The organism is Saccharothrix carnea, from assembly GCF_003014735.1.
Classification (GTDB): domain Bacteria; phylum Actinomycetota; class Actinomycetes; order Mycobacteriales; family Pseudonocardiaceae; genus Actinosynnema; species Actinosynnema carneum.
This window is the reverse complement of sequence record NZ_PYAX01000002.1, coordinates 115,343-576,715: the sequence shown is the minus strand read 5'-3', so window position 1 is coordinate 576,715 and position 461,373 is coordinate 115,343. Positions and strand designations below refer to the sequence as shown.

General features: G+C 71.1%; 402 protein-coding genes, 2 tRNA genes and 8 pseudogenes (2 of these 412 only partly in view). 212 read left to right on the top strand and 200 right to left on the bottom strand.

The window, feature by feature from the left end; all coding sequences use genetic code 11:
* Positions 1-240, bottom strand: the start of a protein-coding gene (locus tag B0I31_RS06845; protein WP_106614440.1) for an acyl-CoA reductase. Its footprint begins 828 nt before the window's first position; 240 of the gene's 1,068 nt are visible here — the first part of the coding sequence; it begins with the start codon at positions 238-240; its stop codon lies beyond the left edge, outside the window.
* Positions 241-605: 365 nt separating this feature from the next.
* Between B0I31_RS06845 and B0I31_RS06840 the strand changes: the two genes are divergently transcribed.
* Together B0I31_RS06840 and B0I31_RS06835 are read left to right on the top strand one after the other, a co-directional pair.
* Positions 606-1,550, top strand: a complete 945-nt coding sequence (locus B0I31_RS06840; RefSeq protein WP_106614439.1) for an ATP-binding cassette domain-containing protein — start codon at positions 606-608, stop codon at positions 1,548-1,550.
* Entirely contained in the window at positions 1,547-2,371 is an 825-nt protein-coding gene (locus tag B0I31_RS06835; protein ID WP_106614438.1) for an ABC transporter permease, read from the top strand. Before B0I31_RS06840 ends, B0I31_RS06835 begins: the two co-directional genes overlap by 4 nt.
* A 151-nt stretch (positions 2,372-2,522) precedes the next feature.
* On the opposite strand, the gene B0I31_RS06830 is transcribed toward B0I31_RS06835, so the two are convergent.
* The 3 genes from B0I31_RS06830 to B0I31_RS06820 form a co-directional block, all read right to left on the bottom strand.
* Positions 2,523-2,879 (bottom strand): ArsR/SmtB family transcription factor, encoded by a 357-nt coding sequence (locus B0I31_RS06830; RefSeq protein WP_106614437.1) that lies wholly within the window; start codon positions 2,877-2,879, stop codon positions 2,523-2,525.
* Positions 2,869-3,300, bottom strand: a complete 432-nt coding sequence (locus B0I31_RS06825) for an SRPBCC domain-containing protein (protein ID WP_106614436.1) — start codon at positions 3,298-3,300, stop codon at positions 2,869-2,871. Before B0I31_RS06825 ends, B0I31_RS06830 begins: the two co-directional genes overlap by 11 nt.
* A gap of 84 nt (positions 3,301-3,384) precedes the next feature.
* Positions 3,385-6,474, bottom strand: coding sequence for an ATP-binding protein (locus B0I31_RS06820; RefSeq protein ID WP_106614435.1), 3,090 nt, complete (start codon positions 6,472-6,474; stop codon positions 3,385-3,387).
* A gap of 372 nt (positions 6,475-6,846) precedes the next feature.
* On the opposite strand from B0I31_RS06820, the gene B0I31_RS41580 reads away from it, so the two are divergent.
* The gene (locus tag B0I31_RS41580) at positions 6,847-8,649 is read left to right on the top strand and encodes a Crp/Fnr family transcriptional regulator (RefSeq protein ID WP_245949726.1); all 1,803 of its coding nucleotides are present in this window, start codon (positions 6,847-6,849) and stop codon (positions 8,647-8,649) included.
* Here B0I31_RS41580 and B0I31_RS06810 read toward each other — a convergent pair whose 3' ends face one another.
* Positions 8,650-9,873 (bottom strand): FAD-binding protein, encoded by a 1,224-nt coding sequence (locus tag B0I31_RS06810; RefSeq protein WP_245949725.1) that lies wholly within the window; start codon positions 9,871-9,873, stop codon positions 8,650-8,652. It lies immediately after the preceding gene.
* Positions 9,874-9,982: 109 nt separating this feature from the next.
* Between B0I31_RS06810 and B0I31_RS06805 the strand changes: the two genes are divergently transcribed.
* Positions 9,983-11,683 (top strand): outer membrane protein assembly factor BamB family protein, encoded by a 1,701-nt coding sequence (locus tag B0I31_RS06805; RefSeq protein ID WP_106614433.1) that lies wholly within the window; start codon positions 9,983-9,985, stop codon positions 11,681-11,683.
* A 50-nt stretch (positions 11,684-11,733) separates the two neighbouring features.
* Here the strand turns inward: B0I31_RS06805 and B0I31_RS06800 are convergent, their stop codons facing one another.
* The 3 genes from B0I31_RS06800 to B0I31_RS06790 are packed head-to-tail and all read right to left on the bottom strand — an operon-like array spanning position 11,734 to position 14,125.
* Positions 11,734-13,113 carry a CoA transferase gene (locus tag B0I31_RS06800; RefSeq protein WP_106614432.1) on the bottom strand — a complete coding sequence of 460 codons (1,380 nt, stop codon included), beginning with the start codon at positions 13,111-13,113 and terminating at the stop codon, positions 11,734-11,736.
* The gene (locus B0I31_RS06795) at positions 13,110-13,883 is read right to left on the bottom strand and encodes a class I SAM-dependent methyltransferase (RefSeq protein WP_106614431.1); all 774 of its coding nucleotides are present in this window, start codon (positions 13,881-13,883) and stop codon (positions 13,110-13,112) included. Before B0I31_RS06795 ends, B0I31_RS06800 begins: the two co-directional genes overlap by 4 nt.
* Positions 13,874-14,125 (bottom strand): hypothetical protein, encoded by a 252-nt coding sequence (locus B0I31_RS06790; protein WP_219910617.1) that lies wholly within the window; start codon positions 14,123-14,125, stop codon positions 13,874-13,876. Before B0I31_RS06790 ends, B0I31_RS06795 begins: the two co-directional genes overlap by 10 nt.
* A 328-nt stretch (positions 14,126-14,453) precedes the next feature.
* On the opposite strand from B0I31_RS06790, the gene B0I31_RS06785 reads away from it, so the two are divergent.
* The 4 genes from B0I31_RS06785 to B0I31_RS06770 all read left to right on the top strand — a co-directional run bounded on the left by B0I31_RS06785 (position 14,454) and on the right by B0I31_RS06770 (position 19,116).
* On the top strand, positions 14,454-15,491 hold the full coding sequence (locus B0I31_RS06785; RefSeq protein ID WP_106614429.1) for a Gfo/Idh/MocA family protein: 1,038 nt from the start codon (positions 14,454-14,456) through the stop codon (positions 15,489-15,491).
* A gap of 4 nt (positions 15,492-15,495) precedes the next feature.
* Positions 15,496-16,317 carry a sugar phosphate isomerase/epimerase family protein gene (locus B0I31_RS06780; protein WP_245949724.1) on the top strand — a complete coding sequence of 274 codons (822 nt, stop codon included), beginning with the start codon at positions 15,496-15,498 and terminating at the stop codon, positions 16,315-16,317.
* Entirely contained in the window at positions 16,314-17,549 is a 1,236-nt protein-coding gene (locus B0I31_RS06775; protein ID WP_106614427.1) for a M20/M25/M40 family metallo-hydrolase, read from the top strand. The genes B0I31_RS06780 and B0I31_RS06775 overlap by 4 nt, the downstream gene beginning before the upstream one ends.
* 166 nt (positions 17,550-17,715) lie before the next feature.
* A complete protein-coding gene (locus tag B0I31_RS06770) occupies positions 17,716-19,116 on the top strand; it encodes a pyridoxal phosphate-dependent decarboxylase family protein (protein ID WP_245949723.1) in 1,401 nt (466 codons plus the stop codon).
* Between the two features lie 4 nt (positions 19,117-19,120).
* Here B0I31_RS06770 and B0I31_RS06765 read toward each other — a convergent pair whose 3' ends face one another.
* The 4 genes from B0I31_RS06765 to B0I31_RS06750 form a co-directional block, all read right to left on the bottom strand.
* A complete protein-coding gene (locus tag B0I31_RS06765; protein WP_106614426.1) occupies positions 19,121-19,996 on the bottom strand; it encodes an LLM class flavin-dependent oxidoreductase in 876 nt (291 codons plus the stop codon).
* A 160-nt stretch (positions 19,997-20,156) separates the two neighbouring features.
* Positions 20,157-21,287, bottom strand: coding sequence for an endonuclease (locus B0I31_RS43070; RefSeq protein ID WP_245949722.1), 1,131 nt, complete (start codon positions 21,285-21,287; stop codon positions 20,157-20,159).
* A 146-nt stretch (positions 21,288-21,433) separates the two neighbouring features.
* The gene (locus B0I31_RS06755) at positions 21,434-21,874 is read right to left on the bottom strand and encodes a hemerythrin domain-containing protein (protein WP_245949721.1); all 441 of its coding nucleotides are present in this window, start codon (positions 21,872-21,874) and stop codon (positions 21,434-21,436) included.
* A gap of 28 nt (positions 21,875-21,902) precedes the next feature.
* Positions 21,903-22,631, bottom strand: coding sequence for a class I SAM-dependent methyltransferase (locus B0I31_RS06750; RefSeq protein ID WP_181320027.1), 729 nt, complete (start codon positions 22,629-22,631; stop codon positions 21,903-21,905).
* A gap of 568 nt (positions 22,632-23,199) precedes the next feature.
* On the opposite strand from B0I31_RS06750, the gene B0I31_RS06745 reads away from it, so the two are divergent.
* The 4 genes from B0I31_RS06745 (at position 23,200) to B0I31_RS06730 (ending at position 27,993) form a co-directional block, all read left to right on the top strand.
* Entirely contained in the window at positions 23,200-24,132 is a 933-nt protein-coding gene (locus tag B0I31_RS06745; RefSeq protein WP_219910615.1) for a serine O-acetyltransferase, read from the top strand.
* An 85-nt stretch (positions 24,133-24,217) separates the two neighbouring features.
* A complete protein-coding gene (locus tag B0I31_RS06740) occupies positions 24,218-25,663 on the top strand; it encodes an EamA family transporter (protein ID WP_106614422.1) in 1,446 nt (481 codons plus the stop codon).
* Between the two features lie 3 nt (positions 25,664-25,666).
* The gene (locus B0I31_RS06735; RefSeq protein ID WP_106614421.1) at positions 25,667-26,647 is read left to right on the top strand and encodes a PLP-dependent cysteine synthase family protein; all 981 of its coding nucleotides are present in this window, start codon (positions 25,667-25,669) and stop codon (positions 26,645-26,647) included.
* Complete coding sequence (locus tag B0I31_RS06730; protein ID WP_245949720.1) at positions 26,644-27,993, top strand: aminotransferase class V-fold PLP-dependent enzyme; 1,350 nt, start codon at positions 26,644-26,646, stop codon at positions 27,991-27,993. The genes B0I31_RS06735 and B0I31_RS06730 overlap by 4 nt, the downstream gene beginning before the upstream one ends.
* A gap of 12 nt (positions 27,994-28,005) precedes the next feature.
* On the opposite strand, the gene B0I31_RS06725 is transcribed toward B0I31_RS06730, so the two are convergent.
* Positions 28,006-28,773 (bottom strand): alpha/beta fold hydrolase, encoded by a 768-nt coding sequence (locus B0I31_RS06725; protein ID WP_181320026.1) that lies wholly within the window; start codon positions 28,771-28,773, stop codon positions 28,006-28,008.
* A 92-nt stretch (positions 28,774-28,865) separates the two neighbouring features.
* Here B0I31_RS06725 and B0I31_RS06720 point away from each other — a divergent pair, with 92 nt between their 5' ends.
* The gene (locus B0I31_RS06720; RefSeq protein ID WP_106614420.1) at positions 28,866-29,513 is read left to right on the top strand and encodes a HemK2/MTQ2 family protein methyltransferase; all 648 of its coding nucleotides are present in this window, start codon (positions 28,866-28,868) and stop codon (positions 29,511-29,513) included.
* On the top strand, positions 29,497-29,694 hold the full coding sequence (locus tag B0I31_RS06715) for a CDGSH iron-sulfur domain-containing protein (RefSeq protein ID WP_106614419.1): 198 nt from the start codon (positions 29,497-29,499) through the stop codon (positions 29,692-29,694). The genes B0I31_RS06720 and B0I31_RS06715 overlap by 17 nt, the downstream gene beginning before the upstream one ends.
* A 10-nt stretch (positions 29,695-29,704) precedes the next feature.
* Here B0I31_RS06715 and B0I31_RS06710 read toward each other — a convergent pair whose 3' ends face one another.
* The 3 genes from B0I31_RS06710 to B0I31_RS06700 are packed head-to-tail and all read right to left on the bottom strand — an operon-like array spanning position 29,705 to position 33,281.
* Positions 29,705-30,703 (bottom strand): iron-containing redox enzyme family protein, encoded by a 999-nt coding sequence (locus B0I31_RS06710; RefSeq protein ID WP_106614418.1) that lies wholly within the window; start codon positions 30,701-30,703, stop codon positions 29,705-29,707.
* Positions 30,700-31,773: a carboxylate-amine ligase gene (locus B0I31_RS06705; RefSeq protein WP_106614417.1), complete on the bottom strand. Its 1,074-nt coding sequence runs from the start codon at positions 31,771-31,773 to the stop codon at positions 30,700-30,702. The genes B0I31_RS06710 and B0I31_RS06705 overlap by 4 nt, the downstream gene beginning before the upstream one ends.
* Positions 31,773-33,281 carry an FAD-dependent oxidoreductase gene (locus B0I31_RS06700; protein ID WP_106614416.1) on the bottom strand — a complete coding sequence of 503 codons (1,509 nt, stop codon included), beginning with the start codon at positions 33,279-33,281 and terminating at the stop codon, positions 31,773-31,775. Before B0I31_RS06700 ends, B0I31_RS06705 begins: the two co-directional genes overlap by 1 nt.
* 61 nt (positions 33,282-33,342) lie before the next feature.
* Here B0I31_RS06700 and B0I31_RS06695 point away from each other — a divergent pair, with 61 nt between their 5' ends.
* Positions 33,343-33,780 carry a DUF6098 family protein gene (locus B0I31_RS06695; protein WP_106614415.1) on the top strand — a complete coding sequence of 146 codons (438 nt, stop codon included), beginning with the start codon at positions 33,343-33,345 and terminating at the stop codon, positions 33,778-33,780.
* Between the two features lie 43 nt (positions 33,781-33,823).
* Here B0I31_RS06695 and B0I31_RS06690 read toward each other — a convergent pair whose 3' ends face one another.
* Positions 33,824-35,830, bottom strand: coding sequence for a neutral/alkaline ceramidase (locus tag B0I31_RS06690; RefSeq protein ID WP_106614710.1), 2,007 nt, complete (start codon positions 35,828-35,830; stop codon positions 33,824-33,826).
* 161 nt (positions 35,831-35,991) lie between these two features.
* Between B0I31_RS06690 and B0I31_RS06685 the strand changes: the two genes are divergently transcribed.
* The gene (locus B0I31_RS06685; protein WP_106614414.1) at positions 35,992-36,954 is read left to right on the top strand and encodes a GlxA family transcriptional regulator; all 963 of its coding nucleotides are present in this window, start codon (positions 35,992-35,994) and stop codon (positions 36,952-36,954) included.
* On the opposite strand, the gene ccsB is transcribed toward B0I31_RS06685, so the two are convergent.
* The 6 genes from ccsB to B0I31_RS06655 form a co-directional block, all read right to left on the bottom strand.
* Complete coding sequence (gene ccsB, locus B0I31_RS06680) at positions 36,936-37,817, bottom strand: c-type cytochrome biogenesis protein CcsB (protein WP_106614413.1); 882 nt, start codon at positions 37,815-37,817, stop codon at positions 36,936-36,938. The genes B0I31_RS06685 and ccsB overlap by 19 nt on opposite strands.
* Positions 37,810-38,190 carry a hypothetical protein gene (locus B0I31_RS06675; protein ID WP_106614412.1) on the bottom strand — a complete coding sequence of 127 codons (381 nt, stop codon included), beginning with the start codon at positions 38,188-38,190 and terminating at the stop codon, positions 37,810-37,812. Before B0I31_RS06675 ends, ccsB begins: the two co-directional genes overlap by 8 nt.
* Positions 38,191-38,270: 80 nt before the next feature.
* Positions 38,271-39,152: a M56 family metallopeptidase gene (locus B0I31_RS06670; protein WP_219910614.1), complete on the bottom strand. Its 882-nt coding sequence runs from the start codon at positions 39,150-39,152 to the stop codon at positions 38,271-38,273.
* Positions 39,149-39,466, bottom strand: coding sequence for a BlaI/MecI/CopY family transcriptional regulator (locus B0I31_RS06665; protein ID WP_245949753.1), 318 nt, complete (start codon positions 39,464-39,466; stop codon positions 39,149-39,151). Before B0I31_RS06665 ends, B0I31_RS06670 begins: the two co-directional genes overlap by 4 nt.
* Before the next feature lie 70 nt (positions 39,467-39,536).
* Positions 39,537-39,944: a VOC family protein gene (locus tag B0I31_RS06660; protein WP_106614411.1), complete on the bottom strand. Its 408-nt coding sequence runs from the start codon at positions 39,942-39,944 to the stop codon at positions 39,537-39,539.
* A 78-nt stretch (positions 39,945-40,022) separates the two neighbouring features.
* Positions 40,023-40,835, bottom strand: a complete 813-nt coding sequence (locus tag B0I31_RS06655) for a GntR family transcriptional regulator (RefSeq protein WP_106614410.1) — start codon at positions 40,833-40,835, stop codon at positions 40,023-40,025.
* Positions 40,836-41,015: 180 nt separating this feature from the next.
* Between B0I31_RS06655 and B0I31_RS06650 the strand changes: the two genes are divergently transcribed.
* The 8 genes from B0I31_RS06650 to B0I31_RS06615 all read left to right on the top strand — a co-directional run bounded on the left by B0I31_RS06650 (position 41,016) and on the right by B0I31_RS06615 (position 50,580).
* On the top strand, positions 41,016-42,260 hold the full coding sequence (locus tag B0I31_RS06650; RefSeq protein ID WP_106614409.1) for an extracellular solute-binding protein: 1,245 nt from the start codon (positions 41,016-41,018) through the stop codon (positions 42,258-42,260).
* A 1-nt stretch (position 42,261) separates the two neighbouring features.
* Positions 42,262-43,215 (top strand): carbohydrate ABC transporter permease, encoded by a 954-nt coding sequence (locus B0I31_RS06645; RefSeq protein WP_106614408.1) that lies wholly within the window; start codon positions 42,262-42,264, stop codon positions 43,213-43,215.
* Positions 43,212-44,033 carry a carbohydrate ABC transporter permease gene (locus B0I31_RS06640; protein ID WP_245949719.1) on the top strand — a complete coding sequence of 274 codons (822 nt, stop codon included), beginning with the start codon at positions 43,212-43,214 and terminating at the stop codon, positions 44,031-44,033. The genes B0I31_RS06645 and B0I31_RS06640 overlap by 4 nt, the downstream gene beginning before the upstream one ends.
* Positions 44,034-44,056: 23 nt before the next feature.
* Positions 44,057-45,535, top strand: coding sequence for a beta-N-acetylhexosaminidase (locus B0I31_RS06635; protein WP_245949718.1), 1,479 nt, complete (start codon positions 44,057-44,059; stop codon positions 45,533-45,535).
* A gap of 17 nt (positions 45,536-45,552) precedes the next feature.
* Positions 45,553-46,935, top strand: a complete 1,383-nt coding sequence (locus B0I31_RS06630) for a cellulose binding domain-containing protein (protein ID WP_219910612.1) — start codon at positions 45,553-45,555, stop codon at positions 46,933-46,935.
* Positions 46,936-47,088: 153 nt separating this feature from the next.
* Entirely contained in the window at positions 47,089-48,351 is a 1,263-nt protein-coding gene (locus tag B0I31_RS06625) for an MFS transporter (protein ID WP_106614407.1), read from the top strand.
* Positions 48,348-49,748 carry a pyridoxal phosphate-dependent decarboxylase family protein gene (locus B0I31_RS06620; protein WP_106614406.1) on the top strand — a complete coding sequence of 467 codons (1,401 nt, stop codon included), beginning with the start codon at positions 48,348-48,350 and terminating at the stop codon, positions 49,746-49,748. Before B0I31_RS06625 ends, B0I31_RS06620 begins: the two co-directional genes overlap by 4 nt.
* 37 nt (positions 49,749-49,785) lie before the next feature.
* Positions 49,786-50,580, top strand: coding sequence for an SDR family NAD(P)-dependent oxidoreductase (locus B0I31_RS06615; RefSeq protein ID WP_106614704.1), 795 nt, complete (start codon positions 49,786-49,788; stop codon positions 50,578-50,580).
* 392 nt (positions 50,581-50,972) lie between these two features.
* Here the strand turns inward: B0I31_RS06615 and B0I31_RS06605 are convergent, their stop codons facing one another.
* Positions 50,973-52,340: a glycoside hydrolase family 43 protein gene (locus B0I31_RS06605; protein WP_106614703.1), complete on the bottom strand. Its 1,368-nt coding sequence runs from the start codon at positions 52,338-52,340 to the stop codon at positions 50,973-50,975.
* Between the two features lie 675 nt (positions 52,341-53,015).
* Between B0I31_RS06605 and B0I31_RS06600 the strand changes: the two genes are divergently transcribed.
* The 3 genes from B0I31_RS06600 (at position 53,016) to B0I31_RS06590 (ending at position 58,053) form a co-directional block, all read left to right on the top strand.
* The gene (locus tag B0I31_RS06600) at positions 53,016-53,894 is read left to right on the top strand and encodes a bile acid:sodium symporter family protein (protein WP_106614702.1); all 879 of its coding nucleotides are present in this window, start codon (positions 53,016-53,018) and stop codon (positions 53,892-53,894) included.
* A 184-nt stretch (positions 53,895-54,078) separates the two neighbouring features.
* Positions 54,079-56,367, top strand: a complete 2,289-nt coding sequence (locus tag B0I31_RS06595; RefSeq protein WP_106614405.1) for a PQQ-dependent sugar dehydrogenase — start codon at positions 54,079-54,081, stop codon at positions 56,365-56,367.
* 117 nt (positions 56,368-56,484) lie between these two features.
* Positions 56,485-58,053 (top strand): hypothetical protein, encoded by a 1,569-nt coding sequence (locus B0I31_RS06590; RefSeq protein ID WP_146173767.1) that lies wholly within the window; start codon positions 56,485-56,487, stop codon positions 58,051-58,053.
* 54 nt (positions 58,054-58,107) lie between these two features.
* Here B0I31_RS06590 and B0I31_RS06585 read toward each other — a convergent pair whose 3' ends face one another.
* From B0I31_RS06585 to B0I31_RS06570, 4 genes are all read right to left on the bottom strand, one after another.
* Positions 58,108-60,378: a catalase gene (locus B0I31_RS06585; protein ID WP_106614403.1), complete on the bottom strand. Its 2,271-nt coding sequence runs from the start codon at positions 60,376-60,378 to the stop codon at positions 58,108-58,110.
* A gap of 74 nt (positions 60,379-60,452) precedes the next feature.
* Positions 60,453-60,845, bottom strand: coding sequence for a GNAT family N-acetyltransferase (locus B0I31_RS06580; protein ID WP_106614402.1), 393 nt, complete (start codon positions 60,843-60,845; stop codon positions 60,453-60,455).
* Positions 60,846-61,188: 343 nt separating this feature from the next.
* Positions 61,189-61,593 (bottom strand): STAS domain-containing protein, encoded by a 405-nt coding sequence (locus B0I31_RS06575; protein WP_181320025.1) that lies wholly within the window; start codon positions 61,591-61,593, stop codon positions 61,189-61,191.
* 108 nt (positions 61,594-61,701) lie between these two features.
* Positions 61,702-62,262 (bottom strand): class I SAM-dependent methyltransferase, encoded by a 561-nt coding sequence (locus B0I31_RS06570; protein WP_219910611.1) that lies wholly within the window; start codon positions 62,260-62,262, stop codon positions 61,702-61,704.
* Between the two features lie 66 nt (positions 62,263-62,328).
* Between B0I31_RS06570 and B0I31_RS06565 the strand changes: the two genes are divergently transcribed.
* Together B0I31_RS06565 and B0I31_RS06560 are read left to right on the top strand one after the other, a co-directional pair.
* Complete coding sequence (locus tag B0I31_RS06565; protein ID WP_106614399.1) at positions 62,329-62,730, top strand: MerR family transcriptional regulator; 402 nt, start codon at positions 62,329-62,331, stop codon at positions 62,728-62,730.
* Positions 62,731-62,752: 22 nt separating this feature from the next.
* Positions 62,753-63,100 (top strand): VOC family protein, encoded by a 348-nt coding sequence (locus B0I31_RS06560; RefSeq protein ID WP_106614398.1) that lies wholly within the window; start codon positions 62,753-62,755, stop codon positions 63,098-63,100.
* Between the two features lie 20 nt (positions 63,101-63,120).
* Here B0I31_RS06560 and B0I31_RS06555 read toward each other — a convergent pair whose 3' ends face one another.
* Genes B0I31_RS06555 through B0I31_RS06540 form a run of 4 tightly spaced genes read right to left on the bottom strand, consistent with a single transcriptional unit; the run spans position 63,121 to position 66,730 of the window.
* Positions 63,121-63,621 carry an SRPBCC family protein gene (locus tag B0I31_RS06555; protein ID WP_106614397.1) on the bottom strand — a complete coding sequence of 167 codons (501 nt, stop codon included), beginning with the start codon at positions 63,619-63,621 and terminating at the stop codon, positions 63,121-63,123.
* Positions 63,618-64,130: a metalloregulator ArsR/SmtB family transcription factor gene (locus tag B0I31_RS06550; protein ID WP_106614396.1), complete on the bottom strand. Its 513-nt coding sequence runs from the start codon at positions 64,128-64,130 to the stop codon at positions 63,618-63,620. The genes B0I31_RS06555 and B0I31_RS06550 overlap by 4 nt, the downstream gene beginning before the upstream one ends.
* A gap of 29 nt (positions 64,131-64,159) precedes the next feature.
* On the bottom strand, positions 64,160-65,245 hold the full coding sequence (locus tag B0I31_RS06545; RefSeq protein ID WP_106614395.1) for a M20 family metallopeptidase: 1,086 nt from the start codon (positions 65,243-65,245) through the stop codon (positions 64,160-64,162).
* A gap of 27 nt (positions 65,246-65,272) precedes the next feature.
* The gene (locus B0I31_RS06540; RefSeq protein ID WP_106614394.1) at positions 65,273-66,730 is read right to left on the bottom strand and encodes an MFS transporter; all 1,458 of its coding nucleotides are present in this window, start codon (positions 66,728-66,730) and stop codon (positions 65,273-65,275) included.
* Between the two features lie 77 nt (positions 66,731-66,807).
* Between B0I31_RS06540 and B0I31_RS06535 the strand changes: the two genes are divergently transcribed.
* Together B0I31_RS06535 and B0I31_RS06530 are read left to right on the top strand one after the other, a co-directional pair.
* Positions 66,808-67,149 carry a hypothetical protein gene (locus tag B0I31_RS06535; protein ID WP_106614393.1) on the top strand — a complete coding sequence of 114 codons (342 nt, stop codon included), beginning with the start codon at positions 66,808-66,810 and terminating at the stop codon, positions 67,147-67,149.
* Entirely contained in the window at positions 67,146-67,382 is a 237-nt protein-coding gene (locus B0I31_RS06530; protein ID WP_146173766.1) for a DUF6343 family protein, read from the top strand. The genes B0I31_RS06535 and B0I31_RS06530 overlap by 4 nt, the downstream gene beginning before the upstream one ends.
* A 22-nt stretch (positions 67,383-67,404) precedes the next feature.
* Here the strand turns inward: B0I31_RS06530 and B0I31_RS06525 are convergent, their stop codons facing one another.
* Entirely contained in the window at positions 67,405-68,274 is an 870-nt protein-coding gene (locus B0I31_RS06525; RefSeq protein ID WP_106614391.1) for an isocitrate lyase/PEP mutase family protein, read from the bottom strand.
* Between the two features lie 60 nt (positions 68,275-68,334).
* Positions 68,335-69,432: a class II histone deacetylase gene (locus B0I31_RS06520; protein WP_106614390.1), complete on the bottom strand. Its 1,098-nt coding sequence runs from the start codon at positions 69,430-69,432 to the stop codon at positions 68,335-68,337.
* 143 nt (positions 69,433-69,575) lie between these two features.
* On the opposite strand from B0I31_RS06520, the gene B0I31_RS06515 reads away from it, so the two are divergent.
* The 12 genes from B0I31_RS06515 to B0I31_RS06460 all read left to right on the top strand — a co-directional run bounded on the left by B0I31_RS06515 (position 69,576) and on the right by B0I31_RS06460 (position 83,788).
* Positions 69,576-71,468, top strand: coding sequence for a primary-amine oxidase (locus B0I31_RS06515; RefSeq protein WP_106614389.1), 1,893 nt, complete (start codon positions 69,576-69,578; stop codon positions 71,466-71,468).
* 190 nt (positions 71,469-71,658) lie between these two features.
* The gene (locus B0I31_RS06510) at positions 71,659-72,372 is read left to right on the top strand and encodes an ABC transporter ATP-binding protein (protein ID WP_106614388.1); all 714 of its coding nucleotides are present in this window, start codon (positions 71,659-71,661) and stop codon (positions 72,370-72,372) included.
* Position 72,373: 1 nt separating this feature from the next.
* Entirely contained in the window at positions 72,374-74,122 is a 1,749-nt protein-coding gene (locus tag B0I31_RS06505; protein ID WP_106614387.1) for a branched-chain amino acid ABC transporter ATP-binding protein/permease, read from the top strand.
* Complete coding sequence (locus tag B0I31_RS06500) at positions 74,122-75,276, top strand: ABC transporter substrate-binding protein (protein ID WP_106614386.1); 1,155 nt, start codon at positions 74,122-74,124, stop codon at positions 75,274-75,276. The genes B0I31_RS06505 and B0I31_RS06500 overlap by 1 nt, the downstream gene beginning before the upstream one ends.
* 10 nt (positions 75,277-75,286) lie before the next feature.
* Positions 75,287-76,153: a branched-chain amino acid ABC transporter permease gene (locus tag B0I31_RS06495; protein ID WP_073892965.1), complete on the top strand. Its 867-nt coding sequence runs from the start codon at positions 75,287-75,289 to the stop codon at positions 76,151-76,153.
* Positions 76,154-76,174: 21 nt separating this feature from the next.
* Positions 76,175-76,933, top strand: coding sequence for a dienelactone hydrolase family protein (locus B0I31_RS06490; protein WP_106614385.1), 759 nt, complete (start codon positions 76,175-76,177; stop codon positions 76,931-76,933).
* Positions 76,918-78,030: a zinc-binding dehydrogenase gene (locus tag B0I31_RS06485; protein ID WP_106614384.1), complete on the top strand. Its 1,113-nt coding sequence runs from the start codon at positions 76,918-76,920 to the stop codon at positions 78,028-78,030. Before B0I31_RS06490 ends, B0I31_RS06485 begins: the two co-directional genes overlap by 16 nt.
* A 10-nt stretch (positions 78,031-78,040) precedes the next feature.
* Positions 78,041-79,006, top strand: coding sequence for a methyltransferase (locus B0I31_RS06480; RefSeq protein WP_106614383.1), 966 nt, complete (start codon positions 78,041-78,043; stop codon positions 79,004-79,006).
* Entirely contained in the window at positions 79,006-79,740 is a 735-nt protein-coding gene (locus B0I31_RS06475; RefSeq protein WP_106614382.1) for an SDR family NAD(P)-dependent oxidoreductase, read from the top strand. Before B0I31_RS06480 ends, B0I31_RS06475 begins: the two co-directional genes overlap by 1 nt.
* A 1-nt stretch (position 79,741) precedes the next feature.
* A complete protein-coding gene (locus tag B0I31_RS06470) occupies positions 79,742-81,901 on the top strand; it encodes a N,N-dimethylformamidase beta subunit family domain-containing protein (protein ID WP_106614381.1) in 2,160 nt (719 codons plus the stop codon).
* Positions 81,885-82,823, top strand: a complete 939-nt coding sequence (locus B0I31_RS06465) for an alpha/beta hydrolase (RefSeq protein WP_106614380.1) — start codon at positions 81,885-81,887, stop codon at positions 82,821-82,823. The genes B0I31_RS06470 and B0I31_RS06465 overlap by 17 nt, the downstream gene beginning before the upstream one ends.
* Positions 82,820-83,788: an aldo/keto reductase gene (locus B0I31_RS06460; protein WP_106614379.1), complete on the top strand. Its 969-nt coding sequence runs from the start codon at positions 82,820-82,822 to the stop codon at positions 83,786-83,788. Before B0I31_RS06465 ends, B0I31_RS06460 begins: the two co-directional genes overlap by 4 nt.
* On the opposite strand, the gene B0I31_RS06455 is transcribed toward B0I31_RS06460, so the two are convergent.
* A complete protein-coding gene (locus B0I31_RS06455; RefSeq protein ID WP_181320024.1) occupies positions 83,785-85,311 on the bottom strand; it encodes a flavin-containing monooxygenase in 1,527 nt (508 codons plus the stop codon). The two genes, B0I31_RS06460 and B0I31_RS06455, sit on opposite strands and share 4 nt — an antisense overlap.
* A 170-nt stretch (positions 85,312-85,481) precedes the next feature.
* Between B0I31_RS06455 and B0I31_RS06450 the strand changes: the two genes are divergently transcribed.
* Positions 85,482-86,501, top strand: a complete 1,020-nt coding sequence (locus B0I31_RS06450) for a helix-turn-helix transcriptional regulator (protein WP_106614377.1) — start codon at positions 85,482-85,484, stop codon at positions 86,499-86,501.
* Between the two features lie 93 nt (positions 86,502-86,594).
* The gene (locus tag B0I31_RS06445) at positions 86,595-87,857 is read left to right on the top strand and encodes a vanadium-dependent haloperoxidase (protein WP_106614376.1); all 1,263 of its coding nucleotides are present in this window, start codon (positions 86,595-86,597) and stop codon (positions 87,855-87,857) included.
* Positions 87,858-87,869: 12 nt separating this feature from the next.
* Here B0I31_RS06445 and B0I31_RS06440 read toward each other — a convergent pair whose 3' ends face one another.
* Entirely contained in the window at positions 87,870-89,294 is a 1,425-nt protein-coding gene (locus tag B0I31_RS06440) for an aldehyde dehydrogenase family protein (protein WP_106614375.1), read from the bottom strand.
* 62 nt (positions 89,295-89,356) lie between these two features.
* Positions 89,357-90,328: an AraC-like ligand-binding domain-containing protein gene (locus B0I31_RS06435; protein ID WP_106614374.1), complete on the bottom strand. Its 972-nt coding sequence runs from the start codon at positions 90,326-90,328 to the stop codon at positions 89,357-89,359.
* Between the two features lie 251 nt (positions 90,329-90,579).
* Here B0I31_RS06435 and hpaD point away from each other — a divergent pair, with 251 nt between their 5' ends.
* The 6 genes from hpaD to B0I31_RS42490 are packed head-to-tail and all read left to right on the top strand — an operon-like array spanning position 90,580 to position 96,057.
* The gene (hpaD, locus tag B0I31_RS06430; RefSeq protein ID WP_106614373.1) at positions 90,580-91,446 is read left to right on the top strand and encodes a 3,4-dihydroxyphenylacetate 2,3-dioxygenase; all 867 of its coding nucleotides are present in this window, start codon (positions 90,580-90,582) and stop codon (positions 91,444-91,446) included.
* Entirely contained in the window at positions 91,443-92,843 is a 1,401-nt protein-coding gene (locus tag B0I31_RS06425; RefSeq protein ID WP_106614372.1) for a fumarylacetoacetate hydrolase family protein, read from the top strand. The genes hpaD and B0I31_RS06425 overlap by 4 nt, the downstream gene beginning before the upstream one ends.
* Positions 92,840-93,511, top strand: a complete 672-nt coding sequence (locus B0I31_RS06420) for a GntR family transcriptional regulator (RefSeq protein WP_106614701.1) — start codon at positions 92,840-92,842, stop codon at positions 93,509-93,511. The genes B0I31_RS06425 and B0I31_RS06420 overlap by 4 nt, the downstream gene beginning before the upstream one ends.
* Complete coding sequence (gene dapA / locus B0I31_RS06415) at positions 93,508-94,440, top strand: 4-hydroxy-tetrahydrodipicolinate synthase (protein WP_106614371.1); 933 nt, start codon at positions 93,508-93,510, stop codon at positions 94,438-94,440. The genes B0I31_RS06420 and dapA overlap by 4 nt, the downstream gene beginning before the upstream one ends.
* Entirely contained in the window at positions 94,437-95,921 is a 1,485-nt protein-coding gene (gene hpaE, locus B0I31_RS06410) for a 5-carboxymethyl-2-hydroxymuconate semialdehyde dehydrogenase (RefSeq protein ID WP_106614370.1), read from the top strand. Before dapA ends, hpaE begins: the two co-directional genes overlap by 4 nt.
* 4 nt (positions 95,922-95,925) lie before the next feature.
* Positions 95,926-96,057 (top strand): hypothetical protein, encoded by a 132-nt coding sequence (locus B0I31_RS42490; protein ID WP_281262277.1) that lies wholly within the window; start codon positions 95,926-95,928, stop codon positions 96,055-96,057.
* 7 nt (positions 96,058-96,064) lie between these two features.
* Here B0I31_RS42490 and B0I31_RS40420 read toward each other — a convergent pair whose 3' ends face one another.
* Positions 96,065-99,337, bottom strand: coding sequence for a hypothetical protein (locus B0I31_RS40420; protein ID WP_181320023.1), 3,273 nt, complete (start codon positions 99,335-99,337; stop codon positions 96,065-96,067).
* Between the two features lie 314 nt (positions 99,338-99,651).
* Here B0I31_RS40420 and B0I31_RS06400 point away from each other — a divergent pair.
* The 4 genes from B0I31_RS06400 (at position 99,652) to B0I31_RS06385 (ending at position 103,063) form a co-directional block, all read left to right on the top strand.
* Positions 99,652-99,725, top strand: a tRNA-Arg gene (locus B0I31_RS06400).
* A 302-nt stretch (positions 99,726-100,027) separates the two neighbouring features.
* Entirely contained in the window at positions 100,028-101,059 is a 1,032-nt protein-coding gene (locus tag B0I31_RS06395; protein WP_106614369.1) for a pectate lyase family protein, read from the top strand.
* 17 nt (positions 101,060-101,076) lie between these two features.
* Entirely contained in the window at positions 101,077-102,066 is a 990-nt protein-coding gene (locus B0I31_RS06390) for a pectate lyase family protein (protein WP_106614368.1), read from the top strand.
* Positions 102,067-102,082: 16 nt separating this feature from the next.
* The gene (locus tag B0I31_RS06385) at positions 102,083-103,063 is read left to right on the top strand and encodes a pectate lyase family protein (RefSeq protein WP_106614367.1); all 981 of its coding nucleotides are present in this window, start codon (positions 102,083-102,085) and stop codon (positions 103,061-103,063) included.
* A gap of 61 nt (positions 103,064-103,124) precedes the next feature.
* Here the strand turns inward: B0I31_RS06385 and B0I31_RS06380 are convergent, their stop codons facing one another.
* Entirely contained in the window at positions 103,125-103,796 is a 672-nt protein-coding gene (locus tag B0I31_RS06380; protein WP_483880259.1) for a lytic polysaccharide monooxygenase auxiliary activity family 9 protein, read from the bottom strand.
* Between the two features lie 513 nt (positions 103,797-104,309).
* Between B0I31_RS06380 and B0I31_RS06375 the strand changes: the two genes are divergently transcribed.
* Entirely contained in the window at positions 104,310-105,476 is a 1,167-nt protein-coding gene (locus tag B0I31_RS06375) for an endo-1,4-beta-xylanase (RefSeq protein ID WP_106614366.1), read from the top strand.
* A 64-nt stretch (positions 105,477-105,540) separates the two neighbouring features.
* On the opposite strand, the gene B0I31_RS06370 is transcribed toward B0I31_RS06375, so the two are convergent.
* From B0I31_RS06370 to B0I31_RS06360, 3 genes are all read right to left on the bottom strand, one after another.
* Positions 105,541-105,957, bottom strand: coding sequence for a DUF3995 domain-containing protein (locus B0I31_RS06370; protein WP_106614365.1), 417 nt, complete (start codon positions 105,955-105,957; stop codon positions 105,541-105,543).
* 231 nt (positions 105,958-106,188) lie between these two features.
* Positions 106,189-106,773, bottom strand: coding sequence for an NAD(P)H oxidoreductase (locus tag B0I31_RS06365; RefSeq protein WP_106614364.1), 585 nt, complete (start codon positions 106,771-106,773; stop codon positions 106,189-106,191).
* The gene (locus tag B0I31_RS06360) at positions 106,770-107,777 is read right to left on the bottom strand and encodes an NADP-dependent oxidoreductase (RefSeq protein ID WP_106614363.1); all 1,008 of its coding nucleotides are present in this window, start codon (positions 107,775-107,777) and stop codon (positions 106,770-106,772) included. The genes B0I31_RS06365 and B0I31_RS06360 overlap by 4 nt, the downstream gene beginning before the upstream one ends.
* Before the next feature lie 102 nt (positions 107,778-107,879).
* Between B0I31_RS06360 and B0I31_RS06355 the strand changes: the two genes are divergently transcribed.
* Positions 107,880-110,957: an AfsR/SARP family transcriptional regulator gene (locus B0I31_RS06355; RefSeq protein WP_106614362.1), complete on the top strand. Its 3,078-nt coding sequence runs from the start codon at positions 107,880-107,882 to the stop codon at positions 110,955-110,957.
* 591 nt (positions 110,958-111,548) lie between these two features.
* On the opposite strand, the gene B0I31_RS06345 is transcribed toward B0I31_RS06355, so the two are convergent.
* A complete protein-coding gene (locus B0I31_RS06345; RefSeq protein ID WP_146173765.1) occupies positions 111,549-111,953 on the bottom strand; it encodes an ATP-binding protein in 405 nt (134 codons plus the stop codon).
* Positions 111,954-112,327: 374 nt separating this feature from the next.
* The gene (locus B0I31_RS06340; protein ID WP_106614359.1) at positions 112,328-112,921 is read right to left on the bottom strand and encodes a DUF4232 domain-containing protein; all 594 of its coding nucleotides are present in this window, start codon (positions 112,919-112,921) and stop codon (positions 112,328-112,330) included.
* Positions 112,922-113,103: 182 nt separating this feature from the next.
* Here B0I31_RS06340 and B0I31_RS06335 point away from each other — a divergent pair, with 182 nt between their 5' ends.
* Complete coding sequence (locus B0I31_RS06335) at positions 113,104-114,321, top strand: cation:proton antiporter (RefSeq protein ID WP_106614699.1); 1,218 nt, start codon at positions 113,104-113,106, stop codon at positions 114,319-114,321.
* Between the two features lie 70 nt (positions 114,322-114,391).
* Here the strand turns inward: B0I31_RS06335 and B0I31_RS06330 are convergent, their stop codons facing one another.
* The 3 genes from B0I31_RS06330 to B0I31_RS06320 form a co-directional block, all read right to left on the bottom strand.
* Complete coding sequence (locus B0I31_RS06330; RefSeq protein ID WP_106614698.1) at positions 114,392-116,515, bottom strand: transglycosylase domain-containing protein; 2,124 nt, start codon at positions 116,513-116,515, stop codon at positions 114,392-114,394.
* An 11-nt stretch (positions 116,516-116,526) separates the two neighbouring features.
* Positions 116,527-116,997, bottom strand: a complete 471-nt coding sequence (locus B0I31_RS06325) for an SPW repeat domain-containing protein (RefSeq protein ID WP_181320022.1) — start codon at positions 116,995-116,997, stop codon at positions 116,527-116,529.
* Between the two features lie 178 nt (positions 116,998-117,175).
* The gene (locus tag B0I31_RS06320; RefSeq protein WP_146173764.1) at positions 117,176-117,979 is read right to left on the bottom strand and encodes a copper chaperone PCu(A)C; all 804 of its coding nucleotides are present in this window, start codon (positions 117,977-117,979) and stop codon (positions 117,176-117,178) included.
* A gap of 211 nt (positions 117,980-118,190) precedes the next feature.
* On the opposite strand from B0I31_RS06320, the gene B0I31_RS40415 reads away from it, so the two are divergent.
* The 3 genes from B0I31_RS40415 (at position 118,191) to B0I31_RS06310 (ending at position 119,365) form a co-directional block, all read left to right on the top strand.
* Positions 118,191-118,346: a hypothetical protein gene (locus tag B0I31_RS40415; protein WP_181320021.1), complete on the top strand. Its 156-nt coding sequence runs from the start codon at positions 118,191-118,193 to the stop codon at positions 118,344-118,346.
* Between the two features lie 299 nt (positions 118,347-118,645).
* A complete protein-coding gene (locus B0I31_RS42485; RefSeq protein WP_219910608.1) occupies positions 118,646-118,837 on the top strand; it encodes an AI-2E family transporter in 192 nt (63 codons plus the stop codon).
* A gap of 9 nt (positions 118,838-118,846) precedes the next feature.
* A complete protein-coding gene (locus B0I31_RS06310; protein ID WP_106614356.1) occupies positions 118,847-119,365 on the top strand; it encodes a DUF421 domain-containing protein in 519 nt (172 codons plus the stop codon).
* A 234-nt stretch (positions 119,366-119,599) separates the two neighbouring features.
* Here B0I31_RS06310 and B0I31_RS06305 read toward each other — a convergent pair whose 3' ends face one another.
* The 3 genes from B0I31_RS06305 to B0I31_RS06295 form a co-directional block, all read right to left on the bottom strand.
* Positions 119,600-120,487, bottom strand: coding sequence for a universal stress protein (locus B0I31_RS06305; RefSeq protein WP_106614355.1), 888 nt, complete (start codon positions 120,485-120,487; stop codon positions 119,600-119,602).
* A gap of 471 nt (positions 120,488-120,958) precedes the next feature.
* Complete coding sequence (locus tag B0I31_RS06300; RefSeq protein WP_146173763.1) at positions 120,959-122,164, bottom strand: WD40/YVTN/BNR-like repeat-containing protein; 1,206 nt, start codon at positions 122,162-122,164, stop codon at positions 120,959-120,961.
* Positions 122,165-122,418: 254 nt separating this feature from the next.
* Entirely contained in the window at positions 122,419-122,745 is a 327-nt protein-coding gene (locus B0I31_RS06295) for a DUF1622 domain-containing protein (RefSeq protein WP_219910607.1), read from the bottom strand.
* Positions 122,746-122,899: 154 nt separating this feature from the next.
* Between B0I31_RS06295 and B0I31_RS06290 the strand changes: the two genes are divergently transcribed.
* Complete coding sequence (locus B0I31_RS06290) at positions 122,900-123,673, top strand: DsbA family protein (RefSeq protein WP_106614353.1); 774 nt, start codon at positions 122,900-122,902, stop codon at positions 123,671-123,673.
* Between the two features lie 44 nt (positions 123,674-123,717).
* On the opposite strand, the gene B0I31_RS40410 is transcribed toward B0I31_RS06290, so the two are convergent.
* Entirely contained in the window at positions 123,718-124,083 is a 366-nt protein-coding gene (locus tag B0I31_RS40410; protein WP_181320020.1) for an SPW repeat domain-containing protein, read from the bottom strand.
* Between the two features lie 437 nt (positions 124,084-124,520).
* Between B0I31_RS40410 and B0I31_RS06280 the strand changes: the two genes are divergently transcribed.
* Positions 124,521-125,978 carry a phosphatase PAP2 family protein gene (locus B0I31_RS06280; RefSeq protein ID WP_219910606.1) on the top strand — a complete coding sequence of 486 codons (1,458 nt, stop codon included), beginning with the start codon at positions 124,521-124,523 and terminating at the stop codon, positions 125,976-125,978.
* Between the two features lie 5 nt (positions 125,979-125,983).
* Here the strand turns inward: B0I31_RS06280 and B0I31_RS06275 are convergent, their stop codons facing one another.
* Positions 125,984-127,201, bottom strand: a complete 1,218-nt coding sequence (locus tag B0I31_RS06275; RefSeq protein ID WP_106614350.1) for a cation:proton antiporter domain-containing protein — start codon at positions 127,199-127,201, stop codon at positions 125,984-125,986.
* Between the two features lie 477 nt (positions 127,202-127,678).
* On the opposite strand from B0I31_RS06275, the gene B0I31_RS06270 reads away from it, so the two are divergent.
* A complete protein-coding gene (locus B0I31_RS06270) occupies positions 127,679-128,437 on the top strand; it encodes an alpha/beta fold hydrolase (protein WP_181320019.1) in 759 nt (252 codons plus the stop codon).
* Between the two features lie 165 nt (positions 128,438-128,602).
* Here the strand turns inward: B0I31_RS06270 and B0I31_RS39935 are convergent, their stop codons facing one another.
* A complete protein-coding gene (locus tag B0I31_RS39935; RefSeq protein WP_146173762.1) occupies positions 128,603-129,103 on the bottom strand; it encodes a hypothetical protein in 501 nt (166 codons plus the stop codon).
* A 250-nt stretch (positions 129,104-129,353) separates the two neighbouring features.
* Here B0I31_RS39935 and B0I31_RS06260 point away from each other — a divergent pair, with 250 nt between their 5' ends.
* Positions 129,354-129,851 carry a hypothetical protein gene (locus B0I31_RS06260; RefSeq protein WP_106614347.1) on the top strand — a complete coding sequence of 166 codons (498 nt, stop codon included), beginning with the start codon at positions 129,354-129,356 and terminating at the stop codon, positions 129,849-129,851.
* On the opposite strand, the gene B0I31_RS06255 is transcribed toward B0I31_RS06260, so the two are convergent.
* The 5 genes from B0I31_RS06255 to B0I31_RS06235 form a co-directional block, all read right to left on the bottom strand.
* On the bottom strand, positions 129,829-130,746 hold the full coding sequence (locus B0I31_RS06255; RefSeq protein WP_181320018.1) for a universal stress protein: 918 nt from the start codon (positions 130,744-130,746) through the stop codon (positions 129,829-129,831). The two genes, B0I31_RS06260 and B0I31_RS06255, sit on opposite strands and share 23 nt — an antisense overlap.
* Before the next feature lie 122 nt (positions 130,747-130,868).
* Positions 130,869-131,177: a DUF3040 domain-containing protein gene (locus B0I31_RS06250; protein WP_106614345.1), complete on the bottom strand. Its 309-nt coding sequence runs from the start codon at positions 131,175-131,177 to the stop codon at positions 130,869-130,871.
* A gap of 44 nt (positions 131,178-131,221) precedes the next feature.
* Entirely contained in the window at positions 131,222-131,680 is a 459-nt protein-coding gene (locus tag B0I31_RS06245; protein ID WP_146173761.1) for a hypothetical protein, read from the bottom strand.
* 432 nt (positions 131,681-132,112) lie between these two features.
* Positions 132,113-133,078, bottom strand: a complete 966-nt coding sequence (locus tag B0I31_RS06240; RefSeq protein WP_245949717.1) for a S1C family serine protease — start codon at positions 133,076-133,078, stop codon at positions 132,113-132,115.
* Positions 133,079-133,118: 40 nt separating this feature from the next.
* The gene (locus B0I31_RS06235; RefSeq protein ID WP_106614342.1) at positions 133,119-133,664 is read right to left on the bottom strand and encodes a copper chaperone PCu(A)C; all 546 of its coding nucleotides are present in this window, start codon (positions 133,662-133,664) and stop codon (positions 133,119-133,121) included.
* A 353-nt stretch (positions 133,665-134,017) separates the two neighbouring features.
* Here B0I31_RS06235 and B0I31_RS06230 point away from each other — a divergent pair, with 353 nt between their 5' ends.
* The 5 genes from B0I31_RS06230 (at position 134,018) to B0I31_RS06210 (ending at position 137,220) form a co-directional block, all read left to right on the top strand.
* The gene (locus B0I31_RS06230) at positions 134,018-134,329 is read left to right on the top strand and encodes a hypothetical protein (RefSeq protein WP_245949716.1); all 312 of its coding nucleotides are present in this window, start codon (positions 134,018-134,020) and stop codon (positions 134,327-134,329) included.
* A 2-nt stretch (positions 134,330-134,331) separates the two neighbouring features.
* Complete coding sequence (locus B0I31_RS39930) at positions 134,332-134,787, top strand: hypothetical protein (protein WP_146173760.1); 456 nt, start codon at positions 134,332-134,334, stop codon at positions 134,785-134,787.
* 10 nt (positions 134,788-134,797) lie between these two features.
* Positions 134,798-135,085, top strand: a complete 288-nt coding sequence (locus tag B0I31_RS06220) for a hypothetical protein (protein WP_106614340.1) — start codon at positions 134,798-134,800, stop codon at positions 135,083-135,085.
* Between the two features lie 102 nt (positions 135,086-135,187).
* A complete protein-coding gene (locus B0I31_RS06215; protein WP_106614339.1) occupies positions 135,188-135,859 on the top strand; it encodes a response regulator transcription factor in 672 nt (223 codons plus the stop codon).
* Complete coding sequence (locus B0I31_RS06210) at positions 135,859-137,220, top strand: sensor histidine kinase (protein ID WP_106614338.1); 1,362 nt, start codon at positions 135,859-135,861, stop codon at positions 137,218-137,220. Before B0I31_RS06215 ends, B0I31_RS06210 begins: the two co-directional genes overlap by 1 nt.
* A 276-nt stretch (positions 137,221-137,496) precedes the next feature.
* Here B0I31_RS06210 and B0I31_RS06200 read toward each other — a convergent pair whose 3' ends face one another.
* The 9 genes and pseudogenes from B0I31_RS06200 to B0I31_RS06165 all read right to left on the bottom strand — a co-directional run bounded on the left by B0I31_RS06200 (position 137,497) and on the right by B0I31_RS06165 (position 143,175).
* Positions 137,497-137,901 carry a four-helix bundle copper-binding protein gene (locus B0I31_RS06200; protein WP_106614336.1) on the bottom strand — a complete coding sequence of 135 codons (405 nt, stop codon included), beginning with the start codon at positions 137,899-137,901 and terminating at the stop codon, positions 137,497-137,499.
* A 528-nt stretch (positions 137,902-138,429) separates the two neighbouring features.
* Positions 138,430-138,795 (bottom strand): hypothetical protein, encoded by a 366-nt coding sequence (locus tag B0I31_RS41570; RefSeq protein WP_245949761.1) that lies wholly within the window; start codon positions 138,793-138,795, stop codon positions 138,430-138,432.
* Between the two features lie 73 nt (positions 138,796-138,868).
* A pseudogene (locus tag B0I31_RS41565) lies at positions 138,869-139,087 on the bottom strand (glycoside hydrolase family 15 protein); the annotation flags it as partial.
* 91 nt (positions 139,088-139,178) lie between these two features.
* Positions 139,179-139,685, bottom strand: coding sequence for a PPC domain-containing DNA-binding protein (locus B0I31_RS06190; RefSeq protein WP_106614335.1), 507 nt, complete (start codon positions 139,683-139,685; stop codon positions 139,179-139,181).
* A 68-nt stretch (positions 139,686-139,753) separates the two neighbouring features.
* Positions 139,754-140,155, bottom strand: a complete 402-nt coding sequence (locus B0I31_RS06185; RefSeq protein WP_106614334.1) for a hypothetical protein — start codon at positions 140,153-140,155, stop codon at positions 139,754-139,756.
* A 124-nt stretch (positions 140,156-140,279) separates the two neighbouring features.
* Positions 140,280-140,699 carry an SPW repeat domain-containing protein gene (locus B0I31_RS06180; RefSeq protein ID WP_106614333.1) on the bottom strand — a complete coding sequence of 140 codons (420 nt, stop codon included), beginning with the start codon at positions 140,697-140,699 and terminating at the stop codon, positions 140,280-140,282.
* On the bottom strand, positions 140,699-141,181 hold the full coding sequence (locus B0I31_RS06175) for an SPW repeat domain-containing protein (RefSeq protein WP_181320017.1): 483 nt from the start codon (positions 141,179-141,181) through the stop codon (positions 140,699-140,701). The genes B0I31_RS06180 and B0I31_RS06175 overlap by 1 nt, the downstream gene beginning before the upstream one ends.
* Positions 141,182-141,389: 208 nt before the next feature.
* A complete protein-coding gene (locus B0I31_RS06170) occupies positions 141,390-142,790 on the bottom strand; it encodes a phosphatase PAP2 family protein (RefSeq protein ID WP_106614331.1) in 1,401 nt (466 codons plus the stop codon).
* 103 nt (positions 142,791-142,893) lie between these two features.
* Positions 142,894-143,175 (bottom strand): STAS domain-containing protein, encoded by a 282-nt coding sequence (locus B0I31_RS06165; protein ID WP_181320015.1) that lies wholly within the window; start codon positions 143,173-143,175, stop codon positions 142,894-142,896.
* A gap of 779 nt (positions 143,176-143,954) precedes the next feature.
* Between B0I31_RS06165 and B0I31_RS06155 the strand changes: the two genes are divergently transcribed.
* The 7 genes from B0I31_RS06155 (at position 143,955) to B0I31_RS06110 (ending at position 150,384) form a co-directional block, all read left to right on the top strand.
* Positions 143,955-144,161, top strand: coding sequence for a hypothetical protein (locus B0I31_RS06155; protein ID WP_106614329.1), 207 nt, complete (start codon positions 143,955-143,957; stop codon positions 144,159-144,161).
* 43 nt (positions 144,162-144,204) lie between these two features.
* Positions 144,205-144,480, top strand: coding sequence for a hypothetical protein (locus B0I31_RS40405; RefSeq protein WP_181320014.1), 276 nt, complete (start codon positions 144,205-144,207; stop codon positions 144,478-144,480).
* A gap of 1,611 nt (positions 144,481-146,091) precedes the next feature.
* Positions 146,092-146,466, top strand: a complete 375-nt coding sequence (locus B0I31_RS06135) for an ATP-binding protein (protein WP_106614326.1) — start codon at positions 146,092-146,094, stop codon at positions 146,464-146,466.
* A gap of 401 nt (positions 146,467-146,867) precedes the next feature.
* On the top strand, positions 146,868-147,383 hold the full coding sequence (locus tag B0I31_RS06130; RefSeq protein ID WP_181320013.1) for an SRPBCC family protein: 516 nt from the start codon (positions 146,868-146,870) through the stop codon (positions 147,381-147,383).
* Positions 147,384-148,034: 651 nt separating this feature from the next.
* Complete coding sequence (locus B0I31_RS06120) at positions 148,035-148,628, top strand: iron transporter (RefSeq protein WP_106614323.1); 594 nt, start codon at positions 148,035-148,037, stop codon at positions 148,626-148,628.
* 533 nt (positions 148,629-149,161) lie between these two features.
* Positions 149,162-149,530: a hypothetical protein gene (locus B0I31_RS06115; RefSeq protein WP_146173758.1), complete on the top strand. Its 369-nt coding sequence runs from the start codon at positions 149,162-149,164 to the stop codon at positions 149,528-149,530.
* A 308-nt stretch (positions 149,531-149,838) separates the two neighbouring features.
* On the top strand, positions 149,839-150,384 hold the full coding sequence (locus B0I31_RS06110) for a hypothetical protein (RefSeq protein WP_146173757.1): 546 nt from the start codon (positions 149,839-149,841) through the stop codon (positions 150,382-150,384).
* 359 nt (positions 150,385-150,743) lie between these two features.
* Here B0I31_RS06110 and B0I31_RS06105 read toward each other — a convergent pair whose 3' ends face one another.
* From B0I31_RS06105 to B0I31_RS06085, 5 genes are all read right to left on the bottom strand, one after another.
* Positions 150,744-151,100 (bottom strand): four-helix bundle copper-binding protein, encoded by a 357-nt coding sequence (locus B0I31_RS06105; protein ID WP_106614695.1) that lies wholly within the window; start codon positions 151,098-151,100, stop codon positions 150,744-150,746.
* A gap of 1,409 nt (positions 151,101-152,509) precedes the next feature.
* Positions 152,510-153,091 (bottom strand): DUF2238 domain-containing protein, encoded by a 582-nt coding sequence (locus B0I31_RS06100; RefSeq protein WP_106614320.1) that lies wholly within the window; start codon positions 153,089-153,091, stop codon positions 152,510-152,512.
* A gap of 363 nt (positions 153,092-153,454) precedes the next feature.
* A complete protein-coding gene (locus B0I31_RS06095) occupies positions 153,455-154,018 on the bottom strand; it encodes a hypothetical protein (RefSeq protein WP_146173756.1) in 564 nt (187 codons plus the stop codon).
* Positions 154,019-154,064: 46 nt separating this feature from the next.
* Positions 154,065-154,604: a copper chaperone PCu(A)C gene (locus tag B0I31_RS06090; RefSeq protein WP_106614318.1), complete on the bottom strand. Its 540-nt coding sequence runs from the start codon at positions 154,602-154,604 to the stop codon at positions 154,065-154,067.
* 164 nt (positions 154,605-154,768) lie between these two features.
* Positions 154,769-155,950, bottom strand: coding sequence for a DUF2254 domain-containing protein (locus B0I31_RS06085; RefSeq protein WP_106614317.1), 1,182 nt, complete (start codon positions 155,948-155,950; stop codon positions 154,769-154,771).
* A 167-nt stretch (positions 155,951-156,117) separates the two neighbouring features.
* Here B0I31_RS06085 and B0I31_RS06080 point away from each other — a divergent pair, with 167 nt between their 5' ends.
* The 3 genes from B0I31_RS06080 to B0I31_RS06070 all read left to right on the top strand — a co-directional run bounded on the left by B0I31_RS06080 (position 156,118) and on the right by B0I31_RS06070 (position 158,298).
* Entirely contained in the window at positions 156,118-157,515 is a 1,398-nt protein-coding gene (locus B0I31_RS06080; protein WP_245949715.1) for a GDSL-type esterase/lipase family protein, read from the top strand.
* 143 nt (positions 157,516-157,658) lie between these two features.
* A complete protein-coding gene (locus tag B0I31_RS06075; RefSeq protein WP_106614316.1) occupies positions 157,659-157,877 on the top strand; it encodes a hypothetical protein in 219 nt (72 codons plus the stop codon).
* 1 nt (position 157,878) lies between these two features.
* A complete protein-coding gene (locus B0I31_RS06070) occupies positions 157,879-158,298 on the top strand; it encodes an SRPBCC family protein (protein WP_106614315.1) in 420 nt (139 codons plus the stop codon).
* A gap of 198 nt (positions 158,299-158,496) precedes the next feature.
* On the opposite strand, the gene B0I31_RS06065 is transcribed toward B0I31_RS06070, so the two are convergent.
* Positions 158,497-158,718, bottom strand: coding sequence for a hypothetical protein (locus B0I31_RS06065; protein WP_106614314.1), 222 nt, complete (start codon positions 158,716-158,718; stop codon positions 158,497-158,499).
* 831 nt (positions 158,719-159,549) lie between these two features.
* Here B0I31_RS06065 and B0I31_RS06060 point away from each other — a divergent pair.
* From B0I31_RS06060 to B0I31_RS06055, 3 genes are all read left to right on the top strand, one after another.
* On the top strand, positions 159,550-160,098 hold the full coding sequence (locus B0I31_RS06060) for a hypothetical protein (protein WP_106614313.1): 549 nt from the start codon (positions 159,550-159,552) through the stop codon (positions 160,096-160,098).
* A 622-nt stretch (positions 160,099-160,720) separates the two neighbouring features.
* Positions 160,721-160,957 carry a tectonin domain-containing protein gene (locus tag B0I31_RS39925; RefSeq protein ID WP_146173755.1) on the top strand — a complete coding sequence of 79 codons (237 nt, stop codon included), beginning with the start codon at positions 160,721-160,723 and terminating at the stop codon, positions 160,955-160,957.
* Between the two features lie 258 nt (positions 160,958-161,215).
* Positions 161,216-168,547 (top strand): LamG domain-containing protein, encoded by a 7,332-nt coding sequence (locus B0I31_RS06055; protein WP_146173754.1) that lies wholly within the window; start codon positions 161,216-161,218, stop codon positions 168,545-168,547.
* A gap of 347 nt (positions 168,548-168,894) precedes the next feature.
* Here B0I31_RS06055 and B0I31_RS06050 read toward each other — a convergent pair whose 3' ends face one another.
* The gene (locus B0I31_RS06050; RefSeq protein WP_146173753.1) at positions 168,895-169,398 is read right to left on the bottom strand and encodes a hypothetical protein; all 504 of its coding nucleotides are present in this window, start codon (positions 169,396-169,398) and stop codon (positions 168,895-168,897) included.
* A 439-nt stretch (positions 169,399-169,837) separates the two neighbouring features.
* On the opposite strand from B0I31_RS06050, the gene B0I31_RS40400 reads away from it, so the two are divergent.
* The 4 genes from B0I31_RS40400 (at position 169,838) to B0I31_RS06030 (ending at position 173,490) form a co-directional block, all read left to right on the top strand.
* A complete protein-coding gene (locus B0I31_RS40400; RefSeq protein ID WP_181320012.1) occupies positions 169,838-170,035 on the top strand; it encodes a hypothetical protein in 198 nt (65 codons plus the stop codon).
* 152 nt (positions 170,036-170,187) lie between these two features.
* The gene (gene nhaA, locus B0I31_RS06040; protein ID WP_106614310.1) at positions 170,188-171,480 is read left to right on the top strand and encodes a Na+/H+ antiporter NhaA; all 1,293 of its coding nucleotides are present in this window, start codon (positions 170,188-170,190) and stop codon (positions 171,478-171,480) included.
* Positions 171,481-171,508: 28 nt separating this feature from the next.
* Positions 171,509-172,903 (top strand): FAD-dependent monooxygenase, encoded by a 1,395-nt coding sequence (locus tag B0I31_RS06035; protein ID WP_106614309.1) that lies wholly within the window; start codon positions 171,509-171,511, stop codon positions 172,901-172,903.
* Entirely contained in the window at positions 172,900-173,490 is a 591-nt protein-coding gene (locus B0I31_RS06030; RefSeq protein WP_106614308.1) for an acyl-CoA-like ligand-binding transcription factor, read from the top strand. The genes B0I31_RS06035 and B0I31_RS06030 overlap by 4 nt, the downstream gene beginning before the upstream one ends.
* Positions 173,491-173,526: 36 nt before the next feature.
* Here B0I31_RS06030 and B0I31_RS40395 read toward each other — a convergent pair whose 3' ends face one another.
* From B0I31_RS40395 to B0I31_RS05975, 13 genes and pseudogenes are all read right to left on the bottom strand, one after another.
* Positions 173,527-173,691, bottom strand: coding sequence for a hypothetical protein (locus tag B0I31_RS40395; RefSeq protein ID WP_181320011.1), 165 nt, complete (start codon positions 173,689-173,691; stop codon positions 173,527-173,529).
* Between the two features lie 446 nt (positions 173,692-174,137).
* Positions 174,138-176,825, bottom strand: coding sequence for a pyruvate, phosphate dikinase (gene ppdK / locus B0I31_RS06020; RefSeq protein ID WP_106614693.1), 2,688 nt, complete (start codon positions 176,823-176,825; stop codon positions 174,138-174,140).
* 318 nt (positions 176,826-177,143) lie between these two features.
* Complete coding sequence (locus B0I31_RS06015; protein WP_245949714.1) at positions 177,144-178,007, bottom strand: MBL fold metallo-hydrolase RNA specificity domain-containing protein; 864 nt, start codon at positions 178,005-178,007, stop codon at positions 177,144-177,146.
* A 41-nt stretch (positions 178,008-178,048) separates the two neighbouring features.
* Entirely contained in the window at positions 178,049-178,252 is a 204-nt protein-coding gene (locus B0I31_RS41555; RefSeq protein WP_245949713.1) for an MBL fold metallo-hydrolase, read from the bottom strand.
* Positions 178,253-178,349: 97 nt separating this feature from the next.
* Positions 178,350-178,577, bottom strand: a complete 228-nt coding sequence (locus tag B0I31_RS06010) for a hypothetical protein (RefSeq protein WP_146173752.1) — start codon at positions 178,575-178,577, stop codon at positions 178,350-178,352.
* On the bottom strand, positions 178,574-178,903 hold the full coding sequence (locus B0I31_RS42890; RefSeq protein ID WP_342751456.1) for a hypothetical protein: 330 nt from the start codon (positions 178,901-178,903) through the stop codon (positions 178,574-178,576). Before B0I31_RS42890 ends, B0I31_RS06010 begins: the two co-directional genes overlap by 4 nt.
* A gap of 118 nt (positions 178,904-179,021) precedes the next feature.
* A pseudogene (locus B0I31_RS42885) lies at positions 179,022-179,069 on the bottom strand (hypothetical protein); the annotation flags it as partial.
* Between the two features lie 126 nt (positions 179,070-179,195).
* Positions 179,196-180,047, bottom strand: coding sequence for a universal stress protein (locus B0I31_RS06000; RefSeq protein WP_106614306.1), 852 nt, complete (start codon positions 180,045-180,047; stop codon positions 179,196-179,198).
* Complete coding sequence (locus B0I31_RS05995; RefSeq protein WP_181320010.1) at positions 180,044-182,584, bottom strand: cation-translocating P-type ATPase; 2,541 nt, start codon at positions 182,582-182,584, stop codon at positions 180,044-180,046. Before B0I31_RS05995 ends, B0I31_RS06000 begins: the two co-directional genes overlap by 4 nt.
* Entirely contained in the window at positions 182,581-183,261 is a 681-nt protein-coding gene (locus tag B0I31_RS05990; RefSeq protein WP_106614305.1) for a CBS domain-containing protein, read from the bottom strand. Before B0I31_RS05990 ends, B0I31_RS05995 begins: the two co-directional genes overlap by 4 nt.
* Positions 183,254-184,627: a DUF4389 domain-containing protein gene (locus B0I31_RS05985; protein ID WP_106614304.1), complete on the bottom strand. Its 1,374-nt coding sequence runs from the start codon at positions 184,625-184,627 to the stop codon at positions 183,254-183,256. Before B0I31_RS05985 ends, B0I31_RS05990 begins: the two co-directional genes overlap by 8 nt.
* Positions 184,624-184,866, bottom strand: coding sequence for a hypothetical protein (locus tag B0I31_RS05980; protein WP_106614303.1), 243 nt, complete (start codon positions 184,864-184,866; stop codon positions 184,624-184,626). Before B0I31_RS05980 ends, B0I31_RS05985 begins: the two co-directional genes overlap by 4 nt.
* A gap of 439 nt (positions 184,867-185,305) precedes the next feature.
* Positions 185,306-185,890 (bottom strand): CBS domain-containing protein, encoded by a 585-nt coding sequence (locus B0I31_RS05975; protein WP_106614302.1) that lies wholly within the window; start codon positions 185,888-185,890, stop codon positions 185,306-185,308.
* Positions 185,891-186,090: 200 nt separating this feature from the next.
* Here B0I31_RS05975 and B0I31_RS05970 point away from each other — a divergent pair, with 200 nt between their 5' ends.
* Positions 186,091-186,582, top strand: a complete 492-nt coding sequence (locus B0I31_RS05970) for a Gmad2 immunoglobulin-like domain-containing protein (protein WP_106614301.1) — start codon at positions 186,091-186,093, stop codon at positions 186,580-186,582.
* 141 nt (positions 186,583-186,723) lie between these two features.
* Here the strand turns inward: B0I31_RS05970 and B0I31_RS43065 are convergent.
* Positions 186,724-187,053: pseudogene (locus tag B0I31_RS43065) on the bottom strand (Hsp20/alpha crystallin family protein); the annotation flags it as partial.
* Positions 187,054-187,165: 112 nt separating this feature from the next.
* Between B0I31_RS43065 and B0I31_RS05960 the strand changes: the two are divergent.
* A complete protein-coding gene (locus B0I31_RS05960; protein ID WP_106614299.1) occupies positions 187,166-187,537 on the top strand; it encodes a hypothetical protein in 372 nt (123 codons plus the stop codon).
* A gap of 240 nt (positions 187,538-187,777) precedes the next feature.
* Here B0I31_RS05960 and B0I31_RS05955 read toward each other — a convergent pair whose 3' ends face one another.
* Positions 187,778-189,226, bottom strand: a complete 1,449-nt coding sequence (locus B0I31_RS05955) for a hypothetical protein (protein ID WP_146173751.1) — start codon at positions 189,224-189,226, stop codon at positions 187,778-187,780.
* Between the two features lie 186 nt (positions 189,227-189,412).
* Positions 189,413-189,994: a CBS domain-containing protein gene (locus tag B0I31_RS05950; protein WP_181320009.1), complete on the bottom strand. Its 582-nt coding sequence runs from the start codon at positions 189,992-189,994 to the stop codon at positions 189,413-189,415.
* Positions 189,995-190,189: 195 nt separating this feature from the next.
* Here B0I31_RS05950 and B0I31_RS05945 point away from each other — a divergent pair, with 195 nt between their 5' ends.
* The 4 genes from B0I31_RS05945 (at position 190,190) to B0I31_RS05935 (ending at position 193,486) form a co-directional block, all read left to right on the top strand.
* The gene (locus B0I31_RS05945) at positions 190,190-191,185 is read left to right on the top strand and encodes an Acg family FMN-binding oxidoreductase (RefSeq protein ID WP_106614296.1); all 996 of its coding nucleotides are present in this window, start codon (positions 190,190-190,192) and stop codon (positions 191,183-191,185) included.
* A 358-nt stretch (positions 191,186-191,543) separates the two neighbouring features.
* Positions 191,544-191,699 (top strand): hypothetical protein, encoded by a 156-nt coding sequence (locus B0I31_RS40390; protein WP_181320008.1) that lies wholly within the window; start codon positions 191,544-191,546, stop codon positions 191,697-191,699.
* Positions 191,700-191,880: 181 nt separating this feature from the next.
* Positions 191,881-192,882: a type I glyceraldehyde-3-phosphate dehydrogenase gene (gene gap / locus B0I31_RS05940; RefSeq protein ID WP_106614295.1), complete on the top strand. Its 1,002-nt coding sequence runs from the start codon at positions 191,881-191,883 to the stop codon at positions 192,880-192,882.
* Positions 192,883-192,994: 112 nt separating this feature from the next.
* Complete coding sequence (locus B0I31_RS05935; protein WP_106614294.1) at positions 192,995-193,486, top strand: universal stress protein; 492 nt, start codon at positions 192,995-192,997, stop codon at positions 193,484-193,486.
* A 107-nt stretch (positions 193,487-193,593) separates the two neighbouring features.
* On the opposite strand, the gene B0I31_RS05930 is transcribed toward B0I31_RS05935, so the two are convergent.
* Entirely contained in the window at positions 193,594-193,965 is a 372-nt protein-coding gene (locus B0I31_RS05930) for a PLD nuclease N-terminal domain-containing protein (protein ID WP_106614293.1), read from the bottom strand.
* Positions 193,966-194,111: 146 nt separating this feature from the next.
* Here B0I31_RS05930 and B0I31_RS05925 point away from each other — a divergent pair, with 146 nt between their 5' ends.
* Complete coding sequence (locus B0I31_RS05925) at positions 194,112-194,333, top strand: SHOCT domain-containing protein (protein ID WP_106614691.1); 222 nt, start codon at positions 194,112-194,114, stop codon at positions 194,331-194,333.
* A 216-nt stretch (positions 194,334-194,549) separates the two neighbouring features.
* Here the strand turns inward: B0I31_RS05925 and B0I31_RS41550 are convergent.
* Positions 194,550-195,026, bottom strand: a pseudogene (locus B0I31_RS41550) (hemerythrin domain-containing protein); the annotation flags it as partial.
* Between B0I31_RS41550 and B0I31_RS43060 the strand changes: the two are divergent.
* From B0I31_RS43060 to B0I31_RS05910, 3 genes are all read left to right on the top strand, one after another.
* Positions 195,025-195,165 (top strand): hypothetical protein, encoded by a 141-nt coding sequence (locus B0I31_RS43060; protein ID WP_245949712.1) that lies wholly within the window; start codon positions 195,025-195,027, stop codon positions 195,163-195,165. The pseudogene B0I31_RS41550 and the gene B0I31_RS43060 sit on opposite strands and share 2 nt — an antisense overlap.
* 596 nt (positions 195,166-195,761) lie before the next feature.
* The gene (locus tag B0I31_RS05915) at positions 195,762-196,352 is read left to right on the top strand and encodes a DoxX family membrane protein (protein ID WP_106614690.1); all 591 of its coding nucleotides are present in this window, start codon (positions 195,762-195,764) and stop codon (positions 196,350-196,352) included.
* Positions 196,353-196,601: 249 nt separating this feature from the next.
* On the top strand, positions 196,602-197,366 hold the full coding sequence (locus tag B0I31_RS05910; RefSeq protein WP_106614292.1) for a DUF6544 family protein: 765 nt from the start codon (positions 196,602-196,604) through the stop codon (positions 197,364-197,366).
* A gap of 268 nt (positions 197,367-197,634) precedes the next feature.
* Here B0I31_RS05910 and B0I31_RS05905 read toward each other — a convergent pair whose 3' ends face one another.
* Positions 197,635-198,147, bottom strand: coding sequence for a flavodoxin family protein (locus B0I31_RS05905; protein ID WP_106614291.1), 513 nt, complete (start codon positions 198,145-198,147; stop codon positions 197,635-197,637).
* Between the two features lie 155 nt (positions 198,148-198,302).
* On the opposite strand from B0I31_RS05905, the gene B0I31_RS05900 reads away from it, so the two are divergent.
* Genes B0I31_RS05900 through pflA form a run of 3 tightly spaced genes read left to right on the top strand, consistent with a single transcriptional unit; the run spans position 198,303 to position 202,308 of the window.
* Entirely contained in the window at positions 198,303-199,340 is a 1,038-nt protein-coding gene (locus tag B0I31_RS05900; RefSeq protein ID WP_106614290.1) for a zinc-dependent alcohol dehydrogenase family protein, read from the top strand.
* Entirely contained in the window at positions 199,337-201,583 is a 2,247-nt protein-coding gene (gene pflB / locus B0I31_RS05895) for a formate C-acetyltransferase (protein ID WP_106614289.1), read from the top strand. Before B0I31_RS05900 ends, pflB begins: the two co-directional genes overlap by 4 nt.
* A complete protein-coding gene (pflA, locus tag B0I31_RS05890) occupies positions 201,583-202,308 on the top strand; it encodes a pyruvate formate-lyase-activating protein (protein WP_106614288.1) in 726 nt (241 codons plus the stop codon). Before pflB ends, pflA begins: the two co-directional genes overlap by 1 nt.
* A gap of 10 nt (positions 202,309-202,318) precedes the next feature.
* On the opposite strand, the gene B0I31_RS05885 is transcribed toward pflA, so the two are convergent.
* From B0I31_RS05885 to B0I31_RS05870, 4 genes are all read right to left on the bottom strand, one after another.
* Positions 202,319-202,531, bottom strand: coding sequence for a hypothetical protein (locus B0I31_RS05885; protein WP_146173750.1), 213 nt, complete (start codon positions 202,529-202,531; stop codon positions 202,319-202,321).
* A 71-nt stretch (positions 202,532-202,602) separates the two neighbouring features.
* On the bottom strand, positions 202,603-202,800 hold the full coding sequence (locus B0I31_RS05880) for a hypothetical protein (RefSeq protein WP_146173749.1): 198 nt from the start codon (positions 202,798-202,800) through the stop codon (positions 202,603-202,605).
* A gap of 308 nt (positions 202,801-203,108) precedes the next feature.
* Positions 203,109-204,182: an acetate/propionate family kinase gene (locus B0I31_RS05875; RefSeq protein ID WP_106614285.1), complete on the bottom strand. Its 1,074-nt coding sequence runs from the start codon at positions 204,180-204,182 to the stop codon at positions 203,109-203,111.
* The gene (locus B0I31_RS05870) at positions 204,182-206,551 is read right to left on the bottom strand and encodes a phosphoketolase family protein (protein WP_106614284.1); all 2,370 of its coding nucleotides are present in this window, start codon (positions 206,549-206,551) and stop codon (positions 204,182-204,184) included. Before B0I31_RS05870 ends, B0I31_RS05875 begins: the two co-directional genes overlap by 1 nt.
* Before the next feature lie 137 nt (positions 206,552-206,688).
* On the opposite strand from B0I31_RS05870, the gene B0I31_RS05865 reads away from it, so the two are divergent.
* Positions 206,689-206,985 carry an HPF/RaiA family ribosome-associated protein gene (locus tag B0I31_RS05865; protein WP_106614283.1) on the top strand — a complete coding sequence of 99 codons (297 nt, stop codon included), beginning with the start codon at positions 206,689-206,691 and terminating at the stop codon, positions 206,983-206,985.
* A gap of 30 nt (positions 206,986-207,015) precedes the next feature.
* A pseudogene (locus B0I31_RS05860) lies at positions 207,016-207,272 on the top strand (DUF1348 family protein); the annotation flags it as partial.
* A 61-nt stretch (positions 207,273-207,333) separates the two neighbouring features.
* Here B0I31_RS05860 and B0I31_RS05855 read toward each other — a convergent pair.
* Genes B0I31_RS05855 through B0I31_RS05830 form a run of 6 tightly spaced genes read right to left on the bottom strand, consistent with a single transcriptional unit; the run spans position 207,334 to position 214,449 of the window.
* Complete coding sequence (locus tag B0I31_RS05855; RefSeq protein ID WP_106614282.1) at positions 207,334-209,859, bottom strand: cation-translocating P-type ATPase; 2,526 nt, start codon at positions 209,857-209,859, stop codon at positions 207,334-207,336.
* On the bottom strand, positions 209,840-210,463 hold the full coding sequence (locus tag B0I31_RS05850) for a CBS domain-containing protein (protein WP_106614281.1): 624 nt from the start codon (positions 210,461-210,463) through the stop codon (positions 209,840-209,842). The genes B0I31_RS05855 and B0I31_RS05850 overlap by 20 nt, the downstream gene beginning before the upstream one ends.
* Positions 210,460-210,933 carry a universal stress protein gene (locus B0I31_RS05845; protein WP_106614280.1) on the bottom strand — a complete coding sequence of 158 codons (474 nt, stop codon included), beginning with the start codon at positions 210,931-210,933 and terminating at the stop codon, positions 210,460-210,462. Before B0I31_RS05845 ends, B0I31_RS05850 begins: the two co-directional genes overlap by 4 nt.
* Positions 210,930-211,352: an OsmC family protein gene (locus B0I31_RS05840; protein WP_106614279.1), complete on the bottom strand. Its 423-nt coding sequence runs from the start codon at positions 211,350-211,352 to the stop codon at positions 210,930-210,932. Before B0I31_RS05840 ends, B0I31_RS05845 begins: the two co-directional genes overlap by 4 nt.
* Positions 211,349-213,976 (bottom strand): bifunctional acetate--CoA ligase family protein/GNAT family N-acetyltransferase, encoded by a 2,628-nt coding sequence (locus tag B0I31_RS05835; protein WP_106614278.1) that lies wholly within the window; start codon positions 213,974-213,976, stop codon positions 211,349-211,351. The genes B0I31_RS05840 and B0I31_RS05835 overlap by 4 nt, the downstream gene beginning before the upstream one ends.
* Entirely contained in the window at positions 213,973-214,449 is a 477-nt protein-coding gene (locus tag B0I31_RS05830) for a universal stress protein (protein ID WP_106614277.1), read from the bottom strand. Before B0I31_RS05830 ends, B0I31_RS05835 begins: the two co-directional genes overlap by 4 nt.
* 208 nt (positions 214,450-214,657) lie before the next feature.
* On the opposite strand from B0I31_RS05830, the gene B0I31_RS05825 reads away from it, so the two are divergent.
* Positions 214,658-215,092 (top strand): universal stress protein, encoded by a 435-nt coding sequence (locus tag B0I31_RS05825; RefSeq protein WP_106614276.1) that lies wholly within the window; start codon positions 214,658-214,660, stop codon positions 215,090-215,092.
* 76 nt (positions 215,093-215,168) lie between these two features.
* On the opposite strand, the gene B0I31_RS05820 is transcribed toward B0I31_RS05825, so the two are convergent.
* Positions 215,169-216,044, bottom strand: a complete 876-nt coding sequence (locus tag B0I31_RS05820; protein ID WP_106614275.1) for a universal stress protein — start codon at positions 216,042-216,044, stop codon at positions 215,169-215,171.
* Positions 216,045-216,228: 184 nt separating this feature from the next.
* On the opposite strand from B0I31_RS05820, the gene B0I31_RS05815 reads away from it, so the two are divergent.
* Positions 216,229-216,936 carry a universal stress protein gene (locus B0I31_RS05815; protein WP_106614274.1) on the top strand — a complete coding sequence of 236 codons (708 nt, stop codon included), beginning with the start codon at positions 216,229-216,231 and terminating at the stop codon, positions 216,934-216,936.
* A 107-nt stretch (positions 216,937-217,043) separates the two neighbouring features.
* Positions 217,044-217,694 carry a response regulator gene (locus B0I31_RS05810; protein WP_106614689.1) on the top strand — a complete coding sequence of 217 codons (651 nt, stop codon included), beginning with the start codon at positions 217,044-217,046 and terminating at the stop codon, positions 217,692-217,694.
* On the opposite strand, the gene B0I31_RS05805 is transcribed toward B0I31_RS05810, so the two are convergent.
* Entirely contained in the window at positions 217,691-219,385 is a 1,695-nt protein-coding gene (locus B0I31_RS05805) for a GAF domain-containing sensor histidine kinase (RefSeq protein ID WP_106614273.1), read from the bottom strand. The genes B0I31_RS05810 and B0I31_RS05805 overlap by 4 nt on opposite strands.
* A 140-nt stretch (positions 219,386-219,525) precedes the next feature.
* On the opposite strand from B0I31_RS05805, the gene B0I31_RS05800 reads away from it, so the two are divergent.
* On the top strand, positions 219,526-220,512 hold the full coding sequence (locus B0I31_RS05800; RefSeq protein WP_106614272.1) for an Acg family FMN-binding oxidoreductase: 987 nt from the start codon (positions 219,526-219,528) through the stop codon (positions 220,510-220,512).
* Positions 220,513-220,852: 340 nt separating this feature from the next.
* Here the strand turns inward: B0I31_RS05800 and B0I31_RS05795 are convergent, their stop codons facing one another.
* From B0I31_RS05795 to B0I31_RS05750, 10 genes are all read right to left on the bottom strand, one after another.
* Complete coding sequence (locus tag B0I31_RS05795) at positions 220,853-221,464, bottom strand: hypothetical protein (protein WP_106614271.1); 612 nt, start codon at positions 221,462-221,464, stop codon at positions 220,853-220,855.
* On the bottom strand, positions 221,461-223,080 hold the full coding sequence (locus tag B0I31_RS05790) for a vWA domain-containing protein (RefSeq protein ID WP_106614270.1): 1,620 nt from the start codon (positions 223,078-223,080) through the stop codon (positions 221,461-221,463). The genes B0I31_RS05795 and B0I31_RS05790 overlap by 4 nt, the downstream gene beginning before the upstream one ends.
* Complete coding sequence (locus B0I31_RS05785; RefSeq protein WP_106614269.1) at positions 223,077-224,228, bottom strand: toxic anion resistance protein; 1,152 nt, start codon at positions 224,226-224,228, stop codon at positions 223,077-223,079. Before B0I31_RS05785 ends, B0I31_RS05790 begins: the two co-directional genes overlap by 4 nt.
* Positions 224,228-225,304: a hypothetical protein gene (locus tag B0I31_RS05780; RefSeq protein WP_106614268.1), complete on the bottom strand. Its 1,077-nt coding sequence runs from the start codon at positions 225,302-225,304 to the stop codon at positions 224,228-224,230. Before B0I31_RS05780 ends, B0I31_RS05785 begins: the two co-directional genes overlap by 1 nt.
* A 72-nt stretch (positions 225,305-225,376) precedes the next feature.
* Positions 225,377-226,096 carry an MFS transporter gene (locus tag B0I31_RS05775; RefSeq protein ID WP_106614267.1) on the bottom strand — a complete coding sequence of 240 codons (720 nt, stop codon included), beginning with the start codon at positions 226,094-226,096 and terminating at the stop codon, positions 225,377-225,379.
* 132 nt (positions 226,097-226,228) lie between these two features.
* A complete protein-coding gene (locus B0I31_RS05770) occupies positions 226,229-226,375 on the bottom strand; it encodes a DUF1059 domain-containing protein (RefSeq protein ID WP_073892909.1) in 147 nt (48 codons plus the stop codon).
* A 187-nt stretch (positions 226,376-226,562) separates the two neighbouring features.
* On the bottom strand, positions 226,563-227,747 hold the full coding sequence (locus B0I31_RS05765; RefSeq protein WP_106614266.1) for an esterase-like activity of phytase family protein: 1,185 nt from the start codon (positions 227,745-227,747) through the stop codon (positions 226,563-226,565).
* Positions 227,748-227,872: 125 nt separating this feature from the next.
* Positions 227,873-230,629, bottom strand: coding sequence for a discoidin domain-containing protein (locus B0I31_RS05760; RefSeq protein ID WP_106614265.1), 2,757 nt, complete (start codon positions 230,627-230,629; stop codon positions 227,873-227,875).
* A gap of 220 nt (positions 230,630-230,849) precedes the next feature.
* Positions 230,850-231,308 carry a pyridoxamine 5'-phosphate oxidase family protein gene (locus B0I31_RS05755; protein WP_106614264.1) on the bottom strand — a complete coding sequence of 153 codons (459 nt, stop codon included), beginning with the start codon at positions 231,306-231,308 and terminating at the stop codon, positions 230,850-230,852.
* A gap of 4 nt (positions 231,309-231,312) precedes the next feature.
* The gene (locus B0I31_RS05750) at positions 231,313-233,370 is read right to left on the bottom strand and encodes a diguanylate cyclase (RefSeq protein WP_106614263.1); all 2,058 of its coding nucleotides are present in this window, start codon (positions 233,368-233,370) and stop codon (positions 231,313-231,315) included.
* A 270-nt stretch (positions 233,371-233,640) separates the two neighbouring features.
* On the opposite strand from B0I31_RS05750, the gene B0I31_RS05745 reads away from it, so the two are divergent.
* Entirely contained in the window at positions 233,641-234,294 is a 654-nt protein-coding gene (locus B0I31_RS05745) for a thiaminase II/PqqC family protein (protein WP_106614262.1), read from the top strand.
* 136 nt (positions 234,295-234,430) lie between these two features.
* Here B0I31_RS05745 and B0I31_RS05740 read toward each other — a convergent pair whose 3' ends face one another.
* Both B0I31_RS05740 and B0I31_RS05735 read right to left on the bottom strand, forming a co-directional pair.
* On the bottom strand, positions 234,431-236,575 hold the full coding sequence (locus B0I31_RS05740) for a putative bifunctional diguanylate cyclase/phosphodiesterase (RefSeq protein ID WP_146173748.1): 2,145 nt from the start codon (positions 236,573-236,575) through the stop codon (positions 234,431-234,433).
* Positions 236,576-236,744: 169 nt separating this feature from the next.
* Entirely contained in the window at positions 236,745-236,939 is a 195-nt protein-coding gene (locus B0I31_RS05735) for a hypothetical protein (protein ID WP_106614260.1), read from the bottom strand.
* A 115-nt stretch (positions 236,940-237,054) separates the two neighbouring features.
* Here B0I31_RS05735 and B0I31_RS05730 point away from each other — a divergent pair, with 115 nt between their 5' ends.
* The 3 genes from B0I31_RS05730 (at position 237,055) to B0I31_RS05720 (ending at position 239,724) form a co-directional block, all read left to right on the top strand.
* Positions 237,055-238,230: a metallophosphoesterase gene (locus B0I31_RS05730; RefSeq protein WP_106614259.1), complete on the top strand. Its 1,176-nt coding sequence runs from the start codon at positions 237,055-237,057 to the stop codon at positions 238,228-238,230.
* A 201-nt stretch (positions 238,231-238,431) separates the two neighbouring features.
* Positions 238,432-238,869 (top strand): tyrosinase family oxidase copper chaperone, encoded by a 438-nt coding sequence (locus tag B0I31_RS05725; RefSeq protein WP_106614258.1) that lies wholly within the window; start codon positions 238,432-238,434, stop codon positions 238,867-238,869.
* Between the two features lie 33 nt (positions 238,870-238,902).
* The gene (locus B0I31_RS05720; RefSeq protein ID WP_106614257.1) at positions 238,903-239,724 is read left to right on the top strand and encodes a tyrosinase family protein; all 822 of its coding nucleotides are present in this window, start codon (positions 238,903-238,905) and stop codon (positions 239,722-239,724) included.
* A gap of 13 nt (positions 239,725-239,737) precedes the next feature.
* Here the strand turns inward: B0I31_RS05720 and B0I31_RS05715 are convergent, their stop codons facing one another.
* Positions 239,738-239,986, bottom strand: coding sequence for a hypothetical protein (locus B0I31_RS05715; protein WP_146173747.1), 249 nt, complete (start codon positions 239,984-239,986; stop codon positions 239,738-239,740).
* 287 nt (positions 239,987-240,273) lie between these two features.
* Here B0I31_RS05715 and B0I31_RS05710 point away from each other — a divergent pair, with 287 nt between their 5' ends.
* The 7 genes from B0I31_RS05710 to argS all read left to right on the top strand — a co-directional run bounded on the left by B0I31_RS05710 (position 240,274) and on the right by argS (position 247,302).
* A complete protein-coding gene (locus B0I31_RS05710) occupies positions 240,274-240,672 on the top strand; it encodes a TOBE domain-containing protein (protein ID WP_106614255.1) in 399 nt (132 codons plus the stop codon).
* Positions 240,672-241,430 carry a molybdate ABC transporter substrate-binding protein gene (modA, locus tag B0I31_RS05705; RefSeq protein WP_106614254.1) on the top strand — a complete coding sequence of 253 codons (759 nt, stop codon included), beginning with the start codon at positions 240,672-240,674 and terminating at the stop codon, positions 241,428-241,430. The genes B0I31_RS05710 and modA overlap by 1 nt, the downstream gene beginning before the upstream one ends.
* The gene (gene modB / locus B0I31_RS05700) at positions 241,427-242,245 is read left to right on the top strand and encodes a molybdate ABC transporter permease subunit (RefSeq protein WP_106614253.1); all 819 of its coding nucleotides are present in this window, start codon (positions 241,427-241,429) and stop codon (positions 242,243-242,245) included. Before modA ends, modB begins: the two co-directional genes overlap by 4 nt.
* A complete protein-coding gene (locus tag B0I31_RS05695) occupies positions 242,242-243,291 on the top strand; it encodes an ABC transporter ATP-binding protein (protein WP_106614252.1) in 1,050 nt (349 codons plus the stop codon). The genes modB and B0I31_RS05695 overlap by 4 nt, the downstream gene beginning before the upstream one ends.
* 106 nt (positions 243,292-243,397) lie before the next feature.
* Positions 243,398-244,435, top strand: coding sequence for a medium chain dehydrogenase/reductase family protein (locus B0I31_RS05690; RefSeq protein WP_106614251.1), 1,038 nt, complete (start codon positions 243,398-243,400; stop codon positions 244,433-244,435).
* Positions 244,436-244,521: 86 nt separating this feature from the next.
* Complete coding sequence (locus B0I31_RS05685) at positions 244,522-245,397, top strand: LLM class F420-dependent oxidoreductase (RefSeq protein WP_106614250.1); 876 nt, start codon at positions 244,522-244,524, stop codon at positions 245,395-245,397.
* Positions 245,398-245,535: 138 nt separating this feature from the next.
* Positions 245,536-247,302, top strand: coding sequence for an arginine--tRNA ligase (gene argS, locus B0I31_RS05680; protein WP_245949711.1), 1,767 nt, complete (start codon positions 245,536-245,538; stop codon positions 247,300-247,302).
* 223 nt (positions 247,303-247,525) lie between these two features.
* Here argS and B0I31_RS05675 read toward each other — a convergent pair whose 3' ends face one another.
* From B0I31_RS05675 to B0I31_RS05655, 5 genes are all read right to left on the bottom strand, one after another.
* Entirely contained in the window at positions 247,526-249,253 is a 1,728-nt protein-coding gene (locus B0I31_RS05675) for a glycoside hydrolase family 13 protein (protein WP_106614249.1), read from the bottom strand.
* 77 nt (positions 249,254-249,330) lie between these two features.
* Positions 249,331-251,484 (bottom strand): MMPL family transporter, encoded by a 2,154-nt coding sequence (locus B0I31_RS05670; protein ID WP_106614248.1) that lies wholly within the window; start codon positions 251,482-251,484, stop codon positions 249,331-249,333.
* A 549-nt stretch (positions 251,485-252,033) separates the two neighbouring features.
* Entirely contained in the window at positions 252,034-252,687 is a 654-nt protein-coding gene (locus tag B0I31_RS05665; RefSeq protein ID WP_106614247.1) for a response regulator, read from the bottom strand.
* A complete protein-coding gene (locus tag B0I31_RS05660) occupies positions 252,639-254,558 on the bottom strand; it encodes a sensor histidine kinase (RefSeq protein ID WP_146173746.1) in 1,920 nt (639 codons plus the stop codon). The genes B0I31_RS05665 and B0I31_RS05660 overlap by 49 nt, the downstream gene beginning before the upstream one ends.
* 7 nt (positions 254,559-254,565) lie before the next feature.
* Positions 254,566-255,264: a GNAT family N-acetyltransferase gene (locus B0I31_RS05655; RefSeq protein ID WP_106614245.1), complete on the bottom strand. Its 699-nt coding sequence runs from the start codon at positions 255,262-255,264 to the stop codon at positions 254,566-254,568.
* A 170-nt stretch (positions 255,265-255,434) separates the two neighbouring features.
* On the opposite strand from B0I31_RS05655, the gene B0I31_RS05650 reads away from it, so the two are divergent.
* Complete coding sequence (locus B0I31_RS05650; RefSeq protein WP_106614244.1) at positions 255,435-256,652, top strand: MFS transporter; 1,218 nt, start codon at positions 255,435-255,437, stop codon at positions 256,650-256,652.
* 88 nt (positions 256,653-256,740) lie between these two features.
* On the opposite strand, the gene B0I31_RS05645 is transcribed toward B0I31_RS05650, so the two are convergent.
* Positions 256,741-257,403 (bottom strand): lytic polysaccharide monooxygenase auxiliary activity family 9 protein, encoded by a 663-nt coding sequence (locus B0I31_RS05645; protein WP_106614243.1) that lies wholly within the window; start codon positions 257,401-257,403, stop codon positions 256,741-256,743.
* Positions 257,404-257,694: 291 nt separating this feature from the next.
* Here B0I31_RS05645 and B0I31_RS05640 point away from each other — a divergent pair, with 291 nt between their 5' ends.
* The 5 genes from B0I31_RS05640 to B0I31_RS05620 all read left to right on the top strand — a co-directional run bounded on the left by B0I31_RS05640 (position 257,695) and on the right by B0I31_RS05620 (position 262,698).
* Positions 257,695-258,702: an adenylate cyclase gene (locus tag B0I31_RS05640; protein WP_106614242.1), complete on the top strand. Its 1,008-nt coding sequence runs from the start codon at positions 257,695-257,697 to the stop codon at positions 258,700-258,702.
* Positions 258,703-258,705: 3 nt separating this feature from the next.
* On the top strand, positions 258,706-259,686 hold the full coding sequence (locus tag B0I31_RS05635; RefSeq protein ID WP_106614241.1) for a hypothetical protein: 981 nt from the start codon (positions 258,706-258,708) through the stop codon (positions 259,684-259,686).
* Entirely contained in the window at positions 259,686-260,921 is a 1,236-nt protein-coding gene (locus B0I31_RS05630) for an adenylosuccinate synthetase (protein ID WP_106614240.1), read from the top strand. Before B0I31_RS05635 ends, B0I31_RS05630 begins: the two co-directional genes overlap by 1 nt.
* 18 nt (positions 260,922-260,939) lie before the next feature.
* Positions 260,940-261,575 (top strand): NUDIX hydrolase, encoded by a 636-nt coding sequence (locus tag B0I31_RS05625; protein WP_106614687.1) that lies wholly within the window; start codon positions 260,940-260,942, stop codon positions 261,573-261,575.
* Positions 261,576-261,723: 148 nt separating this feature from the next.
* Positions 261,724-262,698 carry a heme-binding protein gene (locus B0I31_RS05620; protein WP_106614239.1) on the top strand — a complete coding sequence of 325 codons (975 nt, stop codon included), beginning with the start codon at positions 261,724-261,726 and terminating at the stop codon, positions 262,696-262,698.
* 61 nt (positions 262,699-262,759) lie between these two features.
* Here B0I31_RS05620 and B0I31_RS05615 read toward each other — a convergent pair whose 3' ends face one another.
* The 5 genes from B0I31_RS05615 to B0I31_RS05595 all read right to left on the bottom strand — a co-directional run bounded on the left by B0I31_RS05615 (position 262,760) and on the right by B0I31_RS05595 (position 267,531).
* Entirely contained in the window at positions 262,760-264,043 is a 1,284-nt protein-coding gene (locus B0I31_RS05615; RefSeq protein WP_106614238.1) for a ferritin-like domain-containing protein, read from the bottom strand.
* Positions 264,040-264,846: an HvfC/BufC N-terminal domain-containing protein gene (locus tag B0I31_RS05610; protein ID WP_106614237.1), complete on the bottom strand. Its 807-nt coding sequence runs from the start codon at positions 264,844-264,846 to the stop codon at positions 264,040-264,042. The genes B0I31_RS05615 and B0I31_RS05610 overlap by 4 nt, the downstream gene beginning before the upstream one ends.
* On the bottom strand, positions 264,836-265,672 hold the full coding sequence (bufB, locus tag B0I31_RS05605) for an MNIO family bufferin maturase (RefSeq protein ID WP_106614236.1): 837 nt from the start codon (positions 265,670-265,672) through the stop codon (positions 264,836-264,838). Before bufB ends, B0I31_RS05610 begins: the two co-directional genes overlap by 11 nt.
* Positions 265,672-266,394: a hypothetical protein gene (locus B0I31_RS05600; protein ID WP_146173745.1), complete on the bottom strand. Its 723-nt coding sequence runs from the start codon at positions 266,392-266,394 to the stop codon at positions 265,672-265,674. Before B0I31_RS05600 ends, bufB begins: the two co-directional genes overlap by 1 nt.
* Before the next feature lie 210 nt (positions 266,395-266,604).
* Entirely contained in the window at positions 266,605-267,531 is a 927-nt protein-coding gene (locus tag B0I31_RS05595) for a TIGR03564 family F420-dependent LLM class oxidoreductase (protein ID WP_106614234.1), read from the bottom strand.
* Between the two features lie 104 nt (positions 267,532-267,635).
* Here B0I31_RS05595 and B0I31_RS05590 point away from each other — a divergent pair, with 104 nt between their 5' ends.
* The gene (locus tag B0I31_RS05590; RefSeq protein WP_106614233.1) at positions 267,636-268,259 is read left to right on the top strand and encodes a TetR/AcrR family transcriptional regulator; all 624 of its coding nucleotides are present in this window, start codon (positions 267,636-267,638) and stop codon (positions 268,257-268,259) included.
* 507 nt (positions 268,260-268,766) lie between these two features.
* Here B0I31_RS05590 and B0I31_RS42480 read toward each other — a convergent pair.
* On the bottom strand, positions 268,767-271,073 hold the full coding sequence (locus B0I31_RS42480) for a tetratricopeptide repeat protein (RefSeq protein WP_106614232.1): 2,307 nt from the start codon (positions 271,071-271,073) through the stop codon (positions 268,767-268,769).
* A 252-nt stretch (positions 271,074-271,325) separates the two neighbouring features.
* Between B0I31_RS42480 and B0I31_RS05580 the strand changes: the two genes are divergently transcribed.
* Complete coding sequence (locus tag B0I31_RS05580; protein WP_106614231.1) at positions 271,326-271,769, top strand: hypothetical protein; 444 nt, start codon at positions 271,326-271,328, stop codon at positions 271,767-271,769.
* 76 nt (positions 271,770-271,845) lie between these two features.
* Here B0I31_RS05580 and B0I31_RS05575 read toward each other — a convergent pair whose 3' ends face one another.
* From B0I31_RS05575 to pdxR, 3 genes are all read right to left on the bottom strand, one after another.
* Positions 271,846-272,697 carry an alpha/beta fold hydrolase gene (locus B0I31_RS05575; protein ID WP_106614230.1) on the bottom strand — a complete coding sequence of 284 codons (852 nt, stop codon included), beginning with the start codon at positions 272,695-272,697 and terminating at the stop codon, positions 271,846-271,848.
* 64 nt (positions 272,698-272,761) lie between these two features.
* Positions 272,762-273,496: a hypothetical protein gene (locus B0I31_RS05570; protein WP_106614229.1), complete on the bottom strand. Its 735-nt coding sequence runs from the start codon at positions 273,494-273,496 to the stop codon at positions 272,762-272,764.
* Between the two features lie 67 nt (positions 273,497-273,563).
* Entirely contained in the window at positions 273,564-274,955 is a 1,392-nt protein-coding gene (gene pdxR, locus B0I31_RS05565) for a MocR-like pyridoxine biosynthesis transcription factor PdxR (protein ID WP_245949710.1), read from the bottom strand.
* A gap of 46 nt (positions 274,956-275,001) precedes the next feature.
* Here pdxR and B0I31_RS05560 point away from each other — a divergent pair, with 46 nt between their 5' ends.
* Positions 275,002-275,943 (top strand): aldo/keto reductase, encoded by a 942-nt coding sequence (locus B0I31_RS05560; RefSeq protein WP_106614686.1) that lies wholly within the window; start codon positions 275,002-275,004, stop codon positions 275,941-275,943.
* Positions 275,944-276,095: 152 nt separating this feature from the next.
* On the opposite strand, the gene B0I31_RS05555 is transcribed toward B0I31_RS05560, so the two are convergent.
* The 3 genes from B0I31_RS05555 to B0I31_RS05545 all read right to left on the bottom strand — a co-directional run bounded on the left by B0I31_RS05555 (position 276,096) and on the right by B0I31_RS05545 (position 279,553).
* Complete coding sequence (locus B0I31_RS05555) at positions 276,096-277,130, bottom strand: polyprenyl synthetase family protein (protein WP_106614227.1); 1,035 nt, start codon at positions 277,128-277,130, stop codon at positions 276,096-276,098.
* Positions 277,127-278,053, bottom strand: a complete 927-nt coding sequence (locus tag B0I31_RS39915) for a terpene synthase family protein (protein ID WP_146173744.1) — start codon at positions 278,051-278,053, stop codon at positions 277,127-277,129. Before B0I31_RS39915 ends, B0I31_RS05555 begins: the two co-directional genes overlap by 4 nt.
* Before the next feature lie 111 nt (positions 278,054-278,164).
* Positions 278,165-279,553, bottom strand: coding sequence for a cytochrome P450 (locus B0I31_RS05545; protein ID WP_181320007.1), 1,389 nt, complete (start codon positions 279,551-279,553; stop codon positions 278,165-278,167).
* A 513-nt stretch (positions 279,554-280,066) separates the two neighbouring features.
* On the opposite strand from B0I31_RS05545, the gene B0I31_RS05540 reads away from it, so the two are divergent.
* Positions 280,067-281,074 (top strand): LacI family DNA-binding transcriptional regulator, encoded by a 1,008-nt coding sequence (locus B0I31_RS05540; protein ID WP_106614225.1) that lies wholly within the window; start codon positions 280,067-280,069, stop codon positions 281,072-281,074.
* On the opposite strand, the gene B0I31_RS05535 is transcribed toward B0I31_RS05540, so the two are convergent.
* From B0I31_RS05535 to B0I31_RS05510, 6 genes are read right to left on the bottom strand one after another with little or no spacing between them, the layout of a single operon-like run.
* A complete protein-coding gene (locus B0I31_RS05535; protein ID WP_106614224.1) occupies positions 281,036-283,846 on the bottom strand; it encodes a beta-galactosidase in 2,811 nt (936 codons plus the stop codon). The two genes, B0I31_RS05540 and B0I31_RS05535, sit on opposite strands and share 39 nt — an antisense overlap.
* Entirely contained in the window at positions 283,843-286,140 is a 2,298-nt protein-coding gene (gene yicI / locus B0I31_RS05530) for an alpha-xylosidase (protein WP_106614223.1), read from the bottom strand. Before yicI ends, B0I31_RS05535 begins: the two co-directional genes overlap by 4 nt.
* On the bottom strand, positions 286,137-286,949 hold the full coding sequence (locus B0I31_RS05525; protein ID WP_106614222.1) for a carbohydrate ABC transporter permease: 813 nt from the start codon (positions 286,947-286,949) through the stop codon (positions 286,137-286,139). Before B0I31_RS05525 ends, yicI begins: the two co-directional genes overlap by 4 nt.
* Complete coding sequence (locus B0I31_RS05520) at positions 286,946-287,848, bottom strand: carbohydrate ABC transporter permease (RefSeq protein WP_106614221.1); 903 nt, start codon at positions 287,846-287,848, stop codon at positions 286,946-286,948. The genes B0I31_RS05525 and B0I31_RS05520 overlap by 4 nt, the downstream gene beginning before the upstream one ends.
* Positions 287,845-289,122: an ABC transporter substrate-binding protein gene (locus B0I31_RS05515; protein ID WP_106614220.1), complete on the bottom strand. Its 1,278-nt coding sequence runs from the start codon at positions 289,120-289,122 to the stop codon at positions 287,845-287,847. The genes B0I31_RS05520 and B0I31_RS05515 overlap by 4 nt, the downstream gene beginning before the upstream one ends.
* Positions 289,122-292,037: a glycoside hydrolase family 3 protein gene (locus tag B0I31_RS05510; RefSeq protein WP_106614219.1), complete on the bottom strand. Its 2,916-nt coding sequence runs from the start codon at positions 292,035-292,037 to the stop codon at positions 289,122-289,124. Before B0I31_RS05510 ends, B0I31_RS05515 begins: the two co-directional genes overlap by 1 nt.
* A gap of 272 nt (positions 292,038-292,309) precedes the next feature.
* Here B0I31_RS05510 and B0I31_RS05505 point away from each other — a divergent pair, with 272 nt between their 5' ends.
* The 7 genes from B0I31_RS05505 (at position 292,310) to B0I31_RS05475 (ending at position 297,658) form a co-directional block, all read left to right on the top strand.
* Positions 292,310-292,936: an FMN-dependent NADH-azoreductase gene (locus B0I31_RS05505; RefSeq protein ID WP_106614218.1), complete on the top strand. Its 627-nt coding sequence runs from the start codon at positions 292,310-292,312 to the stop codon at positions 292,934-292,936.
* Positions 292,937-293,105: 169 nt separating this feature from the next.
* Positions 293,106-294,104, top strand: coding sequence for an AvrD family protein (locus B0I31_RS05500; RefSeq protein ID WP_106614217.1), 999 nt, complete (start codon positions 293,106-293,108; stop codon positions 294,102-294,104).
* 60 nt (positions 294,105-294,164) lie between these two features.
* Complete coding sequence (locus B0I31_RS05495; protein WP_106614216.1) at positions 294,165-294,875, top strand: AAA family ATPase; 711 nt, start codon at positions 294,165-294,167, stop codon at positions 294,873-294,875.
* 33 nt (positions 294,876-294,908) lie between these two features.
* Positions 294,909-295,148 (top strand): phosphopantetheine-binding protein, encoded by a 240-nt coding sequence (locus tag B0I31_RS05490; RefSeq protein ID WP_106614215.1) that lies wholly within the window; start codon positions 294,909-294,911, stop codon positions 295,146-295,148.
* Positions 295,145-295,810: an HAD family hydrolase gene (locus B0I31_RS05485; RefSeq protein WP_106614214.1), complete on the top strand. Its 666-nt coding sequence runs from the start codon at positions 295,145-295,147 to the stop codon at positions 295,808-295,810. The genes B0I31_RS05490 and B0I31_RS05485 overlap by 4 nt, the downstream gene beginning before the upstream one ends.
* Before the next feature lie 133 nt (positions 295,811-295,943).
* Entirely contained in the window at positions 295,944-296,969 is a 1,026-nt protein-coding gene (locus B0I31_RS05480; protein ID WP_181320006.1) for a sensor histidine kinase, read from the top strand.
* Positions 296,966-297,658 (top strand): response regulator, encoded by a 693-nt coding sequence (locus B0I31_RS05475; protein WP_219910604.1) that lies wholly within the window; start codon positions 296,966-296,968, stop codon positions 297,656-297,658. Before B0I31_RS05480 ends, B0I31_RS05475 begins: the two co-directional genes overlap by 4 nt.
* On the opposite strand, the gene B0I31_RS05470 is transcribed toward B0I31_RS05475, so the two are convergent.
* The 4 genes from B0I31_RS05470 to B0I31_RS05455 all read right to left on the bottom strand — a co-directional run bounded on the left by B0I31_RS05470 (position 297,603) and on the right by B0I31_RS05455 (position 302,221).
* On the bottom strand, positions 297,603-298,319 hold the full coding sequence (locus tag B0I31_RS05470; protein WP_181320005.1) for a response regulator: 717 nt from the start codon (positions 298,317-298,319) through the stop codon (positions 297,603-297,605). The two genes, B0I31_RS05475 and B0I31_RS05470, sit on opposite strands and share 56 nt — an antisense overlap.
* Positions 298,303-299,454: a sensor histidine kinase gene (locus B0I31_RS05465; RefSeq protein WP_106614212.1), complete on the bottom strand. Its 1,152-nt coding sequence runs from the start codon at positions 299,452-299,454 to the stop codon at positions 298,303-298,305. Before B0I31_RS05465 ends, B0I31_RS05470 begins: the two co-directional genes overlap by 17 nt.
* A gap of 820 nt (positions 299,455-300,274) precedes the next feature.
* A complete protein-coding gene (locus B0I31_RS05460) occupies positions 300,275-301,135 on the bottom strand; it encodes a UbiA family prenyltransferase (protein ID WP_106614211.1) in 861 nt (286 codons plus the stop codon).
* A 42-nt stretch (positions 301,136-301,177) separates the two neighbouring features.
* The gene (locus B0I31_RS05455) at positions 301,178-302,221 is read right to left on the bottom strand and encodes an aldo/keto reductase (protein ID WP_219910603.1); all 1,044 of its coding nucleotides are present in this window, start codon (positions 302,219-302,221) and stop codon (positions 301,178-301,180) included.
* A gap of 274 nt (positions 302,222-302,495) precedes the next feature.
* On the opposite strand from B0I31_RS05455, the gene B0I31_RS05450 reads away from it, so the two are divergent.
* The 6 genes from B0I31_RS05450 to B0I31_RS05425 all read left to right on the top strand — a co-directional run bounded on the left by B0I31_RS05450 (position 302,496) and on the right by B0I31_RS05425 (position 309,942).
* Positions 302,496-303,986: an MFS transporter gene (locus B0I31_RS05450; protein ID WP_425444348.1), complete on the top strand. Its 1,491-nt coding sequence runs from the start codon at positions 302,496-302,498 to the stop codon at positions 303,984-303,986.
* Positions 303,987-304,268: 282 nt separating this feature from the next.
* Positions 304,269-305,270, top strand: coding sequence for a beta-ketoacyl-ACP synthase III (locus B0I31_RS05445; RefSeq protein ID WP_106614210.1), 1,002 nt, complete (start codon positions 304,269-304,271; stop codon positions 305,268-305,270).
* 15 nt (positions 305,271-305,285) lie between these two features.
* Positions 305,286-306,878 (top strand): FAD-dependent monooxygenase, encoded by a 1,593-nt coding sequence (locus B0I31_RS05440; protein ID WP_181320004.1) that lies wholly within the window; start codon positions 305,286-305,288, stop codon positions 306,876-306,878.
* A 232-nt stretch (positions 306,879-307,110) separates the two neighbouring features.
* The gene (locus B0I31_RS05435; RefSeq protein WP_106614208.1) at positions 307,111-308,106 is read left to right on the top strand and encodes a TIGR03571 family LLM class oxidoreductase; all 996 of its coding nucleotides are present in this window, start codon (positions 307,111-307,113) and stop codon (positions 308,104-308,106) included.
* A 127-nt stretch (positions 308,107-308,233) separates the two neighbouring features.
* A complete protein-coding gene (locus B0I31_RS05430; protein WP_245949751.1) occupies positions 308,234-309,757 on the top strand; it encodes an acyl-CoA carboxylase subunit beta in 1,524 nt (507 codons plus the stop codon).
* Complete coding sequence (locus B0I31_RS05425; RefSeq protein ID WP_106614206.1) at positions 309,754-309,942, top strand: acyl-CoA carboxylase epsilon subunit; 189 nt, start codon at positions 309,754-309,756, stop codon at positions 309,940-309,942. The genes B0I31_RS05430 and B0I31_RS05425 overlap by 4 nt, the downstream gene beginning before the upstream one ends.
* A gap of 46 nt (positions 309,943-309,988) precedes the next feature.
* On the opposite strand, the gene B0I31_RS05420 is transcribed toward B0I31_RS05425, so the two are convergent.
* Positions 309,989-311,119 carry a S1 family peptidase gene (locus B0I31_RS05420; protein ID WP_106614205.1) on the bottom strand — a complete coding sequence of 377 codons (1,131 nt, stop codon included), beginning with the start codon at positions 311,117-311,119 and terminating at the stop codon, positions 309,989-309,991.
* Between the two features lie 287 nt (positions 311,120-311,406).
* Here B0I31_RS05420 and B0I31_RS05415 point away from each other — a divergent pair, with 287 nt between their 5' ends.
* A complete protein-coding gene (locus B0I31_RS05415) occupies positions 311,407-312,402 on the top strand; it encodes a hypothetical protein (RefSeq protein ID WP_106614204.1) in 996 nt (331 codons plus the stop codon).
* Between the two features lie 71 nt (positions 312,403-312,473).
* On the opposite strand, the gene B0I31_RS05410 is transcribed toward B0I31_RS05415, so the two are convergent.
* The 3 genes from B0I31_RS05410 to B0I31_RS05400 all read right to left on the bottom strand — a co-directional run bounded on the left by B0I31_RS05410 (position 312,474) and on the right by B0I31_RS05400 (position 317,814).
* Entirely contained in the window at positions 312,474-315,278 is a 2,805-nt protein-coding gene (locus B0I31_RS05410; protein ID WP_106614203.1) for a type 1 periplasmic-binding domain-containing protein, read from the bottom strand.
* A gap of 176 nt (positions 315,279-315,454) precedes the next feature.
* On the bottom strand, positions 315,455-316,777 hold the full coding sequence (locus B0I31_RS05405) for a M20/M25/M40 family metallo-hydrolase (RefSeq protein WP_106614681.1): 1,323 nt from the start codon (positions 316,775-316,777) through the stop codon (positions 315,455-315,457).
* A 44-nt stretch (positions 316,778-316,821) separates the two neighbouring features.
* Positions 316,822-317,814 carry a universal stress protein gene (locus tag B0I31_RS05400; protein WP_106614202.1) on the bottom strand — a complete coding sequence of 331 codons (993 nt, stop codon included), beginning with the start codon at positions 317,812-317,814 and terminating at the stop codon, positions 316,822-316,824.
* A 402-nt stretch (positions 317,815-318,216) separates the two neighbouring features.
* Here B0I31_RS05400 and B0I31_RS05395 point away from each other — a divergent pair, with 402 nt between their 5' ends.
* The 4 genes from B0I31_RS05395 to B0I31_RS05380 are packed head-to-tail and all read left to right on the top strand — an operon-like array spanning position 318,217 to position 322,190.
* Positions 318,217-318,945 carry a helix-turn-helix domain-containing protein gene (locus B0I31_RS05395; protein ID WP_106614201.1) on the top strand — a complete coding sequence of 243 codons (729 nt, stop codon included), beginning with the start codon at positions 318,217-318,219 and terminating at the stop codon, positions 318,943-318,945.
* A gap of 23 nt (positions 318,946-318,968) precedes the next feature.
* A complete protein-coding gene (locus B0I31_RS05390; RefSeq protein WP_106614200.1) occupies positions 318,969-319,523 on the top strand; it encodes a M48 family metalloprotease in 555 nt (184 codons plus the stop codon).
* Complete coding sequence (locus tag B0I31_RS05385) at positions 319,516-320,790, top strand: MAB_1171c family putative transporter (protein ID WP_106614199.1); 1,275 nt, start codon at positions 319,516-319,518, stop codon at positions 320,788-320,790. Before B0I31_RS05390 ends, B0I31_RS05385 begins: the two co-directional genes overlap by 8 nt.
* A 17-nt stretch (positions 320,791-320,807) precedes the next feature.
* Positions 320,808-322,190 carry an FAD-dependent oxidoreductase gene (locus tag B0I31_RS05380; RefSeq protein WP_219910601.1) on the top strand — a complete coding sequence of 461 codons (1,383 nt, stop codon included), beginning with the start codon at positions 320,808-320,810 and terminating at the stop codon, positions 322,188-322,190.
* A 34-nt stretch (positions 322,191-322,224) separates the two neighbouring features.
* Here the strand turns inward: B0I31_RS05380 and B0I31_RS05375 are convergent.
* The 5 genes and pseudogenes from B0I31_RS05375 to B0I31_RS05355 all read right to left on the bottom strand — a co-directional run.
* Positions 322,225-323,547, bottom strand: a pseudogene (locus B0I31_RS05375) (MFS transporter); the annotation flags it as partial.
* 109 nt (positions 323,548-323,656) lie between these two features.
* Positions 323,657-324,925 (bottom strand): glycosyltransferase, encoded by a 1,269-nt coding sequence (locus B0I31_RS05370; protein WP_106614198.1) that lies wholly within the window; start codon positions 324,923-324,925, stop codon positions 323,657-323,659.
* Entirely contained in the window at positions 324,922-327,201 is a 2,280-nt protein-coding gene (locus B0I31_RS05365) for a glycoside hydrolase domain-containing protein (RefSeq protein WP_219910600.1), read from the bottom strand. The genes B0I31_RS05370 and B0I31_RS05365 overlap by 4 nt, the downstream gene beginning before the upstream one ends.
* Positions 327,202-327,250: 49 nt before the next feature.
* A complete protein-coding gene (locus B0I31_RS05360; protein ID WP_106614678.1) occupies positions 327,251-328,234 on the bottom strand; it encodes a glycosyltransferase in 984 nt (327 codons plus the stop codon).
* A 20-nt stretch (positions 328,235-328,254) separates the two neighbouring features.
* Positions 328,255-329,262 carry an Lrp/AsnC family transcriptional regulator gene (locus B0I31_RS05355; RefSeq protein WP_245949708.1) on the bottom strand — a complete coding sequence of 336 codons (1,008 nt, stop codon included), beginning with the start codon at positions 329,260-329,262 and terminating at the stop codon, positions 328,255-328,257.
* A gap of 97 nt (positions 329,263-329,359) precedes the next feature.
* Here B0I31_RS05355 and B0I31_RS05350 point away from each other — a divergent pair, with 97 nt between their 5' ends.
* Positions 329,360-330,529, top strand: a complete 1,170-nt coding sequence (locus B0I31_RS05350; protein ID WP_106614196.1) for a M20 metallopeptidase family protein — start codon at positions 329,360-329,362, stop codon at positions 330,527-330,529.
* 7 nt (positions 330,530-330,536) lie between these two features.
* Here B0I31_RS05350 and B0I31_RS41535 read toward each other — a convergent pair whose 3' ends face one another.
* Positions 330,537-330,893 (bottom strand): hypothetical protein, encoded by a 357-nt coding sequence (locus tag B0I31_RS41535; RefSeq protein WP_181320002.1) that lies wholly within the window; start codon positions 330,891-330,893, stop codon positions 330,537-330,539.
* Here B0I31_RS41535 and B0I31_RS41530 point away from each other — a divergent pair.
* The 5 genes from B0I31_RS41530 (at position 330,892) to B0I31_RS05325 (ending at position 334,410) form a co-directional block, all read left to right on the top strand.
* On the top strand, positions 330,892-331,068 hold the full coding sequence (locus tag B0I31_RS41530) for a DUF418 domain-containing protein (RefSeq protein ID WP_181320001.1): 177 nt from the start codon (positions 330,892-330,894) through the stop codon (positions 331,066-331,068). The two genes, B0I31_RS41535 and B0I31_RS41530, sit on opposite strands and share 2 nt — an antisense overlap.
* 66 nt (positions 331,069-331,134) lie before the next feature.
* Positions 331,135-332,142 (top strand): glycoside hydrolase family 10 protein, encoded by a 1,008-nt coding sequence (locus B0I31_RS05340; RefSeq protein WP_106614195.1) that lies wholly within the window; start codon positions 331,135-331,137, stop codon positions 332,140-332,142.
* A gap of 202 nt (positions 332,143-332,344) precedes the next feature.
* Positions 332,345-333,256, top strand: coding sequence for a hypothetical protein (locus tag B0I31_RS05335; RefSeq protein WP_106614194.1), 912 nt, complete (start codon positions 332,345-332,347; stop codon positions 333,254-333,256).
* A gap of 16 nt (positions 333,257-333,272) precedes the next feature.
* The gene (locus B0I31_RS05330; RefSeq protein ID WP_245949707.1) at positions 333,273-333,737 is read left to right on the top strand and encodes a hypothetical protein; all 465 of its coding nucleotides are present in this window, start codon (positions 333,273-333,275) and stop codon (positions 333,735-333,737) included.
* Positions 333,738-333,861: 124 nt separating this feature from the next.
* Entirely contained in the window at positions 333,862-334,410 is a 549-nt protein-coding gene (locus B0I31_RS05325) for a carboxymuconolactone decarboxylase family protein (protein WP_106614193.1), read from the top strand.
* Between the two features lie 18 nt (positions 334,411-334,428).
* Here B0I31_RS05325 and B0I31_RS05320 read toward each other — a convergent pair whose 3' ends face one another.
* From B0I31_RS05320 to B0I31_RS05305, 4 genes are all read right to left on the bottom strand, one after another.
* Entirely contained in the window at positions 334,429-335,526 is a 1,098-nt protein-coding gene (locus B0I31_RS05320; protein WP_106614192.1) for an NAD(P)/FAD-dependent oxidoreductase, read from the bottom strand.
* 80 nt (positions 335,527-335,606) lie between these two features.
* Positions 335,607-336,056 carry an LIC_13387 family protein gene (locus B0I31_RS05315; RefSeq protein ID WP_106614191.1) on the bottom strand — a complete coding sequence of 150 codons (450 nt, stop codon included), beginning with the start codon at positions 336,054-336,056 and terminating at the stop codon, positions 335,607-335,609.
* A gap of 82 nt (positions 336,057-336,138) precedes the next feature.
* The gene (locus B0I31_RS05310) at positions 336,139-336,714 is read right to left on the bottom strand and encodes a TetR/AcrR family transcriptional regulator (RefSeq protein ID WP_106614190.1); all 576 of its coding nucleotides are present in this window, start codon (positions 336,712-336,714) and stop codon (positions 336,139-336,141) included.
* 10 nt (positions 336,715-336,724) lie between these two features.
* Positions 336,725-337,192 carry a DoxX family protein gene (locus B0I31_RS05305; RefSeq protein ID WP_106614189.1) on the bottom strand — a complete coding sequence of 156 codons (468 nt, stop codon included), beginning with the start codon at positions 337,190-337,192 and terminating at the stop codon, positions 336,725-336,727.
* 91 nt (positions 337,193-337,283) lie between these two features.
* Here B0I31_RS05305 and B0I31_RS05300 point away from each other — a divergent pair, with 91 nt between their 5' ends.
* Positions 337,284-337,835 (top strand): TetR/AcrR family transcriptional regulator, encoded by a 552-nt coding sequence (locus tag B0I31_RS05300; RefSeq protein WP_106614188.1) that lies wholly within the window; start codon positions 337,284-337,286, stop codon positions 337,833-337,835.
* A gap of 202 nt (positions 337,836-338,037) precedes the next feature.
* Here the strand turns inward: B0I31_RS05300 and B0I31_RS05295 are convergent, their stop codons facing one another.
* Positions 338,038-339,366 (bottom strand): esterase/lipase family protein, encoded by a 1,329-nt coding sequence (locus tag B0I31_RS05295; protein WP_106614187.1) that lies wholly within the window; start codon positions 339,364-339,366, stop codon positions 338,038-338,040.
* 561 nt (positions 339,367-339,927) lie between these two features.
* Between B0I31_RS05295 and B0I31_RS05290 the strand changes: the two genes are divergently transcribed.
* The 3 genes from B0I31_RS05290 to B0I31_RS05280 all read left to right on the top strand — a co-directional run bounded on the left by B0I31_RS05290 (position 339,928) and on the right by B0I31_RS05280 (position 343,413).
* Entirely contained in the window at positions 339,928-341,157 is a 1,230-nt protein-coding gene (locus tag B0I31_RS05290) for a hypothetical protein (RefSeq protein WP_106614186.1), read from the top strand.
* A gap of 218 nt (positions 341,158-341,375) precedes the next feature.
* The gene (locus B0I31_RS05285) at positions 341,376-342,572 is read left to right on the top strand and encodes a glycoside hydrolase family 3 N-terminal domain-containing protein (protein WP_245949706.1); all 1,197 of its coding nucleotides are present in this window, start codon (positions 341,376-341,378) and stop codon (positions 342,570-342,572) included.
* 79 nt (positions 342,573-342,651) lie between these two features.
* Positions 342,652-343,413: an SGNH/GDSL hydrolase family protein gene (locus B0I31_RS05280; protein WP_106614184.1), complete on the top strand. Its 762-nt coding sequence runs from the start codon at positions 342,652-342,654 to the stop codon at positions 343,411-343,413.
* A gap of 70 nt (positions 343,414-343,483) precedes the next feature.
* Here B0I31_RS05280 and B0I31_RS05275 read toward each other — a convergent pair whose 3' ends face one another.
* Positions 343,484-343,696 carry a DUF397 domain-containing protein gene (locus B0I31_RS05275; protein ID WP_106614183.1) on the bottom strand — a complete coding sequence of 71 codons (213 nt, stop codon included), beginning with the start codon at positions 343,694-343,696 and terminating at the stop codon, positions 343,484-343,486.
* 24 nt (positions 343,697-343,720) lie between these two features.
* The gene (locus B0I31_RS05270; protein WP_181320000.1) at positions 343,721-344,602 is read right to left on the bottom strand and encodes a helix-turn-helix domain-containing protein; all 882 of its coding nucleotides are present in this window, start codon (positions 344,600-344,602) and stop codon (positions 343,721-343,723) included.
* 345 nt (positions 344,603-344,947) lie between these two features.
* On the opposite strand from B0I31_RS05270, the gene B0I31_RS05265 reads away from it, so the two are divergent.
* Both B0I31_RS05265 and B0I31_RS05260 read left to right on the top strand, forming a co-directional pair.
* On the top strand, positions 344,948-345,241 hold the full coding sequence (locus B0I31_RS05265; RefSeq protein ID WP_106614181.1) for a hypothetical protein: 294 nt from the start codon (positions 344,948-344,950) through the stop codon (positions 345,239-345,241).
* Complete coding sequence (locus B0I31_RS05260; RefSeq protein WP_106614180.1) at positions 345,238-345,735, top strand: hypothetical protein; 498 nt, start codon at positions 345,238-345,240, stop codon at positions 345,733-345,735. The genes B0I31_RS05265 and B0I31_RS05260 overlap by 4 nt, the downstream gene beginning before the upstream one ends.
* Before the next feature lie 99 nt (positions 345,736-345,834).
* On the opposite strand, the gene B0I31_RS05255 is transcribed toward B0I31_RS05260, so the two are convergent.
* From B0I31_RS05255 to B0I31_RS05230, 6 genes are all read right to left on the bottom strand, one after another.
* Positions 345,835-346,506: an AIM24 family protein gene (locus tag B0I31_RS05255; protein WP_106614179.1), complete on the bottom strand. Its 672-nt coding sequence runs from the start codon at positions 346,504-346,506 to the stop codon at positions 345,835-345,837.
* A gap of 44 nt (positions 346,507-346,550) precedes the next feature.
* Positions 346,551-347,522 (bottom strand): S1 family peptidase, encoded by a 972-nt coding sequence (locus B0I31_RS05250; RefSeq protein ID WP_106614178.1) that lies wholly within the window; start codon positions 347,520-347,522, stop codon positions 346,551-346,553.
* Positions 347,519-348,832 carry a hypothetical protein gene (locus B0I31_RS05245; RefSeq protein WP_106614177.1) on the bottom strand — a complete coding sequence of 438 codons (1,314 nt, stop codon included), beginning with the start codon at positions 348,830-348,832 and terminating at the stop codon, positions 347,519-347,521. Before B0I31_RS05245 ends, B0I31_RS05250 begins: the two co-directional genes overlap by 4 nt.
* Positions 348,829-353,931, bottom strand: a complete 5,103-nt coding sequence (locus B0I31_RS05240; protein ID WP_106614176.1) for a peptidoglycan-binding domain-containing protein — start codon at positions 353,929-353,931, stop codon at positions 348,829-348,831. The genes B0I31_RS05245 and B0I31_RS05240 overlap by 4 nt, the downstream gene beginning before the upstream one ends.
* Positions 353,928-355,901 (bottom strand): CHAT domain-containing protein, encoded by a 1,974-nt coding sequence (locus tag B0I31_RS05235; RefSeq protein ID WP_106614175.1) that lies wholly within the window; start codon positions 355,899-355,901, stop codon positions 353,928-353,930. The genes B0I31_RS05240 and B0I31_RS05235 overlap by 4 nt, the downstream gene beginning before the upstream one ends.
* Positions 355,902-356,052: 151 nt before the next feature.
* Complete coding sequence (locus B0I31_RS05230; RefSeq protein WP_106614174.1) at positions 356,053-356,616, bottom strand: hypothetical protein; 564 nt, start codon at positions 356,614-356,616, stop codon at positions 356,053-356,055.
* A gap of 156 nt (positions 356,617-356,772) precedes the next feature.
* Here B0I31_RS05230 and B0I31_RS05225 point away from each other — a divergent pair, with 156 nt between their 5' ends.
* Complete coding sequence (locus B0I31_RS05225; RefSeq protein WP_106614173.1) at positions 356,773-362,016, top strand: NACHT domain-containing protein; 5,244 nt, start codon at positions 356,773-356,775, stop codon at positions 362,014-362,016.
* Positions 362,017-362,019: 3 nt separating this feature from the next.
* Here the strand turns inward: B0I31_RS05225 and B0I31_RS42475 are convergent, their stop codons facing one another.
* Complete coding sequence (locus tag B0I31_RS42475; protein WP_281262276.1) at positions 362,020-362,145, bottom strand: hypothetical protein; 126 nt, start codon at positions 362,143-362,145, stop codon at positions 362,020-362,022.
* A 249-nt stretch (positions 362,146-362,394) separates the two neighbouring features.
* Between B0I31_RS42475 and B0I31_RS05220 the strand changes: the two genes are divergently transcribed.
* From B0I31_RS05220 to B0I31_RS05170, 10 genes are all read left to right on the top strand, one after another.
* Entirely contained in the window at positions 362,395-363,513 is a 1,119-nt protein-coding gene (locus tag B0I31_RS05220; protein ID WP_106614172.1) for a hypothetical protein, read from the top strand.
* A gap of 34 nt (positions 363,514-363,547) precedes the next feature.
* Positions 363,548-364,654: a hypothetical protein gene (locus tag B0I31_RS05215; protein WP_106614171.1), complete on the top strand. Its 1,107-nt coding sequence runs from the start codon at positions 363,548-363,550 to the stop codon at positions 364,652-364,654.
* A gap of 429 nt (positions 364,655-365,083) precedes the next feature.
* Positions 365,084-365,869, top strand: a complete 786-nt coding sequence (locus tag B0I31_RS05210) for a hypothetical protein (protein WP_106614170.1) — start codon at positions 365,084-365,086, stop codon at positions 365,867-365,869.
* A gap of 79 nt (positions 365,870-365,948) precedes the next feature.
* The gene (locus B0I31_RS05205; protein WP_106614169.1) at positions 365,949-366,410 is read left to right on the top strand and encodes an SRPBCC family protein; all 462 of its coding nucleotides are present in this window, start codon (positions 365,949-365,951) and stop codon (positions 366,408-366,410) included.
* 357 nt (positions 366,411-366,767) lie between these two features.
* Positions 366,768-367,601 (top strand): vWA domain-containing protein, encoded by an 834-nt coding sequence (locus B0I31_RS05195; protein ID WP_106614168.1) that lies wholly within the window; start codon positions 366,768-366,770, stop codon positions 367,599-367,601.
* A gap of 3 nt (positions 367,602-367,604) precedes the next feature.
* Positions 367,605-368,384: a protein phosphatase 2C domain-containing protein gene (locus B0I31_RS05190; protein WP_106614167.1), complete on the top strand. Its 780-nt coding sequence runs from the start codon at positions 367,605-367,607 to the stop codon at positions 368,382-368,384.
* Positions 368,347-369,669, top strand: coding sequence for a serine/threonine-protein kinase (locus B0I31_RS05185; RefSeq protein WP_106614166.1), 1,323 nt, complete (start codon positions 368,347-368,349; stop codon positions 369,667-369,669). Before B0I31_RS05190 ends, B0I31_RS05185 begins: the two co-directional genes overlap by 38 nt.
* A gap of 1,003 nt (positions 369,670-370,672) precedes the next feature.
* Positions 370,673-372,331, top strand: coding sequence for a glucuronyl esterase domain-containing protein (locus tag B0I31_RS05180; protein WP_245949705.1), 1,659 nt, complete (start codon positions 370,673-370,675; stop codon positions 372,329-372,331).
* 141 nt (positions 372,332-372,472) lie between these two features.
* Positions 372,473-372,976, top strand: a complete 504-nt coding sequence (gene msrA, locus B0I31_RS05175) for a peptide-methionine (S)-S-oxide reductase MsrA (protein WP_106614165.1) — start codon at positions 372,473-372,475, stop codon at positions 372,974-372,976.
* Positions 372,973-373,170, top strand: coding sequence for a hypothetical protein (locus B0I31_RS05170; protein WP_245949704.1), 198 nt, complete (start codon positions 372,973-372,975; stop codon positions 373,168-373,170). The genes msrA and B0I31_RS05170 overlap by 4 nt, the downstream gene beginning before the upstream one ends.
* Before the next feature lie 169 nt (positions 373,171-373,339).
* Here the strand turns inward: B0I31_RS05170 and B0I31_RS05165 are convergent, their stop codons facing one another.
* Positions 373,340-373,912 (bottom strand): hypothetical protein, encoded by a 573-nt coding sequence (locus B0I31_RS05165; RefSeq protein ID WP_146173743.1) that lies wholly within the window; start codon positions 373,910-373,912, stop codon positions 373,340-373,342.
* An 80-nt stretch (positions 373,913-373,992) separates the two neighbouring features.
* Between B0I31_RS05165 and B0I31_RS05160 the strand changes: the two genes are divergently transcribed.
* From B0I31_RS05160 to B0I31_RS42470, 8 genes are all read left to right on the top strand, one after another.
* Positions 373,993-374,565 carry a TetR/AcrR family transcriptional regulator gene (locus B0I31_RS05160; RefSeq protein ID WP_106614163.1) on the top strand — a complete coding sequence of 191 codons (573 nt, stop codon included), beginning with the start codon at positions 373,993-373,995 and terminating at the stop codon, positions 374,563-374,565.
* Positions 374,566-374,782: 217 nt separating this feature from the next.
* Positions 374,783-376,234 carry a ferritin-like domain-containing protein gene (locus B0I31_RS05155; RefSeq protein ID WP_219910599.1) on the top strand — a complete coding sequence of 484 codons (1,452 nt, stop codon included), beginning with the start codon at positions 374,783-374,785 and terminating at the stop codon, positions 376,232-376,234.
* Positions 376,231-377,619 carry a hypothetical protein gene (locus tag B0I31_RS05150; RefSeq protein ID WP_106614675.1) on the top strand — a complete coding sequence of 463 codons (1,389 nt, stop codon included), beginning with the start codon at positions 376,231-376,233 and terminating at the stop codon, positions 377,617-377,619. Before B0I31_RS05155 ends, B0I31_RS05150 begins: the two co-directional genes overlap by 4 nt.
* Positions 377,616-378,494 carry a hypothetical protein gene (locus B0I31_RS05145; protein WP_106614161.1) on the top strand — a complete coding sequence of 293 codons (879 nt, stop codon included), beginning with the start codon at positions 377,616-377,618 and terminating at the stop codon, positions 378,492-378,494. Before B0I31_RS05150 ends, B0I31_RS05145 begins: the two co-directional genes overlap by 4 nt.
* Positions 378,491-379,822: a radical SAM/SPASM domain-containing protein gene (locus B0I31_RS05140; RefSeq protein ID WP_106614160.1), complete on the top strand. Its 1,332-nt coding sequence runs from the start codon at positions 378,491-378,493 to the stop codon at positions 379,820-379,822. The genes B0I31_RS05145 and B0I31_RS05140 overlap by 4 nt, the downstream gene beginning before the upstream one ends.
* Complete coding sequence (qhpG, locus tag B0I31_RS05135; protein ID WP_106614159.1) at positions 379,819-381,156, top strand: flavin-dependent monooxygenase QhpG; 1,338 nt, start codon at positions 379,819-379,821, stop codon at positions 381,154-381,156. The genes B0I31_RS05140 and qhpG overlap by 4 nt, the downstream gene beginning before the upstream one ends.
* A gap of 103 nt (positions 381,157-381,259) precedes the next feature.
* Positions 381,260-382,669, top strand: coding sequence for a protein kinase domain-containing protein (locus B0I31_RS05130; RefSeq protein ID WP_106614158.1), 1,410 nt, complete (start codon positions 381,260-381,262; stop codon positions 382,667-382,669).
* A 216-nt stretch (positions 382,670-382,885) separates the two neighbouring features.
* Complete coding sequence (locus tag B0I31_RS42470) at positions 382,886-383,017, top strand: hypothetical protein (protein ID WP_281262275.1); 132 nt, start codon at positions 382,886-382,888, stop codon at positions 383,015-383,017.
* Here the strand turns inward: B0I31_RS42470 and B0I31_RS05125 are convergent, their stop codons facing one another.
* On the bottom strand, positions 383,018-383,635 hold the full coding sequence (locus B0I31_RS05125) for a TetR/AcrR family transcriptional regulator (protein WP_106614157.1): 618 nt from the start codon (positions 383,633-383,635) through the stop codon (positions 383,018-383,020).
* Positions 383,636-383,752: 117 nt separating this feature from the next.
* Between B0I31_RS05125 and B0I31_RS05120 the strand changes: the two genes are divergently transcribed.
* Both B0I31_RS05120 and B0I31_RS05115 read left to right on the top strand, forming a co-directional pair.
* A complete protein-coding gene (locus B0I31_RS05120; RefSeq protein WP_106614156.1) occupies positions 383,753-385,486 on the top strand; it encodes an ABC transporter ATP-binding protein in 1,734 nt (577 codons plus the stop codon).
* Entirely contained in the window at positions 385,483-387,342 is a 1,860-nt protein-coding gene (locus B0I31_RS05115) for an ABC transporter ATP-binding protein (RefSeq protein ID WP_106614155.1), read from the top strand. Before B0I31_RS05120 ends, B0I31_RS05115 begins: the two co-directional genes overlap by 4 nt.
* A gap of 40 nt (positions 387,343-387,382) precedes the next feature.
* On the opposite strand, the gene B0I31_RS05110 is transcribed toward B0I31_RS05115, so the two are convergent.
* The 5 genes from B0I31_RS05110 to B0I31_RS05090 form a co-directional block, all read right to left on the bottom strand.
* Positions 387,383-388,237, bottom strand: coding sequence for a TIGR03619 family F420-dependent LLM class oxidoreductase (locus tag B0I31_RS05110; protein WP_106614154.1), 855 nt, complete (start codon positions 388,235-388,237; stop codon positions 387,383-387,385).
* Positions 388,238-388,317: 80 nt separating this feature from the next.
* Positions 388,318-388,677, bottom strand: coding sequence for an STAS domain-containing protein (locus tag B0I31_RS05105; protein ID WP_146173742.1), 360 nt, complete (start codon positions 388,675-388,677; stop codon positions 388,318-388,320).
* A 132-nt stretch (positions 388,678-388,809) separates the two neighbouring features.
* The gene (locus tag B0I31_RS05100; protein WP_106614152.1) at positions 388,810-389,013 is read right to left on the bottom strand and encodes a hypothetical protein; all 204 of its coding nucleotides are present in this window, start codon (positions 389,011-389,013) and stop codon (positions 388,810-388,812) included.
* Between the two features lie 22 nt (positions 389,014-389,035).
* The gene (locus B0I31_RS05095) at positions 389,036-392,260 is read right to left on the bottom strand and encodes a GH92 family glycosyl hydrolase (RefSeq protein ID WP_106614151.1); all 3,225 of its coding nucleotides are present in this window, start codon (positions 392,258-392,260) and stop codon (positions 389,036-389,038) included.
* A 137-nt stretch (positions 392,261-392,397) separates the two neighbouring features.
* On the bottom strand, positions 392,398-393,159 hold the full coding sequence (locus B0I31_RS05090; RefSeq protein WP_106614674.1) for a DUF899 family protein: 762 nt from the start codon (positions 393,157-393,159) through the stop codon (positions 392,398-392,400).
* Positions 393,160-393,486: 327 nt separating this feature from the next.
* Between B0I31_RS05090 and B0I31_RS05085 the strand changes: the two genes are divergently transcribed.
* Positions 393,487-394,374, top strand: a complete 888-nt coding sequence (locus B0I31_RS05085) for a GDSL-type esterase/lipase family protein (protein ID WP_106614150.1) — start codon at positions 393,487-393,489, stop codon at positions 394,372-394,374.
* Here B0I31_RS05085 and B0I31_RS05080 read toward each other — a convergent pair.
* The gene (locus B0I31_RS05080; RefSeq protein ID WP_146173741.1) at positions 394,371-394,565 is read right to left on the bottom strand and encodes a hypothetical protein; all 195 of its coding nucleotides are present in this window, start codon (positions 394,563-394,565) and stop codon (positions 394,371-394,373) included. The two genes, B0I31_RS05085 and B0I31_RS05080, sit on opposite strands and share 4 nt — an antisense overlap.
* A 202-nt stretch (positions 394,566-394,767) precedes the next feature.
* On the opposite strand from B0I31_RS05080, the gene B0I31_RS05075 reads away from it, so the two are divergent.
* The gene (locus B0I31_RS05075; RefSeq protein ID WP_106614673.1) at positions 394,768-395,505 is read left to right on the top strand and encodes a phosphotransferase family protein; all 738 of its coding nucleotides are present in this window, start codon (positions 394,768-394,770) and stop codon (positions 395,503-395,505) included.
* Between the two features lie 179 nt (positions 395,506-395,684).
* Here the strand turns inward: B0I31_RS05075 and B0I31_RS05070 are convergent, their stop codons facing one another.
* Positions 395,685-396,140 carry a carboxymuconolactone decarboxylase family protein gene (locus tag B0I31_RS05070; RefSeq protein ID WP_106614148.1) on the bottom strand — a complete coding sequence of 152 codons (456 nt, stop codon included), beginning with the start codon at positions 396,138-396,140 and terminating at the stop codon, positions 395,685-395,687.
* A gap of 77 nt (positions 396,141-396,217) precedes the next feature.
* On the opposite strand from B0I31_RS05070, the gene B0I31_RS05065 reads away from it, so the two are divergent.
* The 12 genes from B0I31_RS05065 (at position 396,218) to B0I31_RS05010 (ending at position 406,478) form a co-directional block, all read left to right on the top strand.
* Entirely contained in the window at positions 396,218-397,111 is an 894-nt protein-coding gene (locus tag B0I31_RS05065; RefSeq protein WP_106614147.1) for a sigma-70 family RNA polymerase sigma factor, read from the top strand.
* 95 nt (positions 397,112-397,206) lie between these two features.
* Positions 397,207-397,857: a response regulator transcription factor gene (locus B0I31_RS05060; RefSeq protein WP_106614146.1), complete on the top strand. Its 651-nt coding sequence runs from the start codon at positions 397,207-397,209 to the stop codon at positions 397,855-397,857.
* Positions 397,858-397,947: 90 nt separating this feature from the next.
* The gene (locus B0I31_RS05055) at positions 397,948-398,343 is read left to right on the top strand and encodes an ATP-binding protein (protein ID WP_146173740.1); all 396 of its coding nucleotides are present in this window, start codon (positions 397,948-397,950) and stop codon (positions 398,341-398,343) included.
* Between the two features lie 53 nt (positions 398,344-398,396).
* Complete coding sequence (locus tag B0I31_RS05050; protein WP_181319998.1) at positions 398,397-399,869, top strand: PAS domain-containing sensor histidine kinase; 1,473 nt, start codon at positions 398,397-398,399, stop codon at positions 399,867-399,869.
* Entirely contained in the window at positions 399,862-400,248 is a 387-nt protein-coding gene (locus B0I31_RS05045) for a response regulator (protein ID WP_245949702.1), read from the top strand. Before B0I31_RS05050 ends, B0I31_RS05045 begins: the two co-directional genes overlap by 8 nt.
* 72 nt (positions 400,249-400,320) lie before the next feature.
* A complete protein-coding gene (locus tag B0I31_RS05040) occupies positions 400,321-400,704 on the top strand; it encodes an STAS domain-containing protein (protein WP_106614143.1) in 384 nt (127 codons plus the stop codon).
* Between the two features lie 165 nt (positions 400,705-400,869).
* Positions 400,870-402,732 carry a PPC domain-containing protein gene (locus B0I31_RS05035; protein ID WP_146173739.1) on the top strand — a complete coding sequence of 621 codons (1,863 nt, stop codon included), beginning with the start codon at positions 400,870-400,872 and terminating at the stop codon, positions 402,730-402,732.
* A gap of 454 nt (positions 402,733-403,186) precedes the next feature.
* Positions 403,187-403,864: a glycoside hydrolase family 11 protein gene (locus tag B0I31_RS05030; protein WP_106614141.1), complete on the top strand. Its 678-nt coding sequence runs from the start codon at positions 403,187-403,189 to the stop codon at positions 403,862-403,864.
* A 108-nt stretch (positions 403,865-403,972) separates the two neighbouring features.
* The gene (locus B0I31_RS05025) at positions 403,973-404,425 is read left to right on the top strand and encodes a YbaB/EbfC family nucleoid-associated protein (RefSeq protein ID WP_106614140.1); all 453 of its coding nucleotides are present in this window, start codon (positions 403,973-403,975) and stop codon (positions 404,423-404,425) included.
* A gap of 11 nt (positions 404,426-404,436) precedes the next feature.
* The gene (locus B0I31_RS05020) at positions 404,437-404,748 is read left to right on the top strand and encodes a type VII secretion target (RefSeq protein WP_106614139.1); all 312 of its coding nucleotides are present in this window, start codon (positions 404,437-404,439) and stop codon (positions 404,746-404,748) included.
* On the top strand, positions 404,745-405,989 hold the full coding sequence (locus B0I31_RS05015; RefSeq protein WP_106614138.1) for a CdiA C-terminal domain-containing protein: 1,245 nt from the start codon (positions 404,745-404,747) through the stop codon (positions 405,987-405,989). The genes B0I31_RS05020 and B0I31_RS05015 overlap by 4 nt, the downstream gene beginning before the upstream one ends.
* A gap of 9 nt (positions 405,990-405,998) precedes the next feature.
* Positions 405,999-406,478, top strand: a complete 480-nt coding sequence (locus B0I31_RS05010) for a SitI3 family protein (RefSeq protein WP_106614137.1) — start codon at positions 405,999-406,001, stop codon at positions 406,476-406,478.
* On the opposite strand, the gene B0I31_RS05005 is transcribed toward B0I31_RS05010, so the two are convergent.
* The gene (locus tag B0I31_RS05005) at positions 406,442-407,449 is read right to left on the bottom strand and encodes an alpha/beta fold hydrolase (protein WP_106614671.1); all 1,008 of its coding nucleotides are present in this window, start codon (positions 407,447-407,449) and stop codon (positions 406,442-406,444) included. The two genes, B0I31_RS05010 and B0I31_RS05005, sit on opposite strands and share 37 nt — an antisense overlap.
* 6 nt (positions 407,450-407,455) lie before the next feature.
* Between B0I31_RS05005 and B0I31_RS05000 the strand changes: the two genes are divergently transcribed.
* Positions 407,456-409,297: a glycosyltransferase gene (locus B0I31_RS05000; RefSeq protein ID WP_106614136.1), complete on the top strand. Its 1,842-nt coding sequence runs from the start codon at positions 407,456-407,458 to the stop codon at positions 409,295-409,297.
* A gap of 42 nt (positions 409,298-409,339) precedes the next feature.
* On the top strand, positions 409,340-410,785 hold the full coding sequence (locus tag B0I31_RS04995; RefSeq protein WP_106614135.1) for a class I adenylate-forming enzyme family protein: 1,446 nt from the start codon (positions 409,340-409,342) through the stop codon (positions 410,783-410,785).
* Between the two features lie 289 nt (positions 410,786-411,074).
* Here B0I31_RS04995 and B0I31_RS04990 read toward each other — a convergent pair whose 3' ends face one another.
* Positions 411,075-411,359 carry a hypothetical protein gene (locus tag B0I31_RS04990; RefSeq protein WP_106614134.1) on the bottom strand — a complete coding sequence of 95 codons (285 nt, stop codon included), beginning with the start codon at positions 411,357-411,359 and terminating at the stop codon, positions 411,075-411,077.
* 300 nt (positions 411,360-411,659) lie between these two features.
* On the opposite strand from B0I31_RS04990, the gene B0I31_RS04985 reads away from it, so the two are divergent.
* Positions 411,660-411,742: transfer RNA gene (locus tag B0I31_RS04985), tRNA-Leu, on the top strand.
* Here the strand turns inward: B0I31_RS04985 and B0I31_RS04980 are convergent.
* The 6 genes from B0I31_RS04980 to B0I31_RS39910 form a co-directional block, all read right to left on the bottom strand.
* Positions 411,724-413,484: a recombinase family protein gene (locus tag B0I31_RS04980; RefSeq protein ID WP_106614670.1), complete on the bottom strand. Its 1,761-nt coding sequence runs from the start codon at positions 413,482-413,484 to the stop codon at positions 411,724-411,726. The genes B0I31_RS04985 and B0I31_RS04980 overlap by 19 nt on opposite strands.
* Positions 413,485-413,622: 138 nt before the next feature.
* A complete protein-coding gene (locus tag B0I31_RS04975) occupies positions 413,623-415,716 on the bottom strand; it encodes an FtsK/SpoIIIE domain-containing protein (protein WP_106614133.1) in 2,094 nt (697 codons plus the stop codon).
* Positions 415,713-416,324: a hypothetical protein gene (locus B0I31_RS04970; RefSeq protein ID WP_106614132.1), complete on the bottom strand. Its 612-nt coding sequence runs from the start codon at positions 416,322-416,324 to the stop codon at positions 415,713-415,715. The genes B0I31_RS04975 and B0I31_RS04970 overlap by 4 nt, the downstream gene beginning before the upstream one ends.
* Complete coding sequence (locus B0I31_RS04965; RefSeq protein ID WP_106614131.1) at positions 416,321-416,653, bottom strand: hypothetical protein; 333 nt, start codon at positions 416,651-416,653, stop codon at positions 416,321-416,323. Before B0I31_RS04965 ends, B0I31_RS04970 begins: the two co-directional genes overlap by 4 nt.
* Positions 416,650-416,979: a WhiB family transcriptional regulator gene (locus tag B0I31_RS04960; RefSeq protein WP_106614130.1), complete on the bottom strand. Its 330-nt coding sequence runs from the start codon at positions 416,977-416,979 to the stop codon at positions 416,650-416,652. The genes B0I31_RS04965 and B0I31_RS04960 overlap by 4 nt, the downstream gene beginning before the upstream one ends.
* A complete protein-coding gene (locus B0I31_RS39910; RefSeq protein ID WP_146173738.1) occupies positions 416,976-417,170 on the bottom strand; it encodes a MerR family transcriptional regulator in 195 nt (64 codons plus the stop codon). The genes B0I31_RS04960 and B0I31_RS39910 overlap by 4 nt, the downstream gene beginning before the upstream one ends.
* A 166-nt stretch (positions 417,171-417,336) precedes the next feature.
* Here B0I31_RS39910 and B0I31_RS04955 point away from each other — a divergent pair, with 166 nt between their 5' ends.
* From B0I31_RS04955 to B0I31_RS04945, 3 genes are all read left to right on the top strand, one after another.
* Positions 417,337-417,720 (top strand): helix-turn-helix domain-containing protein, encoded by a 384-nt coding sequence (locus B0I31_RS04955; RefSeq protein ID WP_106614129.1) that lies wholly within the window; start codon positions 417,337-417,339, stop codon positions 417,718-417,720.
* A gap of 291 nt (positions 417,721-418,011) precedes the next feature.
* A complete protein-coding gene (locus tag B0I31_RS04950) occupies positions 418,012-419,430 on the top strand; it encodes a transcriptional regulator (RefSeq protein WP_245949700.1) in 1,419 nt (472 codons plus the stop codon).
* Positions 419,427-419,777 carry a hypothetical protein gene (locus tag B0I31_RS04945; RefSeq protein WP_053714951.1) on the top strand — a complete coding sequence of 117 codons (351 nt, stop codon included), beginning with the start codon at positions 419,427-419,429 and terminating at the stop codon, positions 419,775-419,777. The genes B0I31_RS04950 and B0I31_RS04945 overlap by 4 nt, the downstream gene beginning before the upstream one ends.
* Here B0I31_RS04945 and B0I31_RS04940 read toward each other — a convergent pair.
* The 5 genes from B0I31_RS04940 to B0I31_RS04920 form a co-directional block, all read right to left on the bottom strand.
* A complete protein-coding gene (locus B0I31_RS04940) occupies positions 419,766-421,322 on the bottom strand; it encodes a transcriptional regulator (RefSeq protein ID WP_245949698.1) in 1,557 nt (518 codons plus the stop codon). The two genes, B0I31_RS04945 and B0I31_RS04940, sit on opposite strands and share 12 nt — an antisense overlap.
* 327 nt (positions 421,323-421,649) lie before the next feature.
* Positions 421,650-422,153, bottom strand: a complete 504-nt coding sequence (locus B0I31_RS04935) for a hypothetical protein (RefSeq protein WP_146173737.1) — start codon at positions 422,151-422,153, stop codon at positions 421,650-421,652.
* A gap of 46 nt (positions 422,154-422,199) precedes the next feature.
* Complete coding sequence (locus B0I31_RS04930) at positions 422,200-422,520, bottom strand: hypothetical protein (RefSeq protein WP_146173736.1); 321 nt, start codon at positions 422,518-422,520, stop codon at positions 422,200-422,202.
* On the bottom strand, positions 422,513-422,773 hold the full coding sequence (locus B0I31_RS04925; RefSeq protein WP_106614126.1) for a hypothetical protein: 261 nt from the start codon (positions 422,771-422,773) through the stop codon (positions 422,513-422,515). Before B0I31_RS04925 ends, B0I31_RS04930 begins: the two co-directional genes overlap by 8 nt.
* A 178-nt stretch (positions 422,774-422,951) precedes the next feature.
* Positions 422,952-424,700, bottom strand: a complete 1,749-nt coding sequence (locus B0I31_RS04920; RefSeq protein ID WP_106614125.1) for an AIPR family protein — start codon at positions 424,698-424,700, stop codon at positions 422,952-422,954.
* Between the two features lie 472 nt (positions 424,701-425,172).
* Between B0I31_RS04920 and B0I31_RS39905 the strand changes: the two genes are divergently transcribed.
* Entirely contained in the window at positions 425,173-426,630 is a 1,458-nt protein-coding gene (locus tag B0I31_RS39905; RefSeq protein ID WP_146173735.1) for a pentapeptide repeat-containing protein, read from the top strand.
* 219 nt (positions 426,631-426,849) lie between these two features.
* Here B0I31_RS39905 and B0I31_RS04915 read toward each other — a convergent pair whose 3' ends face one another.
* Entirely contained in the window at positions 426,850-428,733 is a 1,884-nt protein-coding gene (locus B0I31_RS04915) for a recombinase family protein (RefSeq protein ID WP_106614124.1), read from the bottom strand.
* 642 nt (positions 428,734-429,375) lie between these two features.
* Between B0I31_RS04915 and B0I31_RS04910 the strand changes: the two genes are divergently transcribed.
* The 3 genes from B0I31_RS04910 (at position 429,376) to B0I31_RS04900 (ending at position 434,422) form a co-directional block, all read left to right on the top strand.
* Positions 429,376-430,230, top strand: a complete 855-nt coding sequence (locus B0I31_RS04910; RefSeq protein WP_181319996.1) for an alpha/beta hydrolase family protein — start codon at positions 429,376-429,378, stop codon at positions 430,228-430,230.
* Between the two features lie 56 nt (positions 430,231-430,286).
* On the top strand, positions 430,287-430,955 hold the full coding sequence (locus tag B0I31_RS04905) for a caspase family protein (protein WP_181319995.1): 669 nt from the start codon (positions 430,287-430,289) through the stop codon (positions 430,953-430,955).
* A gap of 146 nt (positions 430,956-431,101) precedes the next feature.
* Complete coding sequence (locus tag B0I31_RS04900) at positions 431,102-434,422, top strand: AAA family ATPase (RefSeq protein WP_106614122.1); 3,321 nt, start codon at positions 431,102-431,104, stop codon at positions 434,420-434,422.
* A 161-nt stretch (positions 434,423-434,583) separates the two neighbouring features.
* Here the strand turns inward: B0I31_RS04900 and B0I31_RS42465 are convergent.
* Both B0I31_RS42465 and B0I31_RS41520 read right to left on the bottom strand, forming a co-directional pair.
* Positions 434,584-434,865, bottom strand: a pseudogene (locus tag B0I31_RS42465) (integrase core domain-containing protein); the annotation flags it as partial.
* Positions 434,866-435,393: 528 nt separating this feature from the next.
* Positions 435,394-435,558, bottom strand: a complete 165-nt coding sequence (locus B0I31_RS41520; protein ID WP_245949697.1) for a hypothetical protein — start codon at positions 435,556-435,558, stop codon at positions 435,394-435,396.
* 128 nt (positions 435,559-435,686) lie between these two features.
* Between B0I31_RS41520 and B0I31_RS04890 the strand changes: the two genes are divergently transcribed.
* From B0I31_RS04890 to B0I31_RS04880, 3 genes are read left to right on the top strand one after another with little or no spacing between them, the layout of a single operon-like run.
* On the top strand, positions 435,687-440,000 hold the full coding sequence (locus tag B0I31_RS04890; protein WP_146173734.1) for a CHAT domain-containing protein: 4,314 nt from the start codon (positions 435,687-435,689) through the stop codon (positions 439,998-440,000).
* 1 nt (position 440,001) lies between these two features.
* Complete coding sequence (locus B0I31_RS04885; RefSeq protein WP_106614120.1) at positions 440,002-440,559, top strand: CBS domain-containing protein; 558 nt, start codon at positions 440,002-440,004, stop codon at positions 440,557-440,559.
* Complete coding sequence (locus B0I31_RS04880) at positions 440,454-441,998, top strand: hypothetical protein (protein ID WP_181319994.1); 1,545 nt, start codon at positions 440,454-440,456, stop codon at positions 441,996-441,998. The genes B0I31_RS04885 and B0I31_RS04880 overlap by 106 nt, the downstream gene beginning before the upstream one ends.
* A 665-nt stretch (positions 441,999-442,663) precedes the next feature.
* Here the strand turns inward: B0I31_RS04880 and B0I31_RS04870 are convergent.
* A complete protein-coding gene (locus B0I31_RS04870; RefSeq protein ID WP_106614118.1) occupies positions 442,664-445,993 on the bottom strand; it encodes an NACHT domain-containing protein in 3,330 nt (1,109 codons plus the stop codon).
* Between the two features lie 632 nt (positions 445,994-446,625).
* On the opposite strand from B0I31_RS04870, the gene B0I31_RS04865 reads away from it, so the two are divergent.
* Both B0I31_RS04865 and B0I31_RS04860 read left to right on the top strand, forming a co-directional pair.
* Complete coding sequence (locus B0I31_RS04865) at positions 446,626-447,816, top strand: AlbA family DNA-binding domain-containing protein (RefSeq protein ID WP_219910598.1); 1,191 nt, start codon at positions 446,626-446,628, stop codon at positions 447,814-447,816.
* A 137-nt stretch (positions 447,817-447,953) separates the two neighbouring features.
* Positions 447,954-448,049, top strand: a pseudogene (locus tag B0I31_RS04860) (IS5/IS1182 family transposase); the annotation flags it as partial.
* 229 nt (positions 448,050-448,278) lie between these two features.
* Here B0I31_RS04860 and B0I31_RS04855 read toward each other — a convergent pair.
* Complete coding sequence (locus tag B0I31_RS04855; protein ID WP_245949695.1) at positions 448,279-448,521, bottom strand: hypothetical protein; 243 nt, start codon at positions 448,519-448,521, stop codon at positions 448,279-448,281.
* A gap of 15 nt (positions 448,522-448,536) precedes the next feature.
* Positions 448,537-448,860: a DUF6247 family protein gene (locus B0I31_RS04850; RefSeq protein ID WP_281262281.1), complete on the bottom strand. Its 324-nt coding sequence runs from the start codon at positions 448,858-448,860 to the stop codon at positions 448,537-448,539.
* Between the two features lie 385 nt (positions 448,861-449,245).
* On the opposite strand from B0I31_RS04850, the gene B0I31_RS04845 reads away from it, so the two are divergent.
* The 5 genes from B0I31_RS04845 (at position 449,246) to B0I31_RS39895 (ending at position 454,343) form a co-directional block, all read left to right on the top strand.
* Positions 449,246-450,454, top strand: a complete 1,209-nt coding sequence (locus tag B0I31_RS04845; RefSeq protein ID WP_146173731.1) for an ABC-three component system protein — start codon at positions 449,246-449,248, stop codon at positions 450,452-450,454.
* The gene (locus tag B0I31_RS04840) at positions 450,451-450,939 is read left to right on the top strand and encodes a three component ABC system middle component (protein WP_106614115.1); all 489 of its coding nucleotides are present in this window, start codon (positions 450,451-450,453) and stop codon (positions 450,937-450,939) included. The genes B0I31_RS04845 and B0I31_RS04840 overlap by 4 nt, the downstream gene beginning before the upstream one ends.
* Positions 450,936-452,882, top strand: coding sequence for a DUF3732 domain-containing protein (locus B0I31_RS04835; RefSeq protein ID WP_106614114.1), 1,947 nt, complete (start codon positions 450,936-450,938; stop codon positions 452,880-452,882). The genes B0I31_RS04840 and B0I31_RS04835 overlap by 4 nt, the downstream gene beginning before the upstream one ends.
* Positions 452,883-452,961: 79 nt before the next feature.
* Positions 452,962-453,333 (top strand): hypothetical protein, encoded by a 372-nt coding sequence (locus B0I31_RS39900; RefSeq protein WP_146173730.1) that lies wholly within the window; start codon positions 452,962-452,964, stop codon positions 453,331-453,333.
* Positions 453,330-454,343: a hypothetical protein gene (locus B0I31_RS39895; RefSeq protein WP_146173729.1), complete on the top strand. Its 1,014-nt coding sequence runs from the start codon at positions 453,330-453,332 to the stop codon at positions 454,341-454,343. The genes B0I31_RS39900 and B0I31_RS39895 overlap by 4 nt, the downstream gene beginning before the upstream one ends.
* A gap of 535 nt (positions 454,344-454,878) precedes the next feature.
* Here the strand turns inward: B0I31_RS39895 and B0I31_RS04815 are convergent.
* Positions 454,879-460,659 (bottom strand): RHS repeat-associated core domain-containing protein, encoded by a 5,781-nt coding sequence (locus B0I31_RS04815; RefSeq protein WP_106614111.1) that lies wholly within the window; start codon positions 460,657-460,659, stop codon positions 454,879-454,881.
* Positions 460,656-461,373, bottom strand: partial view of a LamG-like jellyroll fold domain-containing protein gene (locus tag B0I31_RS04810; RefSeq protein ID WP_146173728.1) — the 3' end only. Its footprint extends 3,920 nt past the window's final position; 718 of the gene's 4,638 nt are visible here — the last part of the coding sequence; its start codon lies off the right edge, out of view — the gene reads right to left on this strand; it ends in the stop codon at positions 460,656-460,658. Before B0I31_RS04810 ends, B0I31_RS04815 begins: the two co-directional genes overlap by 4 nt.

Sequence of the window (461,373 nt, the reverse complement as noted above, 5' to 3'; positions counted from 1 at the left end):
CACCCGGACCGGTGGCGCGTCCGGGAACAGGTGCGGACCTCCGTCTTTGTAGGCGGTGTCCGGAACGCCGACGCCGACCCCGACCTGCTTCCAGTAGCGGGCGACGTCCGGCGAGTTCACCATCGCCAGCTCGACCAGCTGCTCGTGGAGGTCGAGCGGGTCGCCGAGGCCGTCGCAGACGAGCCGTGCCAGGTGCTCGAACAGCCGCGCGACGTGGGGATCGTCGTGGGCAACGGTCATCGGGCCTTCCTCCTGCGGGTCAAGGTCGAACTCGGGAAAGGTCAGCAGCGGCGGAGGCGGCGGACAAGGTCCGACCCCGGAACGGGGCACCGCTGACCGGGGGTTGTGCGGGCCACAGGATGACTGAGCGACGGGCTGCGCAGAACCGAACGCGCGCGTTCCGCTTCGGTAAGCGGAACGTCGAACGGTCCTGATGGTGCTCACCGGCACACCCGGAACGACCCGGAACGCCCGCGAACGTCTGTGAACGCACCGCCATGTCAGCGGGTTGGTCCTTGACACGCGCCCTGACATGTGGCTGGGAGCCCGATGACACGTCCGTGCCGGAGCGTCGTCCCCGCAACACCAGGGGAAGGGGAACGGACATGGAGTACGCCTTCGAGGCGGAAGGCCTGGTCAAGCGGTACGGCAAGACGACCGCGCTGGCCGGGGTCGACCTCGCCGCCCGACCGGGGACCGTGCTGGGGGTGCTCGGGCCGAACGGTGCGGGCAAGACGACCGCGGTGCGGATCCTGGCCACGCTGCTGCGGCCGGACGCCGGGCGTGCCGCGGTCGGCGGGCTGGACGTGGTGGCGGACGCGGCACGCGTGCGCGGGTTGATCGGGCTGACCGGCCAGTACGCATCGGTGGACGAGGACCTGACCGGCCTGCAGAACCTCGTGCTGATCGGGCAGCTGCTCAACCTGCGCGGCACACAGGCCAAGGCGCGCGCCGCCGAGCTGTTGCGCGACTTCGAGCTCACCGAGGCGGGTGGGCGGCAGGTCAAAACCTACTCGGGCGGCATGCGCCGCCGGCTGGACCTGGCCGCGAGCCTGGTCGGCCGGCCGGACGTGATCTACCTGGACGAGCCCACCACCGGGCTGGACCCGGCCAAGCGGGACGACATCTGGAACGTGGTGCGCGCGCTCGTGGCCGACGGCGCGACCGTGCTGCTGACCACGCAGTACCTGGAGGAGGCGGACGCGTTGGCCGACGAGATCTCGGTCATCGACCACGGGCGGGTGATCGCGCACGGCACGCCCGCGTCGCTCAAGCGGATCGTCGGCGGGCAGACCGTGCTGGTGCGGCCCGCGGACCCGGCCCGGCTGGCGGAGGCCGCCGCGGTGCTCGCCGAGGTGTCCGGGCACCAGCCGGAGTCGACCGGGCGGGGCGTGGTGACCGTGCCGGTGGACGGTGACGCGGCGTTCACGGAGGTGGTGCGGCGGCTGGACCAGCGGCGGATCGCGGTGACCGAGCTGGCGCTGCGGCTGCCGAGCCTGGACGAGGTGTTCTTCACGTTGACCGGCAAGCACACGGAGGTGGCGGCATGACCGGAGGAGTGACGACGTTGACGGCTTCTTCACCGGCGGTGGCCGCGGAGCCGGCTCGGCGGCCGTTCGCGCCGGCCCGGCACAGCCTCGCGCTGGCCCGGCGCAGCTTGATCAAGACCATGCGGTCGCCCGAGCAGCTGCTGGACGTGACGCTGCAGCCGGTGATCTTCGTGGTGCTGTTCGTGTACCTCCTCGGTGGCGCGGTGGCCGGGTCGACGCACGAGTACCTGCAGTTCCTGCTGCCCGCGATCATGGTGCAGACGACCATGTTCGGCGGGATGGCGACCGGCGTGAACCTGAGCACCGACATCGGCAAGGGCGTGTTCGACCGGTTCCGCAGCCTGCCGATCGGCCGGTCCGCGCCGTTGGTCGGGTCGGTGCTCGGTGACCTGATCCGGTACGTCGTGGCGGTGGTGTCGCTGCTGCTGTTCGGCACGCTGATGGGGTTCCGGGTGGAGACCGGCGTGCTGCCCGCGCTGGCGGCGTGCCTGCTGGCGATCCTGTTCGCGTTCAGCCTGAGCTGGGCGTTCGTCTTGGTGGGGATGCTGGCGCGGCAGCCGGGCGCGGTGCAGGGCCTCGGGTTCGTGGTCCTGTTCCCGCTGACGTTCGGCACCAGCATGATCGCGCCGGCGGAGACGTTGCCGGGGTGGCTGCGGACGTGGGTCGGGATCAACCCGGTGACGCACGTGATGGACGCGTCACGCGGCCTGATGGTGGGCGGCCCGGTGGCCGGTCCGGTGGCGTGGACGCTGGCCTGGTCGGCGCTGTTCGTGGCCGTGTTCGCGCCGCTGGCCGTGACCGCCTACCGCCGCCGCGCCTGAGCGTTCAACTCGGGTGTTCCGAACGTAGGACACGACTGACGCGAACGCAGGACACGCGCGTGGTGGACGCGCGTGTCCCGGCTACCGGTCGACAGTCGAGATGGTGGTGAAACCCGTGGTGTAGCCCTCGTCGGTCAGGGTCATGTCGTCCTCACGTTCGTCGGTCCGCAGTGCTGCCACCGCGGTCGAGGTGGTCCTTCAACGCGGAGAGCGGGCTGTCCCAGTCACGCGCCAGCGCGGCCAGGAACCGCTGTGCTACCTGCATCGGCGCGGAGCGCAGCCGGTACCGCACCCGGCGCCGCTCCCCCGGTTCCGCCGTCACCAGGCCGACGTCGGCCAGGAGGGCGAGGTGCTTCGCGATCGCCTGCCGGGTGATGGGCAGGCGATCGGCCAGGTCCGTGGCCGTGGCCGGACCCCCGGACGCCAGCGCGGCCAGGATGGCGCGCCGGGTCGGGTCGGCCAGGGCGGTGAAGACCTGTTCGGCGACGGCTTCGGCGTCAGGCGCCATTGACGTAATCGACCAGCTCACCCAACTCGCTCGCCCAGCCCTCGCGGTGGGCGTCGTACGCCTTGCCGTAGAGGTCCTCGGACAGCTGGGCGAATCCGGTCTCGACCACGGTCAGCCTGGTGCCCGAGCCGACCGGTTCCAGCGTGAACTCGACGTACGAGCGACGGGGGTCGTCCTCGGGCAAGCCGAACATCGGCCAGGTGAAGCCGAACACGGTCGGTTCCTCCACCCGTTCCACCCGCATCTCGACCGTCGGCCCGTCGTTCCAGCTCATCCGCGCGGTGCCGCCCGGACGCAGGTCGATCGCGGCCTCGTCGCCGAACCACGCGCCGAGCCCTTCGGCCGTGGTGATCGCCGCCCACACCGCGTCCGGCGGCTGGGCGATCTCCACGACCCGCTCGATCCGATCGGGGAATCCCATGACAGCCTCCATCAAGTAGCAACCGTTCGGTTGCCACATTATGGCAACCAGGAAGTTGCGTCAACGGTGGGTCGGGTCGGGGTCTCAGACGACGGCACGGACCAGGGCGATGGCGTCGGCGCGGTCGAGTGCCACGCCGGTGGCGTAGGCGAGGTCGTAGGCGGCGTCGCCCACGTCGGCGCGCAGGCGGGCGGCGAGGCGGGTCACCTCCGGGTTGCGCGCGTCGGGGGCACCGCGCAGGTGCTCGGCCACGCCCAGCAGCCTGGCCGCGTCGGTGGGGTTGCCGAAGTGCGCGTGCACGGCCGCCCCGGCGACCGCGACCTTGGCGAGCACGGGCATGTCCTTGACCGACATGGCCTGGTCGCGGGCGGTGCCGATCGCCGTCACGGCCGCCTCGTGATCGCCCCGTTCCACGGCGAAGTGCGCGCACGACGTGAGGATCACCGCGTGGAACTGGGGTATCACCAGCGGCTGGTCCGCGACCGCCGCCCGCGCGGCCTCGTACTGCCGTTCCGCGTCGGCCAGGTCTCCCTGGTACCGGGCTATGTCGCCCAGCACGAGCCGGGCGAACGCGACGCCGCGCGCCGACCACGGCTGCGGCGTCGGCTTGGTCAACGCCAGGCACTGCGCGCGGGCCCGCTCCAGGTCGCCCGACTGCAGGTGGGCGGTGGCCATCAGGATGCGTTCCTGCGCGGCGTCGTCGTCGGGGTCCAGTTCGGCGATCAGCCGGATCGACTCCTCCAGCGACGACAACGCCTGTTCCGGCTCGCCGAAGGCCAGGTGCGCCTCGGCCGCCGCGGTCAGCGCCTGAGCCAGCGCGAACCGGTCACCCACCTCGCGCAGCCCGGTGATCGCGGTGGTCACGTCCTCACGAGCGCCGCGCAGGTCGCCCTGGTGCTCGCGCACCGCGGCACGCACCATCCACAGCACGGCCCGCGTCCACGGGTCCGGCACGTCCAGCCGCATGTCCACCGCCGCCAGGGCCCGCTCGGCGTCGTCGAGGAACAGCCCCAGCATCGGCTCCAGCAGCACCAGCACCGGGTGCTCCCCGGTGGACTCGGCGGCCAACTCGGCGAGCCGCGCGAGGTGCTCCTCCAGGCCGCCGAACACTCCGGTGACCGCGTCGTTGACCAGCAGGAACGCCGACGCGACCTGCCGCGCGGTGGCCGGCGCCTCCCCCGGCACGGCCAGCGCGAGGCGCAGCCACGGCACGGACTCGGCCCGGTTGCCGCGCATGGTCCAGAACATGCTCATCGCCGCGGCCAGCCGCACGGCCGTGTCCGCGTCACCGCTGTCGGCGGCGAAGTGCAGCGCGGCGATCAGGTTGTCCCGTTCGGCCTCCAGCCGGGCGATCCAGGTCAGCTGGTCCTTGCCCCGCAGGTGCGGTTCGGCGGTCTCGGCCAGGTCGCGGAAGTACTCGGCGTGCGCGGCCCGCGCCGCGGCGACCCGACCGCTCCCGGCCAGCTGTTCCAGGCAGTACTCGCGGATCGTCTCCAGCATCCGGTAGCGGGCGCCGTCCACGACCTGCACCAGCGACTTGTCGACCAGCGCGGCGAGCCGGTCGAACGCCTCGTCGCCCGCGAGCCGTTCGGCGGCCTCCAGGTCGAAGCCCGCCGGGAACACGGCCAGCCGCCCGGCGAAGTCCCGTTCTGGCTCCGGCAGCAGGTCCCAGCTCCACGCCACCACCGCGCGCAACGTCCGGTGCCGGGGCAGGGCGGTGCGGCTGCCGCCGGTGAGCAGGCGGAACCGGTCGTCGAGGCGGGCGGCCAGCTGCTCGACCGACAACGACCGCAGCCGGGCCGCGGCCAGTTCGATCGCCAACGGCAGGCCGTCGAGCCGGCGGCACACCTCGGCGACCGCGTCGGCGTTGTCCGGGGTCACGGCGAACCCGGGCCGCACGGCCGCCGCGCGTTCGGCGAGCAGCCGCACGGCCGCGTCACCGTCCAGCGGCGGCACCGGGCTGACCACTTCCCCGTACACGCCGAGCGGTTCGCGGCTGGTCGCCAGCACCCGCAGCCGCGGGCACCGGCCCAGAAGCTCGTCGGTGAACCGGGCCGCCGCGTCGACCAGGTGCTCGCAGTTGTCCAGCACGACCACGGCCTCGGTGCGCGACAGCACGTCCACCAGCCGGGTCATCGTGTCCACGACGGGCGCGGGGCGGTCGACGGCGCGTTGGTCGCGCAGGCCGAGTGCGCCCAGCACGGCGGTGGCCACGTCGTCGGGGTCGGTCACCGGGGCCAGTTCGACCTGCCACGCGCCACCGGGCAGCCGGGCCGCGACCGTGGTGGCCAGGCGGGTCTTGCCCGCGCCGCCCGGCCCGACCAGGGTGACCAGCCGGTGGGCCGCCAGCAGGCCCGCGACCCGTTCGACGTCGGCGGACCGGCCGATCAGGCTGGTCAACGGCAGCCGCAGGTTGCCCGCGCGCGGGGAGCCGGTCGTCGCGACGGGTTCGGCGCGGAGGATCTCCTGGTGGGTCTCGCGCAGCTCGGGGCCGGGGTCGGCGCCCAGCTCGTCGGCGAACCGGCGGCGGATCTCCTCGTAGGCGGCCAGTGCCTCCGCGGGGCGACCGGCTGCGACGAGGGCGCGCAGCAGCAGGGCTTGCAACCGTTCCCGCAGGGGGTGCCGCGCGGCGAGGTCGGTGAGTTCGGCGACCAGGTGGTCCGCCGGACCGCACGCGAGGTCGGCCGCGGCACCGTCCTCCACGACGCCCAGCCGCGTCTCGTCAAGACCGGCGACGTAGCCGACCGCGAACGGCGCGCCCGCCGCGTCGGCCAGCGCCGGTCCGCGCCACAGCGCCAACGCCTCCGCCGCCAGCCGTCGCGCGGTGGCCGGGTCGCCGCCGGTCAGGGCGGTCCTGGCGGCACGGGCGAGCCGGTCGAACCGCAGCGCGTCCACGGCGTCGGCGGGCAGGTCGAGCCGGTAGCCGCCGGGCGCGGACCGCAGCACGTCGGCGGGCAGGGCGCGGCGCAGCCGGGACACCAGCGACCGCACGGCAGCCACCTCGTCGGCCGGCCGGTCGTCCGGCCACAGCGCGTCGGCCAGCTCCTCGGTGGTGACGACCCGACCCGCGGCCACCGCCAACCGGACGAGCAGCGCGCGCACCCTGGCGCCGCCCATCCCGATCGCCGTGCCGTCCGCCGTGACCTCCAGCGGTCCCAACACCCCCACCCGCATGCGATCACTGTGCCACGGTGGGAGGGGAGCGGCTCCGCAGGCCACCGGCCGTTTCGCGCGGCAGGGGCGCCGGGATCCGAGCGATCCTCGCGTGCCGGGGGCCGATCTCGCCCAGCACGCCGTCCAAGATGTTCACTACGACAAAAAACTCACACGGTTTTCCGCAATAGTGCGGATAACGGTCGGACATCCGACCATTCGTACCGTAACAATGTCAGGGATGCGCTAACGAATGCCCGGAGCAACCGATATCGCCGCTATGGACGAGGATTCCACTCCGGCGGCACGAGTCCCCGCGCCCGAACGTCGGAACACGGCGTCCGAACGCAGGAACCGCGCCGTCGCAGACCGAGCAACCACCTGGGGTGCCGGATGAACAGCCGAATGGTCGAACTCGAAGCCGTCCTGTCCCGCTCCGCGCCGGACCGGCAGGCGGCCCGCCGTCTCGCGGTGGACCTGGCGCGCTCGCTGGACGCGCTCAGCGCGCGCCGCGACGTGGACCGCCTGCTGCGCTGCGCCGCGGGGCTGACGCGGATCGGGTCCGCCGACGCCGCGGACGCGCTGCTGATCGCCATGCTGGCGCTGGTCGACCCGACCGGGCCGGAGGCGTCACGGGTACGTGACCAGCAGGCGTTGGCGTCGGTGGCGCGCGGTCGGCGCGAGCCGGGCACGACCGCGCCGCGCCAGGTGCGGCGCAGGCCGCCGAGCGCCGCGTTCGGCCGGGGCACGCCGTTGCGCCAGGTGGTCGGCGACTTCCTGGACCCGCTGCCGGTGGCCGACCCGGTCGCGGTCGGGTCGGTGGCGGTCGCCGTGGAACCGGCGAAACCGACCGAGACGGGTGCGCTGGAGCTGGCGTTACAGCGCAACGCGGCGGTGCTCGGGTCGAACCACCCGCAGACGTGCGTGCTGAGGCTGAACCTGATGTGCGCGCGGTTCCGGATCGCCCGCGACCACGGTGACGCCGAGGAGGTCGCCGAGTCGTTGACCGACCTGCGTGACGCGACCGACCGGGCGTTGAACGCGCTGGGCACCCACCACCCGCGGGCGCTGGTGGCCCAGGCGAACCTGGCGTCGGCGGAGTTCGAGCTGGCCAGGGTGCGTCGTTCGGCGGAACGGGCCCGGCTGGCGCTGCCGAGCCTGCGTTCGGCGGCCGACCGCACCGCGACCCGGTTGGGCGCGGACCACCCGCACGCGGTGATCGCGACGTCGAACCTGGCCTCGGCCGAGTTGGAGCTGGCCCACCTCGACGGCACCCGGGCGCAGGGGCAGCGGCTGCTGGACGTGGTGCGCGACGCGTCGATGCGCGCGGTGGCGGCGCTGGGCCCCGACCACCCGGCCGTGCCGGCGTTGGACGAGCAGCGGCGGGCGTGCGAGGCGTTGCTGTCCGGGGTCGGGCCGGACCCGTCGTTCGAGCGGGGTTACGCGTCGTTCGCCGACGCGGGCCGGTCGCTGGCCACGGCGAAGCCGAGCGCGCCCGCGGTGCGGCAGAACCTGACGATGCCGGAGTGGCCGCCGGGCACGCTGCTGTCGCGGCTGCGGGAGACCAGCCGGCAGGAGCTGATGTCGCTGGGCACCGCGGTCCGCTACGGCGCCGACCGGGAGATCATCGTCCAGGACGCCACCGACACGCATGTGTTCCTGCTGCTCGAAGGCGTGGTGAAGGTGCTGGTCAACGACGCGAGCGGGGACACCGCGGTGCTCACCGTGCGGGTGGCGGGCGACCTGGTCGGCGAGCTGGCCGCGCTGGACCACAAGCCGCGTTCGGCGACCGTGATCACGTGCGGTGACGTCTCGGCGAAGCTGATCACGAGCGCCGAGCTGCACGGGTTCCTGCACCGCCGCAACGACGGTTTCGTCGAGCTGATCGGCGTCATCGACGACCAGCTGCGGTGGGCCAACCGGCGGCGGCGCGACTTCCTGTCCCACACCGCCGCCGAGCGGGTGGCGCGGGTGCTGGCCGAGCTTGTCGGCACGCACGGCAGGCAGGAGGTCGGCGGGTGGGTGCTCGGCATCCCGTTGACGAAGGTGGAGCTCGCCTCGATCGCCGGGATGAAACCGCGCACCGCCGAGAAGGCGTTCGCCGACCTGCGCAAGGCCGGTGTGGTGGTCAGCCACCTGCGGCGCGACGTGGTCGTGCCCGACCTGGAAGGGCTGCGGCGATTCGCGCGGCTGTGACTACCGGCTGAACCAGCCGTCGACCAGGGGGTTGCGGAAGGTGCGGGTCGGGTCGAGCCGGTCGCGCAGCTCGGCGAACCGGCCCCAGTCCGGGTACCGCTCGCCGGGGTCGGCCAGCTCGAACAGCTTGCCCCAGTGCGGGCGGGGCCGCCACGGGCTCAGCGCCACCTCGATCTTGCGGAGCACGGCTCGCACCGCCGCGTCGTCCGGCTGCCACGTGAAGTGGAACGCCACGCTCGGCCGGTCGTGGACGGGGCTGAGCCACTGCGCGTCGGCCGCGATCGTGCGGACCTCGGAGGTCAGCAGCACGGGCGCGACCTCGGCGGCCAGGTCGTCGAGCGCCCGCAGCGCGTCGGCCGCGTGCTCGCGGGCCACGAAGTACTCGGACTGCAGCTCACGGCCGACGCTCGGGGTGAAGTCGGCGCGGAAGTGCGGCAGCCGCTCGTGCCACGGTCCGGGCACGCCGAGCTGGGCCGTGCAGTGCAGGGCGGGCTGGCCGGGCACGGGGTGCACCGGCTCGGCCGCGGGCGTCGCACCCGTCCAGGCCAGGTCGTGCCGGGTGTCGGTGGTGCGGTGCTTGGCGAACACGTGGGCCACGCCCCGCCAGGTGGTGAAGGCGCTGACGCTGTAGGCACTGGCGAACACGGCGTCGAAGTCCTCCACCAGGGCGTCGAACGGCATGTCCTGGTAGACCCGCTGCTCGACCTCGAAGGTCGGCACGACGTCCAGCTCGACGGCGACCACCACGCCCAGCGAGCCGAACGCCACCACGGCGCCGTCGAACCCGGCGTCTCCCCTGGTCAGGGTGATGATTTCGCCGTCGGCGGCGACCAGGTCGAGGGAGCGGACCAGGCTCGCGAGCGACGGGACGTCGTTGCCGGAGCCGTGGGTGGCGGTGGCGCAGGCGCCGATGATCGTGATGTGCGGCAGCGACGGCATCGCGGGCAGCGCGAGACCGGCGGCGTGCAGCCGTTCGGCGAGCCGCGCCAACCGCGTCCCCGCGCTCACCCGCACCGTGCCGTCACCGACCTCGAACACCTCGGGCATCCGGTCGAGGCTGATCAGCGTGCCGCCGGTGTCGGCGATCGTGCTGAACGAGTGGCCCGCGCCGACCACCCGCGCCGACTCGGCGTCCCTGACCGCGGCTCGGACCTCCTCGACCGACGTCGGGTGCGCGGTCCGCGCGGCGGAGAAGGTGAAGGTGCCTGCCCAGTTGGTGCTCACCGGCAGGATTCTGCCTCATCACCACCGGTGTCCGGCCCGCTCCGAACCCCGCTCGCCGAGGTGGGAACGGATCTCCGGCGATTCCCGTCCCACGCGGGGAGGTGCCGAGATGCTGCGCTACATGACCGTGGTGGGTGCGTTGTGCGCCGGGGTGGCGCCGTTCCTGTCGGGCGGGGTGCCCCGGCCGGAGGCGGACCCCGCAGTGATCGGGTCGGCGGTGGGTGTCGTGCTCGCGGCGGCTCTGGCGGTCGGGGGTGGGCGCGCGCGGCGGGTGTTCGCGGCGGTGGCGGGCACCGGCTTGGCCGTGACCGTGTGGTGGCTCCTGGTGTCGGACTTGCTGGTCGGCCTGACCGGCCACGACCTGCCGGTGCTGGCGGTGGGTTCGCTCGCGGTGGCGGTGGGCGCGATCGAGTCGGCCGTGCGGCGGACGTCTGCCGTCCCGGACCGGGCGGCAGGGACTGAGCGGGCGGGCACGGGTGAGGCTCCTGGCGCGGTGCCGGTGGCGTCCGGCGACGAGGTGGCGCGGGCGGGATCCGGTGATCAGCCGGGGCGGGCGGTCGGGTCGGGTGGGTGGCGGGTTCGGCCGGTCGGGGTGGTGGCGGTGCTCGTGGTCGCGGTGGCGGCGGTTTTCGCGCCTGTGGTGGCGGAAGGGGTGATCGTGCGGTCGGAGACGCGGGATGCCCGTGACTTCGCGGCCGAGCCGGTGGTGGAGCGGCCGGGTGGTGGCCAGTGGGCGTGGCAGCCCGCCGCCGATGTGGTGGACGTCGTGCCGGTTCTCCACGGTGTCGCGGTGGCTACCCGGGACGGGGCCGTGGTGGGGTTGAACGGCACCGATGGGCGGGTGGAGTGGCGGTACGCCCGGCCCGGGGCGCCGGTCGGCGAGGTGGTGGCGTCGGTCGACCGGCGGACTGTCCTGGTGTCGTTCCGGTCCTTGCGGGACACGCGGAAGCAGGCGGTGGTCGTGCTGGACGCGGACACCGGGACACCGCGCTTCGAGAAGGTGGTCCGGTCCGTGTCGGTGGAGACCGGTCAGCTGATGCTCGGCACGCGGATGTTGACGATCCGCGACCACGAGGTCATCACCGGGTACGACGTCGTCGACGGCGGGTCGCGGTGGCAGTGGTCACCGCCGGAGGGCTGCACGACGTGGTTCGGGCAGGTGGTGCGCGGCCGCACGACGGTGCTCGTGCCCGTGGTGTGCGCGGACACGTTGGGCGTCACGGCACTGGACGAGGTGACCGGTCGGGAACGGTGGCGGCACGAACTCCGGCGCGGCGACTCCGGCGGTGAGCGGCCGGACGTCCAGCTGCACGGCACGGCGAACAGCTCCATCGCGCTCCTGCAGATCTTCGGCGCGCAGCCCACACCGGACGCCGTGCCGAACGGGCTGCTGGACACCGAGACCGGACGGGTGCTGAGCCGACCGGAGCGGCCGTCGAACGTGCGCACGGATGTCGGCGTCACGCCGTTGCTGGAGGAACACGAAGGCGGCCAGGTCACTGGTTCCCTCGCGCTCGACCCGGCCACCGGCGCGACCACGCGGCTGTCGATCGAGCACTGCCCGCGGCGCACGGCCGACGTCACGACGTCCACCACCTACGTGCGCGCGTGCGCCGACAACGGCCGTGAGCTGACCGTCGTGACGCAGCCGTTGGACGGCTCGGCACCCACGTCCACTCCGGTCCGCCTCGACGGCTCGGGCTCGCGCGCCCGCTCGGACGTCCGCCTCGTCGCCGCACCCGGCGCGATCGTGCTCACCCGGACGGCGTTCGGCGGCACGGCGGCACCGGTGGTCGGCCTCACGGGCTGACCACCTCCAGGTGAGCCCCGCCGCCAGTCCACTCCGGGGTGTTCGCCACGTCATCGGAACTCCCAAACCGGCCCCGGCACCACGCACCCGTCCGACACCAGCGCCCGCGAGAACCGCCGGTCCCGCGCCAACTCCGCCAGGTCCGTGCACACCGGCACGCTCAACGGCGCCGTGCACCGCCGAGTCGCCCGCGCGTTCAGCCGTGCCGCCGCCGACAGCAGAGACGACGACACCGACTGCCCCGTCCCGGACCGGATCCGCGTCGCGAGAGCGTCCACGACACCGCGGGCGCACATCACCCCGCCGAACACGTCCACGATCGTCATCAGCGACGGCGGTACCCCGGCGTGCGCCTGCACCACGAAGTCCGTGCCCAACGGCGGTCGCGGGCCCAACGCCTCACCCCACCCGGACGCCTGCGCGTACACGATCCCGGGCCGCACCCTGGCGACGTCCCGCGCCCGCAACGACCACGCGGCGTCCTTCCCCGGCCCCCAGTCGTGCAGGAGCACGTCCGCGCCCGACGCCAACTCCAGCAGTTCCCGCCGCCCGGCCACGGTGCCGAGGTCGACGTGCACCACCCGCTTGCCCCGGTTCACCGCGTGGAACCGGGCGGACACGTCGCCGGACATCGGCGGCACGACCCGCGACGGGTCACCGCCCGGCGGCTCGACCCGCACCACGGTCGCGCCGAGCTGCCACAGCAGGTGCCCGGCAGGCGGCCCCTGTCGGCACGACTCCAGCACCACGAGCCCCGACAACGGCAACACACCCCCGGCACCGACCGGCCCGGCACCGGGACCCAACGGCCGCAGCACGTACGGCGGCACGTCGTCCAGCGCGCGGTGCGCCACCCGCACCAACGTCATCCCGGTCGACGCGGCGACCCGTTCCAGCCGCACGATCGGCAGCCGCGCGGTCAACCCGGTCAGCTCCGGCGGCAACGGGCACGTCGCGGTGGCGAACCGGTGCCGGAACGGCCGCCACGCCGCCGCCACCGCGCCCTGGTCGGCGTCCAACGCCACCCAGAACCGCCGCCACACCTCGGCGTCCAGCGCCTCGACCTCGAACGCCACCCCGTCTGCGGACAGGAACGGCGGCCCGCCCACGTCCGTCGGCACGAGGTCCGGCTCGTCGGCCGTGGCCGCCGCCAAGTACCGCGACACCGCCAGCAACGCCGCCTGCGCGACCGACGTGGACGCCGCGCGCAGCGGAACACCGCGCAACCGCGCCACGTCCACCGCCGCCGCGCCGATCGCGTCCAGCTCGGCCGCCACGATCGACGCGTAGTCCAGCCCGAGCGCGGTCGGCCGACCGAACCGGCGACCGTGCACGTGCATGAGCCCGCACGCGGCCTGCACGTCCAGCTCACCGCCCAGCGGCAGGTCCACCGGCCCGGACCAGGGCACCGCCGTCAACGTCGAGGTCATGCCGCCCGCCGCCCGTGCACCGAGTAGACGACCGGTGAGGTGGCCAGGAACCGCCGGTCGGCCAGCACCTCGCGCACGGCCGCGAGCTGGGCGGCGGTCATGCCCGCCGCCACCAGCTTGTCCCGCAACATGTGCGTGGTGTGGGAGAGCAGCCGCACGCCCGGTGACCCGGCCCGCCAGGGGTGCACGACCACCCGCGGGTCCACGTCGACCAACCCGGCCTCGACCATCGCACCGGCCGCCTTGCGCCCCCACGCGCCGTCCACGCCGTACGCGTCGAACACGCTCTCCTTGACCGCCAGGAACGTCTCGTACAGCTCGGCGGCCTCCCGGTCCGGCGCGAGCAGCACCGGGCTGTAGGAGTTGTCGAACTCGTCCACCTGCAACCACCCGCCCGGCTTCAGCGCGGTGACGAGCTTGCGCAGCACGGCGTCCCGCTCGGGCAGATGCCGCAGCACGAGCCGCACGTGGACCAGGTCGAACGCGGCGTCGGGCAGCGGGTCGCACACCACGTCGTGCCGCAGCACGGTGAGCCGGGGCGCGGGTGGCACGTGGTCGAGCTGCACGTCCGTGGCCAGCACCACCGCGCCGCGTCCGGCGAGCCAGTGGGCCACGCTGCCACCGCCCGCCCCGACGTCCAGGCACCGCCAGCCGGCCCGGACACCCGTCTGCGCCAGCCGGGCGAAGGTCACCGGGTCGTAGGCGGCGGCGAGGCAGCGGTGCTGTTCGGCGACGTGCGCCCGGTCGAACACGTAGGTCGTCACGTCCACCGCCCGCTGCCGTGGGTCTCGGCGGTGCCGGTCAGCCGGGTGAGCAGGTCGAGCCTGCGCACGCCGCCGGTGGCGGTGCGCGGCACGTCCTCCCACGCCGGCACGTGCGGGTCGGCCATCGGCGGCAGGTCGGCCACCGCGCGCCGCCACGCCGCCGGGTCCAGCGGACCGGACGTCACCTGCACTCCCACGACGTGCGCGGACCCGGTGTACCCGACCGGCGCGCTTTCCGATTCCGCCACTTTCCGCCCGTGCGAGCACTTGCCGTTCCGGATCACTTCGACAATGTGCCGTCGCGCTATCGGCCACAATCCGGGAAATGTCGCCGATTGCGTGAAGAATGGCACGGTCAGCGCACTCACCTCCGCGGTCACCGCTTCCGCGGTCGAGCGTATGGCAGGTCACCGGGCCGGCAGCCGACCGCAGGGCAGTTCACTCTTCCTGGTCAACTCGCCTCCGCGCAGTTGACAGACCTTCGCGATTGGGACAACGTCGGGGCCATCAATTGAGAGCGGACACCGCTCATTCCCGATGCCTTAGAGACCGGACGAGACAAGACGGGGCTCACTAGTGCGCACACTCGTCGTGGGACTGGGCCGAGCCGGTGCGGACCTGCACCTGCCGGTGCTGGCCAGGGCGCGGACCTCGGTCCGACAGCTGTTCGACGACCGACCGATCGTGGCGTGCGACCCGCGGCGGCTGCCCGCGGAACGACCGGGCCTGGCGATGGTGGGCAGCCTCGCCGAGGCCGCCACGCTGCTCGACCCGGGCGACACGGTCGCGCACGTGTGCACGCCGCCGTCCGTGCGCGCCGAGGTGATGGCCGAACTGGCCGAACGCGGGTTCCGCAACGTGATCGCGGAGAAGCCGCTCGCCTCCGACACCGACGACCTGGCCCGGGTGATCCGGCTGCGGCGCAAGCACGGCCTGCGCATCGCGGTGGTCGAGCCGTGGCTGACCAGCTCGCTCACCGTGCGGCTGATGGAGCTGATGCGCGGCGGCACGCTCGGCGAGCCGAAGTCGATCTCGATCGTGCAGAACAAGCCGCGCTTCCGCCGGTCGCTGACCAGGCCGGGCCACCAGACCGCGTTCGACGTGGAGCTGCCGCACGGCGTGGCGCTGGCGTTGCGGCTCGCGGGCAGCGCGCGTGTCACCCACGCGGCCGGGTACGACCTGGCGGTCGGTGACGTGGTCGTGCCGCGGATGGGTGGCGCGCGGATAGGGCTGCGGCACAACAGCGGCGTGCGCACCGAGATCAGCTCGGACCTCACCTCGCCGGTGCGCGAGCGCCGGATCACCGTCGAGTTCGAGAAGGGCAGCGCGGTCGGCCACTACGCGGTCAGCGACGACGACGACCACTCGCAGCTCGGCGTCACGGTCAACGGGCGGCGCGAGCACGAGGTGCTGCGGGACGACTCGCTCACCGAGTGGGTGCTGCGGGCCTACCGCCTGTTCCAGGCCTCCGGCGACCAGCACGCGCGCGGGTTCTCGTTCGCCACGGACGTGGTGCAGCTGCTGTCGGTGGCCAAGAACATCTGCGCCGAACCGGTGATACCCGCCGCCCGCGGTGAGGCGTCGCCCGGCCCGCTGGCCGCGTATGTCCGCTGAGTCGGTGCCGTCCGCTGAGCCGGTGCTGGCGGGGGTCACCGACGAGGCCGCGCCGGACCTGCCCGGCCAGCTCGCGGTGCTCGCCGAGCTGGGCTGGTCGCACGTCGAGCTGCGGACCGTGGACGGGCGTGCGGTCGCGGACCTGGACGACGACGAGTTCGCGGTGGTGGCGAAGGAGCTGGCCGCGCGAGGTGTGCGGGTGGTGTGCCTGGCGTCGCGGATCGGCGGGTGGGCACGGCCGATCAGCACGCCGTTCGTGGACGACCTGGCCGAGCTGGACGTGCTGCTGCGCCGGTGCGCCGCGCTGGGCACCCGGTTCGTCCGGATCATGTCGTACCCGAACGCGGGCCTGTCGCCGCGGCGGTGGCGCGACCGGGTGATCACCCGGGTGTCGATGCTGGCCGAGCTGGCGGAGGCAGCCGGGGTCGTGCTGCTGCACGAGAACTGCTCCGGCTGGGCGGGCACTAGCGCCGAGCGCGCGCTGGACCTGCTCGACGCAGTGGACAACCCGGCGTTGAAGCTGCTGTTCGACACCGGCAACGGCGTCGCGCACGGCTACGACGGGTACGCGTTGCTGCGCGAGGTGGTCGCGCACGTCGAGCACGTGCACGTGAAGGACGCGTCGGGTGACCGGTTCGTGCCGCCCGGATCGGGTGACGCGCGGGTGTCGGACTGCGTGGAGCTGTTGCGCGCCAATGGTTATCGGGGCGCGTGGTCGTTGGAGCCGCAGGTGGCGCCGCGCCCGCACGAGTCGGGTGCGCTCGCCCCGGACGCGGCGCCCGCGTTCGTCGCGGCCGGTCGGGCGATGGCCGGGCTGGTGCGGTGATCGGGGAAGACCGCGACCTGCTGCTGCGCCTGCTCGCGCTGCCGACCGCCGGCCCGCTGGAGACCACCGACGAGGTGTGCCTGTGGGAGGCGGTGCACGCGTACTCGGAGGCGGCCGAGTGCTTCGGGATGCGGACGGTCCACCTGGGACCGGCGCGGGAAGTGGACGTGCTGCGGCACGACGTGCCCGCCGTGGTGCGCGAGGCGATCGCCGAGGACCCGGACTTCCTGCAACGACAGCCGAACCTGGTGCTGCGGGTCGGCCACGCCGAGCCGGTGGTGATGTTCAACGTGCACCTGGACACGGTCGCGCCGTTCGAGCCGGCCGGGTTCGACGGTGTCCGGTTCCACGGCCGGGGCGCGATCGACGCCAAGGGGCCCGCGGTGGCGCTGCTGGCCGGTGTCCGCGCCGCGATGACCGATCCGGCGGTGGGGCGGGATGTCAGCGTGCTGATCCAGGCCGTGTCCGGCGAGGAGGGCGGCGCGATGGGCGTGTTCGGCACCCGTCCGCTGGTCGAAGCCGGGTACCACGGCAGCCTGAACGTGTTCTGCGAGCCGACCGGGCTGCGCTACCTGCCGCGGTCGACGGCCGCGATGACGGCGTGCGTGCAGGTGCGGGGCGACGACGCGATCGACGACCGGCCGCAGGCCGGGCACAACGCGTCGGTGCTGCTCGGGTTCCTCGCCCAGCACCTGGCGGGCGCGTTGGCCGGACGCGTGCCGGACGGCCAGGTGTGCGTCGCCGGGCTGCACACCGGCCGGCTGCACAACCGCGTGTACGGCAGCGGTGACCTGCGGCTGAACCTGTCCTACGGCAGCACGGCGTCCGCGCGGGTGCTGGCCGTCGCACTGGACGCCGCGCTGCGGGAAGGGCTGGCCGAGTTCACCGCCCGCTTCCGCGGCGTGCCGCCGTTCCACCGCACCGCCGTCGACGCCGTCGACATCACCCGGCTGGTGTGGCGCAAGCGCGGGCTGCCCGCGCTGCCGCCGCAGGACGTGCCGCTGCTGGACGCCGTCGTGCCGCGCTGGCCCGCGCACGAGCCCGCGTTCACCTGCGACGCGATCTGGCTGGCCGACGTGCCGGGCGCGCACACCGCCGTCCTCGGCCCCGGATCGCTGGAGGCCAACAACGCGCACGCGCGCGGCGAGCACGCCGACGTAGCCGACCTCGACCGGTTCGCCGACGTGGTCCGCGACATCGTCGTGCGGTTCGCGCGGAACGGCGGAGGGTAGCCCCCTGTCCGGTGTTCCGGGAGCGGCCGGGTGGCACGCCGGAACCGGGCGTCCACCAGAGCCGGAGGTACCGGGCGGGAGGGCCAGTTTCGGTGAAGTGGACCGGGACACCGGCCCGTCGCCGTGCCTAGGGTCGGACGTACCCGCTTCTCCGACTGGAGGTTCCGTGCTGGACGACGTGACCACCGCGACCGACCTGCCCGACCCGGCGGACGCACCCGACGTGCTCGACACCACCTCCCGTTACGCGGCCTCGATCCTGTCCTCCCTGCACGCACGCCCGGTCGTACCCCCTGAGGGCGTGCCGGTCGGGGACGAACCGCTGCCGATGACCGGCGAGGGTTTCGCGGGCGCGCTGGACGCGTTCGCGCGCCGGTGGGCACCCGGGTTCTCCGCCTCGGCCGGTCCCCGGTACCTCGGGTTCGTCACCGGCGGCAGCACGCCGGCCGCCGTCGCGGGCGACTGGCTGGCCGCGGTGTTCGACCAGAACCCGGCCGCGAGCGACGGATCCTCCGCCCCGGACCTCGAACGGCAGACCGTGCGGTGGCTGGCCCGGATGTTCGGGCTCGGCGACGCACACGCGGGCGCCTTCGTCACCGGCGCGACGATGTCGAACTTCGTCGGCCTCGCCCTCGGCCGGGAGTGGCTCGGCGAGCAGCTCGGGGTGTCGGTCGCCGACTCGGGCGTCGGCGCGCTCGGCCCTGTCAGGGTGTACTCGGGCGCACCGCACTCCAGCACCTACAAGGCGCTGTCGATGCTCGGGCTCGGCCGGGACAGCCTGCGCCCGGTGCCCACCCTGCCCGACCGCGAGGCCATCGACGTCACCCGGCTCGCCGCCGAACTCGACGGCACGCCCGCCATCGTCGTCGCGAACGCCGGCACCGTGAACACCGCCGACTTCGACGACCTCCGCGCCCTGGCGGACCTGCGCTCACGAACGCCGTTCTGGCTGCACGTCGACGCCGCGTTCGGCGGGTTCGCCGCCCTCTCCCCCTCCTTCGCCCACCTCGTGGACGGCCTCGCCGAAGCCGACTCCGTCTGCGTCGACCTGCACAAGTGGCTCAACGTGCCCTACGACGCGGCCGTCCAGTTCACCCGCCGCCGCGACCTCCAGGTCCAGGTCTTCCGCAACTCGGCCGCCTACCTCGGCCTGCCGACCGAGAACCCCGACTTCGTCCACCTCACCCCCGAGAACTCACGCCGCCTGCGCGCCCTCGCCACGTGGTTCACCCTCACCGCCTACGGGCAGGACGGCCACCGCAGCATCGTCGAACGCACCGTCGAACTCGCCCGCCGCCTCGGCGACCTGCTCGCCGACACCCCCGGCGTCCGCCTCCTCGCACCGGTCCGGCTCAACGTCGTCTGCTTCACCCTCGCCGACTCACCCACCCCCGAACGCGTCGCCGAAGCCGCCCGCCGCATCGCCGCCACCGGCGAGACCTTCCTCACCCCCACCGTCTACAACGGACAGCCGGCCCTGCGCGCCGCCGTCAGCAACTGGCGCACCGGTCCGCCCGACCTGGTCAGGATCCACGCCGCGATCGCCGACGCCTGCGCCGGCACGTGAGCCGTCACGCCAACGTCGGCAGCACCTCGGCCGCCACCACCTCCAGGATCGCCTCGTCACCCGCGAACGGCCCCTCCGCCCGCGGCCACGGCGCCAGCACGTCGGTGAAGCCCAACTCGTCCGCTCTGCCCAGGAAATCGCGGTAGCACTCCACGCTCGACAACGAGAACACCGGCGCGGCGTCGGTCTGCACGAACCGACGCACCGCGCCCGGATCACGCGACGCGGCGGCCAACGCCTCATCGAACCGGGCCGACAGCTCGGCCAACGACTTCCACCAGGCGTCCAGCGACTCGCGCGCGGTACCCAACGTCACCCACCCCTGGCCGTGCCGCGCGGCCAACGCCAACCCCTTCGGACCGTTCGCGGCCAGCACGAACGGCATGCGCGGCCGTTGTACGCACCCCGGCGCGTTCCGGGCGCCCACCGCCGTGTAGTACTCGCCGGAGTAGTCGACCCGGTCCTTGCTCAGCAAAGCGTCCGACAACTCGACGAACTCCTCGTACCGACGCGCCGGGCTCGCGGCCTTGGTCGTGCCGCCGAACACCTCCACGTCGTAGCCGCCCACCCCGCCCGCGCCGATACCCACCGTGACCCGGCCGTCCGACAGGTCGTCCAACGCCAGCAGGTCCCGCGCGAACGGCACCGGGTGCCGGAAGTTCGGCGACGCGACCATGAAACCCAGCTCGATCCGCGACGTCGCCGACGCCGCCGCGGCCAACGTCGGCACCGAGCCGTACCACGGGCTGTCGACCAGCGGCCCCCACCCGATGTGGTCGAACGTCCAGGCGTGGGCGAACCCGTACGCCTCCGCCGCCAGCCACCGCGGCCTCGCCTCGGCCCAGCGGTACTCCGGCAGGATCGTGATCCCGGCCCTCATGACATCCCCCTTGTCCGAACACGCGATGCGTTCATTCGAACAGAGGGTGCGTGAACGGTCAACACCGGATCGGGTGATCTACTCCCCGAGCAGCAGGAACGCCCGACCCCGCACCCCAGCCGGGGGAAACGAGGACGGGCGTCCGGGTGCCGAGCGCTGCCTAGCCCCAGATCGACGCGGCCCACTCCGGGTGGTCGATGAACGGGTTGCGGTTGCGCTGGTAGCGGTCGTAGATCACCTGGTTGCGGCGCTTCTCGAACGCGTCCGGCGGGTCCTGCGCGTGCCACTGCAGCAGCACGGACAGCCTGCCGTGGTACGGCGCGGTGCCGTTGTTGACGTTGTTGTTCATCTCCAGGTTCGGGTACCCGTCGCCGCCCTCGTACCGCACCGCCATGTAGAACAGCATCCGCGCGACATCGCCCTTGACCGCGTTGCGCGGCTCCCACGAGTCGGCGTCGGTGTAGTTGCCCGGAGCCTCGCCGACCGGCGAACCACCCAGGTCGAAGTCCTTGTTCCCGCGCTCCGCGTTCACCGAGACGTCGGTGGGCCGCAGGTGGTGGATGTCGGTGCCCGGACCGGTCGCGGTGCCGAAGTCGCCGTGGGACTTCGCCCAGACGTGCTCCCGGTTCCAGTCGTCCGGGTCACCGCCGTTGGTGGTCTTGCCCTGCGAGCGCCCGGTGTAGAGCAGGATCACGTTGGCGCTGTTGTTCGGGTCCTGGTCGGTGACCTTCAACGCCTCCCACACCTGGTCGTACGACAGCTTGGTGTTGGTGCGGATGATCCCGTTCAACGCCGTCTTCAACGACGCGCCGCTCTTGCCGAGCGCGTTGCGGTAGTACGTGTCGTCGTAGCCGCCGCCGGGTGTCGTCGTGGACGTCACGGTGGGCGCGGTCGTGGTGGACGTCGGCGTGGTGCCCGCGAGGGCGAACGCAGTCGGCGACGTCAGGCCCGGGTGCGAGAAGTAGGCGGTCAGCGGACCGGTGACGTCGATCCGCGTGCCGAGCAGGCCGGGGTTGGTCCGCAGGCCCCACTGGGCCCGGAACGCCGACGTGATCTGCACGTACAGCATCTGGCTCGTGCTCGCCTGGGTCGGCGAGTCGGCCAGCGCCAGCGCGTAGTCGGAGGGGAAGCCGGACCGCACCACGGTGTCGGTGGCGGTGGGCTGCCCGACGACGTAACCGCGCACGGTGGCGGACGCGCCGTTCTGCTGCCCGAGGGCCTGGGCGACGGTGATCGGCGTGGCACCGGCGGCCGCGGTGGGGATCAGCAGGGCCGCGGCGACGGCCGTCACGGAAACGACAACGGCAAGCGGGTTCAGCAGGGGTCGTAGTCGCACGATGAGGTGTCTCCTCCCGGGTGCGGCGGCGCAGGGTGGCCGCACGCAGGCAGGATCGCACGAAAGATCACACGTCAGAGTGAATGATCAACGAACTTTCGTCACACCGTCGTGGCGCGCGTGATCAGCGCCGCGTCGGCCGCGTCGAGCCGCCCGGTCAACGCCGACAGCACGTCCGCGATCTTGCGCTCCTCATAGGTGAAGTGGGTTTCCAGCAACGCGGCCACGCTGTCGACCTCGCGCCGGAACGCCACCGGATCGGCGTCGACGGACTCGCCCAGCGCCCTCAACGCGTCGGACACGATCCGGTGATCACGGCCCAGCTCGTCCAGCACCGACCGCAGCTCCGGGTGCTCCCGGGCCAGCACCGGGAACACGCCGTCGTCCTCGGCGACGTGGTGCCGCTGCACGGCGGCGCAGAACGACAGGCAGTGCGACCGCAGGTCGGCGACCTCCGCGCCGTCCACGAGCCCGTCCCTCAGCGACTCCAGCCGCTCGCGCAGCGCGATGTGCGCCTGCACGAGCTGGTTGCCGAACGCCACCAGCCGCGACGACGGTTCGATGACCCGCTCACCTCCGACCCCGGACCGCGACCGCGGGCATCGGGATCACCAGCCCGCCGTCCCCGTCCGAGAACCGCGCCGCCGTCTCCCGCACCCGCAGTTCGATCTTCTCACGGTCGCGGTCGCTCTGGCCGTCCAGGAGGGCACCGGTGCGCACGGTCGCCTGCCGGTACGCCGGGAACAGGTCGTCCACGCTCGCCAGGTGCCAGTCGAGGTCCAGCACCTCGGCACCGGTGTCGACGAACCCCGCGGCGGCCAGCGACGCGCGGCAGTTGTCCGGCTCGCTGTAGTGGTAGAAGTCGGGACCCTCGGGCAGCTCCACGGGCTCGCCGAACTCCATGATCGCGTCGGAGAGCAGCGAGAACCCCACCGCCTCCTCCGGCGACGCCCACACCGTGAAGCCGAAGACCCCGCCGGGCACCAGGACCCGGAACGCCTCCCGGATCGCCCGCTCCGGGTCGCCCAGGTGCAGCAGCCCGAAGTTCATCACGACCCGGTCGAACGAGCCGTCGCCGAACGGCAGGTCGAGCGCGTCGCCCTCGCGGAACTCGACCTCCGGGAACAACGCCCGCGCTTTCGCGACCATCGGCGCGGAGAAGTCGACACCGACCGACCGCGCCCCTCTTCGGGAAGCCGCAGCCGCGACATATCCCGGTCCCGTCGCGACGTCCAGCAACCGCGTTCCGGGCTCGACGCCGATCACGTCGAGCAGTCCCGAACCGGCTGAACCGGTCAACTCGCCCCAGGATCGGTGATATCTGTCCACCACGCGTTGCCAGCGCGACAACTCGAAGGCGTGGAAATCCACGGCAGGCTGCGACAAACCCCCGGACAACGTGCCTCCCCAGTACCCGCACGACCATTGCGGCCGCCGGTCGACCGGGCGGCCAAGGGTGCGATGACGGGATGCTAGCGGACCGGGCAAGCCGGAGGACAGGCCGGTTATGCCACGTGACCTGGCCATATAGTTCGCGCATGCAGGTCGTTGGGACATCCGGGTGAAGTATCGCACTACGATGTGTTTCGGATTTATTAATCTACGTTAATCTCGATCTCCGCCACTGGGCCAATGCAGTGAACGTGCCCGATGACGGCGTAACGAAGTGCGACCGATCGGCGCAACAAGCCGCCCGGTCGGCCGAGCCGAGCCGCAAAACTGCGGTCGCCGAAGTGTGGAAACCGAGGTAATGTCGCCGACCGCGACATCATCTGTTGACTAGGGGGAACCGGTGTCTGTCGTTCGAGAGGAGTCCGCCTGTCCCGTTGATCGGGAACCGGACGCCGCTTACCCGGAAATAGTTCGGGTGGCGGAGAACGTGCTCGCACCGCACGCGTCCGATTCGGCCGCACTCGGTCTCGATTCCGCCGCCTTGGTCCGGCGCGCCGCCGACCTGGCAGTCGGCGACCTGCTGGCGCTCGCGCGGCGCGACCCGGCGAGCCTGGGCTCGTGGCAGTACGTGCTGGAGGCGTACGCGTGCTTCGAGGCCGTGCTGGCCTATCGCGTCGCGCACGAGGTGCTGACGACGCCGTGCGGCGACCAGTGGCGGCAACGCGTGCTGGCCCGCAAGATCTCCGAAGCGGCGAAGGTCCGCACGGGCGTGGAGATCCACCCCGGCGCGACCATCGGCCCCCGGTTCATCATCGACCACGGCATCGGCACGGTGATCGGCGAGGACGCCACCATCGGTGCGGACTGCTACATCCTGCAGGGCGTGGTGCTCGGGGCGCTGGGCATCGCGGACAACGCCGCGGGCAGGCGGCACCCCACGCTCGGCGACCGGGTGCAGGTCGGCGGGTTCGCCCGCGTGCTCGGTCCGATCACGGTCGGCGACGACGTCATGATCGGCAGCCACGCCCTGGTGCGCTCGAACGTGCCCGCCGGCGCCCAGGTGGCCGTGCTGCACCAGTACCAGATGGTCGCGGGCCCGCGCCCGATCACCGTCTACGGCGTGGAAGGGCTCGGCGAGTACCGCTTCCGGTTGCACGGCAACGACCTCGACCGCCCGGGCCTCGAGGTGCAGCTGCTCGGGCCCACCCAGCTGCCGCTGGCCGCGGGGGACTGGTCCGTGCTGCAGAACAACGCCAAGTGCCTCACGTTCCAGATCTCGCCGCGGGCGCGCGGGCTGCGCTCGGTGGCGCACATCCGGGTCAGCCACGGCGGGTCCGAGGTGACCGTCGGCATCCCGTTGGCCCGCAAGTCGCGGGTGGCCCCGCTGCCCCGCACCGCGGCCGGCTGAACCGCCACCACCGGTCCGGTCACCCGCGGCCCGCCGTCGCGCCCGACCAGCACACCCATGAATCCAGTCTGGAGATCCCGCTCCGATGTCCGCTCCTGAGATCGAGGCGCCGCGGCCCGCCGCCGCCTCGACGCCCGGTCGTCCCCCGCAGCACAAGGCGTTGATCGCGGTGAGCTTCGTCGCCGTCGTGCTGATCTGGGGCTCGACCTGGATCGCGATCAAGCTCGCGATCACCGACATGCCGCCGCTCACGGCGTCCGGCCTGCGCTTCATCGTCGCCGGGCCGGCGTTCATCGCGGCCTGCCTCGTGCTGCGCAAGCCGCTGCGCTACCCGAGCGGCATGGGCTGGTTCTTCGCCTTCATGGTCGGCTGCTACTTCACCGTGCCGTTCTTCCTGTTCAACTACGGCGAGCTGTACGTGTCGTCCGGCCTGGCGTCGATCTGCGTGTCGTCGGTGTCGATCCTGATGATCGTGTTCAGCGTGCCGATCCTGCGCACGCGCATCACCACGACGCAGGCCGCCGCCGTGCTGGTCGCGTTCGCCGCGCTGGGCACGCTGATCGTGCACTCGCAGGGCGTCGCGGTGACGAACGTGATCGGCGTGGCCGCGCTGCTGGGCGCGGCGGTGATCCACGCGCTGGCCTACATCATGATCAAGAAGCACGGCGGCCGGATGCCCGCGCTGACGTTGAACACGATGCCGATGGCCGTCGGCGGCGTGCTGCTCACGGGCCTGGGCCTGATCGTCGAACGGCCCGGCGCGGAGGCGTTCACCGCCCGCAGCGTCGGCGCGACGATCTACCTGGGCATCGTGGCGTCCGCCATCGGCTTCGCGGTGTACTTCTGGCTGCTCCAGCGGATGGACACGGTCATCGTGTCGTTCGCGTTCGTGCTGTTCCCGATCATCGCGCAGTTCCTGGCCGTGGTGATCGAGGGTGCGTCGTTCGGCTGGGTCGACGTGCTGCTGACGTTGGTGATCCTGGGCGCGTTCGGCGTGACGCAGTGGAACCAGCGCAAGGCGCTGCCACCGCCCGCGAACGCCGCCGTCGTGCCCGCGGTCGACGACGGGCGGCCGACCGACGCGGCGCTCGCCGAGGTCTACCGGCACGTGCTGGCCCGCTACCCGTCCGAGGCGTGCGGGTTCATCCGGGACAGCGGCGTGAAGGACTGCGTCAACGTGATCGAGGACCGGCCCGGGGTCTACGACCGGGAGAGCCGGACCGGGTACGCGTTCGGCGTGGACGACCTGCGCGAGCTGGAGGACTCGTTCGACGGCGACGACCCGGTCCGCGTGATCTACCACTCGCACCCCGACGCGGGCGCGTACTTCAGCGACGAGGACCACCGGTTCGCCGTCTACGAGGGCACGCCGGTCTACCCGGTGCGCCACCTCGTCGTGGACACCTCGCGGGACGAGGTGCTCGGCGCGCGGCTGTTCGACTTCGACGCCGACCTCGGCCGCTACACCGCGATCGCGACCTTCGGCGCGCCGCGCGAGAAAACCGTCCCCCCGCACGCCAAGCAGGAGTGAGACATGGGCAAGGGCATCGCCGACTCGGTGTTGGACGCGATCGGCGACACGCCGATCGTGCGGCTGTCCCGGCTGGCACCGGACCTGGACCGCGAACTGCTGGTGAAGCTGGAGCTGCTCAACCCCGGTGGCAGCCACAAGGTGCGCATCGCGTTGAACATGATCCTGGAGGCGGAGAAGGACGGTGAGCTGGTCCGCGGCAGCGGGCAGACGATCATCGAGTCCACCGGCGGCAACACCGGCATCGGGCTGGCCATGGCGGCGGCGATCCTGGGTTACCGGCTGGTGCTGGTGATCCCGGACAATTACAGCCCGGCCAAGCAGCGGTTGCTGCGGAGCTACGGCGCCGAGGTGCGGCTGTCCGACCACACGCTGGGAAACAACTCGCACGCCGAGATGGCGTTGGGGCTGCTGTTCGACAACCCGGACTGGGTGATGCTCAACCAGCAGGCCAACCCGGCGAACCCGGCGATCCACGAGCGGACCACGGCGGTGGAGATCATGGACGCGCTCGGGGCACGGCTGCCGGACGCGCTGGTCGCCGGTGTCGGCACGGGCGGTCACCTCACCGGTGTCGGCCGGGTGCTGTCCGAGCACAACCCGTCGATGCGGATCGTGGCCGTGCAGCCGGAGGGTTGTTCGTTGCGGGAGAACAGGTTCGTCACGCACCCGATCCAGGGCTTGGCGGTCGGGTTGGTGCCCGCGGTGCTCGACTTGAGTCTGATCACCGACGAGGAGCAGGTGTCGTTCGAGGACGCGCGGCAGATGATGCAGCGCGTGATGCGGACCGAAGGGTTGGCTGTCGGGATCTCGTCCGCGGCCAACCTGGTGGCCGCGTGCCGGGTGGCGCGGACGCTGCCCGCCGGGTCGCGGGTGCTGACCTTCGCCTACGACGGCGTGCACGACTACCTGGACGCGCTGCCCGAGGACGTCGACGCGGATGTCGCCTTCGCCGAGGGCTCACTCGCCGGAGAAGCGCGGTGACCCTGTTCCTCGACCCGGACCGGACGGTCAGGCCGTTCGCCCAGCACCGGCCGACCGAGGGCGCGCGGTCGGTGCTGCCCGCCGTGCTCGGCGCGGACCTCCAGGTGCCGCTGGGCTCCGGCGCGACGGCGTCGTTCGCGAACTTCGACCACGCCGCCACCGCGCCGTGCATGGTCGCCGTCGCCGAGGCCGCGCAGGCGTTCCTGCCGTGGTACGCCAGCGCGCACGAGGGTTCGGGCACGTTGTCGGCGATGTCCACGGCCCGGTTCGAAGAGGCGCGGCGCGTGGTCCGCGCGTTCATCGGCTGCCGGGACGACGACTACCTGGTACTCACCCGCAACACGACCGACGCGGTGAAGCTGCTGGCGATGGCCGTCCCGGACGGCACGACGGTGGTGGTGTTCTCCAGCGAGCACCACGCCCTGCTGCTGCCGTGGCAGGACGTGCACCGGCTGCCGATCCCGTCGTCGGTGGAGGACATGCTGGCGTCGTTGGACGACGCGCTGCGCACGCTCGGCGGGCCCGTGCTGGTGGCGGTCAGCGCGGTGCTCAACGTGACCGGCGAGCTGATGCCGTTGGAGGACATCGTCGCGCTGTGCCGCCGGCACGGCGCGCGGATCGCGGTGGACGCGGCGCAGTTGGCCGCGCACCAGCCGATCGACATCACCGCCCTGGACGTGGACTACGTGGCGTTCAGCGGGCACAAGATGTACGCGCCGTTCGGCATCGGCGTGCTGGCGGGACGGCCGGACTGGCTGGCCGCCGCACGGCCGCACCTGGCGGGCTGCGGCGCCACGGTGCACGTCGGCGACGGCACGGTGACGTGGGCATCGGGTGCGGCCCGGCACGAGGCGGGCGGGGCGAACGTGGTCGGCGCGGTGGCGTTGGCGGCGGCGTGCCAGACGCTGCAGACCGCCTGGAACTCGGTGATGCCGTACGAATCGGTGCTGCTCAACCGGTTGCGCTCGGGGCTGGCCGAGATACCGGAGGTGGTCGAGGTGTCGTTGTTCGGCACCACCAGCGAACGGGTGGCGATGGTCGCGTTCACCGTGGACGGCGTGGACTCGGCGTTGCTCGCGACCGCCCTGTCGGTGGAGTACGGCATCGGCGTCCGGCACGGCGACTTCTGCGCGAGGCCGCTGGCCAGGCACCTGTCGGGCGAGCGCACGGCCGTCCGCGCCAGTCTCGGCCTGGGCATCGGCGTGGACCACGTCGACCGGTTGGTGGACGCGGTGCGCACGATCAGCGAGATCGGGCCGCGGCTGTTCTACGTCGCCGAGGACGGCGCGTGGTGGCCGAGCACCGAGGCCACCGGCTCCCGGCTGCACGTGCCGCCGACGCGGTAGGCCGACGCGGGGTCAGCTCGCCACCGAGACCGCCGGTTCCCGGTTCCGCGCCCACGCGGCCAGTCGTGGCGCCAGGAGCCGGTACACCTCGGGGTCCAGGCCCATGCCGGTGTGCGTGCTGGCCACCTCGACGCAGTCCGCGCACGGGTCGGCGCACAGCTCCCACGGCGCGATGAGGTCGTTGCGGGAGAACACGGCCACGGCGGGCACCCGCAACGGCTCGGCCATGGCGGTCGAGTTGGTGTCGTAGCACGCGCCCGCGAAGCAGTCCTCGTCCAACAGGCCGGGCACGCCCGCCCGTGACAACCTGGCCAGCTTCCGCGCCACCCGCACCACGCTCGGGTGCGCTCCCAGCTGGTCCAGCACCGGGCTGGCGAGCATGACCAGTCCGCGCACGACGTCCGGCCTGCGCACGGCCACCAGCCTGGCCAGACCGCCGCCGCGGCTCTGCCCGAACAGCACGACCCGGCCGCCGGTCGCCTCGGCGTGCGCCTCCGCCCTGCGTTCCAGGCGGTCGACCAGCTCGGACGTGCAGCCGACGTTCATCCCGATCCGCGCCCTGCTGGGCAGGTAACCGCGTTTGCGCAGCCAGGTGCGGGCCAGTTGCAGGCTCCAGTCGCCGAAGCCGAAACCCGGTATCAGCAGCACGCCGAGCCCGCGTCCCTCGTCCGGGTCGGTGACCCGCCAGACCGGGTCGGCCAGCAGGCGGGGGATGTTGCCGAGCATCGCCACCAGCACCTGCTCGCGGGCCACCGCACGGGCCGCTTCGACCACGCCCATCCGACCTCCCTGCCTCCGGGACAAGGGGATTCCCCGTACGGCGCGGTCCATTCCTCCCGTTTGCCGGCCCGACGTCCGGGAACCACAGTCCTATGTGGTTGTGGAGGCCGCCGGGCGTGTACCGGCCCCAGGAAGACACGTGGCTGATGGCCGAGGCGCTGGAAGAGGCCGGGATGCCCCGTGGTGGGCGGGTGCTCGACGTGTGCACCGGCACCGGCGCGTTGGCGGTCGCCTCGGGACTGGCCGGCGCGAGCGAGATCACCGCGGTGGACCTGAGCAGGCGCGCCCTGCTCGCCGCCCGGGTCAACGCCCGGCTGCGCGGGTTGACCGTGCGCGTGCGGCACGGTGACTTCGGTGACCTGGTCGGGCAGGGCGAGTTCGACGTGGTCACGGCGAACCCGCCGTACGTGCCCAGCGTCGACGTGCCGGTGCGGGGGCGCGCACGCGCCTGGGACGCCGGGCCGGACGGGCGCAGCGTGCTCGACCGGCTGTGCGCGGTGCTGCCGCTGTTGTTGGCCGACAAGGGCATGGGCCTGATCGTGCACTCGGCGTTGTGCGATCCGGACGTCACGCTGCGGCAGTTGCGCGGTGGCGGGTTGAAGGCGTCGGTGGTGGCCCGCCGCACGGTCGCGTTCGGACCGGTGATGCGCGGGAGGGCGGCGTGGTTGGCCCGGCGCGGGCTCATCGACAACGGTCAGGAACACGAGGAACTGGTGGTGATCCGTGCCGACGCCGCGTGAGCAGGACGTCCGGGTGGTGACCGTCGTGCCCGGTGGTCCCGTCCTGGTGGAGGGGCCGGTGGAGCTGCGGTCGGACGACGGGACGGTGGTGCGGTCGGACCGGTTCGTCGTCGCGGTGTGCGCGTGCCGCCGCAGCAAGCGTTACCCGCTGTGCGACACGAGCCACCGCAAACGACGTTGACCCCGATTCCCTAGAGGGGCAGGCGGAGCGCCGTCTGCCCCTCTTCCCACGCGCCGAGCAGGTGGTCGCCGAGTCGCTGTTCGAGCAGTTCCGTGGCCTGCACGCCGAACACCACGGACTCGGTCAGCTCCGGCTCACGGGCCAGCAGGTCGCCGATCACGTCCCGCCGCATCACCTGTTCGTGCACCGCGTCGGCTTCGATGTGCTCGGTGAAGAACTCGACGCAGTCGGGGTGCGCGTCCAGCCGCGCCAACGCCTTGGCCATCCGGGCGGCACTGGGCGCGGTGGTGATCTCGGCGGCGGCGAAGTGCCCGACCAGGGATCCGCGCAGCGACCGGTGCAGCCCGCACAGCGACATCAGGTTCACCGTCGCCAGCATCACGGCGGGCGCGTGCTCCAGGTACCGCAGGTAGCCGTGGTCCAGCCCGGCGCCCACGAGCAGGTCGGCGAACAGCCGCGAGTGCATCCGGTCGCCGCGCCCGCCGCCGAACTCGTCGAACTCCACCGCCACCAGGGCAGCCTTCGCCGAACCGCGCAGCCGGGGGATCACCCACGCGTGCGGGTCGGCCTCCTTGAGGTGGTAGATCGAGCGCAACACCAGGTACTCGCGCATGTGCCACCACTCACCCTCGTCCTTGAGGAAGTGGCTCACGCCGACACCGTCGACCGGTTCGACCAGCAGTTCGTCCAGCACGCCGTCGATGTCCGCGCCACCGGGCACGTCGGCGCGCAGCGCGTCGAGGAACACCCGTTCGAGCGCGGCGCGGAACCTCAGCAGCTCAGGATCCCACTCCCAGTCGTCCGACACGCCCGCGAAGCCCTGGTAGTGCAGCTCGTAGCACACGTGCAGGGCCAGTTGCAGGTCTTCGCCGTATGGGTCGGGCGACCCGGGCGACGGCAGGCCGGTCGCCGTCGGGTCGGCGCGCAGGGCGTCCAGCACGGCGGCGGACAGGGGGCCGCGCGGCGCGGGCAGCACGGCGCGGTCGAGAGCAGGGTCCACAGTGGTCATGCCCGTGGACTACCCGTTCCGGTCGGTGCGCACGCGAGCAGATCGACCGCGGCCTCGGGTGATCCCGCGCTCAGCTGCCGCTGTGCGCCCGTGCCGCGGTCGAGCACGTCGCGCACGAGGGCGTGGATCGGCTCGCGGTCGTCGCCGAGCGCGTCGGACACGTGCTCCAGCAAGGACTCCACCAGCTCGACGGCGGGCACCTGCCGCGCGGTGAGCGGGTCGACGCCCGGACCGGTCAGCCCGTAACGGGCCGCCGACCACACGGCCGCCGCCAGCACCTGGTCGTCCAGCTCCGGTGCGGCTCCGGCCGTCCGCGCCGTGTCGACCAGCGCCCTGGTCAGGCCCGCTTGGAGCACGGAGTGGTCGACGGTGGCGGCGGTGTCGGCGACCCTCACCTCCACGGTCGGGTACCTCGGCGACGGCCTGGCCAGCCAGAACGTCTGACTCGCGTCCACCAGCGCGCCGCTGTCCACCAGCCTGGCGACGCGGGCGGCGTGCTCGGCGGCGGTGCGGCAGAACGGCGGCACGCCCGAGCCGGGGAACCGCGCCTGGTCCATCATCCGCCAGCTCGCGTACCCGGTGTCGCGGTCCCGGTCGAACGGCGAGTTGCCGCCCAGCGCGAGCAGCGTCGGCAGCCACCGCCGGAGGTGGTTGACCACGTGCACGGCGGTCTCCGGTTCGGGCACGCCGACGTGCACGTGGCAGCCGCAGCACTGGTAGCCGTCCACCTGGGCGCGGTACACCGCCCCGACCCGCTCGAACCTCTCCCCCGCGCTCAACACCGGTCGTGGGTCGGCCAGCGGCGGTGAGCCCGACGCGACCAGCCACAGCCCTTCGGCACGCGCGGCGTCGGCCAGCGCGCGCCGACCCGCCACGAGCTGGTCGCGCAACTCGCCCAGGTCGTTGCACACACCGCTGGCGAACTCCACCTGCGCGCCGCTGAGCTCGCGGTGCGCCTGGGCGCCCGGCGGCAGGTCTCGCACGCGTGCCAGGACGTCGGCCGCACGGGCCACCGGACGCCGGGTCGCCGGATCCACGAGGAGGAACTCCTCCTCGACACCCACCGTCATCAGGCGGGATCGCGGCGCGGCAGCGGCTTGGTCGCCGGGCCTTCGAGCACCGCGCCGTCCACGTCGAACCGCGACCCGTGGCACGGGCAGTCCCAGCTGCGCTCGGCGGAGTTGAACCGCACCAGGCAGCCCAGGTGCGTGCAGCGCAACGACACGCCGTGCACGCCTCCCGTCTCGTCCCGGTACACCCCGGCCTTGCCGGAGCCGTCGCGCACCACCCGCGCCTCGCCGACCGGCACGTCCGCCACCGAGTCGACCTCGGCCGACTTCAGCCGGTCGCCGACCAGGTCGACGGCCACCTTCGCGTTCAGCTTCGCCAGCTTGGGCGCCGACCCGAGGCTCAGCCGGTGCGGGCTGAACCGGTCGGCCAACGGGTTCTCCCGGCCCACGACGAGGTCGGTCAGCAGCTCGGCGGCCATGGTGCCGTTGCTCAAGCCCCACTTCATGAACCCGGTCGCGCCGTACAACGTGGACGATCCCGGTGTGTAGGGGCCGATCATCGGCAGGTTGTCGTAGGAGGTCGGGTCCTGCGCGGACCAGCGGTGGGTGACCTCGGCGACGTCCCAGTGCTCGGCGGCGAACTTGGTCAGCTCGTCGTACGGCTCACCGGGCGACTCGCCGGTCGGGTGGCCCTGCCCGGCCACGATCAGCAGGTCGCCGGACCGCGCCAGCGACCACGTCGGGCTGCCCGCGCTGATCGCCAGGCCCGTCGGCGGTGTGCCCGACGCGAGCCGGACCGCCACGCAGTACGAGCGCATCGGCTCCAGGCGGGCGAAGTACAGGCCCCGGTCGAGGATCGGGTAGTGCGTGGCGATCACCACTCGTTCGGCGACGACCGTGCCCCGGTCGGTGTGGACGCGGGTCGGCGTGCCGTCCTCGATGCGCAGCACCCGGCTCGCCTCGTAGACCCGCGAGCCGTCGCCGTCCACGACCTCGGCCAGGCCGCGCACGTACTTCACCGGGTGGATCGCCAGCTGGTCGTCCAGCCGCACCGCACCGGCCACCGGGAACGGCACGCCCATCAGCTCGCCGCGATCGCGGGACACCGGCAGCCCCGCCTTGACCGCGGCCTTGGCCTCGTCCTCGATCGTGGGCAGGTCCTGCTCGTCGAACGCGAAGGTGTACGCGGGCAGCCGCCGCAGGTCGCAGTCGAGGCCCAGTTCGGACACCAGCGACGCGACCCTCTCCACGGCGGCCGTGTTGCCGTTGGCGTAGTCCGCCGCGGCCTCGGCGCCGTGCTTGCGCTCGATGGTCGAGTACACAGTGGACTGCAGGGCGGTGACCTTGGCGGTGTTGTTGCCGCTGACACCGCTGCCCACCCGGTCGGCCTCCACCACCACGACCCGCAGGCCCGCGCGCTTGAGCAGCAACGCCGTGGTGATACCGGCGATGCCGCCGCCGACCACCGCGACGTCCACCGCGGTCTCACCGTTGAGCACGGGGAACCGGCCGTGCGGGATAGCTTCCGACCACAGGGAGTGGCGGGCAGTCGTGGTCGCTTCGGTCATGCTTTAGCTGATACCCGGGCCATCCGCGTTCGAACCTCCGCCCACGCGGTAACCCCGGCTCATGCGCACCTTCGCCGACCTCGCCGACCTGGTCGCCCTGGTCGAGGACCGGGCACCCGCGCGTGAGCTGTACGTGCGCTGGTCACAGGGCCCGGAGGCGGACAGCGACCGGTGCAGCCGGGACGGCCTGAGCGGCGTGCGGCTGCCCGGTCTGTCCGCCAACTCGCTGGCGATCGAACCGTGGTGGGGTGACCGACCCTTGCGGCTGTGGGTCGCCCGCCGCCTGCACGACTACCGCCACCTGCGGGAACGCCGTGGTCCGGGCACCCGGCCGTGGATCCTGGAGGGCGACGAGGTCGGCCGCGGCCCGGACAACGAGCCCCTGGTCGAGTGCCGTCACCCGATCGGGTGGATCACCGACGAGGCGCTGGCCGAGTGCGAGCGCCTGGTGGACGAGCACGCCGCCACGAACTGGGGCCCGCTGGACCGCGAGGGCTAGCGCCGGGAGGCGCCCTGGTGGAGGTTCCCGGCCGCCACCGGCGCTAGCCGACGGTGAACGTTCTGGTCGTGCCGCTGAACGGGGTGATCGCGCCGGTCCAGCCGCTCTTCCAGTCGCCGTGGTGCACGATGCGGTACTGCGCCGCCGGGGTGTCGGCCGGGATGGTCCACGTGATCGTGGCGGTGGAGTTCGCCACGCCCTCGCGCTGCCAGCGGTAGCGGGTGGACCAGTCGCCGTCGTCGGCGTGCCGCGTCCACGTGCCGCCGACCAGGCGCTGGACCTCCAGGAACGTGCCGTTGCGGCGCAGGTTGTTCTTCGGGTGGCCGGTGACGAACACCGCCGTGGCGGTCTGGCCGCGGGCGTAGCCGGCGGCGGGTTGGGTCAGCACCTGGCCGAACGAGTGCCACGGCGCCTTGTCGTCGAACACCACGCCGGTCTGGAGGTTGATGCCGGTGAACGGCGGCTTGGTCGGCGTCGCGCCGGGAGCCAGGGGCGTGCCCGCCCGCAGTGACGCGGCGAGCTCGGCGAACTCCTGCTGGTAGGCGGGCAGGGTGTGGCGGCCGAACAGCGTGGAGCCGCCCTCGTACTGCTGGAGGTCGTACTCCTCCGGCGTGGTCACGTACTGGCTGTAGTCGTTGGCGTAGCCCTGCACCAGCACGTTCTCCAGCGGCACGCCCGCCTCGGCGGCCACCGCGCGCCGGATCCGCAGACCGGCCACGATCGTCACCTCGCCCGGCACGGCGACCAGGTGCAGCGGCCCGATCTTCACGATCTGCAGCGGCAGCACGTTCGGCGTGGCCTGCACCAGCCCGGTCGGCACCAGCGACGCCTTCGGGTACTGGCAGTCGCGCAGCCACTGCGGCACCTCGACGTCCAGCGGCTCGAACAGCGCCTTCAGCGGGCTCGTCATGCCCTCGCTGAAGCCGGGGATCGCGGGGCCGTCCTCCACGCTGCCCGCCATGGTGGACGCGCCGACCACGCCAGGGCACGTGGTGCCGGGCCTGCCGTCGGTGGTGTACCGGCCGTCGACCGTGACCGCGGACATGTCCACGAACCGCATCCGGTAGTCCACCGAGCCGGTGACCGGGGTCTGCGGTCCGGCGAACACCTGCTGCGCCTTGCGGTTCTGCCGCTCGCCGATGATCCGGGTGTTCTCGACCTCGTCCTCGGTCGGCCCGGAACCGGGGCGCAGGTCGAGGTTCGGCGACATGTCGCCCGCGTTCGTGTTGGGGAACGCGGCGACGAACCCGGGCCGGTCCTCCAGGTACCGCACACCGCGGTCGTCGTGCTCCCACTGGTAGGACGCGTAACCCTTGTTGTCCGGGCTGATCAGCGTGTTCTTGTTGGTCATCGACGTGTTGTGGGTGGCGAACCAGCTGATCGCGCCGACGTCCGCGCCGTTCTGCCGGAACTTCAGCACCGTCATCGCCGGGTCGATGGCCCGGGGGAAGTGGCCCTTGTCGGGGTTGCGCTCGAACGCGACCCGCGAGCGGTTCACGCTGGCATCGGTCAGCTCGCCGCGTCCCAGCGACAGCTCGCCGGGCTTGAGGTCCTCGTGCGCCGCCACGATCGACTCCGTGATGCCATCGGTGATCGCGGCGAGCGTCTGCGGTTGCAGGCCGAGGATCGAGAGGTTGTAGGCGAGGTTGTGCGAGTAGCCGCCCGGCCCGGCGTGCGTGTGGGTGGCGGACAGCAGCACGTTCTCGCGGGTGTAGAGCGAGCCGTACCGGGCCTGGAGCTTGGCCAGCACCTCTTCCTGCACCGCGCGGAAGATCATCGCCAGGTCCGCGTTGACGTACGCGACGCGCTTGCCGGTGGCCTGGTCGACCACGACGTACGCGCGGGAGCGCTGGCGCTGGTGGATGCCGGTGGTCTTCTGGTCGAACGCCGAGTACCCCATCATCCCGTTCTCGGCGGCGGGACCGGTGACGTCGGCGATGCCCCGGCCGACCAGGTAGGGCTCCGGCGCGGCGTCCGCGACCGGCAGCCCGACCACGACCAGCGCGCCGACCAGCGCCGTTGCCGCCAACGACCGTCGTGAGACCCGCATCCGCACTCCCCGACCAACCCGGTTCGCCATACGCGAAACGTCTTCACTTTTACTCGACGGTAGGTGATCCGGGCCACGCGGGCAAGCCTTCGTCAGTCCTGCGCGGGACGTTCCAGCCGGAGTGACGCCACCGCTCGACGGCGCGGCGCTACGGTCCCCGCATGCACACCGTGGCCGTGCTCGCCCTCGACGGAGTGGTGCCGTTCGACCTGTCCACGCCGATCGAGGTGTTCACCCGCGTCCGACTGCCCGAGGGCGAACCCGCCTACCGCGTCCTGATCTGCGGTGTCACGCCCACGGTCGACGCGGGCGCGTTCACCCTCCAAGCGCCGTACCGCCTGGACGCCGTGGCCGACGCGGACACGGTGATCGTGCCCGGTTGCGCTGACGGCACCGCGCGGGTCCCGGACGAGGTACTGGACGCGCTCCGGCGCGCGCACGCGGGTGGCGCGCGGCTCGCGTCCATCTGCTCGGGCGCGTTCATCCTCGCGGCGACCGGCCTGCTCGACGGGCTGCGCGCCACGACCCACTGGGCGGGTGCCGCCGCGCTCGCCGCACGTCACCCCGGGATCGACGTGGACCCGGACGTCCTCTACGTGGACAACGGCCGGCTGCTCACCTCGGCCGGTGCCGCCGCCGGGCTGGACCTGTGCCTGCACCTGATCCGCCGGGACCACGGCTCCGCGGTCGCCGCCGACGCCGCCCGCCTGTCGGTGATGCCGCTGGAACGCGAGGGCGGTCAGGCCCAGTTCATCGTGCACGAGCAGCCGCCCGCGCCCCGCGGTTCCGCGCTCGAACCCGTGCTGCGGTGGATGGAGGACAACTGCGCGCACGACCTGAGCCTGGACCGGATCGCCGCGCGGGCGGGCATGAGCACCCGCACCCTCAACCGCCGCTTCCGCGAGCAGACCGGCACGACACCGCTGCGGTGGCTGCACCTCACGCGCATCCGCCGGGCGCAGCACCTGCTGGAGGCCACCGACCACCCGGTCGACCGGATCGCCGCACGGGTCGGCTTCGGCTCGCCCACCGCGTTCCGGGACCGGTTCAAGCGGGTCGTCGGCACCAACCCCCACGCCTACCGCTCCGCCTTCCGCCGACCCGCTCAGTCGACCCCCGCGTAGGAGTGCAGGCCGACCGCGACCAGGTTGACGAAGAACAGGTTGAACAGCACCACGACCAGGCCGACGACGTTCAGCCACGCCGAGCGCCGGCCACGCCAGCCCGCCGTGGCACGGGCGTGCAGGTAGGCGGCGTAGCAGACCCACGACACGAACGCGACCGTCTCCTTCGGGTCCCAGCCCCAGAACCGGCCCCACGCCTGCTCGGCCCACACCGCGCCGGTGATGATCGCGAACGTCAGCGTCAGGAACCCGACCGCACCCGTGCGGTAGGCGATCTTGTCCAGCTCCTCGGCGGGCGGCAGCCGGGTCGGGCGCGGCTTGCCCTTGCGCGCGAACTCGCCGCTGCCGACCAGGTGCAGGGCACTGACCACACCGGACAGCAGGAACACGCCGCTGGCCATGATCGCCGCGGCGACGTGGACGACGATCCAGTACGAGCGCAGCGGCGGCACGAGCGGCGCGGCCTCGGCGTAGAGCCGGTTGCCCGCCAGGAACAGCAGCGACGCGATCGGCAGCAGCACGAACACCGACATCCGGCGCAGGTCGTACCGGGACACCACGTACAGCCACGCGACGACGGCGATGAGCCCGACCGCGGACAGGTACTCGTACATGTTGCCCCACGGCACGCGGCCGGTCGCGACACCGCGCAGCGCGACCGAGCCGAGGTGCAGCAGTCCACCCAGGACGGTCAGCGCGACACCGGACCGCCCCAGCCGCACCGCGAACGACGGCGGGGCCGCCGCGTGCCTGGTCAGGGCGTACTCGGCCGAGCACAGCAGGGCGGCGAGCATGTAGACGCCGAACGCGCTGGTGAACAGCCAGTCGCTGAGCAGGGCGGGCGTCGCCAGGCGGTCACCCATGGCCGGCCCACAGCTGGTTGAGCCGCAGGACCATCACCGGCACGCTCAGGCACGTCACGGTCAGCACGCCCGCGCCCCACCGCGACCGTTCGGCGACCGACCACACCGCGCCGAGCGGCAGCACGACGGCCACGCCGACCAGGTAGCCGGCGAACGTCGCCCGGTCCAGCTCGCGGTCCGAGCCGAGCAGCGCCACCACGCCGATCACGGCCTGTACCAGCAGCCCGACCTCCAGCAGCAGGACGACACCGGCCAGCCCGAGCGTCGGCTTGGTGCGCAAGGTGATCGGGTGGTCGAGCACGGCCAGCACCAGCGCCCAGAGCGCGGCGGCCACCGCGACGACCGTCAACGCGGTCGCCAGGACTTGGATCATCGAACAACCCCTCCGAGATGACTACTACAGAACGTAGCACTACACGTTGTAGTAGCCCTCGGAGAGGGTTCGCCCGCAGTTCAACGGACCAGGAAGCTCAACGGCGTCGACACCAGCACCAGCCCCGTGACCAGGGCGGACCACCGCAGCGCGCCGGGCAGCGGCGGCAGGCCGGCCAGGCGGTCCAACCGGGCTTCCACCGCGACGTCGGCCGCGCCCAGCGCACCCTCGGGCGGGCGTGCCGAGCCGAACCTGCGCAGCGCCGCGGCGAGCGGCTGGGCACCGTGCCGCAGGCTCGCGCTCTCGTCGGCCCGCATCTCCACCAGCAACGCCACCGCCCGTGCGACCGACCGGACCAGGCGGACCTTCGGCAGCACCGCGCACAACGCGCTGAACGGCAGCAGCACCAGGTCGTGCCGCTCACGCCCGTGCGCGTGCTCGTGCCCCAGCACGGCGTCCACCTGGTCGCGGGTCAACGCGGTCAGCGCGCCCGAGCTGAGCACGACGGCCGACCGGGCGCCGGGCACGCAGTAGGCGACGACGTGCGGGTGGTCGAGCACGAACGCACCGGGCGCGGCGTCGTCCCGGCGGGCGACCAGGGCCAGCACGTCGCGGTGCCTGCGCCGCACCCGCAGCACCGAGCACCACGTCCACACCAGACCGATCACCAGGTCCAGCGCGGACAGCAGGCCGAGCACGACCAGCACCGCGAACGGCGTCACGTCGCCGCGCACCGCGTCGTCCACCCACCGGGCCAGCGCGACCGGGATGGGTGCGTCGTACGGGGCGAGGCCGAGGGCGAGCAGCAGTCCGACCGCGGACAGCGCCCAGGACAGGCCGAGCATCTGCCACAGCAGGATCCCGGTGCGCGGTGCGCGCCACACCCACCGGGCACGGGCGAGCGGACCCGCCACCGCCACGCACAGCACCAGCGTCGCCGCCAGGTGCAGCGCGGCGTTCACCGCTCGTCCAACGCCTGGCTCAGCGCCTCCGCCTCGGGCGGGGTCATCGACTGCGCGAAGTGCGCCAGCGCGGTCTCCCGGTCGCCGGTCAGCGACAGCGCGTCCAGCATCAACCGGGCCACGTACTGCTCGCGGCTGGCCACCGGCGCGTAGTACCAGGCGCGGCCCTCACCCGCCTCGCGGCGGACGAAACCCTTCTTCGCCAACCGGTTCAGCACCGTCATCACGGTCGTGTAGGCGAGGTCGCGGTCGGCCAACGCGCGCACGACGTCCCGCACCGCGACCGGCTCGCCGCGGTCCCACAGGACGTCCATCGCCGCCCGTTCCAACTCGCCAAGCCGGTTCACCACGTGCCGATGGTACGAGGCCGGGCGGCGGGCGCGCTCAGGTGCCGCTGATGTTGACCATCCAGGAGATGCCGAAGCGGTCCTGGCAGGCGCCGAACTCGTCGCCCCACATCTGCTTCTCCAGCGGCACGCTGACGGTGCCGCCGTCGGACAGCTTGTCCCAGTAGCCGCGCAATTCGTCGGAGTCGTCACCGCTGAGGCTGATGGTGACGTTGTCGCCCGCGGTGAGGGGCATGCCGGGCGGGGTGTCGGCACCCATGATCGTGTAACCGCCGGCCGTCTCCAGCATGCCGTGCATGATCTTCTCCGCCTCGGGCGCGTCGGGGTCGCCGTACTCGCCGAACGTGTTGAGCCGCAGCGTGCCGCCGAAGACCGATTCGTAGAACTCCATCGCCTCGCGCGCGTTGCCGGCGAAGCTGATGTACGGGTTGAGCCGAGAGGTCACCGTGTCCTCCTCGAAGGTCGTCCGGGCGGGCCCATCCTGGCAGCACGGGCGGCCGGTCGCACGGGCAACGACCGAGGGCTACTGGACGTCACCGGTGGTGGCCGAGCGGACCGGGCCGGACGACAGGTCACCGGGCGGGATGCCGGGGTGGTGGCCGGTCCGCGCGCCGGGCGAGGGCGCCGAAGGCGCGAGCGACAGCCGGGAGACGATCCGGTAGCGGTCGCCCCGGTACAGCGAGTGCACGTACTCGACCGGCCGGCCGGTGGTGTCGTTGGTCAGCCGCTCGAACAGCAGCGCGGGCGCGAACACCGGCACGCCCAGCAGCTCCGACTCGGCGTCGTTGGTGACCGTGGGCTCGATGGACTGCACCGCGTCGCTGACGTGCACGCCGTGGTCGGCGAGGCGGTCGTAGAAGTTGCCCGACTCCATGTCCTCGACCGTGAGGCCGGGTGCCACGGCGACCGGCACGTGCAGGTACTCGATCGCCATCGGCGCGCCGTCGACCAGGCGAAGCCGGGCGATGTAGGTGATCTCGGCGGCCGGCGACACGCGCAGCCTGCGGCCGACCCGCGCGCCGGCCGGGACGCGGGCGTGCTCCAGCACCCGGCTCGTCCACGCGCCGCCCGCCTGCGGCACCGTCATCGCGCGGTCGCCCGACACCAGCTCCTGGGTGATCTTGGCGGGCGCGACGAACGTGCCGCGGCCGTGCTGGCGGACCAGCAGGCCGGTGTTGACCAGTTCGTCCACCGCCGAGCGCAGCGTGGGCCTGGACACCGAGAGCTGGCGGCACAGCACGCGCTCGGCCGGGATGGGCGCGCCCGGTGGGTGCGTCTCGATGAGTTCGAGCAGGTAGTCGCGCACCCGTTCGCGCTTGAGGATCGGTTCGGCCATGCCGCCTGCCTTCGTCTTGCCGGTCGCCGACCAGTATGTCAGACCAGTGGTCAGGTCCGTTCATGCGAAGATCGAGAGCGCTCTCACCGCTGTGAACTGGGTGTTGACTGCCACATTGGTCTATGCCATCTTCGACACGCTCCACCTGAGTTTACCAATTGGTCAGCTGAGAGGTGAGACGTGTCGAACCGCCCCGTCGCCTTCGTCCTCGCGTCGTTGGTCGCCCTGTCCGCCTGCGGTGCCGAGCCGGGCGCGTCCGGCGGCCGGCAGGAGATCACCGTCTGGCTGATGAAGGACTCGGCCACCGACGACTTCGTCAGCCGCTTCGAGACCGAGTTCGAGCGCGAGCACCCCGAACTCGACGTGAAGATCCAGGTCCAGGAGTGGAACGGCATCACCCAGAAGGTGACCAGCGCGCTGGCCAGCACCGACCCGCCGGACGTGATCGAGGTCGGCAACACCCAGGTCGCCCAGTACGCGGCCAGCGACGGCGTCACCGACCTGTCGGACAAGGTCGGCGAGCTGGGCGGCGACGACTGGATCCCCGGCCTGGCCGAGCCGGGCGCGGTGGGCGGCAAGCAGTTCGGCATCCCGTTCTACGCGGCGAACCGGGTCGTCATCTACCGCAAGGACCTGTTCGAGGCGGCCGGGGTGACGCCGCCGAAGACTCGGGACGAGTGGCTGGCCACCACCGCCAAGCTGGATCAAGGCGACACCCAGGGCATCTACCTGCCCGGCCAGAACTGGTACGTGCTCGCCGGGTTCGTCTGGGACGAGGGCGGCGACCTCGCCGAGCAGGACGGCGAGAAGTGGGCCGGCTCGCTCAACACGCCGGAAGCGTTGGCGGGCGCGGACTTCTACCAGAAGCTCCAGGCGTTGGGTGACGGGCCGAAGGACTCCGACGAGGCCAAGCCGCAGCAGACCGACGTGGTCGCGGGTGGGAAGGTCGCGCAGTTCATCGCCGTGCCGGGCGCGGCGAAGCTCGTCGCCAAGGCCAACCCCGACCTGGCCGACAAGCTCGGCTTCTTCCCCGTCCCCGGCAAGACCGCGGCCACCCCGGGCGCGGTGTTCACCGGCGGCTCCGACCTGATCATCCCGCTCGCCTCGACCCGCCAGGACGGCGCGTACGCCGTGGTCAAGGCGCTGGCCGGGGAGAAGTGGCAGGTCGAGCTGGCCAAGGCGATGAACTACGTGCCCAACCGGACCTCGCTGGCGAGCGCGGTCGGCGACGACCCCGGCGCGGCGGCGATGGCGGCGGGCGCGGTCAACGGGCACGCCACGCCGAACTCGCCGAACTGGGCGGCCGTCGAGGCGCGCAACCCGATCAAGGAGTTCCTGACCGCGGTGCTGACCGGCGCCGACCCGGCGACCGCCGCGGCCGAGGCGGACCGGGTGATCACCCAGGCGCTCAACTCGGGCGCCTAGCATGACGACGACGCTGACGCGGGCGGTCGAGCGCCGCCCGCCGTCGACCCCTCCCCCGCCACGGCGCCGCCGCACGTCCTGGTGGCCGTACCTGCTGATCGCGCCGACCGTGCTGGCCACCGGGTTCCTGCTGCTGTACCCGCTGGTCCGCAACGTGATCATCTCACTGCAGGAGTTCGGCCTGCCGCAGCTGGTGCGCGGCGACGCGCGGTTCGTCGGCCTGGCCAACTACACGCGGGTGCTGACCGATCCCGAGTTCTGGGCGGTGGTCCGGCGGACGCTGGTGTTCACCGCGGTCAACGTCGTGCTGATCATGGTGCTGTCCACCCTGGTCGCACTCCTGTTGGTGCGGCTGGGCAAGTGGACCCGGCTGCTGGTCATGTCCGGGCTGGTGCTGGTGTGGGCCACGCCGGTGATCGCGGCGACCACGGTGTTCCAATGGCTGTTCCAGTCCCGGCTCGGCGTGGTCAACTGGGCGCTGGTCCGGCTCGGGTTCGAGGGCTACCGCGACTACACGTGGTTCGCCGACGGCCCGGCCACGTTCGCCATCCTGGTGGCGTTGATCGTGTGGCAGTCGGTGCCGTTCGCGGCGCTGTCGCTGTACGCGGCCATGGTGACGATCCCGTCCGAGCTGTACGAGGCCGCGCGGATGGACGGCGCGGGCGCCTGGCGGGTGTTCGCCTCCATCACGTTCCCCGTGCTGCGGGCCATGTTCGGCCTGATCACCTGCCTGGAGGTCATCTGGGTGGTCAAGGCGTTCGTGCAGATCTGGGTCATCTCGCAGGGCGGGCCGGGGCAGGCCACCACGACGTTGCCGGTGTACGCGTTCCAGGTCGCGCAGTCGTTGCAGCGCTACGACCTGGGCGCGGCGGTGTCGATGCTCATGGTGCTGCTGCTCGTGCTCGCGCTGCTGGCGTACTTCCGCCAGATGTACCGGCAGGAGGAGGTCTCGTGACCGGCCGGGTGCTGCGCGCGGTGGCCGCGGTGGTGGTGTTCGTGGTGTCGGTGTTCCCGGTGTACTGGATGGTGCTGACGGCGTTCAAGCCGACCCGGGACATCCAGGCCGCCACACCGACGTTCCTGCCGCTGTCGCTGACCTTCGAGCACTTCGGCACGGCGGTGTCCGCGCAGGGGTTCTGGTCGTTCTGGCGCAACAGCATCCTGGTCGCCGGCGGTGCCGTGCTGCTGTCGCTGGTGGTGGCCCTGCTGGCGGCGTTCGCCGTGGCACGGCTGCGGTGGAAGGGGCGGCGCGGGTTCATCCTCATGGTGTTCGTGGCGCAGATGACGCCGTGGGAGGCACTGCTCATCCCGATCTACGTGATCGCCCGCGACACCGGGATGCTCGACACGCTCTGGATGCTCACGCTGGTCTACTTCATGATCACGCTGCCGTTCACGGTGGTGACGCTGCGCGGGTTCCTCGCCGCCATCCCGGTCGACCTCGAAGAGGCCGCGCTGGTCGACGGGTGCTCACGGGCGCAGGCGTTCCGGCGCGTGGTGTTCCCGCTGCTCGCGCCCGGCCTGCTGGCGACGTCGCTGTTCGGGTTCATCACCGCGTGGAACGAGTTCGCCTTCGCCAACGTGCTGATCATCAAGGACCAGGACGACCGCACGCTGCCGGTGTGGCTGTCGTCGTTCAGCAACACGTTCGGCACGGACTGGGGCGCCACCATGGCCGCCTCGACGCTGTTCATGCTGCCGGTGCTGCTGGTGTTCCTCGTGCTCCAGGGCCGGGTGACCACCGGGATCGTCGGCGGCGCGGTCAAGGGCTGACACCGTTGGGGGGATTCGTGATCGTGCCACGACCGACGCGGCTGATCCGGCGGCACGGCCGGTTCACGCTCGACCGCGACACGGCGATCCGGGCCACGCCCGGCGCCGAGGGCGCGGCCAGGCTGCTGCGCGCGCTGCTGCGACCGTCGACCGGCCTGCCGCTGCCGCTGCACGAGGACGGGCGGGTGGTGTTCGCGCTGGACGACCGGCTGGTCGGGCTCGGCGACGAGGGCTACGCGCTCACCGTGAACGAGCACGCGGTCGTGTTGCGCGCGGCCACGCGGCACGGGCTCGCACACGGCGTGCAGACGATCCGGCAACTGCTGTCCCCCCGGGCGCTGGGCTCGCGGCCGGTGTCCGGAGTGGACTGGACGTTGCCGGGGGTGGACGTGCGCGACGCGCCGAGGCTGCCGTGGCGCGGCGTGCTGCTGGACGTCGCACGGCACTTCCAGCCGGTCGCGGTGCTGCGGCGGTTCGTCGACCTGATGGCCGTGCACAAGCTGAACGTGCTGCACCTGCACCTGACCGACGACCAGGGCTGGCGGATGCCGGTGCCGCGCCACCCGAAGCTGACGTCGGTCGGCGCGTGGCGGGCCGAGAGCATGGGCGACGGCGTGCCGCACGGCGGTTCGTACACCCGCGCGGAGCTGACCGCGCTGGTGTCCTACGCCGACGAACGCGGTGTGCGGATCGTGCCGGAGATCGAGATGCCCGGCCACGCCCGCGCCGCCCTGGCCGCCTACCCGGAACTGGGCAACTTCCCCCGCCGGCGGTTGCCGGTGTGGACGGGGTGGGGCATCAGCGACGCGGTGTTCGGGGTGCACGACGCCGTGCTGGAGTTCTGCCGGGACGTGCTGGACGAGGTGGTGGAGGTGTTCCCCGGCCCGCACGTCCACCTCGGCGGCGACGAATGCCCCACCGTCGAGTGGGAGTCCAGTCCCGGTGCGGCGCGGCGGGTCCGGCGCGAAGGGCTGGCCGGGCCGCACGAGCTGCACGGCTGGTTCCTGCGCGCGATGGCCGACCACGTGGTGGAACGCGGACGGGTGCCGGTGTCGTGGGAACCGATCGGCGACCCGCGCGCGATCGTGATGCCGTGGCGTGACGCGGCCGACGCGCGGACGGCCATGGACCTCGGGCACGACGTGGTGATGACACCGCACCGGTCCACCTACCTGGACTACCCGCAGTCCGCCGACCCCGACGAACCCGCCGGTCAACCCGGCCTGGTCGTGACCTCGCACGACGTCTACCACCTGCCGTTGCCCGCCGGGGTGCTCGGCGCCCAGTGCGCCCTGTGGACGGAGTACGTGCCGACCGCGCGGCACCTGGAACGGCTGGCGTACCCGCGGCTGGCGGCGTTGGCCGACACGCTCTGGGCGCAACGCCCCTCCTGGACCGACTTCACCGAACGGATGCGCGCGCACACCGGCCGCCTGAGCGCGCTGTCCGTGCCCCTGCCCAGGAAGGAGGACGACGCCCGCTCCCCTGTCCCACCCTGCTGACTTGAGGAGAAACCGAAGTGCACGCACGCATGATCGCCGCGATCGGCGCCGCCGCGGTGTCCGTCGCCGCGCTGGTGGCCGCACCGATGGCGTTGGCCGCCGACTCGGTCACCGCCCAGTACCGGACCAGCGCGTCCGGTGCCACGACCGACCAGGTCGAACCGTGGTTCAAGCTGGTCAACACCGGCGGCACGACCGTGCCGCTGAGCGAGGTGAAGGTCCGCTACTACTTCAAGAGCGAGACGCCGGACGTCGGCTACCGCTTCGCGTGCTCGTGGGCGGTGCGCGGTTGCGGCAACGTCACCGGCACGTTCGGCACGCTGACCGGCGGCACCGCCGACCGGTACCTGGAGGTCGGGTTCACCGCGGGCGCCGGCTCGCTCGGCCCCGGCGCCGACACCGGTGACCTGCAACTGCGGTTCTACCGGTCGAACTGGGGTCCGATCACCCAGACCGACGACTACTCGTTCCGCGCCGCCGGCACCTACTCGGCGTGGTCACGGGTGACCGTGCACCGCGGCGCCACCCTGCTGTGGGGCACCGGGCCCGGCGGCACCGGTCCCACCACGACCACCACGTCCTCGACCCCGCCGAACCCGAACGGCCCGGCGCTGTTCGACGACTTCAACTACACCGGTTCCGGTGACTCGCGGATCTCGCAGCGCGGCTGGACGGTCCGCTCGGGCGGCGGCGGTCCGGGCGTGCCCGGCGCGGTGTGGGACCCGGCGCAGGTGACGTTCCCGACCGTGGACGGCCAGAAGTCGATGCGGCTGGAATCGTCCAACAACGGGTCTTCGGCGCGCCAGACCGAACTGTTCCACCAGCGCAAGTTCTTCGAGGGCACGTACGCGGCCCGGGTGAAGTTCTCCGACGCGCCGGTCTACGGCCCCGATGGCGACCACGTGGTGCAGACGTTCTTCACCATCACGCCGCTGAACAGCGACCTCGACCCGAACTACGGCGAGATCGACTTCGAGTACCTGCCCAACGGCGGGTGGGGCGAGCCCGCGAACATCCTGTACGAGACGACCTGGGAGACCTACCGCAACGAGCCCTGGCTCGCCGACAACATCCACACCGAGCAGCGGCAGAGCTACGCCGGGTGGCACGACCTGGTGATCCAGGTGTCCGGTGGCCGGGTGAAGTACTTCGTGGACGGCGCGCAGGTGGCCGACCACGGCGACAAGTACTACCCGGAGACGCCCATGTCGATCAACTTCAACCTGTGGTTCATCTCGGGCGGCCTGGCGGGCGCCCCCGGTGACCGCGCCTACCAGCAGCACGTGGACTACGTGTACTTCGCCAAGGACCAGGTGCTCAGCCCGGCCCAGGTCCAGTCCCGCGTGACGGGCTACCGCTCGTCGGGCGTGGACCACGTGGACACGGTGCCCGCGAGCTAGTGCCGCGACCGGGGCCGGGCGGTTCGTCCGTCCGGCCCCGGAATGCTTCTCTCGGTCTGCACTGAAGCTATCGTTGCGTTCAAGCAACGCCCGTCCGGGCTCCCGAAGTGGCCCTCGCGCCGGTCCTGGGTGAAATGCGAAACTCTTCCGCCTATGCGGCTGATCACTCGCGGTACCAGGGCGGGATATGCGACCGGGTCGTTCGTCACCGGCGCGTTCGGCACCGTGCCCGGGCTGCTGCTGTTGCCGTACCTGACCGACAGCCTGGCCGTGCCCGCCGCCGTCGCCGGCCTGCTGGTGCTCGTGCCGAAGGCGTGGGACGTGCTGTTCAACCCCGTCGCCGGTCGGCTCAGCGACCGGGTCGGCGTGCGGCGGCCGTTCCTGCTGCGGGGCGGTGTCGCGACGGCGGTGTTGTTCGCGCTGCTGTTCGCCGGGCCGTTCACCGGGACGGGCGCGGTGGTGTACGTGGCGGTGGTGTTCCTGGCGTGTGCGACGGCGTACGCGTTCTTCCAGGTGCCGTACGTGGCGATGGCCGCGGAGATCACCGAGGACTACGACGAGCGCACCCGGCTGATGGCGTGGCGGATGGCGATCCTGGCGTTGGCGATCCTGGTCAGCGGTGCGGGTGCGCCGGCGGTGCGTGACGCGGCCGGTTATCGCGTCATGGGTGTCGCGGTCGCGCTGCTGATGGTGGTCGGCGCGGTGGCCACCTATGCGGGCACGCGGGGTGTGCCGGCGTCACGGCGGGTGTCGACGGGTGCCGGTGTGGGCGAGTTGGTGGCGGCGGTGCGCGGGTCGCGGCCGTTCCGGCTGCTGCTGGCCGTGTTCGTGGTGCAGGCCGTAGGGCTGGGCACGATGCTCGCGGGCGTGGACTACTTCGCCCGGCTGGTGCTGGGCGAGCCGGGGTTGCAGACGGCGTTGTTCGCCGGGTTCGTCGGACCGGCGCTGCTGGTGATGCCGCTGTGGCAACGCGTCGGGCGACGGCACGGCAAGCGGGTCGGGCTGGTAGCGGCCTCTGTGCTGTTCGCGGTCGCGGTGGCCGGGCTGACCGCGTCACGGGTGCTGCCCGTGGCGGCGGTGCTCGGGCTGATGGCCGTGATCGGCGTGGGCTACGCGGGCATGCAGGTGTTCCCGCTGGCCATGCTGCCGGACGTGATCACCGCGGAGGAACGGCGGACCGGCGCCACGCGCGCGGGGCTGCTCTCCGGGGTGTGGACGGCCGGTGAGACGTTGGGGCTGGCGCTCGGTCCCGGTGTGTACGGGCTGGTCCTGGCCTTGGGCGGGTACGTCGCGAGCACCGACGGCTCGGCCGTGCAGTCCTCCGGCGCGGTCACCGCCGCGCTGCTCGGTTTCACCGTCATCCCGGCCGTGCTGGCGTTGGCGGCTTTGCCCCTGCTGCGTGAGGAGACCGCGTGACCGACGACGTCCTGGCCGAGCTGCGTGCGTTGCGGGCCGGTGACCTGCCCACCCACGGCGGCCGCACGCTCGCGTACGTGTACGACAGCGCGCTGCCGGGGCTGGACGAGCTGGCAGCGTCCGCCCACGCGTTGGCGTCGTCGGTGAACGGGCTCGACCCGACCGCGTTCCCGAGCCTGCTGCGGCTGGAGAACGACGTGGTGCGGACCGCCGCCCGGCTGCTGGGCGGTGGTGACGGGACGGTCGGCACGGTCACCTCCGGTGGCACCGAGTCGTGCCTGCTCGCGGTGGTCGCGGCCCGGGACGCGCGGCCGGACGTGGCGCGTCCGTCGATGGTGCTGCCGGAGACCGCGCACGCGGCGTTCCACAAGGCCGCGCACTACTTCGGCGTGCGGGCGATCGCGGTGCCGGTCGACCCCGAGACGTTCCGGGCCGACCCGGAGGCGATGGCGGCGGCGATCGACGACTCCACCGTGCTGGTGGTGGCCAGTGCGCCGTCGTACGCGCACGGGGTGGTCGACCCGGTCACCGAGATCGCGGCTGCGGCTCTGGAGCGCGGCGTGCGCTGCCACGTGGACGCGTGCATCGGCGGGTGGGTGCTGCCGCACGCGCCGGACGTGCCGCCGTTCGACTTCTCCGTGCCGGGCGTCACCAGCATCTCGGTGGACCTGCACAAGTACGCGTACTGCCCGAAGGGAACGTCCGTGCTGCTGCACGCGTCGGCCGACCTGCGCCGGTCGCAGTACTTCGCGTCGGCCGCGTGGCCCGGTTACACGATGTTGAACTCGACCACCCAGTCCACCCGATCAGGTGGACCACTGGCCGCCGCGTGGGCGGTGCTGCGGCACATCGGTGACGACGGGTACCGCTCGCTGGCACGTCAGGCGTTGGAGAGCACGCGGGTGTTGCGCGAGGGCATCGCGAAGATCGACGGGTTGCGGGTGCTGGGCACGCCGTCGGCGACGTTGCTGGCGGTCGCGGCCGCCCGGGACGACTTCGACGTGTTCACCGTGGCCGACGAGATGAAGGCGCGGAACTGGTACGTCCAGCCGCAGTTCGCCCACCGCTCCTCCCCCGCCAACCTGCACCTCACCGTCACCGCGGCGAATGCCGGGCACGAGTCGGAACTGCTGGCCGACCTGCGCGCGTCGGTGGAGGCGGCGACCGAGGCCGGACCGGTGCGGGTGGCGCCCGAGGTCCTGGCGTTCGTCGGCGGGCTGGCCCCGGACTCGCTCACCCCCGAGGAGTTCGCCGGGCTGCTCGCGGCGGCCGGGATGGGCGGCGGTGACGGCGTGCTGCCCGAGCGGATGGCCGCGGTGAACGCCCTGCTCGCGGCGGCGAGCCCGGCGTTGCGGGAACGGCTGCTGGTGGAGTTCCTGGGCGCGCTGTACTCGTGACCGGCGGCGGTGCGCCGGTTGGGCCAGCATGGTCGGCATGCACCTGGATCTGAGCGGGAAGACGGCGCTGGTCACCGGGTCGACGCAGGGCATCGGCGAGGCGATCGCGGTGTCGTTGGCGCGGGCCGGTGCGCGGACTGCGGTGAACGGCCGCCGGCCCGACGTGGTGGACGAGGCGGTGGCCCGGCTGCGCGAGGTCGTACCGGGCGCGGACGCGCTCGGCGTGGCGGCGGACGTCTCGACGGCGGAGGGTGCGGCGGCGCTGGTCTCGGCGTTGCCCGAGGTGGACGTGCTGGTGAACAACGTCGGCGTCTTCGGCCCGCGGCCCGCGTTGGAGATCACCGACGACGAGTGGCGACGGTACTTCGAGGTGAACGTGCTGGCGGCCGTCCGGCTGACCCGCGCCTACCTGCCCGGGATGCGCGAGCGCGGGTGGGGCCGGGTCCAGTACATCGCCAGCGACTCGGCCGTGGTGATCCCGGCGGAGATGATCCACTACGGCGTGTCGAAGACGGCGCTGCTGGGCGTGTCGCGCGGCTTCGCCAAGGAGGCCGCGGGCAGCGGGGTCACGGTGAACTGCGTGATCGCGGGTCCGACCCACACCGGCGGCGTGGAGGACTTCGTCTACCAACTGGTCGACCGCACCCTGCCGTGGGAGGAGGCCCAGCGGGAATTCATGCGCGTGCACCGCCCGCAGTCCCTGCTGGGCAGGCTGATCGAGCCGGAGGAGATCGGCAACCTGGTGGTCTACCTGGCCTCCCCGCAAGCCTCGGCGACCACCGGCGCGGCGGTCCGCGTCGACGGCGGCTACGTCGACTCGATCCTGCCGTGACGCCGGTTCAGCGCGGTTCGCGCGGAACGCGCCGCATCGCGTCCCGGATGGTCACCGCCGGGCCCGGGGAGTCCACCCCGAGAACCCGCGAGCGGTCGGCCACCGCGGGGATGCTCGTCGACAGCGTGGCCGCAGCCTCGACCAGGTCCGCGCTACCGCCACTCGCCGACCCCGACCTCGACCCGGCCCGGCCCGGCTGGCCACCTACCTCTCGCTGGTGGCCGGACCGTTGCGCCTGCTGGACGGCGACTTCCCCCACCGCGCCGGCATGGTCGAGATCGTGGAGCAGGACATCGCCCGCGCCCTGGGCCACTGCCGGGATGAAGGGCTCTGTGGGCGCGGCACGCCGCCGAGGTGCCGCGCCCACAGCCTGATCGGCCTTGACCGCTGGGTCAGTGGCCGACCTGGAACGTGGCGTCCGCGCGGTCCGTCGCCGTGCTGATCGGGTCGATGCGCAGGACGTAGCCGGCGTGCCGGAGGTGGCGGTCGGGGAAGTTGTGCGACCGGAACGACGTCCACGCCGGGTCCGCCAGACCGGGGACGCGGTGGAAGGTGGCGTCGGCGGCGAAGGTGGAGCTGCCGTCGTTGGCCGCCAGGGTGAGCGCGTAGTTCACGTGGCGCAGGTAGCGGTCGGGGTAGTTGACCGAGCGGAACGACACGCCGGCTGAGGCGGCGAGGCCGGGGACCAGGCGCCACTGCGAGTCCTGGTAGGGGTCGAACGGGTACGGGTCGATGCGGCCCACGTTGTCGGCGTGCCGGATCAGGTGGTCGGGGAAGTTGTAGGACTTGATCCGGTTCCACGTCGGCGCGCCCCACCGCGAGAGCAGGTTGGCGTGCTCGGTGGCGGTGATGCCGCAGATCGTGGGGTGCTTGGCGTTGAGCGGCTGGGTGTACTGCGCCTTGGTCAGCGGTGACCACGAGTTGGTGTTGATGTCGCCGCTGCGCCACGCGTACAGCTCGCCGTTGACCGGGGAGAACGAGTCGCCCCACAGCCACCACTCGTCGCGGTTGTGCGCCTTGACGACGATCGGCGCCTCGATGCCGCCGCTGACCACACCCGTGGTGTAGGTACCGCGGTCGAAGCTGCGCGGGTTGAGCGTGCCGGAACGCGCGCCGTAGAGGCGTCCGTCGGCGAAGCTCTTGTAGTACAGGTAGTTCGTGCCGTTGCCGACGTGCATCGTGGCGTCCAGCACGTTGAAGCCGGGGTCGAAGAACAACTGCGGCGCGCCGACCGTGACGAAGTCGGTGGTGTAGTTGACGTAGAACGCGTCCCGCCCGCCGCTGTTGGCCGAGTACAGGATCCCGTACTGGCCGCGGGACGCGTCCCAGAACGCCTCCGGCGCCCACGTGTGCGTCGGCATCGAGTGCATCTTCAGCCGCCGGTAGTTGGTGAACGACCTCAGGTCGGCCGAGTCCCAGGCGTGGATGTACTGGTTCTGCCGGGTGAAGTCCGTACCGGTCAGGTCGGTGGCCAGCACCACGAACCCACCGTTCTGCTTGCGCAGGATGAACGGGTCCCGCAGACCACCGGTACCCCCCGTGGGGGTGGCGACGGGGTTGCCCTGGTTGAGCGGAACCCAGTTCAGCCCATCGGTGCTCACCGCCAGGTGCAGCGAGTAGCGGTCGGCGAGGCGGTTCGGCGACTCGGTGAAGTAGCCCATCACGTAGGCGGAGTCACCGGGCGCCGCCGCGGCGATCCCGGTCCGGGCCAGCGCCAGTGAGGCGAGGCCTCCGGCCAGCAGTGTGCGTCGTTGCAGCATCAGCCGTGTGCCTTTCACAGGGAGCCCCGGGAGGGCAGGAGGCACCCGCCCCGGGGGAGTCTCATTCGCCGGAGGGTGTGGTGGGGGTGGTGCCGGAGGGACGGCGGGTCGCGGCTGTGGGTGGGCCAGGATCACCGTCCACCCGGCAGCGCGCCTGTTAACGCTAACAGCAGGATCTGCGACGGTTCAATAGCCGCACGGCTTCCGCTTCAACCCAAACCCGTGGTGTCGAAGAGGTTCGACAGGCTGGGCCGATCGGCTGCGGCACGCCAGTCTGTTAGCGATAACAAATGATCGCGGCCTGGTTGCGGGACCCGTCGGCCGGGACGACCCGGCGATGTCCCGGTGCTGGTGGACGACTCGGTGACCGACCTGGACGAGTTCCTGGCGGCCGACCGGTCTACGGCACGGACGAGATCACCGACTGGCTCACGTCCGCGGGCTTCGGCGCGCCGGTGGCCCACCCCCTGACCACGTCCCCCGGCCAGTCGCCGCTGGTGTCCCGCAAGGAGTGACCACCGGACGCGGACGCTTCCGACCACCGTTCAGGTCACCGGACCGCCGCTTGATCACCGAATGTCATCGAACCGGCCTCGAACCTCCCGATTCGTCCCGTTCTGGGGGAGGATGCGCTCCTCCCGCCCCGGGTTCGACGCAGAAACGCAGGTGATCGCCGTGGATTCCGCACTGACGAGCGTCGGCCTCCCGATCGCGCTGGCCGTGGTGATGTTCGGGCTCGGGTTGTCGCTGACGGTCGCCGACTTCGCCCGGATCGCCCGCCAGCCGCGTGCGGTGGCGGTCGCGTTGGCCACCCAGTTGGTCCTGCTGCCGCTGGTGTGCTTCGGACTGGTGGTGGCGCTGGGCCTGAACCCGGTGCTGGCGGTCGGCATGATGCTGCTCGCCGCGTCACCCGGTGGCACGACGGCGAACCTGTTCAGCCACCTGTTCCGCGGTGACGTCGCGCTCAACATCACGCTGACCGCGGTGAACTCGGTGCTCGCCGTGATCACGCTGCCGCTGGTGGTGAACTTCGCCCTCGACCACTTCGAGCCGGCGGCGGAGGGCGCGGTCGGGTTGGAGTTCGGCAAGGTCGCCCAGGTGTTCGCGATCGTGCTGGTGCCGGTGGTGCTGGGCATGCTGGTGCGCCGCTGGTCGGCGGCGTTCGCGGACCGCGCGGACAAGCCGGTGCGGATCTTCTCGGCGGTGGTGCTGGTGGCCGTGATCGCGGGCACGATCGTCGCCGAGCTGGAGAACATCGGCGGCTACCTGGCCGACATCGGGCTGGTGACCGTGCTGTTCTGCGCGTGCAGCCTCACCGCGGGCTACCTGGTCCCCCGGCTGGCGAAGGTCGGCAAGCGGCAGGCGGTGGCGTCGGCGTTCGAGGTCGGCGTGCACAACAGCACGTTGGCGATCACGGTCGCGCTGACCGTGCTCGGCAGCGAGCAGTTGGCCGTGCCGGCCGCCGTCTACGGCGTGGTGATGTTCCCGCTCGCCGCGGCGGCCGGGTTCCTGTTGACCCGGGGGAAGACCGAGCGCGACGCCGTACTGGGCTGAACGCCGAACGCGCACCCACCGGACGGACGATGCCTGGACCGAATTATCGGGGTCACCGATAGTCCGCTCGAATGAGACCGGACAGTAGCCCGACACCCACCCGACAAAGCAGTGCGTAACCACCAACTCGCATGTCACCCTTCCGTGCTCACCCAAAGGTGTCACGAAGGGAACAAAACGGACCATGCGTTTACCCCGCCGCACCCAGCTCCCACCCCGTTCGAGACGCGTCACCACCGTGGCCACCGCGGCTCTCCTGCTCGCCGCGTCCACGGTGGCGCTCCCCCCAACGGCCACCGCCGCCGTCCCGACCGGTTTCACCGACACCCTCGCGATCGGGGGCCTGGCCGGCCCGACCGCCGTCTCGTTCGCACCTGACGGCCGGGTGTTCATCGCCGAGAAGAGCGGTCTGGTCAAGGTCTTCGACTCGCTCGCCGACACCACCGCCACCGTGTTCGCCGACCTCCGCCCGCAGACCCAGGACTTCTGGGACCGCGGCCTGCTCGGCCTGGCCGTCGACCCGCAGTTCCCGACTCGCCCGTACGTCTACGTCGCCTACACCTACGACGCCGTGCCCGGCGGCACGCACCCGCGCTGGGGCGACCAGTGTCCGACCCCGCCCGGCGCCACCGACCAGGGCTGCGTGGTCACCGGCCGGGTGTCCAAGCTGACCATGGGCTCCGGCGGCACCATGACCGCCGAGCAGCCCCTGGTCACCGACTGGTGCCAGCAGTACCCGAGCCACTCCATCGGCACGGTCGTCTTCGGCCCCGATGGCGGCCTCTACGTCGGCGGCGGTGACGGCGCGAGCTTCAACTTCACCGACTACGGCCAGGTCGGCAACCCGTGCGCCGACCCGCCGTCGCCCGCGGGCACCAACCTCACCGCACCCACCGCCCGCGGCGGCGCCCTGCGCGCGCAGTCGATCCGCCGCCCGTCCGGTGAGCCGGTGAGCCTCGACGGCACGATCGTCCGCATCGACCCCGACACGGGCGCCGGCCTGCCCGGCAACCCGTTCGCGGGCAACGCCGACGCCAACGCCAAGCGCGTCATCGCCCACGGCATGCGCAACCAGTTCCGCTTCGCCTTCCGCCCCGGCACCGAGGAGCTGTGGGCGGGCGACGTCGGCTGGAACACGTGGGAGGAGATCAACCGGATCGCCGACGTGAACGACGCGACGGCGGAGAACTTCGGCTGGCCCTGCTACGAGGGCTCGGCCCGCCAGGGCGGCTACGACGGCGCCAACCTGACCCTGTGCGAGTCGCTCTACACAGGCGCGGGCCAGACCACGCCGTACTACGCCTACAACCACTCGGCGAAGGTCGTGGCCACCGACCCGTGCCCGACCGGCGGCTCCTCGGTGTCCGGCATCGCGTTCGAGGCGGGCAGCAACTACCCGCCCGCCTACGACGGCGCGCTGTTCTTCGCCGACAGCTCGCGCGGCTGCATCTGGGCCATGCAGACCACCGCCGGCCAGCCCGACCCGGCCAAGCTGGTGCCGTTCGTGACCGGGGTGAACGTCCCGGTGCAGATCACCGCGGGACCCGGCGGCGACCTGTTCTACCTCGCGCTGGGCGCGGGCCAGCTGCGCCGCGTCAGCTACCCGACCGGCAACCGGGCACCCACCGCGGTCGCCACCGCCACCCCGCAGTCCGGGGCCGCGCCGCTGGCCGTGCAGTTCAGCGGTACCGGTTCGACCGACCCGGACCCCGGCGACACGCTGAGCTACGCGTGGGACCTCGACGGGGACGGCCAGTACGACGACTCCACCTCCACCACCCCGACCCGCACGTACACGACGCAGGGCGCGGTGACGGTCCGGCTCAGGGTGACCGACCAGGCGGGCGCGTCCGGCACGACCGCGATCACGGTCACGGTCGGCACACCGGTCTCGGAAGACCCCGTGCCGGTGATCGACACGCCGACCGCGCCGCTGAACTGGTCGGTGGGCCAGAACGTGCCGTTCTCCGGGCACGCGACCGACCCGCAGGACGGCGCGCTGCCCGCGTCCGCGTTGAGCTGGAAGCTGAGCATCCAGCACTGCGCGACCAGCGGTTCGTGCCACGAGCACGTGGTGCAGAACTGGTCGGGGGTGGCGTCGGGCTCGTTCATCGCACCGGACCACGAGTACCCGTCGTACCTCGACCTGACGTTGACCGCCACGGACTCGTCGGGCCGCGCGAAGAGCACCACGACGAAGCTCGACCCGCAGACGGTGGCGCTGACGTTCACGTCGAACCCCAGCGGGTTGCAGCTCAGCGTCGGCGGCACGGCGCAGACCACGCCGTTCACCCGCACGGTCATCGTCGGGTCGAACAACTCGATCAGCGCGCCGAGCCCGCAGAGCGGCCCGCTCGGCCTGCGCTACCGGTACGGCAGCTGGTCCGACGGCGGCGCGCAGACGCACAACATCGTCGCACCGGCGAGCGCCACCACGTACCGGGCGAACTACTCGTTGTGCCTGATCTGTTGACGTGACGGGGACCGGCCGCGGTGCTTGCCGCGGCCGGTTCACCGAAGCCGCTTGCGCGCCCGCCTGACCACCCACCAGCATCGGTCCGCACAGGGGTGATCATCAGGGGGTATGCGCGTGCGCGGAAATTCTCGGTCTTGGCGTGCGGTCGCCGCGGCGGCCGTCGTGGTCCTGCTCGGCGCCGGGGTGGCGGCGGCATCGCCCGCACCGGCCGCCGCGCCGAGGTTCACCGACTCCTTCGACGGCGCGGTCGACCTCGACCCGACCTACGGGCTCAACGACGGCCTGGCCCGGCGGCAGGTGGGCGAGCAGCGCGGGGTGACCTACACCCGCACGTCGGGCGTCTGGTACCCGGCCTCGGCGCCGCGGCCGTGGTACTCGCAGGTCAACCACTCCAACCGGCCCGGCACGCTGTCGTTCTGGCTCGGCCACTCGGCGGTGCGGCTGGACGCGCCGGTCGTCGCGGGAGCGGACGGGTCGATCGCCGTGCGGGCCGTGGTCGACCCCGTGGTCGGCGACACCGCGTCGGGGCAGTGGGCCTCGCTGGTGCTGACGGCGGACCGGAACAGCTCCGGCTACGCCACCAACGGCGAGGTCGACCTGGGCGTGCTCGTCCGGTCCACCGGCGTGGTCGACGCCTTCCACGGCGGCGCGGCGGCGGGCCGCGGCCGGGCCCAGCCGGACGGTGGCCGGTTCGCGGTCACGGTGACGGCTCGTCCCGGCGATCACGTCGCGACCGTGGCGGTGAACGACGCGCCCGCGTTCCCCGTCACGCTGTCGCGGCCGTTCCCAGCCTCTCCGACGCTGTTCCTGGGCGCTTACCTGGACGACCCGAACGCCACGTCGACGTTCGACGACCTGGCGGTGTCCGCGGTGGACAACAGCGCCCTCACACCGCCGCCCGACTCGTCCGTGCGGCACTTCGGCCACTTCGCCGCGCGCCTCACCCCGGCCCTGGGCAACCACCTGCCCGAGGTGTCCGGCCGGTCGAACCTCAACCACGTCAACATCAGCGACTACGCCCGGTACGCGCCGGAGGTGCTGGACTCGTGCGGGCCGGCGTCGTGCGCGGTCTACACCGGGTTCGAGTTCTTCACCGGCTGCGACGCCGCCGACAGCCCGGACTGCCGGTTGCACCCCGAGTACGCGCAGCGGTGGGAACGGCTCGCGGCGGCGGTCGAGCCGCGCTACGAGCGGGTCGCCGCGTTCTACCTGCTGGACGAGCCGTTCCACCACGGCGCGCGGTCCGCGGACCTGGCGACCGCGGCCAGGGCGATCAAGGCGAGGTTCCCCGGCGCGAAGGTGATGCTGGTGGAGGCCGGGAAGCACGTCGCCGCGATGGACGTGCCCACCGAGGTCGACTGGGTCGGGTTCGACGAGTACTGCGAGCCCGTCTCGTCCGTGGAGGGCCTGCTGAACTCGCTCGAAGCGAACCTCGAGCCGCACCAGCAGGTCTACCTGTTCCCCCGGGCGGCGCCGCTGCGGGCGTGCGGCACCGCCGCCGGTTTCCAGACCGACGCGGACCTCGCCCGGCTGCAGTGGGAGTACCTGGCCCTGGCCGAGCGGCACCCCCGGGTGGCCGGGCTCATGACGTTCGGCCTGTGGGTCGAGGACACGCCGGTCGCCCGCCTGCCCGCGACGCTCGACGCGCACGAGAGGATCATGGCCCGCCTCATCGCCCGCTGACCGCGGTCCGCCCCGCCGCCGGGTGATCGGCGGCGGGGCGGATGTCGTGAGGGCTCAGGCCACGGTCGCCGGGAACCGGTCCCACACGCGGTGCGTGCCGAGCAGGGTCTGAACCTCGGCGAACACGTCCGCCGGGGTCTGACCGGCGACGATGCCGGGCTCGTCCGGCGCGACACCGGCCTCCACCAGGGCTGCCTCCGCGTTGCCCCAGACGCCGATCGCCTTGGCGTGCCGGTAGCACTCCTGGACCATCAGCACCACGCGCGGGTCGACGGTGACGGCGGGCGCACCGGCCTTCGCGTCACGGACCGGCAGCGCGTCGGGGGCGGGCGGCGGTGCGGCGGCCAGCAGCAACGCGTCGAACTCGACCGAGCGGGCGGTGAGGAACGTCCGCTGCGCCACCAGGCCGTCCTCCAGCTCACCGCCGCGCGCGGCGATGACCAGCGGGACCATGCCGCCCGCGGTGATCGTCTGGCGCAGGGTGTGCAGCCCGTCGAGGCTCGCCGGGTCGTCCGCGTCCACGACGATGCCGATCAGCCGGCCGTCCGCCGGCCACACCTGCCCCAGCTGCGACAACGCGGGGCTGGGCGCGACCTCGGCGGCGGGCTCGGTCGCCTCGGGGGCGGGCAGCCCGAGACCGGCCGCCACCAGGGCGCACAACTCGGCGTCCACGTTGGCCAGCACGCGCAGCTGGCGTTCCCGGATCGCCTGCTCGTAGCACTTGCCCAGCTCGAACGTGAACGCCCGGACCAGGTGCTCCTTCTCCACCGGGCTCAGGCTCCGGTAGAACAGCCGTGGCTGGGTGAAGTGGTCCTCGAACGACGCGGGCGCGCTCCGCTCCTTGACGCCCTCGGCGACCACCTGCGGGACCTCGACGTACGCACCGGTCTCCACGCCGGCCATGAACGGGCAGCCGCCGTCGAGGGTGTTCGGCTTGTACGGGGCCACACCGCTGTGCACGGCGTGCTGGTGGAAGCCGTCCCGCAGCATGTCGTTGACCGGCGCGTGCGGCCGGTTGATCGGGATCTGGTTGAAGTTCGGCCCGCCGAGCCTGCTCAGCTGCGTGTCGATGTAGGAGAACAGGCGCGCGTGCAGCAGCGGGTCGTCGGTCACGTCGATGCCCGGCGGCAGGTGGCCGACGTGGAACGCCACCTGCTCGGTCTCGGCGAAGTAGTTGGTGGTGTTGCGGTTGAGCGTGAGCATGCCGACCGGCTGCACCGGCGCCAGCTCCTCCGGCACGATCTTGGTCGGGTCGAGCAGGTCGATGCCGTCGAAGGTCTGCTCCGGGGTGTCCGGGAACACCTGGATGCCCAGCTCCCACTGCGGGTACGCGCCGGACTCGATCGCGTCGAACAGGTCGCGCCGGTGGAAGTCGGGGTCGACGCCCGCGATCAGCTGCGCCTCCTCCCACAGCAGGGAGTGCACGCCCAGCTTCGGCTTCCAGTGGAACTTCGCCAGCGACGTGCCGCCTTCGGCGTCGACCAGCCGGAACGTGTGGACGCCGAAGCCCTCCATCATCCGGTAGGACCGCGGCACGGCCCGGTCGGACATCTGCCACATGACGTGGTGGGTGGCCTCGGTGTGGCTGGAGACGAAGTCCCAGAACGTGTCGTGCGCGCTCTGCGCCTGCGGGATCTCCCGGTCCGGGTGCGGCTTGGCGGCGTGGATGATGTCCGGGAACTTGATGCCGTCCTGGATGAAGAACACCGGGATGTTGTTGCCCACCAGGTCGAAGGTTCCCTCGGACGTGTAGAACTTCGTGGCGAAACCGCGGGTGTCGCGCACCGTGTCGGCCGAGCCGCGGGAGCCCACGACCGTGGAGAACCGGGTGAACACCGGCGTGGTCACGCCTTCGGCCAGGAATGCGGCCTTGCACACGTTCGTGGCGCTGCCGTAGCCGACGAAGACGCCGTGCACGGCGGCACCTCGCGCGTGAACCACCCGTTCGGGAATGCGTTCGTGGTCGAAGTGGGTGATTTTCTCGCGCAGGTGGTGGTCCTGCAGCAGTGTCGGTCCGCGGGCACCGGCCTTGAGGGAGTGGTCGGTGTCGTAGAGCCGCGCGCCGGTGGACGTGGTCAGGTACTCGCCCCGCTGTTCCCGCGTGTCGGCCGCGGCGCCGGTCTCCGCGCCGGTCGCGGTCCGGGTCTGGGGTGACGCCTGGTCGGGCTTGCGCGGCAGTGGCCCCTGCGGCTCGTCCGGCGGCTCGACCGGGGGCGGCGCGCTGCCCGGCGCGCCGGGGACCGGTGGCGTGACCAGGTCGGCGACCTTCTCCGCGGCCTTGTCCAGGGCTTCTTTCACGGCCTTGGCGGGCTTGAACGCGTCCACGTGCTCCTCCTCGTCGGCAGTCCCACGCCGACTACCCGTGGTGGAGCGACCTACACGCGGTGGCGCCCGGTCGTTCACAGCGCGATGAGCCCCGCGTGGGTCGGCTGGAACCCGCAGCTGTCGAAGTAGAACCGCTTGAGGTGGTCGTCGAAGTCGACGTGCAGCCACTCGCAGCCGGCGGCGCGGGCGCCGGCCACGGCCTCGGCGACGAGTTGCCGTCCGACGCCTTGGCGGCGCTCGGCGGCGGTGACGAGGGTGTCGAGGATGAAGGCGTGGACCGCGCCGTCCCACGCGACGTTGACGAACCCGACCAGGGTGGTGCCACGGCGTGCGGTCACCCAGCCGAGGCTGTGCCGGGTGACCTGGCCCCACCAGTCGTCGTCCAGGGGGTCGTGGTCGAACCCTTCCGCGTGCAGTGCGTCGACCTCCGGGTTGTCGAACCGGCCGCGCCACTCGTAGCTGATCACCGGGGCAGCGTACTGAGGCGAGAGCGGCGAGGGCCGCTGTTCGCCGACCCGGCCGCCACCGGCTGCGGCCTCATCAGACCCCTGGTCCGACCTGAGATCCCGGACCGTGGACCGATTCGCGTCCGGTCCCCCGCCGGCATCGTCACTGCCATGACCTACACCTTCCTCGGCCGCCGGATCTGCGCGGCCACCCTGATCCTCGGCCCGGTCCTGCTGCTCGTGGGTGCACTGCGGCGGTGGCCGGTCTTCTTCCCGCACGCTTTCCGCCGCTCGCGCGCGTCTGCTTCGACTGCGGGGCGTTTCCGTCAAGCGGGTGGTGTCGGGGCTCGCGTCGGCTGCTTGTTCAGGTGGCGGGCAGGGCGAAGCGGCGCAGGCCTCGGGGGGTGTGGACCACCAGGGCTTCGGCCAGGGTCGGGCAGGGGGTGATCTCCCGGTCCAGGCCGCTGATCTCGAAGGGCCGCAGGACGTGGCGGTGGCTGGCGACGACGCGCAGTGGCACGCCGGCGGCCTGCGCTGCCAGGTGGCCGCGGTGGAGTTCGTTCAGGCCGGCGGCGGCGAAGAAGTCGACGTCGCTCAGGTCCACGACGACCGGGGCCGGTGGGGTGGCCAGGGCCAGGCCGACCGCGATCTCGTGTCTCAACTCGCGGACGGTCATCGCGTCGACCTCGCCGGCGACGCGCACGACAACGGCATAACCGTGCACTTGGCGGTCCACCCGGAACGGGTGCCCGAAAGGTTCTGTTCTCACTGCCCGCAGCCTCCTCGGGGTCGAAGAAGGCAGTGGCTGCTGGCTCAACCCGCTGCGTCCACCGACCGTACCCCTACCTGCCGAAATGCGCAGCCAACGCCGTGCGGATCAGTGCTTGGCGGCGGTCACGCCGGCGAACAGGGCCACCGGCCACCACTTCAGGCGCACCGGGACGCGGCGGAGGCGGGCGAAGTCCGAGAAGGCTTCGCGTTCGAAGCGTGCGAAGCGGAAGTCGTACACCAGCAGGAGGCCGCCGGGACGCAGCACCCGCCACAGCTCGGCCACCGCACGACGGTGGTCCGGCCACTCGTGCATGCTCAACGTCGACACGATCAAGTCCACGCTGTCATCCGGCTGCGGCAACGATGTCACGTCGGCGACCTGGAACGTGATGCGTGACGACCAAGCGCCGGCGGCGGCGTCGGCGACGGCCACCATGTCGGCGGAGAGGTCGACACCGCCCAGCACCAGGTCCGCTCGACGGGCGGCGAGTTGGTGCAGCAGCCGTCCCGGGCCGGTGCCGACGTCGAGCACGACCGCGCCGGGAGGAGCGAGCGCCGTGACGTCGGCGGCGACCCGCCGGTACAGGCCGCCGAGGAGGCGGGCGGCCCGGCGGTCGTAGGACGCGCTGCGCTTCCGGTCGAAGTAGGTGGACGCGTGGTCGGACACGGGGGCTCCTCGGCTGCGTGATCGGCGGGGTTGACAACACCACCGACTGTGCAACTTCATGTCGACATGAAGTCAAGCGAGGAGATGTCGATCGGCACGGTGGCCGAGCGGTTCGGGCTGGCCACGCACGTCCTGCGGCACTGGGAGGACACGGGGTTGCTCGCACCGCGCCGCCACGCGAACGGGCGGCGGCGGTACGGGCCGGCGGACGAGGCGCGGATCGCGATGATCCTGCTCGCCAAGGACGCCGGGCTCGGCCTGGACCAGGTGCGGCTGCTGTTCGCCGCCACGGCCGACCGCCCGACCCGACGCGCGCTCTACCGCGAGCACCACGACCGGCTGGCCGAGCGGATCGCCTCCCTGCGGGCGTCGCTGTCGGTGCTGGAGCACGCGATGGACTGCGAGGCCGAGGACATCACCGCGTGCCCCGACTTCCAGGCCAAGGTCGCCGCCCGCATCCCCGGCTGACCGGGTGGCCGACAATGGACCGATGGCACACATCGGAAGCGTGGTCCTGAAGGTCGACGACCCCCGGCGGGCAGCGGAGTTCTGGAGCGGAGCCCTCGGCTACCACCTGGTCAACGGGCCAGTCGGCGACGAGAGCCCCGTCCTGGCCCCGGAAGACGGTACCGGGCCGTCCATCACGCTGGACGAGACCGATCGGACGCACCTCGACCTGCACGTCAGCGGTGAAGCCGAGTTGCGGGCAGAGGTCGAGCGGCTGATCGGGCTCGGCGCCGAGCGCGTCCCGTGGACCTACCCGCCGGGGGCCGATTTCGTCGTCCTGGCCGACCCGGAGGGCAACCTGTTCTGCGTGGTCGACGTCGGGCAGGGCTGAAGCACCCGGCTGAAGCACCCTCAGTCGGCGGTGGTCAGGTCCTCGAAGTAGGCCTTCTGGGAGGGGTAGTAGTCGTCGAAAGCGGGCAGGGGCGTGCCGGCGCGGGAGGCGGCCAGCATGTCGAGGTAGTACTCCCAGCCCGGGCCGACCTCGCCGATGCCCTCCTCGGTCGAGAGGTGGTGCACCAGCCGCAACTCCGTCACACCGTCCACTTCGGACAGCAACAGCTCCATCCGCCACGTGCCCGCCTCGTCCACCATCGACAACGCCAGCCGCCGGGGCGGGTCGCAGGCGTCGATGCGGACCTCCATCCACGGCTCCTGCTCTTCGAACACCATCTGCACCTTCACCGTGCGGCCCGGCGCGGCCTCGCCCTCCCAGGGGCCGAACCAGCGGGCGGTGCGCTCCGGCTCGGTCAGGCTCGCCCACACGTCGTCGGCGAGCGCGCGGAACGTGCGGGTGAGCACCAGGTCACTGCCCTGGTCGGTGCGGAACAGGCGACCGGTGGGGATCGGGCTCATGCGGAGTGCTCCTTGACTTCGTCGGCAGGGGGATCGACGGCGCGGTGGTCGCCAACCCGGTGATCGGCAACACGGCGGTCGTCGGCAGGTGGATCGGTGGCTCGGCGGTCGGTGACGCGGTGGTCCGCGGCGCCCTGGTCGGCCACGCGCTGGTCGGCCGCACCCTGGTCGGCGGCGCGGCGGTCGCGGCGGGTGCGGTAGACCTCGGTTTCCAGTGCGTCGAGGCGGTGTGTCCAAGCGGTGGGTTCGGTGGGTTCGTCGAACGACGCCAGCCACCGGGTCAGTGGCGCGAACCGGGAGGCGTCGAGCACGTAGAACCGCTGCCTGCCCGCCAGTTCGTCGCGCACGAGCCCGCTCTCCCGCAGCACCCGCAGGTGCCGGCTCACCGCGGGACGGCTGATCGCGAACCGCTCGGCGATCTGCCCGGCCGACAACCGCGCGTCCGCGCGCAGCATCTCCAGGATCTCCCGCCGCACGGGGTCGGCGATCGCGCCAGCCACCTCGTCCACACCCAGAAGCGTAACCACTGGGTTACGCGTTACGCAATGCCCTCCAGGAACGAGATCAACGCCCGCCGGTACGGCTCGACCGTGGTCAGGTCGGCGTACTCGTCCGGCCCGTGCTGCCCGTCACCACCCACGCCGAAGATCACCGCGTCGATCCCGCGCTGGAAGTAGAACCGCGAGTCCGCCGCGCCGTGCTTGCGCAGCAGCTCACCCGAGTACCCCTGGGCACGGGCGGCGCGCTGCAACGCCAGCAGGTCGGGACCGGCTGCGGCAGCCCGGTGCGGCGGCTCGACGTGGTCGACCTCGGCCGTGACGCCCGGTGGGCACAGGGCGGTGAAGTGGGCGGCGACCTCCTCCCGCGTGCGGCCGGTGAAGTCGGTGTCCTCGGGCGGGAAGCGGACGTCCAGCCACGCGGTCGCGTCGGCGGGCACCTGGTTGAGCGCCTGGTTCCCGGACGAGATCCGGGCGACGTTGACCGTGGTCCGCCACTCCTCCACCGCCGCCACCGGGTACGCGGTGAGCACCCGGTCGACCGCGCGCATCACCTTCAGCACCGCGTTGTCGCCGAGCCACTGGTACGCGCTGTGCGCGGCACGGCCCACCGCGTGCAGCCGAACGGTGATCAGCCCTTTCGACTCGGCCACCACCCGAAGCGCGCTGTGCTCCCCGATCACCACGAACGACGCCGTCACGCCCTGCTCCAGCTGGTGCAGCGTGCCGTCACGCCCGCCGACCTCCTCGTCGGTCACCAACTGCAACCCGATCGGGTAAGGCAGCCGCGGGGCCAGGTCCCGGAACACCGAAGCCAGCACCAGCGCGGACAGCTTCATGTCCTGCGCGCCCCGGGCGATGAGCCGGTCGCCGTCCCGCCGCGGCCGGAACTGGTCGTCCGTGCCGGGCACCACGTCCAGGTGAGCGTTGAAGATCACCCGGAAGTGCGGACGGCGTTCACCCACGTAGACGAGCGCGCTCGGCTTGCCGCCCGACTCGAACCGCTCCACGGTGAACCCGGGTCCGACCACGTCGAGCACGAGATCCAACGCCCGACGCAGGTCGTCCGGCCGGTCGGCGGTCGAGCGGAGCCCGAGCAGCCGTTCGATCAGCGGTAACAGGTCCATCCCGCCATCGTGCCCGCACCGCACCCCTCACGGCACGTCCGGCACCGCCTGCTCGGCACCGTCCACAGCGGACGGACAACGCGGTCGGGCGCGCAGTTCCACGAGCGCCACCACCAAAGCCAGCGACACGGCCACCGTCGCGCCGCCGACCGCGACCGACACCGCCACCGGGAAATCCCGCCCGGACGAGGTCAGCACCAGGTAGAACACACCGGTCAACGCCGCCGTGCCGATCGCCGCGCCGATGCGCTGCCCCGTCTGCAACGCCCCACCGGCCGCACCCGCCATCGCCACCGGCACGTGCCGCAGCGTCAGCGTGGTGTTCGGCGAGATCACCCACCCGCCGCCGACGCCCGCCACCAGCAACGCGGGCGCGACCACCCACCCGGCCACGTGCGGCGGCGCCAACCGCAGCACCACCGCCGTCACCGCCAGCCCGGCCACCACCAGGGTCAACCCGGTGACGGTCAGCTTGCGGCCCCACTTCTCCACCAGCCGCCCGCCGACCACCGCGGACGCCGCCGACCCGACCGCGAACGGCGTCACGGCCAGCCCCGACTGCAACGGCGTGTAACCGAGCCCGGTCTGGAAGTACAGCGCGAACACCAGCCAGATGCCGGCGAACCCGACGAAGTACACCATCCCGAGCAACGCCCCCGTGCCGTAACCGGGCGTGCCGGTGAACAGGGCGATGTCGAGCATCGGGCTCCCGCCGCGCGCGGCGACCTGCCGCTCCCACCGCACGAACAGCACGAGCAGCGCCGTGCCGAGCCCGAACAGCCACCACAGCCGCGCCAGCCCGCCCGCCTCGGCCAGCACCAGCGGCAGCATCACGGCCAGCACACCGGTGCCGAGCAGAGCCGCGCCGACCAGGTCGAGCTGCCCACGCGGGCCGCCGCGGGCGCGGGGCAGCAGGCGGGCCGCCAGCACCAGCGCGACCAGGCCGATCGGCACGTTCACGTAGAAGATCCACCGCCAGCCCTCGTCCTCGCCCGCCACGGCCAGGATCAGGCCGCCGACCACCGGCCCGACTGCCGTGGAGATGCCGACCGTGGAGCCGAAGAACCCGAACGCCCGGCCGCGTTCGGCGCCGCGGAACAGCTGCTGGATCAGCGCCGAGTTCTGCGGCGCCAGCGCACCCGCCGAAATGCCCTGGGCGAGCCGGGCGACGATCAGCACCTCCGTACTCGGCGCGAGCCCGGCCAAGGCGCTGAACAGCACGAACGCCCCCAACGCGGTGAGGAACATCGTCCGTCGCCCGATCGCGTCACCCAGGCGTCCGGCGGGCACCAGGGCCAGGCCGAACGCCAGCGCGTACCCGGAGACGACCCACTGCACGCCCGCCGGCGTGGTGCCGAGGCCGTGCTGGATCGACGGCAGGGCGACCGACACGATGCTCACGTCGAGCAGGCTCATGAACCCGGCGACGAGGGTGACCGTGAGCGCCTTCCACCGCCGTGGGTTGGGCTCGTACGCGCTGGTCATCACCTATTCCTACCTGCCACCTCGATCACCCGCACGCCGCGACGTGTGGCCGGGGTGGGAGTGGATACCCCAGGGCCATGGACGTGGAGCCGAACCGACTGTCGGATGAGGACCTGCGCCGGTTCGTGCTGGACCGGCTGGCCGAGGACGAGGAGCGGCTGGCCCGCGAGGAGCTGCCGCTGCTGGACGAGGCCGAGCGCCGGGGACGGCTGGCGATCCTGCGGTCCGACGACGACCGCGAGCTGCTGCTCGTGCCCGGCGAGGCGCACACCCAGCAGCAGCACGCGCCCGTGCCGTTCGCCGAGAAGGCGCGGTGGCTGCGCGCGGAGGTCGAGGGCGGCTCCGACCGGTCGGCGCTGTTGCTGCTCGCCGCCGCCTACGAAACGCATCACGGCTGGCAGGAGGAGTGGCGGACGTGACCGGTGCCGGTCACCCGGATGACGACCTGCCGCCTCGGGCGCCGCCGCGCAGCGCGTTGACCCTGCGGCTGTGGCTGGCCGGGTTCGGCGTCGTGTTCAACGGCGTGGCCGCGGTGCTGTGCGTGCGCGCGGGCCTGACGTGGCCGGCGGTGCTGCTGGGCGTGATCGTGGTCGGTCTGGTCGTCGACTTCGCCTGCGTGGTGCACCGCAAGCGGCGCGGCGACCCCGGCTGACCCGGCGGTCAGCGGCTCAGGTTCAGCGGCTCAGGGCGGGCTGGGACGCGCGTGGTGCGGGCACGTCGTGGTGGCGGCTGATGTTGTGCTCCAGCAGGGCCTGCGACTCGGCGACGTCGATCGAGTCGGCCGGCAGCACGCCGTCGCGTTCCTTGAGCCGCACCATCGCGTCCTCGATGGCGGCGTGCGCGGCGAACAGGCACGGCGTGCTGTAGATCGCCACGTCGACGCCCAGCCCGGTCAGCTCGCCCAGCGACAGCTTCGGCGACTTGCCGCCCGCGATCTGGTTGAACAGCAGCGCCTTGTCGCCCACCGCCTGCCGCACCCGGCGGATCACGTCGACCGACGGCATGCCCTCGACCAGGACCACGTCGGCGTCGGTCTCGGCGAACGCGGCGGCCCGGCGCAGCATCTCGTCCTCGTCGGTGGCGTCGGTCCGCGCCACGACGACCAGGTCGGTCCTGGTCGCCAGCACGAGGTCCAGCTTCTCCAGGTACTGCTCCAGCGGCAGCACCCGCTTGCCCTCGACGTGCCCGCACCGGCGCGGCCGCTGCTGGTCCTCCAGCATCACGCCGGACGCGCCGACCTGCTCCAGCGCGCGGACCACCTGGCAGGCAACCTCGGGGTCGGTGTACCCGTCGTCGATGTCCACCAGCAGGTGGTGCCGGGGCAGCGCCAGGCGCATCCGCTGCACGAACCCGACCACGTCGGGCCAGGCGATGAAGCCGACGTCGGGCAGGCCGTAGTGCGAGGCGGAGAAGCCGAAGCCGGAGACGAACAGCCCGTCGTAGTGCCGGGCCGCGATCGACGCCGACAGCATGTCGAACACGCCGATCAGCGGTGTGGTCCCGGGAGCCGCGACGGCCTCGCGCAGAGCCTTGCCGTAAGCCATGCGACGAACCGTAGGCGGCACCGTCGAACGGGGTCGAGATATCGGAAGGATGAGATCCACTCACCCCATCGGCACCTCGGGCAGCAGCGCCTCCGCCGCCACGATGGCCGCCTCCTGGTGCGGTTGCAGCTCCTGCTGACCCTGGTGGTCGAAGTTCGCCTCGAACGGGTCCGGGAACGGCTCGGTCACGCCGGCCAGCACCTCGATCACGGCGTGCGCGCAGAACGGCACGTACACCGGGTCGTAGCCGCCTTCGTGCGCGAACGCGATCCGCCCGCCGCACAGCTCCCCCGCCGCGTCGACCAGCAGCCGGGCGATCTCCCGGTACCCGGACGCGGTGACCATCATCCGGGCCAGCGGGTCGACCGCGTTGGCGTCGAACCCGGCCGCGACCAGCACCAGGTCGGGCCGGAACCGGCGCAGCGCGGGCAGCACGACCCGGCGCACCGCCTCCAGGTAGCCGCCGTTGCCGGTACCCGGTGGCAGCGGCAGGTTGAGCAGGGCGGGGCCGCGTTCGGTGACGTGCCCGGAGTCGGGCGGGAACACCCGGTCCTGGTGCACGGACAGGGTCAGCGTGGCGGGGTCGTCGGCGAACGCGGCCTGCGTGCCGTTGCCGTGGTGCACGTCGATGTCGACCACGGCGATGCGCTCGACACCGTGGCTGAGCCGCACGGCCGCCGCCGCGATGGCGATGTTGCCCAGCAGGCAGAACCCCATGCCGGTGTCGCGCAACGCGTGGTGTCCCGGCGGCCGGACCAGCGCGTACGCGTTGTCCACGCGCCCCTCCACCACCGCCGTGACGGCTTGCACGACCCCGCCCGCGGCCAGCCGCGCGATGTCCAGCCCGCCCGGGCCGAACGGGCTGCCGCCGTCGCCCGCGTCGCCACCGGTGTCGTTCGACGACGTCAGCCGATCGAGGTACGCCCGGCTGTGCACGAGCAGGATCTCGTCGTCGGTGGCCGGCCGTGGCGCGATCCGGACGAGCCGGTCGACCAGGCCGGTGGCCACCACGAGCTCGTGCACCCGGCGCTTGGCCTCGGCGTTCTCGAAGTGCCGGTGCGGCTGCAGGCCGCGGCGCGGGTCGGCGGGCAGCAGGCCGGCGTGCGTGCCGGTGTCGTGCCAGCCGTACAGCTCGTGGTACGCGTAACCCGTCGACATGGTCGGGAGTCTCATCGCGCGGCGCACCGCCGGTCTTGTCCCTCGACGCCCGCGGGTTGGCTGCCCGCGCACGTTCGCTTCCGGTCAACGCCGGTGCGCCGACGACCAAGCGGAGGCGCCGGCCGCGGCCCGATACTGCGGGCATGACCGACGCCCGGCACCCGCTCGACCCGCTCACCGCCGACGAGATCGCCCTGGTCCGCGCCGCGCTCGTGGCGGCGGGCCGGGTCGGCGACACGACCCGGTTCCCGAGCGTGCTGCCGGTGGAACCGGCCAAGGACGCCGTCCGCGCGCACCGGCCCGGCGACCCGGTCACCCGCCGTGCGCGGGCGGTGCTGCTGGACGTCGCCACCGGCGCGACCGGTGAGGCCGTGGTCGACCTCGGCACGGGTGAGGTGACGTGGCGGGACCTCGACCCGGGCGACGGCCGGGCGGCGATCCTGTTCGAGGAGTACGAGCGGGTCGCGGAGCTGGTGCGGGCGGACGTGCGGTGGCAGCAGGCGCTGCTGCGGCGCGGGGTCGAGGACCGGTCGCTGGCGTTCGTCGCGCCACTGTCGCCCGGGTCGTTCGCCGAGGACGAGCCGCGGCGGTTCCTGCGGGCGTTGACGTTCCTGCGCGACCACGTGGACGACAGCCCGTGGGCGCACCCGGTGGAGGGCCTGCTCGCCGAGGTCGACCTGATCAGCGGCGAGGTGCTGCGGGTCCTCGACGACGGCGACGTGCCGGTGCCCCCCGAGCACGGCAACTACACCGGGCTGCCGCCGCGCACCACGCTCAAGCCGATCTCGATCACCCAGCCCGAAGGCGTCAGCTTCACCGTCGACGGCGGTGAGGTGACGTGGGAGGGCTGGACGTTCCGGGTCGGGTTCAACGCCCGTGAAGGCCTGACGCTGCACCGGGTGTCGTTCGACGGGCGTTCGGTGCTGCACCGGGCGTCGGTGGCGGAGATGGTCGTGCCGTACGGCGACCCGGCGCCGTGGCGGAACTGGATCAGCTACTTCGACGCGGGCGAGTACCTGCTGGGCAAGAACGCGAACCCGCTGCGGCTGGGCTGCGACTGCCTGGGCGTCATCCACTACTTCGACGCCGTCGTGGCCGACGACCACGGCCACCCGGTGACCATCCCCCAGGCCATCTGCCTGCACGAGGAGGACGACGGCGTGCTGTGGAAGCACACCAACATCCTCACCGGCGCGTCGGACTCGCGCCGCGCGCGGCGGCTGGTCGTGTCGTCGTTCAGCACGGTCGGCAACTACGACTACGGATTTTTCTGGTACTTCCACCTCGACGGCACGGTGGAACTGGAGGCCAAGGCGACCGGCGTGGTGTTCTGCGGCGCGGGCCCGGAGTCGCCGTACGCGGCACCGGTCGCGCCCGGCCTGGTCGCGCCGGTGCACCAGCACCTGTTCTGCGCCCGGCTCGACGTCGAGGTGGCGGGCGTGGCCAACACGGTCGAGGAGGTCGACTTCGTCGGCCTGCCGACCGGGTCGGACAACCCGCGCGGCAACGCGTTCACCACCCGTGCCACCGTGCTGGAGCGGGAGTCGGTCGCCGCGCGCACCGCCGACGCCGCGCGCGGCCGCACGTGGGTCGTGCGCAGCGCGGAGAGCCGCAACCGGCTGGGCAAGCCGCGCGCCTACCAGCTCGTGCCGTCACCTGGGCCGACGCTGCTGGCGCAGCCGGGGTCGAGCGTGGCGGGACGGGCCGCGTTCGCCACCCGGCACCTGTGGGTGACCCGGTTCGCCGAGGACGAGCGGTTCCCGGCGGGCGACCACCCCAACCAGCACCCCGGCGGTGCCGGGCTGCCCGCGTGGACGGCCCGGGACCGCGACCTGGTGGACACCGACGTGGTGCTGTGGCACGTGTTCGGGCCGACCCACCTGCCCCGGCCGGAGGACTGGCCCGTGATGCCGGTCGACCGCAGCGGTTTCCGGTTGCGGCCGCTGGGTTTCTGCGACCGCAACCCGGCGCTGGACCTGCCCGACCTCGCCGCCTGCGCGCACTGCCCGCCGGGGGCCTGCGCATGCGAGCACTGATCATCTGATAGATCGCTCCCGAGCGCCCGAGGTCGACCGACCTCGGGCGCTCAGTGCTGCCCATTAGCAGGTCAGCGCCTGTTCCGCCGGTCTTCGTCGGGCAATTCGGTATTTCTACGGACCGGCTGACCACCCCTCCCGGACCACGCTGTGCCGACCACCCCGCCAGTGCTGACAGGACGGTGGATCCGTGAGTGTGTTGTCCATTGAGGACGTTTCGGTCGACCGGGCCGGGCTGCCCGTGGTGCGCGGCGTGTCGCTGCGGGTCGACGAGGGCGCGGTGACCGTGTTGCTCGGCGCGAACGGCGCGGGCAAGACGACGCTGCTGGAAGGCGTGTCCGGGGCGATCCCGCTGTCGTCCGGCGAGATCAGGCTCGGCGACGAGCGGATCGACCGGTTGCGGGCGTGGCGGCGGGCGCGGGCCGGGCTCGCGCACGTCGAGCAGGACCGCGCGGTGTTCCGCGAGCTGTCGACGCTGGACAACCTGCGCGCCGCGTGCCGGTCCGGTCGACGTCCCGACCGGGTGCTGGAGCTGTTCCCGGAACTGCGCAAGCAGCTGGATGCGCCCGCCGGCCTGCTGTCGGGCGGTGAGCAGCAGATGCTGGTCGTCGGCCGGGCGCTGCTGGGCGAGCCGAGGTTCCTGCTGGTCGACGAGATGTCGCTGGGCCTGGCCCCGATCGTGGTCGAACGGCTGGCGACGGCCGTGCGGGTGCTGGCCGACGACGGCGTGGGCGTGCTGCTGGTCGAGCAGTTCGCCGCGCTCGCGCTCGGCATCGCCGACCGCGCCTACGTGATGGCCCGCGGCGAGGTCGTGTTCTCCGGCGACGTGGCCGAGCTGCGTGCCGACGAAGACCTGCTCCGGGCGCTGTACCTGGGCGAGACACCCTCCGAGAGCGGAGCCTGACGTGGGAACTGCCGTCCGCAACCCCCTGGTGCTCGGGCTGGTCGCCGCCGCGGCGGTCGCCTTCGGCGTGGCCGGGTTCGCCTCCAGCTACGTGACGTTCCTGCTCACCGGCGCGGCCGTGACCACGGTGTTCATGCAGAGCTACGGCCTGATCACGGGCCGCGCCGGTGTCATCTCGCTGTGCCAGCTCAGCTTCGCCGCGATCGGCGCGTGGGTGGTCGGCTGGGCGAACGTCGCCGACGTGCCCGGCGGGTTCTACGCGTGGCTGCCGCTGGGTGGGCTGGCCGCCGTGGTCGCGGGCCTGGTGATCGGGCTGCCGGCGCTGCGGCTGCGCGGGGTGAACCTGGCGGTGGCCACGTTCGCCTTCGCCACCGCGCTGGACGTCGTGTTCACCGGCATCGCGTTCCCCGGCCAGGACACGTTCGACTTCGTGCGGCGACCGGCCGGGTTCACCGACGACAGCGGGTACTTCGTGTTCACCGTCGCCGTCGTCACCGCGATCTTCGTCGGCCTGTGGTTGCTGGACCGCAGCCGGGCGGGCGGGGCGCTGGTGGAGATCCGGCACTCCGAACGGGCCGCCGCCGCGCACGGCATCAGCGTGGCGCGAGGCAAGCTGACCGCGTTCGCGCTGAGCGCGTTCGTCGCGGGTGTCGGCGGCGGGCTGATGGCCGGGCAGCTCGGGGTGGTCGCGGCGGGCAACTTCGCCACGTTCGCCTCGGTGTCGTTCTTCGCGATCGCCCTGTTCGTCGGCACGAACAACATCGAGGGCGCGATCGCGGGCGGCCTGATCGGCGCGGTCTTCCCGGTGATCATCGATGCTCTGGGCATCCCGCAGGACCTCAGCGCGCTGTTCTTCGGCATCGGCGCCATCCAGGTGCTGCGCCTGGGCGGTAGCCAGACCGACCTGCTGCGCGCCTCCCGCCGCCGCAAGCGCCAGTCGCGTGCCCACCCCCCAACCCGCGAGAGTCCAACGCCCACGACGCGAGAGTCCAACGTCCAGCGCACCCGAATTCAACGCTCAGGCGGCGGCGCGGCCCTCGAAGTGCGCGGCCTGCGGGTGCGGTTCGGTGCGTTGACCGCGGTGGACGGCGTGGACCTGGTCGTGCCGAAGGGGCACGTGGTCGGGCTGGTCGGCCCGAACGGCGCGGGCAAGTCCACCCTCATCAACGCCGTCACCGGCTTCACCACCCGCTACGACGGCACGGTGCTGCTCGACGGCCGCCCGGTCGACGGCCTCGCCGCCCACCACCGGGCCCGCGCCGGGCTGCGCCGCAGCTTCCAGCAGCTCCGCGTGCCCACCGCCCTGTCCGTCGGCATGTTCCTGCAGGTCGCCGCCGGCCGGAAGCTGAGCCGCGACGAGGTGGACGAGCAGCTGGCGCTGTTCGAGTGCCCGACCGCCGACACCCCGATGGACGTCGTGGACGTGGCCACCCGCCGCCTGCTGGAAGTCGCCGGGCTCGCCGCCGGACGCCCACCCGTCCTGCTGCTGGACGAACCCGCCGCGGGCCACTCCAGCACCGAGACCCGCCTGCTCCAACGACGCCTCGCCGAACTGCCCGAGCGCTTCGGCACCGCCGTGCTGCTGGTCGAGCACGACATCGAGCTCGTCCGGTCCACCTGCGACTCGCTCGTGGTCGTGGACTTCGGCCGGGTGATCGCCTCCGGCCCACCCGACGAGGTGCTGGCCGATCCCGCCGTGGTCGCCGCGTACCTCGGCGCACCTGCCCACTCCCCCGAAGGGAACAGCTGATGAGAGACCGACCCAAGGCCGTCACGCTCGCGGTCGCCGCGGCGCTCGCGCTGGCCGGCTGCGGTGACGCGGGCGCCGGCGACACCGTCCGCATCGGCGCGATCGCCGGGCTGACCGGCAACTTCATCACCGCCGAGGTCGTCAAGACCGCGCAACGGGTGTTCGACGACGCGAACGAGGCGGGCGGCGTCAACGGCAAGAAGATCGAGTTCATCGTCAAGGACGACGCGGGCAACCCGCAGCGCACCGCCCAGGTGGCCCGGGAACTGCAGGACGCGGGCGTGGTCGCCATGGCGGGCTCGGCGAGCTTCACCGACTGCGACGTCAACGACGCGTTCTACCGCCAGTCGGGCATCAGCTCGGTGATGGCGGTGGCGGCGAGCCCGAAGTGCTTCCAGAGCCCCAACATCGCGCCGGTCAACGTCGGCCCGTTCACCCTGATGACGGCCGTGCTGCTGCACGCGTCGCAGAAGCTCGGCGCCAAGGCGGTGTGCAACTTCACCGTCGTGCTGCCCGGTTCGGAGGACGCGGTCAAGGGCGCGTTGGAGCGCTGGGAGCAGCTCAGCGGGCAGCGGCTGAAGGTCAACGACATGACCGTGCAGCAGAGCGGCGACCTGACACCGTACCTGCTCAAGGCGAAGCAGGCGGGCTGCGACGCGATCCTGTTCAACCCGGCCGAGCAGCTGGTCGTGCCGTGGCTGCAGGCGGCGAAGACCCAGGGCATGACCGACGTGGACTTCCTGCTGCTCGCGCCCGCCTACACCGACAGCGTGGCCAAGGCGGTCGGCAGCCTCGGCCTGAACGTGTACGCGGGCAGCGAGTTCGAGCCGTTCACGTCCGACAGCCTGGCCAACAAGGGCTGGCGCGACGCGGTGACGCGAGCCGACGCGCAGGCGACCGCGTTCTCCCAGGGCGGCTACCTGGCGGCGAAGTTCATGGTCGAGGTGCTCAAGACCGTCCGGGGCGAGATCAACCGGGACACGGTCAACGCGGCGCTGCGCGACATGACGCCGATCGAGGACCCGATGCTCGGCAGCCCGTTCGTGTTCGGGCCGGGCGAGAGCCACGCGCCCAACCAGGCGTCGAAGATCGTCCGCCTCACCGGCCTGCGCTGGGTGGTCGTGGACGACACGTTCATCACCGTGCCCGACTAGGGGGAACGCCGTGCTGCAACTGTCCGCGGCCATCGCGGGGCTCGCCACCGGCGGCGCCTACGCCCTGATGGGCCTGTCCACCCTGCTCACCTACCGGCTCGTCGCGGTGGTCAACTTCGCGCAGGCCGCCGTGGGCGCGTTCGGCGCGTTCGCCATGGTCGTGCTGCACGAGCAGGGCCTGCCACTGGTGCTCGCGGTGCCGGCGGGCCTGGCGTTCGCCGCCGTGCTGCACATGGGGCTGGGCGTGGTGATGGTGCGCTGGTTCTCCGAGGCCGGCGAAGGGGTGAAGGCCGCGGTCACGATCGCGGTCTACACCGGGCTCGTCGCGGTGGGCCTGCGACTGTTCGGCGCGCAGCACCCGCACCGGTTCCCCAGCCCGTTCGACGCGCCCGCCGCGACCGTGGGCGGTGTGGTCGTCACGTGGACCGCGGTGGTGACCATGGTCCTCGCCGTGCTGTTCGCGGTGCTGCCGACCGTGCTGCTCAAGCACACCCGCATCGGCCTGCTGCTGCGGGCGTTGTCGGAACGGCCCACGACGGCCGAGCTGATCGGCGTGCGGGTGCCGCGGCTGTCGATGGTGGTGTGGGGCGTGGCCGGTGCCGCGGGCGCGTTGGCGATCATGATCGTCGCACCGCAGCTGGCCAGCGACTTCGGCTCGCAGGCCCTGCTCATCACGCCCGCGCTGGCCGCCGCGCTGGTCGGCGGGTTCCGCAGCTTCGCCTGGACGTTCGCCGGCGGTGTCGCGCTCGGTGTGCTCCAAGGCCTGGCCAGCACCGTGACCGCGCTGCAGCAGTACCGCGGCGTCCTGCCGTTCCTGGTGATCCTCGCCGTCCTGCTGTGGACGCGGCGCGGGGACCGCTGGGACTCCGTCGCCTGACACCCTTCGAGAGGAACGTCCATGTGTCACGCCGATGAGTCGCGCCCACCCGCACCACCGGGCCCGTCCGGTGAGGTCGCGTCGGCCGGCGAGGTGCACCTCACCTCCGCCGACGACGCCCGGGTGCTCACCTACCAGGCGCTGCCCGCGCAGCCGACCGGCGCGGGGGTCGTGCTGCTGCCCGACGTGCGGGGCGCGCACGAGTTCTACCGGGACCTGGCGCGCGGGTTCGCCGAGGCCGGGGTGGTCGCCGTGGTGCTCGACTACTACGGCCGGATCGCCGACGACGACGCGCGGGGACCGGGATTCGACGGGTTCGCGCACGCGGCACGGCTCGACCGCGACCTCGTGCTGTCCGACGTGCGTGCCGCGGTCGACCACCTGCTCGCGCTCGGCGTCACGGAGGCGTTCACGGTGGGGTTCTGCCTGGGCGGCGCGATCTCGTGGGGCCAGTCGGCGCTCGAACCCCGCCTGGCCGGCGCGATCGGCTTCTACGGCAGGCCCGCCGAGTGCCGGGAGCTGATCCCGCGGATGCGCGTGCCGCTGCTGGTGCTGGCGGCGGGCGCGGACCAGCTCACGCCGGTCGACGACAACCTCGCCTTCGACCGCGAACTGGCCGAAGCCGGTGTGCCGCACGAGTTCCGCCTGTACGAGGGCGCGCCGCACTCGTTCTTCGACGGCGCGCTGCCCGACCAGGCCGACCACGCCGCGGACGCGTGGCGGCGGGTCCTGGCGTTCATCGCCGAGCACAGCCGGGAGGCGGAATGCACCCCGAGGTGACCCGCGCGGCCGTGCTGCGGGAGTTCGCCGCACCGCTGGAGATCGCGGACGTGCCGCTGCCGGACGACCTGCCGCCCGGTTCGGCGATCGTGCGCGTCACCCGCACCACGTTGTGCGGCACGGACGCGCACCTGTGGCAGGGCGCGATGCCGTTCGTGGGCCTGCCGATCATCCTCGGCCACGAGATGGCGGGCGAGGCGGTCGCGCTCGGCCCGGACGCCGGGCGTGACGCGCTGGGCAAGCCGGTCGAGCTGGGCAGCCGGGTGGTGTGGTCGGAATCGGTGTGCGGGCACTGCCACGCGTGCACGGTGCTGAACGAGCCGGTGCTGTGCGCGCAACGCGGTTACGGCTTCGCCCAGCGGGCCGACCGGTGGCCGTTCGCCATCGGCGGCCTGTCGCGGTACGCGTACGTGCCGCCGGGCGCGCACCGGATCGTGCTCGCCGACGACCTGCCGGACACGTGGGCGGCGTCGGCGGGCTGCGCGGTGAAGACGGTGGTGCGCGCGTTCGCCAACGCGGGCGGCGTCGAGCCCGGCGCCACGGTCGTGGTGCAGGGTGCGGGACCGCTGGGGCTGGTCGCCACCGCGTACGCGAGGGCGTCCGGTGCCGGACAGGTGATCACCCTCGGCGGCCCCGCCAACCGGCTCGCGCTGGCGGCGGGGTTCGGCGCGGACGCCACGATCGACGTCACCGACGTGACCGACCCGGACGAACGCGTCGCGCAGGTCGAGGAGCTGACCGGCGCACGGGGCGCGGACCTGGTGCTGGACTTCGCGGGCGCGCCCACCGCCAACCGCGAAGGCGTGCTGATGTGCGCCCGCCGCGGCACGCACGTCGTGGTCGGGCTGGCCGGCCCGGACCCCGCGCCCGTGCCGATGGACGTGGTGATGGGCCGCGAGCTGACGGTCGTCGGCTCGCTCAACGGCGACGTCGGCGACCTGGCCCGCGCGCTGCGCTTCCTCTCGGCGTTCGCCGACCGCTTCGACTTCGACGCCCTGTTCTCCCCGCCGGTCGGCCTGTCGGGCGCGGAGCGGGCGATCAGGGACATGGCGTCGATGGCCGCGGTCAAGGCCGTCGTCGACCCCGGACTGGACTAGGAGACACCTGATGACCGACCCGACGCCGCTGGTGGCGGTCGCGACCGGATTCATGGCCGCCAAGCAGCTGTTCGCCGCGAGCGAGCTGGGCGTGTTCGCCGCGCTCGACCTCGGTCCGGCGACCGTGCTGGAGCTGGCCGAACGCGCCGAGCTGCCGGAGCGCTCGGCCCGCATCCTGGCCGACGCGATGGTGGGCCTCGGCCTGCTGGAGCACGCGGACGGCCGCTACCGCAACACCTCCGCGACCTCGACCTACCTGGCCGGGCGGCGCGGGCTGGACCTGCGGCCGTTCCTGGCGTTCTGGGACGCGCTCAGCTACCCGCACTGGCAGCACTACACGCAGTCGATGCGCACCGCCGAGCCCGGACCGTTCGAGCTGGACGAGGCACGCACAGGGGTGTTCATGAACGGCGTGCAGACCTACAACTCGCTGCACGCGGTGATGCTCGCCGAGCACTACGACTTCCGGCCGCACCGGCGCGTGCTCGACCTCGGCGGGCTGTCCACCGCGTTCCTGGCCGAGGCCGCGGCCCGGCACCCCAAGCTGACCGGCGCGTTCGTCGGCACGCGCGAGTTCCTGGATTTGCTCGGGGGCTCGGTGCCGCCGGAGCTGGCCGACCGGATCACGGTGCACGAAGCCGACCCGCTGACCGGCCCGGTGCCCGGTCGCTACGACGCGGTGCTGCTGGAGCACGTGATCCACCGGTTCGACCCCGAGCGGAACAAGGCGTTCCTGCGCGCCGCACGGGACGTCGTCGACCCCGGTGGGCGGCTGTTGGTGCTGGACTTCCTGCTCCTGGCCGAGGACGCGCGGCGGCTCGACCCCGTGCTGGCCGGCGAGTACCTGGTCATCGACGGGACGGTGGTCTACCCGGAGGACGAGGTGCACGGGTGGCTGGCCGACACCGGCTGGAAGGTGCTGGAGACCCGTCCCCTGCCGGGCAGCCCGCGCGTCGTGATCGCGGAGGCCGTGTGATGGGCCAGGTCGCGGTGGTGACCGGCGGCGGTGGCGGCATCGGCGGTGCGATCGCTACCGCCCTGGCGGCGCGCGGTGACCGGGTGGTGGTGGCGGACCTGGACTTCGCCGCCGCCGCACGGGTCGCCGACGCGATCGGCGGGCTGGCCGTGGAGATGGACGTGCGCGACCACGACTCGGTGCGCGGCGCGGTCGGCAAAGCGGTCGGCGAGCTGGGGCCGATCGGGGTGCTGGTGCACGCGGCGGGCGTGGTCGGTGGCGCCGGTCCGCTGCTCACGCTCCCGCTGGACGCGTTCGACGCGGTGCTGGCGGTGAACGTGCGCGGCACGTTCCTGGTCACGCAGGCGGTCGGCGAGGTGATGGCGGACGCCGGGCGTGGCGGGTCGATCGTGCACATCAGCTCGGCCGGGTCGTTCCAGCCGACCGTGGGCCTGGGCCACTACGAGGCGAGCAAGGCCGCGCTGAACGCGCTGACCAGGTCGGCCGCGCTGGAACTCGCGCCGCACGGCATCCGGGTCAACGCGGTCGCGCCCGGTCCGGTGGAGACGCCGCTGACCGCGGGTGTGCTGGCCGATCCGGCGGTCCGCGCGCCGTGGGTGGCGCGGATCCCGTTGCGCCGCATCGCCACCACCGACGACCTGGCGCCCCTGGTGCTGCTGCTTGCGTCGGACCAGGCCGCGCACGTCACCGGAACCGTGCTGCCGGTCGACGGCGGCCAACTGCTGGGGAGCTGAGATGGCGCCAGTCGACCACACGCACGCCCCGGTCGTGGGCTACACCGACCGGTTGTCCGCGCGGCCGGGCGAGCGGATCACCGTGCACGCCAGCGCGACGACGCCCGACGCCCGCGTGCGGGTGCTGCGCATCGACCACGACGGCGTGGCGCCCGTCCGCACACCGGTCGACGTCGACGTGCCGGACCGGGTCTCCGTGCCGCACCAGGACTTCGACCGCGGCTCGTACGGCGCCGTGCCGCGCCCGCCCGCGCTGCGGACGGCCGTGACGTTCACCGCGTGGGTGTGGCCGACTGCCCTGCCACCGGACCGCGCGGGCCTGCTCAGCCAGGGTGACGCGGCCTCGGGGCCGCACGCGGAGCTGGCGTTGCTCGCGGACGGCACGGTGGAGTTCGCCGTGCGCACCGGCAACGGCGTGGTGCGCGTGCCGGGTCCGGTGCTGCGCCTGCGCCGCTGGTACCTGCTCGTCGGCGGGTACGGGCCGGACGGCGCGCGGCTGGAGGTGCGGCCCCTGTCCAGGCTCGCCGACGAGGACGCGGCCACGGTGACGACGACCGTGTCGGCCGGTCCGCTGCTCGCCGGTGACGTGCCGCTGCTGTTCGCCGCACGTCGGGTGGACGGCGAGCGGGTCGGGCACTTCGACGGCAAGCTCGACGGGCCGTCCGTGTTCACCGACGTGCCGCCGGACGTGGACGCGCTGGCCGCGTCGTCACCTGCCTGGCAGCTCGGCGCGCGGGCGCACTGGGACCTGTCCCGCGACATCGGCGGCGACCGGTTGCTCGACGTGGTCGACGGTCGGCACGGCACGCTGGTCAACCACCCGCTGCGCGGCGTGACCGGGCACGACTGGTCGGGCGACGTGCTGGACTGGCGGCACGCCGACGCCGGGTACGCGGCGGTGCACTTCCACTCCGACGACCTGGCCGACTGCGGCTGGGACCCGGTGCTGACCGTGCCGCTGCCCGACGACCTGCCCGGCGGCTGCTACGCGGTCGAGCTGGCCACGGCCGAGGGCGTGGACCGGCTGCCGTTCTTCGTGCGGCCGGTCGCGCGCAGCGCGCGGCTGGCGTTCCTCGTGCCGACGTTGAGCTACCTCGCCTACGCGCTGGACCACCTGCACCAGCCGTTCGCGGCGGAGGACCCGGCCGAGGTCGCCGCGCCGTTCGCGCGGGACAACACGCTGCACAGCCTGTACGACCGGCACACCGATGGCAGCGGCGTGGCCATCGCGTCGCTGCGCCGCCCGCTGCTGGGCATGCGGGACGACCACGTGTTCCGGTACACGCGTTCGCCGCACCAGCACAGCGAGGACCTGCACCTGGTCGGCTGGCTGCGGCGGCAGGGGTTCGCGTTCGACGTGCTGACCGACCACGACCTGCACGGCGACGGCGTGGCCGCGATCGAGGGGTACGCGGCCGTCGTCACCGGATCCCACCCGGAGTACTGGACCGGCGCGATGCTGGACGCGGTCGGCGCCTACCTCGACGGTGGCGGCAACCTGGGCTACCTCGGCGGCAACGGCGCGTACTGGGTGACCGGGATCGATCCGCGGCAGCCGCACGTGGCCGAGCTGAGGCGCGGTTACGCGGGCGTGCGGACGTGGGAGAGCGAGCCCGGCGAGCTGGTGCTGGCGGCCACGGGCGAGCCGGGTGGCCTGTGGCAGGAACGCGGTCGCGCGCCGCACCGGCTGTTCGGGATCGGCACGACCGCAGCCGGGATGCGGACCGGCGGGTCGTACCAGCTGGTGGGTGACCACCCGCTGCTGGCGGGCCTGGACCGGGACCGCCCGCTGGGCGCGTTCGGCGCGGTGCTGGGCGGTGCGGCGTCGTTCGAGACGGACGGCGTCGACCCGTTGCTGGGCAGTCCGCCGGGGACCGTGCTGCTGGGCCGGGCGATGCTCGGCGACACGTACGTGTCCGGCGACACCGGTCCCGCGGTACCGCACCCGCTCGGCGACCCGGTGGACCGCCGCCGCGCGGACCTCACCCTGCTGCGCGCACCCGGTGGTGGCGAGGTGTTCGCCACCGGCTCCATCGGCTGGTGCGGCGCGCTCTCGCACGACAAGGACGACAACGACGTCTCCCGCCTCACGGCCGCCGTGCTGCGGCGGTTCGGGGCGGGACCGGACCACGAGGAGAGCACCGATGCCGTTGCACCCTGAGGCCAGGGCGGTGATCGACGCCGTCGACGAGCTGGTCCCGGTCACCCTGTCGGCCGCCGAGATGCGGGCGGCCTTCGCCGAGTCGTGGCGGCCCTCCCCCGATCCCGAACCGGTCGCCGCCGTGGTCGACCGGACGATCCCCGGCCCGGGTGGGCCGCTGCCGGTGCGCGTGTACACGCCGTTCGGCTCCGGGCCGTTCCCGGTGCTGGTGTGGTTCCACGGCGGTGGCTGGGTGATCGGGTCGCTGGACGAGAACGAGGCCACCTGCCGGGCGTTGTGCAACGCGGTCGGCATGGTGGTGGTGTCGGTGGACTACCGGCTCGCGCCGGAGCACCGCTACCCGGCGGCGGCCGAGGACGCGTACGCGGCGGTGCGGTGGGTGGCGTCGTGCGGTGCCGAGATCGGCGCGGACGGCGCGCGGCTGGCCGTGGGCGGTGAGAGCGCGGGCGGCAACCTGGCCGCGGTGGCGTGCCTGATGGCGCGCGACCACGACGGTCCGCCGATCGCGTTGCAGGTGCTCGCCGCGCCCGTGACCGCGCCGCCGAGCGATCGCGGGTCCTATGTGGACTACGGGACCGGGCACTTCCTCAGCCGGGAGAGCATGGAGTGGTTCTTCCGGCAGTACCCGCGCTCGCCCGAGGACCTGACCGACCCGTACCTGGCGCCGCTGGCGGCCGAGCACCTGACCGGCCTGCCGCCCGCGCTGGTGATGACCGCCGAGTACGACCCGTTGCGCGACGAGGGCGAGGAGTACGCGCACCGGCTGCTGGACGACGGCGTGCAGGTCACGCTCGTCCGGTACCCCGGCCAGATCCACGGGTTCTTCGCCCTGCTCGTCGACCGGCTGTCGGTGTCCGCCGACGCCCACGCCCGTGCGGCCGCCGCGTTGCGCGCCGCTTTCACCGTCGTGGAGGCACGATGACCATCCCCCAGCGCCGGATCGGCCGTGACGGGCCATCTGTCGGTGTGCTCGCGCTCGGCTCGTGGCACACCTACGACCGGATGCCGTTCCACGACGCCGTGGCCATGGTGCGGCGGGCCGTGGACGCGGGCGTGACGCTGTTCGACGTCGGCTACTACGGCGGGTTCGGCATCGACGGCAAGCCGGTGCCCGAGTCGTACACCGACGTGCTGTTCGGCCGGATCGCGCAGGCCGCGGGCGTGCGCCGGGACTCCTACCAGCTGTCGGCGAAGCTGTGGGTCAACCACTTCCCCGCGCAGTCGATGGGCGAGCAGCTGGACCGGCTGCTGTTCCGGGTCGGCACGGACCGGGCGGACTACGCGATCCTGGGCGACCTGTTCGGGCTCGAACCCGACCTGGGCCTGCTGACCGCGCAGCTCGGCGAGCTGGTCGCGGCGGGCAGGCTCGGCGGGTGGGGCGTCAACAACTGGTCGGTCGACCACATCCGGGCCGCGCACGCGGCGGCGGTGGCGCAGGGCGTGCCGGGGCCGACCATGGCGCAGCTGAAGTACAGCGTGGTGCGGCGGTCGATCCCGGACGGGGCGCCGTTCCGCGGCCTGGTGGAGGAGCTGGGGCTGACGATCCAGGCGTCCGACGTGCTGGAGGGCGGGATGCTGGCGGGCAACCTGACCCCCGACCGGGTGATCGGCAAGGACCCGGGCGGTATCCGGGCCGGGATCTCGGACGCGGCACGTGAGCTCGCCGCCGTCGCCGCCGGGTTCGACGCCACCCCGGCGCAGGTGGCGATCGCGTTCTGCCTGGCCGACCCCACCGTGACGACCGTGCTGTTCGGCGCGAGCCGGGTGGCGCAGCTGGAGGAGAACCTGGCGGCCGTGCGGCTGGCGGAGGAGCGCGGCCTGGAGCTGCGCAAGGCCGTGGACGGGCTGTGGCTGGACCGGGACCTGGTCGACCCGACCGGGCGCTAGGGCTGTGGCGTGCCGTTCACGGGGGACGGCACGCCCTCCCGGCTCAGGCCCCGGTAGCGGTGGGCGACACCGCCGGGGAGCAGGTACTCGGCCAGCGGGTTGCCGGTGCGCAGCGACGGCAGGCCCATGTCGTGCATGAGCTCGTCCGCGCAGTGGATGTCGTAGGGGCCGAAGTCGTAGCCGCCGGTGCCGGGGAGCACCCGCTCCTGCCAGTCGAGGCGGGCGTCGACGGCCCGGCGCATCCCCTCCTCGTCCGGCTTGACGCGCAGGGTGCCCAGGAAGTGGCGGACCAGCCAGTGCGCGGTCAGCTCCACGCCCATCACGTTGTTGAAGACCTGGCGGAACCCGACGAACCCCAACCGGTCCACGCCCGGCGGCACGATGCCCCGGTACAGCCGCAGCCGGCCGGCCTCGTCGTGCACCGGCAGGTCCAGGAACGGGAAGACCCGGTGGTGGCCGGTGGCGAACACGACGACGTCCGCCGCCACCTCCCGGCCGCTCGCCAGCCGGAGCCCCTTGTCGGTGAACGCCTCGACGGCGCTGACCTCGGCGGCGAGCAGTCCTCGGCGCAGCGCGCTCACGTAACCCCGCGGCATCACGCCCGCGTGTGCCAGGTGGAAGGGCAGCGGCTGGGCGGGTCGCAGCCGCTCGGGCAGCCGGAGGAACCCCGCGGAGAGCAGCATGTCCTGCGTGACGAGCCACCACAGCACCCGCTTGACCCGGTCGTGGAGCCGGTCGATCGGGCGGACGCACGCCGGGTCGTGGTAGCGGGGCAGGAGCGCCTCGCCGAGGCGGGTGAACAGGATCCACCGATAACCGACCGTGCCGAACAGCAGCCGTTCGGGGATCATCCAGTTCACCTTGCGCTGCACGAGCGTGGCCGAGGCGGCTTCGCGCGCGGCGCGGGTGGCCAGGTCCAACGCCGACTTGCCGCCACCCACCACGACCACGCGCCGACCGGTGAACGTCCCGGCACGGACGTCGTTGGAGTGCAGCACGGTCCCGCCGAACGACGCACGTCCGGGCAGGTCGGGTACTCGGGGGTGGTGGTGCGCCCCGCTGGCGACGACGACGTGGTCGAACGTCTCGCGGCGCACCGGCGCGGTCCGGTCGTCGACCGGCCGGGAGTCGACCACCCAGCCCGAAGCGCCCACCCGGCCCGGTCCGTCCACCGGCCGGACGGAGACCACCTCGGTACCCGGTCGGACGCGGTCCAGCACGCCGAAGGTCTCCGCGTAACGCTCCAGGTAGCGCTGGGTGTCCACCGCACTGGCGAAGCGCAGGCGGTTGGGCAGGTCCGCGAACTCGAAGAGGCGCAGCGCCGACTGGTTCGCCAGACCGTCGTAGCAGCCACCGGGCGACCAGATCCCGCCGACCCGCCGGTACTTGTCGACGACCGTGACCTCGAAGCCGTGCTCCAGCAACACCTTGGCGGCGACGATCCCACCGGGACCCGCCCCGATCACGCACACCTTCATCGGCCGCTGCTCCCCCCCGCTGACCGGCGCGTCCGTCCAGTCCATCATCCCGCCCGGCCGGCGCGGTGCCCAGTACCGTCATCCGGATGCCGTCGACAGCCGAGGAACCCTCGTTGACCTGCGGCGCACGGGGTCGGCCGGTGCGGTTGTCCGGACCACTCCGTCCGCGTAGGTTGTCCGCCTACGCCGCTCGACCCGCTCACCAAGGAGGCGCGATGGACACCACCCAGGTGACCTCGGCGCTGCGCATCGGAGCCGCGCTCGGCAGCGCGGCGGACGTCGAGTGGGACGAGGTGTTCGCCGGTCTGCGCCACGCCGTGCCGCTGATGTGCGCGGTGCAGGTGACCGGGTGGGACCCGGTGGCGCGGCGGTTCGTGATCATGGCCGAGCACGGCTACAACAGGGCCATCAGCCAGGAACTGGCGCACGAGCTGCCCAGGACGAAGTGGGGCGGCCAGCTGTTCGACTCCCCCGTGCCGCTGCTGATGGACGACATGCCGCACAACTTCCGCGACTCGCCGCACTACCAGGAGCAGCTGCGGCCCGCGGGGTTCGAGGACGGGCTGTCAGCGACGCTCAAGCTCGGGCCGCGGCAGGTGGTCGGGGTGCTGCACCTGAACGCGCCGGAGCGTTCGGCGTTCGGCGAACAGACCCGCGGGTTCATCGCCGAGGTGGGCACGGCGTTGGCGCGCCGCGTGGACCCGCTGTACCACCCGAAGTTCGACGCCTGGTTCGGTTCCGAGTGGTCGGCGAGCTGGGTCCTGCCCGTCCAGGCGGCGGTGACCGGCCGCTCCCCCGCACCGCTGACGCACGACCCGACGCTGCGCGCGGTGGCGGAGCGGTTCGCCGCGCTGGGCATCCGCACCGTGCCGTTCCTGTGGCCGGGTAAGGACGGCTGGCACCGGGTGCGGCTGCTGCGCGTCGTGGACGGCCCCCGCCGCGGCGTGATCGCGGCCTGCACCGCGTTCGAGAACACCCCGTCCTTGACCGCGCGGGAACTGGACATCGCCACCGGCCTGGTGGCGGGGCTGAGCAACCAGGCGATCGCCGAGGCCCTGGTGGTCAGCCGGCGCACCGTGGAGACCTACGTCGAACGCCTGCTCACCAAGCTCGACTGCCAGTCCCGGGGCGAGGCCGCGGGCGTCGCGGCCAGGGCCGGGTACATCCGCCCCTCCACCACGGGACTGGGCGAACTGGGCCGACTGACCCGCGGCACCGACCCGCACTGGGGCTGAGCGTTCCGGCGCGGGCGGTATTGGACAGGTCGAACACTCAGGGATACGTTCGGTAGCGGTGTCGACACGTTCCGATATCCCCCGGGGTGGACGATGATCAGGACACGCCGCACGGTGGTGCTCGCGGCTCTCGCACTGGCAGCGCCGCTCACGCTCGCGCCACCGGCAGCCACCGCTCCGGCCATGTCACCGAACGCGGTCGTCGTCTGGGACCTCAACGCCCAGACCGCGATCTGGGACATCGCGCAGCAGGCGCCGCCGCAGGTCGCCGGACGCGGTTTCGCGATGGTCAGCGGCGCGGTCTACGACGCGGTGAACGCGATCGAGGGCACGCCGTACCGGCCCTACCTCCTCGCACCGCGGGCCAACGGCCGCGAGTCGACCGACGCCGCCGTGGGCACGGCCGCCTACCGGGTGCTGGACGCCATCTTCCCGGCACAGCGGGAAAGGCTGCGCGCGCAGTACGACCGGTGGCTGGCCGGCGTCCCGGACGGACCGGCGAAGCGCGGCGGGGTCCGGGTCGGCGCCCAGGCCGCCGCCGCGATGATCACGGCACGGCAGGGCGACGGCGCGTTCGACCCCCGGCCCTGGACCGTGGGCACCGGGCCCGGCCAGTACCGGCCCACCCCGCCGGACTTCGCGAACACGGGCGCGTGGGTCGGTTTCCTCAAGCCGTTCGCCATCCCGGACGCGACGATGTTCCGCACCCCCGGGCCGCCCGCGGTCACCAGCCGGGCCTACGCCCGCGATGTCGACGAGGTCGAGCGGCTCGGCTCGGCGACGAGCACCGCCCGCACCGCGGACCAGACCGACGCGGCGCTGTGGTGGCACGACCGGCGTTCGGTCAGCTGGGGGATGAAGCGCGACCTGGCCGTCACCCGGCGGCTCGACGTGCTGGAGACCGCGCGCTTCTACGCGCTGGCGGACTTCACCGGCACGGACGGCGCGATCGCCTGCGCGAACGACAAGGAGTTCTGGCACTTCTGGCGGCCGGTCACCGCCATCCGGGCCGCCGACACCGACGGCAACCCCGCCACCACGGCCGACCCCGACTGGACCCCGCTCGTGGTCACCCCGCCGAACCCCGACTACCCGTCCGGCCACACCTGCCGCACCGCCGCGCAGATGACCGCGTACACGCACTTCTTCGGCCGCGACGACGTGCCCTTCAGCGCGTTCAGCGTCGACAGCGGCTCCACGCGGCACTTCGACAGTTTCTCGCAGGCGACCGCCGAGGTGGTCGAGGCGCGGATCTGGGCGGGCATCCACTTCCGCTCCGCGGACGTCGACGGCACCACGCTCGGCAAGGCGGTCGGCGACCACATCTCCCGGCACCACCTCACCCCGCGCCGCTGACCTGCACGGCGGTCAGCCGTGGTGCATCCAGATGCCCTTGACCTCGGTGTAGGCGTCAATGGCGTACGGGCCCATCTCACGGCCCCAGCCGCTGGCGCGGAAGCCGCCCCAGGGTGCGGCGGGGTCCGGGACGCACGGCATGTTCACGTAGACCGCGCCGGCCCGGATGCCGTCCGCCAGGCGGTGGGCGGTGCGCAGGTCGTCGGTCCACACGGCGGCCGCCAGGCCGTACGGGGAGTCGTTGACGCGGTGCAGGAGTTCGTCCTCGTCGTCGTAGTCGAGGACGGCCAGCACCGGGCCGAAGATCTCCTCATGGGCGATCGCCATGTCGTCGGTGACGTCGGCGAAGACGGTCGGCCGGTGGAAGTGGCCCGGCCCGTCCGGTGACGAGCCGCCGGTCAGCAGGGACGCACCGGCCGCGACGGCGCCGCGCACGTGCGCGGTCACCCGGGCCAGGTGCTCGGCGCTGACCAGCGGGCCCAGGTCGGTGGAACTGGCGTGGCCGGGGCCGAGGCGGAGGGTGGAGACGGCCTTGGCGAGCTTGTCGGCGAACTCGTCCCGGCGGGCCGAGTCGACGTACACGCGGGCGTAGGCGGCGCAGACCTGGCCGCTGTTGAGCAGCCCTCCGGCGACCGTGCCCGCCACGGCGGTGTCGACGTCCGCGTCACGCGCCACCACGGTCGGCGTCTTCCCGCCCAGTTCCAGCGTCACCCGCTTGAGGTCCGCCGCGGCCGCGGCCACGATCGAGCGCCCCACCTCGGTCGACCCGGTGAACGACACCTTGTCCACGCCGGGGTGCCGCACGAGCGCCTGCCCCACGGACGGCCCACCGGTCACCAGGTTCACCACCCCCGGCGGGACACCGGCCTCCGCGCACAGCTCCACCAGCCGCACGGTGGTCAGCGGCGTCTGCTCGGCCGGTTTCAGCACCACCGCGTTGCCGCACGCCAACGCGGGCGCCAGCTTCCACACCATGATCATCAACGGGAAGTTCCACGGTGCGATCAGCGCGCACACGCCCACCGGCACGCGCCGGTCGTACTGCAGCGTTTCCGGGAACGACACCGACCGCACCGCGCCGTCCAGCTTGTCGGCCCACCCGGCGAAGTAGCGCAGGTGCGCCGCCGCGCCGGCCACGCTGACCGACCGCGCCACTCCCAGCGGCTGGCCCTGGTCACGGGTCTCCAGCGACGCCAACTCCTCGGACGCCGCCTCGACCAGGTCGGCCAGCCGCCACAACAGCAGCGCCCGGTTCGCGGCGGGCTCCCGTGCCCAGGACGGCAACGCCCGGCGCGCCGACTCGACGGCCGCGTCAACGTCGGCAGGAGAAGCCGACGCGCAGGCCGCGAGCACGTCGCCGGTCGCCGGGTCGGTGGTGGTGAACGACGCGGCCGGGTCAACCCACTCGCCGCCGATGAACAGCCCCGTGGTGCGCATGCCAAGAGGATGTGCGCCGGGCCGCCGCGCCCTCTTGTCCGCGGGCGTACAGCCGTTGACCGTCAGCGCGCCCGGTGCTCGACGGACCGGCGCCGGTACTCCGAGGGCGACAGGCCGAACTCCGTCTTGAACGCCCGGCTCAGGTAGGACGCGTCCACCAGGCCCCACCGCGCGCCGATCACGCCGATGGACAGCCGGTGCTTCGCCGGGTCGGCCAGGTCCTGCCCGCACCGCTCCAGCCGCCGTCGCCGCAGGTACCCCGACACCGTCGTGCCCGCCTCGCTGAACAGCTTGTGCAGGTACCGGGTGGAGATGTGGTGCGCGGCGGCGATGTCGCCCGGCGACAGCTCCGCGTCCTCCAGGTGTGCCTCCACATAGGACCTGATCTTCACCAGCAGCGCCGCCCGGCTGGACTCGACCGGCACGTCGGCGTAGTCCAGCCGGTCCGCCAGCGCCGTGCCGAGCAGGTCGACCACGTTGCGCGCCAGCCGGACGCTGCCGTGCACGGCCGGGTCGTCGATGTTGCGCGCCAGCTGCACCAGCGTGCCGCTGACGATCCCGCTCACGCCCGTGCCGCCGGCGAACCGCACCGCGGTCAGCGCCGCCACGTGCCCGCTGGGCAGCACCAGCATGTCGCGCGGGAACATCAGCACCAACGTCGAGGAGACGTCCTCGAAGGCCAGCGAGTACGGCCTGGTCGTGTCGTAGAGGGCGAAGTCGCCCGGCCGCAGCGAGGCGTGCCTGCCGTCCTGGCTCAACCGCGCCGTGCCGTGCAGCTGCAGGCTCAGCTTGTAGTACTCGGGCGCGGCGCGGGAGATGGCGCGGGCGGTCCGGCGCACGGTGTGCGCGTCGGCCGACGCCTCGTACACCGCGACGCTGCCGAGGCTCTGCCCGCGCAACCGGCCCCGGAACCCGCGGCCCGCCGTGCCGCCGGCGGACGCCTCCAGCGGCACGAACGCCTGGGACACCGCCGACTGCCACAGGTCGAACTGCTGTGCCTCGGGCACGCCGACCGTGCTCAGCGCGTAGGACATCGTCGCCCTCCTCACCCCGGTGACCCTGGGTGACGAGCACCCTCGCCCCGGCACGCCCCGCGCGTCAAGAGGGGGACGGCGGCGCGACCGGCCGGTGCGCCCCGCGTCAACCGCAGTGCGCGGCGAGTCAAGAGCCGACCCCGACACCCCTGTTAGACCTACGGAGGCGTCGCCGGCACGACCGGCCGCGCACGGATCGTATTCGATCCGCTACACGATCCGAGCACACGATCCGAGACGCGGAGGTGACCATGGGTGAGGTCGTGCTGGCCGCCAAGATCACGCATGTGCCGTCGATCTGGCTGTCGATCAACCCCGGCAAGCACCACGGCATCCGCCGTCCCGCCGAACTGGGCCTGGCCGAGGTCGGCAGGCGGGCCCGGGACCGCGGCGCGGACACCTTCGTGGTGGCCGACTCGCACTGGATGAACAGCATGGGCTTCCACGTCAACGGCAAGTCCCGCCACCGCGGCAGCTACGCGTCGCACGAGCTGCCGCACTTCATCCGCGACCTGGAGTACGACTACCCGGGCGAGCCGGGGCTGGCGACGCTGATCGGCGAGGAGATCGTCGCGGGCGGCCAGAAGGCGATGGTGCACGACGTCAAGGACCTCGGCCTGGAGTACGCGACCTTGGTGCCGATGCACTTCATGAACCGCGACACCGCCGACCCGCTGGCGGTGGTGCCGGTCGGCTGCAACATCCACTCCACGATCGAGGAGAACCGGCACGTCGGCGAGGCGATCGCGCGGGCCGTGCTGCGCAGCGACCGCAAGGTGGCGTTCCTGGCCAGCGGTTCGCTGTCGCACCAGTTCCCGCCCAACGAGGTGTCGTCGCAGTTCCTGGACCGGATCAGCCACCCGATCAACGAGCAGGCCGACCGGCTGGTGCTCGACCAGTGGCGTACCGGCCGCATCCCGGAGTTCCTGGCCGCGCTGCCCGACTACAACGAGCGGTTCACCGGCGAGGCGGCGATGGCGGACACCGCGATGCTGTTCGGGATCCTGGGCTGGGACTCCTACACCGGGCACGGCGAGCAGCTGTGCGACTACTTCCCGAGCAGCGGCACGGGCCAGGTCATCGTGGACTTCCCCATCCCGGACCGGCTGCGCGCATGAGCCACCCGCTGGGCCTGAGCCCGTCGAAGATCATCGCGGTGCACCTGAACTTCCGCGGCCGGGCCGCCGAACGCGGCCGGTACCCCGACGAGCCGTCCTACTTCCTCAAGCCGCCGTCGTCGCTGTCGTGGTCGGGCCGCGACCTGGTCCGGCCGCGCGGCACGGAGTTGTCGGCGTTCGAGGGCGAGGTCGCGGTCGTCATCGGCACGCGGGCGCACCGGGTGTCGCGAGAGGACGCGCACGCACACATTCGCGGCGTCACGGCGGCCAACGACTTCGGCGTGCACGACCTCCGGCACGCCGACCGGGGCTCGAACCTGCGCAGCAAGGGCGCGGACGGCTACACGCCGGTCGGCCCGACGCTGCTGGACCCGCGCGCGGTCGACCTGGCGGACCTGCGCCTGCGCACGTGGGTCAACGGCGAGCTCGTGCAGGACGCCACCACCGCCGACCTGCTGTTCGACTTCGCGTACCTGATCGCGGACCTGAGCCGCAGCGTCACCCTGGAGCCGGGCGACATCATCCTCACCGGCACCCCGACCGGCGCGACCGTCGTCGAGCCCGGTGACGTGGTCGAGGTGGCGCTGGACGACCACGAGCCGCTGCGCAACACCGTCCGCGAAGGTGACGAGCTGCCCGCTCCCGGCGCACGGCCGCGCGTCACGCCGACCGAGCGCGCCGCCGCGGTGGGCGGGTCTCCCCCGGCTGTCAGCCCGGCCACCGGGAAGGCGCTGCGCGAGGTCTCGACGGCCACGCTGTCCGCCCAACTGCGCAAGCGGGGCCTGCACCACACGTTCCTGACCGGTCTGCGGCCGTCCCGCCCGGACCTGCGGATGGTCGGCACCGCGCACACGCTGCGGTTCCTGCCGTTGCGCGAGGACCAGTTCGCCGAACGCGGCGGCGGGATGAACGCGCAGAAGCGCGCGGTCGAGTCGATCGGGCCGGGTCAGGTGCTGGTCATCGACGCGCGGGAGGACCACGGCGCGGGCACGCTCGGCGACATCCTCGCGCTGCGGGCGCTGAGGCGCGGCGCGGCGGGCGTCGTCACGGACGGCTGCCTGCGGGACAGCCCCGCGTTCGCCGAACTGGACCTGCCGTCGTACAGCGCGGGCGCGCACGCGGCGGTCCTCGGTCGTCGGCACGTGCCGTGGGAGGTCGGCGTGGACGTGGCGTGCGCGGGCGTGCTGGTGCGGCCCGGCGACGTGCTGGTGGGCGACGCGGAAGGCGTGCTGCTCATCCCGCCGGACCTGGTCGACGAGGTCGCGGCCGACGCGCTGGAACAGGAGCGCGAGGAGCGGTTCGTGCTGGCCAGGGTGGACGCGGGCGAGTCGGTGGACGGCCTGTACCCGCTGGGTCCGGACCGGCGCGCCGAGTACGAGCGGTGGGCCGGGCGATGAGCGCTCCGACGCGGTCCAAGACCCAGTACGCCTACGACACGTTGCGCGAGCGGATCGTGGCCGGCACGTACGGTCCAGGCGCACGGCTGGTGTTCGACCGGCTGGCCCGGGAGCTGGGCGTGAGCCCGGTGCCGGTGCGCGAGGCCGTGCGGCGGTTGCAGGCCGAGGGCTGGGTGGTGTTCGAGCCCAACGTCGGCGCCCGGGTCGCGGGCATCGACCAGGACGAGTTCCGGCACACCATGGAGGCGCTGGCGCTGCTGGAAGGGCACGCCGTGGCCACCGGCCGGATGACCGCCGACCGGCTGGACCGCGCCGAGCGGCTCAACGACCTGATGGCCGCGTCGCTGGACGGGTTCGACCCGCTCGGCTTCACCCGGCTCAACCGCGAGTTCCACCTGCTGCTGTGCGACGCCACGCCGAACCCGCGGCTGCGGGAGCTGATCGGCAAGGAGTGGGCGCGGCTGGACCACAGCAGGCGCACCACGTTCAGCCTGGTGCCCGGCCGGGCCAGGCAGTCCGTGGCCGAGCACGCCGAGCTGCTGCACCTGCTGCGCGCGGGCGCGCCGGCCGACGTGGTGGAGGCCTTCGCCCGCGAGCACAAGCTCACCACCCTCCGGGCCGTGGACGCCAGGTCCGCGGCCCCGCTCCCAGGGGAGTTGCCGACATGAGGTTCCGTTCCGACCCGGCGGCCATCCGCGGCTCCATCGCGCCCGTCGTCACCCCGTTCACCGCCGGAGGCGAGCTGGACACCGAGAGCCTGCGCGCGCTGGTGCGCCTGCAACTCGCGTCCGGTTCGCACGGCGTGTCCATCGGCGGCTCGACCGGCGAGCCCGGCGCGCAGTCGATCGCCGAACGCGTCACCGCGATGCGGGTGGTGGCCGAGGAGACGGCCGACCGGGTGCCGTTCCTGCCCGGCACCGGCGCGGCGACGCTGGCGCAGACGCTGGAGCTGACCGACCACGCGCGGTCGCTGGGCGCGGACGTCGCCCTGGTGATCACGCCGTACTACAGCAGGCCGACGCAGGAGGGCCTGTTCGCCTGGTACGACCGGATCGCGCGTGAGTTCCCGGACCTGCCGATCGTGGTCTACAACGTGCCGTCGCGCACGGCGGTGGACATCGCGCCGGAGACCGTGGCCCGGTTGCGCCGCGCGCACGACAACGTGGTGGGCATCAAGGAGACCACCAAGGACTTCGAGCACTTCTCGCACGTGCTGCACCGGTGCGGGCGCGACTTCCTGATGTGGTCGGGCATCGAGCTGCTGTGCCTGCCGCTGCTGGCCATCGGCGGCAGCGGGTTCGTCAGCGCGCTGGCCAACCTCGCGCCCGCCGCCGTGGCGCGCATGTACGAGCTGTACGTCGCCGGTGACCACGCGGGGGCGATCGACCTGCACTACCGGCTGCACCCGTTGGTGGAGCTGCTGTTCGTGGAGACGAACCCGGCGCCCGCCAAGCACGTCCTGGCCGACCTGGGCCACCTCGCCAGCGGGCACGTCCGGCCGCCGCTGGTGCCGCCGACACCGGCCGGGCTGGCGCGGATCGCCGCGCTGCGCGCCGAGGCCGCCGACCTGCTCGTCCCTTCAGGAGTCACCGCATGAACATCCCCACCGAGCTGCTGCACCACATCGACGGCAAGGACGTGCCCAGCGCGTCCGGGGCGACGTTCGGCGTGTCCGACCCGGTCACCGACACCGAGTACGGCCGGGTCGCCGCCGGTGACGCCGCCGACGTAGACCTCGCCGTCGCCGCCGCACGGCGGGCGTTCACCGAGGGACCGTGGCCCCGGCTCTCGCTGCGTGAGCGTGCTCGGGTGCTGGTGCGCATCGCGGACGCCATCGAGGCGAGGTCCGACCGGCTGGCGGAGCTGGAGACGTTCGACACCGGGCTGCCGATCACCCAGGCCAAGGGCCAGGCGCACCGCGCGGCGGAGAACTTCCGGTACTTCGCCGACGTGATCGTGGCGGGCCACGAGGACGCGTTCCTGGTCGGCGACCGGCAGGTCAACTACGCGATCCGGCAGCCGGCCGGGGTGGCGGGCCTGATCACGCCGTGGAACACGCCGTTCATGCTGGAGACGTGGAAGCTCGCGCCGAGCCTGGCGGCCGGGTGCGCGGTGGTGCTCAAGCCCGCCGAGTGGTCGCCGCTGTCGGCGAGCCTGCTGCCCGGGATCATGGCCGAGGCGGGCGTGCCGGACGGGGTGTTCAACCTGGTCCACGGCATCGGCGAGGAAGCCGGGGCGGCGCTGGTGGCGCACCCGGACGTGCCGCGGCTGTCGTTCACCGGCGAGAGCGGCACCGGGCAGATCATCATGCGCACGGCCGCGCAGCACCTCAAGGAGGTGTCGATGGAGCTGGGCGGCAAGTCGCCGTGCGTGGTGTTCGCCGACGCCGACTTCGACCGGGCCGTGGACGCGGCGGTGTTCGGGGTGTTCTCGCTCAACGGCGAGCGGTGCACGGCGTCGTCCCGGGTGTTGGTGCAGCGGGAGGTGTACGACGCGTTCGTGTCGGCGTTGGCGGCACGGGCGGCGGCGGTGCGGGTCGGGTTGCCCTCGGACCCGGAGACGGAGGTCGGCGCGTTGATCCACCCCGAGCACCACGCGCGGGTGCTGGAGTACGTGGAGGTCGGCAAGCGGGAGGCACGACTGGTCGCCGGCGGCGGTCGGCCCGCCCACCTGCCGACCGGGAACTTCCTGGCGCCGACGGTGTTCGCGGACGTGCCGGTGGACGCGCGGGTGTTCCAGGAGGAGATCTTCGGGCCGGTGGTGTGCGTGACGCCGTTCGACACCGAGGAGGAGGCGGTGGCGCTGGCCAACGCGACCCGGTACGGGCTGGCGGCGTACGTGTGGACGGCGGACCTGGCGCGCGGGCACCGGGTGGCGCGGGCGGTGCAGTCCGGGATGGTCTGGGTGAACTCGCACAACGTCCGGGACCTGCGCACGCCGTTCGGCGGGATCAAGGCCAGCGGGGTCGGCCGGGAGGGCGGCGCGCACAGCATCGACTTCTACAGCGACCTGCGGGCGGTGCACGTGGCGGTCGGCGACCTGGCGCCACCGCGCTTCGGCGCGGTCGACCGGGCGTGACCACGTGAGCGGGGTGCGGGCGCGGGTCCGGTCGATCACCGCGCGGTGCACGCACGTGTGGCGGGTCGCGAACGGCCTCGTCCACCACTTCGAACAGATCGCCGACACCGCCACGATCGCCGCCGCGCGGACGTGACAGCGGGTCACTCCTGACTGGTGAACACGTCCAGCGCCGCCTCGCGCACGTCCGGGTCGTCGTGGCGGCGCAGTCCGCGCAGCAGCTCGCGCCACGGCGCGGACCACCCGGCGTCACGACCGGCGGTGGTCACGATCGCCAGCGCGAGCGGTGCCGCGTCGTCGGCCAGCGCCGTGACCACGTCGAGCAGCTGTGGCCGGGCAACCCGGGGCAGCACGTGCGGGAGCACTCGTGCCACCTCGTCGGCCGCCTGCCGCGCCACCGCCGGCCCCACCGCGAGGCTTGCCACGGCGCGCAGTCCGTCGAGTTCCGAGCCCTCTCGCTCCCACTCGACGGCGACGACCGCGAGCTTGACGGCCCACGACCGGTACCCGGCCGCCGCGAGGTCACCGACCAGAGCCTTGGCCGCTGCACGCGATGGGTCGGTGTCACGCGCGTCGGCGAGCTCGCGCACGAGCGCCGCGATCCGCTGGCGCGCGGGCAGGTCCCGGTCTTCCTCCGCGTCGAACCCGCCGTCGACGGCGACCAGCGCCGTGACCACCTCGCGCAGGGGCGTCACGTCCTCCGTCGCGGCGGCCAGGCGCACCACGGCGGTCAGCGCGTGCCGCCAGGTCGCCGTGTCGGCGAGGTCGGTCACGCGGCGGACGAGCAGCGCCGTGCCGCCATCGGACCAGCGCGTCCAGGACGGTGACGCGTCCAGTCCGAGCCGGGCCGTGTCCGGGTCGGGCGAGTCCGCGAGCGCGCGCACGAGCGCCGCGTACCGGCCCCGGTGCCGCCGGGGAACGGCGTCGGGCCACTGGACGACCTCGCCCGCCACCGCCCGCTCGTCGGCGACGGCACGGGACAGCAGGTTCCACGCGGCCTTGTCGTCGAGGAACCACCGCGTCGCGGACACCAGCGCACGCCGCACGTCCCGGTGCCCGTTCTCCCACGCCCGGGTCGACACCGCCACCGAACCCGGCACGCGGTGCTGCGCCATCAGCCGCACGGCTTCCTTGCGCGCGGTCACCTTCGGAGCTTCGAGCAGGGGCGTCAACAGCGTGCCGAGCCGCTCGGGCGAGGTGAACCGGGCACAGCGGGCCACCGCGTACACCGCGACCCGCGCGCGGTGGGTGTCGACGTGGGCGAGCAGGTCCGGCAGCACGTCACCGGGTTCGTCGGTCCACGCCAACGCGGCCAGCGCCGCCTCCACCACCGGCAGGTCGTCATCGCCGACGAACTCCCGCACCAGCTCGACCGTGCCCGGCAGCCGTCCGAGCGCGCGCACGGCGGCGGTGCGCTCGTAGGTGTTGGCGCGCGGGGAGGTGCCGAGGTCGGCCAGCTCGGCGGCGAACGCGGCGACCTGGCGCGGCAGCCAGCGGTCGGGGCGCAGCCCGAACACCGGCAGGAAGCGCACACCGCGCTTCTGGAACCGGCCGTGCGTCGACCGGCCGATCACCCGGTCCAGCAGGTCCGTGCGGCGCGACGAGATCGCCCGCCACACGGCGGGCAACGTGACGGTGGACGGGTCGGCGGCGAACACCCGTTCCACCCGTTCGTCGCGGTGTTCCGGTGGTGCCAGCCACAGCTCCACCGCCCGCCGCACCACGCCGTCGTCCTTCGCCGACCGCGCCCGGTCCAGCAACTCCTGCACACCGGCCACGCCCCACGCCCGCCGGTCCAGGCCCGCTGCGAGCCCGAGCAGCACCTCGAACCGGCCGCGCCGGGCGTCGGCGACGAGCCGGGAGCGCAGCGCCTCGTACACCCGGTGCTCGGCGCCGCGCGGCAGCGACCGGTCCAGCCCGTGCAGGTTGATCCACGGCAGGTTGCCGCCCAGGTGCTCGACCCCGGCCAGGCCCGCGTCGACCAGCTCGGGGTGGCGGGATACCGCGCCCTCGCGGATCACCGCTTCCGCCAGCGCGCGCACCGCGTCGCGGGTCTGCCACGAGCAGTCGCGGGCCTGGGTCGCGTCGACCATCAGCTTCGTCAGCGCGTCGGCCTCGGCCGGGCGGAACAGCCACGACGGCACCTTGGCCAGCGCGGCGAGCGCGACCGACCGCACCGGGTCCTGCTCGTTGGTGAGCCTGGTCAGGCCGGCCACCACGCCGCCGACCACCTCGGGGTCGCGGGTGGCGGCGGCTGCGGCCAGGTACAGCGGGTAGGCCTCGGCGCGTTCGCCCGCGGTGGCGCGGCGGGTCGCGGCGACCAGGGTGTCACGGGCGTCCGCCCAGTCCAGGCGGGCGGTGACGGCGAGCCTGCGGGCCGGGTCGTCGGCCACGCGGCGCAGGGACAACAGCCGGCGGGCGACGACCGCCCGTGCGGCGGAGGGCAGTTCGTCCACGGCGGCCAGGGGCACGTCCGGGCGGTCGCCGAACACGCCGGTGAACACCGCCGCCCGCCGCGACGGGGCGATCGCGTGCAGCAACCGGGACACCCGCGGGCCGTCGAGCAGGCGGGCCAGCGCGATCAGGTCCTCGTCGCCGGTCACCGACACGGCACGCCACAGGGACCGCCGCTCGGGCAGCCGCCCGGTGCGGCGCGGGTCGGCCAGCAGGCGCGCCACGCGTCCGGGCGCGTGCCGGGCGAGGCCGCCGATCACGCCGTCGAGCTGCCACGGCAGCGGCGCGTGCGGCAGCACCCGGGCCAGCAGGTCGAGCACCCGGTCCGGCTCGGCGGGCGCCGCCAGGGCCACGACGGCACCGAGGCGGTACCACACCTGCGGCCACCCCACCGGCGGCGTGGCGTCCAGTTCGGCGGTCACGAAGTCGAGCAGCACCGCCGGGTGGCGGCGGCCCAACGAGGCCCAGTTGACCACCGCGTGCTCCAGGTCGGGCAACGCCGCGGCGACCACGTCCGACGAGCACACCGGGAGCAGGCCGACAGCCTCGTGGTCGCCGAACGCCTCGCGCACCACCGGCAGCAGCCGTTCGGCCAACGCGCGGCGCCGGTGGCGGCGCACGGCGGTGTAGAGGGCCTGCCGCAGCGCCGTCGCCAGGTGCGGCAGCCGGGCCAGGAACACCTCGGCGGGCAGGTCCAGCCGGACCGCCACGCCGACCGCCCGCCGGACCACCGAGGTCTGCGTGGCCGACAGGCACCGCACGACGTACTCGCGGTGGCCGGCCGCGTGCGCCAGGTGCAACGCCAGCCGCCGTTCGAACTCGCCCCGACCGTCCAGCTCGCCCAGCAGCTCGGCCAACCCGGCGGAGCCGGTCAGCTCGCGGGCGGTGCGGGCGAGGAGGCGCTGACGCGCGCCGTACGGCAGCGGGTCGAGGGCCTTGAGCAAGCTTCGCGCGGTGGTCACGGCGGGATTGTCGTCACCGGGCGGACCGGCCGCCACCGGTTTCGCGGAATGGTTCCGGAAATGGTTTGACGGTGTCACCGGCCGGTCGGCACGATGTGCGCACACCGAGCCGAGGAGCGGACATGGACACCACACGTCGACGCCGTTCCGGCAGCCCGTGCTCCCCACCGTGACCTGTTGAAAGGTCCGGTCAAGGGAGCCGCCCGTCGGGAAACCGACCAGGGCGGCTTGCTCTTTTCCGGCACACCGGAAAAGAGCGTCGGATGGCCGGGACGCCACCGCACGGCGAAACCGGTGGAATTGCCGCACGACCAGTCCCCATAGCTCAGCAGGACAGAGCGCGCCGCTACGAACGGCGAGGTCCCAGGTTCGACTCCTGGTGGGGGCACCGCTGGAACCCCTGTGCCACCGCGACTCGACGGGACGAGCCCGGCGGGGTGCGGTCGGCGGTTCCAGACCAGCGCCACGGCCGCCGGGAATAGCCGCGCGGAGCATTCCCGGCTAGCCGGAATGGCCGTTCGCCACCACGTATGTGAACCGGTCCGTCGAATAGACCGGCCACATATGTGAACCTCGAACACGAGCCGCCACCGGCCGTTGACACGTCGGAAACATGCGCTACGGTGCGAACAGAGAGCGCTTTCCCGATAACTCCCCGCACTCACCCCTCATACGGGAGAGGAAATCGCCATGCCCACATCTTCCGGGACCCGGCACGCCCTGCTCAAGGTCGCCGTGGCCGCCGCCGCGCTCGCCACCACCGCGGTGGTCCTGCCCGGCGCCGCACCGGCGCTCGCGGCCACCACCGCGGACGGCTTCGCCTCGGTGAACGCGTTGGGACAGAACGGCACGACCGGCGGCGCGGGCGGCGCCGTCGTCACCGCCACCACCACCGCCCAGTTCCTGGACTACATCGCCCGGTCCGAACCGCTGGTCGTGCAGGTCAAGGGCACGATCACGCTCCCCACCGGCACCACGGACGGCATGCACAACGTCGCCTCGGACAAGACGATCATCGGCTTGGGCACCGACGCCCGCCTGGTCGGCGGCGGGCTGAACATCGGCCTGCCGGTGGACGACGACGTCACCTCTCCCCCGGCCAACGCCGTGCACAACATCATCATCCGCAACCTCGCACTGACCGGCGCCACCGACGACCTGATCAACGTGCAGATGTTCAGCCACCACATCTGGATCGACCACAACGACTTCTCCAACGGCGACGACGGCGCGGTCGACATCAAGCGGGGCAGCGATTTCGTCACCGTCTCGTGGAACAGGTTCCACGACCACGACAAGACGCTGCTGCTCGGCCACGACGACGACAACGGCGCGCAGGACATCGGCCGGTTGCGGGTCACCTACCACCACAACTACTTCGACGGCTCCGACCAGCGCAACCCGCGGGTCCGCTTCGGCGAGTCGGTGCACGTCTACAACAACTACTACCGCGACAACAGCTACGGCGTCGCCTCGGCGATGAACGCGGGCGTGGTGATGGAGGGCAACTACTTCTACAGCGTGAACAACCCCGGCCGGGTCGACTTCAGCGGCGACCTGGGCCGCATCGTCGCCCGCGACAACATCCTCGTCGAGTGCAACCACGAGATCGAGCTCCGCGGTTCCGTGGTCGAGCCGCGCACGTACTACGCCTACACCCTCAACCGCGCCGCCGAAGTCCCGACGATCGTGCCCGCCGGTGCGGGCACCGGCCGCATCTGACAGGAGCACCGAGACCGATGAGCGACATCAGCAGGCGCAGCCTCCTGGCCGGCGCCGCCGCGACGGCCCTCACCGCCGTCACCGCCCGTGCCGCGACCGCGAGCCCGGTCACCACGAACCCGGTGTGGGCGGCGCCGTTCCAGACCGCCGACGGTTTCGCCGGCACGAACACCCTCGGCCAGAACGGCACCACCGGCGGCGTCGGCGGCCCGGTGGTCACCGTGCGGGACACCGACACGTTCCTGGACTACTGCGACCGCAACGAGCCGTACGTGATCCAGGTCGACGGGATCATGACGTTCAGCAGCAAGCAGGGCCTGCGCTCCAACAAGACCGTGATCGGCCTGCCGGGCGCCGAGATCCGCGGCGGCGGCCTGGACATGTACCGCAGGCAGAACGTGATCATCCGCAACCTGAAGTTCACCGGCGCGGACGACGACGCGATCAGCATCCAGCAGTCCTCGCACCACATCTGGATCGACCACTGCGACTTCAGCGGAGGCGCGGACGGCCTGATCGACATCGTCCGGGGCGCGGACTTCATCACCGTGTCGTGGAACGACTTCCACGACCACAGCAAGACCGCGCTGCTCGGCCACTCCGACTCCAACGCGGGCCAGGACACCGGCAAGCTCCGCGTCACGTTCCACCACAACTACTTCAACGCCACCGAGCAGCGGCACCCGCGGGTCCGCTTCGGCGAACCGATCCACGTCTACAACAACTACTTCCGCAACAACCGCCTCTACGGCGTCGCCTCGACCGAGAACGCCGGTGTGCTGGTCGAGGCCAACTACTTCGAGAACGTGCCGCACCCGATCTACTCCGGCTACGACGAGAGCGGACCCGGCCGGGTGGTGCAGCGCAACAACATCTTCGTCAACTCCGGCACGCCGCAGACCCTCGGCACGGTCGTCGAGCCGCGCACCTACTACGCCTACACCCCCGACAACCCGTCCACGCTGCCCACGACCGTCCCCGCCGGTGTCGGCGTCGGCCGGATCTGACCCCAGGAGGCCACGCATGAGCCCACTCAACCGCCGCAGGCTGCTCACCGGCACGGCGCTCGCCGCGGTCGTCGCCACCGTGCCACGCCCGGCGTGGGCCGGTGTCGGCGCGCTCAACGTCGCCGACGGGTTCGCCGGCGTCAACGCCCTGGGCCAGAACGGCACCACCGGCGGCGCGGGTGGCCAGGCCGTCACCGTCACCACGGCCGCCGCCCTCGCCGACTACGTGGGCCGCAAGGAGCCCTACGTCATCTCCGTGTCCGGCCGCATCCAGGTCGGCGACGAGATGCTGACCGTCGTGGCGAACAAGACGATCGTCGGCGTCGGCTCCACCGCCGAGATCACCGGCGGCGGGCTGCAACTCGGCTCCACCACCCGCCCCGGCAACAACGTCATCATCCGCAACCTGCGGTTCACCGACGCCGCGGACGACTCGATCAGCGTCACCAACTCCGCGCACCACGTGTGGATCGACCACTGCGACCTGTCGAACGGCTACGACGGCCTGCTCGACGTCAAGCGCAACTCCGACTACGTCACCGTGTCGTGGAACCACTTCCACCACCACAGCAAGGCCGCCCTGCTCGGGCACTCCGACACCTACACCACCGACCGCGGCAAGCTGCGCGTCACCTACCACCACAACTTCTTCGACGGCACCGACCAACGCCACCCGCGCGTCCGCTTCGGCGAGCCGGTGCACGTCTACAACAACTACTACCGCGGCAACTCGCTCTACGGCGTCGCGTCCACCATGGACGCGGGCGTCGTGGTCGAGGGGAACTACTTCGAGAACGTCGCCCACCCGATCCTGTCCGGCTACGACAAGAGCGGACCGGGACGAGTGGTCGAGCGCAACAACATCTACGCCGGGTCCGGTGCCCCGGAGACGCTCGGCACCGTGGTCGAACCGCGCACCTACTACAGCTACACCGTGGACGACCCCGCGTCCGTGCCGCGCCTGGTCACCGCCGGCGCCGGTGTCGGCCGGGTGTGACGAGCGCGAGATCCGGGCCCTCGCCGGTGTGGCGGGGGCCCGGATCCGCGTCAGGCAGGACTCACTGGAAGATGACGTCGCTGCAGAAGTAGTACGACTGGTCCGAGTGACTGGCCTGCCAGATCACGTAGACCACGTGCCGACCGGTGCGGCTGCCCGCGTTCACCGCGACCTTGTAGTGGTCGGACGGCGCGTAACGGCCCGTCGTCGCGACCAGGTCGAGGTGGTTCCAGCCCAACGCCGTCGTCGTCGCGTTGAAGCCCTGCTTGGTCACGTACACCCGGAGGTAGTCCGCGCCGTGCCGGGCCTGGTCCCAGATGTCGAGGGTGAACTGCCGCGGCTTGGTCACCGCCTTCCACTGACCCGGGTTGTCCAGCGCCGCGTACCGCATGCCGCCGGTACGGCCGCCGCTGCACAGCTGGCCGTTGGGGATGGCACCCTGGTGGTTGCCCGCCACGCCTTCGCGGTACAGGCCGTTCCAGTTCCACATCGCGGTGGTGTCGGCCTGCCAGGCCTGCCAGCACATCGGGTCCTGCTGTGCCATCGTCGGGTTCTGGAAATCGCTGCCCCAGCGCTGCCAGCAGCCGTAGTTCCGCGACGGCGGGTCGACGGTCGACCCGTGTGCCTGGGCGACACCGGTCAGCACGCTCGCCATGAGTCCGCCGACGACCACGAGCGTCGCGAAGGCCCTGCCGAGCAGGCCCTTGTTCGCCGGTATTGATCTGAGCGCCACTCTCTCCTCCTCGTTGAGGATGACCACGTTCCGGTATTGACCATGGGTTGGGAGCGCTCCCAAATCGCACTGTAACGAGCCGTGCACGGAGATGGGAAGTGTTGTCGGACAACAGGTTCGCATTCGACGCGCATTCGACCGCAATTCGACAAAACACCGCCCCCGCGACCACGGGAAGGGCGTTTCGGCGGAACTCCCGGCTCGACCGACTCGCGGGCAGCGGTTACTACAGTCCACAATGGACGTCGCCTCGCGGTGATCCTCACACCCCGGCCGGACCGCGTAGTCGCCGAAACCCGGGACGGGCCGGCGCGATCGGGAGATCGAGGGGCGGCGCGGCGATTGCTCCACCCGGACCACCACCGGTACCCCCACCAGCGCGGACACCGTCTCATTTGGGTCTTGACGATCGCCCGGCGGCCGTCTTAAGGTCCGGCATCTCGAAAATTGCCGGATCAATGACGAAACTTTCGAACGCCGCCGTCGTAGTCGTCCGAGAAAGCGAAGACCGCCATGAAGTCGATCCGCCTCGTCACCGCCGCGCTCGCCGCGATGGCGTTGACCTCGCCCCTGGCCCTGGTCGCCGCGGCCTCACCCGACACGGGTGACCTCGCACCGGGCCACGCGAAGAAGGACACCCTCCGCTGGGTGGCGCCCAAGGGGTTCTACATCGGCACCGCCGCAGCCGGTGGCGGCCACCACGAGAGCCAGCCCTACCCCGACCCGTTCACCAAGGACCTCGAGTACCGCTCCGTGCTGGCCAAGGAGTTCAGCTCGGTGTCCGCCGAGAACCAGATGAAGTGGGAGTACATCCACCCGGAGCGCGACCGCTACAACTTCGGCATGGCCGACGCCATCGTGAAGTTCGCGCAGAAGAACCGGCAGGTCGTCCGCGGGCACACGCTGTTGTGGCACAGCCAGAACCCGGCGTGGCTGGAGCAGGGCGACTTCACCGCCGAGGAGCTGCGCGAGATCCTGCGCGAGCACATCACCACGGTGGTCGGCCGGTACAAGGGCAAGATCCAGCAGTGGGACGTGGCCAACGAGATCTTCAACGAGTCGGGCGCGCTGCGCACCACCGACAACATCTGGATCCGCGAGCTGGGCCCCGGCATCATCGCGGACGCGTTCCGCTGGGCGCACGAGGCCGACCCCAAGGCCGAGCTGTACTTCAACGACTACAACGTGGAGAGCGTCAACGCCAAGAGCAACGCCTACTACGCGTTGATCAAGGACCTGTTGGCGCAGGGCGTGCCGGTGCACGGCTTCTCCGCCCAGTCGCACCTCAGCACCCGGTACGGCTTCCCCGGTGACCTGGAGACGAACCTCAAGCGGTTCGCCGACCTCGGTCTCGGCACCGCCATCACCGAGCTGGACGTGCGGATGGACCTGCCCGCGGACGGCGTGCCGACCGCGGAGATGCTGGCCAAGCAGGCCGACTACTACAACCGCACGCTGGTCGCGTGCCTCAACGTCGAAGGCTGTGACTCCTTCACGATCTGGGGCTTCACCGACAAGTACTCCTGGGTGCCGGTGTTCTTCCAGGGCGAGGGCGCCGCGACGGTCATGTGGGACGACTTCACCCGCAAGCCGGCCTACGACGTCATGCAGTGCACGCTCGCCAAGGAGTCCGTCGAGCGCGGCGAGCGCCACCCGCACCTGCCGGGCTGCGCCAAGTAGTCACACCACGCAAGCCGTCGGCCCCCGTTCGGACCTCGGAGTCCGGGCGGGGGCCGATTCCACGTCACGCGCCGAACGCGACCACCGCGCAGGACGTCGCCAGCGCCAGGCACAGCGGCGAGTAGACGCGCCGGTCGAGCCGGGCGAACTCGGTCGACTTGCGCGACGACACGACGAGCCCGCTCGCACCGCGCAGCAGCAAGACCGCCGCCACGCCCGCCGTACCGACGAACGGCACCCACGACGGGCCCGGCAGGCCGACCAACCCCGCCCGGCCCACCACCAGGGAGGCCGCCAGCCCGAGCGCCAGGGCCACGGCCAGCGTCAGGCCGGGCGACGGCAGCTTCTCCGGTGGCACGTCCACCACCCGCCGCGCGAACTCCTCGCGTGACCGCAGGGGCCACGGCGAGAAGATCCACAGCACGTGCAGCGCACCCACCAGCACCAGAACACCTGCCGTGAACAGGGCCAACACCGCCATCCGACACCTCCGTACGCCTGCGTATGGTCGCTGGCCGTACGGTAGCGTACGGAAACTGAGAGTCCGTGACACACGCCACGGCCGGCCGGGAACACCAGCCGCCCGCGAACCGTTGGAACACTCGGTCGGTGCGGTCCGTGTCCCCGGGCCTCACCTAGCGCCTTCGCGGAATACCGTTCGGCTGGAGCCGCGTCGAGCCACTCGCCGAGAGGCGACCGCCGCGCCGACCCCTCAACTCCCGACGCGACCGCCGACGTCGACCAGGTCGGTGACGCCCGCCAGCAGCGCCCGGACGTGGTCCTCGCCGGCCAGCGTGCCGTGCAGCAGGGTCACCGACGCGTCGGTGATGCCGCAGTAGTTCGATACGCCCACCCGGAGCTGCCGGTCCAGCACCTCGGCCATGCCGTGCTCGGCGAACGTCTCCGCCGACTCCCCCGCCAGTCCGATCCACCACATCCGCTTGCCCGCCAGGCGCGGTTGGCTACGCCCGTAGGCGAAGCCGTGGTTCCAGACCCGGTCGATCCAGCCCTTGAGGACTGCGGGCGGCGCGAACCACCAGACCGGGAACACCACCACCAGCAGGTCCGCCGCGGAGATCCGGTCCATGTGCGCCCGCACCTGCGCCGAGTAGACCTTGTCGCGGTCGGCCCAGTCCGGCTCGTCCTCCGGTGTCATGCGCGGGTCGAAGCCCTCGGCGTGCAGGTCCAGCACGTCGACCTCGACGCCGTGCGCGGTCAGGTGCTCCCCCAGCCGGGCCGCCACCCGCGCGGTGAGCGAGTCGGTGCGCGGGTGGGCCACCACCAGCAGCGCCTTCACCGGGCGTCCAGCCGGACGAGCATCTTGCCGGTGTTGGCACCGCTCAGCACACCGAGGAACGCCTCCGGCGCCCGCTCCAGCCCGTCGAACACCGTCTCCTCGGTCCGCAGCACGCCCTCCGCCAGCCACCCGGCGGCACGCCCGACGTACTCGGGGAACCGGTCCAGGTACGAGCTGACGACCATGCCGCGCAGGCTGAGCTGCTTGACCGCGGCCGGGTAGAGGTTCGGCCCCGGCACCGGCCCGGTCGCGTTGTACTGGCTGATCGCGCCCACCAGCGCGACCCGACCGCCGGGCCGCAGCGCGCCGATGGCGGCCTCCAGGTGGTCACCGCCGACGTGGTCGAGGTAGACGTCGATGCCCACGGGCGCGGCCGACGCCAGCTGCTCGCCGATCGGCCCGGACCGGTAGTCCAGCGCCGCGTCGAAGCCGAAGTCCGCCAGCTTCTCCGCCTTCACCGGGCCGCCCGCCGAACCGATCACCCGGGACGCGCCCAACTGCTTGGCGATCTGCCCGGCGACGCTGCCGACCGCGCCCGCGGCGGCCGACACGAACACCACGTCACCGGGTCGCACGGGCGCGATCTCGGTCAGGCTCACGTACGCGGTGAGCCCCGGCGTGCCCAGGACGCCCAGGTACGCCTGCGGCGGCGCGAGCGCGGTGTCCACCACGGTCACCGCCGAGGCGTCCACCACGGCGTGCTCGCGCCAGCCGAGGAAGTGGGACACGGTCGCGCCGACCGGCACCGCCTCCGCCCGGGACGCGACGACCTCGCCGATCGCGCCGCCGTCCAGCGCCGCGCCGACCCGGAACGGCGGGATGTACGACTCGCCCTCGTCCATCCGGCCGCGCATGTACGGGTCGACCGACATCCACGTGTTGCGCACGAGCACCTGCCCGTCGTTCAGCTCCGGCAGGTCGACGGTGGCCAGGGTGAAGTTCTCCGGACCGGGCTCGCCGACCGGGCGTGCGGCGAGGCGGATCTCGCGGGTGGTGTTCGACATGGTGTTCCTCCGTGCGGGTTGTGCTTCGAGGACCACGGTGCCGGTGGGGTGTTCGGGTTCTGCTCCGATCTTGTTCGGGTCGCCTCGACTACGGTGGTGACCATGCGTTTCGGGGTGCTGGGTCCGCTGGACGTCCGGACCGGGGACGGCACGCCGGTGCGGGTGCCCGAGCGCAAGGTGCGCGTGCTGCTCGCCGACCTGCTGGCCCACCGCGGCCGTCCGGTGTCGGCGGACCGGCTGGTCGCCGACCTGTGGGGCGACGACGGGCCCGCCAACCCGCTGCGCGCGCTGCACGCGAAGGTGTCGCAGCTGCGCCGTGCGCTGGAGGAGGCCGAGCCCGGTGGCCGGGACCTGGTCGAGTCCCGTTCGCCCGGCTACCTCCTGCACGCCGGCGACGTGGACGCCGACCGGTTCGCCGAGCTGACCGCGCGGGCCCACGAGGTGGTCGACCCGGCGGCACGGGCGGCGGTGCTGGCCGACGCGCTGGACCTGTGGCGCGGATCGGCGTTCGCGGACTTCGCCGATCACGACTTCACCCGGTCGGCGGTCACCCGGCTCGACGAGCAGCGGCTGGTCGCCGTGGAGGACCTGGCGCAGGCCCGGCTGGAGCTGGGCGAGCACGCGGCGGTGGTGGCCGAGCTGGCGGACGTCGTCTCCGAGCACCCGTTGCGGGAACGCCTGCGCGCGATCCACCTGCGTGCCCTCTACCGGTCGGGGCGGCAGCACGAGGCGTTGGCGGGCTACGACGACCTGCGCCGGCGGCTGGCCGACGAGCTGGGCGTGGACCCGAGCCCCGAGCTGGCCGCGCTGCACCGGGCGATGCTGGACCAGGACGCCGACCTCGCGCCGCCGGTGCGTCCGGCCGCGAACCTGCCGAACCCGCTCACCCCGCTCGTCGGCCGGGAGCACGACGTGGCCGAGGTGCGGCGGCTGCTGGGCGAGCACCGGCTGGTGACGTTGACCGGTCCGGGCGGGGTCGGCAAGACCAGGCTCGCGGTGGAGGCCGCCCGGCGGCTGGTGGACGGGTTCGCCGACGGTGTGCGGATCGTCGAGGTGTCCGCGCCGTGCTCGCTGCCCGACGTGGTCGCGGCGGTGCTGGGCATCCGCGACGACGGCACGTGGGGCGGCGAGCACGTCGACACGGTCGACCGGCTGGGGATGGCGTTGCGGGACAAGCGGATGCTGCTCGTGCTGGACAACTGCGAGCCGATGATCCCCGAGGTGGCCGCGTTGACCGCGCACGTGCTGCGGACCGCGCCGCACCTGCGCGTGCTGGCGACCAGCCAGGAGCCGCTGGCCGTCGCGGGCGAGGTGCGCCACCCCGTGACGCCGCTGGCCGTCGCGGACGCGGTGGAGCTGTTCGTCGCCCGCGCCACCGCCGCGGCGCCCGGATCCGCCCTGGACGCCGACGCGGTGGTGGCGATCTGCCGCCGGTTGGACGGCCTGCCGCTGGCGCTGGAGCTGGCCGCGACGAAGGTGCGGGCGCTGGGCGTGACCGGCGTGCTGTCCCGGCTGGACGACCGGTTCCGCGTGCTGGCGGGCGGGTACCGGGACGCGCCGCCGCGCCAGCGGACCCTGCGCGCGATGATCGACTGGAGCTGGGAGCTGCTGGATGACGCGGCGCGGGTGGTGCTGCGCCGGCTGGCCGTGCACCACGAGGGCTGCACGTTCGAGGCGGCCGAGGCGGTGTGCGGCGGCGGCGACGTGCTGGAGGTGCTGACCGGGTTGGTGGACCGGTCGCTGGTGGTCGCGGTGGAGGGCGCGGGCGGCCACCGGTACCGGCTGCTGGAGTCGGTCGCGGCGTACTGCGTGGAACGGTTGGCCGAGGCGGGCGAGCTGGAGGACGTGCGGGCGCGGCACGTCGAGTACTACACCGACCTCGCCGAGCGGGCCCGGTTGCGCGGGCCGGAGCAGCACGAGTGGTTGCGGCGGCTGGACGCGGACTCGGCGAACCTGCGCGTGGCGCTGGACCACGCCGTGCGGCTGGGGTTGACCGCGCAGGCGTTGCGCCTGGTGGACGCCCTGGCGTGGTACTGGGTGCTGCGCGGCAGGTTGGGTGAGGCACGGCGTGCGTTCGAGACCGTCCACGCGGTGGGCCGGACCGGCGCCACCACGGCCTGGCACGCCGGCATCGGCATCCTGACCGGTCAGGGCGCGGACCGGGACGCGCGGATCGAGGCCGCGCTGCGGTCGTGCCCGGAACCGCACGCGTTCTGGTTCCTCGGCCACGCCCTGTGCGAGATCGGCGACGTCACCTCGGCGGAAGACCTGACCGAGCGGGCGCTGACCGCCTTCACCGCGACCGGCGACCGGTGGGGCACGGCCGCGGCACTCAGCGACCGCGCGCTCCAGGGACTCCTGCGCGGCGACCTGGAGGCGGCGGCACGGGACGGTGAGCGCAGCGTCGCGCTGTTCCACGACCTCGGTGACACGTGGGGCAGGCTGCGCGGCACCCGGCCGCTCGCCGCGGTGGCCGAGGTGTTCGGCGACTACGACGAGGCGGCGGAGCGGCTGCGCGCCGGCCTGCGGTTGGCCGAACAGCTCGGGCTGTGGCCGGAGGTGTCCGACCTGACCGCCGGCCTGGGACGCATCGCCCTGCTCGCCGGTGATCACGAGCGGGCGCGCGAGCACCACGAACGTGCGCTGAACCTGGCCGCGGAGCACGGTTTCCGAGCCGGTGAGGTCAACGCTCGACTCGGCCTGGCGCTGGGCGCACGCCGCGCGGGCGACCTGGACACCGCGGAGCAACTGCTGCACACCGTGCTGGCCTGGCACGACGAGGTCGGCCTGTCCGGCGCGAACGCGTTGGTGCTGGCCGAACTGGGCTTCATCGCCGAACTGCGCGCCGACCCGACAACCGCCGCCGCCCGCCACCGGGAGAGCTACGCGGCCGCCCTCGGCACGGGCGACCCGCGTGCGCTGGCGTTGGCTCTGGAGGGCCTGGCCGGCGCCACGTGCGACCCGGCCGCCGCCGCGACCTTGCTGGGCGCGGCGGATGCGGCCCGACGATCCCGCAACGCCCCCCTGCCTGCCGGCGAACGCGCCGACGTCGACCGGATCACTGCCCGTGTCATGGAGGTCTTGGGTCCGGTGGCGTTCGGTGAGCACTTCGCGCACGGCGCCACGCTGTCGCCGGATCAGGCTCTGGTGTACTCGGAGTCAGGGCTCGAAAAGATTTGAAGCGTCCTCAGCGAACGCTCCCAGCGACGCTGCAGCCCGTCGGGCATCGCGTCCACCATGACCTGCGTCACATGCGAGTAGATGCCCCGAACCCCCGCCATCCGGTGTCCGAGGCGCTTGCACTGGAGGATCTCCGGCACGCCGTCTTCAATGAGCCACCTCTTGTGTATGACGTAGGTCATGGAAGTGCAGACCAGGATGGATCGGCGCCCATCCCCGGCTCGGATCGCCGTTGACGAGGGGCAGCCAGACCCGCCGCCGGAAGTTCGACCGGCGTAGCAGTCCTCCGTCCAGACCGGTGAACACGTGCTCCTGCATCCGGCGACGAAACGGCGTTCGAGGCAGGACCGGCCGTGCAACCGGCGAGCAGCACCAGCGAGACCGGCACCGTCCAGTTCCGTGGCTCCCGCACGAACAGCCGATCCCACGAACGACTCTCCTCCCATGAACATCGGTGACCGACCACGGACGCCCACCATGTTCCCGATGAACGATTCGGGCAGGACAGTGCGCCGCCGCCCGTCACCGGCACGACGAACCACGTGATCGGGGCCGGGAGTGACGCGTGCCGAGCCGTACCCGGGACCGCCGTCACACCGCGGCGAACCGCATTTTCGCCCACACAGTCGTGGAGTTCCCCATCGCCACGACGCCCCACTGCTCGCTCAGCGCCTCGACTATGGCCAACCCGGCTGCCCGAGGCCAACCGGCGCCGCTGCGCGGGGCGCGGTTGCGAACCCTGATCGTGAGGATCTCGGCATGCCGGTCCAGCACGAGCTCCACCACGTAACGCGGGAGACCGTAGCGCTGCGCGTTGTCCAGCAGTTCGGCGACGACCAGTTCGACCCGCAGCACGTCGTGGACCGGCCAGCCGTGCATGCGTTCGCGCAGCCACAGCCAGGTCGTCTTCCGCCACAGGATCCCGTCGTCCCGGACCACCAGCACAGCCGTGTCATAACCGGCGTCAAAGGCGGCGCCGTCGTGACCGGCACTCATCGTCGGCCCCCATCCGCCCCAGGGTGGCCGGGGCACGCGGCGGCAGGATCTCGAACCACGGTCCGAGTCTGCCACCGGCACGGTCCACGGAACCTGACGATCACCTTGCACGGTTCCTCCCCGTTCGGATTCTCCGATCCCACCGTCACCGGGGTGCGCTGCGCCGCGCCGGTGAGCAGGCCACCGCACCTGCGGACGTGCACCACCTCGGATCAGTCGGAACAGGGAGCCACGCCTCGCCCCCGTTGTCGACCACCACAAGCACCCCCACCGACTGTGCGCCTCCGCACGGCACGCGTCCCGTTGGGCACCGACGGCACGGCCGACCGTGCGGTCGGCCTCGATGCGGCCCACGCCGGACGTGTGGTCCGGTGTCAGGTCCCGGTGCTGTCGGCTCCCGGTCGGACCGGGCCGACCTCCAGGAACGGGCCGTCGAGCGGCGGTGCGCATGCGGTGGCACCCTGCTCGACGAACACCGGTTCCGTGTTGTTCGGCGGGTAGACCCGCAGCCCACCGACCTGGACCTGCTCGCAGTCGGGAGTCTTCCGCGGCGCGCTGGACAGCAGCAGAGGCGCGGACGCGGTCTCGTCGGGTGCCAGGGTCACCACTGGGCCGTCGGTGTCGCGCTCGGCCGGCAGGCCGACCTGCTCCCCGCCCTCGCCGGTGACGTAGGAGACCCCCGGCGCGCCCTGGAGGGTGCACGGCTGTGAGGCGGTGTTGGTGAACCGCAGGGGCAGGTGGGCACCCTGCATGTCATTGTTGCCGGGACCGAGGTGGACGCGCAGCCCGGCGGTCAGGCACTGCTCGGCGTCCCCGAGGCTGCGCGGTGGGTCCGCCCCCAGGGCGTTCGACGTCGGCGGCACGGTGGCCGGTTCGTCGGCCGTGCCGGAACCGCAGCCGCCCAGCACTGTCAAGGCCAGGCACGACGCAGCGGCCAGGACACACGTTCGAGTGGTCTTGTGGAACATCGACGGCTCCTGTTCTCGAGGTCGGGTGCACAGCCTGGCTACCCGCGCTGTCGCCCTGGGTGCGGCTCGTCGGGCAATCGCAAGGTTGTCCGGCCGGTTGGCCGACCACCTGGCGGGTACCGGGGGTTCGTGCCCCGTTCAGCGCGATCCCCGGCCGGGTGCCGGGAGGACTGGAGCCCGTGGTGACCTTGGTCCTGGCCTTCGGTGTGGTGATGCTGGTCAGCGTGGCGCTGTCGGGTCTGGCGGCGCGCACGGTGCTGTCGACGGCGCTGATGGTGCTGCTCGCGGGCGCGCTGCTCGGGCAGGGCGGGTTCGGTCTGGTCGAGATCCCCTCCGAAAGCGGGTTCGTCTCGGCGCTGGCCGACCTGGCGCTGTTCACCGTGTTGTTCACCGACGGCCAGCGGGCCGGGCTGCCCGCGTTGCGCCAGGGATGGCGCAGTTCGGGCAAGGCCCTGGGCATCGGCATGCCCCTGGCCATGATCGGCATCGCCCTGCCCGCCCACTACCTGGCCGGCCTGGACTGGGCCACCGCGTTCCTGCTGGGCGCGATCCTGTCCCCCACCGACCCGGTGTTCGCCTCCGCCATTGTGGGCCGCGAGGACGTGCCGCTGCGGCTGCGGCGCCTGCTCAACGTCGAGTCCGGTCTCAACGACGGCCTGGCCCTGCCGTTCGTGCTGCTCTTCCTGGCCGCTGCCTCCCACGAGACCGCCCACCCCGGCGAGATCGCCCTCGAACTCGTCCTCGGCCTGGTCCTCGGCGTCGCGGTGCCCGGCCTGGTGGCGCTGGCGCTGCGGCTGCCGGTCCTGGGCGCCGAACCCCGCCTGCAAGCCCTCGGACCGCTGTCGGTGGGCATCGTGGTCTACGCCGCGGCCGACCTGACCCACGCCAACCCCTACCTGGCCGCCTTCGCCGCCGGTTCCACCATCGCCACCCTCACCCCCAGTGCCGCCGAGCGGTTCGAACACTTCGGCGACCTGCTGTCCGAGACCACCAAGTTCGCCGCGCTGCTCGTCTTCGGCGCCTTGATCACCCCCGAACGGTTGTCCCATCTGAGCCTCGGTGACTGGCTGGTGCCCGTGCTGGCCATCCTGCTCGTCCGTCCGCTGTCCATGGCCGTCTCGCTGCTGCGCAGCAGGCTGACCCGGCGGGAACGCGCCGCAGCGGCCTGGTTCGGGCCCAAGGGCTTCGCCTCGGTCGTCTACGGCCTGCTGGTCCTGCAATCCGGCCTGCCCGAAGCAGCACACCTGTTCGACCTGGTCGCGGTCACCATCGCCCTGTCGATCGTCCTGCACTCCTCCTCCGACGTGCCGGTCGCCAAGGCCCTGCGCATCGAACCGCCTGACAACCTGCCCACCGGCGGGCCGGACCAGCCCGACACCGGCCGTAACCCGTCCGGTTGAGATCCCCGGGTCGTCCCACGAGTCACCTCTGGTGGAGCATGTCCGCCTCCACGGGACCGCGAGTCGCGGCTCATCCGTCACCGGTGCTCGCTTGCTGGGTGCGCGGGAGCGGTGGGAGGGGTGTCGCGGGCAGGTTGGCGTGGATCTGCGTCATGGCGTCGAACCAGGTGTGGGCAGGGACGGTGCCGCCGTAGAGGTTGCCGCTCGCGCACAGCCTCGGCGCACCCGTCCCGACACAGACGGGACGGGGGTCGGGGCTGTCGTTGAACGTCTGCACCGCTCCTGCGTGGTCCATCGTCGCGCCGAGGAACGCCGCGGACTTGTACTCCTCGGTGGTGCCGGTCTTGCCGATCATCGGCCGGCTCCACCCGTGCCGCCGGGCCGCCTGGGCGGCGGTGCCGCGGTCCTCGTCGTCGCTCAGCGCCGTGGCCAGGGCGTCGGCCACCGCTTCGGGCACGGCCTGCTCGCACGGTGAGGCCGGGAGGTCCACGACCTGCCCGTGCCGGTCGACCACCTCGACGAGCGGTGTCGGTTCGCACCAGGTGCCACCGCTGACGATCGTGGCGGCGACGTTGGCCAGTTCCAGGGTGCTCGACGGGGCCGGGCCGAGGGTGAAGGAGGCGTTCTGCCGGCCGGTGAAGAACTCCGCCTGGTCGACCCGCAGCTCAGGTCGCGGCGAGTTCGGGTCCGGCGCGTCACCGGCGATATTGCTTGCCAGGGTACGGCGCATGCCCAGCCTTCGGGCCACGTCGACCACCGCGTCCAGGCCGACCCGTTCCTCCAGGATCACGAAGGCGGTGTTGGGTGAGGTGGCCAGGGCCTGGCGCAGCGTCATGCGCGGCGGGTAGTCGTCGTTGTGATTGCGCAGGCAGTACCAGCGCGTGTCCGGCTCACCCGTGGACGGACAACCCTGCGCACCGCCCTTGAACACCCGGGATGTGTAGGAGGTGGGCGAGTCGACGACCGAGTCGGGGCCATAGCCGTGCTCCAGGGCAGCGGCGGCGGTGAAGACCTTGAAGACCGAACCCGCGCCGAACGTGTTGGACACCCCGGACGGCAGGTCGAGCATGGTCTGGAACTGCGCGGCGTCTGGGCCGTGGTCGCGGTTGGCCACCAGCGCGGTGACCTCGTGCCGCTCCCGGCCGGGCTCGACCACGGCCATCGTGTTGGCGACACCGGAGGTGTCGCGAGGGACCTGCACCCGCACCGCCCGTTCAACGGCGGCGCTGACCTCCCGGTCCAGGGTGGTGCGGACGGTGTAGCCGCCGGTCTTCAACCGCTCCGGGTCGAGCCCCTTGGCGAGCAGGTGGTCGATCACGTAGGAGCAGAAGAAGCCGAGTCCCGGGTCGGCGCCCACGCACCCGTTGGGCAGGGGCCGCACCGGGGTTCGCACGCCCAGCGGTTCCCGCTTGGCTTGCTCCGCCACCTCCGGAACCAGCATGCGGTACCGCGCCATGAGGTCGATGACGACGTTGCGGCGTTGCAGGGCCGCCTCGGGGTGGTGCTCGGGGTTCAGCGCCGCCGGGCTGTTGACCAAGGCGGCCAGCAGTGCGGCCTGCGGCACGGTCAGGCGGTCCGGTGTGGTGCCGAAGTAGGTCCGGGCCGCCGCCGCGACGCCGTAGGTCCCGGCCCCGAACGGCACCGTGTTGAGGTAACGGGTCAGGATCTCGTCCTTGGACAGGCGCCTCTCCAAGGCCACGGCCGTGCGGATCTCCCGCAACTTGCGCTCGGGTGTGCGCATCCGGGCCCGCGCTTGGCGCAGGGGGTCGTGCCGCGCCTCCACGTGGATCAAGTGGTTCTTGACGTACTGCTGGGTCAGCGTCGACGCACCCTGCACCACGCCACCCGAGGCGTAGTTGCGCAGCGCGGCCCGCACGGTCGCCACCCAGTCCACACCGTGGTGCTCGTAGAACCGGTGGTCCTCCACGGCCACGACGGCGTCCTTCATCGCCGGGGAGATTTCGTCAGAGGCCACCAACACGCGGTACTGGTCGTAGAGGTGGGCGAACGGCTCGCCGTCGGCGTCGACCAAGGTCGTCACCGTCGGCGGTTCGACGTCGGCGGGCAACGCGACCGGGCCCGTGATGTGATCACCAGTCCGAGCGAGCAGCACCCCCGCCCCACCCACGACCGGGAACAGCACCCCGGCCAACAGCACACCCGCCACCAAGCACAGACCCACAAGACGCGTCATCGTTCCCCTCTTCACCGACGCACCCGGCGGGGCCGCGCACGACGCCGCTCCCACCGGGACGGCCTCGCCCGCATCGGGCTGCGCGAGCACGACCGCTCCACCGACACCGCCACACCGGCCAGCGACAGCACGACCACAACCAGGCCGACCACGACCTGGTTGGCCACCACCGAGCTGCCGGAGCCGTGGCCGAGCACGAACGGCGAAGCCACCTCCCACACGCCGAGCAGCGCGGTCGTCCCGCTCGACCACGACGCGGCCCGGGGCACCGCCGCGCCGGTGATCGCGACGATCGCAACCACGGCGCCGACCACACCGTCGTTGATCACCGCACCGCCGTCCGGGTACTCCAGGACCGAGGGCGCGAGCACCAGCCACACCCCTGCGGCCGCCACCACCGCACCTGGTCCCGGTGCGCCCCGGCGGGCGGTCAACCGCGCGGCGCGCTGGTAGTCCGGTTCACCGCTCGGGTATCGGCCCATGACGTCACCCGACCGCATCCGCCGCCGGCCGCACGGCCGCCGCAGGGCTTCCGCATATCGCCATCGGACCCGCCTCCTGCACCGCGCTGTCACTGCTCGTCATGGTCAGCCGGGTTCCCGGGCCACCGGGCAGGAACCTTGCGGCCACCTTGCGGCTGCCGGAACCGCCGGTCATGCCTCATCGGGTCGGCGCGGTTCGCGCTTCGTCGACGGCGAACGGCGTTCCCTGCTGGCAGGTCGTGGCCTGGCCGGGGCGGACCGTACCTTCCACGACGACCTCCGCACCCGCCCGGAGGACCTCCTCGTCGCCACCGAGCAACAGGAACTGGCCGCGGTCGGTGGACAGCACCAGGCACCCGGGCTCCACGCCGTCCACCACCCGGCCACGCAGCACCGTCGCGGGCCGGGTCGATGACGTCGCCGGTGTGGTACCGGTTGTCGGGGACGGGCCGGGGGTGCAGGTGGCCGGTGGCGACACGTCACCGTCCCCGCCCGTCTTCACCGGCACGTCCAACGTCGTCTGCCCAGCCTCGGCGAAGGTGAAGGTCAGCGGGACAGTGGTGCCCGCAGGCACCTCGCGGGTGAAGTCGACGATCCGCAGGTGGTGGGCCGTGTCGACGCCGCCAGGCTCGGGTGCCGCAGCACCTCCGGCGGGCAGGCGGATGTGGTCGACCCGTTCGCTCGTGCCGTCGCAGTCGCGGTCGGCCATCAACTCGACCCGGGCCGCGCTGTCGGTGCGCACGCCGAGCAGCCAGTCCGGCCGGTCGGCCCCGGTGAGCAGCGTCAGCCTCACCACGGCGTCGTCACCGGGCCACCACGAGCCGTCCGCCGGCGCTTCGACCACCGCGTTGTGCAGCACCACCTCGCCCACTCGCCCGTCGGTGCCCGTCGTACCGCTCCCCGACTCCTCCCGGGGTTGCGCACAGCCCACCACTACGACCAGGACCGCTCCCAACAACGCCGGTGTTCGCAAACCGTCCATGTCCGGCGGCTACCCGGTGACCACCCCGACCGGAACGCCGTGCGCCCGCCGTCAGCCGATCGCAAGGTCCTTGCCCGTCCGGCGGTGCGCGGTGCCGGTAGCCGGCACTCCCCCACCGTTCCTGCCGACGACGTTCCCTCGACAGCGGAGCGGAACCTTGCGCTGAGGTTGCGAACGCGCCGCTCCCCCCGGTCCGGGCCAACCGTGGACGGTGACGAGCGACGACCCGAACACGCCCGACTCCCGCCGCATAGCGCGCAGGCTCAGATCGGCCGGCCTGACCGGGGCCTCGGTACTGGTGCTGCTGGTGCTGCTGGTACTGGGCCGGCTGGCGCTGCGGCTGGTGGCCTGCTCAGCGCGGTGGTGATCCCGTCGCCGTGGCCCTGCTGCTCACCGCGCTGCTGCACCCGCTGGTGGACCGACTGCACCGCGCGGGCCTGCCGCGGTGGCCGGCCGTCGCCGTGGTCGTGGTCGGCGCGCTGTCCCTGCTGGGGTGGACGACCTCACCGACTGGCTGCGGGGCACGCCGAGTCCCCGGCCGCCGACGCGGGGGGCGACCGCCTTGTTCGCCAATGGACCGGTCGCCGCGCTGATCGTCGCGGGCGTGGCGATCTTGGTGCAGCAGCTGGGGGCAACGTCTTCCAGCCGCTGCTGCTGGGCAGGGTAGTGCGCCTGCACCCGCTCTCCGTCGTGCTCGCCGTGGCCGTCGACGGCGTGCTCGCAGGCATCACCGGTGCCCTGTTCGCGGTGCCGCTGGTGCTGGCGGCCAGGTCGTTCCTCACCGACCCCTCCACAGACGCCCGGCTCCGACACGCCGTGACGCCGCGCCGGACGTGTGCCGTCGGGCACACGGGGTAGGCGTGGGGCATGTTCTTCGACTCCTGGGACGGGCTGCTGCGCGTAGTTGTCGTCGGCGTGTGCGCCTACGCGGCGCTAGTGGCGCTGGTGCGCCTGTCGGGCAAGCGGACGCTGGCCAAGATGAACGCCTTCGACATGGTGGTGACGGTCGCGCTGGGCTCGACCCTGGCCACCGTGCTGCTCACCTCCGACGTGGCGCTGGCCGAGGGCGTGCTGGCGCTGGCGCTGCTGATCTGCGCGCAGTTCGCCGTCGCCTGGACCTCGGTGCGGTTGGGACTGGTCCGCCGGGCGGTGAAGTCCACCCCCACTCTGCTGGTGTGGCAGGGGCGGTTGCGCGACCGGGCGCTGCGCGACCAGCGCGTCAGCCGCGCGGAAGTGCTCCAAGCGGTCCGCGCCCAAGGCCAAGGCGCGCTCGACCAGGTCGCCGCAGTCGTCCTGGAGACCGACGGCACCTTCAGCGTCATCCCCCTGAACTCGGCCGGGGACCTCGACGCGCTCGACAACGTGCCCGACGTGCCGCGCGACTGATCCACGCACGGCGCGACCGCTTCGCTCAGCGCTCTGCTTCACCGCCCGCAGGGAGTTCACCACGGCCACGACGATGCCGGCTCCCGCTCCCGTCGTCCCGGCCACGTCCCCCAGCCCAACGCCGTGCTCGTCGGCTACCTGCCTCGCCCCCCTGGGCACCGTGTCGGCCGGCGACCGTCGGGCGACCGCGATTGCGCGAGGCCCGTGTCCTGAGGGCCCCGGGGTGGACCGACGTCATTCGGAATCGGTCGCGGCTGTCTCGGGTGAGAGCACCGCGACCGGGCAAGGTGCCTCGTCGACCAGCTGGTGGCTGACCGAGCCGAGCAACGCCCGACGCACCACCCCCTTGCCGTGGTTGCCGACCACCAGGAGCGCTGCTCTGGCGGACGCGGCCAGCAGGGCATCCACTGGCGAGCCCACCGCGTTGACGACCTCCCCCACTACTCCGGGGTGCCGTCGGACGCACTCGGCCAACGCGATCCCCACGGCGCCGCGGTCCTCGTGCGGCACGGCGTGCACGCTGGTCTCCACCGGCTGCATCGTCATCGCCGCCGCACCGGTCGCGTGCACCACGACCACCTCTCCGCCCTGCCGGGCGGCGAACTCGAACGCGAACCGCAACGCCCGAGCCCCGGCCGCGGAGTCGTCGACACCGGCCACCACCGATCCACCGGCACGGTCGTCGACGGCGATCCCGTCGCGGACGACCACCAGTGGCCACGGGCAGGTCCGGGTCAGCCGCTCGGCGGTGGAGCCCGACAGCAGCCGGAGGAACCCGCCACCATCCGAGTGGCCGACCACGACGAACGCCGCCCGGTCGGCGACCCGGGCAAGCACCTCCGCCGGGTCACCCGGCAGGATCTCGGTGCGCACCGCGACTCCGGTCGCCTCGCGGCACCGCTCGGCGAGCCCTTCCACCGCGTCCCGGGTCCGCTGCGCCACCGGATCCTCGACTGTGTCCACCGGGACGCGCAGGCCAAGCGGTTGACCAGGCGGCCACCGCACCACGTGCACCAGCACCAGCCCACACCCCAGGATCGCAGCCTGCCGGGCCGCCCACCGGGCCGCACGCTCCGACACCCCGGTGTCGTCGACACCCACCACCACATCACCGTTCAACACCGCCGACCACTCCTTCCCGACTCCTCGTGCGTCGGTCGAGGGCTACCCGCAAGTGCCGCCCGGTCGCGGAGTCGCAACACACCGCCAGGAGAGCGCAAGGGCGCACGACCCGCTTCCGTGAGCGGGTACCGGTCACCCGGTGCGGCCCACCTGAATACGGCACCCATCGCCGCTACCACGCCGCTGAGCTGGGGTGGGTGAACCGGCCACCCCGTCGTGGCCGTGACGCCGCGTCGCCGGGCATCGTGGCCGGCGTGCGGGCCCGGCGAACCGGTTTTGCGGCAAAACCCTTCGTGCCGACGTGACCGGAGGCAGTCACGGACGGGCCGCCGAGCGCGACTGAAGGGCTCGACACCACGCTCGGGGATCACGCGGTCGGTGGGTCGGTTTTGACGTGCGGCCCGCCGGCGACCGCTACGGCTCAGGCGCGGCGCCGGGACGGCCGTGGTCCCGGGACGAGACCCAGGGCGATCATGCCGACGGCGAGGCCGAGGTGCAGCCAGTCTGCACGGGTGGCGGGTGGCATGTTCGACGCGGGTCATGTCGCCCCCTGGTGTTCTCGGTACGAGGTTGTCGATCGGAGGTGGATGGCGTCATCGGCACCCACCCCTGGGTCTGGTGCCCCGGGTCCGTCGCCGCCGAGGAGAAGTCGACGGGCAGCCACGTGGTTCCCCCGTCAGAGGTGAGCAGGAGTCGGGCGGTAGCCCATCCCGGGCCGCCGCGCACCAGCGCGCCGTGGCCGGGGTTGGTGAACAGCGGCTCGCGCAGCGGTGGCCCACCCAGCACCAGGGGCGACGACCATCGCGTACCGTGCTCCCGACCCAGGTGCAGCCATGCCGCGCCACGCCCCACTGCGGTCACGGCCACAGCGGACGGTGACACGGCGGCCAAGCCGGTGGTGATACCGGCTCGTGGGGCTTCACCGAGCGAGCGGAACGCCGCACCGGCTTGGGAGACCTTCAGCATTTTGGTCATGCGTCCCATGCCCGGATCGCTGCTGCACAGGGCGAACAGCGACGATCCAGTGGCCGCCAGCTCGGTTGCGGCGCCCATCGGGCACGGCGGGGCCGTCGACACCCAGCGGTGTCCGACCTCGACCCAGTGCCGGTTGACCCGGTGCACCGCGGCGAGCACCACGTGGAGACCGTCGGCCGCGACCGCGACCTCACCGTCAGCCGCACCGGGCACCCGCACACCGGGTGCCGGGGTGAACCGGGCGACATCCGGTGACGCGGTGTGCAACCGGGTCTGCGACGAGCCCACCACCACGGCGTACAACCGGTCCGGTTCGGCGACGACGGCGCCGAACCGGACCGGCGGCACGGCACCCTCGACGGCCGCCGCCTGCCAGGTGTGACCACCGTCGTGCGTGACGTGCAGCCGCGTTCCGTCGGTGAGCACACCGACCGATGGGTTCGCGAAGGCGATCCGAACGGCCTCACCGGCACGTACCGCGAGTTCGGGCACGGTGGTACGCCACCACGAACGACCACCGTCGACCGTGCGCGCCAGCACCGGGCACGATCGCGATCCGCAGGGCGCGGCACCCACCACCCAGCCCGACGACGGGCTCGTCCACGCGGTGGCGGCCGGCGCGAACCTGTCCGGGACATCGCGGCTCGTCACCGCGTCCGCCCGAGGCACGAACACGAGTACCGAGCACGCGAGCAGGGTCACGGACAAGGCCTGGACACGTCGGCGGACAACCGCCTTCCTCCGCGACACCGTTTTCCCGCGCCGGGCCGGTCGCCGCTGGGCGGCCGATCCTGGAAGCAGGGCGGGAGCGCTGTGACGGGCGACTGCGCCGACTTTCCTCATACCGCCCGGCTACCCCGGGATGTGCACCGCAGGACCGTGCAGTGGTGTCTCGTCAGGCAACCGCAAGGTGCTCCGCGCGGGCATCGACGCCGGTACCGCAGGACAGGAGAACATCACACGACCGGGATGATCGCTGCGGTGGCGAGCTTCGTCCACAACGCGGTCCGGATGGCGGCGATGGCGGCCAGCTGCCCGATCTCCTCGAAACTAGGCGCCACCGCTGTGCGAAGGATGTCAACGGCCAACTGGAACTCCAGCCCCAGGACGAAGAACCGGCCCAGTGACAAGCGCACCGGGGTGAACACCGCGGCGTCACAATGCCGGATCCCGTCGACGACGAACCGGATCGTCGCCCACAGCGCCCCATGACGATGACGCCGGCACCGGCCGCCTCGACCAACCCGACCAGGGCGTCGATCACGGCACGTAGCGTTCCTCATCCATGTTCCACCTCCGACTCTCCGAGCTCGATCAGGAGCGGGGTCACGGATCGGACACAGGCCCGTGGTCGCTCGGCGATCGCGGTTTTCCATCCGCACAGCCGGGCACGCCTGACACGTCGATCGGTGAACCCCTGCCTGTGGGAGGTACGGCGTGAACGACAACAGGGGCAAGCGGCGGCGTGCGGCCGCCAAGACGGTCGCCGGGGCGCGTCGTGCGCACGGCGAGCGGAAAGCGGTGCTCATCGGTGTGGTCGTCGTCGCGGTGCTCGCGCTCGTCGTCGTGGGCGGGGTGCTGCTGGTCGGCTCGTCCCGGGACGGGGAGCTGGCTGCCCCGCCGGGCGTGACCGGCATCGACGCGCCCGTGAAGCGTCAGGGCGGCACGGTCGTCGTCGGCGGTGACGCACCGACGACCATCGACGTCTACGAGGACTTCCTGTGCCCGGCGTGCGGCCGGTTCGAGCAGACCCACGGCCCTCGGATCAAGCAGGAAATCGAAGAGGGCGAACTACGGGTTCGGTATCACCTGCTGCCCATGCTCGTACGTCTCTCGCGGCCCGAGGGGTACTCGTTGGACGCGGCCAACGCGGCGCTCTGCGCGGCCGATCAGGACCGGTTCTGGCAGTACCACCAGGCGTTGTTTGCCGTGCAACCGCGCGAGGGCGGCCCGGGCCACATCGACGAGGAGTTGGTCGACCTCGGTACCGAGCTGGGTATCAGCGGGGACTTCGCGCGGTGCGTGCGCAACGGCACCCATGATGACGAGGCCCGTGCCGAACTCGCCCGACTCCAGGACACCGACTTCTTCACCGGGACACCAGCCGTAACCGTCGACGGCGAACCGGTCGACCTGTCCGACCGGGACTGGCTCGACGAGGTTCTCGCTGCCGAGCGGGGAACCGCGGGTCGCGGGTCGACCGGCGGTTGAGCAGAGCACATCTCATGGTCGACCGGACCCGCACCAGCAGACGACTATGTCGACGCTCCATCGGGCCCTCGCGCCGCCTTCCGGCGCTGGTAGGTCGTCACCGCGCTCGCCACGGCCACCACCAGGATCAGCACGCCCACGGCGACGTCGTTGCCCGTCGCCCGCATCGCGTACGCCCGCACCGCGTAGTCGAGCACGAACGGCGACACCACCAGCCAGGCACCGAGTGCGGCGTTGACCAGGCTCAACCAGGGCAAGTGCTCCGGTGCCAGTACGCGGACCAGGGCGAGCAGCGCGACCATCCCGCCGACGACCAGGTCGTTCCAGTAGGCGCCCAGCCCTTCCGGGTGCGGGGCGTAGTCCAGGATGACCGGTGCCAGCAGCAGCCACACCCCAGCCAGGAAAACCACGGCGCTGGCGGCACGCGCACCCGGCGGTGTCCAGCGTGGCGTGGCCGACGGTGCCCCGTACGGGTAGCCGAACCCGTAACCCGAGGTTCCTCTTCGGGCAATCGTGCCGCGCTTTTCCCGCGGAATCGCGGAATCGTTGCCACGGTCACGCCCCGTGTGCGCATGCCACCGGATCATCGCCGGCCTCCTCGGAGAGTTGTGTTCATTGTGGCCCATGCGTTGCCGCGATCCCGGCACGCAAACGCGGCCGGAAGCGGAAGCGTTGCGTCGTAGTGGTTTCGCAACCGGATGGAGCCTTGGGTTAAGGGCGGGCTTTGTTCCGGTCACGGCTCGGACACGACATGAGCCGGTGCCACGACAGCGGTCCCGTCCGGGGCACCCCTCAACGATCCGCGGGGCATCCGCTTGCGGAGAATTCTGTGGGAAGGAACTCGGCTGTGCACTCAACGTCGTCGGGTGCGGTGGTACGAGCGGAACGCTTCGCGCTGCGCAGCGCGACCGGCCTGGCCGAGTTGGCGCTCTTCGGCGTGGGCTTCGGCCTGCTGCTGGTCCTGGTGCGCACCCACTGGCCACCGCTACAACGACTGGACGGGGCCGTGACCGACCGGCTCAACAGCGCGGTCGCCGGCAACGACGTCGTCGTGAACGCGCTGAACGCGGTGACCGCCCTGGGTGGGACGGCGATGCTGGCGTGGCTGGTGACCGTGGGCACGGCCTGGCTGCTCATCCGGCGCCAGCCCCTGCTCGCCGTCTACGCCGTGGTCACCGCACTGGGTGCACTCGCGCTCAACTCGGTAGTCAAGGAACTGGTCGAGCGGCTGCGCCCGGTGGTCAACGCGCCGGTCGCGGCAGCTCCGGGCCTGAGTTTTCCCAGCGGTCATGCGATGGGTTCGCTGGTGTCCTACGGGGTGTTGCTGTTGATCTTCCTGCCGGTGCTGCCCCGCGCAGGGCGCCGGCCGGCGATCGCGGTCGTGGCGCTGGTGGTGGCGGCCATCGGCTTCACCCGTATGGCGCTGGGGGTGCACTACCTCACCGACGTCGTGGCCGGGTGGCTGCTCGGTTTGGTGTGGCTGGTGATCACCACGGTTGCGTTTCGCCGCTGGGGACTGTCCGCGCCGCACCGCGGCCCCGCGTTGAGCGAGGGTTTGGCGCCCGAGGCGGCTGCCGCGCTCGAACCGGCGTCGCGCACCCACGCGCACGTCCTGCCGCACCCCTGGCGGGGAGTGGCCGAACTGCTCACCGCGTGGGTGGCGCTCCTGGGTCTGCTCTTCGGCGTGGGTCGGCTGGTCACCGCGGGGACTCCCGACCGGCCGGCGCTGGACTGGGACCGGGACCTGACGCAGTGGGTCGTCGAACACCGCGGCCCCCTACTGGACACCGTCAGCGGAATCGCTGGCCGCTTCGGCAGCACCCACTGGGTGCTCACCGCAGCCCTGGTGATCGGCCCGCTCTGGCTCGCCCTGACCCGTGACTGGCGTCCCGTGCTGTTCCTGGTCGTGGTCATGGCCGGCGAGATCACGCTGTTCCTGGCGGCCTCGTCAGCGGTCGGCCGGGCCCGTCCGGACGTCGTGCAGCTCACCCCCGACCTGCCGCCCACTTCCAGCTTCCCCTCCGGGCACGTCGCCGCCGCCTGCGCTCTGTACACCGCCGCTGCGCTCCTGGTGGTCACCGGGACGCGCCGTTGGTGGCGGTGGCTCGCCGCGGCCGCGGCGGTCGTGGTGATCGTCGCGGTGGCCGCTGCCCGGGTGTACTACGGCGTGCACCACCCCACCGACGTTCTGGGCAGCCTGGTGCTGGCGCTGTCCTGGGTCGCGGTGTGCTGGTGGGTCGTCAAGCCGCACGGCGACGACCCAGGGGTCGAACCGGATGTCAAGGCGGCCCCGGAAGGCCGGTGAGGTCGTCAGCGGGGCGGGTCGGCGGACCGCGACTTCGCGTAGAGCTTGCGGCCCAGGGTGGCGGTGAGGCCGTAGACGGCCGTGTGGGCCGCCACGGCGAGCGTCCCGGCGGCGAACAGGCGCGGGTCGATCGCCCCTTCGTGGACGCTGTGGGCGAGGTAGAACAGGGCGCTGACGCCGATGGGACCGAACCAGCCCGCGAACAGCGCGTCACGGCGAGCGAGACGCAGGGGGCGGGCCAGCACGAGAATGAACGGCAGGCGCCGCACCAGCAGGATCGCGATGACGAAGACTATTGCCGCCGGACCGAAGGCGATCCAATCCCGCCAGGGCAGCACCGCGCCGAACACGAGGAACAGCGGCAGCACCGCATAGCGGTTCACCGCCTCGTCCACGGCGTCCTGCGGGCCGCGGTCGCTCTCGGCGACCATCCGGTTGTAGGCGAGGCCCGCCACGAACACCGCCAGCACGCCGCCGGTCCCGGCCAAGCGCGCGATGCCCAGGACAGAGACGGCGAGCAGCAGCGGGAACACCAGCTTCGGCCCTTCCTCCAGGTCCCGGTGCCGGGTGGCCGCGCGTAGCGCCCACCCGGCGGCCAGTCCTGCGAGCAGACCGATCACCACGCCACCGGCCACCTCCCACGCCACCTTCCCGAACGCGTCACCGAGGTGGGTCGCGGGTAGCACGACCGCCAGGGCGATGCCGACCAGGGGCAACGCCAACCCGTCGTTCGCGCCGCTCTCGCCGGTCAGCAGGGCGCGGATGCGGCCAGGCAGGTCCCGCTCGGCCGGTTCGCCGGTGATCACAGAGGCGGCCAGGACGGGGTCGGTCGGACACAGGCACGCGCCGACCAGCGCGGCGAGCGCGAGTGGCAGACCCAGCAGAAGAGCCGCTGCGCCGGCTGCGAGCGCCGCCAACGGCATCACGACGACGAGCAGCAGCACCAAGGGACGCACCAACGCGGACAACGCGGTGGTCGGGAAGCGCAGCGCGGCGGTCATCACCGAGCCGGCCAAGAGCAGTCGCGCTCCTTCCAGCAGCAGCGTGTCGCGCAGTTCCGGCTCGAGCTCGAGCAGGCCCAGCAGTTGTGGCCCGAGGACGATGCCGAGCAGCAGGGCGGCCAGCGGCCCGCTGAACGGCAGCCGGTGGATGGCGCGACTGACCAGGGCGAGAACCGCGGCCGCGAGACCGCCCACGGCGCACACCAAGTAGAGGCGCTCCACGTCGGCATCACCGTCCGTTGGTCACTGTCGTCACGCTCTCGCGGTCACACGATGATGACCGGTGACAATGATCTCGGCGATTCGAGCGCGGCCCTCCGACTCCTCACCGCAGGTCGTGCGGGAGTCGACTCCCCGCGGAGATCCGGCAGCCGGTGCGACGCGGTACCACCGTCGACAGCGGCCTCGACGCGGCCACCGCGCCGGAATCGGGCCTTGCGCTGTGCTTGCGTTCCCGGCTTCGCCCGTGCTCGGCGTGCCCACGGGGGTAGTCCGAAGAGGGACACTCTTCGATCCCGCACTGTCCTGCGCCGTCGTCGAGCCGAAGTCCTGGCTGGATCTGTCCACACGCACTTCTTGACTGTCATGCACGAGGAGCATCAGAGCTGAGCGCTCCTGCCACCGCCAGAAAGGAACGACATGGGTATGCAGCCAGACCGCGTACCATCCGCCGTCCGCATCCGAGCAGGAACGCACAGAGTGGCCGTGCGCTACACGGACTCCCCCGACCGCTCGCGCACACCGGTGCTGCTGGTCCACGGGATGGTGGCGTCCACGCGCTACCTGGCGCCCACCATGGCCCGGCTCGCCCGAGATCGCGCAGTGGTCGCACCCGACCTGCCCGGCGTCGGGAACACCCCGCGGTCGGGTCCGCCGGCCTCCATGTACGACGATGCCGAGGTGCTGGGCGGGGTCCTGGCCGCCGGAGCCGGCCCTGCCTTCGTGGTCGCCCATTCGGGCGGGTGCCACAGCGCCACCGAGCTGGCCCTTCGGAACCCTGACCTCATCCGGTACCTCGTCCTGGTGAGCCCTCCGCAGAACCGGCGGGCACCTTCGGCGATCATCGCCCGGTGGACGTGGGCGATGGCGCACGAACCTCCTTCCCTGGTTCGCGATCTTCTGCGGGAAGGGCTGCGGTGCGGACCGCGCATGGTGTGGGCTGCTTTCCGCGACCTGTGCACCTATCGACTGGAAGCGGCGTTGCCCCAGGTCCGGTGCCCGGTCCTCGTCGTGCGTGGCACCAAGGACCCGCTGCTCTCCCGAACCTGGGCGGCGCACCTGGCCGGTCTGGCCCGCGACGGGCGACACGTGGAGGTTCGCGGTGGCCACAGCCTGCCCTATACCGCACCGGAGCACCTCGTCGAGACAGTCTCGGGGGCCGTGTCCGACCTGGACCGAACCCTTCACGGTCGTGGGACCGCACGCTCTCTGGAGCAGAGTTCTCCGAATGTTCCCTGACCACGAGGGTGACACCGCGCCAACCAACGCCGTGTCACCCCGGCGACCTGCCGCGGTCCGCTGTGGTAATTCAAGTCGAGCTCATGACGTCGGCCATGGCCAAGCCAGTTCGCCGACGGCAGGGATGGTGCCGGCGTGGTGGACGCCCAACGGCCCGAGCGCCGGTCAGCGCGTCGGACCGGCGCCGCGCGCGAGGTGATCGACCAACAGGAACTCCTCCTGCTCGAAGTCGTCGTAGCGGGCAGCGTCGACCAGGCCGTAGCGTTCCGCGTAATCGTCGTAGGAGAACGTCGCGATCGTGCCGGTGACGGTGATCTCGCCCTCGACGTCCAGCAGCGATCGCGCCTCCAGCGGCACCAGCACCAACACCGAGTCGTCGCCGTACGCAGCCGCGTTGATCACCGCAGCGCTCGCGGCCGGCTCGTCGATCACCGTCGCGGTGATCGTCACCTGCTCACCCAAGTGCGCTTCGCCGGCGAAGTAGTTCACCTGCCCGACCTCCGCAGAAGGCGTCACGTCGTCGGAAGCAGGAAGGTCGTCCGGGGCCTCCCCATGATCGCCACCGCAACCGGTGACGACGGCCGCCGCGGTCATCGCGATCACGGCCGCGCGCAGCGGGTTCCTCGAACGGTCCTCAACGGATCGAGCGCACACGTGCTCCTCCATGTCGACATCCCGACGCACCGTCCACACTGCCTGTGCTCGTCGCCGATCGGGTTCCCGTGCACCGACGCGAGAACCTTGCGAACACCTTGCGACAGGTTCCACACGGGTTCACCCGGCGGAGGCCAGGTCATCCGCAGGGCAGCGCAGTGCACGCGACGACCACGGAGAACGAAGCGCCTGGCAACGACGCCAGCACTACGGGAACTCAGACGAGGGACACCCGGGATGGACGCCGGTCTACGTCGTCCGGATGCCCCACGGGTTCACCTTCGGCCCGACCCTGGACCCCGCGCACCGCAGCGACGTGCCGGACGCCCTCTACGTGTCACTGGTCGCCGTCGCCACCCTCGGTTTTCGGCGACATCGTGCCCACCTCGCCCGTCCTGCGCCTCGCCGCGTGCTGTTCGACCTCGTCGGTGCCGTCGCGCAAGTCAGGGTCGACTTGACCCGATACGGGGTGACCTACTACTTCCGCGACCGTGACGACGCCGCTGCCCTGTCCGGGAAGCTCGGCTTCGCCGTCAGCCTGACCCGCGACGCGGCGTCGTCGGCCGATCCGGCTGTCCGGTTCGCGGGCGCGGCACTCGGCGGGGCCCTCGACGACCTGGCCGAAACCTCCGTCGGCGCTTCCTGCTGGTCGGTGAGTCCACGGATGCGGTGTTGCGCGCCTACGACGAACGGTAGTACTCCACCGGGTGAGCGGAGATCGGCTCAAGCGCTCGGGGTCACCGCAGGTCGGCCGTTGTGATGTCAGGGGACAGCACCGCCACGGGGCACGGAGCGCTGCCGACCAGCTCGTGGCTGACCGACCCCAGCAGCGCCCGGCGCACGGCGCCCTTGCCGTGGCTGCCCACCACCAGCATTGCTGCGTTGGCGGAGGCAGCGAGCAGTGCTTCCACCGGCGGGCCGAAGACGTCGACCAGCCGGTGCGACACACCCGGGTACCGCCTCGCGCACTCTGCCAGTTCGCTGCCCACCGGCCCCCACTCCTCGCGCAACGCGGCCTCCTCACGCGTCTGCACCGGCTCGGTCATCGCGGTCGTCCTCTCGCTCGACGCGTGCACGACCACGACCTCGGCGCCGTGCCGGGCGGCGAACCCGAACGCGAACCGCAGCGCCTGGCCACTCACCGGAGAGCCGTCCACGCCGACCACCACCGGCCCGCCGTCGCGTACCTCGTCGACAGTGGCCTCGTCGCGGACGACCACGACCGGCCACGGGCACGACCTCGTCAACCGCTGCGCGGTGGAGCCCAGCAGGAACTCGGCCACCCCGCCTTGTTCGGAGTGCCCGACCACCGCGAAGGCCACCCGGTCCGCGGCCAGGACCACCGCGTCCACGGGGTCGCCTGACACGATGTCGCTGTCCACTTCGGCACCGGTGACCTCCCGGCACCGCTCGGCGAGGCCGTCGAGCATGTCCCGGGCCCATCGCCGCATCGGCTCCTCGGTAAGACCAGGCTCGACCACACCCATGCCGACAGGCGCGTGCAGGTGCGCCTGCGTGTACATCGGCCACCGCATCCCGTACACCAGCACCAGCGGCTTGCCGAAGACGACCGCCTGCCGGGCCGCCCACAGCGCCGCGCGCTCGGACGGTCCGGTCCCGTCGACACCGGCCACCACCGCATTGTCCTTGGTCACGTCCACGCTTCTCCTCCAACTCCAGCAGCAACGAGCACCGCAGAGACTCACCCCGCACTCGCCGCCGTCGAACACGAACAACTTGTCACCGAACTCCCGCGCGAGAACCGCTGCCCGGTGGTTCACACCGGCCACATCGGCATCCGCCCGCCCTGGTCCGGCCCGCTGCCCTGGTCGAGGGTCGACCACAGCAGCATCAAGGAGCCGGCGACCGCGCCACCGGCGCCCAGCACCGTGGTGACCGGGCTGTCCACCAGGAACCCGGCGAGCAGCACCAGCCCTCCGAGGGCGGTCAACGCCATCCACCGGGCGGGTCGCCGCACCGGGGAGACGGTGCCCAGAGCCGCAGCCAGCGCGGGGTCCTCCGCGGTCAGCTCACGCTCGATCTCGGTCAGTGCTCGTTCGTCGTCGTGGCCGGCCTTCCTGTCCACGTGGTGTCACCTCCGTTCCCCGAATCGGCCCGTCGGACCGCCCGTCAGCTGCTCGGCGTGGCCGACTCCGCGGTGACGTCGTCGGCGGCGAGGAACTCCTCGTCGGCGTAAACGTCGAACAGCGCGGACTCAGCCAGGCCGTAATCGTCGGCGTAGTCGTCGTAGGAGAATTGCCTGACCGTGCCGGTGGCAGTCACCGACTGGCCCTCGGCGAACTCACGCTCGCCGCCCTTGAACAGCACCAGCAGGCTGTCGTCGCCGTAGGCCTCCGCGTCGAGCACGACCGAGCCCTCGGTCAGGTCCTGCACCACCGGCACGGTGATCGTGACCTTCTCGCCGACGTGGTCAGCTCCCGCGAAGTACTGCGTCCGGGCGGATGAAGTCGTCGTCTCCCCGGTCATCGTCTCCTCAGTCGTGGTGGCCGCTCCGCCATCGGCGATGGGGTTGTCGTCGTCGACCCCGCACCCGGTCAGCCCAGTGGCAAGAGCCAGCACTGCGCTCACCGCGACCACCTTGTCCGCACGTCGAATCATGATCGAAAGCTCCTGTCATCCGTTGCCGCGCTTGCGTTTCGTCCCCTTTCCGGTTTCCCGCGGGCAGGTCCCGGAACCTTGCGGCGAGCTTGCGTCCGGCGGCCGAGTGCTGGGACGTGGTCAGCCGGCGGTTCCGGTGACCGTGAGGCCGTGCAGCAGGACCGCCCGACCGATGTCGCTCGGCGAGACGATGCCCACCAAGTGCCCCTGTTCGAACACCATCGCCCGCTCCGGTCGCCCCACCGGGGCCACAGCACGGCCTGCCACAGCCGGCCGCCGTTCAGCGGTGCGACCGGCACCGGGTCAACCCCGACGAGCAGGGCACCCCAGTGCACCCGCACGCGAACACCACACAACCGTCCAATGTCGACCATCGTCCGCACCGACCGGCCACCACCACTCTCAGCGCTCGCGCGCCGCGATCTGCACTGACAGCTCCTGCCGTTGTCCATCCCGCACGACGACCAAGTCGACCTGTTCTCCCGGCTCGGTGCGGCGCAGCGCGCCGAGCACGTCCTCCACCTCGCGCACCTGTTGCCCGGCCAGCTCCACGACCACGTCGCCGGCCCGCACACCGGCGTCAGCAGCCGGGCCTCCATCATCCAGGCGGAGCACGAGGACTCCCTCGTCGGCGGTCACGCCGAACCGCTCCCGGATGTCGTCGGTCAACCGCCCCAGTGACACGCCCAGGTAGGGGTGGGTGGCGGAGCCGTCGTCCAGCAGCTGCTCGGCCACGTCGACCGCCGTGGCCGCCGGGATGGCGAAGCCCAGCGACACCGCGCCCGCGGCCGGCGGGATGTAGGCCTCGTTGATGCCGACCACCCGGCCCTCGGTGTCCAGCAGCGCGCCGCCGGAGTTTCCCGGCGAGATCGGGGCGTCGGTCTGGATCAGGTCCACCAGCGCCCGGGTCTGCGCCGCCGAGCCGGGGATCTCCCGGTGCAGCCCGGAGACGATGCCGGCGGTCACGGTGTTCTCGAAGCCCAGCGGGCTGCCCAGCGCCAGCACCGGATCACCCGGTCGGGGAAGGTCCTCCCGGTACTCGGGCACCGGGAGGTCCTTGCGCTCGGTGCGCACGACCGCCAGATCGGTGACCACGTCGGTGGCAAGCACCTCGCCCGATGACTGCTGCCCGTCGGCGTACTCGACCACGACGTCCTGTTGCTCGCCGACGACGTGCTGGTTGGTCACCACCACGTCGGAGCGGAAGACCACGCCGCTGCCCAGCCCGCCGTCGGTGCGGATGGTCACCACGTGCGGCGCGGTGCGTTCCACCAGGTCGGCGTAGGACGTCCCGGTCGCGGCGGGCGGGGCGCTGCTCGGCTGCGCGACGGTGCCGGTGGGTCCGGCGGTGCACGCGGCAGCGGTCACAACGGCCGTCGTGAGGAGCGCCGTACGAAGGACTTTCATGTCATTGGCTCCAGGTCGTCGTCGGGCAGTGGGTGGGCGGCATGTCGCCGTCGTCTTCGGTTTCGACCAGTGCGTCCACCGTGATCTCGCCGGCGTCCTCGAAGATGAACGTCAGGGGGACGGTGGTGCCCGCGCGGACCTCCTCGGAGAAGTCCACTACGTGCAGCTGGTAGGCCGGGTCCACGCTGCCGGGTCTGTCCACGGCGCGATCGGCGGGCACGGCGACGCGTGGCACGGTCTCGGCGGTGCCGTCGCAGTCAGTGTCGGAACGCAACTCGACCTGGTCCGCGCTCCGCGTGCGCACGCCGAGCAGGGCGTCCGGCCGGTCTGAGCGGCTGAACATCGCCAGTCGGACCACGGCGTCCTCGCCGCGCTGATAGGCGCCGTCACCGGGTGCCCGCACGAACACGTTCCGCAGCACCACGTCGCCGACCTCGGCGTTGGCGCCCACGGTGCCGTTCCCGTGCACCTGCTGCGGCTCACCGCACGACGTCGACACCACGACCGCCGCGAACGCGACCATGCTCAGAGTGCCGATCCTGTTCATGCCTTCCGGCTACCCGAGGCTCGTACAGCGGAGCACGCGGCGGCCGGTCGTCAGGCGATTGCAAGGTCGACCGTTCCGGACGGCGGGCACCCTCAGACGTAGGAGCAGACATGCGGATTACCGACGATCAGGCCAGGCATTCGGCAACGAAGTTGATCTCACGACTGGACGAGCGAGGCGTTCCAGGTGGCTCGTTGTACGTTGCTGCGGACCGCCGCCCCGACCAGGTCCACGGCGTGGTCGGGGCGGCGGTGACCGCGATGCTCGCTGTGCGTTGGCAGTGGCATCCCTGCACGCGCGATGAGGCCGATGGCAACACACCGACGCGAAGTCCTCTCACGGCAGGAGGTCGAGTGAACAGGGAAGTGTCGTCAGCGGTTCGTCAGATCACCATCGTGCGGCCGGGGCACCCCAGAGTTGGGAAACCGATCGACCTCCAGGAGCGCGACATGAGGATCGTCCTCGTCCGACCCGACCGGTACTGCCTGACCGCGGTCGGCAAGCTGACTACGGAGTTCAAGGGTGTGCTGCCCAGAAGGGTCGTCACGGACACCGTACTGAGGGCTCGCCGGGACTTGGAGGGCAGGATCGTCCACGAAGCCGTCGACGTGGTGTTGCAAAGCCTGGCACGGCACCGCTTGGACCGGCTGCGTACCGAGGTATGACGATGACACCACGACTGTCGGTCGCACCTGAAGACAACCTTGCGATTCCGGCCTCGTTGAGCCACATTCTGACGATCTCCTTGCGGAGCGACGCCGATCCGTCTGCGAACGAGGGTCGCGACCTAGTCTCGATGATGACCGGACCCGGACGATGGAAAAGGGGACAGATCGTGCTCGACATCGACACCACGGCCGTGCAGGCCATCGACGAACTGACCACCGCCACCGGTGTGGGACGTCAGGGCGGTTTGCGGATCTCGGCGACAACCCAGCCCCACGACCAGGACTTCGACCTGTCGATCGAGCCGCATCCCGAGGTCGACGACGTGATCGTCGCGCACGGCGACGCCCGGGTCTTCCTCGACCCTCTCGCCGCGCAGGCGTTGGCGGACAAGGTGCTCGACGTGCGCCGCCGCTACGCCGGGCGCGTCCACTTCGGCGTCTACCCCCAGGCGTGAGGGGATCCCCGTGCTGGACATCACCCACGCGGCCGGCGCAGTGATCAGCGAGTTGGCTCCGACTGCGGGCGAAAGGCGTGGCAGCCTGCGGATCGGCTGGTCGGAGCGGGACGGGCGGAGGTCGATCACCCTGACTGTCGCCGCCCGCCCCGCGGCGCAGGACGAGGTGATCACCGCGCCGACCGGCGGCCGGATCTTCCTCGCACCACCCGCAGCGAAATATCTTCGTGACAAGCTGCTGGACGTCCGCATGGACGTCGACGGCCGCTACCGCTTCGCGGTCAACCACAAGCACTGACGCACGGCGAACCCGGTGAGCGACCTTGCGATCAGCTTGCACCTCGCGGGCGAAAGGCCCCGCCGGGCGGCGGACCCGGCCCCGCGGGCCGAGAATGAGGTGATGACCCTCTCCGTGCTGCTGGTCGAGGACGACGAGCACATCAGGCAGGCTCTCGGACTCGCGCTCGACGACGAGGGCTTCACCGTCACCGACGCCGTCTCCGGTGAGGACGCGCTGGCGCTGCTGAAGACCGCGACGTTCGACGTGGTGCTGCTGGACCTGATGCTGCCCGGCGTGGACGGCCTGGAGGTCTGCCGCACTCTGCGATCCCAGGGCGACCTGCCCATCATCATCGTCACCGCCCGCACCGACGCGAGCGACGTCATCGCCGGACTGGAAGCCGGCGCCGACGACTACGTCACCAAACCCCTGATGGCCAGCGTGCTGGCCGCCCGCATCCGCGCCCTGCTGCGCCGCACCGGCCGCCACGACGACGTCCTCGGACTCGGTGAGCTCGAGATCCAGCCGCAGACAAGCACGGTGCTGCGCGCGGGCGAGGAGGTCCACCTCACCCGCACCGAGTTCCGGCTGCTGGTGGAACTCGCCTCGGCCGAGGGCCGGGTGGTCAGCCGCGAACAACTGCTGCAGCGCGTCTGGGGCTACGACTACTTCGGCGACACCCGCCTGCTCGACGTCCACATCCGCCGCCTACGCCGCAAGGTCGAACCAAATCCCGACGACCCCGAACTGATCCTCACCGTGCGCGGGGTCGGCTACCGGGCGGTCACCTGATGCCCCGGCTGTCGCTGCGCTGGCGGGTCGCGGTGGTACTGGGCATCGGCTCGCTGCTGCTCACCAGCGCGCTCGCGATACTGGTGTGGAACCTCACCTCCGGTTACATGCTGCGCCAGCGCGAGCAGAGCGCCACCCGCCAAGCAGAGGTCAACGCCCGCCTCGTCGACCAGGCACTGTCCACCGGCTCCGACGGACTCGAGGACCTGCTGACCGGCCTCACCACCGGGCCCGACTCCACCGTGCTGCTCTACCGCCCTGGACAGGTGCTGACCAGCGGCCGGCAAGTCGACCCCCAGGTCCTACCCGACGAATTGGTGGAACTGGGCCGCCACGACACACCGGCTTCCCAGCGGCTCGTCGTAGACGGCGTCCCCGTGCTGGCGGTCAGCCTGCCGATCAGCTCCACTGACGGCGCCTACGTCGAACTCGCGCCCCTGGTGCAGCTGGACCAGACGTTCCGGTTCCTGAGCGTCCTGCTGATCACCGGCGTCGTGGTCAGCGGCCTGCTCGGCGTCGCACTGGGCTCATGGGCCAGCAGACGTGCCCTGCGACCCCTGACCGCGCTGACCGCCGCCGCCTCGCGCATCGCCGGCGGCGACCTCAAGGCCAGGCTACCCACGCAGACCGACCCGGACCTGGCGCACCTGGCGACCACGTTCAACACTACCGCCGACGCCCTGGAGCAGCGAGTACTACGTGACGCCCGGTTCGCAGGCGACGTCAGCCACGAGCTGCGCTCACCGCTGACCACCATGGTCAACGCCGCCGCGGTCCTGCGTCGCCGCCGCGCCGAGATCCCCGGCACCGCCGGCCGCGCCCTGGACCTGCTCACCTCCGAGGTCGACCGGTTCGCCGACATGGTGGTCGACCTGCTGGAAATCTCCCGCGCCGACCAGCAGGCCGACAACACAGACCTCGAGACCATCGACCTCGCCTCACTCGTCGACAACGTCCTCGACTCCCACCCCGGCACCGAGGTCCCCGTCCGCACCCAACCACCCGGCCCCCAAGTCCTGGGAGACCGCCGCCGCCTCGACCGGGTGGTGAACAACCTGCTCGACAACGCCGAACGCCACGCAGGCGGCGCGGTGCGCGTCGCGGTCCTCAGCCGGGACGGCCACGCCAGACTGGAGGTCGACGACACCGGACCGGGTGTGCCGCCCGAGCTGCGCGACCGCATCTTCAACCGCTTCGACCGCGGCGACCGCGCCGGCAGCCGCGGCACCGACACCGGCAGCGGCCTGGGTCTGGCCCTCGTCGCCCAGCACGTCCAACGCCACGGCGGCTCGGTGTGGGTCGAGGACCGTCCCGGCGGTGGCGCCCGCTTCATCGTGGAGATCCCGGAGGCACGTCCGTGAAAATGTCCGCCCTCCTGCTCGCCGCGTGCTCCGTGTCCGCCCTTCTGCTGCTGTCCGCCTGCGGCGTCACCACGCAGAATGAACCACGACCGTTGACCACTCCCACGGTGACCCCGGCGACCACCCCGACAGTCACCCAGCGACCCGACTCCACGACCTCCGCCACGTCGACCACCAGCACCACCACGGAGTCGGCACCACTGTCCACGCAGGACGGCCCGCAGCCCGGGTGAAGTCGATTCCGCAGGTGCCGGGGCTACTCGGACCGTGCGGCGGTCAGCTGATGGTGGCCAACAGGTCCCGGCAAGCGGCCTCGCACGCGCGGCACGCCTCGGCGCAGATCCGGCAGTGCTCGTGCATCTCCGCGTGCGACCCGCACTCGTCACCACACGACTTGCACACCGTCACACACGCCTCCAGCAGCGCCCGGCTGATGTTCGCGTCGTACCCCGTGTGCCGGGACAGCACCCGCGCGGTCGTACCGCAGATGTCCGCGCAGTCCATGTTCGTGCGCACGCACTTGGTCAACTCCGCGACCGACTCCTCGCTCAGGCAGGCGTCCGCGCACGCCGTACACGCCTCCGCGCACGCGATCAGCGCGTCGATCGTCGCGGCCAGCTTCGCCCGGTCCAGGTTGATCTCGGCGGGGTACGTTTCCAGCATCGGCATCGTCGTCGTCATGTCGCCCTTCCTCCGTAGATCCGACTCCGCCCCTGCGGTTACCCGGCACCAGACCCCACAACCTTGCGATGGTCTTGCGGAGGAGAAGCAGGCGCCGGCGAACCGGTCACGGCGGGCAGTGGGTGCAGCTGTGGGGTCCGATCGCGCGGTCCCGGCCTTGCCAACCCGTGCCGGTCGCCTCCGACCACAAGACAATCCAGGGCACGCTCGTGTCACCGTCGTAGGCACGGCCACAGCTGTCACAGATCAGGAGTGTGGAGACGGGGCCCTGCGTGCTGGGGATGGCGGTCACGATCGAGGAACGGAATCGCCGGGAGCCCGGTGACCGGGCGTGCGCAGATCCGCACCACGACGTGCCACGGACGGCAGCGTTCCCACGGACGTCAACAGCGTTCCCCTCTCCGCATGCCGATGGCGGCCGCACATCGTCGTGCGGCCTGTCCGATCGTGACAGCGTTCGGCGACGATGGACCTGACGCTTGGCTTACGATCAGCTCGGGGAGCAACGGCTCTCGGACACGGGCGACGTCACAACGCCTGCTCCTCCTTGCCGGCGGAGGTGCGGGTGGAGGTGCCGCTGGGCTGGTGGGCGGTGTTGAACAGGCCTTCCATGCTGAACGCCTGCGGGATGTCGCCCATGTGGCGGCCGGTTGTGGTGTCGTGCTCCTCGCTGAGCAGGCCGACGTCGTTGCGCAGGTCGAGCAGCCGTTCGAGCAGTTCCCGAGCCTCGTCGACCCGGCCGGTGCCGTGAAGGGCGTCGGCCAGCCAGAAGGTGCAGCACGCGCGGGTTCTCCCACGGCAGGAACCCGACCCTGGGGATGAGCAACAGCGCGGTGTCCAGTCCGACCCAGGCCATGACCTGGAGTGCACGAAGTGCCGGCGCGGGCCGCGCACCTCCCACAGGCCGTTGTCCCGGGGCCTCCCAGTGGCCCTCCAGGTAGTCCAGCAGCTCCCGTTGCAGGTCCCACGCGGTGTCGCTGGTGTGCAGCCCTGCCTCGCGGGTCAGGTGCAGGCCGTCGAGCACCTCACCCCACACGTCGAGCTGGAACTGGTCGGCCGCGGCGTTGCCCACCCGAACGGGTGACGGGCCCTCGTAGCCGGTCAACCAGGGCGGGGTCTGCTCGGGCAGCCGCCTGTGGCCGTCGATGCCGTACATGATCTGCAGCTTCGCCGGATCGCCTACCACCGCCCTCACGTGCCACTCGCGCCGAGCGCGGGCCTCGGCGCGCGTGTTTCCGATCCGGGCCGTGATCCGTCGGAAGGCTGAGGCTTGGTCGTCAGTGCTCGCCGGTCGCCGGGGCCAAGCCGTGCCGGAGCGGGTCCGGGTCGGTCACCGGTTCGCCTGCGTCGAGGTCGAGGAGCGCCAGTCCGCTGTCCGGGTCGAAGCGTCGCGTCATTCCGCGTGGTGACTCGGTCAGCATCACCTCCAACGTCGGCCGCACGACCGCGTGGCGCAGGTGACCGGCTTTGGCGGTGCCGTCCCACAGGCCGAGCACGGCATGCGCGTGCACTTGCCAATCGCCGACATCGGTGCCGACCACATCACCGACGAGCGAGACCACTTCCGCCTGTTCCTCGACGGGGATGCCCAGGTACTCCTTCGTGTCCAGATCGTAGAACGCCAGGGTGCACCGGCTGAATGCGCCGATCGCGGTGAAGGAGGTGGTGCGGAGTTGCCGTTCGCGGGCGAACGCGAGCAGTTCCTCCACCACAGAGTCCCCGGTTTGCATCACGATGGCGTACGCACGCGTAGCCTCGGCGTCAAGCCTCACGTGCCGAGCCATGGCTTCCACCTGTTCCGGCCCGTGCCGGGCCTGTTGTCCGGATTGTCACCGCAGGTCGGCACTGCGGCTTATTTCGATTCCGTCGGCACGTTCGCCTCGACGCTGTGGGCGGCCAGGAACTCCTCGTCGCCGTAGGTGGTGTAGACACCGTCGTCGATCAGTCCGTATTGGTCGCGGTAGTTGGCGTAGGCGAAGTCCTCCACCGTCCCGGTCACCTGCACCATGTCACCCTCCTGGAGGTCCATCCCGCCGGCCTCCTCGGCGGACAGCACGAGCAGGGATTCGTCGCCGTACTCCGAGCCGTCGAGTACGAAGGACTTGTCACCGAGCACGGCGGTGACGACGGCGCTCACGGTGACCTCCCGCCCCAGGAATTCCTCCGAGGCGAAGTAGTCGTCCTGCGCCGCTTCCGTGGTCGTTTCCGGTGCGGCGGTCTCGTCGTCACCACAGGCCGCCGTGGTGAACGGCACTGCAGCCAGCGCACCGACCACCAATAGCGCGCGAACACTCCGACGGGTCTCATGACGCAAGGACATGACCAACTCCTCTCGTTCTCTCAGCACCGGCAGGCCTGTGACTCCGCGGCGGGCGGTTCTAGGAGTCACCCGCGCGCCGTCGCCCGGCGAACGTGGTCGCAGCGCTCGTCGCGGCCGACACCACGACGATCAACCCCACAACGACGTCGTTGGCCATCGCGACACCGATGTCGGCGATGTGGTCGAGCACGAACGGCGCCATGACGAGCCACCCGCCCAACAGGACGTTGACGACGCTGAACCACGGCACGTCGCGAGGTGCCACGACCCGGACGACCGCGAGGACCGCGAGAGCGCTGCCGATCACGATGTCGTGCCCGCGTGCGGAGCTGCCGGCCGGGTAGTCGAGCACCGAGGGTGCCAGCAGCAACCAGATGCCGGCCAGGAGCGTCACCGCGCTCGCGGCGCTGGCAGCCGGCGGCATGTGCTTGTCGTCGGCCGGCTGCCCGGCCCACTGCTGTGACGGTTGGCCTACCATCAGCGCCCTCCCTCGTGCGATCGGTGTTCAAAGCGGGTCCGGTACGTCGTCCACGCGCTGACCAGCGCCACGGCGGTCACCACGCCGCCGACCACGATGTTGTTCACCGCCGCGGTGGTCGAACCCGGCCACGGCTCGTAGCCGAGCACCACGGGCGAGAGCACCAGCCACGCACCGAGCGCGACGTTGACCAGGCTCAGCCACGGCACGTGACTGGGGGCCAAGGAGCGCACCAGGGCCAGCAGCCCGATCGTGCCTCCCACGACGATGTCGTGCCAGTAGCCTTCGAAGCCCTGCTCCGCAGGTGCGTAGTCCAGGGCGAACGGTGCCAGGGCCAACCACACGCCGGCCAAGAACGCCACGCCGCTGGCAACGCTCGCTGCGGCAGGCTCGCGCACGCCGTAGAGCGGAGCCATGTCCTGGAGCGGGGCCGCACCGTACTGGGGCACCACCGGCTGATGACCGTGTGCGGTGACCGGCATGGGGTCGAGCTCGTCGGTCCGCCGTGCGGGAGGTGGTTGTTGTGGCATGCGGGAAGTCATCCGTGCTCCTTCACGATCGGTGTCTCTCGTCACCAGTGGCCGGAAGCGCGGCTACGCGGGTTCGTACCGGATGGCTACCCGGAGCGCCTTCGGGACAACGCCTCTCCGGGCGTCGTCAGGCAACCGCAAGGGTGCGGCGCTGTCGGGATCACGTCTGCGGTCGGGCTTTCCCACCTGTGGTGCGGTCGGGGCGGACCACCCACCACACAAGTGCCGTCCACGCCGCAGCCGACAGCATTCCGGCCGCCACGTCGGTCGGGTAGTGGGCACCGGCGTAGAGGCCCTGCACCGCCACGAGCGTGGGAATCAGCAGTCCTGCGACCAGGACCGGCCACCGCCACCACCGCGTCCTGCCCGACCACGCCACCACCGCCGTCGCACCCCAGAGCGCCGACGTGGCGGCCACGTGCGCGGAGGTAAAGCCCGGCACTCCGGCTGCAGCACGCGGGTTCACCTCCGCCGTCACCAGCGCCAGACCGATCGCCCCCACCGCCGTCAACGCCAGGAACACCACCGGCGACCAGCTGCGCCACCACGCCAGCGCCAGCGGTGCGACCACCGCGGCGCAGGCCAGCACGACACCGACGTCACCCAGCTTGCCCAGCGGCAGGACCACGGCGTCCCACTCCGGCGAACGCCGATCGACCCACCATTGCAGCACCGCCGACTCCCAGGCCGCCGCCCGTCTGTCCTCCCCCACCACCAGCCGACCGGCACCGTGCAGCACACCGGCCAGCAGACCCCATCCCGCCAGCAGCTCGACCGCACCTCTCCAGGGACGGGGCAACACGACGTCCTGGGCCGGCGCGGGTCGGATATCCGCCGCCGCTTCCGGTCCCATCCCCTGCGACAACGGCACGTCACGCGCGCCAGCCTCGGTCCGCCACCGTCGGAACACCGCACCGGTCAGCGCCAGCCACAATCCTCCCAGCATCCACCCGCCCAGCACATCGGTCAGACCGTGCACGCCGAGCGCGATCCGGGTCGCGCCGATGACCACCACGAGCAGCGCGGCCACCCCGACCAGCACCCACTGTGCCGACCGACGGACCACCGGCAGGAACACCAGGACCACCACGCCGTAGGTCACTGCGGAACCCAACGCGTGCCCGCCGGCGAAATCCGAGCCGGCCGCGAGCGGTACCGGCAGCTGCGCCACCGGTCGCAACCCCGCCACCAGCTCCTCGATCACCACCCCGAGGATCATCGCGCCCCCGGCCGTGACAGCCACGTAGAGGGCCAACCAGAGCTGCTGCCGCACCAGCAACCACGCCACTCCGACGCCGGTCAGCCACACCAGCGTGGGCGTGCCGCCCAGCGTGGTCACGCCCTGCAGCACGTCGACCGGGACCTCGTTGCCGGAGATCAGCCGGGCCGACGTCTCCGCCACTGCCCGGTCCACCTCGTACAGCGCCGACCACCGGAACCTGACAGCCGCCACGACCAGCGCATACCCCGCAGCGGCCGTCGACGTGAGCACCAACGCCGCCGCGGCGCGCAAGACGAACCGCTCGACAGGCACGGTCAACGGGGCGGCGTTCCTCATCATCCTGGTCACAGTGCGCAGTCCTCACGAAGCTCACGGAAAGGCCTTCAGGCATCATCCAGTCCGGGCCGTTTCCCACGGTCGAAAGGGGCGAGAGGCCGGTGCGCTACACCGATCCAGAACGGACGCCGCTCGGCAACGGGTCCGCTCGCACGCCGCACAAGGCCAGCACCTTCTCCACCCTTGTTCCGGCGCTGCCGATCTCCAACGCGCAACCCTCCCGATCAGCCTCGATGCGCCCCTGCAACAACGCACGGGCGCCGGCCGCGCCGAGGAACGTCACACCGTCCAGGTCCAGTCGCAGCCGTTGCGGTCGGTGCACACGCAGTGCGTCCACCACGACACGGGCCAACTCCTCCGCGTTGGACAGATCTATCTCGCCCGTCACGGCGATACAAGCGCGGGCATTTCCCTGTCGCACCTCACATCGGCACCGGGTGGACAAAGGACTGTGCTGCTCCGGTACACCGTTCATGCTGACCTCCGTGTCGATAGGCCCTGTCTCTTCCTCGCGCCTGCCTCCGCGATCAGACGGTCACGTCTTCCATCGTCCTCGGAGGACGATGGAGCCAACCCGACGACTTCCTGAAGAAACACGATCCCCGACGATTTCCTTGCGCTACACGCACCCGGCGACCGCCCCTGGACCACTTGGCGTGGACCGTGACACCACGGACGGATCGGAGAGGGACCCACGACGCTCGCGATGGACGACACCTCCCGCAGTCGATCGCCCGTCAACCCGCGCACGGTGGCGAGATGGCGGCAACGGATCGGCACGAGTTTGCCGGGATCCGGGCGCGGTTCGCGCATCGGTCGAGACCGACTCGACCACCATCGTCACCCAGTCGTCAGGTCAGGAACGCGGTGGCGAGGGCATCCTGGAAGAAAGGCCACGGAGGTGGAGAGTCCCTTGATCACTCAACAGGTCCAACCCGACCGGTACTGTCTGGAAGCGGTCAGCAGGTTGAACGCCGAATTCCACGGTGTCCTCTCGCGAGAGGTGATCACCGGCACGGTGCTCACAGCCCGGCGGGACCTCGAGGGCCGAGTCGCTTTCGAAGCCCTCGCCGAGATGCTGCACCACCTAGCCCGTCACCGACTCGACCGGATTCGGGACGGTGCCTGACCCCTCCCTAGGACGAATGCCGCAGAACGGGAGGGGACATGCGGACATCGAGCGAGCAGGACAAGGCCCTTCGGCCGGCCAAGCTCATCGCCGGCTGGACGAGTGTTGTACTCCTGCTGGGACTGCTCTACATCGCCGCGGACCGCGGACCCGATCAGGTGTACGTCGCCGTCGTGGCGGTGCTGACAACACTGCTCGCCGTAGTGCTGACCGTGGCGACACTGCGCTCACTACGACGCCGGTGAGCGCACCGGATCAGAAGTCCACCGCGACGAGAGGAGGTCGACGTTGAGCGACAATCGGAACGACGACCAGCGGGACACCCGGAAGGTGCTGGAGGACCACCTCCACTGCCGCCGCGTCGGTGACTTGGAAGGCGACCTGCGCCGCAACTACGCCAACCACGTGGCCACGTTGTCGGCCGAGGGTGTCCATCACGGTCACGATGCGGTGCGGTGGCTTGCCGGTGTCCTGCGCTCGTACCTGCCCAGCGGGAACTACCACTACCACTCGCTCCTGGTGGACGGAGAGGTGGGAATGCTGCGCTGGTCGGGCCGCTACTGACCGGCCTTGCTCAGGAAGAGCTCGGCTTCCACTACGGATTCGGGCCGGCGGCCGTCGGCATGGCGGCCGGACTCGTCCAGTACTCGTTCGGCAGTCGGAGGCTCCCGCCGAGGTCAACGTCGTACCGAACCCGTTGCCGATGTTCATCGTCGTGCTCGCCGGGGTCTTCGCGGCCCTGCGGACCAAGCTCGGCCCGCGACAACCGTCCTCGCCGGTCAACCACCAGACGGCAGTGCCCCACCTATGTCGTGGCACCCGAGTCCGTGCACCAGGACCGCACGGCTGATGTCACAGGGTGAGACGCCCACCAGGTGGCTCTGTTCGGGAATCGACCCCCCAAGCATCCGCGCAGTCGCCCGTGGCCGACAGCAAGTCCGACAGAGCGTCATCCGGTTCGACTATGGACATCTCCGCGGGAGGGCACGCCACGTCCCGAAGCCTGGTGGTGTCGCGTCGGGCCGGCGCCACGTCTTTGAATCTTATGAGCGTGACGAGGCGCGCTCGCGCGCCGCGATCTGCACCGTCGACTCGGCTCGGCCCTCGCGTCGGGCGAGGTCGCACGCAGCATGTCCTCGACCTCACGCACGTTCTGCCCGGCCAGCTCCACGAACACGTCTCCGACCCGCACCCGGCGTCAGCGGCCGGGCCGCCTCATCAAGCCACAGCACCAGCACACTCTGATCGGCCTCCACCCCGACCGATCGCGGGTCTCGTCGGTCAACCGGCCCACGACCCACCGAGGTAGGGGGTGTGGGTGGCAGAGCCGTGCTTCAGCAACTGCTCCGCCACGTCCACCGCGGTGGCGGCCGGGATCGCGGACCCAGCCCGCACGGCACCGCATCGGCGGAGTGCGGGTCTCAAGCTGGACACGAGTCGCAGCGGTGCGGCCCGACCGCCCGGTCCCGACCTGCCCAACCCTCTGCAAGCGCCCGGAACCACAAGGAAGTCCACTCTTCTCCACTACCGTGGTCGAACCGACGACCGCAATCGTCGCAGATCAAGAGCAGGCCGGCGTTTTCGCCCTGGATGGGAATAGCGGTCACGATACTGGGCAGCCGACTTTCGGATCGGGATGGTCGTGGAGCCGGGTGTCGGCCGCGTCAGTGCGGGGGACACCCGGCCCTTCACGCTCATCGTCTCGCAGACTCACCACCACTGTGGCCGACAAGTCCGTTGATCGACCTTGCAATCACCTTGCGAAGACATGGACCGACAGGTGGCCACGCCGAGCGCGCCCAGCGCGCTGTGGACCTGCGGAGCGATCGCCCGGACGAGGACGCCGTACCGAGGGCTTGAGCAGTCGACGTCGGCGTACCGGCAACTCCGGTCGCATCGAGCCGGCACCACGCCGACGGACCGCGTCAGGACTCGCTCCCCTTCGAGCGCTCCAGGTAGTGGTCGACTCGCGGCGGTTACCGCCCCCCGCGAGTCGCCCCACCATCATGCCGCGGAGCACGCTGCTCGTATCTGACGAACACCTGACGTTCGCCTCAACCCGGCGGTGCGGAGTTCATCGAGGCGACGACGCCCCGCCGCGGAGACGAGCCCTGAGCGTCACGATCGCAAGGTTGTCGTCAGGTCCGGACCGGAGAGGAGTGGGAGGATCATCGGGTGGAGGTCGGTGATGACGCGGTCGTCCTGGTGATTTGGGACGACGACTCGATCTCGTCGGTCGAAGTGGCACGGTGGGTCGAGGAACGCTTGGACGGCTGGCCGCCGGAAGACGTCATGCTCGTGGGCGTGGTCGCCGGTGAACTGTTCGACAACGCGGTGGCCCACGGGTCGGCGCCCTACGTCGTGGAACTCGACCTCGACGAGTTCGGCGAGGCGATGATCGTCACCGTACGCGACCGTGCACACAGGCGAGCCTGGCCGTGGCGACTCTCCGCAGGCCTGCTCCTGGTCGACGCGCTGTGCAGCCGATGGGGAATGCTCTCCCACGAGGGGACCACTACCGTGTACGCCAGGCTGGACTTCGAAGACTGAACCTGAGCGCGCACCACACCCGTCCGGGTCCCTGCGCACCCGCCGAACCTTAATGGAACCTGCTCGCGTCCGTCGTCGCACACCAACGCCACGAAGGCGCATGCTCCGGATCACCCGGCCCGTGACCCGCGCCGGTCACACCTTCTGCGTCCCCCGCCCTTCTGCGGCGACCTCCACCCCGGGCGGCAACCGTGCCGCGGTCCCGGTTCCCCCCAGCGGTCGGCTCTCCCGCGGGCCCGGTGATCGTCATGCGATCGGGCACCGGACGCCAACCGCGCGGCGCACCGATGGCGACCAGGACGGTCCGGCCGCGCGTCGGTGACCGCAAATCGTCAGCAGCCTGTCAGGTCAACCCGCCGGCACCGCGACAGAAGATGGGAGACCCGGACGAGAGGACCCTGATGATCACTGACCAGTCGGCGCCCCGAGGTGACACGCGCACCGCGATCCGCGCCCCGGCCCGGACCGCACGGACGAAGACGATACGGGCCGACGCCGAGGCGGTGTTCGACGTCATCACCGACGTCGAACACCTGTCCGACTGGCTGCCACCCGGTGTGGAGATCGAGCTGTACGGACCCGGCGTGCTGCGCCTGTGGCCTCTGCGCGGTTTCCGCGACGAGCCCTTCGAGCGTCAGGTGCGCATCGACTGGGACGGCCTGCGGGTGTGCTGGGGCGGGATCACCGCCACGACCTACACCGGCAACCTGCGAGTGCTGCGCATCGCACCAGGGTGCAGCGCCGTCTCCGTGGAGCTCACCGGTTCCGCGGAGCTGCCCGTGCCGCTGTTGGACGACTGGCTGGCGCAGGCGCTCGACGCACTCGCCGCCGTAGTGTGCGCGGAACGTCAGACCGCACCGTGGACGGCGGGCTCGCTCGGCAACCGAGGCGTGTCCACGGCGGTCTCGTCGGCGTGAGACCGGCCGCAACGTCGGGCCGAAGACACAACGGCCGGGTGATGTCGCCGGTGTACCGGCACAGGTGTCGGCGCCCTGCGCGTTCACCGGGCCGCGGGTCCAGCGGGAGTCCCGGTCGGAGCAGCCCACCGGTTCCGCAGCGGCGGGTACGACGGGAACGGCCACGGTCAGCTCATCGGCCTGGGCGAAGTCGAACTCGACGGTCACGGTCGACCCGCCGGCCCGCTCCTCGCGCAGGTCCACTCGCACGAGCCGGTAATCCGAGCCGGTGCCGTCGGCCGGCCACCTGCTCGGCCGCACCGTCGCAGTCACGGTCCCAGTGCATCTCGAGCTGCCCCACCACATCGCTGCGGACTGCCACCCGCCGATCACCGCCACCGTGCTCACCGTGGATCCTGAACCTGACGCTGATGTCGTCTCCCGGCCGCAGCAGCTTTCCGTCAGGAGCGGCCACCGGTGCCAAGTGCAGGACGTGGAGGGCAGTTCCCGGTCGTTCTCCCGCAGTCGTGCCGTGCCTGGAGTCTGACGGTTTCCTTGCGGTCGCACCGCCCGGTGGCTACCTGCTTCATCTTCGGGAAGCCCTTGGACACCACAGCGTGCCGCGACGCGGATGGTTGGTTCGCCAGGCAAGCACGTCACCCAGGAGGCCGGATGAGCACGCCGGGTAGCACCCCGCCGATGGCCGCGAGCAACGAGGCAGATGCCGCCCAGCTCGACGTGGCCCGCGCCGAGGGCGCCGCCTACCGCAGGGCGCTGGAGGCGATGCGCAAGAAGTCCGGTGCGGTCGTCAAGCAGGCCGGCCAGTTCATTGTCGCCCTCATCCAGGAGGATGCCGAGGGCGTGTACGCACGTGAGGACGGCCACCTGGTCTGGCACGAGGTGCCCGAGGACGCCAACGGGCACTTGGAGATCGCCGTCGCCGACGCCGGCGACGGCCGGTTCGTCCCAGGGCTCGACATCACCGTCACCGTCAGCCACGACGGTCGACAGGTCCTGAACACCCGTCTGCCGTTCCTGTGGCACCCGTTCCTGCACCACTACGGGGCCAACTTCGTCATGCCCGGCGAGGGCAATTACGACGTGCAGGTCCACATCGATCCGCCGGGGTTCATGCGCCACGACCCGGTCAACGGCAAGCGCTACGGGCACCCGGTCGAGGTCTCCTTCCTGGCGGTTCCCTTCAAGCCCGGCCGCAAGCCCAGCCCGCACGCCCATCCCCGCGCCAAGGACACCCCGGAACGTTGACCGGGGAGCGTCACACCGTCCAGGTCCAGTCGCAGCCGTTGCGGTCGGTGCACACGCAGTGCGTCCACCACGACACAGGCCCTGTCTCTTCCTCGCACCTGCTTCCGCGATCAGACGGTCACGCCTTCCATCGTCCTCTCGGGACGATGGAGCCAACCGACGACTTCCTGGCAGAACATGAACCTTGACGATTTCCTTACACTACAAGCACTTCACGTATTCGGACCGCGCACGACCGACTATCATGGACGGTGACACGCGCACGAATCGGAGCGGAGCCACGAGGCTCGCGATTGACGACAGCTCGCGCCTTTGACCGCTCGGCAACCCGCCCATGGCGGCGGGCCGGCACGAGTCGGTCGGGAGCCGGGCTTGGTGTTAGCGGTCCCCGACGCGGTACTGGACGTGGAACAAGCACGCCGACCTCCGCCGCTCCGGTATCCACCCGGTAATGCGAAAGAGATGCCCGGTATCCCGCCGACAGATGGTCACCGAGTGCGGGAAGCCGGCACTGAGACGAGAGGTGCAATCGCATGACTACGCAGATGCCCGAATCCAACCCGTTGGCCGATGTCGAGGTCGGCATGCCGGTGATCGATCGCGAGAATGAACAGTTGGGGACGGTCGCGGCGCTCAAGTTCGGCGACCCGCAGGCGATCACCGCCGAAGGACAGCAGGCTCCGCGCGGACTGGCCGAGGTGGTCGTGGACTCGTTCACCGGTTCCGAACCCGACGTGCCCCGCCAACTCGCGGAGAAGCTCCTGCGGACCGGCTACATCAAGATCGACGCGAAGGGTCTGTTCAGCACCGATCTGTACGCCGGTGCCGACCAGGTCGACCGTGTCGCAGCGGACGGCGTGCGCCTGGCCGTGCCGCGCCACCACCTGGTACCGGAGAGCTGACCTTTCGGTCTCGTTTCCACCGAAATGCCCGGACTGCCGGTCGCCGGAATACGCGACAGCCCTCGGGCGGCCGACACTGTCGACTCCATCAGCGGTGACGTCAAGGACGCCGTCGCGACCGCGTTCGAACGGGGCGGACCGCCGCATCGACATGGGCCTGCTGGACGTACACCCTTTCGTCGGCATGGGCGGCATCGGTCTGGACGCGGTGATGGTCCGCGAGACCTCACCCCGGGCTCAAGCGCCTCTTGGGGTGGCCCGCGTACCTGCCCGCCGCCATCAAGGGCCTGCGATCGGGTGCCGGCCGGGTGGCCTTCCGGTTGGACGGGGGCCGCTGGATCATTCGCCGTGTCGTGGGGGCGGTCGCCGGGAACGTGGGTGCCCTGCAGGGCGGGGTCGCGCTGCTGCCGGAGGCCGACCCCGCCGACGGGCTGCTGGACCTGGCGCTGCTGCGCGACGTGAACGCCAGGGGCTGGCTGGTCACGGCGGGGAAACTGGTCGGTTCCCGCCGGATGGCGTGGCAGACGCTGCGCAAGCACGGGGGCGTCACACTGGTCAAGGACGCCTTCGTGCGATTCCGCTACGGCGACGGCTTCTCCCACGCCCGCGCGCTAGGCCTGCAGATCTCGCTGGCGGCGATACCCCTGGTCATCGCCTTCGTAGGGCTCAGCCGCACACTGGACACCTCGTTGGGCCAAGTCTACGGACCATTGACCGGGATCATGGCATTGTTGCTCTGGGGTCAGCTCACCGCCATGTCGGCGCTGTACGGGCTGTCGTTCGCCGCTCAACTCGAGGCGGTTCGGGCCGGCGTCCGGCGCGCCGCCACCGACGATCCCGCACGATCCGCATGACCCGGTCCGGCGACCCGTCCGCGAGGCGGCACCGCAGGACGGGCACGGCCCCCGTGGACAGGCCGGCCCGCACGCGCGGAAACCGCCGGTCTCCCGGCCCCCGAGGCGATGTCCACGCGGTGCCTGAGCCGGCGGGACTGCGGTGCCGCGATCACCATCTCCGCAGAGCACGTGCCCGACCGCAACCGGGACCAAGCTCCCTACCTTCGCCGTCCAGGCGGGTCATCGAGCACGGCCGCGAGCAGAGTGTCGAACAGTGCCGACGCCACCGGGGGGCACGATCGTGACGATGGTCGAACCGGCGATAACCGAACCCGCCGTTCATCGGCACATCGAGCCAACAATGCGGGTGATGTAGTTCAGCACTCGGCGCAGATCCGGCAGTGCTCGTGCATCCTCGCGCGCGCCCAGCACTCGTCGCCGCACGACCCGCACGTCACCGCGCACGCTTCCAGTAGCGCTCGACTGGTGTCGGCGTCGTAGCCGGTGTTCCGTGACAACACCCGTGCGGTCGTGCCGCAGATGTCGGCGCAGTCCGTGGTAGCCCGAACGCACTTGACCAACCCCGCCACCGACCCTTCACTCAGGCACGCGTCCGCGCACGCGGTACACGCCTCGGCACACGAGATCAGCACGTCGATCGTCGCCGCGAGCCTGCCCCTGCCGAGCTTGATCTCCGCCGGGTAGGTCTCCAGCATCGACGTCGTCGTGGTCAACTCGATCACTCCTCGTGATAGGTGGTTCGCTGCTGCGCTCTCCGACCGCTGTCACGTCACGGCGCGGTGACGACCGCATCCGGGGACAGCACCGCGACTGGAGCATGGGAGAGGTCCACCACTGGGTCGCTGCGTTTATGTGCTCGACTCCCCGATCCTGGTCCCTGGGGTTCACGTCGTCGACTCCCGAACGGACACATCGGGTTCAAGGTGGTAACCCGTCCCCTCACAGGGCTACCCGTCAGGAACGGCGCACTGAACGCCCAGGGGTGGCGTGTCAGACAACCGCAACGTCACTCGAGCAAGTGCCCGTTGCGACCTTGCGGCCGGTCCCGGCGGGTTGACCTCCTCGGTGACCAGGGCACCCTGGCGAGTGGGCCAGGACCGTCTGGACGGCGGAGGCGACATGGCGCCCGACGTGCCACGGCAGACGGCACCAGAGCCGGCCTGCACCGGTGCGCGGACAAGACACCGCGCACGACTGTCGGTCCTGCGCTTGATGACCGGTCCCTGGGCCGGGCGCTAGGCGCCCGTCACCGCGCGCCTCGCGAGCGGCCTCGCCTTCGTGGCAGGCGTGTGGTTGGCGGCCGCGCCGATCGCGCTCGGTTAAGCACCCGTCGGTGGTGGCGTCGAAGGATACGGGCACGACCTCCTCGTCGGTGGCGTCATCGCGATCACAGCGTTGATCCGCGTCATCGCGCCGAAGCACCTACCGGTGCTCAGCCTGTTCCACATCGCCTCCGGCGCGTGGCTGATCCTTGTCCCGGCCATGTTGGGCGGCCCGGCTCGACGACCGCGGCGATCGTCAACGTCGTCGTGGGCGGGGCCGTGGCGATGGTGGCGACGGTCAGCGTGGGCGTGACCTACCGGCGGCGAGAACCGCACAGCTGACGCCACATCCACACGGCACACCGGCGGGAAGCGCTGACCGGCAACGGACCCGTCGATCACGGACACACGGGATGTGCTGGAGGACCACCTCCGTTGTTGGCGTCCCGGACACCTGGAAGAAGATTTCAGTCGCAACTGCACTCCCGACATTGCGATGCTGTCGGTCGAGGGTGTGCACCACGGATACGACGCGGTCCGTCAGCCGGCCGGTGCATTGAGCTCCTACCACTCTCCCGCCGGGAACTACTGGTGCCACCCGCTGTTGGTGGCCGGCCAGGTCGGGATGCCGTGATGGTTCAGGCCGACGCGACAACGACCCCGGCCGTGTGCACAGCGGAGTGGACAGCTACGTCGTGCGCAACGTCCACGTCGTCGTGCAGACCATCCACTACACAACCGATCGGACGGCCCGGCAGGCACACCGCATGACATCGGCCGACACGACCGAATAGGATCTGCGATCACGGCAGGCCCCACCAGCGGCACCCGCACCACAACGGAAGCCGTCCCGCCCGGCCCTATGTGCGAGGGAAGGGTTCCCGTCCGTTTGCCAGCCAGGCTACTAGCGCCACGCCTGCCAGCAGGGAGCCGAGCGTGTCCATCGCCAGATCAGCGATGGTGTCGGTATAGCCGACGCCGATTCGGACACCGGCGACGATCTCGGCGAACCACTCGTAGAACTCCCAAACCACACCCAGCGCGATGCCGACGAGCGCGGTGAGGAGCACAACCGCGCCCCGCGATTGATCTCGCAGGGCCGGCAGAAGCCGCGTGCGCAGCAGCAACAAGTACACCATGGCGGCCAGTGCACCGGTGCAGACGCAGTGCAGCACCCAGTCCAGCCAGGTTATCTGCCGGTACCAGTGGAACAGCGACGCAGCGGTGGCCACGGGCAGCAGGACGCACACCGCCAGGTCGAAAGGACGGGGCAAGCCTGCCAGCCTGGGAGCCAGCAGGACCAGGAACACCAGGCCGAGCCGGATGGCTCCTTCGACCTGATCGGACAGCGCGGTGAACACGGCCGCTGCCAGCACGGCGGCGCGCAGCAGGTCGGCGATGATCCCGGCCGTCCTGATGACGGCGCTCGGCGTGGTGGACACTGGGGTTACCCCTCTGGGTCGAGCGACGGCCGGTGACCGTCGGTAATCGTCTGTGGGTGACAGGGGTGGTGCGGAGCCTGTGTTCGGAGGTTCGTTCAGTTGGGGCGGTGCGCGGCGGCTCACAATGACGGGTGCCAAGTAGCTCACCCAGCGCCCTCGGCACCACGACCGGTGCCACCATGGAATGGTCGGCGATACTCGATCGAGCACAATGGACATGTCTTGGGGATGTCACACACTTCCCGACCGAGCGAACACTCCCACCTTGCCACCTCCTGTTCTTCGGGCCAGTCCTCGTGCGAGGCGTGCCCGCGGCGGTGACACCGATCCCTCGTTTCCGGTCGCCGCCCGATCGATCACAGATCAGCTCGACGGCGTGAGCACATCCGGCGAGTCGAGCGCACCCTCCCAGATGTGATCTGCGAGGAGGAACTCCTCATCGACGTAGAGGTCGTAGACGCCCTCGTCGAACACGCCGTACTCCTCCGCGTGGTTCGCGTGGACGAACTGCTCCACGTACCCGCTGACGTTGACGATGTCCCCTTCCTGGACCTGCCCGAGCCCGTCGGGCGACAGCACGAGCAGCGACTCGTCCCCGTACTCGCTGCCGTCGAGAACGAGGGACTTCACACCGAGCACCCGGGTCACGACGGAGCTGACGACCACCTCGTCCCCCACGAACTGGTCGGAGCCGAAGTACTCGAGTTGTGCGTCGTCCTCCACGGCAGTGGTCGGCTGAGCGGCGTCCTCCCCGGACGGGCCGTCGCCGGCACAACCGGCCGCCGTGAAAGGCAGAAGTGCCAGCAGACCGGCCACCACCGCTTTCCCGAACCATGCCGGGCGCGTGCGGTTCGAGTCCACGATGGTCCTCCTTGATCCACGTTCGCGTTCCGGTGACCACATCACTGCGGTGTTCGAGGTCCGCACCGTGTCGCCTCCTTCCGATACTCGTCACCCACACGATCACTGTGGGTCATTCCACTATGGGCAGGCACGTCCGAGGAGGAGGGACATCGCCGTCGTCGGTGGCCTCCACCATCGCTTCGACGGTCACCTCACCCGCGTCCCGGAAGGTGAAGACCAGCGGAACAGTCGTACCGGCGAGAACTTCACGGTTGAAGTCGACGATCTTGAGGTGGTAGGCGGAGTGGAGACTGCCGGGCTCGTTCACCGCCCCCTCAGGCGGGACGGCGATGCTCGGCACCTGCTCGCGATCACCGTCGCAGTCCGGGTCGGCAAGCATCTCCACCCGCTGCGCGAGGTCGGTGCGCACGGACACCAGGGTGGCGGGATCGTCCGCCTCGGTGAAGAGCTCCAACCGCACGATCGCTTCGTCCCCCGGGTCGTACTGGTACTTGATCTCGGGCGGGGCCTCGACGAAGACGTTGCGCAGTTTCACGGTCCCGACTTCTTGGTTGGTGCCCATGGTGCTGGCTTGGTCCACGTCCTCCGAGCAGGACGTGAGCACCAACAGCGACGCCGCCGCCACGGTGAGAAGGCCTGTTCGCGTCATACCGTCCGGCTACCCCTGTTCGTCCCGTCGACGACGGGAGGGAGGGACCGTCACACAACTGCAAGGCGATGCAGGCGATCGTGCACCTTGACGTCGCCCCAAACCCCTCGAACGAGTGAACACCCGGCACCGGAACCGTCAGCCGGTCACGGTGAGGCGACACATCAGGAGTCGGCGAAAGCCGGAAGCATATGGGCGATCGGCGGGACGTGTTCGGGCCGCGCGACGTCGCCGAGGTCGAGGAGCATCAGGCGCAGTCGGGAGCGGATGCGAGGGTCCTCGGCTCCGACGCGGGCGATCTCGTCCACGGCGAGGGCCAGCAGGTCTCCGAATCGGGTCTCCGGCACCGTCAGCAGCAGCACGCCGTCGGCGCACCGCCGGCGAGGCGGCATTGGGCGGGTGACCAGGCAGCGGAGCAGGTCGTGAAGCTGGTCGACGACCTGGACGGCGGTGGTCGGGTCGTTGAGTGACGGCGACAGGGCGCGCAGGGCGATGTCCACGAGCTGGCGCAGGCCGAACCCGACGTCCTGGTCCAGGGTGCGCTCGGCGTTGAGGACGACCGCGGCGCAGAGGTCCTCGCCGTCCGGCGGCTCCTGCCCGGTCACCTCGAACAGCGTGGCGCCCGTGGGGAGGAACTCGCCGATCGCGGGCACCAGTCGAATCGAGCACCGGTGGTCGACGGCGACTTGGGCGAGGCGATCATCGTCCACGCTCTGCACGACGCCGCCTTCGTCGGTCGGCACCCGGTAGACCGGCCCGGCAGCAGGCGCGCCCGCGGTCGGGGCTTCCGCGTCCTCGGGGTAGCGGCGGACGATGAGCGCCCTGGTGTCCTGCCCGATCCGGGTAACGATCGTCGAGGCCCGGATGGACTGGGTGATGTGGTGGATGTAGCGCAGGAAGACCAGCACGCTGACGAAAACCAGCACCACGGCCGCGGTGACCGCCGTCGTGGGGACGAAGTCGGCGGTTTCTGCCGTTCCGCGGACCGTGCGCAGCACGACGAACGCGAAGACGAACGTCGCCACGAACACCCCGAGCGCGACCTGCGTGAAGCGGTCGTGCAGGAACGTGTTGAGCACGCGCGGGGAGAACTGGCTGCTGGTCAGTTGCAACACCACGACCGTGATCGAGAAGACCAGGCCGGTGAACGAGATCATCGAGGTGATGATCGCCGCGAGCAGCGCGCGTGCCCCCTCCGGGCCGCCGCTGAACAGCACCGGCAGCGAGCCGAACAGCTCCAGGTCGAGCGTGGTGAGGGCCACGGCGAGGCCGGCGGCGGCGAGCGCGATGGCCAGGGGCAACGCCCAGAACCGGTCACGCAGCCAGTACCGGAATCCGGCCTTCACCGACCCCCCTGCCCTTCCGTCGAGGTCGTGGGCAACCGCTCCAGCCCACGCCCCCGAACCACATCAGGAACAGGCAGGTACTCCTCCTGCGCTCGCCTCATACCGTGCGGCTACCCCGCGTCCACCGGACGACCGGTCCACGCGCCCTCCGCAACGCAATCGCAACGTTGATTCTGGTTGAAGTGCGTCCTCCGATCCGTCCACCCGAGGCCTGTCACGACGATGCTGCGCACAGCTCTCGGGAGAACCTTGCGATTGCCATACAGGGCGGCAGCGCGCGGTCCTCTGCCGACTTCCCGGGTAGCCGCCGGTTGCGGATCCGGTGTGGGCCGCGGGCGGCTGCCTCTCCCACCCCGATCGACGATTCGACGGCGCACCGTCCGGCTGGGCGGGATCACAGCCCGAGGCGCGATCCGGAAACGGCACTGAACAGCACGGTCGAGCAAGGGATGCGAACCATGGCGGATCGAGGCGGGCGCTGGCTGATCAGTGCTTCAGTACTGGTTCTCCTCGCAAGTGTCGTGGCGGTCACCGTCAAATCCTGGGACCACCCGACCGACTCCGAACAACCGTCAACGACCCCGGTCGGACCGCTGACGGTGGTGACGCTGGGCGACAGCATCCTGTCGGGCGAAGGCGCCGGTGCGTACGAGACCGTGACAGACGGCGTCAACGGCAACTGGTGTCACCGCTCCGCCAACGCCGTGGTCCACCGGCTCGACGTGGCAGGTGTGGAGGCGCGGATCAACCTGGCCTGTTCCGGCGCGTCCACCGAAGACCTGCTTGTGGACGGGACGACGCAGTGGACGGAGCCCAGCCAGACCCACCGGCTCGCCGAACTGGCGAAAGTCCACCGCATCGCCGCCGTGGTGGTCTCCGTCGGCGCGAACGACGACCCGGGCTTCTCCCGGTTGATGTCGGACTGCCTGCACGCCCGCATCCTGCTCGACCCGCCGTGCAGCCACGTGATCGGGCAGGACTGGCGGCAACGACTGGACGCCGTCGTGCCCAAGGTCAGCCGAGCGCTCCGCGACGTCAGGTCCGTCCTGGCCGAGGCGGGGTACGGCAAGGGCAGCTACCAGCTGATCCAGCTCTCCTACACGTCACCGCTGGCCCCCGACATCCCGGAGGAACTGCGCAACCTCAGCGCCTGCCCGTTCCACACCGAGGACCTGGCGTGGATCCGGGACCACGCCGTGGGCAGCCTGTCCGACGCGCTGCGCGAGGCGGCCGAACGCGCCGATGCCCGCTTCCTCGATCTGTCCAGGGCCGGGCACGGTCACGAAGCGTGCACCGGTGGCGACGACCTCGGCAGCGAGTGGTTCACGCGGCTCACCCTGGACTGGGACTCCTTCGGCGACGCCGAACGGGTCGAGCACGTCAGCGTGCAGTCGTTCCACCCCAACAGCGAAGGTCATCGGCAGTTCGCCCGCTGCATCGGCGAGTTCCTGGGCACCGCGGATCGCGAGGCGGCGTGCGTCCCCGATCACGACGGCGATCTCCGCCTCACGACGGACCTCCCGAACCGATCGGGCGACGAGGTCTTCGTTGCGCATCCGCGTTGACCGGATGACCGGGAGCGCGATCCGTGCAGTGGCGTCTGCCGACTGGAGGAACAGCCGAACCGACGATCGTCAGCCAGTCGTCAGGTCGCCCAGCTGTGGTTTCCCCGACGATGGACACCGAGCCTCGACGAAAAGGAGCAACCGTGGTCACCCGCCAGTACCACCAGGATCCCCACTGTCGTGATGCCGTCGGCGCGCTCGCCGCCGAGTTCAGCGGGCGTGTCCCCAGAAGCGTCGTCGCACGCACCGTCGTCGGAGCACGGCTCGACCTCGAAGGTCAGACTCAGCCGAAAGCCCTCGCCGAAATGCTCCACCGCCTCGCCCGCTACCGGCTCGACGTCCTCGTCTCGGCACGGACCTGACATGTCGTCCGCAGAACGCACCACGTCGATCCCGGCGGACGCGGATGTGGTCTTCGACGTCGTGACCGACCTGGAAAACCTGTCGGCCTGGCTCCCCTCCGGCGTCGAGGTCGAGCGGTACGGGCCCAACCTGGTCCGCCTGTGGTCGGGTGAGAACAACGTCGTACGGCACGTAGTGGTCGACTGGGACAAGCTGACGATCGACTGGGGCAGCCCGAACGCCCCCACCTACGTCGGCAACCTGCAAGTTCTGCGTACTGCACCAGGCCTCAGCGCCGTTGCGGTCCGCCTCACCGGTCCCGAAGGGCTTCCCACGCAGCGTCTGGAGAACTGGCTCGCGCGGGCCCTCGAAGCGCTGGCCACGGCCGTCAGCGCGGAGCGACGGGCCACACCTCATGCCGTCGCGGTGTCGCGTTCCTGAGACAGGTAACGCTCAGACCAGCCCTTTTCCGCCACCGCGACCGCGGTACGCGATGCACTGATCCTGTCGACTCCCACAAAGCACGGCAGTCGGACAGACCTCAACTCGACCGCGTTCGAGCACCAGTCGACGCCTCTGACCGTGGACGCTCGACGTGAAGTCGCACCCACACCGCGTCCTCTCCTCGCTCGAACATGGTCATTCAACCCACTGAACTGGTGGCCGGCAAGAGACCTTGCGAGCGCGGTACAGCCAGAAGATCTCCACAGATCTGATTACCCTTCCGCTGCCGACGGTGATCGTGTCGGTGGCCGTATTGGTAGCGGTGTCGAGCACCGATACCGTGCCGGCGCTGCTGTTAGCGGTGTAGGCCACGGTGTTGGTAGCGGCCGCCGCCGGTCCTGCCGGCAGGACCGCCATGTGGTCCCGGCAATCACCGCCATCGCCGTGAACAGCACCGTTCGTGCTCGTGCCCGCCGGGCAGGTGACAGCGTTTGTAGAAAACTCATGTGGAGCGAAGTCTTTTCATACGCCCGTACTGGGCAGATGCGCGGACACGAAATCGGGAGGGTCCGGAATGGGCCGTCATCGTCGCGCGTACTGGGCCACCAGGCACCAGCCGACCGACAGCATCCGTTGGCCGGTTCGAAACCCACTGCCGTGGAAGTCGAAGATCAACGACCGCAGCCCTGCCTACGGCCGAGCCATACCGCACCCGGCGGGTCCACCTCCGACTCGTCCGCCGCTCGCCCTGAGCCGAACCGATCCTGACCGGACATCAACGCCTGCACGACCCGCCGCTACCGGTCTGATCGGCCAAAACCCGATCTCATGGGAAGTCGGCACCACCACCGGCACTGTGGGAACCCACCGTGCCGCGGTCGCGACCGGCCGATCTCGGTAGGCGGTACCACCCCGAACGATATCCACCCTGACCGAGTCGTCCAGGCGCCTGGATTTGTTGTCCGCGCCGGACCGTGACCGAAAAACGTCGACATCCGCCATTGCCGAAATATGCGGCCCTGAGCCGCCCGTGCACGGTCAAGACTCCATGCGGTTGACCTCTTGCCACCTGCCGGTGGCACGCAAAGTATCATTCGACAGGTAGGTGCCACATGGATTGCGCCATCTTGTCCGATGTGCAACCCAAAGCCATGAACAAGTAACGGGTCGATCGGGGTGGCCGATCCACAGGACGGGCGGCCTCATGTCGCCTTCGGATTCCCGCGCACCTCACCCTCGGAGCGACGAATGCGTTCACGCACGGTCCTGACCGGTCTCCTCACCACGGCGGCCACCGTCCTGGGCTTGATGGCCTCCGCCACCCCGGCCACGGCGGGCGTGCTGGACGTGACCTGCCTGCCGACCAGCAGCCAGACCGCATCCTTCAGCCCGCCGCTGACCCTCGCCCCCGGGCCGACGACGGTGACCGCGTCCACCCAGTACGGACCGTGCACCTCCACCAGCGTGCCGGGGCTGACCTCCGGCTCCCGCAGCGCCACCATTCCCTACCCCGCGTTGTCGTGCCTTGACCTGCTCACCTCGGCCCCGCTGACCTTCACCATCACCTGGAACACCGGTCAGACCTCCACCATCTCCGGCAGCACCACCGTCACCACCGCCGGCGCCGCACTGGTCGTCACCATCACCGGCAACGTCACCGCCGGACTGTTCGCCGGCGGCTCGGTCGTCCAGACCATCACCGGACCGTCCACCGCCGTCACGCTGTGCACGCTGGGCCTGGGAACGGTGTCGAGCATCGACGCACTCGTCACCCTCGCCATCACCTCCGCGCCGTAACCGTCGGGGCTTCCACGGCAGGCGGCACACCGGTCGAAAACCCGATCGCCGCACTGCCCCTGCGGGGTGCCCGATTACCGGCGCGAACGGACAACCGCGGTCGGTCGCGAGGATCGAGTTCCACTTCGCCGAGTGATCATTGGGCTGTTCAGACTCTTGTGGCGCGCTTTGTGCCCTGCTTGTCTTGAGCGAGCGGATGGACGGAACACGAATAATGACGGGACCGCGACTCGAACTCCGCACCTGTCCTGCTGCCATATTGAGCTGATCACCGCTCGGGTCGGTTCGACACTCCCCCGTTTATTTCGCCGAACGGATTCGACCGACCCGCTTCTCGAGCTGAACGGGCTCATCGCCGGAGCGTGGCTCGGGACGCATCGTGACGAACCACATGGAGAGGCCATCATGCCTTTGCCAGCAGCCGTCCTCGCAACACTGGGGGAAATACCGGTCACCATCCGGTCGGCAGCCTTCCCGAAGGTCTACCTGCGCAAGGACGGCACCGGGGTCACCTCTACGCTCGAAGTGGCCGAGAAACGCCACGGGGGCTAGCGGGTGAACAACCGCATTCGTGATCGAGCCTTGTTCCCCGGTTTTCTGCATGTGTTCGATACTGTGAGCAGTGGCTCACTGGAAGAGTACTTCGGGTGGTCTCTCCGCGATAGCGGTCGGATCGCGGACCGTTGTGTGGGGCGTCAACAGCAGCAGCCAGATCTACCACTACACCAACGACGACGAGAACCCGTGGGTGGGCATTCTGGGCACCCTGTCCGACATCGGGGCGGGCGCCGACGGCACCGTCTGGGGTGTCGATTCGAGCAGCGGCGTCTTCCGCTACGCCGGAGACGCGCCGAGCTGATCGGCACAGTCCGCTGATCCGCTCACCGCGGTGGCGCGAGCCGACGCACATCGACCTGCAGGCTCGATCACGCGGCTCCATCGGGCGGTCGCGACATCGGGTCGTCCAGACGGTCCAACGACACCGCAGGAGTGCCCGGTGGCAAGACGTCGTCTTGCTGACCGGGCGAGAAGCATCTCGACCTCGCACTGGCGCGGGTGTCGGGGTTCGAGAGGCATCGGGCCGAGGCCCGGCGTTCATGCTCGTGGGAGGGGAACAGTGGCATCTCAGGATTCCTTGCTCAAGGTGTACGGGGACCGGTCGTACCGGCACGTGACCATGGCGCGACATCAAGGCACAACCATCGCGTTCGCGATGGACGCGTCCCACCGAATCGTCTATTCCGTGCTGGACCTGTCCGGGCCGCAGGCCAAGGGCGAGGCGGATGCCGCGTACTGGAGCGAGAATCCAGCCGAACTGCTCTTCCCCCGGGAACTGGCCGAGGTGGGCTACGCCGTCGTCGGCCCGACGGCGATGCCGACGGTCAAGCGGGGCGGGGCCGAGGCGGCCGCCGCCGAACGGCCGACGGCCGGGGAGACGGACGCCTTCCTGTCCACCACCGCGCGGCTGACGGCGGACGCCCCGTTGCACGTGATATCCGACGGCACGTACGTGGTAGTTCTGCGGCAGTCGATCAGCGAGACGCATCCCGCGGCGGTGTTCAAGTTGACCGGTGGCGGCTGCTCAGGGGACGCGTCCCGCAACGACTACCTGCTCAGCGGCACGAAGAAGGTGCCGCTGGTGCGCAACACCCTGCTGTGCGACCGGTTCCTGCTGGTGGACGGCAAGCTCAAGCCCGTCCTGGAGGCGCGCTACAAGCGCAGCCGGCACGCCACTCGTCCGGAGTCCGCCAAAGACAGCCTGGGCACCGAAGACATGGAGGGCCGCCCGTTCTACGAGCCTACCCAAGAACTGTCGTTCGTCCGGAACCTGACCCAGGGCCGGTTCGCCGCGGTGCTCGTGCCGACCGCAATCAGCGGTGCGCAGCGCTGGCAGCTGTTCGCTCACAATGACGCCACCGGGCGAATCGACTCCTTCAACATCGAGCAGAGCGCGCAGGGCCTGTTCAACACCCAGGGCACCCGCTTCTACACCAGCCCGGACCCGATCTACCGGGACGCGGTGTTCGAGCGCAGCCCCGGGACCTGTCCCTTCACCGGGCGCGACCTGGTGCCCGTGACGAGTACCGACGGGCACGCGGAGACCGCGCTGCGGCTGGCCGGAACCGACCCCCACATCGACCTGGGCGATCCGGCGGCGCTACGGTTCGGCGGCAGGCCCTACTCCATCGAGGCATGGGTCAAGCCGACCGCCCACGATGGCCCGGTGCTGGCCAGGAGCGGTGAATACCTGCTGGCCGTGAACGCGGCCGGCCTGGTGAGCCTCACCCATGAGGGCGCGCCGTCGCCGCTCCTGTCCACCGAGTCGGTCCCGACGGACCTGTACACCCACATCGCCGCCACGTTCGACGGCACCACCGCGAAGCTGTACGTCAACGGCAAGCCCGTCGGCAGCGGGGCGCTGCCGTTCGCCCCGGCCACCGGCGTGAACACCCTGGTCGGCAAGCATTCCTCAGGCGGCGCGGACGAGAACTTCGAGGGCGACATCGACGATCTCCGGATCTGGGACCGGGTGCGTTCCGCCACCGAGCTCGGCGAGGACATGAAACACCGGCTGATCGGTAACGAGCCGGGCCTGGTGGCCTACTACCGCTTCGACGAGGGTGCGGGGACCACAGCCCACGACCAGACCGACCGGGCACTGCACGGCACTCTCGGCGGTGAAGCGCAGTGGACCGGCTCGGATGCCCCGGTGGGCGACCACCCCGGGGTGCGGCGTGACAGCTTCGCGCTCAAGGGTCGCTCGGTGGTGTCGGGCATGTCGGCGGTGCTGTACCACCAGCAGGAGAACGTCGTCGCCGGGTACCGCCCCGACCCCAAGCCCGCCAAGCGGCAGGCCCGGGTGATGCTGGCGTTCGCCGCCAGGTACGGCCCCAACCCGTGCCTGGCGAGCCTGGACTTCGCGGTCGGCCGCGATGGCCGGCTGGCCCAAGCGCCGGACGTGCTGGACCCGGCGGTGCTCAAACGGCCGACGAAGGGCCAGGACTCGGAGCAGATCAGCGCCCTGCAACAGTTGATCAGGCGGCTGGAGCCGGAGGTCGCGGACCTGCCGCCGGAGATTGCCCGGCTGGACGCCACTGCGGGCAAGGTGGCCGAGCGGCAAGCGGAACACGACCGGTTGAAGCCGGGGTTCGACGACCTGGAGCGACGCTACTTCGCCGAGAAGGACCTAGCGACCTCCTGGATCTACAACGTGGACCTCAAGACTCCGCGCCTGGTGAACGGCACGACAGCGCAGCGGCTGCACGCCGTCGATTCCTCGGCGAACGAGGTCGGGGTGCTTCTCGTCCCCCCTGACAGCAACGACCCCCGGTTGACCAACTGGCGGGTGGAGGCCGTCGGCGAGAACCAGGACGGCCGGCCCTGCTACTTCCTGGTCTCCCACGGGCGCAACGCGGACCTGCGTGTCGCCGGCAACTCGATCGCGGAGAAGTCCCGGTTGATCACGGCTCTCTCCCGCGAATCGAGCAACCAGTCCGCGCACTTCCAGCTGGTTCCCGAGGGCGAGTACGTCCGCATCGTCAACCGCAGGAGCCGCCTCGCGATCGGCCTGCCCTCCACCGCCCGGGACCTCATCCCGGTCCAGTCGAGCGAACACCTCACGGCGGAGTCGGGCCTGTTCCGGATGACACGTCTGTCCATGCGGTCGGGACTGGACGTGCAGTACTTCGCGGCCAAGGCGACGATGGACGCCGCCCGCGCCCTGCTCCAGGAGGCGAGGACCGCCCAGCAGCGCGTCGCCGAGCACAAGCTCACGCTGACCGCCAAGCAGGCGGAGCTGCAGGACGCCCGGGACCGGTTGGCCCGCCTGTCGGGCGCCCTGCAGGGCGACGACGACCTGACGGTGGCGATGCCGCCGCTCGCGGTGGACCGCACCGGTCTGAGCCTGTCCGGCGGCCTGCTCGAATTCGCACGCGGCACCGACCGGCCCGCACTCCTGGACAGCGGCACCGGCAACGTCGTGCTGTACTTCCGCGGGTCCGACGACCAGTTCTACGCCGTGTACTACGACACCGCCGTCGTCCGCGGAGCCCACAAGCTGGCCGGGGACGGCGGCGTGCTCACCTTCCTCGCCCGCGACCCGGGCATCACCATGGAGGGTGCCGTCATCAAGGTCAGCAACGGCGACGCCCCGGGCCGCTGCGATCTGACCGTCACCATCGGCAGCGACACCGAGACCTGGAAGTCCCTGCCCCGCAAGGCCGACCACATGGCGGCAGCCCTAGCCGGGAGCCCCGGCCGGCCGGTGACGGTGGGCGCGGTCACCCGCGTGACCGGCAGCACCGTGGAGCTCACCGCAGCCACCACCACCCCGGTCCCGGCCAAGGCCCACCTCACGATCGGCAGCACCGGGTACGCGGCGGACGCGGACACCCCCACGGGCTCCAAGACACTCACCCTCTCGACGGTGGGCACCGCGATCAAGCCCGGTGACAAGGTCAGCCTCGTCAGCTACGACTGGGCCCGGGCCGAGTCCACCCGGCCCGGGGTTGTGCTGTCGACCGGCTCCCGGCTGATCTCCCTGACCACGGGCGGCGTCGACTCCGTGCCCAACGGCACGGCCTTGGCGAGCATCACCGGCCGCGGCTGCCGCTGGCGGGCCGAGATGCCAGGCCGGGCCTTCCTGCTCGACGGCAAGGAGCAGTATCTGACGCTGCCCGCCGCCAAACTGCCGAGCGTCACCCCGACCGGGGACGTGACCCTGGAAGCCTGGGTCAACCCCGAGGCCGGACAGGGCCGGATCATCCACGCCAGGACGGACGAGTCCGCCTACTCGCTGGCGCTCACCGCTGTGGGGCTCCCCGTCAAGCAGTTCATCGGCGACACCAAGATCGAGCTGACCCCCTCGCTCGACCTGTCCAACCGCGACTTCACCGTCGAACTGCGGGCCAAGCGCAACCAGTCTCGAGGCCGTCGGGAGCCGCTGCTGACCCATGGCACCCTGGCAGGCAGGACGGACCAGACCTTGCACCTGCACTACGAGCCGAACGACGCCTTCGGCTTCGCGCTGTTCAGCGACGACCTGACCACCACTCAGTCCTACCCGGACTTGGAATGGCACCACTGGGCTGCGGTATACAAGCACGCCACCCGCGAGCAGATCCTCTATCGGGACGGCACCGAAGTCGCCCGCCGCACCGCCACCGGCGCCTACACCGGCAACGGGCCGCTGATCCTGGGCCACCAGCCCTTCACCGGCGCCTACCTCGACGGCCAGATCGACGAGGTCCGCGTCTTCGGCCGGGTGCGGACCCAGCAGGAGATCTCCGCCGATCGTCACCAGCGGCTCTCCGGCCGGGAGCCCGGACTGCTCGGCCACTGGACCTTCGACGGGCCGGGCAGCCCTGCCTCGCCGATCAAGGGCTACCAGGTGGTGGCCCGGGTGGGCGACCGGGTACTCCGCTCCGCGGAGCGCTTCCCCTGCAACGAGTGGGCGCACCTCGCCGCCACCTTCTCCCAGTCCTGGGCACTGCGCCTTGATGGTGGCGAGGGCCTGTTGGTCGCCCCGCAGAACACGCTGGACGTCCTGGAGGACCTCACCATCGAGGCGTTCGTCCAGATCGAACGGCTGGGCACGCCGATGGTCCTCCTAGCCAAGGGCATCGTCGTCAACGGCGGCCGGGACGGTGTCCCGTACCAACTAGGCGTCCTGGCGGACGGCAAGGTGGAGTTCGCCTTCGCCGAGGCCGACGGCAAGGCCGTCCGGTACACCTCCGAGCGGGCCGTCACGGCCGGCGCCTTCCAGCGCGTCAGCGTGGTGCGGCAGCGCCGCAAGCCCGAGGTCTCCGCCGCCACCTCGGCGAACGCGAACATCCAGCCCGAGCAGGAAATCCGCTTCTACCTCAACGGCATTCCGGCCGGCAGCCACCTGTACAGCGGCCCCGGCGCGCAGTCCAACGGCAGCGCACTGGAAATCGGTCGCGGGTTCCGCGGCGTCGTGGGTGAGGTGCGGCTGTGGAACGCCGCGCGGCCAGCCGTCCAGCTCGGCCTACCGGTCACCCCGCGCGAGAAGGGGCTCGTGGCCCGCTGGGCCTTCAACGAGAACGCCGGCAACGTCACCCTCGACGCCTCCGGCTCCTTCCCGGCGAAGCTGCGGGGCGCGCGCTGGACCCGCGATCCCGATCCCACGGCGAGTCCGATGCGGCTGTACCGCAACGGCGAGCCTCTGTCCGAGGGACCGACCACCGCGCAGGACACCGGCACCTGGGGCGACCTTCAACTCACGCTGGGCGGACGCCTGGACGGCGGCAAGCCCACCGAACTGCTGGCCGGAACGCTGGAGGAGGTGCGGATCTGGCGCACCGTCCGCACCCGGGAGCAGATCTCCGACAACCTGTTCGCCCGCCTGCGCGGGAACAAGCAGGACCTGCTCGGCTACTGGTCCTTCGACCGGGATTCCACGACACCCGGCACCACTTCGGTGCACGACGAGGGCCTGCGCGGCAACAACCTGGGTTTCTCCGCCACGCGGCCGCGCATCCTGCTCTCCACCGCGCCGGTGTCCACCGACACCGCCCAGGTGCGCTCGGCCCTCGCCGACGTCCGCACTCCCTTCCACGACACCGTCGCCGGCGCACCCGGCGCCACCGAGTACGCGGACCTCCAGTTCGACGCCAAGGCCGAGGCGGTCGGCGTGCTCAAACGCTGCTACGGCTTCGTCCGCAACGGCCGTTGGCACCTGGTCACCGGCTACAAGGTGGGCGACCTGGTCACCGAGTGGGTCGGCCAGGCCCAGTTCGACCCGCAGCTCATGGGCTACGTCGAGGGCGCCCCTCCGGTGCCCTCGGAGAACCTCACCGACAAGGGGGACGGCTACGCCGGCGCCTCCTCGGTGGAGTTCGCCGAGGCCGACCAGGTGGTGCAGAGCCTGTCCTCCAGCAGGACCAGCAGCCTGACCGCCGCATTCAACTTCGCCCTGGGCGTCGAGACCGACGCGAGCGTCCTGACGATCACGGCGCCGCTGGGCTTCGGCACCGCCACCCCGCTGGCCGAGGGCCAGATGAGGTTCGGCGCATCAGGCAGCCTGGAGTACGCCAACACGTGGAGCCAGGACACCAAGGTCAGCCAGGGCAAGAACACCGCCCGCAAGACAAGCCTGGCGCTGACCGGCCACACCGAGGACCCCACCAAGGTGCTCAACGCCGCGATCGGCCGGCGGTACGTGCCTGCCAACACCGGCCTGGCACTGGTGCAGTCACAGACCGCCGACGTCTTCGCCCTGCGCCTGGCGCACACCGGCGCCCTGATCGCCTACCGGATGCTGCCCAACCCCGACATCCCGCGGGACTGGAACGTCATCCACTTCCCCATCAACCCCCGCTACACCAAGCAGGGCACTCTGGACGGCGCGGTCGGCTTCGACGACCGGGGCAAGGTCCTCGATCCCGACTACCCCACCGCCGCGAACTACGGCCAGTACAGCTACTTCAAACCGGGCGACGCCTACGCGCTCAAGCGCCGGATCACCCGCGACCAGCAGCGGCTGCACGCCTTCTACGAGTCGATCTCCACCGATCCGCACCACCGGGACCCGGCCGAGACCCAGGCCACGGCACTGCTGCGCTCGATGGGCATGTCCACCGGGCAGCAGGAGACCAGCCGCAGCACTGCCGGCAGCGCCGCCGCCAACGGCTTCTCGCATCGTGACCTGGTCAACACCTACGTCTGGACCGCGAAGGGCGGCTTCTTCACCGAGACCACCGAGGCCACCGACGCCGTCAGCGAAACCACCTCAGGCTCCTACGCCTTCAGCGGCGAGATCGGCGCCAGCTTCCAAGGCAACTTCGGCGCCCTCGGACTCGGCTGGTGGGGCCAGATGGACGCCTCGGTGGGCGGCGGGTTCACCACCACCCGCACCAAGAGCAAAGACACCTCCCGCTCCTTCGGCCTGAACGTCCAGTGCGCGCCTTCCGGCGACCTGCAACGCCGCGACAAGGACGGCAAACCGGTCTACGACATCACGGGCAAGCCGGTCCTGGTCCCGGGCAAGGTGGACGCCTACCGCTTCCTCACCTTCTACCTCGGCGAGAACAGCGCCAACTTCGACGACTTCTACAACAAGGTGGTCGACCCGGCCTGGCTCTCGGGTAGCGATGCCCCCGACGCCGCCGCGCTGCGGCAGACCCGTCAGAACTCCGCGAAGCCCCCCTGCTGGCGGATTCTGCACCGCGTCACCTACCTCAGCCGAGTGCTGGCACCCGTCCCGCCACCCGGAGCGCCGCCGCTGGAAAAGGCAATGCGCGCCGAGAACATCGACAGCAACTACGAGCTGATCAAACGCCTCGAACCGTATGTCCGCCCCGCCGCCACCAGCGCCGCCGCCCTGGCCACCGCCACCCGCGACGCCTTGGCCGCCCAGTTGCCCGAGCTGCTTCCCCACAGCACCGAGATCATCGACTACCTCGGCCGCTACTTCGGCATGGAGAACTGACAGCCACCCGGCCCTCCGCCACACCGGAGGGCCGGGCCCGTCCACCGCTGCAACCACCGCCGGCTGGCGCACAGCTACCCGTCCTGCGGTCCACACCACAAAACGCCAGAGCACCGTGGCGCTGAGCAGCCCGCCTTGTAACGACACCAACTTCGTCAACCGACAACGCGGACCGCTGCTATGCCGAGTTCCGGAGTCGCGGAGGTTGTCCTGGAAGCCGGGCAGACCGAGCCTGAGGTCGGTGGTGATGGACTCGGCCTGTCCGTTGAGTCGCACACGGTACGTGTTGACGAGGTCGGTCAGTGCGGAGTCGGCTTCGGCGTCCCCGTCGTCCCGGACGAGCTTCCTCAGCGCGAGGAGTCGACGGATGGCGCCGACACGTGTTCGTCGTCGATTGCATTCCCGGCTGCGGAGATGATCGGGCGGTGCCGGTGCGTGAAACGGCCGGGCGGTCGTCGCGACGCGACGTGTGCAGCAGCGTCAGCATGGCCAGGCTCCGTCCGAACGGTCCGCCGCAGGTGATCCCCCTGGGCGTGCTCGACATCGACGACGGGCGGAGCGTCTGGCAGGTCGTGGAACACGACCCGCCGGGCTCGACCGGGCGCCTGGGAGGCCAGCGTGAACGCGGTGGTCGCCACCCTCGCTTGGTGCTCGTCGAAACCGATGTCGATCACCGGCGTGTCGAACAGGTGGATCTCGTCCTCCTCGGACGACACCTCCACCCGCGGACAGGGCCATCCGAGCACGATAGCGGCGACCTGCATCGCCCGGGCCCCAGGAAGAGTTTCGGCGGTCTGAATCAGAGGCATGACGTCCAGTCCCTGTGCGCACGCGTACACCACGGTGGCCACCGCCCCCGTCACCGGCCAACGTGACGCCGGTAGCACCGCAGACCACAGCCACGCCGTCGCCACGCAACAGGTGAACGATCATCTCTTGCGCGTCCGCCGCCGCATGCGTACACGCCAGTAGCGGGCCAAGCCGTGCCGGCCGACCGTCCGGTTTGCGCTTCTCCCCGGTTTGCGGCATCTTGTCGCGCGGAGCGCCGGGAAGTCTGGTCGGCACGCCCCATCGCGTCGCGGTGGGGTTGTTCGTCGACGACGAGACGTTCCATGGCGCTCGTGCTCGCCTTCGGGCTCGTACTGCTGATCAGCGTGTCGCTCTCCGGTCTGGCCACGCGGACCGTGCTGTCCACGGACCTGTTGTTCCTGGTGGCCGGAGCCCTGATCGGGCAGGGCGGGTTCGGTCTGGTCGACATCCCGTCCGACGGCGTCCTCCACCGACGTTCCGGTGGCCAAGGCGCTGAGCTTCGAGCCACCGGACAACCTGCTGCCCGCGGTGCTGGGCTGGGTGGTGGTCTGGTTCGACGGCGGGTGGACCGCCGACTGGTGGGACTCGCTGGGTGCCGCCGTCACCGCCGCCGCGCTGTTGTTCCTGCTGCCCCACCGATCGAGCGACCGCGCCCCTGGGGATGACCACTCCCGGTGACCGAGGGCACCGGACGTTCATGACGATGTGATCAGCGGGTTCGTGCTCCGACACCCACCACCGGGTACGGTCGGGGTGTTGCCCGCGTGCGGGCATGGTGTGCCGGGAAGCCTGGTCGGCGACGTGTTCCGCCGACCCCCTGGGAGCCGCTCGTGCAACGCCGTGCCACCACTCTGTTCAACCGGGGTTCCTGGCCGGAGGCCAAGCGGATCGCCGACATCCTCCGCCTGGAGACAGTCGGCGGCGTGATCATGCTGGCGGCCGCGCTGTTGGGCCTGGTGTGGGCGAACTCGCCGTGGGCGCCGACCTACGAGGCGCTGCGCGACTTCGAGTTCGGCATCGCGTCGCTGCACCTGGAACTCAGCGTCGGGCACTGGGCCTCCGACGGACTGCTGGCGATCTTCTTCTTCGTCGCCGGACTGGAGCTCAAGCGGGAGTTCGTGGCCGGGGACCTGCGCGACCCGCGCCGGGCGGCGGTGCCGGTGGCCGCCGCGGTCGGCGGAGTGGTGGTACCCGCCTTGATCTACGTGCTGGTCAACCTGGGAACCCCTGGCGCAACGTCCGGGTGGGCGATCCCGACCGCCACCGACATCGCCTTCGCCCTCGCGGTGCTGGCGGTGATCGGCCGGTCCCTGCCCGCGGCGCTGCGGACGTTCCTGCTCACCCTGGCCGTGGTGGACGACCTCATCGCGATCGTGATCATCGCCATCTTCTACACCGACGACCTGGCCGTGACGCCGCTCCTGCTCACGGTCGTGCCGCTGGCGCTGTTCACCGTGCTGGTGCAGCGACGGGTGCGCTCGTGGTGGCTGCTGCTGCCGCTGGCCGTGGCCGCCTGGGGGTTCATGCACGCTTCCGGGGTGCACGCGACCGTGGCCGGGGTGCTGCTGGGATTCGCCGTGCCGGTCATCCGCCGCGCGCCCGGCGAGGGCCCGGGGTTGGCCGAGCACTTCGAGCACCGGTTCAGGCCGTTGTCGACCGGGGTCGCGGTGCCGGTGTTCGCGTTCTTCGCCTCGGGGGTCGCCATCGGTGGGATGGACGGCCTGACCTCGTCGCTGGCCGACACGGTGACCCTCGGCATCGTGGCGGGTCTGCTGCTGGGCAAGCTGGTGGGCATCACCGCCGCCACCTGGCTGGTGTCCCGGTTCACCCGCGCCGAACTGGACGACGACCTGGCCTGGGTGGACGTGGCGGGCCTGGCCGTGCTGGGCGGCATCGGGTTCACCGTGTCGCTGCTGGTGGGCGAGCTGGCCTTCGGCGAGGGCAGCCGCCCCTACGACGACGCCAAGATCGGCATCCTGCTCGGCTCGCTGCTGTCCGCCCTCGTCGCCACGGTCATCCTGCGGGCGCGCAACCGCGTCTACCGGCGCATCCACGAAGAGGAGACCCGCGACGACGACCACGACGGCATCCCGGACGTCCACCAGCGTGACGTTATTGACTAACAAATGTTAGTGGGTAACACTACGGGGCATGAGCGTAGTGGTGGTCGGCGCGGGTCCCAGTGGTCTGGCGGCGGCGTGCGCGCTGCGCCTGCACGGCGTGCCGGTCCGGGTGGTCGACGCGGCACCCGCACCCGCGACCACCTCGCGTGCGCTGGGGTTGCAGCCGCGCGGCAGCGAGGTGCTGGAGCGGCTGGGCGCGCTGGGCGACCTGCCGGCGCGGGCGGTCGGCATCCGCCGGGTGATCGTGCACGTCGGCGGTCGTCGCTCCGGTGAACTGCTGGTCGGCCATCCCACCGCGCTGGTCCGCCGCCCCGGTCTGCTCGTGTCGCAAGCCGAGGTCGAAGCCGGACTGCGCGCACGCCTGGCGGACCTGGGTGTCCGGGTGGAGTGGGACACCGCGGTCACCGGCCTCGACCAGGACGGACGCCGGGTGACGCTGACCACCTCGGCCGGGCCGGTGGCGACCGACTGGGTGATCGGCTGCGACGGCGCGCACAGCGCGGTCCGCAAGGCCGCCGGCATCGACTTTCCCGGCGTCGCGCTCGTCGAGGGCTTCGTGCTGGGTGACGTGCGCACCGACATGCCGGTGCCCCGCGACTCGGTCGGGGTGTGGGTGCGCGGTGGGGAGATGTTCGCGGCCTTCCCGCTGCCAGGAGGAGTGTGGCGGTTCATGGCACCGGCCCCCGGCACCTCGGTGCAGGACGTCCCGGAGTTCCTCACCCGCGCCGCGCACCGGCACGCGGGCGCACGGGTCCCGGCGGGCGAGAGCTGGCTGTGGGTGTCGGTGTTCCGCATCCACCGGCGGCTGGCCTCGACCTACCGGCGCGGCCGGATCCTGCTGGCCGGCGACGCCGCGCACATCCACAGCCCGTTCGGCGGACAGGGCATGAACACCGGACTGGGTGACGCGGAGAACCTGGCCTGGCGGCTGGCCCTGGTGGCATCCGGCCGCGCCGGGAAGCGGCTGCTGGACGGCTACGAGGCCGAACGCCGCCCCGTCGCCGAGGAGGTGCTCGGGGCCACCAGCGGTCTCACCGGGCTCGTGCTGGGCGAGTCGCAGGCTGCCCGCCTGGTGCGCGACCGGGTGCTGTTCCCCCTGCTGGGCCTTCGACCGGTGGAGAAGCTCATCTGGGAACAGGCATCGCAGTTGAAGGCCAGCTACGCCCGTTCGCCGTTCGGCCGACGGCCCAGGGTCGGCGACCGGGTACCGGAGTTCGCGGCGGCCGACCGGTTCGGCTGGACCCTCGTCTCACCGCGGGACGAGGACTGCGCCGCGGTCGCCCGCGACCTGCTCGGCGACGCCCGGCACGTGCACCGCGACGGCGACGCGCTGCTCGTGCGCCCGGACGGTCACCTGGCCTGGCGCGGCAAACCGGAGCCGGCCGCGCTGCGCCGGGCGCTGGCGGTCATGCTTGACCGGTGACGACCGAGGCAAGGCGGGGAGGGTTGCGCGAGCAGCGCAAGGCGCGCACCCGCCGCGCGATCCAGGAACACGCGCTGCGGCTGTTCCTCGACCAGGGCTACGAGCGGACCAAGGTCGAGGAGATCGCGGCAGCGGCGGGTGTGTCCCACATGACGTTCTTCCGCTACTTCCCCACCAAGGAAGCCGTGGTCGAGGACGACGACTACGACCCTCTCATCGCCGAACTGGTCCGCACCCGCCCCGCCGGGGAAAGCCCGCTGGAAGCACTGCACGCGGCCCTGTGCACCGGCTTGGACGCGGTCCTCGACACCGACCGCGACGCCGTCTACGCCCGCACACGGCTCATCGTCACCACCCCCGCCCTGCGAGCGCGCCAGTGGCACAACATCGCCGCCACCGGCGACCTGCTCGCCGCCGCGCTCGCCGACCGCGAACACCGACCGGTCGACCTGCGGCTGCGCGTGATCGCCGCAGCTGCCACCGCAGCCCTCACCACCGCCCTCACCGCCTGGGTCGAGGGCGGGGGTGCCGACGACCTGCGCTCGCTGGTCGACCAGGCGTTCGCGGTTCTGACCGCGGGTCGGTAGGCGACGCAGACGAACAGGGACGTGACACCTGTTGACTCACCAGGCCCACGACGGGTTGCCGGCGGCGGCCTGGGTGACCGTCCACAGGCGTTCACGGGCCGCCGGATCGCGGGCGAACGCGGGCAGGTTCGCCGGCCGTCCGCGCTCGTCGACGTAGATGGCGCGAGCTGTCCCGCCCGCACGTCGCGCTGTTGCTCGCACAGCGTATCCCAGCCCTACACGCAGTAGGAGCACTCGCCGCAGGCGTACCCCAGCCACGGGATCGCCACCCGCGTCCCGACCAGCGTGGCGGCGACCCGTCACCGACTGCCTCGACGATGCCCACCCCCTCGTGACCGGGCACGAACGGCGGGGTCGGCTTGACCAGCCAGCCACCGTTGGGCGGCGTGGATATCGGTGTGGCAGATGCCCGACGCCTCCAACCGCACCAGAACTCGACCCGCGGCCGGCACGGGGACCGGCACCTCCCTGACCTCCAGCGGCGCACCCAGCTCCGTGACAACAGCAGCCCTCACGACGATTCTTCTACTCGTTGGTCCTGTCAGCCTTCGCTGGTCGCCGGGCGAGGACCGCGGCCCGACGTCACGGCCGAGCAGGGCCTTTCGTCCCGAGCCTCCGACCTCGCATCCACCTGCCGTGTCGGCCGTCTAACGGTTGTCGGTGGTCGCGTCGGCCTCGCCGACCGCGGCACGGCCCGCTTCGAGGCGGGCGACGGGCACCCGGATCGGTGAGCAGGACACGTAGTCGAGGCCAACGTCGTGGAAGAACCGGATCGACGCGGGGTCGCCGCCGTGCTCGCCGCACACACCCACCACGAGGTCCGGGCGAGCGGCGCGCCCTTCCCGCACCGCGATCTGGATCAGCCGGCCGACGCCTGCGCGGTCGATCGTCTCGAACGGGGACACGTCGAACACGCCCTCGGCGAGGTAGGTCGGGAAGAACGAGCCTTCGACGTCGTCACGGGAGAAGCCCCACGCCGTCTGCGTCAGGTCATTGGTACCGAAGGAGAAGAACGCGGCGGACTGAGCGATGGGTCCTGCGGTGAGCGCGGCGCGCGGCAACTCGATCATCGAGCCGATGTGGTACCGAATGTCGATGCCGGACTCCCTGACGATGTCGGTGACGGTTCGCCGGGCTCGCGCCGCGACCACCTCCAGCTCGCGTGCGTCGCCGACCAGCGGGATCATGATCTCCACGTGCGGATGCCCGCCCGCCAGGATCCGCGCCGTCGCGGCTTCGGTGATCGCGCGAACCTGGAGGTCGTACAGCTCCGGTATGAGCAGCCCGAGCCGCACGCCGCGCGTGCCGAGCATCGGGTTCTGCTCGTGCAGCCGGTCGACCGCGCGCAGCAAGTCCTCCGGTGCGTCGGTCCGGCCGAGCGCCTTCGCGACCGCGACCCGTGCGGTGAGCTCGACGCGGTCGGGCAGGAACTCGTGCAGCGGCGGGTCGAGCAACCTGATGGTGACCGGCAGGCCGTCCATCTCCTCGAAGATGCGGGTGAAGTCCTCGCGCTGCAACGGCAGCAACGCGGCGAGCGCCTCGGCACGGGCGTTCTCGTCGCCGGCCAGGATCAGCCGTTCGACGAGCACGCGGCGGTCACCGAGGAACATGTGCTCGGTGCGGCACAGCCCGATGCCGGTGGCGCCGAGGCGGCGGGCGCGGCGCGCGTCTTCGGGTGTGTCGGCGTTGGCCCGCACCTCCAGCCTGTGCCGGCGGTCGGCGTGGGTGATGATCCGGTTCACCGCCCGCAGCAGGTCGTCGCCCTCGGCAGGGCGGCGGCCCTCGAAGTAGTCGGCGACCGGCGATGGAGCCACGGGCAGTTCGCCGAGGTAGACCGTGCCGGCCGTGCCGTCGACCGAGATCACGTCGCCTTCGGTGACCACCGTGCCGTCGGCGGTGGTGAAGCGGCGGGCCTCGGCGTCGATGGTGAGCGATTCCGCCCCGCACACGCAGGTCCGGCCGAGACCGCGGGCGACGACGGCGGCGTGCGAGGTCTTGCCGCCTCGGCTGGTGAGCACCGCTTGGGCGTGGATCATCCCGTCGAGGTCGTCGGGGTTGGTCTCGCGGCGCACCAGGACCACCGCGCCGCCCTCCTCTGCCCGGCGGACCGCCGTCGCGGAGTCGAACACCACCTCGCCGACCGCCGCGCCGGGCGAGGCGGCGACACCGGTGGCCAGCGGTGCCCGGTCGGTGTCGCCGAAGCGCGGGAACATCAGTTGGGCCAGTTGCGCGCCGGTCACCCGCCGCAGCGCCTCGTCGGCGTCGATCACGCCTTCCTCGCGCAGCGCGTCGGCGATGCGGAACGCGGCGGCGGCAGTGCGCTTGCCGACGCGGGTCTGCAGCATCCACAGCTTGCCGCGTTCGATGGTGAACTCGATGTCGCACAGGTCGCGGTAGTGCCCCTCCAGAGCCGCCATGATCTCCATCAGCTGCTCGTGGGCCCGGGGTTGCAGGTCGACGAGGCGGTGCAGCGGCAACGTGTTGCGGATGCCGGCGACGACGTCCTCGCCCTGGGCGTTGGGGAGGTAGTCGCCGTAGACGCCGGGTGCGCCCGTGGCCGGGTCGCGCGTGAACGCGACGCCTGTGCCCGAGTCCTCGCCCAGGTTGCCGAACACCATGGCACACACGTTGACCGCCGTGCCCAGGTCTTCCGGGATGTGCTCGGCGTGCCGGTAGGTCCGGGCACGATCGGTGCGCCACGACGCGAACACCGATGCGATCGCCATGTCCAACTGCTCACGCGGGTCCTGCGGGAACTCCCGGCCCGCCCGCTCGCGGACGATGTCCTTGAACGTCGCGGTCAGCGCACGCAGGTCGGCTGCGTCCAGGCCGAGATCGCCGGCGACGCCCTTGGCCCGCTTGGCCTCCCGCAGGGCGGCAGCGAAGTGCTCTGCGTCGACACCGAGCACCGTCGTGCCGAACATCTGCACCAGCCGGCGGTAGGAGTCCCACGCGAGCCGCTCGTCCCCCGACCACGCGGCGAGCCCGGCCACCGAGTCGTCGGTCAACCCGATGTCCAGGACCGTGTCCATCATCCCGGGCATCGAGAACCGCGCGCCGGAGCGGACCGCGACCAGCAACGGCTCGTCGACCTGCCCGAGCTTGCGGCCCATCGCCCGCTCCAACGCGTGCAGGTGCCCGCCCACCTCCACTGCGAGTCCGTCCGGCACGGCGCCGGTGGTCAGGTAGGCGCGGCACGCTTCGGTGGTGATCGTGAACCCGGGCGGCACGGGCAACCCCATCACGGTCATCTCGGCGAGGTTGGCGCCCTTGCCGCCGAGCAGGTCCGCCATGAACCGATTGCCCTCGGCGAAGTCGTACACGTACTTGGGCATCGTCGTCACTCCTCGTTCAGTCGCTCGTGGACAGTCACGTGCCTCGTCCGCCGTTGTGGTCCCTCGGCACTGCGCCGCACCGGGTTGCCGCCGTGCCGAGTCGGAACAGGTAGGACGGCGCTCCGTCCGGTTCCATCCCGTCCTCCCACGATGCACCGGCCGCAACTGCCACGCCGCTGCCGAAGGTCCACGATCAACGCGCCCAACGTCCCTGGTCGCCTCGCCGTCCAAGCGCTGACGTGCCGGCAGGGCAGGTCCGTGCGTTCCGGTTCCCGGTCCTGGGAGCGGCTTGCCGCTCCGCGCCGTGCCACGGCGTGATCAGATCAGGACCCGCTCGCCGTCACGGGGCACGACCGCGTTCCAGCCGTGCTCGGTGGACAGTCGGTCAGTCAGGGCTGCCGACGCCTCGGGTTCGCCGTGCACGAGGTAGGTGCTGCCGGGTTCGGGTCCGCCGGTGGCCCAGGCGAGCAGTTCGTCGGCGTCGGCGGCGGCGTAGCCCACGACGAGGACGGTGTGGCGGGGGTCCGGCAGCATCTGCTCGAGGTGGTGCAGCACGCGTCCGCCGGTGGCCATGCCGGACGCGGAGATGATGATCGAGGCCTGCTCGGGGTTGTTGACGGTCATGGATTGCGTGGCGGTGTGCAGCTCGGCCAGCCGGCCGGGGTCGAACGGGTCTTCGTGGGTGTGCAGCAGCTCGGGTCGGACCTCCGGCCAGGCCTCGGCGACGGCTTGGCGGTAGACGCGCAGCGAGGCGAGCGCCATCGGGCTGTCCACGAACACGGGCAGGTCGGGGATCGCGCCGCACTCGGGACGTGGCTGGGGCGGTCGCAGCACGCGGTGGTGCTGCCTGCCGAGGTCGCCGCTGACGACAGCGGTGCGGTCCCCTAAGCCGAGGTGCGCCCACGCCGAGCCGAGGATGTGCCCGCCGCGGCCGAACTCCAGGTCGACGCCGCGGGCGATGCGCCAGGGCACGTCGAAGTCCATCGTCTGGAACAGCCGGACGGCCGCAGCGGCGTCGTCGGTGTCGTAGAGCGGCAACGCCGGGTTGTGCCTGGTCCAGCCGCCCTCGTTGGCCTGCCGGGCGTCCTCGGCCATGAGGTGGGCGCTGTCGGCGAGCACGATCGCGGCGAGGTCGGCGGTGCCCTCCGTGGTGTAGACGGGTCCGCGCCAGCCGTTGCGCACGAGGACCGGCAGGTAGCCGCAGTGGTCGAGGTGGGCGTGCGTCAGGACGCGACCGCGTCGAGGCGGTCGAGGTCGAGTCGGGGCGGCTGCCAGTTGCGCCGGCGCAGCGGCGCGAGGCCCTGGAACAGGCCGCAGTCGACCAGCACGCGGGACGACCCGGTGTCGAACAGGAACTTGCTGCCGGTCACGGTGCCGGTCGCGCCGAGGAACGTCAGCGAGGTCGGCTCGGCGGAGCGCTTGCCCATCACGACTCCTGGCTCGTCTGTCGCAGGACACCACGGTCCCGCGTCTTCGCGAACGGCCCACAGCGGCGGTCGGCCCGGTCACGCGGGGTATTTGGTCCTACCTCGCCAGCAGGTCGAGGACGGCCGCGCCCGTGGTGGTGAGCACCGCCGTCGAGCCCGCCGACCGGACGAGGCCACCGAGCACGAGGTCGTTGGTGGCGGTGAAGTCGCACCACAGCCCGTCGACCGCCAGGTTCGGCCGGCGACCTCCCACCAGTTGTCCCCTGCCTTCCGCGATCGCCTTCAACATCGCCTTGTGCCTCGATGTGTAATCCACATCACTCATCTCCTCTCTGCTGTCCAGGTTCCGCGTTCGGCGGGAGCACTGGCAGGTTCGAAGGAGGTCGATCGGACGGGACGATCGGCCGCGCCGGTGCAGGACTTGGTGCTCAGCGCAGCGATGCCGCGTGGTTGGGGACGTAGGTCTGCACAGGTCGGTGCGTGGTAGCCAGTGGACGCGGGACGCGCCGGCAGCTGGAAGGCGGGCGGCTCCACCTCGTAGTACGGCAGGGTGGACAGCAGATGGGCGATCATGTTGACGCGGGCGCGCCGCTTGTCGTCGCTCTCCACCACGTACCAGGGGCACTCGGCGGTGTCGGTGTGGACGAACATCTCGTCCTTGACGCGGGAGCAGTCCTCCCACGCAGCAGGATCCGGTCGTCGACGAGCATCCGCTCGAACACCGGCACTGCTGCAGGAACCTGCGGTGTTCCTCGGGCGTGCAGAACCCCATGACCCGTTCGACGCCGGCGCGGTTGTACCAGCTGCGGTCGAGCAGGACCGAGTCGTCATCGACTCCTGGTCGGTCGCACGATCCCGGAGAGCACGTCGTGGTCTCGCGGTTCGAGGTGGAAGAGGAGGTCGTCGAGCAGGCCGCTTGCCTCGGTGCGCACCGAGAACGGCATCACACGTCCTGCACGGTCGCGCGTACCACCAGCACCGGGCACGGCGCGTGGTGCAGCAGGGCGTGGCTGGTGGAGCCCAGCAGCAGGCCGGTGAGCGCGCCGCGACCCCGGCAGCCCACGACCAGCAACGCGGCGTCCCGGGCACGGTCGATCAGCGCTCGTGCCGGGTTGCCGCGGGCGACGACCAGCTCCAGCGGGACGTCGGGGTACTTCTCCCGCCATGGCGTCACCAGCGCGGCGAGGTCCCCGCCCTGCTCGGCGTCGTACTCGGCCAGGTCGATCCCCACCATGTCGGCCAGTGGCTCGGGCGGGGCGTGCCAGGCGTGCACCAGGACGAGAGCCGCACGGCGTGCCGACGCCTGGTCGAACGCCTGAGCGAGCACGGCCGGGCTGTCGCCTTCCACCCCGCACACGACCGGACCGGACCGCCGGTCTCCGCGGACGACGACCACCGGGCAGCCGCCGCGGCTGGTCACGGCGATGGCCGTGGACCCGAGCAGCATCGAGGTGAACCCGCCCAGCCCTCGCGAGGCCAGCACGACCAGTTCCGCGTCGACCGACTCGGCCACCAGCAACGGCGCCGGGTCGGCGACTTCCACGTGCACTTCGAGCCGCACCTCGGGGTCGACGTCACGGGCGACGTCCGCAGCCTCGTGCAACCACTGCCACGCCTGCTCGTGCAGCGCCTTACTGGTGCGTCCGTCGGCGTCGGGCACGTCGCCGGGGAGGCGCAGCTCGGCGTGCACCAGCCGCAGCGGCAGGTCGCGGGTCCGCGCCTCCTGGGTCGCCCACCGCACCGCGTCGAACGCGGGTCCCGAACCATCGACGCCGACCACCACGGGCTTGCTCATGCGAGACGCCTCCTCATCCACTTGTGCCCGGCATCCACCAGCAGGACGGCCGGGATGGTCATCGCCGCGAGCACCCAGCCCAGCGGGGTCGGCGCGCTGCCGCCCAGCAGGTCGGGCAACGGCGGCACGAACAGGAACACAGCCAGCACAGCCAGCTCGAAGATCACCGCGCCGATCAGCAGGCGGTTGCCCAGCAGGGTCTTCACCGGTGTGGTGGCGCTGCGGCACGCGAACGCGTTCGCCAATTGTCCCAGCACGATCGCGGTGAACGCGGTGCCCGACGCGGTGGCCAGCAGCACCGGGTCGCCCAGGTCCCAGCCGCCCGCGAGCAGCACGAGCGTGAACGCCGCCATCGCCGCCAACGCCTCGGCCGGTCCCAGCACGCCGAAGGCGCGGACCAGCACCGAGCGGTCGATCAGCGATCCGGCCCGTGCGGGGCCGATCATGGTGCGCGGGTTCGGGTTCTCCGCGCCCAGCGCGAGCGCGGGCAGCAGGTCCGTGCCGATGTCGAGCGCGAGGACTTGGAGGACGCTCAACGCGAGCGGGTACGAGCCACCCGAGAGCGCCCAGAACACGAACGGCGTCAGTTCGGCGACGTTGTCGGTCAGGTGGTAGGTCAGGAACCGGCGGATGTTGGCGAACGTCGCCCGGCCCAGCTCGACGGCGCCGACGATGGTGCCGAAGTGGTCGTCGAGCAGGACGAGGTCAGCCGCTTCGCGGGCCACGTCGGTGCCGGAAGCACCCATGGCCACGCCGATGTCGGCCGCGCGCAGGGCCGGTCCGTCGTTGACGCCGTCTCCGGTCATGGCGACGACGTGGCCGCGGTGTTGCAGTGCGTGGGCGATGCGGAGCTTGTCCTCGGGCGTGACGCGGGCGACGACGACACCGTCGTGGTCCAGCAGCTCACCCAACGTCGCGTCGTCGGCGGGCAGGTCCTTGCCCTCGACCACCAGCCGGTCGGGTCCGAGCAAGCCGACCTGGTCGGCGATGGCGCGGGCGGTGGCCGGGTGGTCACCGGTGACCATGGCGAGCTTGATGCCCGCCTTGCGGCACAGGGCGATCGAGTCGGTGACGTCGTCGCGCGGCGGGTCCTGCAGCGCGACCAGGCCGAGCAGGACGAGGTCGCGTTCGGCGTCCTGCCAGCCGGTGGCGGTGCCGGGTCGCCGGGCCACCGCGAGCACGCGGAGCCCTTGCGCGCCGAGTGCGTCGATCGCCTCGTGCGCTCCCGGTGCCGGCGCGCACAGCGGCAGCACGGCGTCGGGGGCGCCGGTCACGTGCACGCCGTCACCGTCCACGACGGACGAGCGACGGCGGCGCGGGTCGAACGGGAAGCGGGTCGCCGCCGGGGTCGCGGTGTCCGCGACGACGCGCGCGGCCAGGACGTGGAGCGCGACCTCCATCGGGTCGCCGACCGGCAGCCACCGGTCGTCCCGGTGGTCGACGTGCGCGGTGGGCGAGCAGCGGACGGCGCTGATCGCGAGCGTCCGCACGGCGGCGAGGGCGTCGGGTTCACCGGTCACTCGGGCGGTCGGGGCGTAACCCTGTCCTTGGACCGAGACCTCACCGTTCGGCGTCCACACCTGCACCGCGGACATCTCGTTGCGGGTCAGCGTCCCGGTCTTGTCGGTGCAGATGAACGTGGTCGCGCCCAGCGTCTCCACCGCGTCCAGCCGCCGCACGAGCGCGTTGCGGTGCGCCATGGTCTGGGCGGCCCGCGCCAGCGACAGCGTCACGGTCGGCAGCAGGCCTTCCGGGACCAGCGCGACGGTGACGCCGACCGCGAACAGGAAGCCCTGCGTCGGGTCGAGGCCCAACAGCATCGCGACCCCGTAGAACGCCACGCCCACGGCGACCGCGATGAGGCCGACCACGGTCACCACGCGGTGCAACCGCAGGGCGAGCGGACTCGTCGGCCTGACCGCGTGGCGGGTGAGCGAGGCGATGCCTGCGAGCTGGGTGCGGGAGCCGGTGGCCGTCACGACGACGGCCGCCTCGCCCTCCGTGACGTAGGTGCCGGCCCGCACGGCGTCGTCAGCGGCGGGGTGCACGGGCACGCTCTCACCGCTGAGCATGGACTCGTCCACGGCCAGCGCGGCGACCTGCGCCACCCGGGCGTCGGCGCAGACGCGGTCGCCGCCCTGGAGCAGGACCTCGTCGCCGACGACCAGCTCGGCCGCGTCCACGACCAGGGGCTTGCCGTCGCGGCGGACGGTGGCGCGGGTGGGCATCAGGTCTCGCAGGCGTTGCGCCGCGCGGTCCGCCCGGTACTCCTGGGCGAACGCGAACCCGCCGTTCAGCACGACGACCAGTGCGATCGCGACCGACAGCGCCGGCATACCCGCGACGTAGGCCAGTGCGGCTGCCACCCACAGCAGGATCGCGAAGAAGTGCGCGAACTGCTTGAGCAGCAGCACGACCGGGTGCGCCCCGCCACCGGCGGGAAGCACGTTCGGGCCGTTCTCGCGCAGCCTCCGGGCGGCCTCGACCGAGGTCAGGCCGCCCGTGGTGCGCTCCGCCGCGTCCAGCACCGTCGTCACCCGATCCGGTGGCTGGTGTCGGTGTCGTCCCAGCCGTAGGACAGGTGGTTGTGGACGTCGACCACACCGGGCATGGCCAGGGTGAGGCGGTACGCGATGTCGGCTTCGCTGCGGCGCTCGATGGTGCCGCGCAGCGTGACCACGCCGTCGACCACCTCGACCTCGACCGCGGTGGGTTCCACCCACAGCGTCCGCTGCAGGACCTCGTGCACGACAGTGCGGCGCAAGTCCTCGTCGCTGCGCAGGAACACCTTCAGCAGATCCCGACGCGACAGGACACCGAGCAGCCTGCCGTCGGCGTCCACGACGAACAGCCGGCGCACACCTCCCACCGCCAGTTCGTGCGCGGCGGCGCTCGCGGGCGCGTCCGGTCCGATGGTGACGACCGGGGTGGTCATCACGTCGCCCGCGGTGGTGCCGCTCACCTGCCGCCAGCGCTGCTTGATGTCGCGGCGGGCGAACATGGACGGGCCGGGTTCGGTGCCGCCCCGGTACTCCTCCTTGGGCAGCAGATCGGCCTCCGACACCACGCCGATCGGCCGGCCATCGGTGTCCACCACCGGCACGGCGCTGAACGCGCCGTCGGTCAGGATCGCGGCGACGTCCTTGAACGGGGTGCCGACGTCGACCTTCACCACCTCGCGGGTCATCAGCGAGGCAACCTCGGGTTCACGCATGGGTCTCTCCTTCGAGGGTGGTCCGCACGGTCGCGGTGGGTCGGGTCGGTCGGGTCGCGGCGAAGAGCACCAGACCACCACCGAGGAACAGCAGCAGCACGCCGACGCCGAGCGCCGTCCACGCCGCCGGTGCGAGCGCGGGCAGGGTCGCGGTGGCCACGAGGGTCGTGTCGACCGCGCGCGAGCCGTCGGCGTTCATCACCACCGCGGTCCAGGTGCCGGGCTGCGCGGTCCAGGTGAGCGAGCCGTAGCCCGACGACACCCAGAACGGCTGGGCGTGCGGCAAGGTGGCGGGCGCGGTGCCCGTGCTGTGCCGGTAGAGCGCTTGGTCGCCGAAGCCGCTCACGCGGTCGCGGTCGACCCCGGCCAGGTAGCGGGCGACGTCGGAGGCAGGTCCAATGCCGACGAACGCGTCGGGGTCGACCCGCAGGCCGATCGCGCCGAGCCAGTCCTCGCCGACCGTCCAGCCCGCTTCGGTCCAGTGCATCTCGGCGGTGCCGAGCTCCACCGCGTAGCCGGTGCTGCGCAGGCTCTGCGCGGGTGCGGTGACCGCGCCGGTCGCGTCGCGCTGGGTCTGGTCGGCCCACAGCCCGAGCGCCCCGGCCGCCGAGAGCCCGGTGCCCGTCAGGAGCAGCAGGACGCCGATCACCGCCGGGACGACACGGCCCGCGGTGCCGCCCGACGGTGCGGGCGGCGGCACGTCCAGGGTGGCGGCGCCGGGTTCGTCGCCACCGGTGTCGAATCGGAACGGCGGGTAGGCGTCGGTCATCAAGCCGACGTAGGCCGCGACGCGCAGTGCCCAGCGGTCCATGCCCAGGACGAAGTCGAACACGCCGCGCGGGTAGCGGCCGGTGAACAGCAGCACCACACCGGCGATCAGCACGAGCAGCCCGACCAGGCCGCCGGCCGGGCTGTACGCCCACTCCCCCGCCCGGAAGGCCAGGTAGCCGCCACCGCCGAGGAAGATTCCCACGATGACCAGGTGCGGGATGGCCAGCAGCCACTTGACCAGCACCAGGCCGCGCGAGAGCTGCTCGGGGTAGGCGATGTCGAGCGTCGCCGGGTAGTCCGGCTCCTCAGCGAGGCTGAACGGCGGGTACCGGTCGGTCGCCAGCGCGCCGAACGAGTAGTAGGCGACCCGCCACGTCCAGCGCAGCACTCCGAGCGCGAAGTCGAACAGCGGGCGCGGGTAGCGGCCGGTCACCAGGATCGCGATGAACGCGACCAGCCCCACCACCGCGAACGCCATCCAGAGGAAGGTCAGCACCAGGTAGTGCGGGATCACGAGCAGCCACTTGACCAGCCACAACCAGCGGTTGAGGGCTGGGTCGAACCGGCCGTGCACGCGAACGGGATAGGTGGTCATGCCAACGTCCTCCAATCGGGCCCGACAGCGGCCCACTCGGTCTTCCACAGGCTCCGGAGCCGGGTGTGCGCCGAGCGGACCAGCACGTACCCGAGCGCCACCGCGCCGCCGAGCGCGATCCACGAGCCCGTCACCGCGACCGAGGCGACCGCGACGGCCCCCTCGATCCGGTCGTCGAGCGGGTTGCGCCCGGCGAAGGCCCGGCGTGCCGGTCCTCCTGGGCTCGACCGCGTGTCCATGTCCCGCCCTCCTCGTCCGCTCCGGTGCCTCTCAGGCTCGTCCGGTACGAGGTCGGTCCACAGAGTCGTTGGTCGCCGTGGGGGTCCCTGATGGGTCGGGACCTCCGACCCCTGCGAACGCCGCCGCGGACGTCGGTGGACGACGCGCAGTCGAGGGTGCGGGCAAGCCGAATCTCACTCACTTCGGGCTCTCGCCCCGGTCGATGTGAACGGATCGGCTGCGAGCCGCAACGCAGTGCGCCGGGCGTTGACCCAGTCGGCGCGGACCGGCGACACCGCGGAGGTGATCATGGCCACCCCGCGAAGGAGAGCCGGCTCCGCGCGTTCCACGAGCGGGCAGCCCGTGTCGACCGACCGCGTGCGGTACTCGGGGTGCCCGGTCGTGATCGCGCCCTCTGTGGACTCCTGAGCCGCCGCGGCCCGCTGTTCCGGCGCCTGCTCAACGCTCCGTGTCTGCGGCTGTCGTCTCGTGCACGTACGCGCTCAGGACCCCGGGCACCGCCTCGGCCAAGGCGACGACGACCCTCCAGGACCTCTCGTCGGGGAATGTCGTCCCGATGTCGGCATGACCGTCGCGCACGGTCACCGACCACCGACCGTTCGGGTCGTAGGCGTCCAGGCGTTCCCGCACCTCACGCTCGACGGAGGCGTCGGTGCGGGCCAACGCCCGCACCAGGTCGTGCCTGGTCACCACACCGACCAGCCGCAGACCGTCCAGGATGGGGACGCAGCGGATCCCGTCGTCGACCATCACCCTGGCGAGCAGGCCGGCCGGTGCGGTGGGGTCCACCCCGCGCACCGGGGTGGTCAGCACGTCACTCACCGGCGCGTCGCCGGGCTCTCCGTCGGTGTAGCGGCCGCGCAGCAGGTCGGCCTCGGTGACGATACCGACGAGTCGCCGGCCACCGTCGACCACGGGCAGCGCCGCGAAGCCGTGCGAGACCATCAGCGTCGCCGCCACGCGGATCGGCACGTCCGGTGTCACGGCGATGACCGGGCTGGTCATGATGTCTCGTGCCCGCACGGCGCACCTCCCTCGTCGCAGGTGACTTCGACGTTAGGCAGCCGTTGCCCTCTCGCCAGCGGTCGATGGTCCTCGGCGACCAGGGCCCAACGACGGCGCCGCACGCGCAGGTGTCCCCGAACGGGTGACGTGCCGGTGGTCGGGGGACATCCGCAGATCTCCGGCATACGCTGCCGACACCGACCACGGGAGGCGCGGACATGTCCATCGACGTGCAGCAGCCGAAGGCGTACGACTTGGTGGGCAACGACATCCTGATCGGCGGAACGGCCGGTGGGGCGTTCGAGGCCGGCTTCAACTACCGGGTCCACGAGGGCCACGACGAGGTGACCGGCTTCTTCATGGCCGGTGACGGTGTCGGCGGGCACAGCCAGTTCCAGCTCAGCGTCGACGTGTCGGGCGCGAGCTTCACGCTCTCCCGGCTGTTCGTCGAGGTCTTCCACATCTCACCGAAGGACGGCGAGGAACTGGACAAGGTGGTCGTGCCCGTCGTGCTCGGTCCGAAGATCGTCCCCGGCTACCGGACCTACCTGGAGCACGTGGTCGTGGCGGGCGAGACGCTGTGGGCGCTGTCCACCCGCTACTACGGCGCGGGCAACCTCCACCACCGCCTCGTGGCGGCGAACCCGCAGACCATCACCGACCCGGACGTCATCAACCCGGGCGACGTCATCCGGGTGCCGCAGGAGTGACGCGCGACGGCGCCGGACCGGTGCCTCCCGCCTGTGCGGCGCGGCGCCCGTCCGGTCCTCGCGACCCGGTGTGGAGACCTGCTCCTCCGGTGTCCCGACCGGGGTCTTGCGCGCACTCGCGGCCCGGTGACCGGGCAGTGCGACCGTGCGGCTGAAGGAGCCGTCGTAGAACTCGGACCGGTGCTGTCCGCGCACCTCCCGTTCCCGCTTCGCGGTGATGGTGAGCCGGTCGCCCGCGGTGCCGACCTCGATGTCGGACTCCGCGTCGAGGCCCGGCGGCTCCGCGCGCAGCACGGAGGCGCCTTCCTCGAGGAAGTCCTCGACCTGGACCGAGTGACGCGGGCCGAAGGGCCACGCGCCCTCGAACGGACCGCGCACCTCGGGGATCAGTCCGCCGACAGGACGCCTCTCGACCGTCGTCACAGGCGCTCGTTCGTCAGGGACCTTGGTCCTCGCGGTGTCGGTGCCCATCCGCGCGAACGCGCTGCCCGAGGCCCTCCTGAGGTGGTGCCCTCGTGCCGTGTCCGGAGGTGTGGTGCCGGGCGGACGCTCGACATCTGGACCAAGACCTTCGGAGACGACGATGACCACGCTGCTGCAGACCACTCGACGCGACACCTACACCGGTATCCGGGACCCGAGGCTCGCCGCTGTGCTCGCCGCCGAGGACGACGCCGAGGAAACCGGGTTCAACCCGCTCGAACGCATCAGCTGCCGCGTCCACCGCCGCTGGCTGCACCAGTGCGTGCACTCCCCGGCACACGTCATCTCCGTGACCGGTCACCGCTGGTGCAGGAACTGCGAGTGCCCCGCCTCCGTCAGCGTCGACGAGCTCACCGGAGCGGTCACCGTCCACTGCCTGCGCTGCCGGCGGACCCCCGACAGCCCCGCAACCCGCCAGATCGTGCGCTGCTGCCGCGCGAGCCTGGCCGCCGCCCAGGACGGCCGACGGTGAACCGTCCGGTCGCCGGGTTGTGCCTTCACCACCGGACCTCCGGCACAGCGACCGGGATGCGTTGTCACGCGAGCTTCCGCCAACCGGGTTCGACCGCCGCCCACTCCAGCTCCCACCGGTGCCGGCGGAGGCGGGTGTGGACGCATCGGACCGCCACGCAGAACACCACCAGCGCGCCGCCCAGAGCGAGTCACGAACCCGTCGCGACCGCCACTGCTGTGACCACCGCGCCCTCGGCGGTCAGCGGCGCGGCCACCGCGCACCCCTGTCGTCGACCCAGATCCGGACCCCGCTGCCGGCGAGCACATCACTGGTGACTTGAACCTCGCCCCGCCGGGCCGTCCCGTCGGGCAGCGTCCACGTCGCGGGCACGTCGAACTTCGTCACCGACATGTTGTGCGCCGCTCCTCCGGCGGAGCCGGGTGTGCCCTCCAGCAGCACGGCGTCGACTTGGTGGCGCGTGCGCGACTGCTCCGAGGACAGCGCTGCCTGTTGCACGTAGACCTCGGACCCGAACGCCGCTGCGACGGGCAGCCCCAGCAATGCGACCGTCACCGCGCTCTCCAACCGATCTCCGAGGCGAACGGTCAGGTACTTGCCGAAGATGATCGCCCACGGACCGACGACGCCTGCGTCGTAGTAGCCGACAGGGACGTCGTGGAACTCGAAGCCGCCGCGAGCATTCGTGATGGCGCGGGCCAGGACAGCACCGGTGTGCCACTCCTTCAGGTAGATCTTGAGGTTGGGCACCGGTGCGCCGGGATACGGACCTCCCAGCGTGCTGGGCCACGACACCGAGCGCTCCACCGCCACCCAGCCGACGACCTTCGGCGCCACGACACCGATGATCCGCGCGGCTACCTCGGTGGTGGCGACGCCCTGGTGCACGCCGATCGAGCACCCAACCCTCAGATAGCCCTCCTCCGCCATGACGTTCACGATCGGGATCTGCACGTCGAAGGCCCGGTTCCCGCGCGGTAGGTCGCGGAACAGGAAGCGGCCCGCCGAGTCCGTTTTCGTTGTGTAGGAGCCGGCCGGCCGGCCGCCGACCTCCAGCCGGAGGTCGGCGAGGGCTTCACCCGCGTCCATGGTCGCGTCGCCGTTGCGGTCGGCGTAGACGGTTCCCGCGAAGGTGCCGCGGACAACGGTGACCGGGGCGCTGATCGCGACGACGTTGTCCGCCGGGTTCACGTCCGGTTCGTCGAGCGACCTGATCGTCACGACCATCGACGCCGGGTACTCCGTGGTCGTCACCCGTCCGACGAACGTGGCTTCCACGGTCTGCCCGGGTTCGACCCGCACGCCGTAGTACCCGATCTCCTCCCAGTAGCGCTCGTCCTCCACGTTCCCGGGCGAGTCGATGGTCACGCGGTTCGCCGGCGCGGTGCCGACGTTGGTCACCCTGGCCCGTGCGGTGACCGGCTCGTCCGCGACGAACTCCGGTTTGTCGAAGGCGACCGTGAGGGTCAGGTCCACGAACGCCGGTGAGGGCTCCGTGGTCACCGGGCCGCCGGCGCGCTCGGGTCCGGTCGTCGTTTTGGGTCCGCTCGGGGCCGTCGTCGAGGTCTCGACCGGCGCGGTGGTGGTCGGCTCCGTTTCGGGCGGTGCGGTCGCGCTGGGCCCGGCCGCCGCCGGGATGTCGCCGAACGCCGGTCCCGCCGACGCTCCCGCGCAGACGAGGACCGTCAACAACAAAGCGCCGATGGATCGACGTAACCACGGCATCGCGTGCTTCCCCTCTGCCCGTCCTCCCTGTGAACTACTCCGATCTCAGCGTCTAGCCGCACCAGAAGACGGTGCAGAGGCGTCGGCACTCGCTCGCATGCAGCCGTTCCCGAGTGGCACGGGGCCTTGCTGCTCTGGTGCCCGATGCGGTCAGGCGATACCGGTGGACGCGGGAACCGGACGCAGCTCGATGCCGGCCACGCCGGGAACCGTGCGCACCAGGGCGGTCACGACGCGGCGCTCGGCCTCGTCGTCGAACTGCCCGGTCACCACGATCCGGCCGCCGGTCACCTCGACGTCCCAGCGGCGGGTGCGGCTGTAGGCGGTGAGGAGCCGGTCGACGCGGGCGGCGAGGACGTCGTCGTCCGGGGTGAGCACGCGCAACAGGTCGCCGCGGCTCACCACGCCGACCACCGCTCCCCTGGCGTCCGCCACGGGCAGGCAGCGCAGCCGGTTGCCCAGCATCGCGCTCGCCAGCTCGCTCGGTGTGGCGGTGAGCGGCGCGCTGGTCACCTCGGTCGTCATCACCTGCCCGACGGTGGTCGCGACGCCCCGTTCGAGGTTGGCCAGCAACAGGTCCGAGCCGGACACGATGCCGACCAGCAGTCCTCCCTGCCCCACCACGGGGAGCGCGGAGAAGCCGTGGTCGACCAGGACGGCGCTCGCGGCGCGCACGGTGGTCGACGGTTCGACCGAGTAGACGGGCCGGGTCATCACATCTGCGGCGTTCATACCCCGCAACGGTCCGCTCACCCACCGGCCGTCGGCAGGGCGCATCGGCCCTTCCGGCCGGTGCCTTTGGTCCTCCGGCGCGGACGCGGCACGTCGGTCCCTGGTGGATCGGGACTTCCGCCCCTGCGAGAGCACCCACCGCGGATGCCACGGTCGGAAGCGAACCGCAGAACGAACAGCGTGGAGGTGAGTCGGATGGACCGCAGCCGGCCGGACGAGGAAACGATCGCAGCGGCGGTGGCCCTGGCCTGCCGCGCGCCTTCGGTGCACAACACGCAACCGTGGCGGTGGCGCTTGGGCGACCGGAGCGTGCACCTGTACACGGATCCGTCCCGTCAGTTGCCCGCCACCGACCCGCGCGGCGCGGACCTGTTGCTCAGCTGCGGCGCCGCGCTGCACCACCTGCGCGTCGCGCTGGCCGCGCTCGGGTGGCGCGCGATCGTCCACCGGTTGCCCAACCCGGCCGACCCCGACCACCTCGCGGCGGTCGAGTTCGCGCGACGGGAACCCACGGACGCCGACCTGGCGATGGCCGCCGCGATCCCCCGCCGCCGCACCGACCGCCGCCGTTTCTCGTCCTGGGAAGTGCCCCGCCCGGTGCTGGACCTGCTGGCGAAGCGGGCCGCCGAGGAAGACGCCATCGCCCACGAGGTGGTCGGCACCCGTGACCGCTTCGAACTGGCCACCGCGATCGGCGAGGCCGCGGCCGTCCAGGACGCGGACCCCGCCTACCGGTCCGAGACCCGCCGGTGGAGCGGCGGCCACGCGAACGTCGACGGTGTACCCGCGGCCAACGCGCCGTCCGGCGCGCCGCAGCACGGTGACGTGCGGCTGCGCGAGTTCCCCGGCGGTGAACTGATCGACAAGCGGATGGACGAGTGGGACGACGACGGCGGGTCGCTGCTGGTGCTCGCCACGTCCTCGGACGACCGGCTGTCGCTGTTGCGCGCCGGCGAGGCGATGAGCGCGGTCCTGCTGGAAGCCACCGCGGCAGGCCTGACGACGTGCCCGCTGAGCCAGCCGCTGGAGGTCGCCGAGACCAGGGACCGGGTGCGCACCGATGTCCTGGACGGCACATCATGCCCGCAGATCCTCCTGCGCGTCGGCTGGGCCGCGTTCAACGCCGACCCGCTGCCGCCGACCCCCCGGCGGCCCGTCACCGAGCTCATCGACCAGTGGGAGCCGAGATGAGCGGTTCACCAGGCCGGGGTGACGACATACCCGTGGCCACCCGGTCGTCCGCCACGACCGAGGACACCGCCGGTAGGTCGTTCACGGGCACGACAGCACTTCACCGACACCATCGGCGACCACGACCCCGGGCACCACACCACAGGACGTCGAGTGGGCGATCGCGGACAGCCGCACCCGGCTCGTCCGATTCGGACCGATCACCACTCTGCCAGGCGACGCGGAGCAGCTTCCCCCTCACCGCTCCGACCGTCGCCGGCTTGGGCGCGACACCCGGCCCGGACTCCGGCCGGGTGCGCGTCCTCGCCCACCTCTGCGAGACCACCACCTTCGCGAGGGTGAGGTTCCGGTCGCGGAGGTGCCCGCACCCAGCTCGGGCGTGCTCGCGCACGCGCCCTGGGCCACCGTGGGGATCGTGGAGGCCGACGAAGGCTGCCTGGTGGTGCTCGTTGCACCGGCGTCCGCGCCGGCGGCCATGCACGCCCTGCAGGAGGGCGTCGGGACGGCCGGGTGATCGACGGGGGCACGGGCCCTGGTCGGCTCGTCACGGATCGTGGACGTCCTCGTCGGCGAGCAGCTACCCAGGATCTGCTGACCCCACCAGGGACCCCACGGACCGGCAGGCGAGGACCTTCGCCACTCCCCCGCGCCGACCGGACGGGACGAGCATCGAAGGACAACCGGAGGAGGACGCAATGACGGTTCGGGTTGGCATCAACGGGTTCGGGCGGATCGGGCGGGACGTCATGCGGGCGGTGTTCGACCGCGGCGACACGGGCATCGAGATCGTCGCGGTGAACGACCTCACCACACCGGAGGCGCTCGCGCACCTGTTGGCGTTCGACTCCACCTACGGGCCGTGGGCGCACGCGGTGAGCGCCGAGGCGGACGCGCTGGTGGTCGACGGCTACCGGGTGCGCGTCAGCTCGGAGGCCGACCCGGCGAACCTCGACTGGAACGCCGACGTCGTGGTCGAGGCCACCGGCCGGTTCCGCACCCGCGAGACCGCCGGCGCGCATCTCGCCCGCGGTGTCCGCAAGGTGCTGATCACCGCGCCGGGCAAGGACGTGGACGCCACCATCGTGATGGGCGTCAACGAGGACACCTACGACCCGCAGCTGCACCACGTGGTGTCCAACGCGTCGTGCACGACGAACTGCGTCGCGCCGATGGCGATGGTGCTGCACGACGCGTTCGGCATCCGCGAAGGCCTGATGACCACGATCCACAGCTACACCAACGACCAGTCGCTGCTGGACGGTCCGCACAAGGACCTCCGGCGGGCGCGGTCGGCGGCGGTCAACATGATCCCCACCTCCACCGGCGCGGCCAAGGCGGTCGGTCTTGTCATCCCCGAACTGGCGGGCAGGCTCGACGGTCTCGCGGTGCGCGTGCCGGTCGAGGACGGCTCGCTCACCGACCTCACCGTGCTGCTGGACAAGCCGGCCACGGTGGACGAGGTCAACCGGGCGTTCGCCGAGGCCGCCGACGGCAGGCTCAAGGGCATCCTCCGCTACACCACCGCGCCGGTCGTGTCCCGCGACATCATCGGCGAGCAGGCGTCGTGCGTGTTCGACGCGGGTCTGACGAAGGCCACCGGCTCGATCGTGAAGGTCTTCGGCTGGTACGACAACGAGTGGGGCTACGCCAACCGCGCCATCGACCTTGTCCGCCACATCGCCGGGACGCTGCCGTGAGTGCCGTGCTCGACATGGCCGGTCTCGACGCGCTGATCGCGGAACTGCGCTTCCAGGGCTACGCCTGGTCGCGGTGACACCCCCGAGTTCGCAGAGGAGAGGAGACCGAGCCATGGACGGCGTCAAGCGGATCTTGGTCGGCGTGGACGGGTCGCCGGCGAGCAGGGCGGCGCTCGCGTGGGCGGTGCGGCACGCCGAGGAGCGCGGCGCACGGGTGACCGCGGTATCGGCGTGCCAGGTGCACCCGGTGCCGCCCACAGGTGGGACGCCGCCTCTCGGGCTCGGACCGGACGCGTTCTGCGGCCTGCACGAGCGCTTCCTGCGCGAGGCGGTGGCGGAAGTCGGTCCCGAGGCCGAAGGCGTGGAGCAGCTCGTGCCGACCGGCGGTCCCGGACCGGTGCTGGTGGAGCTGTCGAAGGACGCCGACACCCTGGTCCTGGGTGGCCACGGCTACCGCAGGGCGGGACTGGAGGTCGTCGGGTCGGTGGCCGCGCACTGCCTGCGGCGTGCCCACTGCCCGGTCGTGATCGTCCCGGTGGAAGGGAAGGACGATGGCAACGCGGACGGTGCTCGCCTGCCGCGGACTGCGCAGGAGTTTCGATGACCTGGTCGCGGTCGACGACCTGGGCTTCGAGCCGGCCGTCACCGAGATCCGTCCGTGAACGCGTCCACATCGAACCCGCCCTTGACCTCAGCCACCCGTTGTACTGGTCAGGACGGCGACGACAGCACCAACTCCGCGCCGAAGCGAGCCCCCGGCGCCCTCCGACACAACCGCGAACTCCGGCTGGAAACTCGAACGACGGCTGCCGTACCAGGCTCGTGGCGCCTGCACCGCTCCTTGGCCCGGTGAGGTCGGGCCGCGTGCCCCTTGCGGCCCCAGCGGAAGTACGCCAGTGGGCCGACGAAGTTCACCGCGATCGCCACGGCCCACCAGCGCTTGCGACCGTGGACGGCCTCGGCGGGACGGCGGGCGAGGTCCGCCCACGCCGCCCCCGCGAGCAGGACCTCCACCGCGCTCAGCGCCAGGATGCCGCGCCGCTGGGCCGAGGTCATCTCCAGCCAGGTCTTGTGCCTCTTCATACCGCCCAGCGTCCTCCGGCGGCACCCCTGGCCACAGGGTCCTTGTGCTCCAGTCGACGGACCTGGTGCCCTGCTCGTCGAGGGCCTTCGACCGCATTCACCGAGGGGTGCGGGGTGAGCTACTGGTGTCGAGGAAAGGAGTGGTCATGCACTGGTACAACGGGTACGGCGTCGGCTACGGCGGCGTGATGATGGTCCTGATCGGACTGCTGCTGCTCGGCGTGGCGGTCGCGATCACCGTGTTGGCGATGCGCCGCACGCCGGACGACTCGGGTTCCGCCCAGCGCATCCTGGAGACGAGGTTGGCCAGGGGCGAGATCGACGCGGAGGAGTTCCAACGGGTGCGCGACCTCCTGCGGACCCGATAGCGAAGACCGACCTTCCACCCGAGGTGATCCGCCGTGACTTCCACCCTCCCGCGACCGCTGCTGATCGACCGGCTCTCGCCGCGGCCCGACTTCACCCGCACCGCGCACGTGGTGGTCGACGCCGACCCGTCCACCACCTACCGCGCCCTGCGCGGACTTGTCTTCCTGGGCGAAGTGCAGCGTCAGCACGGCGTCCAAGCCGTAGAGCGTGGCTCGCACGTCGTCCACCTGGTCCGGTTCGATGCCGTCGGGCGATTCGCGCAGGTGCCGGTCCAGCCTGCGGCTCAAGCGCTCGATCTCGGTATGGCCGCGGCTCATCGTGACCGTGCTCTCCGGACCGCCGAGGATCCGGGCCAGCGCTGGGTACAGCTCGGTCTCCTCCGCTCGTTCGTGCGGCAGGATCCGCTCGGCGAGCAGGTGGTGGGCGCGGCGGATGGCGGCGTCGGCCTCCGGGCACACTCCTGCGGACAACGCGTCGGCGGCCTGCCGGACGGCACTGCGCGCGGCGAGCAGCTCCTCGTGCTCGTGCGCGAACCGGTGCAGCAGCCGGTCGGCGTCACCGGGGACGTGGTGTCGGGCCGGGCCGCGCAGGGCCGCCGCCTGCACCGCCGCAGTGGACCCTCTCGACCCCAAGGCGACCCCGACGTCCGCGGCGGCCAGGGCCGGCGCGTCGTTGATCCCGTCGCCCACCATGACCGTGACCCCGACTGCCCGTGACGCCTCCACCCGCTCGATCTTGTCCGCCGGGCTCGCCTCGACCTGGATCTCGCCCGCGGCCCTGGCGAGCGAGTGGTCGATCGACGTCGAGCGCCACGAGCCACCGCGGACCTGACTGATCGACCGGGTGCGAGGTGGGAGGAGACGATGACGAGCACATCGATCCGCACGTCCGTGACGGCGGGACCACGTGTCGGCTACCTGGTCGGCGCGGCGGTCGACGTCGTCCTGCTGGTCCTGATCAACGTGTCCCCCGGGTGGCGCGCCGTTACATTCCTCACCGAGGACGCGGTCGACGTGGTGGTGTGGGTCAACGTCGGGCTTGCACTCGGCGTCGTCGTCACCACGCTCTGCGCGCTGTTCCCCCGAAGGCGGCTGGTGCTGCTGGGTGACGTGCTGACGACGACCGCGACGCTGGCCGCGCTGACGTCGATGTCGGCGGTGTGGCCCTTCCGGTTCGACGACGCGGAAATCCCGTGGACGACGATCACGCGCGCGACGTTGACGATCGTGCTCATCGCCGTGTCGATCGCGCTCGTGGTGCAGCTCGTCAAGCTTTTGCACGCCTTGGTCGCGCCGGACGTCGACCGTGACGGCCGACTCCCGATCGTGGTGCCGGACGTCCTCGTCGATCAGGGACCTTCGCCCGCGTCGCACAACCGCCGCCGGCGCGAAGCTCATGCCGACAACGAGAGCAAGAGGAGAGAAGCCATGACAGCGTTCAGCCACTCCACTGCTGCGACAGGAACCGCGGCCCGTGCGACCGCCACGACGGCGGTCCGCGCCGACGCCGGGGCCGTCGCGCTCGCGGTCCTGCGGATCACGACCGGGTTCGTGTTCCTGTGGGCATTCCTCGACAAGGTCTTCGGCCTGGGTTACGCCACCAAGGCGGCCAACGCGTGGATCAACGGAGGCTCGCCCACCAAGGGGTTCCTCAGCCGGGTCGCGGTCGGCCCGTTCGAGTCGACCTTCCACGCCATGGCGGGCGCCTGGTGGGCCGACTGGCTGTTCATGCTCGGCCTGCTGGCCATCGGCGTCGCCGTCGTCGCGGGAGTCGGCCTCCGCCCCGCCGCGATCGCCGGCACGCTCATGATGCTGCTCATGTGGGCCGCCGAGTGGCCGCTGGCCCAGTTCACCTCGGCCGGCGAGCCCAGCATGTCGACCAACCCGATCATCGACTACCACATCGCCTACGCCGTCGCGCTGATCGCCGTCGCCCTCACCGGCGCGGGCGCCACCTGGGGCCTCGGCCGCTGGTGGGCAACCCTGCCGGTGGTCCGCGACCACGCCTGGTTGCGGTGACCGACACAGGAGCGGGCGGACCTCGTCGGTCCGCCCGCTCCGACGCGCCGCGCGGGTAGTGGTCACGACAGGGGGCGATGCCGAGCCGGGGTGCTCCCGCCGACCACGTCCATCTCGAGGTGCTCGGGCCGTGCGTGGTCAACAGCGCGAACGGCTCACCGGCATGACGGAAGTCCTTTCCCGACGGTTGCTTTCGGCCCTGCCTCCCACCCAACGGGCTGAGCAGGCTCGAAGGCGGAGGTGCCACCAATGACGAGCACGATGAACACCGGTCCTGTCACTGCGGACGACATCGCGCACCTGCCCGAGCCGGCGCAGCGCTACCTGAGGTTCACTCGCGTTCTGGGCCGTCCGACCGACGTGTCGTTCCACGCCACCGCGCACGGCTTCTTCCGGACGCGCCCGAACCGGAGCTGGATAGCCTGCACCAGCGAACAGCACAACGACGCCACCGATCTGACCCGCGAATTCCGCATGCGTCTCAAGCTCGCCCACATCGTCCCGGTGCGGGCGGAGGACGTCTACGAGCACGGGCACGGCCGGATGCACGCCACCGCGCTGGGCCTGTTCCCGGTGGTCGACGGCCAGGGCCGCGAGTTCGACCTCGGCGAGCTCGTGACGTTCCTGAACGACGCCGTGCTACTGGCACCGTCGATGCTGCTCCGCCTGCCCGTCGAGTGGACCGCGATCGACGACCACACCTTCGGCCTCACCCTGACCGACCACGACAACACCGTCACCGCAACGGTCACCGTGGACGACCGCGGCGCACCACGCGAGTTCACCACGGACGACCGCTGGGTGGACCTGCCCGAAGGCCTGGTCAGGACCCGCTGGTCGACCCCGGTCGACGGCTGGTCCCTGGTCGCCGGCCGCATGCGCCCCCGGCGCGGCACCGCGGTCTGGCACCTGCCCGACGGGCCGTTCGCCTACGCCCAGTTCGACTACACCACCGCCGACATCACCTACAGCACGGTGCCCGACTGCCCCACCCGCCCGAACGCCTCCGGGTGAGCATCCGGCCGCACGCTCACCACGGGGCGGGTCATCAAGTCCTGGGCTTTCATCAAGATCGTCTTCCGATCCGGTGATCTCCGTTCCCGGTGCGGCCCGGCACGCGGTAGGCGGCAATTCCTCGTCGCCCACGTCCGAGGTGCCGTACCGGCACACCAGAGGGAAAACCGCGCGCGGCGACCACCAGCTGTTCACCGTCTGTAGCGGTGCCGCCGGTGATTGCCGCGATGCCGGTCGTCGGGGCCGTATGACCCCGACGACCAGGGAGTCACGTGCGGCTGGTGGCGCGGATGGTCCGGGCCCAGGCCGTCGCACGGTCGACCTCGCCGTCCAGCAGCGGGCCCGGGGTGCCTCCGACGTAGAACGACACCGGCGCGCCCGCGACGGTGAAGCGCAGCCGGCGCAGGCGCTTCGTGATCGCCTTGGCCGCCGAGCCCGGCAGCCACCCCACCTTGACCTTGGTGTCGAACGCGATGGCGCTCACCGTGCGGTCGGCGGGTGCGAGCGCGTCGAGCCACTCGCGCACGCCGCGTCCCCGCGACACGATCTCCCCGGTCGCCTGGTCGGACGCGGACTTGCGGGTGGAGGCTCGGCTCAGGCTGAACGCGTGCGTCGGCGCGCCGACCACGAGCAGGTCGACGTCATCGGGCAGCACGTCCGGCGCCGCGGCGACCTCCACGACGTCGACCTGCCTGCCTCCCGCCAAGCCCGCGCCCACCGCCTCGGCGACCGTCCTGGTGTTGCCGAACATGGATTCGAAGACCACGAGTGCCCGTGCCATCACCGGTACCGCCTTTCATCGTCGCTTCACCACGCTGCCCCTCCCGCGGGCCTGTCGACAGCGGCCAACAACCCTGTCCACCCGGGACCTCGGACCCTGCCCCGCGGACCGGCCCGGGTGGACGCTCGAAGTGGACGGAATTCGAGGAGGAAACGATGAAGGCGCTCGTTTATCACGGTCCCGGCCGACGGGCGTGGGAAGACGTGCCCGACCCGGAACTGGTCGACCCGACCGATGCGATCGTGCGAATCACCGCGGCCACGATCTGCGGCACGGACCTGCACATCCTCAAGGGGGACGTGCCCGAGGTCGAGCCCGGCCGGATCCTGGGCCACGAAGGTGTGGGAGTGGTCAAGCGGGTCGGTGCGGCGGTCACCGGGATCAAGCCGGGTGACAAGGTGCTGGTGTCGTGCATCAGCGCGTGCGGTCGGTGCGGATACTGCCGGACCGGCGTGTACGGGCAGTGCCTGGGCGGTGGCGGCTGGGTGCTGGGCCACACCGTGGACGGCACGCACGCGGAGTACGTGCGGGTGCCGTTCGCGGACACCTCGACCTATCTGCTGCCCGACGGTGTCACCGACGCCGCAGCGGTCATGCTGTCGGACATCCTGCCCACCGCGTTCGAGGTCGGCGTGCTCAACGGGAAGGTGCAGCCCGGTCAGACGGTGGTCGTCGTGGGAGCCGGGCCGATCGGCCTCGCCGCGATCGAGACAGCGCGCCTCTACAGCCCCGGTCACGTCGTGGCGGTGGACCTGGCCGAGTCGCGGCTGGAGGCGGCCAAGCAGTTCGGCGCGGACGTGACCGTGAACGCGGCCGACGACGTCGAGCGCGTGGTGTTCGAGCTGACCGGCGGGATGGGCGCGGACCTCGCGGTCGAGGCGGTGGGCGTGCCGGAGACCTTCGAGCTGTGCACGCGGCTGATCCGCCCCGGCGGCCGGGTCGCGAACGTCGGCGTGCACGGCAAGCCGGCCACGCTGCACCTGGAGCAGCTGTGGATCCGCAACGTCACCATCACCACCGGCCTGGTCGACACGGTGACCACGCCGACGCTGTTGAAGATGCTGGCGGGCGGGCGGCTGGACGCCGACCGGTTCACCACGCACCGGTTCGCGCTGGACGAGATGGAAACCGCCTACGACGTGTTCGAGCGGGCCGGCGAGACCGGCGCGCTCAAGGTGGTGTTGACGCGATGACCGCGGTGGACGAACGGCTGGACGCATGGACCGGGTTCCGCGGCGTGGACTGGCGGCACGACATCGACGTGCGCGGGTTCATCCAGGCCAACTACACCCCTTACGAGGGCGACGACACATTCCTGGTCGAGCCGACTGAGCGGACCGCGTCGCTGTGGCGCGATCTGTCCGGGCTGTTCGCCGAGGAACGGCGGCGCGGCATCCTCGACGTGGACGTGCACACGCCGTCCACCATCACCTCCCACCGGCCGGGCTACCTCGACCGGGCACAGGAGCTGATCGTCGGGTTGCAGACCGACGCGCCGCTCAAGCGGGCCATCATGCCCAACGGCGGCCTGCGCATGGTGGAGGCCGGTCTGCAGGCCTACGGCTACGAGCTCGACCCGGCCGTCAAAGAGGTCTTCACCAAGTACCGCAAGACGCACAACGACGGAGTGTTCGACGCCTACACCGACGAGATCAAGCGCGCCCGCCGCGCCGGCGTCGTCACCGGCCTGCCCGACTCCTACGGGCGCGGGCGGATCATCGGCGACTACCGGCGGGTCGCGCTGTACGGCGTGGACCGGCTGATCGACGCCAAGCGCGCCGAACGCGCCGAGATCGACGACGTGCCGTCCACCGAGGAGGTGATCCGCGACCGCGAGGAGTTGGCCGAGCAGATCCGGGCGCTGGGCGAGCTGAAGCAGATGGCGGCGTCCTACGGCGACGACATCTCGCGCCCGGCGACCACCGCCCGTGAAGCTGTCCAGTGGCTGTACTACGCCTACCTGGCGGCGGTGAAGGAGCAGAACGGGGCGGCGATGTCGTTGGGCCGCACCTCGACGTTCCTGGACGTCTACCTCCAGCGCGACCTGGAGGCCGGGCGGCTGACCGAGTCGCGGGCGCAGGAGCTGGTCGACGACCTGGTGATCAAGCTGCGGATCGTGCGGTTCCTGCGCACCCCCGCCTACGACGAGCTGTTCTCCGGCGACCCCACCTGGGTGACCGAGAGCATCGGCGGCATCGGCGAGGACGGTCGGCCCCTGGTGACCAGGACCAGCTTCCGGTTCCTGCAGACCCTCTACAACCTGGGCCCCGCGCCGGAGCCGAACCTGACCGTGCTCTGGTCGCCCGCGCTACCGAAGGGTTTCAAGCGGTTCTGCGCGAGAGTGTCGGTGGACACCAGCTCCATCCAGTACGAGAACGACGAGCTGATCCGGCCCCGATTCGGCGACGACACCGCGATCGCCTGCTGCGTGTCGGCCATGAAGGTCGGCAAGCAGATGCAGTTCTTCGGCGCACGGGTCAACCTGGCCAAGGCACTGCTGTACGCGATCAACGGTGGCCGCGACGAGATGACCGGCGAGCAGGTCGCACCGCACCGCCCTCCGATCGGGGGCGAGTACCTCGACTACGACGAGGTGCGTGCGGCGTTCGACCGGATGCTCGACTGGCTGGCCCGCACGTACGTGGACGCGCTCAACATCATCCACTACATGCACGACAAGTACGCCTACGAACGCATCGAGATGGCCCTGCACGACCACCCCGCCCAACGGCTGCTCGGCTGCGGCATCGCCGGGCTGTCGGTCGTCGCCGACAGCCTCTCGGCCATCAAGCACGCGAAGGTCCGGGTCGTCCGCGACGACACCGGTCTGGCCGTCGACTTCGCGGTGGAGGGCGACTTCCCCCGCTACGGCAACAACGACGACCGTGCCGACTCCATCGCCGTGGGACTCGTCGAGGACTTCATGGCGCTCGTTCGCGGCTACCCGACCTACCGGCACGCCGTGCACACCCAGTCGGTCCTCACCATCACGTCCAACGTCGTCTACGGCCGCCACACCGGCAACACCCCGGACGGCAGGCGCGCGGGGGAGCCCTTCGCGCCCGGCGCCAACCCGATGAACGGCCAAGACCGCCACGGCCTGGTCGCCGCGGCCCTGTCGGTCGCCAAGCTGCCCTACGACGAAGCGCTGGACGGCATCTCGTTGACCGCCAGCATCACGCCGAACGGGCTGGGCCGCGACACCGAGGAGCGGGTGACCAACCTCGTCGGCGTGCTCGACGCCTACACCGACGCCGGCGGGTTCCACCTCAACGCCAACGTGCTCAACCGGGAGGTGCTGCTCGACGCCGTGGAACACCCGGAGAGGTACCCGCAGTTGAGCATCCGCGTGTCCGGCTACGCCGTGAACTTCGTGCGCCTGACGGTCGAACAACAACGCGACGTGATCAACCGCACCTTCCACGGGGCACTGTGATGACCACCGGGACCGTCCACTCCTGGGACCTCGCCACGGCGGTGGACGGCCCCGGCACCCGGTTCGTCGTGTTCACCGCCGGGTGCCCGCTGCGCTGTCTGTACTGCCACAACCCCGAGACCCGGTTCGCGCGGTACGGGCAGCGCGTCAGCGTCGACTCGGTCGTCGTCGAGATCGAGAAGTACCGCCGGTTCATCCAGGTCGCAGGGGGCGGGGTGACCATCAGCGGCGGCGAGCCGCTCCTGCAACCGGAGTTCACCGCCGAACTGCTGCACGCTGTGAAGGGCATGGGCCTGCACACCGCCCTGGACACCTCCGGCTTCCTCGGCGACCGGGCCACCGACCAGCTGCTGGCCGACACCGACCTGGTGCTGCTCGACATCAAGTCGTGGGACCCGGCGACCTACCGCCACGTCACCGGCGGCGAGGTCGCGCCGACCCTGGAGTTCGCCCGCCGCCTGTCGGACCGGGGCAAGCCGATGTGGATCAGGTTCGTCCTGGTCCCGGGTCTGACCGACGCGATCGACAACGTTGAGGGCATCGCGTCATTCGTGTCCACGTTGGACAGTGTGGAACGAGTCGACTTGCTGCCCTTTCACAAGATGGGCGCACCGAAATACGAGGCCATCGGCCTGCCGTTCCTGCTGGCCGACACCCCGACGCCGGACGCGGAGCTGGTCGACCGAGTGCGAGAACAGTTCCTGGCGCACGGCCTGGAGGCATGAGCAGGGTTGGTCACGGCTCGAAGGTGAGCCGGTTCCTCACGGCGAACTCGTCCGGATCTCCGACGCTGTAACGGCTCCAGTAATCACGTCGCAGCTCTCCGGCACTGGTTACCTGCAGGGGTTCCGGGAAGCCGAACCCCTGCATCAGGCCGGCGCACAGACCGTGGGTCGCGGAGAGCAGGCTTGCCCCGTCGTCGACGAGGTCACCGATGTCCGCCAGCACGGTCGCGGCTGCCAGGTCGCCGACCCTCTGGGATCCCAACCGCTGCGATCGACCGTACGGACGCCTGTGCGTCAGCACGGACCGGTGAACCGGTCGCGGTGGGCCTGCGCGACGTCGGACTCGGACAGGTAGGTCGTCATCCGACCGTGTCGCCGCGGATAGCGCAGCGAGTCGTTGACCACCACGGCGTGCGGGCCGAGCGGGCTTCGCGGCACGGCGATCAGGATGAAGCCGGTGCCCGGTCGATCCGGGTTCTGCACAGTTCGCACGTCGAGACGCGGAAGCGGCGCCACCTGTACCGCCCATGCCGAGGATGATCAGACCACCAGCGGTGTTGGCCATCGCCGCCACGTCCACCGCCAACGAGCGCTTCGCGCTGTCCGACGTGCCGTAGAGCTCGCTCTTGAAGTCGAGGTCGTAATCCTCGGCCACCCCACCTTCAGCGAGTGCGACGACCCGGCTGTGGGTGACGGAGCTGATCGTAGCTCCGAGCAGGGTTTCGAGTCGGCGTGAGCGGAGTGCCACCATGGCGGAGAAGTATCTGCTGTCGACGTGTCGTAGCCAGGTGTAAACGGAATCAGGACCTCGGGCGGACGCTCAAAGCGGTCCGGGTGCCGGCGGCGATCTCGACGTCCTCGCGCGCTACGACCACCCAGGCTGACACCACCGACACATCGGTGGTGATGCGGCTGTCGACGTGTGCGGTGGCGTTGCGGTGCCGGTCGAGGCGCAGACCCAGGAACTCCAGTCCTTCGACGGCACGGGCACGGACGACCGCGTCGTGCTCGCCGATGCCGCCGGTGAACACCAGCAGGTCCAGGCCGCCCATCGACGCGGCCATGGCGGCGATGCCCTGGCGCAGGCGGTGGGTGAACACGTCCAGGGCCAGCACGGCGTCGGAGTCACCGGAGGCGATCGCGGCGTGGACGTCGCGCAGGTCGGCGCATCCGGACAGGCCGAGCAGACCGGAGCGGTGGGCCAGGCCGTCTGCCACCTCGTCGATGCCGAGGCGGTCGGACAGCCACAGCAGCAGGCCGGGGTCGACGTCGCCGCTGCGGGTGGCCATGGGCAGGCCGGCCAGCGGGGTGAACCCCATGGTCGTGTCGACCGAGTGGCCGTCGTGGACGGCTGCCAGTGAGCAGCCCGCGCCGAGGTGGCAGGTCACCACCCGCGAGCCGCTGCCCGCCAGCTCGACCGCTCGTCTGGCCGCGTAGGCGTGGGAGAGGCCGTGGAAGCCGTAGCGGCGCAGGTCCCAGCGTGCACGCCACTCGGCGGGCAGCGGGTAGGTGGCCGCGGCGGCGGGCAGCGTGCGGTGGAACGCGGTGTCGAAGCACGCCACGTGCGGCACGTGGGGCAACACCGCCCGGGCCGCGTCGATGCCCGCCAACGCCCCCGGCTGGTGCAGCGGCGCGAGCTCGGTCAGGGCGGCGATCTCCCGGCGCACGTCGCGGGTGATGACGGTCGGGGCGGTGAACCGGGTGCCGCCGTGGACGACGCGGTGGCCGACAGCGTCAATGGGCGGCAGGGAGAGGTCGAGGTCGGGAGTGCCGTCCCACCGTTCGACGTGGTGCTGGGCGAGGACGGTGTCGTCCTCGCCCAGCACCGACAACTTCAGGCTCGACGAGCCCGCGTTGACCACGAGCACGTTCATCAGTACGGCCAGGTCCAGTCGCGGATTTCGGGCAGGTCCTCGCCGTGCTCCCGGATGTAGGCGTGGTGGCGCGTGCGCTGGTCCTGCATCCGCTGGCGCAGTCCGGCGGCCTTGGCACCGAGGCCCGGCACCCGGTCGATGACGTCGATGACCAGCCGGTATCGGTCCATGTCGTTGAGGACCAGCATGTCGAACGGTGTGGTGGTGGTGCCTTCCTCCTTGTAACCGCGGACGTGGGTGTTGTGGTGGTTCGTGCGGCGGTAGGTCAGCCGGTGGATCAGCCACGGGTAGCCGTGGTAGGCGTACAGGACCGGCTTGTCGGGGGTGAACAGGGCGTCGAACTCGCGGTCGGGCATGCCGTGCGGGTGCTCGGTCTCGGGCTGCAGGCGCATCAGGTCCACCACGTTGACCACCCGCACCTTCAACTCCGGCAGGTGTTCGCGCAGCAGGGCCACTGCGGCCATGACCTCCAACGTCGGCGCGTCACCCGCGCAGGCCAGCACCACGTCCGGCTCGGTCAGGCCGTCGTCGGTCCCCGCCCACTCCCAGATCCCGGCCCCGCGGGCGCAGTGCAGCGCCGCCTCCTCGGGCGACAGCCAGTCGGGGGTGTAGTTCTTGCCCGAGACGATGACGTTGACGTAGTCGCGGCTGCGCAGGCAGTGGTCGGCCACCGACAGCAGGGTGTTGGTGTCGGCGGGCAGGTAGACGCGGACCACCTCGGCCTTCTTGTTCATCACGTGGTCGATGAAGCCCGGGTCCTGGTGGGAGAAGCCGTTGTGGTCCTGCCGCCACACGTGCGACGAGAGCAGGTAGTTCAGCGACGCGACCGGGCGCCGCCAGTCGATCTCGCGGTGCGTCTTGAGCCACTTGGCGTGCTGGTTGAACATCGAGTCCACGATGTGGGTGAACGCCTCGTAGCAGTTGAACAGCCCGTGCCGCCCGCTCAGCAGGTAGCCCTCCAGGAATCCCTGGCACAGGTGCTCCGACAGCACCTCCACCACCCGGCCGTTGGTCTCCAGGTGCTCGTCGGTGGGCAGCTTCTCCGCCAGCCACTGCTTCGCGGTCACCTCGAACACCGCGTCGAGCCGGTTGGACGCGGTCTCGTCCGGACCGAACACGCGGAAGTTCTTCTCGTCCGCGTTGAGGGTCATGATGTCGCGCAGCATGCGGCCCAGCGCGCGGGTCGGCTCGGAGGTGGTGGTGCCGTGCTTGGTCACCTCGACCGAGTACGGCGTGGTGCCGGGCATCCGCAGTTCCCGCAGCAACAGGCCGCCATTGGCATGGGGGGTGGAACCCATGCGCAGCTCCCCGCGCGGGGCGAGGGCCAGCAGTTCGGGCTTGGGACTGCCGTCGGCGTCGAACAGCTCCTCCGGCCGGTAGGACTTCAACCATGCCTCCAGCTGCCGCAGGTGGTCGGGGTTGTCGCGGACACCGGCGAGGGGTACTTGGTGTGAGCGCCACGTGCCCTCCACCGGCACACCATCCACTTCGGATGGCCCGGTCCAGCCCTTGGGTGTGCGCAGCACGATCATCGGCCACCGCGGGCGCTCGACGTCGCCGCCGGCGCGGGCGGTCAGCTGGATGCGCCTGATCTCGTCCATGACCTCGTCCAGCACCTGCGCCATGCGCGGGTGCAGCACGGCCGGGTCGTCGCCCTCCACGTAGAACGGGGCGTAGCCGTAGCCGCGCAGCAGCGAGTCCAGCTCGTCGTGCGGGATGCGCGCCAGCAGGCTCGGATTGGCGATCTTGTAGCCGTTGAGGTGCAGGATCGGCAGCACCGCGCCGTCACCCACCGGGTCGAGGAACTTGTTGCCGTGCCAACTGGCGGCCAGCGGCCCGGTCTCGGCCTCACCGTCGCCGACGACGCACGCCACGACCAGGTCGGGGTTGTCGAACGCCGCGCCGAACGCGTGCGCCAGCGAGTAGCCCAGCTCGCCACCCTCGTGGATCGAGCCTGGAACCTCGGGCGCCACGTGGCTCGGCACGCCACCCGGGAACGAGAACTGGCGGAACAGCTTGCGCATCCCCTCGCCGTCGCGCTGCACGTTCGGGTGGGTGTCGGTGTAGGAACCCTCCAACCAGGTGTTGGCCAGCAGCGCGGGGCCGCCGTGACCCGGACCGGTCACGAACAGCACGTCCTGGGAACGGTCGTTGATCACCCGGTTCAGGTGCGCGTAGACGAAGTTCAGGCCGGGCGTGGTGCCCCAGTGGCCGAGCAGGCGGGGCTTGATGTGCCCCGGGGTGAGCGGCTCGGCGAGCAGGGGGTTGTCCAGCAGGTAGATCTGCCCTGCCGAGAGGTAGTTCGCGGCCCGCCAGTAGGCGTCGACCAACGACAAGTCCGGCGCGCTGTTCTCCGGCTGCTGCGACATCTCGCTCTCCTGACCAAGTCTCGGGGTGATGGTTCCCAGCCTGGTTCCGTCATCGATCCAGCCCCAGTTCCGAGAGTCCCTGCCGGCCGGGACCTTGGTCACTGCCGGCCGGTGCGGCGGAGGAGGAGGGTGGAGGCATGAGCCACGTGCACGAGATCGCCAACATCCAGGTCGACCTGGCCGCCGGTGTGCCGCGGGATGCCGCCGACTACGCCCGCGGCAAGGTCGCCGCCATCGCCAAGTACGCCCCCGCCGACATCGCCTACGCCAAGGTGCGGTTGAGCACCGACGGACCGCGGCTGCTGGTGGCGCACGCGTCGTTGGACGTCAACGGCACTCTCGTGAACGCCGACGCGAGCGCGGGGACCTACCACGAGGCGGTGGACCTGATGCACGACAAGTTGCAGCACCAGCTGGCCGACATGGGTCGCTGAACCCGGTCAGCGAGGCAGTGGTGGAGCCGTCGCGACGAGATCGTCGCGTTCCTCACCGCCAAGTGGGGGCGCGAGTTCGACTACGTCCTGCGCAAGAGCCTGTGGGGCTTCCGCGAGAACCGCATCGCCGTCCGCTTCCAGTACGAGCGGCACGACGAGGAGGGCCGGTGGTTCCGCTCCATGGCAACGAACTGTGGGAATTCGCCGACAACGGCTTGATGAGCCGCCGCGAGGCCGGCATCAACGACCTGCGGATCGACGAAGCCGACCGCCGCTACCTCGGCCCCGCCTCGAGGACGAGCGGGGCCACGGCCACGACATCCCGCTCGCCTGACACCACTGCGGCCGTCAGCTGGACGACCTCCGGCGCCCCCACTTCTCTGCTTCGACCACCCCGTAGGCGACCACGGCCAGCGCGACCACGACCGCCCAGTCGCGCCAGCCGATCGGCGCGGTGTGGAACAGGGTGTTCATCGCCGGGAGGTAGGTGAACAGCAGTTGGAGGACCACGGTGACGGCGATGCCGACCGGCAGCCAAGGGTTGCGGCCGAAGCCGACGTGCGGCCGGAGGTGCCGCAGCGACCGGCAGTTGAACAGGTAGCCGATCTGAGCGGCCACGAACACGTTCACCGCGACCGTGCGCGCCTGGTCCAGGGTGCCACCGTGCAGGTGGAACGCGGCGAACGAGCCGGCCAGGAGCACGGCGGAGACGAGCAGGATGCGTTGCAGCAGCGCGGCCGTCAGCAGCGGCAGTGTCGGCGGCAGCGGTGGGCGGTGCATGACGTTCGGCTCGCGAGGTTCGAAGGCCAGGGTCAGGCCGAGCGCGACGGCCGTGGTCATGTTGATCCACAGGATCTGCACGGGCAGGATCGGCAGGGCGGTGCCCAGCAGGATCGCGGTGAGGATGACCAGGCCCTCGGCCATGTTGGTCGGCAGCGTCCAGATGATGAACTTGCGCAGGTTGTCGAACACCGCGCGCCCTTCCTCGACGGCGGCGCGGATGGACGAGAAGTTGTCGTCGGTGAGCACCATGTCCGCGGCCTGCTTTGCGACCTCGGTGCCGCCGCTGCCCATGGCGACGCCGATGTCGGCCCGCCGCAGCGCCGGGGCGTCGTTCACGCCGTCGCCGGTCATCGCGACCACGTGTCCGTCGGACTGGAACCGCTTGACCAGCCTCAGCTTCTCCTCCGGCGACACGCGGGCGTGCACGGCGTCATCGGCGAGCGAGAAGTGGGCCGCGATGGCGCGGGCGGTGCCGAGGTGGTCGCCGGTGATCATGCGGACCTCGATGCCCGCTTCCTGGCAGGCGCGGACCGCCTCGATCGCCTCGGGCCGGGGCGGGTCGTGCATGGCCTGGAGCCCGAGCAGCACGGCGCCCCGCAGGGCATCTTCGGTCAACGGGGTGCCGTCGGGCACGTGTGCCCGGGCGAACGCGAGCACTCGTAGTCCGCGACCGGCCAGTTCTTCGGCGTTGGTGTGGTCGGTGGAACCGGTGAACTCGAAAATCCGCTCCACCGCGCCCTTGAGGTAGACGACACCGTCGGTGTGGCGGGTGGCCATGAACCGGCGCTGCGAGGTGAACGGCAGCTCGTCCACGCGTTCGGGCACGTCGTCGGACGTCAGCCCGCCCTTGCGGGCGGACACGACCAGCGCTGCCTCGGTGGGGTCACCGACGGCGGTCCACCTGTCGTCCTGGCGGACCACGTGGGCGTCGTTGCACGCCACGCCGGCCAGCAGGACCTCGCGCACGGCTTCGGGTGGCGGCGAGTGCTCGCCCAACGGCGAGTAGCCGATCCCGTCGACCTCCCACCGCTGCCCGTCGGCGACGACCTCGCGCACGGTCATGGCGTTGGCGGTGAGGGTGCCGGTCTTGTCCGTGCAGATGATCGTGGTGCTGCCGAGGGTCTCCACCGCGGGCAGGCGGCGGATCACGGCGTTGCGCCGCGCCATGCGGGCCACACCGATGGCCAGCGTCACCGTCACCGCGGCGGGCAGCCCTTCGGGGATCGCGCCGACCGCGAGGGCTACGGCGGCGGTCACCATCTCGGCGAACGGCTCGCCCCGCAGCACCCCGATCACGACGGTCACCACCGCCAGGCCGAGGATGACGACCGTAAGCAACTTGCTGAACCGGGCCAGCTTGCGGGTCAGCGGCGTCTGCACGGTCGTGGTGCTGCCGACGAGCCGGTGCACGTGCCCGATCTCGGTGTCGGCACCGGTCGCGACGACGACGCCGCGCCCGCCACCGGTGGTGACGAGCGTGCCGGAGTACGCCATGTTCGCGCGGTCGGCCAGCGCGGTGTCGTGCGGCACGGGCAGCGGGTCCTTGGCGGACGGCTGCGACTCGCCGGTCAGCGCGGACTCGTCGACCCGCAGCTCGCGCGTGCGCACCAGCCGCAGGTCGGCGGGCACCTGGTCCCCCTCCTCCAGCACCACCAGGTCGCCGGGCACCAGTTCCTCGGACGTGATCCGCGCGGCGGTGCCGTCCCGGATCACGGTCGCCTCGGTGCGGACCATCGCCTCCAGGGCGTCGAGCGCCCGTTCGGCCCGCACTTCCTGGAGGTAGCCGACGATCGCGTTGACCAGGACCACACCCAGCACGACGGAGGCGTCCACGGTCTCGCCCAGGGCGGCGGTCAGCGCCGCCGCACCGAGCAGCACGTAGATCAGCGGGTTGTGGAACTGGCCGAGCATCCGTCGCAGACGTCCGGGGCCGCGCCGCTCGGGCAGCCTGTTCGGTCCGAGCGAGGCGAGCCGCTCGCCGGCCGCGGCACCGGACAGGCCGGCGTCGGCGTCGGTCTCGGCGAGCAGCACGACCTCGTGGACCGGCATGCCGTGCGGCGTGGCCTCGCGTTCAACCGTGGTCGACGGCATGACGGGCCTCCGGGAAACGGACATCCACCACGCCGGGCACGGCGCCCGCGAGCACCGCGGCCACGTGCCGGTCGCACTCGTCGTCCAACGAGTCCATGATCGACACGTGACCGTCGACCACGGACACCGTCCAGCGGTGCGGGTCGGCGTACAGGCCGAGGCGGTGCCGGACCTCGGCGGCCAGCGTGCGGTCGTCGCGGCTGACCGCGCGCAGCATGTCGCGGCGGGTGACGATGCCGATCAGCCGCTTGCCGTCCACCACGCAGGCGCTGCGCACGCCGTGCTCCACCATCCGCCGGGCCAGGTCCGCGACGTCCGTGCCGGGCGTCGACGCGACCGCCGGTTCGCTCATCACGTCGGCGACCTTCCGCCTCGGCGTGGCACGTGCCCGTGACGGCTCCCCGTGCACGAGCGACCGGGGGTCGACCGGCAACCGGTCGCGCAGGGCGTCGGTCTCGGTGACCACGCCGACCAGCGTCCCCGCCCCGTCGACCACCGGCAACGCGGTGAACCCCTTCGCCGCGAGCAGCGCCGCCGCGTCACGCGCGGACGTTTCGGGCGACACGGTCACCACGTCGCGCGTCATGAGGTCACGGACCCTCATCGCCCGGCCTCCTGTCCCGCGCCGACAGCGGCCCCATCGTGCTGAGCGTCGGTCGGCGGGAGGACTACCACCGGCACGGTCGCGTGCCGCACGCAATGCGCGCTCGTGCTGCCCAGCAGCACCTGCCGCAGCCGGCTGCCGCTGTGCGAGGCGACCACGAGCATCGACGCACCGCGCGCCTGCGCCTCCAGCGCTTCAGCGGCCGGTCCCCGCACGCAGTGCCGGATGATCTGCGGAAACTCGAGCCTGCCCACGGCCGCCGCGCGGAGCGCGTCCTCGACCAACGCCTCCGAGCGGGCGTGTGCGTCCTGCTCGGAGGTCATGGTCCAGTCGGCCAGCGGCTCGTAGGCGTAGGCGTTGAGCACGTGCAGCGGGACCTTGCGCTGGATCGCCTCGTCCATGGCCCAGCGCAGCGCGCGTTCACCCGCCGGCGTGCCGTCGACACCGACCACGATCGGACCTGCGTTCATGATTCCACCTCGTTCAGCTCGATGACGATCTCCGGCGCTCGCCGGAGCGTGTTGTGCACGGTGCAGTGCTGGACCACGGCCAGCAGGGCCGTCTTGTGCCGCTCGGACAGCCCGGCCGGCACCCGCACGGCCAGGCACACCTCGGCGACGCGGGCGAGCGGGTCGGAGGCCGTCCGGTACCGGGCGGTCACCGCCAGGCCGCGGCGCGACTCGCCGTGGCGGTCGAGGAACCGGCCCGCGTAGAAGGCGGTGCAGGCGGCCATCGACGCGACCAGCAGCTCGACCGGGCTCGGGCCCGCGTCGTGGCCGCCGGAGTCCCGCGGCTGGTCGGTGCGGACCCGGTGCTCGCGCAGCCGCACCACGTACTCCTCGCCGGTCTCGTACGTCACCTCGACCGGGGCAGTGGCGGTGATGGTCATGACGTCCTCCTCGGGTCGCGGAGCCGGCGCAGGAACGGGTCTGCCGGTTCGACGGGTGCGACGCGCACCCTGGCGTCGACCGCCAGCACGCGCTGCCCGGTCAGGACCAGCGGGTTGAGGTCGAGTTCGGCGACCTCGGGGACGAGTTCGGCCAGCCGGCCGACCCGCAGCAGCACGTCTCGCACGGCCGCGTCGTCGTGCTCGGCGAACACCTTCGGCGCGGCGCGGAAGCCGTGCAGCAGGTCGTCCACGTCCGCCTCCGACATCGGCGCGAGCGCGACGGCGCGGTCGTCGACCAGATCGGTGTCGACGCCGCCCAGACCGGTCACCACGAGCGGGCCGAACTGGGGATCGGTCACCACGCCCACGAGCAGCTCACGTCCCCGGTCGGCCATGGGCTGCACGAACACTCCGTGCAACTGCTCGCCGAACCGCTCGCGCATCGACTCGAAGCCGTAGGTGACCGCGTCGTCGCCGGCCAGGTCGAGCAGCACGCCGCCGCCCTTGCTCTTGTGCAGCAGCCCCCGGGCCACGGCCTTCAGCGCGACGGGTCCTCCGAAGGACCGCTGCGCGGCCACCGCGGACTCGGCGTCCCGCACCAGCACACCGCCGAGAACCGGCAGCCCGAACGCGCCCAGCAGCCGAACCACCTGATCGGGGCCGAGCCAGCCGCCTTCGGGTTCCGTTGCCAGGTGAGCGGCGACAACCGCACGGGCGGTCGTCAGATCCGTGCTTGGCAGGTCGGCAGGCTCAGGCGACGGGCGGCGCAACCACGACGCGCGCTCGACCAGCGCGGCGAGCACCGCGGCGGCGCGGGCAGGCTCGGCGTAACGAGCGATGGCGTCCTCCCGCAGCGACACCGAACCGTCCTGGTCGGCGGTCACCGCGAGCACCGGCTTGACCGTCGGGTGGATGCCACCGGCCGGGTCGCCCAACGCCGTCGGCACGGTGACCGCGATGACCGCGTCCACCGCCGGATCGGCGACCAGCAGGTCCAGGCAGCGGGCGAACGTCGCGTCGTCCACGACGGCCGTCGTGTCGACCGGGTTGTGCGGGCTCGCCGTGCTCGGCAGCTGCGCCGTCAACGCCTCGACCGTGCCCGGCCCCAAGTCGGCGATGATCAGGCCGTGCCGGACGCAGGCGTCCGCGGCCAGCACACCCAGCCCGCCCGCGTTGCCCAGCACGGCCACACCACGACCGGAAGGCAGCAGGGTGGCGTGCAACGCGGCCAACACGTCGACCATCTCGCCGACACCGTCCACCGCGATCACGCCCGCCTGCCGGAACAACGCGTCCCGCGTGACGGCCGGGGTGGCGGTCGAGGCGGTGTGCGACGCGGCGGCACGCTGACCGGCCTCGCTGCTCGCCGCCCGGATGGCCAGCACCGGCTTGCGGCGCGCCACCCGGCGCGCCAGGCGGGAGAACTTGCGCGGGTTGCCGAACGACTCCAGGTACAGCGCAACCGCCCGGGTCCGCTCGTCGCGTTCCCACCACAGCAGCAGGTCGTTCCCGCTCACGTCGTACTTGTCACCGGTCGAGACCAGCTGCGAGGTGCCCAGTCCCAGCCGCCGCAACTGCTCGGCCGCCGCGATGGCCACGCCACCGGACTGGGTGACCAGGCCGATCCCACCCGGTTCGGTCCGATCACGGGTGAAGGTGGTGTCCAACCGCACGTCCGGGTCCGTGTTGGACACGCCGACGCAGTTCGGGCCGACCATGCGCATGCCGTGCCGCCGCACCACCTCCAGCAGGCTCTCCGGGTCGACCCCGGACGTGATGACGACCAACGCCCTCACCCCGCGCCGACCGCAGTCCTCGGCCACCTGCGCGACCGCCTCGGCCGGCACGCACACCACCGCCAAGTCGGGGATCTCGGGCAGGTCGGTGACGGTCGGGTGGCACTGCACGCCCAGGATCTGCCGGGCGTGGGGGTTCACCGCGTACAACGCACCGGTGAACCCGCCGTCGACCAGGTTGGCCAGCACCGCGTTGCCCACCGAGGACGGCTTGCGGCTCGCACCGACCACCACGACCGACGTCGGCTTGAGCACCGCGCGCAGGCTGGCCACATCGGCGGCCTGTTCCCGGTCGGCGACGGCCTCCAGGTAACGCTCGCCGGGATCGAGACCGAGGTCGATGCGCACCTCACCGCTGTCCGCCGTGGACGTCCACACCAGACCGAGATCGGCGAAGACGCGCAACATCTTCGAGTTCACCGCCAGCACCTCGGCGCGGAACCGCCGCACACCACGCCTGCGCGCCACCGACACCAGGTGCTCCAACAGCAGCGTGCCGACACCGTGGGACTGCCGGTCGTGCGCCACCACCAACGCCACCTCGGCGCTGTCGTCGTCCAGCAGGACGTAACTCGCGGCGCCGACCAGCACGTCCGAGGCGAACGCCCCGATCACCACGTGCAACGGCTCCTCGGGCGAGGTCAACCGGACGACGAACTCGTCCAGGTGCCGCGGCGCGGCGCTGAAGAACCGCAGGTAGCGATCGCCCACCGGCAGGTCGCGGTGCAGAACGAGCAGGGCGTCCGCGTCGGCCGGCCCCAGCTCGCGCAGCGCCACCACCGACCCGTCGGCCAGCAACGCCCGGTCGGCGTTCAGCGAGGCGGTCACAGCAGCGGTCCAGGGGTGACGACGGGCTTCGGCTCCACGTGCTCGGGCTTCGGCTCGTGCACGACGACCACCGGGCACGACGCGTGGTGCACGCAATGGGAGCTGACCGAACCCAGCAACACCTCGCGGATCGGACCCGCTCCCCGGCTGCCGACCACCAGCAGCGTCGCGTGCTGCGACGCCGTGACCAGCACGTTGCGGGCGTCGCCCTCGGCGAGCACGGCCCGGACCTCCGCACCGGCCTCCGCCACCAGCTCGTCCAGCACGCGCCGGTGTTCCTCACGCACCTTGTCGCGGTCCATCCCGGCGGCGACCGTGGCCGACATGGGGCCGATCACCATGCCGTAGTCCACGTGCCAGGCCAGGACCGCCTCGAGCGCGCAGCCGCGCAGCTTCGCCTCTTCGACCGCCCACCGCAACGCCATCCGGCTGACCGGCGAGCCGTCCACGCCCACCACGATCGTCTCGTCCATGACCCCTCCTCGGGTGCTCGGCTCAAGCCTCTCGGCACCTGTTCGGTGAGGTCAGTGGCTGCGGTCCTCTCGACGACGGGACCTTCGACCCTGAAGGTGGCGTCGGTCGCGCACGGGTGCGCCTCGACCCTCGAAGTTGGGGACCTAGGACCCTGCCGGGCTCGCCGTCGCAGGGCGAACGCTCCAAGTGGACGGAGAGGAGAAGGCCATGATGCTTGTTGGTGTGGACGGTTCGCCGGCCAGCCGCGAGGCGTTGCGCTGGGCGTTGGCGCAAGCGGTGAAGACCGGTGACACCGTCGAGGCGACGATGGCGTGGCTGCGCGAGCCGGAGTTCGTGGCAGCCGCGTCGATGGGCGTGCACCCGCACGCCGACAACCCCGGTCACCGGCACCCGGCGCGCGAGCTTCACGCGATCGTGGAGGAGGTTCGCGCCACCGTGCCGGGTGCGCCGCCGGTCACCGAGGTGACCATCACCGGTGACGCGGGCACCGCGCTGGCCCAGGCGTCCCGGCAGGCGGATCTGCTCGTGGTGGGCACCCACGGGCACGGCAGGCTGGCCGAGCTGGTCCTGGGCAGTGTGGCGGCGGACTGCCTGCGCCACGCGACGTGCCCGGTGGTGGTCGTGCCGCCCGCCCGGACCTGATTCCGGCGACGGGACGCCCTGGTCGGACGCGCCGAAGGGACCGGTCTGGTGACCGGTCCCTTCGGCGTCCCTGCTCTCACTGCACCGCGGTGGTCGGTCGGACGACGGCGAGGGGGCAGGGTGCGTGGTAGACGAGCGCTTGGCTGGTCGAGCCGAGCAGCATGCCGGTGAAGCCGCCTTGGCCGTGGCTGCCCACGACGAGCAGCCGGGCATCCTTCGCCGCGTTCAGCAGGGCCCGGACGGGGCGGTCGTGGACGACGACGCGGTCCACGGCGACGTCGGGGTACTTCTCCTGCCAGCCGGCGAGGCGTTCGGCCAACAGCCGCAGCTGCTCGTCCTCGACCTGCGACCAGTCGACGGTGAAGCGGGAGTGGTAGGCGCTGTCGACCAGGAAGTCGGTCCAGGCGATGACCGCCGTGAGCGGTGCGCCGAGCACGGACGCCTCGGCGAACGCGAAGCCGATCGCCTCCTCGCTCGCGGGCGAGCCGTCCACGCCCACCACGACTGGACCGTCGTACCGCAACTCGTCGCGGACGACGACCACAGGGCTCTTGCCGTGTGCGGAGACCGCGACGGCCACCGAGCCGACCAGCAGGCCGGAGAAGCCGCCCAACCCCTGGGAGCCGAGCACGACCAGCCGTGCACCGTGGGATGCGGCGATCAGCGCGGCGGCGGGCCGGTCGATCACGATCGCCGTCTCGACCTCCACCTCGGGGGCGGCCGCACGGGCGGCGGCCGCGGCCTGCTCGACCCACTGCCGTCCCTGCTGCTCGAACGCCTCCCGCACCTCGTGGCCGGTCAGCACGATCTCCGGGTAACCACGGGTCGGCAGCAGGTAGGCGTGCACGAGCCGGAGCGCCACGCGGTGCCGCGCGGCTTCCTCCGCCGCCCACCTGGCGGCGGTCAACGCCGACGCCGAACCGTCCACGCCGACCACGATCGGGGCACTCATCACAGGTTCCTCCGAATCCGATGCCGGGATCGCGGTGGACCCCGTGTGTCTCCGGTTTCGACGCTATGCAGCCGGCGCGACGCGGGCAGTGGTCCTAGGTCCTCACCGCGCAGGGACCTACGGCCACCGCCGGGCACCGCCCACGACCCTGGGCGGCCACCGTGGGGAGGACCACCGTGGAGCCATGACCGACCGGATTCCCGCGCCCGTCGTCGTAACGGGCGACCACTTCCCCTGGGGCGAAGCCGCCCTTCGGTGGGCGACCGAGTACGCCATGGCGACCAGGTCGCCGCTGGCGGTTCGCCCACCTACCTCGGACCCGATCCGCGACCTGATGCCGGCGGGATCCCGTGCCGGTCTCCTCGTGGTCGGCTACCGAGGCGCGAACGGCACCGCGTTCGGCCTGGGCAGGCTGGTGCAGCCGCTGGTCGAACACGCGGCGTGCGACGTCGTCGTGATCCGGGGCAAGGCCGAGGCACTGCGCCGCGCCCACCGCCGGGTCACCGTGCTGCTGTCCGGGGACGTGGCCGACGACGACCTGGCCCTGGCCCGTGCCGTCGCCTACGCCGAGCAACAGCACGTGGCACTACGGGTCCTGCACGCCACGCCGTCGCTACCGGTGCGGACCGACGACCCGGTGTGGCCTGTCACCCACGCCGACGACGTGCTGCGCGGCACCCACCACACCTCGGTGCTGGCCAGGATGCACCCGCACGAGGCGATCACCCGGTACGCCGACACCGACCTGCTCGTCCTGGCCGGATGTGGTCCGGTCACTCGTGCGGCGCTGCACCACGCCCCGTGCCCCGTCCTGGTGGCACACCGCTACCCGGTCGACATTGCCCGCCCGTGTTCCGCCGAGCACGATCGAGCGGCCCACGCCGAGCGCTGACACGATGGAAGGACCTTGAGCGCGCGGCGGGAGGGTCTTTGGACCCTGTGTCGGACGACTCCCGTCGGCGAAGGTCGGATCAGTCGGATGACGGAGGGGTGGAGCCGGTGGCCCGGGTGTTTCTGGTGGACGACCACGAGGTGGTCCGCGTCGGTGTGCGCGAACTGCTCAACAGCGCGGACGACCTGGAGGTGGTCGGCGAGGCCGGGTCGGTGGCCGAAGCACTGGCCAGGGTGCCCGACAGCGGCGCGGACGTCGCTGTCCTGGACGTGCGGCTGCCCGACGGCAACGGCATCGAGCTGTGCCGCGAACTGCGCTCCCGGATGCCGGAGCTCCAGTGCCTGATGCTGACCTCGTTCACCGACGACGAGGCACTGTTCGACGCCATCATGGCCGGCGCGTCCGGGTTCGTCCTCAAGCGCATCCTCGGCCACGACCTGCAGACCGCGGTCCGCACCGTCGCCGCCGGCGAATCCCTCCTCGACGCCCGCTCCACGGCGGCGCTGCTCAACCGCATCCGCCGCGAACGCGAGCAAGGCGACCCCGTGCGCATGCTCACCGAGCAGGAACGCACCGTTCTCGACTACATCGGCGAGGGCCTGACCAACCGCCAGATCGCCGAGAAGATGTTCCTCGCCGAGAAGACGGTCAAGAACTACGTCTCGCACCTGCTGGCCAAGCTCGGCCTCGAACGCCGCACCCAGGCCGCCGTCCTCGCCACCCGCCTGCGCAAGCCCGCACCACCGTCTGAGGGCTAAGCCAGCGGAACCTGCCAGGTCAGACGGGTTCCGCCGCCGGGCTCACCGGTGACCGAGCACGTGCCGCCCAACGCGGTGGCCCGTTGTTCCAGGTTGCGCAGCCCGCTGCGGGCGACCTGCGGCGGCATGCCCACACCGTCGTCCACGACCGAGATGGTCAGCTCGTCGCCCGCCTCCACGGTCAGGACCAACTCCTTCGCCTGGGCGTGCCGGACCGCGTTGGTCACGGCCTCGCGCACCACGGCCTCCGCGTGCTCTCCGACATCATCGGGCACCGAGTTGTCCACCGTCCCGGTCATCCGCACGGTCGGCGTGACCGACGCGTTCTCCGTCAGCTCCGAGACCAGGTCCAGCAGACGCCGCCGCAGACCCGGCAGGTCGTCACCCGCCTGGAGGTCGAAGATCGACGTGCGGATCTCCAGCACCGTCTCGTCCAACTGGTGCACCGCCTTGCGCACCCGCTCCCGCACGGCGGGATCACGGATCGCGCCCAACGCGCCCTGCAGGCTCATACCGGTGGCGAACAACCGCTGGATCACGTGATCGTGCAGGTCCCGCGCGATCCGATCGCGGTCCTCCAACACGTCCACCAACCTGCGCGCCCGCTGGTTCTCCGCGAACTCCAACGCCACCGCCGCCTGGTCGGCGAAGGACGCCAGCACCGGCACCTGGTCCGCCCCGAACCGGGCGCCACCCTTCTCCCGCGCCACCAGCAGCACACCCTGCACGCTCGAACCGGACCGCAACGGGACCGCGACTCCCGGACCCGCGGCGACCGCGGTCTCGCCGAGCAGGCCCTCCAGATCCTCGACCAGCACCGGCGTGGCCGAGGCCAACACCTGCTCCACCACCGACCCGGATCCGGTCAGCACCCTGCCGACCAGGCCCTCGACGCGCTCACCGGCGCCCGCGGCCATGCGCAGCCGCTGCCCATCGGCACTGTCGACCAGCACGATCAACGACATCGACGCCGCCGACAGCTCCCGGGTCCGCTGCGCGATCAACCGCAGCGCGTCGTCCGCCGAAGCGCCGCCCAGCAGCTCGGTGTTGATCTCCGCGGTGGCCTCCAGCCAACGCTCCCGCATCCGGGACCGCTCGAACAAACGCGCGTTCTCCACCGCCACGCCCGCCGCGGCCGCCAGCGCGGTCAGCACCACCTCGTCATCGGCGCTGAAGTCGGTGCCATCGACCTTCTCCGTCATGTACAGGTTGCCGAACACCTCGTCACGCACCCGCACCGGCACACCCAGGAAGCTGTGCATCGGCGGGTGGTTCGCCGGAAAACCCACCGACGCCGCGTGCTCGGACAGGTCGTGCAACCGGATCGCCCGCGGATCCTTGATCAACAGCCCCAGCAGACCCTTGCCCTGCGGCAGGTGACCCATGTGCGACCGCGTCTCCGGATCGATACCGACGTAGACGAACTCCGACAGGTTCTCCTGGCTACCCAGCACGCCCAACGCCCCGTACCGCGCTCCGACCAGCTCCACCGCCGCCTGCACGATCCGCTGCAACGTCGAGTCCAGCTCCAACCCCGCGCCGACCGCCAGCACCGCGTCCAGCAGGCCCTGCATCTTGTCCCGGGTCGAGCCGATCTCGGTCAGCCGCTCCCGCACCTCGTCCAGCAACTCGTCCAACCGCAACCCGCCCAGCAGGCGGTGCGGCGTCCCCTCGTCAGCAGATCCGGCCACGGATCCAGCCTTCCACCACCACCGGGTACAGCCAAGTCCGACGGACCCTGTTCGGAAGGGACCTTCGACCGTGTGTTCCCACCCTGGGGCGACGCACAGTTGAGGTGTTGGTTGCACCAGGCGACACAGGCAGGGACGACATGGCAAACGTGACCGAGGTGCTCGGGCTCGCGGTAGACGAGGTGACCGACGTGCTGAACGCCGCGGCCCTCGCCCCATCGGTGCACAACACCCAACCGTGGCGGTTCCGACTCGCCCGTGACCGGATCGAACTGCACGCCGACCCGACGCGCAGGCTGCCCGCCACAGACCCGGAGGACCGCGAGTTGCGGCTGTCCTGCGGCGCGGCGCTGTTCAACCTCCGCCTCGCCCTGCGCGATCACGGCATCCGACCGCTGGTGACGTTGATGCCCGGAGCCGAAGCGCCCGGAGCGCTGGCCACCGTCCGCCGAGGCGGTCACGGAGACCTCGACGAGGAGACCAGGCAGCTGATCAGGGCTATCCCGACCCGGCGGTCCAACCGCAAGCCGTTCCGGGACGTGCCGGTACCCGTCGAACACCGGCACGCGCTCGTGCGGGCGGCCGAGCGCGAACGGTCGTGGCTGCACGTCGTTACCGACCGTGACGAACGCGCCCGACTGCAAGGCCTCGTGGCCAGGGCGCAGCGGATCCAGGCCGGAACTCCGGAAGTGCGGGCCGAGCTGACCGACTGGACGGGCGAGCGAGCCGGTGACGGCATCCCTTCCAAGTCCGCCGGCGTGCGCCCCGCGCCCCAGGACGAGTGGGCCTTGCGCGACTTCCAAGCCGCCGAGCGGAAACCGGGCAAGGACTACGAATCCGACCCGCTCGTCGTGGTGCTGTGCTCGTTCTACAACGGGCCACTCGCCGAACTCCAGGCTGGACAGGCGCTGCAACGCGTCCTGCTCACCGCCGCCACCCTCGGCCTGTCCGCCTCCTTCATGTCCCAGGCGATCGAAGTGCGCCCCGTCCGCGACGAACTCCGCCGCGCCCTTGGCGGTAGCCTCGAACCCCAGACCATCCTGCGCATCGGCTTCGGCTCACCGGTTCCCTCCAGCCCTCGGCGTGCCGTCCGGGAGTTCCTCCTGGAGCCAATCGCAGCGGCATGACCTCGCAGGGACTGAACGTCTTTCGATCACGGTGCTTACGTCCTTGTCCAGGATTCGCTCCACCAGATCCATGCCTGGCCGTCTGTGATGCGAAAGACTGAGCATGCTCGTAGTAGGCGAAAGCCCGCCATGAAGTCGGCCCAGAGCCCACTACGAGCTACCTTCTCGATGCCCGCGCGCTGCTGACGGCAGAGATGTCCTGGCACGTGAACCCCGCTGTGAGCACGTCGACCGGCGGACCCACAACCCAACAGGACATGACGGAGGCAGTTGGGGTCATCCTGCTGATCTGCCCGTCCGGCGAGGACGCTTTTCATCTTTTCGAAGCTCTTCAAGCTCTTCAAGCCTGTGAACTTGACTCACCCGAGTCACGGTCACGCAGGTAGCGGGTGTGGTCGGCCTGTTGGTTGATGTCGGCCGCGTACACGCGTTCGGCCAACCGGTGGGCCTCGGCCTCCAGCAGCTCCAGCTGGGTCACCAGCTCATCCCCCGGACTCGGCTCACCACCCGCCCGCTGCTTCACCGCGAACCACCAAGGCAGGTTCAAGTACGTCTGCACCGACAACGGCAGGTCGGTGCGCGCCAACCGGACCACGGTGTGCCGAAGGTCCGGGTTGGCGGCCAGCGCGTCGTGCCGCGCGAGCAGGTCACCGAGGACCGCGCCGATCCGGCCCACGGCGGCGACGGCGGGCTCGGGCATCCGGGACGACTGCGCGCCCACCTCGCGCACCAGGTCGTCCAGCTCCGCGCGCAGCCGACCGGCCTCGGTGACGACGTCCACCGGCACCAGCCGGACCTTCTCCGGCGGCGCGAGCAGCGCGCCCACCGCGTACAGCCCGACGACCACCAGCGGCCAGGCGTCGCCGACCACGCCGGTCAGGTGCAGCAGCACGCCGACGAGACCGCCGACGCAGCCGACGAGGTTCTTGGTCGAGCCCAGGTAGCGGATCATTGGTAGCCGCGGATCTCCTGGAACACCTGGCCGAGCGCGGCGGAGCGGGCGTCGAACACCCGGCCGCCGGTCATCGTGGCGACCTGGCCCAGCTCGGCGCTGCTGCCCTCGCCGAACAGCACGGTGAACACCGGCACCTGCCGCACCGACGCGGGCACCGAGCCGAACGACGCCTGGAACTCGGGCAGGCCCGTGCCGTTCGCGTTCTCGCCGTCGGTCATCAGCACGATCGACGTGAACCGGTCCGGGTCGGCCGCGACCAGCGGCTCCATCACCTCGTACGCGCGGGACAGGCTGTCGTAGATGGCCGTGCCGCCGCCTTCCACCAGCCCTTCGGCGTACGCCTTGATCTCCGCCAGCTGGGCGGACGGGTCGCCCTCGGGCAGGGTGAACGTCCGCGGCGTGCCGGGCTCGGTGTTGAACGGCAGCATGGTCACCTCCTCCCGGCTGCGGAACCGGCGGAACCGGCCGGTGAGCGTGTCGTCGGCGCCGGTCAGGCCGACCAGCGCGGACCGCAGCGACGCGATCCGGTCACCGGCCATCGAGCCGGACGTGTCGAGCACGTACAGCGTGCGCGACGGTCGCCTGATCTCGTTGAAGTAGGCCGAGAGCAGGGCGTCCACCGAGTCGCGCGCGGCCGGGAACGGCAGCTCGACCAGGTCGCGCACGGTGAAGCGGGAGTCCAGGTCGACGCCGGGCACGACCGGCCGCCGGTGCGTGGTCTCCATGATCTTGCGCTGCACGTCCGGCGTGCGCAGGTGGTCGGTGAGGCGCTGGTGGGCGTCACGCGCGTCGTCACCGGAGTCGGCGAGCAGGGTCAGCGGGTAGTCCGCAGTGACCACGCCGTCGTCGGGGTAGACCAGCGTGAGCGGTTCGGGCAGGTCTTTGGACGCGTTCAGGGACAGCAGCACCGACTCGTAGTTGATCAGCCCGTCGACCCGCGCGCCGGGGTCGTGGCCGGTGGCGCGGCGCAGGTAGGCCTCCGACAGCCAGCCCGACGACCCGGCGGACAGCGACTGCGCGGCGAAGAAGCTCTTCAACCGGGGCGTCACCGCCGCGATCTGGCCCGCGTCCACGGCGTTGCCCGCGCCCGCCAGCGCGGACGCCACGCCGACCAGGGCGGAGAAGCCGGAGTTCGACGCCGAGGGGTCGGTCATGCCGTAGCTGAACGCCTTGCGCCCGGCCTGCTCGGCGATCTCGCCCCAGCCGACCCGCCGGTCCGCCCACCCCAACCGCTGCGCCGACGACGCCGACAGGCCGAGCACCACTGGCGAGCTCATGATCTTGACCTGGTTGCCGAGCCGCTTCGCGGCCTCCGGGATGCCCGCCGGGTAGCGGTTGGAGGAGAACCAGACGGCGTCGTACTTGCCGTCGACCTCACCCTTCGCCAACGCCTCGGCGCCTTCCAGCGTGCCGGTGAAGGTGAACTTCACCTCGACGCCGGTGGCCTTCGCCGCCTCGTCCAGCACCGGCTGCAGGTCGGTCAGCTCACTGCCCGCGAGCACCCGCAGCACACCGGGTTCCGCCGGGCCCGCGGGCTGTGCCGGGTCGGGCCCGGCCTCGCCGGTGCACCCCGCGACCACCAGCACCGCGGCGAGCACGAACGCTGTTCTCATCGGTCCCCCTCGACCGCCGCCGCGTCGTGCGAACGGCGCAAGTGCTCCTCCGCGCGGCGGATCTCCCCCGACAGCGACTCGACGGTGGCGGCCATCGTGCGCACCGCGTCCGCCCGGTAGCCGTCGACCGCGTCGATCGCCGCGTAGATCCGGTCGAACGACGCGCGGATCGTCTCCACCGCCACCGCCGGGTCGCTGCTCGCCCGGCGGATCTCCGCGCTCTGCAGGTCCAGCAGCTCGGTGTTGGCGCGGATCAGGCCGTCCGTGGTGGCCTGCAGCGCGGCGACCTCGTCCAGCACGTCCCGCTGGCTCGCCAGCGCGCCGCTGACCAGCAACGCGATCCGCAACGCGGCCACGGTCGTGGTGACCGCGCGTTCCACGCCCCGGATCAGCTCGTCGTTGTTGCGCCGCACCAGGTCCAGCGCCAGGTAGCCCTGCGCGCTGACGGCGAGCTGCGTCAGCAGGTCCTGGTGCCGTTGCCGGATGGGGTGCAGCACGTCCGCGCGCAGCGCCCGCGCCCGTGCCGGGTCGGTCAGGTCGAAGATCCCGGCCTGCCGGTCGATCGCCGCGTCCACCGCCTCGGCGAACGCGGCGGCCTCGGCCAGCTTGCCCATGGCCCGCCACAGCCGCTCCCGCTCGCCCTTGATGGCGGCGTTGTCGCGGCGCAGCACGTCCTGCCGGTGGCGCAGGTCGACCACCAGCGCGTTCACCGGCTCGCCCGCGGCGCGGTAGCGGTCCAGCGCCTTCTTGGCGGCGTTCGCGGCGGGGAAGACCTTGAGCAGCTTGCGGCCGGTGATCGGCAGCTTCGACGGGTCCAGCTCGGCGACGGTGCGGCGCAGCCCGGACAGCGACGTGGTGACGTGCACCTGCGGCGAGTCGTCGCGCAGGGCGCGGGCCGACCGGTCCAGCATCGTGCCCGCCACGCCCGCCGCCGCGCGCATGTCGGCCTCGCCGACCGCGAGCACGTCGTCCAGCACGGCGGTGAACTCCGGTGACCGGACGTCCAGCGCCTGGAGGCGTTCGGCGAACTGCTCGGCGCGGCGCCCGACGTCGGCGCGCACGTCGTCGCCGAGCGCGATGAGCCCGGCCGCGCGCTCGACCGGGATCGGCGTCACGGGTTCCGGCGGGGTGAGGGTGAACTCGTCCATCACGGCGCGACCGCGTCGAGCAGGCGTTCCAGGGTCTCGAACGACGGCGGCTCGACCGCGTCGACCAGGTCCGCGGGCGCCTTGTCGCCCACCACGTCGGCGAACACGCGCGGGTCGGACGTGCGGAAGCCGAACGTGGCCGCGAGCTTGGTCAGCTCGGGGTCGGTGCTCAGCAGCCGCCCCACCTGGTCACCCTGGTCCGACAGCGGGACCAGCGTGTGCTTGGAGTAGACCGTGGGCGCGAGGTAGAGCAGGCGCATGTCGGCGCGGATGGAGCCGTCGGCGCGCAGCACCCGGTCGAGGTACTGGGACTCGTAGATCAGCGCCAGCGGCGTCTTGCCCATGCCGGCCGCGAGGTAGTCCTCGAACGGGCCCTCGGTGCTGTTCTGCGTGTAGCCCTGGTCGCGGAACAGGCGGGCGACGTCGGGCAGCACGGTCGCCTCCTGCTCCGGCGTGGCGACCACGGTGTTGCCGTTGGCCACGAACGACACGATCGACAGGTACATCGCGGCGGAGTTCGACTCGGCCGGGTTGGTCGTGGTGACCAGGATGTTCTTGCGGGCCGGGTAGGCGGTGTTGCCGGGCAGCTGGTCCCAGCGCGTGCCCGCCTTGGTCAGCTCCAGGTACTTGGCCACGTCGAGCACCTGGTAGTCACCCGCCCCCTTGGTCACCACTCCGGCGGCTTCGAGCAGCTCCACGATCGGCTCGAACGTCGCCACCGCCATCGGCGACTGGAACGGCGTGTGCGCGGCGGTCGTCTTGCGGTCGCGCTGGATCCGCTGCGCGGCGGGCGAGGACGACGGGAACGCGAACGCGTACCTGCCGAGGTCGACGGAGGTGGCGAGCTGCCGGGAACCGGCCGTGTCCACCTCGACCTTCAGGCCGTGCTCCGCGAACGCGTCGACCACCCGCCGGTCGCTGAAGAACGCCAGCTTCTCCGAGCCGATGACCCCGCGCACGGTGGTCAGCTCGCCCTGCGCGCCGCCCTCCGCGTCATCCGAGCGGCCCCACACCACCACCGCCACGACGGCGGCCAACAACACCACGGCCAAGCCGATGGACAACCGGCGCTTCACTTGACCCGCTCACCCCCGTGTTCGAGCCTGATCATCTCGTTCGCTCGACTCGTTTGACGCGCGAACCGGCGATCACCGGGCGAACGGTTGGTGAACGGAAGGTGTAGATGTCGCGTACACCGCGGCGATCACGGTGACCGCACACGCCGCGTACGCGGTCGTGCGCGCTGAGGTGAGCTCGGCGAGCGCGGGGCCGACCAGGGCACCGACGAACGTCGCCGCGGCCTCACCGGTGAACAGCACCGCGCCGACCCGCCCCAGCACCTCGGCGGGCGTCACCCGTTGCAGCGTGGTCTGCGTGACGACGAGGGCCGCCGAACCCGCCGACCCGATCACCACCGCGGCGGGCAGCGCCAGCCCGACCGCCGCCGTGCCGCCGAACGCGGTCAAGCCGAACGGGACCAGCAGGGCGCTGAGCGAGGCGTTCGCGGCCAGGAAGGCGGTGCTGACCACGAGGAGCGCCGAGGCCGTCCGGTCCGATCGGAGGAAGGCGAACCCCTCCGCCAGTTCCCGGCCCACGCCCCGCCTGCCCGCGGTCGACGGGTGCCGGGACAGCAGCGCGAGCAGCACGGCCGAGACGACGTAGCTCGCCACGTCCGCCAGCACCAGGCCGTGGAAGCCCACCAGGGCCATCAACGCGGCGCCCAGCGGCGCGCCGACCAGCCGGGCCACGCCGTCGGTGACGGAGTTGAGCGCGTTGGCACTGCTCAACGCCGTGCCGGTGCCGAACGCGCTGACCGCGCGGGCCGCCCACAGCAGCCGGAAATCACCCACGCGCAACGCGTTCAGCACAAGCCCTCCGTGCCGCGGGCGGACACACGGTGGCCCATCACGCCTAGCGGCGCGGGCGGCTCCCCGACGCGTTCCCTCCCGTCACCGGACACCCGGGCCGGTGACGTCCCCCATCGTGCCGACCGAGGTCGGTCAGTAGGCCATGAACAGGATCTCGTCGCGCGAGTAGTCGTGGCCCGGGTGGTTCTCCTTGAGGTGCTGCTGGGTCTTGGCCACCAGGTCGTCCTCGTCCTGACCCGTGATGTGCTCGCCACAGGGGCAGGTGATGTTCCGCTTCATCGCAATCCTCCGCTGGTGATCTCTCCGGACCGACTCTACTGAAGGTGACGACGTTGTCGACCGGACGAGTGCGGTGCCGCCATCGGGCGCCGCCACGCCGAACGCGTCGGCGAGGACGCGTTCGGCGAGTTCAAGCGGGTGTTCCGGCAGGTCGCGGAGGACCAGCGGTCCTGGCGCGACTGGTGGGTCAGCGTCGGCGCAGCACGCGCGGGTCGGCGTCGAGGTCGTCGCCCAGGCGCAGGGTGATGAACTCGTTGTCGTCCGGCTTGCCCGGGGTGCGCCCCGACGAGGACGGGAAGTTGTTGTCGTTGAGCACGCCGATCGTGCGGTCGTCCAGGATCACCACGTCCTCGATCGTGGTGAACGGGAAGGTGAACGTCTCGCCGAAGCCGCCGAGCCGGCGGGGGTTGGCGATGTCGAGCAGGTCGGCCACCAGCGTCTTGTCCAGCACGCCGTCGCGGTCGCGGTCGCGCTTGTCGACCAGGTAGACCCGCTTGACCCGGGCGTCGACGCCCTGCGCGCCGTCCCGCTCGATCACCAGCAGCCGGTTGCGGTCCACCGTGACGGCGTCGCCGATCGCGTGCTCCGGCCTGTCCAGCCGGTAGGTCCAGCGCACGCCGGTGTACCGGCCTCGGTCCAGGTCGAACTCGTTGAGCCGCAGCGTGCCGGGCTCGTCACCGGCGACCGTGCCCTCCAGCAGGGCGTCGAGCCTGCGCCCGTCGACCGACAGCGCCAGGCCCTCGTACCCCTTGCTGCCGCCCAGGTTCGGCGTGCCCGCCGGGTTCTCCGGCGCGAAGACGCCCGGCAGCGGCACGGGCGGCGCGAGCAACCGTCCCGCGCGGTCGAAGTGCAGCAGGTAGGGGCCGAACTCGTCACCCATCCAGTACGTGCCGTCGCCCGCACGGGTGATCGACTCGACGTCGAAGTCCGCGCCGGTCAGCACCCGGTCCGGCCGGGTGAGCGGGAACGGCACGTGGCCGTTCGGGTCGGTCAGCGTGATGCCGCCGAGCACGTCCACCGCGCCGGTGCCGAAGTCCGGGCCGATCCGGTGCACGCGGAGGGTGAAGTCGGCGCTGTTGGCCTTCGTGCCGTAGCCGTTGTCGGACAGCACGTCGAACGTGCCGTCTGCGTTGCGCAGCACGCCGCTGAAGCCCTGCACCGGCTGGTCCGCGAACGGCGGCACGATCCCGTTGACCGGCGCGGTGCCGAGGGCGGCCCCGGACGGCTCGCTGCCCGGCACGAACGTCGTGGCGGGCAGTGCGGCGAACCCGGTCAGCGTGGCCCGGCCGAAGTCGCGGCGGTCGGCCGAACCCGGCACCGCCGCCGCGACCAGCAGTAGCGCGGACAGACCGAGGACCAGCGGTCTCCTCATGAGCGTTCCGTTCTGCCGTGGCGCGCCCGACTCGGGCACGCGGTAAGCGGAACGCTAAGTGGACCGGGTGAACGACAGGGGTGGTCCGGCGACGCCGTTGCCGCCGGACCACCCGAGCCGAGGCGTCAGGCCGCGTGCGCCTCGAACTCCGCGAGCTGGGCCGCGGGCCAGCCCGTGTTGCCGGTGACGGTCAGCCGCAGGTAGCGGTGGTCGGCCGAGACCGGGATGCTCACCTGGTTGCCCGACGCCGGGTCGAACCGGAATCCGGCCGACGCGACCAGCTGGCTGTAGGTGGTGCCGTCCGTGCTGCCGGACACGGACAACGTCTGCGTGCGGGCGGCCCAGGCGGCGGCTGGCGGCAGCTTCAGCACGATCCGGTTCACCGCGATCCGGCTGCCCAGGTCGACCGTGAACGTCTGCGGGAACGCGTTGTTCGGGCTCTCCCAGTAGGTGTTGGCGTCACCGTCCACCGCGTTGCCGCCCGGGAAGCCGCCGTTGGCCGAGGCCTGGACGGGTTTGCCGCGGGCCACGTTGCCCTGCGGCGGTGGTGAAGTGGTGGTGGTCGTGGTGGTCGAGCCGTACACCTCCAGCTCGGACAGCTGCGCGGCCGGCCAGGCGGTGTTGCCGGTGACCGTCAGCCGCAGGTGGCGGTGGGTTCCGGACACCGGGATGGTGACCTGGTTGCCGGACGCCGGGTCGAACCGGAAACCGGCCGACGCCACCACCGGGCTGTAGTTGGCGCCGTCCGTGCTGCCGGACACGCTCAGCGTCTGCGTGCGCGCCTCCCACGCGGCGGGCGGCGGGAGCTTCAGCACCAGGCGGCCGACGTTCTCCGACCGTCCCAGGTCGACGGTCAGCGACTGCGGGAACTGGTTGTTCGCGCTCTCCCAGTAGGTGTTCGCGTCACCGTCCACGGCGTGGGTGGCCGGGAAGCCGCCGTTCGCGGTGGAGGCGCTGACCGCCTTGCCCCGGGCCAGGTTGCCGCCCGGCGGAACGGTCGTCGTGGTGGTCGTCGTGGTCGTGGTGGTGGTGGTGGTCGGCGGGTTGGTCGGGTCGGTGTAGATCGGGTCCGGCCACGGTCCGCAGTACGACGGGCCGTCCCAGCCGGAGTTGCCCGCGCCCCTGGTGATCTGGAACGCGTTCTCGCCCAGGCAGCTGTAGATACCCGCCCGACCGAGGCCGGTGGCGGTCACGTTGGTGAACGACGCCGCGCCCGGCGACTGGAGCTGGACGCCGAACGTGCCCGCGCCGTTGATCCGCACGCCGTTGAAGTGCACGTTGGTGATGGTGCCGCTGATGAACTGGATGGCCTCGTAGTTGCTGTCGATCAAGTCGGTGTCGGTGACGTCGATCCGGCCGTTCATCGCGCCGTCCCGGGCGTCGAACCACAGGGCGCCGACGCCGAACTGCCAGTTCGAGTCGAGCACCCCCGCGCGCAGCGTGGTGTTCTTCGACAGGGTGGTCGTGCCCGACAGGGGCACCGAGGAGAAGCGGTTGCCGACGTGGAGGCCGCCGCCCTGGTCCTGGGTGTCGGCCACGACGTTCTCGGTGACCACGTTGTCCCGGCCGCCGTAGATCGCGATGCCGTTGGCCTTCATCGGCACGACCACCGTGTTGCGGCGGATCGTGTTGCTGTGGTCGGCCTGGTGCTCCGACCAGAACGCGATGCCGTCGTCGCTGATGTTGCGGAACAGGTTGTGCTCGATGAGCACGTTGCTGATGCCGCGGTGCAGGTTCATGCCGTCCGCGAGCTGGTCGACCACCTTGTTGTTGCGGATGGTCAAGCCGGAGAACGGGCCGTCCAGCCACAGGCCGACCTTGGTGTGCTGCAGGAACATCCCGGAGATCACCGAGCCGCCGCCGAGCGCGCCGCCGATGGCGTTGGTCTGGTCGCAGTCGACCCGGTTGGTGACCTCGCCGATGATCGCGAAGTCGTGCAGGCCGACGCGGGTGCTCACGCCGGAGTTGCCGCCCTGGCCGCAGCTCGACGGCTCGCCCAGGCCGTAGAAGCCGACCCGGTCGCCGGTGACGACGCTGTGCCAGTGGCCCGCGCCGCGGACGGTGACCTGGTCGACGGTGATGTGCTTGGTGACGGTGAACCGGCCGGCAGGGATCCACACCTCGCGACCGGAGGCCCTGGCGGCGGCGACCGCGGCGTCGAAGGCTGCGCTGTCGTTCGTGCCGTCGTTGGGGGTGGCGCCGTGCTCGGTGACCGAGACGGAGTTCGCGGGCCGGGTGGCCGGTGGCGCGACGAGCTCGAAGTCGGCCAGGTCGATCGTGTAGGACGGCGCGGTGTCGCCCGCGTCGACCTGGAGCTTCACCTTGGCGCCCGCGGGGAGCGTGCGGGGGAACAGGGCGCGGGTGGAGTCGTAGAGGTGGTGCGGCTTGCCCTGGTTCGGGTCGTTGGCGTAGGGGTAGCCGCCGTAGCGCCACGCGTACTTCGAGGTGAGCGTGAGGCTGCTGGTCTTCACGCCGTCGAGGTAGAGCGACAGGGGCGCGGTGATGCCCGCGCCGCCGTTGCCGTCCGGGATGCTGTACCGGAGGTCGATCGAGTTCGCGGGCTCGGTGAGGGTGAACTCGACGTACCGGCCCTGACCGGACAGCGTCACGGCGCGGCGGCCGGACGCCTCGCCCTCCAGCGTGCCCTGGCGTCGGCCGGGGCCGATCTTCGTGCCGTTCGTGGCGGCGGCTTCGGCTTCGTGCTCGACGAACGGCACGTCGGCGCCCCGGCCGGGGATGTCGAACGGCGACGTGGCCGCCGCGGCGGCTTGGGCCGCGACCTCGTTCGGTGCGACGGCGATCGTGACGGCGGCGAGCAGGGAGGTGGCCACCGCCGCCGCGCCGAGCGCCAGTGGGCGTCGGAGGGTGGGGTCGACTCGCATGGGTTCAGCCCTTCGTTGGACGGGACCTCGCGTGCAGGGATGTCACAGGGGTGTGGCGTGGCGCACACCATAAGCAGCACGATCAGCTCAGCGCAAGATGTCTACTGAAACACGCAAAAACCCGACTGTGGCGAGCCAGGGGTTGCCGAATCGACCGCTTGCGCTGGGCTTGCGGTAACTTGCGTTCGCTTGCGCCGTCCGCTCGGTGATCTCGCGGCGGTCAGTAGGTACCGCTGAGCTTGCGGTGGTCCCAGGAGACGACCGAGGTGGGCGCGAACCGCAGCCCCACCCGCTTCACCGCCTGCGCGGCCACGAACGCGTCCAGTTCCGGCCCGCTGTGCCCGGAGTACCGCGCCGCCACCGCCGCGCCGATGCGGGCGACCTCGGCCTGCTCCTCCACCAGCCGCACGTCGCACTCCATCGTGACGCCGCGCAGCCGGTCGTAGGTCTCCCCCGCCTCCAGCTGCAGCGTGGCCTCGGGCTTGCGGCGCAGGTTCGCCACCTTCTGCGAGGCGCGGTACGTCCAGCCGGCCAGTTCGCCGTCCTCCACCACGAACCACAGCGGCACGAGGTGCGGCCTGCCGTTCGGGCCGATCGTGGCCACCGTGACCACGCGCTGCTCCTCCAGGAACGAGCGCACCTCGTCCGTCGTCATCGTGATCAGGGCCCGGCGCGACATGGCGTCAGGATAGGCGGCTGTCCTCCCGCGACGCCGCCGCCGGTCCGGCGTTCAGGTCGCCGACCGCGCCCTGCTCCAGCAGCGCCAGGAACACGTCCACCAGCTCCGGGTCGAACCGCGCGCCCCGCCCGGCCCGCAGTTCGCGCACCGCCTGCTCGTGGGTGAGCGCACGCCGGTGCGGCCGGTCGGCGCGCATCGCCGCCCACGCGTCGCACACGGACAGGATCCGCGCCTCGATCCGGATGGTGTCGCGGGTCAGGCCGTTCGGGTAGCCGGCACCGTCCCACCGCTCGTGGTGCTGGCGGATGACCTCGGCCACCTCGCCGTGGTCGGGCAGCACGCTGACCATCCGCGCGCCGCTGTCGGGGTGCTCGTGCAGCAGGTGCCACTGCTGGTCGGTCAGCGGGCCGGACTCGGTGAGCAGGTCGTCGGGCAGCACGATCATGCCGACGTCCAGCAGTCGTCCCGCGCGGTGCGCGTGGCGGACCTCGGCCGGGTCCCGCTTCAGGTGTTCGGCGAGGGTGCGCGCCCACTCGGCGATGGCCAGACTGCGCCCGGGACTGGCCACGCGCAGGTCGACCAGGTCCGCGACCTGGTTCAGGTAGTCCACCGCGACGTCCTCCCGGTGTTCGGTGAGCGATGTGCCACCGGCGACCGCCCGGTCCCGACCCAGGTCCTTGGCCAGGTACAGCGCGCGGTCAGCCGCCGACACCAACGCGGACGCGGTGCCGTAATGCGGCGCGAACGCGGCGGTGCCGGCGGAGAGCGTAACCGTTACCGATCTGCGACCGCTCACGGCGATCGGGTGGTGGGAAACACCGTGCCGCAGCCGTTCCGCGAGCCGGCCCAGGTTCTCGGCGTCCGCACCGGTCGCGATCAGCGCGAACTCCTCGCCGCCGTACCGGGCGAGCACCCGGCCCGGCCCGCCGATCGCGCGCAGCCGTGCGGCCACCTCCACCAGCACCCGGTCGCCCGCCGGGTGGCCGAACCGGTCGTTGATCGACTTGAACCGGTCGACGTCGAGGATCACCACGCCCAGCGGGCTGCCGGCGCGCTTGGCGCGGGCCACCTCCTCGGCGAGGCGCGCTTCGAAGTAGCGGCGGCTGCGCAGCCGCGTGAGGCTGTCGGTGATCGCGAGCCTGCGCTGGTCCACCGCGAGGCCCGCGAGCCGGGTCGCGGTCAACGCGAACAGCACCGCGCAGCCCGCCGCGATCACCGGCACGTCCCGCCGCACGCCCTGCGCGTTCTGCACGAGCAGCAGCGCCGGCCCGATCAGCGCCCCGCCGGACAGGATCGCCAACCGGGGCCAGCTCAGCCGCAGCGCGGGCACGTCGACCGACTGCGCGATCCGGCCCATCGACGGGTGCAGCGCGCACGCGCCGAGCGCGAGGTTGCCGGTCAGCCAGATCGCGTCCAGGAAGTTGCCCGCCGCGTAGCTGAGGTCCAGGCGCTGCAACACGTACACGGTGTCGGCGGTGAGGATCGCGGCCAGCCACAGGGCCAGCAGCACGAACGACGCGTCACGCCGTCCGCCGCCGAACAGCAGCCGCAGCGAGACCAGCAGCAGCACCAGGTCCATCAGCGGGTAGGCCAGCGACACCATCTCGACCAGCAACGGCGTACCGAGGCGGGTCTGCGGACCGATCACGAACACCCACGACAGCAGGCCCGCGACCACGGTGAGCGAGACCGCGTCGAGCAGGCTGGGCAGGTCCCGGTCGGAGCGGCGCTGGCGGATGAGCATGAGCAGGCCGACCACGACGAGCGGGTAGTGGCCGAGGTAGAACGCGTCGGCGACGGCCGGGTAGCGCAGGTCCAGCAGCACGTAGTGCGAGACGTAGAACGTGGCGTCGGCCAGGGCGTACACGAGCTGGCTCAGGCCGAGCACGAGCCACGGCGCGCGGGGCTCGGGCCGGTTGCGCCGCACCCCCCACCACACGGCCAGGGCGGCGGACGTGCTCACCGCGCAGTACACGACCACGCGGAGCGGAATCGTGCCGACGAAGATCGGCAACGCGTAGTAGACCGCGACCGATAACAGGCCGAAAGCCAGGTAACCCATCCACAACTGATGTTGTTCTCGGATCGGGATTCCGCGGTTTTCGACCGACGTGACTCCGGCGACGCGCAATCCCGGCACTCCCTACTGAGGCAAAGCGGACGTTCGACAAGGCGGGGCTATGAGACCGGCAAAGAGGAGTCCGCGTCAATCCCTGTTGCCGAGTCTTCATCGACACAACCGGTGCGCGCACGGTGTCGACCGGCTCTATAGAGTGCTTATTGGTCACGCCGCCGTCGCCGGGGACGGGCGGTGCCCGGACGAGGGGGAACGATGGCGAAGGACGCGAAAGACCTGTTGGAGCGGGTGCGCGAGGAGCTGAAGAGCGACGGCGGGTCGAACCGGTTGGTGCCGCTGATCGCGTCCGGTGAGGCGTCCCTGGAGGCGTTGAAGGCGCTGGCGGCCGAAGAGCACCGCATCGTGCAGAGCGATTGGCGAGCGTTCCTCACTTTGGCCGCGCAGTCGCCGTTGCCCGCGCAGCGGGAGTTCTTCGCGACCGTCGCGAGCGGTGAGGGGTTGGCGTTGGCCAAACTGGCCGATTTCGCGACCGCGTGCGGCCTGACCCCGGAGGACGTGGCCGCGTACCGGCCGTTGCCGGGGTGCCAGGCATATCCGTCGTACGTGGCCAGGCTGGCGTTGGACGGCAATCCGCAGGACGCTCTCCTCGCGATTCTGGCGAACTTCGCGGAATGGGGCGGCTATTGCGCGACGATCGCCGCCGCACTGCGCGAGCACTACGGTTTCGACGACGCCGGCTGCGCCTTCTTCGACTTCTTCGCCGAACCCGCGCCCGACCTGGACGCCCTGAGCCTGCGCGCCCTGACCGACGTCCTCGCCACCGGCTGGACCCCCACCGGCGCCATGCCCGCCGCCCGCCTCCTCCACTCCTACGAACTGATGTTCTGGAACACCCTCGCCGACCTCTGACTCCGCGCGTGTCGAACGCTCAGGTCCCGCGTGTCGAACCTTCCGGCCCACTGAGTTCTACGTTCAGGTACCTCGGACGGTTCACCGCGGGCTCCTGAGGGTTGAACTCGGGGGTCCTGGGCGTTCGACACGCGGGTCAGTGGGGGACGGAGGGTTGGGCGGTCCAGTTCTCGGCCAGGTCGGGGCGGCCGAAGAGGTAGCCCTGGGCGTAGGCGCAGCCGGCGTTGCGGAGCCAGTCGGCCTGGGCCTGGGTCTCGATGCCCTCGGCGACGGTGTGGGCGCCCAGCACCTCCGCCAGGTCGATGATGCACCGCACGACGCCCGCGGTGCGGCTGGTCTCGGACAGGGCGCCGGTGAACGAACGGTCGATCTTCACCACGTCGAACGGGTAGCGCTGCAAGTAGCTCAACGACGAGTAACCGGTGCCGAAGTCGTCCAACGCCACCCGCACCCCGGTCTCCCGCACCTCCATCAGCCCGCGCATCGCGGCGCCGTCCGCCCACACCGACTCGGTCACCTCGATCGTCAGCCGCTCCGGCGGCAGCCCGGTGGTCTTCAGCACCCGGTCCAACGACGGCAGGAACGCGGCCGCGGACAGCTGCCGGGTGGACACGTTCACCGTCACCCCGAGCTCACGCCCCTGCTCACGCCACCGCATCGCCTGCTCGCACGCACCGGCCAGCACCTTGTTGCCCAGCGGCACGATCAGCCCCGTCTCCTCCGCCAGCCCGATGAACTCACCCGGCCCGAGCAGCCCGTGCCCCGGCCGCTGCCACCGCACCAACGCCTCCGCACCCGCCGCCGCCGACGTCGCCAGGTCCACGATCGGCTGGTAGTGCAGCACCAACTGCCCATCGGACACGGCCGTGCGCAGGTCGGCCTTGTCGCGCTGCCGGGCCAGCACCCGCTCCCCCATCTCGGGCCGGAACAGCCGGATCCGCCCGCCGCCCTCGCGCTTGGCCACGTACATCGCGGTGTCCGCGTCACGCAGCAGGTCCGCCGTCCCGACCCCCGCCGACGACACCGCGATGCCGACGCTGGCCCGGATCACCGTCTCGTGCCCCAGCCCGGTCAGCGGTCGCGCCAGCTCGGACAGGATCCGGGTGGCCAGCCGCGCCGACTCGCGCACGTCGTGACCGGGCGCGAGCACCGCGAACTCGTCGCCACCGAGCCGCGCCGCCGTGGCCACCGGTCCCACGGCCCGGCCGATCCGCTCGGCCGCCGACACCAGGTACCAGTCGCCCGCCTCGTGCCCCTCGGCGTCGTTGACCTCCTTGAACCCGTCGAGGTCGATCACCAGCAGGCCCACCGCCTCACCGGCCAGCAGCGCCCCGTCCACCTGGTGCAGGAAGTGCGTTCGCCCGGCGAGCCCGGTCAGCTCGTCCCGCTCGGCCCGGGCGCGCAACGCGTCCTCCAGCTCACGGCGCTTGCTCACGTCCAGCGCGGTGACCAGGGTGTGCTGCTCGGAGACGTCCTGCACCGGCACCGCGTGCACCGCCAGCACGCCGGTAGAGCCGTCCGCGCGGGTGACGCGGACCTCCACCGCGTCGTCCGCCGAACGGCAGCCGCGCGTGCAGGCGGTGATGTCCGGACCGTGCGGGCACGGCACCCGTCCCGGCTCCCGCGCGGGCCACGCCAACAGCTCTCGTGCCCGGTCGTTGTGCAGGCGGGGCGCGCCTTCGGCGTCGAGCAGCACGTGCCCGACCGGGCTGGCCCGCACCACCGCCTCTACGGTGCGGTGCGCGTCCTGGACCAGGGTCGCCGAGCGCACCGCTTCGTGCAGCGCCATCGCCACGACACCCAAACCCACCAGCGGCATGGCCACGGAGGCGACCACCGGGCCCGTCACCGCGGCCGAGCCGACCGAGACCCACGCCGTGAACCCGGTCAGGAAACCGAGCAGCGCGGGCAGGGCGCGCAGCGGGAACCGCTCGTGCCGCCCGCCGCGCAGCGCACGCCGCACCGTGACCGCGAACACGAAGCCGAGGGCCGGTTGCGGGGTGGGCAGCACGAACACCGCGCCGTGCACGACCGCGCACTCGACCAGCGCCACCAACCACGTGTCCCGCTTGGGCCACAGCACCCAGGACACCAGCACGGACGACACCAGCGCGGCGAGCACCAGGCGGCCCGGCCCGATGCCGATCAGGAGCAGCTGGACGAGGAACGCGACCGAGCTGATCCAGGAGTACGCCTCGGTGAGCAACCTGATCCAGTGCAGCCCGGAACGACCGGGCGACGAGAGCGGGTCGTCCACCACGGTGCGGGTTGGACGTGCCACGCCCGGTTACCCCCAAGTCAAGCGGCGGTCGGCTGAACACCCTCGCGGAAGATCGAACTATCCATATCGGTGTTCTCGTTCTCAACCGCCATTCGGGTGAGTCCACTGTGGTCCGGACCCGGCCGATCGCGGCGGGCGACGACGGGTAGCAGGTGCACCGGCCGCCCGGTCACGACCCGGGCGTCGAGCCTTCCGGCGGGTCGCTGTCGGGCAGCGGGTCCGGGGTGGCCTTGGCGAGGTCGGCGGCGACGACCTTGGCCTCGTCGATCTTGCGCTGCGACTCGGCCAGCCGCTCGTCCTCCTCCGGCGTCTCGACCCGGAACTCCTCCGTCGGGTTGATCTCGCGCTCGTCCTCGTCAGCCATGTGACCGGGGTTTCCGCGCACCACGGCGGCAAACTTGGACACCGGCCGCACGGCGGGCTACCGTCGATAAGAGCCCGCCGGTCCGTAAGGGTCGTGACGCCGCCGAGGAGAACCGATGTCGAGCACGACGACGACCGCGCCACCCCGCCCGTCCGCGCGGCGACGCGTCACCTTCGCGGCGGTGCTCGTGACGGTCACCGCACTGCTGTTCTGGGTGCCGTGGACGGGCTTGCTCGCACCGGGGGCGCGGTGGCCGTGGCCGGTGCAGGTCGTCGGCACGGCGTTCTTCGTCGTCACATCGGTGGCGTTCCCGCTGCTGCTGGTCCGCGCGCACGGTCGCCGGCACTCCGACCGGGCCTCCCGGATCGCGCACCTGATGCTGGGCGTCGCCTGGGTGTTCTTCACGTGGACGCTGATCACGCACGTGCTGCGGCTCGTGCTGGCGGTCGCGGGGGTCGAGAACCCGTTCCGGGCGCGGTTCGTCGCGATCACGCTGCTCGTCCTCGGGCTCGCGCTGGTCGGGTACGGCATCCGCGAGGCACGCCGGGTGCCGCGGGTGAAACGGACCGACGTCGCGCTCCCCCGCCTGGACGGGGCGTTCGACGGCCTGACCATCGCGGTGCTCGCCGACACCCACTACGGCGCGATCGACCGCACGAAGTGGTCCGTGGGCACGGTGGCGGCGGTGAACGCGCTGGGACCGGACGTCGTCGTGCACGTCGGCGACATCGCGGACGGCACGGTGGCGCAGCGCCGCGGCCAGGCCGCCGCCCTGGGCGACGTCCGAGCCCGCCACCGGTTCTACGTGTCGGGCAACCACGAGTACATCTCCAACGCCCAGGCCTGGCTGGACCACCTGACCGAGCTGGGCTGGACGAGCCTGCACAACCAGCACCGGGTGCTGGAACGCGGTGACGCGCGGTTGGTGTTCGCGGGCGTGGACGACGTCACCGGCGCGCACTCCGGCGAGGACGGCCACGGCGCGGACCTCGACGCGGCGCTGGCGGGCACCCGCGCCGACGACCCGGTGGTGCTGCTGGCCCACCAGCCGAGCGAGATCGGCAAGGCGGTCGCCGCGGGCGTCGACCTCCAGCTGTCCGGGCACACCCACGGCGGCCAGATCTGGCCGTTCCACCTGCTGGTGCGGCTGCAGCAGCCGGTGCTGGCCGGGTTGAGCCGGCACGGCGAGCGCACGCGGCTCTACACGAGCCGGGGTGCCGGGTTCTGGGGCCCGCCGCTGCGCGTCTTCGCGCCGAGCGAGATCTCCCTTCTCACGCTGCGTGCGACCTGACCTACGGCCGGTAGACGCAGAACCGACACGGTGGGTACTTCGGCCCTACCTACATGGGCGTAGCGCTCACACGAATGGGTGAGCGCTGTTGTCGGCGGCACCGCGCGGTCGCAGGCTCGGGTGAGAGGGACGACCGACGTGATCACGGTCACGGCAGCCGTTGGGGGACCTCGAAGATCCCGCCGCCGCCGAAGGATTCCCATGAACGACATCTCCCGTCGCGACGTGTTCCGCCACGGCGCGACAGCCGCGCTCCTCGCCGTCACCGCGACCGGCATCGCGGGCCTCGCCTCGTCCGGCGCGGCGGCCGGCCCGGACCGGGTCGCCACCCTCGCCGATCCCCGTGACTTCGAAGAGACCTACAAGGGCAAGAAGATCAAGGGCGAGCACGACAAGGCCAACGGCAAGCACAAGGTCCACATCAACGGCAAGAAGCTCGGCGTCGTGCAGGTCGAGCTGCCCGTGGCGCCCGACTCCACCGCTACCTACACCGCCGTGATCAGCACGCTCAGCCACTTCGACCCCATCCCGCTCGACGAGGGCAACAACCGGGACGGCCTCAAGAAGCTGGCCAAGCTCGCCGTGGACCAGCTCGGGGAGCAGGAGCTCACCCACCACGCCGACCACTCCCACCGGTGACCGCCGCCCGACCGCCCCGAGAGGACACGAGCCATGGGCACCCGCAAGAGCGTGGCCGCGTTGACGGCCACCGAGAAGGCCAACTTCGTCGCCGCGCTGAAGGCGCTGAAGGCGCAGACCAGCGGTCGCAACTACGACTGGTTCGTGCGCACCCACATGGACTACTTCAACAACGTCAACGGCCACAACTACGCGCACATGTCGTCGTCGTTCCTGCCGTGGCACCGGCAGTACCTGTTGGAGCTGGAGAACGCCCTCAAGGCGCACAACTCCGCGGTCGACCTGCCCTACTGGAACTGGACGGCCAACCGCTCCACCACGGGCCCGCCCTTCACCTCCGACTTCATGGGCGGCAACGGCTCCGGCGGCAACGGTCCCGTCACCACCGGCCCGTTCGCCGGCTCCACGAGGTGGCGGATCAACGTCAGCGCCACCTCCTCGACGTCGCTGCGCCGGGCGATGGCGCTGCGCGGCTCGCTGCCCACGACCTCCGACGCCGACTCCGTCATGGGCGTGTCGACCTACGACGCGTCGCCGTGGGGCTCCTCGTCGAGCAGCGGCATGCGCAACCGCGTGGAGGGCGGCCTGGCGCCGAACCTGCACAACCGGATCCACGTGTGGGTCGGCGGGCACATGGCCCAGATCGACTCGCCGAACGACCCGGTGTTCTTCCTGCACCACTGCAACGTCGACCGGCTCTACCACCTCTGGCAGACGAGGTGGGGCTTCGGCGCCGACCGCTACCTGCCCGGCGGCGGTGTCGCCAACGTCGTGGACGTGAACGAGACGCTCGTGCCCTTCGGCGTCACGGTGGCCTCCACGCTGGACCACCGCGGCCTCTACACGTACGCCTGACCGGAGGCCGCCATTACGCCCGACGCCCCGTCCGGGGTGGGTCGTAGTCGTAGTCGTCGTCCTCGGGCACCTCGAACGGCAGGGGCCGGTTGGTCCACGAGTCGACGACGACCACGATCGCGGCGCAGACGATGACGACGATGCCGACCCAGGCCAGCCCACCCCAGATGAGGATGCCCGCGATCACCACCAGCGGCAGGACCATGAACAGGCAAAACGGGTCCACCCGCCCGAAATGCCGCCGTCCTCCGGAACTCGCCATCTACGCCCTCCCAGTCAAGCGCCTCCCCGGGTGAACTTACGCGACGCGGTCCGTGCGGCGGTCAGCCGGGCGGTCACGCACCGCGCTGTTCGCGGCCGGGGTACCGGCCTCGGGCGCGTTCGAGGACCGTGGCGAGCACGGCCGAGATGATCATGCCGGCTCCGAGCCCGAGGTGCGGCAGGTTGTCCGCAGGTCGAACGGCGCGAAGTTCATGGCGCTCCTCCGATCACCGGGTGGCGCGAACCAAGATCACGATTATCCGCAGGTGCGGCGTTATACTGCCTGCCATGCCGAATCTGCGGATCAGTGAGGCCGCCGCCCTGCTCGGGGTGAGCGACGACACCGTGCGCCGGTGGGTCGAGCAGGGCCGCTTGGCCGAGGTGCGGCTGGACAGCGGGCGCATGGGCGTCGACGGCCGTGAGCTGGCCGAGTTCGCGCAACGCCTGGCCGAGGCGCCCGAACCGGGGGTGACGGTGGCCGCGTCGGCGCGCAACCGGATGCGCGGGATCGTCACCCGCGTGGTCAAGGACGGGGTCATGGCGCAGGTGGAACTGCAGGCCGGCCCGTTCCGGGTGGTGTCGCTCATGAGCCGCGACTCGGCCGACGAGCTGGGCCTGGAGGTGGGCGGTGTGGCGGTGGCCTCGATCAAGTCCACGCACGTCGTGGTCGAGATCCCGGAGGCGTGATGCGGGCGTGGGCGTTGGCGGCGTTGCTGGTGGTGGCCGGGTGCGGCGCGGCGGAATCGGGCGGCGCGGCGGACACCACCGGGGACGGCCGGGTCACGGTGTTCGCGGCGGCGTCGTTGACCGAGGTGTTCACCCGGCTCGGCGAGGACTTCGAGGCCGCCCACCCCGGGGTGGAGGTCGTGTTCAACTTCGGCGGCAGCTCGGCGTTGGCGCAGCAGATCGGGCAGGGCGCGCCGGCGGACGTGTTCGCCTCCGCCTCGCCCGCCACCATGGCGCAGGTGGTCGACGCGGGCGGCACGGCGGCCGAGCCGGTCGCGTTCGCGCGCAACCGGCTGGAGATCGCGGTGCCGGCGGGCAACCCGGCGGGGATCACCGGGCTGGCCGACTTCGCCGACGCCGACGCGAAGATCGCGCTGTGCGCCGGGCAGGTGCCGTGCGGCGCGGCGGCGAAGCGGGCGTTCGACGCCGCCGGGGTGACGCCCCGGCCGGACACCTTGGAGCAGGACGTGAAGGCCGTGCTGACCAAGGTGCGGCTCGGCGAGGTGGACGCGGCGCTGGTGTACCGGACGGACGTGCGGTCCGCGGGCGGCGAGGTCGAGGGCATCGGGTTCCCGGAGGCCGACCTGGCGGTCAACGACTACCCGATCGCGCCGTTGGCCAAGGCGGGCAACGCGGCCGGTGCGCGGGCGTTCGTGGAGTACGTCCGGTCCGACCGGGGCCAAGCCGTGCTCGCCGAGGCCGGCTTCGAGGCGCCGTGACGTCGATCGCCCACCGCAAGCGCCGCCGCGCCACGGGTCGGCTGCCGGTGGTGCTGGTGCTGCCCGCCGTCCTGGGCCTGGCGTTCCTGCTCGTGCCGCTGGTGGGCCTGCTGGTCCGCGCGCCGTGGGGCACGCTGCCGTCCCGGCTGTTCAGCGCGTCGGTCGGCGAGGCGCTGCGGTTGTCGTTGCTGTGCGCGAGCCTGGCGACGGTGCTGTGCCTGGTGCTCGGCGTGCCGTTGGCGTGGCTGCTGGCGCGCGGTGACGTGCCGGGCCGGGGTGTGCTGCGGGCGTTGGTGACGGTGCCGCTGGTGCTGCCGCCGGTGGTGGGCGGTGTGGCGTTGCTGTTCGTGCTCGGCAGGCGAGGGCTGGTCGGGCAGTACCTGGACGCGTGGTTCGGCGTCTCGCTGCCGTTCACCACCGCCGGGGTGGTGCTGGCGGAGGCGTTCGTGGCGATGCCGTTCCTGGTCATCTCGGTGGAGGGCGCGTTGCGGGCGGCCGACCCGCGGTACGAGGAGGCGGCGGCGACGCTGGGCGCGTCGCGCTGGCTGGCGTTCCGCCGGGTCACGCTGCCGTCGATCCTGCCGGGCGTGGTCGCGGGCACGGTGCTGTGCTGGGCGCGGGCGTTGGGCGAGTTCGGGGCCACCATCACGTTCGCGGGCAACTTCCCCGGCGAGACGACGACCATGCCGCTGGCCGTGTACCTGGCCCTGGAGACCGATCCGGACGCGGCGATCGTGCTGAGCGTGGTGCTGCTGCTGGTGTCGGTCGGCGTGCTGGCCGCGTTGCGCGACCGGTGGATCAGCGGGCCGTCATGACGCTGCACGCGGATCTCCGGGTGGCCCGCGGCGTGTTCCGCCTGGACGCGGAACTGGTGGTGGAGCCGGGCGAGGTGGTCGCCGTGCTCGGCCCTAACGGCGCGGGCAAGAGCACCGCGCTGCGCGCCCTGGCCGGGCTGCTCCCGTTGACGGGCGGGCACATCCGGCTCGGTGACGAGGTGTGGGACGCGCCGCCGGACGCGTTCCGGCCCGCCGAACGGCGCCCGATCGGCGTGGTGTTCCAGGACTACCTGCTGTTCGCGCACCTGTCCGCGCTGGAGAACGTCGCGTTCGGGCTGCGTGCGCGTGGCGTGCCCCGTGCGGTGGCGCGGGAGGAGGCGGCGCGGTGGCTGGACCGCGTCGGGTTGGCCGCGCACGCGAGGGCCAAGCCGCGCACGCTGTCCGGCGGGCAGGCGCAACGCGTCGCGCTGGCCCGTGCCCTGGCGACCGAGCCGGAACTGCTGCTGCTGGACGAGCCGCTGGCCGCGCTGGACGCCGCCACCCGGCTGCACGTGCGCGCCGAACTCGGTCGCCACCTGCGCGACTACCCCGGCCACACGCTGCTCGTCACGCACGACCCGTTGGACGCGATGGTGCTGGCGGACCGACTGGTGGTGCTGGAGCACGGCGAGGTCGTGCAGCAGGGCACGCCGACCGAGGTGGCCCGGCGGCCGCGCACCGACTACGTCGCCGACCTGGTCGGCCTCAACCTGTACCGCGGCACGGCACGCGGCACGTCCGTGGCGCTGGACGGCGGTGGCGAGTTCACCGTGGCCGCGCCCGCGACCGGGCCGGTGCACGTGGTGTTCCCGCCGACCGCGGTCAGCCTGCACCCCGACCGACCGACCGGCAGCCCGCGCAACGCGTGGCGGGTGACCGTGGCCGGGATCGAGCAGCACGCGCACACCACTCGCGTGCGGCTGGACGGCGTGCCGCCGGTGCTGGCGGACATCACCACGGCGACCGTCGCCGACCTCCGGCTCCAGCCCGGTGCCGGGCTGTGGGCCGCCGTCAAGGCGACCGAGGTGCACGCCTACCCGTCGTGACGAGTGTGACTGACTGCCCACTCCTTTGCACATCCCTTGACAAGGCGGCAGAGATCCGCGTTCACTTCCTAGTGAGTGACTGACCACTCATACACTGGAGGAAGCGATGAGCCAGCAGTCCGCCGAGCAGGTCCTGGAAGTCGTGCTGCCGGGCGTGGTCGAGCCCACCGGCCTCGAACTGCGCCGCCGCGCCCGCCCCGTCCCGGCACGCGGCCAGGCGCTCGTCCGGGTCGAGGCGACCGGGGTGTCGTTCGCCGAGCAGCAGATGCGCCGCGCCAAGTACTACGACCAGCCGCCGTTCCCGTTCGTGCCCGGCTACGACCTGGTCGGCACGGTCGCGGAGGTCGGGCCCGGGGTGGACGCGGCGCTGGTCGGCGGGCGGTTCGCGGCGCTGACCAAGATCGGCGGCTGGACCAGCCACGCGCTGGTGGACGTGGCGGACCTGGTGCCGGTGCCGGTCGGCATCGACCCGGTCGAGGCGGAGACGCTCGTGGTCAACGGCCTCACCGCGTGGCAGATGCTGCACGGCGTCGCGAAGGTCACCGCGGGCCAGATGGTGCTGGTGCACGGCGCGAACGGCGGCGTCGGCTCGACCCTGGTGCAACTGGCCCGGCTGGCCGGCGCACGGGTCATCGGCACCGCCTCGCCACGCCACCACGACGCCGTGCGCGAACTCGGCGCCACCCCGATCGACTACCGCGCCACCGACCTGTCGGCGCGGGTGCGCGCGCTCGCCCCGAACGGCGTGGACGCGGTGTTCGACCACGTCGGCGGCCCCGGCATCGTCGACTCCTACCGCCTGCTCGCGCCCCGCGGCACGCTCGTCGCCTACGGCACCGCGTCCACCCGCGACCAGGAGGGCTCGTCCCGCCTGCCCGTGCTGAAGCTGTTCGCCCGCCTGCTGTGGTGGAACGCCCTGCCCAACGGCCACCGCGCGACGTTCTTCAACATCTGGGCGGGAAAGCGCGACGCCCCGAAGTTCCGTGCCCGCCTGAACCGCGACCTGGGCGCCGTCCTCGCCCTGCTCGCGGACGGTTCCCTCCGCCCGCAGGTAGCGGCCCGCGTGCCGTTGGCGCAGGTCGCGGACGCCGTCGCGCTGGCCGAGTCCGGCACGGTGACCGGCAAGGTCGTGCTGGTGCCCTGACCTGCCGCGGGGCTTGACCTGGAGCGCACTCCAGCCACTAGCGTCGCGGCCGTCGATGGCAGCGTGGGTGGAGAACGGAGCTCGACGTGCGACTGGGTCTGCACATCAACCGGTTCAACCAGGGTGCGGCGCGGCTCGGCCCCGAGTTGGCCGCGGCCGGCGCGGCGGCCGAGGCGGCCGGGGTCGCGTGGTTGTCGGTGATGGACCACTACTTCCAGATGGAGCACAACGACGCGGCCGAGGAGCCGATGCTGGAGGCATACACGGTGCTCGGGTTCCTCGCCGCGCACACCTCGACCGTCCGGCTCGGCGCGCTCGTCACGGGTGTCACCTACCGCCACCCCGGTCTGCTGGCGAAGATCGTCACGACCTTGGACGTGGTGTCCGGCGGTCGCGCGACGTTGGGCCTCGGCGCCGCGTGGTACGAGCGGGAGCACCGGGGGCTGGGCGTGCCGTTCCCGCCGCTGGCCGAGCGCTTCGAGCGGATGGAGGAGGCGCTGCGGATCTGCCTGCAGATGTGGGACCCGGAGGACAACGGGCCGTTCGACGGCAAGCACTACCAACTGGCCGAGACCCGGTGCGTGCCCGCGCCGCTGAGCGCGCCGCACCCGGAGATCATGATCGGCGGCAACGGCGAGCGGAAGACGCTGCGGCTGGTCGCCCGGTACGCCGACGCCTCCAACCTGCTCGTCCCGTCCCCCGACGTGGTGCCGCACAAGCTCGACGTGCTGCGGCGCCACTGCGACGACCTGGGCCGTGACTACGACGGGATCCGCAAGACCGCGGTGGACCTCGGTCCGATCCCGGGCGAGGGCGATGTCGACGCGTTCACCAAGACGCTGGCGGGCTACGCGGAGTTGGGCCTCGACACCGTCATCGTCCGCTCGCCGGACGGCGACCTGTCGCGCTGGATCGAGCGCGTGATCGCGCCGTCTGCCGAGCGGCTGGCCTCGATCGGCTGATCACGGCACGCGTCCGGCGTCCCGGTTCCGCACCACCGGGACGCCGGACGCGTGTCACCGCTTCGAGCGCCGGGGCGGAGAGGCCGCTGCGCGTCCGTGCTGGAACAATCGCCTCCCTACTAAGGAGGCTGTGTTCAGGTGAGTGTGCACCACCAGGAGGTGCCGTCCCTGCTGGGACGGATCGCTGCTGCGATGTCAGAGGCGATCGGCCGGGTCCGCGAGGACCTCTCGGGTGCCGACCCCGTGGTGCGACGATCCGAGCACGCCGATTTCCAGTGCAACGCCGCGCTGTCCCTCGCCAAGCGCACCGGGGTGAAGCCCCGTGACCTGGCCGCGGACATCGTGGCCGCGCTCGGCGCCGGCGGGCCGATCGCCTCGGCGGTGCCGTCCGGGCCCGGTTTCCTCAACGTCACCGTGGCCGACGACGCGATCTGGGAGCAGGTCGCGGCCCGCCTGGCGGACTCGCGCCTCGGCGTGGGCGTGCCCGAGCACGGGCGTCGCACCGTGGTCGACTACTCGGCGCCCAACATCGCCAAGGAGATGCACGTCGGGCACCTGCGCACGACGATCATCGGCGACAGCCTCGCCCGCGTGGTGGGCTTCCTCGGCGCGGAGGTCGTGCGGCAGAACCACCTGGGCGATTTCGGCACGCAGTTCGGGATGCTGATCCAGTACCTGGACGAGCACCCCGACGCCGCGTGGCACCAGGACGAGCTCGGCGACGAGGTGTCCGCGGTATCCGCATTGGACACCCTGTACCGCTCGGCGCGGGCGGAGTTCGACGCCGACCCGGAGTTCGCCGACCGGGCCAGGGCCCGCGTCGTCGCGCTGCAGTCCGGCGATCCGGCGACCGTCGCGGTGTGGCAGGACATCGTGGCCGAGTCCGAGCGGTCGTTCCGCGCCATCTACGACCGGTTGAACGTGCTGCTCACGCCGGAGGACTCGGTCGGCGAGTCGTTCTACAACCCCCTGTTGGGCGACACGGTCGACGAGCTGGTCGACGCGGGCCTCGTGGTCGAGAGCGACGGTGCGCTGGTCTTCTACTCCGACGAGGTGTCCGGGCCCGAGGGCAAGCCGGTCACCCTGATGGTCCGCAAGCGCGACGGCGGGTACGGCTACGACACCACCGACCTGGCCACCATCCGCTACCGCATCCGCGACCTCGCCGCGGACCGGTTGGTCTACGTCACCGACTCGCGTCAGGCGCTGCACTTCCAGCTCGTCTTCGAGGCGGCCCGCCGCGCCGGGTGGCTCACCGGCGGGATCACCGCCGAGCACGTCGCCTACGGCACGATCCTCGGTCCGGACGGCAGGCCGTTCAAGACGCGGGCGGGTGGCACCGTGCGGCTGATGGACCTGCTCGACGCGGCCGTGTCCCGCGCACGCGCGGTCGTCGAGGAGAAGAACCCCGAGCTCGACGCCGCCGAACTGGACCGGATCGCCGAACTGGCGGGGATCGCCGCGGTCAAGTACGCCGACCTGTCCACGTCGCGGGTGAAGGACTACTCGTTCGACGTCGACAGGATGGTGTCGTTGACCGGCAACACCGGCGTCTACCTCCAGTACGCCCACGCCCGGATCCGCTCGATCCTGCGCAAGGCCGGTGACCCGGACACCTCCGTCGACCGCACCGTCCCGCTCCAGCCCGCCGAACGCGCCCTCGGGCTGGAACTCGACGCCTACGGCGCCGTCCTCGGTGAGGTCGCGACGACCCTCGAACCGCACCGGCTGTGCGGCTACCTCTACGACCTGGCCCGCGCCTTCACCACGTTCTACGAGAACTGCCCGGTCATCAAGGCCGACGAACCCGTGCGCGGCAACCGGTTGGCCCTGTGCCGGCTGACGGCACGCACCCTCGGCCACGGGCTCGACCTGCTGGGGATCGTCGCCCCGGAACGCATGTAGTCCTCGCTCACCGTGCCGGGCGCGGTGAGCCGTCCCCCCTGACGGCTCACCGCGCCCACCGGTGTCGTCCGCGACCGGGATCAGCACGGTCGCGGACCTTCCCCTTCCCCCGGTCAGCGGCACGGCCTCTCAGACCGCGTCGCCGAACCCCACTGTGCGCGGTCGGGATTGCAAGCCGATTGCGGAAATCTGCAATCCGCAGGTCACCCGCGCGAATGCTCGGTCACCGCTGGAACACCAGCGCCTCCCACGGCCTGAGGTCGACGCGGCCGGGTGATACCAGCGGCGTCTCGCCGGTGTTGGCCAGGACGACGTCGGCGGTGGCCCACTCGCGGTCCAGCTCGGCGGACTGCGGCGTGCCGCTGAGGTTGGCCACCACGAGCAGCCGCGTGTCGTCGAGCCTGCGTTCGTAGGCGTAGAGGTGCGGGTGGTCGGCCAGGACCATGTGGAAGTCGCCGAGCGCGACGACCGGGAGCCGGTGGCGCAGCTCGATGAGCCGCCGGTAGTGGTTGAACACCGAGTGCGGGTCGTCGTACTGGGCGGCGGCGTTGAGCCAGGTGTGGTTGGGGTTGACCGCGAGCCACGGCCGGCCGGTGGTGAACCCGGCGTTCGGGGTCGCGTCCCACTGCACGGGGGTGCGGGCGTTGTCGCGGCCCATCGCGCGCAGGCCGCGCAGCACCGCTTCGGGGTCGGCTCCGGCGGCGACGGCCTCGCGGTAGTGGTTGAGCGATTCGAGGTCCTGCATCTCGTGCACGCCGGCGAACGGCGCGTTGGTCATGCCCAGCTCTTCGCCCTGGTAGACGTACGGGGTGCCGCGGTGCAGGTGCAGCACGGTGGCCAACGCGGTCGCCGACTCACGCCAGTACTCGCCGTCGTCACCGAACCGGGACACCACGCGGGGCTGGTCGTGGTTGCTCCAGTACAGGCTGTTCCAGCCGACCTCGCCCAGCGCCGTCTGCCACCGGCCCAGCGACGCCTTCAGGTCGCGCAGGTCCAGCGGCTTCGGGTCGAACTTGCCACCCGGGCCCTGGTCCAGCCAGACGTGCTCGAACTGGAACACCATGTCCAGCTCGCGCCGCGCGGGGTCGGTGAACAGCCGGGCCTGCTCCCAGGTCACGCCCGGCATCTCCCCCACCGTCAGGTAGTCGCCCGACCGGCCCTCGAACACCTCGCGGTTCATCTCGCGCAGGAAGTCGTGCACGCGGGGGCGGGTGGCGGTGTGCGGGAACCCGTCGCCGAGGCCGCCGACGCCGGTGGTGGCGCCGTCGGGCAGGTCCGGGTCCTTGGAGATCAGGTTGATCACGTCCATCCGGAACCCGTCCACACCCCGGTCCAGCCACCACCGCATCATCGCGTACACCGCTTGGCGGACCTCGGGGTTCTCCCAGTTCAGGTCCGGCTGCTTGCGGTCGAACAGGTGCAGGTAGTACTCCCCCGTCGCCTCGTCCAACGTCCACGCCGGGCCCGAGAAGAACGAGCCCCAGTTCGTCGGCTCCGCGCCCGGCTGGCCCGCCTCGAACCCCTCGCGCGGTGGACGCCACCAGTACCAGTCCCGCTTCGGGTTGTCCTTGGACGAGCGGGACTCCACGAACCACGGGTGCTCGTCGGAGGTGTGGTTGACCACCAGGTCCATCACCAGTTTCATGCCGCGCGCGTGCACCTCGGCCAGCAGGCGGTCGAAGTCCTCCAACGTGCCGAACACCGGGTCGATCGCCTGGTAGTCGGAGATGTCGTAGCCGTTGTCCGCGTGCGGCGACGCGTACACCGGTGACAGCCAGACCACGTCCACGCCCAGCCGCTCCAGGTGGTCCAGCCGCGCGGTGATGCCGTCGAGGTCGCCCACGCCGTCGCCGTTGGAGTCGGCGAAGCTGCGCGGGTACACCTGGTACACCACCGCCGAGGTCCACCACGGCGCCGTGGTCGGTGTCGTCTTGGCCTGGTCCAGAACCATGTCCCATCCTCACCCGGTCGTCGGACGTCGTCCCCAGTCCACCACTCGCCGCGCGGCGCCGCACCCGCTGTACGGGGTCAGGCGTCGGGTCGGGCCGGCTTGCCCGGCCACCAGAACCGGCGTCCGATGTGGATGGTCAACGCGGGTACCAGCAGCGACCGGACGACCAGCGTGTCCAGCAGCACGCCGAACGACACCAGGAACGCCATCTGCACCAGGCCGACCAGCGGCAGCACCGCCAGGGCGCCGAACGTGGCCGCCAGCACCACACCGGCCGACACGATCACCCCGCCGACCAGCGTGAGACCGCGCCGGGTGCCCTCACCGGTGCCGTGCTCGGCCGTTTCCTGCCTGATCCGGTGCATCAGGAAGATGTTGTAGTCGGTGCCCAGCGCCGCGATGAACACGAACGCGAGCACGGGCAGGCTCGGGTCGGTGTCGGCGAACTCGAACAGCTCGTTGAACACCAGCGCCGCCACCCCGGTGGTCGCCGCGTAGGAGACCGCGACGGTCAGCGTGAGCAGCAGCGGCGCGAGCAAGGACCGCAACAGCAGGACCAGCATCAGCAGGACCACGACCAGCAACGCCGGGATGATCACCCACCGGTCGCGCTCGGCCGTGGTGCGGGTGTCTAGCAGGGCCGCGCTGCCACCGCCGACCAGGGCTTCCGCGCCGGGCACCGCGTGCACGGCTTCGCGCAGCCGGACGACCGTGTCCTGCGCGGCGCGTGACGTGGAGATGTCGCGCAGCGTCACGTCGATCGACGACAGGCCGTTGGTCTCTTCGGGCTGCCCGGTCTCCGGGTCGACGGTGGGCGTGACGCGGGCGACGCCGTCCACGGCCCGCGCGGCGGCGATCACCGCGTCCCGCTGGTCGGTCCTGGCGATGATCGTGCCGGGCGGGTTCGCGCCGCCCGGGAAGTGCTCGGCGGAGACTTCCAGGCCGCGCACCGACTCGGTGTCCTCGGTGAAGGTGTCGACGTAGTCCAGGCCGGAGGCGCGGAACTGGGGTGCGAACGCCGCCGCGGCCAGCAGCAGCACCAGCGTGCCCGCCCACACCGTGCGCGGCTTGCGCGTGACCAGGTCGGCGACCTCGGCGAGCAGGCCGTGCCGCTGCGCTCGGCCGTCGTGCCCGGGGAGGAACGGCCAGAACGAGGCGCGGCCGAACAGCGCGAGCAGGGCGGGCAGGAACGTCAGCGTGACGGCCAGGGACGCGGCCACGCCGATCGCGCCGACCGGACCGAGGCTGCGGTTGTTGTTCAGGTCCGACAGCAGCAGGCACAGCAGGCCGAGCGCGACCGTGCCGGCGGCGGCGAACAGCGGTGCGACGCAGGCCCGCACGCTCTTGACCACCGCGTCGAACCGGTTGGCGGTCAGGTGCAACTCTTCGCGGAACCGGGCCACGACGAGCAGCGCGTAGTCCGTGGCGGCGCCGAAGACCAGCACCATCAGGATGCCCTGGCCCTGGCTGTCCAGGGTGAGCACGCCGTCGCGGGCCAGCAGGTAGACCACGGCGGACGCGGTGGTCAGCGCCAGGCCGCTGGACATCAGCACGATCAGCGGCATCAGCGGGCTGCGGTAGATCAGCAGCAGGATGACGACGACCGCGCCGACGGTGACCAGCAGCAGCATGCCGTCGATGGCGCCGAACACGCCGTCGAGGTCGACGCCGATGCCCGCCGGGCCGGTCAGGTTGACCTCCAGGCCCACCGGGATGCCCTCGCCCGCGATGCGGCGCAGTTCCTTGGCGACCCCGACTTCCTTGTCGCCCAGTGCCGCGTCCAGGGCGACGACGATCTGCGCGGCTTCGCCGTCGTCGGACCGGATGACGGGCAGGGTGCGGTCGGCGAGGCCGCCGAGCGGGTCGAGGTCGGGGTGCTTCAGCCCGGCGATCTCGGCCTGCTTGGCCCGCAGGAAGCTCTGGTCGGCGTCGGTGAGGCCGCCGTCGCGGTTGAAGATCAGCAGCGCCGGGGAGATCGCCTCGGTCTGGAACGTCTTCTTGATCTCGGCGACCCGCGTCGCCTCCGCCGAGGCGGGCAGGAACGCCTCGGCGCTGTTCTCCAGCACTTCACCCAGCCGTGCCTGGTGATCGGTGCCCACGGCGCCGATCACCACCCACGCGACCAGCAGCAGCGCCGGCACCAGCCACCGGCCGCGCTTGGTCCGGGTGCGCGCCGACTCGTTCCCGTCCTCGCCCTCGTCCGACCGCCTCTTCCCAGCGGACGTCGCCATGCGGAGTACACCCCCAGTACCGGTGTGCCCGGCCTCATGTCCTTGTGCGAAGCCAAGGCTAGGAAGGCGGCCGTCCCCGCAGAATCCGCTTGGGACCCGTACCGATGGTTGACCTAGCCCTACCTCAGGGGTTGAGAAGATCAAAAGATGAAAAGCGTCCTCGCCGGACGGGCAGATCAGCAGGATGACCCCAACTACGCCGTCGACTCCCCGACCCAGCGTGGTCCCGGGCTTCGTGTCATCCCACCGCGCTCGCCGGCGAGCACCGGACCGTCCACTGGGCACGTCCTTCTTCCCAAAGGAGGGCTTCGTGTCATCCCGCCGACCTGGCGAAGCCTTACCGCACGTGTCAAGGGCGGCGCGTCCACCTCTGCCCGCGGCGTCAACTGGGACCGCGCGCCGCCCTTGACACGTGTGGTAACCCGGAGGGAGGTCGGTGGGATGACACGAAACCCGGACCCACAACCCAACAGGACATCCAGGCGCAGTTGGGGTCATCCTGCTGATCTGCCCGTCCGGCGAGGACGCTTTTCAAGCTTTTCAGGGCTTTCAAGGCTGGGCGTTGTTCAGGTAGGCGATCACGGCCAGCACGCGGCGGTTGGTGTCGTCGGAGACGGGCAGGCCGAGCTTGGCGAAGATGCCGGCGGTGTGCTTGCCGACCGCGCCCTCACCGATGAACAACCGCTGGCCGATCGCGGCGTTGGAGCAGCCCTCCGCCATCAGCTCCAGCACCTCCCGCTCACGGGGCGTCAACGCGCCGAGCGGTTGCTTGTTCGCGCTGCCGGCCAGCAACTTCGCGATGACGTCGGGGTCCATCACGGTGCCGCCGTCGGCGACCCGCCGCAACGCGTCCACGAACTGCGCCGCGTTCATCACCCGGTCCTTGAGCAGGTAGCCGATCGCGCCCGCGCCGTCGGCCAGCAACTCCCTCGCGTACAGCTGCTCGACGTGCTGCGACAGCACGAGCACCGGCAGCCCGGGACGCTTGCGCCGCATCTCCAGCGCCGTCTGCAACCCCTCGTCAGTGAACGTCGGCGGCAGCCTGACGTCCACAATGGCCAAGTCCGGAGAGTGCTCCTCGATCGCCTCGGCCAGCTCCGGCCCGGTCTCCACGGCGGCGACGACCTCGCAGCCGTGCGCGGTGAGCAGGTGGGTCAACCCGTCTCGGAGGAGGTAGAGGTCCTCGGCAAGGACAACGCGCACGGTACCTCCAAGAGCACACTGGTCGGCCCGCCCCGCGGGCTGCGCAGGGACAGCGTCCCGTCAAACGTAGCGATACGCCGTTGCACGCCGCGCAGCCCGGTGCCCTTGCGCGGGTCGGCGCCGCCGCGGCCGTCGTCGGTGACCTCGACCCGCAGCACGCCCTCACCGTGCCGGATCTCGATCCGCGCCGTGGCGGCTTCGGCGTGCCTGGCCGCGTTGGTCAGCAGTTCCCGCACCGAGAAGTACACGCTGATCTCGATCGGCGCCTCGACGCGTCCGGGCAGGTCGACGCGGACCTCGACGTCCAGCGGCGAGTCCAGCGCCAACGCCCGGATCGCGTCGGCCAGTCCGCGTTCGGCGAGCACGGGCGGGTGGATGCCGCGGATCAGCTCACGCAGCTCCCGCAACGCGTTCACCGATGACTGCTGCGCCTGCGCGACCAGGTTCTTCGCCGCCTCCGGGTCGCGGTCGATCAGCTGCTCGACCACGCCGAGCCGCATGCCCATGGCCACCCAGTGCGCCTGCGCGCCGTCGTGCAGATCCCGTTCGATCCGGCGCAACTCGGCGGCCTGCGCGTCGCGGGCGTCGGCACGGGTCTCGGTGAGCCGGTCCACCCGGCGTGCCAGCACCGCGGCCTTCGTCGGCGCGAGAAGCAGCCTGCTCGCCCACGCGTACGCCCGCAGCGCCAACGGTGCCAACGCCAACCCGGCGGCCGTCGCGGCCACACCCACCAGCGGCGACAACGGCCCCGGCACCACACCCGACGCGGGCACCAGGTCCGCCAGGAACGTCCACGCGAACCAGCTGTCGTACGGCACGAACAGCCGCACCAGCTGCGCCCACGCCGCGACCCACAGCAGCCCCACGAACCCGTACCCGACCAGTGCCAACGGCACCACCGCGAGAACCACCACCAGCAGCGGGTTCACCAGCAGCCACGCGAAGTCCCGCCACGCCGCAGGGTCGCGCACCGTCCACCGCCGCCGTTGCGCCTGCCGCAGCTCCTCTGCCGACCGGTACAGCACGGTGACCACCGGGCGGCGCAGCCGGTACGTACCGTCCGCCTCCGGGGTCGGCGGCTCGGGCTCCGGCCGGTACGGCTCGGGCACGTCCAGCCCGGTCCACCGGGCCAGCTCCTCCCGGCGGTGCCGCACGACGCGGCGGCTGACGAGCGTCACCTCCGGCCACCACAGCAGCAACGTCGGCACGATCGCCAACACGTGCAGCGCGGCCAACCCGAGCCCGCCGACCGCCGTGCCGATCACGGACCCCAGCCGCACGACCGCCGTCACGCGCGGCGCGATCCACGCCCACGCGCGGGTGGGCCCGGTGCGCTCGGTCGGCCCGAGCAGCACCGGCGTCCACCGCGCCTGCCAGCGCATCACCAGCGGCCCGACCGCGAACCCCGCCGCGACCAGGACCACCCCGAACGGCAACGGCCGCCACGCACCCGCCGCGATCAGCCCGACCGGCAGCAGCGCGGGCACACCGCCGACGACCGGGTTGAGCACCGCCCAGCCGTGGTCGCGCAGCGTGGCCGGGTCCTGCGTCAGCCAGTCCCACTGCCGCTTGAACACCGCGATCCACGGCGTCGAGTACAGCTCGTCCTCGTCGCGGTACCAGCCGTCGGCGTCCGGTTCGGGCTTGGCCGGCGACGGCCGGTAGGGCACCGGCACGGGCGTGCCGGACCACGAACCCACCAGCCGCCGGTACAGGTTGGGCAGCCACCGCGCCACGCGCACCGGCACGGTCGGCGGCGGCATCCCGGCGTGGCCGATCACGAACACCACCACCAGCTGCACCAGCCCGACCCCCGACAGCACGCCGAGCACCAAGCCGTACAGGGGCGCGGTCAGGACCCTGCGGACCACCTCCCGGTCAGGCGGGCACACCGGCCGCGGCGTGCGCGGGCACGCGGAGCAGCACGATGACCAGGCGGGTGCGCAGCCGGAAGCCCAGCGACTCGTACAGCCGGATCGCGGAGGTGTTGGTGGCGGAGGCGTGCATCAGCGCCTGTTCGCCGCGGTCCCGGATACCGGCGGTCACGGCACGCACCAGCCGGGTCGCCAGCCCCAGGCCCCGGTACGCGGGATCGGTGCACACGGCGCTGATCTCCGTCCAGCCCGGCGGGTGGAGCCGTTCACCGGCCATCGCGACCAGCGCGCCGCCGCGCCGGATGCCGAGGTAGGTGCCGAGCTCGACGGTGCGCGGCCGGAACGGTCCGGGCTGGGTCCGTTCGACCAGGTCCATCATCTCGGGCACGTCCGCGGCACCGAGCCGGACCGCCTCGGCGTCCTCGGCGACCCGCACGCCGTCGTCCACCAGCTGCACCGCGTCGATCCGCTCGACGACCTCCCAGTCGGCGGGCGGGGTGTGCGGGGTGGTGATCGGCACGATCCCGCCCGGCCCGGCGAGTGCGGCCACGTCGGACCACACGTCGGCATCGGGCCGGTCGGGCAGCGCCACGAACGTCGCCACGTCCGGCCGGTAGCGCAGCACCTGCCCGTGCCGTTCGGCGAAGTGGGCGTGCGGCCCGGTCAACGACGTCCAGGCCGGGTTGTCCAACGGCGAAGCCATGCGCGAAACCCCCAGTGGTTCGTGATCGACCGAATCATGCGTGCCGCCGGGACCGTCTGTCCACCGGCTCATCCCGTCCGCCGGCTGATCGCCCAGGGCTGATTCCGTCCTCGGCTGAACCGGCGACATCCGCGGTGCCCCGGGAGGACGGGGTCGATAACGTCCGGAGCATGGCGCGCCGACTGGGACCCGACTTCACCAAGCTGTGGTTCGCGTCCGCGGTGTCCAACTTCGGCGACGGCATGACGATGGCCGCCGGTCCCCTGCTGCTGGCCTCGCTCACCGACGACCCGGCGCTGGTGGCGGGCGCGGTGTTCGCCCACCAACTGCCGTGGCTGCTCTTCTCCCTGCTCAGCGGCGTGATCGTGGACCGGCTGGACCGGCGCCGGCTCGCCGTCGTGGCGAACGTGGCCCGCGGCGTGGTCGTGGCCGGGCTCGCCGCGGCGATCTGGACCGGGCACGCGTCGGTGCCGGTCGTCTACGCCTGCCTGTTCCTGCTCGGCGTCGGCGAGACGATCGCCGACAACGCCCAGTCGGCGCTGCTGCCCGCCGTGGTCGCCCCGGAGCACCTGCCGCGTGCCAACTCGCGCCTGATGGCCACCCACATCCTCGGCAACCAGCTCGTCGCACCACCGGTCGGCGCGGCGTTGTTCGTGGTCGCCGCCGCGGTGCCGTTCGGGCTGGACGCGGTCAGCTTCCTGGTCGCCGCGCTGCTCATCGCGGCGCTGCGGGGCGTGCCCGCGCAGGCGCCGGTGCAGCGGCGGACGGTGCGCGCCGAGATCGGCGAAGGGCTGCGGTGGCTGTGGCGGCACCGGGTGCTGCGCACGCTCGCCCTCTGCCTGTGCCTGATGAACCTCACGCTCATGGGCGTGGTGTCGATCCTCGTGCTGTACTCCGCCGAACGGCTCGACCTCGACCCGCGGTGGTTCGGTCTGCTGCTCAGCGCGATCGCGGTCGGCGGTGTGCTCGGCACGGCGGTCGCGAGCCGGTTGATCGACCGGTTCGGGCCGACCGTCCTGCTGCGGGTCGGCCTGGTGGTCGAGGCGGCCACCCACCTGGGGCTGGCGCTGGCCCGTGACGTCTGGGCCGCCGGTGGCGTCCTCGCGGTGTTCGGCGTGCACGCGGTGGTGTGGAACGTGATCACGCAGTCGCTGCGGCAACGGGAGGTGCCCGACGCGCTGCGCGGCCGGGTCGGCAGCGCCTACTTCCTGCTCAGCACCGGCGGTTCCGCGCTGGGCGCGCTGGTCGGCGGGCTGCTGGCCCGCCAGTTCGGCATCACCGCGCCGTTCTGGTTCGCGCTCGTGGTGGTGGCGGGCGTGGCCGTGGTGGCGTGGCGGCCGTTCGCGGCGGCGACCGGCCCGCACCGGGCCGCACCCGTCCCGACCTGACCACCGCCCCGACGCCGAAACCCGGCCCGGCGCCGGTGTTGCGTGGCGCCGGGCCGGGCCTGGTGGTTCCGGTCGATCGGCCGGAGTTCTAGCCGAAGTTCACGTCACTGCACCACATGTACGCCTGGTCGAGGTGCGAAGCCTGCCAGATCGTGAACACGACGTGGTGTCCCCGGTAGGCACCGGAGGTCGTCACGTTGAACCGGATGTCCTTGGCGGGAGCGAACCTACCGGTCGTGGTGACCAGGTCGAGGTTGCCCCAGCCGAGGCGCTGCGTCTTCGGGTCGAACCCGTTCTTGCTGACGTACACCCGGAAGTAGTCGGCACCGTGGCTGGCCTGGTCGTACAGGTGCATCTGGAAGCTGCTGCCGACGCTGGTGGTCCGCCAGTTACCGGGGTTGTTCAGGGCGTTGTTGCGGGACAGGTTGTTGCTGCAGAGCGTGCCGTCCGGGGTCGCCCCCTGGAAGTTGCCCCGCAGGCCGTCCCGCAGCGCGCTCATCCAGTTCCACATGGTGTCGGCGTTGGCCTGGAAAGCCTGGTAGCACATGGGGTCCTGCTGCTGCATCGCAGGATTCGTGTGCTGGCTGCCCCAGCTGTTCCAACACTGGTAGGCGCGGGTGGCGGGACCGACGATGGTGCCGTGTGCCGATGCCGTTGGTGTCACGAGGAACGTGCATGCCAGCACGCTGATGACCGCTGCGATGATGCCCCGCCGTCTGGTGACAGAGCCGGAGGTACTGCGCAGACGCATCGATGGGCCTCCATTATCTCCGGATGATCGAGATGGTGATCAAGCTGGGAGCGCTCCCAGAGCAGCCTGAGCGTATACGTCACGCTCCGAAACTTCAACGAAACTTTCAGTAGCGACCGCCGCGCCTTCACCGATCTCCCACAATCGCCACGCTGACCTGCCGTTACGCGGCGACGACGGTCCGTTACAGTGAACGTTCCCCAACGATACGGTGACCCGCGCGGGGAATGTGACCGGTGACACAGCTCGATTCCATCCCGGCCACCGGTTTGAGTCGTCTAGACTCAAACTATGTTCACCAGGGACGAAGCGCTCGAACGAGTCGAACGGGCGGGTTCGGCAACCGACCTGTTCGGCCCGCTCGACCCCGACCCGGCACGGCGCGAAGAGGTGCAGCGGCTGTACCGGCGACTGGCCGCCGTCCTGCACCCCGACCGGGTCGGCGCGGACGACACCAGGGCGCACGCGGCGTCGGCGGAATTGACCCGACTGCACCACGAGTGGCGGCACGGGACGTCGACCGAACTGCGCACCGACCGTGCCGCCTATCGGCTCACCGGGCGGCACGCGGTCGGCAGCGTCGCCAACGTCTACCGCACCGATGGACCGCACGTGGTCAAGGTGGTGCGCAACCCGGCGCTCAACCCCCTGCTGCACGCCGAGTGGGACGCCCTGCGGCGACTCGCCCGGTTCACCGACGGGCACACCTGGCTGCGGCCCTACTACCCGCACCTGGTCGACGCCTCCGGTGACGTGGCCCGCGGTTCGCGCGCCTTCACCGTGCTGGCACCGCTGGTGGACGGCTTCGTCACGCTCGCCGACGTGCGCCGGGCGTTCCCGCGCGGTCTCGACGGCCGCGACTACGCCTGGATGCACCGCAGGCTGCTGCGGGCGATCGCCGGCGCGCACCGGATCGGCCTCGTGCACGGCGCGATCGTCGCCGAGAACGTGCTGGTGCACCCCGTGCAACACGGGATCGTACTGGCGGGCTGGACGTTCGCGGTCTCCGCGGGCGAACGGCTCCTGGCCACCGACAAGACCGTCGCCTACCCGCCGGAAGTCCACGACGGACGACCGGTCACGCCCGCCACCGACGTCCACATGGCACACACGCTCATGCTGGACCTGTTGGCGGACGGCGAAACCGCGCAGCGCGGGTTCGCCCGCGGCTGCACGCAGGACGCCCCGGGTCGACGGCCGGACGCCGTCGACCTGCTCACCGAGTACGACGACCTGCTCGAAGACCTCTACGGCGAACGGACCTTCCGCCCGTTCGCGCTACCCGGGACAGGAGCCTGAACCATGGGACACGGCAAGTGGGACGACAACGCCTACGCGGCGGCCAGGACCTTCCGCGCGGCCAAGGGCATCGACGACTTCGGCTACACCGCCAAGCTGCGCTCGCGCCCGTCGAAGGAGTGGACGGCCGACCCGTCGCTCGACCCGAAGGGCGTGGTGGCCCGCGAATGCCGCGACTCGCCCGACCACGCCGACTCGACGCCGATCGCGGTGCTGTTCGACGTCACCGGCTCGATGGGTCGCGTGCCGCAGATCATGCAGCGCAAGCTCGGCAAGCTGCACGGCCTGCTGCAGCGCAAGGGTTACCTCACCGACCCGCAGCTGATGTTCGGCGGCATCGGTGACGCCGACAGCGACCGGGTGCCGCTGCAGGTCGGCCAGTTCGAGTCGGACAACCGGATGGACGAGCAGCTGCGCACCATCTTCCTGGAGGGCAACGGCGGCGGGCAGAAGAGCGAGTCCTACGAGCTCGCCGCCTACTTCGTGGCCCGGCACGTGGTCACCGACGCGTGGCAGAAGCGCGGACGCAAGGGCTACCTGTTCCTCATCGGCGACGAGCTGAACAAGCCGCGGCTGGAGGCCAAGCACATCCGCCGGATCATCGGCGACGACGTCAAGCAGGACATCGACCCGGCCTCGGTGTACCGGGAGCTGAGCCGCAAGTGGCACGTGTACTTCGTGCTGCCCGACCAGTCGTCGTACTACCACGACGAGCAGATCGCCGACCACTGGCGCGACCTGCTCGGCCAGCGGTTCCTCAAGCTGGACGACCCCGGCGCGGTGTGCGAGCTGATCGCCGCCACGATCGGCATGGAGGAACGGGTCGTCGACCTGGACCAGGCGATGGTGGACCTGGCCGAGGTCGGGTCGGTCGCGGAGAGCGCGGCCGTGGGCAAGGCGCTGGTCCACGTCGGCGGCAGGACCGTCGCCACCACGGCCGCTCCCCCGGCGCTGGACGGCCCCGACGACGTCACGCTGACGTGATGGACGGGCACATCATCGTCGTCGGCCTCGGGTTCGGCGACGAGGGCAAGGGAGCGGTGGTCGACGCGCTGTGCCACGACGGGCCGGTGACGTCGGTGGTCCGGTTCAACGGCGGCGCGCAGGCCGCGCACAACGTCGTCGTCGGCGACCGGCACCACACGTTCAGCCAGTTCGGGTCCGGCACGCTCGCGGGCGTGCCGACCCACCTGTCCCGGCACGTCCTGGTCGAACCGATCGCCCTGGCCACCGAGTCGCGCGAACTGGCGGAACTGGGCGTCGCCGACCCGTTGCGGCTGCTGTCCGTCGACGCCGACGCCCTGCTCACCACCCCGATCCACGTCGCCGCCAACCGTGCCCGCGAGGACGCTCGCGGGCACGCCCGGCACGGGTCGTGCGGCAAGGGCATCGGCGAGACCACCTGGTACGGGCTGCTCGCCGCCCGCGGCGCGGCGCCCGGTGCCGTGGTGGAGGGCCAGGAGGTCATCGGCGTGCCCGGCCTGCCGCCGACGGTCGGCGACTGCGCCGACCCGGCCGTGCTGCGGGCCAAGCTCGACGCCCTGGCCCGCTTCTACGCACCGCTGATCGGCCCCGGGCCTTCGGTGGACGACCTCGTGTCGCTGTACCGGGACTTCGCGGGCGCGGTCCGCGTCACGACTGGCGACGAGGTCGGTCGCCTGGCCGACCGCGGCCGGCTGGTGTTCGAAGGCGCCCAGGGCGTGCTGCTGGACCAGTGGCGCGGGTTCCACCCGCACACCACGTGGTCCACCGTCACCCCCGACAACGCCCGCGACCTGCTCGGACACCGCCGCGCCGCGGTGATCGGCGTGACCCGGACCTACCACACCCGCCACGGCGCGGGACCGTTCCCGACCGAGGACGGCGGGGTGCTCGCGCGGTTCCCCGAACGCCACAACGGCACCGGCGAGTACCAGGGCGCGTGGCGTGCCGGGCACCTCGACGCGGTGCTGCTGCGGTACGCGGTCGACGCGTGCGGCGGGGTGGACGGGGTGGCCGTCACGCACCTGGACGCGGCCGACCTCAAGGTGGCCACCGCCTACGACGCCCCGCTGCCGACCGCGGACCTGACGGCGTTCCTCGCCCACCGCACGCCGACGTTGACCGACCTGCCGGACCCGGTGACGTGGCTGGAGCACCACCTGGGCGTGCCCGTCCTGGTCACCGGCGCCGGACCCGACCGGGCCGACTACGCCGTGCGCACGCCGGCTCGTCGCTGAATGCGGGACAATCGCGCCATGATCGAGTCGACCCTGGTCTCGGTGGACGTGCTGGCGCTGCGCTTCGACCCGGAGGCGCGTGCCGTGCTCCTCGGCATCGCGCCCCGCGCGCTCGAACCGTTCGCCGGTGAACTCGCCCTGCCCGGTGTGCTGCTGGGCAAGGGTGAGCGGCTGCGTGACGCGGCACGGCGCGCGGTGACCGGCAAGCTCGGCGTGCCCGAGGGCGCGATCTCCGCCTCCGGCCAGCTGACCACGTTCGACGAACCGTCCCGGGACCCGCGCGGCCCGACGTTGTCGATCGCCCTCTGGGCCACCGTCGACGCGACGAAGCTGACCGACGACGGCCCTGCGTGGACACCGCTGGCCGACGTGCCGCCGCTGGCGTTCGACCACGACCGCATCGTCCGCGACTGCCGCCCGATCCTGGCCGGCCACCTGTGGCGCGACACCGCGTTCACCGCCGGTCTGCTGGGCCGCGAGTTCACCACCGCGCACGCGCTGGACGTCACCGAATCCCTCACCGGCGACCGCCCCTACCCCGCCAACCTCGGTCGCACCATGGAACGCGTCCCCGGTCTGGAGCGCACCACGCAGCACGCCGCCGCCCTGCCCAAGGGCGGACGTCCGCCCTCGGTGTGGCGCTGGACCTCGTAGTCCCGCAGGTCGCGCCACGCGACGATCCCGTCTCCGATCGTGTGACGGAAATGCCACGACGGGTGACGCCCGCAGGGTTGCCTTGATCCGCGTGACGACGACGGCCGACCATGCCTCAGGGGGCCGGCGAGAACACCTGGAGCGCCTCATGCCACTCAAGGCACAAATCGCGGATCTGTCACGCTTCCAGCAGTTGCTGATCGGCACGTGGACGAACCAGAACCTGCCCGGCACGAACAAGGGCGACCAGACCGACCCGTACTCCTACAACGTCATGCCCCTGCCGCAGGACTCGCCCCAGAACGGGACAGACTACGGGTACATCCTCAAGAACTTCACGTACTACGAGACGATCGTGTTCAAGGGCATGGACGACGTCGCCAGTCCGGTGGAGGCCCCGAACCGGGGCGGCACCTACCAGCAGTCGCCGTACGTGCTGTTCTACGACCAGCAGATCCGCTTCGCCGAAGGCCCCGGCATCGACACCATCGTCCACGAGGAGAACGGGGCGTGGCTGCACCTGGTGACGGAGAAGCAGCAGATCGGCCCCTACCCCTACCCGACGGACGACCCGGCCCTGGAGCCGGGCGACCCCGAACCGCAACCCCCGAACCAGACGATCTGCAAGCAGATCTCGGTGCCGCACGGGGTCTCCGTCCTCGCGCTGGGCAGCTGCACGGACGGCATCTTCGCACCGCTGATCCCCAACGCGAACCCTCCCCTGCCGACCCCCGGAGGCCTCGACACCTCGCCGTACCAGGCCACCCTCACCTCTCCGGGCAACTACCAGAACCCGCAACCCGACCTGACCGAACAGATCAACCTGCCGCTGCAGGCCGCGATCGTGGACCTGGTGGCAGCGGGTCACCCCATCACCAACTACCTCCACTGCCAGGTCGACACCGGCAACGGCGGCGCGGTGATGAACATCCCGTTCGAACAGCGGAGGGCTGCGATCACCGGCTACGCCGCGGACTACTGGCTCATGTCACTCGACGGCGCGACCAACTACGACATCCTCGCCTACACGCAGCGCATCATGCTCGACATCCTGATCGGCGAGCAGCACTACACCTTCCCGCACCCGACCTCCAACGTCCTCACCAGGGTGAAGACGATGTGACGCCACCGCGGACCGCCCCGGCCCCGGTGGTGATCCCGTGGTCGGGGCGGTTCCCGCGTCGTCAACGGTGGGTGCCGAGGTCCTTCGGCATCTGGTCGCTGATCAGCCACAGGACGCTGTTGTCCCCGCCGAGCGCCGGGAAGTGCGGCAGCACGCGCTCGCACAGCTCCTTCAGGTGCTGGGTCATCGGCACGTCCTCGGGGAACTCGTAGTACTCGAACGTCGGCGCGGCCTGCAGTCCCCGGTAAGGCCCCTCGGTGATCGGCGTGCGGACCAACTCCTTGATCACCCCGAACAGCAGGCCCTGCATCGCCGCGACGAACACGCGCTCCAACCCGTAACGCCGGCTCGTCGCACCCGGCTTCACGTCCTTGCCCGAGGTGTCGTACAGCTCGTCCAGCAGCGCCAGCACGTAGGTGTAGGCGGCGCACGCCAACTGCCCCAGGTCACGGACCGGACCTTCGGGGTATTCGGCCACGCGCGGGTTCTCCGGCACCCGGTGGACGTCGCCGATGAGTTCCCAGCCGTCCGCGATGCGCTTGAACTTCACGTAGTGCGGCGCCTCGAACAGGCCCGTCGCCAGGTCCGTCTTCGGGTCCGCCGGGTCCAGCGGCACCACCTGCTGGTCCGGGTCCATGCCCTCGCCCTGCTCCACGATCACGTTGATCGCGGTGAGCGCCGCGTGCAGGTCGTTCACGATGATCGGCGCGCCACCACCGCCCTCGTTCCAGTAGGTGTTGGTGTACTGCAAATCCAGCCGGTTGTGCTTGAACAGCTCCAGCTCCTGCTCACCGGGTGGTCCCAGCCGGGCGGGCACCGCGGGATCGACACCGCACAGCCGCTGGAAACCGTCGAAGATCGCCTTGTAGAACTGGCCGATCGTCTGGTACTCACCCGACTCCGGCGGCGCGCCCACCTTCGCCGGGAGCTCCAGCGGCATGAAGACGTCCGACACCAACTCCGTGGTCAGCGGCGCCAGGCTGAGGGTGAGTTCCGGCACCCGGTGCAGCATCGGCGAGGGGTACGTCGGGACGAAGTCCTTGTGCTGGAACCTGATCTGGTCGCCACGCCCGATCGCCACGATCAGGTTGCGCACCAGCGACAGGTGCAGCATCTCCTCCACCACGATGCTCTTGATCAGCCGGAACGCGCCCGGACCCGCCGACCACTGCGACACGTTGTCCGTCTTGATCGAGTACGCGGCGTACAGGTACAGCGGGATGGTCGACAGCTCCAACCGGGCCGCGTCGTAGAGGTGCGAGAACAGCGAGTCGACGGAGTCGATCGGCTTGTCGGCCTTGGGTGGCCGGTACGCTGCGGGGACAGCGGTGTGGGTGGTGGTCATCGGTGCGACGTCCTTCCGTTGGTTCCGACGATCAGTCGATCGGCCGTCCAGGTGCGCAGGCACGCGTCGGCCTCCGGCGGGGTCAACCCGGCGTCATCACCGGCCCGGCCCAGCGGCACCCCGTCCCGCAGCGCCGTCAGCAGCCGGTAGCGCGGTTCGTCCAGTTCCGCCGCGGTCACCACGAAATCGGTGCGCGCCAACACCAGCCGCACCTCACGCGGCTGCGGCAGCGGCGGGTCCTGCCCGGCACGCACCGCGACGGCAAAGGCGTGCACCGGGAAACCGGCGCGCACCAACCTCAAGCACTCCACAGTGGACACGACGGTGTCGGCCCAACCCGGCGCGCCGAGCGCCGGTGCGGGCGGCGGTGGTTCGCGGAACTCCGCACCGGCCGCGGCGTGCGCCTCGGTGAAGGCCCGTTCGAACCGGACGACGTCGTAGAGCAGGTCGATCCACGGCTCCCGCTCCCCAGCGACCAGGTCCGGACGACCGGCGGCCAGGTGGTCCGCGAACCCCGCGCCGAGCGCCTCCAACGTGTAGCTGCGCGAAGGGCGGGCCGCCAGGTACTCCCGGGCGAACTCCTCGAACAGCTCCGCGCCGAGCAGGTGCCGGGCGACCGGGTAGTGCGCGGTCAGGCAGTCGACCAACCGGGAGCGGTAGCCGTGCTGGTAGATCGCCAGCCGCCGGGCCGCGGGCAGCCGTGCCGTCGTCACCACCACGTCCGTCACGTCACCGGCGCCCGCCGGATCCAGGATCGCGCCCTGCAACCAGGTCTGCAGCAGGCGCAACCGCTCAGCCGACACGGGCCGTCCGCTCCCGGGCCTTGTCCAACTCGGCGGTCAGGACCCCGAACGGCGGGATCCGGTCGTCCCACTCCAACAGCACCGACACCGGCGGCAGCAGACCCGTGGTGAACTCGTACAGGTCCCACACCGGATCGGCCACCGGCTGGTCGTGCGTGTCGATCAGGTGCGTGCCGCGGTCCGTGTGTCCCGCGAGGTGCAAGTACACGATCCGGTCGGCGGGCAGGGTCCGGATGTAGTCGTACGGGTCGAACTCGTGGTTGACGGCCGACACGTAGACGTTGTTCACATCCAGCAGCAACCCGCACCCGGACTCCTCCGCCAACCGGGCCAGGAACTCGCTCTCCGGCACGGTCGACTCCGTGAAAGCCAGGTACGTGCTGGGGTTCTCCAACACCAGCGGGCGCTCCAGTACGTCCTGCGCGACCCGGACCCGGCGCACCACGTGCCGCAACGACTCCTCGGTCAGCGGCAGCGGCAGCAGGTCGTGGGTGTTCAGCCCGAGGACACCGGTCCAGCACAGGTGGTCCGACACCCACGCGGCACCCACACCGGTGGCCAGCCGCTCCACCCGGCGCAGGTAGTCCAGGTCGAGCGGGTCGGTGCTCCCGATCGACAGCGACACGCCGTGCAGCACCACCGGGAACCGCTCGGCGACCTGGTCGAGCAGGTACCGGGCGTAGCCGCCGTTGTCCAGGACGTTCTCCGTGATGACCTCGAACCAGTCCACCCCGGACGGTCTCCGGAGCACCTGGTCGGCGTGGCGCGAGCGCAGGCCGACGCCGAACCCCAGCTCCGGCAGGCCGAGCCGGTCGGTCCCCGGCATCAGGTACGGCCCACGTAACGCGGCAGCACGCCGGCCTTCTCATGTTCCTCGGCCTTCGGCGCCTTCTCGGCTTTCGGTGCCTCCTCGGCTTTCGGTGCCTCCTCGGCCTCGCCACCCCTCGGGGTCACGATCGGCCTCGCGTTCAGCGTGGCGAACAGCTGCTCGCGATCCGTCTCGTACGGCGGCACCTTGTCGTTCGGGTAACCGATGCCGGGCGCCGGGTTGAACGCGACACCGGCCGACCACATCCGCGCCTCGAACCGGTTGCGGGCCAACTTCCACACGCTGGTGCCCTTGAACGGCCCCGCCGACGCGACCCGGCACTCGTTGATCGGGCTGGCACAACTGCCGTTGGCACTGCACGACTGCTCGCCCGGCTTGGTCTGCTCCACCTCACTGCCCGCGTAACCGCAGCCGCCCTGGCCCCGGCACTGGTTGTCGCCGTGGCAGACGTGCAACGCCGTGGCACAGCTCCCCTCGCCAGGCAGCTTCGCGTCGCCGGACTCGTCATGCCCCTTGCACGCGTTGAGCCCCATGCACACGTGCAACTCGAGCACCGGCGTGGTCCCGGACGTCGTCATGCTCTCCCGCGGACCACCTGCCTCGTGGCTGCTCTCCCGCAACTCCCGCCCCACCGGCCCACCGGTCAGGAACAGCGCCGCGTGCTCCGCCGACATCCCGTCATGGCCATCGCCACCGGGTTCATCCCGCTTGCCACCCATCTCCGCGACCACCTTCCCCAGTGGAGCGCCACCCGGCCCCGAGCGGGACCGACCCAATCCCTTCTACACCGGGGATACGCCGAGGGCCGGGCGAAACAGCACCCCACCTCGATCGGGGAATGAGGGTCATCAATTCGAGGGCGGCAGCCATCACGTTCAGTGAGAAGACTCCTCGGTGGTGGGTTCGAACGTGAAGGTTCACCGGAGTGCTCAGGCGGGCCCCACAGGTGCTGCCAACCCTCGGAGCAGGTCGACAGTGCGGTCTTGTTCGTCGCCGGTTCCATAGGGCGCGGCCAGGAATTCGGTGACGCCGACATCGCGGAACCGGGCAAGTGCCCGTGCCACTTCGGTTTCGGTGCCGACGACGGCGACGTCCTGCGGCCCGGCCACCCCTTCCCGGTCGAGGGTCGCGCGGTACTCGGGCACCCGGGCGGCGAGCGCGAACTGCGCGGCGATGCGGGCCCTGACGTCGTCGGCCGCGTCGGTGACGCACACGGGCAGGCCGGCGACGACCCGCGGTGCCGGTCGCCCGGCGTCGGCCGCCGCCTTGGTGATGACGGGGACGATGTGCCCGCCGAGGGCTTTCGGCCCCGTCATCCACGTCACGGCCCCGTCAGCGAGTTCTCCCGCCAAGCGAACCATGCCCGGCCCCATCGCCGCGACCAGCACCGGCGGCGCCGGCACCCCGGCGGGAACGGTCACCGCCCCGACCGCCGTGAGCGTCTCGCCGCGGTAGTCGACGCTGTCCCCGCGCAGCAGCGGGCCGAGCACCGTCAGGTACTCACGCATCCGCTGCACGGGCCGGTCGGTGGGCAGCCCGAACATCCCCGACACCATCGCGCCGACACCCGCGCCCACGCCCAGCGTCAGCCGTCCCGCCACCGCCGCCTGCACCGTCAGCGCCTGCCCGGCCAACACCAACGGGTGCCGCTGCGGAACCGGAACCACCGCCGTGCCGACAGCGACATCGGCGACCGCGGCACCGGCCACCGCGATGGTGGTCAACGCGTCCCATCCCAACGCCTGACTCGACCACGCCGTGGCGAAGCCCCCCTCAGCCGCCACCCGCACCTGATCCACCACCGCGTCCAGCGGCACAGGACCACGCACGTCACCGACCGCCAACCCGATCCGCATCTTCCGTCCCCATCCGCGTCCGCCTTAAGTGGGGCGATCCCCCCACTTAACCCACGCTACGATATGGGGTCACCACCCCACTTAGCCAGGAGGTCGTCGGACCGATGGGAGACAACCCGGGCACGCCAGTCCGGCGGCGAGCCGACGCACAGCGCAACCGCGACAAGCTGGTCGCCGCAGCGAGCGCCGTGATCGCCGAGGCCGGCACCGGCGCGTCCCTGGAAGAAATCGCCCGCCGCGCCGGCGTCGGCTCGGCCACCCTCCACCGCCACTTCCCCAACCGCGCGGACCTGCTGGCGGCAGTGCTCCGCGATCGCGTGCGGACGTTGTGCGCCCGCGCCGACGACCTGGCGACCGCAGCGCAGGCGGGCGCGGCTTTGGTGACGTGGCTGCGTGACGTCGTGGCACACGCCGCCACCGCACGAGGGCTCGGACCGGCGCTGACGGGCTACGACTCCGACCCGGAGTTCTCGCCGCACGCCATGATCCGCGAAGCCGCGCGGCAACTCCTCGCCCGCGCCCATCAGGAGGGCTCGATCGACCTGGGCGTCACCGTCGACGAAGTCCTCCACCTCGCCAACGGCATCTCCCTGGCCACCGAATCACTCCCGGACCCGGCGCGACGCGCCGACAGGCTGGTGGCCCTCGTCGCCGGTGGACTCCTGCGCCGCGCCACCGACAAGCGGCTGGTCGCCCGCTCCGGGCAGGTCACCCGCTCCGGACTGTGACGCGGAGCCCAATCGCCTGACACGGAGCCCTATCGGCTGGGGTCGGGTGCCTGAGGTCGGGTGCCTGAGGTCGGGTGCCTGAGGTCGGGTGCCTGAGGTCGGGTGCCTGGGGTCGGGCTGCCGTGCGCGGCTCCGGCCCGTGATGGCCTATGTCCCCGTCATGCCCGTGATGCCCGTGGTCTCCGGCGGAACCGCAGGCTCGAGGGCTAGGAGGAGAACGGTCATGCGCTCGTCGCGAGGTCCGAGGCCGACAGCTCGGGTGCCGCGCCGCCGCCTCCTTCTTTCCCGGCAACGAAATCATCGTCGGAAAAGTTGCCGGCCCTGATCGCTGGACCGGGTGAATCCCGGAGCCCCAGCAGGGCCGGTGGCCTGAGTGCGCAGACCCTCGGGGCTCGCGGACGCTCAGGATCCACGGTACCGCAGGCGGTGGGGCGACGTCAGGTGAAGACGGGGTGCGGTCGCGCTACGACGGCATGGTCCGGATGGTGTCGGGTCGGGTGTCGCGCGTCATGATCGTGCGCGCCAGAAAGCCAAGTGCTCCTGGGTAGCACGAGTGTCGGGGTGGTTCGGTCCGAGTACGCGGATCCGGTCGTGCAGGAGTTGTTCGGTCTCGGCCACCGCACGCGCCACGTCGCCGCAACCACCTCGAACGGTCGCGAGGCTTCCCCGGGTCGTCAGCGTCCGGGGGTGGTCGGGGCCCAGCACCCGCGTGCGGTCCGCGAGCAGTTGCTCCAGCCCCTCCGCCACCGCCGGCAGGTTGCCGAGGCGGGCACGGTGGCGTAGCAGGCCGCTCCGGGCGTCCAGCGTGGACGGGTGATCCGGTCCACGCAGCCGGACTTCGTCCGCGACCAGTCGTTCGAACTCCGCCGCCGCACCGGCCACGTCCCCGGCCTCACCCCGCCAGTCCGCCAGCTCGTGCCGGGCGGCCAGGGTGTGCGGGTGTTCGCGGCCGTGCACCCGCTCCTGGTCCGCGACCAAGCGCCCGAACTCGACCACCGCGCCCGCCGGATCACCGGCCTTCCCACGGCAACTCGCCAACTCGTGCCACACCGTCAACGTGCCGGGGTCGTCCGCACCGCGCACCCGCACCCAGTCGGCGAGGAGGCGCTCGAACTCGGCGACCACACTCGCCGCCCCTTCCGCACGGCCACGCCACAGGGCACGCGTGTAACGGGTCGTCAGCGTCCGAGGGTCGTCCTCCCCCAGCACCCGGCGCTCGACCTCCCTCTGCCGGTCGAGCTCGGCCAGCGCACCGGCCAGGTCACCGGCCTCACCCCGCCAGTACGCGAGGTTGTGCCGCGTGGTCAGCGTCGTCTCGTCCTCAGGCCCCGCTAATCGCACCCGGTCGGCGAGCAGCCGCTCCAACTCGGCGACCGCGCCCGCGACGTCACCCGAGTAACCCCGCCAGGTACCCAGCTCACCGCGCAGGGTGAGCGTCGTCGGATGATCCGCACCGAGCACCCGGGCGGCCACCGCGGACATGCGCTCGAAGTAGTCCCGCGCGGAACCGGCCAGACCGGCCTCGCCCATGCTCCGGCCGTACCGGTGCAGCACGGCGTGCCCACCGTCGCTCCAGAGAGCGGAGAACGCGTGCCGCATCAGTTCGGCGGCGTTCGCCCGGAGAGCTTGCCCCAAAACGTGGTCGCGTTCGATCTCCGGCCAGCTGTCGAGCAGCGCCTGGGCCGAGAAGTTGGCGATCAGGGGGCCTCTCTCCATCGCCGCACGGGTCGCGCGCTGCACCAGGGCGTGGACGCGGAGACCGAGGTGGGGTTGCGCCTGGTCGGTGTCGGCGAGGCTCAGCCGGCGCAGCACCTGCACCGCGCGCAGGGCATCCTCCGCGGACACCGGCCGGTTGGCGCGCACCCCGAGGTAGGCCAAGGTCACCGAAGTCGTCACCACCGCCGTGGGGATGCCGTTGGGATCGAGGAACGACAGCAGCTCCAGCAACGGCCGCGCCACGCCCGCCGGCGCCAGCTCGTCGGCCCGTTCGACCGACAGCGCCCACGTCCGGTCGACCGTGTGCCGGTGCTCGTCCGGCAACGCGTCCGGCGCGACGTCACGGCCCGCGCGGAACTGCCGCACGTACTCCGCGCAAGTGATCTCCACGTCCTGCACGAACGCCGCGGCCTGCGCCAGGGCCAGCGGCAGCCCGCCCAGCTCGGCGACGAGCTCTGCGGCGCCGTCGAGCAGGTCCGGCCGCGCCACCTTCGACCGCAGGTAGGCCGTCGACTCGGCCGCCGTGTACGGGTCGACTTCCACGATCCGCCGGTCGGTGCGGCGCAACGCGGCGTCCCGGCGGCGGGTGGTCACGATCGTGCGGCCTCCGCCCGGCGGCCAGAGGCCGTGCACGTGACCGGGGTCCTGCACGTCGTCGAGCACGACCACCCAGCGGCGGTCGGTGGTGGCCAGCCAGTTCACCAAAGCCTGGGCCGCCGCCGCGGGGTCGTCGTCACGGGTGGCCTGCCCGATCGCCTGCGCGGCCTGCGCGTAACCGGCGACGATCGCGTCCCGGTCCACGGCCGTGACCCACACGGCCAGGTCGACGGCCGGATCGGTCCACGACGCGCGGACGTGCCGGGCGGCGATCTGGGTCTTGCCCACGCCGCCCATCCCGGTGATCACGGTCGTGGTCGGGTCGGCGAGGCCGTCCCCGACTGCGCGCTCCTGGTAGCAGTCGGCCACCATCGGCACCGCGCCCACCCGGACGGGCCACCGCGGTCCGGTGGCCGCGTAGTAGTGGTTGGTCTGCTGGTTGCCGGAGCCGATCTGGACCCCGGCGCCGCCTTCGACGTGGACGACCGGCGGCTCACCCACGGCTGCCGCCCGTCCTTGGCACCGAGGCGTTCACGATCGGCTCAGGCAACACCGGCTACCTCACCCCACGGCCCTTATCACCGCCAGTGATCGAACCTAACAGCTGCGCTCGGTGCCGATCCAGTGCCGCACCCCGACCGGAGGACTCACTTCAGTTAACACTGAAGTTATCATGCGCACAAAGTAACCAAAAGACTCAACAGTCACTCGAACGGGTACTCCCCGATTGTCCATCCGACCAAGGAGGCCGAGATGCAGCCGCTCCACATCCCCTTCGCGCCGTGGGTCTGGCGCAACGTCGCGGAACTGCTCCACCGGCGCGACACCGACTCCCCCGAGGCCGACGAGGCCACCCGGGCCGCGGATCGCCACGAGCGCCCGGACATCGGCCTGCTCGGGTACCAGGTCGAGGCGCTGGACGGCTCGATCGGCGAGGTCGACCGGTCCAACGCCCGGGTGCCCGCCGACTGCCTGCTGGTCGACGCCGGCACGGGGCTGTCCCACCGGAAGGTCGTGCTGCCGGTGGGCGCCGTCGCCGAGGTCGACCACGACGCGAAGAAGGTCTTCGTCGACCGCACCAAGGAGCAGGTGCGGCAGGCGCCGGAGTACGACGCGGACACGTTCGACGCCGACGAGTACCGGCAACGCCTCGGCGACTACTACACCGAGAGCTACCGGTCCGCGCCGCCGTCCTGATCGCGGTAAGGGGGAACGGCGATCCACAGTGGACCGCGTGCCCGGCGGCCGAGCGCGGTCGCCGGGCACGCGCGGGTCAGGCGCCCAGTTCCATGATCCGGGCCGCCACCTCGGCGGGCGCTTCCAGTGGCAGCATGTGGCCCGCGTCCTCCACCACGACCGACTCGCCGCCGACCACCGCGGCCAACGCCTTGGCGTTGGACTCGGGCACCAGCCGGTCCTCGTCGCCGACGATCGCGATCACCGGGCGCTCACCGGCGACGGTCAGCGCCGCCTCCCGGTCGTACCGGTCGACCGCGGGCCGGAACAGCGCGATGGTCTCCGGCCAGTGCGACCACACCATGTCCGCGGTGAGGTCGACGTCCTCCTGGCGCGGCTCGTCGCCGAACAGCCACCAGCGCAACCCGGCCGTCTTCGCGGGCTCGATCTTCTCCCGCACCGCGCGCACCAGCGGCCCGAACGCGCGTTCCAGCTCGCGGACCAGCTTGCCCAGCGCCTTGGGCCACGCCAGCGACGTCTCGGCCAGGTCCGTCGCCGCGGTCGAGACGAACACCACGCCCGCCACCCGCTGCCGGTACAGGCGGGGACGGCGTTCGGCCATCGCCATCGCGGCCATGCCGCCCATCGAGTGACCGGCGAGGACGACCCGCCCCTCGGGCACCAGCCGTTCGACCAGCTCGCCGAGGTCGTCGCCCAACCGCTCGATCGTCGCGGAGTCCTTGTCGGCCGGTGAGGACGTGCCGTGGCCGCGGTGGTCGTAGGCGATCACCTGCACGGATGCCGGCAGCGCCGCCACCACCCGGTGCCAGCTGCGGTGGTCGAGCGCGTAGCCGTGGGCGAGCACCACGGTCAACTCGGCGTCGGGCGGGCCGCTGCGTGCCACGTTCAGCTCCGTGCCGTCCTCCAGCCGCAACCGTTCGGTCGCCATGGCCGCTGCCCCTTCCGTCGTCGGACGTCTGCTTGACCAACGAGTAACAACGGCCGACGTCACGCTACGACCAGTCGTCCTCCCGGAGCAGGCGCAACCGGCGGTCGAGGAGGGCGGCGAAGTCGTGCGGGTGCCCGACGACCAGTTCGAGGTCGTGCCCGGCGGCGGTGCGGACCACTACCACCTCGCCACCGGGCGCGGCGGGCGTCTCGGCCACCCACACGTCGGTGATCCTGTCCAACGGCAGCTCGCCGCCGGAGACGTCCGGGGTGGACGGTCCGGTGACGACGTGCCAGCGCAGCAGTTCGCCGTCGAAGTCCGCGTGCGCGAGCACGGGGTGCCCGGTGGCGTTGCGCACCTGCCGCGATCCGCTGCGCACGCCGATCGTGGTACCGGCGATCGCGCCGCCGACCTCGTCCAGCAGCACCGCCTTCGCCTTCGTCACCAGCACTCCGGCGACCGCGGTGGCGACGACCGCGGGCACGGCGAGCAGGACGTGCCGGGTGAGCAGGCCGACGCCGAGCGCCTGCGCCGCGCCGGTGTACGCGACCAGCCCCGCCCACCACCCGGGCCGGTGCACGTAGCCGCGCCCGACCAGGAACCACACCGGCACCGCGCCACCGATCACCAGCAGCACCCATCCCACCACGACCACACCGGACCAGGGCGCGATCAGGGCGACGACCAGGCTCACCGCGGGCGGCGCGAGGAACCCGAGCAGGACCAACGCCCGCACCCGCGCCCACCGCCGCTCGAACTCCGGCCGCACCGACGCGTGCACGCGAAACGGCATCCGCACCCCGCACCACCTCCCGAGGTCAGCGTAACGTCACGGTTTCGGGGTTATCGGGTACGCACGGTGATGATCAGCGCGTCAGGACTTCACCGAGGAGCGCCACGGCCGCGGGGATCTCGGTGTCGCCGATGTTGCCGTACCCGAGGACGAGGGCGCGGCCCGGCGAGGGCTTCACGCGGTAGTCGTCGAGGTCGGCCAGCCGCAGTCCGGCGGCCGCCGCGGCGCGGACCGTGCCGCGGGTGTCGGTGCCGTCCGGCAGGTGCAGCAGGACGTGCAGGCCCGCGGCCGTGCCCGAGGCGCGGGCCTGCGGCAGCCGGGTGGCCAAGGTGGTGAGCAGCAGGTCGCGGCGGGTGCGGAACCGACGGCGGGACGCCCGCAGGTGGGCGTCGTACCAGCCCCGGTCGATGAACGTGGCCAGCGCCAGCTGGTCCAGCACCGGCGGGGCGGCGGCCACCGGGTTCGCCGCCCGCAGCGCCGGGACCACCGGGGCGGGCGCGACCAGCCAGCCCAGGCCCAGCGCCGGTGAGAGGGTCTTGCTGACCGTGCCCAGCAGGAAGACCCGGCCGGGGTCCAGGCCCTGCATCACGGCAACCGGGTGGTGGTCGTAGCGGAACTCGGCGTCGTAGTCGTCCTCGATGACGAACCCGTCCACCTCGCGGGCCCAGCGGACCAGGCCGGCCCGACGCGCCGGTGACAGCACCGTGCCGGTCGGGAACTGGTGTGCCGCGCCCACCACGACCGCGCGGGCCGGGGTGTGCGCCAGGTCGTCCACGCGGAGGCCGTCGTCGTCCACCGGCACGGGGTGCACGCGCAGACCGGCACTGGACGCGGCAGCACGCAGCCGGGGCCAGCCCGGGTCCTCCACGGCCAGGTCCGTGATCCCCTCGGCGCGCAGCGCGCGGCACGTGCGGGCCAGGCCGTCCGTGACGCCGGCGCACACCGACACCGACGCGGCCTCGGCGTCCGCGCCGCGGGAACGCCGCAGGTACTGCGCGAGGGTGGCGCGCAGCACCGCGTGCCCGGCCGGGTCCGGCAGGTCGAGGTCGTAGTGGCCGGCCGAGCCGATGACCGACCGCACGGCGTCCGCCCACCGCCGCCGGGGGAACGCGCGCAGGTCGGGCAGTCCGGGCGCGAGGTCGTACCGGATCGCGGGCCCGGCCGGTGCGCGCCGCGCGCGGGGTTTCGCCGCAGTCTGGGGCGACCACGAAACGCGCGTCGCCGAACCCACCCGCGCGGCGAGGTAGCCCTCCGCGATGAGCTGCCCGTACGCCTCCGTCACGACCCAGCGCGAGCAGCCCAGCTCCTCGGCCAGCGCCCGGCTCGGCGGCACGGCGTCACCCTCCGCCAGCCGGCCGTCCCGGATCGCGGTGCGCAACCCGCGCGCCACCCGGTCGTGCAGCCGGCCACGCCCGCCGACCTCCACGAGCGTCGCCCACGCGAAATTGGTCTGGGAAACAGCCACGGGATTGGAGCGTAGTGCCGAGCCGAATCGCCCTACCGTGGTGGACATGGTTGAGAAGCTCGCCCTGGGCGCGATGTTGTTCGGCACGGTGACCGACGAACGCCGGTCGTTCGAGATCCTGGACCGCTTCGTGGACGCGGGCGGCGTGTGGATCGACACCGCGAACTGCTACTCGTTCTGGGAGGACGCGAGCGGCTTCGGCGGGCAGAGCGAGGCGTTGCTGGGACGCTGGCTGGCGAGCAGGCCCGGCGTCCGCGACCGCGTCCGGATCAGCACCAAGGTGGGGTGCGAGCCGACCGAGGCCGGGCGGTTCCCGGAGACCGCCGAGGGCCTGTCGGCCGGGGTGGTCAAGAAGGGGATCGAGGGCAGCCTCCGCCGGCTCGGCACGGACCACGTCGAGCTGTACTGGGCGCACAAGCCCGATCCGGTGACACCGCTGGAGGAGACGGTCGCCGCGTTCGACGAGCTGGTGTCCGCGGGCGCGGTGGGCCGCCTCGGCTGCTCCAACTACCCCGTCTGGCAGGTCGAACGGGCCCGGCAGATCGCCCGGGACCGCGGCGGCGTCGGCTTCACGGCCGTGCAGCAGCACCACACCTACCTGCGACCGCGTCCCGGCACGCAACCCACGGTGGTGCACCGGTTCGGCGCCGTCAGCGACGAGGTGATCCACTACCTGGAACACCACCCGGACATGGCGCTGTGGGCCTACACACCACTGCTCAGCGGCCGCTACACCCGCGCGGACAAGCCGCTGGCCGCCGAGTACGACCACGCCGGCACGACCGACCGACTGGCCGTGCTGGACGAGATCGCCGACGAAACCGGCGCCAACCGCAACCAGGTGGTGCTGGCGTGGCTGACCGGCGGCAGCCCCGCCGCCACCCCGATCGTCGGCGTCAGCACGGTCGGGCAACTGGACGACGCGCTCGCCGGTGCGGCACTGGACCTGACCGACGAGCAGCGCCGACGACTGGACGCGGCGGCGTGACGGCCGGGTTCGCCGGACCCGGGGGTTCCGGCGAGCCCCGGCCCTCGACCGGAGGCGTGCGGCCGCGTCGCGCTGAGGCGGCTGAACACGTTGGCCACCTCCGAGCGGCCGGGTCGGCTCCGACCGTCGTGGAGTCGGCCCGTGTCCACCGACTACCGCGTGCGCCTGTCCACCAGACCCGCCAACGCGGTCAGGTCGGCCGCCGCGTCCGCTTCCGGGTTCGCGGCGTCGAGGTGGGCGAGCGCTTCGGTCAGGTGGTGGCTCGCGGCTTTCTCGGCCCAGGACCTGCCGCCGAGTTCGTCGACGAGGGTGGCCATGGTCGCGGTGTCCGCGTCGGTGAGCGGGGTGTCGGCGACGTAGAAGTCGCGCAGCCGCCGCGCTGCCGGGTGCGGCGAGCGCAGCGCGGCGACGACCGGCAGGGACTTCTTGCGGACGCGCAGGTCGGCGCCGACGCTCTTGCCCGTGGCCGTGGGGTCCCCCCAGATCCCGATCAGGTCGTCGGTGAGCTGGAAGGCGAGGCCGAGGTGGTGCCCGAACCGGCCGAGGTGGTCGGTCCGGTCCGTGCGGACGCCCGCCACGTGCGCACCCAGCACGCAGGCGCACTCCATCAGCGCCGCCGTCTTGCCCGCCGCCATCGCCAGGCACGCGTCGAGGGAGACGTCGGGTGCTCTTTCGAAGGCCACGTCAGCGCTCTGCCCGTCCACCAAAGCGAACAGGGCGGCGTTGAGGGTGCGCACGGCGGTCACCGCGTTGGGGCCGCTGCGCTCGGCGAGCACGTCGGTGGCCAGCACCAGCAGCACGTCGCCCGCGAGCAGGGCGGCGGGCGGCCCGAAGGCCGCCCACCCGCTGGGCCGATGCCTGCGCAGCTCGTCGCCGTCCATGATGTCGTCGTGCAGCAAGGTGAAGTTGTGCACCAACTCCACCGCCACCGCGGCCCCGACGCTCACCTGCGGAGGCACTCCGACGCAAGCCGCGGACAGCACCGTCAGGGCGGGCCGCAGCCCTTTCCCCCCGACGCCCTGGCTCGGCACGCCGTCGGCGTCCCACCAACCGAACTGGTAGCCCGCGACGAGGCGCATCGCCGCGGGCAGCCGGTCGACCGCGGCCCGCAGTTCCGGCTCCACGAGGGCGTTGATGTCGTCGAGCGTGGTCCACGCCCTCGAGTCGACTTGATCGGTGACCGTCACGACGACCCTCCCATCAGGCTCGGCTCGAGATAGCGGCTGGTGTGCTCGTCGGAGGCGCCTTCGCGGTAGCGGTGCGTCGCCCGCGACCAGTCGAGGTTGCCCCGGATCCACGTGCGCATGCCTTCGACGTAGCGGCGGACGGGTTCGGTGTCGAACTCCGCGAGCAGCGCGGCCTCGTGCTCGACGTACTCGGCCGTGCGAGCGTCGATCATGTCGCAGGCCAACGGCAGCGCGTCCTGGTCCGACAGGCCGCGGGCGTGCCCGACCACGGCGACCAGGTTGTGCCACTCGCCGAGCCTGCGCTCCTTCTCCAGCGAGAACACGTCGTTGGTCCAGCACACCACGTCGCACGCGGCGTCGAGCGCGTCCCGGAAGACGGGGTCGGCCAGCACGTCGTCGGGCAGTTCGGTGTCGCGCATCGGTTCGATCAGGTCCATGCAGACGTAGATCGCGCCGGTGTGCCTGCGTCGCTCGACGTACACGGCCTCGCCGGGCACGACGTCGTGCACCCGGTTGTTCGCCTCCCACGCGGCGGCGGTGAAGCACTCGCCGACGTGGGCGCCGAACCGGCGCCGCCAGCCCGGCGTGGCCCGCGGCGCCGTCCTGGCCCACAGGTCGCCGAGCGCCCGCACCGCGCCCGTGTTCCCGACCGGGACCGCGCTCGCGTCGTCCGGGGCACGCAGCGTGGTGGCGATGTCGGCCAGCACGGCGCCGATGTGGTCCGGGCGGGTTCCGGTGATCCCGTCGTCGAGTTCGTCGTCCACGAGGAAGAGCCACGCGAACCAGTCCGCCATGAGCAACACACCCGTCACATCGGTGTCGGGGTAGGTCGCGGCGGCGAAACCGGCGAAGTCGGCGTTGGCGAAGCGTGCCAGGGAAGCGGGCTTGCGCACGATGCCCGCCGAGACCACCCAGTCGTCCACGTGCGAGCGTGCCGTGTGGACGGCTGGGTGCAGTTTGGCCGGAAACGGGCAGGCCAAAGCCGCCCGAGGGTCGGGTGTGGTCACGGTTGCGCTCCAAGCGGGGGAAGAACGTCAGCGGGACAGCAGGGTCAAGCGCACGCCGTCCTTGGGGTGCAGGGTGATCAGCGGTTGAGGCTCGACCGGCGGTTGCCCGGCGGGTACCAGGACCCGGAACCTCCGGACGATCATCGCCACGATCAGCTGCAACTCCGCCATGGCGAAGTGCTTGCCGATGCAGATGCGCGGTCCGCTGCCGAACGGGATGAAAGCGTGCTTGGGCCTGCCCGCCGACCGCTGCGGCGAGAACCGGTCGGGGTCGAACGACTCCGGGTCGGTCCAGAAGTCCGGGTGCCGGTGCATCAGGTAGCTGTTGATGTAGATGTTGGCGCCGGCCGGAATGCGCTTGCCCGCGATGACGTCGTCGGCGACGCAGTGGCGCATCGTCTGGTACGCCGGGGAGTACAGCCGCAGCGTCTCCTCGACGACCGAACGCGTGTAGGACAGCTGACCGAGGTCGGCGTAGGTGGGAGTCCGGTCGCCGAGGTGGGTCCGCACCTCGGCGAAGAGCCGTTCCTGCGCCTCGGGGTGGGTGGCCAGCAGGTACAGCGCCCAGGAAGCGGCGTTGGTGGTGGTCTCGAACGCGCCGATGACCAGGTTGAGGACCTCGTCGCGCAGCTGTTCGACGTCCATGTACTGGTTCGTGTCGTCGTGGGTCGCCGACATGAGCATCGAGAGGAGGTCGTCGGCTTCCTCCTCACCGGCGAGCCTGCGCTCGATGAACGACGAGACGAACCCGTGCATCCTGTCGATCGCCTCGCGCATCCGACGCCTGCGCCTGCCGGGGGTGTTCAGCGGCGGGAACGGCATCGAGAAGAACCCGGCGAGGATCTCGTTGAGCGCGGCGAAGTCCCGCTCGAACTGCTGGGCCGCGTGCCCGACCGCGGCGGTGAACAGCGACCGGTTGACGATCCGCAGCGCCACCTGGCCGACGTCGTCGGTGACGTTGACGACCTGATCGCCATCGGCCCGCGGCAGCCAGGCGTCGATCAGCGCGTCGATCTCGTCCGTCATGTTGCCGGTGAACTTGAGGACGACACCGGGCCGGAAGTGGGGTTGCATCAGCTTGCGCTGCCTGCGGTATTGTTCGCCACCCGAACTGCCGATGAGACCGTTTCCCAACACCGGTCTGGTGACCCGGAACAGCGGCGCATTCCGGTCGTAGTTCTCGGAGTTGTGCACCAGTACGTGCTCGATGTTGGCCGGGTTGTTCACCATTATCATGGGCAGGCCGAGCACGTGGAACCGGAATAAGTCGCCGTGCTTGCCCGCACAATCGGCCAGGTACTCCAACGGCCGCCTTCGGAAAGCCGTCAGATTGGCCGGGTTCCACGGTGGAACCGTGGGCACCTTCCCGGCCTCCCGATAGGCGACCTGGCCGGGCGTCAGGTCACGTGCCCCCATACCCCATCCTCGATCCTGCAGGAAACAGTTGACGGGTGGATCGCACATGACACTAGCCGAGTACACCTTGGATGGAAATATGTTCCGCAGATACTTCATTGACCATTCCGCAATTGGGCCACCAACAGCAGACAACTAGACCGAATGGCCGATATTCGACAGGGCCGGACATCCCGAACGGATTGACCGAATGACAGGAAGGCCCACCCGCGGGCCGCCGCAGATCACCGCGCACTCCAGCCGCGCACTCCAGCCGCACTCGGCGATCACGTCGCTCGAGGCTGTCGATCGGGTGATCGCACCGCATCGCCCGGGCCGGGGCCTGCTGTTCGGTTCCGTTGGCTTCAACAGTATCTGTTAGCGCTAACTTGGCCTGGTGGATCGTTCCAGTTGAGTGGTTGGCGCGGCTGGCGATCACTGTCTGTTAACGCTCTTAGCGAGGGGCCGCGATACTCAGGTCCACAATGGATCCTCCGCGGCCTCGCGGCGACGCCGAAGTACTATGATCCACCGATGGTCACGATCGCCGACGTCGCCCGGGCCGCCGGAGTCTCGCCCAGCACCGTGTCGTACGTGCTGTCCGGCAAGCGCTCGATCTCGGAGACCACCAGGCGCCGCGTGCACCACAGCATCGCCCAGCTCGGCTACCGCCCGAACGCGGGCGCACGGGCGCTGGCGAGCAACCGCACGAACGTGGTCGCCCTGGTCGTGCCGCTGCGCACCGACCTGAACGTCCCCGTGGTCATGCAGTTCGTCACCGCCACGGTCACCGAGGCCCGCTCGCACGACCACGACGTGCTGCTGCTCACCGCGGACGAGGGCGCGGAAGGGCTCCACCGGGTGGTGGCCTCCTCCCTCGCCGACGCGATCATCGTGATGGACGTCGAAGCGGCCGAGCCGCGGGTGCCCGTGCTGCGCGAACTGGCCCGGCCGGCGGTGCTGATCGGCGTGCCGGACCACCCCTACGAGCTGACCTGCGTCGACCTCGACTTCACCGCCGCCGGTGCGGACTGCGTGCACCACCTGGCCGACCTCGGTCACCGCGACATCGCGCTCATCGGCCCCTCCCCCGCCGTCTACCAGCGCGGCACGAGCTACGCCGGTCGGTTCCTCAGCGGGTTCCGGGCGACGGCCGCGAGCCGCGGCGTGGAGGCCGACGCGCTGGCCTGCGTGCCCACCTACGACGGCCTGCGCGACTGCCTGGACGGGCTGCTGGACCGCCGCACCCCGGTCACCGGGCTGGTGGTGCACAACGAGGCCATCCTCGGCCCGCTGTTGTCGGAGCTGGCGAAGCGCGACCTGCGGGTGCCGCGGGACATCTCCGTGCTGGCGGTCTGCCCGGCGGACGTGGCGCAGGCGCAGGCCGTGCCGCTGTCCTCGGTGGACCTGCCGGCGGTGGAACTCGGCCGGCTGGCCGTCGAACTGGCGATGCGCCAGCTCGACGGCCACGCCGAACCCGAGGTCCGGCTGCTGCCACCCCGGCTAACGGCCCGCGGCAGCACCGGTCCGGTGGTTGCCTAGGGTCACCAGGCTCACCTTCCCGGGGTCACCCTGCGCCGCCTCGGTCGCGATCACGGCGAAGGTGAGCGTGTTGTGGTCACGCAGCACGCCCCGCGGCAGCACGAACTCCCGCTGGGGACCGACGCCGTTGAGGTACTGGCCCATGTTCCAGCCGTTGACGAACATCAGCACCCGGTAGCCGCGGGCGGTGGCGTCTTCGAACCTCAGGCCGAGCGACACGTCGTGCCCGCGCGGCAGGTCCAGCTCGAAGTTCGTGCGGTACCAGGACACGCCCGGCGTCAGCTCACCCGGTGTGCGCTGCCATCCGCCCGAGCCGGGCAGGTGCCAGCCCGCGCGTTCGCCGTGCAGGCCACCGGTGTTCATCGGGCCGCGTTCCCCGTCCGTGGGCCGCGAACCCCGGATCTGCCACGAGATCGGCGCGGTCGAGCCCTCGACCACCACCCCGAACAACCCGCGTGGCTGCTTGTGGCGCACGTCGTCGGCCGTCCAGTCGTCGTTGTGGCCCATGTTCCCGACCAGCACGGTCAGCTCCGCCCGCTGCCCGGCGGCGAGCAACCCTTCGGGCACCGTGAAGTCACCGCGTCCGGGATCGGGGTTGACCGGCTCCGAGTCGGCCTGCGTGCCACCCGCGGCGGAGCCGAGGTAACGCCCGTTGAGCCAGACCAGGTAGTGGCCGCGCCTGCCGGTGATCGCGTTGACCGAGACCGTCTTCTCCGCCCCGGTGGCGGTGAACCGGCCGCGGTACCAGACGTTGCCGTTGTGGTGGCCGTACTCGTCGGCGTAGAGCACCGGCAGCGTCTTGGGCTTGATCGGGCTGGCCGTGGTGGTCTTGTCGGCCGCGGTCCAGCCGGACTCACCCTGGCCGGGTGCTTCCGGCCGGTACTGCCAGTCGGTCAGCTCGGGCAGCCGCACCTGGGCCGGCCCCGGCAGCGAGCCGAGCAGGGAGCCACTGGCGGTGTGCCGCACGGGCACCGGACGTCCGCCGACGGACAGGTGCCGCGCCGGGGCGAACACCTCGACGTCGGTCGCGCGGTCGGTGTCGGCACGCAGCGCCACCCGGTCGCCCCTGACCTCGGCGGACCGGACCAGCGACGTGCCGCGGACGAGCACCGGCCCGGCCGCGGTGTCCTGGCGCCAGAACCGCGCGGCGGTCTCGTCGGTGCCGAGCATCAGCAGCATCGGCTGTCGCCCGCCACCGGTGACCAGCACCCGGGAGAGCCCGGTGTGGGTGTAGTCCAGCCGCAGGTCACCGTTGTCGTAGGAGCTGCGGACCTGGCCTTCGAGCACCTTCACGGTCGGCGCCGAGGCGTAGCGCAGGACGGTCGAGCCCTGTTCGCCGTCCCGGCCGTAGAGCACGGCCACGTCCCGGCCCGACACGTCCACGTGGGTCAGGATCTCGGAGTTCGACCACACCAGCCGCTGCCCGCCCAGGTCGTACCCGGCGACGAGGATCTTGGCGTCGCGGCCGTCGACCCGCACCGGCACCTGGTAGCGGCCGTCCGGGGTGGCCCAGTCCAGCGTCGTGGCGAGGTCGCCGGTGCCCGCCCGGTCGGCCTGCCGCACCAGCACGAACTGCGTCCCGGTGTCCGGGTTGGCCCGCGCCACCGTGCCCACCGCGGGGTCGGCGGGCACGGGTGCGGTCGCCTGGTCGGTCTTGGTCAGCGGCGCGACCGAGGTCATGAAGTAGCCCTGCCGCTTGAACTCGTCGTACTTGGCGGTGAGCTGACGCGACTCGGTGATCGCCGAGCCGTAGTCGTAGGAGGTGTAGACGTCGTTCGGCTGCGGGAGCCAGCCCCACGACGTGCCGCCGAACGTCATGTAGTAGCCGAACATGGTGGCACCGCTGGTGATGGCGTTGTTCTTGTAGAACACCTTCATGTAGGCCGGGCCGGTCAGCTCACGGCACTTGTCGTACCCGGCGTTGTTCAGGTCGATCGCGCCCGCCTGGTACTCGGCGGCGTACACCGGCGCGTCGTCGCGCAGCCTGCGCGTGACACCATCGCCCCACGGGCCCCAGGCGTCCGGGTTGTGGCACTCGAACGACTGCGGGTAGTCGTCGACGCCGGGGATCTGCACCGCGCCCTGCCCGGACGACCAGTTCGCCAGGGCGCCGCCGCAGCAGTTGTTGTGCACGATCGGCACGTCGATACCCGAGTCACGGGCGAGCTTCTGGAGGTTCTCCATGTAGGCCGGGTCGACGTTGACCGCGTACTCGTTCTCGACGTTGTAGGCGATCACCGAACCGCCGCGGCTGACGGTGTGCCGGGCGATGATCGGGTTGATGCGGTTGAGCCAGTCGGTGTACGCCGCGGTGTAGCCGGGGTCGCTGGACCGCGCCCGGCCCTCGACCGTCTTCAGCCACGCCGGGAAACCGCCGCCGCTGGTCTCGGCGTTGATGTACGGCCCGGGCCTGGCGACCACGTACAGGCCGAGCTCGTCGGCCATGCGCAGCAACCGGTCCACGTCCCGCACGCCGGTGAAGTCGTACACGCCCGGTGATGGCGAGTGGTAGCCCCAGTGGAAGTACAGCGACACGCCCGTGAACCCGGCGGCCCGGATCTTCTCCAGCACGTCGCGCCACAGCTCGGGGCTGGGCAGCCGGAAGTAGTGGAACTCCCCCGACCACAGCATGACCCGCTCGCCGTCCACCGTCAGCGAGTACCTGTCGTAGGAGACCTCGTGCCGCTTGCCGTCCGACACCGGGGCCGCGACCACCGGGGCGGTCGCGGTCAGCGAGCCCAGCAGCACGAGCACGACCGCCAACAGCCTCATCGGATCCCTCGCAGGGTCAGGGCGCCGCTCTCGGCGCTGATGAGCACTCCGTCAGGGTGTTCGCCGACCGTGCCACCGTCCACGGCGTCGATCGCCTGCGCGCCGACGAGCAGCAGCCGCCAACTCGACGGTGCGTTCTCGGCCTCGACGCGGATCTCGTCGCCGCCGCGGTGGGTGCGGAACGTCGCGCCGCCGACCACCGTGACGTGGTCGCCATCGGCCAGTTGGTAGACCTGCAGCGTGACGCCCTCGGCGTAGTCGTAGTCGGGCCGGTCGTCCACCGCGCCGACCGGCAGGATCGTGTCGGGGCGCACGAGGACCGGTGCGGTGAGGAAGTCGCAGCGGTCGCGGACCCAGCGCGGGCCCTGCACGGTCTCGCCGGTCAGCAGGTGGGTCCAGGCGCCCTCGGGGACGTAGTAGGACACGTCGCCGTCGTCGGAGAACACGGGTGCGACCAGCAGGTCGTCACCGAGCATGTACTGGCGTTCGAGGTGCGCGCAGCCGGGGTCGTCGGGGAACTCGACCACCATCGCGCGCATCATCGGCACGCCCTCGGTCGAGGCCTGCCGCGCGGCACCGTCGAGGTAGGGCATCAGCCGCAGCTTCAGCTTGACGAACCGCCGCAGCACGTCGACCGACTCCTCGTCGAACAGCCACGGCACGCGGTAGGAGGAGCTGCCGTGCAGGCGGCTGTGCGAGGACAGCAGGCCGAATGCGATCCAGCGCTTGAACAGCGCCGCCGAGGGCGTGCCCTCGAAGCCGCCGATGTCGTGGCTCCAGTAGCCGAACCCGGACATGCCCAGCGACAACCCACCCCGCAGGCTCTCGGCCATCGACTCGTAGGTGGCCTCGCAGTCACCGCCCCAGTGCACCGGGAACTGCTGCGAACCCGCCGTCGCGGAGCGGGCGAACACCACCGCGTCACCGTCACCGCGCCGCTTGCGCAGCACCTCGAACACCGTCTGGTTGTACAGGTGCGTGTAGTGGTTGTGCATGCGCTCCGGGTCGGAGCCGTCGTGGTAGACCACATCGGTGGGGACGCGCTCGCCGAAGTCGGTCTTGAAGCAGTCCACGCCCTGGGCCAGCAACGCGTCCAGCTTGGCCGAGTACCAGGCGCGGGCGGCCGGGTTGGTGAAGTCCACCAGCGCCATGCCCGGCTGCCACAGGTCCCACTGCCACACGTCGCCGTTGGGCTTGCGCAGCAGGTAGCCGTTCGCCTTGCCCTCGGCGAACAACGGCGACCGCTGCGCGATGTAGGGGTTGATCCACACCGAGATCCGCAGGCCGCGGGCGCGCAGCCGCTCCAACATGCCGACCGGGTCCGGGAACGTGCGCGGGTCCCACTCGAAGTCGCACCAGTGGAACTCGCGCATCCAGAAGCAGTCGAAGTGGAACACGCTCAACGGCAGGTCCCGCTGCAGCATGCCGTCGATGAACCCCGACACCGTCTCCTCGTCGTAGGAGGTGGTGAACGACGTCGACAGCCACAGCCCGAACGACCACGCCGGCGGCAACGCCGGGCGCCCGGTCAGCGCGGTGTACTTGCGCAGGATCTCGCGCGGGCTGGGTCCGTAGACGAGGAAGTACTCCAGCGTCTGGCCCTCGACGCTGAACTGGACCTTCGACACCGCCTCCGAGCCCACCTCGAACGACACGTGCCCGGGGTGGTTGACGAAGATCCCGTAGCCCGCGTTGGTCAGGTAGAACGGGACGTTCTTGTAGGCCTGCTCGCTGCTCGTGCCGCCATCGGCGTTCCAGATGTCCACCGTCTGGCCGTTCTTGACCAGCGGCCCGAACCGCTCCCCCAGCCCGTAGACCGTGTCACCCACACCCATGGTCAACTGCTCGCGCACGTGGTGGACGCCGTCCACGGTCATGAAGCCGATGCCCTTGGTGCCGCTGCTGGTCAGCGAGCGCCCATCGGCGGTGAAGTCGACCCGCCACTGCTCGCCCCGGTGCACCCGCACCGACAACGCACCCGAGGTCATCACCACCCCGGCGTCGTCCTCCACCACCTTCGCCTCGTGCGCGCTGTCGGCGGCCAGCGCGAACACCGGCTCCTTCGGTGCCTCACCGGTGAAGTGCGTGACCCTCACCCCGATCACGTCCGCCATCGGCGAGGTGAGCCCCAACGTGACCGCGGGGCCGCTGAGCGTGTCACCCCGGTGCCGGATGGGCCGGGTCGACGCGTGCACGACGACCTCCCCGTTCCCGGCCGTGACGTCACGCACCTCCACCGGATGAGCGGCCTCCACACCAGGCCGCAGCAGCCAGTACCCGTCGCTGAACTTCATTTCACTGCCCCTGCCGTGATGCCGCGGGTCAACGCGCGTTGGAAGATCAGGAAGAAGACGATGGCCGGGATGACGCCGAGCAGCGCCGAGGCGCTGGTCATGGTGGCGTCCATCATCCGCTGGCCTTGCAGGACACCGAGTGCCACCGGCACGGTCTGGTTCTCGTTGGAGATCAGCAGCACCAGCGGGAGGAAGAACTCGTTCCAGGTCCAGATGAAGAAGAACACGAACAGCACGCCCAGTGTGGGTCTGCTGATCGGCACGACGATCCGCACCAACGTCTGCCACTTGTTCGCACCGTCGATGCGGGCGGCCTCCAGCAGTTCGCGGGGGAAGCCGCCGAGCGTGGAGGTGAGCAGGTAGGTGCCGAACGCCGCCTGGATCACCGTGAAGATGATGATCACGGCCAGTTTCGTGTCGTACAGGCCGACCTCGTTGGCCAGGAAGTACAGCGGGTAGACCAGCGCTTCCTGCGGAAGGGTGTTGGCGATGAGGAACACGACCAGGATCCACAGCCTGCCGCGGACCCGGCCGATGCCCAGCGCGTAGGCGTTGAACACCGACACGACCACCGCGAGCACGGCCACCGAGCCGCTGATCACCACGCTGTTCCACAGCTTCTCGCCGAAGTCGACGCGTTCCCAGAACGCGATGATCCCCTCCAGCGAGATACCGGAAGGCAGGTCCAGCGGCCCGCCGGTGGAGTACTCGGCCGGTGTCTTCACCGCGTTGAGCGCGACGATGACGAACGGCACCAGCATCACCGCGGCCAGCAGGATCATCGACCACAGCACCGCGTGCCGCCTCATCGTTCACCCCGGTTCTGCACGCGCAGGAACACCGTGGTGAGCACCAGGATCAGCACGGTGAGCACGGTGGCGATCGCGGCGCCGTAGCCGACCTGGGTCTTCTCGAAGAAGTTCTGGAACGAGTAGTAGGACGGCACGTTCGTCGAACCGCCCGGCCCGCCCCTGGTCAGCACGTAGATCGGCGCGAACACCTTCAGCGCGGCGATGGTGCAGGTCAGCAGCACCACGAAGATCTCCGGCCGGATCTGCGGCACGGTGACGTGGAAGAACCGGCCCCACCACGACGCGCCGTCCAGCTCGGCGGCCTCGTGCAGCGACGGGTCCACCCGCTGCATCCCGGCCATGAAGATCACCACCGGGTAGCCGACCTGGATCCACAGCAGCACGCCCATCACGGTCCACAGCGCCAGGTCGGGGTCGCCGAGCCAGTTCTGCGCCAGCGAGTCCAGCCCGACCGCGCGCAGCACCTCGTTCAGCGCGCCGTCCTGCGGGGCCAGGATCCAGCTCCACACGATCCCGGCCACCGCGATGGGCAGCACCTGCGGCAGGTAGACGCACGCCCGCAGCACGGCGGCGTGCCGTGCGCCGAAGTGCTTGCCGATGAAGTCGAACAGGGCCGCGGCGATGACGAGTCCCGCCAGGGTCGGCAGGACCGCCATCGCCACCACCAGGCCGACGTTGTGCCGGAACGACGCCCAGAACGTGCCGTCGCCCATCAGCCGGGTGTAGTTGTCCAGCCCGATCCACTCCGGCGTGCCGGCGCCGGACCACTCGGTGAAGCTGATGCCGATGTTCATCCCGAACGGCACCAGGATCACCGCGAGCAGCAGCAAGCCGCCGGGGATCAGGAAGAGCAGGTACGACCCGCGGTCGCGGATCGAGGTGGGGACCAGGCTCATTTGCCGACGCTCGCCGTGTTCTCCTTGTAGTAGTCGGCCAGTTCGGTCAGCACCTCGTGCGGCCCGCGTTGGCCGGTGATCAGCTTCTGCACCGACGACACCTGCGCGTCGTAGAAGCCGGGCGCGGGCCAGTCCGGGTAGAACGCCAGCTTGTCGGCGTCGCTGATCGCCTTGAAGTCGTCGTTGAGCTGCTTGGTCTTCGGGTCGGTCACGGGCGTGCCGCTCGGCGCGACCGCGATGCCGCCCGCGTCACGCAGCTTGTCCTGGATCGCCGGTGACATGGTGATCTCGATGAAGTCGTAGGCCAGCTGCTTGTTCTTCGAGCCCTTCGGCACGACCCACAGGTTGCCGCTGGACCCGGACGTCATACCCGGCCACGGCACCGACGCCCACTCGAAGTCCTTGACCTGCGCCTGCACCCGGCCGTACCACCAGCTGCCGCTGATCATGATCGGGTGCTTGCCCTGCATGAACGCCAGGCCCATGTCCTCGGCCTTCACCCCGGCGGAGTCCTTGGAGATGTAGCCCTCGCGCAGCCACTTGGCGAACGTCTCCGCACCGAACACCCAGGTGTTGTCGTGGAAGTTCACGTCACCGGTGTAGCGCTGGAACTTGTCGACCCACGCGCGGTCGGCCTTGGTCAGCGCCAGCTGGTAGAACAGCTGCGCCGCCGGGTACTCCGCGCCGCCCAGCGCGAGCGGCGTGACGCCCGCCTTGGCGAACTTGTCCATCGCGGCGGTCAGCTCGTCGAAGGTCTTCGGCGCGGTCAGTCCCTGCTGGTCGAACATCGTCTTGTTGTAGTAGACCATCACGTACTCGGCGTAGTTGGGAATGCCGTACCACTTCCCGGAACCCATCACGCCGCGCTCGTCGTACTTGGCGGTGGTGTCGATGCCCGGCCCGAGCTTGCGGTCCCACCCTCGCTTGGCCACTTCCTCGCTCATGTCGGTCAGCAGGCCCTGCTTGGACAGCAGACCGGCGGTCGCGTTGCCCTTGTTGTACTCCAGGATGTCCGGTGCGTCCTTGGAGTTGAGCACCATCGAGGCGGTCTTCTGGATCTGCTCGAAGCCCTTCTCCTCGAACTGCACCTTGACGCCGGGGTGGGTGGCCTCGAACTGCTTGATCGCCTCCGCCCACGCCACGCCCATGGCGCTGTCGGGCCCCTCGTAGTGCCACAGCTTGAGCGTGTTGGGGTCGGAGGCCCCCTCCGAACCTCCGCAGCCGGCCACGGCCATCAGGGCGGCGACCGCGGCCACCAGGAGTCGCTTGGACATCAGGATGATCCCTCCACGGTGAGGTTGTCGATCCGGGCCTTCCCCGTGAAGACCAGGTACACGTCCTGCCGACCGGTCGCGCCGCGCAACGGCGACGAGACCGTGGTCCAGGAGTACTTGTCGGCCGTGGTCGGCACGGCGAGCGTGCCCACCAGCCGGCCGGTGGGGCCGCCGAGGCGCACCTCGACCGTCGTCGGCGCGTCCGGGTTCGCCACCCGCGCCGTCAGCGAACGGGCCGCCCGGCCCAGGTCGACGTCCTCGAAGCTGATCCACTGGCCGGGTGCGGTCGAGGCGACGGCGGTGCCGCGTTCCTTGGTCGTGTCCACCAGGGTCACGCCGGAGTAGTCGTCGAAGTTCTGCGCCTGCGTGGCCTTGCCCAGATCACGCGGCGGGATCGTCTCGCCGCGCACGCCGATCGTGCGGGTCAGCGGCCCGACCGCCAGCTCGTGCGGCGCGCTCTCCACCACCCGCTTCTCCCGCGTCACGTCCCAGAACGCCAGGTCGGCCGCGCGGACGGTCAGCTCGACCGTCCTCGTCTCACCGGGCCGCAGCTCCACCCGCTCGAACGCGCGCAGCTGCTTGACCGGCTGCTGGACCCGGGACTTCTTCTGGTGCGAGTACAGCTGGACGACCTCGGTGCCCGCCCGGTCGCCCGTGTTGGTCACGTCCACGCGGACCTTCACCTCGCCGGAGGCGTCCACCACGGCCCGGTCGACCCGCATCTTCGAGTAGCGGAACGACGTGTAGCTCAGCCCGTACCCGAACGGGTACAGCGGCTTGCCGCGGAAGTACTGGTAGGTGTGCCCGGACTTGGAGATGTCGTACCGGAGCTTGTCGGGCAGGTCGGCGTCGGACCGGTACCAGGTCTGCGTCAGCCTGGCGCCCGGGTTGTGGTCGCCGAACAGCACGTCGGCGATCGCGTGGCCGGTCTCCTGGCCCGCGTGCGTGGTCCACAGGATCGCGGGCAGGTCGGCGGTGTCCCAGTCGCCCGCGTACGGGTAGCTGCTCTCCAGCACGACGATCGTGCGCGGGTTCGCCTTGCGCACCGCGTCGATCACGGCGCGCTGACCGGCCGGCAGCACGGTGGTCTTGCGGTCGTCGTCCTCGCGGCCGTTGACGAACGGCATGCTGCCGACCACCACGACAGCGGCATCCGCGCCCTTCGCCGCGGCGACCGCGCTGTCCACGCCGCTGCGCACGACCTCCCGCCCGAACTTCGTGGCGTCGCCGACCGAGGCGGCGCCCAGGGTGAGCCTGCCGTCCGCGCCGACGACCACGTACTTGTTCGGGCCGAACCAGGACTGGGTAACGTCGTTGCCCGCGTACTCCAGCACGTGCGAGCCGTCCGGTTGCGCCACGAGCTTGAACTGCTGCTGGACGAACCAGCCGGTGGGCTGCACCGCGTTGTTGACCAGGCTCCGGCCGTCGCCCAGCGACACCGTCCTGCCGTTGGCGGCGGTCCGCAGCGTGACCGTGCCCTCGCCCCAGTCGAACACGTCCAGCCCGCTCGTCCCGCCCGGTGACGCCTCGGTGGCGGTGAGCGCGGCGCCGGTGGACGCGGTGGACGCCGTGACGTACCTGCCGGTGGCCAGGTCCTTCAGCCTGATCCGGTCGACGCCCTCGCTCGACGTGACCTCGGCCCGTTCAGCGAGCCCCTTCACCGGCGTGATCCGGTAGGGCATGGTGCCGGAGTACCAGTCCTCGTACAGGGTGTCGGCGAGCTGGCCGACGACGGCGACCTTCTTGGTGTCCGCGGTGGACAGCGGCAGGGTGTCGGCGTCGTTGCGCAGCAGCACGACCTGCTCGGCGGCCACCTCACGGGCCAGCTGCCGGTGCTCCGGCGCGTCGATCACCTCCGGCGTGATGGCGGCGTACGGGTTGCGGCCCGCCGGGTCGAACTCGCCGAGCCGGAACCGGATCGACAGCACGTGCCGCACCGCGTCCTCGACGTCGGCCAGGGTGATCAGGCCCTGGGACAGCGCGGTCTTGATCGCCGTCGTGGTCTGGGCCGAGTCGCGGTCGTTCTCGGTGAAGCTGTCCAGGCCCGCCCGGATGGATGCCGCGTGCGCCTCCGGCCTGGTGGCGTAGTAGCGCTGCGAACCGAAGACGTTGGACGCGCCGCCCGCGTCACCGACGATCATCAGGTCCTCATCGGTCCACGAGCGCACGACGTCGTCCAGCTCCGGGCCGACGTGCGTGGGGCGGCCGTTGACCAGGTTGTAGGAGGCCATCACGCCGGTGGCGGCGTTCGCCGAGACGGCCGGCTTGAACGCGGCCTCGTCGTAGTCCTTCAAGATCCGCGGCGGCACGATCGAGTCGACGGTGATGCGGTCGTCCTCGACGTTGTAGGCGACGTAGTGCTTCAACGTCGGCGCGGCCTGGAGGTAGTCGGGGTGGTCACCCTGGATGCCCCGGCCGAACGCGGTGGAGATCCGGCCGGTCAGGTACGGGTCCTCCGAGTAGCCCTCCTCGTTGCGGCCCCACCTCGGGTCGCGCAGCAGGTTGACCACCGGCGCCCACAGGTTGAGGCCGTTGAACGCGGGGTTGCGCGCGTGGAAGCCGCGGGCCTCGCGACCGGTCACCGCGCCGACCTGTTCGACCAGTTCGGGGTTCCACGTGTTCGCCAGGCCCAGCGCCTGCGGGAACACCGTCGCCTCGCCCAGCCACGCCACGCCGTGCAGCGCTTCGGTGCCGGTCTTGAACGCGCCGATCCCGAGCCTGGGTATCGCCGGCTGGTACTGGTGCAGCAGCGAGACCTTCTCGTCGACGGTCAACCGGCCGAGCAGGTCGTCGATCCGGGCTGCGCGCGGCAGGTCCGGGTCCCGGAACGGCAGCTCCTGGGCGTGCGCGGGCAGTGGCGCCAGGAGCAGCGCCGCGATCAGCGGCACCAGCAGCGAGCGACGGGCTCTCGACACGGATCGTCTCCCCTTCGTCCCGGGGAAGCGTGGAGCTCCCTCGCCATCGAAGCGCTTCGATTGGCCACCGTAGAGGCCCGGACGTGACGGACGCAACAGGGTTCGGCGGGTCCGCGAGGAGGCGTTCCACCAGGCGGACAGGGCACCGGCTTCGGCCGCAGTACAACTTTCGACCCATAGGCGCACGACCAAAGTGGCAGTGGCGTTGAATCCGCGCCCGGACGTGCCTTTGATTGCACAGGCCGGCTCCCGAACCTGGAAGGCACTCCCACATGAGCCAACTGCTGCACGTAAACGCCTCGCCGCGGGGCGCGGCGAGCCAGTCGCTCGCCATCGCCGGGGCGTTCCTGTCCGCGTACAAGGACCGCAAGCCGGAGACCAAGGTCGACGTCCTGTCGGTGTTCGAGGACAGCCTGCCCGATTTCGGCACCACGGCCGCCGCGGCGAAGATGGCCGCGTTCGCCGGGCAGGAGCAGACCCCCGAGCAGGTCGACGTCTGGGCACAGGCGCGGGCGGTGTTCGACCGGTTCGCCGCGGCGGACGAGTACGTCTTCAACATCCCGATGTGGAACGCGGGCGTGCCCTACGCCCTCAAGCACTGGATCGACGTGGTGACGCAGCCGGGCTGGGTGTTCGGGTTCGACCCCACCGCCGGGTACAGCGGCCTGATGACCGGGCGCAAGGCGTTCGTCGTCTACTCCAGCGGCGTGTACGCCGACGGTGTGCCGCAGGAGTTCGGCGTGGACTTCCGCAGCACGTTCTTCAAGGACTGGCTCCGGTTCGTCGGCATCACCGACGTGACCGAGGTCTACTTCGACGCCAACGCCATGAACGCCGACCCCGGGGCCGCCCTGGAGGCCGCCAAGGCGCGGGCCGAGGAGCACGCCTCGACGTTCTGACGCACCGCTCGAAAAGGCCGGCACCGGCAGGTGTCGGCCTTTTCCGCATTCCGCCCGGCAGCCCACTACCACTTTAGGAGAATCACCGGGGCAATAGGTGGTAGGCGCCCCTCCGAAAACGCTTCGCGCGCTCTAACGTCGTCCCCGGAATGAGCGAAAGGGGACCGACATGACTTCGAACAACAGCGGGGCGCTGCTGCTCAAGTCCGTGGACGACCACCTGGGCCCCGGCGCCACCCGGTTCTTCGGCTCGGGTTACCGCCGGGTGGACTACGCGGTCGGCGGCACCCGGCTGCACGGCGCGGCGGACGGGCTGGCCGCCACGGTCGAGATCCGCTACCCGGCGGACTGGTCGCGCAAGACCGAAGACACCGAGCTGCGCCCGCACCTGTCCACCATCGACGTGCTGATCCTCGCCGTGCGGGCAGCCGAGCTGCTGACCGCGCAGCGCAACGACCTCGACCTCGCGGCTCGCGGCCGGACGTGGCTGCGCCGGGTGGACATCAAGGCGCCCGCCAAGCCCGTGGAGGGCAACCTCTTCTCGCTGCCGGTCACCGCCACCCACGTCTCCGCCGCGCCGGAGGGCGACCGCCGACTGCTGTCCACAGTGGACGTCAGGGTCGCCGCCATGCGGGTCCGCGTCCTGCTGGAGCACGACGCGGGCGGCCCGGCCGCGTCCCCGGCCGACCTCGACGCCCGCTTCGGCGCGGACTACCCCGGCCTGTACGGCGGTGGCTTCCGCTCGTGGCGGCAGACCGTGGCGGACGTGGTCGTCGACGTGACCGCCGCGCACGCCACCGCGAACGTGCTGGTCGAGCCGCCGGACGACCCGTTCGCCGACGCCGGGGTCGACTCCGCGGCGGGCCCCGTCGTGTCCATGGTCGACTCGTTCGTGGTGGCCCTCCAGCTGGGCCAGGTGCTGCTCTACACCACCGACGACATGGACCGCGCGTCCAGCGACACGTTGTGGATGCGGCACACCACGATCACCGCCTGCCCGCCCGCCGCACGACGCGCGGGCGACTGGTTCCCCGCGGTCGCCGAACTGCTCGACCCGGCCCTGCTCGAGACGCCGAACGGCGTCTGGCGCACGGCCACCATCGTCGGCGACAGCCTCGGCGTGGTCACCCGGTGCGCGGTCGCCCACCGGCTGCCCCACTCCCCCTGACCCCACCTGCCCCCCGCTCCACCCGACCCGGATCACCGAGAAACGAAGGCGGACAAAGACATGCGGTTGGGAATCTCCGGAACGTACTCCTCCGGCAAGACCATCACCGGGATGGCGCTGTCGCACTACACCGGCATCCCGCGGACCCGGGCCAAGACCATGCGCGAGATCCTGCCCGAGGCGGCACCCGGCAAGGCGCTGGAGGAGTGCACCGCCGCGGAACTGCTGCAGATGATCGTCGTGCGGCACGTCGACCGCGCGGTGCACGAGAGCAGGCTGTGGGACGGCTTCATCTCGGACGGCTCGTCGCTGCAGGAGTGGATCTACGGCGCGGTGCGGGTGACCGTGGGCATCAACCCGAACGACTCGGTGCACCTGTCCGACCTGGAGTCGGTCGAGAAGACGCCGGAGCTGGCGTTCTTCGAGGAGGTCATGGAGCAGATCGGGCACGCGTTCAAGCGGCACGTGAAGGCCACCTTCGACGCGTTCGTGCACCTGCCCAACGAGCTGCCCCTGGCCGCGGACGGGCACCGCCCGGTCAACGAGCGGTTCCGCTCGCTGTCCGACGAGCACCTGAAGGCGACGCTGACCGAACTGGGCATCCCGTACCACGTCGTCGGCGGCTCGCTGCCCGAGCGGTTGCGCCGCATCACCGAGATCTTCGACCTGCCGGTGGCGCGCGACGTCGACAGCGCGATCGCCCTCGCCGAGGCCGAGTACGCGGCGATGGACGTGCGCGTGGAGACCGAACGCGCCGCTGCCGTCGTCTGACCGAGAGCACCTGTCGAGAGAGGGAGACAAACCGTGGAATCCGTGGTTGACGTGATCCGCAACGCGCTCGTGGAGAAGTACGGTGTGTTCGGCGACGACATGGGCGCCGACGTCACGTTCGACGACTTGGACGTCGACTCGCTGGTGCTGGTCGAGCTGTCCGTGGTGCTGGAGCGCCGCTTCGGCGTGAAGCTGCCGGACGGCGAGCTCACGCCCGAGCTGAGCCTGGGTGAGGCGGCCTCGCTGGTCGAGGCCAAGCGGGTCGCGGTGTGAGCAGGCCGGCCGCGGCGTTCTTCGACGTCGACGACACCCTCATCGCCGTCAAGAGCGTCTTCCGGTTCCTGGCCTTCCACCTGCGGCTGCGCGGGCGCCCGGACACCGAGTACGCGGCCGTGCGCGAGCGGGTGCGGCTGGCCGGCGAGACCGGTACCCGCACCGCCGCGCTGGCCGAGTACTTCCGGACCTTCGCGGGCCGCGGTGAAGCCGAGCTGGCCGGGCACGGGCGGGCGTGGTTCGACGCCGAGCTGCGCGGCGGGCGGCTGTTCCACCAGCCGGTGCTCGACCGGCTGCGGGCGCACGCCGCGACCGGTGAGGCGGTCGTGCTGGTGTCCGGGTCCTTCCCGCCGTGCCTGGACCCGATCGCCGAGCACGTGGGCGCCGACGTCGTGCTGTGCTCACGGCCGGAGGTGCTCGACGGCCACTACACCGGGTCGGTCGCCACACCGATGATCGGTGCGGCGAAAGCCGCGGCGGTGCGCGACTGCGCCGAAGCCCTCGGCCTGGACCTGGCGGCGTGCTCGGCCTACGGCGACCACGTCAGCGACCTGCCGCTGCTGGACCTGGTGGGACGCCCCGTGGTCGTCGGTGCCGACCCGGTGCTCGTCGCGCACGCCGCGGACCGGGGCTGGCCCGCCCTGGCCGGAGTCGCGGGCTGAGCCGCCCCGGTCGGTGTCCACCGCAGCGTCGCGGTGAACACCACCGGAAACGAGGGCAGCGCGCGGTATCATCCACATCACGCACAGTGCCGTGCCTCGACGTGCGACCTGCGGATTTATGGGGGAATTCGAGATGCCGAAGGCACGTGCCGACGACGTCACCGCCGGCGGCTTGCTGGCCGACCGGCGCGCCGAGATCCTGGTGCGCCTGGAGGCCAGGCTGCGCGACAGCGGGAGCCTGCTGGGCAAGGACCCGGCGGTGCTGCCCGAGTGCCTGGCGCGCGCGGACGCCATCCTCACCGCCACGGTCACCGACCTGGCGCGCTCGGCGCCGCCGGTCCAGCAGCAGCCGCAGCAGCCGGTCACGCCGCCCGGCGGCACCGGGGTGCTGATGGACGTGGTCCTGGCCGAGCTGCTGAGGGTCGCGGCCGAGCAGCCGCAGCTGGTGCCGGACCTGGCCGCCGTGCTGACCGTGCTGCACCGCAACCTCGCGTCCCAGGTGCACGCCATCGGCGACTCCTACGACACGTCGATCCTGCGCACCGCCGACGAGGCGCGGCGCCGCGAGCGCCGCCAGCTGGCCCGCGAGGTCCACGACCAGCTGGGCCACGAGCTGAGCATCGCCATGCACCAGCTGGAACTGGTCGAGCTGTACGAGGCGGCCGACGACCGGGCCGCCGCGGCGAAGCGGATCAGCGGTGCGCGCGAGCACCTGTCCGCGGCGTTGTCCATCGTCCGCCAGCTGATCACCGAGTTCTCCGACGGACCCGCCGCGCTCGACCTGGAGCAGGAGATCGTCGCCTTCGCCGACACGGCGGGCGCGTGGCGCACCGTCGTGCACGTCAAGGTGACCGGCAACCAGCGCCTGGTGCCCGACCGGCACCGCAAGGAGCTGTTCCTGATCCTGCGCGAGGCCCTGCTCAACGTGTTCGCCCACGCCGCGGCGGAGAAGGCCGTGGTGCTGGTGGACATCACCAGCGAGACGATCACCGCGTCCGTGGAGGACGACGGCATCGGGTTCGACCCGGCACGTGCGGCGGCGCGGCAGGGCTTCGGCCTGGTGTCCATGCGCGAACGCGCCGGTTCGCTGGGCGGCAGCTGCGTGGTGACCGCGACGGCCACGGGGTCGCGCGTCGACGTCGAGCTGCCGCTGCCGTGACCTCGGCACACCGCGACAGGATCACCATCCTGCTCGCCGACGACCACGTGATCCTGCGCGAGATGCTGCGCGAGTCGCTCAACGCCGAACCCGACTTCGACGTCGTCGCCGACGTGGGCGACGGCACGGCCCTGGTGGCGGCCGCCGCCGAGCTGTGCCCCGACGTGGTGCTGCTGGACATCGACATGCCGGGCATCCCCGCCGCCCTGACCGTGCAGCGGCTGCGGGAAGTCGCACCGCGCACCCGCGTGGTAATCCTGAGCATGTACGACACACCGGCGTTCGTGCAGGACATGCTCGCCCAGGGCGTGCGCGGGTACCTGAGCAAGGGCGTCAGCAGGCAGCACCTCGTCTCGGTCATCCGCAGCACCGTGCGCGACGACCGGTCCGTGCAGATCTCGGTGTCACCGGCGGCGGCGAGCATCGACCGGGCCGAGGAGCGCGAGACCCCGCTCTCCCGCCGTGAGCGGGGTCTGCTCGAACTGGTCGCGCAGGCGTTGAGCAACCGCCAGATCGCCGCGCGCCTGGGCATCACCGAAGCCACCGTCAAGCGCCACCTGCACAACATCTTCGCCAAGATCGGCGCCGTGTCGCGCATCGACGCGGTCAACAAGGCCGTCGACGCCGGGCTCATCAACCCGGCCCAGGCGACCCGCCCGGCCCCGCCCCGCCCACCGCGCGTGGACTGAGCGCCCGCCGGTCCTCCGGCGCCGGGATCAGCCCCGCGGCCACCGCTTTGTTGACCGCGTCGATCCTGGACACCGCGGCCAGCTTGCCGAAGACGTTGCGCAGGTGCCTCTTCACCGTTCCCTCGGTGATGTCCAGCCGGGTCGCGATCTGCCGGTTGCTCATCGCCTGGGCGACCAGCGCCAGCACCTCGCGCTCCCGCGTGGACAGCAGCCCTCCGTCGTCCTCGGGCTCGGCGCTGGGCATCCAGGCCACCGAGACGACGACCCGCCGGTTGTCGGCGCACACGGTGCGGATCGCCGCGGCCAACTCCTGCCGGCTCACGCTCTTGTGCAGGTAACCGCGCACGCCGAGGGACAGCAGCTCCTGCACGAGCCGCTGCTCGGCGTACATGCTCACGATGATGACCTGCGTGTCCGGCGCGACCTCGGCGATCCTGCGGACGGTGAACACCGGGTGGTGGCCCGGCATCCCCACGTCCAGCAGCACCACGTCGGGCCGCGTCCGCTCGGCCATCACCACGGCGCTGGCGCCGTCGTCGGCCTCACCGACGATCAGGAACCCCGATTCCATGCGGAGCATGTCGCAGACCGCCTCGCGCAGCAGCGTGTGGTCGTCGGCGACGACGATGCGGATCGGCGCGCGGTCAGGCACCGATCGCATGTCCCGGCTCCATCAACGGGATCGTGACCTCGAGGCGCGTTCCGGTGCCGCAGGCACTGGTGATGGTCAGCTCGCCGCCGAGCAGCGTGGTGCGCTCGGTCATCGACGCGAGCCCGTGCCCGGTGCGGCGGCGGTGGCGGTTGCGGTCGAACCCGACGCCGTCGTCCTCCACCACGGCGGCCACCCGCCACGGCGTGATCTCCACGTACACGCAGATCCGCGACGCACCGGCGTGCTGGATCGCGTTGCGCAGCGCTTCCCGGACCACCGTGTAGAGCTCGCCCACCACGTCGCGGGACAGCCGGTGCTCGTCACCCTCGACGACGACCTCGACCTCGGCCGAGGTGCAGTCGACCGAGGCGACGAACGCCTCCAGCGCCTCCCGCAGCCCGGAGACCGGTACCCGCGCCCGCAACCCGGCGATCAGCCTGCGGGTGGTGTCCAGCGTCTCGGTCAGCACCAGGCGCGCCCGCGCCACCCGGTCCCGCGCGATGCCGCAGTCCTCGGAGTGCAGCACGTCGTACAGCTCCAGCTGCCGGTGCGCCAGGCTCACGCCGTTGCCCACGTGGTCGTGGATCTCCCGGGCGAGGGTGTGCACGCCGTCGACCTGTGCCCGCTTGAACTGCTCGTACAGGAACCGGTCGTAGGCGATGGACGCCACGTGCATCCGCAGCGAGATCGACTGGTTCAGCGCGAGCATCGCCGTGCACAGCAGCGACACCCCCGCCCGGTCGTCCCCGCAGACGTCCTGGAGGGCCCGGATGGTCAACTCGACCAGCACGGCCGCGGCCCGGATCGACTCGATCGGGTGCACGTTGCCCGCCGCCCGCCGGGCCCCGATCTCCGACGCCATGACCCAGGCGTCGTCGCTGCTCACGACCCGGCCTTCGCGCAGGCTCGCGGCGCACTCGTCGAGGATCGACTCGGCGTGCTCGACGCAGCCGCGCAACGTGTCCTCGTCCTCGGCCAGGGCGGAGTGCATCGCCCGCAGCCTCCTGCCGTACTCGTCGAGCAGCGCGTCGCGGCGGTCGACGAACCGCGCCCAGACCGGTGCCACCTCCGCGCCGTGCTCGACGTCACACCGCTTGGGTAACCACCCGCTGTCCGAGGTGCTCCCCGTCACCTTGCTTTTCATGCTTTCTCCGTCACGTCTCGGTCGACAGTTCCCATGACCACTCGACCGCACTCGTGGTGCGGGACCGGAATGACCGCTCGCTTCGCCACATGACCGGAAAGGGTGCATTCCGTCAGGACGGCTCGGCGACTCCAACGGAATGGATGACTAGGCCACGCGCTGAACCGCCGCAGTCCCGGCCGCGACGGCGAGAGCGACCAGGACGTCCGGCACCCGCGGGCGTGGCGGCACCCGGCGAAGGACCCGAGCGGGAACTTCGGAAACCGGGCTATTTCTTCGGGCCACGTCGCCCCGTGCCGGCGCACGCCGTAATGGCTGCCGAATCGCCAACCGCGTACAGCGGAGCAGCAATGTGGCCCCCTGTCTTCCCCCAGTAGCGGTCCCCGGCGAGATCGACCCAGATCTCGCCGGGGACCCGGCCTGCACTCGACATTAGCACGGCTCAACCACGAGTCAACGTCTCGCCGGACACCCCGAAGCCATCTCGCAGAGTGGGCTATTAGGGGGCGAAATGTATTGGCCACACGTCAGCCGACCGGGTACCGGACGCGGGTGCGCAAAAGCAGGCCGTGAACGCGGCGCGGGTCGGCGCCGGGCCACTCGGCCGGATTCGGATCCGAAGTTACGGCGAGGTGTCGGATTCGGGTCGGCGCGGCCGAACACGGACTTCGGTCACGACGCACGGCGGCGGACGAACGCCCTGGCACACCCCGCCGGCTTTCCCGTCGCACGCTCCGCCGACGTGCGTTCCCACCGCACCGCGACGACCCGCACACCGCTCCCCCGCCGAACAGCCGGAGCAGCACTGCGGACCGCCGTCTCAGCGGGCGACCACCGCGACGACGAGCACGGCCACCGCGACGACGTGCGCGGCGTGCTGGGTGCGCATGTAGACCCGGTAGGGCGGGCCGCCCACCCGCGCGGCCACGCACAAGGCACCCACCAGCACGACTCCCGCCGGCAGGACCAGCACCGGCAGGCACCACAGCACCGCGACGAAGAACCCGACCCCGACCAGCAGGGCGTTGCCGCTGACCACCAGCCGAGTCCGGCCCGGTCCCCAGCGCACGGCCAGCGTCCGGCGCCCGGCGGCGCGGTCACCGCGGGTGTCGGACAGGTCCTTGGCCAGCGCGCCGACGCCCGCCATCCAGCACGACAACGCCACCGCCGGCACCAGCACCGGGCCGAGCTCGCCGCCACCACCGGCGCAGAAACCCGCCAGGTACGTCACGACCCCGCCGGCCAGGACGACGGCCACCGAACCCGGCGCCGACCGCTTCACGGCCACCGGCGGCACCGAGTAGGCGCAGCCCAGCACCAGGAACACCACCGTCAGCACCAGGAACCGCGTGCCGACCAGGAGTGCGCCCAGCGACGCGAGCAGCGACGCGGCGGCGGCGACACCGATCGCCGCCGCCGCGCCGAGCGTGCCCGCCGGGATGGGCCTGGTCGGTTTGTTGATCGAGTCCTCGACGGCGTCGCTGACACCGTTGAGCAGGTAGACCGCCAGCACCGCGCACGCCCACACCAGCGCGCCCACCAGCAGGCGTGGCACGTCGACGACACCACCGTCGGCGCCCACCAGCCCGCCCACGGCGAACCGCAGCGCGAACACCACCTGCACCTCGGGCCTGGCCTGGACCCAGCACATCCGCAGTACGGCTACCGCGCCCCGCGCCATGTGCTCATGGACTCCCGGCGGGGCACCGGGACGGACGCCGGGTCAAGGGCGTGCCGGACCGCTGCCCGCACCCGTCGCCTCGATCGCCGCCGCGATGGCGTCCAGGTCGCCGGGCGTCAACTCCAGCGAGGCCGCGTCGATCCAGTCGTGCAGCTGCTCGGGGCGGCGCGCACCGACGATGGCGCCGGTGACACCGCGCACCGACAGCGCCCACGCGATGGCGACGCTGGACACCGTGGTGCCGTGACCGTGGGCAATGGGCCGCAGCGCGTCGACCAGGGCCAGGTTGCGGTCCAGGTTGGTGGTGAAGTCCGGCGAGCCGCGCCGCCAGTCGCCCTCGGGCAGCGACTCGGCGCGCTCACGCGAGAACGCGCCGGTGAGCAGGCCCGAGTGCAGCGGCTGGTAGACGATCGTGCCCGTGCCGTGGTCGGCACACCACGCCAGCTCCGGCACGGAATCGCGCTGGAGCAGCGAGAACGGCGGCTGGAGGGTCTCCACGTGCGCGATCGCCTCGGCCTCGGCGAGCTCGGCGACACCGTGGTTGGACAGGCCGATGGCGCGCACCAGGCCTTCCCGCTTCAGCTCCGCCATGGTCTGCCAGTACTCGGCCAGCGGGGTCGCCCACCGCTCGGCCAGCGGGTCGTCGCCGTCCGGCACCGCGAGGGCGCCGTCACCGGGCCAGTGCACCTGGAGCAGGTCGATCCGGTCCACCCCGAGCCTGCGCAGCGACGCCTCGACATCGCGGCGGACGTACTCGGCGCGCATCACCTTGCGCGGCGAGCCGCCGAGGTCCTCGGTCTCGGTCCACACGAGCCCGACCTTGGTGAACACCAGTGGCCGGTCGGCCTCGGGCAGCTGCGCCAGCGCCTTCCCGACGACCTCCTCGGAGTGCCCGACGCCATAGGCGGGCGCGGTGTCGATCCAGTTCACGCCGCGCTCGACCAGCGCCAGGATGGTCGCCACGGAATCGGCGTCGTCCTGCGGTCCCCATCCGAACTTCCAGTCGCTGCCGCCCGCCGCCCAGGCGCCGAACCCGATCCTGCTGATCTCCATCCCGGTGGTGCCCAACGGGGTGGTGGCTGTCATATCGTCTCTCCTTGACCGCACAGGTGTGGAGGTGCATTAGAGGCGCATTCGGGCCGGCCCAGACCACTGTTCCACGGGCGACCGGCGGCGGTCGACAGGCGAGCACTACACCTTTGGTGCAGTCACTACTACTTTGGTTGTAGTCCGCCCGAACTTCGGGTGCACTGAGCATCCCACACGGCCCGGCCGGCGCTAGCCTCTGGCACGAAATGCCTCGGAAATGCAGGACAAAGCCGATTCGAGCGGCGCAGCCGACTGCACGACGAGCGACGTGATGAAAGGCCGTGAGATGTCGACTGTTGACCCAGCGCCGGCGACCACATCGCCCCCGGTGATGACGAGCCGCCAAAAAGTAGTCCTCGTGCTGTTGCTCGGCGCCCAGTTCATGGTGTCCGCCGACTTCTCCATCCTGAACGTGGCCATTCCGGTGATCGGCAACGGCCTCGGTTTCGAGTTGGAGAACTTCCAGTGGATCGCCACGTCGTTCGCGCTGGCGTCCGCCGGGTTCACCCTGGTGTTCGGCCGGATCGCCGACCTGGCCGGCCGGCGGCGCATGCTGATCGTCGGCATGGTGCTGCTGGTCGTGGCGTCGTTGGTGGGCGGTCTGGCCAACACGCCCACGCTGTTGATCCTGGCCCGGGTCGCGCAGGGCCTGGCGACGGGCATCGTGATCCCCTCGGCGATGTCCCTGCTGACCACGTCGTTCCCGGAAGGGCCGTTGCGCGACCGCGCGTTGGGCCTCAACGGCGCGCTGCTGTCCGCGGGCTTCACCGCGGGCGCGGTCCTGGGCGGTGTGCTCACCGGTGTCGCCAGCTGGCGGTGGGCGTTCCTGATCAACGTGCCGGTCGGTCTGATCGTGATCGCGCTGGCCCCGATCGTGCTGACCGAGAGCAAGCCGACGCAGCGCGCCAAGCTCGACGTCCCGGGCGCGATCACCGTCAGCCTCGGCCTGGTCGCCCTGGTCTACGGCATCTCCAAGCAGGGTGAGGACGGCTGGGGCGACCCGGTCGGCCTGCTGTCGCTGGCGGTGGCCGCGGTCCTGCTGGTGGCCTTCGTGTTCATCGAACTGCGGGTGCCGTCGCCGCTGGCGTCGATGCGCATCCTCGTGCGGCCCACGGTGAGCTGGGGCAACTTCGGTGGCCTGATCAGCTTCACGATGGAGACCTCGGCGATCTTCCTGATGACGCTGTACCTGCAGGAAGTGCTGGGGTACTCGGCGCTGGCGGCCGGCCTGGTGTTCGCCGTGCTCGGCGTGGCGGCGTTCCTGGGCGGCATCCTGGCGCCCCGCATCATCGCCAGGTTCGGCAGCCCGACCGCGTTGGTCGTCGGTCTGCTCATCCAGGGCGTCATGACCGCCGCGCTGTTCCTGGTCGACCGCGAACCCGGCAGCGTGTGGCTGGTCATCGTGGCGACCTCCGTCGCCGGTTTCGGGCACATGGTCGCGATCGTGGCGTACATGGTGACCGCCACCTCGGGCCTGCCCGACGACGAGCAGGGCCTGGCCACCGGGTTGACGTCGATGACGCAGCAGGTCGGCATCACCATCGGCATCCCGATCCTGAGCGCCATCGCGTCCAGCCGCATCCACCTGCTGGAGACCACCTCCAGCCGCCAGGACGCGGTGCTGGGCGGTGTGACCACGGCCGTGCTGGTCGACGCCGCCATCGTGGTGGGCGGCGCGCTGCTCGTCGCGCTGTTCCTGCGCAAGTCGCGCCTGGTGTCGGCACCGGCCGAAGCACCGGTGGTGGAGCGGGCCGCGTCCTGACTCCGGGCGACCGCCGCACCGGCGAGCAAGAGCACCGAAAGGGCCCCCGCACGGGGCCCTTTCGCATGTTCCGCGGTCGGTGCGAATACCACTTTCGGTCAGCCCGTGTTCTTTGGAAACACCAGCCGGTTCAACCTTCTGACCTGCGCTTAAGGTCATTTTCGGCAACGCGGTTCGCGCGTTGGGCCGAGGTGGGTCGGAGCGAAGCGAGGTGCAGATGTTGTCGTCAGCGAACACACCGACGACGGACGAACCCGTCACCGGAGCCGCGAGGGGCGACCGGTGAGCCGGGCAGCCGTCGTGCGCGGCCTCGGTGCCGTGGTGCCACCGGACGCCGTCACCAACGCGATGCTGGCCGAGCGGATGGACACGTCCGACGAGTGGATCCGCACCCGCACGGGCATCGGCCAGCGCCACGTCGTCGCGCCCGGGGTGGCGACGAGCGACCTGGCCGTGGACGCGGGCTCGCGCGCCCTCAAGGCCGCCGACGTCGACCACGTGGACCTCGTCGTCGTGGCCACCACCACCCCGGACCACCCCTGCCCGGCCACCGCCCCGTCGGTGGCCGCCCGCCTGGGGCTGGGCCACGTGCCCGCCTACGACCTGGCCGCGGTCTGCACGGGCTTCGTCTACGCGCTGGCGTCCGGCGCGGGCGCGGTGGCGTCCGGGCTGGCCAAGTCGGTGCTGGTGATCGGCGCGGAGACCTACAGCTCCATCCTCGACCCCACCGACCGCACCACGTCGGTGATCTTCGGCGACGGCGCGGGCGCGGTCGTGCTCGGCGCGGGCGAGCACGACGAGCCGGGCGCGCTGCTGGAGTTCGACCTGGGCAGCGACGGCACCCTGGCCGACGTGATCATGATCCCGGGCGGCGGGTCGCGGCAGCGCTCCGGCGGCGTGCCCGCCGACCCGGCCGACGTCTACTTCCGGATGGACGGCAAGCGCGTGTTCCGCGCCGCGGTCCAGCGCATGGCCGGCTCGGCGCGCGTCGTGCTGGACCGCGCCGGGTGGCGGGTGGACGACGTCGACCGGTTCGTCGGCCACCAGGCCAACGTGCGCATCCTGCGCGCGGTCGCCGAGGAACTGGGCCTGGCACCCGACCGGCTGGTGGTCAACCTCGACAAGGTCGGCAACACCTCGGCCGCCTCCATCCCCCTGGCCCTGGCCGACGCCGCCCAGCGCGACGAGCTGAGCAGCGGTGACCGGGTCGTGCTCTCCGCGTTCGGCGGCGGTGTCACCTGGGGCGCCTGCGCCTTGGTGTGGCCCGACATCGCGGTTTTCTAGGAAGGAGTCATGCAGATGGCTGAGCGGGCGGGCGAGCCCGACGTTCTGGTGATCGGCGGCGGCGCGGTGGGCACCATGCTGGCCTGCGACCTGTTGCAGCAAGGCGTGTCCGTGCGCGTGGTCGACCGCAAGGGGGTGCTCGACGACGGCGACCCGCACTCGCGCGCGGTGCTGATCTGGCCGCGCATGCTGGAGCTGCTGCACCGCATCGGCGTGGTGGACGACCTGGTGTCGCTGGGTTTCCGGATCACCGGGGTCGGCTACTTCTCCGGCGGGCGGCGGCTGGGCACCGTGCCGATGGACCGGCTGGGCACCGCCCTGCCGTTCACCCTTTCCCTGCCGCAGCGCGAGATCGAGAAGGTGCTGCGCAACCGCTTCGCCGAACTGGGCGGTGTCTACGAGCTGGGCACCACCCTGGAGGCCATCGACCCGGACGGCCCCGCCGTCGAGCTGCGCGGTCCGGACGGCGTGGTGCGCACCGCGCGGCCGAAGTGGGTGATCGGGTCGGACGGCGTGGGCAGCACCACGCGGCGGCTGCTGGAAGTCCCGTACCCCGGCAAGCCGTTCGAGCTGGGCATCTCGATCGGCGACTTCCCGGTCAGCGGACCGCTCGGCACCGAGGTGGAGTACCACTACTCCCGCAACGGCCTGCTGCCGATGATCCCGATGACCGACGGCGTCGGCCGGATGGCCTCGATCGTGCCGCCGGTGGGTGACGGCTGGGAGTCGTTCACCCGCGACCAGCTCCAGGAGATCGTGAACAAGCGGGCGAGCCTGCCCTACCGGATCGGCGAACCCAAGTGGATCCGGACCTTCCAGCCGCGGCCGGGCATCGCCGAGCGCTTCCGGATCGGCCGCACGTTCCTGGTCGGCGACTCCGCGCACTGCGTGGTGCCGCTGGGCGGGCAGGGGCTGAACCTGGGCATCCAGGACGCGTTCAACCTGGGGTGGAAGCTGGGCGGGGTGATCCGGGGCAGGCTGCCCGAGCCGATCCTGGACACCTACGACACCGAGCGCCGCCGGGCGGCGCAGCAGGTGACCGCCGTGGTGGACAAGCAGATCCTGGCCGCCAGGCAGATCAAGCCGCTGCCGAGCCTGGTGCGCGACGTGGTGGTGAGCACCGCGCGGGTGACCGGGATGCTGGAGAGGGTGGCCGCACCGCTGATCGGCGGGGTCGGCCTCGCGTACGGCAAGGCGCAGCAGCGGTCGCTGCTGCGGCCGCAGCCCAGGCGCGTGCGACCGGGCCAGCGGGTGCCGTTCCACTCGACCAACGGGCCGAGAACCGGACGGGGTCTGCTGGACCCCGAGCGGTTCACCGCGCTGCTGTGGCCGGGCGCCGCGACGCCGGCTAGGTGGGCCGACGACCGGGCCGAGGCGACCGCCGTGCTCGACGGCACCGCCGCCGTGTGCGACCTGGCCGGGCTACCGGCTCGGGAGCGCGCTGGGCTGATGGCGGTGTTCGGTCGGCGACCGGTGGTCGCGCTCGTGCGCCCGGACGGGCACCTGGCCGCCCTGGCACCGATCTCCCGACCACAGCCGGTGTTGTCGTTCCTCGCCACTGCGACCACGGCGGGGAAGTCGGCCGACCCAGCCGCGCTGGCCGGCTGAACGGGGACGTGCGGCGGAACGGGCTGTCCGACCGGGCAGCCCGTTCCGGCTGGGCGGCGTCGGCCACGGTGCCGGCTGGGCGGCGTGGGCGGTCCGCCGGGCCGTCGCGGGGTGCGGAATCGGGTGCACCTTTCGATTCCGGGCACTCATACTTCCGATGTAGTGGCCGTGTTCGCGCCATCGGCACCAGTAACGTTCGTCGTATCGGTAATCACGGCACAAAGGATTTTGCATGACCCCGTCGAACGCATTGCGGCGGCTCGACCGGCCGACCGGTCAACTCACCGTGGGCATCGACCTGCCCCTGGACAACGACTTCGCCTCGGCCCGGCGGCGCGGCGTGCCGGACCTGGTCCGGCACGCGGAACTGGCGGCGCTGGCCGACCGGCTCGGCTTCGCCGCCCTGTGGGTGCGCGACGTGCCCGTCCACGACCAGGTCCGGTTCGGCGACGCGGGCACGGTCTTCGAGACCTTCACCCACCTGGGCCACCTGGCCGCGACCACCACGGGCGCCGTGCTCGGCACCGCCGCCGTGGCGCTCCCGCTGCGCAACCCGCTGCTGGTGGCCAAGGCCGCCGCGACGGTCGACGTGCTCAGCGGCGGCCGGTTCGTGCTCGGCATCGCCAGCGGCGACCGGCCGGTGGAGTACCCGCTGTTCGGCGTCGACTTCGACCACCGCGACCGGATCTTCCGCAGCGCCGTGGACACCCTGCGCGCCGCCTGGGCCACTCCCGAGCCCGGTGCCGGCATCAGCGTGCCCGACCTCGGCGTGCACGCCGACCTGGCGCTGGACGTGCTGCCCAAACCGCTCGGCGGCACGGTGCCGCTGGTCGTGGCGGGCCGGGCACGCCAGTCGCTGGAGTGGATCGCGCGGCACGCCGACGGCTGGTTCAACTACCCGCGCGACGTCTCGTCCCTGGCCGGGCAGATCGCCCAGTGGCGGGCGTCGACCGACGAGGCGGGCACCCGCAAGCCGTACCTGATGCCGATGATGCTGGACCTGGCCGAGAACCGGACCACCGGGCCGTCACCGATCTTCCACGGCCTGCGGCTGGGCGGTGACGCGTTCCTCGACCACCTCGGCCGGCTCGACGAACTCGGCGTGAGCCACCTGTCGCTGAGCCTGCGCAGCAGCTCCCGGCCCGTCGACGAGGTGCTGCACGAAATCGCGGAAACCGTGCTGCCGCAATTCCCGCGGCAGGTGGTGAGCACGTCCACTGCCTCCTAAGGGGTATGGCTTCGCGCGACCCGCGATTCCTACGCTCGAAGGCGTGACGACATTCGACCAGAGGGCACCTGCGGTGGCCTGGCCCGCGGAAAGCGCACCGGAAACGCTGCGCGACCGGGTGGCCGCGCTGCACGCGCTGCGGGCGAGCGTCCGCTCCGGACCGGACGCGAGCGCCACGGCCCGGCAACACGCCAAGGGCAAGCTGACCGTGTGGGAACGGCTGGACGTCCTGCTGGACCCCGGCTCGTTCGTGGAGCTGGAAGGGCTGCGCAAGCACCGCGCGGTCGGGTTCGGCATGGAGCGCCGCCACCCTCCCGGTGACGGCGTGGTCACCGGCTGGGGCACGGTGGACGGCAGGCGGGTCTTCGTCTACGCCCACGACTTCCGGGTCTTCGGCGGCTCGCTGGGCGAGGCGCACGCGCAGAAGATCCACAAGCTCATGGACCTGGCCGAGGCGGCGGGCGCGCCGCTGGTCAGCCTCAACGACGGCGCGGGCGCGCGCATCCAGGAAGGCGTCACGGGCCTGGCGGGCTACGGCGGCATCTTCCGGCGCAACGTCCGGGCCTCCGGCGTGATCCCGCAGATCAGCGTGCTGCTCGGCCCGTGCGCGGGTGGCGCCGCGTACTCGCCCGCGTTGACCGACTTCGTGTTCATGGTGCGCGGCACCGCGCAGATGTTCGTCACCGGCCCGGACGTGGTGCAGGCGGTGACCGGCGAGGTGATCACGCACGAGCAGCTCGGCGGCGCCGACGTGCACGCCCGCGAGTCGGGGGTCGCCACGTTCGTCCACGACGACGAGGTGAGCTGCCTGGAGGACGTGCGCTACCTCATCTCGATGCTGCCGGCCAACAACCAGGAGGCACCTCCCGCCGCCGGTGCCGACGACCCGGCCGACCGCCTCAACACCGCGCTGCTCGACCTGGTGCCCGCCGACCCGTCCCTGCCCTACGACATGGGCGAGGTCGTCACCGAGGTGCTCGACGACGGCGAGTTTTTGGAGTTCCACGAGCACTGGGCGGGCAACGTGCTGTGCGGGCTCGGCCGGATCGACGGGCACGTGGTCGGTGTCATCGCCAACCAGCCGATGGTGCTGGCGGGCGTGCTCGACATCGCCGCCGCCGAGAAGGCCGCGCGGTTCGTGCAGACCTGCGACGCGTTCAACATCCCGCTCGTCACCCTGGTCGACGTGCCCGGTTTCCTGCCCGGCAGCGACCAGGAGCACCGCGGCATCATCCGCCACGGCGCGAAGCTGCTCTACGCCTACTGCGCCGCGACCGTGCCGCGGGTGCAGGTCATCGTGCGCAAGGCGTACGGCGGCGCCTACATCGTGATGGACTCCCGCTCCATCGGCGCCGACCTCTCCTTCGCCTGGCCCATCAACGAGATCGCCGTCATGGGCGCCGAGGGCGCGGCGAACGTGGTGTTCCGCAAGGAGATCGCCGCCGCACCGGACCCGGCGGCGGCCCGGCGGGACCGCATCACCGAGTACCGCGACGAACTGATGCACCCCTACTACGCCGCCGAACGCGGTCTGGTCGACGACGTGATCGACCCGGTGCGCACCCGGGCCGTGCTGGCCGAGTCGCTGGCGGTGCTGCGCGCCAAGCACGCCGGGCAGCCGTACCGCAAGCACGGCAACCCGCCGTCATGACGGGCGCCGTCGCGATCCGGGGCGGGCAGCCGGACGAGGTGGAGGTCGCCGCACTGCTCATCGCCCTCGCGGCACTGCGGGCGCCGGTGACCACGACGACGGCACGAGCACGGCAGCCGTGGACACGGCCCACCCACTACACCGCACCGACGTCGTGGCGGGGCGCCGGCCGGTCCCCGCGGTGAGCCGGACGTGCGCGGACCCGCCCGCGAGCGGGTCCGCGCCTCGCCGTCAGGCGGTGAGCAGCCTCAGGCCGTAGACGGACAGGATCTCGTTGATCGGCTGGAACCACGTCCGACCGCCGGACGAGCAGTTGCCGTACCCGCCGGACGTCACGCCCTGGGCCTGGTCGCCGGTGATGAACGAGCCACCGGAGTCGCCGCCCTCCGCGCACACGCTGGTGCCGGCCATCTGGTGCACGTCACCCTGCGCGTAGTGGATGGTCTCGTTGCGGGACTGGATCACGCCGCAGTGCCAGCGGGTGGTCGAGCCCGAGCGGCAGACCGAGGTGCCGACCGGCGCCTCCCACGAACCGCGCACCAGCGCGTCGGGGACCGTGCCCCAGCCGAGCACGACGGGCACGTTCCACCAGCCGCCGCCGGTGCGGACCCACGCGTAGTCGTTGCCGGGGAACGAGGAACCGGCGAACTGGCCCTGCCAGGACCGGTCCCAGCCGTACACCTGCGCGCCGGTGCCGCCGCAGTGCCCGGCCGTGACGTAGCCGCCGTGCACCGAGAAGCCGATGGAGCAGCGGACGTTGCCGGTGTAGTAAGGGTCGCCGCCGACCGTTCCGGCGGCGAACGGCACGGGCGCGGTGACGCCCTCCGTGTTCACCTCGACGGGCCCGAGCTCGCGCGCCTCGGCCAGGAACCGGGCGACCTCCGCGGTCTGCACGCCGGGCTGGACGTCGACCACCACCGCGCCGCTGCGCGGGTCCGGGTGCCAGCTCGTCACCGCCGCCGGCACGCGGCCCGCGCGGGACAGGTCGTCCACGCGGTCCTTGACCCGGTCGAGCTCCGCGGCCGTCCGCGAGACCAACCGGGCCTGTGCGCCGGTCGCCTCCACCCGCTCGGCCGCCGCCCGGTCGGTCACGCCGACCACGAGCACGCCCTGGTCCTGGTCGAACCAGCTGCCGCCGAACGACCGACCGGCCGCCGCACGCGCCTCGGGCGCCTTGCGGGTGGCCGCGTGCTCCCGCTCGATCCGGGCCAGTGCCTGCGACTCGGTCAGCCCGAAAGCGGTCCGCATCGCGGTCAGCAGGCCAGGCGACAGCTCCGGTGCCGCCGCCTGGGCGGTCGGTGCCACGGTCAGCCCGCTCACCACCAGCGCGGCGGCCACACCGATCTTCGTCAACGTTGTCATGCGCACGCGATCCTCCTCATCCACAGGGCGGCTCGCGGCCGGTGCAGGGCCGGTCGCGAGCCGGGACAGGTCATCGTTGAGAGCGCTCTCACGGTGCTGGTTCAGACCATGCCAACGTCGCTGCCCGCCCGTCAATCCCCCGGTTCGCCCGACCGGCCGCCGGTGATCGGCGGAATTCCACCCCGTGCCGGCACAGCCCCCGCTTACCCTTGCCGGGCTCGAACCCCGAGCACAGGGACCCTACGGAGGGGAAACAACCCGTGCACCTGCACCGAAGACTTGGCGCCGTGCTGACCGCGACCGTGGCGGCCACCGCGGCCCTGACCGGCACCGCGCAAGCCGCCACCACGATGACCGACCTGGGCACGATCCCCGGTGCGTCCTGGTCCATCGCCCGGGCCGTGAACAACAGCGGCGTGGCAGTCGGCCGCTCCTCCGGCAACGGGTGGAGCCGCGCGACGAGGTGGGCCGCCCGTGCCACCATCACCGACCTGGGCGTGCTGCCCGGTGGCCGGTACAGCAACGCGACCGGCATCAACAGCACCGGGGTGATCGCGGGTGACTCGGAGGTGTCCGATGGGACCAACCGCGCGGTGCGGTTCAACCTGGACGGCACGATCACCGACCTGGGCCTGGTCCCCGGCCACAGCGACAGCTGGGGCCTGGGCATCGACGACAGCGGCACGGTCGTCGGCGAGGGCTGGGACCGGTCGACGGGCAACCGCCGCGCGGTGAAGTGGGACGCCGCCGGTGTGCTGACCGAGTTCCCCCTGCCCGCCGGGACCACCTCGAGCCTCATGGGCGGCGTCGCACCCAACGGCATCGCGGCCGGCAGCGTGTACGCGGGCCAGCTCGAACGTGCCGTGCGGTGGAACCTGGACGGCACCGTCACCGTGCTGGCGTCACTGCCCGGCGGCGGCGACACCAGGGCGAACGCGGTGAACCGGTACGGCCAGGTGGCCGGCTACGCGTTCACCATCGACGGCGGCCAGCACGCCGTGCGCTGGACCCGTGACGGCCGGATCGTCGACCTCGGCGCCGCGAACCCGTACGGCAGCATCGCGCGGGGGATCAACGAGAACGGCATCACCGTCGGCAGCGCGCAGGACTCCACGGGCCAGTCCGTACCGACCCGCTGGGACTCGAACGGCGCCTCTCTCGGCCTCGGCCTGCCCGCTACCGCCTACACGGGCACCGCGTGGGCCATCAACCGGTCGGGCGTGATCGTCGGCAACTCCGGCCAGTACGAACCGAACCGCGCCCTCCGCTGGATCGTCGGCTGATCCACCCGGGGTGCCGTCCGCACGGTGTGGACGGCACCCCGTCACTGCACGAATCACGGCCGCCGAGGTGATCAGCAGTCCGGTGTGCCCCACGGGCGCGGTGTGGCCTGGTCGGTCGGCGCGCTGATCTCGTAGGCGCAGGTCGGCACCTCGGCGAGGTCGTGCAGGTCGGAGATGGTCAGGATCGCCAGCGGGCGGGTGAGACCGGTTCGGGAGCGGCCGAAGGCGATCGGGCCGGTGGCGCCGCCGAACTCGGCGGGCTCGCGCAGTTCCTGCGCGATGGCGGCCCGGTGGACGGGCCGGCGGGGGCCGGTCGACGGTGCCGAGGGGTCCGGGTTGGGCACCCTGGTCCGCATCCGGTTCTCCCGCACGGCCTCGACGAACAGGCCGGCCGCGTCGTAGGCCAGCCCGATCCGCTCACCCGGCCACGGCATGTGGTCGTCGGACTCGGCGAGCAGCCGGGCGAAGTCGGCCACCCGGCCCGGCCCGGTGATCCGCTGCCGCACCCGGTGGTGACCCGTGCAGAACGCGACCAGCGGGCGGGAGCCGGGGTTGTCGGCGTCCGGCGCGGAGGGCAGGCCCTTGGTGACGCAGTCGGGACCGGACAGCACGACCCGCGACCCCATCGACACGAACGACACCGCGATGCCCTTGAACTCGTTCTGCAGCCTCAGGTCGCTCTGCGCGACGAACCGGGACGTGGTGTCGTCGCCGATGACCTCGGGCCGGTCGTTCTGGCACTGGTCCACGACCTCCTTGAGGAAATCGGCGAACTCCCCCTCACGGCCCGCGAAGAAGGCGATGTTCCGCCGACCGCACACGATCTCCACCTCGCCGACCTGCCGTTGCCAGGACCGGGTGGCGGTCTGGTCGGTGCGCAGCGCGGTCAGCAGCTTGGACACCAGGCTGTCGAGGTAGTTGTCCGACAGCGGCGGGTGGTAGACGGTGACCCGCTTGCCGACGCGGCGCGCGTACTCGGCGACCAGCTCGGCCTGCACCGCGTTGCCCGGGACGAGCTGGAAGTACAGCGGCGACCGGCTGCCCAGCACCTCGCCGGTGAGCGTGGTGGCCACCACCGGCGTGCCGAGGTCGCCCAGCGCACCGATGGCGCTCTCCGTGGCGTCCACGGTCAACCCCATGCCGATCACGCCGACGATCGTGGGATCGGTCGCCAGCAGCGGTTCGAGCAGGTCGTCCACGACGGTGCGAGCGGCGGCCATCCGGTCGCCGCCGTTGGCCACGTACACCCGCAGCAGCGGTTCGGTGGTGCTCGGCCGGTTCTGGGCCTCCTGCCGGACCAGCAGCCCTTCCAGCTCCTCGGACGTGGACGCGTCCGCGCCCGGGTCGGACACCGGGTGGGTCAGGTCGGCGAAGTAGACCACGCTCACCAGCGTCCGCTCGGGACTGTCCGCGTAGAGCCGCTCGGCCTCGGCGTTCAGCTCGAACACCGCGAGCTGGGCCGCCCGCAGCCGCCGGTCCTGCCCGAAGACCCGGGCCGGGTCGTCGCTGTAGCCCACGCACGACTGGATGGCGTCGACCCACCGGACCGCGACACCGGGCGCGGGGTCGGGCAGGCAGTCGTTGTCCACGCGCACCAGTCCCCACCGACCGCCGGTCAGCGCCACGGCGGCCAGCAGGGCGAGCACCACGCCGACGACGACCGGCTTGCGGGCGGGCAGCGGTGGTCGGCGCGGGCGGATGTCACCCAGGTCCTGCCAGGCCGACTCGTCGGCCTGGGTGAGCGCCCGGTCGTCCGACTCTTCGGGCAACCGCACGAAGACGAACCGCGCGTCCGCCCGCAACGCCTGCCGGTGCACGGGCAGCCCGGCCGCCCACGCGTCGAGCTCCGCCTTGATCCGGCTGACCGGCTCGACCGGCCGACCGGGCTGCAGGTCCGCGGGCTTGTCGGCCGCGGTGGCGATCACCAGCAGCGGGTCGTGCTCGGTCGACTCGTTGCGGACGTCGTTGATCAGCCGCAACAGCTCCCAGCCGCCGTTGTCCTCGGTGAGGCCCGACAGCAGCACGACCGTGTACGCGGTGCGCTGCCACCGGCGCAGCCGCAGGCCGCGTGGCCGGTAGGCCTGGCGCAGGTCCTGGAGGAACGCGTGCACGAGCAGCTTCTTGACGTGCTCGGGGTTCTCCTCCGCGCGCCTGCCCGCGGTGAGGCGTTCGGCGAACCCGGTGAACGTGGTGGAGTGGCCGGGCACCATGAACGGCTGCCGCATCAGCCACCGCGGTTCCCGGCCGATCAGCGGCACACCGCGCAGCCACAACCGGAACCTCAGCGGCCGGTGCCAGACCGTGAACAGCGCCATCGCGAGCCGCGCGAGCACCGACTGCCCGGCGACCTGGTGCAACGCCGACTGCTGCTCCACGTCGACGGCGCGGTCGGCGGCGTCGTACCAGTCGCGCAGCTCCCGCACGATCGCACGGCCGTCCGGCCTGATCTGGGGCGGTTGCAGGCGCCTGCCGGTGAGCCAGTCGACCAGCCGGTAGTGGCGGAACGACCTGAGCCGGTCCAGGGCGAACCGGTCGGCCAGCAACCGGCTGTGCAGCACGTCCAGCAGCGGCAGCAGCGGCGCCTCGCGCTCGACCTGCGACCACCGGGCCTCGGCGACCTCCGCCGCGCGTTCCGCCTCCACGTGGGCGTGCGGCACCTTGCGCTTGCGCCGGGCGTCGATCTTCTCCAGGCGGACGTCCAGCGCCTTCGGCACGTCGGTCCCGCCGTCCGGATCACCGACCAGGCAGAGCAGCGGGAGCGGTCGGTCGCCGCGCAGGCCGTCCCGTCCTCGACGCGGGCTCCACCCCGGCCGGTCCACGAGGTCCCGGACGACCGACAGCAGCACGTGGACACCACGGAAGAGCGGATCGTTCACCCTTGCGCCTCATTCCCTCGGAACCGATCCGAGCAGTATCGAGGCGGCGGTGGCGGCCAACTCGCCAGTGGCCGGAACGTGCATTCGATCGGACGAATCGCGCGGCGGGCGTGCCACGAATATTGCGGCCGAACGCGCGGGAACGGGTGCCGCCCGCGCGGACGGCACCCGTCGCGTCACGAGTTGCGCAGGAAGCGGTCCAGCACGCGCACGCCGAACTGGAGCGCGTCGACCGGCACCCGCTCGTCCACGCCGTGGAACAGGCCGGAGAAGTCCAGGTCGGCGGGCAGCTTCAGCGGGGCGAAGCCGAAGTTGCGGATGCCCAGCTGCTGGAACGACTTGGCGTCCGTGCCGCCGGACAGCATGTACGGCAGCACCTTCGCGCCGGGGTCCTCGGCGGTGATGGACGCCGTCATCGCGTCGACCAGCGCGCCGTCGAACGTCGTCTCGACCGGCGGCAGCCCCAGCCACTCCCGCTCCACGTCGGGGCCGAGCAGCTCGGCCAGCTCGCGGTCGAACGCCTCCTCGCGGCCCGGCAGGATGCGGCAGTCCACGGTGGCCTCGGCGAGAGACGGGATGACGTTCGCCTTGTACCCGGCGGACAGCATGGTCGGGTTGGCCGTGTCGCGCAGGGTCGCGCCGATCATCCGCGACAACGCGCCGAGCTTGCCGATCGAGCCTTCCAGGTCGTCCTCGGGGAACTCCAGGCCGGTGATCTCCGAGACACCGGCGAGGAACTCGCGCACGGACGGCGAGAGCACCACCGGGAACCGGTGCTGGCCCAGCTTGGTCACGGCCGCCGCGAGCTTGGCCACCGCGTTGTCGTTGTGGATCATCGAGCCGTGGCCCGCGGTGCCGCGCACGCGCAGCTTGAGCCAGCGGATGCCCTTCTCGGCGGTCTCCACCAGGTAGGCCCGGACGTCGTCCTTGAGCGTGATGGAGAAGCCGCCGACCTCGCTGATCGCCTCGGTGACGCCTTCGAACAGCTCCGGCCGGTTGTCCACCAGCCACTTGGCGCCGAACAGGCCACCGGCCTCCTCGTCGGCCAGGAACGCGAACACGATGTCACGCGGCGGCACCACGCCGTCCCGCTTGAACCGCCGCGCGATCGCGAGCGTCATCGCGACCATGTCCTTCATGTCGACCGCGCCGCGGCCCCACACGTACCCGTCCTGGACCGCGCCGGAGAACGGGTGCACCGACCACTCCGAGGCGTCGGCGGGCACCACGTCCAGGTGACCGTGCACCAGCAGCGCGCCCCGGGACGGGTCGGCGCCGGCCAGGCGGGCGATCACGTTGCCGCGGCCCTTGGCCCCCGATTCGACGTAGGTGGTCTCGTAACCGACCTCGCCCAGCTTCTCGGCGACCCACTCGGCCGCCGCGCGCTCCCCGACGACCGTGGCCGGGTCCCCCGTGTTGGTCGTGTCGATCCTGATCAACTCGCTGGCCAGCGACACGACCTCGTCCTGCGCGAGCCGCAGCCCGGCCCCGTCTTCCACGTTGTTCACCAGGCCTTCCTACCATCCGGCGCCTGGCGCGCGGGTCAGTGCTCGGACCCGTCACCACGCACGACGGCCAGCGGGCACGGTGCGTGGTGGAGCATCGCGTGGCTGACCGAGCCGAGCAGGGCGCGTCGCAGCGCGCCGTGCCCGTGACTGCCGACGACCAGCAGCGACGCGCCTTCGGCCTCCTCGACCAGGGCCTGCGACGGCCGGGCCAACGACACCACCCGCTCCGCCCGCACCCCGGGGTGACGTGCCAGCGGACCGGCGAACGACTCGGCGACCAGCGCGTCCGCGGCCGTGCGCAGCTGCTCGACGTCCAGGCCGAGCCCGAGCCCCTGTCCCCAGGCACCGCCCGGCGCCATCGCGTCCACCGGCAGGCCCGTCGTGGCGTGCACGCCGATCAGCGTTCCTCCGTGCCTGGCGACGTGGTCCACCGCGAACTCGACCGCGCGGTCGCTCGGCTCCGACCCGTCGACCCCGACCACGACCCGGCCGTCACCGGTGTCGACGGCGGCGTCGACGGCGGCGTCGGCGTCAGCGTCGCCGTCTTCGTGGCGGACGACCACGAGAGGCCGGGCGAAGTGGTGGGCCAGGTCCGAGGTGACGGAGCCGGCGAACACCCTGGCCAGCCCGGTCGCGCCGGTCGAGCCGACGACGAGCAGCTGCGCCTCCCGACCGACCTCGGCGAGCACGGCCGCCGGGTGCCCGTCGAACGCGCGGGTGTCGACCTCGACCCCGGGCGCGACCTGCGCGCACTCGGCGGCGAGCTCGGCCAGGTGGTCCTTCGTGTACGCGCGCACGGCCCGCTCGCCGACGAGCTGCGGCAGCGGCGCGGACACCGGCGTCACCACCACCTCGGGGAACGGCCCGCGGATCACGTTCACCACGACCAGGCGTGCCCCTCGGCTCGCCGCCTCGCGCGCCGCCCAGCGCGCGGCCTGCCTCGACCGCCGCGAGCCGTCGAACCCGACCACCACCGCACCGCGGCCGACCGCGCTCTCCGGGCTCTTCATGATGTCCGGGCTGGTCATCGCCCACCTCCGGCGCTCGGCGTGATCCCAACGCCACCGGGGTAGCCGAGGAGGTCGGACCCGACACGTGATCGGCGGGAATTCCGGAGTACCCGCGCGGCTCGCCCGTCCACGAGATCCCTCGACCCTGCGCACCCCTCAGTGCGTGCCGCCGTGGCGGAGGCGGCGGCACAACCGCAGGGCCTGGTGACGACCGGCGTGGTCACCGGGATCTCGCCGCACCGCGCAGCCGGCCCATTCCTACCGTTCCACTCTCAGGACGCCAACGCTCCCTACCCCCAACGGCAGTGGAACCGCCGTGGTCAGGCTACTGGTGGCCCACCTTGGAATCAACTGGTGTTGCGGAGTAGCTTGACCCCGCCAGCGGCAGTGGAAGTGCTTGCGGGATCAAGCAGTCGAGGGGTGGACATGACCGCGGGCGGGCAGCGGCTATTCGCCGACATCCTCGATGGACTGTGCCTGCGTCCCGGCGACCGGCCGCGCTACACGAACGTGGAACTGGCCGAGCGGATCCGCCTCGACGGCGGCGAGATCACGCACACCTACATCTCGCAGCTGCGCCGTGGCGACAAGGACAACCCCACGTGCCGCACGATCGAGGGACTGGCCAACGCGCTCGGCGTGCACCCGGCGTGCTTCGTCGGCGGTCGGGCGCACCTGCACGAGGGCGAACGGCCGGCGTGGCGGCGCGGCGCGCTGCGGCACCTGTTCAGCACCGTGTACCCGGCCGACCGCGGCCCGTTCTCGCCGGAGGAGGTCGCGAGCCGGATCTGCGGCGGCCCGTACGGCTCGATCTCGGCCAACTACATCCGCGAACTCCTCGCCGGCACCAGCGACAACCCCAGGCTCAAGCACATCCTCGGGCTGGCGGAGGCGTTCGGCGCCGCGCCCGCGTACTTCTTCGACGACGAGCTGGCCGCCCGGGTGGACGAGCAGTTGGAGACCCGGCTGGCGATGGACAAGCTCGGCGTGAACACCGTCATCCTGCGCACCGCGGAACAACCCCCGCCGCCGGGGGTGCGCAACAAGATCCTGCTCGCACTCGTGCGCGCGCTGCACCCCGGCCTCGCGGCCGAGGACGCCATCAGGCGGGTGCTCGAACCGGGGGTGGCCGATGACGAGACCCACTGACGACGTGGCCGCGTGGTGATCAGGTGAAGGCGAAGGAACTGCGGGCGCTGCGCGACGGGCTGATCCGCGAACTGGACCTCGACCGGTCGGCGACGACCGAGGCGGTGTGCGTCCGGTTGTGCGAGGTCATGGCCCGGCGGTTGCGGAGGGAGATCATCCTGCGGTTCGACGACCTCGGCGCGGGCGGCACGAGCGGCCTGTGGGCCGTCACCGAGGACGAGGTGCACGTCATCATCGTAACCACGGCCCGCAGCTGGGTGCACCGGCTGCTCATCCTGCTGCACGAGATCGCGCACATGCTGTGCGGCCACCAGCCGCCGCGGCTCGACGCCGAGGAGGGCCGCCGGCTGCTGTACCCGGACCTGTCGCCGTCGATGCTGCGGATCCTGGCCGGCCGGACCAACCTGTCCCGCCAGGACGAGCGCGAGGCCGACCGGGTCGCGGGCGTGCTGACCAGGGCGTTGATCGAATGGGCGGGCCAGCAGCCGCACGAGCCGTCGCGGCCGGACGGCGACGACCTGGCGACCCGGGCCTGGTACACGTTCGGGTACTCGCCCGAACGGGGCGACCGTGGCTGACGTGCAGTACCTGCTCAGCGCCTGCGGCGTGCTGGCGCTGCTGGCGCACAAGTACCGGGCGTTCCGGCAGGCGCCGCCCGAGCTGCGGCCCGCCGTGCTGCCGATCTGCCTGGCGTGCGTGACGGCGGCGCCCGCGTTCCTGTTCCTGGCGCCGGTGGTCGGGGTGAACTTCGACCGGTTCACCGGCGTGCCGAACCTGTCGGTGCTGCTGGTGTACGGCTTCGGCATCGCGTTCGTCGCCGCGAACCAGGCCATGCTGCTGTACTGGCGGCACCCGCCCGCGCGGGCGTGGCGGACGACCCGGCAGGTGCTCGTCGCCTCGGCGGTCGTGCTGGCCGCGGTCGTCGTGCTGTTCGTGCTCGGTTCGCCGGACGAGGAGCACCACGGCGACTTCCCGGCCGCGTTCGCCGACGCCCCTTACCTGGCCGAACTGCTGGTGCTCTACCACGTCACCTACCTCGCCGGGCTGCTCAACGTCGTCCGGCTGTGCTGGCTGTGGGCCGACGAGACGCCGGACGACCAGCCGTGGCTGCGGCGAGGGCTGCGCCTCAACGCGGTCGGCGTGCTGATCGGCTCGGTCTACGCCGTCCTGGTGCTGGTCGCCGTGGTGGGCAGCTGGTTCGGCGCGGAGCTGGACGCGTGGAGCGTCGCCGCGCCCCGGACGCTCACGCTCGCCGTGCCGGTCGTCGTGGTCGGTGCGAGCATCGCCGCGTGGGGTCCACGACTGTCGCAGGTGGCGGAGCGGGTGGGGCGGGGCCGGGAAGCGGTCCGGGACCACCTGCGGCTGCGTCCGCTGTGGCGGGCGTTGCGGGCGGTCGACCCGGGCATGCGGCACGTGCCCGCCACGCTGCGGGAGAGGTTCGACCCCGAGCACCGGCTGTTCTGGCGGGTCATCGAGATCAACGACTGGCTGCACCAGCTGCGGGCGGGCCGTGACGCGGCGGTGGCGGGTGCGCTCTCGCGGCGGGCCGCCGAGCTCGGCCTGGCCGAGGACGACGTGCGGGCGGCGACGGAAGCGGCCCACATCAAGGCCGCGTTGGCAGCCCGTGCCCGCGGCAGCGCCACGGGCGGTGGCGAAGTGTCCGAGCAGGACGAACCGCTCCAGGCCAAGCACGCGTTCGCCGGGGAACGGGCCCGGCTCGTGGCGGTGGCCGAGGCGTTCGTCGGCCCGGTGGTGGCGGCGGCCCTGGCCGACGCGGACCGAGCGGACGGCGCCGACCGCACGACCGGCCCGGGCCACGCGACCGACGCCGTGACCCGACGGTGAACCGGAAGGAGCCCTCCGTGCCGACCACGCACGCGCTGGTCCTCGGCGGCAGCCTGGCCGGGATGCTCGCGGCGACCGCCCTGGCACCGCACGTCGACCGCGTCACGGTCGTGGACCGCGACCGCTTCACCGACGACGGCGACCGCAAGGGCGTCCCGCACGCCCGCCACGCCCACGTCCTGATGGCCGGCGGGAGCCGGGCGCTGGACGACCTGCTGCCCGGTCTCACCCAGAGCCTGCTCGACGCGGGCGCACAGCACCTGGGCATGCCGAACCGGATGCTCGTGTTCACCCACTCCGGCTGGCTGCCCCGGCTGGCCGAGATGCAGTACCTGATCGGGTGCAGCCGTGCCCTGCTCGACACCGCGGTGCGCCGGCGGGTGCTCGGCCGGGTCGACCTGGTCGAGGCCACCGACGTCGTCGGCCTGCTCGGCGACCGCGCGAAGATCACCGGAGCACGCGTCCGCGACCGCGACACCGGTCTCAAGCGCGACCTGGCCGCCGATTTCGTGGTCGACGCCACCGGTCGCGGGTCCAAGGCCGACTTCTGGCTCGCCGACCTCGGCCTACCGCCCGTCCGGGAGGAACGCGTCGACTCCGGCATCATCTACTCGACGTGCCTGTTCCGCCTGCCGCCCGGCGCGGGCGAGGGGTTCCCGGGCGTCAACGTCCAAGCCGACCCCCGGACGTCGCGGTTCGCCGAGGGCGGCGCGCTCGTCCCGATCGAGGGCGGCCGGTGGATCGTCAGCCTCGGCGGCACGCGCGGCGGCGAGCCGGGGACCAGCCCGGAGGCGTTCCACGCGTTCGCCCGGAGCCTGCGCCACCCCGCCATCGCCGACTTCATCGGCGCGGCCGAACCGCTCGGCCGCCCGTTCGGGTTCCACGGCACGGTGAACCGCCGTCGCCACTACGAACGCCTCTCCCCCTGGCCCTCCGGTTTCGTCGTGATCGGCGACGCCGCGTGCACCTTCAACCCCGTGTACGGGCACGGGATGACCGTCGCGGCACGGCAGGCGGTCGCGTTGCGCGACGGCGTGGCCGAGCACGGCTTCGCCGCCCAGCGGCTCCAACGCCGGTTCGCCCGCGTCACGGACGACCCGTGGGCCATGGCCGTCGCCCAGGACCTGCGCTACCCCGACACGATCGGTCCCCGCCGCGGCTGGGCCACCCGCCTGGGGGACCGCTACCTCGACCGGCTCGTGCTCGCGGCCACCGGCCGCCCGACCGTCACCCGGGCGCAGCTCGACGCCTACACCCTGTCCAAGCCGCTGCGCACGCTCATGCTGTCACCACGCGTGATCCTCGGCGCGCTGCGCGGACCGGGCCGGCCACCGGCGACGGACCCACCGCTCACCGAGGCCGAAGCACGCGTGCTGGCCCGCGTCGAGGACCGTCGCTGACGACGCGTCACCGACTGTCCGAAGAGGACGGAACCCGGTCGTCCATCTGCCGGTACGACACCAGGCCCACCAGAGCCGCGAGCACGCCCGCGCCCAGCAGCACGGGCCGGGTGGCGTCCACGTCGAACGAGCGGTCGAAGACCGTCACGACCGTCGGGCCGACCAGGGTCACCACCAGCGGGCCGAGAACCGTCGACAAGCCGAGGACGAGCTTCATCAGCGACTGGACCAGCGCGACCATCCGGCCGCGCAGGGCGTCCTCCACCCGCGTGCCGATGATGGTCAGCGCGGTGAGGAACGCGACCCCCGCGCAGCCCCCCACCACCGCCACCGCGATCAGCGCGAACCACAGGTGAGGCGCGAGCGACACGACCACCAGGCCCGCACCCGCGCCCACGATCATGACGCCGAACAGCCGGTGGTAGGTCAGCCGGCGGGCGAGCTTCGGCGCGGTCGCCATCCCCGCCGCCAAGCCCAGGAACACCGCGATGAACAGCGTGCCGTACGCGCTCTCGCCGCCGCGCAGGCTCGTCGCGTAGTGCCTGGCGCTGCCGATCACCGCGCCCGCCGCCGCGAACGCGCCCGTCATGCCGATCACGAGGCCGCGCAGCAACGGCGTACCCCACGCGTACCGCAGGCCGTCGCGCATCATGACCAGGAAACCCGGGCCGTCGCCGCGGTCCGGCCTGACGACCCGGCCGGACAGCTCGGGGATCCGCACCGCGATCAGCACCGCGGACGACAGGTAGAGCAGGCCGTTGACGACGACCGCGATGATCGCGATGCGGAACTCCAGGTCGCCGTCGCGCACGCCGAGGTAGCCGGGGATGCCCGCGATCAGCGAGTAGAGGCTGAACCCGCTGACCGTGGCGATGCCGTAGGTCATCACCAGGCCGAGCTGGTTGGCCGTGTCGACCTGGTCCGGTCGGCGCAGCAGGTTCGGCACGGCCGAGTCCTTGGCCGGGATCCACAGCATCGCGCAGCAGCCGACCAGGAAGTTGGCCACGAACAGCCACCACGCCGTGCCGACGAACGCGATGGACAGGAACAGCCCACCGCGCGCCAGGTCGCACGCCACCATGACCTTGCGCCGGTCGAACCGGTCGGCCAGCACACCGCCCAGCGGCGCGAACAGCACACCCGGCAGCAGCTGGGTCAGCACCACCGCGCTGAGCGCGAACCCCTCCCACCCGTAGCCCGCGGCCAGCTTCGTGACCAGCCCCGTCAACGCCAGCAGCGACAGCCAGTCACCCACGCTGCACAGGAACGTGACGCCCCACAGCCGCCGGAACGGCCCGATCGCCAGCACCGCCCGCGCCCGGCGCACCGTCGACGCCCCGGCCCCCTCGTCCACCACACCGACATCGCCGCCACCTTGAATGCCGCCACCCCCGCCGTCGTCGCAGATGATCAGACTAACGACGACGATCACGCGGGTCCGGTCGGTGCGGGGTCCGGCGGGAGGTTCAGCCCGGCACGGGCTCCGACGTGGCGAACAGGTCGTCGAACACCCGCGCCCGGTCGAACGACAGGGCGTGCGCCCGCGCCCGGTCCGCCATGAGCCGCCGCTCCTCGGCTGAGAGCTCCAGCACCGCGCGGTCGATCGCGGCGGCGAGGCCGGTGACGTCGCCCGCCTCCACGATGAGCGCCGTGCCGCCGACCGCCTCGCCGGTGCCGCCGGTCAGCGTCGTGATCACCGGTCCGCCGCCCGCGAGCATCTTCTCGGTCAACGCGATGCCGAAGGTCTCCACGAAGTCCGGCTCGGGCTTGGTCGGCAACGCGTAGGCGGCGCAGCCGCGCATCAGCAGCGGCTTCTCCTCGTCGTCCACGTCCGACAGCAGCACCACCCGGTCGTCGTCCCGGGTGAGCGCCCGGACCTCCTCCAGCGCCGGTCCGCTCCCGGCGACCACGAGCTTCACCGCCGACCGCGACCGTGACCGGGCGAACGCCGCGACCAGGTCGTGCACGCCCTTCGCCCGCGCCACCCGGGACAGGAACAGCACGTAGCCGTCGCGGTCGAGGCCGCGTCGCGCCAGGGCCGCGTCCACCCGCGCGGGGTCGAGGTCGAGGTAGGCGGAGGTGTCGATCGGCGGGTAGCTGACCTCGACCCGCGCGCGGCACTCGTCGGCCAGGCGCGTGCCGCAGTGCGCGTCGACCGCCTCGGCGGAGGCGACGATCTCCTGCCGGGTGTACTCCGACACCGCGATCACCTGGTCGTTGGCCAGGAACGTGGTGAACAGCGCCACCGCCGCGCCGAACCGGCCCTCGCGCAGGCACGAGCGGATCACGTTGGTGACGTCGGAGCCGACCGCCTTCGCGATGGTGCGGACGTCGGGCCGGAACCCGGCGGCCCGTGCCGCCGCCACGGCCTCGCCCACGACCGCCGTGTGCGGCGCGAGGTACATCGACAGGCACGTGGTCGGCACCGGTTCGGCGAGCAGCTCGACCAGGCGGCCGGTCAGCCCGGCCATGTACCGGCCGTCCGGCACGCGGTAGTCGCCGACCGGCTCGGGCCGCTCCACGGTGATGCCGGCGCTGTAGGGCGTGATCCGGTCGAGCGGCTTGAGCGGCAGCCCCGCCGCCTGCAACGCCGGTATCGGCCAGGTCAGCAGCCGCACGTCGTCGAAGCCGCGGGTCAGGGCGACCTCGGCCAGGTTGCGGGCTTCCCCGGAGTGGCCGCAGATCACCGGGTCGGCCCGGACCACGATGACGAGGCGGCGGTTCGGCCTGCTCATGGGCGGGCTCCCGGTGCGGAGGGTTGGGACGGTGACGGCGGCCGGACCCGACGGCCCCAGGCCGAGGGTTCGGGGCCGAGTTCGAGTTGCAGCCGCCCGCCCGCGTGGACGTCGGTGGCGCTCAGGTGCGCCACGTCCAGCGGTTCGCCGTTGAGCCGGGCGGACTGCACGTACTGCGGTGGCGGCACGCGTTCCAGCCCGTCCGAGCTGATCGGCGTCTCGCGGTGGCCCCTGGTCTCCACGACGAAGTCCCGGTCGCCGACGTGGATGGTGGCGCGGGCGAACGCGGGCGCGTTGACCAGGAACAGGTTCTGCCCGGCGATCGGGAACAGCCCCAGCGAGGCCCACACGTACCAGGAGCTGAGCCCGCCGGAGTCGTCGTTGCCCGGCAACCCGCCGGGGCCGGTGCCGAACTGCCAGGTCAGCGCCGCGTGCACGATCTCGGCCGTGCGGTCGGGGCGGCCCGCGTAGTGGTAGGACCAGGGCGCTTCCATGTCCGGCTCGTTGTTGAGGCCCTCGAACCGGTTCAACGCGTAGCCGACCGCCATCTCCGCGGGGTCGGGCAGCCTGCCGGGCTGGGTCACCGGCGGGGCGCCGTAGCCGAAGAACGCGTCCAGCATGGCCACGAACGCGTCGTCGCCGCCGGCCAGCGCGATCCGCCCGGCCATGTCGTGCATGAGCCGGAACGAGTAGTTCCACTTGCCGCCCTCGTAGAACGACGAGTCCTGGAGCAGTCCCGTGGCCGGGTCGAACGCGTTGGTCCACAGCAGGCTGCGGGCGGCGAGGTCGTCGGCGAGGCGGTGGTCGTTGAGCGCCCGCGCGACACCCGCCGTGCAGTGGTAGGCGTAGGCGAGGTCGAGGGTGTGCGAGATCGGGTGCACGACACCGTGCTCGTAGAAGTCCTCGCCGTACAGCCTGCGCAGGTCGGCTTCCATGTGCACCAGCGCCCAGTTCCAGTCCAGGTCGCCCAGGCCCAACGCGTGCGCGTCGGCCAACGCGGTGTGCACCAGCGCGCTGGCCTGCCGGAAGAACCGGTCGGCGCCCCGCGCCATCCGGTACCCGATCGGGAAGTTGCCCTCCTCCTCGCACACCCGGATCAGCGACTCCAGCAGGTCGACCGCCCGGTCCGGCACGATCGCCGACAGCAGCGGCACCTGGGTCTTGTAGATGTCCCACATCGTGCAGACGTCGAACGCGAACGGCCCGGACGTCGGCCAGAACGGGCTCTCGTCGTCGGCGAAGCACGGCTTGATCAGCGAGTGGTACAGGGCGGTGGCGAACACCTGCCGCCTGGCCGGTGACCCGCCCTCGACCTCGATCCGGTCCACGTGGTCGCGCCACCGCTCCTTGGTGCGCTCGCGGATGGCGTCGAACGCGGGCGGCTGCTGCCCGCACTCGCGGTGCAGGTTGTCCCTGGCCTGCTCGCAGCCGCGCAGGGAGAAGCCGATCCGCACCTCGACGCTCTGCCCGGCCGCGGTCGGGCCGAGGAACAGCAGCCCGAACGGCCGCAGCGTGGTCTGCCGGATGCGGTCGAAGTCCAGCCGGGTGCCGCCCTCGATCAGCCTGAGGTCGTGCCACAGCATCTGCCGCCAGCCCGGGGTGTCGACCTCGATGTACACCGACAGCGGCACGCCCTCGACCACGACGGTGCCCTGCGCGCGGCCGTGGCCGAGGCTCTCCACGTGCGCCCGCAGCGGCACGGTGCGGCCGTGGTCGATGGCCAGGCCGCCGCACGACAGGTCGACCACCACGCGGGCGCTGCGGTGCTGCGGGAACGTGTACCGGTGGACCGCGATCTTCTCACCGACGGTGATCTCGCACCGGACGCCGGTGTCGAGGGTGGCCGCGTAGTACCCGGCTTCGGCGACCTCGTCGTGCAGCGGCCAGGCCTGGCCGAGGGTGTCCAGCTGCTGCACCATCGGGGTCACCCGGACGTAGTTGTAGTACTTGCGGATCGCGCCGGTGCCGGACTGCTGGAAGTGGGTGAACCCGGACGCCTGGGCCTGGTCGAACATCTCCTCCGGCAGGCCCTCCGTGTTCTTGGTGTACCGGCCGTAGCCGGTCGGGTAGGCGCCGGAGTAGGCGCAGGCCGACACCATGCCCAGCGGTGACGTCGCGCCCGGGTGGGTGTTGCCGATCTGCGCTTTCGGCCACCACCAAGTGGCGGCGAGACCCTGCGCCGAGGGCAGGGAGGTCGCCGCCGTTCCGATGAAGGGATCAATCTCGTCCAGGATGGCGCGACTGTAGGTCGGCGCGGGGCCGCCGGTGGTTTCCACGACGTGAACTCGGTGGGAACGTGCGGTCCGCGTTCACCGGACCGGGTGATCAGCCCCGGTCGGCGTAGTCCGGCAGCCGGCGGGCGACCTCGGCCGGGGACGGCATCCGGGCGATCTCGTCGGCGATCACCCGGGCCGCGTCGGTGTGCCCGCCGGGCCGCAGCAGGGTCCGCACGTGGTCGGCGATGGCGTCCGCGCCCACCTCGTCCGGGAGGAGCCGCGCGCCGGCGCCCGCGGCGGTGACGGCGTCGGCGTTGGCGAACTGGTCGGCGCCCTGGGGCAGGACCAGCTGCGGTGAGCCGACCGCGAGCGCGCCGAGCGTGGTGCCGCTGCCGCCGTGGTGCACGACCACGTCCACGTGCGGCAGCAGGTCCGCCTGCGGCACCCACGCGCGCACGGTGACGTTGTCCGGCACGGCGCCGAGCTGCTCCGGGCGCACCCGGCCGGTGGCCACGACCACCCGGGCGCCCAGTTCGGCCAGGCCTTTGATGGCCGTGGCCAGCAGTTCGGGGGTGCCGAACGCGGTGCCGAGCGTGAGGTAGACCAGTGGCCGACCGTCGCGCGCGGGCAGCTCCCCCGGCTCACCGAACGCCACGGGACGCAGCGCGACCCGGTCCTCGTTCGCCAGGAAATCCGGGTCCTGCAACGACGGCGGGCAGATGTCCAGGTGCGGCCGTCCGCTCTTGGTGGGCATCTCCAGGCCGATCCCGTCCGGGAACAGCCGGCCGAACCCGTGCCAGAGACCCGGGATCCCGGCCTGCCGCGCGGCGGTCGCGGCACCCGGCACACCCCACCCGTGCACCACGAGGTCGGGCTTCAGGCGTGCCAGTTCCGGCGCCAGGTCCTCGGCGTACAGCTCGTAGAACGCGTCCGCCGGGCGGAACGGCCGCAACCCGTTCGCCGCCAACGGCCGGTGCACCTCTTCACCGACCCCGAAGTGCACCTCGTGCCCGGCTTCCCGGGCGGCGATCGCGAGCGGGACCATCGGGTAGGTGTGGCCCACCGAGGCGAGACCGGCGAACAGTACGCGCATGACCTTGAGCCTTTCACACGTCACGGACCGGCCCACGGGTCGACGGGCACCACGTCGGTGATCCGGCCCGCGTCGTCGAGCAGGCACCCCATCCGCTTCACCGCGCGCAACGTCACGGCCCGGTCGGTGAGGGCGAGTGCGGGCAGCCGCCGGGCGAGTTCGGCTTCGAAGCGCTGGATGTCGCCCAGCGAGCGCAGCCACAGCGTCATCACCAGGTTGTCCGCCCCGGTGACGGCCGCGCACAGCCGGACCTCCGGCAGTTCGGTCAACGCCGTCCCGGTCCGGTCCAGTTCGTCCGGCGGCACCCTGGCCCAGAACGTCGCCGCGATCGGCCGGCCGGTGATCGGCTGCGCGACCTCGCAGCGCAGCGACAGCAACCGGCCGTCGACCATCTCGTTGAGCCACCGGCGCACGGTGGACGCGCTCCGTCCCGTGCGGGCCGCGATCTCGGCGGCGGGTCTGCGCCCGTCGTCCAGCGCGCCCAGCACCTCGCGGTGGTGCGGCTTCCAGACCGCGCCGCCGCCCGTCGAACGGCCCGCCGGGAGCTGTCGGGGTTCGAGCGCGCCGAGCCGCCACCGGTTGCCCTCGCCGTAGACCGTGGTGACGGTGTGCGTGCGCGTCCGGCGCAGGCCCGGCAGTGCGTGCAACTGGTGCAGCACGACGTGCGACAGGGTGGTGAGGTCCGGGGTCAGCACGGTGAGGAACAGGTCACGCCCGCTGCTGATGACCGAGATCGAGACGACCTGCGGTAGGCGCGACAGCACTTCGACCGCGTGCGGGCGCGCGGTCGGCTCGAGGTCGATCTCGATGAACGCGTTGCAGTGCTCCTTGGCCCACAGCCGCACCTCGGGGTAGGCGGTGACGCGCGCGAAGCCGGCGTCGGCGAGCCCTTGCCACCGCCGTGCCGCGGTGACCGGGTCGACGCCGAGCGAGCGCCCGACCTCGTGCCACGTCGCCCGCGGCGCGGCTTGCAGGGCGTGGACGAGCCTCAGGTCGGTCTCGTCGGGTGTGAACGAATCCTGCGCCAAAGCACTCCCCCCATGAGCGATCTTGGCAATTCGGAGACCGAGAGTGGCAGCCGCGGTGACTCTCGGCAAGTACCCCCGGACCCGGAGGAGAGTCCTCATGCCACTGCACGACGACGCGACCGCCCTGCAGGACGACCTGGTGCGCCTGCGGCGGGAGCTGCACGCCGACCCCGAGATCGGGCTGGACTTACCGCGCACCCGGGAGAAGGTCCTCGTGGCGCTGGACGGGCTGCCACTCGAACTGTCGCTGGGCACGGCGTTGACGTCGGTGACCGGCGTGCTGCGCGGCGCGCGGCCGGGACCGGTGGTGTTGCTGCGCGCGGACATGGACGCGTTGCCCGTCCAGGAGCGCACCGGGCTGGACTACGCGTCCCGTGTGGACGGCGCGATGCACGCGTGCGGCCACGACATGCACACCGCGATGCTGGTCGGCGCCGCGCACCTGCTCGCCGCCCGGCGCGCCGAACTGGCCGGTGACGTGGTCTTCATGTTCCAGCCCGGAGAGGAGGGGTGGGACGGGGCGGCGGCGATGATCGCCGAGGGCGTGCTGGACGCGGCGGGCCGGAGGCCGGAGGCCGCCTACGCGTTGCACGTGTTCGGCGCGGGCGTGCCGCACGGCGTGTTCTCGGCCCGCCCCGGCACCACGATGGCGGCATCCGACGAGCTGGAGGTGACCGTCGTCGGCGCCGGCGGGCACGGCGCCCGACCGCACCGCGCGCAGGACCCGATCCCGGTGGCGTGCGAGATCGTCACCGCGCTGCAGACCCTGGTCACCCGCCAGTCCGACATCTTCGACCCGGTCGTGGTGACGGTCGGGTCGTTCCACGCCGGGACCAAGCGCAACGTCATCCCCGACACCGCCCGGTTCGAGGCGACCGTGCGCACGTTCTCCGCACCGGCCAAGGCCAGGATCAGCGACGCGGCCGTCACGCTGGCCCGGTCCATCGCCCGGGCGCACGGCCTGCGCGCCGACGTGGAGTTCCGCGACGGCTACCCGATGACCGTCAACGACGCGCGGGAAGTCGCGTTCGTCGCCGAGACGATCACCGACGTCTTCGACGGCCGCTTCCAGCCCCTGGTGAACCCGATGCCGGGCGGCGAGGACTTCTCCCGGGTGCTGCGGGAGGTCCCCGGCGCGTTCATCCCGTTCGGCGCGGGCGACGGCACCGCCGACAACCACTCCCCGCTCGCCCGGTTCGACGACGCGCTGCTGGCCGACGGCGCCACCGTGCTCGCCGAACTCGCCCTGCGCCGCGGCGCCCGATAGGGCGCGGTCAGGGCAGCGGGAAGCCGACTGCCGGGAGGATGACCTCGTCCACGATCGCGGCCGGCTCGTCCGGGGTCGGTGCGCGGCCCAGGTCGATCAGCAGCTTGAAGACCATCGCCTCGCCGATCTGGGTGGTGATCGGGGTCAGCCGGCGGGGGTCGACGCGCCCGTTGGCGGCGTAGTGGCGCAGGACCGTGCTGGTGAACGTGCCGCCCCGCGGGTCGAAGACGTCGCGGTAGAGGGCTTCGGCCAGCTCCGGGTAAGCCGGTGGTTGCTGGCGTTCGGGTTCGGCCACGCGCTGCTGCTGTTCTTCGGCGACATCCTCGGCGCCTACGGGCTGGCCGGGTTGCTGCTGGTCGGCCATGGGCGGGCTCGGCACCGAGCCGGGCACGGCGGCGGCGTCCGGCATCGCGGTCGTCACGTGGCTGGCCACCGTCGCCCTCGCCGACGCGCTGCGCCGCGCGGACCGGCAGGGACCGGCCGAATGGCTGCTGCGCCGCCTCACCTACGGCCGCAAGGGTTTCGAAAACGTTCGATAAGCCTTGCCCGACGCGGTGGCGTCCAACCATGGTGGATCGCCACCGCGTCGGGAAGGGACCGTCGAAGTGCGAGAACTCCTGTCCAAGTCCTTGGTCGTCGTGTCCGTGGTCGTGGCGGGCGTGTTCGCGGTCGAACCGGCCACCGCCTCCACCGCCACCACCCTCGCCACGGCCGCCGAGCGCACCGGCCGGTACTTCGGCGTCGGCGTCCAGGGGTACAAGCTGACCGACCAGACGTACGTGGGCATCCTGAACCGCGAGTTCGGCGTGGTCACGCCCGAGAACGAGATGAAGCTCGACGCCACCGAACCGCAGCAGAACCGGTTCAACTTCGCCCCCGCCGACCGGATCGTCGACCACGCCCTGCAGCAAGGCAAGCGGGTGCGCGGGCACACGCTGCTCTGGCACGCCGGGCAACCGTCCTGGCTGGCCGGCCTCCGGGGCACGGCCCTGCGCGCGGCGATGCTCAACCACGTCACGCAGGTGACGGCCTACTACCGCGGCAAGGTCTACGCCTGGGACGTGGTCAACGAGGCGTTCGCCGACGGCACGACCGGCGCGCGGCGCGACTCCAACTTCCAGCGCACCGGCGACGACTGGATCGAGGCGGCGTTCCACGCGGCACGGGCGGCCGACCCCACCGCGAAGCTCTGCTACAACGACTACAACATCGAGAACCGGGCACACGCCAAGACGCAGGCGGTGTACCGGATGGTGCGCGACTTCAAGGCCCGCGGCGTGCCGATCGACTGCGTCGGCCTCCAATCGCACTTCACCGCCAACCACCCGGTGCCCGCCGACTTCGCCACCACGCTGCGCGACTTCGCCGACCTCGGCGTGGACGTGCAGCTCACCGAGCTGGACATCGAGGGTTCTGGCGCCGCGCAGGCGGAGAACTACCGGCGTGCCGTGACGGCCTGCCTGGCGGTGAGCCGGTGCACCGGCATCACGGTGTGGGGTGTCCGGGACAGCGACTCGTGGCGCGCCTCGGCCACACCGCTGCTGTTCGACCACAGCGGCGCCGAGAAGCCCGCGTACACCGCCGTCCTCGACGCCCTCCGGTGCGCGCGCTGAGCGGTACCCCACCGGGGACCGCCGCTGGTTGACCCACGGCCCGCATGACGACGGCCCGTGCGACCCGTCCGGTCGCACGGGCCGTCATCGTGTTCGCGGACGGTCGGGCAGGACAGCAGCCTGGAAGTTGTCCGGGTGGCACACCACCCAGGACATTGAGTCGACCGAAATCCGCACCGCACCGGCAGCGAGGTGAACGCCCATGGCCCACCCCCGGCCCGTCATCGGGACCGACCGCACCACCAGACCAGGACGGCTGATCGTCGGCAGCGTGATCGCGGGCGTGCTGCTGTCCGTGCTGTGGTCCTACGAGTTCGTCGACCACGTGATCGGCGCGAACGTGGCCAACGCCCTGCTCGGCGAGGAAGCCGCGACCGCCTCGATCGCGGGCACCGCCGCCGGCTTGGTGTTCGCGTTCGTGTCCGGTCTCGCGGGCACGTTCACCGCGTGCAACATCGCCATGGCGGCGTCGATCGGACCGATGAGCGAAGCCGGCGGGACCGCCCAGGGCACGCTGCGCTCCCTGCTGCGCCCGTTGGGTTTCTTCACCGCGGGCATGGTCGGCGTGTCGGCGCTCTACGGCGCGGTCGGCGTGCTGATCGGGCCCAGCCTGCCGCAGCTGTCGAGCGCGATGGTCGGCACGATGCCGGTGCGGCTGGTGCAGTCGGCGATCGTGTTCGGCGCTGTCGGCCTGGCCATGACCTACCTCGGGCTCGCCGCCCTGGGCGTGCTGCCCGACGTGTTCCGCAACCGGCCGGTGGCCCGCGTGGTGGTGCTCGGGGCGCTGGTCGGCGCGTTCCTGATCGGTCGGCCCTACCCGATGTTCATCAAGCTGTTCCGCTCCGCCGTCGACTCGGGCAACCCGCTGTTCGGCGCGGGCACGTTCGTGCTCCAGTCAGTCGGCAACGTCCTGTTCGTCGTCGTCGTGTTCGCGGCACTGGCCCTCGGCACCAAGGGCCGGTTCCTGCGGTGGTTCAGCTCCAACGGCCGCCGCTCGACCGTGGTGAGCGCGGCGCTGCTCATCTCGCTCGGCGTTTTCCTGCTCGTGTACTGGGACGTCCGCGTCCCGTCGATCTTCGGGATCGGCTGGTTCCCGACCATGCCCTACAACTGAGAAGAAGGAGCTGATCGTGTCCGCGACAATCGCTGTCCCGACGACCACGAGGTCGGAGTCCCCCATCCGGAACGGGGCGTTGGCCGGACTCGCCGGCGGCCTCGTGTTCGGGCTGTTGATGGCCGGGATGGGCTCCCTGTCCATGGTCGGCATGCTGATCGGTGTCGACAACGCCTTCGTCGGCTTCCTCGTCCACATGGTGATCTCCGCGATCGCCGGCGCCATCTTCGGCTACCTGACCCGCAACCTGGCCGTGATCCCGCCCGTCTACATCGCGAGCATGCTCTACGGCGCGGTCCTGTGGGTGCTCGGCGCCCTGGTCATCATGCCGCTGTGGTTGAGCGTGACCGCCGACCCGATGATGAGCGAGATGGTGTTCGTGGTCGCGGACGGCCAGTGGGTCAGTCTGTTCGGCCACGTGGTCGGCTACGGCCTGCCCATGGGTGCCGTGCTGCTCGCGCTGCGCGGCCACGCCAAGTAACGCCACCGCGCCCGGGTCCCGTCGCACCCATGGCGGCGGGCCCGGGCCGACTACTGCGGGAACACGCAGTGCGGCCGTTCACCGACCACCCCCCGAGTGGTCGGTGAACGGCTAGCGTGACGCCATGGCGCACATCGACCTCGGTCTGGACGAGACCAAGCTCCCCGGCATCAGCGGCCTCATGCGGTTCCGCCCCGAGACGGCCGAACCGCTCAACGCCCTGGCCGAAGCCCTCCTGCGCGCACCCAACTCGCTGCCCGCGGGCGAACGCGAGCTGATCGCGGCCTACGTGTCCGGCCTGAACGAGTGCCGGTTCTGCCGCGACTCGCACTCGGCGTTCGCCGCCGCGCAGCTGGACGAGGGCATGACCTTGGTGCAGCAGGTGCGCGCGGACCTGGACACCGCGCCGGTGTCGGAGAAGCTGCGGGCGCTGCTGCGGATCGCGGGCGCCGTGCAGGAGTCGGGCCGCAAGGTCACCACCGAGCTGGTGGCGGCGGCACGGGCGCAGGGCGCCACCGACGTCGAGATCCACGACACCGTGCTGATCGCGGCGGCGTTCTGCATGTTCAACCGGTACGTCGACGGCCTGGGCACGTTGGCGCCGGACGACCCGAGCGGTTACGCCGCGTCCGCCCGGCGGATCGTCGAGCGGGGCTACATCGACTCGGTCTGACCCCGTCCGCCGCTGTCCTCAGCGGACGGTCGCGAACCGCTCGAACCGGTACGGGCCCAGCGCGTCAGCCTGATCCTCGCCCAGCGCCTCGGCCGCGACCAGGTCACCGGCGTGCAGGCACAGCGTCGCGCCGCTGTGCGAGACGGCGAAGTGGAAGTTGGGCAGCCCGGCCACCCGGCCCAGCACCGGCAGGCCGTCGTCGGGAACGGGCCGCTCACCCACCCGGACGCTCTCCACCGTCGCGTCACGCAGGCCCGGGTAGAGCGCGCGGCCCGCTGCGACCACCTCGTCCACGGTCGAGCCGTCCACGCCGTCGTCCCGGACCGCGCCGTCCACGTCCGGTGTGTGCAGCAGCAACCGTCCCCCGCCGTCCGGGCGGACGTGGACGTGCGGGGCGTGCACGACCCGGGCCGCCGCCACCGCGACCGGCGAGGTGTAGACGAGCACGCCGCGGGTGTTGCGCATCGGCAACGCCAGCCCGGCGAGTTCGGCGATCCGACCGGCGTGCGGCCCCGCGCAGTCGACCACCGCGTCGGCCCCGATCCGCCGCCCCGAAGCGAGCCGGACCGCGCGCACCTCGCCACCGGTCACGTCCAGGCCGGTCACCGCGTCACCGCGGACGACCTCGGCGCCCGCCCTCGACAGCAGGTGGCCGATCAGGCGGGTCGGTTCGACCCAGCCCTCGCGGGGGAAGTAGGCGATCCCGTCGTCCGGCAACGCGGCCGGGTCCAGGTCGGGTTCGAGGTCCAGCACCTCCGCCCGCCCGAGCCACCGTGCCTCGTACCCGTAGTCGAGCACGCCGGCGACCTTCTCGCGCAGCACCTCGTGCTCGTCGTCGGTGGCGGCCCACTCCAGGTTGCCGGTCTCGTGGTACCAGTCGCTGTGCGGCACGTCGGCCGCCAGCCGCCGGTGGGCCTCCATGCCGGAGACGTTCAAGTCGTGGTAGGACCGCGGTTGCTTGCCGCAGGAGTTCGTCCACGAGAACGTCGCGCCGGACGTGCCGCCGCCGGGTGCGCCCGCGTCCACCACGGTGGCCCGCGCGCCCCTGCGCGTCACCGAGGCGGCCACCGCCGCGCCGTAGACACCCGCACCGATGACGACGACGTGCGCGACCATGCGTGCCTCCCGCGCTCAGCCAGGGCTGTTTCCCTTGCGGCACTTCAGGTATAGCACGGTGGCGCGACGCGATCGGGTGATCAGGCGGGCTGGGCGGAAACTTCCGGTCGGGCGGTCGCGAGGGCCCAGCCGAACGCCACGCCGGCGACCGTGAACAGGGCGACGGGCGGTGCGGGCAGCAGCCACAGCGACAGGCCGAGCACCACCAGCGACGCGGCCAGGCACAGACCGCTCAACGAGCGCGACCGCGTGACCAGGTCCGGCGCCGACCGTGCGACGAGCAGGCACACCAGCCCGCCGAAGATCAGCGCCGCGGCCATGACGAGCGACATGCCCCGGTCGAGGTCGAGCAGGCTGCGCCGGACACCGGCGATCTCCATGCCGTACTCCCTCATCGCCGCCAGCGCACGGGCCGCCGCCGGTTCCCGCGGGCGCAACGCCAGCGCCGCCGCGATGGCCAGGTGGCCCACACCCGTGACGACCCACGCCCACGCGCCGATCCGGAACACCCTCAACGCCCGACCCACCATCGGTCCCCCTCCCCGTTCCATACATGACTGTATGTTTGATCCATACAGTCATGTATGTCAACGAGAGTGACCGGGCACACGCCTAGCGGACGACGGCCAGCTGGTCGATCAGGTGCTTCAACCCCGCCCGCCCGCGCGGACCCTCGGCCGCCACCTCGGGCACCACCGCGGCGGCGACGCGCCGCAGTTCCGACCACCCGAGGTAGGCCGCGTAGACGAGGGCCGCCTGCCGCCGGGCCACCGCGGGCGTCAGGCCGAGTTCGCCGTACAGCTCGGCGATGTAGGCGATGCGCCGCTCGATCACCCGGGTCAGGACCGGTGCGATCACGGGGTGGTCGGCGTTCGCCACCAGGGCGGGCTCCAGTCCCGCGATGACCTCCGCGCCCAGTGCCGTGCGAAGTGCTTCGCGCAGCCTCTCCTCCGGGTCGGCCACCGACGAGAGCCGGGCGATGAGATCGGCCGTCGTCCGCTGCTCCCACAGCTCGACGGCGGCCACGAGCAGCGCTTCGCGGTCCTTGAAGTGCCAGTAGAAGCTGCCGCGGGTGATGTCCAGCTCACCGGCCAGCGCGTCGACGGCCACCGCCGCCACACCGCCGCGGGCCAGCGCGCGCAGCGCCGCCATCGTCCAGTCCTCGCGGGTGACGCGTCCTCTCGCCATGATCCGAACACTAGTGTCCGGACCGGACCTCGACTCGACGCGCGTAGTGCACCACGACGGTCACCGTGGCCGCGAGGAAGACGATCTGCATGAGCGTGCGCGGCAGCAGGGCGTCACCGAACGACGGCGAGATGCCCTGTTGGGCGGCGTAGACGTTGGCCGGGAACATGCCGATCAGCATCAGGGTGAGCCCGGCCGCCGCCCACAGCGCGGTCCGGCGCCACAGCACGCCCACCGCGCCCAGCAGTTCCAGCACACCGGTCACCGTGACCACGAGCCCCGGCGCGGGGATGGCGGGCGGCACCATCGCGATCAGCTCCTCCCGCATGCCGATGAAGTGCGCGAGGCCCGTCGCGACGAACATCGCCGCGACACCGCCCTGCACCGCGAACGGCCAGGCCGGGAGGCGGGTGACACCGGCGGCCCGCAAGCCGACCAGGGCGAGCGTGACGACGACCAGGATGACGAGCGGTGCCACGTGACTCCTTCGGAAGCGCGAACTTGACGCTGACAAGATTGCGTCCGGCCAGCCAACTTGTCAATGACTAGATCGCGGGTAGGCTGCCGGGGTGACCACGGAACGCCCCTACCACCACGGCGACCTGCGCCGCGCCGTCCTGGACGCGGCCGTCGAGGCGATCACCGAGCACGGCCCCGCCGGCGTCGGCCTGCGCGACCTGGCTCGACGCGTGGGGGTCTCGCACGCCGGGCCGGTGCACCACTTCAAGGACAAGGCCGGCCTGCTCACCGCGCTCGCCGCCGAGGGCTTCACGCTCCTGGCCGACGCACTGGACGCGACCGTGGCCGCGGGCGGCGACATCATCGAGTTGGGTGCGGCGTACGTGCGCTTCGCGGTCGAGCACCGGGCGCACTTCGAGGTGATGTTCCGACCCGACCTGTACCACGCCGACGACCCGGCGCTGGTCGAGGCGCGGGACCGGGCCGGGGCGGCGCTGGCGGGCGGCGTCGCCGACCGACCCGACCCGGAACTGGCGTCGGTCGCGGCGTGGTCCCTGGTGCACGGCTTCGCGACGCTGTGGAACACCGGCGCCCTGTCGCGGGCTGATCGGGACCCGGTGGCCATGGTGCGGGCCTTCGCGGGCTCCATGTTCCTGACCTAGTGCGTTGACCACATGCGTGCACCGGGCTGGGGACACGCCGGACAAGATCCCCGACGCCGGTTCGTGGTGATCCCATGCTCGACGGTGACGCCGCCTTCCCCGAAGTCCGCAGTGGACACAAGGCGGCTTCTCGGGATGCGGCAGCCCAGGGCCGGCGCATCGGCGAATCTCCGCCGATGTGCCGACCCAAGGCCGGTTCGGGTCAGACGGTGATGCGCGACAGGATCCAGCGGGCCAGCGGTTCGGTGATCACACCGTGCGGGGTGTTGCCGTTGTCCCACTGGAACTCGTCGAGCCGGCTTTGCTCCGCCCTCACCTCCTCGAGCGGCACGTACGGGTCGATGTCCCATTTCACCGGGTCGAAGTCCAGTGCCAGCGCGCTCACGACGGGGACGAAGCAACTGCTGCGGTATTCCTCGCCGATCGTGATGTTCAGCTTGTCGGCGACCAGGCCGAAGGATTCCAGGATCCCCCCGGGTGCCCCGTCCAGAGCGGGCACGGCGCTGGTGAACGGGCGGCGGATCCTGGTCCCGAAGTTCATCCCGCCGATCGCCTGCTCCGCGCCGTTGTCCGGTTGGAACCGCGCGGTCGCGCTGGCGAGCACGCCCGCCTTCCAGTCGAACGCGATCGTGCCGGGCGGCAGGTCTCGGCCGATGCCGTCGCCGGCGCCGTTGGCAACACCCAGCGTGCGCGGCCGCTTCGGGAACCAGCCGATCTTGCGCAGATCGTCGAGGAACTCGGTGCGCATCGTGCTCGCGGTGGCGGTCGGACCGGAGTACAGGGCGTTCGGCACCCAGGACCACAGCAACTGCTGCGCGGCGGCGCTGCGGATCAGTGCCGCCTGCGTCGGCGCGTCGGGATCGCCGACGGGCAGTTCCTCGAAGAAGTAGGCGAGTTGCTGGAGGATCAGGGGAATCCAGGCACCGTTGTGCGGGGTGTCGTAGGACAGGTAGGTGCCGGTGTGATGGTTCTCCTCGTCGGCCTCCATCGAGGCGAGCGCGTAGCGGGTCACCATCCCGCCCATGCTGACGCCACCCACGATCAGCGAGACATCATCGTCGTCACATTGCGCGATCGCCCGTCGAATGCAGTTGATCGCCACGCCCGCGTTGGTCCGGATGTCGGCGTGACGTTGGTCGAAACCGAGCAGCACGACGTCGATGCCGGCGGCCAGAACCTGACTGAGGAAACGCCCCCCATCGGCGTTGTAGGGCGAGTTGAGATGTTCGAAAAGGCCGGGAAGATCGCTGGGGCCATAGTTGAAACCGTCCGCGAAAATCATCGGCCGGGTCAGTCGGGAGTGACCATCGGCGTAGTACACGGCTGCGGTGCCGCCAGGGGCCTTCGGCGTGGTACTGAGCAGTTCCCAGGTATCGTCGGCCTCCCTCCGCGTCTCGCCGGTCCTGAACTCGGTCGCGAACCACGGTCCCGGCGTTACCGATCCGGCGATCGCGGCCAGATCCGCATTGGACAGTTCCTGGACGTTCTCCGGGGCGGTGGTCTTGACGTCGACCCTGGCTTCCTGCACCATAGTTGAACCCTCTGCATCGGTCGGCCGAATGGCGAATGCCATCAACGTGCAGTATCCGACGCTAACGTGGCGTGACAGATTGCCTCAAGAAGTATCATCATTTCGGGTGGTTCCCGTCAAAGTTTGTAACGCGCCGACCTCGATCTTCCATGATCTTGACGAAATGATTCCGGCTTGCCGATGTCGATCTTTGTTGTGGTGTGCGTGTCGGAGCGCGGGTGCGATAGCCCACTCGGCTCATTCCGCGGGTACGTCGGATGCTGCCGGTCGGGGCCTGCACGGTCAGGTGGCGGTCAGGGCGGTGCCGCAGGGGTTTGGCTCGGCGATGCCGGCCCAGCCGCTCAGCGCGAGGCGTCGGGTGAGTGTCCTCTGGTGACCACATGGGTTCGCCGGCTCGGTCAGGCTGCGCGCGGTCGGCCCAGCGTTGGGGGCGTTCGCCGCGGATGCGTGCTCGTTCGCGGCGTTGGGCGTCGAGGACGTGGAGCGGTTACCGGGCAACGAAATATTCGCGCAAATTCGCGCGCCCATCGTGGCTCGAATCACACCCGCTAGCATGCGTGAATGAGCGATTCCGGTTTCTCCTTGCGGCAACGGGACCTGATGCTGCCCGGGAGAACCATCTCGTTCACCGAGTTCACCCCGCGCACCGGGCAGGTGCCGCCGTTCGAGGTGTTCCGCCTGATGGTGGAACTGCTGACCGGCCGGGACGGAATGGTCCTGCTGTCCGGTCCGGTCGACTGGCGCGAACTGCGCGACCGGGCCCCGGACGTGGACCGGGCGCGGTGGTCCGAGCCGGTGCACCTGGCCCACTCGCTCGGCCCCCGGGTCGCCTGCGTCCGCCTGGACGACCTGTTCCGCGCCCAACGCGAGGATTTCCTCACGGTGGACGAGCACGGCACGGTCGTCCCACCCGACCGACGCGCCCGCCGATTACCCGCGCAACGGCCGCTGTTCCTCCGGTTCCCGGAGAACTTCCCGCTGGTCATCGGCTCGCCCGACGCCATTCGCGCGGTGACCGCCACCTCACCCGCGAAGGTCTACCGGGCCCGCGACACCCGAATCGACTACGCCGAGTTCCACCACCTGTGGCACGGCCCGGCACCCGACGCCTACTTCGGCGTCGAGAACCTCGGCCGATCCGAGGCCGAGTGGGACGACCTCCTCCTGACCTGCGGAATCGGGAAGACGTTCGGCCGATCGCACGCGGAAGCGGTGCTCAACGGCGACGCGCGCGATTTCGTCGGCACCACGCTGGACGACGCCACCCGCGTCGACGACGAGCACGCGATCCTGCTCATCCCCCGCCCGACCGACGCGCAGTGCGCCGCCGACATCTCGACGCGGTTGCCGACGATGGACCGGCCCCGGTGGCTGGCGTTCCGCGCCGGCTACCTCTGCCGCAGGCCCGAAGGCCAGGGCGTCATCGACCTCCTCGAACACGGCGACACCACCGGCTGGGCCCGGTCCGCCCGCAACGGCGACTGGTCCCTGGCCCGGATCCAGGCCGAAGCCCAGCTCGCCGCCGACGACCCGCCCGACCGCAGGCTCGCGGAGGCGTTCGACCTGATCAGCCGCAAAGCCCTGACCGACCCGCCGACCATCCGCGAGGACGAGCTGGCGCTGTGCTTCGCCCGTGCCCTGGCGCCGGCCGGACGTGACGCCGAGGCCGACGCGCTGTGCCACCGCGTGGTCGCCGAACGCGCGGCACGCCTGGGCGCCGACCACCCGGACACCCGGCACGCGGCGACCGCCCTGGTACCGCACCGGAAACGGCGCTGGTGGCGCACTTGATCGGCGGCGGGTGAGCGACAATGGTCACGCCGGCGGCGCGACCCGGATGAATATTCACCTTTCAACATCACCAGGAAATGCGTGATCTCCGGCACCCGGCAAAACGCGGCCGTTCCGGCGCTACCCGCCCCGACCGATATCATGGCGGTGATGACCCGTGACGCGGAATGTGAATGTGGCCTCCACGCGGTAACGCACCGAGCCGGCCGGGGCCGCCGGTGAAGCGCACCCGGAGGGCAGGCACGTCCACGCTGCTGCTGTTCGTGGCACTCGGCGCGTTGGTCGCCGCGTCACTGGCCGTGGTGACCTCCGTGCGCAACGACCGGACGACCCGCACGGCCGCCCTGCCGTCCACCTCGTCGGCCGCGCCACCGTCCTCCACGTCCACGACCACGTCCGTCGAGCAGCCGCCGCCTCCTCCGGTGGACCCGTGCGCGGAGAAGATCGCCGCGCTGCCGCTGCGGGCCCGGCTCGCGCAGTTGGTCATGGTCGGCGTCGACCCGCGCGGCCCCGCCGACGCCCTCGCCGTGGTGCAGCGCGAGCAGGTGGGCGGGATCTTCATCGGCGGCGACGACGTCGGCCTGCTCAGCGCCGGTGCGCTGGCCCCCGTGCACGCCGCGTCCACCCTGCCGCTGACCGTCGCCGTGGACGACGAGGGCGGGCGGGTCCAGCGGATCGAAGCGCTCGACGGCTCGCTGCCCAGCGCCCGGCGGATGGCGGCCGACCTGTCGCCGGACGAGGTGCGCGCGGTGGCCCAGGACCGAGGGCTCGCGCTGCGTGAACGCGGCGTGACCACCGACCTGGCCCCGGTGCTGGACACCAGCGGCCAACCCGACCGCACGGTCATCGGCGACCGCTCGTTCAGCGCCGACCCGAACACCGCTCTCGGCTACGCGCTCGCGTTCGCCGAGGGCCTGCACAACGCGGGCGTCACCCCGGTGGTCAAGCACTTCCCCGGCCACGGCAACACGACCGGCGACTCGCACCTCGGCGCGGTCACCTCTCCCCCGCTCGACGCCCTGCGCGGCACGGACCTCGTGCCCTACCGGCACCTGCCCCGGTTCGGCGACGTGGTGGTGATGCTGGGCCACATCGAGGTGCCGGGCCTGACCGGCGGCGTGCCCGCCACCCTCAGCCCGGAGGCGTACGCGCTGCTGCGCGGCGAGTTCGGCTTCACCGGTCCCGCGATGACCGACGACCTGGGCGCGATGCGTGCCATCACCGACCGGGTCGGCCTGCCCGAGGCCGTCACGCAGGCCCTCGCGGCGGGCGCCGACATCGCGCTGTGGTCGTCGGGAGGCCGCATCACGGAGGTGCTGGACCACCTCGAAGGCGCGGTGGCGTCGGGCGTGCTGCCCGGGGCGCGGGTGGATGAGGCGATCCACCGGGTGCTCACCGCCAAGCAGGTGTGCTGAGTCACCTCAGGCTCGACCGGGGTCGCCCCGAACACCTCCTATGCTGGTTGTCGACGTTTCGGCAGGGGAGGCACCGCAAGTGCGATACGTGGCCATCGGCGACAGCTTCACCGAAGGGGTCGGCGACGAGCGCCCAGACGGCACGCCCCGTGGTTGGGCCGACCTGGTGGCGGAGGGCATGGCCGTGGCGCTCGGCGAGACCGTCCACTACGCCAACCTCGCCGTTCGCGGCCGGCTGCTCGAACCCATCGCCACCACCCAGCTCGACGCGGCGCTGGCCCTGTCCCCCGCTCCGACGCTGCTGACGCTCAACGGCGGCGGCAACGACATGATGCGGCCCGGCGTCGACCTGGCCCGGCTGGTTCGACTGACCGAACAGGCCGTCCGGCGCTGCGTGTCGGCCGGGGTGCGGTTGGTGCTGCTCAGCGGCGCGAACCCGGCGCAACGGCTGCCGTTCGGCCGGACGATCCACCGCCGGGGCGAGGTCCTCACCGCCGCGATCGCGAAGCTGGCCGCCCGCCACGACATCCTGTTCGTGGACGCGTTCAACGACGTCGAGGTCCGCCGGGCCGAGTACTGGTCACCGGACCGGCTCCACCTCAACGCCGCCGGTCACCAGCGCGTCGCGTCGCTCGTCCTCAAGGCCCTCGGGCACGTCACCGAGGCCCACGCCGTCGACCCGGCCCCCGCGGTCCGCCGCAGCCTGCGCGCCGAGACCCGCTACTACCGCGAACACGTCATCCCCTGGGTGAACCGGCGGATCAGGGGCATCTCGTCCGGCGACGACGAGACCGGCAAGCACGCCGACTGGGTCGAGGTCGAAGCCAGGCCCCTGGTCTGACCCTCGGCGGCCGACGACGACACCGGCCGGAGCGCCGGTGGCCGGTCGGGCCACCGGCGTTCGTGACAGGTCAGACCAGGTCGTCGAACTCGCCGTTCTTGGCACCCAGCAAGAACGCCCGAAGCTCACCCTTCGTGTACACCACGACCGGGCTCTCCTCACCCAAGGTCGAGTTCCGCATAGCTACTCGGCCATCGGCCATCGGCGCCAGCTCGACGCACTCACCGCCGTTGCCGTCGCCGGTGGAGAAGCTGCTCTTGCGCCACGTCAGGTGCTCGGTCATCGCTCATCTCGCAGGGTTGTCGGGTCAGGGGGCTACTTCCGGCCCGAACGAGGCCGCAGCATCCAGTATCAGGGACTTGGAGGCCTGCAAGTCCAGCGCTGCCACCCTACGACGGTCCCATGCGACCCTATAGGGCTCTGTTGCGCTCTGGCGGTCGCGGTAGAACGACTCCGCGTGGCCGTAAACTTGTACGACGTCACCCGACACGCCGACCGGGAAGCGGAGCAACGAGAACGTCGAGTCCATGCTGGGGAACGCCCCGGAGGAGATCGGCTGGACCTGGATCTCAACGTTGGGCAGCTCGCACGCCGCAGCCAATGCCAGGAGCTGCTCCCTCATGACGGCTGGGCCACCTACGGGCAGACGCAACGCGAACTCGTGGATCACCGCGCGGATCAGCGGCGCGTCCCGCTTGGTGACGACCTGCTGCCTCGCTTGGCGCAGCTTGACCAGTTCCTCGATCCGTGCGGCGGACAGCAGCTCACCATTGCGGAGCCACAGCTCGCGCATGTAGGCCTCGGTCTGGAAGAACGGAGGGATCAAGGTGAGCGTGACCACCATGATCTCGACCGCGTCGTTGCGTTCCAGCTCCAGGTAGGCGCGACTCTTGACCGGCACGAACATGGGGAACTCGCCGCGCTTGGTGCTCGCACGCGCCTCCCGGGCCAGCTCGATCAGCATGGCCAACTCCTCGTGCTCCACGCCGTAGGCCGCCGCCAGGGTCTCGACCTCCTGGCGCTTGAACTTGAACTGGCCGGACTCCTTGCGCGTCAACGTCGGCCCGGTGACCTCGATCAACTCGGCCGCCGCGTCGCGATCTATGTCGGCCTCCTTGCGGAAGCTGCGCATCGCGGCGCCGAGCTGCCGCCGCTGGCTGATCGCGCTGTCATCACTGTTCTTCGCCAAGACGCCACTCCCCATCGTCATCCAACGCGCTGTTGGTACGTGCCTACCGCACGTACACCCGAATGAACACCAGCTTCACCCGATCAGACAGCGCGTGAAAACGTACGTACGTGCTTAACTCTCCCCCGAAATGTTGCGCAGGCCACAGGCTCTCACACGCACAGAGACCGCCCAGGCCTGGCTCCGCCTCCGGAAGGGACGCGGCATGTGCCTTCACGAAAGCCGTTCGACCAGCGGTTCTACCGCCGCACGACGCGCTTCCCAGCCCGTGCTGCCGCCCCGTCCGATGTCGATCACCGTCCGCAGAACCACCCGTACGTGTGTTTTCGGAGCGGAGGTGACGTCGTGATCTCCCGTTCCGGGGTGGAGGGCGACCCGGAGTCGTGGTGGGCCACGCACGACCGGGGCACGGGCAAACGACCCCGGCCGGGCACGCGGGTACGGCTGCGCGACGGGCGACTGGCCACCGTCACCGCCTACGAGGGCTGCTGGCAGTCCTGCGCGTTCCCCGTGCTGGTCGACCACACCGGGCAGTCGCTCATGGTGTCGACGTCGGACGTCGCCGAGTTGGCGACCGGCGAACCGAGAAGGGAAACAAGGGTGTCGATGAACGACAACGGACAGGTGGAAGCGTCATGAGCTGGGCAAACGGGCAGATCGTCACGAACGTGGGCCTGCGACTGACCGAGGGTGTGCCGATCGACCTGCGCGGCAGCCTGGACAGCCAGGCGTTCCTCGCGATCGGCGACAGCATCGAGATCATGCTCGGCGAGTCGCACCTGCGGGCCCTGCGCGACCAGGCCGCCGCTGCGTTGGGCGACCTGACGCGGATCGACGCGGCCGAGGACGTCGTCGGCGACGCCTTCCACGCCGGTGCCCAGGCCCTCACCGCCGCCGACATCGCACGGCGGACCGCCGAAGCCGCCAGGGCAGCGGGCGCCGGCGAACAGGCCGACTTGGCGGAACAGGCCGCCGCACGGGCCACCGAAGCCGCCGAACGCGCCCAAACCGCCGCCCACGCGGCAGCCCACGCGATGGGCCAAGCCGACGAGGCAGCCGAGGAAGCCAGGGCAACGGCCACCCTCGCGGCACGGGCAGCGGGCCGGCAACGGCCGGACAGCCGCCCGGTGTGACACCAGCGCACGACGGCCTCCCCCTGGTGCGGAGGCCGTCGAGGGTGTTCCCTTCGCCGACGCCGCCCGGCGCCGCCGATCACCTGAGCACGGCCGGGGTCACTGCTTGGGCGTGGGCGGGTGGCCTTCCGAGGCCTGCACGACGACGATGCCCTGGCCGGACAGCGCGAGCTGGTACGCCTCGCCGGAGCCGCGGCCGATGGCGGCGCCGAGCTTGGCGGTCTTGCGGATCGACGAACTCAACGACGTGGACCACAGGACGGCCGACTGCATGTCGACGAACGTCGGCACGTCCACGTTCAGCACGACCGGCGTGCCGAAGGCGGTCACGGCGAGCGCCCCGGTGCCGGTGAACGTCGTGTTGAACAGGCCGCCGCTGAGCATCGACGCGCCCTCGACGCGGTTGATGTCCCACGTCAACGTGCTCTCGAACGCCAGCACGTTGCCGCCGTTGACGGTGACGCCTTCGTTCTCCAGGTGGAGCACGAACACCTCGTCGGCGTCCTGGGCGAGGAACACGTCCCCGCTGCCCGAGACCTTCATCAGCGACATGCCCTCACCGGTGAAGGCCTTCTTGAACAGCTTGCCGAGGCCGCCCGCACCCTCGTAGGCGAAGTCGACATCACCCTGGTAGGCGACCATCGACCCCTGCTTCGCGAAGAAGAACCCGCCGCTGCCGGTGAGGTCCACCTTGAGCATGCGGTCGTTCTGCAGTTGGAAGCTGCCCGGCTCGACGGACCGCTCGGCGTGGTTGAACAGTGAGCTGCGCATGCCCAATAGTGCACGACACCGCGTGGCGACGTCGGCCGGGAACGCTACGGCTTGAGGGCACCCGGCACGGTCCACAGCCACTTCTCGTACGACGCCACGCGTGTGTAGATGCCGCCGTCGCCGCACGGGCGCAGCGAAGACGCCGTGGCACGGGACGTCGCACCGGCGAGGAACCACTGGCCGCCCGACTGGACGTAGGCGGGACCGCCGCTGTCGCCGTTGCAGCTGTCCCGGTCCAGGAACGGCGCGCCGGCCACGAACTCGGTGGCCGCGTCGGCGCCGTGCCGGGGGTGGTCGCTCGCGATCGGCACGTCGACCACGCGCCGCCGACCGTAGCCGCCGCTGCTGTGCACGTCGGTGTTCCCGTAGCCAGCCAGCCGCACGAACGCGGCGCCGACGAGCTGTTCGCGCGTCGCGATCGGGCGCGGTGTGATCGACGCGGGGCGTTCGAGCACCAGCACGGCGATGTCGCCGGTCGGCCGGGGCGGGCGGTAGTCGGGGTGGGCGAGCGCGGTCCGGGCGCGGATCACCTCGCCGTCCTCCGGGAACTCCACGTCCTTGCCGAAGAACACGCGCGCACCGCACCCGCCGTCCACGCAGTGCCCGGCGGTGACGACGACGTTCGGCGAGACGAGCGTGCCCGAGCAGCACCACGCGTTGGCGCTGCCGATGGCGACGCAGTCCGGGAAGTCCGAGGTCGGCACGCCGCCGATGATGCGGGCCCGATCGGCGACCACGGCACGCATGTTCGCCAGGTACACCGGGTCGTGGTAGATGCTGTCGGCCGGCGCTTCCGTGCCGACCGCCGAGCGGGTCAGGGGCGAGACGCCGCGGCGCAGCAGCGAGCGGGCCAGCCGGTAGCCGTCGGCGCCGTCGCTGTTGAGGAAGCCGTCGACCTGGTTGGCGAAAGCGTGGTACACCAGCACGAACCGCTGCTCGTCGTCGCCCGCGATCATCCGGGCGAGGTGTTCCACGGCGGCCATGGGGTCCTGCGGTCGGTCAGTCGTGGTGGTCATCGTGGGCCTCTCACAATCATCTTGTCGATCAGGTCGTAGAGCTCCGCGCCGGCGGCCCGGTCGTCCACCGCCGACGTCTCCTCGCCGTGCGCGGCGCGGGAGCTGTCCCCCACGGCCTTCGCGACCTTGTCGAGGATCAGGTCCTGGGCGTTGACCTCGCCGGGCGGCGGCGGTGCGAACAGGGCGGGCCGCCGGTCGAACGCGAGGCGTGCGGCGGCGATCAGGCAGCGGACGTCGCTGGTCTCCGGCCGTTGGTGGTCCACCAGCCCGTCCGCGGCGGTGACGGCGTTGGCCTGCTGCGCGGCGGTGAACGCGACCACCTCGCGCAGCGCGTGGTCGCCGAGCCCCGGGTACGGCCCGTCCAGCAGGGCCGCCGTCATCGGGGCGATGTCGTCCTCGAACGGCCCGCAGGCCGGCCGAACGGCGGGGAAACCCGTCGACACCAGCGCTTCGGCGGTCAGCGCCAGCCGAACGGCCGCGTGCGGGTGGACCAGCACCGGCGCGTCGGCGGCGATCTCCGCCTGGGTGTCGCCCACCACCAGCAGATCGGCCAGCGCCGACGCGAACGCGGGCCCCGCCGCGAGCACCCCGTACAGGTCCGCGAACACCTCCGGCAGCCACGTGTCCCAAGCGTCACGTCGCGCTTCCGGCATCGTCCTCAACACCGGCCGGGCCAGGGAGCGCACCGTGCCGAGCAGCCCGAAGTCGCGTTCCACCGCGTGGCCGACCTCGTGCGCGATCACCGGCGCGTCCGGCAGGTGCACGAGCTGGTACCACGGCAGGCCGATGATCGGGATGGGCAGCTTCGTCACCACGCCCAGGAAGTCCGTGGTGTCCAAGGCATCGGGCACGTCCTCCACCACGAACGGCGTCTCGCGCAGGTGCGTGAACGGGCTGAACTCGCCGCTCAGGTGCACCAGCGGCGCCTCCCGGTCGCTCCCGGCCGCCGCGGGCGAGTAGCACAGCCAGGCGAACTCGTCCACGGCGGTGAGGAACGGCCGGTACCACTCCACGTACCGCAGGTTCAGCTTCGAGCGGTAGAAGTCCCACAGCCGGTGCACTTCGAGCATCCGCAGCTGGAGGCGACGGCACTCCCGCAGCACGTCGGCACCGTCCGCCGCGACCGCGTCCAGCTCCGCGCCGATCCGGTCGACCACGCCACCGAGCCGTTCGGTGAGCCGCACGACCTGCGTGTGGTGCTTGCGCAGCGTCCGGCCCGGTTCGGTCTCGGCACGCCACCGGGCGAAGTCCGCGTCGATGCCGGCGAGCTTGTGCCGCAGCTCGGCGACCTTGCGGTCCACGGAGCTCATGGCCGACCTCCGGGGTGCGGCACCAGCCGCAGCCACGGCAGGTGCGTGTGCAGGGCGACACCGGCGGACGGCAGCACGGCGTCCAGCCCGGTCGCGTGCGGTGCGGGCGCACGCAGGACGCCCGCCACCTCGCCCAGCGTGCGACCGGCCGCGATCGACCCGATCAGGGCGTCGCACAGCTCGTACCCACCCGCGCCCGCCAGCCCGGTGCCCAGCACACCGGCGCAACGGCCGAGCGCGAACAGGTCACCCGCGAACGCGTTGCGCAGCATCAGGTACGAGATCGCGTCCTCCGCGCCCCACGGCCGGTTCACGTCCAGGACGACGAGCGGCCGGAACGCGTCCCGCGGCACGGCGGCGAGCACCCGGTTGAGCGCCGTCACCGGGATCTCCTCGGCGGTGGGCGTGGCGGTGAACGCCTCCGTCGCCCACCCGCCGGCCAGGAACGTGAGCGCGACGCCACCACCCGACTCGCGCAGCCCGCACGCCAGGTGCACCACCGCCGGTGTCCGTCCACCGTGGACCGCACGGGCCGCGGCGGCGGTGAGCCGGTCGAGCGTGGGGTTCTCGACCGGCTCCACGTCGAACCCGTGCGCCCGGTACAGCCGCGCCAGGTCCACACCCGAGTTCAAGTGACCGCGGGTGGAGTTGATCTGCATCGACCCGCTCGGCTGGGCCAGCACCACCAGCGGCTTGACCGGCGGGGTCACCTCGCGCTGCAACCGGTCCAGCAGGTTGCCGCCGAGGTCGGCGTCCGGGGTGAGCCCCCGCTCCCGCTGGTACCTCAGCAACGCCGCCCTGGTGTGCGGGCCGAGGTCGCCATCGGCCGCGAGGCCCGCGTCGACCACCTGGTTGAGCCCGACCTGGACGAACCTGATCTCGTCGCGGTAGGAGACCTCCCGCGAGACCGCCCGGTAGCACGTGCCCACCGCCGGGTCGAGCGCGAGCAGCCGCCGTACGTCCGGCCGCAGCGCCAACTCCCACGGCACCGGGCCGAGCCTGCGGTCCTCGACGTCCCACCTGAGGTCGAACGGTCCCGCCGAACCCAGGGCGCGCAGCGCCGGACCGGGCAGCACCAGCGACCCGAGACCGGCGCACGTCGCCTGCCAGTCCTCCCGCAGCCGTTCGGCGAGCACCCCCGAGCGCGCGCCCAGCATCGCGTCGACCAGGGCGTTGTCGTGGCGGACGGTCTCCTCCACGTCACGCGGCACCGACGTCTGCACGACCAGGGCGCCGTCGTCCACGGTCAACCGCACGCGTCCGCGCGAACTCCGCAACGTCGTGCTGATCCGCCCCCGGGAGAACCGGGACGCGACCTGCGCCCGGAGGGTGTCGCCCAACGCGGTGAACGCGGCACCCGCGCGGATCAGCTCCGGCTCCTGGCACGACTCCTCCGCGACCGCGCTCTGGGCGTAGTGCAGGCGCGCGTGCCACTGGGTCTCCCGCTCGCCCGCCGCGTCGAGCAGCGAAGCCGCCTGGCGCAGCCACCCACCCTCCCCCGCTTCCGCGCGTTCCACCAGGAAAGCCGCGCAGAGCATCGGGTGGTCGGCGAACTCGCGGAGGAACGCGTCGACGTCACCTCGCCCGGTCGGCAGGCCCAAGCGGTCCGCGGCCCGCGCCCACTCCCGGAGCAGGAACCAGGACCCGCCGGTCGGACGTGCCGCGGCCAGCTTCCGCACCGCCGCGTCCCGGTCGCCGGTCAGCCGGTCGACCTCCGCCGAGGTCAGGTTCAACAGGCCCCGGTCCACTGCGCGCAGCCGGTCCGTCTCCAGCCGCACCAGCGGCGTGAGCCTCCGCCACGCGTCACGCGTGGCGTCGTCGTGCGGATCGGGCACGCGCCGCAGCTCGTCCAGCACGACCAGGCGCGCGGACGCGGGCGTGATCTCGCGCAGGCACGCGACCAGCTCGTCCAGCAACCACCCGAACCCCTCGGGCAGGTCGATCGCCAGCCCTTCCACGGCCGCACGTGCCACCAGGCCCGGCGGGTGGGACCGGCGGTGCAGCTCGTGGATCACGGCGGTGACCGCGTCCAACGCCTCGTGCGGCCGTGCGGTCACCCCCAGCAGCTCCGCCCGGGCCAGCTCGGCGCGGCACCACGCGTCGCTGCCCCGCGGCGCCGAGTCGGCCGCCGCGCCCAGGTGGTGCTCGGCCAGCGTCAGGTTGCCGATCTCGCGCAGGAGCAGCACCGCGGAGTGCGTGTGGCAGCGGGCGACGGCCGCGCGGTCGCCTTCCCGGTGCCACCGCGACCGTGCGGTCTCCAACGCGTGCAAGGCTTTCCCGTAGTGCGCCACCACGCCCTCGGCGAGCCCGGTCAGCTCCGGGCCGAGCGCGGCTCCGGCGCTGTCGTGCGCGACGCGCTGCGCCAGGTCCAAGGCGTGCCGCGGCCTGCGTGCGGCCAGCTCGACCTGCACGCCCACGGCCAAGCCCTGCCAGTCGTCGTGCGCGGCGACCCGTCGTGCGTGGTAGGCCGCCCACTCCAACCGGTTCACGGTGAGACCGAGGTCCACCGCCAGCAGGGCGGCCCGGCGCTGCTGCTCGGCGTTCAGCGGTTCGCCGCGCCGGGCGCGGGTCAGCTCGCGGATCGCGTCGTCCAACCGCCCGAAGTGCCGGTACGCCTTCACGATCCGCAACCGGATCGGCGGCTCCCACCGCGCCGCACCGACCCGGACGGCCGCCTCCGCCGCACGGCGGTACTCGTCCGGGGCGTCCCGGTCGCCCAGGAGCACCAGCACGTCACCGAGCAGGGCGCGCAGCCGCACGTCGTCCTTCGTGCCCCATGCCTGCGGCAACGCCTTCTTCAGCTCCGCCGCCGCAGTGACCGCGTCACCGGACTTCAACGCCAGCGCCGCACGCACGTACGCCAACCGCCACTCCGGCACGACACCCGCGCCCTGATCGCGCAGCACGGCGGCGAAGTTCTCCTCCGCCCGGCTCCACAGCTGGTCCGCCGCCTCGGCACCGCTCGCCATGGCCAGCTGCGTGAGGGCGGCGGCCAGCTCGTAGCGGGCCTCCACCACCGTCGCCCGGGTGACGATCGGCGTGTGCCCGTCCCACGGCCGCGGGTCACCGTCCGCGTCGACGTAGTCCGGACCGAGCACCTCCTCCGCCAGCGCCGCCCGCGGTCGCGCCTCACCGATCTCCACCTGGTCCAAGGCCTCGCGCCAGTAGTCGACGGCGTCCGGACCCACCAGCCGGAACCGGTGGTAGACCGCTTCCCGCGTCCAGCGGTCCCACCGGCCGGGGTCGGCCTCCGCCTTGCGCTCGAAGAACGCCACCGCGTCCGCGTGCAGGCGGTCGTGCACGGCGTGCGGCCGGATCAGGCGGCGCATCGGCTCGGCCACGGCGGCGGCGAACCGCACCGAGCCGGGCTCGCCGGGCACCGGCACGACCCACGGCGTGGTGCCCGCGTACCGCGTCAGCTCCGCCCACAGCCGCTCGACGTCCACGTCGGTCGTGACCGGGAAGAGCGAGGCCGACGCGTCACCCGGCACCACGTCCTCGCTGGGGTCGTCCAGGTCGACCTCACCGGACGCTGCCGCGCGCAAGTGCGGTTCCACCACCGCGCGCACGAAGTCCAGGCTCAGCGTCCGCGGCACCATCCCGTACCGCAGCAGCCACCGCAGCCCCGGGTCCTCGATCGGCCGCAGGACCTGGAGCACGAGCGCGGTCAGGTCCGCCCGGTACTCCCGGATCTCCGCCGGGGTGATGTCCGGCCGCTGCTGCACCAGGTCGGCCAGCCGCGCCAGCACCACCGGCTCTCCCCCGGCCTTCGCCACAATCGCGTGCCGCAGGTCGGCCCGCGTGATGCCGCGCAGCTCCGCCAGGTAGCGGGAGGCGTCGTCGGTCGAGAACGGGACGAGGTGCCGTGCCACGACGGGCGGCAGCACCGGGCCCGCGAGCGGGTACCGACCGGCCAGCACGAACCGCACGCCCGGGCACTCGTCGTGCAGCCGCAACAGCTGTCGGACCAGGCCGTCCACCTCGGCGGGCGGGCGGCGCGCGTACACCTTGTCCAGCGCGTCGAGCACCATCACCACCGGGCGGCCGGACGTCGCCTCGTTCAGCGTGCGCACGAAATCCCTGGTCACGCTCGCGCCCACCCGGTCGCGCTCGTCGCACAGCCGCCTGCTCGCCGCGGCAGCCCGGCTCGGGTCCGCGACCGCGCGCCGCGACAGCAGCCCGGTCCAGGCGTACCGCTCCAGGAACTCGGTGAACGGCGCCGCGGCCAGCTGCCGGTCGAGCTGCGCGGCGGCCTCCACCAGCAGCAGCCACGGGTACCGGGCGACGTTGACCGGGTCGAGCACCTCGAAATCACCCAGCGCGCACAGCGTCCGCCCCGGCACCAGCACCCGGGACACCAGCCAGCGCAGCTCCATCGTCTTGCCGCGCCCGGACGGGCCGTGCGGCATCACGATCCGCGGTCCGTCACCCCGGACCAGCCGCTGGTAGGTCGCCTTCGTCCCGGCCGTCTCCAGGAACGTGGCCGACTGCAGGTACTCGGTCGACCACAGGCCGCGGGTGCGCAGGTACGCGGCACGGTCGTTGCGCAGCGCGATCAGCTCCGGGCCGATCAGCCGCACCCGGTCCTCGGCGCCGAGCACGTCGATCAGCGCCTGGCACAACGCCAGGTCGTGGCGGTGGTCGGCCTTGGCGTACAGCCGGACGAACAACTCGGCCGCGGCGCGGTGGTCCACCAGCACCAGCTGTTCCAGCAGGTCGACGGGCTTGTGCGCGGCCCGGTAGTACCGCGCCAGGCGGTGGACCAGCGACCGCAGCTCCTTCGGCACGGCCCGCGGGTCGGACCCGTCTGGCCACCAGCCGTTCCAATAGCGGGACCGGGCACTCGGCCGCAGCCGGTGCACCTCCCGCGTGCCCGGGATCGGCTCCACCTCCGGCGCGGTGACGACCGTGTCGAACGGCGGCGCGCCCGCCACGCCCGCCACGAGCACCTTCTCGTACAGGTCCTGGTCGAACGAGCGGACCGCCGCGCACCGCCGCAGCACGTCCCACTGGTCCTCGGGTCGCAGCGACGCCAGGACGTCGTCCAGGGAGTCGCCCTGCGCCAGCCGGCGCAGCAACTCGGCGTCGATCGGCTTCATCGCATCCGCCTCACGATGTTCTCCAGGTCGCCGAGCACGGCCGGGCTCCACTTGCCGGTGGCCACACCCGCGCCGAGCGCCTCGATCAGCTGCAGGTGCGGTCCGCCGATCGGACGGCCCACCGCCAGCACCACGTCCTCGGCCAGCGCGCGGAACTCCTCGGCCTCGATGCAGTCCAGGTCCACCCGCGTGCCGCCGCCCCGTTCCGGCCAGTGCGTGGCGAACTGCTCGTTCGTCATCACGACCACGAGGCTCAGGTTCGGCAGCTCACCGTCCGCGACGTGCCGGATGAGGTGGTCGTAGAGCTGCTGCCTGAACGCCGAGTCCAGCACGTTGCCGACGTGGTCGAAGACCAGCAGCAGCGGCTCGGGCTGCGCCGCGCGGCCCAGGCAGGCGCGGAACGACTCGAACGTCGCCGCGACGTGGTGCGACGTGCCGCCGGTCAGCCGCGGCCACCGCGCCGGCTCCGGCGTCGGCACCGGCGGGTCCGGTGGCAGCCTGCCCTCGGCGAGGTGGAGCACGTCGTGGTTGAACCGGTCGAACGCGGACGTGACGCCTTCCGGCAGGTTCGGCAGGTCCTCCGCCACGTCCCGGATCGCGTACAGCACTTCGAGGAAGTCGAACCGCGTCGGCCGGTCGCCCAGGACGTCGACGGGGTTGGGCCGGTCGAAGCTGACGTACCTCACCCGCCGTCCGCGCACCGCGCACCGCCGCCGCAGCCAGTTCAGCAGCCGCGTCTTGCCGACCTGCGACTCGCCCACCACGAGCAGCAGCCGTTCGACGGGCTCGCCCGTGCCCGGGTCGACGCCCTTGAGCAGCTTGTGGCGTTCGTGGACGCGGTTGACGAACGCGCCGACCTCCTTCTCGAACTGCTGCTCGATGCGCATCGCCCGCGCGCCGGTCGCGGACAGGTCGGGCAGCACGTCGTCGGGGCGCACCCGTGACGTCAGGCTCGGCAGGATCCAGTCCCTGGCGCCATCGGACACGCCGGTGTCGGCGTACACGGCCTCACGTGCCGTCGTCACGGCCCGGTCGACCGGCTCGTTGGCCAGCAGGCTGCGGTACAGCGAGCCGCCGAACAGCGCCGCCGCCGTGCCGCGGATGTCGCCCTGCATGCCGACCACCGCGGCGGCGCCGCTGTCCAGGAACACGTCGGTCAACGCCACCGCGTCCGCCGTCTCGCCGGAACGGCAGGCGTTCAGGATCGCCAGGCGGGGCGCGGGACGGCTGAGCAGGTCCGCGATGTAGGTCGGGGTGAGCAACCACGCCTCACGGCCCGGCGGGACGATCCGCAACGCCGGTTGCCCGGTGCTCGCCTTGCGCGTGCCGTGCCCGATGAAGTGCAGCACGTGCGGCCGGACGCGCTGGTAGGCCGACTTGAGGTCCGACTCGGTGGGCCGGGACAGGAACTCCGCCTCGATCCGACCGGGCGCGCCGCCGACCACCCTCTTGATCTCGCGGACCTCGTCGCGCGCCCCGATGTCGTCGTCGTCATCACCGCGCACCACCAGCACCCGGATCGGCAACGAGTCGGTGATCGGCTCGTCACCCGGCACGCGCCGGTGTACCCGGACGACCGGGTGGTCGGGCTGCACGAACAGCGCGTGCGGCGCCCTGGCCGACTCCCACGGCAGGCGCCGCAGTTCCGGGTCCAGGCACAGGAACGTGCGCCGGACACCCGGACGTGACCAGTGCTCGCGCACCTTCGGCGGCAGGAGCAGGCGCCCCAGGTGCACGCCGATGTCGGAGAACGCCTGCGACTCGGGGCTCGCGTGCAGGAACCCGACGACCGCCTCCGGCACCGTCGCGGCCCCGGCCACCGCCGCGGGCAGCGCACCCAGGTCCAGGTCCGCCGCGACGGTGTCCGATGCCGTTGGCTCCGGCGGCCAGACGCCGTCGTCACCGAGGTACAGGTCGACCCGGTAATCGGCGTCTTGGCCGCCTTGCGTGATTTCGATCAGCGCGTCCACAGGCGTTCACCCACTCGCTCCGGACACGGCTCCTCCCCGCCGCCCCCTCTACCCCTGAGGTCGCCTGCCCACCAAGCGGGGTTACGAGCTGTCACCCGATAGCGCTAATCCCTACCTCCGTCGAGAGCAGTGGGTCATCACTCGTGCACGCTCAGCGCTGCTGTCCCGCCAGCAGGATCGCGCCGATCACGACGAAGCTGACCACGAACGTCGGCAGCGACGCGAGCACCAACCACCCGAACGCCAGCCGCTTGCGCTTGAAGAACGCCCGGACCAGCAAGCCCGAGATCAGCGAGATCGGCAGCATCCGACCGACGAGGTACCCGAGCGCGTACCCGGACAGGGCCTGGCCCTGGACCACGAACACCACGACGAGCACCACCCCGGCCCACACCAGCGAGGCGAGGAAGGCACGCCCTACCGTCGTGCCGGGAGCCGCCGGTGCGGGTACGGGCGCCGGTGGAGCCGGGTAGGCCGCCGGATAGCCGGGAACGGGTACCTGCCCGACCGGGTAGCCCGGAACCGGTGCCTGCGCGACGGGGTAACCGGCGGCGGGCGGCGGCGGGTAACCGGGAACCGGTGCCTGCGGGTAACCGGCGACGGGCGGCTGCGCGGCCGGGTAACCGGCACCGGGCGGCGGCGGGTAACCGGGATCGGCCTGCGGCCCCGGCTCTTGCGGTTGCCGCGGGAACACGGTGTTGCGGTCGAAGTCCATGGCTCACCCCGGGGTGCGGTCCGGCTGGGTCGTGCCGTTGGCGAGCGGGAGTGACCAGCGCGGACGGCGGCGGCAAGAGTACATCGCAGGTCGTGCCCGGACTGGCACGCGCGGCCCGTGGGACCATGCGTTCACCGCGAGCGAAAGGGGCCGGGGTTGCAGGAGGGCTCTCCGTCCGCCGATGCCAACCGGATCGGCGGCGACGTGCACGGAGCCGCGGTGCTGGCAGGCACGATCCACGGCGGCGTGCACATCACCGTGGCCGGTGCGGAACCCACGCCGGACGCTCCCGCACAGGACGAACCGGCGTTAACCGGGCTGCCCGCGCCGGTCCGGTTCCTGCTGCGGGCGCAGGTCGACACCGCCCGCGAGATGCCTTACCGCCTGCCCGGCCCACGCCGGTCCTCGCTCGTGACGGTGCACGTGCGCCAGGACCTCGGCAGCGGCTCGGACGACCTCGGGTCGGAGCCGCCGCGACCGGTCCCGATCGTGGACGGCCGCGGCCAGGTCGTGGAGCCGCCGAGCCTGCCGATCACGCGGTTGGCCGTCCGCGCGCCCACCCGGACGGTCTCGGAGGCGTTGGACCGCGACGACCACGTGGTGATCACCGGCGGACCCGGGCAGGGCAAGTCCACGTTGTCGCTGCGGCTGGCCGCCGACGTCGCCGAGCAGTGGCTGTCCGGTGACGGCGAAGCCGCGCCGATGGCCGAACGCGTGGTACCCCTGCGGTTGACGGCCCGGGAGCTGGCCGGGCGGCTCAGCCGACCGTTCCCGGAGGCCGTGGTGGAGAGCGCCGGCGCGGAGTACGGCGCGCTGCTGGCCTCTCCCCTGGACCCGCGCGCCCTGGAGGGACGGATCGCGGGCTGCCGCTGGCTGCTGCTGGTGGACGGCTTGGACGAGGTCGCCGACACCACCGAACGGGACCGGCTGGTCACCGTGCTGGCCGCGTGGGCCGCCGAACCCACGTCGCCGTACCGGGTCGTGGTCACCACCAGACCGATCGAAGGCGCGGCCCTGGCACCGCTGCAGCGCATCGGTGCCGCCCGTTACGAACTGCAGCCGTTCGACGAACGGGCGCTGCGCCAGTTCGCCCGCAACTGGTTCGGCGACCGCGACCGCGCCTACCGGTTCGTGCGGCAGATCCGCGCCGCCCACCTCGACGAGCTGGCCCGCGTGCCGCTGCTGGCGACGATCGCCGCGATCATCTTCGAGCAGCCGGGCAACCGCCCGTTGCCGGACAACCAGTACGAGCTGTACGAGGCATACCTGAAGTACCTGCGCACCGCGCACACCGCCGAGCCCGGCCCGTTCGACGCGGTGCGCGACGCGCTCCTGGAACACCTCGGCCGCGTGCGGCTGGAGGCCGACACCTCCCTCGTGGACGCCGCCCTGGACTGGGCCGCACAGCACGTGCCCGACCTCACGGGCGCCTGGCAGGACGACCTGATCACCTACCTCGCCGCCGTGGGACCACTCAGCCGTCGCGGCGAAGACCTGCGGTTCCTGCACCACAGCTTCGCCGAACACCTCGCCGCCACCGCGAAAGCCCGCCTGCTCCCCGAACACTTCGACCCGGCGCACGCCGACTTCGCGGGCCTCCTGCACGCCGCCCGCACGGAGGACCGGGGCCGCCACGCCAGGGCTGTCCTGCTGCACCACACCCGCCTGCACCCGAGCGAGGCTGAACGCCTGCTTGAGCACCTGCACTCGGGCGGCTCGGACCAGCACCTGCTGGCCGCCCGCCTGCTCGCCCGCCACCTGCCCGCCGGCTCGGCCGCCGTCGACGCCTTCCTGACCACCGTGCGGGCGTGGGCGATGACCACCCAGCACCCCGCCTTGAAGATCCTGTCCCAGACCAGCCGCGCCGCCCACCACCCCGGCACCGCCGCCTGGCTGGTCGACCTCATGGGCTCCGACGACGTGCCCTGGCCGTCCCGGGTCGAGGCCGCGGCCGCCCTGGCGACCAGGCTGCGCGGCCCCGAGTCCACCGAAGCCGCCCACCTGCTGCGCCGAGTCGTGGACGACTCGGCGATCCCGGTGGAACACCGGCTCGCCGCCGCCGAGGCCTTGGCCGAGTGCGGCCCGGACGGCCACCGCGCCTCCGCACAGGGCCTGCGAGCCATCCTCGCCTCGTACACCGCCACAGCGGAGCAACTCCGCAACGCCGCCGTCGTCCTGGCCGGCTTCGACGGCGAGGCACGCGAGCACGCCATCGCCGCTTTGACCGCCGTGCTCGACAACCGGGACGCCCCGGACCACGCCCGCGTGCACGCCGCGACCGGGCTGGTCGAAATCGACGTGGAACACCACGAGCGCGGCGCCGAGGTCTTCCGCGAAGTCCTCGGCACCCGCACCCACTTCAGCGCCGGTTTGCGTGATGCGGCGGTCGGCCTGGCCTCCCTGGGCCCTCACCACTCGGACGAAGCCGTCGCCACCCTGACCCGGCTCGTCGCCGACCAGCGCCTGCCGCTCGGAGAGCGCGTCTCCGCCGCCGAAGCACTCGCCGAACTGGGTCCCCAACACCGCATGACAGCCACCAACCACTTGGTGGCGTTGTCCACGGCGTTCGGAATCGCCGCCTACCTGCGGACGCGCATCGCACAGGCGCTCGCCGACATCGGGGCGCAGGACCAGGCATGGGGCCTGCTACGAGCGGTCCTCGGCGACTGGGCCACCGACGCCAATGGCCGGACGTGGGCCGCTCAGGCGCTTGCCGAGCTCGGGCCCGAGCACCGGGACGAGGCCGCGATCGCGCTGCGTGGCGCGACCACACACCCGACAGCCTCGACCTACGACACGTTGACGGCTTTCACCAAGCTGGCCGCGTTGGGCGAGCCCTACCGGACACCGGCGGTCGCCTCCCTGCGCGCGATGCTGTGCGACCGCTCCGCCGACGCCTCCTTCCGTGCCCAGGCAGGCTCGCAGTTGGTCGGGCTGGGTCCGGAGTTCCACGACGAGGTGACCCACCACCTGTCGGAGATCGCCATCCGGCAAGCGGACCCCGAGGCACAGAGGTTGGCCTGGCGCGCGCTGCGGCGCCTCGGCACGCGGTTCCGCGAGCGGTCGTCCGCCGCCATGCTGTCGTCGGTCGCTCCGGAGCAGGCGGAACTCTGGGCCTCGCACTACGACTACCCGGTGTTCGACCGGCTCGACGTCACCGACCCGGACGTCTTCGCCGCCGCGATGACCGCGGTGCTGCGCAACCCGGCATGGGGTGGCCGGGCACGGCGCAGCGCGGCGTCAACCCTGATCGCACTGGGCCGTCGCTTCCACCAACGGGTCGTGGACGCGGTCGTCGACCAGATCGAGGCACGGACCGTGCCGAACGCGGGGTTGCCGACGGTGGTCGCGGATGTCGACAGACTCGGTGCCGGTATGCGCGAGGAAGTGGCCGCCGCTCTGCGCGATGTGGCGAGCGATCCCGACACCAGTGCCGCCACCCTGTGTCGGGTGGCCATGGCCATGGAGAAGTTGGACCGCTGGTCCGACCCGGTCGTGGTAGCACGCTTGGAGGGCATCACCGCTCACGACCTGTCGCCCTTGTCGGACCGCGCCGACGCCGCGGTGGCGCTCGCCCGCGCAATCCCGGGCGAGATCGACACAGCGGTCGCCACCGTGATGCGCGAGACCGACGACACGGCGGTGCCGGCGTGGAAATCGCGGCTGCGGGTGCTGGCGGAGCTGGGCGCGGATCTGGCGGCTCCGCTCCGTGCTTGCCTGGCCGATGGGGACGCCGGCCACCACAGGCGCCTGGCCGCGGCCGAGGTGTTGGTCGAACTGCGTCCCGGTCGGTACCCCGAGGCACTCTCCGAGATCCGTGGACAAGCCGCTGATGATTGCCTGGACTACACGTGGCGCACCGACGCGGTGATGCTGCTCGCCAGGCACGACCCGACCGCGGTGGATGCGGCGGTCGCCTTCCACGCTCGAGTGCTCGACGACGAATCACAGTCGGTGCGCGACCGCTCCGAGGCCGCATGCCGCCTCATGACCCTCGACCCCGGGCAGGCGGGGACGGCCTTCGCCGCCCTGCGGCGGTTCGCCACCAGCCCCGAGTTCACCACCGAGGAGCAGTCGCTCGCCCTCGCCTGGCTCGCGTACCGAGCCGCTGCCCGCGGTCGTGAGGTGGCGCCGCTGGCGTTGGCGCTCTTCCGCGACCCGGCCACCGGGCCGGAAGACCGCCGCCGGTTGGCGACCGTCCTCCAAGGAAGAGACCGCTTCCTCGCTGAACAGGACCTCTTGGCCGACCACGCGGCGTCGCCGGCACAACGAGTGGGTGACATCACCGAGTGGGTCGAGCCCACCCTGGCGGTTGAAGCGGCTGCGCGGCTCCGAGACGTGATGACCGCAGCGGAGACGATGCCGGCGGACCGGATCAGAGCCGCCGCGGCTCTCGCCGGGGTCTCACCCCGATGGCGTTCCGACGCGGTCGCGGTGATCGAGGAGTCAGCCGACAACCCGGACCTGACCTACAACGTCTGCGAGGCCCTCTTGAACTTGAAGGGGCGGAAGGCACATGGCTTGCTGAGCGAGGACGCCGCACTGGTCCTCGACGCGACGGGCCCGTGGCGGGAGCGTGCCCAGGCGGCCCGTCGGATCTGCACCCTGATCGGCGACACTCCCGCGCAGATGATTCCCGTACTGCGGGAGATGGCGGAGGACCCCCGCACGTCCGGCGTCAACCGCATGAGAGTCCTCTACATCCTGCGCAAGGTCGGCGGCCTGCAACGGTTGCGCCGTCTCCGGGACGACGAGCGGGAGTCGCTCGCGATCCGGTGGTGGGCGTCGCTGTGGCTGAACTCGCAAGCCGCAGACGACCGGGCCGCCGGTCTCCGGGTCCTGCACCGCATCGCCACCGATGCCACCTGCCGACCGGCACTTCGGTGGCGAGCAGCCCGTGACCTCTTGGCCCTCGGCGAACGGGGGCGCGAAGTCGGAACATCATGCCTCCGGGCGATCGCGACGGACGAGGCATTGCCCTTCCTCCCGCGCGTGGACGCCGCCCGCGAGCTCGGCGCGGCGCGTCCCGACCTGCGCACCGAGGTCATGTCCTTGTTGAGGCGGCTCCGGTCCGCCGACAACCTCCTTGTCCGCGTTCGAGTGCTCGACGCCATCGGTCGCTTCGACAGCGCCGAGGGCGCGATCGCGTTGCGGGACACGGCACGTGACCGCACGCTCCGTCCCGGTGCCCGGTTGCGAGCCGCCGCTGCCGCCGCCGAACTGCGCCGCGACCACCGTGAAGCCGCCGCCATCGTCGCCCGGGAGATCGCGCACAACCCGGCCGTCCCGCGTCACATCCGGGTGAAGGCGGCACGGGCGTTGGCGCGGTGGAGCGAGTTGTGCCGGTCGGAGGCGCGGGCGTTGTTGGTGGAACTCGGGGTTGGCGTACCGGCCGGCTGACCGTCAGTCGTAACCGCCGAACATGAACAGCGAGACCTGGTGGTCAGACGGGTTGGCCGCCTTGTCATAGCGCAGCGTCACGGTCGCGTCGGCGGTCAGGCCGGTGTCGTCCGGCAGCAGGCGCACCACCGCCCGGTCTCGGTGGCCCAGTCCGATTCCAGCGTGCGCGACTTGTCGTGACGGCCGGGCACACGGCCGACTGAGCACGTACTGGTCGTCTCGGGCAACCTGCGCGACGGGCATGGCCTTCACCCACTTGATGAGCACGCGGGCCGTGAGGCCGGCCCGGTCGCGAATGGACGCTACGGATGGCCGTTTCTGTCGGTGCCCTCCGCCATGATGTCGGTCGACCGGATCTTGGGGGGAAGGGGTACTGCGGTGCGGACGCTGATGAGCGGGACGGCCAGGGTCGACTACGGGCAGCTCTACGTGGAAAGCGGCGGGGACTCGTTCGACATGGACGAGTGCTTCGGCGGTCAGGTCAACGGGCTGTGCGGTGGCGCGGTCCCCGGCACGTTGTTCCTGATGACCGGCACGCACGTCGGTGAGGTCGACTTCGCCGTGGAGCTGCACGACCGGCCGCCACCGGTGGGTGCCGAGTGGGAGGACGTGGTCGAGGTGTCCTTCCGGCCCGCGGGACCGGCGACCCTCTACGTCTGGGCACACGAGGACTCTTGGCCGTTGGACGAGTTGGAGCCGATCGACTACCGGGTCCGCTACTGCGCGGTGGGCATGGACGACGCGCGTGAGGTGGAGGCCTCGAGGACGACGCGCGAGCGCTACGTGCTCCAGTTCTGGCCGGCGCCACCCGAGCCGGACCTGGTCGTCCGCCAGACCAGCGAGCACGCCGCCTACTGGCACCGGTACGCGCGCAAGCAGCCGCCTCCACCGACCGCCGAGGAGAAGGCCGAAGCGTTACGCCGAGCGCGGGAGGAGCAGGAGCGCACCGCCGCACAGGCTCGGTTGGAGGACGAGGAACGCCGGTGGGGCGGGCGGCTGCCCTCCGACGAGCTGCGGCAGTTGGGCGGGAACGCGCTGCGGGTGCTGGGGCTGGACCGGCCGCTGGGCGAGGCGGTCGCGGAGGCCGGTCCGGTGGTCCAGCGGGACGTGGCGCGCTGGGCGGCCCGGCGCGCGTTCACCGAGGCGGGGTTGGCCGACGTGGACTGGATCGCGCCCGCTCTGACCGCGATGGACCGGGGTGAGCCGTTGCCATCGCCGTTCGGGGACGGCAAGCCGCTGTGGGAGCTGCTGCAACCGGTGCTCGCCGACGACCGCGTACCCAAGAGGGTGATCAGCTCGCTGATCCTCGCGCTGGACGGCAAGCGCCACAACAAGCTCCAACAGGCGATGGCCTTGCCCGCGCTTTTCGCCGCGCACGAGGAGAACCCGTTGAAGGCCGCCCTGGAGGCGCTCTGGGCGGGGGTCCAGACGTTCGGCCACGGTCGCCACGGCGTCCTGTTCGCCGAACTCCGCGAGGCGTTCCCCGTTCTCGCGTGAACCGAATTCGTCGAAGCGTGGAAGGGGTTCGCGGGTGCGGACGTTGATGAACGGGACGGCCTGGGTGCACTACGGGCAGATCTACGTCGAGAGCGGTGACGACTCGTACGGGATGGGCGAGTGCTTCGGCGGCCAGGTCAACGGGCTGTGCGGCGGCGCGGTCCCCGGCACGCTGTTCCTGGTCACCGGCCTGCACACCGGTGACATCGCGTTCACCGTGGAGCTGCACGACCGGCCGCCACCGGTGGGCGACGAGTGGGAGGAGGTCGTGGAGGTGTCCTTCCGCCCCGCGGGGCCGGTCGCGCTCGTGGGCTGGGCGGGCGAGGAGTCGTGGCCGTTGGGCGACCTGGCCGAGGTCGACTACCGGGTCCGCTACTGCGCCGTGGGGATGGACGAGGGCCACCAGATGGACGACCGGGAGGACGACGAGCCGACGACCGAGCGCTACCTGCTCCAGTTCTGGCCGGCGCCACCCGAGCCGGACCGGGTCGTCCGCCAGACCAGCGAGCACGCCGCCTACTCGCACCGGTACGCACGTGAGCAACCACCGCCACCGACCGCCGAGGAGAAGGCCGAAGCGTCACGTCGAGCGCGGGAGGAGCAGGAGCGCGCCGCCGCCCAGGCACGCCTGGCGGCGGAGGAACGCGCGTGGGGCGGGCGGCTGCCCAGCGAGCGGCTCAGACAGCTTCGCGGCACGGCGCTGAGCCTCGCATCGCTGGACCGGCCGCTGGTGGACGCGCTCGCCGAGGCCGAGCCGACCGTGCAGCGGCAGGTAGCGCGCTGGGCGATCCGACGTGCGTTCACCGAAGCGGGCCTCGCCGACATCGATTGGATCGCACCCGCCCTGACCGCGATGGACCGCGGCGAACCCCTGCCACCGCCGTTCGGCGACGACCGCCGCCCCTGGGAGCTCCTGTTCGCCGACGAGCGGGTGCCTCGGACAGTCGTGACCACCTTGGACGGACGACACGACGACTTCAGCCAGCAGGCCATGGCCCTGCCCGCGATCTTCGCCGAACTGGAACCGGACCCGTTGACGTCCGCCTGCGACGCTGTCTGGACGGCCGTCTCCACCTACGGCCCCGGTCGGCACGGCGCACTGTTCACCGAACTCCGCTCGGCCTTTCCCATGATCGAGTGACGCGTACGTCGAAATTCGTCACTGAACACGTGTGCAGGCCGATGTGGAGGTCCTGGTCGCGGACCCAGCTTCGTTCCCGTGCAGCGAAATCTGCGGCGACCGGCGCCGCGCGCCACCGCGCCGACCTGATTCGCCGCGGTCCGCGCCACGTCCCGGAAACCATCGGAGTTCAGCAGCTCGCGCACGCCGCCCCTGTCGACGTCGGCCAGCGGGTCGGGTTCGGCGTTGAGTTGAGCCGGCAGGTCTGCGTTCGAGGGACGTTGAGCCGTGCGGCGGGTGTCGTGTGGAGCCCGCGATCACCGTCCACTACAGACCGTGGTTGCCGCCGGATCGGACGCAGTCGGCAGCCTCCAGCCGCATCATGGGGTAGCGATGGAGTGCGCCCGGCCGGGCTTCGGCTACAAACTGGACCGGGGAGGTGGTGGTCCGGTGAAGGCACGAACGACCGTGATCGTCGTCTGCTGCGCCGCCGCGCTCGTGGCCGGCCTGCTGCTCTTGCGCCGTTCCGACCCGGACTCCCCACCACCCTCCGAGGCCACCGCCGAGCCGCAGGTGCACGTCACCGTCAGCGACCGCGATACCGGCCAAGGCTGGTTCCTGATGGTGTCCGAGGAAATCGCCCACCGGACCCCGCCCGACGACGTCGCGGACTGCCGCGCCCTGCACGCCTGGGCGTTGCGCGAAGGCGCGTTGCCGGTCGGCGACACCGCGCACACCATCACGTTCTCGGCGGGCCGGCACACCACGATCGAGAGCACCTACGTGCGGGTCGTCCCCGATCCGACGCCCTATCCGGCCGCCGGCGGCGCACCCGTCGTCCGCCTCCGGTGCCTGCCCGAAGCCGGCGCCACGCCACCGTTCCCCGACCCCGAGGACGTCGACTTCCGCGTCAACGGCGACGCCCGACCGGTGACGTTCGACGAACGGCACCACGTCGGCCCCGGTAGTGACGCGGCATTCGACGTCGTGGTCGACCTGACCGGCACCACCGGCCCGTTCGCCTACCGGGTCGAGGTCGGCATCGCGGAGGGCGGCGGGTTCCGCATGGTCCCGGTGAACGGTGGCGACGACGTGTTCTTCGCGACCGAGGACGGCGGCGGCATGGGCTACTGGCCCGCGACGACCACGTGGACGATGAACCCCACCCGCACCAGCACCCACTGCCCGGCGGCGTCCGACCCGGGACCGGACCAGCAGGTCGGGTGCGCGAACTGACACCGTAACGACGCGTCGTCGTCCGACGACTTCCTGCACTGGGCACGCATCGGGCGTTGCACCGCGCTGGAGGTGGGCCATGGCTCTGACCCCGAAGTACTCCGTCTACCACTCCGCCGTCCTCGACGCCGATCCCGACGAGGTGTGGGCGCAGGTGCGGGACATGATGCTGCTGCTCGACATCGTGTTCGGCGACGGCGTCGAGAACGCGCACTGGACCAACGGCGGTTCGGCGAAGAAGGTGCCGTCGCGGTTCGAGTTCACCCTGCTGCCGAACCACGACCTGGCCCGCGAGGAGGTCGTCGGCCGCTCGGAGACCGACCGGTCGCTCACCTACCGCTCGGTCGACCAGGTGTTGTTCATCGTCGACTACCTGGCCACCTACCGGGTCCGGCCGGTGACGAACGAACCCGGCCGCAGCTTCATCGACTGGCATCGGGAGTTCCGCGTGGTCGCCGGTGCGCCCGCCGGGTTCCTGGACGACCTCGAAGCCCTCTTCGAGCAGGAGATCGCGACCGTGAAGGCGCACTTCGCAGCGTGAGCGGGCCGGAGCCGGTCGGGGCGGGCCGGTGCGGGGTCTGAGCCGCCGGGTCGTGTTCAACACCGCCCTCGGTCGGGTGAAGGAGGAGAACCTCCGCCGCGACCCCCGGCTGTCGCTGTCGTGCACCGACCCGTCCGTACGACCGGGTCGAGATCCGGGGCCGCGCGGTCCGGTTCGTCGTGGGCGACGAGGCGGAACGCGGCACGGACCGGCTGGCGAGGAAGTACGTCGGCGTCGAGCCGTTCCGGCCGGGGATCCTGCCACCGAACTGAACCGTCCCCGACCACGGCCCGTCACGCACGCGCTAGCCTTCCGGGTGATCCACACGCCGTCCCGTGGGAGAGGTGTACACCCTTCGTGACCTACGCCGCCGAGATCAGCCGTGCCAACCCGTCCTGCTTCGTGTTCCTGGTCGACCAGTCGGCGTCGATGACCGACCCGATCGGCGGCGGGCGCCAACGCAAGGCGGACGTGGTCGCCGACGCCATCAACCGGCTGCTGGCCGAGCTGAGCGTGAAGTGCGCGAAGGAGGAAGGCGTCCGAGACTACTTCCACGTCGCCGTCATCGGCTACGGGCACGCGGTCGGCTCGGCGTTCACCGGTCCGCTCGCGGGACGCGACCTCGTGCCGCTCAGCCAGGTGGCGGACCGGCCGGCACGGGTGGAGAAGCGGACCAAGAAGGTGCCTGACGGCGCGGGTGGGCTGGTCGAGACGACGACCCGCTTCCCGGTCTGGGTCGACCCGGTCGCCCACGGCCCCACGCCGATGTGCCGGGCACTGGAGTCGGCCGAGTCGCTGGTGTCGGACTGGGTGTCCCGGCACCCCGACAGCTTCCCGCCGATCGTGCTCAACCTGACCGATGGCGACTCCACCGATGGCGACCCGGCCAGCGCCGCGTGGGCCGTGCAGACGCACGTCACCGCAGACGGTGCCGCGCTGCTGTTCAACCTGCACGTCTCCGCCACCAACGCCGTCCCGGTGACGTTCCCCGACACCGACGTCGCGCTCCCGGACGCCTACGCGCGCACCCTGTTCGGCATGTCCAGCCCGCTGCCGCCGCACATGCGGTTCTACGCGTTGCAGCAGGGCGTGCCGGCCGGCGACCTGGCGCGCGGGTTCGTCTACAACGCCGACATCACCTCGCTCGTGCAGTTCCTGGACATCGGGACCCGTGCCACGGACCTGCGCTGAGCCGTGGTCACCTCTTCCCTCCGCGTGCCCAAGCACGGCCACACATTGCGCGAGTGCGAGGACGCCTCCCACGTCCTGACCACCGGGCCGGTGTGCGTGGCCGTGGCAGACGGCGCGTCGGAGAGCCTGCTCGCCGGTGAGTGGGCGGACCTGTTGGCGCGCACCCTGACCGAGGCCGCGCGGGACGACGACTGCGTGCTGCGGGACGTGGACGGTTTCGCCTCGGCCCTGGTGCGTGCCGGGGAGGCGTGGGGCGGGTGGCTCGCCGACTACGTGGCCGGACGAGAAGCCGATGGCCGTCCGATCGCGTGGTACGAGCAGCCCAAGCTGGACCGGGGTCCGCACGCCGCGGTGGTCGCCGCGCGGTTCGACACCGATCCGTCCGGAGTGACGCGGTGGGATGTCGCCGCCTTGGGTGACAGCTGCCTGTTCCACACCCGCGACGACCGGCTGCTGCACGCGTTCCCGATCGAGTCGGCGGAGGCGTTCGACAACTCGCCGGGGCTGGTCAACGCGTTCATCCGCGACCACGCGCTGCTCGCGCGGCACGTGCGGACGTCGTCGGGCACGGCCGAGCCCGGTGACCGGTTCTTCCTGGGCACGGACGCGCTCGCCGCGTGGTTCCTGCGGGCGGCGGAACGCGGTGACCGACCGTGGGACGTCCTGGCGGAGTTCACCCGGTCAAGTGACCTCGACGGGTTCACGGCGTGGGTGGCGCGGGCACGGGAGGAGGGGTTGATGCGCAATGACGACGTCACCGTCGTTCTCGTCGACCTCGGGTGACGAGCCCACGCGCCCGTTCCCGTCCGGCGCGACCTACGTGGAGGCGTTGCAGGACACCGCGCTGTGCTTCCGCGGCACCGACCTCGCAGGTGCCGACGTGCGGGTGGACGCGTTGGGCCGGCCGCGGGCGATCTCGGGCAACTTCGCGAGCGTCTTCTCGGTGACGGTCGCTGACGGCACCCGTTACGCGATCAAGTGCTTCACCCGCGAGGCGCCGGAGCAGGCCGCCCGCTACCGCGCAGTCGGCGAGCACCTGGCTGCCCTGGACGACGACTGGACAGTCGGCTTCGACTACCTCGCCCACGGCATCCTCGTGGAGGGCGCCTGGTTCCCCGTGCTGCGGATGGAGTGGGTGGAGGCGGTCAACCTCCTGCGCTGGCTCGACCGGCACGTGGACGACTCCCAGGCAGTCGCCGCCCTCGCCGACCGGTTCGCGCACCTGGTCGACCGGCTCGCCGCGGCGGGGATCGGGCACGGCGACCTGCAGCACGGCAACCTCCTGATCACCGACGACGGTTCGCTGAAGCTGGTCGACTACGACGGCGTGTACGTGCCGGCGCTGGCCGGGTTGCCCGCGGCCGAGACCGGGCACCGCAACTACCAGTCGCCCGACCGCACCGCGGCAGACTTCGGCCCGGAGGTCGACCGGTTCTCGGCGTGGGTCGTCTACCTGTCGCTGGTGGCCCTGGCGACCGATCCCGCGCTGTGGCGGCAGCTGCGCGACGAGGACGCCGAACACCTGCTGCTCGCCGAGTCCGACTTCGCCGACCCGGCGGGCTCGTTCCGGCTGGCCACCCTGACCGGTCACCCCGACGCGCGCCTGCGCAGGCCGGCCGAGCGCTTCGCGGAGATCCTGCTCCACCACCGCGCCGCTCCCCCGCCGCTCGAACCGCTCGGTGGCGTGGAGCTATCAGAGCGCGTGGAGCTATCCGGTGACACTGCCTCGGCCACCCCCGGCCTGCCGTCGTGGCTGGCGGAACGCCTCGAACCGCACCTGCCCGCGCCACCGCCCCTGGTGCGGTTCAGCCACCGCTCCCCCGCCTTGGCCGCGCTGACGTGGGCGCTGGTGGTGCTGCTGCCGTTCGCGTGCCGGCGGCGGTCTTCCTGGAGGAGGCGGTGGCCGTCGCCGACGTGGCGGCGGTGCTGGCGTGGACGGCGTTCACCGCGGCGGGCTTCCGGCGCCAACCCGAACGTGAACGCGCCCGTGCCGCGCGGGCCGAGCGGAAACGGCTCGTCGACGCCAGGCTGGCCGCCGACGCCCAGGCCGCGCGGCTCGACCAGGTGACCCGGCAGGTCGCCGAGGCGGCGGAACAGGCCAAGGCGGAGCAGGAGCACCGGCGTCGGGTGCTGCGGGACCGCCACGACGAGCGGCTGCGGGCACACCAGCGGACCGTCAAGCAGCAGCTGGACCGGATCGACCGCGAGCGGCAGAGCTCGCTGGCCCGCCTGCACCTGGACGAGCAGCGGCGGCTGGTGCGGCGGCAGAAGGCGCACCTGAGGGCGGAGCTGGCGAAGTCCCGCCTCGCGACCGCCGGTGTCGAAGGCGTGGGACCGACCCAGGTCGCCAACCTCGCGGCGGTCGGCGTGCGCACCGCGGCCGACTTCGTCGGTGTCCGCTACGAGGTCGACGGCCCCGACCGCGTGGCGGTCTTCGTCCTGGTCGACGGACGTGGCGTGAGCGCGGCGGGGGTGGGCGAGGTGTCCGCCCTGCTCATCGACCAGTGGCGGGAACGCCTCACCGCCGAAGTCGAGACCGGCCGGCCCACCACGTTGACGCCCGTGGAGCAACTGGCGTTGAGAACCCGGTTCGCCGAGGAACGGGCCAGGCTCGACAACGAGCACCAGCGGGTGCTGGCCGACGCCGAGGTGGCGATCCGCGAGCTGCGCGCCACCCAGCGCGCCGAGCAGCTGGCGTTGGCGGGTGAGATGAAGACCGCCAACACGGCCACCGCCCACACCCGCGTGGACCACGACCGCGCGGTCACCGAGGCCGCCGTGCGCCTCGAACGTGCCCGGCGCGCCGCCGCCGAGGGCATCACGCGGGCCGACGCGTTCCGCCCCATCACCTATCGCGGCTACCTGCGCCACCTGCTCACCGGCAAGGACTGAGCACACACCTCTTCGGCCGACGTTGCCGCCGGCATCCGCCAAGTGAGACCGCGAACTGAACCGGCACGCCCGGATTCATTGACATGTTTCGACGCACTACTCGAAACTTTAGGTCAACGGTACGGAACAGCTTTCGGTGCCGCCGTCTCCACACCACCGAGTCTCAAAGGAGAGCCCTGGTGATCATCAGTTCAGGCCGCGTGAAGATACGTTCGGCGGTGCTCATGTTCGCGGTCGCGGTGTTGGCGCTGGCCGGGACGCTGACGGCGGTGGCGCGGTCGACGACCGCGAACGCCGCGGCGGGTGATGTCGTGGCGTTGGCGGGTGTCGAGGACGACGGCGCCGACTGCGCGATCAGCCCGCCGGGTTCGTTCCCGTCGAACTCGCGCCTGCCGGATCCGTTCACCAAGCTCAACGGTCAGCGGATCACGTCGAAGTCGGACTGGCGCTGCCGCCGGGCCGAGATCCGCGAGCTGGCGGAGCGGCACGTCTACGGCGACAAGCCCGCCAAGCCGTCCAGCGTCACGGGCACGGTGTCCAGCAGCAACATCACGGTCAACGTCACCCACAACGGCCGCAGCTCCAGCTTCTCCGCCGGCGTGCAACTGCCCAGCGGCACCGGCCCGTTCCCGGCGGTCGTCGTCTACGGCGGTTTCGGCGCGGACACCGCCGCGATCAGGGCCGCGGGCGCCGCCGTCATCAGCTTCGACCCCTACGCAGTCGGCCGCGAGGGCACGCCCCGCAACAACAAGCAGGGCGCGTTCTACAGCGTCTACGGCAACACCAGCGGCACTGGCCTGCTCATGGCCTGGGCCTGGGGCGTCTCCCGGATCATCGACGTGATCGAGGCGTCGGGCGGCACCGTCCTGCGCGCCGACGTCGGCGTCACCGGCTGCTCCCGCTTCGGCAAGGGCGCCTTCGCCGCGGGCGTGTTCGACCAGCGCGTCGGCCTGACCATGCCGATCGAGTCGGGCACCGCCGGCGTCCCGATCTACCGGGGCGTCCCGGGTGAGGGCGCGCAGTCGCTGTCCAGCGCCTACGGCGAGCAGCCGTGGTTCGGCGACGCGTTCAGCTCCTACACCGGCAACCCCAACGGCGCGCCGATCGACACCCACCAGCTGGTCGCCATGGTCGCCCCGCGCGGCCTGCTCATCCTGGACAACCCGCACATCGCCAACCTCGGCCCCCGCTCCGCGAGCGTGGCCGCACTCGGCGGCGCCGAGGTCTACAAGGCGCTCGGCGCGGGCGCCAACATCACCTACCACTCCAACGTCTCGGACGGCACCCACTGCGCCAACCGCTCCGAATGGCGTTCGCACATCACCCAGACCATCCAGAAGTACCTGGTCAGGACCGGCAGCCACACCGGCACCATCGCCATGCACAGCAAAGCCACCGGCAACCTCTCCCAGTGGCGCGACTGGACGACGCCGACCCTGAGCGACGGTCCCACCAGCACCACGTCCACGACCACGACGACCACCACCACCACCGGTGACACGACCACGACCACGACGACCACCACCACCACGACGTCGCAGCAGCCCGGTGGCTGCACGGCGACCGTGTCGCTGAACCAGTGGACCGGTGGCTTCGTGGCCACGGTCAAGGTCACCGCCGGCTCCACGCCGCTCAACGGCTGGACGGTGGCCATGACCCTGCCGTCCGGCGCCACCATCACCAACGCGTGGAACGTCAACCGCAGCGGCAACACCGGTGCGGTCGAGTTCACCAACGTCAGCTTCAACGGCAACGTCGCCGCCGGCCAGTCGACCGAGTTCGGCTACCAGGCCACCGGCAGCGGCAGCGGCATGACGCCCACCTGCGCTGCCAGGTAGTCGTCCCTCGGGTCCGGTGCGCAGGTCACGAGCCTGCGCACCGGGCGCGAGCCGGGTCTCACAGCGCTACCGGGATGACAGCGGGGCGTGGGAGCGTTCACCCTGGTGGATATCCATCGAGACCGAGAGCGGAGCGACCACATGGCTACCGTGACCGAGAAAGCCGTCCTCGCGGGCGGGTGTTTCTGGGGCATGCAGGATCTGTTCCGCCGTCACCCCGGCGTCGTCTCCACCCGCGTCGGCTACAGCGGCGGCGACGTCCCCAACGCGACCTACTACAACCACGGCGGCCACGCCGAGGCGATCGAGATCGTGTTCGACCCGGCGCAGCTGAGCTACCGGCAGATCCTGGAGTTCTTCTTCCAGATCCACGACCCGACGACCCGCGACCGCCAGGGCAACGACATCGGCACCAGCTACCGCTCGGCGATCTTCTACACCGACGACGAGCAGAAGCGGGTCGCGGAGGCGACGATCGCCGACGTCGACGCGTCCGCCAAGTGGCCGGGCAAGGTCGTCACCGAGGTCGCCCAGCTCGGCGACTTCTGGGAGGCCGAGCCCGAGCACCAGGACTACCTGGAGCGTTACCCGAACGGGTACACCTGCCACTACGTGCGGCCGGACTGGCAGCTCGGCGAGCGGTGAGCACGGCCGTCGAGGTCGTGGCGCTGCACGTGTCACCGGTGCACGCCTACGAGGGACGACTCGGCGACGGACCACGACCCGACCCCGGGCCCGTCTCGCGCGACCACGTCGTGGTCCGGGCGGGCCGGGCCTGGTCGGCGACCGCGAGCACGCGGTGGACGACGGCCTGCCCGACCTCCACCCCGCCACGCTGACCACCTGAACGACCCCGGGCCGGACGCGGGCACGCCCCCCTCGGATCGTCGACACCCCTCAGAACCGACGATCCACCGCCCCGCCGGCCCGGCCCGGGAACCCGCCAGCCGCCCGGTTCCGCCACACCCGACCCCGGTACCGACCGCCTCACGAACTCGCCGCGACCGATCAGCCGCCCGGTCCGGCGACCACCGCGCGTCCGGCCCGGCGGTCCACCGCCCGGCGCCGCCGGCTCATCGAGCCGCCCAGGAAACCTCCGGCCACCAGCGCCAGCCCACCGACCCGCGCCAAGCCCACGCCCAGCCGGTGGTGGTCGCGCACGCGGGCCACCCACGAGGCGGCGAACACGACCGTGGCCACACCGTTGGCGGCGGCGTGGACGACACCGACCCGGCGCGCGCCCCGGCCGGTCGCCACCCAGTCCGCCCACCCGGTGACCGCGGCCGGCGCGGCTCCGAGCAGGCCGAGGCCCACCAGGCGCCGGGCCGCCCGCCGTGACGACTCGTCCGGGAACCAGTCCAGGTACTGGGCCATGAACCAGGCGCCGAACGGCATGTCCTTGGCGATGATGTGCACCGGGATGCCGGTCGCCTCACCGTGCAGGAAGCGGCGCACCGCGTCGTGGGCCACCAGCCGCCGGGCCGGCCGTTCCGCCACCCCGATCACGCCGTCCACCGCGTCCGTCCGCTCCAACCGCTCGACCAGCCGCAGGTAACCGTTGGTCCTCTCGGTCTCCGCCACGGTCCTCACATCCTTTCGTGAGTGCGCCCGTCCACCGTACTACTTTCATAGTGTCAAGTCACTAGGGATATAGTGATCGAGTGACGCCCACCAAGCAGCGAGCACTGGACGCCGCCATCGAACTCGTCGGCACCCAAGGACTGCGCGCGCTCACCCACGCCCGCGTCGACGAACGCGCCGGCCTGGCCAAGGGCTCGACGTCGAACTACTTCCGCACCCGCCAGGCACTGCTGACCGGCGTCGTCGGCAGGCTCGCGGAACTCGACCTGACCCAGGTCGGCCTCGCCTTCGACCTCACCTCGGCAGACGGGTTGGTCGACGCGCTGTGCCGGGCGTTCGACCACCTGACCGGCCCCGGCCGGACGGCGACCACCGCCCGGCTGACCCTCTTCCTGGAGGCCGGCCACACCCCCGAACTGCGAGAGGCCCTGTCCCGGGGCCGCGAGGCCATGGAGGCGGTCGGCGTGGTCGCGCTCGCCCGGCTCGGCGCCCGCGACCCGCAAGGCGCCGCCACCGCGCTCGCGGCCTGCTTCGAGGGCCACGTCCTGCACCGCATCGCCCGCCACGACCCGACCGACCCGCGCCCCACCTTCGAACTCCTCGTCACCGCCGCACTGCCGGGCCACCGACCCGCTGACGACCGCCGAGGCTGACTGCGGCGACACCACCGACCGGTCACCGTGCTCGCCCGACCGTGGCGGCGGACGGCGTCAGCGGCGACTGTCCGTCAGCACGGACGACCCTGCCGGATGAGTGCTTTCACCGGGCCGACTGGCGTTGCCGAAGATCAGGACGTGGCGGCACCCGATGCCGGCACGCTCGCCCGTGCGCCACATCGGGCGGGAACGGGGGTAGGGCATGCGGTCGAGGGTGCACAGGCATCTGGCTTCGGTGGTGCCGGAGTTGTTCGAGGACCACACGCCGGTCATGTCGGCGCTCTCCGTGGCCGGGTCGCTCGGCGCGGAGGAGCAGCGCCCGGTCCTGCCGCCGGAGTTCAACTGGCGCGACTACACGATCATGCTGCTGCACGTCGCGGCCGAGATCGAGCACTCGCTGATGGTCCAGTACCTGTTCGCCGCCTACTCGATGGGCGGACCGCAGGTGCCCGACGAGCTGCGCGAGGACGTGCGCGGCTGGCAGGAGGTCATCCTCGGCATCGCCAAGGAGGAGATGGGCCACCTCGTCACCGTGCAGAACCTGCTGACCGCGCTGGGCGGCCCGATGAACCTCGACCGCGAGGACTACCCGTGGGGCTCGGACTTCTACCCGTTCGCGTTCAACCTGCGGCCGCTGAGCGCCAAGTCCCTGGCCACGTACGTGGTCGCGGAGAGCCCCGAGACGTGGTCCGGCCCCGAGGCCGACGCGATCAAGGCAGTGGCCGCCGAGACCGCCGGGCACTACGTCAACCGGGTCGGTGCGCTCTACGGCCGCGTCGACGCCATCCTGAAGAACCGCGACTTCCTCCCGGACGAGGCGTTCCACGAGGACACGCTGCCGTACCAGGCGTCCTGGGACGAGTGGGGCCGCGGCTACGCGCGCGGTGAACGCGGGCAGGAAGCCGGGAACGTGCCGGACGTGAAGTCACCGGAACTGCTGGTCTTCGGTGTGTTCTCCCGCGACTCGGCGCGCAAGGCGCTGCACGAGATCGGCGAGCAGGGCGAGGCGCCGGACCTGGACGAGCAGGACGAGACGTCCCACTTCAACCGGTTCCTCGGCATCTACCGGGCGCTGACCGAGCTGCCACCGGACCAGCAGGCGCTGGTGGCGCGCCCGATCGCGCAGAACCCGGTGACGGCGCACCGGCTCAACGAGTCGACGGCGGTCGGCTACGCCTCCGTCGAGGTGACGACCAGCCCGATCACCGACCCGGTCACCGCGCTGTGGGCCCACCTGTTCAACCTCCGCTACCGCATGCTGCTGACCGACGTCGCGCACGCGTTCCGACTGGCCGGCCCGATGGACAACGGCGGCGTGCTCACCGGGCGCGGCGCGCTGGTGCACCGGGCGTTCGCCGAGATGTACAACCTGCGCGCGGTGGCCGGGCGGCTGGTGGAGCTGCCGCTGGAGAAGGACGTGCCGGGCGGGCAGTCGGCCGGGCCGCCGTTCGAGATGCCGTACAGCCTCGAACTGCCCCACCACGACCACGACTGCTGGCTGCTGCAACGCGACCTCGTGCAGGCGTCCCGGCTGCTCGTCGAGCAGTTGTCCGAAGCGGACCCGTCCTACGCGCAGGACCCGTACCTGATCGCGCTGCGCGAGTCCGACCGGCGGGCGCTGGACCAGATCGAGCACATCCTCGGCCGCAAGGGGTGCACGCGATGACGACCATCAAGGAACTGCGCGTCCTGCCCCCGCTGGCCATCGGCCGGCTCGGCGCGGCCACCGAGCCGATGGACAACTACACCTGCGAGGTCGACCCGGAGCAGCCGCTGGCGCCACGACGACTGCGCCCGGCGCCGACGTTCCGGGTCGATCCCGACTCCGGCGCGATCACCGGCGCCGACACCCCGGACGAGCTGCGGTTCACCGACGGCAACGGCAGGGTCAGGCCCGTCGCGCCGTTCCTGGAGGTCTGGGCGCTGACGTCGGACGACGTGCTCCAGCCCCTCACCCTCGACCTGCTGTCGGCCAACGACCTGACCCCCGACGCGGTGCGGTGGCGCGTCGAGGTCGGCAACCACAAGATCCAGCGCCGCACCTACGACGACCTCGACAAGATCGACGCCGACACCGGGTGGTTCAGCGACCACGCCCCGCACGCGCTGATGGGCCGGTGCCCCCACTTCCTGGACGACCGGTTCCTGCCGCTGGGCCACGCGCGGTACGTCAAGCCGACGCCGGAGTTCCCCGGCATCCGGTTGCGCTTCACGCCCGCCGCCGGGTACGTCTACGGCTCCAGGCGCCCGACAGACGACATCGAGGACGACCCGAACGTGGTCGACTACCTCTACGACGCCGCGAAGGGCACGTGGCGCGGGCACGCGGACCGGGCGGGTGACCCCCGGCTGACGATCCCGGCCAACATCTACGCCGGTGACGACGGCCCGAAGGGCACCTGGGTCAGCCGGGGCTACCTGGACGACGAGTGCGACGGCCTGGTGCGCGTCCAGCTCGAAGTGGGCGGCCAGGAGCTGACCGCGTTCGGCCGCATCGGCGCCGGTCCGCCTGCCTACGCGCCGGACTCCATCCCGATCCGGACCATCGCTGACGAACTCGACCAGGCGTTGCACGGGCCTTCGGCGAGCGACCAGGACACCCTGGAGCACGCGCGTGACGTGGCCGAGGAGGTGCTGCGCCGCGCCACGGAGACGGTGCGGCTGATGAACACCGAGGTGATGAACGGCAACACGGTGGACGGACGGGTCGACGCGGCCAGCACGATGGTCCGGCAGGACACGGCCGACACCGGCCGGCTCTACGAGCCGATCGTGGCACCCTCCCTGGTGGACTCGGCCGCGGTCCTGGCCCTGCACCAGAACGTGCTCGCCGCCCTGCGCAGCGGCACCGCGCCGTGGTTCGCCGACGTGCTGCGCGACCACGACGAGGTGGGCGACCTCACCGCCAAGGGCAGGCGCAAGATGCCGGCGCTGATGCGCGGCGCGGACGGGCGCCACCTGGCCCTCACCCGCCGCCAGGTCGAGCTGGTGCGCCTGGCCGCCAGGCAGGAGATCTTCCGGCAGGACGACGAGTCCGGAGAGACGCGATGAGCGACGACCGCATCGACCCGATGAACCTCACCGCGCAGCTCCACTACAACGCCGCCGGCAACCCGCCGAGCACGTTGCCCGAGTCGGCGATCTCCAATGCCTACCCCGGCCTGGAGTTCGACATCCGCAACATCTGGCGCAGGCTCCTGGTCGGCATCGAGCTGCACGAGTCCGACAACTACGTCGTGAGCGCCGACCGCGGCCACGAGAACCTCGTCGGCCGGCGGCTGCTCAGCGTCGGCGACCACGACGTCATCGGCACCGTGGTCGGCCCGATCCGCCCCGGCGCCGGGTCCGCCCCGCTGACCTCGGCGGCGAACCCCGACGGCGTGATGATGCTGGAGTGGTCGAACTCGCTGGCCGACGTGCTGGCCGACCACGTGGGCCAGACCGTGCCGTGCCTGTTCACCGTCGACCCGGCGCCGAACCCGGTCGGCAAGCCCGAGGAGCTGCCCGACCCCCGGTTCCAGGTGGTGGAGCTGGAGGTCAGGCCGCTGTTCGCGGGCAGCGCGGCGACCGGCGGGTACCTGCCCGTGATCGCCGAGGAGCTGGCCGGACCGGGCGATTTGACCCGCGGCCTGTGCTCGCCCTGGCAGAACGACTACCGCGAATGCGCCTGCTACTACTGGGCCGCCAGCCGGCCGGACTACGTCAACGTCGAGGACACGGCCATGGGCACCACCACCGGCAACCACTGGTTCGCCGTCCACCGCGAGCCGCGCGAGTACGTGCTGGACGACCGGTTCGACTCGCGGCTGGTCAGCTACGACGACCTGTTCCAGGACTGGCAGGGCAAGCTGCGGTTCATCGTGGGCGGCAACGACGCGCCCGAACACCTCGACGCCGGGACCGAGCCGAAGGGCGACAGCCGGTGACCGCAGGCCGGTTGTTCGAGGCATCCGCCCCCGTCCACCCCGACGTCCACCTCCTGCACACCGACGCAGGGCCACGCGTCCTGATCGCAGACGGCAGCCGCCTGTTCGGTGTCGGCCAAGCCCTCTTCGACCGGATCGACGCCGCCCGCCGCGACCCCGACCCGCGGGTGATGGACGCGCTCCTGGTCGACGTCGGGCTGGACGCGCCGCGCCAGATCGACGACCTCGCGCCCGACCCGCCGCCAGTGCGGGCGCTGTCGCTGGCCGTCGCCCAGAAGTGCAACCTCGGCTGCACGTACTGCTACGCCCAGCAGGGCGACTTCGGCGGACCGGCCAAGAACATGCCGGAGCCGACCGCGTTCGCCGCCGTCGACACGCTGTTCCGCGACGCCGCCCCTGGTGAACGGGTCAACCTCGCGTTCCTCGGCGGCGAGCCGATGATCAACCGACCGGTCGTGCGCGCGGCTACCGAGTACGCCCTCACCGTGTCCGAGCGGACCGGCGTCCCGGTCACGTTCTCCATCACCACCAACGGCACCCTGCTCACGCCCGAGGACGGCGAGTTCTTCGAGGCGCACGGCTTCGCGGTCACGGTCAGCCTCGACGGCATCGGCGCACGCCACGACCTGCTGCGACCCCACCGGGACGGCCGGGGCAGCTACCGCCGGGTGATGGACCGGGTCGCACCGCTGTTGGCGATGCAGCGGCGGATGCAGGTCTCGGCCCGCGTCACGGTCACCCCGCTCAACCTCGACCTGCCGCGCACGCTGGACGAGTTCACCGCCGCCGGTTTCCACGGCGTCGGCTTCTCACCCATGCTCAGCTCGCCCACCGGGCAGGGCGAGATGGCGTCGGCGGACCTGCAGGTGATGCTGGACCAGATGACCGAGTGCGGCGAGGAGTTCGTCCGCCGGGTCCTGGCCGGGCAGCGCTACCCGTTCACGAACCTGGTCACCGCGCTGCGCGAGATCCACCGCGGCACGCACCGGCCCTACCCGTGCGGCGCGGGCGCGGGATACCTGGGCGTGTCGGCTGACGGCGACCTGGCGGCGTGCCACCGGTTCGTCGGCGACGAAGACGGCGCCATGGGCGACCTGACCGGCGGCGTGGACGACGCCAAGCGCGCCCGCTGGCTCACCGACCGGCACGTGCACCGCCAGGAACCGTGCAACGGCTGCTGGGCCAGGTACCTGTGCGGCGGCGGCTGCCACCACGAGGTGATCCGCCGCGGCAGGCCCGCCTGCGACTACATCCGCGGCTGGCTGCACCACTGCCTGTCGGTCTACAGCCGCCTGCTCGCGGCACGTCCGGACTACTTCACCGGATGACCGCTGTCGACGTCGGCGTGATCGGCGGCGGGCCGGCGGGCTCGGTGTGCGCCCTGCGCCTGGCCCGCCTCGGCCACCGCGTGGTGCTGGTGGAACGGCGCCCGTTCCCCCGCCCGCACGTGGGCGAGGCGCTGTCACCCGGTGTCCGGCCACTGCTGGACGTCCTCGACCTCGGGCACGCCCTGGACGGTGCCCTGCCGTCCCAGGGCAGCCTGGTGCGCTGGGAGGACACCACGACCCACCTGGTCCCGCCCGACCCGCGTGCCGTCACCGTCGACCGGGGCCGGTTCGACCACGCCCTGCTGGCCGCCGCACGGGCCGCCGGTGTCGAGGTCCGGCAACCGGTGCGCGCCGGGCGTCCCCGCCGCGTCCCGTCCGGCTGGGAGATCCCGCTGCGCCACGACACGCTCCACGCGCGGTTCCTGGTCGACGCGAGTGGACGGCGCCGCGTCACGGGCGGCACGACCACCGCCGCCGGTCCCCGGACCCTCGCCCTCCACGCCGTCTGGCCGGGCACCGGTCCCACCAGGATCGGCACCGGCCCGCGGACCTGGTGCTGGGGCGCGTCCCTGCCCGGCGGCACGTTCCGCGCCATGGCCTTCCTCGACCCCGAACTCCTCCACCGCGCCGACCCGCACCGCCTCCTGCACCACCTGCTCGACTCGACGGGCCTGTTCACCGACCGCCCGCCCACCCTCGACGTGACGGTCTGCGACGCCACCAGCTACCGCGCCGACTCCCCCGTCACCGACGACTGCGTCAAGGTGGGCGAGGCGGCGTTCACCCTCGACCCGCTGACCTCCTCCGGCGTGGACAGCGCGCTGCACAGTGCCATGGCCGCCGCGGTCACCGTCCACACCGTCCTCTCGGAGGGCGACCGGGAAGCCGCCCTCGCCTTCTACCGCGACAGCCGGGACCGGACCGCGGCCCGGCACACCGCCTGGACCGCCGCGCACTACGACCGCCACCAGCCCCACCGCGACCAACCGTTCTGGCGCCGCCGGGCCGCACGACCTCCCGACACCCACCCGCCCCGACCACTGACCACCGACGACCTGCACCGGCCCGTGCGCCTGTCCGCCGACGCCGCCGTCGTGCCGACGCCGTGCCCGGTGGGGGACGTCGTCACGATGCGACGTGCCCTCACCCACCCGACCCTGGCCACCCCGATCGCGCACGTCGGCTCCACCGAACTCGCACCGCTGCTCGACTGCCTGGGCCACACGGCCTCGCTCGCCGACCTGCTCCGCGCCTGGTCCGCGCACCTGCCTGCCCGCCAAGCCGAGGCGACGGCGAGGTGGCTGTTCGAACAGGGCCTCCTGGTCACCGGCTGAGGTCGTCCGGGTGGGTGCCCGACGCTGTCGACGCCCTGTCGAGACGCTGTTTCCGATCAAGTGGAGGTGGCCGGGTGGTCGGGCGGCCAAGTAGCTTCTGGGCGTGTCGGAACGGGACGAGGTCATCGCCGGGCGGTATCGGCTGGTGGAGTTGGTCGGGCGCGGTGCGGCCGGGATCGTCTGGCGGGCGCGCGACGAGCGCCTGGGGCGGGCCGTGGCGGTCAAGCTGCTCAGCGCGGCCGACTCGCCGGCCGCGGTGGAGCGGATCGTGCGGGAGGGACGGGTCGCCGCCCGCCTGCGGCACCCGCACGCGGTCACCGTGCACGACGTCGTCGAGCACGGCGGCAAGCCCTGCCTGATCATGGAGTACCTGCCGTCGCGGACGCTGGCCGAGCTGGTCGACGAACGCGGGCCGCTGCCGGAGGAGCTGGTGGCGGGCGTCGGGTGGCAGGTGGCGTCCGCGCTCGCGGCGGCGCACGCCGATGGCATCGTGCACCGCGACGTCACGACGCACAACGTCCTCCTCGGCGAGGACGGCACCGCGAAGATCGCCGACTTCGGCGTCGCCCGGGCCATCGGCGAGAACACCGTGACCGACGCCCGGCTGGTCGTCGGCACGCCCGCGTTCCTCGCGCCGGAGGTGGCGGCCGGTCAGGACGCCGTGTTCGCCTCCGACGTGTACTCCCTGGGCGCGACGCTGTACGCGGCGCTGGAGGGTCACCCGCCGTTCGGCACGACCGACAACCCGTACGCCCTGCTCCGGCGGGTCGCGGACGGCGAGGTGGCGCCGATGCGGTTCGACGGCCCGCTGGGCGACGTGCTGGCCCGCGTGCTGCGCCGCGACCCGGCCGAGCGGCCGACGATGGCCGAGTTGCACGCCCTGCTCGGCGCGGTCGTGGAGGGACGCCCGCTGCCGGGCGCACCGCAGAGCGGCGACACCCGCCCGCTGCCCGCACAGCCCCGCGTGCCGTGGCGCCGGATCTCCCTCGTCGCCGGCGCGGTGGTGCTGGTCGCGGCCGGGATCGTGATCGGCAACTCGCTGGCCCGCCGCGACGCGGCCGGCACCGCCGAACCCGCACCGACGAGCACGACCGCGAGCACGCCTGCCGAGACCACGAGCACCCCTGTCGAACCCACGACCACCCTCGTCAAAGCCACGAGCACCCTCGTCGCGGCCACGAGCACGACCACCGTCGAGGTCACCACGCCGCCGGCCGACTGCACGGCCCGCTTCGGGATCACCAACTCCTGGCCGGGCGGCTACCAGGCCCACGTCACCGTGCGCAACGCCGCCGGAAGCGCGCTCACCAGGTGGACCGTGACCTGGCCCCGACCGGACGGCCACGCGATCAGCAACCTGTGGAACGGCACCCTCACCGTGGACGACGACTCGGTCACCGTCACCAACGCCGGGCACAACGGCAAGCTCGCGGTGGACGGCTCCACCACGTTCGGCTTCACCGCCAACGGCCCTGGCGTCCCGGACCCGGACCTGACCTGCACGAGCGGCTGACAGGGCAAAAAAGAGGTCAGACCGGCGCGGAGGCTGGTTTGCTCAACGTTCCGCGCCAGTCTGACCCAGCCAGCCCGAAAGCCGGCCTACCGTGTCGACACGCGTGCACACGGCCAGTCCGGACTACCCCGCACACCCGACCCGTACACGTCGCGCGGCGCCCTGATCCAGCCAATCCGTCCAGCCGCCGATCCGCAGGAGGCCGAACACCCCGCCATGGCCATCTCGATCGGGACCCACGCCGTCACCGACCGCGACGGCGGCCCGGACGCGATCACCACCGGCCCGGACGGCGCGCTGTGGATCGCCCTGGAAACCGGGGCACTCGCCCGCGTCGCCCGGCCCTGATCAGCCCTGGTCCACCGCATCGCCCACCGCGGCCAACCCGTGCAGCAACGGCACGTAGACGTCGTTCACCAACGACTCCACGGTCTCGTCGACGGCCGGGACGCCGCAGGTCATCGACTCGGTGCGGATCAGGTCGAGCGGCAGCCGCAGCACCCGGGGCGGCAGGTCGACCGGCGGCAGTTCACCGCGGCGCACGGCGTTGTCCACGATCGTGCGCACGGTGTCGGTCAGCGGTGACGGGTTGGCCAGGCGCTCGCCGAGCAGGGCGGCGACCTCGGGGTGGCGGAACGCCTCACCCATCACGCCCGCGACCATCTCGTTCATCATCGTGTCTGCCCGGTGGGCGATGCGGGAGAACAACGTGTGCAGGTCGCCGCGCAGCGTGCCGGTGTCGGGCGGTTCGGGTTCGACGGGGAGGTTGCGCGCCCACGCGGCCAGCACCAGCTCCGCCCGGCCGCCCCAACGGCGGTAGATGACGGGTTTGCTCGTGCCCGCCCGGGCGGCCACCGCCTCTATGGTGAGCCGGGAGTAGCCGACCTCGCGCAGCTCGTCCCAGGCCGCGTCCAGGATGGCCTGCTCCAGCTGCGCGCCGCGTCGGCGCGACTTCGTCCCCGTCACCCTGCCCCTCACCGAGCCCTCACGCCTTTACCGACTCTTTAGATACTTTGCGTTTCTTATCGCACGGGTCTACCTTGCACATGTTAGACACGATCCGTTTCTTATGGGGGAACACCGTTGCTGAGCCGCCTGCTGCGTACCCACCTGCGGCCGTACAGACGTGAACTGACGGTCGTGCTCGTGCTACAGCTGATCGGCACCGTCGCGTCGCTGTACCTGCCGAGCCTCAACGCCGACATCATCGACTTCGGCATCGCCGCCGGCGACACCGGCTACATCCTGTCCACCGGCGGCTGGATGGTCGCCGTGTCCGTCGTCCAGATCCTCGCCTCCATCGGCGCGGTCTACTACAGCGCCCGCATCGCGATGAGCTTCGGCCGTGACGTCCGCGCGGCCGTCTTCCACCGCGTCGGCGAGTTCTCCGCGCGCGAGGTCGCCACGCTGGGGCCGTCGTCACTGATCACCCGGACCACCAACGACGTGCAGCAGGTCCAACTGCTCGTGGTGATGGGCTGCACGATGCTGGTCAACGCGCCGATCATGTGCGTGGCGGGCATCGTGATGGCGCTGCGCGAGGACGTCGGCCTGTCCTGGCTGCTCGTGGTCTGCGTGCCGGCGCTGGCGATCGCGGTCGGCCTCATCGTGATCCGCATGGTCCCGCAGTTCCGGCTCATGCAGGAGCGCATCGACGAGGTCAACCGGGTGCTGCGGGAGCAGTTGGCGGGTATCCGCGTGGTGCGGGCGTTCGTCCGGGAACGCGCGGAGACCCAGCGCTTCGCCGACGTCAACGGCGCGCTCACCGACACCGCGCTGCGCGTCGGACGGCTCCAGGCGTTGATCTTCCCGGTGGTGATGCTGCTGCTCAACGCCTCCAGCGTGGCCGTGCTGTGGTTCGGCGCGTTCCGCGTGGACAGCGGCGAGATGCAGATCGGCGCGCTGACGGCGTTCCTGAGCTACCTGATGCAGATCCTCATGGCGGTGATGTTCGCGACCTTCATCTCGATGATGGTCCCGCGTGCCGCGGTGAGCGCCGAGCGGATCAACGAGGTGCTCGAGACCGAGTCGTCGGTCCTGCCGCCGACCGCGCCGCTGCTCGAACTGCCCCGGCAGACGTCGGTGGAGTTCCGCGCCGCCGAGTTCCGCTACCCCGGCGCCGACGAGCCGGTGCTGCGCGACATCGGCTTCCGCGCCGAGGCCGGGCAGCGGACGGCGGTCATCGGCAGCACCGGCACCGGCAAGACCACCCTGCTCAACCTCGTGCCGCGGCTGATCGACGTGACCGGCGGCGGTGTGCTCGTCAACGGCGTCGACGTCCGCGACATCGACACCGACGCGCTGTGCGGGCGCATCGGGCTGGTGCCGCAGCGGCCGTACCTGTTCACCGGCACGGTGGCGTCCAACCTCCGCTACGGCAGGCCCGAGGCCACCGACGAGGAGCTGTGGGAGGCGTTGGAGATCGCGCAGGCGCGCGACTTCGTGGCGGAGATGCCCGGCGGCCTGGAGGCGGAGATCGCCCAGGGCGGCACGAACGTCTCCGGCGGCCAGCGGCAGCGGCTCTCGATCGCCCGCGCGTTGGTGCGCAAACCCGACATCTACCTGTTCGACGACGCGTTCTCGGCACTGGACCTGTCCACCGACGCACGGCTGCGCGCCGCGCTGCGACCGCACACCCGTGACGCCGTCGTGGTGGTCGTGGCCCAGCGCGTCTCCACGATCCTGGACGCCGACCGGATCGTGGTGCTCGACGGCGGCACCGTCGTCGGCATCGGCACCCACCACGAACTGCTGGACTCCTGCCCCACCTACGTGGAGATCGTGGAGTCGCAGCTGACCTCGGAGCAGGCGGCATGAGCGCACCCACCACCGGTCGATCCGCTCCCCCGCCCCGGATGGGCGGCGGCATGCCCGGCATGGGCATGCCGATGGGCAAGGCCGAGAACTTCGGCCCGTCCGCGCGCAGGCTCGTCCGGCGGATGCGCGCCGAACGGCTCGCGCTGCTCGTCGTGGTCGCGCTCGGCGTCATCAGCGTGGCGTTCTCCGTGGCCGGTCCGAAGATCCTCGGCCAGGCCACCGACATCATCTTCAACGGCGTCCTGGCCAGGATGCGCGGCACACCGGGCGCGGGCATCGACTTCGGCGGCCTGGCCACCGTGCTGCTGTGGGTGATGGGCCTGTACGTGGTGTCCTCGGTGTTCGGCTGGTGGCAGGGCCGGGTGCTGAACAACGTCGTGCAGCGCTTCGTGTTCCGGCTGCGCTCCGACGTCGAGGACAAGATCCACCGGCTGCCGCTGCGCTACTTCGACGGCCAGCCCCGCGGCGAGCTGCTGTCCCGCGTCACCAACGACATCGACAACGTGTCGACCACGTTGCAGCAGACGCTGAGCCAGCTGCTGACGTCGCTGCTGACCGTCGTGGGCGTGCTCGTGATGATGCTGACCATCTCGCCGCTGCTGACGCTGATCGCGTTGCTGCTCATCCCGATCTCCGTCGTGGCCACCGGGCGGATCCGCAAGCGGTCGCAGGCGTTGTTCGTCGCGCAGTGGAAGCACACCGGCGCGTTGAACGCCCACATCGAGGAGTCGTTCACCGGCCACCAGCTGGTGAAGGTCTTCGGCAGGCAGCGCGAGGCGGAGGCGGAGTTCGAGCGCCGCAACGACGAGCTGCTCGGCTCGGCGATGGGCGCGCAGTTCGTGTCCGGGCTGATCATGCCGATGATGATGTTCCTGTCGAACGTCAGCTACGTCGCCGTGGCGGTGGTCGGCGGGCTGCGCATCACGTCCGGCGCGATGAGCCTGGGCGAGGTGCAGGCGTTCATCCAGTACTCCCGCCAGTTCACCCAGCCGCTGACCCAGGTGGCGTCGATGGCGAACCTGATGCAGTCCGGTGTCGCATCGGCCGAGCGGGTGTTCGAGCTGCTCGACGCCGAGGAGCAGGAGCCGGACCCGGCGGAGGCGTCGCTGCCCGCCGAGCGACGTGGTCGGGTGGAGTTCGAGCACGTCAGCTTCTCCTACCGGCCCGAGCAGCCGCTGATCGAGGACCTGTCGCTGGTGGCCGAGCCGGGCCAGACCGTGGCGATCGTCGGCCCGACCGGCGCCGGCAAGACCACCCTGGTCAACCTGATCATGCGGTTCTACGAGCTGGACGCGGGCCGCATCACGCTCGACGGAGTGGACATCACCGCGTTGAAGCGGGAGGACCTTCGGTCGCAGACCGGCATGGTGCTGCAGGACACCTGGCTGTTCGGCGGCACGATCCGCGACAACATCGCCTACGGCAACTCCTCGGCCACCGAGGAGGAGATCATCGCCGCGGCCCGCGCCACCTACGTCGACCGGTTCGTGCGCACCCTGCCGGACGGCTACGACACGGTCATCGACGAGGAGGCCACGAACGTCAGCGCGGGCGAGAAGCAGCTGCTGACCATCGCCCGGGCGTTCCTGGCCAACCCGTCGCTGCTGATCCTGGACGAGGCGACCAGTTCGGTGGACACCCGCACGGAGTCGTTGGTGCAGCACGCCATGGCGGCCCTGCGGTCGTCGCGGACGAGCTTCGTCATCGCCCACCGGCTGTCGACCATCCGCGACGCCGACGTGATCCTGGTGATGGAGTCGGGGCGGATCGTGGAACAGGGCAGCCACGACGAGCTGATGGCCGCCAAGGGCGCCTACCACCGCCTGTACGCCGCCCAGTTCGCCGCCGCCGTCTGACCGTGCGTGCCTCGGCAGCGGGACCCGCTGCCGAGGCACGTCACCCCAGCCCGAACCGTTCGGCGAACGACGACAGCTGGTCGCGCTGCTCGGCCGGGTCAGCGCTGGTCGCGCTCACCACGATCCGGGTCACGCCCTGCTCGGCGAACGCCTCCACCGCGTCCGCGGACATCTCGATCGAGCCCCACCGCGTGTAGTCCAACGCATCCGGGTCACGACCGGCCCCGATCGCGGTCGAGCGCACGAGGTCCCACTGGAGCGCGCGTTCGTCCGGCATGAGCATCCCGCCCGGGAAGTAGCCGTCACCGCGGCGTCCGGCCCGACGTGCGGCGGCCCGGCTCGAACCGCCGACGTGGACCGGCAGGTGCCTCGTCCCGAGCGGTTTCGGGAAGCTGCACAGGTTCTCGAAGGCGAAGAACTCCCCGGCGAAGCTCACGCCCTCCTCACCGCCCTCCCACAACAACCGCACCACGTCGATCGCTTCATCGGCCCGGCGACCGCGCGTGCCGAAGTCCACCCCGACCGCCTTCGCCTCACCCGGCAACGTGCCCAGCCCCACGGTCAGCAGCCGCATCCGGCCCTTCGACAGCACGTCGACCGTCGCCAGTCGCTTGGCCAGGACCACCGGGTGGTGGTACGGCACCAGCAGCACGCCGGTACCGAGCAAGATCCGGTGCGTGGCCGCCGCGACGAAGGCCAGGCAGTCGAGCGGGTCGGCGTAGGGCAGCGCGGGCGGGATCTCGTGCGTGCCGACCGTGGCGCCCGGGTACACCGCGATGTGCTCCGGCACGTAGAACGCCTCGAAACCGCACTCCTCGGCGTGCCGGGCGTAACCGGCCATCCGGTCGGGGTCGACGCCGAAGTACGGCGTGCTGTAGCTGACGGCGAATCTCATGATCGGCGACGGTAGGCCTTGACGTCGACGTCAAGGCAAACCAGGTCCTGCCGCGCACGAGGCGCGGCAGGACCGGATCGTCAGCCGACCAGCAGCAGCGGACGCGCCGCCGCAGCCTCCTCCTCCGCCTCCGCGGGGAAGTCGTACAGGTCGAGCCGGCCGACCACGCCCGCCGCGTGCAGGACCTGGCGGATCAGCGGGGTCACGACCACGTGGAGCCGGACGTCCCGGCCCGCCGACGACAGCACCGCCGCGCCGGCCGCCGAGAAGAAGGACACCTCGCTCAGGTCGACCACCACATCACCCACCACCACGTCCAGGTGCTCCCGCAACACCGGAGCAGTCCGTCCGTCGACACAGCCTCGCACCACCAGCACCGAGACCGACCCCAGCCGCTTGAGCGACACGACCACATCGTCACCGGCAATCTGCAGACCCATTCCGCCCCTCGCCCATCACGGCAGTGCCCAGCACACAAGATCACCGGCGGTCGCCGGTCACGTACCGGTTCCCTGCTTCGCCGACCGGCAAACCTCCGCGTGCGGTACCACGAACCACGGCCGGGTGGCGGATCACCGCTCGTTGCCGCGCTTGTAGTTGCCGGTCACCCTGGCGAGCAACTGCTGGGCACCACCGGCGTCGGCACGCTCCAGCCCACCGAGCAGCTTGGCCGCCGCGGGGCCGCGCACGGTCGTCACCGTGCGCCCGCCCCGCGACACCAGCACCTGGCCGTCCTTCGTCACCCGCCAGTCGAACGGGTCGTCCTCGAGTCCCACCCGGGCATCATGCCCCAGCGGCTCAGGCCAGCGTGATCGCGTACACCTCCACCCGCGGGTCGTCCGGCAGCGTCACGGAGTGCACGGCCTTGGCCGGGTCGAGCGCCAGGGACAGCCCGAACAGGCGCACCGGCGGGCCGTCCACGCCCTGCCCCGCCTTGATCCGGTGCGGCATCTCGACCAGCACCGTGCCGCCGGAACCCGCCCAGTCGCCGACCGTCATCGGCACCTCCGCGGTGCTGCCATCGGCGTACCGGACGGTCACGGCCCCGGTCACCGGGCCGTTGTGCGACGCCGCCACGAGCCGCAGCGAGCCGTACTCCCCGGCGGGCAGCAGCATCGCCTGACCCCGTGCCTCGACGAAGTTCGCCGCCGTCCCGGACGCGTCCGGCGCCTGGTAGGTCACGCCGCCCAGCACCACCGGGCCCGCGGCGGGCAGCAGCGCGGCGTCGTAGCTCCAGCCCGAGCCGTCGAAGTTGCCCTGGTCCGGCGCCGCGACCGTGGCCGTGCCGTCGTGGTTCAGCTCGCCGGTGAGGTCCACCGCGCACTGCTCGCCCGCCACCGCGCACGTCGCCGCCCGCCGGACCTCGACCACCGCCTCACGCACCACGGTGTTCGGCCCGGACACGGTCACCCGCACGGGGTAACGGCCGATCGGCGTGCCCGCGGGCACCGTCACCTCCACCGGCACCGTCCGCTGGGTCGGCACCCTCTCGGACTTGATCAGCAGCTGCGGCGTGGCGGTCACCGACCAGCCGTCCGGCCCGCTCGCTGTCACCCCGACCGGCACCGCGCCGGGTGCCTGGGCGAGCACGTCCAGCGTCAGCGACACGGTCTGCGGGGTGTCCGCCGTCGGCACCACCGCCGACGCCTGCCGCAACGACGCGTCGACGTGCCGCCGACCATCGGCCTGCGCCCGGTTGATCGACGGCGGCTCGGCGCCCGGGTCCGTGCCCCACGACGACGGCGTGGTCCCGAGCTGGTGCGCCAACGTGCCGCCACCCGCCACGGTGTCCCAGTCCAGCCATGTCTTGCGCACGTCCCGACCGTTGAACGACACCCGCTGCACGTACCGGTTGGCGTCACTGGCACCCGGCGCGGTGATGGTCAACGTCCGCTGTCCCGTTCGGACGGTCGCGCCCGGGAACTGGGGGCTGGACAACGCCAGGAAGTCGCCGCCGCTCATGGTCGGGTACAGGCCGAGCGACGAGAACACGTACCACGCCGACATCGTGCCCAGGTCGTCGTTGCCGGTCATGCCGTCCGGGCCGGTGGTGAACAACGTCATCGCCGCGCGCACCACGGTCGCCGTCTTCGCGGGCGTGCCGGTGGACAGGTAGAAGTACGGCGCGAGCAGGTCCGGTTCGTTGTTCGGGTTGTAGGTCGGCTTGCCGTAGTAGTCGTAGGGCTGGGTGATCCAGTCCTCGCGCACGGTTCCGGCCGGGTCGGCGAGCAGCTTGTCGTAGGCGAAGAACGCGTCGAGCCGCTGCTCGGTCGCCCGCCGGCCGCCCATGAGCCGCACCAGGCCGTTCGGGTCCTGCGGCACCAGCCACTGGTACTGGAACGCGCCGCCCTCGTGGAACTGGTGGCCCGCGTCGACCGGGTTGTACGGCGTCACCCACGTGCCCTCGGCCGTGCGGGGGCGGAAGTGGCCGGTCGAGGCGTCCCACAGGTTGCGGTACCACTGGCCGCGCTCGGCGAACACCCGGGCGTCCTCGTGCTTGCCCAGGCCGCGGGCCATGACCGCGAGCGACGCGTCGGCCGCCGCGTACTCCAGCGTCGCCGACGCGGGGTGCACGCAGTCGTTGTCACCGCCCTTGTGCGCGCAGTCCACGCCCAGCTCCAGACCGGACGGGATGTAGCCGCGGTCGCGGTAGTGCTCCACACCGGACCGCCCGTTGTACGGCGAGTCGGCCGGCGGCACGGTGGTGGCGTTGCGCTTGAGCAGCTCGTACGCCTCCTCCTCGTGCCCGGCCAGCAGGCCCTTCGACCACGCCTCGACCAGGAACGGCGTCACCGGGTCACCGGTCATGATGTTGGTCTCGCTGTTGGCCAGCGCCCAGCGCGGCAGCCAGCCGCCGTCCCGGCCGCTCGCGATCACCGACAGCGCAACGTCCCGCGCCACCCGCGGTTCCAGCAGCTCCAGCAGCTGGTTCTGCGGCCGGTAGGTGTCCCACAGCGACAGGTTCTGGTACGGCGTGAAGCCGTCCGCGACATGGGGCTTCCCGTCGAATCCCAGGTACCGGCCGTCCACGTCACCGGCCAGGTTCGGGTGCAGCAACGAGTGGTAGAGCGCGGTGTAGAACGCGGTCCGCCGCTCCGGCGTGCCGCCGTCGATCCGGATCGAGTCCAGCCTCTGCACCCACGCCTGGTGCGCCTGGGCCCGGGTCGCGTCGAAGTCGTAGGAGTCGCCGGTCTCGGCGGCGAGGTTCTTCCGCGCGCCCTCCAGGCCCGTGTACGACAGGCCGACCTTGAGCACCACGTCCCGGTCGGCGGTCGCGTCGAACGTCACCCACGCGCCGTTGCCGCCCTGGCCCGCCGCGTCCGGCACACCGGGCGACTTCGTCGTGCCGCGCCACGTGCCGAAGCTCGCGAACGGCCGGTCGAACGTGGCGGTGAAGTACACCGTGTGCTCGTCACGCCCGGCGCAGAACCGCCCGGCCTTGACCCGGCCCTCCACGGTCCGGTCACCGACGACGTGCACCTCCGAGTCCAGCACCTGCTGGTTCGCCTTGCCCGTGTTGAACAGGACGTTCGCCTGCGCACCCGCCGGGAACGTGTGCCGCTGCCAGCCGGTGCGCTGGGTGGCGGTCAGCTCGGCGTTCACCCCGTAGCGGGACAGCCCGACGCGGTAGTAGCCCGGCCGCGCCTCCTCGTCCGCGTGCGAGTACTTCGACCGGTACCCGGAGGTGTCAACGTTGTCCACCGGCCCGGTCGTCGGCATGACCGGCAGCTCACCCGCCACGCCGCAGCCCACGCCGGACAGGTGCGTCTGGCTGAAGCCGTGGATCTCCTGCTGCTGGTAGTCGTAACCGCCCTGGCCGCCGGTGTCCGGGCTGACCTGCACCATGCCGAACGGCAGGCTCACGCCGGGGAACGTGTTGCCGAAGTTCTGCGTGCCGACGAACGGGTTCACCAGCGTCGTCGGGTCCACGGCGGCGGATGCGGCGGGCGCGGCGACCACCGGTGTCCCCACCAGGACCAGTGCGGCGGCCAGCAGGAGCGTGTTGCCTCTTCGGAGCGGCATCGGCAGGGGAACCTCTCTGGGTGACAACGTTGTCAGGCGATCCGGGTGCCCGATCACCGCCTCGACTCTCGCGCACGACTCCCCCGCTCGTCCAGCCCTGGCGGGGTCCCTGACCGGACAGATCCCGCACCGGAAGGTCAGTGGTGGTCGCCCTGTCGACCGAGGGTGTCGACCGGGGTCGCGCCGGGACGGGTCCACTGCGGCACGGGACGGCTGGTCGGTCCCCAGGTCGCGGTGCCGTCCGCGGCCGAGCGCCACGACCAGCACGGGTCGCCGCCCTCCGGCCACCCCTCGGGCTTGTCCTCCCACGCCTCGCCGCGGCCGTGGGGCGTCAGGTCGAGCAGGCCGAGCGACCCGTTGGCCGGCTCGTTGCCGCGGCCCGTGGTGGAGTAGGTGAGGAACGTGCGGTCGCCGTCGCGCAGGAAGCAGGTCAGGTAGCCCATGCTGCCGCCGACCGGCTCGTCCAGCCCGCGCACCGAGTACCAGGGCTGGGTGTAGCCCATGAACTCCACGTAGGACGCCACCTCGTCCCAACGGCCCGTGGTCAGGACGGCGAACGACACACCGCGGGCGTTGAGGTAGACGGCGTCCTTGACGTGCCAGGCCGTGGTGGTGCAGCCCTCGCACTGCCCTTGGTGCGGCGCGCCGTCGTACCACATGTGCTTGTAGGCGACGAGCTCCTCACGCCCCTGGAACAGGTCCAGGAACGGGACGGGGCCGCCGGGTCCGACGATCTCGACCGTCCCGTCGAACTCCACCACGGGCAGCCGGCGACGGGCCGCGGCGATGGCGTCACCCTCGCGGGTGTGCGCCTTCTCGCGGACCAGCAGCTCATCCCGGGCGGCCTGCCAGGTGGCCAGGTCGACCACGGGCGGGCGGCCGGTGGGTTCGTCCGACATGGTGTCCTCCGCGGTGTCTTCGAGCAGCGTCACGACCCGGCCGAGCCTGCCCCCGACGCACCGGGCCGACAAGTCGACCGCACGTCGCCTTGACCCGCCCTCGTCGCGATCACTGATTTCGACACGTGCCTTTCGAACGGCGGCACCTCACCTGCGCGGTGCGCACGTGGACCGCGGAGTTCCTGGTGTCCCACCTGGCCAACACGCTCGTACCTGGCCGACATCCGGGCGTGGGCGGCCACGACCGTCCACAGTGGATGACCGGTGGGGCGCTCCGGCGCACGGTAGCGTGGCAGGCGGGGACAGGCCGGGCGGGAAGGGGTCGACGTGCCGGGACTTCGGCGGGCAGTGGTGGTCGGGGCGTTGTCGGCGGTGCTCGGAGCGTGCACCTCAACCCCCACCACGACTCCCCCGACGGAGTCGACCGGCACGCCGCCCGCCGACCGCGTGTACGTGTCGTTGGGCGACTCGTACGCCACCGGCTACCGGCCGTCCAACGCGCCCGCCGGCGGGCCCGGGTTCGCCTACCTCGTCGCCGAGCGCGCGGACCTCACGCTGGTCAACCTCGCGTGCAGCGGCGCCACGTCCGCCCAGCTGCGGGCCGAACCGGGCTGCGCGCCCGCCAACCGCGGCCCCGGCGCACCCGACCCCGCCGGCCGCACCCAGCTGGACGCGGCCGTGCAGGTCCTGCGCGAGCACCAGGGACGGATCGGCCTGGTCACCGTGGTGATCGGCGGCAACGACCTCGCGCCGTGCGCCCCGGCGCGCGACCCGTTGACGTGCGCGTCCCAGGCCGTGGCCGACGTCCGCGCCAACCTCGCCGCCACCCTGCCCGTCCTGCGCGAAGCCGCCGGCGACGCACCGATCGTCGGCCTGACGTACCCGGACGTGTTCCTCGGCGCGTGGGTCTCCCCCGCGTTCCCGAACGGCCAGGACCTCGCCCGCCTGTCGGTGTCGCTGTTCCGCGACTTCTTCAACGCCGCGCTCAAGTCCGAGTACGAGAAGGTCGGCGCGAAGTTCGTCGACGTCACCGCCGCGACCGGCGGCTACGGCCCGTTGACCGAGACGACCCAGGACCCCTCCTACGGCCCGATCCCGACCCCGGTGGCGAAGGTGTGCGCCCTCACGTACTTCTGCGCGCACACCGACGTCCACCCCACCCCCGCGGGCCACGAGACGATCGCCGACGCCGTCCTCACCGCCACCGGCCGCTAACCACGACGTCCACCGAACGCACCGCTCAGCCGCCGCCCGGCCGACCGCACCGGCTCGACCACCGACACCCGCGCCCACCGCGCCGGCAGCACCACGACGGCCCGCCACACCTGCCCGACCACCCGGCCGACCGGCACCACCACCACCCGCCAGACCCACCGGACCGGGACCACGACCAGCGTGCGGAGCACCCGCGCCACCAGGCTGAGGTCCGCGCGGAACTCGGGCTCGACCCCGTGCCCGTCGACGAGCTGCTCGTCCGGCTGCGCGCGAGCGTGACCGGGCTGTCGCCCGAGTACCGGCTGCTCACCGAAGAGGGCGACGAGTACGAGCCGCTCTGAACGCACGGAAAATCCGGCGACGCCACCGGTGATCCCCACCACAATGGCCGACGTGCCGGAGATCGAGATCGTCGTCGCCCACCGGGAACGCACGACCCTGCGCGTCGGCGACGTGTTCCTGAAGGTCGACTCCGATCAGGCGCGCCTCGACGTCGAGGTCGAGGCGATGGCCCTGGCGCCGCTCCCGACGCCGGAAGTCCTGTGGCGCGAGCCGCCCGCGCTCGCGCTCGCCGCCGTCCCGGGTACGGCACTCGGCCGCCTCGGCGAACCGTCGACCGCGTCGTCGGCGGCCTGGGCCGCGGCGGGTGCCGCCGTCCGCGTGCTGCACGACGCTCCACTGCCGCCCTGGCACGGTCCCGGCACCGACGAACTGGCGTCACGGCTCGACGTCGAGTGCGAGTGGCTCGTCACGAACGACGTCCTGCCCACCGACCTGGTCACCCGCAACCGCCGCATCGCCGAAACCGCGCTCCGGCCGTGGACACCGGTGTTCACGCACGGCGACCTGCAGGTCAGCCACGTGTTCGTCGACGGCGACGAGGTCACCGGCGTGATCGACTGGTCCGAGGCGGCCCGGGGCGACGCCCTGTTCGACCTCGCCATGCTGACGCTCGGCCACCAGGAGCACCTCGACGACGTCCTCGCCGGTTACGGCACCGACGTCGACCTCGACGTGATCCGCGGGTGGTGGTCGTTGCGCAGCCTGACGGCGGCCCGCTGGCTGGTCGAGCACGGCTTCGACCCGTCCTCCCCCGGCTGCGAGTTCGACGTGCTGCGAGCCGCGCGCTGAACTTCACGGTGTCAACCCGACCACCGGACCCGGCCGCCCGGACCGCTGATCACCAGCCGCCGCACGCGACCTGCCCGACGTCCCGGACGACAACCACCGCGACCACGCGCCCGGCCGCGGGACCCGAACGGCGCCGGTCCCGCCGACCGAGCACCTCGTCGACGGCACGCGACCGCCGTTCAGCCCCAGGCGCCCGCCACCTGCTTCGTGGCCGAGTTGAGGCGGTTCCACACGTTCACCGTGGCGATGGCGACCAGCAGGGCCGAGAGCTGCCGCTCGTCGTAGTGCCGCGCGGCCTCCCGCCACACCTCGTCCGACACCGGGTCGGGCCGGTCGGACAGCCGGGTCACGGCCTCGGCCAGCGCGAACGCCGCGCGCTCCGCCTCCGTGTAGTACGGCGCGTCCCGCCACGCGCCGACCGAGAAGATCCGCTCGTCGGTCTCACCGCTCTTGCGCAGCGCCTTCCAGTGCAGGTCGACGCACACGCTGCACCCGTTGATCTGCGAGGCCCGCAGGTTGACCAGCTCCATCAGCGATTCCGGCAGCCCGGCCTGCTTGGCGGTCTCACCCAGCGCGACCAGCGCCTTCATCGTGCCGGGTAGGACCGCGACCGGGTGGTTCATCCGTGCTTGCATGCTGTCCGGTTCTCCTGTCACATCGTGCTCGTTCGATCCGTCACCCCGCTGACGGATCGAGCACGGAGGATGTGACAGTGATCGACAACGACTTTCTCGCGACCCGCTTCGAAGCCGACCGGGGCCACCTCAAGGCGGTCGCGTACCGGGTGCTCGGCTCGATGGGCGAGGCCGAGGACGCGGTGCAGGAGACGTGGGTGCGGCTCCAGCGCTCGGACACCGGGGACGTCGCCAACCTCACCGGCTGGCTGACCACCGTCGTCGGCCGGGTGTGCCTGGACATGCTGCGCTCCCGCGCGTCCCGGCGCGAGGACCCGCTGGACGTGCGCCTGCCCGACCCGGTCGTGGGCCCGGCGGACGGCGGCGACCCCGAGCACGAGGCGGTGCTGGCCGACTCGGTCGGGTCGGCCCTGCTCGTGGTGCTGGAGACGCTCACGCCGGCGGAGCGGCTGGCGTTCGTGCTGCACGACCTGTTCGCCGTGCCGTTCGACGACATCGCCCCGATCGTCGGCCGCACCCCCGCCGCCGCGCGCCAGCTGGCCAGCCGGGCCCGTCGTCGCGTGCGGGGCGGCGCGCCGGTGCCCGACGACCTGCCCCGCCAGCGCCGGGTGGTCGACGCGTTCACCGCCGCCGCCCGGGGTGGCGACTTCGCGGCGCTGCTCGAGGTCCTCGACCCGGACGTGGTGCTGCGGGTCGACTTCGGTGCCCTCAAGCCGGACCTGACGGCGGTGGTGCGCGGTGCCGAGGAGGTCGCGCGGCGGGCGCTGATGTTCCGGCAGCCGGCGGGCGTCAGCCGGCTGGTCCTGGTCAACGGCGGGATGGGCGTCCTCACCGCGCCCGGCGGCACGCCGGCGTCGGTCATGGGCTTCACGGTCAGCGGCGGCCGGATCGTGGCGATCGACGTGCTGGCCGACCCGGAGCGGCTGGCCGGGCTGGACCTGTCGGCGCTCGGCCTCCCGGGAGGCCGCTGACGCCCCCGTGCCGATCTTCGAATCCGGCGATCGGACCCGGCGAGCCGGAACGACTAGGGTGGGTGGCCGGACCAGCGACGAGGATCTGCACAGCCATGGCGCACTCACCCCACCCGTCCAGGCCGGTCCGCGTAGTCCTGGTGGAGGACCACCACATGGTGGCCGAGGCGATCCGGCTGGCGTGGGCGGGCTCGGCCGACGTCGAGGTCGTGGCCACGGTCGGCTCGGTGGCCGACGCGCTGGCCGAGACCCGGCGGCACCGCCCCGACGTGGTGCTGCTGGACCGCCGGTTGCCCGACGGCGACGGTCTGGACGCGATCGCGGGCTTCGCGGAGTGGGACGCGCGGGTGCTGGTGCTGACGGGCGAGGCCACCGTGTCCGTCGCCGCGCGGGCCGCCCAGTCCGGTGCGGCGGGGCTGGTGCTCAAGTCGGCGCGGCTGGAGGAGCTGACCGACGCCGTGCTGCGGGTGGCGGCCGGTGAGGTCGTGTTCGACGGCGGCCTGCTCGGTGGGGTGCTGGACAAGCTCACCGGGCGCGGCGACGCGGGCCGGGTGGCCCTCACGGGCCGCGAGCGCGAGACGTTGCTGCTCATGGCCGAGGGCGCGAGCACGGAGGAGATCGGCGAGCGCATGGGCGTGGCCCGCAACACCGTGCGCAACCACGTGCAGCGCGTGCTGGAGAAGCTGGGCGCGCGGTCGAAGCTGGAAGCGGTGGCCATCGCCCGCCGCGATGGCCTGCTCGACTGACCCCGACCAGCCCTCGCTGGTGCAGACGCACTAGTCCTGACGGTGTCGGTGCGTCTGGTCACCGACCGCCCGATGCCGCACAGTGCGACCGTGGACCTCTCGGTGTCTGGCTCGGTGGCGCGGTTCAGCGCGCCGGTCGACCGGGGCGCGGCGGGACTGGCCCGCGACTTCGTCCGCAGAACCCTCGGCGACCTGCGGTACCTCGGCGACCACAGCGACGTCGTGCTCGTCGTCTCGGAACTGGTGTCCAACGCCCTGCGGCACACCGCCACCGCCCCGTTGATCCGGCTGTCGGGTGACGCGCGCCGACTCCGGATCGAGGTCGTCGACGGCAGCCCGGTGCCGCCGCGCCTGCGGTTGTCGGCCTCCGTCGGCGGGTGGGGCCTGCAGCTCGTCCAGCAGCTGGCCACGGACTGGGGTGCGCACCCCGAGCCCGGCGGCAAGGTCGTCTGGTGCGAGATGGCCGCCGAAACCGGCACGCCCTGACGGCGCGGCGCAGGTGCGTGGCACCCCGGCAGACCATGGTGCACAGTGGCGCCATGCCCGCTGATCACCCCGCCGAGCCCGACTTCGAACGACCGGCCCCGGACGCGTACCGCCTGATCGTGGACAGCGTGGTGGACTACGCGATCTTCATGCTGGACCCCACCGGACGGATCGTGACCTGGAACGCGGGCGCGGAGCGGATCAAGGGCTACTCGCCCGACGACATCCTCGGCAAGCACTTCTCGGTCTTCTACCCGCCCGACGACCTCGAAGCGCGCAAGCCCTGGTACGAGCTGGAGGTCGCCGCCGAGGTCGGCCGGTTCGAGGACGAGGGCTGGCGGCTGCGCAAGGACGGCACCCGGTTCTGGGCCAACGTCATCATCACCGCCCTGTTCGACGAGTCCGGGCAGCTGCGCGGGTTCGCCAAGGTCACCCGCGACATGACCGAGCGGATGCGCGCCGAGGAGGCGCTGCGGTCAAGCGAGGAGCGGTTCCGGCTGCTCGTGCACGGCGTGCTGGACTACGCCATCTTCATGCTGGACCCGGCGGGCCGGGTGATCAGCTGGAACGCGGGCGCCGAGCGGATCAAGGGCTACTCGGCCGACGACATCGTGGGCGAGCACTTCTCGGTGTTCTACCCGCCCGAGGACCTGGTGACGCGCAAGCCGTGGCGCGAGCTGCGAGTGGCCGTGGACGCGGGCCGGTTCGAGGACGAGGGCTGGCGGCTGCGCAAGGACGGCACCCGGTTCTGGGCCAACGTGGTCATCACCGCCCTGTTCGACGAGTCGGGGCAGCTGCGCGGGTTCGCCAAGGTCACCCGCGACATGACCGAACGACGGCGGGTCGAGCAGACGTTGACCGAGCAGCGCAGGCTGGTCGGCCACCTGGTGGAGGCGCAGGAGCTGGAACGCCGGCGCATCGCCTGGGACGTGCACGACGACTCGATCCAGTCCATGGTCGCCGTGGGCATGCGGCTGCAACTGCTGGCCAACCGGCTGCCCGAGCAGGAGGCCGCGGTCGTGCGGCAGCTGGACGAGGCGGTGCGGGCGTCCCTCGGCAGGCTGCGCAACCTGGTGTTCCGGCTGCGCCCGCCGGAACTCGACCGGCACAGCCTGGCCGAGGCCCTGGACCGCTACTTCACCGACGTCGCCGGCTCGTGGGGCATGACCTACCGGCTGCGGCACGAGCTGGACCACGAGCCGCCCGCCGAGTCCGCGATCACGATCTTCCGCATCTGCCAGGAGGCGCTGACCAACATCCGCAAGCACGCCCGCGCGTCGGAGGTCGACGTGTCGTTGACCTCGACGGACGGCGGCACGCTGGTGGAGATCGCCGACGACGGTGTCGGTGTGGGCGACGACGTCGAGCCGCCGTCCGAGGACCCGGTGTCCGACCACTTCGGCATGATCGAGATGCGGGAGCGCGCGGAGACCGCGGGCGGCTGGTGGTCGGTGGGCCGGAGCCCGCGCGGTGGCGCGGTGGTGCGGTTCTGGATCCCGACCGCACCGGGGGTGAGCCGTGACTGACCCGAAGCTCAGCGTGGTGATCTCGGACGACGACCCGATGATCCGCGAGGCGCTGCGCGAGGTGCTCGACGCCGAGCCGGACTTCGAGGTCGTCGCGGTGGCGCGGGACGCGGACGAGGCGATCGCGCTGGTCGAGCGCCACGCGCCCGCCGTCGTCGTGCTCGACCTGCGCATGCCCGGCGGTGGCGGTGGCCGTGCCGCGCGGGAGATCAGGCTCCGGTCGCCGAACACCGGGATCCTCGCGCTGTCGGCCTTCGCCGACCACGACGCGGTCCACGAGATCCAGTCGGCCGGTGTCGGCGAACACCTCGTCAAAGGGGTGTCGAACCACGACATCGTCGCGGCCGTCCGCCGGTTGGGACGACCGGAGCGCCGGTGAACGCCGGGGGCGCGGCGGCGAGTCGACCTGGTACAACTGAGGATCGACAAGTCAGCGCACCGGGGAGTCGTCGTGGCCGAGCCGATGGGACAGCCCTCACCGATCCTCGACGTCAACGTCACCCGCTCAGGTGACGTGCTCGTCGTCGGTGTGACGGGCGAACTGGACATCGACACCGTGCCCGAGGTCCGCGCCGCGATCTCGTCCGGCCTGTCCGAACCCGCGTCCGCCCTGGTCCTCGACCTGTCCGAGATCGGCTTCTTCAGCTCCGCCGGCTTGTCGCTGCTGCTGGAGTCACGCCGCCGCGTCGACACCCTGGCCGTCGTGGCGACCCGGCGTTCCGTGCTGAGGCCGATCCAGCTGACCGCCGTCGCGCCGCTGTTGAACGTGTTCGGATCGGTCGACGAGGCGTTGGCGTCGATCTCCTCCGCGCAAGGCGCCGGCCAGCCGAAGTAGTCCTTCCACCGAAGGTCGGCAGGGCCGGAAGGGCGGCCCGGACTGCTCTGGAGGACGCCGTCACGTTGGCATGAACGGGCCAACCTCGGCCGAACCCGGCCGGCTGCGCCTGCCCTGACGGTTTCCTGGAGCTTCCGGATCCACCCGGAAGCCAGGGGGAAACACATGACGACACGTTCACTCGGCGTGCTGGCGGCGGGGGCCGCCGTCGTGCTGCTGCTGGGCGGCCAGCCCGCCGCCGCGGCCGAACCGCGGGCCGTCCCGCTGATCCAACCCGACCCGCTGCTGGTGTTCCCGGCGAACCCGGCCAGGACCGACTGGGCCGCCGTCGACCGCAACCGCAAGGCGAAAGCGCAGGCACGGCAGCAGCGCACGACCACACGGACCGCCCTGCCGTACCAGGAGAAGGAACCGGCCGGCACGCGAGGCGTCAACGACAGCCCGACGACCGCCGAGCACATCGCGGGCTTCGGCACCCGCGCCAACCCGAAGGTCGCGCTGACGGGTGACATCAGGCCGGACGACACGGTCCCGACCCTGCCACCCGCCGCCGAGACCAACGACGCGATCGGCCTCGCCGCCGACACCGGCATCCCGGGCACCAACCGCGCGGTCCGCACCAGCGGCACCATCGGCGACGGCCCGCACGGCAGTGCCGGCGACGGCACCGGCGACTTCGACTTCTACCGGCTCGACGGCGGCGCCGGCGGCCTGACGTTCACCGCGCGCACGTCCACGCCGACCGGCGGCCTCGACACGCTGCTCGGGCTGTGGGACGGCGACGGCGTGCTGTGGGCCCTCAACGGCGACACCGGCGGCTCGACCGACTCGGCCATCACGATGGCCATCCCACCGAACCGGACCTTGTACCTCATGGTCGGCTCCGACCCGGCCCTGCTCCCGCGCGACCCCAACACACCGGGCACCGGCGGCGGCGTGTTCACCGAAGGCCCGTACGACCTGCTGATCACCAGCGGCAAGAGCGGCGGCGACCTCGACTACTACTCGTTCGACCTGCGTGCGGGCGACGTGCTGGGCGCGTCCGTCGCGGGCGGCGGCACCCGGCTCGCCGTCCACGACCCCGCCGGTCGCGAGGTGTTCGGCTCCTCGCAGGACCTCACCAACTACTTCGCCGTCGACTCGCCCATGCCCGGCGGCGGCAACGCCGTGGTGGACTTCGTCGTCCCGGCGGACGGCCGCTACCGGCTCGGGGTCGAAGCGGGAGAAGGACCGTACGACGTCAAGCTCGAAGCGTTCCGGCCCGGCACGGAGACCGCGCCGCGCGGCTCGGTGCACACGATCTTCCTGGACTTCGACGGCGCCAGGGTGAACACGTCGATCTTCGGCCTGGGCGGCGGGTTGCGCGACCTCTCCCCCTTGTCGAGCTTCCTGCCGAGGTGGGGCCTCAGCGCGGCCGACGAACGGGCGTTGATCACCGCGATCACCGCGACCGTGCGGGAGAACCTGGAACGGGACATGATCGCCAAGGGGGTCAACCCGCGGTTCGCGCTGCGCGTGCTCAACAGCCGCGACCACGCCGACCCGTGGGGCCGGCCGAACGTCAGCCGGGTCGTGGTCGGCGGCACCATCGCCGAGTCGGGCATCCCGACCGTGGGCATCGCGCAGTCCATCGACGCGGGCAACTTCGGCCGCGAGGAGACCGCGCTGGTGCTGCTCGACGAGATCAGCGCACCGGCCGGACCGGCGGTGTCGTTGAACACCTACGTCGGCCCGAACAGCGACAAGGTCGCGTTCATCGGCCGCGCGGTCGGCAACATCACCAGCCACGAGGCCGGGCACATGTCCGGCAGTTGGCACACCAGCGGGCTCAACGACATCCACGGCGTCATGGATCCCGGCGGCAACCCGGCCATCATGTTCGCGGTGGGACCGGACGGCGTCGGCGGCACGGCCGACGACCCGGACCTCGACTTCCACGAGGACCAGCTGAGCCCGGCCGAGGGCTTCACCGGCGTCGAGGACACCGTCACCCGCACCGCCTGGGCGTTCGTCCGGGGCACCGGCTGACCCGGTCGGTGGGCGCGGTCCTCGTCGGCCGCGCCCACCGTCGTCCCGTGACCCGAACGCACCCAGGCGCGGTTCGACAGGTTTCCGAAACTTTTCACCCACACCCTCGGCGGCAGCGCGCCGGACAATGCCGACACCAGCGCCGACACATTTGAGACGCACCCGGAGCCGGCGAATTTTCGCAATATTACGAGAACGTTTTCGCAACCTTACGAGAATTATTGACAACGCGGCGGAGTCGGCCGAACACTGTCGGCATCGACAGACCCTGAACCGATGTCGATCGGGTCACCCACCGCGGCCCCGGACCGTGAAGAACGATCGCGGTCGAGCACCACGCCGCAGTGTACGACACCCGCAGTGCCGTGGCCGCCCTTTCCGGCCTCCCTCCGGCCTGCCGGTTTCCGCACGTCGGGTGGCCCCTCGCTGACCTCAACGAGGAGGAAGCACACCAATGGACGACAACGCCCCTGCGCACCCGATCAGCCGCAGGATGTTCATCGGCGGCGCCGGAGCCTTGGCGCTCTCGTCCGGGCTGATCCTGCCCGGCACCGCCCACGCCCAGACCGTCACCACGAACCAGACGGGTAACCACAACGGTTACTACTACTCGTTCTGGACCGACGCCCAGAACACCGTCTCCATGACGATGGGGTCGGGCGGCCAGTACAGCACCTCTTGGCGCAACACCGGCAACTTCGTGTGCGGCAAGGGCTGGAGCACCGGGTCCCGCCGGACCGTGCGCTACTCGGGCAGCTTCAACCCCTCCGGCAACGGCTACCTGTGCCTCTACGGCTGGACGTCCGGCCCGCTCGTCGAGTACTACATCGTGGACAGCTGGGGCAACTACCGGCCCACGGGCACGCACCGGGGCACGGTCACCAGCGACGGTGGCACGTACGACATCTACCACACGATGCGCTACAACGCCCCGTCCGTGGAAGGCACCAAGACGTTCGCCCAGTTCTGGAGCGTCCGCCAGCAGAGGAGGGTCGGCGGCACCATCACCACCGGCAACCACTTCGACGCGTGGAGCCGGGCCGGCATGCAGCTGGGCAGCTTCCGCTACTACATGATCATGGCGACCGAGGGCTACCAGAGCAGCGGCAACTCCAACATCACGGTGAGCTAGCAACCCGGCGGACGGTGGCGCGGCGGCAGCGGAGCCGCCGCGCCACTTTCCCGTTTTCCCCCACCGTTTCCGGCCCGCCGGCGGCGGTCGGTCGGTATCGTCTTCGCCATGACCGTGCCCGGTGACTTGGTAGGCGGCGACCCGGCCGAGGTCGAGCGGGGGCTGGACCAGTGGGTCGCCGGGTTCGAGCGCCGGGCCGAGTCCTACCAGCGGCTGCAGCAGCGGGTCGAGGGTGTGCGGATCAGCGCGACCAGCCCGAACGGCGTCGTCACGGTCACCGTGGACGCCGAGGGGTCGCTGGTCGACGCGAAGTTCACCGACCAGCTCGTCCGCACCACGCCCGACGAGCTGAGCCGCCAACTGCTGCTCGCCGTCAACCAGGCGAAGGCGCAGATCACCCCGCGGGTCCGGGAGATCGCCGGCGACACCCTCGGCGAGCACGGCGCCGAGCGGATCGCCGGCTACTACGCGCAGAAGTTCGCCGCGACCACCGAACCGCAACCACGCCCGAACAGGCCACCCGACGACGACTCCGTCGAAGACTCGGTCTTCGACGACTGACGGGAGGGATCATGGCCGGCTTCGAGGTGACGAGCCGCGACCTGAGCGCCCACGCGGGCAAGGTCGACGCGCACGCGGAGAGCCTGGGCACCGCCGTGGACGCGGCGAACCAGGTGATGCCGGACGGCGCCTACGGCGTCATCTGCCAGTTCCTGCCACCGCTGTTCAACGACGTGGAAGCCGCCGCGCACGAAGCGCTCACGGCCGCCCGCGACGGCTTGCGGACCGTGGCCGACAACCTGCGCGACACCGCGGACGACTACGACTCCGAGGACCTCAACGCCATGCGGAGCTTCACCGGCATCGAAGGCGGCCTGCGGTGACCGGCAACCCGTTGGTCGCGCCGGAGCAGGACTCCACCAAGTCCTACACGGGCATCGGCATCGCCGAGTCGGTCAGCGACCTGGTGCAGGGCATCGAGAGCGGCAACTGGGTCGACATCGGGCTGGGCGCGGCGGGCACCGGCCTGGAAGCGCTCAGCATCGTCATGGACCCGTTCGGCTCGATCGCCTCCAACCTCGTGTCGTTCATCATCGAGCACGTCGGCCCGCTGCGCGAAGCGCTGGACAAGCTGGCCGGCAACGCCGACGCCGTGGCCGCGCACGCCCGGACGTGGAAGAACATCGCGACCGCGGTCGGCGAGGTGCACTCCGCGTACGGCGCGGAGCACACCGCCGACACCGCGAGCTGGTCCGGCAAGGCCGCCGACGCCTACCGCGCCCGTGCCGCGGACATCGTCGCGGTGATCGGCGCGGCGGCCCAGGCCGCCTCCGGCCTGGGCAGCGCGGTGGAGATGGCCGGCGTGGTCGTCGGCGTGGTCCGCGAGACCGTGCGCGACCTGATCGCCGACCTGGTGGGACGCCTCGCGGTGTGGGCGGCGGAAGCGTTGACGATCATCGGCCTGCCCGCCGCCGCGGTCCAGGCCTCGGCCGCCGCGGCCAAGTGGGCGGCGCGGATCGCGCAGCTCGTCAAGCAGCTCGTGCGCACCATGCAGAAGCTCATGCCGCTGCTGCGCCGCCTCGGCGACCTGTTCAAGCAGATCCGCAAGAAGATGGACGACCTGCGGCGCGGCCGCAACGGCAACAAGCCGCCGGACGAGCCCGGCAAGAAGCCGACACCGAGCGGCGACGGACCCACCGGCCCCTCCCGCACACCCGACCCCGACGCCGAACCGGGCGGCACGCGCACCGAGATCGACCCGAAGCACGACGCGGACACCAAGCGGTCGCTGCAACGGGAGAACGAGTCCGCGACCACCCTCGCCCGCGCCGGCTACGACGTCGAGCAGAACCCGAACGTCCCCGGCCCGAAGAACCCGGACTACCGGATCGAAGGCCGGATCTTCGACAACATCGCGCCGGTCACGGGCAGCCCCCGCAACATCCACAGCCGGATCGCGGAGAAGGTCGCCGACGGCCAGACCGACCGGGTCGTGCTCAACCTCGCCGACAGCCCGGTCGACGTCGAGCGGCTGCGCGGCCAGATGCGCGACTGGCCGATCGAGGGCCTCAAGGAAGTCATCGTCATCGACCGCACCGGCGCCGTGCTTCACTTGTACCCCTAGGATTGCCCAGTGTCCATTTCGTACAGTCTCGCGCTCGTCACACCGCACCCGGCGGCGCACGTCGCCGACGCGCTGCGCGAGGTCGGTGTCTCCGCCGGGCTCCTCGACCCGTCGACCACCGGCGAGCGCCTGCTCGGCGAGGACGCGGTGACGACCGGCGGCACGTGGCTGCGCGTCGTGCCGGACAAGCCCCAGCCGTGGAACCCGGTGCTGGACGTCCTCGGCGCCCCGCCGACCGTCCGCGTCGCCTACCGCCTGGCCAAGACCGACATCGGCACCCAGCAGGACGACGTCGTCCGCCTGGTGCTCGGGCTGCTGGCGAAGATCCCGGGTGACGCCGTGCTGCACCACGACTTCGAGACCATCTGGCTGGTGCGGCGCGGCGGCGAGCTGGTGCTCAACGAACGGGACGACCTCTGGCCGCCCCACCGCCGCGGCCTGCTGACCCAGCCCTACCGGCGTGAGACCACCGTGTTCCCGGAGGACTGAAACAGCCCGTCGAGCACTTCCGCGAACGCACGGGGCCGCACCAGCGGTCCCAGGTGGTCCAGGCCCGGAACTTCCCGAAGCCGTCCCGACGGCAGTTCGGCGCACGCCGCCGCGAGCGACTCCCCCGTCACCACGACCGACTCCGCGCCGCGCAGGAGCACCGTGGGACATCGCACCAGCGGCAACGCCTCCCGCCACGGGCACGCGATCGCGGTCCGGAACAGGTGCGCCTCCACCTCCGGCGCACACCGCAGCCGCACCCGGCCGTCCGGTTCGTCGACCAGGCCCGACTCGACGTAGTCGGCCAGCACCTCGGGCGCGAGCAGGGACAGCGGCGGCCGGGCCGACCACCGGGCCAGCGCGTCGGCGCGGGACGGGAACACCGCGCGCCGCCGTGCCGCCGCTTCGGCGAACGCCGGGTCGTGGTGGGTCGCGAGGATCGGTTCGAAGCAGACCAGCAGGTCGAACGTGCCCGGCGCCCGTGCCTCGGCCAGCAGCAGCGACGTCGCGCCCAGCGAGTGGCCCACGCCGATCAACGGCCCGGTGCCCACCGCGCGGGCCGCGTCGAGGACGTCGTCGGCGAACACGCCCCAGTCCGCGTCGTCGGCCAGCGGCGGCGCGCCACCGTGGCCGCGCAGGTCGACCGCCACCGGGCGCAACGGTGTCCGCAGGTTTTTCACACACGACCGCCAGACCAGCCCGGTAAAACCCGCCGCATGGCAGAACAATGCCGTCCGAACGGACTCGTCCGTTTGTTCGCGATCATCGAGCGGGTACGGCTTGTACCGGGAAAAAGCGAGGTCCGCGACGCCGTCCACGTTTTCCCTTCGGTAGTCCGATTCATGGGCTGGTGCACCCGCCGGACAGCATCTACGATCAGCGCCGGTAACGATCCAGTCGCCGCGAGGCGGGTTGTCGTCACCAGTTCTCCGCACGGCAACCACTGATTCACCGCGGTCGATCCCCACCATAGTGGAATGGACGGCCGAAGAGGCGGTCGGCGCGACGCCACCGCTGCGCGCGGGCACCACCCCACCCCTGTCGTGCTCGACCGGCGCACCGACGTGCCGCGTCGGGACGATTCCCATTCGGTGAAGGGCGCAGTTGTGAACCCGACCCCGGTACCGGGCCTGGTCTCGGTCGTCATGTTGGTCCGCAACCGCCTGGAGTACACGCGTCGGGCGTTGGCGTCCCTCGCCCGCGCGTCCGGCGACTTCGAGATCGTCGTGGTGGACAACGGGTCCGACGACGGCACCGCCGAGTACCTGGCCGCGCTGGACCACCCCCGCCCGCTGACCGTCCTGCGCCACGAGGACGACCGCGGCGGCAGCGAACGGCGCAACGTCGGCGCGGCGGTGGCCCGCGGCGAGTTCCTGTTCTTCCTCGACAACGACGTGCTGGTCGACGACACCGACGTCGTCGAGGTGCTCGCCGCCGAGCTCGCCGCCGACCGCGGGCTGGGCGCCGTGTCGCCGTTGCTGCTCTACCCCGGCGACGGCGCGCTGGTGCAGTGCGCGGGCGGCGCGTCCACCGCAGACGGACGCATCGGGCCGGTCGGGCGCGGCCGGCAGCTCGGCCCGCGGCACCGCGAGCACCGCGAGCAGTCGTGGGCGCCCACCGCCGCGCTGATGGTGCGGCACGACTCGTTCCGCCGGGTCGGCGGGTTCGACGAGTCGTTCGACCCGGTCTCGCTGTGCGAGGACGTCGACCTGTGCTGCCGGCTGCGTGCCGACGGCGAACGGCTGCGCTACGTCGGGTCGGTGGCGATGCGGCACTTCGAGGGCACCACGTTCAACCACGTCGGCCACGACAAGCTGCCCATCTGGAAGCGCCACATGCGCGTGATCCGCAGCCGTTGGGCCGAGCTCTTCGCCGCCGGACCCGCCCACACCGCCGCCGACCTGGAGTGGGTGCCGGTCGAGAAGGACTACGCCGACCTGGACCGGCCGCGGGTGTCGGTGCTCGCCGACCCGGACTCCGCCTCGGCGGACCTGAGCTTCTTCGCCAGCGACCGCGTGCTGGCCACCGCCGAACCGGCCGACGTCCGGGTCGTGCTCGTCGGCGCGGACCCGGTGCCCGCCGTGCGCGGTGTGCGGGTGGTCGGCGTGGCCGATCCCGACGTGCGGGTGCTGCTGTCCGCCGCACGCACCCACAGTGCGCCCTGGGCACTGCGAGACGGCACCCGGCTGGTGGAGACGGTGCCCGCCGAGGGGGTCGTGGTGCGTGCGCCGGACACCGCGGCGGCGCTGACGGCGTTGCGCCGGGGACTGCACGTGCTGCTGGGCAAGTACGCCGTGGACGACCTGGCCCGCCTGGTCGACGCCGCGCGGCAGGCACCCGGCCGGTGCTCGGTCGACCTGCCGTGGGCGCACCACCCGCAGCTGGTCGAAGTGGGCAAGGCCGTCGCCGAAGGCCGCGCCGAGGGCTTCACCGTGCGGCTGGAACAGCCCGAGGGCCGTGACGTCGTCACCGAACTCGGCCCCGACGCGCTGGACGCCGTCGAACGGGTGCTCGGCGTGCCCGTGACCGACCTGAAGACCGTCACCGCGACCCGCTCCCGGGTTCGCGCCGCGGCGGTGGCCGGCAACCTGAGCGGGACGATCGACCTCGGCTGGGGCGAACCCCGGTTCCACCTCTCGGTCACCGGCATCGCGGCGACCGCGGACCTCGTCGCGCCACCGGTGAGTGGCGCGTACGCGGACTTCGTCGGCGCGCTGCGGGGCGGACCGACGCCGTTGACGGACCTCGACGCCGTCGCCGGCCTGTTCGACGTGGTGCTGGAGTGGCGTGCGGAAGTGGCCGCGCTCCTCGGTATGTGACCTTCCCCCGCCCCGGCGGGCCCGAGCAGGGAGAACCCTGGGATGAACCTGGTCGACGTGCTGCGTGCCGGAGCCGACGCCGGAGGGTGGCTGGACCGCCCGGCCTACGAGATCGACGGCGCCATGCTGACGCACGCCGACGTGTACGACGGTGCGGGCCGCGTCGCCGGTGGCCTGGTCGGCGCGGGCGTGCGGCCCGGTGACCGGGTCGCGCTCGTGCTGGACGACGGTCCGGACTTCGTCCTGAGCTTCCTGGGCGCCGCGCACGCAGGCGCGGTGGCCGTCCCGGTCAACCCCCGGCTGCACGCCGACGAACTGCACCAGGTGCTGCGTTCCGCCGCACCGGCGCTGGTCGTGGGCCGTCCAGGCTTCGCGGCCGAGGGGTTCCGGGTGACCACCTTCGCCGAACTCGACGGCACGCGGCCCGTCCCCGTCACGCCGCGCGCCGCGGACGACCAGGTGTATGCCACGTTCACCTCGGGCACCACCGGCGTGCCCCGGCTGGTGCCGCAGCTGCACGGCGACCCGATCATCCACCACCGGTCGTTCGCCGTGCCCGCGCTGGAACTCGGACCGGACGACGTCGTGCACTCGGTGTCCAAGATGTACTTCGCCTACGGCCTGAGCAACTCCCTGTTCTTCCCGCTGCTCAGCGGCAGCCGCGTGGTGCTGAACCCACAGGCGCCCCTGGTGGACGACGTGCTGGCGATCGTGGACAAGTACAACGTCACCGCGCTGTTCGCCGTGCCGACGTTCTACAGCAGGCTCATCGCCCACCCCGGCAGCGACCGGCTGGTCAACCTCCGCATCGCCGCCACCGGGGGCGAAGTCCTGTCCCCCGCACTGGAAGCGCGCCTGGTGGAAGTTCTCGGCGACCGCCTGCTCAACGGCATCGGCACCACCGAGGTCGGCCAGGCGTTCACCCACAACACACGCTCCGCACGCCGTTCCGGCACCGCCGGCCGTCCGCTGCCGCCGTACGAAGTGCGCATCGTGGACGACCACGGCGACCCCGTCGAACCGGACGTCATCGGCCGCCTGCAGGTCCGCGGCCCCACGATCACCCTCGGCGTCGACGAGGACGGCAAGGCCCGGCGCACCACCGACTGGTATGCCACCGGCGACCTCGCCTCGGTCGACGTCGACGGTTACGTCCGCGTCACCGGGCGGCTGGACGACATCGAGAACGTCGGCGGCATCAAGGTCCACCCGCTGGAGGTCGAGCACCTCCTGGCGAGCCACGCCCTGGTGCGCGAGGCGGCGGTCTGCGCGGTCGCCAACCACGACGACTCGGTCCAGCTGCGGGCGTACGTGGTGCGCGCCGACGGCCCGCTCGAGGACGACGGCCTGGCCGAAGAGCTCATCACGCTGGCCCGCCGGCACCTGACGGCGTACAAGGTGCCGCGCAAGGTCGTGTTCGTGCCGTCGCTGCCGCGCACCGGATCGGGCAAGCTGCGCCGCCACGTCGTGCGGACCTGGAAGCCCTGACCCGAAGCCGTCCACAACCTCTGAATACCCACTGCTGCCCCGAACTGTCCCGTACCGCCGTCACCGAATGAATGCACAACCCACGCGAAACCCAATTCACCACCCGACCGCCGCCGCTCCACACCTGCCGCCCTCGCATCACCGTGCGGCAGACGTCGACACTCCCATCAACCTCCCCAGCGACGCCCGAACGTGTCATCGACACATTCCGTAAACCTGATCACCAAACCCGGACCGGTCCCACGCCCACCGGACCCCAGGACCGGCCCGGTCCGCCCACAGCACACCGCTACCGGGAATCAGGACTTTGCGCCTCCATGCTCGCCGCCCGCACAATAAGCGCACTGGTCGCCGCATGTGCCCTGTCGAGCCCGACAGCCAGCAGCGTTGCCCGGATAACCGAGACCGGAACGCGGTTCCTCAGCGCCAGCGAAGTGCGCTCAGTCTCGATGTCGAGCCGAGTCGCAACGTCCGCCGGAAGCATCACCGGCACCAGATCCGTCACGTCGTCATAGATCAAAGGGGGAACTTCATTAGTCACCGCGCCAGCGTCGCCGGTCAGATCAACAAACACCAGTGCCCAATAGGCTGACGATCCACCAACCCCCGACCGAGGGTCCCAACCTCACCGGCCCTACCACCCCCCTCCCCACCCCATCACCGCACCTCAACCCCACCCCAAGTACCCCGGACACCCCCGCAACCCCACCCCCACCGGTCCCACCACCTACCGATCTTCACCCCCCATCGCCGCCACCTCCTGCCACCCTCCGCAACACCACCCCGCTGACCAGCAGAAACAGCCCGTCGACCCCCCGATTTGGACCACGGAAGACGATCATGTAATCTATGCCCACACCACGGCGAGAGCCGAGTCCGGGTGGCGGAATGGCAGACGCGCTAGCTTGAGGTGCTAGTCCCCGCAAGGGGGTGGGGGTTCAAGTCCCCCCTCGGACACGCGCACTATTCACACGGCCCACGGGTTTGATGATCACATCAGCCTCGTGGGCCGTGTGCGTGTAACGAACTTGCAGGTCAACGGCCCTGTAGAGGCCCGCCACGCTCTCTATCTCAGCATCGGCCAGCGCCGCTCCGACGTTACCCAGTGAGTCGATCACCGCGTGCACCTCAGCGGCACTCAGGGCGTCCGGTGCCGGTGTTCCCTCCAGTTCCGCCCGCGCGGCTGCCCGCACCGCCTGCGCCTCGTTCATCGGCTCGACCAGTGCCAGCGGGTCAATTCCGGCTTTGATGGCCTCTTGGAACCGGCTCAACTGAGCCTCCGCTTTGGCGAGCCGCGCTTTCGCCGCTTCCCTGCCGTTCGCCGCGCCGTTCGTTCCCTGCGACTCAACCAGGGCGGCAACGGTCCGGTCCCGGTTCTCCGGCGCGAACAATCGCCCGAGCCACCCGTTCACCGCCTCCTGAAGAACGTCCTCGCGGAGGTAGACCGTGGGCGGATGCGTGGCCAGCGCAGGTGATCCGGGCGCGAGCGTCCGAGCCGGACACCGGTAGTACACGCCGCGCGCCCGTGGGCTGGCTTCCATCTTCCGGCCGCACGCCGTGCAACGGACGATGCCCCGGAACAGGTACGGCCGTTTCGTGGGCCGCTCGGCGCGCTCGGTCTTGCGTGCCGTCTTCAACCCGCCGGCGGACTTCGACTTGCGCAGCAGGTGCGCCTGCGTGAACTCCTCGACACTCACGATCGCCGGATGAGCAGGCTTGCGGGATCGCACGATCCGATCGGCGCTCGCCCGCCGGAACCGGATCACGTAGCCGGCCGCCACGTCGTCAGGGTCGAGCAACATCTCTTGCCGCGCCCAGCGCCCGAAGAATGCGAACCCGGTGTACCTCGGGTTGTCCAGGATCGCTCGGACCGTGCTGCCCTGCCAGCCATCGGCCAGTCGGTGCCGGTTCTGGTCCGGCCGTCGAGCAGATGGGCAGGGAATCCCGTCTCGGTTGAGGCCCGTCGCAATCGCCCGGTCACCTCGACCGCTCACGTACTCGGCAAAGATCCGCTGGACGACCTCCGCCGACTGCTCGTCAATCGCCAGCACCCGCAACCGGTGGCCCTCGCTCGCCTTCCTGGGGTTCGGGTGCGGACCACCGTCCACGACCACGTAGCCGTAGGGCGCACGTCCGCCCTGGTGTCGCCCTTCGTTCACCACTTGGGCATCCATCGCGGCCCGGACTCGTGCCTGCACGTGCTGACGCTCGGACTCGCTCATACCGCCGAGCACGCTCATCAACATCTTGTGTGACGGGTTCCGGGCGTCGAACTTCCCGCCCAGCTCCGGCACCCACAGATCGACGCCGTACGCGGCGAACTTCGGCGCGATGAGCGAGAACTGGTTGCCGAACCAACACCGCGTGCCCTCACCGACCACCACGGCGTTCCACCCGCGATGCGGGTTCTTCAACGCCGCCAGCAGCCGAGCCGCCTCTTCGCGCCGCTCCCACGGCACGGACCGCGACTGCCCCACGTCGAAGAACTCCTCAGCGACGACCCCGCCGAGCGGTTCCACGAACTTCCGTGCGTTGCCGAACTGCCACCCGCGCGACGTCTCGGGATCTTGGTTGTCCTCCGTCGAGCACCGCCCGTAGACCGCTACCGGCCCGATACCGTCCTCGATCGCTTCGACCACCTCGACGCCCAGCAGCTCGTCCAGCGTCGCCCACGGGTCTTGGCTGATTTCAACAGTCATCGTCACCTCCTCCCGGAGGTCCGTCCAAGACCTCCACCTCGGTCAGTTCGACCAGTATGGCAAGCAGTATGCGGCTGGTGGCAGGCGTCAGCACAGGAAGTTCATCCGGCAGGCGCACGGTGACACGGCCGTCATCGGTCATGCCTGATCACCGCCCTGAGAGCCGATTTCATCAGAAGCCACCCGCTCGACAGCCGCCCGGATGTCCGCCGTCAGGTAGCCACGAACACGTCGTGAGGTCTCCCCATCCGGCACGTACTGTCGCAGCGGCTTGCACCCCAGCTCGCTCATCTCGCGAGCGAACGTGACCGCCTCGACCTCCAGCGCCTCTACCAGCTCCGATGTGGGCACGAACTCACGTTCGTCCAGCTCCTCGCCGAGGTAGTCCACGACCGCCGCCAACGGTTCCGGCAGGTCCACGACCCATCCATCAGCCGTCCCGCTCACGATCGCCTTGACGACCGAAGTCGAGTCGATCGAACGTGCCGCACCGTCACCCACGGCGTGACCGGCAAGTGTGCCCGCGGCTTCCCTCAGCGCTCGCCCCCGCGCACAGATCACCCGCCACTCGGCGTTCGGCATGTAGTAGGTCCGCACGGTCATGGCGATCATGTCCGCGCCGGCGTCCGTCTCGCCGTCTGGCCGCAGGATGCCGACGCCCTTGTGACTCGGCAGCAACGTCGAAGCGTCGTACCCGCGCGTGTTCATCTGCTCGCCGAGCACGATGTTCGAGTCGCGCCAGTCCATCACCCGCAACGCGAACCGTGAGCCGAGCACCGCCCGCAGCCGAGACGGGATGGTGTTCGAGTCCGGCCGCTGAGTGGCCAGGATGACCACCACACCGGCCGCCGGCCCCTTCCGGACCAAGTACGTCAGCAGGTCCGCGATGTACGCCCCGAGCGTGGTCTTCTTGCCGCCCACCTGCTCATGCGTCGCGTTCTCCAGGAACACCTGAACCTCATCGATCACCACTCCAGTGATCGGCATCCCAAGGTCCGCGTCCCGCGAGATGGCTGGCGTGATCTTCGACTCCGGACAGATTTCATCGTCCAAAGTGGCCATCCGCGCATACCGAGCTTGGACCTCTGCCACCAACTCCACGAGGTGATCGCGCACGGCGTATGCGTGCTCAAGCTCGTCACCGCACACGTACCTGTAGGCGATCTGCTCGGCAGCCTCCCAGTCCTTGCCGCCCTTACCGTCGAACACGTACAGCCGCGCGTACGGGTCCAGCACCAGCCCAGTAGCCGCCAACCGAGTCGCGAACGTCTTGCCCTGCCTAGGGATCGCACCCACGAGCAACGACGTCCACACCAACGGAAGGTCAACGCGCCGGTTCCGTGCATCCCGCCCGAACGGCACCGGCCGCCACGCATCCCACCGCTCCACATCGAGCAACGGCGTCCGCAACGGCGAACCCGCGTACGGGTCTTCGTCAGCGACCCACAGAGCCACCCGCCCCGCGTGCCCACCGCGACCACGGACCCGCTCCACGATGAGCTGTACCTCGTCCACCGCCAGCGCCGACGCAAGCGCGTCCCGGTGCTTGATGACGTCCGCAGCCTTCCGCGTAGCCGGAAGATCGACCGTGACCGCCCAACCCTCTCCCACACGTGCCGCGCGCTCGACCAACCGCAAGGTCTCGTCCTTGCCGATCAGCTTCGCGTCCCGGAACGCGTCGACCAGGAGTTGCGAGTCCATCGTCCACGCCAGCGTGCGCGGCCCACCCAACACCGCCTTGCGCCCCGGCGAGCCGTCCTTCCGACGCCCCACCATCGCCAGCACCACCGACACCAACCCGGCCGCACTCCACAAGACAATCCCGCCGTAGAGCACGTGCAGCACGAGCAGCACCGCCGCGACAGCCCCGACCACAGCACCGGTGACCTTCCACCGGAACAGCGTCAACGCGCGAATCTCCACGAACTTGTCCGCCAACTTCTCGGACTGCTCCGCAGCCTCCCGGTAGTCACGCACCCGAACCCAGCGCCGCCACGCACGAGCGGCTACCACCACTCCCCTGCCGACTCCGCTGACGAACCGGCTCGGCAGACGCACAAGCCATCTGAGCGCATTTTTCAACCACCACTGAATCAATTGTGATGACTTCAACTTCGGCGGTACGACACCGGCTCGCCGCCAGCCGCTCCCCAACCGCCGAACCAACGTCTTCGGCTCACCGACCAACTCGCCATCGAGCACCGGCTCAGTGGGCACCAGGTCGCCGTTCATGAACGGCCCCCGTCCTCCATGAGCGCCGTAGCAAGCCGTGACGACAACCCACGCGAACACCCGGTGACCTCCCGGACCCACGCCGGCGTCACCTTCACGTCCGGCGTCCGCGCCGCCCGAGCCACGGCGAGATAGTCCGCGAACGACGTCCGCGGAGCCGTGGGCGCCGGTGCCGGCGGAGCGCTCGGCGCGGCGTTCACGGCCGCGCCGAGCTTGTCCCGCAACTCCGTGACCGCCTCCGCCGCAACGAAGACGACCAACGGCGGCACCGAGTGCAGCACCACGAGCGCCGCCGAGCCAGCCACGAACGCACTCCAGGTGTTCATGACGTACGTGGCAGCGAGCGTGAACCACTTCGCCGCCCGCACCCATCCGCCCATCCGAACGCCATACCGAGCGGTGACCTGCTCGGCCCGAAGGATCGCCAGCAGCACCAGCGACACCATCGGATCGAGCAGCCACGCCGCAGACCAGGCGAGCGACCACACCGGCGCACCGGCCGCCGCGAACTGCTGGACGTTGGTCATCGTGAACGCCAGCCCGAGCAAGATCCCCGTCCAGCACAACCGGTCGACCTGCCGAGCCACCCGTTCGACCGACTCGCTCATCGCCGCTCACCCCGACGACGAGACGGCTCGTACGTCGTCACGGTCAACGCCCGCGTCAGCGTGTAGGACGCGAACAGCGCCGGCACGACAAGCACCGCAAGGAGCAACCACCCGTCACCGCGATGGGTGATCACCACCCACTGCACCAGCACAATCAACACCGCGTTCACGGCCACCCGACCGGCGAGCGACACCAGTCGGGCACTCGTCCGTGCCGCGTTCGCGGCGGCCTTCGCTCGCCGAGCACCAGCCCGCCAGACGGACAGCAACACCAGGACCACGCCGAGTCCAGCGAGCAGTTGCGTCGGAGTGAGGCTGAGAGCGTTCATGAACCCGGCCCCCTCTCGACCCGTTCACCGCGTTGCAGCCAGTGCGGGTGCAGCTCGCGCCGATCATCGGCAGCCAGCCCGCCCCACACGCCGACCGTGTCCGCACCGGCCGTGCGCAACGCCAGTTCCAAGCACTCGTCCCGCACCGGGCAGCCGGCACACATGCGCGCGGCCAGCTCCCGATCGGTCATCTCCTCGTCCACCCACGGCGGCAGGTCCGGGAACGTCTCCATGCACAGCCCGTCGCGTTCCACGACCAGGGCCAGCACCGCGCTCGGCACCCACCGGAGCCGGTCCAGCTCCCAAGCGATCGAGACCAGGTTCACGGCGTGCCTCCCGAACGGGGCTCGCCGAGCAGCCGCACCAGCACGTTCGCCGGGATGACGAACCGGCCGCGCCGCCGCACCAGCGGCAGCCTGCCGAGCCGAACGGCGCGGCAGAGGGTGGACGGTTCGACGCCCAGCAGCCAAGCGGCCTGACGAACCGTGTAACCGGAAGAAGGCAGAGAAGTACGCATCAGAAAGCCCTTCGACTTATCGAGCTGACGATTTCAGCTCTATATTGCTGATTTCAGCGCAACGGAAGGCGCGTTTGATCGCACCCGGCGCGAAATGCGCCGAGTCACGTCACGGAACAGCGGAAGACGGCTAATCTCAGCGCTGAGGCGGAGCGCGGAGGAATACGTGTCGGAGGATTGGGCGGCAGTCGCCAAGGCCATCAACCAGCGCGTGAACGAGCTGGGTTGGCGTCAACGGGAGCTTGCGGAACGCTCGCACGTCTCCCAAGCGATCGTGCGCGAGATCCAGCACCACACGGTCGAGCGCCGCCGCAGTCCTCGAACCCTTGAGTCCCTGTCGACCACGCTTGGCTGGCACCCGCAGCACCTGGACTCCGTGCTGCACGGTCGAAGGCCACCGGAAGCCGACGAGCCGATCACCAACCCGACCGACAGCCTCTGGTCCCGTTTGGACGGTTTCGAGCAGCGGCTCAACGACATCACCGACCGCCTCGACGACCTCAAGTCGGACCTCTCGACCGTGATCGAACACGTCCGCGACCGCCGTTAGCGCGATGCATTTCCGCTGGTGGAGCGAGCTGTTTTCCATGGCTCAATTCCACTGCGGAAGCGCCTTCGGCCCCATGCATCACCGATGCACATCCAGTGCACCACCAGTGCACATCGCTCCGGGGGGATAGCGAGAAGATGAGCCAGCACGAGGGTTGGACCGGCCGAACCGCCAGCGCTCTTCAGGCAGCCATGCGCCTCACCAACGAAGCGTTCGCCGAGCACCTGGGAATCGCCGTCCGCACGGTCGCCGGCTGGCACCAGAAACCGGACCTCAAGCCCGAAGTCCGAGATGCAACAGCTCCTCGACACCGCCCACGACCAGGCGGACCCAGCGGTCAAGGCCAGGTTCGCCGCTCTGATCGCCGAACCGAAGCTCGACCTGCCAGACGGCTCGGCGGCCGATGCCGAACTACGGCTCAGCTCGGACCCGAACATCGTCGCGGCGCTGGACTGGCTCGACCAGCACGCGGGTTGGGAGCCGGGAACGGCACGGCGCGACGTCGCCGCCCGCCTCGTCCGCCTGGACGTCCGCGCGCTGCAGGACCGGGGCGTCCGCCGGGGACGGGTGAACCAGCGCGACACAGCACGAGCGCTCGCCGAGTACTACGGCGCGACCACCACCGGCCACGGCCGCTACGCCGCCCGCTTCAGCTCCACCACCCGCGCGTCCACGACTGTGTTCACGCACCCGGACTGGCTCGACCTCGACTGCCCGCTCATCCCGGCCCACGACCGGCTCAAGCTGTCGACCGTCACCCCGAACGATCATCAGACGATGGACGAGGCGAGCGCCGGACACGCAGCACAGCGGCTGGCCGAAGCGCTGGCGCTCGGCAATCGCATGGTCAACATGCCGCTGTATCGACTGCTCGACGTCGGCGTGCAGAGGCACAAGCTCGGTGGCAGCGTCGGCGTGACGAACTTCGTTGGGTACGTGGTGACGATGGACCTGCTCGAAGGCGAGCTGGTTGACGCGCTCACCACCAACCAGCCGATCAGGCCCGGCACCCTCCCCCTCCGGGACGCCTACCTACCCAACCTGTCCTCGGTCCTCGACGTCTCCGACCGCATGTGCGCGGGCGGTGCTCTCGCCCTGACCGCAATCGCACGACCGGCCGACCCGTTCCGGGGTGAAGCGGACTACCTCCTGCTGGTCCAGGAACGCTCCGGCCACGTCATCAACGCCGCGCGCCGTCTGGCCGTGATCCCCAAGGGCTTCCACCAGCCACTGACCGACTACCGGGCCGATGCCCAGATCGGCGCGACGCTCCGCCGCGAGATGGAAGAGGAGCTGTTCGGCCGCGACGACATCGACAACACGATCGGCGACCAGCGCCACGCGGACCCGATGCACCCGACCCGCCTGTCCGAGCCGATGCGCTGGCTGCTCGCCGAGCCGGGTCGTCTGCGGATGGAGTGCACCGGCTTCGGCCTGAACCTCGTCAGCGGCAACTTCGAGTTCGCCAGCCTGATCGTGATCGAAGACGAACAGTTCTGGACGGAGTTCGGCGGACAAGTCCGAGCGAACTGGGAAGCAGCGAACCTCCGTCAGTTCTCCAGCCTCGACACCGACAGCCTCGAAGAACTGACCAACGATGTAGCGTGGAGCAACGAAGGACTGTTCGCGCTACTCCAGGGTCTCCGCCGTCTACAGCAAATCGGCGGAGACCGCGTGAACCTGCCAACGATCGAATGGGAGACAGAGTGACCGCCAACTGGCAAGCCGGAAACGCCAACGAAGACGGCGCGGTGACCCGCGGCTGGCTGGTAGGCCACTTCATCGACCCGTCCGAGGGCGTCCGGTCCCAGAAGGACGTAGAGGTCAAGTGGTTCAACCACCCGGCTGGCGACAAGCGTGTCGAGTGGACCTCCGACGACCAGCGAACGACCCTGGTTCTGTTGGTACAGGGCAACTTCCGCGTCGACACCACCGAGGGCAACACCACCATGACCCGCCCCGGCGACTACGTGATGTGGGGTGCCGGCGTCGACCACTCGTGGGAAGCACTCGAAGACTCGACCGTCCTCACGGTCCGGTGGCCGTCACAGACCTGACACTTCGATTGCCGGCAGCTTCACCCGCCGGCCACCGATCTCCGCGAGCCGCCGTAGTCCCTGGAGCAACGCGAACAGCCCTTCGTTGCTCCAGGACTCGTGCGTCACCAAATCGGTGATCAATTCGTCGTCAAGGCTCGAATACAACCGCAATCCCGACGCTTCCCAGTTGGCCTCAACCGCCCCACCGAAGCGTGTCCAGAACTCCTCGTCCTCGATGACCACAAGACTAGCGAACTCGTAATTCCCGCTTACCAGATTGAACCCGAACCCGGTGCATTCCATCCGCATCCTGCTCGGATCTTCGCGCAGCCACCTCATCGGCGCAGACCACCGCCCAGGGTGCATCGGCGCAGCCGCGCGGCCCTCCCCCGCCGTGGTGTCCACCTCGTCGCGGCCGAACAGCTCCTCCTCCAACTCTCGGAGCAGCGTGGCGCTGACCCGAGCGTCCGCCCGCACATCGGTCAACGGCTGGTGGAAGCCCTTCGGTACAACGGCCAACCGCCCGGACGTGTTGAGCACGTACCCAGACCGCTCCTGCACCAGCAGCGCGTAGTCCGGTGCCCCACGGTATGGATCACGCGGACGAGCGATGGCACACAGCGCCAGCACACCGCCTGCGCACACGCGTCCCGATAGGTCGAGCACGGCATCGAGATTCGGCAAGAACTCGTCCCGTAGCGGCAGCACACCCGTCCCAGCGCCAGACACCACCGCCTCGACCAGCTCGCCTTCGAGCAGGTCCGCCGTCAAGGCGTACTCGGCGAAGTCCACCAGCCCCACCGTGCCCTCGATGGCCGAACCGACGTCCACACGCAACAGCCGGTAGAGCGGCAGGTTCATGACCCGGACGTCCAGCGCGGCCCACTCAGCGAGCCGGTCCACAGCCGCTTCCGCCGCCGCTTCACTCAGGGCAGCGCGCGGACCATCACGGCGGCCGGCGAGCACCAGGCGGTCGTTCTCCGCCGTCAACGAAGCGGGCTGATCAAGCCACTCGGCACGAGCAAGGATGCTGGTCCTGACGTCTTCGCCACCACAACGCACGCGGTACATGTCGTGCCCAGCGACTCCACGTCGGTAGTACGCGCGGAGCGCACGAACGATCTGCTCCCGACTCACCCTCGCGCGCCGATACCGCCGGTCGACCATCGTGCCCGCTTCGAACGTGGCGAGCTTGGCGTGCACCTTCGCTCGGCTCTCCCCCGGTGCCCACCCGGCCCGCTCGTCCAACCAATCGGCCATGTCAGCCAAGTCCGCGTTCGCACGCACGTCGAACCTGCCGACGTCGCGCCCCGCGGACCCAGCAGCCGAAGGTTCCGCCAACAACTCGTGGATGCTGGTCCGGAAGATCTTCTCCAACAGCCGAGCAGTCACCGGCCGGACCGGACCGAGCGGCTGACCGGACGATCTCCGCCCCGCAGCCAGCCTGTGGAGGTGGCGCAAGCTGATCGTGCCGGGTTCGCCAGCCTCCCGCGCGAAGACCTCGACGTACTCGGCGAACTCCTCCAGCGTCTGCTGTCGGTCCCAAATCTTCTGCTCAAGCACCGTCCGCGCCGTCCGCATGATCACCTCTCACCGGCTGATTCTGCGCTGACAAGCCGTTGATTTCAGTGTGTCACGAGGTAGCTGGAGCCCGTCCCGAGCCCCGTCCCATCACGCCAGCCCGTCCCGACCGACGGGACACGTCGCACACCAGCACTGACCAGCGCAAACACGCCACAGTGACGGCCGGGACGGGACACTCCAACCCGTCCCAAACACCCGAAACGGCCGTGCGCGACGCCATCCGAATGGATGGTTCGCACACGGCCGTCCCGTCCCACAGGTGCCGGGGGAGGCATCCGGCACCCCATGCCCAACCGTCAGGCGCGGTCAACGACGGTTGGAAGTCTCCAGCGCCAACAGGTCCGCCAAGTCCGGGCCGCTCATCAGCAGCCCGTCACACTCGGCCGGCGACACGAGCCACCGTGTCCGGTGCCCTTCGACCACGGCGGGCGGCAGCGGCAGCATCGCGTCCCGAGGGAAGACCAACCTCTCGTCCAACCCCTCTGCCGACGACACCACGAACACGGCCGACTCGATCATCAGACCAAGCGTCGGCACCGGAAGCATCACCACCGGCGTCGGCGACATGCGGAACGCCTTCGACGCGACCACCCGCCGCGCCAGCTCAGGCTCCACCACCACCGCAGCCATCAGCTTGCCCAGCACAGCCAACGCCGACCGCGTGACCCCGCCGTCCGACACCGGCCACAGCCGCCGGACCTCCTCCGGGTCCAGAGTCGCCATCGCAGGCGACGCCAAGGCGAGCGCATCGCACTCAGCGTTCGTCACCGGCTCAACATAGGAGTCACCGACCCACAGCGCCCCCGGCACAACCGGCCACCCACGCCCGACGCATTCCAGCGCCGTCTCCAGCCCGTTACTCGTCACCCTTGCCCCCGACCCAGAAGATCCGAGGGTTCGCACTCCCACCGGCCCGGTAGAAGATCAGCGTGTTCTCCGCCGACTGGAGCCCCATGCGCATCCCACCGTGCACGCTGATCACCTCGACCCCCTTCTTGGTGGTCATCCCCCACGCCACGATCTGCAAGTCCTCCGGAGGCCCGAACGTCTCCTGCACCACCGCGAACACACGCGGCGCCTGATCGTCCACGAACTCCTGAACCTCACCGACGACCTTCGGGTCATCGAACAGCGAGATGGGCACCTCCCCGCCCTCCCCCTGGTCGCTGTCACTCACCAGCGTCACCGTCATGACTGCCTTCCCTCTGCTCCTCACGGATCAGGCACACCTCATCCCGCGCCCAAACCGCCGCCTGTGCGTTCTCCTGGCACTGCCGCACGTACCGCCTACCGACGGCAACGAGGTAGAGCAGAGGGATCACGAGCCACACCAGGAACAGCGCGACGCCACCAAGATCACTCGCCAACTCACTCCACGCCACAACCATCACCACCTCAGACGATCCGCTGACCAAAATCTTGGCCAACACTCAGATTGAGGCGAATGACACACGAGTGACCTTTGATGACCTGCCAGGACCAGATCCGAAGCGCGCGATGATCACTGGATCGAAATTCGAAGGGGGCGTTGCGTTGGCATAATTTATGTTCCGACGTTAAAACATGATCAAAATTTCCCAAGGCAGCCGAACGTTATGTTAACAGTGTTCATATGCCGGACACCCGCAACCGAAACTCTTCGAACGTTTGGGCATTGGCGCGCCTTGTGGAGTTGACAATGGCTCGGAAACTCGATATTGCCGCAGAAACATTATCTCGACGCCGCAATCCTCCGTTCTCGAAAACGGTGCCCAGTTGCAGTGGAGCAAATGGAAGAAGTGCGTCGACAAGAGGCGCCCAGTACGTCACAGCTGTCGTCGGACTTACGTTCAGACTGAATGAGAGTTTGAAACTGTCTGCTATAGCACGACCCAGAAAACTCTCTGCGGCAGCCGCCACGGCAGCCACTAGGAGGTGCAGGGAACCACGTTTACGAAGATATTCAAGCATCTCCTTATCATCAGAAGTTAGAGACTCTTCGGACATGGCGGTTAGAGCAGCTTTCGCTTCGGCGACCGCTCGCCACAACGAGTAGCAGAATACGAGATGGGTCGCCGATGTGTGTTCGGAGAAGTAGCGCGAATATACCTCATCACTTTCCCAGATACTGCGGAGATCGTGATAGGCCGTACCAGGATCTTGGTGAAATGCTGCCAACGCTTGCGCGGCAGTATCTGAAGGTATGAGGTTCGAAGGACGCCGCGCTCTGTCATCTGGACCGCCTCGGCGCGCGCCAAGATAAGTCACGTCCGGGATTTTCTCAAACTCCCGCCTAAGCCGATCTTGGTGGCGATCGCCACTTCGGAAGTCTGAAGGCTTGATCGGATTCTGGCTATTGTTGAAACGGATAACGCTTTCAACCAAGGCTGGATCCGTAGCTTGCACGAAGCGAATCATTACTTTGGCCCCGACGAGCTGTGCTCGAGCCACGCGAGCTAGAGCCCCCGTAGTCTGTGCGCCGTTAACTACAGCGATTCCAGAGAGCTGAAGAAGACTTCGCTCCTCGTCGACTTCGAACTTGTGAACTAGCGCTGTCACGCCGTTGTTGAACGCCCAAAAGCGCCCAGGCTGAGTGCTTGCCGTCTTCTCGATACCAAAGTTAATATTCTGTGCTGCTCGCCGACTCGGCATATATCCGCGTACGTTCGCGGAGAACAACCTATCTTCGTGCTTCTTATGCAGGTCGTGGAGCCAAATCGCTGGCACAGAGGTGCATACAGCCTTCCAACCGTCTCCTTCTTCAAGGAACCATCCAGTTGCTGGAACTTCTAGGTCATCCGAAACGAGGATTGCACTTTGAGTGCTGATGTACCACTCTTGTAGAAGCGCTCGGCCAACTTCAAGATACCTAGCTTCGATCTGAACATCCGGGTATCTCTGAACAAGCAACGCTTTTGCGGATCGTGCGGCACGCTCCAGTTCAAGTGCAACGTTCTGCGATTCAGGAAGATTGTGACAGTACCACAACTCTACTGAGTCGATTTCGCCACGACGTATCGCTTCGTCAAGCTCTTCAGCAGCAGTACGCAGCGCCGAGCCTAGATAGGCGGGTCGCTCGTTCCCAAGTATCCAGGATGCCGCAATATTCAAGTCGGACGCCTTGTTAGAAGGTGCAGAGGCACGCCCTGCATTTGCGCTGACGTAGCCCTGAACTATGACCGCTGTTCGACTTTCAGTGTCGATGTACACCGCATCGCACTTGTGGTCGGAAGCTCCGTCAGTAAGTGCGGTCGCCGCAACTGCCGCTATATCGTCGATACCGAATCGGAGTTCGAGAGCAAACAAAACCAGTCCATTGGGGGAGAAGCCCTGCAAGTCAGACCTAGCTTGAAAGGCGTTCCACGCGGCGGTTGGCATATCAACTACCTCTTGAGGTTTGAGGTCGGGCGAGCGATGGGACGTTGCAGGTCGGTAGTTTGACCCGGCTCAACCTGTACTTCGTCACGAACTCCTCACAGTGTTACATGTGTTCCGGGGTCCAGCGAAAGATACATGTCTGCGACGGTCTGACCAGCGGTTAAGGCAGCAGATCTACTCCAGTCAGGCACGAGGTGCCATAACTCAGGTCGCCGCCCGGTGTCACTGCCGCAGGCTCTTGCATTGACGCCAACACCCACGATATCACAAAGGATGTTTATTGACGATTCAGCATCCGTCGAATTTCACGGGGATTACTGCCGCCGATGCTCTACGAGCTTGCCACCTCTTCCCATCCCTACATTACCGCCATGAGCTGACTATAATAACATGTCGTTCAAGTAATGATAATGCACTAATCCAGAACGTCGCGGATGCGTCCCACAACTGTGACCTAGCGTAGAATGTCCGCGTGCTGGGTTGGATCAGGAAACTTTGGACTCCCGCAAAAGCTGCTCGAACTAACGATATGAGGAAGCTCTCGAATCGAACCAAGAGGCGCAAATCTCGCTTTGTCAGAATCGGTTCGACAATGAACGTGCTCGTAGAAGAACGGCGGGCCAGTAAGTCGACCACCAAGACATCAAAAACAAAACTTTTGTCGCTCCGCGCAGCGATGACTATAACCATCGTCGTCACACTTGGAGTACTTTCTGCGGCCTTAATTTCACTATGGTGGGCCCTTGATCGTCCACAACTCGCCTCTACTGGACAATTGGGCATTAAAGATCAGTTGGACCTGGTGCGCTTAGCTTTGATCGTTACCGGCGGGATCGGTGGATTAGTTGCACTTGTAGTTGCTTACAGAAAACAAAAAATCAATGAAACAGCGGAGTTTCGCGAGGAAACGAAGCTAATCAATGAGCACTTCAATGCTGCATGTGCGCAGCTTGGACACGATTCCCCAGCAGTAAGGATGGCAGGCGTTTACGCTCTGGCTTCTGTTGCCGATGAATGGTCACTGAAGAGGCAATCTTGCATTGATGTCCTTTGCGGTTACATACGGCTCCCGTACGAGCATAATGCCGACGCCGAGAACTGGAGGGTCGGTGAACGCGAGGTGCGATTGTCGATCATTCGTGTACTCTCTGACCATCTGCAACCCCAATCTTCGCCCTCGTGGATAGGCTATGACCTGGACTTCACGGGAGCTGTCTTTGATGGCGGAGACTTCACAAGTTGCCACTTCTCCGACTGTCGACTTGATTTCACGAACACCAAGTTCGTTGCAGGACAAACCCTCTTCCACAGTGCAAAGTTCACGAACGTACACCTGGAGTTCGAAAACGCCACCTTCCAAGGTGGAGACCTCAGTCTGCGATGGACCAGGTTCCAGAACTGCACGTTCTGGCTAACCGGCATAAAAATGATTGAGGGCCAGATCAACTTCAGTCTGGCAAAGGCGCGCGAATCCGAGTTCACGTTGACTGAGTCTGTCCTTACAGGTGGAAAGATCGACCTTAGCCAGATGGAATTAGAAGGTGGCGGGATTGACCTATGCTTCGCAGAGGTCGACGGCTCAGAACTGGATATGCACTTCCTTAAACTAACCGACGTCACCGGGGATTTTGGCTGCGCAAATTTCAAGTCGGGGGTCGTCAATTGGCGATCGGCGAAGTTCCATAACGCGGAGTTGAATTTTGGCGAATCAAAACTTAGCGGGTGTTTGATGGATTTCACCGATGCAACCTTTGTTGCAGACAACGACTTGACCGAAGGGGACTGGAAGAGGCTGGTCATACCAAATCGCGTCGATCTCTCTGGAATGGAGACACAAGGGGATGCATCACCGATCTTCAGCGAGTGGCCTGACGGAACTCCGAGCGGCCTGGTCCTTACGCGAGATAGAGACCCCGGGCGGCGAGCGTAAGCCAAATAGCTTTGTCATCAGTTTCGTGACGCAGGGGTCAGAAGTGCCATAAAGCGATTTGACCCCTGCGTCGCGTATCAACGACGGCGAGTCTTTCTACCGGCGCTTAGCACCGGACGACCGAGGCAAATGTCGCTTTGCTCTACAGCTCATGCGACTCCGACAAGTGCAAGTCGGACACATAATTCACCCCGCGAGATAATTCCAGGTGACCTGGAATTATCTCGCGGGGTTTGTGCTTCCCGACGACCCCTCGAGCCTACCTGCTGGACCTTGTTCGTGGGGTGTCTGCCAGCGTTCCGGCAGGAGCAGTGGGTGGCGTCCGGCCCTTCGTGCCATGACCTGCTGGCTGCGGTCGTGGCGGAGTTCACCCGGCGGTGGGTGTTCGGCTCGCCCGGCCCGGGATGCGTCCCGCGACCGGGTGTCGCCGAGAGCCGCGCGGCACCCGGCCTGCCGGTGCCGTCGCTGTGGCACCGCGGAGCGCTGCGAACGGGTCGGCGGCCAGAGAGGCTGCCGTGCGGGGCGGGTTCCGCGAGCCGGTGCGTCGACCTGACTGGCGGATACGTCGGGCTGATCCGCCTCCGAGGCCGTCTCGTGGCTCAAGGCCAGTGGGAGCTGCCCGCCTGCCTTCGAGCGATCTTCGTTTCCGGGCAGGTCGTGGACAGGCTGCGGGGCGAGGCGCCTGCGTGGTGTGCGCGCTCGCCCGGTGGTGCCGGGGTCGAGCAGCGCGACGCCGGCGGCGTCGCAGCGGAAGACAAGCCCGAGTTCGTCGACCAACCGTGCGTTCTGCTGCGGGTCGGGGTTGTCGGCGATGCCCGCAGCGGTGAGGTGTGCGGCGATGTGGGCCAGCAGGTGGTCCTCGCGCAGGTAGAGGTTGCGCGACGCGTCCTCCGGTCGGGTGCGGGCGCTGGTGTGACCGTGGCGGCAGCGGTAGGCGGCACGACCGTGGGAACGGTGAGAGTCCATCTTCCGACCACACAACCCGCACTGGAGCCTGCCCACCAACAGGTAGACGCACTCGCCGCCAACAGCGTCGGCCTGGCGGATGCTGTTCCTGGTGGCCTGAATGGTCTGGGCGGTGACGAAGTCCTGCTCGGACACCAGCGGGGTGTGGGCGATGCTGGTCGAGATCGCCCATGCATGCTGCTCGTTGCGGACGCTGGTCCGACGCCCGCTCGGCAAGCGGGTGGCGCGGTCGGCGCTGGTGCGGTTCCACACCTGATGACCGGTGTAGCGCGGATTGCCCAGGATCTCCACTACCGTACGCAGCGACCAACCCGCATCGACCCGACCCCGGTCGCGTACCGCGTCCGCGCTCGACGGGCTGGGCACGGCCTGCTCGTTGAGGTGTCGGGCGATGCCCGCGGCACTGTGCCCGGCCAGACGTAAGGCGAAGATCAGCTTCACGGTGGGTGCGGTGGCCGGGTTCGGCACCAGCCGCTGCTGCCGCACCCCGCGCCGCGCCAACGCCCGATTCGGATGCGGGCCGGCGTCGACGAGACGGTAGCCGTAGGGCGGCCTGCCGCCGAGATAGCGGCCCTGCTCGACGGTCTGCATGCGCATGGCAGTGACGACCCGGTGCCGGGAACGCAGCACCTCCGTGAGCGAGCGCTTCGCCAGCAACGCCAGCAACGCTTCGTGCGCGGGGTTGCCGAAGTCCACCGGCCCCTCCGCCTCCGGCAGCCACAACTGCACCCCGAGCTGCTCCAGCACCGCCCGCAGCTCCCGCACCTGGCTGGTGCCGAGAAAGGCACGCTCGTACTCTCCGACCACCACCGCGTCGACCCGGTCCGCGTTGGCCGCGATGTAGCGCAACATTGCCCCTGCCCGAGGCCGCAGATGCCACGGCACCTGACGGGAACACCCGACCTCGAAATACTCCCCCACGATCGCGCCGTGCCCTCCGGTGAGCCTGCGCGAGACATCCAGCTGCCATGCCCGCGAGGTGCGCGGGTCCTGGTGCTCACGGGTGGAAGCACGCCCGTAGAACAGGAACCGCATACTTCCGACCGACGTGGCGTCCATCGCCGGGATACCCGGCGGGATGGTCGCGGCGATCCACTCGGCGAGCGTAGTCGGGCGTGGCAGGTCGGACACCGTCATGCTTGATCCTCGACGTCGGAACGGGGATGGACGCCGGGGTGACGAGGTGCCCTCGCCGCCATGACAAAGAACTACGGAGATGCGCCCGATTGGAGCAGTCCGAGCCGCCTGGATCGTCGGTGAGCCCGCGGCATCCGGTCGCTGATGTCGAGGTCCGCCGCGACCTGGTCGACACGGCGGTCGGACGCGACCAGGGCGAGGACCTTGCTTCGGAAGTCGGGTGGATACCGCTCCGGCACCGTGGGCTGTCCTCCGGGCTACTGAGACGCGTGATCATCCAGTAACCCGGGTCCGTACAACCAGGTGAGGATCAGTCGCCGTGGTCGACATGGTCCGAGGTGGCCCTTGCTTCCTTGATGATGTCGAACAAGGCACTGGGGAGCATCACCCGTCTTGGGTCGCGTCGCTACGGCAGCACGAACGGCGATCGCCCGAGTAGAGCCCCTGGGAGAGAGCCGACGACGTACCGTGCGCGCCGGGTGCCGATCACGGGGAACAACAGCGACTTTGTCCTGGACGATGTGAGTTTCCCTCTTCTTGGAGGGGTGAGCGAAATGCGAGACACCCGGACGGCGATGATCCGGGATGCAGGTCCCAGAATCCGGTGCCCTGCGTGTGATGGGGTTGCAGAGGGGGCGTGTAATGGCTCGGGTGGTGTGTGTGCACGGGATCGGACAGCAGGTACGGGGTGAATATTCACTGCTGAACGACTGGTACCCGTCGCTGAGGGACGGACTGATTCGTGCCGAAGCCGAGCCCGTCGAGGAGGCGGAGGTGGCAATCGGGTTCTATGGCGACCTCTACCGCCAGCCTGGGGCGATGCTGGCTGTCGACGATCCGCATTACAGCGCCGCCGACGTGCAGCCCGGCTTGGAACAGCAGTTGCTGGCGGCGTGGTGGGCACACGCGGCGGCAGCGGACGAACGGGTCGCGCCGCCGCAGGGCGACACGCTGGTGGGTATACCGCGCGCGGCGCAGACCGCATTGCTGCAACTGTGTAAGTCCCGGTTCTTCGCCGGGGTCGCGTTGCGCACGATGGTGTTCGACCTCAAGCAGGTCGCCCGCTACCTCGCCGACGACGCGCTGCGGAGGAACGCGCGGCAGCGGGTAGCAGCGCTGATCGGTCCGGACACGCGGGTCGTGGTGGGGCATTCGCTGGGCTCGGTGGTGGCCTATGAAACTCTGTGCGCGCTGCCCGACCACCCGGTGCGGGCGCTGGTGACACTTGGCTCTCCGCTGGGCATCCCCAACCTGATCTTTGACCGGCTGCAGCCTGCACCCTCCGGCGGTCGCGGAGCCTGGCCTGGCGGGACGGATCTGGTGTGGACCAATGTTGTCGACAGCGGTGACGTGGTCGCCCTGGCCAAGGATCTGCGTCCCCGCTTCGGCGAAGCGGTCCGCAATGCCGTGGTGCACAACGGCGCCCACGCCCACTCGGTTCGCCCGTACCTGACCGACAAGCTCACCGGCGCGGCGATTGCGGCGGGCCTGCAATGAGTGTCTCGGGCACGCCCGGCTCCTCATCGGAGCCCGAGCGGTTAGGGCGTCGGCTGTTGATTGCCACCGTGGTCGCCCACCACACCCTGAATTCAGCGTGGGACCGGCCCGGCCTGCTGGAAGCACGAGACGACGTGGTCTCGCTTTTTACCGGCACGCTGGGCTACGAGCATGTCGACGTGCTGGGCTTGAACCCCACACAGGCGCAGCTGACCACGGAACTACGACGGTTCAGCCGTTCGCCTCAAGTGGAGCAGTACGACATGGTGGCGGTGTACCTGGGCTGTCACGGTGCACGACTCGACGACGGCGAACACGTGCTGATCACCGCCGACACCGACCCCGGCGATGTCGACGACGCGCTGCCCACCGCCCACCTGGCCCGCAAAATTCTCAAAGGCACCCGTGTCCGGCGCCTGCTGTTGATGCTGGACGCCTGTTACTCCGGCCGCGGCGGCAACGAACTCGCCGCCACTGCCCTCACCCGGATGACCGAACCCTGGACACCGGACGACGACGGCGGGTTGGTGGTGATGACCTCCGCACTGCCCACCGATCAAGCCATGGTCAGGGCGTTCCCGACGCTGCTGCGCGAGGCGGTCGACTCTGTGGCCACGGCCGGACACGCACCGCCCGTCCTGGCGTTGGACGCGGTGGTGGCCGCGATGACTCCAACCCACGACGACCGGGCTTCCAGCACATCGGCCTCACCGTCGCCGCGCTGACCGGGCGCGTACCGCCGTTCCTGCCCAACCCCCGCCATGATCCGGCCCTCAACGGGGCCGACCTGGCCCACCAACAGGCCGTCGAACGGCGGGCCCAGATCGAGCAGGGCGAGATCGCCTACCGCACCACCCTGCTGCGCCGGGCGATGGGCAGCCACGACGCCCCCAGCGGCGGCTGGTGGTTCACCGGCCGCCACACCGCACTACAAGAGATCACCCGGTGGCTGCACAGGCCGGATCGGCAGCGGCCGCTACTGGTGGTCACCGGCGACCCCGGCTCGGGCAAAACCGCGATACTCGGTCTGATCGCCACGCTCACCCACACCGAACGGCGTCGCACTGTACCGCTGGACACCCTGGGCCTTCCCAGTACCGCGGTTCCGGCCGTGGGCACGATCGACGCGGTTGTCTACGCCCAGGACCTGACCACCGAGCAGGTCTTGGACCGCATCGCCGCCGCCGCCCGCACCCAGGCCGCCACCGCCGACCAACTGCTCAAACGCCTCACCGGGCGCCGCCTGTTCACGGTGCTGATCGACGGCTTGGACGAGGCCGCTGCGCCCCACGACCTGTCCAACCGCCTGCTGCAGCCGTTGGTGAACCACGCCCGCGGGCGGCTGCGGCTGCTGGTGGGTACTCGACCACACCTGTTGCCCGATCTTGCCCAAGGCCTCGACCGTACCGGCGTGATCGACCTGGACGACCGCCGCTACGCCGACGCGGAAGCGATGACCGCCTACGCGGCACGCGGGCTGCTCGAGATGACCGTCGACAGCCCTTACCGTGACCTGCCACGCTGGCACGTCCGGGCCGTAGCCGAGGCCGTCGCGCGGGCCGCACACCCGTCATTCCTGGTTGCCCGCATCATCGCCGCCACCCTGGCCGCCCAACCCCAGGTCACCAACCCCGCTGACCCGTCCTGGCTGGCCACACTGCCACGCGTGCCGGGCCAGGCGATGCGCCACGACCTCGACATGCGGCTCGGTGCCGATGCCGCCCGTGCCCGGGACCTGCTGCTTCCCCTGGCCTTCGCTCAAGGCCAGGGACTCCCCTGGGAGGACTTGTGGCCCGCTCTGGCCTCCCACATCGCGAGCCGTCACTACACCGATGAGGACCTGCTGTGGCTACGCCGCAGCGCCGGCTCCTACATCGTGGAGAACACCCAGGACGACCGCTCGGTCTACCGCCTCTACCACCAGGCCCTGGCCGAACACCTGCGTGACGGAATCGACCCACGCCACGTCCATTCGGCGTTCGTCGACGTCCTGCTCGACCATGTGCCCCTCACCGCCGACGCCCGGCCGAACTGGGCCCACGCCCACCCCTACACTCGACACCATCTGGCCGTCCACGCCAACCAGGCCGGACGCGTCGACCAGATTGTCGCCGACACCGAGTACGTCGTCCACGCCGATCCCGACACGCTGTTGGCCGCTCTGAACTCCACCACGACCGACACCGGTCGCACCATCCGGTTGCTCTACCAGACCACCGCTTCCAGTCATCGCCACCTCGACCCGAGCGGCCGCCGCCAAGTCCTCGCCGTCGCCGCCGCCCGCTTCAACGCCGAGACCTTGAAACGACAACTCTCCCGTCCCCTGCGCTGGCGACCCCGCTGGGCCACGGGCGCACCGGTCAACACCGCTCTGCACGTCATCCTCGACGGCGAGGGCGAAGCAGTGGCCTGCACCGGCCTGGAGGGACGCCCGGTGGCGGTCATCGGTGACAACACCGGGACAGTGCGGGTATGGGACCTGACCACCGCAGAACTACACACCACGCTCACCGGCCACAAAAGCTCGGTAACAGCCGTGGCCTGCACCGAAATCAACAACCACCCCGTAGTCCTCACCGGAGACGACACCGGGACGGTGAAGGTCTGGGACCTGACCACCGCAGCACTGCGAGCCACGCTCACCGGCCATAACGGCACACTGCGATCAGTGGCCTGCACCGGCCTGGAGGGACGCCCGGTGGCAGTCATCGGTGACAACACCGGGACAGTGCGGGTATGGGACCTGACCACCGCAGAACTACACACCACGCTCACCGGCCACAAAAGCTCGGTAACAGCCGTGGCCTGCACCGAAATCAACAACCACCCCATGGTCGTTACCGGCGCCGCCGCCGGCGAGGTATGGATATGGGACCTGACCTCCGGAGAACTGCAGACCAAGCTCGCCGGTCACAAAAACACGGTGCGATCAGTGGCCTGCACCCGGATTGGTGACCGCCCCGTGGCCGTCACCGGCGGCACCGCAGGCGAAGTGCAAGTATGGGACCTGACCTCCCGAGAGCTACGAGCCACGCTCACCGGCCACGACAGTACGGTACGATCGATTTCCTGTATCCAGGCCAACCGCCCCATGGCCGTCACCGGCGACGATAACGGTAAGGTGCGGGTATGGGATCTGGAATCCGGAAACCTACAAACCACGCTCACCGATCACGAAAGCACGGTGTGGTCGATAGCATGCACCCGAGTCGGCGACCACCCCGTCGCCGTCACCGTCAGCCGCTCCACTCACATTGCTTACCATTACGATATCGATGACTACTACGAGGACGGCCAGGGCCACTATTCTGATTACGATTACGATGAGTATCCCGTAGTCGGCAAGGCGCTGGTGTGGAATCTGGCCTCAGGGGGAGAGACACCTGCCGAGCGACTCCACCCCTGGACAAACATCAGAGCAGTAGCCTGCGCTCCGGACCATGACCACCCGCTCGCTGTCACCGGCGGCGACAGCAGCGAAATACAGGTGTGGGATCTGGTCTCCGGGCAACCACGAGCCACGCTCCCCGGCCACAACAGCACGGTAACGGCGGTAGCCTGTATCCGGATCGACGACCGCCCATTCGCCGTCACCGGCGACCGGAGCGGCGTAGTACGAGTATGGGACTTGCTCTCCGGGGAATTACGCAATAAATGGAGAACCGCTCCGTCCGGTCCGCGAGACGAAGTGACGGAAATTGCTTGCATCCATGCCGACAACCTCCCTCTCGCCGTCACCTATACTGAACCCAGCCTCCACACCGATATCTCAATAAGCGGACTGCAGGCATGGGATCTGACCACCGGAAAATTGCACACAACCCTGCCCATCCCCTTTGACGAAGGGGTGATGGCGATGGCCTGCATTCAATTTGACGACCGCCCGGTCGCTGTCACCGCCACCATGTTCGGTGACTTGAAGGTATGGGATCTGACATCCGGGAAACTGCACACAACGCTGCTTGGCCATGACGAAACAGTGACGACGATGGTCTGCACTCGATTCAGCGACCGTCCTGTCGCCGTCACCGCCACCACCGGCGGCGAGGTATGGATGTGGGATCTCACTGTCGACACACGCGAAATCATCGCGCGCGCACCCGAAAAATCCGTCCTGACCGCTGGCCCCAACGGAGAGATCGTCATGGCGACATCGCGGGAACTCGCAGTTCTCGACCCTCCGGGTCGGTAAAGCAGTCGGCGCTGTGCTTGCCAAAAATGTCGTCCGTGCAGTTCAGCGGCGTGGTGGTACTCGTTGAGGATGCCGCCCAGTCGTTGCCATCGGCGGATGTCGAGGCGGGTGACGGCTGCTTGGTCGGTGGCTGGTGGCAGTGGATGTAGTGGCCGCGCGTTGGCGATGCCTTGATGGGGTCGGTGGGTGTTGTAGAACTGCTCGTACTCGCGCAGGGTGTGGAGCAGGTGTCGTTGGTTCCAGATGAGTGTGCGGTCGAGCAGTTCGTGTCGGCAGGTCCGGATCCAGCGCTCCATGATCGCGTTCATTCGCGGTATCCGGACACCGGTGAGGACGACCTGGATGCCCGCGTCGGCGAGGATGGTGTCGAACAGAGCTAGGTACTTTCCGTCTCGGTCGCGGATCAGGAACCGCACGGAACTGCCTGCGTCTTCGAGGTCCATGGCGAGGTTCTTGGCGGCTTGGGTGACCCAGGATGCGGTCGGGTGTGCGGTGGCGCCGAGGACGCGGATTCGGCGGCTGGTGTGTTCGATGACCGCGAGTACGTACAGGCGGGTGCCGTTCAACGTGCGGGTCTCGAAGAAGTCGCAGGCCAGTAGAGCGTCGGCCTGCGAGCGGAGAAAGGCGGACCAGCCGGTGGCGGCGCGTTGGGGTGTCGGATCGATTCCGGCGTCTTTGAGGATCTGCCACACCGTGGATGCGGCGACCTTGATGCCGAGCACGAGGAGTTCTCCGTGGATGCGGCGGTAGCCCTAGGTGGGGTTCTCCCGTGCCAGGCGCAGCGCCAGGAGCTGGATGGAGCGGACGGTTCGGGGTCGGCCCCGCTGCTTGGGGAGGGACTCGACTGCGTGGCGGCGTGCGATGAGGTCCCGATGCCACCGCAGCACCGTCTCCGGACGTACCAGTAGTCGGAGCCGACGAAGCGCGGCGGCCGGGAGTCGGTGCAGCAGCGCCGCAAGGAACGCCCGGTCTCAGGGGAAGAGCCGCGGCCGGGTCTGGCCCAGTTGGCGTTGCAGGACGGTGATCTGGTGCCGCAGCGCCAGGATCTCCACGTCCTTGTCCCGATCACTCATCGGCAGCAGGCGCAGCAACGCGAACGCGTTGGTCACGCCCAGGTAGACCAGTCGGAGCAGCACAGCCGGTCATCATGCCGTGCTGGTCGACATCACGCGGATGGCAACCGTGGCCCGTGAGCGCTTCGAAGCCATGGGCTACGTACGCCCGCTACCTGCGCGGATGAGGTTATCGGCAGGCACACGGTCCGGTGGAACGGTACGAGTCGTCGGCACGATGGTGGTGTAGACGGCGGATCGCCAGACTGGTGGAACACCGGATCCACCACGACTGCCACGGGACAGGAGCCGATATGCCGCCGCACCGCCTCGCCGAGCTGTTGCAGGCGCGGGAGAATGGTAACACCGAGGCCGCGGCACTGATCGCGCGTTCGGCGCTCACGCGTGCCGTGCGGGAGCATGATCTGCCGTCGATGCTGTTCTACGCCACCGAGCTGGATTCCTTGACCGGCTCGGTGCTCGATCCGGTGGAACGGCTCGGGCCGTGGGAGGAACTGCGGTCCGCGGCCCGCCGCCTCGACTCCCCCGCCATGGAGTTCGCCGCCTCGGTGCAGCTCGCGGTACTGCACCTGGCCTCCGATGACGCCGAACTCGCGACGCGGCACCTGACCGCGCTGCTCGACCTGGCAACCGAGAACACCGACCCGTTGTGGGGCCTGCTCGATCCGACCGCGACCGACACCGCGATCCACGACCTGCTGCAGGACCTGTACTACCGGCGTGAAGACTTCACGCGGGTGGCCGCCGTCGCCGCGAAACTCACCGAACGACATCCCGATCTCCGCATCGCGTGGTTCTACCTGGGCCACTCACTGAATCGGCTGGACCGCTTCGACGAAGCAATCCCAGCGCTGCGCAGGCTGTCCGATTTCAACCCCACCGACCCCGGTCCGCACATCGCCGTCAGCCGCGCACTCGCCGGCACCGATCGGTTCGGCGAGGCCATCGCCGCCGCGAGCAAGGCCATTGAACTGAGACCGGAGAACACGCAGTACCGGTTCATCCGCGCACAGATCGAGGCGGGAGCGGGTCGTCTCGACCAGGCCCTGCAGGACCTCGACCACGTCATCGCCGACTGCGAGCGGCAGTCACCCGACGGGGGGCCTCCGGTCCCGCACCTCAGCTACGTCGAGTACATGCGCAACGTCCCGACCCGCGACCAGGCAGACCAGGCCCGGGTCATGCGGGTGCAGGTGCTCATGAGCGACGGTCGGCGGGCGGAGGCGAGGGCGGAGGCCGAGCACCTCGTCCTGTCCGGCGAGCTGTTGCTCGCCATGACCGGTCACTTGTTCCTCGGCAGAGTGGCGCAGGCGGAGGCCAGGCACGAGGACGCCGTGGCGCACTTCGGCGAACACCTCCGGATCTGCACACTGCTCGACCAGGACCGCACCGACGGGCTGCTCGGCCGCGCGACCTCGCTGGAGGCCCTGGACCGGCTCGACGACGCGATCGCCGATATCGACGCGCTGTCCGGGGTGGGGCCGGGGTTCGACGCGGCAGCCGCGGTCGAGGCGCTCACGGCACTGTCGGAGCGGCACCCCGGGCACGCGGGAGTGCGCAAGGCGCTCGGCCACGCGCTGTTGGACAACTTCGTGCCGGGCCGTGCCGCAGAGATCCTCAACGCAATGCACCAGGAAGACCCGTCCGACTGGCAGATCACCGCGTGGCTGGCCATGACGATGGTGACCAGCAGCGACACCGAGGAGGACTGGAACTCGGAGTTCAGCACCGACCGGGTGCTGCGCGCCATCACACTTCTCGCCGCCGCCGTCGAACTCGCGCCCGACGAGCACTTCCCGCGGTCCCGGCTGCGCTGGCTGGTCGACCGCGCCTGCGTGATTGGGCCGGTGGCGCACCGTGTCATGCTCTCGGGACCGCAGGACGCGGATCGGCCCGAGGCTGACGTGCGGTCCGCGATGCCCGAGCTGGACGAGCCGTTCCGGGCTTGGCGCCAGGCCGTGGACTACGAGGTGGAGGACCGCTGGGCGGACGCCGTCGCGTTGCTGACCTCCGCACGGGCCGCGTTCGTGCGCATCGGTCTTCCGGTGCTGACCGCGATGGCCGACCTCCGGCTGGCCGACAACCTGCTGCGCCTCTACGACATGCGGGGCGCACTAGACCACCTCGACGCCGCCGACGGCGCCCTCGGCGAGATCGGCATGCTGCCCGACATGATCCGCGGTGGCGTTGACATGCTCATGACGGACGCGCAGAGCGCGGGCGACCAGGTGCTGTGGACCGACATCGACCACAAGGAACTCAGCGACACCGTCGCCTTGTACTTCCTGTCGACCGCACGGATGCTGCGGGCCCAGTGGCGGCACCGGGTCGGTGACTTCGAAGGAGCACTGGACGAGCTGTCGATCACGACCGGCCACGATTTCGAGTGGCACTACTTCCGCATTATCGCGTTGCGCGATGCCGATCGGCCCGCCGAGGCGGCCGAACTGCTGCCCGTACTGCGCGAGCTGGCCACGCCGGGCGACGAGATCCGGCTCGCCAACCTGACCGCCACCGTGCAGGTCGCGCTGAACGACCCGGTCGCGGCCATGGGCACGATCGAGAACGCGATGGCGACACTGGACCCGCAGGGCGCGGACGCGGCCGGGCTGGCCACCAACCTGCAGCTCACGTACCTTGACCAGGACCGCCCCGACGACGTGCTGGCGATCGCCCACCGTTTTCCCCTGCCGCCCGGCATGTCGATCCGCGGTGTATACGGGCGGCTGAACGCGGTCGCGCTGGCACAGAGCATGCGCGGTGACCACGCGGATGCTCTGCACACCCTGACCGAGGCGCTCGACCTGATCGATCGCGTCCGCGGCACCCTGCACGACGAGCAGGCACGGATGACCTGGCAACAGGCTCACCTGTTCATGTACCGGCGTGCGATCCACGAAGCAGCGGAAGCCGGCTTGATCGATGCGGCATTGGACTTGGTGGAGCGGGCGAAGGCGCGGGCATTCGTCGACCAGCTCGGACTGGATTCCGTCGAACCGACCGAACGGGTCCTGGATCTGCGCGCCGACGTCGACCGCGCTCGCCGGCGACTCGGCCTGCTCACCGAGCTCACAGCCGCGCCACAACCCGAGCTGGAGCTGGACTTGATCAGTCGGATCGACCAACTACGGCCGTTCGGTCGCGTCAGCCTCGACGAGCTGGACACCGAGCTGCGTCGAGGACGGGATGCGGTCGACCGCCTGACCGGCGCGCTCGCCAGGGAGACTGTCCAGGGCCGCGACTCGGTCGCCGGTCCCACCTTGTCCACGGACGAGATCCACGCGCTGCTCGGGCCGGGCTGTGTGCTCGCCGAGTACTACGTCGCCGCCGAGGCGACCACGCTGTTCGTCCTCACGCCCGACAACCCGGTCCCGGCCATGCACGTGATCGCCCACGGTGAGGATCTGGTGGCCGCCACCGTCGACCGGCAGCTCGGCACGGCACACGAGCTGGATCCGGTCGCCTTCGAGAAGACCTTCCGCCCGTTCGTGGCGCCGATCGCGGAGTACTGCGCGCCCGGTGAGGTGATCGTGCTCGTGCCCCACGGCGCACTGCACCTCGTGCCACTGCATGCGTTGCTGCTCGACCGGAACCCGGTGTGCCACCTGCCGAGTTCGTCGCTGCTGCGCTATCGGCAGCGCACGCCCTCCCGCGGGTGGCGCACGGCCATCGTGTTCGGAGACTCCCGCAGCGACCTCTCCCACGCACGCCAAGAGGCGGCGGAGGTCGCGGCCGTGTTCGGCGGTGTCGGGGTGGTCGGCGACGATGCCTCACGCGCGCGGCTGCTCGACGCCTTGGCCGAACGCCCGGATGTCGTGCACCTGGCCTGTCACGGCCGGTTCGACCGGGAGCACCCGATGGACTCCGCAGTGCTCCTCGCTCCTGCGGGGACCCGCCACGACGGCGAGCTGACCGCGGCCGATCTGGTCGGCTTGACCGTCGACGCCAACTTGGTGACGCTGAGCGCGTGCGAAAGCGGCGTGAGCACGAACCACCCTGGCGACGAGTTGATCGGCCTGGCCAGGGCCACCCTGTACGCGGGCGTGCCGTCGCTAGTAGTCAGCCTGTGGGAGGTCGACGACCTGTCCACCGCCTTTCTGATGACCCACTTCTACCGTCTGTTGCGCGGTGGCGCGACACCGGCCGACGCGTTGCGGACCGCGCAGCTCAGGCTGGCGAGCACGACCGCACGACACGTCGTGACGCACTGTGACACCGCACTCGCGGCTACGACCGATCCGGTGATCACCGCGACTCTCCTGCTCGCCAGGGCCGGTGCGCAGGCCAAAGCGGGTGACGTGGCCGCTGCGCTCGCCTCGTGCCGGCGAGTGGACCTCGCCGCTGCGCGCGGGGACGTGGCCGCACGGCTGCGGGCACGGACGTCTCGTCAAACTTCCTTGCTGACGCTGAAATCAGAAGCGGAACTGGTCGTGGACTACAGTGCGCGGCCGTTCGCACATCCTTACCATTGGGCCGCGTTCGTGCTGATAGGCGACTGGAGGTGACATGGCCGTACTGCTGAGCTCGATGACAGCCGCCTTCATCGCGGTGACCGACGACGACGAGCCGGTCCACACGCGCGCGGCGATGACCGAGAACCGCGTCGAACACGCCGTCATCGTGACGCCGGACGGCGGTCCGCTGGGTGTACTGAGCATGGCTGACCTGCGCAGGCTCGGCGATGTCACCACGTCGTTCGCGGCCTTGGCGGACCGGATGCCGGCACTGGTCGTGCTGGCCGCCGAGCCGGACGCCCTCGCCACCGCCGAGTTGCTCGATTTGGCCGAACTGGTCGGTCGTACGGGCATCCAATCGGTACTGCTCGAAGCCGGCGGCCGCCCGGTCGGGGTGGTGCCACGCGCCGCACTCGCGGCCGCAGTGCCGCTCGACCTCCTTGACGGGCGCGGCGTCCGGGCGGGCGACCCGAACGTGCCGGCGCTGCGCTACGTCTGCCGCCGGTGCACACCGCCGTCGTTCCTGTTGCTGCGGACGCCGCTGCCGGACGAGCGGCGGCCGACCTGTCGACGGATCTTCTTCCACGGGACCATGGAGCCGGATTCCTGATGTTCGCCTCGGTACTGCGTGAGATCACCGGCTACTTCGACCGGCGCGCCCTGGTGTCGACGTTCTTCCCCGTGCTGGTGTTCCTCGGCGCGATCGTGATCGTGATGTGGACCACGGCGTCGGGCGTGGCCGGTGCCGTCGCGGAGTGGAGCAGGGTGTCGGCGGTGGTGCAGGCGCTGCTCTTGGTCGGGTTCCTCGCGGTGGTCACGTTCCTTACGTTCCTGCTCGGCAACCTGCGGGAGTGGCTGGACCGCATCAGCCAGGGGCACTGGCCATCCTGGGCGGATCGCTTCGGCGCTCCACTGGTTCAGCGGCACAACGCAGCCCGCCAAACCCTCATCGACCGGGACAACCTGCTGCGCAAGCGAGAAGAGGAACTTGTCGGCGAGCGCTACGCCCTCCCTCGCCCGGAGACCGTTGTCCCGGCACCGCTGCCCGACACCGAGATCGACACCAGGCTCGACGACTTGGCGACCGCGCTGACGAGCGGGGCCTGGTCGCCCGGCACGGCGCGCAAGGCGGCCGAGATCGCCGGCGCGTTGCGCGACGAGGAATCCGCGCGGGTGATGCGGTTCACCGATGTACTGGTACTCCTGGATGAACGGCTGGCCGTCGCCGAACAGCAGGTTCGCAGCGAACGCGCGAAGGTGCAACAGGAACTGTTCGTGTGGTACCCGCAACTACCACACGGCGTCCTGCCGACACGGCTCGGCAACGTCGTCCGGGCCGCCGAACAGCATCCCTCGGTCCGGTACCGACTGGACGCGGTGGTGCTGTGGACCCGACTGCAACCCTTGCTGCCCAAGGATTTCGCGGACTCGGTCCGGAACGCGAAGGTCTCCGTCGACCTGTTGCTCACCATGGCGGTGTTCCTGCCGCTGTTCGGTGCTCCCCTGTCGTGGTGGCTGGCGGTCCGGTTGCCACGGGTTGTCAGCACGCCCGCGGCGTGGCTCACCTACCTCGCCATGGTCGTGTGCACCGCTACGGCCTGCGTGGTCCTCCGACGCGCACGTGACCGCCTGATGGCCCTCGCCGTCGCGGGCATCCTGCTGGTCGTCTCCTTCTGGTCGAGCACATTGCGCGTGGAGATCGGTGTGCTGTGGACAGTCGCACTGTTCGTCATGGCCTACGGCCTGTACCGAAACGCAGTGCACGCCGCGGTCGCCTACACGGAACGCCTGCGCACCGCGTTCGACCTGTACCGCTGGAAACTGCTCGAAGAACTCCGGATCGCACTGCCCACAACGCTTGACGAGGAACGCCTTGTATGGCGCGACCTGACCCAGTTCCTCTACCGCGGTGGCACAGCCGAACCAACCGGGTTCCGCTACGACCACCCGGCGCCGGTACAGGTCCTGATCGACTGGCAGAACCAGCGCGCCAGCATCGGCGACGCCCGCGAGCCAAGTCCGAAACGCCACGACGGCCCACCGGCGTGACAGCGCCGGGGGTGCGCGTCGCGTTCGTGTGCTACGTGCACCCCCCGGCCACGTGATGCCGTCAGATCAGCACCCTGAAGACCTGATCGCGGTCAGGACCTCCACGGACTGTTGTCTCCGACGGCAGCGACCGCCAGGGCCGGGATAAGGGGCGGATGCCCAGCCTGTCGAGCACGTGCGCGGGGGTGTAGGCGATCCACTCGCCGCCCACCAGGAATGAGGTCGCCCCGGCCGGCACGGCACACGCGGTGAGGACTCCGCGCGGGTCACGCGGGTCCGGTACCCTGGCCAGCCGCTCCAGCAGGCACGGGACCTCCTCGGACGCGACCTCGGGCTCCCGGCGCCGGCGGAGCCAGATCAGCGTTGACCAGGTTGATCACCCAGTGAGGTGACAGGGGCACCGATACAGAATTCCGAGGTGCCGATCGACGGAACTCCGCCGACCGGCACTCCCCGTTGCGCGGTTGAGTCTTCGCAGTTCAGCGGAGCGATGGCATCGAGGTTCTGACCTCGTCGCCCCGACCCCCTGTCGTCGACCGGCGAGCCCGGTCTGGTGCTCCGGGGTCGGCATCCGACACACCGTTCGGATGGATTTGACGAGGTGCGGAGCCGAGGTAGCGGCTCGGGTCACGTGGCGGCGTCGCTTTGATGGTGCGAACGAAGGATCAGAGCTCCTGCCAACGCACAGTAGGCCAAGCGACTTCCACCGAGGGGTAAAACTCCCAGGCCACCATCCGCGCGCGTTGTACGAGGCTGGGTTTGCGGACCGCGATCTCGGCAAGGTTGATCCGGGTGGGCAGTTCGGAGTCGTTCCACAGGACCCGCCTCTTGATGGCGTCGTGGAGGCGCAGCTCCCCGAGCACGACCCAAAGCTTCAGGTGTTCGTCGCGCGTGGCGTCCAACGTACAACCATTGCACCGCTGATCCAGGGCGATGAGCAGATCGATTAACACGGCGATCGGGATCTCCTCGGCCCGCTCGGCGATCTGCGCCGCACATCGCACGAGGGCTTCCAGCGAAACCGGGCCCGACGACAACATCAGCGAAGCGTTCGCGAAGGTCGTCGCATCAATGTCGGGGTCGGCCGACATCAGTCCGAGCACGGTTTCCAAATAGGTCCGCTGGGCTTCGCTTCCAGCGGGCAGGACGTTGTGGATCCCGACGCGGAGGCAGTTGACGTACAGCTCGTTCCGCTCAGCTCGGGAGACGGACTCCCGTGCCAGCAACAGTCGCAGCAGCAGGTGGGCGGAAGAGGGGAAGCCCTCCGGCCACCAGGTGACGAAGTTGTTCACCGCCTGCGGCAGGCGCCACGCGAACGGCTCAACCGTGTGCCCAAGGACGTCCTCGTTGAGGCCGCAGGTGAAGTTGACCTTTCGAAGGAGGAGCCGCACGTCCTGCGTCGGGTACGAGTAGGACGCGTACTTCGCATCGGGTTGTGCGGCGGGGGCGTAGCCGTAGGTCCAGTACAGATCGATGGGATCCGGAACGCGGCTCCCGTCGTCCAGGGAGAGCATCAGGTCGCGCTGGCCATCCCGCCATAGCCGCTGCAGCCCGAGCGCCTTGACCAGGCTCGTCCATTCGTCGGACCGATTGAGTTGGGAGCGCCACAGCAGCACTTCCGCGTGCCACTTCTGCACCACGTCGACCGCGGACCCAAACAGCGTGCTCACCAGGATGTCGCCCGCTGCCACCACTGCCAGGAGCACGAGGTTCGCGCTGTAGGCGGCGTGCCGGGCGGGCACCGGCAACGGCGTCGGCTCGTAGTTGTCGTAGGAGTGGCCCGGCCGGCGCTGACCGCGCTTGGCTAGCAGGTTCACCACCAAGTCGATGATCCTCCGTCGGTCGGGGACCTGGGCGGCCATCTCCCTGAGGAAGCGCAGGATCGGCGTGCGCAGGCTCAACGGCTCGTAGGAGAGCACCGCGTGCAGCAGGTGGTCGTTAACGCCTCCGCCGGTCAGCGGGCTCCACGACTTCGGCACGTTGTCCGCCATCACGCTCAGTGCACGCCACACCAGTCGGGCGATCAGGTACTCGGCGAATGTCGCGTGCACGAACTCATACGTGGACACGGAGTGGTCGTTGCGCATAGCGCTCGCCCGGTGGATGAAGAAGAACCGGCCCACCGCGATCTCGGCCGCCGAGAGCGGGGTGCGCATCCCGGACCTCCGCTGCTCGCCGCCGACGAGCGTGGTGAGGTCCCGCTCCAGTTGTGCGCCGTCGATCCACTGCGCGCCCCGGTTGAACATGGCGAACGCCGTCACCGAGAGTTGGTACAGCTCCTGCTCGACCGCTTCTGCGAAGTCGTAATCCGACAGGCCTGGACGGGTCTTGGCGACCTGGCGGCGCGCGAACTGGTTCAGCAGCCGCTCGTAGAGGCTGCTGTGGCTGATGTCCTGCGCGGATGCGTCGCGCAGGGCGTTGGAGTCGGCATCGTACAGCGCCATCATCACCAGTAGTAGCGGCTGCTCCGCCAGTCCCGGCCACTTCAGCGCCGCTTGCGCGGTCAGCGGTGCGTGCCCGCGCCTTGTGAAGACGGTCGCGTTGGCGCGGTTCCACGTCTCCAGCCACTGCTCGACCTGGCTTGGGTCGAACGGTTCCAGCCGCAGCACGACCGTCCCCTGCGGAGCCCGGGCGCGGTCGGCCACCGCGATCCGCGACGTCACCAGCACCGCGACGGGACGTCCCTGGTCGGCCTCCCGGCGCTGGAACCGGGCGACGTTCTCCAGGTAATCGGTCTGACTCACCCCGGTCGCCTGGAGCAGTTCATCGAAGCCGTCGAGCAGAATGACTGGCAGTGCGTCGCCGGCGGCTTCGGCGAACCGGGGCCACGAGACGGACTCTCCCGTGTCCAGCCTGATGGCGTGCTCGATCTGCTGCTGGAGGTCGGCCTCCGCCGGGACGTCGCGCAGCGGCACACGCACTGCGAGGAAGTCCGCCGCCGGCAACCTGGCGGCGAGCACCTGGGTGAGCTTGGATTTGCCCGATCCCGGATGTCCCAGCACCAACAACGGCGCGTGCAGTGCCTGCGACGAAGTCAGATAGCCCGCCAGAAACGTGTGGACGTCGGACCGCGGCTCCCGGTCCTGCCACCACGGCTCGGTGTTGGGCACCTGCCCCTGCTCGGCGTCCGCGACCCGAAACCGGGGATCGACGTACGCCTCGGCCAATGTGGGAAAGACGAACCCGGCGGGCACCTCGTCGGAATCGAGCACCGACCGCCCCAGCTGTGCCCGGTACGCGCGGGCGAGGCTCGCCCGCAGTTCGTCCGGTGCTCGACCCGCAGTCCACGCACGGAGCGTCCGCTCCAGTTCGACCAGGGCCAGCCCGACCTGCCGGACCGACGAGCGGGTGGCCTGGTGCTCCACCCGACTGGCCCAACAGGCGACCTCGGGGAAATCGGTGGCCAACTGGTCGAACAGCTCCTCGTAGCGCCGTGCGGCCTTCTCGGGCATAGTCTTGAGCACGCTCGCGGTCTCCTCGCGGTGCCGGCCGGACAGCCGATCCCAGACTTCCAGGCCGGAGATGAAGCGGAGCAGCACGTCCGCCGCGGTGACGTAGCACGAGTGAAGTTCCCGCAGATTCCGCTCGTACGGGTTCTGAGCGGTCGGAAGCGGCACACCGTCGGCGAAGATCTCGGCGAGGAACTCTTCCTGGTCCTGCCGCGTGATCTTCAGGTCGGCCCACGCGAACGGGAAACCCGCACCGGCGACGGTTTCGAAGTACGCCGTCACGGCCAACACGGTGTGCGCGGCTTCGAGGCGATGCGTGCGGTGGGGCCTTCGCGCGTCGGAAGACCTGTCGTGCAGGCTTGCCAGCAGCTCACGGGCGATGCGCGACAGTTCGACCTTGGCGTCGAACAGACTCGTGATCCCCGGCGCCACAAGCGAACCGCCCAGCATCATCGCGCCCACGACGTTGTCCAACGCGCGAAGAACCCCGTCGTGCTTCCCACCGAGAACGCGTACGGCTTCGGCATAGCTGAAGGTTCGCCCCATAGCGGATCATGCTCGCCCAGCGCACCCGAGCACTCGACGGCAACGACCCGATTTCACCGGAACAGACCAGCTCCGGGCGCGCATGGCCAGGCCACCGATGAGCCATTTTCATCGTGACGTCGCAGGCCACGGCAGAGACTGAGCGGTGGGAGCGTGGTGGGCGAGGCTCCTGGTAAGACAGCGGTCGACCAAGATCTGATGCCCCAACCGGGAGCCTCGCCGTGCTGTCTTACCCTGCCGCGATTCCGCGGTTTAACCACACCCTCATCCGCCTGGGCGACCTGATCCGCGGAGCGGGCGCGGCGTCGATGTAACTTCACCACCCCACCGCGCGTGGTCCCACGCACCGGCCACCTCCACCGGCGGTCGTCGGGAGATCCTGCCCGCCGTCGACGATCCCGACCCGACTCGCACAGTGACCAGAAGGGCGAGCAGGCTGGCGCCCAGGTCGGCCAGGTGGCTGCCGCGCGTCCGCGCGGATCGGTTCAGCGGTATTGCCGCACGGCGCGGGGAGGCGACCGATGAACAGGCCAAAGGCCAGCGAGCTCCGCACGAGCGCACCCAGGCGATGGCATGTGGTGCGATACCACCGCGCTGCGACCGAAGCCGGCGGCCACACCTACGCTGGGGGTATGACGTTCACAGCACTGCACCGTGTTCTTGGGGTCGCGCCGGGGCCGTTGACCGACGAGCTACTCGACGCGGCGGTGAACGCCAATGCGGCGGAGACGAACGACCTGGATTGGAAGTCCGAGCTTCCTCCGGTGAAAGGGCTTCCGCAGACGGACTTCCCGAAGGACGTCGCAGCGATGGCGAACAGCGGCGGAGGTGTGATCGTCTACGGGGTGCGCGAGTCGCAGAAGGCCGCGACCGGGCGGGGCGATGTCGGCGGGTTCGACGAGGTCTACGAGCGCGCGCTGCGCAGCGCCGCGATCACCGCCGTCTCGCCGCCCGTGTTCGGCCTGACCGTGCACCGCCTCGGAGCCGAGGGGAACCGCGCCGTTGCGGTGGAGGTCCCCGCGAGCGTGGACGGGCCGCATCTGATCTACAGGAACGAGTACTTCGGTGCGCCCGTCCGCAACGACTCCGACACCGTGTGGATGAAGGAGCGGCAGATCGAGGCCATGTACCGGGCACGGTTCGACGAACGCCGGCACGCCACCGAGGCTCTGGACAACCTGTACGCGGAAGCGGCTGCCGGGCGCGATTGCGACCAGCGGGCCTGGCTGATCGCAGTGGCCCACCCTCGTCTCCCTCGTTTCCGGGATCGCCTGACCCGCGATCAGGCCCGAGAGGTCCTGTCGAAGACCGAGGGTCTGGCATTGGTCTATGCGGGTCGCGGCGGCATCCATCCGTTGGAGAGCGTGGACCGGCTCAACCCGCGGCCGGGTCTGCGCCGGTGGGTCGCGGTGAACACCGCGACAGATGAGCGCTCGACGTGGAAGGAGTCGTGGATGAGCATTCACCACGACGGCTCGGTGTCGCTGGCGACCGGAGTCGGCGGGCACCGCGCGAGCAGCACCGCTCACTTCGCCGGTTGCGAGGTCGACGCCTCGAGCCTCGAGTGCGCGATCGCGGACGTCATGGCGCTCATCCGCGCCACCGCGGAAGCGACCGACAACGACGAGTACGACGTACGCGTAGGGATCGAGTGGACCGGCGGGCAACCGCTGACGATCCTGACGAGAGACGGCTTCGGTCACACCTACGACGGCGTATCGACCCCGCTGCACCGCTACGCGCCCGTCGAGACGACCGTGAACGCGGTAGAGCCCGCCCTGGACTACTACTGCACGTCCACGACCTCGCCCAGGACTGTGTGAACCAGGGCGGTATCTCGAACGTGCGGATGATCCAGCCTCCAGCGCGCGACTACCAGCAGTAATCGATCGCATCGGGCCAGGCACCGGCGACAGAACAAGCAGGACCTCACGTCGACCGCGAGTCACCCTGGTGATCAGAAGCCTGGCGGCTGCTGCGCAGATTCCGCCGCTCCACCACCCGTATCACCGACCTGACCAGAGCCGTCCTCACACTTCACCTCAACACTGGATGAAGTTGGTAAAGGCTCACTGGATCCGACAGGAGGAGGTCGACCGCGACCGAGTCGGAGTAGCTCACCTTCGGTGGAGAAACGCGGCCCTCCTGGATTACACCATGACCATGACGGTGGCACCATCGACGACCACCCGCACAGAGCAGGACCTACGTCCGAACAGTTCCGCAAGCCCAAGGCGTGGCGCAGACCGCAGGAGTCCGTCACTCCCTAAGGCGTAGCGGCGGAGTCAGGCCAGCCACTGCACGAGCAGCAGGTGCACCTCGCGCTGGTCCTCCAGGATCAGGTACACCACCTGACCGGCGCGCTCAGGGCCGAAGCTCCAGTAGCGCACCGCCGCGCTGGGGTTGTCCTCGTGCTGCGGACGGCCGTTCCACGGCTGCAATTCCAACACCGCCAGCACCTCGGCATACGCCGACAGCGCCTCCACAGGCAGCGCGGCGACCTGCTCCAACGTCGCAGCGTCGGGCACGATGCGATACACCGGCTACTCGGCCCGCCCCTGACGCTGACGCAGCAGCGCCTTCATCTCCTCCAACGACACCGCATCCGGGCTGGCACCCAGACGCTGGACCTGCTCAGCCTTGGCCAGCATCCGGTAGTACGAGCCCGGGTCGCGCAACTCGCCGTAGGCGATGTGCCGCCACTTGCCCAACAGCTCCCGTACCCCGGCCAGGTCCTTAGACACCTTGGCCCGCTCCAGCACCAACTCCCACTCGCGGTCGAACTCCGCCACCAGCATCGGAGTCAGAGCAGCCCGGATCGCCACCGGATCGGCCGCAGGCACCACCGGATCGCCACCGGGAGGCATCGACGCAGCAGGAGAGGCCATGCCCCACCCTAACGCCCACCCGCAGCGGAGGTCCGCCGGCCCGGGAACCGACCGCAATGAAAGCCTGGGAGCGACTCGCGGCCGACGTGCTGAGCGTCGGGCCCGCGCATACCAGCGGCTCGTCATTGAATATCGGGGATAGTAGGGCACCGCACTCCTCCGGCCGCCCCCCTGATAGGGACACAGAAGACTCACAGTAACGAGCACGGAACCCTATCGGAAAGCACGACTGAACGTTACTCATCCGATCGAGTGATATGCGTTCACCTGTTCGAGTCGAGTCAGGTCACCCTTATGTCAAGATCGTTTCATTTCGCGGCCCAGACCGTACGATTCCGTCCGGGAGTCGGTCACGGGAGGGCGCATGGGAGAACAGCTCGATTTGTTCGAGGCGTCGGCCTCCGCCATCGGATATCTCTTTCAACTGCGTAAAGCCCTCTTGTTCTGCGTCGAGCAACTACGGTCGGGGCCCGACTGGAGTGTCGCCGTGGAAGCCGGTGACGACATCGAGTTGAGCCACGAGCAGGGCCGTGACTTCTGGCAGCTCAAGCACCGCGCTCCCGGTACACGGATCACGGACGCGGCCTCCGACCTGTGGAAGAGCCTGCGAATCTGGGCGACGGAGTGGACCAAGCACGATCACAGCACCGACGCACCGACTTTCTTCCTGCTGACGACTGCGGACGCCCCGCCGGGTAGTGCCGCCTATCACCTGCGCCCGCCCGACACGGACGGCGCCCGGGACGAGACGACGGCTCTCGAACTGCTCGACCAGGCACGCGCGACCTCCAGGAGCAAAACCAACAAAGCAGCCTACGAGGCATGGGACAACCTGGACCTCCCGCAGAAGCGCACCCTGCTCGCACGAGTGCAGGTACTCGACGCCGGACCCGACATCGAGAAGACGACAGCGCAGCTGACGGGCCTCGCCAATCTGGCCGTGGGGCACGAGCACGCGGAGAGGTTCGTACAGCGGCTGGACGGGTGGTTCCTCCAACGGGTGCTGGCCCAACTGCGCGACCGGTCGGCCGGTCCGGTGACCGGTCTGGAGTTCGACCAGGTGTTCAGCGAACGCCGTGACGAGTTCCGGCCCGGCAACCTGCGCATCGCCGACGACATCGCCGAAATGGACGCGACCGGCTCGGAGCATGGTGACAAGACCTTCGTTCATCAGCTGCGCCTGCTGGGAGTGAGCGATAATCGTGTTCGGCGGGCGGTGCGGGACTACCTGCGGGCGTTCACCCAACGGTCACGGTGGTCCAACGACAACCTGCTGCGGCCGGGCGAGTTGGGCAAGTACGAACGTCGCCTGGTCGAAGAGTGGGAGACCCGCTTCGACATCATGTCCGACGAGCTGGACGAGCAGGCCGCCGAGGCGGACAAGCTCCGCGAGGCGAAGGCGATCTACCGTTGGGTGGAGCAGGAAGCCCGGTTCGCGATCCGGCCGGGCTGTGACGAGCCGTTCGTCACCAAGGGGTCCTATCACATGCTCGCCGACGACATGCAGGTCGGCTGGCATCCCGACTTCGTGGCGAGGCTGATGGCCCTGCTGGAACCGGCAGCGGGCCGATGACCTCCGCCGTCTCCTGGAGCAGGGAGGAGCGGGCGCTGTTCAACCCCGCGTTCACCGGCCTGGTGTGCGCCCGCGTCGTCCAAGGCCACGCCGTCAAACACACCCCCGCCTGCCCGTTGCCCATCGTGGTCACGGCCGCCGTCATGGCCTTCCAGCCGGCCGTCCGCGAGCTGCTGCCGGGCAGTACCGCTGCCAGCATGACCAAGTGGGCCGAGGACAACGAGGCCGTCAAGGTCCACATGGCCGCCAACGTCCCCGGGCTCACCGACGTGGTGCGCCCGGGATTGCTGTTCGCGCTGCAGACCGGGGTGCTGACACTCGAGTCCTCGGCGTTGAGTCTGACCGGGCGCTCGATCCCCGCGAGCATCACCGGCTCGTCCCCGGAGACCGTCGCGATCCAGAAAGCCGCTCACATGCTGGGCCGGTGGCTGCCCACCGCGGGCACCACCGCCACAGCCCTCACCCTGCTCGGAGTACGCCCGTGACGTGGCAGATCAAAGCACTGACCGTGTACGGCCACCAGGTCGGCCAGGTGCGCACACTGGACTTCGAACTGGGCGCCCTCAACATCGTCACCGGTGACTCCCGCACCGGCAAGACCTCGATCTGGACCATCACCGACTACTGCATGGCCAGTACCGACTACCCGGTCGGGGCTGGCGTCGTGCGCGACCACGTGGCCGTGTTCGCCATCCAAATCGTTAGCGGCGAGCGACAGTTGTTCGTCGCCCGCCCTGCACCGTCCAGCGGCACGACACCGGCACCCAGGCTGTGCCTGGTCTTCCAACAGCCGGGTGCCGAGCCGCTCGGGCGCGACGAGATGTCCTTCACTTTCCCCGTGGACGCGGCCCGCGGCATCCTCGCCGACTTTTGCGGCATCAACCGCACGGTGCGCCTGCCCACCACCAGGGGCAACACAATGTCCCCCTCGATCCGGCACGCCCTGTTCTTCTGCGCCCAAGCCCAGAACGAGGTAGCCAACCCCGACCTGCTCTTCCATTCCCAAGGCCGCGAACACCACACCCAGGCCATCCGCGACGTCTTCCCCTACTTCCTCGGCGCCGTCGACGCCGAGCAAGCCGTTCTGCGCGCCCAACTGCGCCAACTACGAGCCGACCTGCGCAACCACGAACGCGCCCTGGCCCAACAGGAAGCCGCCGCACCCGCACCGGGACAGGCACGCGCCTTGGTCAGGGAAGCGATCGAAACATCACTGCTCCCCCAACAACCGGTGGACGACCTCACGCTGGAGGACGCCTTCCGACTGCTCACCGACGCCACACGCGCCCCGCTTCCCGGTGTGCCCGACACGCCAGCGGACACCGACGACCCGCTCGTACGCCTCGAACAACAGCGAGAACAACTACGCGCCGACTACCAGCGCTCACGAGCACGGCTGACGGACCTGAGGCAATCGCTGAACGAACGTGGCGACTTCCTTACCCACGCGCTGGACCAGCACGAGCGGCTCACCTCGCTCAACCTGTTACGCATCCAGGACGAGACCTCCACCGACCAGTGCCCCGTGTGCGGCAACGGCGTCTCCAGCGTCAACGAGGCCGTCTCCGCCCTGCGCGCCGACCTCGAACACCTCGACGCCAACGTGGTGTTCGTCAACGACGACACCTCCCAAGTCCAAGCGCTGATCGCTCAGGAGGAGGAAACGCAGCGCGGACTACGCCTGGCGCTGAACACCAACCGCGACGAGCGCGAAGCCCTCGAAGCAGGCATTCGCGTCGCCTCACGCTTCCGCGACAGCACCCTCCGCGCCGCCTCGGTCAAGGGCCGGATCAGCCTCTTCCTCGAAACCACCAGCCGATTCACGGCCGCGCCGCGTATCGCGGACCAGCGCAATGAGCTGCAGGCACGCATCGAAGAGCTGGAAAACACTCTCGGCGATGACGTCCAAGCCGATCGCGTGAACAGCAGCCTCTCGCTGATCAACCAGAAGATCTCCGCCAAGGCCCGCGCGCTGCAACTGGAACACTCCCAGGTACCCGTGCGTCTGGACCTGCGCCGCCTCAGCGTCGTGGCCGACACCACCGCCGGCCCCGTGCCTCTCAACGAGATGGGCGGCGGCGAGAACTGGCTCGGCTACCACTTGGCCACGCTGCTGAGCCTGCACGAATGGTTCACCGAACACGACCGACCCGTGCCGCGGCTGCTCATCCTCGACCAACCCTCACAGGTGTACTTCCCCGCCGACTACAAAGGCGCCGGGCTGGAACCCGCACGCGAGTCCGACAGGATCTCCCTGCTGCGCGCCTACCAGGTCATCGCCGACACCATCACCAGCCTCGGCGGTGCCTTCCAGGTGATTGTTATGGAACACGCCGACCTCGAACACGAGGTCTTCAGCACCGCGGTCACACAACGCTGGCGACAAGGCCAAGGTGCACTGGTACCGCATGACTGGATCAACGCGTGATCGCCAACGGAAGCCAAGACAACACCCCTGCCACCACTACCCGGTCATCCATGAACATAACGTCCACCAGGAGGTCACCGTGGCCAACGCTTCCGAGAGCGGATCCGGGGAGCACACCATCAGATCCCTGGACGATCAACGACGAAAGCACAGTCCCGACCAACCGCGACTTCGGGAGGCGCCGAAGCCCGTCGACGCACGTGAGGCTCGCCTGGTCGACGACGCACTCAACAGTCTGAACTCGCTCGAACACCAAGTGGGAACAAGGGCGTTGTATCTGGCGATCACTCAGGTTCACGATCACGAAAGTGACTTCATGGCGCGCGCACGCAGCGCTGTACCGGAGTTCGTCGACATCGCCCGTGAGTTGATGGAGGGCGTCGGAATGACGCTTCCTCCTCCAGGTCCGCGCAAGACTCCCATCCCACCCCAAGCAGCGAACACAACGTGACGATCTCCCATAACGGTGCACTGGCGTGTCCGGATCCGACTCCGCAGGAACGCCTGCTTGTCACCGCCGTCGTGCAGGGTGCCGAGTACGCGTGCAGCGCGCTCACCGTCGAAGATCTCGTCGAGATGACCGACCCCGCTCACGTGATCAGGGCCGATGTGATTCGGGACCTGCTCCTCGGGCGTCATGGGGAGCTCGACCCTCGCGGCGTGCGCGTGTCCGGGGCGCGGATCGTGGACAGACTCGACCTGGACCACGTCACCGCTGCGGCCGGTGTCGAGTTGCTCGGGTGTGTGATCACAGAACCGATCACCGCGGAGTACGCGGTGCTGCCGCGCCTGAACTTGCGCGGCAGCAGGACCACAGCCCTGCACGCCGACGGCCTACGGATCACCGGAGAGCTGATTCTCGAACGGGTCCGCGCCCGCTGGGACGGCGACAAGGGCACGATCAGGCTCATCCTCGCCCATATCGGCGGTCAACTCGACCTCAGCGACGCCGAGATCACCAACACAGGTGGAGCGGCCGTGCTCGCCGACCGCCTCCATGTCGAAGCCGACGTATTCCTGCGACGGACACACGCCTCGGGCGCAGGAACAATCGGTGCCGCCCGGCTGGTCAACGCACGGATCGGCGGCCAACTCGAATGCTCCGACACCAGAACCATCAACACCACGGGCCCCGCCGTGCTGGCCGACTCGATCCGCGTCGGCAACAACCTGAGCCTCATTGACGTGCAGGCGGCAGGCTCGGGTGACCTCGGCACGGTGCGGCTCGTGAACGCACGGGTCGGTGGACAACTCCAGTGGAGCGGCGGAAAGGTCGTCAACACCTCTGGTCCAGCCCTGATCGCCGACGGCATCCACGTTGATACGAGCATGGCCATCCGCGACTTGAACGCATCCGGATCCGACGCCAAAGGCACGGTGCAACTGCCTGCGGCCCGTGTCGACGGCCAGATCGGTTGGCCAACCGGGTCGTGGCCTCGGGTTCCGCCTGCTCCCTGGTGATCCGGATCCAGTTGCCACCCAGGTCGATGACCACGAATCCGGTGTAGCGGTCGTTGCGCAGCCGGGGTCGGGTCATCCGCGGGATGCCGGAGATGAGCAGCTTCCCGTGCGTCTTGCGCATGGCCGCCGCGAACTCCTCGAACAACGCGTGGATGTCCGGCACGACGACGATGCACGTGCTGTAGGACTGCGCCGGGTCGTAGTCGTCCAGGCCGAAGAAGTGCAGGTTGATGTCTTCTCGCCGCACCGCCAGGTACGGGTTCGGTCGCGTCTGCCGATAGGTCACCTCGAAGCCGAGCATCTCGTAGAACGACGCGATCTCGTCGATGGAAGGACAGGGCAGGGCCGGAATCGTCAGTTCGTTCGCCACCGCCCGAAGCTAAGCCCGATCCGGCCGAAACGACACGAACGTATTTGCTCAAGCGAATCGCGTCGCGACCTCGCCGAGCAGTTGCAACGCCACACCTGGCGATCCTGGCCTGAAGACGCAAGGGCAGGATCGCCGCAGCTCAGCAGCCTCGGTGCGGAAGTCCGGTCAGCCGCCGAACTCCTTGATCAGGTCCGCCTCGGAAGTCCGGAAGTCGTGCAGGACCTGGTCCGGATCGACCTGCGCCCAGATGGAAGGCGTCACGGAGATGTATCCGGACAGTGATTTGCTCACCCCGCCCGCCACGACCAGCGGGATCCGCGCGTGCAGGTTCTTCTGCCCTCTGAATTCCGGCCCATCGGCGACGCTGCTCGAGATCGAACTCCCGTCGACGTCCACCGGCCCCAGGGTGGCGAACCAGTTGTCCGACTCGGCGGCGGGACCGCCTCCGGTCGGGGAGCCCGGCGGATCCTCCAGGCTCACCTTGAAGGAAAGGCCGTAGGAAACGCCGGCACCCATGCCCAACTTCCCCGTGGTGGACCACATCGTCCCGTACTCGTTGTGGCCGACGCACGCCTCAAGGCCCGCGGCGAGCACCAATGCGGCCAGCACTCCACCGCAGACCCAGGTGGTGGGGACCTTGCCCTTCAGCTTGGGCGGGTTCTGCTTGGCCAGGAGTGCCGCCGACGCCCACCCGGATCCGAGGGTCTTGGCGACCCTGGCGCAGTCGGCGGCTGTCCTCGGCGGCGGACAATGCCTGGGTGGCGTCGCGCTGCTCTTCCCGCAGCCGCCACGTCCACCGCAGCCCGAGCGGCTTGTGCTGCCGCCTCCCCCGCTGTTGCCGCCGCCACCGTTGTTGCCGGCGGCAGGAGGGCCATGGCGGCCACCGGGCTTGTGGTCCACCGGTCCACCGGCGCATTGCGGACCCGGGTTGTTGCCGTAGCACGAGTCGGGGTTGTCCGGCGTGTCGCAGCCGTCGCACCACAAACCGGTGGGATCGGAGAAGGTGGTGGGGTTGTTGTTGCTGTAGGCGAATCCGTTCATCTGTTGCGAGTCCTGCGGGTTCATCACCGGGTCGACGGACAGGAACCTGCCCAGGTCGGCGTCGTACCCGCGGGCCCCGATGTGGGTCAGCCCCGTCGAGGGATCCTTCGTCCCGCCGACGAAGCCGCGCTCTCCCGGCCACGAGACCGCTGTGCCACGGGGGGCGCCATAAGGTGTCTGGCGTCGCCGCGTCACCGACAGGTTGGCGGTGTCCATCGCGACCTGTGCGGTGCCGTGGTGGTCTGCGCCCAGGTACAGCAGGGTGGTGCCGTCGTGCATGGCGATGGTCGCCGCACCATGGGTGTAGTACCGGGTGACGGTAGGCTTGGACCCGTCCCCAGGATGTCGGATCTCCTGCTTGCCGAGGTACAGGGTGGTCGCGGACGGGTCCTTGCGCAGCAACCGCGCACCGTCGGCCGTGTAGATGAACGACGTGCTCTTGCCGTTTTCGGTCACCGAGGCGAGGCGCCCTTCCCGGTCCCAGCCGAGCAGCTGGCCGACGCCGGCCTTCGTGCGGCGCGTGGTCTCCCCTGCCGCGTTGTACTCGTAGGTCTCAGTCGCGGTCGCGCTGGTCACCGATCGGACGGTGTGCGGCTGTGGCTGGTTCGCGTCGGGGTAGTTGTACGTGCGCTTGTCCGTTGTGGTTCGCGTGCGCCGGGACTCCTCCACTCTGTTGCCGCCGACGCCGTGCCGATAGGAGTGCCAGTACGGCGCAGCGCCATCGGCCACGACCGGCTCGGCGGTACAGCCTCCGTTGCGCGCGCCGTCCCCTTCCCACCAGTCGGTCGTCGCCGCGGTCCACGCCTCGGTCAACCGGCGTAGGGAGTCGTAGCGGAAGCACTGCACGTCCGCCGGCGCGTCCCTGGTCAGGTCGGCCATCGAGGTGATGTTGCCCGCGTCGTCGTAGGTGTAGTGCACGTCGGACTGCATCGGCTTCGGCAGTTCCGCGTCCACGACGGTTCGGCTGTGCCGCCTGGTGTTCGTCTCGTAGTAGAACGACTGCCACGCCCGCGTACCGCCCGCGCCCTGTTCGATGCGCTGGACCTCGCCGTAACGGGTGTAGGTCGTGCCGGCGACCAGCAGGGCGCCCGCACCGGTCCTCGTCGAACTCGCCCTGCCCCAGTCGTCGAGGCTGTAGGTGACCGTCTGCTCGCCGACCTGTGCCGCCACGACTCTCGGGTAGGTCTCGTTGGTGAGGCTGCCGTCCCTGCCGTACTGGAAGTTGAAGTCGTACTTCCCGGCGAGCGCACCTTCGGAGGAGGGGATGGTGATCGACGCGTACAGCGGCTTGTTCAAGGCCGTGTAGCTGTCCACGGCCGTCGTGTAGGCGTTTCCGTCCACGTACCTGGTGGTCGACGCCGGCAACCCCTTGCCGGAGTTGGCGGTGTCGTACGTCCACTCCGCGAGCTTCTTGCCCGTCCGGGAGTCCTCGTGCAGCGCGGTCTTGCGGCCGAGGGCGTCGTGCACGTGGAAGAGCACCCTGTTGAGCGCGTCCTTGGTCGAGGTCAGCCGACCGGCGTCGTCGTAGGTCATCGTCCGCGTACCCGAATCCGGATCCTCCGCCCGGACCTGACGTCGACGCAGGTCGTGCTCGTAACGCCAGACGGCTCCGTCCGGGGCCGTCACCTCGGCGAGGTCACCGGCCTTCGTGTACTCGTACCGGGTAGCGTCGAAGTCCCCTTCGGGTTCACCACCGCGGTACGTCCGCAGCTCTGTGGTCCGACCGAGGGCGTCGGTGATCGCGGTGGTCGCTGTGCCGCCTGCCGGTGGCGTGACGTGCACCCGGTCACCGTCGTAACTCGTGAGCTTCCTCCACCGGTCGAACGCGCCGGACTGGTGGATCGACTCCGTCTCCCGCCCGGCACCGTCGTACCTGGTCCTGGTCAGTCCGGGCACCTCGGCGTCAGCCGCGAGCCACAGGGTGGTGTCCACGGCACCGGCGTTGAAGTACGGTTGCGTCTCCTTGTACACCCGGCCGTGCGAGTCGTACCTGGTGTCGGTGATCAGCCGCCCGTCGTCCGTCGGGACTTCGGGTCGGCCCGGCTCGCGGCGGATCCCCACTCCCGGTTTCTGGGTCTGCCGGGGTCGCAGGAGCCCGTCGTAGACCTCGTTGCTGGTGACGAAGACGCCGTTCGGTCCCACCTTGCCGGTGGTGACCACCACGGGCTTGTCCCGCGCGATCCGGTAGCCGAACTTCACGCTGCCCTCGGGGTTGGACGACCTGGGCCGGTTGGGCAGCCACACCTGGGTCGTGCGCCCCAACGGGTCGTATGCGGTTTCCGTCACCCTGTTGTTGGAATCCGTGACCTTGACGGGCTTGCCCGACGCGGGCTCGTACGCGGTTCTCGTGACGAGCCCGGTCGGCCCGGTGTGGGTCACCTCGGTGACCGGCCCGCCTTCGGCTGGTGCGTAGGCGCTCCTGTCCACGTTGCCCAGCGCGTCGGTGGTCTCGACAGTCCGGCCGTGCTTGTCGCTCAGCACGGTCTTGGTGGTGACGTACACCGGCCCGGCCGCCGGGCGTTCGCCGGCGACGTCCACCCGGGCCGGGTTCCCCCTGCTGTCGTAGGAGAGCTTGAGGTCTGAGACGGCATCGCGGGGGAAGGTGGGGGTGGTTCCGCAGTTGACGGACACCGTCTCGACCCGGCTGCGGAGGTCGAGCTGCCACGTCGTGGTGTCGGGCGCGTACGTGTTCCGCACGCAACGGTCATCCTCTGCCGTGGTGACGTCGCCGAAGTCGTCCACGGTGGTCGGCAAGCCGTGGGCGACGTCGTCGTCGTACCGGGTCACGGTCCTGGTCTCGCGGAACCCACCCGACTTCAGGGTGACGAGCCGGCGTTCGACCTCGGGGCGCACCATGTACGCGTGGAACTCGCCGCGGCTGGCCGTGGGCCCCTTCCACATCGGGTGGCTGACCGTCCTGCTCACCACCGGTGGTGCGGGCGCCGTCGACGGCGCTTCGCTCTCGAACGTCGTGTTCTCGAAAGCGAAGCCGCTCAACCAGTCGTGGTCGTCCCGGGCGCTCTGGCCGTCGTTCACCGAGTCGGACACCCGCACCGATCGCCTGCCGCCGTTGGGCAGCCGGTCGTTGTGCATGCCGCGGTAGAAGCGTTGCTCGGACATGGTCCGGGGGCTGCCGCCGGGATCGTCGACCGATCCGGTGCGGGTCCTGACGCGTCCGAAGCCGCGGAAGTCGTTCCAGGTCTTCTTGTCGTCCTTCGTGAACTCGGACATGTTCCAGTGCCACGCCGCGCCGTCCAGGTACTCGTACCGGGTCACGTGTGCCGCGCTGCTCGCCAGCATGTCGGTTCGGATCACCGATGACACCACGTACTTGTGGAAGTAGTCGGTGCGCGGTTCGTGGCCCGGCGGTGCCCAGCGGACCGGGTAGCACCGCATCGTGTTGGCCTCCGGGGCGGCGGGCATCGACTGACCTGCCTTGCAGTCCGGTGCTTGGTAGTCGATCGAGGTGACCCCACCGGTTTCGGAGATGATGCCGGTGATCCGGTAGCGGTTCAGCGGCGCGTAGCCGTCGTTGTCCCCGTCGACGCGGTTGGGGTACAACGTCCCTTCGAAGGTGACCGGTGGCAGGTCCGCCGAACCGGCGACCAGACCGGTGTGCGTGATGCCCTTCAGCCAGAGCGCCGCGGATTCGCGCTGCTCGGTGCCGATGTCCCCGGTGCCGGGGAACTGCTGGTCGAGCGTCCAGCGGTCGACCGGCTCGTAGGACGAATCGCGCCAGACCGTCGTGGTGACACCCGCCAGCCGTTTCGTGGTCCAGAACGTCGGTGAGTGCTCGGTGCAGGTCGCCCCGGTGCAGGACAGCTTCAGCGGCGTATCCGGCCAGTTCCGGCGCTGGGCCGGCGCACAGTCGCTGTCGCGGACGCACCGGTCGGCGAGGGTGAAGTCGACGCGCCCGGTCGCCGGGCCCGCGACCGACTCGTGGAGCCCGTAGTCGATGTGGTGCAACGAGCCACCGCGGACGTAGGACACCGCGCTGTCCTTCTCGTTCATCCCGTAGGAGTTCGTCTCGGTCGTGTAGTAGTACCGGATCACGTTGCCGTTGCGGTCGACGATCTTGTCCAGGTTCCACCGCCAGGCCTGCACGCAGTGCGAGGAACCGAACGAGCCGGGCCGGTTGCACGGCTCCCCCGCGTCGTCGCCGTACACCGGAACGGTCCAGGTCGAGTGGGCATCGGTCGCGGACCCGAACCAGTACTGGGTGCCGTCGGTCGCTGTGATGCGCCAGTGCTCACCGTTGTCGTCACCGTTGCCCAGGCCGGTGAACCGCTCGATGCGCGAGCCGTCGTCACTCTTCGCGCGCCACGACGTACCGTTGTGGATCAGCGTTCCGCCGCCTCCGTCGTACGCGGCTGTGGCGTTGTCGCTGCGCCAGCACAGGTCGCCGGTCTTCGAGTCGTCGTCGGCGCAGGTCCCGTAGGTGCGCTCGATGTACCCCGGCCACAGGTCCCAGCCGTCCCCGATCCACGACGGCTGGTTGTTGGTCTCACTGGTGTGCCCGTCCACGGCGGACGACCGGTATGACAGGGCCAGCGACGGTTCCAGCCCACCTGGTGCCGGTGGCACCCTCAGCGGGTACGACCAGGTGAAGTCACCGGTGTTCAGCGAGACGTCCCAGGTCGACGAGGGTGACAGGGACGTTGCGGTCGGCTTCCCGGAACCGGCGGTTTGCCCGACTTCCTGCTGGTCACCGCTCAGCGACCGGCGTGAGGCCTCGTCCTCGCCGCGCGGAACGCGGGTCTGCTCGCTGACCGCCACCGAGCCGGTCTCCGGCAGCGGGACAGACGGTCCGCTCGCGGCCTGGGCGGCGGACGAGGTGACCGTCACGGTCACCAGCGGTGCGACCAGGGCGATCACCAAGCCGCGGAAGGTCCACTGTCGTCTCATGAAGTCACCGCCGGGTAGGAGTCGCGGAGTGCCTTGAGCCGCTCGGTGGACAGTGTCCCGGTGTAGAGCCGGACATCGTCCACGCCGCCCGGCCAGAACCCGGACGCCGTCGCGTCGGGAGCGGCCACCGCCCGCCCGATCTGCAACGCGCCCTCGCCCTGCCAGGGCTGGATCAGCCTGCCGGTGTCCTGGTCGGGCTCACTCAGCGGATCGTCGCTGTGGACGTACAAGTCGATCTGTCCCGAGCCCGCGTCGTACACGCCGACGAGCAGCACCCAGTTGTCGAACTGGCTCGGCCGCACCGAGACCGCGGCTTTGGTGACGGTCCCGTTCGCCTCGGGCAACTCGAAGATCCACTTGCCGCTGCCCTGCGCCTGGTCCTGGTCGATCCGGTGACCGAGGCGGAACTTCACCGGCGCCTTGCCGTCCCGGGCGCCGGACAGGCTGACCGCGTCACGGGTGCACTCCGACTCACAAGGGCCGGGCCTGGTCAGGTTCACCCACGAGGACACCGTGAAACTCTGATCGGTGCGCAGGTCGACGCCGGTCGCGCTGACCGCGTCATCCGTGCCGTCCAGCCGGATCGACCGGCCCGCGCGGCCAGGACCGTAGCCGGCCCCTCCGAGCAACGCGCCGCCCTGGGCGCCGATCGAGTCGGCTGGGTTGTCGTTCAGCTTCCAGTTGTGCACGAGGGCCAGGTCGCGCCCCGCCATC

Coding starts and splice junctions, on each gene's coding strand:
- B0I31_RS06840 (WP_106614439.1), top strand. CDS start 606: ATGGAGTACGCCTTCGAGGCGGAAGGCCTGGTCAAGCGGTACGGCAAG.
- B0I31_RS06835 (WP_106614438.1), top strand. CDS start 1,547: ATGACCGGAGGAGTGACGACGTTGACGGCTTCTTCACCGGCGGTGGCC.
- B0I31_RS06830 (WP_106614437.1), bottom strand. CDS start 2,879: ATGGCGCCTGACGCCGAAGCCGTCGCCGAACAGGTCTTCACCGCCCTG.
- B0I31_RS06825 (WP_106614436.1), bottom strand. CDS start 3,300: ATGGGATTCCCCGATCGGATCGAGCGGGTCGTGGAGATCGCCCAGCCG.
- B0I31_RS06820 (WP_106614435.1), bottom strand. CDS start 6,474: ATGCGGGTGGGGGTGTTGGGACCGCTGGAGGTCACGGCGGACGGCACG.
- B0I31_RS41580 (WP_245949726.1), top strand. CDS start 6,847: ATGAACAGCCGAATGGTCGAACTCGAAGCCGTCCTGTCCCGCTCCGCG.
- B0I31_RS06805 (WP_106614433.1), top strand. CDS start 9,983: ATGCTGCGCTACATGACCGTGGTGGGTGCGTTGTGCGCCGGGGTGGCG.
- B0I31_RS06800 (WP_106614432.1), bottom strand. CDS start 13,113: ATGACCTCGACGTTGACGGCGGTGCCCTGGTCCGGGCCGGTGGACCTG.
- B0I31_RS06765 (WP_106614426.1), bottom strand. CDS start 19,996: ATGAGGGCCGGGATCACGATCCTGCCGGAGTACCGCTGGGCCGAGGCG.
- B0I31_RS06740 (WP_106614422.1), top strand. CDS start 24,218: ATGTCCGCTCCTGAGATCGAGGCGCCGCGGCCCGCCGCCGCCTCGACG.
- B0I31_RS06735 (WP_106614421.1), top strand. CDS start 25,667: ATGGGCAAGGGCATCGCCGACTCGGTGTTGGACGCGATCGGCGACACG.
- B0I31_RS06725 (WP_181320026.1), bottom strand. CDS start 28,773: ATGGGCGTGGTCGAAGCGGCCCGTGCGGTGGCCCGCGAGCAGGTGCTG.
- B0I31_RS06720 (WP_106614420.1), top strand. CDS start 28,866: ATGTGGTTGTGGAGGCCGCCGGGCGTGTACCGGCCCCAGGAAGACACG.
- B0I31_RS06710 (WP_106614418.1), bottom strand. CDS start 30,703: ATGACCACTGTGGACCCTGCTCTCGACCGCGCCGTGCTGCCCGCGCCG.
- B0I31_RS06705 (WP_106614417.1), bottom strand. CDS start 31,773: ATGACGGTGGGTGTCGAGGAGGAGTTCCTCCTCGTGGATCCGGCGACC.
- B0I31_RS06700 (WP_106614416.1), bottom strand. CDS start 33,281: ATGACCGAAGCGACCACGACTGCCCGCCACTCCCTGTGGTCGGAAGCT.
- B0I31_RS06695 (WP_106614415.1), top strand. CDS start 33,343: ATGCGCACCTTCGCCGACCTCGCCGACCTGGTCGCCCTGGTCGAGGAC.
- B0I31_RS06690 (WP_106614710.1), bottom strand. CDS start 35,830: ATGCGGGTCTCACGACGGTCGTTGGCGGCAACGGCGCTGGTCGGCGCG.
- B0I31_RS06685 (WP_106614414.1), top strand. CDS start 35,992: ATGCACACCGTGGCCGTGCTCGCCCTCGACGGAGTGGTGCCGTTCGAC.
- ccsB (WP_106614413.1), bottom strand. CDS start 37,817: ATGGGTGACCGCCTGGCGACGCCCGCCCTGCTCAGCGACTGGCTGTTC.
- B0I31_RS06675 (WP_106614412.1), bottom strand. CDS start 38,190: ATGATCCAAGTCCTGGCGACCGCGTTGACGGTCGTCGCGGTGGCCGCC.
- B0I31_RS06665 (WP_245949753.1), bottom strand. CDS start 39,466: ATGGACGTCCTGTGGGACCGCGGCGAGCCGGTCGCGGTGCGGGACGTC.
- B0I31_RS06655 (WP_106614410.1), bottom strand. CDS start 40,835: ATGGCCGAACCGATCCTCAAGCGCGAACGGGTGCGCGACTACCTGCTC.
- B0I31_RS06645 (WP_106614408.1), top strand. CDS start 42,262: ATGACGACGACGCTGACGCGGGCGGTCGAGCGCCGCCCGCCGTCGACC.
- B0I31_RS06625 (WP_106614407.1), top strand. CDS start 47,089: ATGCGGCTGATCACTCGCGGTACCAGGGCGGGATATGCGACCGGGTCG.
- B0I31_RS06615 (WP_106614704.1), top strand. CDS start 49,786: ATGCACCTGGATCTGAGCGGGAAGACGGCGCTGGTCACCGGGTCGACG.
- B0I31_RS06605 (WP_106614703.1), bottom strand. CDS start 52,340: ATGCTGCAACGACGCACACTGCTGGCCGGAGGCCTCGCCTCACTGGCG.
- B0I31_RS06595 (WP_106614405.1), top strand. CDS start 54,079: ATGCGTTTACCCCGCCGCACCCAGCTCCCACCCCGTTCGAGACGCGTC.
- B0I31_RS06565 (WP_106614399.1), top strand. CDS start 62,329: ATGAAGTCAAGCGAGGAGATGTCGATCGGCACGGTGGCCGAGCGGTTC.
- B0I31_RS06560 (WP_106614398.1), top strand. CDS start 62,753: ATGGCACACATCGGAAGCGTGGTCCTGAAGGTCGACGACCCCCGGCGG.
- B0I31_RS06555 (WP_106614397.1), bottom strand. CDS start 63,621: ATGAGCCCGATCCCCACCGGTCGCCTGTTCCGCACCGACCAGGGCAGT.
- B0I31_RS06545 (WP_106614395.1), bottom strand. CDS start 65,245: ATGGACCTGTTACCGCTGATCGAACGGCTGCTCGGGCTCCGCTCGACC.
- B0I31_RS06540 (WP_106614394.1), bottom strand. CDS start 66,730: ATGACCAGCGCGTACGAGCCCAACCCACGGCGGTGGAAGGCGCTCACG.
- B0I31_RS06535 (WP_106614393.1), top strand. CDS start 66,808: ATGGACGTGGAGCCGAACCGACTGTCGGATGAGGACCTGCGCCGGTTC.
- B0I31_RS06525 (WP_106614391.1), bottom strand. CDS start 68,274: ATGGCTTACGGCAAGGCTCTGCGCGAGGCCGTCGCGGCTCCCGGGACC.
- B0I31_RS06520 (WP_106614390.1), bottom strand. CDS start 69,432: ATGTCGACGGGTTACGCGTACCACGAGCTGTACGGCTGGCACGACACC.
- B0I31_RS06515 (WP_106614389.1), top strand. CDS start 69,576: ATGACCGACGCCCGGCACCCGCTCGACCCGCTCACCGCCGACGAGATC.
- B0I31_RS06500 (WP_106614386.1), top strand. CDS start 74,122: ATGAGAGACCGACCCAAGGCCGTCACGCTCGCGGTCGCCGCGGCGCTC.
- B0I31_RS06490 (WP_106614385.1), top strand. CDS start 76,175: ATGTGTCACGCCGATGAGTCGCGCCCACCCGCACCACCGGGCCCGTCC.
- B0I31_RS06485 (WP_106614384.1), top strand. CDS start 76,918: ATGCACCCCGAGGTGACCCGCGCGGCCGTGCTGCGGGAGTTCGCCGCA.
- B0I31_RS06480 (WP_106614383.1), top strand. CDS start 78,041: ATGACCGACCCGACGCCGCTGGTGGCGGTCGCGACCGGATTCATGGCC.
- B0I31_RS06475 (WP_106614382.1), top strand. CDS start 79,006: ATGGGCCAGGTCGCGGTGGTGACCGGCGGCGGTGGCGGCATCGGCGGT.
- B0I31_RS06470 (WP_106614381.1), top strand. CDS start 79,742: ATGGCGCCAGTCGACCACACGCACGCCCCGGTCGTGGGCTACACCGAC.
- B0I31_RS06465 (WP_106614380.1), top strand. CDS start 81,885: ATGCCGTTGCACCCTGAGGCCAGGGCGGTGATCGACGCCGTCGACGAG.
- B0I31_RS06460 (WP_106614379.1), top strand. CDS start 82,820: ATGACCATCCCCCAGCGCCGGATCGGCCGTGACGGGCCATCTGTCGGT.
- B0I31_RS06455 (WP_181320024.1), bottom strand. CDS start 85,311: ATGGACTGGACGGACGCGCCGGTCAGCGGGGGGGAGCAGCGGCCGATG.
- B0I31_RS06450 (WP_106614377.1), top strand. CDS start 85,482: ATGGACACCACCCAGGTGACCTCGGCGCTGCGCATCGGAGCCGCGCTC.
- B0I31_RS06445 (WP_106614376.1), top strand. CDS start 86,595: ATGATCAGGACACGCCGCACGGTGGTGCTCGCGGCTCTCGCACTGGCA.
- B0I31_RS06440 (WP_106614375.1), bottom strand. CDS start 89,294: ATGCGCACCACGGGGCTGTTCATCGGCGGCGAGTGGGTTGACCCGGCC.
- B0I31_RS06435 (WP_106614374.1), bottom strand. CDS start 90,328: ATGTCCTACGCGCTGAGCACGGTCGGCGTGCCCGAGGCACAGCAGTTC.
- hpaD (WP_106614373.1), top strand. CDS start 90,580: ATGGGTGAGGTCGTGCTGGCCGCCAAGATCACGCATGTGCCGTCGATC.
- B0I31_RS06425 (WP_106614372.1), top strand. CDS start 91,443: ATGAGCCACCCGCTGGGCCTGAGCCCGTCGAAGATCATCGCGGTGCAC.
- B0I31_RS06420 (WP_106614701.1), top strand. CDS start 92,840: ATGAGCGCTCCGACGCGGTCCAAGACCCAGTACGCCTACGACACGTTG.
- dapA (WP_106614371.1), top strand. CDS start 93,508: ATGAGGTTCCGTTCCGACCCGGCGGCCATCCGCGGCTCCATCGCGCCC.
- hpaE (WP_106614370.1), top strand. CDS start 94,437: ATGAACATCCCCACCGAGCTGCTGCACCACATCGACGGCAAGGACGTG.
- B0I31_RS06395 (WP_106614369.1), top strand. CDS start 100,028: ATGCCCACATCTTCCGGGACCCGGCACGCCCTGCTCAAGGTCGCCGTG.
- B0I31_RS06390 (WP_106614368.1), top strand. CDS start 101,077: ATGAGCGACATCAGCAGGCGCAGCCTCCTGGCCGGCGCCGCCGCGACG.
- B0I31_RS06385 (WP_106614367.1), top strand. CDS start 102,083: ATGAGCCCACTCAACCGCCGCAGGCTGCTCACCGGCACGGCGCTCGCC.
- B0I31_RS06375 (WP_106614366.1), top strand. CDS start 104,310: ATGAAGTCGATCCGCCTCGTCACCGCCGCGCTCGCCGCGATGGCGTTG.
- B0I31_RS06370 (WP_106614365.1), bottom strand. CDS start 105,957: ATGGCGGTGTTGGCCCTGTTCACGGCAGGTGTTCTGGTGCTGGTGGGT.
- B0I31_RS06360 (WP_106614363.1), bottom strand. CDS start 107,777: ATGTCGAACACCACCCGCGAGATCCGCCTCGCCGCACGCCCGGTCGGC.
- B0I31_RS06355 (WP_106614362.1), top strand. CDS start 107,880: ATGCGTTTCGGGGTGCTGGGTCCGCTGGACGTCCGGACCGGGGACGGC.
- B0I31_RS06345 (WP_146173765.1), bottom strand. CDS start 111,953: ATGAGTGCCGGTCACGACGGCGCCGCCTTTGACGCCGGTTATGACACG.
- B0I31_RS06340 (WP_106614359.1), bottom strand. CDS start 112,921: ATGTTCCACAAGACCACTCGAACGTGTGTCCTGGCCGCTGCGTCGTGC.
- B0I31_RS06330 (WP_106614698.1), bottom strand. CDS start 116,515: ATGACGCGTCTTGTGGGTCTGTGCTTGGTGGCGGGTGTGCTGTTGGCC.
- B0I31_RS06325 (WP_181320022.1), bottom strand. CDS start 116,997: ATGGGCCGATACCCGAGCGGTGAACCGGACTACCAGCGCGCCGCGCGG.
- B0I31_RS06320 (WP_146173764.1), bottom strand. CDS start 117,979: ATGGACGGTTTGCGAACACCGGCGTTGTTGGGAGCGGTCCTGGTCGTA.
- B0I31_RS06310 (WP_106614356.1), top strand. CDS start 118,847: ATGTTCTTCGACTCCTGGGACGGGCTGCTGCGCGTAGTTGTCGTCGGC.
- B0I31_RS06295 (WP_219910607.1), bottom strand. CDS start 122,745: ATGAGGAACGCTACGTGCCGTGATCGACGCCCTGGTCGGGTTGGTCGA.
- B0I31_RS39935 (WP_146173762.1), bottom strand. CDS start 129,103: ATGGAGGAGCACGTGTGCGCTCGATCCGTTGAGGACCGTTCGAGGAAC.
- B0I31_RS06260 (WP_106614347.1), top strand. CDS start 129,354: ATGCCCCACGGGTTCACCTTCGGCCCGACCCTGGACCCCGCGCACCGC.
- B0I31_RS06235 (WP_106614342.1), bottom strand. CDS start 133,664: ATGAACAGGATCGGCACTCTGAGCATGGTCGCGTTCGCGGCGGTCGTG.
- B0I31_RS39930 (WP_146173760.1), top strand. CDS start 134,332: ATGACACCACGACTGTCGGTCGCACCTGAAGACAACCTTGCGATTCCG.
- B0I31_RS06215 (WP_106614339.1), top strand. CDS start 135,188: ATGACCCTCTCCGTGCTGCTGGTCGAGGACGACGAGCACATCAGGCAG.
- B0I31_RS06210 (WP_106614338.1), top strand. CDS start 135,859: ATGCCCCGGCTGTCGCTGCGCTGGCGGGTCGCGGTGGTACTGGGCATC.
- B0I31_RS06200 (WP_106614336.1), bottom strand. CDS start 137,901: ATGACGACGACGATGCCGATGCTGGAAACGTACCCCGCCGAGATCAAC.
- B0I31_RS06190 (WP_106614335.1), bottom strand. CDS start 139,685: ATGGCTCGGCACGTGAGGCTTGACGCCGAGGCTACGCGTGCGTACGCC.
- B0I31_RS06180 (WP_106614333.1), bottom strand. CDS start 140,699: ATGGTAGGCCAACCGTCACAGCAGTGGGCCGGGCAGCCGGCCGACGAC.
- B0I31_RS06175 (WP_181320017.1), bottom strand. CDS start 141,181: ATGCCGGTCACCGCACACGGTCATCAGCCGGTGGTGCCCCAGTACGGT.
- B0I31_RS06170 (WP_106614331.1), bottom strand. CDS start 142,790: ATGATGAGGAACGCCGCCCCGTTGACCGTGCCTGTCGAGCGGTTCGTC.
- B0I31_RS06155 (WP_106614329.1), top strand. CDS start 143,955: ATGCGGACATCGAGCGAGCAGGACAAGGCCCTTCGGCCGGCCAAGCTC.
- B0I31_RS06130 (WP_181320013.1), top strand. CDS start 146,868: ATGATCACTGACCAGTCGGCGCCCCGAGGTGACACGCGCACCGCGATC.
- B0I31_RS06120 (WP_106614323.1), top strand. CDS start 148,035: ATGAGCACGCCGGGTAGCACCCCGCCGATGGCCGCGAGCAACGAGGCA.
- B0I31_RS06115 (WP_146173758.1), top strand. CDS start 149,162: ATGACTACGCAGATGCCCGAATCCAACCCGTTGGCCGATGTCGAGGTC.
- B0I31_RS06090 (WP_106614318.1), bottom strand. CDS start 154,604: ATGACGCGAACAGGCCTTCTCACCGTGGCGGCGGCGTCGCTGTTGGTG.
- B0I31_RS06070 (WP_106614315.1), top strand. CDS start 157,879: ATGTCGTCCGCAGAACGCACCACGTCGATCCCGGCGGACGCGGATGTG.
- B0I31_RS06065 (WP_106614314.1), bottom strand. CDS start 158,718: ATGGCGGTCCTGCCGGCAGGACCGGCGGCGGCCGCTACCAACACCGTG.
- B0I31_RS06060 (WP_106614313.1), top strand. CDS start 159,550: ATGCGTTCACGCACGGTCCTGACCGGTCTCCTCACCACGGCGGCCACC.
- B0I31_RS06035 (WP_106614309.1), top strand. CDS start 171,509: ATGAGCGTAGTGGTGGTCGGCGCGGGTCCCAGTGGTCTGGCGGCGGCG.
- ppdK (WP_106614693.1), bottom strand. CDS start 176,825: ATGCCCAAGTACGTGTACGACTTCGCCGAGGGCAATCGGTTCATGGCG.
- B0I31_RS41555 (WP_245949713.1), bottom strand. CDS start 178,252: ATGGGCAAGCGCTCCGCCGAGCCGACCTCGCTGACGTTCCTCGGCGCG.
- B0I31_RS06010 (WP_146173752.1), bottom strand. CDS start 178,577: ATGAGTGATGTGGATTACACATCGAGGCACAAGGCGATGTTGAAGGCG.
- B0I31_RS42890 (WP_342751456.1), bottom strand. CDS start 178,903: ATGTTCGTCCACACCGACACCGCCGAGTGCCCCTGGTACGTGGTGGAG.
- B0I31_RS06000 (WP_106614306.1), bottom strand. CDS start 180,047: ATGAGCAAGCCCGTGGTGGTCGGCGTCGATGGTTCGGGACCCGCGTTC.
- B0I31_RS05990 (WP_106614305.1), bottom strand. CDS start 183,261: ATGCGTGAACCCGAGGTTGCCTCGCTGATGACCCGCGAGGTGGTGAAG.
- B0I31_RS05985 (WP_106614304.1), bottom strand. CDS start 184,627: ATGACCACCTATCCCGTTCGCGTGCACGGCCGGTTCGACCCAGCCCTC.
- B0I31_RS05980 (WP_106614303.1), bottom strand. CDS start 184,866: ATGGACACGCGGTCGAGCCCAGGAGGACCGGCACGCCGGGCCTTCGCC.
- B0I31_RS05970 (WP_106614301.1), top strand. CDS start 186,091: ATGTCCATCGACGTGCAGCAGCCGAAGGCGTACGACTTGGTGGGCAAC.
- B0I31_RS05960 (WP_106614299.1), top strand. CDS start 187,166: ATGACCACGCTGCTGCAGACCACTCGACGCGACACCTACACCGGTATC.
- B0I31_RS05950 (WP_181320009.1), bottom strand. CDS start 189,994: ATGAACGCCGCAGATGTGATGACCCGGCCCGTCTACTCGGTCGAACCG.
- B0I31_RS05945 (WP_106614296.1), top strand. CDS start 190,190: ATGGACCGCAGCCGGCCGGACGAGGAAACGATCGCAGCGGCGGTGGCC.
- gap (WP_106614295.1), top strand. CDS start 191,881: ATGACGGTTCGGGTTGGCATCAACGGGTTCGGGCGGATCGGGCGGGAC.
- B0I31_RS05935 (WP_106614294.1), top strand. CDS start 192,995: ATGGACGGCGTCAAGCGGATCTTGGTCGGCGTGGACGGGTCGCCGGCG.
- B0I31_RS05930 (WP_106614293.1), bottom strand. CDS start 193,965: ATGAAGAGGCACAAGACCTGGCTGGAGATGACCTCGGCCCAGCGGCGC.
- B0I31_RS05925 (WP_106614691.1), top strand. CDS start 194,112: ATGCACTGGTACAACGGGTACGGCGTCGGCTACGGCGGCGTGATGATG.
- B0I31_RS43060 (WP_245949712.1), top strand. CDS start 195,025: ATGACCGTGACCCCGACTGCCCGTGACGCCTCCACCCGCTCGATCTTG.
- B0I31_RS05915 (WP_106614690.1), top strand. CDS start 195,762: ATGACAGCGTTCAGCCACTCCACTGCTGCGACAGGAACCGCGGCCCGT.
- B0I31_RS05910 (WP_106614292.1), top strand. CDS start 196,602: ATGACGAGCACGATGAACACCGGTCCTGTCACTGCGGACGACATCGCG.
- B0I31_RS05905 (WP_106614291.1), bottom strand. CDS start 198,147: ATGGCACGGGCACTCGTGGTCTTCGAATCCATGTTCGGCAACACCAGG.
- B0I31_RS05900 (WP_106614290.1), top strand. CDS start 198,303: ATGAAGGCGCTCGTTTATCACGGTCCCGGCCGACGGGCGTGGGAAGAC.
- pflB (WP_106614289.1), top strand. CDS start 199,337: ATGACCGCGGTGGACGAACGGCTGGACGCATGGACCGGGTTCCGCGGC.
- pflA (WP_106614288.1), top strand. CDS start 201,583: ATGACCACCGGGACCGTCCACTCCTGGGACCTCGCCACGGCGGTGGAC.
- B0I31_RS05875 (WP_106614285.1), bottom strand. CDS start 204,182: ATGAACGTGCTCGTGGTCAACGCGGGCTCGTCGAGCCTGAAGTTGTCG.
- B0I31_RS05870 (WP_106614284.1), bottom strand. CDS start 206,551: ATGTCGCAGCAGCCGGAGAACAGCGCGCCGGACTTGTCGTTGGTCGAC.
- B0I31_RS05865 (WP_106614283.1), top strand. CDS start 206,689: ATGAGCCACGTGCACGAGATCGCCAACATCCAGGTCGACCTGGCCGCC.
- B0I31_RS05855 (WP_106614282.1), bottom strand. CDS start 209,859: ATGCCGTCGACCACGGTTGAACGCGAGGCCACGCCGCACGGCATGCCG.
- B0I31_RS05850 (WP_106614281.1), bottom strand. CDS start 210,463: ATGAGGGTCCGTGACCTCATGACGCGCGACGTGGTGACCGTGTCGCCC.
- B0I31_RS05845 (WP_106614280.1), bottom strand. CDS start 210,933: ATGAACGCAGGTCCGATCGTGGTCGGTGTCGACGGCACGCCGGCGGGT.
- B0I31_RS05840 (WP_106614279.1), bottom strand. CDS start 211,352: ATGACCATCACCGCCACTGCCCCGGTCGAGGTGACGTACGAGACCGGC.
- B0I31_RS05830 (WP_106614277.1), bottom strand. CDS start 214,449: ATGGACGAGACGATCGTGGTGGGCGTGGACGGCTCGCCGGTCAGCCGG.
- B0I31_RS05825 (WP_106614276.1), top strand. CDS start 214,658: ATGATGCTTGTTGGTGTGGACGGTTCGCCGGCCAGCCGCGAGGCGTTG.
- B0I31_RS05820 (WP_106614275.1), bottom strand. CDS start 216,044: ATGAGTGCCCCGATCGTGGTCGGCGTGGACGGTTCGGCGTCGGCGTTG.
- B0I31_RS05815 (WP_106614274.1), top strand. CDS start 216,229: ATGACCGACCGGATTCCCGCGCCCGTCGTCGTAACGGGCGACCACTTC.
- B0I31_RS05800 (WP_106614272.1), top strand. CDS start 219,526: ATGGCAAACGTGACCGAGGTGCTCGGGCTCGCGGTAGACGAGGTGACC.
- B0I31_RS05795 (WP_106614271.1), bottom strand. CDS start 221,464: ATGATCCGCTACCTGGGCTCGACCAAGAACCTCGTCGGCTGCGTCGGC.
- B0I31_RS05790 (WP_106614270.1), bottom strand. CDS start 223,080: ATGAGAACAGCGTTCGTGCTCGCCGCGGTGCTGGTGGTCGCGGGGTGC.
- B0I31_RS05785 (WP_106614269.1), bottom strand. CDS start 224,228: ATGGACGAGTTCACCCTCACCCCGCCGGAACCCGTGACGCCGATCCCG.
- B0I31_RS05770 (WP_073892909.1), bottom strand. CDS start 226,375: ATGAAGCGGAACATCACCTGCCCCTGTGGCGAGCACATCACGGGTCAG.
- B0I31_RS05765 (WP_106614266.1), bottom strand. CDS start 227,747: ATGAGGAGACCGCTGGTCCTCGGTCTGTCCGCGCTACTGCTGGTCGCG.
- B0I31_RS05760 (WP_106614265.1), bottom strand. CDS start 230,629: ATGCGAGTCGACCCCACCCTCCGACGCCCACTGGCGCTCGGCGCGGCG.
- B0I31_RS05755 (WP_106614264.1), bottom strand. CDS start 231,308: ATGTCGCGCCGGGCCCTGATCACGATGACGACGGACGAGGTGCGCTCG.
- B0I31_RS05750 (WP_106614263.1), bottom strand. CDS start 233,370: ATGGGTTACCTGGCTTTCGGCCTGTTATCGGTCGCGGTCTACTACGCG.
- B0I31_RS05745 (WP_106614262.1), top strand. CDS start 233,641: ATGGCGAAGGACGCGAAAGACCTGTTGGAGCGGGTGCGCGAGGAGCTG.
- B0I31_RS05735 (WP_106614260.1), bottom strand. CDS start 236,939: ATGGCTGACGAGGACGAGCGCGAGATCAACCCGACGGAGGAGTTCCGG.
- B0I31_RS05730 (WP_106614259.1), top strand. CDS start 237,055: ATGTCGAGCACGACGACGACCGCGCCACCCCGCCCGTCCGCGCGGCGA.
- B0I31_RS05725 (WP_106614258.1), top strand. CDS start 238,432: ATGAACGACATCTCCCGTCGCGACGTGTTCCGCCACGGCGCGACAGCC.
- B0I31_RS05720 (WP_106614257.1), top strand. CDS start 238,903: ATGGGCACCCGCAAGAGCGTGGCCGCGTTGACGGCCACCGAGAAGGCC.
- B0I31_RS05715 (WP_146173747.1), bottom strand. CDS start 239,986: ATGGCGAGTTCCGGAGGACGGCGGCATTTCGGGCGGGTGGACCCGTTT.
- B0I31_RS05710 (WP_106614255.1), top strand. CDS start 240,274: ATGCCGAATCTGCGGATCAGTGAGGCCGCCGCCCTGCTCGGGGTGAGC.
- modA (WP_106614254.1), top strand. CDS start 240,672: ATGCGGGCGTGGGCGTTGGCGGCGTTGCTGGTGGTGGCCGGGTGCGGC.
- B0I31_RS05695 (WP_106614252.1), top strand. CDS start 242,242: ATGACGCTGCACGCGGATCTCCGGGTGGCCCGCGGCGTGTTCCGCCTG.
- B0I31_RS05690 (WP_106614251.1), top strand. CDS start 243,398: ATGAGCCAGCAGTCCGCCGAGCAGGTCCTGGAAGTCGTGCTGCCGGGC.
- B0I31_RS05675 (WP_106614249.1), bottom strand. CDS start 249,253: ATGGTTCTGGACCAGGCCAAGACGACACCGACCACGGCGCCGTGGTGG.
- B0I31_RS05670 (WP_106614248.1), bottom strand. CDS start 251,484: ATGGCGACGTCCGCTGGGAAGAGGCGGTCGGACGAGGGCGAGGACGGG.
- B0I31_RS05655 (WP_106614245.1), bottom strand. CDS start 255,264: ATGGCTTCGCCGTTGGACAACCCGGCCTGGACGTCGTTGACCGGGCCG.
- B0I31_RS05650 (WP_106614244.1), top strand. CDS start 255,435: ATGGCGCGCCGACTGGGACCCGACTTCACCAAGCTGTGGTTCGCGTCC.
- B0I31_RS05645 (WP_106614243.1), bottom strand. CDS start 257,403: ATGCGTCTGCGCAGTACCTCCGGCTCTGTCACCAGACGGCGGGGCATC.
- B0I31_RS05640 (WP_106614242.1), top strand. CDS start 257,695: ATGTTCACCAGGGACGAAGCGCTCGAACGAGTCGAACGGGCGGGTTCG.
- B0I31_RS05635 (WP_106614241.1), top strand. CDS start 258,706: ATGGGACACGGCAAGTGGGACGACAACGCCTACGCGGCGGCCAGGACC.
- B0I31_RS05630 (WP_106614240.1), top strand. CDS start 259,686: ATGGACGGGCACATCATCGTCGTCGGCCTCGGGTTCGGCGACGAGGGC.
- B0I31_RS05625 (WP_106614687.1), top strand. CDS start 260,940: ATGATCGAGTCGACCCTGGTCTCGGTGGACGTGCTGGCGCTGCGCTTC.
- B0I31_RS05620 (WP_106614239.1), top strand. CDS start 261,724: ATGCCACTCAAGGCACAAATCGCGGATCTGTCACGCTTCCAGCAGTTG.
- B0I31_RS05615 (WP_106614238.1), bottom strand. CDS start 264,043: ATGACCACCACCCACACCGCTGTCCCCGCAGCGTACCGGCCACCCAAG.
- bufB (WP_106614236.1), bottom strand. CDS start 265,672: ATGCCGGGGACCGACCGGCTCGGCCTGCCGGAGCTGGGGTTCGGCGTC.
- B0I31_RS05600 (WP_146173745.1), bottom strand. CDS start 266,394: ATGGGTGGCAAGCGGGATGAACCCGGTGGCGATGGCCATGACGGGATG.
- B0I31_RS05595 (WP_106614234.1), bottom strand. CDS start 267,531: ATGCGGATCGGGTTGGCGGTCGGTGACGTGCGTGGTCCTGTGCCGCTG.
- B0I31_RS05590 (WP_106614233.1), top strand. CDS start 267,636: ATGGGAGACAACCCGGGCACGCCAGTCCGGCGGCGAGCCGACGCACAG.
- B0I31_RS05580 (WP_106614231.1), top strand. CDS start 271,326: ATGCAGCCGCTCCACATCCCCTTCGCGCCGTGGGTCTGGCGCAACGTC.
- B0I31_RS05575 (WP_106614230.1), bottom strand. CDS start 272,697: ATGGCGACCGAACGGTTGCGGCTGGAGGACGGCACGGAGCTGAACGTG.
- B0I31_RS05560 (WP_106614686.1), top strand. CDS start 275,002: ATGGTTGAGAAGCTCGCCCTGGGCGCGATGTTGTTCGGCACGGTGACC.
- B0I31_RS05545 (WP_181320007.1), bottom strand. CDS start 279,553: ATGGGGGCACGTGACCTGACGCCCGGCCAGGTCGCCTATCGGGAGGCC.
- B0I31_RS05540 (WP_106614225.1), top strand. CDS start 280,067: ATGGTCACGATCGCCGACGTCGCCCGGGCCGCCGGAGTCTCGCCCAGC.
- B0I31_RS05535 (WP_106614224.1), bottom strand. CDS start 283,846: ATGAGGCTGTTGGCGGTCGTGCTCGTGCTGCTGGGCTCGCTGACCGCG.
- yicI (WP_106614223.1), bottom strand. CDS start 286,140: ATGAAGTTCAGCGACGGGTACTGGCTGCTGCGGCCTGGTGTGGAGGCC.
- B0I31_RS05525 (WP_106614222.1), bottom strand. CDS start 286,949: ATGAGGCGGCACGCGGTGCTGTGGTCGATGATCCTGCTGGCCGCGGTG.
- B0I31_RS05520 (WP_106614221.1), bottom strand. CDS start 287,848: ATGAGCCTGGTCCCCACCTCGATCCGCGACCGCGGGTCGTACCTGCTC.
- B0I31_RS05515 (WP_106614220.1), bottom strand. CDS start 289,122: ATGTCCAAGCGACTCCTGGTGGCCGCGGTCGCCGCCCTGATGGCCGTG.
- B0I31_RS05505 (WP_106614218.1), top strand. CDS start 292,310: ATGAGCCAACTGCTGCACGTAAACGCCTCGCCGCGGGGCGCGGCGAGC.
- B0I31_RS05500 (WP_106614217.1), top strand. CDS start 293,106: ATGACTTCGAACAACAGCGGGGCGCTGCTGCTCAAGTCCGTGGACGAC.
- B0I31_RS05495 (WP_106614216.1), top strand. CDS start 294,165: ATGCGGTTGGGAATCTCCGGAACGTACTCCTCCGGCAAGACCATCACC.
- B0I31_RS05480 (WP_181320006.1), top strand. CDS start 295,944: ATGCCGAAGGCACGTGCCGACGACGTCACCGCCGGCGGCTTGCTGGCC.
- B0I31_RS05470 (WP_181320005.1), bottom strand. CDS start 298,319: ATGCGATCGGTGCCTGACCGCGCGCCGATCCGCATCGTCGTCGCCGAC.
- B0I31_RS05465 (WP_106614212.1), bottom strand. CDS start 299,454: ATGAAAAGCAAGGTGACGGGGAGCACCTCGGACAGCGGGTGGTTACCC.
- B0I31_RS05460 (WP_106614211.1), bottom strand. CDS start 301,135: ATGGCGCGGGGCGCGGTAGCCGTACTGCGGATGTGCTGGGTCCAGGCC.
- B0I31_RS05455 (WP_219910603.1), bottom strand. CDS start 302,221: ATGACAGCCACCACCCCGTTGGGCACCACCGGGATGGAGATCAGCAGG.
- B0I31_RS05450 (WP_425444348.1), top strand. CDS start 302,496: ATGAAAGGCCGTGAGATGTCGACTGTTGACCCAGCGCCGGCGACCACA.
- B0I31_RS05440 (WP_181320004.1), top strand. CDS start 305,286: ATGGCTGAGCGGGCGGGCGAGCCCGACGTTCTGGTGATCGGCGGCGGC.
- B0I31_RS05435 (WP_106614208.1), top strand. CDS start 307,111: ATGACCCCGTCGAACGCATTGCGGCGGCTCGACCGGCCGACCGGTCAA.
- B0I31_RS05425 (WP_106614206.1), top strand. CDS start 309,754: ATGACGGGCGCCGTCGCGATCCGGGGCGGGCAGCCGGACGAGGTGGAG.
- B0I31_RS05420 (WP_106614205.1), bottom strand. CDS start 311,119: ATGACAACGTTGACGAAGATCGGTGTGGCCGCCGCGCTGGTGGTGAGC.
- B0I31_RS05400 (WP_106614202.1), bottom strand. CDS start 317,814: ATGACCAGCCCGGACATCATGAAGAGCCCGGAGAGCGCGGTCGGCCGC.
- B0I31_RS05370 (WP_106614198.1), bottom strand. CDS start 324,925: ATGAGCAGGCCGAACCGCCGCCTCGTCATCGTGGTCCGGGCCGACCCG.
- B0I31_RS05360 (WP_106614678.1), bottom strand. CDS start 328,234: ATGCGCGTACTGTTCGCCGGTCTCGCCTCGGTGGGCCACACCTACCCG.
- B0I31_RS05350 (WP_106614196.1), top strand. CDS start 329,360: ATGCCACTGCACGACGACGCGACCGCCCTGCAGGACGACCTGGTGCGC.
- B0I31_RS41530 (WP_181320001.1), top strand. CDS start 330,892: ATGGGCGGGCTCGGCACCGAGCCGGGCACGGCGGCGGCGTCCGGCATC.
- B0I31_RS41535 (WP_181320002.1), bottom strand. CDS start 330,893: ATGGCCGACCAGCAGCAACCCGGCCAGCCCGTAGGCGCCGAGGATGTC.
- B0I31_RS05335 (WP_106614194.1), top strand. CDS start 332,345: ATGGCCCACCCCCGGCCCGTCATCGGGACCGACCGCACCACCAGACCA.
- B0I31_RS05325 (WP_106614193.1), top strand. CDS start 333,862: ATGGCGCACATCGACCTCGGTCTGGACGAGACCAAGCTCCCCGGCATC.
- B0I31_RS05320 (WP_106614192.1), bottom strand. CDS start 335,526: ATGGTCGCGCACGTCGTCGTCATCGGTGCGGGTGTCTACGGCGCGGCG.
- B0I31_RS05315 (WP_106614191.1), bottom strand. CDS start 336,056: ATGGTGGGTCGGGCGTTGAGGGTGTTCCGGATCGGCGCGTGGGCGTGG.
- B0I31_RS05310 (WP_106614190.1), bottom strand. CDS start 336,714: ATGGCGAGAGGACGCGTCACCCGCGAGGACTGGACGATGGCGGCGCTG.
- B0I31_RS05295 (WP_106614187.1), bottom strand. CDS start 339,366: ATGGTGCAGGAAGCCAGGGTCGACGTCAAGACCACCGCCCCGGAGAAC.
- B0I31_RS05290 (WP_106614186.1), top strand. CDS start 339,928: ATGAGCGATTCCGGTTTCTCCTTGCGGCAACGGGACCTGATGCTGCCC.
- B0I31_RS05275 (WP_106614183.1), bottom strand. CDS start 343,696: ATGACCGAGCACCTGACGTGGCGCAAGAGCAGCTTCTCCACCGGCGAC.
- B0I31_RS05260 (WP_106614180.1), top strand. CDS start 345,238: ATGAGCTGGGCAAACGGGCAGATCGTCACGAACGTGGGCCTGCGACTG.
- B0I31_RS05255 (WP_106614179.1), bottom strand. CDS start 346,506: ATGCGCAGCTCACTGTTCAACCACGCCGAGCGGTCCGTCGAGCCGGGC.
- B0I31_RS05250 (WP_106614178.1), bottom strand. CDS start 347,522: ATGACCACCACGACTGACCGACCGCAGGACCCCATGGCCGCCGTGGAA.
- B0I31_RS05245 (WP_106614177.1), bottom strand. CDS start 348,832: ATGAGCTCCGTGGACCGCAAGGTCGCCGAGCTGCGGCACAAGCTCGCC.
- B0I31_RS05240 (WP_106614176.1), bottom strand. CDS start 353,931: ATGAAGCCGATCGACGCCGAGTTGCTGCGCCGGCTGGCGCAGGGCGAC.
- B0I31_RS05230 (WP_106614174.1), bottom strand. CDS start 356,616: ATGGACTTCGACCGCAACACCGTGTTCCCGCGGCAACCGCAAGAGCCG.
- B0I31_RS05205 (WP_106614169.1), top strand. CDS start 365,949: ATGGCTCTGACCCCGAAGTACTCCGTCTACCACTCCGCCGTCCTCGAC.
- B0I31_RS05185 (WP_106614166.1), top strand. CDS start 368,347: ATGACGACGTCACCGTCGTTCTCGTCGACCTCGGGTGACGAGCCCACG.
- msrA (WP_106614165.1), top strand. CDS start 372,473: ATGGCTACCGTGACCGAGAAAGCCGTCCTCGCGGGCGGGTGTTTCTGG.
- B0I31_RS05150 (WP_106614675.1), top strand. CDS start 376,231: ATGACGACCATCAAGGAACTGCGCGTCCTGCCCCCGCTGGCCATCGGC.
- B0I31_RS05145 (WP_106614161.1), top strand. CDS start 377,616: ATGAGCGACGACCGCATCGACCCGATGAACCTCACCGCGCAGCTCCAC.
- qhpG (WP_106614159.1), top strand. CDS start 379,819: ATGACCGCTGTCGACGTCGGCGTGATCGGCGGCGGGCCGGCGGGCTCG.
- B0I31_RS42470 (WP_281262275.1), top strand. CDS start 382,886: ATGGCCATCTCGATCGGGACCCACGCCGTCACCGACCGCGACGGCGGC.
- B0I31_RS05115 (WP_106614155.1), top strand. CDS start 385,483: ATGAGCGCACCCACCACCGGTCGATCCGCTCCCCCGCCCCGGATGGGC.
- B0I31_RS05110 (WP_106614154.1), bottom strand. CDS start 388,237: ATGAGATTCGCCGTCAGCTACAGCACGCCGTACTTCGGCGTCGACCCC.
- B0I31_RS05105 (WP_146173742.1), bottom strand. CDS start 388,677: ATGGGTCTGCAGATTGCCGGTGACGATGTGGTCGTGTCGCTCAAGCGG.
- B0I31_RS05095 (WP_106614151.1), bottom strand. CDS start 392,260: ATGCCGCTCCGAAGAGGCAACACGCTCCTGCTGGCCGCCGCACTGGTC.
- B0I31_RS05090 (WP_106614674.1), bottom strand. CDS start 393,159: ATGTCGGACGAACCCACCGGCCGCCCGCCCGTGGTCGACCTGGCCACC.
- B0I31_RS05070 (WP_106614148.1), bottom strand. CDS start 396,140: ATGCAAGCACGGATGAACCACCCGGTCGCGGTCCTACCCGGCACGATG.
- B0I31_RS05060 (WP_106614146.1), top strand. CDS start 397,207: ATGGCGCACTCACCCCACCCGTCCAGGCCGGTCCGCGTAGTCCTGGTG.
- B0I31_RS05050 (WP_181319998.1), top strand. CDS start 398,397: ATGCCCGCTGATCACCCCGCCGAGCCCGACTTCGAACGACCGGCCCCG.
- B0I31_RS05035 (WP_146173739.1), top strand. CDS start 400,870: ATGACGACACGTTCACTCGGCGTGCTGGCGGCGGGGGCCGCCGTCGTG.
- B0I31_RS05030 (WP_106614141.1), top strand. CDS start 403,187: ATGGACGACAACGCCCCTGCGCACCCGATCAGCCGCAGGATGTTCATC.
- B0I31_RS05025 (WP_106614140.1), top strand. CDS start 403,973: ATGACCGTGCCCGGTGACTTGGTAGGCGGCGACCCGGCCGAGGTCGAG.
- B0I31_RS05020 (WP_106614139.1), top strand. CDS start 404,437: ATGGCCGGCTTCGAGGTGACGAGCCGCGACCTGAGCGCCCACGCGGGC.
- B0I31_RS05005 (WP_106614671.1), bottom strand. CDS start 407,449: ATGGTGGGGATCGACCGCGGTGAATCAGTGGTTGCCGTGCGGAGAACT.
- B0I31_RS05000 (WP_106614136.1), top strand. CDS start 407,456: ATGGACGGCCGAAGAGGCGGTCGGCGCGACGCCACCGCTGCGCGCGGG.
- B0I31_RS04995 (WP_106614135.1), top strand. CDS start 409,340: ATGAACCTGGTCGACGTGCTGCGTGCCGGAGCCGACGCCGGAGGGTGG.
- B0I31_RS04980 (WP_106614670.1), bottom strand. CDS start 413,484: ATGACTGTTGAAATCAGCCAAGACCCGTGGGCGACGCTGGACGAGCTG.
- B0I31_RS04975 (WP_106614133.1), bottom strand. CDS start 415,716: ATGAACGGCGACCTGGTGCCCACTGAGCCGGTGCTCGATGGCGAGTTG.
- B0I31_RS04970 (WP_106614132.1), bottom strand. CDS start 416,324: ATGAGCGAGTCGGTCGAACGGGTGGCTCGGCAGGTCGACCGGTTGTGC.
- B0I31_RS04965 (WP_106614131.1), bottom strand. CDS start 416,653: ATGAACGCTCTCAGCCTCACTCCGACGCAACTGCTCGCTGGACTCGGC.
- B0I31_RS39910 (WP_146173738.1), bottom strand. CDS start 417,170: ATGCGTACTTCTCTGCCTTCTTCCGGTTACACGGTTCGTCAGGCCGCT.
- B0I31_RS04950 (WP_245949700.1), top strand. CDS start 418,012: ATGCAACAGCTCCTCGACACCGCCCACGACCAGGCGGACCCAGCGGTC.
- B0I31_RS04920 (WP_106614125.1), bottom strand. CDS start 424,700: ATGCCAACCGCCGCGTGGAACGCCTTTCAAGCTAGGTCTGACTTGCAG.
- B0I31_RS04915 (WP_106614124.1), bottom strand. CDS start 428,733: ATGACGGTGTCCGACCTGCCACGCCCGACTACGCTCGCCGAGTGGATC.
- B0I31_RS04910 (WP_181319996.1), top strand. CDS start 429,376: ATGGCTCGGGTGGTGTGTGTGCACGGGATCGGACAGCAGGTACGGGGT.
- B0I31_RS04900 (WP_106614122.1), top strand. CDS start 431,102: ATGGGCAGCCACGACGCCCCCAGCGGCGGCTGGTGGTTCACCGGCCGC.
- B0I31_RS04885 (WP_106614120.1), top strand. CDS start 440,002: ATGGCCGTACTGCTGAGCTCGATGACAGCCGCCTTCATCGCGGTGACC.
- B0I31_RS04870 (WP_106614118.1), bottom strand. CDS start 445,993: ATGGGGCGAACCTTCAGCTATGCCGAAGCCGTACGCGTTCTCGGTGGG.
- B0I31_RS04865 (WP_219910598.1), top strand. CDS start 446,626: ATGACGTTCACAGCACTGCACCGTGTTCTTGGGGTCGCGCCGGGGCCG.
- B0I31_RS04850 (WP_281262281.1), bottom strand. CDS start 448,860: ATGCCTCCCGGTGGCGATCCGGTGGTGCCTGCGGCCGATCCGGTGGCG.
- B0I31_RS04845 (WP_146173731.1), top strand. CDS start 449,246: ATGGGAGAACAGCTCGATTTGTTCGAGGCGTCGGCCTCCGCCATCGGA.
- B0I31_RS04840 (WP_106614115.1), top strand. CDS start 450,451: ATGACCTCCGCCGTCTCCTGGAGCAGGGAGGAGCGGGCGCTGTTCAAC.
- B0I31_RS04815 (WP_106614111.1), bottom strand. CDS start 460,659: ATGAGACGACAGTGGACCTTCCGCGGCTTGGTGATCGCCCTGGTCGCA.